This window comes from Streptomyces sp. NPDC003284 (assembly GCF_053589675.1).
This window is the reverse complement of record NZ_JBSFSI010000005.1, coordinates 1-456,676: the sequence shown is the minus strand read 5'-3', so window position 1 is coordinate 456,676 and position 456,676 is coordinate 1. Positions and strand designations below refer to the sequence as shown.

Below are 456,676 nucleotides of genomic sequence, written 5' to 3'. Positions count from 1 at the left end.
TGCGGATCCGCGGGATCAGGCCCTCGTACGTCATGTTGATGCCCGCGATCTTCATCCTGGTCGGCTCGCGGTGCAGGAAGTCGTGCAGCTCGGCCGCGGTGAAGTCGCGGATCGGCTTGTCCGGGTCGTAGAGGCCGGACTCGCTGTAGAGCCGGTGGTTCCAGCCGCCCGCCTTGTAGCCGGGGACGCTGAGCGCGCCCTCGGAGAGCGACTTCGTCTCGTCGTAGAGCTGGGCGGGGTCCAGGTCGGAGACCGTGCCCCGGCCCTCGCAGCGCGGGCACATCCCGCCGGTGATGCTGAAGCTGCGGCGCTCCTTCACGGTCTGCCCGCCGCGCTGGACGGTGACCGCGCCCGCGCCGCTGATCGAGGCGACGTTGAAGGAGTACGCCTTCGGGGAGCCGAGGTGCGGGCGCGCGAGCCTGCTGAAGAGGATGCGCAGCATCGCGTTGGCGTCGGTGGCGGTGCCGACCGTGGAGCGCGGGTCGGCGCCCATCCGCTGCTGGTCGACGACGATCGCGGTGGTCAGCCCGTCGAGTACGTCGACCTCGGGCCGGGCCAGGGACGGCATGAAGCCCTGGACGAAGGTGCTGTACGTCTCGTTGATCAGCCGCTGCGACTCGGCGGCGATCGTGCCGAACACCAGGCTGCTCTTGCCCGAGCCGGACACCCCGGTGAACACCGTCAGCCGTCGCTTGGGGATCTCGACGCTCACGTCCTTGAGGTTGTTCTCGCGCGCGCCGTGCACCCGGATCAGATCGTGCCGGTCCGCGGTGTGCGGTGCGGATGATGCGGGAGATGTGGGCCTACGGTCACCGGTGCCGCCGTCGTCCGTCCTCGTGACCGTGCTGCTCATCGCGTCTCCCTCTGTTCCTTCTCTGTGCGCCGTGCCTGCACCCGCGTCCCTCGCCGCGGCTCCGTCGTCACCGTAGCCGCGGCCCCGGCGGGCGCGCTTCTCGATTCCGGATCGGTTCGGGAGGCCGCCCCGCCGCGGGCCCCGGACACCGGACATACGAGAGCCCCCTGCCCGCGGTACGCCGTGAGCAGGGGGCCGGGACCGCCGGTCAGCGGTGGTGGTGGCCGGGGCGGGGGCCGCGGTGGGTGTCGTCCCAGCTGAGGGAGTCGACGGAGCGCCGGTGGTCGTTGCGGAGGGTCGCGGTGTCGCGGCGGTCCCAGACCGAGGTGCGGCGGTCCTGGTAGAGGTCGCGGCGGGTGTCGTGGCCGTAACCGGTGTGGACACGGACCGTGGCGCGGCCGTCGAGGCGGTAGTGGCGGAACGTGTAGGTGTGTCCGTGCTGGTCGGACAGGGTCCACCCGTCGAGGTTGACGTCGCGGCGGGTGTTGTTGGTGATCTCCACCCACTCCGTGTTCAGCACCCGCTCGGAGCGGTGGCCCCGGGTCTGGTGCGGGTCGGCGAGGTGGACGTCGCTGATCACCACGCCCTGGCGGTGCGTGTGCGCGGGGTGGTCGGCCGCGGCGGCGGGCAGCGCGGCCACCGCGAGCAGGGCCCCGGCCGCCACGGCGGTCGCGGTCAGCCGGCGGGCGGTCGAGGAGAGGGGAGCGGAGACGGACACGGACACAGGTTCTCCCTGCTGGTGCGAGGTGGGGCGGTACGGCGGCTGGGTGGCCGCGCGGCCCACACCCTTGTCCGGTTTGCGGGGAGATCGACGTGATACGCGCACCCTGTTACCGATTGGCCACGTTTCTGTGACTCTCGGCTGTAGCGCCCAAGCAGGTGGCGGAGGGCTCGTGCCGGTGGGCTGCCTGCGGCGCGGGGCCCCTCCGGCCGGTCCGCGCCGGAGGGCGTCACTCCAAAGTGAGTAACAGATCCGAAGTCAACAGATCCAAGGCGCGGGGCCCCGGCGTCCTCCGCCGGGGCCCCGCGCCGTGTGTCCTGTCAGCCGCACTGGCAGGGGCCGCCCGACTGGCAGCCGCAGCCGCAGCCCGAGCCGCAGCCGCAGGCGGCGAGGAGCGGGAGGCTCCGTGGCTCGGCGACGGGCTGCTCGGTCTCGCGGCTCCGGGCCGGGTCGGGCGCGATGCTGGGGGATTCGGACATGGGTCCCTCCTTCAGGCTGGTGCCTTCGCCCATTCCATGCCCGCTGCGCTGGGCGCATCAACGGCGCACGGTGGCTCGTTCCCGCCGCGGCACCCCGTCCGGCCGTTTCCCCATGCTGCCGCTGCCCCGGCCGTACCTGCTGCCCCTGCCGCGCCTGCTGTCCCGGCCGTAACCCGCCGTCCCCGGCGCCCCTCAGGTCCGCCCCGCCGCTCCTTAGGCCCCGTCGACCTTCGGCACCGACGTGACGTCCTGCTGGAGCTCGTCGGCGTGCTCGCCCGTGACCAGGTAGACCACCCGCTTGGCCACCGCCACCGCGTGGTCGGCGTACCGCTCGTAGTAGCGGCCGAGCAGGGTGACGTCCACGGCCGTCTCGATGCCGTGCTTCCAGCGGTCGTCGATCAGGTGCTGGAAGAGTGTGCGGTGCAGCAGGTCCATCTCGTCGTCGTCCTGCTCCAGCTGGAGGGCCAGGTCGACGTCCTTGGTGACGATCACCTCGGCGGCCTTCGCCATCAGGCGCTGGGCGAGCTGGCCCATCTCCAGGATGGTGGCGTGCAGGTCCTGGGGGACCCCGCGCTCCGGGAAGCGCAGCCGGGCCAGCTTGGCCACGTGCTGGGCCAGGTCGCCCGAGCGCTCCAGGTCCGCCGACATCCGCAGCGAGGTGACGACGATCCGCAGATCCGTCGCCACCGGCTGCTGCCGGGCCAGCAGGGCTATGGCCCGAGCCTCCAGGTCGTGCTGGAGCTCGTCGACCTTCTGGTCGGCCTCGATCACGCTCTCGGCCAGCTTCAGATCGGCGTCGAGGATGGCGGTCGTGGCGCGTCCGATGGCCGACCCGACCAGCCGGGCCATCTCCACCAGTCCGTCGCCGATCGAGTCCAGTTCCTCGTGGTACGCGTCCCGCATCTTCGTTCCCTCTCGTGCGTGTTCGTCGGGGTTTGCAGGGGGTGCAGGGGCGGCGGTCCGCCGCCGGCGTCCGGCCGACGGCGCCCGGCCCGTCCCGTGTGACGACCGGCGGTGCGAACCCCACGCTCCCACGGTCCGGCCCGTACGCGTCCGTTTCCGTCACCTCAAGTGAACCGTCGCTGGCTCCAAGGTGAACTCTGGGCGACGAGTGTTCGAGGTCGCACCCGGACGGGTGGGGGCACGTCGTCCGCCATGCCTAACCTGGTCGCATGGACGTGAACGCGGCGGTCGCCGCAGCATCAGCGATCGCCGGAGTGCTCACCGGCGTCATCGCCGTGCTGGCGTTCCGCTTCAGTGAACGGGAGCAGAAGCGTCCGACGCGTACCTCGCTGCACACCGACGCGGTGCTGCCGCCCGGTGTGGACACGGTCCTCTCCGTGCTGCGCTCCTCCGCCGTCGTCCTCGACGAGGCCGACGCCGTCGTCAAGGCCAGCTCCGCCGCGTACGCCCTCGGGCTGGTCCGCGGCGGCAAGCTCGCCGTGGAGCCCATGCTCCAGATGGCCCGGGACACCCGCCGGGACGGGGAGATACGGCAGGTCGAGCTGGACCTGCCGCGACGCGGCACCGGACGCGGCGAGGCCCTGGCGGTCTCCGCGCGCGTCGCGCCGCTGGGCTCGCGGCTGGTGCTGCTGCTCGTCGAGGACCTCACCGAGGCGCGCCGGATCGAAGCCGTACGGCGTGACTTCGTGGCGAACGTCAGCCATGAGCTGAAGACACCCGTCGGCGCTCTCTCCCTGCTCTCCGAGGCCGTCATGGACGCCTCGGACGACCCCGAGGCGGTGGAGCGCTTCGCCGGACGCATGCAGATCGAGGCGACCCGGCTGACCAACCTGGTGCAGGAGCTGATCGACCTCTCCCGGGTGCAGAACGACGACCCGCTGGAGGACGCCGAGCCGGTGCGTGTCGACGAACTCGTCGCCGAGGCCATCGACCGGTGCCGCCACCAGGCCGGCACCAAGCAGATCACCATGGCCACCGGGGGGACCGGCGACCTCAGGGTCTGGGGCAACCGCGGCCAGCTCGCCGCGGCGCTCGGCAACCTCGTCGAGAACGCCGTCAACTACTCCCCGGCCCGCACCCGCGTGGGCATCGCCGCCCGCCGGATCACCGTGCCGGGCGGGGACCTCATCGAGATCGCCGTCACCGACCAGGGCATCGGCATCTCCGACAAGGACAAGGAGCGCATCTTCGAGCGTTTCTACCGTGTGGACCCGGCCCGCTCGCGTGCCACCGGCGGTACCGGCCTCGGCCTCGCCATCGTGAAGCACGTGGTCGCCTCGCACGGCGGGGAGGTCACCGTGTGGAGCGCCGAGGGACAGGGCTCCACCTTCACCCTGCGGCTGCCCGAGGCGGCAGCGGCCCGTGAGGCCCGCGACCGGGACCGCGCGCACCAGCACCCCGACCTCGACGAGGAGACCGGGCCCGAAGACGGCCCCGGCACCGACCTCGCGTCCGAGCCCGAGCCCCGTCCCGGGTTCCGGACCGGTACCGGCACCACCTCGTCCCCGGCCTCATCCCCGGCGCCTCCGTCATCGCGGACGCAGGCGTCGTCGTCCCAGACATCACCGTACGAACCGCTTCCCGCCCCGGAGGTCCTTCCGTGACCCGAGTGCTCGTCGTCGAGGACGAGGAGTCCTTCTCCGACGCCCTGTCGTACATGCTCCGCAAAGAGGGCTTCGAGGTCGCCGTGGCGGCCACCGGGCCCGACGGGCTCGACGAGTTCGAGCGCAACGGCGCCGACCTCGTCCTCCTCGACCTGATGCTGCCGGGGCTGCCCGGCACGGAGGTGTGCCGCCAGCTGCGCGGCCGCTCCAACGTCCCGGTGATCATGGTGACCGCCAAGGACAGCGAGATCGACAAGGTCGTCGGCCTGGAGATAGGGGCCGACGACTACGTGACCAAGCCCTTCTCCTCCCGGGAGCTGGTCGCCCGGATCCGCGCGGTGCTGCGCCGGCGCGGCGAGCCGGAGGAGGTCACCCCGGCGGCCCTGGAGGCGGGCCCGGTCCGCATGGACGTGGACCGGCACGTCGTCACCGTCTCCGGCTCCAAGGTCGACCTGCCGCTCAAGGAGTTCGACCTGCTGGAGATGCTGCTGCGCAACGCCGGCCGGGTGCTGACCCGGATGCAGCTCATCGACCGGGTCTGGGGCGCCGACTACGTGGGCGACACCAAGACGCTCGACGTGCACGTCAAGCGGCTGCGCGCCAAGATCGAGCCGGACCCGGGCGCCCCGCGCTACCTGGTGACGGTCCGCGGCCTCGGCTACAAGTTCGAGCCGTAGGCCGTAGGCCGTAGGCCATAGGCCGCAGACGGCAGTCAGGCCGGTACGCCGAAGGGCGGCACCCTCACGGAGAGGGTGCCGCCCTTCGGCGTACGTCGTACTGCCCTTACGAGGCCGAGCCGCCCGGCGTGCCCGCCTCGCCCGACCCGTCGGCCGAGTCCGAGTCCGAGCCCGAGCCCGTGGTCTTGTCGCCCTTGCCCGAGGAGTCCGAGGAGGCCGAGGAGTCCGAGGACTTCGGGGACTCGGAGGACTTCGGGTTCTTCGAGGAGTTCGGGGACCCCGAGGACGACGGCTTGCCCGTGGTGCCCGTGGCCGGGGCGCCCGGCGCTGCCGGGATGTTGCTCGGGCCCCACTTGTCGAAGTAGCTCGTGGCCGGGACCACGAAGGCGCGCAGGCTCACGTCACCGGACTTGCTGAAGGTGAAGGTGATCTTCTGCGCGTTGCCGTCCTTGACCACCGGGCCGGGGTTGGTCAGCGCGGCGGAGGCGTTGCCCTTGCCGCCGACGACGACCGAGCCCTGGGCCGGGACGGTCAGCTTGCCCGAGCCCTTGGCCGGGGTGATCTGCGCGGTGCCGCCGCCGTCGACGCGGATCGCGTCCAGCGTCTGCGGGGTGGTGCCGCTGTTGAAGAGGGTCATCGAGACGACGGCCGGACCCTTGGACTGGGAACCGGGCTGCGTGATGATCACCGCGTTCTGGACCTCGATGTCCCCGACCTTGGTGGCCGCGTTGTCCGGCTTGACCTCAAGTGTCTGGGCGTTGTTGCCGGCGCCGCAGGCGGCGAGCGAGGCGATCGAGAACGCGATGGCGGCGGCGGCGAGGGCGCCGCGTCGAAGGCTGCTGCTCACGGCGGCGGCAACTCCTTGAACGTGGGCGGTACAGGGCGACTTCCTTATAAAGCCGTCCTAAGCGTCTGTCAGCGGCCTTAGGTTACCGAGCCGTTCCCACGGCCCCGCACCCGACCCGCCCCCTGTGCCTCCCGAGGCACCCGGACACCGCTCCCGCACGGCCGCCGGGGGCACCCGGAGGGAGCCTCGTCACACCCCGTCCGGGCCCCTGCCCGCCCTCCGCCCCCGGCCCCGCCCTCCGTGTCGGCCGCGCCGCCGCCCGCCATTCACATAAGTGACGCCCGCCATACCCACCCGCCATACGCGCACCGCCATACGCGGCGCCAAAGAGCCATAGGCGCGGTCATACGGGCCGTCATACACATCGCCATACGCCCGCCCGCTTACCCCGTGGTTAGCGCCCTCTAAGCGCCTCTCTTACGCATGCTCTTACGCGCGGTCTTAGCGGCGCCGGTCCGCCGTACCCGATCTTCCTGCGATTTTCCGGTGCCGTAATGCGCGGCCGCGGCCGAAATTGATCACCGGCCCCGCCGGGCGTTGCCCACCGGCCGTGATCAATTCCGGATTCGTGCCTCCCGCGCCCCGCCCGCACCGAACGGAGTAGCGGAAGTCGCGCATCTGGAACCCGACAAAACGGGACGTTCGACCGTTTGGACGGACGGTCGGAAGTGTGTAACGTGCGCGTTTCGCCCCGTGCGGAGAGCCCCTCCGACCTGCGCATACCTGCCCGCCACCGGCCCGCGCACCCCTTCCGAAGCACGTTCCGGTTGCTGTTGTCAAGCCCCGAGATATGCCCTGACCTGCGAAAACGCCATTCAGAAGACGCCGTATCCGTGTTACCCTGGATAGCCACGGAAGGGGTACCTGTCACATGACGTTCAAGGTTGGCGACACCGTGGTCTATCCCCATCACGGGGCCGCGCTGATCGAGGCTATCGAAACTCGCCAGATCAAAGGCGTGGACAAGACCTACTTGGTGCTGAAGGTCGCCCAGGGTGACCTGACGGTACGTGTGCCAGCGGACAATGCGGAGTTCGTCGGCGTGCGTGATGTGGTCGGTCAGGACGGGCTGGACCGGGTCTTCGAGGTGCTGCGCGCTCCGTACGCCGAGGAGCCCACGAACTGGTCGCGTCGTTACAAGGCAAACCTGGAGAAGCTCGCCTCCGGTGATGTCATCAAGGTCGCGGAGGTCGTGCGCGACCTGTGGCGCCGGGAGCGCGAGCGCGGTCTCTCCGCCGGTGAGAAGCGCATGCTCGCCAAGGCCCGCCAGATCCTGGTGAGCGAGCTGGCGCTCGCGGAGAACACGAACGAGGACAAGGCAGAGGCTCTGCTCGACGAGGTTCTCGCGTCCTGACGCGGGGCTTCCCGACCGACGACCGGAACCGGATCACCGGAGCGGGGCACCCCCACACAGGCGGACGCCCACGGCTGCGCGACTGTTCGGTTCAGCACGGTGTGCGGCATCAGTGAAGTGAAGTGGCATCAATGACATGCCGCAGTGTCCGATCGGGCGACCGAGGTCGCCGGGCGCTGCGGCTTCGTCATGTCCGCCTCCGGGCCGCACCCGGACCCGTACTCGCGTCTCGCGCTGACCCGCACGCGCGCATCGCGCCCGTCCACGGCGACGCGCTCCGCCCGGAACCCGGACGGCCCTGCGAGAGGAAGATCCCCCCGATACTGTGTGCCGGGCCCATGCAGTCGGCTCGGCCGGGGTCACGGAAGGGTCCGGCCGCCGTGCCGCGCCCGGCACGGTGAGGCCATACCCACGCCGGGCCGGAACACAAACCTGACAGGAACCGATGTCTGACGATTCGCGTCCTTCGCCCGCGGGCGCCCGGCCAGGGGCCCCCGTCGCCGTCGTGATCCCGGCCGCCGGCCGGGGCGTGCGTCTCGGTCCGGGTGCCCCCAAGGCGCTGCGCACGCTGAACGGCACCCCGATGCTCGTCCACGCGGTGCGCGCCATGGCGGCCTCCCGCGCCGTCTCCCTCGTCGTCGTGGTCGCTCCGCCCGACGGCGCGGGCGAGGTCACCTCGCTGCTCGACGCCCACGCGCTCCCCGAGCGGACCCGCTTCCTCGTGGTGCCCGGCGGCGAGTCCCGCCAGGAGTCCGTCCGGCTCGGGCTCGACGCGGTGCCGCCCGGCCACGACGTCGTCCTCGTGCACGACGCGGCCCGCCCGCTGGTCCCCGTGGAGACGGTGGACGCGGTGATCGGGGCCGTACGCGAGGGCGCCGCCGCCGTCGTACCGGCGCTGCCGCTCGCGGACACCGTCAAGGAGGTCGAACCGGCCGCCGTGGCGGGCGCGCCCGAACCGGTCCTCGCGACCCCGGACCGCTCGCGGCTGCGGGCCGTGCAGACCCCGCAGGGCTTCGACCGGGCGACGCTGGTGCGGGCCCACGAGACGGTCACCGACGACGTGACCGACGACGCGAGCATGGTCGAGCAGCTCGGCGAGCCGGTCGTGGCCGTCCCGGGACACGAGGAGGGCTTCAAGGTCACCCGCCCGCTCGACCTCGTGCTCGCCGAGGCGGTCCTGGCCCGCAGGAGGCTCACCGATGGCTTCTGAGACCACCCCCGAGATCGCCCCGGGCTTCCCGGACACCGCACCGGACACCGCACCGGCCGCCACCCCGGACTCCGGAGCGGACACCGGCGCGGCCTCCCCGGCGACCGCCCCGGCCGCTCCCGCGGACGGCGCGGACGGCGCGCTCCCCCCGCTGCCCCAGGTCGGCATCGGCACCGACATCCACGCCTTCGAGGACGGCCGCGAGCTGTGGTGCGCGGGTCTGAAGTGGGAGGGCGAGGGACCGGGCCTGGCCGGGCACTCCGACGCGGACGTCGTCGCGCACGCCGCGTGCAACGCGCTGTTCTCGGCCGCCGGGCTCGGCGACCTCGGCCAGCACTTCGGCACCGGGCGGCCCGAGTGGTCGGGCGCGTCCGGCGTCACCCTGCTGACGGAGGCGGCACGCATCGTCCGCGCCGCCGGTTTCCGGATCGGGAACGTGGCCGTGCAGGTCGTCGGCCCCCGCCCGAAGATCGGCAAGCGGCGCGCGGAGGCCCAGCGGATCCTCTCCGAGGCGGCCGGAGCCCCGGTCTCCGTCTCCGGGGCCACCACCGACGGGCTCGGCTTCCCGGGCCGCGGCGAGGGACTGGCCGCGGTGGCCACGGCGCTCGTGGTGCGGGTGAGCTGAGCGCGTGCGAGGGTACCCGGAGAGTCACCGCCCGGCCGCGCAGTGCCGGTGGTGACCGAAGGTCCGCCTCCCGGAGGGTGCCCCATGTCCGCCGAACTGTCCCCCCGTCTCAAGAACCTCCTCGACGGCACCGTCTTCGTCGTCGTCGGCACCGTCCAGCCCGACGGCAGCCCGCAGCTGTCGCCGGTCTGGGCGAAGCGGGACGGCGACGACGTCGTCATCTCCACCACCGCCGACCGCCGCAAGGCGCGGAACATGCGGCGCGACGCCCGCGTCAGCGTCGTCGTCCAGGACCCCGCCTCGCCGTACGAGTACGCCGAGATCCGCGGCACCGCCGAGATCAGCACCGAGGGCGGCCAGGACCTCATCGACGAGCTGTCGGTGAAGTACACCGGCAAGAAGTACGCGGAGTTCAATCCCTCCGCGGCCCAGGACGCCGAGCGCCTGGTCGTCCGGATCCGGCCCCGCAAGGTCGTCGGCGGTATCTGACGGGCCGCCCCCGCGGACCGGGTCACCGCTCCCCTCGGTCACAAAAGCACGGACCTTGCGGGAAACGGGCGCGAGGCACTGCCCTTCGCCCACTACCCTGGAGTGGTGACCATTCGCCTGTACGACACCAGCGCCCGGCAGATCCGTGACTTCACCCCGCTCAAGCCGGGTTGTGTCTCGATCTACCTGTGTGGTGCCACCGTGCAGGCGGCCCCGCACATCGGGCACATCCGGTCGGGTCTGAACTTCGACATCATGCGCCGCTGGTTCGCCCACCGCGGCTACGAGGTGACGTTCATCCGCAACGTCACGGACATCGACGACAAGATCATCGCCAAGGCGAAGGAGCAGGACCGCCCCTGGTGGTCCATCGGGTACGCCAACGAGCGCGCGTTCAACGACGGTTACACCGCGCTGGGCTGCCTGCCGCCCACCTACGAGCCCCGCGCCACCGGCCATGTGCCGGAGATGACCGAGATGATGCGCACGCTCATCGACCGCGGCCACGCCTACGCGGCCGACGGGAACGTCTACTTCGACGTGCGCTCCTTCCCCGGCTACCTCCAGCTGTCCCGGCAGGAGCTGGACAATCTGCGCCAGCCGGCCGCCGACAGCGAGACCGGCAAGCGCGACCCGCGGGACTTCGCGCTGTGGAAGGCGGCCAAGCCGGGCGAGCCGACCTGGCCCACGCCGTGGGGCGAGGGCCGTCCGGGCTGGCACCTGGAGTGCTCGGCCATGGCGCACAAGTACCTGGGCAGCGCCTTCGACATCCACGGCGGCGGCCTGGACCTGATCTTCCCGCACCACGAGAACGAGATCGCCCAGTCCAAGGCGTACGGCGACGAATTCGCGCGGTACTGGGTGCACAACGCCTGGGTGACCATGGCGGGCGAGAAGATGTCCAAGTCGCTGGGCAATTCCGTGCTGGTCTCGGAGATGGTCCGCCAGTGGCGCCCGATCGTCCTGCGCTACTACCTGGGCACCCCGCACTACCGCTCGACCATCGAGTACAGCGAGGAGGCCCTGCGCGAGGCCGAGTCGGCGTTCGCGCGGATCGAGGGCTTCATCCAGCGCGTGGTGGAGACGACGGGCCCGGTGGAGCCGTCCGCCGAGGTGCCGCCCGCCTTCGCCGAGGCGATGGACGACGACCTCGGTGTCCCGCAGGCCCTGGCCGTGGTGCACACCACGGTCCGGCAGGGCAACAGCGCGCTCGCCGCGGACGACAAGGAGGCCGCGGTGGCCCGGCTCGCCGAGGTGCGGGCCATGCTCGGCGTCCTCGGCCTCGACCCGCTGGACGAGCACTGGGCGGCCGCCGACGGCGAGAGCGGCGAGGACCTGCACGGCGTCGTGGACACCCTGGTCCGGATGGTCCTCGACCAGCGCGAGGCGGCCCGCGCCCGCAAGGACTGGGCCACCGCCGACGCCCTGCGCGACCAGCTCGGCCGGTCCGGACTGGTCGTCGAGGACAGCCCGCAGGGCCCGCGCTGGAGCCTCGGCCCGCGCTGACCCGCGCCCCGGTCCGCCCGGCCGCGCGCCGGCCGCCGGGGACCCCGTTGTGCCGTCCGGCCGTCCGGGCGGCACACTTCATAGACGTAGGAGACGTACGCGGCAGGCGTACGCACGACGCTTTCGACAGACAGGTAGGTCATGGCCGCTCACAACCGCCGCATGTCCGGCAAGAAGGGCGCGCAGGTCGGCAGCGGCGGCCAGCGGCGCCGCGGCCTGGAGGGCAAGGGCCCCACGCCCCCCGCCGAGATGCGCAAGGGACACGTCAAGCAGCGCGCCGCCCAGGCGAAGGTGCGCCGCAGCCAGGGCCGCCCGCCGCAGCGCCGCGGCGGCCGTTCCGCCTCGGAGCTGGTCGTCGGCCGCAACCCGGTCGTCGAGGCGCTGCGCGAGGGCGTGCCCGCGACCACGCTGTACGTCCAGCAGTTCATCGACAACGACGAGCGGGTCCGCGAGGCGCTCCAGCTCGCGGCCGAGCGCGGCGGGCTCAACCTCATGGAGGCGCCCCGCCCCGAGCTGGACCGCATGACCAACGGGCTCAACCACCAGGGCCTGGTCCTCCAGGTCCCGCCGTACGAGTACGCCCACCCCGAGGACCTGGCCGAGGCCGCGGCGGACGCGGGCGAGGACCCGCTGATCGTCGCCCTCGACGGCGTCACCGACCCGCGCAACCTCGGCGCGGTCGTCCGCTCCGTCTCGGCCTTCGCCGGGCACGGCGTGGTCGTCCCCGAGCGGCGCGCGGCCGGGATGACCGCCGGTGCCTGGAAGACGTCCGCGGGTACCGCCGCCCGGACGCCGGTGGCCCGCGCCACCAACCTCACCCGTGCCCTGGAGGCGTACCAGAAGACGGGCATCACGGTCGTCGGCCTGGCCGCCGACGGCGAGGCCGAACTCGGTGACCTGGAGGCCCTGGGGGGTCCCGTCGTCATCGTCGTCGGCAGCGAGGGCAAGGGCCTGTCCCGGCTCGTCGGCGAGACCTGCGACATCCGGGTGCGGATCCCGATGCCGGGCGGCGCCGAGTCGCTGAACGCGGGCGTCGCGGCCGGGATCGTCCTCTACGAGGCGGCCCGCAGGCGCGCCTGAGCGCGGGGCCCGGCCGGGACGCGGTCCGCACGCGGACCCGGCCCGGCCTGTTCTCGTACGCGCGTGCGTGTGTTCACCCGGCCGGGCATATCCGTCCGTTCGGGGCAAGCTTGACGCGGTCCGGACAGATCCGACGGGTCAAGGCAGTGTCCTAACACCCCATCACTCGGTTAGATGAGTGTGGACACCAGAACACCCCGCACACCCACGGGGGACCGCTCGTCGGGCTACGACGACGCTCCCGCGCTGAGCATGGTGAAGGTGCCGAGCGATCCGGCGCAGGTCATCGTCACTCACGCGAGCTTCCGCGTGCAGCTGGGCGCCGCGTCGCGGCGCACCCTGTCCCCCCGCCTCGCCCGGCACCCGAGCGTCACCGACCCCGCCGTGCGCGTGCCCGCCGCCGGGGCGGCGGGCCGGGCCGCCCCGCGCCGGCCGCTCGTGTGGAGCGGCCGCTCCGCCCCCGACGACACCGGCGCCCACCGGCTGCTCCAGGCCGTGCGCAGCGGCAGCGTCCGCTACACCGAGGACCCGTCCGCCGACGCCGGAGCCACCCAGGTCATCCCGCGCGTCGACGCCGCCCCCGGCTACGGCGGCTACGACGACCTCGACCGCACCGTCGAGACCCCCGTCGTCGGCGCCCAGCGCTCCCCGGAGCCCGGCGAGACCCGGCTGCTCCCGCAGATGCGCAGCGCGGGCAGCGCCTACGAGGAGCAGTACGGCGAATCCGCGTACGACACCCGCCCCGCCGCGGGCGCCGCCGGACCGCCCTACGGTCACCCCGGCGGCGGCCTCGCCGCGGACACCGGCGCCTACGGCTACGACGAGGACGCCACCCGCGACGCCCCCGCGCCCGGCACCCGCCGCCGCGGCAGGCGGCACGGCGACGACCCGGCCCGCCACGCCTACTACCCGGGCCGCCGGATGAACCTCGGCGTGGTCCTTCTGCCGCTGCGGATCTTCCTCGGGTTCGTCTCCCTCTATGCCGGCATGGGCAAGCTGTGCGACCCGCTCTACTTCGACGGCGGCAAGCGCGGCTCCATGGTCAAGTGGCTCACCTCCCTGCACCCCTGGGAAGTCGCCGAGCCGCTGCGCCAGTTCGCCCTCCAGCACCCGGTGGGCTCCGGCCTCTCCATCGCCTTCCTCCAGGTCATCGTCGGCGTCCTGACGGTCCTGGGCTGCTGGCAGCGGGTCGCCGGGGTGGTCGGCGCGCTGCTCTCCGCCGCGATCGTCGTCACCGTCAGCTGGCGCACCGTCGCCGTCTACGACACCCCGGACATCATCTTCCTGGCCGCCTGGTCCCCGTTGATCATCGCCGGTGCCCCCGTCTACTCCGTGGACGGCCGGCTCGCCGCGTCCGCCTGGCGCCGCCTCGGCCCCCGCGCCGACCTGTGGGACCTGCGCCGGTACGTCTTGCGCCGCGGCGCCCTGATCACCGTGGTCGTCGCCGGGCTCACCCTGCTCGTGGGCGCGCTGCTCGGCGGCGCGGTCCGCGACGCCGACCGGGTCGTCGTGCCCGGCCCCGGCGAGTCCCCGCGCAACGAACTGCCCGGCTCGCCGCTGCCCAGCAGGCCCGGCACCGGCGCGGGCACCGGGCACAGCGGCTCCCCGTCGGCCTCCACCTCGCCCAGCCACCGCGGCACGTCCGCCGGGCCGACCGGCGGCCCCGCGGCCACCCCGGGCGCCACCCGCGGCAGCGGAGCCACCACCGGCGGCGCGCCCAGCCAGACCCAGGGCACCACCGGCCATGTCCCGCCGCGCCACTCCGCCCCCGTCCAGCAGGCGCCCAGCACCAGCGCGGGCCCGACCTCCGGCGGCTCGGCCTCCGGCGGCACCGGATCCGGCGGCTCCGGCGGCGGCGACACCCAGCCCTCCGGCTCCGGCGGCGGCAACTCCTCCTCCACGGGCCAGCCCGGACTGGTGGGCGGTCTGCTCGGCTAGGGCCTGTCCTGGCTCCGGCCGTGACGGCCCGAAGGGCCCCGCACCATCGTGGTGCGGGGCCCTTCGGCTGCGTACGGGGGAGGGGCGCAGGCGTCCTGCCGGGGCGTCACCGGCCCAGCGCGGCCAGCTCCTTGGCGGCCTCCGTGAGGTCCTTGGCGGTGTCGATGGCACGCCAGTAGGCGCCCTGCGGGATCGGGAAGCCGGCCAGCCGCAGCTCCCTGGCCAGCCGCGGGAAGGTGCTGCGCTCGTGGTCGCCGCGCTCGGGCAGCAGGGAGGTGAAGCCGGGGGAGAAGACGTAGACGCCCGCGTTGATCTCGAAGGTCGACGGCGGTGCCTCGATGAAGTCCGTGATGTGCCCGAAGCCGTCCGTCTGCACGGCGCCCCACGGGATGCGCGGCCGGGCCAGCGCGAGGGTAGCGACCGCGTCGCGCTCGGTGTGGAAGTCCGCCATGTCCCGCAGCGAGAAACGGGTCCAGATGTCGCCGTTGGTGGCGTACCAGGCGCGCTCGGGATGCGGGAGGCGGGCGGCGGCGAACTTGAGGCCGCCGCCGCGGCCGAGGGGTTCCGGCTCGACGACCGTGGTCACCCGGACGGGCAGCTCCGCCGACTCCAGCCACTCCTGGAGCACCTCGGCGAGGTGCCCGCAGGAGATCACCACGTCCGTGACGCCCTCCTCGGCCAGCCAGGCGAGCTGGTGACCGATGATCGGAGTGCCCGTACCGGGGATCTCGACCATCGGCTTGGGCCGGTCGTCGGTGTAGGGGCGCAGCCGGGAGCCCTGGCCACCGGCCAGGACCACGGCTTGGGTGGGGCGGGACGCCGCATTCGGATGGGTCATGCCGGAACTCTACGTGCCCCCGCGCGGCGGCCCGCGCCGGTGACCGGTACGCCGCTGTACGGCGCCCGTCCGGCGCGGGCCCTGACGCTGCCGGGCTCTGCTGGTGACCCGGTCCCGGCTCAGCCCTGGGCCGCGAGGACCCCGGAGGCGAAGGAGGTGTCGCAGACGGGGCGGGAGAAGGCCTGGGCGCGCGTGGGGCCGTAGATGCGCACGGCGGCCCGGCCGAGGGTGCGGGCGATGGAGGCGCAGTGCCCGGCCAGCGAGGGCCGGTCGTTGACCGCCTGCTGGAGGTGGGTGAGCGCGACGCCCGGGTCCTTCTCCTGCAACTCCGTCAGCAGATGGTCGCGGAGCACGTCCTGCGGGGCCCGGGGAGGAGTGGCGGCCCCGGGCGCGGACATGTCGGACGCGGTGAGCACCGAGTTCGAGGGGTTCCCCGACCAGTTGACTCGGGTGACCGCGAGGGTCCCGGAGAGCACCAGGACGACGGGCAGGACGAGGGCGAGGGAGCGGCCGATCCGGCGGGCGGGGCCCCGGCCGCGTCGCTTGGGTTGCGTGGTGGAGTGCTTCACGCGAGTGAGGGTAGCGCCCGGTGATGATTTGGCGACATTTAGTCACCCCTTCGAGCGACGGCGTACCGCCCTTTCCCTGGTGGCGTGTTGACGCACACGGCTCGAAATGTCCTGTGTGTCAGGGTGGTCCGGAGACAGCGAGAAGGGCCCCGCAGCAGTTCGCGGGACCCTTCTCGTCAACTCGGGTGAATCACCCGGATCATTCCCGGGGTTTCAGCCGTAAGCGTCATGCGCCCGGCTGCCGGGGGTCAGTCCGTCAGGCGCTCGCCGGTCGAGGTGGAGAACACGTGGGTCTCGCCCGCCCGCGGCACGACGTGCACGGTGGCGCCCTTCTCCGGGACCGAACGGCTGCTGACGCGGACGACCAGGTCCTTCGTCCCGCCGTCGACCTCGACGGTGCCGTAGATGTAGCCGTCGGCGCCGGTCTCCTCGACGACGTTCACCGAGACGGCGAGGCCGGCCGGGGCGTCGGCGCTGTCCTTGGCCAGGGAGGCGGCCGCGCCGCCGTTGTGCTCGACCACGTCGAAGTGCTCGGGGCGCACACCCACGGTGACGGTCTTGTCACCCTTGTCGGCGGCGGCCTTGAGCGCGTCGCGGTTGACCGGGACGACGCTGTTGCCGAACTTCACGCCGCCGTCGGTGATCGGCACCTCGACCAGGTTCATGGCCGGGGAGCCGATGAAGCCGGCGACGAACAGGTTCGCGGGCTTGTCGTACATGTTGCGCGGCGAGTCCACCTGCTGGAGCAGGCCGTCCTTGAGCACCGCGACCCGGTCGCCCATCGTCATGGCCTCGACCTGGTCGTGGGTGACGTAGACGGTGGTGATGCCCAGGCGGCGCTGGAGCGAGGCGATCTGCGTACGCGTGGACACACGGAGCTTGGCGTCCAGGTTGGACAGCGGCTCGTCCATGAGGAACACCTGCGGCTCACGCACGATCGCGCGGCCCATCGCCACACGCTGGCGCTGACCACCGGAGAGCGCCTTCGGCTTGCGGTCCAGGTACTCGCTCAGGTCGAGGATCTTCGCGGCCTCCTCGACCTTCTGCCGGATCTCCGCCTTGTTCACACCGGCGATCTTGAGCGCGAAGCCCATGTTGTCGGCGACCGACATGTGCGGGTAGAGCGCGTAGTTCTGGAACACCATGGCGATGTCCCGGTCCTTGGGCGGCAGGTGGGTGACGTCACGGTCGCCGATGCGGATCGCACCGCCGTTGACGTCCTCCAGGCCCGCGAGCATCCGCAGCGAGGTGGACTTGCCGCAACCGGACGGGCCGACCAGGACGAGGAACTCGCCGTCCGCGATGTCGATCTCCAGAGCGTCGACGGCGGGCTTCTCGGAACCCGGGTAGATCCGGGTCGCCTTGTCGAACTGCACAGTGGCCATGGTGAATGGGCCCCCTTCTACCGGCAGGAACGTGCCGGACGATCCGAGTAGGAAGGCGGTTGCCACGACGGATGCCCGAAGGATCGTCCGCTGTGGTGATCGCGCGGTCCACAAGAGTGAACTGGCACAGGACGGTACCTGGCGTTCACCTGGTCTGTCAGTACTTGAAGGGGTGTGAACTTCGCGGAAATTCTCGACGGGCAGAGCAACGCACTTTTGACCTCGCCCGGGGCTTCCTGCTTCAGCGCCCACCGCCGACCACGTACAGCCCTGACGAACCGCACGTGCCCGGTCTCACACGGGCTCCACAGGCATGACGGCCGGCGGCCCGCCGGTCCGTACCGCATCAGCCGCCCTCACGCGGCCGCCGGACGGTCCTCCAGCTCCGACGCCCTGATCACCGACGGCGCCTTCCTCCCCGGCGGCAGCCCGGCCGCCACCAGCCGGTACAGCCGCATCCCCTCGTCCCGCAGATTCACGGCCGCGTTCACATCTCGGTCGTGGACCACACCGCACTCGGGACACGTCCATCCCCGCACGGACACGTCCAGCCCCGGACCGCTCACCCGGCAGGCCGAACAGCGGCGGGTCGACGGGAAGAAGCGGTCGACGATCACCAGCGTCCGCCCGTACCACTCGCACTTGTACCGCAGCAGCCGCACCAGCTCCCCCCAATGCGCATCGAGGATCGCCTGATTCAGCTTCGCCTTCCGCCGTCGCCCTTTGCCCCGCGCCGCACGCGACAGGGTCCGGACCGACAGATCCTCCACCACGAGCACTTGGTTCTCGCGCACGAGGCGGGTGGTCAGTTTGTCCAGCATGTCCCTGCGGACGTCACCGATGAGCGCGTACAGACGAGCGATCCGCCGTCTGGCCTTCTCCCGGTTCCCCGACCCCCTCACCTTCCTGTGCAGCTCCCGCTGCACCCTCGCCAGCTTCTCCCCGTACCGCCTCAGCAACCTCGGGTGAGCGACCTTCGTACCGTCGTCCAGCGTCACCAGCGACGCCAGCCCCAGATCCAGCCCGACCGCCTTCGGCTCCCGCGCAGACCCCACGAGAACCGTGGGCAGCGGGGGTATCCGCTCCTCCACGAGCACCGACACGAAATACCGGCCGGCCCGGTCACGCGTCACCGACAGCCGCACCGGCACCACCCCCGCAGGAAGCGCCCGCGACCAGCGGACGTCCAACGGCCGCGACTGCTTGGCCAGTGTGATCAGCCCCGTCCCCGGTCGCTCCGGATCCTCCACCCACCGGAAACCCGTCCGGACATACACCGCTCCGTCCGGCGACCGGCCCTTCCTCTTCCGACGTGGATACCGCCCCAGCCCCTTGAAGAACCGCTGGAACGCCTGATCCAGATGGCGCAGAGACTGCTGGAGCACGGTCGAGGACACCTCGGCCAGCCACCCCGTCTCCGCGGCCCGTCGCCAACCCGTCAACGCCCGGCACGTCTCCGCGAACCCGATGCTCACCCGGTGCCGCTCCCAGGCCCCCGACCGCAACGACAGCCCCTCGTTGTAGACCCACCGGCACGCCCCGAACGTCCGGCCCAGCTGCTCGGCCTGTTCCTCGGACGGATAGAAGCGGAAGCGGTAGAGGCGGTGCCGCATGTCCGCCTTCCGGGCATGGCCGTGCACGGGGGTCGCCGAACGGGTCTGGCGCTTGCGGCGGTCACCGATGCCCAGTGCCTCACGCTTGACGCGCCTGGCCTCCTCACCCTTCACCGCTGTCGGTGCCCCCGCCCGGTCCCCCATGACACCCTCCTCGCACTCCGCACCGTGAACAGCACGTCAGACCGATCAACGAACGAATGCTCGGAAAGTTACGGACGGTCTCCCGGAACGCACGAGCCGAAGAAGGTCGTGGCTGCGCGGGAGCCGCTCTGTGTACAGTGGGTCCGCCCTCTGCGCGCGGCGTTGTAGTGCGCGATGCCTCCTTAGCTCAATTGGTAGAGCAGCGATCTTGTAAGTCGCAGGTCGTCGGTTCGATTCCGACAGGGGGCTCCGCGAAAAGGCCAGGTCAGACAGTGTCTGACCTGGCCTTTTTCTGTGTGCTGGGGCGGGTGGGTCAGGGGGTGTGCAGGAGGGTTGCCAGGGTTTCGCGCAGGGTTGTCCGCGGGTCCGGGGCGGGGGTCCGGGTGCGCCAGGCGACGAAGCCGTCGGGGCGGACGAGGACCGCGCCGTCGGGGGTGGTGCCGTGGGCGGCGGCCCAGTCGGGGGCGGGGGTGTCCGGGGCCGGCGGGGCCTCGGGGGTGAGGTCGGTGCCGAAGCGGTAGGAGACCAGGGGGATGCCGGTGGTCTCCGCGACGCGGCGGGCCGCGGTGTGCCAGTCGGTGGTGGAGCGGGCGTCGCTGAGCAGGACCAGGGAGCGTTCGTACAGGTCGAGGGTGGAGACGCGCGCGCCGTCGTGCCGTACCCACAGGTGGGGGGCGCGGGTGCCGGGCTCGCCGGTGAGGCGGAGCGCGTCGGGCACGACGTCCTGGCTGTCGTCGGCGCCGACGACGGCGCCCCGGAGGTAGCGGTAGCCGAGGACGACGTTGAGGATGCCGCCGCGCTTGCCGCCGCCGATGCCGGGCGCGGGCGCGAAGCCGGGGTGGCTGTGCTCGACGGAGCGGGCGGAGGCGCGGGCGCTGGTGGCGGTGGCGACCGGGCGGCGCTCGGAGTCGTAGGTGTCCAGGAGGCCGGGGCCCGCCCAGCCGCCGAGGACGGCGGCGAGTTTCCAGGCGAGGTTGTGGGCGTCCTGGATGCCGGTGTTGGAGCCGAAGGCGCCGGTGGGTGACATCTCGTGGGCGGAGTCGCCGGCGAGCAGGACGCGTCCGTCGGTGTAGCGGTCGGCGACGCGTTCGGCGGCGCGCCAGGACGCCTTGCCGGTGATCTCGACGTCCAGGTCGGGGGCGCCGATGGCGCGGCGGATGTGCCGCTGGAGGCGTTCCTCGGTGAACTCGTCGAGGCTCTCGCCGTGCTCGGGGTGCCAGGGGGCGTGGAAGACCCAGTGCTCCTTGTTGTCGACGGGGAGCAGCGCGCCGTCGGCCTCCGGATGGGTGAGGTAGCAGCAGATGAAGCGGCGGTCGCCGACGACGTCGGCGAGGAGTTTGGAGCGGAAGGTGACGCTGACGTTGGCGAACAGGTCGCCGGGTCCGGACCGGCCGATGCCGAGGCGGTGGCGGACGGGGCTGCGGGGGCCGTCGGCGGCGACGAGGTAGTCGGCGCGGACGGTGTACCGCTCGTCGGTGGCGCGGTCGCGGACGGTGGCGGTGACCCCGTCGGCGTCCTGCTCGAAGGTCTCCATCTCGTGGGAGTAGCGCAGGTCGCCGCCGAGGGCGCGGGCGCTGTCGAGGAGGACGGGTTCGAGGTCGTTCTGGCTGCACAGGCACCAGCCGGTGGGGCTGAAGCGGGCCATGCCGCCGCCCGGGTCGATGTGCTTGAACAGCCATTCCCCGGCGTCGCCGACGAGGGTGGGGGTCTGGAGGATGCCGTGGTTGCCGGCGAGCAGGGAGGCGGCGTCCTTGACGGCGTCCTCGACGCCGGCCGTGCGGAGCAGCTCCATGGTGCGCACGTTGTTGCCGCGGCCGCGGGGGTGGTGGGAGGTGCCGGAGTGCCGTTCGACGAGCAGGTGGGGCACGCCGAGGCGGCCCAGGAAGAGCGAGGTGGACAGGCCCACCAGGGAGCCGCCGACGATGAGGACGGGTACCCGGTGGTCGGCTTCTCGGTGCATCGGTGCCTCCAGGGGCGGGGTGGGGCGCGGGTGCGTCGTGGGGGGCGCGCGGGGGCGTGGGGGCGCGGGCGGGTGGGGGCCCGTCGGTGTCTCCATGCCCGGTGCGGGGGCGGTCCGCGTGCGTTCGCGGGGGCAATCACCCCTGTGATCACCCACGTGGTGCACACGAGTCGCGCACTGATCACAACCGGCACAGGATCGAGATCACGCTGACGTCGCGTCACCCGCGGCGGGATGTCGGCGGAGCGAAGCCCTCTTCAGCCCCGTCAAGGAGACGTACGCAGATGACCGCCATCTCTGAGCGTGTTTCAGAACCCACCGAGCAGCAGGACTCGAAACGTGTCTCCCAGTCCGTCTTCGACGGTTCCCGGCTCCGGGTCGTCCTGCTGGTGGACGTCTACGACGGCGCCCAGCAGCAGTTCCTGGAGGCGTACGAGGAGATGGGCAAGCAGGTCTCGTCCGTCCCCGGGCATGTCAGCGACCAGCTGTGCCAGTCGATCGAGAACCCTTCGCAGTGGCTGATCACCAGCGAGTGGGAGAGCGCGCCGCCGTTCCTCGCCTGGGTGAACAGCGAGGAGCACGTGCGGATGGTGCAGCCGATGCACAGCTGCATCCGTGACACGCGGTCGCTGCGTTTCCACATCGTCCGGGAGACCGGCGGCGAGGCGGGCCGGGCGGCGGCGGGTGAGCGCCGGTTGCAGACGTCGCCGCGCATCGGTGACGGGGTGATCCGGCACGCGCTGACGTTCACGGTGAAGCCGGGCAGCGAGAAGAAGGTGGCCGAGCTGCTGGCGAACTACGAGTCGCCCACGGCGCGGGTGGACGACACCACGAAGCTGTGCCGTACGTCGCTGTTCATGCACGGCAACCGGGTGGTGCGGGCCATCGAGGTGCGCGGTGACCTGCTGGCGGCGCTGCGGCACGTGGCGCGGCAGCCGGAGATCCGGGCGGTGGAGGAGGCCATCAACCCGTATCTGGAGCAGGAGCGGGACTTCGCCGACCAGGAGTCGGTGCGGGTGTTCTTCACCCGGGCGGCCCTCCCGGCGGTGCATCACGTGACGCGCGGTCAGGACGACGAGGGGGCGCAGCGGCAGGCGCTGTCGTACCCGGCGCGGCCGGGGATGGGGATGCGGCTGGCGGAGCTGCTGGCCCAGCACGACGAGCGGGTGGCGGGCGACCCGGCCAGCCCGATCCTGCGCAGCACGGTCTTCGAGCGGGACGACGTGGTGGTCCGGCTGATCGACGTACGGGCGGGTCTCGACGTGGATCCGGCGGCGGCGCTGGGTCTGGCGGACGCCGCGCAGGTGTCGGAGCTGACGACGCTGCTCGACGAGGGCGCCGCGAAGAAGGACGGCGATCTGGCGCGGCTGCTCGCCCTGGCCCGGATGGACCTCGTCACCGACCGGCGCTCGGCGCCGGACGCCTGACGCCCCCCTTCAGCCGACGTACACACCACCGGAGGAACGACATGATCAAAGCCAGGCCCAAGATCGTGGATCTCGGTGAGACCGAGCCCAACACCCGGCGCGGAGGCGATCTGCGCGCCATGCTGACCCCGGCCACGGTGGGTTCCACCAGCGGCTTCATGGGGGTGGCGCTGGTGCAGCCCGGTGACCGCATCGGTGAGCACTACCACCCGTACTCCGAGGAGTTCGTGTACGTGGTGTGCGGTGAGCTGGAGGTGGACCTGGACGGTGAGGCCCACCCGCTCAGGCCCGAGCAGGGGCTGATGATCCCGGCGTACATGCGGCACCGGTTCCGCAATGTGGGCGAGGTGGAGGCGCGGCTCGTCTTCCACCTCGGTCCGCTGGCGCCGCGTCCGCAGCTGGGGCATGTCGACACGGAGGGCACCGCGGAGGAGGCGGTGCGGGTCGTGGCCGGGGCCGGGGAGCCGGTGCCGGCGGACGCGGCCGAGGCCCGGTCATGACCAGGCGGGTGGCGGTCACCGGCATAGGCGTGGTGGCGCCGGGCGGTATCGGCGCCCCGGCCTTCTTCGACCTGCTGGCGAACGGGCGGACCGCGACGCGGGGCATCACCTTCTTCGACCCGTCCGGGCTGCGGTCGCAGATCGCCGCGGAGTGCGACTTCGACCCGGTGGCCGCGGGGCTCTCCGAGGAGCAGGTGGCGCGCTGCGACCGCTACATCCAGTTCGCGCTGGCCGCGGGTCTGGAGGCGGTGCGGGACTCCGGGCTCGACCTCGCCGGGGAGAACCCCTGGCGGGTCGGGGTCTCGCTGGGCACCGCGGTCGGCGGCACCACGCGGCTGGAGAACGACTATGTGCTGGTCAGCCATGGCGGTGAGCGCTGGGACGTGGACCACGAGCGGTCGCGGCCGTATCTGGAGCGGGCGTTCACGCCGAGCACGCTGGCCTCGACGGTGGCCGAGCGGTTCGGGGCGCGCGGTCCGGTGCAGTCGGTGTCCACCGGGTGCACGTCGGGGCTCGACGCGGTCGGGTACGCGCTGCACACCGTGGAGGAGGGCCGGGCCGACATCTGCATAGCCGGGGCGTCGGACTCGCCGATATCGCCGATCACGATGGCGTGCTTCGACGCGATCAAGGCCACGTCGCCGAACAACGACGATCCGGCGCACGCCTCGCGGCCCTTCGACAACGACCGTGACGGGTTCGTCATGGGCGAGGGCGGCGCGGTGCTGGTGCTGGAGGAGCTGGAGCACGCTCGGGCGCGCGGTGCGCGGATCTACTGCGAGCTGAGCGGCTACGCCACCTTCGGCAACGCCTATCACATGACCGGTCTGACCAGTGACGGGCTGGAGATGGCGCGGGCCATCGAGACGGCGCTGGACCATGCCCGGCTGGACGCCACGGCGATCGGCTACGTCAACGCGCACGGCTCCGGCACCCGGCAGAACGACCGGCACGAGACGGCCGCGGTGAAGCGGGCGCTGGGCGGCCACGCCTACGACACCCCGATGAGTTCCATCAAGTCGATGGTGGGCCACTCGCTGGGCGCGATCGGGGCGATCGAGGTGGTGGCGTGCGTGCTGGCGCTGGACCGCCAGATGGTCCCGCCGACGGCGAACTACACGACCCCCGATCCCGAGTGCGACCTGGACTACGTCCCGCGGGTCGCCCGGGAGCGGAAGCTGGACAGCGTGCTCTCCGTGGGCAGCGGGTTCGGCGGTTTCCAGTCCGCGGTGATCCTGACCCGGCAGAGGGAGAGGGCATGAGCGCACCCGTGAAACGGCGGGCGGCCGTCACCGGTATCGGTGTCGTGGCGCCCAACGGAACCAGCACCGAGACCTTCTGGAAGTCCACCCAGCAGGGTGTGAGCGTCCTGGACCGGGTCACCCGCGAGGGCTGCGAGCGGCTGCCGCTGAAGGTGGCGGGCGAGGTGCGGGCCTTCGATCCGTCGGTCTCGGTCGAGGAGCGCTACCTCGTGCAGACCGACCGGTACACGCACTTCGCGATGGCGGCGGCCGACGCGGCACTGGAGGACGCCCGCCTCGGCCGGGCCGACACCGACGAGGCGCCGTTCGCCGCGGGTGTGGTGACGGCGGCCGGCTCGGGCGGCGGCGAGTTCGGCCAGCGGGAGTTGCAGAAGCTGTGGGGCAAGGGCCGCCGCTATGTGGGCCCCTGGCAGTCGATCGCCTGGTTCTACGCGGCGAGCACCGGCCAGATCTCCATTCGGCGCGGCTTCAAGGGGCCGTGCTCGGTGGTGGCAGCGGACGAGGCGGGCGGCCTGGACGCGCTGGCGCACGCCGCGCGGGCGGTGCGGCGCGGTACGGACGTGATGGTGGCCGGTTCGACGGAGGCGCCGCTCGCCCCGTACTCGATGGTCTGCCAGCTCGGCTACGGCGAGCTGAGTCCGGTGGCCGATCCGGAGCGGGCGTACCGGCCGTTCACGGAGTCGGCGTGCGGGTTCGTGCCCGCCGAGGGCGGCGCGATGTTCGTCGTGGAGGCGGCGGAGCGGGCCCGGGAGCGGGGTGCGCCGGTGCGGGCGACCGTGGCCGGGCACGCGTCCACCTTCACGGGTGCCTCCCGCTGGGAGCTGTCGCGCGAGGGTCTCGCGGAGGCGGTCCGCGCGGCGCTGGCGGAGGCGGACTGTGCCCCGGAGGAGGTCGACGTGGTCTTCGCGGACGCGCTCGGCGTCCCGGAGGCGGACCGGGCCGAGGCGCTGGCGATCGCCGACGCGCTCGGCGCGCATGGACGGCGGGTGCCGGTGACGGCGCCCAAGACCGGTACGGGCCGGGCGTACTGCGCGGCGCCCGTGCTGGACGCGGCGGCGGCGGTGCTCGCGATGGAGCACGGTCTGATCCCGCCCACCCCCAATGTCTTCGACATCTGCCATGACCTCGATCTGGTGACCGGCAGTGCCCGTGCGGCGCAGGTGCGCACGGCGCTGGTCCTCAGCCGGGGGCTCATGGGCTCGAACTCGGCGCTGGTGCTGCGGCACGGCACCGCCGGCGTCCCTTAGGTCTGACGTCAGGCCGGGCGGCGCCGGGAGGAACACGCCGGGAGCAACAAGGAGAGGAACCCGCATGAGTGACCGAATCACCGTGGAAGAACTGTCCGAACTCATGAAGAAGGCCGCCGGTATCACCGTCAGCCCGCAGGAGCTGGCGGACCGGGCCGACACCGGCTTCGACGAGCTCGGCATCGACTCGCTCGGCCTGCTCGGCATCGTGGGCGAACTGGAGAACCGGCACGGCATGCCGATGCCGGCCGACGCGGAGCGCTGCAAGACGCCCCGGAAGTTCCTCGACCTCGTCAACAGCACCCTTCTGGCAGGAGCCTGAGATGGCCGGACACACCCAGAACGAGATCACCATCGCCGCACCGGTGGACCTGGTGTGGGAGATGACCAACGACGTGGAGAAGTGGCCGCAGCTGTTCAGCGAGTACGCCTCCGCCGAGATCCTGGAGCAGGACGGTGCCCGGTGCACCTTCCGGCTGACCATGCACCCCGACGAGAACGGCACGGTGTGGAGCTGGGTCTCCGAGCGCGTGCCGGACCGGGCCACGCTGACCGTGAGGGCGCGGCGCGTGGAGACCGGGCCGTTCGCGCACATGGACATCCACTGGAGCTACGAGGAGGTCCCGGGCGGCACCCGCATGGTGTGGACCCAGGACTTCGCGATGAAGCCGGAGGCGCCGGTCGACGACGACTGGATGACCGACAACATCAACCGGAACTCCAAGGTCCAGATGGCGCTGATCCGGGACAAGGTCGAGCAGGCGGCGGCGTCCGGGCGGCGGCCCGAGCCGGCCCTGACCACCGACTGAGCCGGACCGGACGACAGGAGCGGATCCATGCACCAGGCCCTGATCGTGGCCCGGATGGCGCCGGGCTCGGCCCCGGACATCGCGCAGGTCTTCGAGGACTCCGACCGCGGGGAGCTGCCGCACCTGGTCGGTGTCACCCGGCGCAGCCTCTTCCAGTTCGGCGATGTGTACATGCACCTCGTCGAGGCCGACCGGGACCCGGGCCCGGCCATCGCGAAGGTGGCCGGACACCCCGAGTTCCGCGGCATCAGCGAGCGGCTGTCGGCGTACGTGAGCGCGTACGACCCCGAGACGTGGCGTTCGCCGAAGGACGCGATGGCCCGGCGCTTCTACCTCTGGGAGCGCGAGGGCCGCGGCTGACGCCCGCGCGGCACGGGAGGCGCCGCACGCGTCGGCGTGCGGCGGACGGACAACGGCCGCCGGGCCCGCACTGTCGCGGGCCCGGCGGCCGTCGTCGTGAGCGTCGCGCCCGGGTGTCAGGCGGGCACGGTGCAGTCGAAGGCGTGCAGATACGGGTTGACCGGGCTGATGTCGTCGATGACCAGACCGGCCGCCTCAAGTCGGCTCACCATGGACCTGGTGGTGTGCTTGGCGCCGCCGACGTTGAGCAGCAGCAGCAGGTCCATGGCGGTGCTGAAGCGCATCGACGGGGTGTCGTCGACGAGGTTCTCGATGACCACGACGCGGGCCTTGGGACCGCCCGCCTCCATCACGTTGCGCAGGCAGCGGGCGGTGGAGTCGTCGTCCCACTCCAGGATGTTCTTGATGATGTAGACGTCGGCCCGGACCGGGACGGCCTCGCGGCAGTCGCCGGGCACGATGTCGACCCGGCCGGCCAGCGCGCCGCCCTCGCGCAGCCGCGGGTCGGCGTTGTCCACGACACGCGGCAGGTCCATCAGGGTGCCGTGCATCCGGGGGTACTTCTCCAGCAGGCTGGCCACCACATGGCCCTGCCCGCCGCCGATGTCGGCGACCGAGTCGGCCCCGGACAGGTCGAGGAGTTCGGCCACGTCGCGGGCGGACTGCCGGGAGGAGGTGGTCATCGCCCGGTTGAAGACGTCCGCCGACTCGGGGGCGTCCTCGTTGAGGTAGACGAAGAACTCCTTGCCGTACAGGTCCTCGACGACGTTGCGGCCGGTGCGCACCGCCTCGTCCAGCTTGGGCCAGGCGTCCCAGGTCCACGGCTCGGTGCACCACAGCGAGATGTTGCGCAGGCTGTTCGGGTCGTCCTCGCGCAGCAGCCGCGACATGTCGGTGTGCGCGAAGGTGCCGTCGGGGCGCTCCTCGAAGACGCCGTAGCAGGCCAGGGCCCGCAGCAGGCGGCGCAGCGGCTTGGGTTCGGTCTTCACCGCGGCGGCGAGGTCCTCCGCGGCCAGCGGGGTGTCGCCGAGGGCGTCGGCCACGCCGAGGCGGGCAGCGGCGCGCAGGGCGGCGGCACACGCCGCCCCGAACACGAGCTCCCTGAGCCGCATGGACGGCGGTGGGGCGGTCTGAGCGGTCGTCATGTGCCGCCTTCCTTCCTTGGGTGTTCGGTGGGTTCCGGGTGGCCCGGCTCAGCACAGTCCCGCGGGCCTGGAGGCCGCGCAGGAGTTGTCCTGGAAGGTGTTGCCGCGCTGCGCGCTCTCCTGGTCGACCAGGTCGGCGGGGGCGTTGCTCCGGAGCGTGTTGCCGTGGACGCGGTTGTCGTCGCTGGTGGCGCCCACGAAGCTCTTGAAGAGGACGATGCCGCCGGACAGCGGGGAGGTGCCCGAGTTGCCGGTGACCGTGTTGCCGGTGACGTCGGTCTTCTCGGCGCCGGTCAGGACGATGCCGGAGCCCTGGAGGAAGGGCAGCCGGTCGGTCTTGGCGCAGTACTTGTTGTTCTGTACGACGCGGTTGTCGCGCACGGTCAGCGCGCCGGCCTTGGGCTTGTTCTCGTCGCCGACGACGAAGACGCCCGCGCAGTTGCCGGTGACCTCGTTGGCGGCGACGGTGAGGTTGCGCAGCCGGCGGACGGTGACGCCGATCCGGTTGCCGCTGAGCAGGTTGTGCGCGACCAGCGATTCCTTGCTGTCGGCCGCGCCCTGTTCGGCGGTGATGGTGTTGGCGAGGAAGATGCCGGCGTCGCCGTTGTCGCGGGCGGCGTCGTGCTCGTACGTGCTGTGCTCGGAGCGCTCCTCGGCGAAGCCCCACACGCCGTTCTTGTCGGAGAGCACGTGCCGCACGGTCAGTCCGTCGGCGCCGACGGAGACCATCCCGGCGCGGGAGTAGCCGGTCAGGGCCAGGTGGGAGACGGTGACGCCCATCAGGCGCTTCGTCTTGGTGCCCGCCACGCAGATGCCGTTGCCGCGCTTGCCGCAGTCGTCCGTGGCCTTGGCGGCCGGGGTGAGGACGGTGGCGGGGCCGCTGCCGCGCAGGGTCAGACCGGGCGTCGTGATCTTGACGCTCTGGCGGTAGGTGCCGGGCAGGACCAGCACGGTGTCGCCGGGCTGTGCGGCGTCCACCGCCTTCTGGATCGATTCCCCGGCGTGGACCAGGTGCGTCGTCGGCACCGAGACCGGCGCGGCGGCGGCGACACCGGAGCCGACGAGCGCCGCGGCGCAGACCAGCAGGGAGATGTGGCGTTTCGTCATATTCTGTACGCTATGACCCGATGACCCTCTGGACTGCCCGATGGGCCGTCCGGCGGCGTGTCGGCGCGGGGGCCGGGCCCTGGGCTGTCGGGTGCGCCCGGCGCGTTGGGGCCGCCGGGGGGGGGCGGGCCGTGCGAGGCCGGGCCGCCGACGGGCCACGTGCGGCTGAGCCTGCCGACGGCCGTCCGTCACCCGAGCGGGCCCGCCGGCCGGTGGCGGCCCACGCCGAGCCGTCCCCGCGCGGGCCCGCCCTCACGCGCGCAGCGCGCGCCCGATCTCCAGCTGCACGGTCTCCGGCGCCCGGCCGTCCTCGATCTCCCACAGGCAGTTCTGGAGCACCCGCCCCAGCGTCCAGGCGCGCGCCCGCGCCCGGTCCAGGCCGAGCCGCGCGGTCAGCGCGTCGAAGCGCCACCGGGTCTCGGCGGGGTCGTAGCGGTCGCCGAGCGCGGGCATCAGGTCGAAGCCGGGATCGCCGGCGAGCGGCTTGGGGTCGATGGCGAGCCAGGGCGCGCGCCCGGAGGCGAGGACGTTGTCGTAGTGCAGGTCCCAGTGCAGCAGCCGGTCGCCGGGGCGGTCGGCGACCTCGCGCACGGCCGCCGCGCAGTCGGCGAGCAGCCGCCGGTCGGCGGTGTCCGGCACCCGCGCCAGCGCCCGCGGCACCTGCTCCAGCATCGCCCGCGCCACGTCACCCAGCCGCCGTACACCCGCCGGGGCCGGTACGGCGGTGAGCCGGGCGAGGAGCGCGCCGATCACCTCGACGGCCGCACGGCTGTCCGGCAGGTCCGACAGCGTCCGGGACGCGTCCAGCCGTTCGAGGAGGAGGGTGCAGGTGGGCGCGTCGTGGGCCAGCAGCCGTACGGCCCCGTCGCCGTCCCAGGCGCGCAGCGCGTCCGGCTCGCCCGCGCTCTCCTCGTCCAGCGGCTGAAGCTTGAGCGCGGCCGGTGCGCCCCCGGCCCGTACCACCGGAAGGACCAGCGCGCACACCCCGTACATCGGCGGCCCGTCCACGCGCAGGTCCCAGTCCGCGAGGAAGCGGGCCGCCCGCTCGGGCAGACCGGCGACGAACGCCCGGCCCGCCGCGCCGTTGAACTTCTCCTGCGTAGCGGCCAGCTCGGCGGGCACCTCGATCACGGTGCCGACCATACTGGCCGGTGTGGACGGGGTCATCCGGTTTCGGCGCGGGCTGCGGGCGGTGGTCGCGTATGTGCGCGCCGCCCCGGGGACGTACGTCTGGCTGACGGTCCTGTTCGTCACCACCGTCGCGCTGCACCGCATGTCACCGTCGTTCGAGGCGGACTTCCTGCGGCAGCGGTCCACGAACATCCACGAGCTGTCGGACAACCCGGTGCGGGTCCTGCTGGCCAGCGCCATGTGGATCCCCAGCGGGCGCTGGCTGCCGTACGCCGTCCTCTACACGGTCTTCCACGCGCAGGCCGAGCGGTGGACGGGCACCGTGCGCTGGCTGGCGGTGTGCGCGGCCGCGCACGTGCTGGCCACGCTGATCAGCGAGGGCGCGCTGCTGTGGGCGATCCGGCGCGGTGTGGCGCCCGCCTCCGCGGTCGACACCCTGGACGTGGGCGTCAGCTACGCGCTGGCCGGGGTGGTCGCCGTGCTGACCTACCGGATCCGCAGGCCGTGGCGGTATCCGTACGCCGCCGCCGTGCTCCTCTTCTTCGGCGTGCCGCTGCTGACCGGGCGCACCTTCACCGATCTCGGGCATTTCACCGCCGTACTGATCGGACTGGCCTGCCGACCGCTGGCCACCGGCCCCGGAAAAACACGGAATCCGAAGGAGACACCGGCCGCCACCAGGCATTAGCGTCCCGGACATGAGCAGCTCGGCAAGCACGGCCGCGGGCGGCGGCAGGCACGGCGGCACCGTGAACGGCGGCATCTCCCACTGGTTCGCCGACGACGGCCTCCCGGCCGTGCGGGAGCCGCTGACCGGGGACGCGAGCGCCGACGTGGTGATCGTCGGCGGCGGCTACACGGGCCTGTGGACCGCGTACTACCTGAAGAAGGCCGCGCCCGCGCTGCGGATCACCGTCCTGGAGCAGAAGTTCTGCGGCTACGGCGCCTCCGGCCGCAACGGCGGCTGGCTCTACAACGGCGTCGCGGGCCGCGACCGGTACGCGCGCCTGCACGGCCGGGAGGCCGCCGTACGGCTCCAGCGGGCGATGAACGACACCGTGGACGAGGTGATCCGCGTCGCCGCCGAGGAGGGCATCGACGCGGACCTCCACAAGGGCGGAGTCCTGGAGGTGGCCCGCACCCCCGCCCAGCTGGCCCGCCTGAAGGACTTCCACGCGCACGAACTGTCCTACGGCGAGCAGGACCGCGAGCTGTACGGCGCCCGCGAGACCGCAGCGCGCATCCGGGTCGCGGACGCGGTCGGCTCCACCTGGACCCCGCACGGCGCCCGCCTGAACCCGGCCAAGCTGGTCAAGGGCCTGGCCGGGGCGGTGGCCGCGCTCGGCGTGACGATCCACGAGGCGACCCCGGTCACCGAGATCCGCCCCCGCCGCGCGCTCACCCCGTACGGCACCGTCAGCGCCCCCTACGTGCTGCGCTGCACCGAGGGCTTCACCGCCTCCCTCAAGGGGCAGCGCCGCACCTGGCTGCCGATGAACTCCTCGATGATCGCCACCGAGCCGCTGACCGGAGCGCAGTGGGAGGAGCTGGGCTGGGACGGCCGCGAGGCCCTCGGCGACATGGCGCACGCCTACATGTACGCGCAGCGCACCGCCGACGACCGGATCGCGCTCGGCGGACGCGGCGTCCCCTACCGCTTCGGCTCGCGCACCGACAACGACGGCGGCACCCGCCCGGAGACCGTCCGCGACCTGCGCGACATCCTCACCGGCTTCTTCCCCTCGCTGGCCGGGCTGCGCATCGCGCACGCCTGGTCCGGGGTGCTCGGCGTGCCGCGCGACTGGTGCGCCACCGTCACCCTGGACCCGTCCCGGGGCCTCGGCTGGGCCGGCGGCTACGTCGGCTCGGGCGTCGCCACCGCCAACCTCGCCGCCCGCACCCTGGCCGACCTGGTCCGCCTCGACTCCGGGCAGGCGGGCCCCACCGAGCTGACCGGGCTGCCCTGGACCGGCCACAAGGTCCGCAAGTGGGAACCGGAGCCGCTGCGCTGGCTGGGCGTGCAGGGCATGTACGCCACCTACCGCACGGCCGACCGCCGGGAGGCGCTCACCCACAGCGCCCGCTCCTCCCGGCTGGCCCGGGTCGCGGACCGGGTGGCCGGACGGCACTGAGGCCGTCCCGTACCTGGACGCAGAAGGAGGGTCCCGGGTGCGAACTCGGGACCCTCTCTGCCCCTCGCGGGTCTCTCTTTCAGACCGGCGACTCCGGCACCGCCTCCGGGGCCGTGGTGTGCTTGGGTGCGCGGGCTGTCACCATCAGGCCCGCGACCAGCCCGGCCAGCAGCATGACGGCCGCGGCCCACCAGATGGCGACGGTGTAGCCGTGCACGACACCCTCCGGTACCACTCTGCCCCGGTCGGCGGGGGAGCGCAGGTGGGCGGTGATGTACGCGGTGCTGCTGGAGATGGCGACCGTGTTGAGCAGCGCGGTCCCGATGGAACCGCCCACCTGCTGCGCCGTGTTCACGGTCGCGGAGGTCACGCCCGAGTCCTTCGGGGCGACACCCGCGGTGGCGGTGGCGAACACCGGCATGAAGGTCAGGCCCATGCCGAGACCCAGGAGCAGCAGCGCGGGCAGCACCTCGGTGGGATAGCGCGAGGTGACCGTCAGCCGGGTGAGCAGCAGCAGTCCGCCCGCCGCCAGCAGCATCCCGGGGACCATGAGCGCGCGCGGCGCCACGTGCTGGAGCAGCCGGGCCGAGATCTGCGTGGAACCGACGACGATCGCGGCGGTCAGCGGCAGGAAGGCCAACCCGGTCCGCAGCGGCGAGTAGCCCAGGATCTCCTGGAGGTAGTACGTCATGAACAGGAACAGCCCGAACATGCCGATCACGGCCAGCAGCATGGTCAGCAGACAGCCGGCCCGGTTGCGCTCGCGCAGCACGTGCAGGGGCAGCAGCGGCACCGGCGCCCGGGTCTGCCACCACACGAAGGCGGCGAGCATCGCGGCGCCCGCCGCGAACAGGCCGAGCACCAGCGGATCCGTCCAGCCGCGCGGCTGCGCCTCGCTGAAGCCGTAGACGACGGCGACCAGACCGCCGCAGCCCAGCACGGCGCCCGGCACATCGAGGCGTACGCCGGTGTGCGCCGGCCGGTCGTGCAGCAGGGCGAACGCGCCGAGCACCGCGACGGCGGCGATGGGCACGTTCACGTACAGGCACCAGCGCCAGTCCAGGTACTCGGTCAGCAGACCGCCGAGGATGAAGCCGATCGCCGAGCCGCTGCCCGCCAGCGCGCCGTAGATCCCGAACGCCTTCCCGCGCTCGCGCGGATCGGTGAAGGTGGTGGTGAGCAGGGAGAGCGCGGCCGGGGCGAGCACGGCCGCGAAGGCGCCCTGGAGGGCCCGCGCGCCGAAGAGCATGCCCGAGGAGGTGGCCGCGCCGCCGAACGCGGAGGCGGCGGCGAAGCCGACGAGCCCGATGACGAAGGTGCGCTTGCGGCCCACCAGGTCCGAGATCCGCCCGCCCAGCAGGAGCAGCCCGCCGAAGGCGAGGGTGTAGGCGGTGATCACCCACTGGCGGTTCGCGTCCGACATGTGCAGGGCGCGCTGCGCGGAGGGGAGGGCGATGTTCACGATGGTCGCGTCCAGCACCACCATGAGCTGCGCGGTCGCGATCACCACCAGCGCCCACCAGCGGTGCGCGTCGGAGGGGCGGGCGTGCCGGGGCTGATGCCGTGGGTGGTGTCGCGGAGCGTACCGGTGCAGAACGGAGGATTCACCTTTTCGGGTGATACTCATCCCGCCAGAAGAGCATGGATCGGGGCATGTCGCATCTCCGGTCGCCGTGCGGGGCGCGGTTGTCCACCGGGGGGAGCGGGACGGGGCCGGGGGGTTGTCAGTGGTCGGGTGCAGCATGGGGGCATGGCGAGGAGAGCGGGCGGCGGGACAGGCAGGGGGACCGGCGGGTCCGGCGGGATCGGCGGGTCCGGCGGGACAGGGGGTGGTGTGGGCGGTACGGGGCGTGTGGGCGGTACAGGGCGTGCGGGCGCCGGGCGGGCCGGGGTGAAGCCGCCGCGGCCGCCCGAGGTGCGGCTGCCCGCCCTGGAGGCGTACGCCGGTGCGGGGCTGGCGCCGGACGGGGACTACGACGGGCTGGAGTTCCGCGAGACGGACCTCGCCGGGCAGGACGGCGCGGGCGCCCGCTTCCTGGACTGCGCGCTGCGCGGCTGCGTCCTGGACGACACCTCGCTGCGCCACGCGCGGTTCCTCGACACGGTCCTCACCGGCGTACGGGGCGTCGGCACGAACCTCGCGGACGCGACCCTGCGCGATGTGGAGCTGACGGACGCCCGGCTCGGCGGGGCGCAGCTGCACGGCGCGGTCCTGGAGCGGGTGCGGATCCGCGGCGGCAAGATCGACTATCTCAACCTGCGCTCGGCCCGGCTGCGGGACGTGGTCTTCGAGGGCTGCGTCCTGGTCGAGCCGGACTTCGGGGGCGCCCGGCTGGAGCGGGTCGCGTTCGCGGACTGCGTCCTCAAGGGCGCCGATCTCGGCGGGGCGGTGCTCACCGACGTCGATCTGCGCGGGGCCGCCTCGCTGGAGATCGCCCGCGGGGTGGACCGGCTGGCGGGTGCGGTGATCAGTACGGGCCAGCTGCTGGACCTGGCGCCGGTGCTGGCGGCGGAGCTGGGGGTGCGGGTGGAGGACTGAGCGGAGCCGCGGCCGCCGCGCGTGACCGGGGCGCGGGCGCGGGCGCGGTTCAGGGCAGGCGCGGGAAGCGGGCCTGGAGGGTCCACAGGGCCGGGTTCTCCGCGAGATCCTCGTGCAGGTCGCACAGGTCCGCGATCAGGTCGTGCAGGAAGTCCCGGGCCTCCCGGCGCAGCGCGCTGTGGGAGAAGGACAGCGGGGGCTCCTCGGCCGGCATCCAGTCGGCCTCGACGTCCACCCAGCCGAAGCGGCGCTCGAAGAGCATCCGGTCGGTGGACTCGGTGAAGTCCAGCTCCGCCCGCTGCGGCCGGGACGCGCGCGACCCGGCCGGGTCCCGGTCCACCTGCTCCACGATGTCGCACAGCGCCCAGGCGAAGTCCAGCACCGGCACCCAGCCCCACGCGGTGGCCAGCTCCCGGTCGGTCTCGGTGTCCGCCAGATAGACGTCCCCGCAGAACAGGTCGTGGCGCAGGGCGTGGACGTCCGCGCGCCGGTAGTCCGTCTGCGGCGGGTCGGGGAAACGGGTGGAGAGCGCGTAGCCGATGTCGAGCACGTTAGGGATGGTGTCACGGCAGCCGCATAAGATCGCACTCGTGTCCCGTACCGCACCGTTTGCCCGAGCCGTCGGCGCGTTACTCCTCTGCGCCCTCCCCCTGACCGCCTGCGACGGCGGTGTCCATGGCAAGCCGGGCGGTTCCGGCCTGCGCGACCCGTACTTCCCGAAGGCGGGCAACGGCGGGTACGACGTGACCCATTACGGGCTCACGCTCGCCTACGACCCCGGCCCGCGCCGCCTCACCGGCACCGCCGTGATCACCGCCCGCGCCACCGAGGACCTGTCCGCCTTCGACCTCGACCTCCAGGGGATGGAGGTGCGGAGCGTGACCGTGGAGGGCCGGGACGCCCGGTTCAACCGGGCCGGGCAGGAACTGACGGTCCGGCCGCACGACGGGCTGGACAAGGGCGAGACGTTCAGCACCACGGTCCGCTACACGGGCACCCCGCAGACCCTCACCGACCCCGACGGGTCCAAGGAGGGCTGGCTGCCCACGTCCGACGGCGCGCTGGCCCTCGGCCAGCCGGTCGGCTCCATGGCCTGGTTCCCCTCCAACAACCATCCCTCCGACAAGGCCACTTATGACATCGCCGTCAGCGTGCCGGCGGACGGGAAGCTCACGGCCGTCTCCAACGGCGAGCTGACGGGCACGACCACCGCCAAGGGCCGCACCACCTACCGCTGGCACACCGGGGAGCCGATGGCCAGCTATCTCGCCACGGTCGCGATCGGCGACTTCGACGTGCGCCGCTCCACGCTGAAGAACGGCCTGCCGGTGTACACGGCCGTCGACCCGTCCCTGGCCAAGGCGAGTAACGCCGTGCTCGGGCAGCTCCCCGAGATCATGGACTGGGCGGAGTACAACTTCGGCCCGTACCCCTTCTCCTCCACCGGAGCGATCGTCGACCGCCTCCCGGACGGCAGCTACGCCCTGGAGACCCAGAACCGGCCCACCTTCCCCGGCGCCCCCGACACCGCCACCCTCGTCCATGAACTGGCCCACCAGTGGTACGGCGACTCCGTCACCCCCAGGAGCTGGCGGGACATGTGGCTCAACGAGGGCTTCGCCACCTACGCGGAGTGGCTCTGGGACGAGGACCACGACGGCCCCAGCGCCCAGGAGACCTTCCAGGAGCTGTACGACGGCGCCAAGGGCAGCGGCGTCGACAGCGACGAACTGTGGTCCTTCCCGCCGGCCCGCCCCTCCGGCGCCGCGCACATCTCCGACGAGCCCGTCTACTCGCGCGGCGCCATGGTCCTGCACAAGATCCGCCGGACCGTCGGTGACGACGCCTTCTACGACATCATCCAGGGCTGGGCCGCCACCCACCGCCACGGCACCGCCTCCACCGCCGACTTCACGGCCTACGTCGAGAAGAAGGCCCCCCACAAGGACTTCACCCCCATCTGGCACGACTGGCTCTACGGCGAGGGCAAACCGGCCCGTCCCTGAGGCGGGCGAGAACTCGGTGCCGTCCGTCCGCGCGGTCGGAGGACCGCGTCAGCGGGTCTCCGTGAGGGCCTGTTCGTAGGCCGTCCGGAGGAGTTCGGAGGCGCGGGGGTGGTGGGGGTTCGGGCGTGGGGTGCCCAGGTGGGTCTCGCGGAGTTCGTCCATGAGGTTCTGCCAGAGCTGCGGGCCGCCTTCCTCCAGGAGGCGGGCGCGGACGGTGAGTTCGGGGGTGGTCGGGCGGTGCCGCATGCCCCAGGAGCCGAGCGCGACCATGACGGGGACCGTCTGGATGCCCGCTTCCGTGAGGCTGTAGGTCGCCCGGTGTCCTCGCCCGGCCTGCTCACGGGTGAGGAGACCGCCGGTGACGAGGGCCTTGAGGCGGCTGCTGAGGATGTTCGACGCGATCCCCTCCTCGGAGTGGCCGAGCAGTTCGCGGAAGTGCCTGCGTCCGCCGAAGACCACGTCGCGCAGGACGATGAGGCTCCACTGGTCCCCGAGTGCCTCCACCGCCGCGTTGATCGCGCATCCGGACCGCGGTTCGTCCCGCATTCCCACCTCCAGTGATTGCACTCCGCCGGCACCGAGTCTAGGCTCGCCCGCGGCTGGTGATTGCATTTCGCAATCACATCGCTTCGAGGGCAGGAGTCCGTGCAATGTCCCGCGTGAGGGTCCACAACTTCTCCGTCTCCGTCGACGGATTCGCCACCGGTGAGGGGCAGAGCCTCGACGCCCCGTTCGGCCACGCCGGCGCGCGGCTCCACGAGTGGTTCTTCCCGACCAGTACCTTCCGGCGGATGCAGGACAAGCCGGACGGGAGCCGTGGGGCCGATGACGCCGTCGCCGGGACCTGGGACGCCGGCATCGGAGCGGAGATCATGGGCCGCAACAAGTTCGGCCCCCAGCGCGGACCGTGGGAGGACGACGACTGGGTCGGCTGGTGGGGGCCCAACCCGCCCTTCCACACCCCGGTGTTCGTCCTGACCCACCACCCGCGCCCCTCGGTGGAGATGGAGGGCGGCACCACGTTCCACTTCATCGACGCCACACCGCAGGAGGCGCTCCGTCAGGCGCGGGACGCCGCGGGCGGCCTGGACGTGCGGATCGGCGGCGGCCCGACCACGGTCCGCGAGTTCCTCGCCGAAGACCTCGTCGACCATCTGCACATCGCCGTCGTCCCGATCGTCCTGGGCCGGGGCGAGCGCCTGTGGGACGGACTCGAAGGGCTTGAGCAGCGCTTCCGGGTCGAGTCCGTGACGACCCCCAGCGGCATCACCCACATGACCTTCACCCGGCCCTGACGCCCGCCCCGCCTTCGTCTTCGCCTCTGTCTTCGCTTTTGCCTTCGCCTTTCTTCAGGCCGTCTGTCTGGAGCCGGTGTCCAGTTCCTTGCGCAGGACCGTGCACGGGCGGTTGGCCTCGCGGTCGCGGCGGTGGGCGAGGGGGCGGTAGCCGAGGGCGGTCCAGAAGGCGAGGGCCGGGTGGTTGCCGTCCAGGACGGCGAGGCGTACGGCGGTGCGGCCGGCCGCGCGGAAGCGGTCCTCGACGAGGGAGGCGAGGCGGCGGCCGTGGCCCCGGCGGCGGGTCGCCGCGTCCACCATCAGCAGGCCGATCCACGGATCGGGGTCGGCCGGGTCGGGGTGGTGGTCCAGGGTGATCGCGACGCCGACCAGGGCGCCCTCGCTGCGGGCCAGCAGCACCTGTGCGCCGGGGTGGGCCAGTTCGTCGGCGAGCGCGGTGGCGACCTGCTCCGGGCGGACGTCGTCCGGGTCGGGGAAGTCACCGCTCAGGGCGTGGAAGTCGCGCTGCGAGGCGTAGAGCGCGGTGAGTTCGGTCAGCAGCTCGCCCGGCAGAGCGTGGTCGGGGGAGAGCGCGAGAGGTTCGATGATCACAGGGGGAACCTACGCGCGGGCCGCGCCGTGAGCGCGCCGGAGCCCGGACCGCCGTCGCGGATCCGGGCTCCGGGCCTGGCGTGGCGGCGGGTCAGACGCTCACGCCGAAGTCCTGCGCGATGCCCACGAGGCCCGAGGCGTAGCCCTGGCCGACGGCGCGGAACTTCCACTCCGCGCCGTTGCGGTACAGCTCGCCGAAGACCATGGCGGTCTCGGTGGCGGCGTCCTCCGACAGGTCGTAGCGGGCGATCTCGGCGCCGCCGGCCTGGTTGATGATGCGGATGTACGCGTTGCGGACCTGGCCGAAGTTCTGGCCGCGGTTCTCGGCGTCGTAGATGGAGACCGGGAAGACGATCTTGTCGATGTCGGCCGGGAGACCGGCCAGGTTGACGTTGATCGCCTCGTCGTCGCCCTCGCCCTCGCCGGTGCGGTTGTCACCGGTGTGGACGATGGTGTTGTCCGGGGTCTGCTTGTTGTTGAAGAAGACGAAGTGGCCGTCGGAGTAGACCTTGCCCTGGGTGTTGACCGCGATCGCGGAGGCGTCGAGGTCGAAGTCCGTGCCGGTGGTGGTGCGGACGTCCCAGCCGAGGCCCACGGTGACGGCGGTCAGGCCCGGAGCTTCCTTGGTGAGCGAGACATTGCCGCCCTTGGAGAGGCTTACAGCCATTGTGGGGAGTCCCTTCCCTCGTTGCGTGTGCGGACGAAGCTACCGCCACCCCTAGGAACGCCGAGAGGGTCCCCATGGTTCCTGACGCCTTTACCTTTTTTACCAAGGCGGGTTCGAACGCCCGGACAGCCCCGAACAGCCCCGGACAGCCCGGACCGGCACCACCGGCACCATCGGTGCCGAAATTCCGGTGACGTGACCCGGACACGCGAGGGACCATGGAGGACATGTCCGGTCCCCATGTCATCCGCGGCTCCGTCGTGCTCCCCGAGGCCGAGCTGGTCTGGCGCTTCTCGCGGTCCTCGGGGCCCGGCGGCCAGCACGTCAACACCTCCGACAGCCAGGTCGAGCTGCGCTTCGACCTGGCGAACACCGAGGCGCTGCCCGAGGTGTGGAAGGAGCGCGCCCTGCACCGGCTGACCGGCCGCCTCGTCGACGGCTTCGTCACCGTCCGCGCCTCCGAGCACCGCTCCCAGTGGCGCAACCGCGAGACCGCCGCCGTACGCCTCGCCGCGCTCCTCGCCGAGGCGACCGCGCCCCCGCCCAAGCCCCGCAGGCCCACCCGCATCCCCCGCGGCATCAACGAGCGGCGGCTGCGCGAGAAGAAGCAGCGCTCGGAGACGAAGCGGGGCCGCACGGGCCGCGACTGGGGGTAGGCGGCGGCCACACCGGTCGCGGGCGCGGGCGTGGTCGCTGTCGCGGTCATGTGCCCGCGGGCGCGCTCATGCCCCGGCCGGGACCGCCGCCAGGCCGAGCACGCCCACCGTCTGGCCCCCGCTCGTCTCCCCGTTCGTACGGAAGCCGAGCCCGAGGTAGAAGCGCTCCGGGCCGTCCGGACCCGGGTGCCAGGACACGTACATCTCCCTCTCGCCCCGGCGGCGGAGCTCCGCCGCCACGGCGCCGACGGCGAACCTGCCGTAGCCGCGGCCCTGCTCGCCGGCCGCGATGTTCAGCCGCCACAGCCCCGAGCGCGTTTCGCTGCCGTCCTGGTGCCAGTCGATGCCGAGGAAGGCCATCAGGAAGCCCACGGGGCGCCCGCCGTCGGCGATCAGGCGCGGCCAGGCGACGCCCGGCCACGCGTACGCCTCGGCGAGGGACTTCACGACCGGCGCGACCGCGTACTCCTGGTCGGGGCGGACCCGGATGCCGAGCGCGGCGTCCAGGTTCGCCGGGGTGATCTCTTCGAGGCGGGGCGCTGAGGCGGTGCCGGGACCGGGGCCGGGGCCGGGGTTCGTCATGCGCGCACCGTAGGGCGCGTCCGCCGCCCGGCCACCGGATTACGGCCGGGTCCGAGGGCCGCGGGCCGAGGGAGAGCCGAGGGAGACAGGGGCGGGCCGGGGGGCCACCGCCCCCGGGGATCCCGCTCAGCCCAGCTGCCGGTACCGCCCCCGGAAGTACAGCAGCGGGCCGTCGTCGGCGCCCGGGAGGCGGGCCGTCAGGACGCGGCCGACGACCAGGGTGTGGTCGCCCGCCGGGACCCGCTGCTCGGTGCGCAGCTCCAGGGTGGCCAGCGCGTCGTCCACCAGCGGGGCGCCGGACACCTCGCCGCGCGTGTGGGGGACGTCCGCGAAGAGCAGGCGGTCGCTGATGCGGCCCTTCATCGCGAAGCGGCCCGCGATGTGCCGCTGGTTCCCGGTCAGCACGGACACCGCCCACAGCGGCTGTTCCGCGAGCAGGTCGTCCATGCGGGAGCCGGTGCGCAGGCTGACCAGGGCCAGCGGCGGGTCCAGGGACACCGAGAGGAACGCCGTCGCGGTCATGCCCACGTCCTCGCCGACCGGCGCCAGCGGGTCCTCCGCGTCGAGCGGCGGCTCCTGCGCGGTCACCAGGACCACGCCCGCGGCCAGCCGGGACATCGCGGCACGGAACTCGTCGTCGGTCACCCCCTCAGCATGCCCGGGAACGGCCGGGGCGAGGGCGGAGGACGGGGCGGAGGAAGTGTTCAGCACACATCAACGCTAATGACCGGCCCGCGCCGCCCGCATCGGGCCATGGCCCGAGCCCGGACCTAGGTCCACGGACCCAGCGGGCAGCCGTCGCTCCCCGCAGCCGTCGAACCCCCGCAGCCGTCGTCGAACCCCCGCGACATCATCGGAACCAGTGATTCCGACCCGTTCGGCGGCCGTCTCGTGCATCATGTCCGCACACGAGAGAGTTTGCGTTCCGTCAACGCTTGGGAAAAAAGCAGAAACTCTACCCAATTGTTCATGTTCGCCTGTGACTTGAGTCACAAGCAGCGTGAATTGTTGACCCTGTGTACCGAGTGGGCTTCACGCTGTGATTCAGTGGCGTAGACCGCACGCACGATACGCCGAAGAAGACCCTTTGATTCACTGCGAGGTCTCGGGGGGAGGGCGAGCATGGAGACCGAGTCGGAGCCGTACGTCCGCCTTGCGACCCTGCGGCAGCTGCACCAGGTCATGGCGGACATGAACACCGCGCGCAGTCTGGCCGACACGCTCCAGACCGTGGCCGACGGCGTCGTGACCGGCCTCGGGTACGAACTGGCGTGCGTCAACCTCGTACGCCCCGACGGCGACCTCGTCGTCGCCGCCTTCTCCGGGAACCCCGCCGCCGAGGCCCTGATCACCGGCCGGGTCGGCTCCCGCGCCTCCTGGGAGCGCCGGCTGACCATGGGCGAGACCTGGGGCGACCTGGTCTTCATCTCGCACACCGAGGGCTGGGTCCTCGACGACGACGACGTCCCGCAGTGGTACACGGACGGGCCCGCTCCCCGCTTCGAGGACGAGTGGCACCCCTCCGACCGGCTCTTCGCCCCGATGTACTCGCCCGGCGCACCCGGCGGCTCCCCGGGCGAGCTGCTCGGCGTGCTCTCCGTGGACCGCCCGCGCAACGGCCGCCGCCCCGGCGCCTGGGGCCGCGAGGCGCTCCAGGTGTACGCGTTCCAGGCGGCCATCGCGATCAGCAACGCCCGGCTGCGCGCGAACATGCAGCGCGCCCTGGTGCGCCTGGAGCGCGAGCAGCAGGCCCTGCGCGCCAGCGAGGAGAGCTTCCGGCAGGCCTTCGAGTACGCGCCCTCCGGCATGGCCATCGCCGAGATGGGCGGCGACCAGCACGGCCGGATCCTGCGCACCAACGACGCCCTGTGCCGGCTGCTGGGCCGCCCCGCCTCCGCGATGCGCCGCTACTCCTTCTCCGACCTCGTCCACCCCGAGGACATAGGCACCCTGCTGCGCACCTCCGCCGAGGGCGGCCGGGCCGAGCTGCGCCTGGGCCGCCGCGACGGCAGCTACGTCTGGGTCTCCCTGCGCAACTCGGTGGTCGCCGACGCTGCCGACGGGCCCCGCTTCCTGCTCACCCACGTCGAGGACATCGAGGAGCGCAAGCGCCGCGAGCTGCACCTCGCCCACCGCGCCTCCCACGACTCCCTGACCGGCCTGCCCAACAGCGCCGAACTGCGCTCCCGGCTCGCCGCCCGCCTGTGCCGCCGCCCGCAGTCGGCGCACGCCGAGGAACTCGCCTCGCTGGACGCGGCCTACGGCCACCCGGTCCACCCGGCGGGCGACGGCGGCCATGACCACGGCTTCGACTTCGACTCCGGCCCGCAGCCCTACGACGGCTACGACCACCATGTGCACACCATCGCCCCCGAGGGCGACCGGGACGACGGCACCAAGGGGCTCGCGGTCCTCTTCTGCGACCTGGACGGCTTCAAGTCGATCAACGACCGCTTCGGGCACAACGCGGGCGACGCCGTCCTCATCGAGGTGGCCCGGCGGCTGTCGGGCGGCGTCCGCGACGGCGACACGGTGGCCCGGCTCGGCGGCGACGAGTTCGTGATCCTCGCCGACGGCCTCGGCCGCGCCGACGCCCAGGACCTCGCCGTACGGCTGCGCAACGAGATCATCCAGCCCATCCGCGCCGAGGGCCGGGCCGTCCGGGTCGGCGCCAGCTTCGGCATCGGCTGGGCCCATTGCGGGATGACGGCGGACGAAGTGCTGAAGTCCGCCGACGAGCGGATGTACGTCGAGAAACGATCTCGTCCCAAACAACATCGCCGCGCCGGTTGATCCGCAGGTCAGCGCGTTGATGCGGGGTGAGTCACCCGTTCGGGCCCACGGGAGCGGGTAGGCTCGCCATCCTCACGACGTACCGCATCCGACCCGCACCTGTTGAGGAGACCTAGGGATGACGCCCGGCGACAACGGCCCGAGCACGCCCGAGGACGACGACCCGTTCGGCTACCTGTACGCCGACGGTCAGGCCAACGGAGCCCAGCCGCCCTCCGGCGGTTACGGCTACCCGGGCTCGGTCAACCGGGTCCGCGCCGTCGGCCAGCGTCAGTACGGCCAGCAGCCCCAGCAGACGCAGCAGGCCCCCACGGCGGCCTACGGCCAGGCTCCTCAGCAGCAGGGCGCGTACGGCCGGCCGAGCGCCCACTACGCGGCCCCGGAGACCCTGCCCGGCGGCCAGCAGCCGCCCCGGCAGCCCGCCCAGGGCGGCCCCGGCGGCGGTGGCCGGCGCGGGCCCAACACCAAGGGACTGCTGATCGGCGCCGTCGTGGTGGTCGCCGCCGTGGTCATAGGCATCACCTTCGCCATGCTCAACGACAAGGACGACACCAAGGACGGCGCCACGGGCGGCACCACGGCCCCGCCGGCCACCCAGAGCGCCCCGCCCAGCCCCTCGTCGAACAGCACCGTGGCCCCCGACGGCGAACTCCCCAAGATCGACGCGAAGGCCCTGCTCCTGACGGGTACCTCCACGGCGTCCGAGGTCGAGGGAGCGAAGGCGGACGGCGGAATCTACGTCACCGGCTTCAACCACGTCGGTGCGAAGGTCACCTGGTCCGTGAACGGCATCCAGAAGACCGGCACGTACCGGCTGTACGTGCGATACGGCATCCCGGGCGTGGATGCCAATGCCACGTTGGTGGTCAACGGCAAGTCCAGCTCGCAGACGTTGAACATGAAGAACTTCGGCAAGCTGCCGGAGGGCGACTGGAAGAACGACTGGCAGACCACCTGGGCCAACGTGAACCTGAACAAGGGCACCAACACGATCGAGATCGCCTGCAACGACGGCAATCAGTGCAACGCCAACCTGGATCAGATGCATCTCACCGGCGAGAACGGCTGACCCTCACGCCGAACCGCCCTCGCCGCTGACCTCCACCTGCTCCAGCAGCTCCCGGTAGGCGGCCCGGTCGAAGTCGCCCGCCGTGGGGGACAGGACCGTCGCGGCGGAGAGGGCGACCGCGCGGGCGAGGCGGTCCGGCCAGGGGAGGTTCTCCACCAGGCCGGAGAGCAGGCCGGCGACGGCCGAGTCGCCCGCGCCGGTCGGGTTGCCGTGCACACGGGCGGGCGGGGCGGCCCGCCACATGCCGTCCGGGGTGCGGGCGAGCAGGCCCTCGGCGCCCAGGGAGGCGATGACCGTGCGGGCGCCGCGCCTGCGGGCGTCCTGGGTGGCGCGCAGCGGCTCGTGGGAGCCGGTCAGCTCGGCCAGTTCGTCGGCGTTGGGCTTGATGATGTCGGGACGGGCGGCCAGCCCGCGCCGCAGCGCCTCGCCGCTGGTGTCCAGCAGCACCGGCACGTCCGCCGCGCGGGCCGCGCGCACCAGGACGGCGTAGGCGCCCACCGGCAGTCCGGGCGGCAGGCTGCCGCACAGCGCCACCGCCGCCACGCCGGACAGCATGTCCTCGTAGGCGTCCTGGAAGGCCGCCCACTCGGCGGCGGTGACCAGCGGGCCCGGCTCGTTGAGCTGGGTGGTGTCGCCGGTGTGCTCGTCCACCACCGCGACGGTGCGCCGGGTCGCGCCGGCCACCGGGACCAGCGCGTCCGTCACACCGGGCTCGTCCGCGAGCCGGGTGCGCACCTCGTCGCCGGTGGCGCCGCCCGAGAAGCCGGTGACGGTCACCCGGTGGCCGAGGGCCGCCAGGACGCGGGCCACGTTGATGCCCTTGCCGCCGGGCCGCTCGGTCACCTCCGACACCCGGTGCGAGCCGTGGGGCCGCAGGGACGGCACCCGGTAGGTGATGTCGAGAGCGGTGTTCAGCGTGACCGTGAGGATCATGTGGCTGGCCTCCGCGAGCGCATACACCTGCCTTCCAGTTACAAGCCACGATCATGCCAAATGGCGGGGGCCGATGCAGCCCCCGCATCCGGACTGGGCGTTTTAGCTGGGTATGTCAGGCTACCCAGCAGGTGGTGGAATTTGAGAGGTCCGAGCCTACGGCTCTGGCTACTTGAATGCCGGCGTTGAAAATTCCGTGAGCACTGTCCTGTGCCGTAGTGTCGACAGTGACAGTGGTGTTGGCGCCGACGTTATTGGCGTGCCAAGACCAGTACCTGATTGTGCCGGTTCCCGTTTTCGTGAGGTAACGGACCCGCGCATTGTGACCGTCGGCGAGTGTGTCCGTGATCTCGATATGCACTGCGTGCTTGCCGGCGGGGCCTTCGTCGGTTAACTGAACGTCCTTCAGGAACCCGCGCGCGCCCGTGGTGGAACATCCAGCGTACTCGGGGTCTGATGCGGCTTGGGCAGTGCTCGGAATCGCGACGGCGATCAGGAGTGCAACGGATCCGGCTCCCGCAGTCCGGGCCATGAGGCTGCAGATTCTATTCATAATCGTAAATTTACGCTTATGCTTTACGGTGAACAATCGCTGCGCCTCATTTGGCCTGAAAGTCATATCCTTGGGCTTGAATTGATTATCTCAGTTGGGGATCGACCACCCACTCGCCGCGCCGCATCACGCCCTTGAGGACGAAGTCCTCGTCGAGCAGGACGAGGTCGGCGTCCTTGCCGGGTTCCAGGGAGCCGACGCGGTCGTCGACGCCGAGCAGCCGGGCCGGGTTGGCGGACAGCGCGGCCACCACGTCCTCGACGGGCAGCCCGTCGACGGTGACCGCGCGCCGGAACGCCCGGTCCAGGGTGAGCGTCGAACCGGCGATGGAGCCGCCCTCCACCAGACGGGCGACGCCGTCGGTGACGTCGACCTCCAGCGGGCCGAGCAGATAGCGGCCGTCGCCGGACCCGGCGGCGTCCATGGCGTCGGTGATGAGGGCGACCCGGGCCGCACCGGCGTGGTGGAAGGCGAGTTCCAGGGCGGCGGGGTGCAGATGGACGCCGTCGTTGATCAGCTCGACGGTGACCCGCTCGTCCTCCAGCAGGGCGGCGATCGGGCCGGGCGCGCGGTGGCCGAGCGTCGGCATCGCGTTGAACAGGTGGGTGGCGACGGTGGCCCCGGCGTCGATCGCCTCCACGGTCTGCTCGTAGGTGGCGTCGGTGTGCCCGATGGCCGCGATCACCCCGCGCTCGGCGAGCAGCCGTACGGAGTCCAGGCCGCCGGGCAGTTCGGCGGCCAGGGTGACCATCTTGGCCTGGCCGCGGGCCGCGTCGACCAGCCTGCGCACGTCGGCCGGGTCCGGGTGGCGCAGCAGGGCCTCGGAGTGGGCGCCCTTGCGGCACGGGGAGATGAAGGGGCCCTCGAAGTGGATTCCCGCGATCTCGCCCTGCTCGGCCAGTTCGGACAGCAGTCCGGCCTGCTTGGTGAGGATGCCCATGTCGTCGGTGACGGTGGAGGCGACGACGGTGGTGGTGCCGTGCGCCCGGTGGGTGCGTACGGCGGTCATGACGTCGTCGGCGGAGCCGGAGAAGGCCGCGCCGCCGCCGCCGTGGTTGTGGAGGTCGACGAAGCCGGGGACCAGCCAGTGCCCGCTGACATCGACGGTCGGGGTGTTCTCCGGTGCGGTCCCGGCGATCCGCGTGCCGTCGACGATCACCCGGCCGCCGTCCGCGATCCCGGTGGGCAGCACCACCCGGGCGCCGTCGAGAACCTTGCTGGGGGCCATCTGGTGGCTACCTCCGGGGAGTCGTGGAAGAGGAAGAGTGCGGTGCGGCCGCGGCGGACGTGCCGCCGAGGAGGTCCCAGGCGAGCAGGCCCGCGCCGAGGCAGCCGGCGGTGTCGCCGAGGGCCGCGGGGACGATGGCGGGCAGTTTCTGGAAGGTGACCCGGCGGCGTACGGCCTCGCGCAGCGGGGCGAAGAGCGTCTCCCCGGCCTCGGCGAGCCCGCCGCCGATGATCAGGGTGCGCGGGTCCAGCAGGGTGAGCGCGGTGACCAGGCCGTCGGCGAGGGCGTCCACGGCCTCCTGCCACACCGCGCCGGCCCGGGGGTCGCCGGACCGCACGGCCTTGGCGCAGTCGGCCGCGTCCGCGTCCGGGTCGCCGCACGCCTCGGCCCAGGCCAGGCTGACCGCGGAGGCGGACGCGTACCGCTCCAGGCAGCCGCGCTGGCCGCAGGGGCACTCGGTGCCGCCGGGCCGGACGACGATGTGCCCGATCTCGCCGGCGAAGCCGTGCGCTCCGGCCTCGACCCGGCCGTCGATGCCGATGGCGCCCGCGATGCCGGTGCCCAGCGGGACGAACAGATAGCGGTCGGCGCCCTTGCCCGCGCCGATCCGGCCCTCGGCGAGTCCGCCGGTGCGTACGTCGTGGCCGAGGGCGACGGGCAGGCCGAGGCGCCGGCCGAGCAGGTCGCGCAGGGGGACGTCGCGCCAGCCGAGGTTGGCGGCGTAGGCGGCGACGCCCTCGTCCTCGTCGACGATGCCGGGGACGGCGACACCGGCCGCCGCGGCCGGCTCGCCGAAGCGCTCGGCGCCGTGGGCGCGCAGTTCGGCGGCGAAGCCGAGGATGCCCTCGACGACGGCGTCGGGGCCGCGCTCGCGGCCGGTGGGCCGACGCGCCTGGTGGAGCAGCCCGCCGTTCTCGTCGACCAGTGCGGCCTTCATCCCGGTGCCGCCCACATCGAGCGCGATGACGTGTCTCACAGATGACAGTGTGGCCCTTTGACCCGCGAGAGGTCTAGTCCACTCACGTGGTGTAGACCTATCGTGTCCGCATGGTGAACACGAGACGGTTGGGGCGGGAACACAGTGCAGCGGCGTAGAGCAGGAATGATCGCGGCAGTGTCCGCACTGGGCATGACCTCGGTCCTCGGCGGCTGCGGGAGCACGGGCTCCTCCGACGTCACGCTCAAACTGGTCGCCGCCGACTACGGCGACTCCCCGGCCGACAACTCCCAGAAGTACTGGGACAAGCTCGCCCGAGCATACGAGTCCCAGCACTCCGGCGTGAAGATCGACGTCAAGGTCTATTCGTGGACCGACGTCGACCGCAAGGTCAAGGAGATGGTCGACGCCGGTGACCCGCCGGACCTGGCCCAGATCGGCGCGTACGCCGACTACGCCGCCCAGGACCGCCTCTACAAGGCCGACGACCTGCTCTCCATAGCCGTGCAGGCCGACTTCCTCGACCAGCTCTCCGACGCGGGCCAGGTGCGCCACCTCCAGTACGGCATCCCGTTCGCCGCCTCCACCCGGGTGCTCTTCTACAACAAGACCCTCTTCGACCAGGCGCACCTCACCCCGCCCAAGACGTGGGACGACCTCGCCGCGGACGCCGAGGCGCTGAAGGCCAAGGGCGTGAAGTACCCCTACGCGCTGCCGCTCGGCCCCGAGGAGGCGCAGGCCGAGACCATGCAGTGGCTGCTCAGCGGCGGCGCCGGGTACACCGACGACATCGGTACGTACACCATCAACTCCCCGCAGAACGCCGAGACCTTCACCTGGCTGCGCGATGAGCTGGTCGGAAAGGGGCTCACCGGCCCCGTCGCACCCGGCAAGCTCAACCGCGCGAACGCCTTCGACGCCTTCGCCAAGGGCCAGGTCGGCATGCTCAACGGCCACCCCACGCTGATGAAGAAGGCCGCCAAGGCGGGCGTGAAGTTCGGCATGGTGCCGGTGCCGGGCAAGAACGGCACGCCCAAGGCCACCATGGGCGTCACCGACTGGATGATGGCCTTCAAGAAGGGCGGCCACAAGAAGCAGATCGGCGAGTTCCTCGACTACGTCTACAGCGAGAAGAACGTCCTCGACTTCTCCCGCGGGTACGACCTGCTGCCCGTCACCACCTCCGCCTCCGAGGCGATGGCCGACGCGCCGCAGGACAAGAACCTGTGGCCCTTCCTCCAGGAACTGTCGCTGGCCCAGCTCTACCCGGCGGGCAAGACCTCCTGGGCCCAGGTCAGCGCCGAGGTCAAGAAGCGCATCGGCGGCACGGTGGCCCCCGGCGGTGACCCCACCGGCGTGCTCAACCAGCTCCAGACCGCGGCCTCGGAGGCGGAGGCCAAGGAGAACGCGCGCTGAGCCCGGCCGCCCGGCACCGCGCCGCCCGGCACCGCGCCGCCCGGCGCCGTGCCGCGGCGGCTGTCGGTGGCGGCGGTTACGGTGCCCCTATGGACGCGGACGACGAACCGGGCGGCGGACCGGAGCAGGCACCCGGGCGGCACCTCGCGCGCCGGGAGCGGGACATCCTCGCCCTGGAGCGCCGGGGCTTCACCGGGCCGGGCCTGAAGGAACGCGCGATCCGCGAGGAGCTGGGCCTCTCCCCGGTCCGCTACTACCAGCTGCTCAACGCGCTGCTCGACGACCTGCGCGCGCTGGAGCACGACCCGGTGACGGTCAACCGGCTGCGCCGGGTGCGCGACGCCCGCCGGTCCGAGCGCTGAGACCCGGCGCCGCCGAGGAGTGGGCCGCGCCGTGTGTGGATAGGTTCGGCACATGGGCCACGACACGGACTCGACCGACCCCGTTCCCGCCGCACCCGCGCTGCCCGAGCCCGCCACACAGGCCGGGCGGGACGGGCTGGCCGCGCTGCTGGCACGGCCCGAGCGCGCGGTGATCGCGCTCGACTTCGACGGCACCCTGGCGCCGATCGTGCCCGACCCGGACCGGGCCAGGGCGCACCCCGGGGCGCTCCCGGCGCTCGCCGCGCTCGCCCCCGAGGTGGCCGCCGTGGTCGTGGTCACCGGCCGCCCCGCCGGGGTCGCCGTGCGCAACGGCGGCTTCGCCGGTGTCCCCGGCCTCGACCACCTCGTCGTCCTCGGCCACTACGGCGCCGAACGCTGGGACGCGGCCACCGGGGAGGTGACCGCCCCGGACCCGCATCCCGGGGTCGCCGCCGTCCGGGCCGAGCTGCCCGGCTTCCTCGACCGGATCGGCGCCTGGCAGGGCACCTGGATCGAGGAGAAGGGCCGCTCCCTGGCCGTGCACACCCGCCGCGCCGAGGACCCGCAGGCCGCGTTCGAGGCGCTGCGCGGCCCGCTCGCCGGTCTCGCGGCCCGCCACGGACTGATCGTCGAGCCGGGCCGCATGGTCCTCGAACTGCGCCCGCCGGGCATGGACAAGGGCGTCGCCCTGCTGGAGCACGTCCGCGCCCTGGGCGCCGGCTCCGTGCTCTACGCCGGTGACGACCTCGGCGACCTGCCCGCCTTCACCGCCGTCGACAAGCTGCGCTCCGACGGTCTGCCGGGCGTCCTGGTGTGCAGCGGCAGCGCCGAGGTCACCGAACTCTCCTCACGGGCCGACCTGGTGGTGCCGGGCCCGGAGGGAGTGGTGCGCCTGCTGGCCGCCCTGGCGGCCCGTATGTGAGCGGCGGGCGGACGCGGGCTCAGCCCGCGTCCAGCTCCCTCAGCTGGTCCAGGAACCACCGGGCCGGAGGCAGGGCGGTCGCCGCGGCGGCCAGCCGCCCGGAGCGCTCGGTCCGCTCCGCCACCGGCATGGTGAGCGCCGTGTGCAGGGCCTCGGCGGTGCCGACGACGTCGTACGGGTTCACCGTCACCGCGTCCGGTCCCAGCTCGGCCCAGGCGCCCGCCTCCCGCGACAGGACCAGCGCGCACCCGGCGTCGGAGACGACCGGCACCTCCTTGGCGACCAGGTTCATGCCGTCGCGGATGGGGTTGACCAGCGCCACGTCGGCGATCCGGTACGCCGCGAGCGAGCGGGCGAAGTCGTCCTCGACGTGCAGCAGCACCGGCCGCCACCCGGGCGTGCCGTACCGCTCGTCGATCTCCTCGGCCAGCCGCCGCACCTCGGCCGTGTACTCCCGGTAGACGGCGAGATCCTGGCGCGAGGGGTAGGCGAAGGCGACGTGCACCACCCGCTCGCGCCACTCGGGGCGCTCTTCCAGCAGGTGCCGGTAGGCCAGCAGCCCGCGGACGATGTTCTTGGACAGCTCGGTGCGGTCCACCCGGACGACCGTCCGGCGGGGGCCGCCGTCCGGGGCCGTGCCGATCTCCTCGCGCAGCAGCGCCATCCGCTCCTTGACGTCGGCGCGGTGGGCGCGCTCGCGCAGGAACTCCGCGTCCGCGCCGAGCCCGTGCACCCCGAGCCGGGTGCCGCCGAGCCCGCCCGTCAGGGCCTCGCAGCACTGGGCGAAGGCGTCCGCCCACCGCTGTGTGAGGAAGCCGAGCCGGTCCGCGCCCAGCATGCCGCGCAGCACCTGGCGGGCGATGTCGTCGGGGAGCATCCGGAAGTAGTCCACCGGCGCCCACGGGGTGTGCGAGAAGTGCCCGATGCGCAGATCCGGCCGGAAGTCGCGCAGCATGCCCGGCACCAGCGTCAGGTGGTAGTCCTGCACCACCACGGCCGCGCCCTCGGCGGCCTCCTCCGCCAGCGCCTCGGCGAAGGCGCGGTTGTACGCCTCGTACGACGCCCACTGCCGCCGGAACTCCGCGTCGAAGACGGGCTCCAGCGGGGTCTGGTAGAGCATGTGGTGGACGAACCACAGCACCGAGTTGGCGATGCCGTTGTAGGCGTCGGAGAAGACGTCCGGGGCGATGTCGAGCATCCGGACCCGCTGGCCGCCGGTGTCCTCGGCGGGCAGCCTGCGCCCGTCCTCGTAGCGCCGTACGGCCTCGCGGTCGGCGTCGCCGAGCGCGGCGCACACCCACACCGCGCCCGCGTCCGGGCCGATCGCGGACAGACCGGAGACGAGTCCGCCGCCGCCGCGTCTCGCGTGCAGCGAACCGTCCTCGCCCAGCTCGTACGAAACGGGTCCGCGATTGGACGCGACCAGCACCTCGGCACCGTGCGTTGCAGCCATGGTCCTCAACCTAGCCCGGCCCCCGATCGCTCAAACGTGCGCGGCGGCGGGCCGGTGCGGATTTCGCCGCCCGCCGACTTGTAAAGGAACTGTGAAGACCCGGAAGATGTGCGGTGCATGTCAGTGATCTCCGTCCCGTGCCGTGCGCGGGACGGTCTGTGAGGGGTGGGGTTCCATGCGACTTCTGCGCGTGCGCCGGATCGCCGGCACCGCGGCGCTGCTCGCCGCCGGTGTGCTGGCGCTGGCCGGCTGCGACGACGACTCCGGGACGGGGGCGGCGCACCCGGCACCGGCCACGGCCGCCGCGGCGGCCACCAGCGCCGCCCCGGAGCCGTCCGGGGAACCGGCGACGGAGCCGGCGAGCCCGCGGCCCGCCGCGTCCGCCACTCCGGCCCCGGCCGCCACCCTGCGCGACTACACCGGTTCCGGCGTCGGCACGGCCGTCGCCGCGGCGCGGGCGAGCGGCCTGCGCTACGCCGTCCACCTCCAGGGCACCGGCCGGAGCGCCTCCTCCTGGGGCGCCGCCGAGAAGGTCTGCGAGCAGCGCGCCGACGGCGGCGCCGTGACGTTCACCGTGGCGCGCGACGGCCGCGACTGCGCCGGTGAGCTGCTGCACACCCCGGCCCCGGCGAAGACCGCCTCCGGCGGCGGCAGCGGCGGCACGAGCGGTGGCGGCACGACCGGCGGCAGCGGCGGCGGGAACAGCGGCGGCGGCAGCAAGGCGTGCGCCCTCACCAGCCCGGCCGGCAACTGCTACGCCGACGGCCAGTTCTGCGCCGCGCGGCACCACGGCATGAGCACCTACGGCAAGGGCGGCGAGTACCTGACCTGCGCGCAGGACGGCGCGGGCCGCTGGCGCTGGTCCGACGGCGTGGCCGGCTGACGGGACCGGGCCCGGCGCGGCGGCGGGCCGCCGGTCAGGCGACCCGCCGGGCCGCGTACTCCGCGATCTCGCTCATCGGCGGCCGTTCCTCGGTGTCGACGGAGTACGTGCGCGGCTCGAAGCCGTCCGCGCCGCGCTCGAACTGCGTGAGCGAGGGGCGCACCAGATGGCCGCGGGCCAGCCGGAGCTGGGCGGTGCGGTAGATCGCGGCGGACATCCGGCCGAGCGCCTGCCCGTCCTGGTGGCGGTGGAGGCGCTCACCGACGTCGACCTGGGCCAGCGCGTCCAGGCCGACCAGGTGCAGCGCGTCCACGAGCATGCCCAGCTCGACGCCGTAGCCGACCGGGAACGGCAGCTGTTCGAGCAGGGAGCGGCGGGCCGCGTACTCGCCGCCCAGCGGCTGCACAAAACCGGCCAGCTGCGGCCAGTGCATGTTCAGCAGCGGCCGGGCCATCAGCTCGGTGACCCGGCCGCCCTGCCCGGCGGCGGTGCCCAGCGGCCGGTCGTACATGGCCTTGACCAGCTGGACGCCGGGGTCGGTCAGCAGCGGGCCGACGATCCCGGTGACGAAGTCGGCGGAGAACTCGCGCAGATCGGCGTCGACGAAGCAGACGACGTCCCCGCGGGTCACCAGCAGCGAGCGCCACAGCACCTCGCCCTTGCCGGGCACGGCGGGGATGCGCGGCAGGATGGTGTCGCGGTGCACCACCCGCGCGCCCGCCGCGGCGGCCACCCGCGAGGTACGGTCGGTGGAGCCCGAGTCGACCACGACGAGTTCGTCGACCAGCGGCACCCGCGTCATCAGCTCGCGGCGGATCACGGCGACGATGTCCCCGACCGTCTCCTCCTCGTTCAGCGCGGGCAGCACCACGCTGACCGTGGCGCCGCTCGCGCGTTTGGCGGCCAGGACGCCGGGGAGCGGCCGGTCGGCGACGGACCAGGAACGTGTCCTCAGCCAGCGCTCGACTTCTTCCAGCACGGTCGGTGGCTCCTCACTCCTGCGCGGCTCGCTGCGGCCTGCGGTACGGACCGGATCACATCATCGTGTGATCTGTCTCGCGGTTCGGACGACGGTCTCTCGCTGTCCTGGCCGTCGGTTACAGTCTTGAACAACGCGGACGACCGTCGCATGCCGGGGTCGCCGCGACCCACAATCGAATACCGCTCATCCAGAGGGGCAGAGGGACACGGCCCGATGAAGCCCCGGCAACCCTCCAGCCGGTCTCGTACCGATCGCCGTCGCGCGGTCGCCACCGCGAGGCTCCCGGCTCGGGAAGGTGCCAATTCCGTCTCACGGCGAGATGCGTCGTGGGGAAGATGAGGAGAAAGGGCCTCGCCTCCATGGCTGTGCAGACAGTTGCCACCAGCACCGACTCCACCGTCGACCTCGGCCCCGCCGCGGCGCTCAGCTGCCGCGAGTGCGGTCACCGCGTGCCGCTCGGCCCGGTCTTCGCCTGCGAGGAGTGTTTCGGCCCGCTGGAGATCGCCTACGACTTCTCGGGCTACGACACCGAGGAACTGCGCGGGCGGATCGAAGCGGGCCCCGCGAACATCTGGCGCTACGCCCCGCTGCTGCCCGTCCCCGCCGACGTGGCCGGCAAGCCGAACATCAACCCCGGCTGGACCAAGCTGGTCCAGGCCGACCGCCTCGCCGCCGAACTCGGCGTCGACCCCGGCAAGCTGTTCGTCAAGGACGACTCCGGCAACCCGACGCACTCCTTCAAGGACCGCGTCGTCGCCCAGGCGCTGGAGGCCGCCCGCGCCTTCGGCTTCACCACCCTGTCCTGCTCCTCCACCGGCAACCTGGCCGGTGCCGTCGGCGCCGCCGCCGCCCGCGCCGGACTGCGCTCCTGCGTGTTCATCCCGCACGACCTGGAGCAGGGCAAGGTCGTCATGGCCGCGATCTACGGCGGCGAACTCGTCGGCATCGAGGGCAACTACGACGATGTGAACCGCTTCTGCTCCGAGCTGATCGGCGACCCGGCCGGCGAGGGCTGGGGCTTCGTCAACGTCAACCTGCGGCCGTACTACGCCGAGGGCTCCAAGACGCTGGCGTACGAGATCTGTGAGCAGCTCGGCTGGCGGCTGCCCGACCAGATCGTCGTCCCGATCGCCTCCGGCTCCCAGCTCACCAAGGTCGACAAGGGCCTGCGCGAGCTGATCGCGCTCGGCCTGGTCGAGGACAAGCCGTACAAGATCTTCGGCGCCCAGGCCGAGGGCTGCTCGCCGGTCTCCACCGCCTTCAAGGCCGGACACGACGTGGTGCGCCCGCAGAAGCCGGACACCATCGCCAAGTCCCTCGCCATCGGCAACCCGGCCGACGGCCCCTACGTCCTGGACATCGCGCGCCGCACCGGCGGCGCGGTGGAGGACGTGACGGACGAGCAGGTCGTCGACGCGATCAAGCTGCTGGCCCGCACCGAGGGCATCTTCGCGGAGACCGCGGGCGGGGTGACGGTCGGCGTCACCAGGAAGCTCGTCGAGAGCGGTCTGCTCGACCCGTCGAAGACCACCGTCGTGCTCAACACCGGCGACGGCCTCAAGACCCTCGACGCGGTGGCCGGCACCGGTCTGACCGCCACCATCCGCCCCACCCTGGACTCCTTCCGAGAGGCTGGCCTCGCATGAGCGTGACCGTTCGCATCCCCACCATCCTGCGCACCTACACCGGCGGGCGGGCCGAGGTGAGCGCCGACGGCGCCACCCTCGCCGAGGTCATCTCCGACCTGGAGAAGAACCACACGGGCATCGCCGCGCGCGTCCTGGACGACCAGGGCAAGCTGCGCCGCTTCGTCAACGTCTACGTCAACGACGACGACGTCCGTTTCGAGCAGGGCCTGGAGACGGCCACCCCGGACGGCGCGGGCGTCTCGATCATCCCGGCGGTCGCCGGCGGCTGATCATTACCGTCGGTAATGACGGTGATCGGAGTATCCGGTGAATTGCCCCCTCCGCGGGAGAAGCGGAGGGGGCAATTCCATGTGATTGAGCGCGGTAGAGTTGGGGAAGGCGCCCCGGATCTCCCGGTCGAGCGCCCCTTGATTTCTGCCGCCCGCCGATGAGAAACAGCCAAAATCCGCGGGTATTTTGCGGCTTTTGCGGTGTTTATGGGGCCCGACTTGCCCGGGGTTCGGCTGAATTCGCGTCACATTCCGGACCGCTCCCGCCCGGATTTCTCGTCCGATTGACCTGTTGCAGACGGCAGTTGGACAGATACATTCAGCCGCGGTCGACGCGTTCCGGCGCACGCCCCCGATTCACGGGCGGTGAGGTCTGACCCGGATCCGCGAAGTGCGGATCTGTGCAAGGGCCAGTAATAGGGGAGTTAGGCATGGCTCAGGGCACCGTCAAGTGGTTCAACGCGGAGAAGGGGTACGGCTTCATCGCGGTCGACGGTGGTGCGGACGTCTTCGTCCACTACAGCGCGATCCAGATGGACGGCTACCGCACGCTGGAAGAGGGCCAGCGGGTCGAGTTCGAGATCTCGCAGGGTCAGAAGGGCCCGCAGGCCGACATGGTTCGCGTCACCGCCTGAACGTACGTCACGCGAAGGGCCCACACCTTGCCGGGTGTGGGCCCTTCGTCCTGCCCGCCGGGCCCCGCCCCCTCCCCTCTGTTCGCCTCCGGCTGATCCCGGCCGGTCGAGGCGCGCTCCCCGCCAGAGGCGCTTGCACTCGACCATGCCGAGTGCTAATCATTGGCGTTAGCACTCTGAAGGTGAGAGTGACAACGAGGACCGGGTCGGTGAGGCCCGCAGGCCGGGTGGGGCAAGGAACCACGAGGCCGGCGAGCCGTCCGTCGCGGGCGCGGGCGCGGTCCGAAGGAATCACCCCCAGTCCTGGAGGGACCACTTCACATGGCCAAGATCATCGCGTTCGACGAGGAGGCACGGCGCGGCCTCGAGCGCGGCATGAACCAGCTCGCGGACGCCGTCAAGGTGACGCTCGGCCCCAAGGGTCGCAACGTCGTCCTCGAGAAGAAGTGGGGCGCCCCCACGATCACCAACGATGGTGTCTCCATCGCCAAGGAGATCGAGCTCGAGGACCCGTACGAGAAGATCGGCGCCGAGCTGGTCAAGGAAGTCGCCAAGAAGACGGACGACGTCGCCGGTGACGGTACGACCACCGCGACCGTGCTGGCCCAGGCCCTGGTCCGCGAGGGCCTGCGCAACGTGGCCGCCGGTGCCAACCCGATGGCCCTGAAGCGCGGTATCGAGAAGGCCGTCGAGGCCGTCTCCGCCGCCCTGCTCGACCAGGCCAAGGAGGTCGAGACCAAGGAGCAGATCGCCTCCACCGCCTCCATCTCCGCCGCCGACACCCAGATCGGCGAGCTGATCGCCGAGGCCATGGACAAGGTCGGCAAGGAAGGCGTCATCACCGTCGAGGAGTCGCAGACCTTCGGGCTCGAGCTTGAGCTCACCGAGGGCATGCGCTTCGACAAGGGCTACATCTCCGCCTACTTCGCGACCGACATGGAGCGCATGGAGGCGGTGCTGGAGGACCCGTACATCCTCATCGCCAACTCCAAGATCTCCTCGGTCAAGGACCTGCTCCCGCTCCTGGAGAAGGTCATGCAGTCGGGCAAGCCGCTGCTGATCATCGCCGAGGACGTCGAGGGCGAGGCCCTGTCGACCCTGGTCGTCAACAAGATCCGCGGCACCTTCAAGTCCGTCGCCGTCAAGGCCCCGGGCTTCGGCGACCGCCGCAAGGCCATGCTCGGCGACATCGCCATCCTCACCGGCGGCGAGGTCATCTCCGAGGAGGTCGGCCTCAAGCTGGAGAACGCCACCCTCGACCTGCTGGGCAAGGCCCGCAAGGTGGTCATCACCAAGGACGAGACCACCATCGTCGACGGCGCCGGCTCCTCCGAGCAGGTCGGCGGCCGGGTCAACCAGATCCGCGCCGAGATCGAGAACAGCGACTCGGACTACGACCGCGAGAAGCTCCAGGAGCGCCTGGCCAAGCTCGCGGGCGGCGTGGCGGTCATCAAGGCCGGTGCCGCCACCGAGGTGGAGCTGAAGGAGCGCAAGCACCGCATCGAGGACGCGGTGCGCAACGCCAAGGCGGCCGTCGAGGAGGGCATCGTCGCCGGTGGTGGCGTGGCCCTGCTCCAGGCCTCCCAGGTGTTCGAGAAGCTGGAGCTGGAGGGCGACGAGGCCACCGGTGCCGCCGCCGTCAAGCTGGCCCTGGAAGCCCCGCTGAAGCAGATCGCCGTCAACGCCGGCCTCGAGGGCGGTGTCGTGGTGGAGAAGGTGCGCAACCTGACCCCGGGCCACGGCCTGAACGCCGCGACCGGCGAGTACGTCGACCTGGTCGGCGAGGGCATCATCGACCCGGCGAAGGTGACGCGCTCCGCGCTCCAGAACGCCGCGTCGATCGCCGCGCTGTTCCTCACCACCGAGGCCGTCATCGCCGACAAGCCGGAGAAGGCCGCCGCGGCCGCTCCGGGCGGCATGCCGGGCGGTGACATGGACTTCTGATCCGCCCGCGGATCAGCCCGTCCCTGCCGAGGGCGGCACTCCCTGGAAACAGGGGGTGCCGCCCTCGGGCGTTTCCGGGGCGGCCGCCCGGAGCCGGGACTCGTCGGCCGCCGCCGGTCGCAGTCGGCCGCAGCCGGTCCCTGTGTCCTTCGGCGTGTCCTTCGGTGTGTTCTTCGGTGTGTCCTTCGACGGCGTCCCCGCTCAGCTCCTGCGCTCGCCCAGGACGCAGAACTCGTTGCCCTCCGGGTCGAGGAGGGTGACCCACTGCTGCCCGTCCTGCGCGGTGTCGGCGCGCCGGGCGCCGAGGGAGAGCAGCCGCGCGACCTCGGCCTCCTGGTCGTCGGGGCGGAAGTCGGGGTGCAGCCTGTTCTTCGCCGTCTTGCCCTCGGGGACAGGCACGAAGAGGAGGCCCGGCATCCGGTCCGGCTCGGGGCGGATCTCGATGACCTCCTCGGACTCGTCGACCACGACCCAGCCGAGGGCCCCGGCCCACCAGCGCCCGAGAGCGACGGGGTCGGCGGAGTCGACGATGATCTGTTCCCATTCCAGTGCCATGGGCCTGAGCATAGGCAGACCGGCGAACCACTGCGCAGAGCCTCCGGCCGTCACCCATCCCATTTAGCTTGCTTAAGTCAATCAAGTCGAATTATGGTTGCTTGAGTCAAGTACCCCTGCCCTCCCGGAGACCTCTTCCATGTCCGACGCACCCGCCCGGCCCACCGCTGCCGGGGCCCTGCCCAGACCCAACGCCATCGTGGCCGTCCTGGCCTTCGGCGGCATCGTGGTCTCGCTGATGCAGACCCTGGTGATCCCGATCGTCTCGGAGCTGCCGAAGCTGCTGCACGCCTCCGCGTCGGACGCCGCGTGGGTCGTCACCGCCACGCTGCTCGCCGCGGCCATCGCGACCCCTGTCATGGGCCGCCTCGGCGACATGTACGGCAAGCGCCGCATGCTGCTGCTCAGCCTCGTCATGCTGGTGATCGGCTCGGTCGTCGCCGCGCTCAGCGACTCCCTTGCCCCGATGGTCGTCGGCCGTGCCCTCCAGGGCCTCGCCTCCGGGGTGATCCCGCTCGGCATCAGCATCATGCGCGACGAACTGCCCGCCGAGCGGCTCGGCTCGGCGACCGCGATGATGAGCGCCTCGCTCGGTGTGGGCGGCGCCCTCGGGCTGCCCGCCGCCGCGGTCATCGCCGAGAACTTCGACTGGCACATGCTCTTCTGGGCCTCGGCGGTCCTGGGCGCCGTCGCGGCGGTCCTCGTGCTGCTGCTCGTACCGGAGTCGAAGGTGCGCTCCGGCGGCCGGTTCGACGCCGTGGGCGCCCTCGGCATGGCGGCGGGCCTGATGTGCCTGCTGCTCGCGGTCTCCAAGGGCGCCGACTGGGGCTGGGGCAGCGGCTCCACCCTGGGCCTGTTCGCCGCCGCCGTGGTGATCCTGCTCGCCTGGGGCGCCTTCGAACTGCGCGTCCAGGCACCGCTGGTGGACCTGCGCACCACGGCCCGCCGCCAGGTGCTGATGACCAACCTCTCCTCCATCGCGATCGGCTTCGCGATGTTCTCGATGTCCCTGGTCATCCCGCAGCTGCTCCAGCTGCCCTCGCAGACCGGCTACGGCCTCGGCAAGTCGCTGCTCGCCACCGGCCTGGTCATGGCGCCCTCCGGGCTGGTGATGATGGCGGTGGCCCCGTTCTCGGCGGCCCTGTCCCGGGCCCGCGGCGCCAAGGTGACCCTGATGACCGGCGCGCTGATCGTGGCCGCCGGATACCTGCTGAACATCGTCCTGATGGACCAGGTGTGGCACTTCGTGCTGGCGCCCTGCGTCATCAGCGCGGGCATCGGCTTCACCTACGGGGCGATGCCCACCCTCATCATGGGCGCCGTGCCCGCCTCCGAGACGGGCGCCGCCAACAGCCTCAACACGCTGATGCGGTCCATCGGCACCTCCACCGCCAGCGCGGTCGCCGGTGTGGTCCTCGCCCATCTGACCACCCGGTTCGGCCCCTACGCGCTGCCCTCGGAGAACGGCTTCCGTACCGTCCTCGCGCTGGGCGCGGGCGCCGCCCTGCTCGGCTTCGTCATCGCCGCCTTCATCCCGGGCCGGCGCATCGCCCCCACCCCGGGCGCTTCGGGTGCCCCGGGCGCGGCGGACCCGGCGGCGCGGGTCGCCGGTACCGGGGCGGCCGGACCGAAGGGCTAGCCAGGGCCTGCCCGGCCGACCGCCCCGGGGGCCCTCACAGGTTGCCCATCGGTTCGATGTCCACCCGCACCGGTGTCCCCCAGGTGCGCACCACCTCGTAGTCGGTGAACTCGTGCACCAGGCGGTAGGCCGCCGCCGCGTGCGGGCCGCGCCGCTGGGCCGCGACGAACAGCTCCGCCTCGCGCCGGTCCCGGCGCGGGGTGCCGCACAGCTGCCACTCCCGGCCGTTCCACAGCTCCGGCAGCCAGCGCTGCTGGGGCTGCGGGCGGTCCTCGCGGACGCCGTAGCGGGAGGAGGCGGTGCCCGAGCCCGGCCCGGAGGCGGGGCGCGAGCCGCCGTCGTACCGGTCGCGGCGGGCCGCGCGGCGGCGGGTCTCGCACAGCAGGCACAGGTCGGGGGCGTCCTCGTCGACCGGCCCGGTCGGATGCTCGGCGCACCGCGTCGAGGGCCGGTCCTGCGAGACGCTCTCCTCCAGCAGGTCCAGCGCCCGCCGCAGATCCGCCTTCACCTCGTGCAGCCGCGCGGCCGGGGTGTCGGAGGCCAGCTCCTCACCGTGCTCCCCGATCACCCGCAGGGCCCGTCCGAGAGCGGTGAGCTGTGCGTGGTTCATACCGGCCAGCGTCGCACACCTCACCGGTCCCGGACGGCGGCCCCCGGGACCTCAGCCCATGCTCTTCGCGCCGTCCAGGGCCTCGCGGACGATGTCGGCGTGCCCGGCGTGCTGCGCGGTCTCCGCGATGATGTGCAGCAGCACCCTGCGGGCCGACCAGCGCGCGTCGGACTCGAACCAGGGCGCCTTGGGCAGCGGGTGGTCGGCGTCCAGGCCGGGCAGCGACGCGACCAGCTCGTCGGTGCCGCGGGCCACCTCCGCGTACGCGGCCAGCACCCCGTCCAGGGTGTCCCCGGGCAGCATGCGGAACTCGTCGGCCCGCCGGGCGAAGTCCGCCTCCGTCAGCGCCGAGAAGTCGGGCATCGCGGAGGGGCCCTGCTCGATGAAGGCCGTCCAGCTGCGTTCGACCGCGGTGACGTGCTTGATCAGGCCGCCCAGGCACAGCTCGCTGACCGTGGTGCGCCGCCCGGCCTCCTCGTCGGTGAGGCCGCGGGCGGGGAAGGTCAGGAAGTGGCGCTGCTTGGCCAGCGCCGCCAGCAGATCCGCGCGCTCGCCGGTGACGGCCGCCCGGTCGGTGCGCACGGTCTCGTTCTGCGTGGTCTCGGTCATGGCCGGCCCTCCGTGGTGTCCTGTCCCGTGTTCCTTCGTACGTGCACCACGGTAGGAGCGATATAGGTCAGATCGAGTCCTAGATCGGCTCCGGGGCGCGGGTCGGGGCCGGGGCAGGCGGGAATGTGACGACAGGCCCTAGACCGCGGGGGCGCCGTGGCCGGTCTCCGGTCCGCGCGCGTCCGGGGCCGCCAGCGCGGCGCGCAGATGGCCGCCGGACTCCGTGAGCAGGCGGGCCGCCGTCGGTCCGTCGACCCCGGCGAGCAGCACCAGGATGGCGTCCTTCACCTCGCCGTCGGTGGCCGTCAGCGCCCGCTCGATCTCCTCGTCCGGCGCCCCGGTGGCCAGCGCCACGATGCGGCGCGAGCGGGCGCGCAGCTTCTCGTTGGAGGCGCGCACGTCGACCATCAGGTTCCCGTACGTCTTGCCCAGCCGGATCATGGTGATCGTCGACAGCATGTTCAGGACGAGCTTCTGCGCCGTGCCCGCCTTCAGCCGGGTCGAGCCGGTGAGGAGTTCGGGACCGGCCACGATCTCGATGCCGTGCTCGGCGGCGGCGGCCAGCGCGCTGTGCGCGTTGCAGGCCAGGCCGATCGTCAACGCGCCCCGCGCGCGGGCGTGTTCGACCGCTCCGATCGCGTACGGGGTCCGCCCGGAGGCGGAGATGCCGACCACCGTGTCGTCGGCGGTCAGGCCCAGGGCGTCCAGCGCCTCCACGGCCAGCTCCCTGGAGTCCTCCGCGCCCTCGACCGACGTCACCATCGCCTCACGGCCGCCCGCGATCAGCCCGACGACCTGGGCCGGGTCGGTGTTGAAGGTGGGCGGGCACTCGGAGGCGTCCAGCACCCCGAGCCGCCCGGCCGTGCCCGCGCCCGCGTAGATCAGCCGGCCGCCGCGCGCCATCCGCTCGGCCACCGCGTCGATCGCGGCGGCGATCTGCGGCAGCCGCTCGGCGACGGCGGCGGGCACGGCGGTGTCCTCGGCGTTCATCAGCCGGGCGATCTCCAGCGTGGGCAGCCGGTCGATCTCGGACAGCTCGGGACGGAACGCCTCGGTCGTCAGCGACTCCAGCTCGGCGCGCAGCCGGCCGTAGGGCGAGGGGGAGTGGGAGGTGGAGGTCATGAGGGGTGGCTCTCTCCGTGCGTGCGGTGCGGGTGCGGGTGCGGTGAGGGTGCGCCGGAGCGGCGGTGCGGGCGGTGCCGGTGGGCTCGGCGGTATGGACGGGGGTGGTGCCGTCCGGCCCGGCCGTGGGGCCGGTCCGGGCCGGACGCGCGGCCCGGAGGGGGCGGCCCGAAGCGGGCGGGTCGGGAGCAGGGCGGTCGGAGCGGGGCGGTCGGAGCGGGGCCCGAAGGGACGGTCAGGAGCGCTGGGATCCGCCGCGTGGGCTGTGCCGGTGCGCCAGGGCCTCGTAGGACGCCGCGAGCGCGGGCGCCGCCGTCTCGTACGTCCGCTGCGCCACACCGACGAACAGGCAGTCCACGACCAGCAGTTGACTGGTCCGGGAGGACATCGCGGCCGGGCGCAGCTCGCTCTCCCGGGAGGTGGCGGTGGTCAGCACATGGTCGGCGTACTGGCTGACGGGCGCGTCGGGGCGGCCGGTGATGGCGACGGTGGTCGCACCGCGCTCGAAGGCCACCCGCAGCGGCTCGATCACGTCGCCCGTCGAACCCGAATGGGTGATCGCGATGGCCACGTCGCCCGAGCGCAGCTGCACCGCGTTGGTGACGGCCAGGTGCGGGTCGCTGTGGGCGTGCGCTATCAGCCCTATGCGCAGCAGCTTCTGGGTGAGGTCCTGGGCGACCAGGCCGGAGGCGCCGATGCCGTACACATCGGTGCGGCGGGCCCCGGCCAGGGCGGCGACGGCCGCGCCGAGCTGGACCGTGTCCAGTCCGGCGGCGGTGTCGGCGAGGGTCTGCTGCTCCTCGTAGGCCAGTTTGGCGACGACGTCGGCGATGGGGTCGTCCACCGCGATGTCGGTCGTGATGGCGGGGGCGCGGCCGGACTGCTGCTGGGCGGCGAGGCCCGCGAGCGCGAGGCGCAGATCGCGGTAGCCGGGGTAGCCGAGCAGCCGGGCGGTCCGTACGACGGTGGCCTCGCTGGTGCCGGTCAGCTCGGCGAGACCGGTGACGGTCAGGGCGGCGCAGCCGGCCGGGTCGTTCGCCACGGCCTCGGCGACGCGCTGCATGGAGCGGGTCATGGACGGCGCGAGCGTGCGCACCTTGGCGGCGAGGGCGGCGGGCGCGGGCGGGGCCAGGCCCGCGGGGGTGCCCGAGCCTGCGAAAATTTCCTTCACGTCCTGGGTCACATATGAAAGATATTTTCTGTCCGGTGTGCGGTCAAGAGTGCGCGACGGCGCACCCGCGCACGCCGCCGGTCCGGATGCGCACAATGGAGCCATGGAATCCCTCAGCCCCCTGGAGCAGGCCCTGCACGCCGCGCGCGCCCTGGTCCTCGCCGATCTGGTCGCCGGTGAGGTCGCCGACGCGGACGTCGTCTCGCTGGTGGAGGAGTCCGTCGTCCAGCGCCGCTGGTGGGTGGAGCAGTGGCCGGACGGCGCCCGGTACGTGGCCGGGCTGGTCGCGCAGGACGTCCAGGACGCCCTGCTGGAGCGGTACGGCCGCTGGCCGCTGTGCCCGGTGTGCGGCTACGGCGACCCGCACGCCCTGGACGTCGAACCCGAACTCGGCCCCGACCCGCACTGGGTGTGCGCGCAGGCGGGCGTGAAGGTCGCGCCGGTGGGCGCGCTGGCCCGCGCGTTCGGCGGGAAGCCGTCGTCGTGACCGTCTACATCGACCCGCCGTCCTGGCCCGGCCACGGCCGTCTGTGGTCGCACCTGGTCAGCGACGACTCCTACGCCGAACTGCACCGCTTCGCCGCCGCCCTGGGCGTGCCCGGCCGCGCCTTCGAGCGCGACCACTACGACCTGCCCGCCCACCGCTACCCGGACGCGGTGGCCGCCGGAGCCGTCGAGGTCGGCAGCCGCGAGGTGGTGCGGCTGCTGCACGCCTCGGGACTGCGGCGGCGCAAGCGGCACGGCCCTGTCTGAGCCGTGGCCCCCACCGGGCGGCGGCCGTCAGCGGGCCGCGGGCACCGGGCTGTGCACGGTGCAGGTACGGCCCTTGCCGTCCGGCCGGGTCCCGCACGCCCAGGCTTTCTGGGCGCCGCTCAGTTCGGTCATCGGGGAGTACACGTCGTTGCCCCAGTGCACCGGGCTGGCCTCGCTGGTGCCCCCGGAGTTGTTCACGTCGACGACCGCCTTGGGCTTCGCGTAGGTGATCCGCCCCCAGGCCGCGCCGCACGCCCTGCTGTAGCGGAGTTCGATCACCATCTCCTCGTTGCGGATCAGGGCGAGCGTCTGCCCGTCCCGGGAACACCCCATGGCCGCCGGGTCCTTGGCCGTGCAGCCGGCCCGGGTGCAGCCGACCGGGTCGGCGTACGCGGACATGGCGGTGTCGGCCGTGCTGCCGCTGTCCGTCCTGCCGCCCGAGCGGTCCGTGGCGTAGTGGACGGCCGCGAAGGCCCCGGCCGCCAGCACCGCGCACGCCGCGGCCACGGCACCGATCAGCCGCGGCGACCGCCACCGCCGGTGCCCGCGGAGGGAGTCCGCGGCGGGGAGGGAGGCCGCGGCGGGGAGGGAGTCCGGTGCGCCCGCTGTCTCCGGCCCGGCCGTCCCGGGCTCCGCACCCGTCTCGGTCCCCGCCGACTCCCCTTCTCCCTCGGCGAGTTCCGGTTCCGGGCCGAACCCGACGGCGGTGCGCAGCAGTTCGGCCCGGTCCCACAGCTCCAGCAGCGGACCCGCGTCCGTGCGCACGGCCTCGGCGAAGCTCTCCACCGCGCCGCGGGGCGGGAACTGCTTCCCGTTGATCCAGCGTTCCCAGGACGACTTCGAGTAGTGGGTGAGGGCGCCGATCCGGACGTAGCTGAGCCCCGACCGCTGTTTCAGCGACAGCAGTTCCGCGTGCAGCGCGGCTGCGGGATCCGGCGGAGACGGGGATACGGGGAGATCTCTGTCGCTCTCGCTCACTGTGGGCCCATTCGCTGATGGACCACCTGGACGGACCGAAGACACAGCGGCGGACCGGCGCCCCCGCCGGTCCGTCGATGGAACTGCCCCCCGAACCAGCCCCGGTGCTCCGGTCCTGAAATTCGAGAGGAAGCATACTGCCGCCGCGACACGCGGCCTTGGCGGCGCGCGTCGCGGCGGCGGGACGCGTGCCCCGCACGCCGCGGTCCAGCGTGCGGGGCACGGTCTTGACGGTGCCGACCGGGTCGCCTCCGGTGACGGAGGAGGCGCGGTCAGGCTCCGGCGGGCGAGACGATCGCGTAGGCGCCGCGCGTGGCCGGGACGAAGTGGCGGTGCATCACCTGGTCGTCGGAGTTGCCCTCGATGGTGTCGACGGTGCCGTCCGCGTTGGCCTTCTCGATGATGCCGACGTGCACGCTGGTGCTGGTGTTCTGCGGGCCGGAGCCGAAGACGATGGCGTCACCGGGCTGCGGGTCGCTCAGACCGCTGTGCAGCGTGCCGTGGTTGCGTCCGTAGTAGTAGAAGTCGCCGCTGAAGGCGGTGCTGAAGCTGATCCCGGCCTGCCGCCAGGTCCAGCTGGCGAACAGCGCGCACCACGCCTCGCACGGGCCGTACGGGTTGCAGTTGGCGCCCCACTCGTGCACGCCGAGCTGGGAGCGGGCGGCCTGGACGATCTTGTCCCGGGTGCTGCCGGACAGCGGGGGGACGGTGGGCGTGCCGCCGCTCTCGCCCCCGGGGCTGCCACCGCCCAGCTCGCGGGCGATGCCCATGGACGCCATGGTCACGGGCCCGGCGATGCCGTCGGCGTCCAGACCGTGTGCGCTCTGGTAGGTCTTGACCGCGTCGAGGGTGGCGGTGCCGTAGTCGCCGTCGGCGGGGGTGCCCGCCTTGCTCTGCACCTGCTGCACCTTCGCGGAGAGCGCGGCGTCGGTCTGCGGTCCGGCGATGCCGTCGACGGACAGCGCGTTGTCGCTCTGGAAGGACAGCACCGCGTCCTTGGTGGCCGGGCCGTAGATCCCGTCGACGCCGTTCGCGGCCAGATAGCCGAGGCCCGCCAGGTTGCGCTGGAGCAGCTTGGTGTCGGCGTTGGTGCCGGTGCCGCTGGAGGTGATGCGGTCGATGTTCATCGCGCCCATGGTCAGGGGCCCGGCGATGCCGTCGGCGGCCAGGCCGTGTGCGCTCTGGTAGGTCTTGACCGCGTCGAGGGTGGCGGTGGCGTAGTCGCCGTCGGCGGAGGTGCCTGCCTTGCTCTGCACCTGCTTCACCTTCGCGGTGAGCGCGGACAGGGTGGCGGGTCCGGCGTCGCCGTCCGCGTCCAGGCCGTTGTCGCGCTGGAAGTGGCGCACCGATTCCGTGGTCTGGCTTCCGTAGACGCCGTCGACCCCGCTGAGCGGGGCGTAGCTGAGGCCGGCCAGGTCGCGTTGGAGCAGGCGTACATCGGTCGCCGCGTGGGCCTGCCCGGCCGTCGGGCCGAGCAGCAGTCCGGCCAGGACCGCGGCGAGGGCGAGCACCAGCGCGGCGGCGCGGGCGCCGCCCGCCTGTCCGGGTGCGCGGAGGGTCGTTGTGGGCACGGGAACTCTCTCCCTGAAGTCCCGGGACGGGCCCGGGTGGGACGGACGAAGGAGTGGGGGGTGCCGGCCGGCGACCCCCATCCTTGGCCACGGCAGCACCGTCCCACCAGTGCGAACGGCGTCCTGGGACGCCATCTGGGACGCGTCCCGCCGCTGACCCGCGGGGCCGCCCGCGACCGGTGCGAGCGGACCGCCCCCGCGTGGGCCGGACGGCCCGTCACCCGTCGCCCCTCCTGTGGAACCTGACGTCAGTCCCCGGACCCCCGATCCCCGGACCCCCGATCCCCGGACACCGCGCGCTCGCCGGACGCGCTCGGCGGCTGCTCGGTCAGGGCAGCAGTTCGAAGCCGAGCAGGCCGTCCGCGTCCTGGGCGGGCAGGTAACCGGCGCGGGTCACCACCCGCTGCGAGGGCCCGTTGTCCGGCTCGATCAGCGCGATCAGCCGCCGTACGCCGTCACGCGCCAGCGCCCACGCCGACAGCGCGCGCAGCGCCTCGGTGGCGTAGCCCCGGCCGCGGGCGGAGGGCGCGAGGTCGTAGCCGACCTCCGCGCAGCCGTCCTCGTCGGGCGCGCCGTGGAAGCCCATGCCGCCGACCGCGCGCCCGTCCTCGCGCCGCACCAGCACGAACAGGCCCCACTCGGCCCGTTGCACCCCGCTCTCGTACGCCTTCACGGTCATCCCGGCGGCCTCGCGCGTCCCGCGCCACGGGCCGTCCTCGACCCAGCGGAACCCGCCGTCGCCACCGGCGGCCAGATCCCGCGCGGCGGCGGGGACGACGCTGCGCAGGACGAGACGGTCGGCGGCGACCTCGGGCGGATTGACCCAGCGCCACCCGGACACCGGCGCGCGGCCCGGCAGTTCGCCGCGGCCGGTGGCCCACAGCAGCGTCGGCCAGGGGGCGTCGGCGGGCCGCACGTGCGGGAAGAGGCGTTCGAGCACGCCCGCGGCCAGTTCGGCGGGCGGCGCGTAGGAGAGGCCCAGACCGGCGGTGATGTCATGGGTGTGCAGCAGCATCTCGGCCACCGCCATCGCGGTGAAGCCCTCGCGGTCCGCGCCGCGGAAGGGGTACGGGTGGAAGGCGCGCACATCGGCCGGGGTGGTGCGGACGGTGGCGGCGAGCAGCGCGCCGGTCGTCACGATCACGTCCAGCACGTCCGCGTTGCTGGTCCCCTCGTCGAGGGTGATCTCGAACGGGACGTACGCGCTGCCCGCCCGCCCGGCCAACTGCCCGGCGTAGGCGAGGAGATCGCCCGCCACATGCTCCGCCGTCTGCCGGCAGTCCCACTCCAGCCGTCCGGCGGGCACGCCGTCCCACTCGCGGTCCACCGCCGTGCGCAGCACCGCGACGGCGTCGGCGACGGCCCGCTCCACCTGTTCCCCACCCCATGGCTCCATGGGCGCAGGGTAGGGGCGGCGACGCCCTCAGAGCGACAGCATTTCCAGCTCGGAGGCGAGGTTGTAGCGGGCCGTCGCCTCCCAGTGCCGCTGGCCGTAGGGGGTGCGGAACAGCAGCGGCCGGCCGAGGAGGCGGCGCAGGATCGCGGCCCGGCCCTCGCGGAAGGCGTCGGCGGGCACGAAGTGGTACTCCTCGCGGACGGCGGCCGTGTAGGCGGCGTACGCGGACGGGGGCGCGGCCAGGACCGCCAGGTCGGCGTCGCACAGGACCTGGCCGTCGCGGTCGTCGGCGGCCGGGTCGTGGCTGGTGGTCAGCCGCACCAGCCGGGCCACCTCCGCCGTCGTCCCGGCCGGCACCCCGGCCTCCGTCAGCGCCCGCTCGGCCAGCCGGGCGGAGCGCTCCTCGTTCTCGGACCGCTCGGGCAGGTAGACCGCGTCGTGGAACCACGCGGCCAGCCGCACCGTGTCCGGTGCGGCGGCGTACTCCTCCAGCACGTCGACGTGGTCCAGGACCGCGTCGAGGTGGGTCAGTGTGTGGTAGCGCCGCTGCGGCTCGCGCCAGCGGGCGATCAGACGGTCGGCGTACGGGACGGGGTCCGGCCCGCCGGCGGGGCCGCGGGCCCCTTCCAGGGCGCGGGCCCACCGGATGCGCAGGGCTTCGGTGTCGACGTGATCGGCCATGCGCTCATTCTCCCGTCGCGGGACCGGCCGTAACCCCTAGCGTGGGGACCATGACTTCTGCTGACCTGCACGAGGTACGGGACCCGCGGCTGCCCGGACGGCTGCTCGCCATGGAACGGGACGCGCTGATCCCGCTGCTGCGGGCGCGGCCGGAGGCGGACTTCACGCTGCCGACCGCCGCGTGTCCGGGCTGGACGGTGCGCGATGTGCTCGCGCACTGCTCCGCCGCGCTGACCAGGGTGGTGGAGAATCGTTTCGAGGAGGGCGTGTTCTCGCCAGAGTGCAATGAGCGGGACATCGCGGAGCGGGCGGAGTGGACGGACGGCCGGGTGGTGGACGAGCTGGAACGCGGCATGACGGAGGCGGGTGCGGTGATCGCCCGGTCCGACGGGGCGCTGGACGGGCTCGCGCTGGGCGAATGGGTGCACGCCGGTGATGTGCGCGAGACCTTCGGTGCGCCGGGCGCGTACGCCGGAGCCGCCCTGTCCTGCGCGCTTCCGCTGCTCGCCCGGGTCACCCGGATCAGGCGCCGGCTGCCGCTGCACGCCGATCTGGACGACGTCGACGAGCCGCTGCGCCTCGGTGACGTGCGCGCCGCGCGTCCCCCGGCCCGCTACATCGGGGACGCGGCCACCCTGGTCCGGCTCTGCACCGGCCGCCCGCTGCCCGCCTCGGGCTACGAGCTGGCGGGCGCGGAACAGGCCGAGCTGAACATCTTCGGGTGACCGGTTCTGCGCCGGGGCCGCCATCCGGCGTACCCTGATATTGGACTAGACCTGTCAAGCCCCAGGGGAAACCGAGGAAAGGGGTCCTATGAGCATGCGTGCAGTCCTGGAGGTGATCGCCCTCGACGCCGAGGACGCGGTCGCCGCCCAGGCCGGAGGCGCGGACCGCCTCGAGCTGGTCACCGACATGGCGGCCGACGGGCTGACCCCGCCGGTGGGCACCGTCGTCGCGATCCGCGCCGCCGTCGACATCCCGCTGCGCGTGATGGTGCGGCTCGCGGACGGCTTCTCCTCGGGCGGGGCCGGGGGCGTGGACAGGCTGGCCGGGGTGGTCGGCGACCTGCGGGCCGCGGGCGCCGGGGAGTTCGTGTTCGGGTTCCTCGACGGGGACGGCCTGGTGGACATGGCGGCCGTGGAACGCGTGGTCACCGCGCTGGACGGCTGCCCGTGGACCTTCCACCGGGCCATCGACAGCTCCGCCGACCGCGACGCCGTGCGCAAGCAGCTGGACGGACTGCCGGGCCTGGACACGTATCTGACCGCGGGCGCGGCGGGCGGCGTGGACGACGGCCTGCCCACCCTGGTCGCCGAGGCGGCCCGCGCCGGGGAGCCCGGCTACGAGCAGCGGATCATGGTCGGCGGCGGCCTGCGTCTGGAGCACGTGCCGCCGCTGCGCACCGCCGGGATCGACGCCTTCCACATCGGCGGCGCCGCCCGGTCCGGCGGCTGGTCCGGCGCGGTCTGCGCCGACGCGGTCGCCCAGTGGCGCTCGGTCCTCGACGGCCTGAGCGCGCAGCAGCTCGCGGTCTGAACGGCCGGCCGGCGCGGGGCGCTCGCGCGGGGGCGGGACGTCACGTGTGCACGGCGGCGCGGGCCGCACCCTTGTCCGGTGCGGCCCGCGCCGCCGTGAGGCGGGGCCCGGCGCGGCCGCCGGGCCGGCTCAGGCCAGCTGTCGCGGGAGCGGCGCCGTGTGGGTGACGATCAGGCCGGAGACGGCACGGGTGAGCGCCACGTACAGGCGGCGCAGGCCGGTCCGCTCGTCCGGTTCGCCGTCCACCACGGCCTGCGGGTCGTCCAGGACCACGTAGTCGTACTCCAGGCCCTTGGCGAGGGAGGCCGGGACCAGGGTGAGGCGGGTCTCCGCCGTCGTCTCCGCACCCGGGGAGAGGTGGGTCAGACCCGCCGCCGCGAGGGCCTCGGCCAGCGCGGGGATCCGGGCGTCGGCCGCGATCAGACCGGTCGAGCCCTCGTGGCGCAGCAGCTCCTCGCAGGCGGCGACCACGTCGGTGTCCCCCTCGGCCGCCCGGATCCGGAAGAAGCCCGGGTTCTCGCGGACCGAGGCGACCGGGGTGAGCCCCGGCGCGATGTGCGGCAGCAGCCGGGAGGCGTACGTGATGACGTCCGTCGGCACGCGGAAACCGGCCGTCAGCTCCTCGATCACGCCCTCGCTCTTGCCGAGGTGGGCCAGCGCCTCCTCCCAGGTACGGGTCGCCCACGGGGTGGTGCCCTGCGCCAGGTCGCCCAGGACGGTCGCGGATCCGGTGGTGCAGCGGCGGCCGACCGCGCGGTACTGCATGGGGGACAGGTCCTGCGCCTCGTCCAGGACCACGTGCCCCAGGGAGTGGGTGCGCTCCACCAGGTCGGTGGCCTCGTCGATCAGCACGGTGTCGGCCGCCGACCACCTGGCCGACTTCACCGACCGCACCGGCTTCGCCCACAGGATCGTCTTCTGCTCCTCCTCGGTGAGGATCCCCTCGGCGTGCGCGGCCAGGAAGTCCGCGTCCGTGAGCAGCCGCAGCACCAGTTTCGCCGGGTCGACGGGCGGCCAGACGGCCTTGACGGCGGCCTTCACCGCCGTGTTGCGGGCCACGGTGTCCTGCACCCGGTCGTCGGGCGCCTCGCCCGCCCGCTCCATCTGCACCAGCACGGCGTGCGCGACGCGCTGCGGCAGGGCCTCGCGGGCGGCGCCGTAGCGGATGCCCCGGTCCAGCAGCTCCTTGACGATCTCCTCCAGCTCGTAGGCCGCGACGCGCCACCGGCGGGAGCCGCGGACCACCACGACCGGCTCGGTGGGCAGCGTGACGTGCGAGTACAGCGCCCGGCGCAGCACCTCGGCCATCCGCGCGTCGCCCTTGACCAGGGCCGCCGCCGCGTCGTCCGTGCCGCGCACCTCGGCGTGGGCCACCAGGTCGTCCACGGTCGCCTGCTGCACGGCCAGCTCGCCCAGGGCCGGGAGCACCTGCTCGATGTAGTGCAGGAAGGAGCGGTTCGGGCCGATGACGAGGGTGCCGGTGCGGGCCAGACGGTCGCGGTGGGCGTAGAGGAGGAAGGCGACCCGGTGCAGGCCGACGGCGGTCTTCCCGGTGCCGGGGCCGCCCTGGACGCAGACGGTGCCGGACAGGCCGGAGCGCACGATCTCGTCCTGCTCGGGCTGGATGGTGGCCACGATGTCGCGCATGGGACCGACGCGCGGGCGTTCGATCTCCTGCTGGAGCAGTTTGCTGGTGACCGTGGCCCCCTCCTGCTCGGCCGGGTCGGACAGGTGCTCGTCCTCGTACGCCGTGAGGTCGCCGCCGGTGTAGCCGAAGCGGCGGCGCAGGGCGACGTCCATCGGGTCCTTCTTCGACGCCCGGTAGAACGGCTGCGAGACGGGCGCGCGCCAGTCGATGACCATCGGGTCGCCCTCGGCGTCGTGCACATGCCGCCGCCCGATGTAGAAGCGCTCGCCCTCCGCCCCTTCTGCCTGGTCGGCGCCCGGGGCGTGCAGGTAGTCGAGGCGGCCGAAGAAGAGGGGGGTGTCGCTCAGGTCGGCCAGTGCCTTGATGCGCTCGTCGATCTGGCGGGCGAGCACCTCGGCGTTGACCCAGTTCGCGCTGACGTCGCGGATGTCGAGCGACTCGACGTCCGCGCGCATGGTCCGCAGGGCGGCGCGGGAGGCGGCCAGATGGGACCGCTCGCGGCCGAGCGGATCGTCCGCCGCGGGCGCGGTGGCAGCGGCGGAGGCCGCGGGGGTGCTCGCGGGACGTACGGCGGGGTCGGTGGGCGTGGACGACGACAAGGCGGTGCCTCCGGAGGACCTGCGGGGACGGGCGGCGCGGTGCGCGCTGCGCGGCGCCGTGCGGCGGGGCGCGGGCACGCGGGATCTGCCGTCCGGTTTCCGTCCGGCCGGCGGCACTCCGTGGGGAGGCGGGCAAGGGCGGAGAGTCTAGTGCGCCGGGCGCGGGGGAGGCCAACCGTTTTCCCGCCGGACGTCCGTGCCCCGGCCCGCTGCCCCGCTCCCGGTCCCTCTATGTCCGGTTCTATGTCCGGTTCTGCCGGTGACCCCTAGGGGGAGTCGCCCGTCCGGTGTAGGGGGTGTGCTCCCTCCAGAGGGGTACGCGGAGGGCAAGAAGGTTGGCTCCGCAGACCGATGCCGACCACGCCCTCCGAGATCCACCATTGAGTCATGAGTGCAGCGACCATCCATCCGGCCCCCGCCGCTCGCCCGGCCGGTGCCACGGCTGTCCGAGGCAGCCACCACCACCGCCTGGGCGACGCCCTGCACGCCGTGAAGGTGTACGCGGGCGCCGCGTTCGACGTGATCATCCTCGGGGAGTACGGCGAGGAAGCGGGCATACGCCACAAGTGACCTACTAGGGTCGGTCCGTGACAGAACGGACGGTGGCCCTCCGGTCACACACGGCGGCTGCTCCGGCCCTCCTCGCCGCCTCCTTCCTCGCCCTGGCGGCCCTGTTCGCCCATCTGCGGCTGCCCATGCCCGACGCGCTGGTGTACCGGGCCGAGGGCGCGGCCGTCCTGCACGGCCGCGATCTGTACGGCTTCGCGGTCACCGCCGGGCGCCTGCCCGCCACCTACCCGCCCTTCGCGGCCGTGCTGTTCGTCCCCACGGCCCTGCTGCCCGCCCCGGTGCTGAAGCTGGTCTTCCTCGCGGGCAACGCGCTGCTGCTGGGCCGGCTGGTCCAGCTGTCCGCGCGGCTCGCGGGCCGGGCGGCCGGGTGGCCGCTGCTGTGCACCGCGACCGCGCTCGCCCTGTGGTGCGAACCGGTCTTCCAGACCTTCCGCTACGGCCAGATCAACCTCGCCCTGGCCTGCCTCGTGCTGTGGGACCTGACCCGTCCGCCCGGAGCGCGCGGCCGGGGCGCCGCGATCGGCCTCGCGGCCGGCATCAAGCTCACCCCCGGCCTCTTCGTCGTCCATCTGCTGCTGCGCGGACGCGGACGGGAGGCGGCCACCGCGACGGCGGCCTTCGCCGCGACCGTCGTCGTGGGCCTGCTCGCCCAGCCCGGGGCGAGCGTCGCCTACTGGACCCGCCATGTCTTCGAGACCGACCGAGTGGGGAAGCTGTGGATCGTCGACAACCAGTCCCTCCAGGGGCTGATCGCCCGCCTGCTGCGGGACCCGGAGCCCGGCCTCGCCTGGCTGCTGCCGGACCTCGCGGTGGCCGCCGCCGGACTCTGGCTCGTCCGCCGGGCGCCCCGGGAGCGGTGGGCCGTGCTGCTCACCGCCTTCACCGCGCTGCTGGTCTCCCCGATCAGCTGGTCCCACCACTGGGTGTGGTGCGTCCCCCTGGTCGCCGTGCTGCTGGCCGAGGGGCACCGCGGCGCGGCGGCGCTCACCGCGCTCTGCTTCACGGCCCGCACCCTGTGGCTGGTGCCGCACGCGGGCGAGCTGGATCTGCGCCTGCCGTGGTGGCAGCAGCCCCTGGCCTCGCCCTACGTGCTGCTGGGCCTCGCCCTGCTCGCGGCGGCCGCCCTCCCGCGCCGCCCGGGACGGACGCGCGATGACCCCGTCCCGGTCAGCCTTCCTCCGCCAGCAGCTCGTCCGCGTCCATGATCCGGTAGGCGTAGCCCTGCTCGGCCAGGAAGCGCTGGCGGTGCGCCGCGAAGTCCTGGTCGATGGTGTCGCGGGCGACCACCGAGTAGAAGTGCGCCTGGTGGCCGTCGGCCTTGGGCCGCAGCACCCGGCCCAGACGCTGCGCCTCCTCCTGACGGGAGCCGAAGGTGCCGGAGACCTGGACCGCGACCGTCGCCTCCGGCAGGTCGACGGAGAAGTTCGCCACCTTCGACACCACGAGCACGGTGATCTCGCCCGCGCGGAAGGCGTCGAAGAGCTTCTCCCGCTGCGCGTTGGACGTCTCGCCCTTGATGACCGGGGCGTCCAGGTGCTCGCCCAGCTCGTCGAGCTGGTCGATGTACTGGCCGATCACCAGCACCTGCTGCCCGGCGAAGCGGCGCACGATCGCCTCCGTGACCTTCCGCTTGGTCGCGGTGGTCGCACAGAAGCGGTACTTCTCCTCGGTCTCGGCGGTGGCGTAGGCCAGCCGCTCGGAGTCGGTGAGGTTCACCCGGACCTCGACGCAGTCGGCGGGCGCGATGTAGCCCTGCGCCTCGATCTCCTTCCACGGCGCGTCGAACCGCTTGGGCCCGATCAGCGAGAAGACGTCGGACTCCCGGCCGTCCTCGCGCACCAGCGTCGCGGTCAGCCCGAGCCGCCGCCGCGCCTGGAGGTCGGCGGTGAACTTGAAGACCGGCGCGGGCAGCAGGTGCACCTCGTCGTAGACGATCAGCCCCCAGTCCCGGGAGTCGAACAGCTCCAGGTGCGGGTAGACACCCTTCCGCCGGGTGGTGAGCACCTGGTAGGTGGCGATGGTGACCGGGCGGATCTCCTTCTTCGTCCCGCTGTACTCGCCGATCTCGTCCTCGGTCAGCGAGGTCCGCTTCACCAGCTCGTGCTTCCACTGCCGGGCGGAGACGGTGTTGGTGACGAGGATCAGCGTGGTCGACCGGGCCTGCGCCATCGCACCGGCGCCGACCAGGGTCTTGCCCGCCCCGCAGGGCAGCACCACCACTCCGCTGCCGCCGTGCCAGAAGTTCTCCACGGCCTGCTTCTGGTAGGGCCGCAGCGCCCAGCCGTCCTCGGCCAGCTCGATCGGGTGCGCCTCGCCGTCGACGTACCCGGCCAGGTCCTCGGCGGGCCAGCCCAGCTTCAGCAGCGTCTGCTTGATCTGCCCGCGCTCGGAGGGGTGCACGGCCACGGTGTCCGGGTCGATGCGCGCCCCGACCAGCGGGGCGATCCGCTTGGACTTCAGCACCTCCTCCAGCACCGGCCGGTCCGTCGTGGTCAGCACCAGCCCGTGCGCCGGGTGCTTGCTGAGGGTCAGCCGCCCGTACCGGTCCATCGTCTCGGCGATGTCCACCAGCAGCGCGTGCGGCACCGGGTAGCGGCTGTACTGCACCAGCGCGTCCACGACCTGCTCGGCGTCGTGCCCCGCCGCGCGCGCGTTCCACAGCCCCAGCGGTGTCACCCGGTAGGTGTGGATGTGCTCGGGCGCCCGCTCCAGCTCGGCGAACGGAGCGATGACACGACGGCAGTCGTCGGCCTGCTCGTGGTCGACCTCCAGGAGTAGGGTCTTGTCGGACTGGACGATCAACGGACCATTCACGCGCGGCACCCTTTCGCTGACGCGGCCGGACGGCTCGGCCAACACTCCAGTGTGCACCACCGCCCGCGCGGCCCGGCCGTGCCGCGGAGGGCGGGCCCGGGGCGGCCCGCGCCCGCCCTCCGCGGGAGCGGGTCACACCTGCCGGGCGCCCGGACGGCGGGGGGCGACGGTGAAGGCGGCGGCGGTGGAGACCGGGGAGCCGGGCGCGGTCACGTAGTCCGTGACGTGGTACTCCGCCCGCAGCTCGTCATGGCTCAGATGCAGCGTGGTGTAGCCGCGCTGCGCGTTGTGCCACTTCAGATGCGGGTTGACGCCCTCGGCCAGCCAGTTGGCGCCGACCTGGTCGGAGGCCGAGCCGTTCTTGCCCGAGGTGACCGACGTACCGGCGAACTCGGTGGCCACCACCGGCGAGGACGGGTCGTCGAAGTCGAGCTTGAGGTCGGCGACGACGCTGCGGTGGATGTCACCGGTGAGGACGACCGTGTTGCGCACACCGCGCTCGTACAGGCCGCCCAGCAGCCGGGTCCGGGCGTCCACGTACCCGTCCCACATGTCCAGGCCGGAGGAGAGCACCGCCGGGTCCGGGTCCTGGTCGACCTGGGCGATCAGCGTCTGGTTGGCGAGCACGTTCCAGGTGGCGTGCGAGCGGGCCGCGCCGCGCAGCAGCCACGCCTCCTGCTCGGCGCCCAGCATCTGCCGGCCGGGGGCGCGCCGCTCGGCGTCGAAACCCGGCTTGGTGCCGTCGCCGCCGACCTGGTCGTCGCGGTAGGAGCGGCTGTCCAGGACGTGCAGGTCCATGACCCGCCCGAAGGTCAGCCTGCGGTACATACGGGCCCGCGCCCCGTGCGGCTTCTGCGGCAGCCGGAGCGGCTGGTGCTCGTAGTAGGCCTGGAAGGCGCCGGCCTTGCGGGCCCGGAAGGCGGCCGGGTCGCCGTCGGGGAAGCCGTCGCCGTCCACCTGGGCCCAGTCACCGGCCCAGTTGTTCTCGACCTCGTGGTCGTCCCAGGTCAGCGCCCACGCGGCGGCGGCGTGCGCGGCCTGGAGGTCGGTGTCCAGCTTGGTGAGCGCGTACCGGTTGCGGTACTCGGCCAGGGTGTACGTCTCGCGCCGGTACTGCGCGTCGAGTTCTGGCATGCCCCGCACGCCCGCGGTGGCGCCGACGCCGTTCTCGTAGAGGTAGTCGCCCAGGTGCACGATCAGGTCGTGCCCGGCGTCGGCCAGGTGCCGGTAGGCCGTGTAGTAGCCCTCGTACCAGCACTGGCAGGAGACGAAGGCCATGCTGAGCCGGTCGCCGCCGCGGCCGTGCGGCGAGGCGGCGGTCCGGGCGCGGCCCGCCTGGCTGATCGCCTGCCCGGCCCGGAAGCGGTAGAAGTACTCGGTGCCCGGCCGCAGGCCGCGCACCTCCGGGTGGACGGAGTGGGCGAGTTCGGGCACGGCCCGTGCGGTCCCGGACCGCACCACGTGCCGGAACCGCTCGTCGGTGGCGACCTGCCACTGCACCGGCACCGTCCGCTCGGGCATGCCGCCGCGGCTGTCCACGGCCAGCGGGTCCGGCGCGAGCCGCGTCCACAGCACGAATCCGTCGTCGTGCGGGTCGCCGGAGGCGACGCCCAGCCGGAAGGGGTCGTCGGGGAAGCGCGGCGCCGCCCAGGCGCCCGCCGTGCTGAAGCCCGCGGTGAACAGGCCGAGCGTGGCGGCGCCCGCTCCTGCCCGGCCGAGCAGACGGCGTCTGCTGAGGTCCATGTGTCGCACCCGTCGTCAGGGGTCTGGTTGACGGGTGAACACTGGGTGCGAGGTGTTACGGGGGCCGGGCGGGCAGGGAATCGGTTCCCGGCGGGCGGGCGAACTCGCGGCCCCCGGCGCACCTGGCGCGACGTCAGAAAGACAGGCTGTGAAGCCTGGTTGAGGCTGACTGACATGCTCTCAGCCGGTGTCCGCCTCCAGCTCCGCCACCCCCGTGATCCGGTGCAGCGGGTAGGTGCGCACCTCGTCCGCCGTGTGGTCGTACGCGGTCACGAATCCGCCCTCGACCCGGATCGGGGCGATGACGTGCTGACCGGCGGTGCCCTCGGCGTTGACGTAGCCGATCCACAGGGCCTCCCCGGTGAGCACGGCGGCCTGCACCGTGGCCAGGGTCTCGGCCGCGGTGGTGCGGGGCAGCCCGCCGTCGGCCGTGGCCGTGGCGGACGGCTTGCGCGGCGCGGTGGACGCCAGGTCGCCCGCCCGGATCGCGCGCACCGCCGCCGACAGCAGCGTGGCGTCGGGCAGCGGCGGACCGTCGGGCACCGGTTCGGGAGCGGTGCGCGGCGGGGTCCGGTGGGAGTCGGCGCGCGCGATCAGCACATCGCCCTCGGCGGACTCGGCCGCCGGTGCGTAGCCCATCGCCCGCAGCCCCTCCAGCAGGGCGGCCGGATCGGCGGGGGTGGCCAGCACGGTCGGCGCGAGGCGGCGCAGCCGCAGCCCGGCGGACCGCTTGTCGGCCAGGATCTCGTTCAGCAGCGCGTCGTCGTCGCAGCGGACGTAGGCCGAGGCCGCGCCGACCCGCAGATGCCCGTGCCGCCGGGCCACGTCGTCGATCAGGTACGCCAGCGGCTGCGGCACCGGCGTCCGGGAGTGCCGGCCGAGGAAGGCGTGCAGGTCGGCGGCGGTGCGCCCGGCGTCCAGGGCGCGCCGCACCGAGGCCGGGGTGAAGCGGTAGACCGTCGCGCCGCCCTTGGACTCCACGTCGGCGAGCACACCGAGCGTGTCCGCCAGCGGACGTCTCAGCGGGCCGGGCGCCACCGCCGTCAGATCCGCCTGGAGCAGGACGTGGTCCAGCGGTTCGGGCAGCAGCGGCGCGAGCAGCCGGGCGGCGGCCTCCGCCGCGGCGGCCCGCGCGGCCTGTGCGGTGGGTACGGCCTGTGCGGACTGCTGGGCCTGCGGGACGCCGGTGCCCCGGTGGTGGTGGACGGGCAGCTTGTCGCCGGGCCCGGTGGGCTCGGGCGCAGGGACCGCTTCCGGCGCGGGCGGCGCCCCGAGCAGCGCCCGGCCGTGCGCGGACAGCGCGCCCCGGCCGGTGACACCCAGCAGCTCCGCCTCGGACAGCGTCCACCGGGCGAGGCGTTCGCGCAGGTCGTGCTCGTGATCGCGCTGCGCCCCGCGCAGCGGGCGCTCCCAGCGCAGCCGGGCGAGCACCGATTCGGCGACCGGCGCGGTGCCCTGCGGAAGGCCCGCCAGCAGCGCCAGCACCCGGTGCCGTACCTCCGGCGCGGCCGAGCGGTCGAGCCCGGGGCCGAGCGCGGACAGCACGCGGTCCTTGGCGTCGCGCCCGCCGGCCACCCCCGGGGTCCGGGTCGCCGCCAGCCACGCCTGCGCCAGCAGCGCCCAGCGTTCGGCGGCGGGCCGCTCCCGCCACTCGTCGTACGCCGGGGTCGCCGCGTACCGCTCGTCCACGTCGCCGTCGGAGGCCAGCAGCCCGGCCGCGTAGGCGAGTTCGATCCAGAAGGCGGCCACCGGCTCGGCCACGTCCAGGGCGACGGCGGCGCGCTTGAGGTCGCGCACGCTCAGACCGCCCGCGCGCAGCACGTTCGGGCCGCCCTCGTCCCAGTCCTTCAGCAGTTCCTCGACGGTGGCCAGCGCGGTGTACGCCTGCCCGGCCGCGGTCGCGTCGACGACCTGCGCGCTGTGCGCGGCGGCGGCCTCCACGGCGGGCGGCAGCGGCTCGGGCGCCCGGTGCGCGCGTCCGGCGCGCAGATGCAGCGCCACCTCGCGCGGCAGGACGACCGTGCCGGGCGCGGTGGGCAGCAGCAACCCCCGGTCGAGCAGCCGCCGCAGCCGGGGCGCCGGATCGGCGGTCACCTGCCCGTACGGCGGCCCCCACACCAGCCGGTCCAGCACCTCAAGGGAGTCCTCCGGCAGGTCCGCGAGCAGCGCGGCCATCCGCTTCCGGTCCGCGAACAGGGCGGTGAGCGCGGCCGCCGCCGAGACCGAGTCATGGGTGGAGGGCAGCCCGGCGGCGGCCACGATCTCCTGGATGCGTCCCGGCGACATGCCCGCCGTGGCCTCCTGCACCGTCGGGCCGAGCCCGGTGGGGGAGGGGTGCTGCGCGGAGGGCGCGAGCAGTTCGCGGGCGGTGCGCACCAGGCGCAGCCGGTCGTCGTCGCCCCAGACCAGCGCCTGTTCGCGCAGGGTGGCCAGCGCGCGGGGCAGCGCGGCGGCGACGGCACCGTCCCCCTCGTCCCCGGCCATCAGCCCCAGCAGCTCGCCGTACGCCGCCGGGTCCGCCGCCACGGCCAGCGCCTCCGCCGTCTGGAGGGCGAACCGGTCCAGCCGCTCCAGCGCGCGCACCACCGAGGCCCGGGTACCGGCCCGGGTGGCGAGCTGGGTCAGGTCGGCGGGGACCGGCGTGATGAGGTCCGGGCGGCTGCGCAGGAGCGCGGTCAGGGAGGCGTCGTCCCGCGCGCGCAGGTCCTCCGCGAGCGAGCGGGGGACTGCCACCGGTTTCTCGTCGCTGCTCATCCGACCCACGGTAGCGGGTGCCCCCGGCGGCCGGGCAGGCGTCGGGCCGGTCCGGAGCACGGACGGGCGGCGGGCGGACCGCGTGCGGGGCACCGGCGTACGGGGCGCGGCGGGCGGGTCGCGGCGGGCGGCCCCGGGAGCCGCCCGGTACGCGGTACCGTCGTGCCACGGGGTCATCGGCCAGCCGCCCCGGAGGGGTTCGTGGGGATCGAGAGCGACCAGGTCGTCTACGAGTATCTGAGCCGCGTCGGGGACGTGGCCCAGCAGCGCCAGCTGTCCTCGGCCACCCGGATGCGGCTGGTGTCGCAGCTGCGCGACGAGATCGACCGCTGCCGGGCCAGGACCGCCGTCGACAGTCCCGCCGCCGTCCGCCGCATCCTGGACCGCCTCGGCAGCCCCGACGACATCGTCACGGCGGCGGGCGGCACCACCGGTGCCCCGGGCGCGGGCGCGGTCTTCGGCGCCGCTCCGGGTGCCGCGCCCGCCCCGCCGCCGCCCGCCGTGCCCGTGCAGCGGGACCCCGGCCCGGCCCGGCCCACCGGGACCGCGTCCGCCCGTTCCGGCGGGACCGGCGACGAAGCGGAACCGTCGCTGCTGAAGAGCCTGCGCCGGGTCGTGCCCCGGCCGCGCCCCGCCCGGCCGGACCCGGACCTGAACCCGGACCCGAATCCCGCGTCCCCGCCTCCGCCCCCGCCCGGCGGCGCGCTGCCGCCGCACCTGGCGACCGCCGACGACCTGGGCGACGCCCGGATCCGCCCCGACTGGTGGCGCGGGGACGACAGCCCGTTCGGCCTCGGCGACGACGTACCGGCCGGATTCGTCGGCGGGGTGGAGATCCCCGACCTGCTCAAGGCCCCGCCGCCGCGACGGCCCGACGGCCCGGCGGGCCCCGGCACCGCACCGGCCGACGCGGCGGACACGACGGACACAGCACCGCAGGCACCGGACGCGACGGAGGCCGTGCCGGAGAGCCCGTCGCGGCGGCGTTTCGGCCTGCTGCCCCGGCGGGCGGCGAAGGAGACCGCCCGCGCCCGGTGGAGCAACCCGCTGCTCCTGCTCGCCGCCGCGCTGCTGGTGGGCGGCGCGGTGACCGGCAACCTGTTCGCGCTGCTGCTCGGCTGGGTCATCGCGTACGGCTCCCGGCGGCTGACGCCCATGGAGACCAAGTGGGCCGTCCTGGGGATGCCCGGACTGGCCCTCGCCGCCGGGCTCCTGTGGCTGTGGGGCCGGGGCGAGGGCCGCTGGGGCGCCCCCATCGCCCAGGGCCAGATGAACGACGCGGTCGGCCAGACCTGGCCCTGGGTGCTGCGGACGGCGGCCGTGCTGTCGGCGCTGTTCCTGGTGTGGCGCTCGCAGCGGCGGCGCGGCTGAGGTCCTGGATCCCGGACCGGCCGTCCCGCCGCCGTCGCCCCTGGGCACAATGGCCCCATGACCTCGCGCCCGCTGACCGTCGGCTTCGACCTCGACATGACCCTCATCGACTCCCGCCCCGGCATCCACGCCTGCTACGTGGAACTGTCCGCGCGGACCGGGACGCACGTCGACGCCGACCTGGTGGTCACCCGGCTCGGGCCGCCGCTGGAGGACGAGCTGGTCAACTGGTTCCCGGCCGACCGGGTCGAGGCCGTCGCGGACCTGTACCGCGAGCTGTACCCGGCGACCGCCGTCGCGCCCACGCTCGCCCTCCCGGGCGCCCGCGAGGCGGTCGCGGCCGTGCGGAAGGCGGGCGGCCGGGCGATCGTCGTCACCGCCAAGCACGAGCCGAACGCCCGGCTGCACCTGGAGCACCTGGGCATCGAGCCGGACGCGGTGATCGGCGGTCTGTGGGCGGAGCGCAAGGCGGAGGCGCTGCGCGCGTACGGCGCCGGGGTGTACGTCGGCGACCACGTGGGCGACGTGCGCGGTGCTCGCGCGGCCGGTGCCCTGTCGGTGGCGGTGGCCACCGGGCCGTGCGACGAGCGGGAGCTGGCGGAGGCGGGCGCGGATGTGGTCCTCGGGGCGCTCACCGCGTTCCCCGAGTGGTTCGCGGGCTGGTCCGAGGGCCGGATTCCGGACGCGCAGGCGCGCGTTTCGGCCGAGAACGAGTCCGTGGCCTGACGGCTGTCCGGCGAGTCCGTGGCCTGACGGCTACCCGGCCTCGCCGCGCGCCTGGCGGCGGCCCGCGGCGATCGACTGGAGCACCCCGGCGGCGGCGATCAGGAAGCCGACGCCCATGAGCATGCTCAGGCCGAACATATAGGTGGGGAACGGCTTCGCCCCGAAGAACAGGGGCGCCACCGTGACCATGGTGGCCAGCGTGCCGATGAAGAACACGATGGCCCCGGCCCGGATCAGCCGGTCGCCGGGGGCGGGATTCTCTTGGGTCTTGTCACGCACCCGACCAGGGTAGGCCCCCGCGCGGACAGCCCGTCGACGGCCCATCGGCGACCTGGCGGAGTCCCGGCGACGGCCGGCCGGTGACCGGTCGTGCCGCCGCGCGCGGGAGCGCGATCCGGGGCGTCGGGATCCGGACGGACGGCGGCCGGGAGCCGTTACGGGGCGTGGTTAAGCACGTGTTCGGCGGGGGAGAGCCCCGGTAAGGTGGTTCAACGGCAGTTCAAGGGCGTCCGGGACCGATCGAGGGAGTGTGTGCTTTGCCGACTGGCAAGGTCAAGTGGTTCAACGTCGAGAAGGGCTTCGGCTTCCTCTCCCGCGACGACGGCGGTGACGTCTTCGTCCATTCCTCGGTCCTTCCCGCCGGAGTAGACGCGCTCAAGCCGGGACAGCGCGTGGAGTTCGGCGTGGTCGCCGGGCAGCGCGGCGACCAGGCACTGACGGTGACGCTCCTGGAGCCGGCGCCCTCGGTCGCGGCGGCCCAGCGCAAGAAGCCGGACGAGCTGCTCTCCATCGTGCAGGACCTGACGACGCTCCTGGAGAGCGTCGGCCAGACCCTGGAGCGCGGCCGCTACCCCGAGAAGACCTCCGGCAAGAAGGTCGCCGGACTGCTGCGCGCGGTCGCCGACCAGCTGGACGTCTGACCACGTGAACCGCCGGGCCGCCTCGCAGGTCCCCGCTCAGGGGAAGGCCAGCGCGTCGGGTCCGAGGGCCGGTACCAGCCCCTCGGCCGCCGCCCGGGTGAGCAGGCCGCGGACCGCCGCGTAGCCGTCCTCGCCCAGACCCGCGGTGAACTCGTTGACGTACAGCCCGATGTGCTGGTCGGCGACGGCCGGGTCCATCTCCTGGGCGTGCTCCATGACGTACGGCCGGGACACCTCGGGGTCGTCCCAGGCGGCGCGCACGGAGGCGCGGATCGCGTCGGCGAGCCCGGTCAGCGCCGCCGCGCCCAGGGACCGCCTGGCGATGATCGCGCCGAGCGGGATGGGCAGCCCGGTGGTGTCCTCCCAGTGCTCGCCCATGTCGGCGAGCTTGTGCAGACCGTAGTTCTGGTACGTGAAGCGGGCCTCGTGGATCACCAGACCGGCGTCGACCTTCCCGTCCCGCACCGCGGGCATGATCTCGTGGAACGGCATCACGACGATCTCGCCCACCCCGCCGGGCACGGTGTCCGCCGCCCAGAGCCGGAACAGCAGGTACGCCGTCGACCGCTCGCTCGGCACCGCGACCGTGCGCCCCTTCAGATCGGCGTCCGGCTCCCGGGTCAGCACCAGCGGCCCGCAGCCCCGGCCCAGCGCGCCGCCGCACGGCAGCAGCGCGTACTCGTCCAGGACGTAGGGCAGCACCGCGTACGACACCTTCAGCACGTCGTGCTCGCCGCGCTCGGCCATGCCGTTGGTGATGTCGATGTCGGCGAAGGTGACATCGAGGGCGGGCGCGCCGGGGATCCGGCCGTGCGCGAGGGCGTCGAAGACGAAGGTGTCGTTGGGGCAGGGCGAGTAGGCGATCCGCACCTGCTCAGGAATCCGCGGGCTCTGCGGGCTCTGCGGGCTCTGCGGACTGTGCGGGCTCTGCGGATTCTGGGGGCTCATGGGCGTTCCAACTCTCCAGTACGGGGGCGAGCTTCCCGAAGCCCTCGGTCAGGGCCGCGAGCGCGTCGCCGATGCGCCAGGCGGCGCGGTCGCGCGGCCCGACGGGGTTGGAGACCGCGCGCAGTTCCAGCACGGGGACCGAGTGCGCTGCGGCGGCCTCGGCGACGCCGAACCCCTCCATGGCCTCGGCGAGGGCACGGGGGTGGCGGGCGCGCAGGGCGGCGGCGCGGGCGGCGGTGCCGGTCACGGTCGAGACGGTCAGCACCGTGCCCGTGGCCGCGCCGGTCGCGGACGCGACGGCCCGTACGAGTGATTCGGGGGGACGGTGGGTGACGGTGCCGAAGCCGAGGTCGGTCACCGGCAGGAAGCCGTCGGCGGTCTCGGCGCCCAGGTCGGCGGCGGTGATCTCGTCGGCGAGGACGAGCGAGCCGACGGGCGCGCCGGGCAGCCGGGGACGGTGAGGAGAGCCGGGACGGCCGGGACGGCCGGGAAGGTCTGTCGCCGCGGGGGCGAAGCCGCCCGCGATGCCGGCGCAGACGACCAGGCCGTACGGGGCGCCCGCGAGCGCGGCGGCGGTGAGGGCGGTGGCGGTGGACGCGGCGGCGAGGGCGGGGCCGACGCCGGCGGCGATCAGGTCGAGGCCGGTGCCGGGACCGCCGAGGCGGTGCACGGCCACCCCGGGCAGCGGCACCTCGCGGGGCGGCCCGGCGGACGCGAACGCCCGTGCCACCGCGTCCCGTTCGGCCGGGACCGCGGTGGCGACGAGTACGCGTACGGAGGACGTGTCAGGAGTCCTTCTCGAGCTTGAAGGACCACACACCGGTCACGTCCTTGTCGCCCTCCTTGACGGCGATCCAGGTTGAGTTGCCGCTGGCGCCGTACTGGGCGTTGAAGAACACGCTGCCCGGGATGGTGCGGTACGACTTCTTGCTGGAGTCGGTCAGCGGCTGACCGTTCATCAGGATGGTCCAGCCCTTGTCCGCGATGTCCGGGTCGACACCGAAGCGGACGGTCTCGTCGGGGTCGACCTTGATCGACTTGTCCGACTTCAGGCACTTCGGCAGGTCGGCGGTCTTGATCGCCTTGCCGTCGTTGTAGCAGGTCGCCTCCGAGTGCACCGAGTCGTCGCCCACGGTGATCGTGGCCATCGGCGTCGGCTTGTCGCAGGCCGTCAGGAGAAGCAGTCCGGCGGAAACGGCGCCGGCAGCGGCGACGGCGCGGCGGCGTCGCACGGCGGATTGCAGCGAGGTCATGGCGGAAGGCTATCGGGCACGTCCAGCCCTCCGGCCACGCGGGGGTGCGGCGTGCGCCCGAACGGCCCCCCGGGGCACGCCCCGACCACCCGCGGGCCGCTCCCGCACCGCGGCGCGGCGCACCGCGCGTCGGCCTGCCCTCCCGTGGCCGCGGTGGCCGTGGCGCGGGTCCTCAGGCCGGTGCCCCGGGGCGGTCCGGCGCGCCGCCGTGGCGGGCGGAGGCCAGCAGGCCCCGGGCCGTGGGCAGCCAGCCGCACGCGACGATCGCGGCGCCCACGGACAGGCCCAGCACGCCGTTGAGAGGCAGCACGATGCCGATCGCGCCGCCCAGCACCCAGGCCATCTGGAGCAGCGTCTCGGAGCGCGCGAACGCCGAGGTGCGCACCGCCTCGGGCACGTCCCGCTGGATCAGCGCGTCCAGCGACAGCTTGCCCAGCGCCTGCCCGAACCCGGCGAACGCGGCCAGGCACGCCACCAGGACCGCGCTGAAGAGCGCCGCCGCCAGCACCGCCACCCCGAGCACGATCGCGACGACCGTCACCACGATGACCTCCGGGGCGCGCGAGCGCAGCCACGCGCCGACCGCCGTGCCCAGCGCGTTGCCCGCGCCCGCCGCCACGCCCACGATGCCGAGCGAGACGGCCGCGTTCTGCCCGGCCAGCGGGTGCTCGCGCAGGAGAAAGGCGAGGAAGAAGATCAGGAAGCCGGACAGGCAGCGCAGGGCCGCGTTGGCGGCGAGGGCGTGCGTGACGGCCGTACCGACACCGCGCAGCCCGGGGCGCCGGGGCGGCTTGCGGCGCGGCCCGCGGGGGCGGGACGGCGCGTCGGCGGCGAGCAGCGCCCGGTGCTCGCCCTTGGCGGAGTCGACCTTGCGGGGCAGCGAGAAGGACAGGAACGTCCCCGCGACGAAGATCACGAAGGCGCCGTACAGCGGCCACCCCGGCCCGACGAGATGCAGCCCGGCCCCGATGGGCGCGGCGGCGCCGGTGGCGAGCAGTCCGCCGAGCGTGACCCGTGAGTTCGCCTTGACCAGCGAGAACGACGGCGGCAGCAGCCGCGGCACCACCGCGCTGCGGACCACGCCGTACGCCTTGGAGGCGACCAGCACGCCGAGCGCCGCCGGATACAGTTCGAGCCCGCCGCCCGCCGCGGCGCCCGCGATGATCAGCGCGAGCAGCGCGCGGGCCAGCATCGCGGCGGCCATCGCGGCGCGGCGCCCGTGCGGCAGCCGGTCCAGGAGCGGGCCGATCACCGGGGCGAGGACCGTGAACGGGGCCATGGTGATGGCCAGGTACAGCGCGACCCGGCCGCGGGCCTCGTCGGTGGGGACCGAGAAGAAGACGGTGGAGGCGAGCGCCACGGTGATCATCACGTCACCGGCGCCGTTCACCGCGTGCAGCTCGATCAGCTTGCCGAGGCCGGACTCGCCCGCGCCGTGCGCGTGGGTGACCCGGCGGATCCCGCGCGCGGTGCCGGTGAACGGCAGCCGCAGGGCACGGCCCACCGCGCGGACGGAACCGCCGAACCGGCCCGAACCGCTGCCCCGGCTGCTGCCCGCCGTCACCTCTTCGGGCTCTTCGAGCCCGGCGGTCTCCGGGGGCGTCCTCGCGGCTGCCACTCCGTCATAGTGCCCCGATACGGCCGCCCCTAGCGCCACCACCCCCGAACACCCGTCCCGGACCGCCCCGACGGCCCCACCGGCTGCCCCCCCCCGCACGCGACGGCCCGATGGCCGCACCACATCCCCGCATCGCCCGCCCCGGCGGCCGCACCCCGCACCCGCCGCTCCGGCAGCCGCTCTGCTCGGGTCCGGCTTCCGGCCGGGGAGCCGGGGAGGGGGACGGGCTCGCCCGGCCCCGGGGCGCCCACCGGGAGCCGACTCGCCCGACTTCCCGGCTTCCCGGCTTCCCGGCTTCCCGGCCTCCCGGCCTCCCGGCGTCCTGGACACCGGACACTGGCCGCCGGACCTCGGCCCGGACCGGCCCCGCCTCCTCCGCCGCTCCGTCGCTCCGCCGCGTGCCGGACCACCCCGCGCCCCGTCACGCCCCCGCCCCGGCACGCCCCGCCCCGCGCCCCGGCCGCCCGCCGAAAAGAAGTTTCGCGTGCCTCGAAAGAAGTTCCGCTCGTCCCGGAAGCCGTCCCCCGCAGAAGCCGCCCGACAAGCCCCGGCCCGCGAAATCGCCCCCGCGCGCCCCGGGAATGCGCGCCCCCCGCCCCCGCGACACAGCCGCCCGAGGCGTCCCGCGCGCCCCCGCGGAGGTCGCCGCGCGGGCGTGAAGCCACCGTCGGTGTAGGCCCAGCGGCGACGAGAAGGTAGCGTGCGTAGCGCGCCGTGGCGAACGTTCTCGGCCGCGCGCCTTACGTGCATACCGCAGAATGGATGACGTAGGTGCGCCCGAGCGCGATCGGGCGCGGACGTCGACGCGGTCCAGGGTCCGCTCCGTCCGCCCCGCCGCCTTCAGGCCGGCGCACCCGAGAGACGGCGTAGGAGAGAAGCGATACCTGTGAGCGCAGCGACCACGCGAAGCCGCACCCCCGACCGCCTGTGCGCCGAGGCGGTCGACCTCGCCCGTGCCGCAGCCGAGGAGGCGGCGGCCCCCGGCGTCGTCGGCGAGCACGCGGGCCTGGTGTCCGAGGGCGACCGCGTCGTCACCCACTTCTTCGAGTGCAAGGAACCGGGCTACCGGGGCTGGCGCTGGGCGGTGACCGTGGCCCGCGCCTCCCGCGCGAAGATCGTCACCCTGGACGAGGCCGTCCTGCTGCCCGGCCCCGACGCCCTGCTCGCCCCCGAGTGGGTGCCCTGGAGCGAGCGGCTGCGCCCCGGCGACATGGGCCCCGGCGACCTGCTGCCCACCGACGCCGAGGATCTGCGCCTGGAGCCCGGCTTCTCCGGCGAGGACGAGCCCGCGCCGAACTCCGCCGTCTCCGAGGAGATGGCCGAGCTGGCGGAGGCCGAGGACGCCGACGTCACCGCGGGCCCGCCCCGGAACCTGCCCACCGCGCCCTCGCGCGGCTCCGTCGCCGCGGTCGCCGAGGAGCTGGGCATGGGCCGCGCCCGCGTCCTGTCCCGCTACGGCCTGCACACCGCCGCCGACCGCTGGGAGGAGGCGTACGGCCCGCAGACGCCCATGGCGCAGGCGGCCCCGGCGTCCTGTGTGAGCTGCGCCTTCCTGGTGCCCGTCGGCGGCTCGCTGGGCCAGGCCTTCGGGGTCTGCGCCAACGAGTTCTCCCCGGCGGACGGCCGTGTCGTCTCCCTGGCGTACGGCTGCGGCGGCCACTCCGAGGCGGCCGTCATGCCGAAGCCGCCCCAGCCCGCCCCGCCGGTCGTCGACGAGACCCGGGTGGACCCCTTCCCGCTGCGTCCCGCCCCCGACTCGGGCTCGGTGCCCGTCACCGACGACGAGACCGCCGAGCTGGGGCACTCGTAGCGCGTACGCCCCCGCGGGACCCCGGTCCCGGAGCGGCCCCAGCGGCCCCCGGGACCCCGTTCTCCGCCCCGCCCGGGGCCCTGTCCGGGACGGGGCGCACCCGTTCCCGGCGGCGCGGTACCTTCTCCTCACCCTCATGAGGAGAATGAACGTGAGCATGTTGGTGCAGCCCTCCGCCGGGGGAGACCCGTTCGGGACCGCGCGCCTGCGCCGCGGTGTGCTGGACGCCTGGGCGACCAGCCCGGCCAGGTTCCGTGAGGACGCCAACGCCGAGGAGGACCTGGTCCTCGGCGGCTACCGCGACCGGCTCGTGGTCGAGCTGGCGCAGAACGCCGCCGACGCCGCCGCCCGCGCCGGAGTACCGGGCCGGCTGCGGCTCACCCTGCGCGACGGCGTCCTCGTCGCCGCCAACACCGGTGCCCCGCTGGACGCGACCGGTGTGGAGTCGCTGTCCACGCTGCGCGCCTCGGCGAAGCGGGACACCGGGGACGGCCGCGTGGCCTCCGTGGGCCGCTTCGGCGTCGGCTTCGCCGCCGTGCTCGCCGTCACCGACGAGCCCGCCGTCGTCGGGCGGCACGGCGGGGTGCGCTGGTCGCTCGCCGAGGCCCGGAACCTCGCGGAGGAGACCGCCCGGCACAGCCCCGGCCTCGGTGACGAGATCCGCCGCCGCGACGGCCATGTCCCGCTGCTGCGGCTCCCGTTCGCCGCCGAGGGCACCGCACCCGGCCCGTACGACACGGCCGTCATCCTGCCGTTGCGCGACACGGCCGCCGCCGACCTCGCCGAGCGGCTGCTGCGCGCGGTCGACGACGCCCTGCTGCTCGCCCTGCCGGGCCTGGCCGAGGTCGTGATCGAGACCGGCGACGACGCCCCGCGCACGCTGCGCCGCCGCACCGAGGGCGCGCTCACGGTCGTGGAGGACACCCGCGAGGGCACCACCCGCTGGCGCACCGCCGACGCGCACGGGCCGCTCACCGCCGACCTCCTGGCCGACCGGCCGGTGGAGGAGCGGCTGCGGCCCCACTGGTCCCTGACCTGGGCGGTCCCCGTGGACGAGGACGGCGCCCCGCGCGCCCCGCGCACCAGCCCGGTCGTGCACGCGCCCACCCCCAGCGACGAGCCCCTGGGCGTCCCCGCCCTGCTCATCGCCTCGTTCCCGCTGGACACCACCCGTCGGCACACCGCGCCCGGCCCGCTCACCGACTTCCTCGCGCAGCGCGCCGCCGACGCCTACGCCGGGCTCCTCGCCGACTGGCGGCCGGTGTCCGAGGCGCTCATCGGGCTCGTCCCCGGGCCGCTCGGCAAGGGCGAGCTGGACGGCACCCTGCGCCAGGCCGTCCTGGAGCGGCTGCCGCGCACCGCCTTCCTGCCGCCTGCCACCGCCCACCGCGCCGGACCGGACACCGCCGATACAGCCGATATCGCAGACACCGCAGACACCGCAGACAATCTGGCCGGCGCCGACACCGCCGACGAGCTGCCCGTCGCGCTGCGGCCGCGCGACGCCGAGGTGGTGGAGGGCGCGGGCGCCGAGACCGTACGAGTCCTCGCCGAGGTGCTGCCCACCCTGCTGCCCGCCGGCCTGGAGCGGCGGGTGGAGCTGCGCACGCTGGGCGTGGCCCGGGTCCCGCTGACCGACGCCGTGGACCGGCTGGCCGGTCTGGAGAAGGAGCCCGGCTGGTGGCGGCGGCTGTACGACAGCCTGGCCGGTGTCGACCCGGACCGGCTCACCGGGCTGCCCGTGCCGCTGGCCGACGGGCGCACCACGCTCGGCCCCCGGCAGGTGCTGCTGCCCACCGGGGACGCCGTCGCCGTCGCGGACCCGGAGGTGCTGGCCCGGCTGGGTCTGAAGGTCGCCCACCCGGACGCCGCCCACCCGATCCTGGAGAAGCTGGGCGCGCTGCCCGCCACCGCGCGCGCGGTGCTCACCACCCCGCAGGTGCGGGCCGCGGTCGCCGCCTCCCTGGACGAGGACGGCGGCGCCTGGGACGCGGACACCCCGGACGCCGAGGAACTCGCCGACACCGTCCTCGCCCTGGTCCGCGACGCGGGCCTGGAGCCGGGCGACGAGCCCTGGCTCGGCGCGCTCGCCCTGCCCGACGAGGACGGCGAACTCGCCCCGGCCGGTGAACTGGTCTTCCCCGGCGGCCCGTTCGCCCAAGTCATGCGCGAGGGCGAACTGCCCTCCGCGGACGGCGAGCTGGCCGCCCGCTGGGGCGAACAGCCGCTGGCCGCCTGCGGGGTGCTCGTGGACTTCGCGCTCGTCCGCGCCACCGACGTCGTCCTCGACCCGGACGAACTGGAGCCGCGCGAGGCCGACTTCCCCGAGCCCGACGACCCGGGGCTGCTCGACGCGGTCGACGTGTGGTGCGAGGACGTCCTCGACCGCTTCCCGGACACCCCGGTCCCGCCGGTCGCCACCGAACTCGTCGCCGTGCGCGACCTGGACCTCGTCGACGACGACCAGTGGCCGCGCGCGCTGGCCCTGCTCGCCCGCCCGCCGCTGCGCGACGCGCTCACCCAGCCGGTGCGGATCCTGCTGCCGGACGGCACCCACGAGGTCGTACGCCCCTACACCGCGTGGTGGCTGCGCGGGCACCCGGTGCTCGGCGGGCGCCGCCCGGCCGGTCTGCGCGCCGCCGGGTCCGACCCGCTGCTGCGCGGCCTGTACGACGAGGCCGACGCCACCGGCTTCGAGGACGAGCAGGTGCTGCGCGCCCTGGGCGTGCGCACCTCCGTGGCCGCCCTGCTGGACGAGCCGGGCGGCGCCGCCGAACTCCTCGACCGGCTCGCCGACCCCGAACGCCCGGTGGCCCCCGCCCAGTTGCACGCCTTGTACGGGGCGCTCGCCGACCTGGATCCGGAGCAGGTCACCCTGCCCGACGAGCTGCGGGCCGTCGTGGACGGCCGGGTCGAGGTGGTGGACGCGGCCGAGGCCGTGGTGTGCGACTCGCCGGACCTGCTGCCCTTCACCGCGGGCGTCCCGCTGCTGCCGGTACGGCCCGCGCGCGCCGCCGAACTGGCCGAGCTGCTCCAGGTGCGGCGGCTGAGCGAGTCGGTCACCGGCGCGGTGGACTCCGAGGGCACCGAGCACGGTGTACCGGAGCCGGTGCGGGTGCTGCTCGGCCCGCGCACGCCCGCCGCCTACGTCGAGCACGAGGAGCTGGTCGTGGACGGCACCGAGCTGGACTGGCGCCTCACCGACGACGGGGTCCTGCACGCCGCCACCCTGGAGGGCGTGGCCGCGGGGCTGGCCTGGGCGGCGGGCCAGTGGCCCCGCCGCTTCGAGGTCGCCGCCCTGCTGGAGGACCCGACCCGCACGGAGGAGCTGGCCCGGGACCGCTGGTTCGACTGAGCCCCGCGGCCCCCGGACCCTCCGGGGGCCGGACAGGTCCTAGTCGGGGAAGCGCCGCCCCACCCACTTCCACAGGAACTCCAGCACGGCCGACGCCGCCACGGCGATGCCCACCGCCGTCCAGGGCATCGCCGTCCCCACCAGCTTCAGCGCGAAGAACTGCTGGAGCGCGGGCACGGCCAGCACGACGAGGAAGGCCGCTCCCATCGCGGCCACCAGCAGCACCCGCCACCAGGTGTAGGGCCGGGCGATGATCGCCAGCACCCACATGGAGATCAGGAAGAGGGTGAGGGTGGCCGCGCTGGTCTCCGCGTCCAGGGCCTGCGGGCCGGTGTAGTGGTGGCGGGCGAGCAGATACGTCACGAAGGTCGCGACGGCGGCGACCACCCCGCCCGGCACCGCGTACCGCATGACCCGGCGGACGAAGTGCGGCCGGGCCCGCTCGGTGTTCGGGGCGAGGGCGAGGAAGAAGGCGGGGACGCCGATGGTGAGCGTGGACAGCAGGGTCAGGTGCCGGGGCAGGAACGGGTACTCCACCTGCGAGCACACCACCAGCACGGCGAGCAGCACCGAGTAGACCGTCTTGACCAGGAACAGCGTCGCGACCCGGGTGATGTTCCCGATGACCCGCCGCCCCTCGGCGACCACGGACGGCAGCACGGAGAAGCTGTTGTTCAGCAGGACGATCTGGGCGACCGCCCGGGTGGCCTCCGAACCGGAGCCCATGGAGACGCCGATGTCGGCGTCCTTGAGCGCGAGGACGTCGTTGACGCCGTCGCCGGTCATCGCGACGGTGTGCCCGCGCGACTGGAGGGCGCCCACCATGTCCCGCTTCTGCTGCGGGGTGACCCGGCCGAACACGGTCGCCTCGTCCAGCTCCCGGGCCAGGTCGTCGCGTTCGGCGGGCAGCCGGCGCGCGTCGACGGCGGCGCCGGTGAGCCCGACCTTGGCGGCCACCGCGCCCACCGACACCGCGTTGTCACCGGAGATGACCTTGGCGTGGACGTCCTGGTCGGCGAAGTAGCGCAGGGTGTCGGCGGCGTCCGGGCGCAGCCGCTGCTCCAGCACGACCAGCGCGGCCGGGGTGACGTCCGAGGCCACCGCCGGATCGTCCAGCTCGCGCCCGGCGCGGGCCAGCAGCAGCACCCGCAGGCCCTGCTCGTTGAGGCGGACGGTCTCGGCGAGCGCGGGCGAGTCCTCGGGCAGCAGCACGTCCGGGGCGCCCAGCAGCCACGTACTGGACTCGCCGTCGCTCTCGCTGAAGCTGGCGCCGCTGTACTTGCGGGCGGAGGAGAAGGGCAGCGACTCCACGCAGCGCCACTCCTCGGTGTCCGGGCAGGCGTCGATGATCGCCTGGAGGGAGGCGTTGGGACGCGGGTCGGACTCGCCGAGCGCGCCGAGCACCTGGCGGACGTACGGCTCGGGCCGGCCGTCGAGCGTGCGCAGCTCGGTGACGTCCATGCCGCCCTCGGTGAGGGTGCCGGTCTTGTCCAGGCAGACGGTGTCGACGCGGGCCAGGCCCTCGATGGCGGGCAGCTCCTGCACCAGGCACTGCTTGCGGCCCAGCCGGATGACGCCGATGGCGAAGGCCACCGAGGTGAGCAGGACCAGCCCCTCCGGGACCATCGGGACGATCCCGCCGATGGTGCGGGCGACCGAGTCCTTGAGGTCGTCGTCCTTCGCCACGAGCTGGCTGACGACCAGGCCGAGCGCGGTGGGCACCATCATCCAGGTGACGTACTTGAGGATGGTGGAGATGCCCGTGCGCAGCTCGGAGTGGACGAGGGTGAAGCGGGACGCCTCCTCGGCGAGCTGGGCGGCGTAGGCCTTGTGCCCGACCTTGACCGCCCGGAACGCGCCGCCCCCGGCGACGACGAAGCTGCCGGACATGACCTGGTCGCCGGGGTGCTTGACGACCGGGTCGGCCTCGCCGGTGAGCAGCGACTCGTCGATCTCCAGGCCGTCGGCCTCGACACAGGTGCCGTCCACGACGATCTTGTCCCCGGGGCCGATCTCCAGGACGTCGTCGAGGACGATCTCCGAGGTGGCGATCTCGGTGGCGGCGCCGTCGCGCCGGACGGTGGGCCGGGACTCGCCGATCACGGCGAGCGAGTCCAGGGTCTTCTTGGCCCGCCACTCCTGGATGATCCCGATGCCGGTGTTGGCGATGATCACGAAGCCGAAGAGGCTGTCCTGGATCGGCGCGACGAACAGCGTGATCAGCCAGAGCACGCCGATGATCGCGTTGAAGCGGGTGAAGACGTTCGCCCGGACGATCTCGGCGAGGGAACGGCTGCTGCGCACCGGCACGTCGTTGACCTCGCCGCGGGCGAGGCGCTCGGCCACCTCGGCATGGGTCAGTCCGGGCGCCCGCGCCGGCGGGACGGGTAGGGGGTGTACGGGGTCCAGCTCCGCGCCCGCGTCGGTATGGCTCATGCTTTCGACGGTACGTGGCGATGTGCGCCTTCACTCGTCGAGCGGGGGCAAGATCCGACCAGGGGATGACGCACGTCCTGCGAGGGTCGTAGCCGGTGGGGGCCCTGCCCGGGGGAACTGGTGCCCCGCACCCATGCCCGGCCGGACCGCCGCCGCTGCGCCGGGGTCGCCGTCTCGCGCCGGCCGCCGCCCGGCCGTGGCGGCTACTCCGCGGTGGCTGCGGCGGCTACTCCGTGGTGGCCGGGCGGCCCGCCGGGGCCGCGTCCTGCCGCTGGGCCGCGCGCTTGATCGCCGCGTCGCGCTTGCGCACGTACCAGATGCCGATCAGGCCGAGGCCGCCGCCGGCCAGGCAGGTCCACAGCCACCAGGTGCGGCCGTGGTCGTCGAACCAGCCGTAGAAGGGGAGCTGGGCCAGGAAGAGGACGAACCACACGATCGTGCCGCCGGTGATGGTGGCGACCACGGGGCCCTCCAGGGGCTCCGGCGCCTCGTGCTTGGGGGTCCACTTCGCCATGGGCCCAGCTTACGGCCCGGTGCGCGGCGGGCAGAAGGAGACTCCGGAGCGGGCAGGCACCGGGTCCGGGGCGGGGCGGATGCGGGGTCTACGCGCGGAGATGGCCTTTTCCGGCTTCATATGTTCATACTGAAACAGTCTGAGTCTGGCTACTTCTTGTCGTAGAAAAGCACCAATGGGGCAGTCCGGGGGGAACCTGCCGGTGACGGAAGTGGCGGACTCGTTCACGTTTGGTCCCCCTCCCGGCCCGGTACTCACGTACTTCCCGCACCCCTGAGGTCATCCGCATGTCCACCTCGGCCACCGCCAAGGTCCCCGCCCCCCAGAAGCCGGGAACGCCCGCCTTCGGCGCCCTCGACCGCTACTTCAAGATCTCCGAGCGGGGCAGCTCCCTGCCCCGCGAGATCCGCGGCGGCTTCGCCACCTTCTTCGCGATGGCCTACATCATCGTGCTGAACCCGATCATCCTGGGCAGCGCGAAGGACATGTACGGGCACCAGCTCGACAACGGCCAGCTGGTCACCGCCACCGCCCTGACCGCGGCCTTCACCACGCTCCTCATGGGCGTCATCGGCAACGTCCCGATCGCGCTGGCCGCCGGCCTCGGCGTCAACACGGTCGTCGCGCTCCAGCTCGCCCCCCGCATGTCCTGGCCGGACGCGATGGGCATGGTCGTCCTCGCCGGTTTCGTGGTGATGCTGCTGGTCGCCACCGGGCTGCGCGAGCGCGTGATGAACGCGGTGCCGCTCGGCCTGCGCAAGGGCATCTCCATCGGCATCGGCCTGTTCATCATGCTGATCGGCCTGGTCGACTCCGGGTTCGTCTCCCGCATCCCGGACGCCGCCCACACCACCGTCCCGCTCCAGCTCGGCGCCGACGGCCACCTCAACGGCTGGCCGGTCCTGGTCTTCGTGCTGGGCGCGCTGCTCACCCTCGCGCTGATCGTGCGCAAGGTGCCCGGCGCGATCCTCATCTCGATCGTCGCCATGACCGTCCTGGCGGTCGTGATCAACGCCGTGGCGCACGTGACGTCCTGGGGCCTGACCACGCCCAAGTGGCCGGGCAACCCCGTCTCCACCCCGGACTTCGGGCTGCTCGGCAAGGTCAGCCTGTTCGGCGGCTTCGACAAGGTCGGGCTGCTGACCGGCATCCTGTTCGTCTTCACCGTGCTGCTGTCCTGCTTCTTCGACGCCATGGGCACGATCATGGGCATCAGTGACGAGGCCAAGCTGACGGACGCGCAGGGCCAGATGCCCGGCATGAACAAGGTGCTCTTCGTCGACGGCATCGCCGTCGCCGCCGGCGGTGCCAGCTCGGCCTCGGCCACCACCTGCTTCGTGGAGTCCACGGCGGGTGTCGGCGAGGGCGCGCGGACCGGCTTCGCCAACGTCGTCACCGGCCTGCTCTTCGCCGTCGCGCTCTTCCTCACCCCGATCGCCACCATGGTCCCGTCCCAGGCGGCCACCCCGGCGCTGCTCGCGGTCGGCTTCCTGATCCTGTCCGGCTCGATCCGGGAGATCGACTGGGCCGACCACACGATCGCGATCCCGGCCTTCGTGACGATGCTGATGATGCCGTTCACCTACTCGATCACCAACGGCATCGGGATGGGCTTCATCACCTTCGTCGCGCTGCGCCTGGCCGCGGGGCGCTCCCGCGAGGTGCCGGTGGCGATGTACGTGGTCGCGGCGGTCTTCGCCTTCTACTACCTGATGCCGGCCCTGGGCCTCACCTGAGCCCGGTGGCCCCGGTGGCCCCGGTGGCCCCGGTGGCCCTGGCGGGCGGGGGCGGGACGGCGGCCGGGGCGCTCAGGTGACCCCGTAGAACCGGTCCGTCTCCTCGACGGCGGACCGGAACCGTTCGTCGAAATCGTTGCGGATGAGCGTCTGGACGACATAGTCCTGGACGCTCATTCCTCTTTTCGCGGCATGGGACCGGAGCCGGTCGAGCAGCTCGCGGTCCACGCGCAGGCTGAGCACGCTGGTCCCCATGGAGACGAGGGTCGCGGCACCGTTCCGCATGAGGTGTCACGTTCCCCGTCCGTATCACCCATATGAGTGATGTGAGCGGACGGGAGTGGCCGGAGTCACGGTCCGTGTGCGTGTCCGCGGTGGTCTTTAGCGAGAGTAATGAGTTACGCTAAAGAACATGCCGGACCTTACCCATGGCGACGACACAGCCGCCGTGAACTCCCTGCGCTCCGCCGTGATGCGGTTGTCCCGTCGGCTCAAGCACCAGCGGGTCGACGAGTCGCTCAGCCCCACCGAGATGTCGGTGCTGGGCACCCTGTCCAACTGCGGCAGCGCCACCCCGGGCGAACTGGCCCGCAAGGAGCATGTGCAGCCGCCGTCGATGACCCGCATCGTCGCGCTGCTGGAGGCCAAGGGCCTGGTCCGCCTGGAGCCGCACCCCGAGGACCGGCGCCAGAAGGTCGTCACCCGCACCGAGCAGGCCGAGACCATGCTGGAGGAGAGCCGCCGCAAGCGGAACGCCTTCCTGGCCCGCCTGGTCGACGGGCTCGACGAGGACGAGTGGGCGAAGCTGCGCGAGGCCGCCCCCGTGCTGGAGAAACTCGCGCATCTGTAACGCACGTCAGCAGCCGCAAGGAGGCGAACCCACTTTGAGTACGGGATCCGGAGCAGCTTCCGCCCCCGCACCGACGGCCCACGACTCGCCCCGCAGGTCCTCGATGTTCAGTTCGCTGAAGGTCAGGAACTACCGGCTGTTCTTCCTGGGCCAGGTCGTCTCCAACACCGGCACCTGGATGCAGCGCATCGCCCAGGACTGGCTGGTCCTCAGTCTCACCGGCTCCTCCGCCGCCGTGGGCATCACCACGGCCCTCCAGTTCCTGCCGATGCTCCTGTTCGGCCTCTACGGCGGCGTCCTCGTCGACCGGCTGCCCAAGCGTCCCGCCCTGCTCGTCACCCAGTCCGCGATGGCCCTCACCGGCCTGGCGCTCGCCGCGCTCACGCTCAGCGGCCACGTCCAGGTCTGGCACGTCTACCTCGCCGCGTTCGCGGTCGGCATGGCCACGGTCGTGGACAACCCGGCCCGCCAGTCCTTCGTGTCCGAGATGGTCGGCCCCGAGCAGCTCCAGAACGCGGTCAGCCTGAACTCGGCGAACTTCCAGTCCGCCCGGCTGGTCGGCCCCGCCGTCGCGGGCCTCATGATCACCGGGGTCGGCACCGGCTGGGCCTTCCTCGCCAACGGCCTCTCCTTCGTCGCGCCCATCGGCGGCCTGCTGCTGATGCGCGCCCGTGAGCTGCACGCCGTCCGGCGCACCCCGCGCGGCAAGGGCCAGCTCCGCGAGGGCCTGCGCTATGTCGCGGGCCGCCCCGACCTGGTCTGGCCGATCGTGCTGGTCGGCTTCATCGGTACCTTCGGCTTCAACTTCCCGGTGTGGCTGTCGGCCTACGCCGACGACGTCTTCCACGCCGGAGCCGGTGCCTACAGCCTCTTCAACACCGTCATGGCGGTCGGCTCCCTGGTCGGCGCCCTGCTCGCCGCCCGGCGCGGCACCGCCCGGCTGCGGGTGCTGGTCGGCGCCGCCGCGCTCTTCGGCGTGCTGGAGATCGTCGCCGCGCTGGCCCCGTCGTACTGGCTGTTCGCGCTGCTGATGGCGCCCATCGGCGTCTTCGGCCTGACGGTCAACGTCACCGCCAACACGGCCGTCCAGATGTCCACCGACCCGGCCATGCGCGGCCGGGTGATGGCCCTGTTCATGATGGTCTTCGTGGGCGGCACCCCGCTGGGCGCGCCCCTGGTCGGCTGGGTCACCGACGCCTACGGCGCCCGGGTCGGCTTCGCCCTCGGCGGTCTCATCTCGCTCACCGCGGCCGTCACCATCGGCCTGGTCCTGACCCGCCTCGGCGGCCTGCGCCTCACGGTCGGCTGGCACCGCGGCCACCCCCGGGTCGGCCTCGTCCCGCGGGAGCGCCGGGAGGAACTGGCGGCGGCGGCGTGAACGAGTTCCCCCGGGGCAGTCCCGGGGGAACTCACTGGTCCTGAGGACGAGACCGACGGGGGTGCCGGTCAGGTCGATGTCGTCGCCGAAGCCGAGGCTGAGTCCGCCCCGGTACTCGCCGTCCTTCGGCAGGGTGTGCAGGTGCCACACACCGGTGTACGGGTCCACGATCAGATACACCGGCACTCCGGCGGCGGCGTAGGCGTCCTTCTTCGGCCCGTAGTCGTTCCTGGCGGTGTCCTTGGAGATCACCTCGGTGACGATGTCGACGCCCTCGGGCCGCCAGTGGCCGTTCTCGTCCTGCTGGGCGCGCTCCCCCAGGGCCACGACGTCGGATGCGAAGCCGTTGAGATACCCGGGGTAGTCCATGCGGACATCGGACACCACGCGCACGCGCGGATACCGGGCACGCAACTGCTCGTAGACGGCGGCGGTGATCTCCCAGTGTGTTGTCCGCTGCGCCGTCACGTGGATGTGCCCACCGACGATCTCGGTCTTGAAGCCCTCGGGGACACGCATGCGTTCCAGTTGCTCGAACAGAGTGTCGAGGGTGAGTCCGTGGCTCTGGTCGGCCATCTGGGTCCCGTCCGCGTGGTACAGCCCCGGTACCGCTTCCTCCGGCCGCCGCCGGGCCGCCTGCGGCTGAGCAGTACAACGACACGCACCGTGCCGGGGACACTGGACCCATGAGACTCTTCGCCGCCGTCCTGCCCCCGCCGGACGTCCTGGACGCCCTGGCGGACGAGGTGGCGGCGCTGCGCGCGCTGCCCGGCGCGGACCGGCTGCGCTGGACCGGTCGGGCCGGGTGGCACCTCACGCTCGCCTTCTACGGCGAGGTCGCCGAGGAGACCGTGCCCGAGCTGGAGACCCGCCTCGTGAAGGCCGCGCACCGCACCCGCCCCTTCCCCCTCGCCCTGCGCGGCGGCGGCCGGTTCGGGCACGGGAAGGCGCTGTGGACCGGCGCGGAGGGCGATCTGCCGGCGCTGCGGCTGCTGGCAGAACGCGCCCAGGCGGCCGGCCGCAGGGCGGGCGCGCCGGGTACGGCGGCGGACGGGCACCGCCCCTACCGGCCCCATCTGACCCTGGCCCGCGGCCGCCCGCCCCTGGCGGACGTCCGTCCGCACGCCGACGCCCTGGCCGGCTTCACCGGCCGCACCTGGACGGTCGACGAGATCGTCCTCGTACACAGCCTGCTGCCCGCCTCCGGGGTGCCCGGCGCACAGCCCCGCTACGACACGGTCGCCCGCTGGCCGCTGGGCGGCGCCGGTTAGGCTCGCATGCGTGGACCCGAAAACCCGGAACCGGATCATGGCCGGTGCGCTTGTGCTGATGTTGATCGTCGTCGCCATCGCGGCAGCGGTCGGCCGGTGACCGCGGGCGCGGCGGCGACGGCCACCGCGCCCGCGCCCGTTCAGGTGCCCCCGGCCCGCCAGACCCGCCAGGCCCGCCTGACCCGACCGGCCCGCCTCACCAGGCGAAGGCCTCCGGCGACGGCCCCGGCCCCGGGAAGATCGCGTCCAGCTCGGTCAGCAGTTCCTCGCTCAGCTCCAGCTCGACGGCGCGCAGCGCGGACGCGAGCTGCCCGGCGGTGCGCGGACCGACGATCGGACCGGTCACCCCCGGCCGGGTGAGCAGCCAGGCGAGCGCGGTCTCGCCCGGTTCGAGGCCGTGCTTGTCGAGCAGGTCCTCGTACGCCTGGACCTTGCCGCGCAGCTCCGGATCGGCGAGGGAGTCGACGGTGCGCCCGCCGGAGCGGCGGCCACCCTCCGCCTGCTTCTTGAGCACCCCGCCCAGCAGCCCGCCGTGCAGCGGCGACCAGGGGATGACCCCGAGCCCGTAGTCCCGGGCGGCCGGGATGACCTCCATCTCGGCGCGCCGCTCGACCAGGTTGTACAGGCACTGCTCGCTGACCAGGCCGTACGAGCCGAGCCGGGCCGCGGTCTCGTTCGCCTGGGCGATCTTGTACCCGGGGAAGTTGGAGGACCCGGCGTAGAGGATCTTGCCCTGGCGCACCAGGACGTCGACGGCCTGCCAGATCTCCTCGAAGGGGGTGGCGCGGTCGATGTGGTGGAACTGGTACAGATCGATGTGGTCGGTGCCCAGCCGCTTGAGGGAGGCGTCGACGGCCCGCCGGATGTTCAGCGCGGAGAGCTTGTCGTGGTTGGGCCAGGGCTCGCCGTCGGTGCCCATGTTGCCGTAGACCTTGGTGGCGAGGACGACCTTGTCCCGGCGGTCGCCGCCCCGGGCGAACCAGCTGCCGATGATCGACTCGGTGCGGCCCTTGTTCTCGCCCCAGCCGTACACATTGGCGGTGTCGAAGAAGTTGATCCCGGCGTCCACCGCCGCGTCCATGATCGCGTGGCTGTCCGCCTCGTCGGTCTGCGGACCGAAGTTCATCGTGCCGAGGACCAGCCTGCTGACCTTGAGTCCGGTGCGTCCGAGCTGTGTGTACTTCATGACTCCCCAGCCAACGACTTCGAGTGCGCTCCAGGCAAGAGCGAGTCGCCTCAGTCGCGCGGGGTGTCGCGGGGGAACTCGTCGGTCGGCACGAGGAGGTCCACCGACGTGCCGGTCAGGTCGACATCGGTGCCGAAGTCGACCACGGTCCTGCTGCCGTAGTCGCCGTCCTCGGGGTCGGCGTGCACGAAGCAGCGCCCCTGGTAGGGGTCGGCGATGACGTAGACGGGGACCTCGGCCTCCGCGTAGGCGAACTTCTTGGGGCCGTAGTCGTTCGGTGCCGTGCCCTCGGAGATGACCTCGGCGACGAAGACGACGTCCTGGTGGCGCCAGTGGCCCTTGGCGTCCTTCTTCGCGCCCTCACGGAGCAGGGCGACGTCCGGACAGAAGCCGTTCTGGTGGCCGGGGAAGTCGATGCGGACGTCGGAGAACACCATGGCTTCCCTTCCGAACCTGTCGTCGATCGCCCACAGGAATCGCCGGATGATCTGCCAGTGTGTGTCCCGCTGCGGTGTCATGAAGACGCTGCCCCCGACGATCTCGACCCTGAATCCTTCGGGGACGGGCATACGCTCAAGACGCTCGAACCACACGTCCAACTGCTCGGTACTGGCGTCGGTCATCGCGATCCTGTCTTCCAGGACGGTCATCGTGGCGCTCCTCCCCGGTTGCCTCGCGGAGAGGGCAACCGCGCGGTACAACGATACGCACAGCGCCGGAGAGACGCCGGTATTCGGCCATTCCGGTCAGTCTGTTCCCGTCACGTACGGCTGTCCGATGCCCCAGCCCTGGTGCATCGCGTCCGCGAACGCCCGCGCGATGACGTGTTCGCCGCCGGTGTTGGGATGCGTGCCGTCGTAGGTGTCGCGGTCGATGTCGTGGCCGTTGGGCCAGGTGGCGAGCAGCAGCGGGGAGCGCGGCTCGTCGAGGTCGGCGGCGGCCTTGGCGAGGAGGTCGTTGAACAGGGCGACCTGGGCGGCGAAGGGCGCGTCGTCGCGGGCGCGGACGTTCGGGGCGACCGGGAGCAGCACCGCCCGGACGCGGGGGTTGGCGGCGCGCGCCCCGGCGACGAAGGCGCGCACGTTCTCCTCCGTCTGTCCGGCGTCGGTGTAGAAGCCCAGGTCGATCAGGCCGAGGGAGACGAGCAGCACATCCGCCCGGCAGGCGCGCACCGCCTCGCCGATCACCGGCGCCATGTGCGTCCAGCCCTCGCCCCACCCGGCCAGGTGGGCGCGCGGGAAAGCGGGGTCGGGGTCGGCGTACGCGTACGACACGGGTGCGTCGGCCGCCTTGTCGTACAGCGCCTCGCGCGGGCCGACCAGGGTGAACGGGCCGTCGTACGTGGCGCGCAGATGCCGCCACAGCCGGTAGCGCCAGGTGTGCTCCCCCGCGCTCCCGATCGTCATGGAGTCACCGACGGGCATGAACCTGAGCATCCGCTCATGATGGACGATCGGCGCGGCGCGCGGCGGCCCGGGGGTGTTCCCGGGGTGCGCCGGGGCCGCTCCGGGGCGGCTCCGCGGTCGCCCTCGTGCGCGGGCGGACGGCCACCCCGCCTGAACACCCGCGGGTGATGGCAGGCTTGGGGCATGCGCCGACCGTCCGCCCTGCTTGCCGGGGCCCTGTTCTTGGGCGCGTTCGCCGTGCCCGCCGCCGCCTCGCCCGTCCTCGCCGCCGACGGGGACGGCGGGTTCACCATCACGGACCCGAGGATCAAGGAGTCCAGCGGCCTCGCCGCCTCGCACCTGCACCCCGGGATCTACTGGACCCACAACGACAGCGACGACGGTCCGTACCTCTACGCCGTGGACAGCCGCACCGGGAAGACCGTCGCCAGGGTCACCCTCGCGGGCATCGGCCGCCCCCGCGACGTCGAGGCGATCTCCATAGGCCCCGGCAACGAGATCTACGTCGGCGACATCGGCGACAACCTCGACGGCACCTGGCCCCATGTGTGGATCTACCGGCTGCCCGAGCCGAAGGAGCTGAAGGACCAGACGGTCCGGGCCACGCAGTACGTGGTGAAGTACTCCGACGGCGCTCGCAACGCCGAGTCGCTGATCGTGCACCCGAAGACGGGACGCGTCTACATCATCGACAAGAAGGAGGACGGCGGCCACCTCTTCGAGGGCCCGGCCCATCTGTCCGCCTCCGGGACCAACGTCTTCAGGCCGATCGCCCCCGTCGACCTGTGGGCCACCGACGCCGCGTTCTCCCCCGACGGCACCCGGCTCGCCGTGCGCGGCTACTTCGGCGGCATCTACTACGACTGGAACGGCGGGAAGATCAAACGCCTCGGCACCCTCGACATGCCCCTGCAACGGCAGGGCGAGTCGGTCACCTACAGCGCCGACGGCACCAAGCTCCTCTACGGCAGCGAGGGCGCCGAGAGCCCCGTGAAGGCGGAGGACGCGCCCGGGGGCGGGGCGGACGGCTCCGGTTCGTCCAAGGACGGCAAGTCCGGCGCCTCGGACACGGCGGGCAGCGGCACCACGGGCAAGCTCACCAAGGGCGCCGTCGCGGTGCTCGCCGTCGCCCTCGCGGTGTTCGGGCTGGGACGGCTCTTCCGGCGCCGGTCGTGAATCCCGCTTTACCGGACCGGGTTGACATGATCAGATCTCCCTGCCGTGTTCGGGCGGCCCTTGGGGAGGGGCCGCGAGGAGGGGAGAGCAGCACCGTCATGTCCACCGCTGTGGGGGGAACGACCCGGCCGTGCCCGGAATGCGGGGCGCAGATCCCGGTCGACGAACGGTTCACCGTCTGGTGCGCCTCCTGCGACTGGAACGTCGACCCGGGGGAGCGCCAGAAGCAGCAGGAACAGCAGCAGAAACAGGAGACGCGGAAGAAGCGGGGGAGGCGGCCGGGACAGGACCGGCTGGAGGAGGCCCGGCGCGCGCTCGCCCGGCGCCACGGCGAGCGGCTGCACGCCGAGGTGACCCGGGACGGCGCCGGCCTGCGTGCCCGGCGGGACGGCGCCTCGGTCCTCGCGTACGTGATCGCCCTCGCCGTGCACGGCGTGACCGCGGCGCTGCTGTTCGGCGGGGTCGCGTGCCTGGTGTGGGGCTGGGGGAGCGGCCTGATGCTGCTGGGGGCCGTGCTGCTGGTGATGGCCGTGGCACTGCGGCCGCGCCTGTCCCCGCCCCTCGGCGACGGCACCGTACTGCGCCGCGCCGACGCGCCGGAGCTGTACGCGCTCGTCGACGAGGTCGCCGAAGCCGTCGGCACCCGCGGTGTGGACACGATCAGCGTCGGCAAGGCGATCAACGCCGGTGTCATGTCCCGCGGCCTGCGCGGGCACCGTGCCCTGGACCTGGGCCTGCCGCTGTGGGAGGTGCTGACCCCGCAGCAGCGGGTCGCGCTCCTGGGCCATGAACTGGGCCACTACGGCAACGGCGACACCCGGCACGGCAGGGTGGTGGGCAGCGCGCTGCGCTCACTGGCCACCTGGCGCTACTACTTCCTGCCGACCCCGCGGCCGTCCCTCGGCGAGATGATCGTCAACGCCGTCTACGCGGTGCCCCTGCTGCTCGTCCAGGGCACGCTGACCCTGCTCGACCATCTCACCCTGCGGGCGACCCAGCGCGCCGAGTACCTGGCCGACCGGGAGGCCGCCCGCACCGCCTCCACCGAGGCCGCCGTGGGGCTGATGGACCGGATGCTGGTGCTGGACTCCGTCGACGTGTTCCTGCGCCGCGAGTGCAACAGCGCGGCGCTGGCCGGGGCGCGTTCGGCCCGCGGCGACGCGGCGGGCGCACGGGACGGGGACGACCTCTGGACGCGGCTGGCCGCGCACCTGGCGTCCGTACCCGAGCACGAGTACGAGCGTCAGCGGCGCGCGGGCGCCCGGCGCGGGAACAGCGTCGACTCCACCCATCCGCCGACCCACCTCAGGCGCGCCTGCCTCCTGGCCGGGCCGCCCGCCGCGGCCGCCGTGGTCCTCGACGAGGTCCGGCAGCAGCGGATAGCCGCCGAACTCGCCACGGCGCGCGCCCAGGTGGCCCGCGGTATCGTCCGGGACGGCGTCGCCTGAGCACCGGCCGTGCGGCGCGACGCCGCGCCGCACGCGAGCGGAGGAGAGCGCGGACATGAGGACACGCACCCTGAGGTTCGGCCTCTACGCCGACGAGCAGGGCCTGGCCTGGGTCACCGGCCTCGTCCAGGAGGCCGCGCGGGCCCGCGGGGCCCGGCTCCTGGGCCAGGAGGTGCGCCGCGAACTGCCGGGCAGCGGAACCGGCCTGACGACCGCCGAGATGTACGACTTCCTCGCGGAACAGTGGTTCTACGAGCACCCGGGCCGTCCCGCGGGCACCCGCGAACCCGTCGAACTCCACGTCCGCCTGGCCTGCTCCCTGCGCACCTGGCGGTCGATCCGCAAGCAGGTCCTCACCGCCCTGTGCCCGGAGGGTGATGCTCCGCATGCCTGCCGGGTTCCGTGGTTCGCGGCGTGAGCGGACACGGCAGGCGGGGGCGCAGCCGGTTCGGCGAGCAGGTCACCACGGCGAGGGAGAGGTACGAGGGCCGCTCCAGATAGAACCCGAGGGCCACGTCACCGCCCGCCCTCAGCCGCTCGGCCGCGGCGCCGGCGAGGGCGGCCAGGCGGCCCGGTTCGCGAGCCGCCCTGCTCGCGAACCGTGGTGCGTACGCGCCCAGTCGCCCACCGAGCCAGTCCACCGCCCCCTCCGGCTCCTGCCACGTCCCCCGCACCGCCGTACGCGGCTTGACCAGCCAGTACGCCGTCTCCAACGGTGGCAGCTCCGAGGCCGGGAACGCGGCGGCGACCTCCCGGTACCGCTGGACCAGCTCCGGCCGGCTGCCGGGCGGCGGCTCCGGGTGCGGCGGGCGCCGCAGCGCGTCCTGGTCGAAACGCTCCTTCGGGCCGGTCCACAGATAGGCGTGGTGGTGCACCGGGGTCAGAGAGGCAGCCCGAACCGGGTCGGATCGATCCCGGCCGCGCTCAGCTCCTCCGAGGTGAACCGCAGCGGCTCGGCATCCGGCCGCTTGCTGTCCCCGAGGGCCCAGGCGTCCGCCCCGATCCGGGCGAGCGTCACACACCCCTCGGTGCAGGGGCCTCCGCAGGCCCTGACGAAGGAGGCGTCGGTGAGGTCGAGGGCGTAGAGGTCGTCGTCTGCGTTGAGCATGGGTTCTGTCCTTCCCGTGTCGCCATGTGGCGGCCTGACTTCTCTGCGTGACGAAGCTAGGCGGGAAGGGCTCGACTCGGGCGCGAATATTCTCCGTTATTCCCCTGCGGTGACTCTGGATGCATGGACATTCACACAGAGGCACGGACATGCTGAGCGCGCCAACATCGTCGAGGGTTGAGGAGTGGGGCCGGATGGCGCGCAGGTTACGGTTCAACGGGACGGGGAGCAACGGTGGCGGATGCCCCTCCGTGCACGAGGACTTGGACAGCGGCGAGGTGATCGTGCACGGGCCTCCGCTCGGCCAGGACGACGTCGCACAGCTCCAGCACCTTTCCGAGGGGGAGGTCGCCGTGGTGGTGCCGCGCGACCTGCTGGTGGACTGGACGCCGAAGGAGCGGACGCGGCAGGTGCGGACCATCGATCTGGACGAGTTCGGCGACCTGTTCGGCAAGTTCGAACACACCGCGTGGCGCCTGGAGACACGGCGGCGGTACGCGAGCGACGAGACCGGCGATGCCTGGAAGCAGTTCATGGAGGTCGGGCACGTCTCGGAGGACTGGACCGAGGACACGCCGGTCAATGCCTTCCGCAGGACGATCCAGGCCCAGAGTGCGGAGGGCAAGCGCATCGAACGGGTACGGCTGGTGGACGAGTCCCCCACCACCGGCCAGCGCTACCTGCTGGGGCACGCTCGGTGGAACATCGAGTCCGGCGAGGACATCCGGAACATGTGGCGAGCCGACGCCGATCGACTCCGGCTGCCCGCCGAGGACTTCTGGCTGTTCGACAGCCGACTCATCGCACTCCTGCGCTTCGATGACGACGACCAGCTCACGCACGTGGATCTGATCACGGAGCCCGCGGAGGTGGTGCGCTGCTGCATGATCCGGGATGCTGCTTGGCACCACGCCGTACCGTGGAAGCAGTTCATGGCGGAGATGCGCAGCGACACGTAGGGGCAAGAGCGGGCACCGGTGAGCACGGACTATCAGAGGGCGCGCGAGGAACTGGGCCGGAGGCTGCGGGAGTTACGCGTCGAGCACCCTGATGGCCGGCTCACCGGTACGGAGCTGGCCCGACGGCTGGGGTGGCCCCAGTCGAAGGTCAGCAAGTTGGAGAGCGGTCGGCAGACACCCACGGTCGGCGACCTCCGGGCATGGGCCGAGGCGGTGGGCCGGCCGACCGCCTTCGATGAGCTGCGGGCTCGGCTGAAGGGCTTCGAGAGTCACATCCGGTCCTGGCGGCGGCTGCTCGCGGCAGGCCATGCTCCGGTGCAGGAGACGTGGAACGCCCTCGTCAGCGAGTCGCGAACGCTCCATGTGTGGGACGACCACGTCGTCAACGGCCTCCTTCAGACCGCCGACTACGCCAGAAGCCTCTTCACATCGCATGCAGGGCTCCGCCGTTCTCCGCAGGACACGGAGAACGCGGTACGAGCCCGGATGAAGCGGCAGGAGTGGCTGTACCAGCCGGGCAAGCGGTTGAACCTGCTGATGTGGGAAGCCGCGCTTCGGTCCCGTGTCTGTGCGCCGGAGGTTCTGGCCGCTCAACTGGACCGGCTTCTCGGCGTCGTGGGTATGGACACCGTCCACCTGGGGGTTGTGCCCCTGGACGCTCCCTTGCGCGTTCCGGCCGGGAACGGGTTCTGGATTCTGGACGACCGGCTGGTCACGGTCGAGGACTGGCACGCCGAACTCTGGCTCGACGATGCGGAAACGATCGCTCTCTACCGGCGAGCCTGGGATGCGCTCGCGGAGTCGGCTGTCTTCGGGGCCGAAGCCCAGCAGGTGATCGCCCGCGTCCGCCGGAGCATCAAGCCCTGACGCCGGCCTGCCGGGCCTCGGCGAGCGTGAACTGGGCCCACACGCATTTCGTGTACGGCTCCTGTCGGCACCCCCACGCGTCGGCCAGCGCCGTCACGAGGGCCAGACCGCGCCCGCCCTCCTCGTCCGGGGCGGCGTCGTGGAGCCTGGGCAGTCTGTCCCGGTCGGGATCGGAGACCTCCAGCAGCAGGTCCGGCCCGTCCAGGGTGAGGGTGACCCTGACCTGGGCGTAGGTGACCCGGCAGTGGAGCACGGCGTTGGTGACGAGCTCGCTCGTCAATAAGGCGACGGAGTCGGCGAGTTCGCCGGTGATGCCCCAGTCCGCGAGCGCCTTGGCGGTGCGTTGGCGTGCGGCGGGGACGTGCCTTCGGTGCTTGGGGATGCGGAAGGTTTCCGTGGAGGGCATGCCCCGGAAGCTAGGGGCGAATCTGGGTTGCCTGCAATAGGCTTCAGTGAATGCATTCACTTGTCCACTCGATCGAGTGATGGACTCTCGGGGTGGGTGACCTCTGTGGCATCGTGACCGCCAGGAGAGGGGAGACACCATGCCCGCAGGTGGACGACCGACCGTGCGCAGCAGGCGCCTGGGAACGGCGCTGAGGCAATATCGGCTGGCCGCGAAGCTGGACCAGCCGCAGGCGGCGGAGGTCATCGCGGCGAGTCAGGCCAGGATCAGCAGGCTTGAGAGCGGCAGCGTGACCGCGCGCGTCATCGAAGTGCGGCTGCTGCTGGACGCGTACGGGATTGAAGATCTGGAAGTCCGCTCCAAGCTGGAGGATTTGGCCAAGCACTCCAAGAAGCGCGGCTGGTGGCTCGAACACGCGGAACACCTGCGACCGGACTACCTGGACCACATCGCCCTGGAAGACGATGCGACCTATATCCGGGAGTGGCAGCAGGTTCTGGTACCCGGACTCCTTCAGACCTCTGCTTACACAGAGGCCGTCATCCAGACGAGCCCCACCTATATGCCTTCCGAACGCGTCGCCAAGATGCTCAAGGTGCGGGAGGCGCGCCAGGCGAAGATCAACGAGGGCGGTGCCGCGTACTCCGCTGTCATCTGGGAAGCGGTGATCAGCCATCCGCTGGTGAGCGTCGAGATCCACCGGCAACAGCTCTCGGCGATCCTTGAAGTGGGGAAGCGGAAGAACGTCACCGTGCAGGTACTCCCATTCAGCGTAGGAGCACTGGCCACAGTGACTTCGGCCTTCTCCACCTTCAGTTTCGACTCGGAACCGACGGTCCAGGCGGTGGCCCTGGAGAACCTCAGAGGGACATCGGTTCTTGAAGGGCCCGAAGACCTTGCCGCTTACGCGAATATGTACGACCTACTACGATCGGCGGCACTGGCGCCGGACGCGAGCGCGAAGCTCATCCGGGGTGTACTGCGGACCTTGAAGGAAGACTCATCGTGACCGAGGCTATAGGCCCCTTCCGGAAGTCGTCGTACTCCGGTGCGGAGAGCAACTGTGTAGAGGTTGCCCGCACAGCGGACCGCGGCCGTGCCGTCCGTGACAGCAAGCAGCAGGACGGCCCCCTCCTCACCGTCTCCCGTGACGGCTGGCAGGCGTTCCTCCAGCAGTTCGCGTAGGCGGCACGCACGCACGCGCGCGTATGCACGACGGAGGGCGCCCTCGGAGACGTACTCCGGGGGCGCCCTCCGTCACACGGGTCACCGTCGTGGACGGACGGTCACAGCTTCTCGATGACGTAGTCGACGCACTTCGTCAGCGCCTCGACGTCCGCCGGGTCGATCGCGGGGAACATCGCGATACGGAGCTGGTTGCGGCCGAGCTTGCGGTAGGGCTCGGTGTCGACGATGCCGTTGGCGCGCAGGGCCTTGGCGACGGCGGCGGCGTCGATCTCGTCGGCGAAGTCGATCGTGCCGATGACCTGGGACCGCTTGGCCGGGTCGGCGACGAACGGGGTGGCGTACTTGGACTCCTCCGCCCAGGTGTACAGACGGTTCGAGGAGTCCTTGGTGCGGGCGGTGGTGAAGTCCAGGCCGCCCTGGCCGTTCATCCACTCCAGCTGCTCGTTGAGCAGGAAGAGGGTGGCCAGCGCCGGGGTGTTGTACGTCTGGTTCTTGCGGGAGTTGTCGATCGCCGTGGGCAGCGAGAAGAACTCCGGGATGTGGCGGCCGGAGGCGTGGACGCGCTCGGCGCGCTCGATCGCGGCGGGGGAGAACACGCCGATCCACAGGCCGCCGTCGGAGGCGAAGGACTTCTGCGGGGCGAAGTAGTAGACGTCGGTCTCGGAGACGTCGACCGGCAGGCCGCCCGCGCCGGAGGTGGCGTCGACCAGCACGAGCGCGCCGTCGTCGGCACCGGCCACGCGCCGGATGGGCATGGCGACACCGGTCGAGGTCTCGTTGTGGGTGAGGGCGTAGACGTCGGTGCCGGCCTCGGCCCGCGCCTCGGGGTGGGTGCCCGGGTCGGCGGAGACGACGGTGGGCTCGGCCAGCCACGGCGCGAGCTTGGCTGCCTTGGCGAACTTCGAGCTGAACTCGCCGAAGGTGAGGTGCTGCGACTTGTTCTCGATCAGACCGTGGGTCGCGATGTCCCAGAAGGCGGTGGAGCCGCCGTTGCCGAGGACCACCTCGTAGCCCTCGGGGAGCTGGAACAGCGCGCTGATGCCCTCGCGCACCTTGCCGACCAGGTTCTTGACGGGAGCCTGACGGTGGGAGGTGCCCATGAGGGACGTACCGGTGGCGGCGAGGGCGTCCAGCGCCTCGGTGCGCACCTTGGAGGGGCCCGCGCCGAAGCGTCCGTCGGCGGGCTTGATGTCAGCGGGGATCTCGATGTCGGCCACGGATCGGAGGGTAGTCGCTGGGCGAAACGGGACGTAACCGTGTCCGTCCGATGAGACGAGACGGACTAGTGGTGTGCTCGTCATTTCGTACGACGAGAATGGAGGCGCTGTGGACAACTTCGGGTGACGATCCGTGGCCGGATGCATTCTGGACGCATGACGGATCAGACGGATCGCTCGGCCCGGTCGGCGCCTCATGCCGGCTCGGCTCTTGAGGCGGACCTGCGGCGCGCCGTCCGGGGCGAGGTCGGTTTCGACGTCACCTCCCGGGCGCTGGTCACCATGGACGCCTCCAACTACCGCCGGGTCCCGCTGGGCGTGGTGGCACCGCGGGACGCCGACGACGTGGCGGCGGCGCTCGCCGTGTGCCGGGAGCACGGCGTGCCGGTGGTCCCGCGCGGCGGCGGCACGTCGATCGCGGGCCAGGCGACCGGCACCGGCGTGGTGCTGGACTTCACCCGGCACATGAACCGGGTGCTGGAGCTCGACCCCGTGGCCCGGACCGCCGTCGTCCAGCCGGGACTGGTGCTCGACCGGCTCCAGGAGGCCGCCGCCCCGCACGGACTCCGCTTCGGACCCGACCCGTCCACGCACAGCCGCTGCACGCTCGGCGGCATGATCGCCAACAACTCGTGCGGCTCCCACTCGGTGGCCTGGGGCACGACCGCCGACAGCGTGCGCGAGTTGTCCGTGCTCACCGCGCGCGGCGAGCGGCTGCGTCCCGGCAAGGAGTGGGCCGGGGCGCCGGACGGGCTGCGCGCGCTGGCCGAGGGCGAGTTGGCCCGGCTGCGCACCGGCTTCCCCGACCTCCCCCGCCGTATCTCCGGGTATGCGCTGGACGCCCTGCTGCCCGAGCGCGGCGCCGACGTGGCGCGGTCCTTCTGCGGCTCGGAAGGCACCCTGGGCGTGCTGACCGAGGCGGTCGTGTCCCTGGTCCGCGCTCCGGCCGCACGGGCGCTGGCCGTGCTCGGGTACGCGGACGAGGGCGCCGCCGCCGAGGCGGCCCCCGCGCTGCTGCCCCACCGGCCGCTCACGGTGGAGGGCATGGCCCGCGACCTGGTGCCCGCCTCGGCGTCCGGGCTGCCCCGGGGCGGCGCCTGGCTGTTCGTGGAGACGGGCGGTGACACGGAGGCGGAGGCACGCGCGCGAGCCGAGGCGATCACCGGCGCGGCCGACGCCGTCGACACCCTGGTCGTCACCGACCCGCGCGCGCAGCGCGCCCTGTGGCGCATCCGCGAGGACGCCGCCGGTACGGCGACCCGGATGCCGGACGGCACCGAGGCCTGGCCCGGCTGGGAGGACTGCGCGGTGCCGCCCGCCCGGCTGGGCCCCTATCTGCGGGACTTCCGCTCCCTGCTCAGGGCCCACGACCTGCGCGGCACTCCGTACGGGCACTTCGGCGACGGCTGCATCCACGTCCGCATCGACTTCGACCTGCTGACCGAGGCGGGCGTCGGGCGGTTCCGGCTGTTCTCGGAGGAGCTGGCCGACCTGGTGGCCGCGCACGGCGGCTCGCTGTCCGGGGAGCACGGCGACGGCCAGGCCCGCGCCGAGCTGCTGCCGAGGATGTACGGCGCGCGGACGGTCGCCCTGTTCGAGCGCGCCAAGGCCGTCTGGGACCCCGACGACCTGCTCAACCCGGGCATGCTGGTCCGCCCCGCCCCGCTGGACGCTGGCCTCCGCTTCGCCGTGCTGCCGCGCGAACCGGTGGACGTCGCCTTCGGGTATCCGGCCGACGGCGGCGACTTCGGCGCGGCGGTCCGCCGGTGCGTCGGCGTCGCCAAGTGCCGTACGACGGAGGCGTCCGGGACCGCCGTGATGTGCCCGTCGTTCCGGGCGACCGGCGCCGAGGAGCACTCCACGCGCGGCCGGGCCCGGCTGCTGCACGAGATGCTCGCGGGCGAGCTGATCACCGACGGCTGGCGCTCCACGGAGGTGCGGGACGCCCTCGACCTGTGCCTGGCCTGCAAGGGCTGCCGCTCGGACTGCCCGGTCGGCGTCGACATGGCCACGTACAAGGCGGAGTTCCTGCACCACCACTACGCCGGGCGCCGCCGCCCCGCCGCGCACTACTCCATGGGCCTGCTCCCGCGCTGGCTGCGCTGGGCGGCGGCCACCCGCACGGCACCGGTCCTCAACGCGCTCGCCGCCGTCCCCCCGCTGGCCGCCGTCGCCAAGCGCCTGGCCGGGATCGCGCCCGAGCGCGCCATCCCACGCCTGGCGACGCGGCCGTTCACCCGCTGGTGGCGCACCCGGCGGCGGCCGGTCCCGGCGGGCGGCGGCGACCTGGTCGTCCTGTGGCCCGACACCTTCACCGAGCATCTGTCGCCGTCCGTGGGCAGCGCCGCCGTACGGGTGCTGGAGGCGGCCGGGCTCCGGGTGGCGCTGCCGCCGACGCTGCGGCTGCCCGGGGCGCGCATCGGCGACGGGAGATCGGCCGCCGTGAACCCGCTCTCCGTCCTGCGGGGCCGGGGCCGCGTCTGCTGCGGCCTCACCTACGTCTCGACGGGCCAGCTCGACCGCGCCCGTACGGTGCTGCGCCGCACCCTCGACCTGATGGAACCGGTCCTGGAGACCACCGCCCCGGTCGTCGTCCTGGAACCGAGCTGCGCCGCCGCGCTCCGCACCGACCTGCCCGCCCTGCTGCCCGAGGACCCGCGCGCCCAGCGCCTGGCCGACCGCGTGCTGACCTTCGCCCAGGCCCTTGAGCGCCACGCCCCCGGCTGGCGGCCACCCCGCCTCGACCGTCCCGTCGCTGGTCAGACCCACTGCCACCAGCACGCCGTCCTCGGCGACGAGGCGGAGCGCCGACTGCGTACAGCGGCGGGCCTGACCGGCGACCTCTCCGGCGGCTGCTGTGGCCTGGCCGGTGACTTCGGCTTCGAGAAGGGGCACTGGGAGGTGTCCACGGCGTGCGCGGAGGAACAGCTCCTGCCCTCCGTGCGCAGCGCCCCGGACGGCACGGTGGTCCTGGCGGACGGCTTCTCCTGCCGTACGCAGCTGGAGCAGCTCGCCGGGGTGCGCGGCAGACACCTGGCGGAGGTGCTGGCCGCGGCACTGGACGGCGCCGGTGCGGCCCCGGGCGGGGGAGGGGACGGAGGTGCCGCCACGGAATGACAGCCTCCGGGGTGGGGGCGTAAGTTCCATAAGAGGTTCACACGCCTGACCCGGTCCACTACCGTGGACGTACCAGTACATCGCGGCGTACCGGTACACCTACACCGCGATGAACGCCTGCCGGACCACCCCTCCCGGCGGCGCCCCCCACGCACACCACCCCCGCCCCCTGCCCCGACCCTTCCCGCACCAGCCCCTGGACCGCCCGTGAGCACCCCCGACGCCGCACCCATGACCTCCGTCCCGTCGCCCTCCTCGTCACCCCTGCCGTCGGCGTCGGCGTCGGCGCCGGGTGGCCCGCAGGGCGCACAGGGCGCACAGGGTGCCCCCGGCGGCTCGGGCCGTCTCGGGTCCTTCGGGCCCGTGGGTCTGGTGCTCGCCGGGTGTGTGTCCGTGCAGTTCGGCGGCGCGCTCGCGGTGACGCTGATGCCGAGGGCGGGCGCGCTGGGCGTGGTGAGCCTGCGGCTGCTGGTCGCCGCGATCGTGCTGCTGGTGGTCTGCCGCCCCCGGCTGCGCGGGCACTCGCGCGCCGACTGGGGCACGGTGGTCGCGTTCGGTGTGGCCATGGCCGCGATGAACGGCCTCTTCTACCAGGCCGTCGCCCGCATCCCCCTCGGCCCCGCCGTCACCCTCGAAGTCCTCGGCCCGCTCGCCCTGTCGGTGGTGGCCTCGCGCCGGGCGGTCAACGCGGTCTGGGCGGGTCTCGCCCTGGTCGGCGTCTTCCTCCTCGGCGGCGGTGGCTTCGGCGGACTCGACGGGGCCGGGGCCGCCTTCGCGGTGGGCGCGGGCGCGATGTGGGCGGCGTACATCGTCTTCAGCGCCCGCACCGGACGGCGCTTCCCGCAGGCCGACGGGCTCGCCCTGGCGATGGCGGTGGGCGCGGTGCTGTTCCTGCCGCTGGGCATCGCGGAGTCCGGCACGAAGCTGGCCGACCCGACGACCTTCGGCCTCGGCGCCGCGGTGGCGGTGCTGTCCTCCGTCCTCCCGTACACCCTGGAACTGCTCGCCCTGCGCCGCCTGCCCGCCGCCACCTTCGCCATCCTGATGAGCCTGGAACCGGCCATCGCCGCCCTGGCCGGTTTCCTCGTCCTCAGCCAGTCCCTGGCCCCCCTCGAACTCGTCGCGATAGCCCTGGTCATCGCGGCGAGCATGGGTGCGGTACGCACCCAGATAGGCCGGGGCAAGCCCCCGGCCCCCCGACTGGACTCCTGACATCGGGCCACTGTCCCGGGGCGTCTACGCCCGGTAAAAAATCATGCAAGCACGCTTGATTGTTTTCAATGGCGCTGCCATGCTCCCTGCCATGGCCGATCCGACACCCGTGTTCGACGATCTGCGGCAGGAAAGCGAAGAACTCGACCGGCTGGTCGCGTGGTTGGCGCCGCGGGAGTGGGGGCTGGCGACGCCCGCGCCCGGGTGGAGCGTGGCGCATCAGATCGCGCACCTCGCCTGGACGGACCGTTCCGCGCTGCTCGCCGTCACCGACGCGGACGGGTTCCGGGAGCTGGTGGAGAAGGCGCTCGCCGAGCCCGACGCGTTCGTGGACCGGGGCGCGGAGGAAGGCGCCGGGCTGCCGTCCGATGTGCTGCTGGCCCGGTGGCGGGAGGTCCGCGCCGGACTCGACACGGCGCTGCGGGCCGCGCCGCCCGGCGCGCGCTTCCCCTGGTACGGGCCGCCCATGTCGGCGGCGTCGGTGGCCACCGGGCGGCTGATGGAGACCTGGGCGCACGGACAGGACGTGGCGGACGCGCTGGGTGTGGTGCGCGCACCCAGTGACCGGCTGCGGCATGTGGTGCGCATCGGGGTGCGGGCGCGGGACTTCGCGTTCGGGGTGCGGGGACTGCCCGTGCCGGAGGAGGAGTTCCGGGTGGAGGTGCGCGGGCCCTCCGGCGACCTGTGGACGTACGGACCCGAGGGCGCCGCGCAGCGCGTCACCGGCCCCGCGCTCGACTTCTGCCTGCTGGTCACCCAGCGCGCCCACCGCGCCGACCTCGCGGTACGCGCCGAGGGGCCGGACGCCGGCCGCTGGCTGGACATCGCCCAGGCGTTCGCCGGGCCCCCGGGCGCCGGACGCGCGCCCAGGACGGACGGGGGACCGGCCGCGTGACGCTGCGCATCGGCAATGCCTCCGGCTTCTACGGCGACCGCTTCGACGCCATGCGCGAGATGCTCACCGGCGGCGGCCTGGACGTCCTCACCGGCGACTACCTCGCCGAACTGACCATGCTGATCCTGGGCCGCGACCGTCTGAAGGACCCGGCCGCCGGATACGCCCGCACCTTCCTGCGGCAACTGGAGGAGTGCCTCGGCCTCGCGCACGAGCGGGGCGTGCGGATCGTGGCCAACGCGGGCGGACTGAACCCGGCCGGGCTCGCCGCACGGGTCCGGGAGCTGGCCGACCGGCTCGGCCTTCCCGTCCGTGTCGCCCATGTCGAGGGCGACGACCTCACCGCCTCCCATCCGGGCGGCCTCGCCGCCCACGCCTACCTCGGCGGCTTCGGGATCGCCGCGTGCCTGCGCGCGGGCGCCGACGTCGTCGTCACCGGCCGGGTCACCGACGCCTCCCTGGTCACCGGCCCCGCCGCCGCCCACTTCGGCTGGCGGCCCGACGACTGGGACCGGCTCGCGGGCGCCACCGTCGCCGGGCACCTGCTGGAGTGCGGCGCGCAGGTCACCGGCGGCAACTACGCCTTCTTCGCCGGTCACCCCCTCGACCGCCTGCGCCACCCCGGCTTCCCGCTCGCCGAGCTCCACGACGACGGCAGCGCCGTCGTCACCAAGCACCCCGGCACCGGCGGGGTCGTGGACACCGGCACGGTGACCGCCCAGCTCCTCTACGAGACCGGCGGCGCCCGCTACGCCGGGCCCGACGTCACCACGCGGCTGGACACCGTACGGCTGCGCCAGGACGGGCCGGACCGGGTGCGGGTGGACGGGGTGCGCGGGGAGGCGCCGCCGCCCACCCTCAAGGTCGGCGTCAACCGGCTCGGCGGCTTCCGCAACGAGGTCACCTTCGTCCTCACCGGGCTCGACATCGAGCGCAAGGCCGAGCTGGTGCGGCGGCAGCTCGACGACGCGCTGCGCGCCGCGAGGCGCGCCCCCGCCGAGGTCCGCTGGGACCTCGTGCGCACCGACCGGCCCGACGCCGACACCGAGGAGACGGCCAGCGCGCTGCTCCGCCTCGTCGTGCGCGACCGGGACCCGGAGGCGGTGGGCCGGGCCCTCAGCGGCGCCGCCGTGGAACTGGCGCTGGCCGGATACCCCGGCTTCCACGTCCTCGCCCCGCCCGGCAAGGGCGCCCCCTACGGCGTCTTCGAGGCCGCCCATGTGCCCCAGGACTCCGTCCCGCACACGGCCGTCCTGCACGACGGCCGCCGTCTCACCGTGCCGCCCGCGCCCCGGGCGCGCGCCCTGGCGGACGTGCCCGCACCGGATCTGCCGCCGCCGCTGCCGGACGGCCCGGTGCGGCGGGCGCCGCTCGGTCTGGTCGCCGGGGCCCGCAGCGGCGACAAGGGCGGCAGCGCCAACGTCGGGGTGTGGGCACGGACCGACGACGCCTGGCGGTGGCTCGCGCACGAGCTGACCGCCGACCGGTTCCGGGAGCTGATCCCGGAGGCCCGCACGCTGCCCGTGACCCGGCACGCGCTGCCCGCGCTGCGCGCGCTGAACTTCGTCGTCGAGGGGATCCTCGGCGAGGGCGTCGCCGCCCAGCACCGCTTCGATCCGCAGGCCAAGGCCCTCGGGGAGTGGCTGCGCGCCCGCCACCTGGACATTCCGGAGGCTCTGCTGTGACGGTCCTGCCCACCGCCCTGGACACCGGCTCCGCCGAACACCGGGCGAACCGCGAGGCCATGCTCGCCAGGCTCGCCGCACTGGAGGCCGAGCACGCGAAGGCGCTCGCGGGCGGCGGCCCCAAGTACGTCGAACGGCACCGCGGACGCGGCAAGCTGCTTGCCCGCGAGCGCATCGAGCTGCTGCTCGACCCCGACACGCCCTTCCTGGAGCTGTCGCCGCTGGCCGGCTGGGGCAGCGAGTACACCGTCGGCGCCTCGCTGGTCACCGGGATCGGTGTCGTCGAGGGCGTCGAGTGCCTGATCACCGCCAACGACCCGACCGTGCGCGGCGGCGCCAGCAATCCGTGGAGCCTGAAGAAGGCCCTGCGCGCCAACGACATCGCGCTCGCCAACCGGCTGCCCTGCATCAGCCTGGTCGAGTCCGGCGGCGCCGACCTGCCCTCCCAGAAGGAGATCTTCATCCCCGGCGGCGCCATCTTCCGGGACCTCACCAGGCTCTCGGCGGCCGGTGTCCCGACCGTCGCCGTCGTCTTCGGCAACTCGACGGCGGGCGGCGCCTACATCCCCGGCATGTCCGACCACACGATCATGGTCAAGGAGCGCGCCAAGGTGTTCCTCGGCGGGCCGCCGCTGGTGAAGATGGCCACCGGCGAGGAGAGCGACGACGAGTCGCTGGGCGGCGCCGAGATGCACGCGCGCGTGTCCGGCCTCGCCGACCACTTCGCCGTCGACGAACGCGACGCGCTGCGCCAGGCGCGCCGGGTCGTCGCCCGTCTCCACCACCGCAAGGCCCATCCCGATCCCCCCTTCGCACCGCCACCCAAATACGACAACGAGGAACTTCTCGGGATCGTTCCGGGCGATCTGAAGGTCCCCTTCGACCCGCGCGAGGTCATCGCCCGGATCGTCGACGCCTCCGACTTCGACGAGTTCAAACCGCTGTACGGGACCAGCCTGGCCACCGGCTGGGCGAGCCTGCACGGCTACCCGGTCGGCATCCTGGCCAACGCGCGGGGGGTGCTGTTCAGCGAGGAGTCGCAGAAGGCCGCGCAGTTCATCCAGCTCGCGAACCAGCGCGACATCCCGCTGCTGTTCCTGCACAACACCACCGGCTACATGGTGGGCCGCGAGTATGAGCAGGGCGGCATCATCAAGCACGGCGCCATGATGATCAACGCGGTCTCCAACTCCCGCGTCCCGCACCTGTCCGTGCTCCTGGGCGCCTCCTACGGCGCCGGGCACTACGGCATGTGCGGACGGGCCTACGACCCGCGCTTCCTGTTCGCCTGGCCCAGCGCCAAGTCGGCCGTGATGGGCCCGCAGCAGCTCGCGGGCGTCCTGTCGATCGTCGCCCGGCAGTCGGCGGCGGCCAAGGGACAGCCCTACGACGACGACGCGGACGCGGCGCTGCGCGCCATGGTCGAACAGCAGATCGAGGCCGAGTCGCTGCCGATGTTCCTGTCCGGGCGGCTCTACGACGACGGCGTCATCGACCCGCGCGACACCCGCACCGTGCTCGGCCTGTGCCTGTCCGCCGTCCACACCGCCCCCTACGAGGGCGCCCGCGGCGGCTTCGGCGTCTTCCGGATGTGAGGGACCGTCCTGTGATTTCCCACCTGCTCGTCGCCAACCGGGGCGAGATCGCCTGCCGGATCTTCCGCACCTGCCGCGCACTGGGCATCCGCACCCTGGCCGTGCACTCCGACGCGGACGCGGACGCCCTGCACGCGCGCGTGGCCGACGCCGCCGTACGCCTGCCGGGGGACACCCCCGCCGAGACGTATCTGCGCGGCGACCTGATCGTGAAGGCGGCCCTCGCGGCCGGGGCGGACGCCGTGCACCCCGGCTACGGCTTCCTCTCCGAGAACGCCGGATTCGCCCGCGCCGTCCTGGACGCGGGCCTGGTCTGGGTCGGCCCGCCGCCCGAGGCGATCGAGGCGATGGCGTCCAAGACCCGCGCCAAGCGGCTCATGGGCATCGCGCCCCTGGACGAGGTCACCGAGGCCGACCTGCCCGTCCTGGTGAAGGCGGCGGCGGGCGGCGGCGGCCGCGGGATGCGGATCGTACGGCGCCTGGCGGATCTGGAGACCGAACGGGCCGCCGCGCGCGCGGAGGCCGCGCACGCCTTCGGCGACGGCGAGGTGTTCACCGAGCCGTACCTGGAGGACGGCCGCCACATCGAGGTGCAGGTGCTCGCCGACACCCACGGCACCGTGTGGGCGCTGGGCACCCGCGACTGCTCCCTCCAGCGCCGCCACCAGAAGGTCGTCGAGGAGGCACCCGCCCCCGGGCTGTCCGCCGCCCTCGAAGAGGAACTGCGCGAGCTGGCGGTACGGGCCGCGCGCGCCGTCGACTACACCGGCGCCGGGACCGTCGAGTTCCTGGTGGCCGGCGGCCGGGCGCACTTCCTGGAGATGAACACCCGCCTCCAGGTGGAACACCCCGTCACCGAGGCCGTGTTCGGCGTCGACCTGGTCGCCGAGCAGCTCCGCGTCGCCGAGGGCCACGCCCTGCCCGCCGCACCGCCACGCGCGCGTGGACACGCGATCGAGGCCCGCCTGTACGCCGAGGACCCCGCCCGCGACTGGGCCCCGCAGACCGGCACCCTGCACCGCCTCGCCGTCCCGGACGGCGTCCGCCTGGACACCGGCTACACCGACGGCGACACCATCGGCGTGCACTACGACCCGATGCTCGCCAAGGTCGTCGCCCACGCCCCCACGCGCGCGGAGGCCGTCCGCCGCCTCGCCGGGGCCCTGGAACGCGCCGAGGTGCACGGCCCGGTCACCAACCGCGACCTGCTCGTCCGCTCCCTGCGGCACGAGGAGTTCACCGCCGGCCGCATGGACACCGGCTTCTACGGCCGCCACCTCGCCGGGCTGACCGCGCCCGAGCCCGACCCGTACGCCCCGCTGGCCGCCGCCCTCGCCGACGCCCACGGCCGCTCCCGCTTCGGCGGCTGGCGCAACGTGCCCTCGCAGCCGCAGGTCAAGCGCTACCTGATGGCGGGCGAGGAGCACGAGGTCCGCTACCGGCACACCCGCGCGGGACTGGCCGCCGACACCGGAGAGGTGCGCGTGGTCCAGGTGGACGCGCGCCGGGTCGTCCTGGAGGCGGACGGCGTACGGCGCCCGTACACCGTCACCCGCTACGGCGACCGGGTCCATGTGAACGGCACCGCCCTGACCGCCCTGCCCCGCTTCCCCGACCCGGCCGCCCAGCGCGCCCCCGGGTCCCTGCTCGCCCCCATGCCCGGCACCGTCGTCCGCCTCGCCGACGGCCTCGCCGAGGGAGCCGCCGTACGGGCCGGAGAGCCCCTGCTGTGGCTGGAGGCGATGAAGATGGAACACAAGATCTCCGCGCCCGTCACCGGCACCCTCACGGCCCTGCACGCCACCCCCGGGCAGCAGGTCGAGCCCGGCGCGCTGCTGGCGGTGGTGCGGGAGGACCAGGGGCACGGAGAACCGCGCGAGCAACCCCAGCCCACTCGCACCCGGGAGACCGCATGAGCCCCGTCATCGAAACCGAAGAGCACAAGGCCCTGCGAGCCGCCGTGTCGGCGCTCGGCAAGCGCTACGGCCGCGACTACATCGCCCGCACCGTCGCCGAGGGCCGCCACCCCGCCGAACTGTGGGCCGAGGCCGGAAAGCTCGGCTACCTCGGCGTCAACCTGCCCGAGGAGTACGGCGGCGGAGGCGGCGGCGTCGCCGAACTCTGCCTCGTCCTGGAGGAACTGGGCGCCGCGGGAGCCCCGTTGCTGATGCTGGTCGTCTCACCGGCCATCTGCGGCACCGTCATCGCCCGCTTCGGCACCGAGGAGCAGAAGCGCGCCTGGCTGCCCGGGATCGCCGACGGCACCCGCACCATGGCCTTCGCCATCACCGAACCCGACGCCGGGTCCAACTCCCACCGCATCACCACCACCGCGCGCCGCGACGGCGACGACTGGCTGCTCACCGGCCGCAAGGTGTTCATCTCCGGGGTGGACATCGCCGACGCCGTGCTCGTCGTCGGCCGCACCGAGGACGCCCGCACCGGCCGCCTCAAGCCCTGCCTGTTCATCGTCCCGCCGGACGCCGAGGGCTTCGGGCGCCGCCCCATCGACATGGAACTGAACGCGGCCGAGAAGCAGTTCGAGCTGACCCTGGACGACGTGCGGCTGCCCGCCGACGCGCTCGTCGGCGACGAGGACGCGGGCCTGCTCCAGCTGTTCGCCGGACTCAACCCCGAACGCATCATGACCGCCGCCTTCGCGATCGGCATGGGCCGCTACGCGCTGGAACGGGCCCTGGAGTACGCCCGCGAGCGCTCCGTGTGGAAGACCCCGATCGGCGCCCACCAGGCCATCGCCCACCCGCTCGCCCAGGCCCACATCGACCTCGAACTGGCCCGCCTGATGATGCAGAAGGCCGCCCACCTGTACGACGCGGGCGACGACATCGGCGCCGGGGAGGCCGCGAACATGGCCAAGTACGCGGCCGGGGAAGCCTGTGTGAAGGCGGTCGACCAGGCCGTGCACACCCTCGGCGGCAACGGCCTCACCCGCGAGTTCGGCCTCGCCTCCCTGATCACCGCGTCCCGCGTGGCCCGTATCGCCCCGGTCAGCCGGGAAATGATCCTGAACTACGTGTCCCACCAGAGCCTGGGCCTGCCCAAGTCGTACTGACCCGCCGACCCGCCGCCGGCGGGGCGAGGAGGAACCGTGTTCCGCAGCGAGTACGCAGACGTTCCGGCCGTGGAACTGCCCATCCACGAAGCCGTCCTGGGGCACGCCGCCGGCTTCGGCGACACCCCCGCGCTGATCGACGGCACGGACGGCACCACCCTCACCTACGCACAGGTCGACCGGTTCCACCGCCGCCTCGCCGCGGCGCTCGCGGAGACCGGCGTGCGCAAGGGCGACGTCCTCGCCCTGCACAGCCCCAACACGATCGCCTTCCCGCTCGCCTTCTACGCCGCCACGCGCGCGGGTGCCTCGGTCACCACCGTGCACCCGCTCGCCACGCCCGAGGAGTTCGCCAAGCAGCTGCGGGACTCCGCGGCCCGCTGGATCGTCACCGTCTCGCCGCTGCTCGGCACCGCCCGCGAGGCCGCCCGCCTCGCGGGCGGCGTACGGGAGATCCTGGTCTGCGACAGCGCGGAGGGGCACCGCTCGCTGACCGCCATGCTGGCCTCCACCGCGCCCGAACCGGACGTCGTGATCGACCCGGTGGAGGACGTCGCCGTCCTGCCGTACTCCTCGGGCACCACCGGCACCCCCAAGGGCGTGATGCTCACCCACCGGCAGATCGGCACCAACCTCGCCCAGCTCGAACCGGCGGTCACCATCGGCCCCGGCGACCGCATCCTCGCCGTCCTGCCCTTTTTTCATATCTACGGGCTCACCGCCCTGATGAACGCCCCGCTGCGCAGGGGCGCCACCGTCGTCGTCCTGCCCCGCTTCGAGCTGGACACCTTCCTCGCCGCCGTCCAGAACCACCGCATCGGCATCCTGTACGCCGCCCCGCCGATCGTCCTCGCCCTCGCCAAGCACCCGGCGGTCGACGGATACGACCTGTCGTCGCTGAAGTACGTCCTCAGCGCGGCCGCCCCCCTGGACGCCCAGCTCGCCGCCGCCTGCTCACGGCGCCTGGGCCTGCCCCCGGTCGGCCAGGCGTACGGCATGACCGAACTGTCCCCGGGCACCCATGTCGTCCCGCCCACCGCCCTGCACGAGGCGCCCCCCGGCACCGTCGGCAAGCTCATCGCCGGTACCGAGATGCGCATCGTCGCCCTCGACGACCCGGCACACGACCTCGGCCCCGGCGAGGCCGGCGAGATCCTGGTGCGCGGCCCCCAGGTCATGAAGGGCTACCTGGGGCGGCCCGAGGAGACCGCCGCCCTGATCGACGCCGACGGCTGGCTGCACACCGGCGACGTCGGCCGGGTGGACGAGGACGGCTGGCTCTTCGTCGTCGACCGCGTCAAGGAACTCATCAAGTACAAGGGCTACCAGGTGGCACCCGCCGAACTGGAGGCCCTGCTCCTCACCCACCCGGACATCGCCGACGCCGCCGTGGTCGGCGCCCGCGACGCCGACGGCAACGAGATCCCGCACGCCCACGTGGTGCGCGGCCCCGCCGCCGCCGGACTCTCCGAGGAAGCGGTCATGCGCTACGTCGCCGAGCGCGCCGCCCCCTACAAGCGGGTGCGCCGCGTCACCTTCACCGACGCCGTGCCGCGCGCCGCCTCCGGCAAGATCCTGCGACGACAGCTCAGGGACCGCACATGACCACCGACACCACCGCCCTCGTCACCCGCGCCCGCACCCGCGGTGTGCAGACCCTCACCCTCGACGCGCCCGCCACCCGCAACGCCCTGTCCGCCGCGCTCGTCGCCGAACTCGACGCGGCCCTCGCCGACTGCGCCGCCGACCCCGGCGTCCGCGCCGTCGTCCTCACCCACACCGGCACCACCTTCAGCGCGGGCGCCGACCTGCGCGACCCGCCCGCCCCCGAGGCCCTGACCGGACTGCTGCGCCGGATCGTGGAACTGCCCCGCCCGGTCCTCGCCCGGGTCACCGGACACGTCCGCGCGGGCGGCCTCGGCCTGCTCACGGCCTGCGACATCGCCGCCGGTGCGCACACGTCGACCTTCGCGTTCACCGAGGTGCGCATCGGGGTCGCGCCCGCCGTGATCTCGCTGCCGCTGCTGCCGCGCGCCGACCCGCGCGCCCTGGCCCGCTACTACCTCACCGGGGAGCGCTTCGACGCGGCGGAGGCGGCGCGCATCGGACTGCTCACCGCCGCGGGCGACGACGTCGACGCCGTACTCGACCCCATGCTCGACGGGCTGCGCCGCTCGGCCCCCGAGGCCCTGGCCGCGACGAAACGGCTGCTCACGGCTAAGGTGCTGGAGACCTTCGACCGGGAGGCGGACGGCCTGACCGCGCTCTCGGCCCGGCTGTTCGCCTCCGCCCAGGCCAGGGAGGGGATGACGGCCTTCCTCGAACGACGGGATGCCGCATGGGTGCTGTGACCCCCGCCGACCGCCGCCCCAAGCAGGACCGCAGCCGGGCCACCCGGCAGCGGCTCCTCCAGGCGGCGGTCGCCTGCCTCGCCGAACACGGCTGGGCCGGATCCACGGTGTCCGTCGTCGCCGAGCGCGCCGGGGTCTCCCGGGGCGCCGCACAGCACCACTTCCCCACCCGCGAGGACCTGTTCACCGCCGCCGTCGAGTACGTCGCCGAGGAGCGCTCCACCGCCCTGCGCGCCCTGTTCCCGCAGGGCGCGCAGGGCCCGCGCGGCGACCGGCGGGCGGTCGCGGGCGCCCTGGTCGACCTGTTCACCGGACCGCTCTTCCGCGCCGCCCTGCACCTGTGGGTGGCCGCCTCCAACGAGGACCAGCTCGGCGCCCGCGTCACCGAACTGGAGGCCCGCGTCGGCCGCGAGACCCACCGCATCGCCGTGGAACTCCTCGGCGCCGACGAGAGCCGCCCCGGCGCCCGCGAGAGCGTGCAGGGCTTCCTCGACATGGCGCGCGGCCTGGGCCTGGCCAACCTCCTCACCGACGACGCGGCCCGCCGCGACCGCGTCGTCGCCCAGTGGGCGGCCATGCTCGACGAGGCGCTGGGCTGACCCGACGCCCGCACGCCCCGACGCCCCGACGCCCCGACGCCCCGACGCCCCGACGCCCGGACGGGCGGCGCGGGTGCGCTCAGTGCGCGATGGCCTCGTACCCCTCGATCTCCTGCGGACCGCGCGGACCGGGACCGATGTACCGCGCAGAGGGACGCACCAGGCGGCCGGTCCGCTTCTGCTCCAGGATGTGCGCCGACCAGCCCGCCGTACGGGCACAGGTGAACATCGACGTGAACATGTGCGCCGGGACCTCGGCGAAGTCCAGCATGATCGCCGCCCAGAACTCCACGTTCGTGGCCAGCACCCGGTCCGGACGGCGGCTGTGCAGCTCCTCCAGAGCCGCCTTCTCCAGCGCCTCGGCCACCTCGTAGCGCGGCGCGCCCAGTTCGCGGGCGGTGCGGCGCAGCACCCGCGCGCGCGGGTCCTCGGCCCGGTACACCCGGTGGCCGAAGCCCATCAGCCGCTCGCCGCGGTCCAGGGTGCGCCGCACATACCCGGCCGCGTCCCCGGTCCGCTCGATCTCCTCGATCATGCCGAGCACCCGGGAGGGCGCCCCGCCGTGCAGCGGACCGGACATCGCGCCCACCGCGCCCGACAGGGCGGCGGCCACGTCGGCGCCGGTGGAGGCGATGACCCGGGCGGTGAACGTGGAGGCGTTCATGCCGTGCTCGGCGGCGGAGGACCAGTAGGCGTCCACGGCCGCCACATGCCGCGGATCGGGCTCGCCGCGCCAGCGGATCATGAACCGCTCGGTGATGGAGGCCGCCTTGTCGATCTCGCTCTGCGGCACCATCGGCAGGCCCTGCCCGCGCGCCGACTGGGCGACGTAGGACAGCGCCATCACGGCCGCCCGCGCCAGGTCGTCGCGGGCCTGCTCGGCGTCGATGTCCAGCAGCGGCTTCAGGCCCCACACCGGCGCCAGCATCGCCAGCGCCGACTGCACGTCCACCCGGATGTCGCCCGAGTGCACCGGGATCGGGAACGGCTCGGCGGGCGGCAGCCCGGGATTGAAGGCGCCGTCGACGAGCAGCCCCCACACATTGCCGAAGGAGACCTTGCCGACGAGGTCCTCGATGTCGACGCCCCGGTACCGCAGGGCGCCGCCCTCCTTGTCGGGTTCGGCGATCTCCGTCTCGAACGCGACGACTCCCTCGAGTCCGGGCACGAAATCGGACATCAGGCGGCTCCTCGTGGTCTGTGCGACAGATGGGGCGACGGAGACGACGCCCAGCTGTCGGAGGTCGGAAGTGGCGCGCGCCGTACGGATCCGCGGTCGCGTGGCACAGACTCGCGGTCCGGGGCGGTCATCCCTGTCATGCCCCGCGCGGTCGGCGGTCACCCCACCGGGTCGGCAACAGCACGATATCCCTGAGTGCCACCTTTGGGGAGAGAGCGCGGCACTCAGTGCCACGCAGTGACGAAGGACACGCTGCGGAGCACGGGCCGCCATACGGCAGGATGACCGCGTGAACGACCGAGAAGCCGGAGAATCAGCGCCGCTCGACCTCGCCTCCATGCGCAAGCACTACCGCGCCGAGGGCCTGTCCGAGGACGGGCTGGCCGACACTCCCGTGGCGCAGTTCGCCCGCTGGTTCCGGCAGGCGGCCGCCGAGGGACACCTGTTCGAACCCAACGCCATGGTCGTCTCCACCGCCGACGCCGCGGGCCGCCCCAGCTCCCGCACGGTCCTGCTCAAGGGCTTCGACGAACAGGGCTTCGTCTTCTACACCAACTACGACTCCCGCAAGGGACACGACCTCGCCGAGAACCCGCACATCTCCCTGCTGTTCCCCTGGCACCCCATGGCCCGCCAGGTCATCGTCCAGGGCGTCGCCCGCCGCACCGGACGCGAGGAGACCGCCGCCTACTTCCGCAGCCGCCCGCACGGCTCCCGGCTCGGCGCCTGGGCCAGCGCCCAGTCCACGGTCATCACCACCCGCGGCGTCCTCGACGCCTCCTACGCCGAACTCGCCGCCCGCTACCCCGAGGGCGAAGAGGTCCCCGTCCCGCCCCACTGGGGCGGCTTCCGCGTCGCGCCCCGCTCCGTCGAGTTCTGGCAGGGCCGCGAGAACCGCCTGCACGACCGCCTGCGCTACGTCGCCGAGGCGGACGGCGGCTGGCGGGTGGAGCGGCTGAGCCCCTGAGCCCCCCGAGCGCCGCCGGGGCGGTTCACCGCGCGGACACGCCGTATTGACACGGCTGTGGTTCAGACCTCACCGTGATCCGCGACACGCAGACCTGCCGAAGGGACGGACCCCGCATGAGCGACCGCACGTTGGCCGGCCAGTTCTTCGACGCCGCCATCGGCCTGCTCCAGCGGGTCCGGGACGAGGAGGCCGACTCCATCACGGCCGCCGGCACCCTGCTCGCCGACACCGTCGCCGCGGGCGGCCGGCTCTTCGCCTTCGGCGCCGGACACTCCTCCCTCGCCGCCCAGGACGTCGTCTACCGCGCCGGCGGCCTCGCCCTGATGAACCTGCTCACCGTCCCCGGCACCGTCGGCGTCGACGTCATGCCCGCCACCCTCGGCTCCGCCCTCGAACGCGTCGACGGCCTCGCCGCCGCCGTCCTGGACAGCTCCCCGCTGCGCGCGGGCGACACCCTCGTCATCGTCTCGCTGTCCGGCCGCAACGCCCTGCCCGTCGACATGGCCCTGCACGCCCGCTCCCTCGGCGTCCACGTGATCGGCGTGACCTCCGTCGCCTACGCGAGCGAGACCAGCTCCCGCCACTCCTCGGGCACCTACCTCAAGGACCACTGCGACCTGGTCCTCGACTCCAAGATCGCCATCGGCGACGCCGAACTCACCCTCGACACCGTCCCGGCGCCCTTCGCCCCCGCCTCCACCGTCGTCACCTCCGCCCTCCTCCAGGCCGTCCTCGCGACCGCCGCCGGAGTCCTGGCCGAGCGCGGCATCGAGCCCCCGCTGCTGCGCTCCGGCAACGTCGACGGCGGCCTCGAATGGAACAGCCGCGTCTTCGACCAGTACGCGGACCGCATCTTCTACCGGCGCTGACGGCCGCCACCGCGACACCACGCCCCCGCGGCACCGGTCGCGCGCGCCACCGCGCCATACCGGTTGACCGCCCCGCGGAGGTACGGTTCGCTGCTCCCGTGTCTGATCTTCGTATCGAACCCGTGTCCGGCGAGGCCATGCTCCGCGAGTGGCGGCACGTCCACAACACGATCGTGCCCCCCGCCGCCCTCACCCCCGACGAGGTCCGCGAGCGCGCCGGACGCAACCGGCTGGAGAACGCCTACCTCGGCGACACCCTCGTGGGCTGCTCCACCGTGCGCCCGCCCGCGGGCGAGGACGCCGTCGCCACCGTCATCGCGCGCGTGCTCCCCGGCCACCGCCGCACGGGCATCGGCACCGCCCTGTACACCCGGGGCCTCGCCCACGCGCGCGTGCTCGGCGCGCGCGCCGTGGAGACCGTCGTCCTGGCCGCCAACGAGGACGGCGTACGCTTCGCCGCCGCCCGCGGCTTCACCGAGACCGAGCGGTACGTACTCCCCGACGAGCACGACGTATGGCTGACGCTGCGCCTGACGGCCGCTGACACCCGCTGACACGGGAACCCCGCGCTCCCCGCTCCGCACCGGCTCGGGAGACCAATCTCGGGGAACCCGGTGTGTGCTGCATCACGTTCAAGTTGAATGATGGTGAGAGAGCGAACCGACGCGCCGTACCAGCGGACGCAGCCTGATGGGGGTCCAGGTGAGTGCTTCCCGGCGTAGAGGAGCCACCGACGAACTGGGACCGGACGAGCCCGATCCCCGACGGGACGGCTCCGGGGCCGACGACGGCCCCGACGGGCCCGGTGTCCCCGGCGGCCCCGACGGCTCCGACCTGCTCGCCGCCCTCCTCGACGGCATGGACGCCGCCCTGTGCGCCTTCGACGCGGACGGCGTGGTCACCCACTGGAACCGCGAGGCCGAACGCATCCTCGGCTGGAGCAGCGCCGAGGCCGTCGGCCGGCACGGCTTCGCCGGCTGGGCCGTACGCAGCGCCGACGCCGAGGAGGTCGAACGGCGGCTGATGTCCGCCATGCACGCCACCGGACGGCAGGTCCACGAGTTCGCCCTGCTCACCAAGGACGGCGGACGCGTCCTCGTACGCACCCAGTCCGCCGCCGTGCGCGGCCCCGACGGCAGGCCCGCCGGCCTGTACTGCGCCTTCAGCGAAGTACACGCCCAGATCGACCTGGAACGCTCCATCGCCCTGAGCGAGGCCCTCTTCGAGGACGCCTCCTGGGGCGTCGTCCTCATCGACGCCGACCTGCGCCCCGCCGTCGTCAACGCGCACGCGGCCCAGGCCCTCGGCACCGGCCGCACCGCCGCCCTCGGCCGCCCCCTCGGTGAACTCCTCTCCCAGGGCGTCGAGGAACTGGAGAGCGCCCTCACCCACGTCCTGGCGGAGGGCGCACCCCCCGCACCCGCCGAGATCTGGGTGGGCGTACGCGCCCCCGAGGGCGAACGGCGGCGCTGCTGGCGCAGCGGCTTCGTCCGGCTCGCCTCGCCCCTCGCCGAGGAACCCGTCCCGCTCGGCGTCGCCTGGCTCTTCGCCGACGTCACCGAATCCCGGCGCACCGAACAGGAAGCCTCCCTGCTGCGCTTCCGCACCAACCAGCTGCACCGCGCCGCCCGCGCCGCCGCCGAGTGCGACAACCCGCTGGAGGCCGCCACCGTCCACCTCGACTTCGCCCTGGCGGGCTTCGCCGACCACGCCCTCGTCGACCGCGTACGCCACCCCGCGGGCGCCGCCCGCACCCCGGCACCGGACGACACCGACGCGCCACCGGCCGAACTGGTCCGCGCCGCCGCCACCCCCACCGCCGGACCCGGCCCCAGCCTGCTCACCGGCCAGGCCGGACTCCCCGTCCGCTACGCCGAGGGCCACCCCGCCCTCCAGTGCGTCCAGCGCACCGGCTCGGTACGCGCCACCGTCGGCACCGCACCGGCCGACCAGGCCCGCCTCTGGGCCCAGGCCCGGCAGTGGCCCACCGACACCGTCCACGCCCTGTGCGCGGTCCTCCGCAGCCGCGGCCGCACCCTCGGCGTCGTCACCTTCCTGCGCACCACGGGCCGAGCCCCCTTCGAACGCGCCGACTCGGCCCACGCCGAGGACATCGCCGCCCGCATCGCGACCACCCTGGACCTGGCGGAACTGCTGGAGCGTCCCGAGCGTCCTTGACGCCCCGGGAGCGGTCCTGGAAAAAGCGGTTGATCGGGCGCCGGACGGTTCCTAGGGTGTGGAGTACACGAGAAGGGAGGTGGTTCGGCAGATGTATGGAAACCGGACGCGTGAGGTGGCTGCGGGCTAGCGGCCCGTCACCACGTTCAGTGCGGTGCCGGACCGGCGTGTGAGTTGTGCGCGCAGCCGGCCCGATCCCAAGCAGTCACCCGACCCGCGAGCTGCCGGTACGTCCGGCCGGCTCTCCGCCGTCAGGCGGAGGACCCAGCTCGCGGGTCGTCTGCGTGTGCGCGGATTGTCGCACTCCGTTTCCGCCGGAGACCGCTGTTCGCGCGGAGCGCTCCGATTGTCAGTGGTATGCGTCAGAATTGAGTTCAGGGTCAGCGCACGCGCCGTGAAGTCGCAGGGCTTCCGGCAGAGGTAATCGAGGGGCACGTATGTCCGGACTGATCGACACCACGGAGATGTATCTCCGCACCATCCTCGAGCTGGAGGAGGAAGGCGTCGTCCCCATGCGCGCCCGGATCGCGGAGCGCCTGGACCAGAGTGGGCCGACCGTGAGCCAGACGGTCGCGCGGATGGAGCGGGACGGTCTCGTCTCGGTGGCCGCGGACCGGCATCTGGAGCTGACGGACGAGGGCCGCAGGCTGGCCACGCGCGTGATGCGCAAGCACCGGCTGGCGGAGTGTCTGCTGGTCGACGTGATCGGCCTGGAGTGGGAGCAGGTGCACGCCGAGGCGTGCCGCTGGGAGCATGTGATGAGCGAGGCGGTGGAGCGCCGGGTGCTGGAGCTGCTGCGGCATCCGACCGAGTCGCCGTACGGCAATCCGATCCCGGGTCTTGAGGAGCTGGGCGAGAAGGACGGCGCGGACCCGTTCCTGGACGCGGGTCTGGTCGCGCTGAGCGAGCTGGATCCGGGCGCCGAGGGGAAGACGGTCGTGGTGCGCCGGATCGGGGAGCCGATCCAGACGGACGCGCAGCTGATGTACACGCTGCGGCGCGCGGGTGTGCAGCCGGGCTCGGTGGTGAGCGTGACCGAGTCGGCGGGCGGTGTGCTGGTGGGCAGCGGGGGTGAGGCGGCGGAGCTGGAGTCGGAGGTCGCCTCGCACGTCTTCGTCGCCAAGCGCTGACCCGGCTGGTCCGGTCGGCCCGGACGACCGGGTGGCGGTCCGGTCCGCCCGTCCGGTCCGCCCGTCCAGTCCGCCGGGGTCGTCGCGTCGGCCGTCGTGTGCGGTCGTCCGATCCGTTTCCGGTCTTCCGGGGGGCCTCTCCGGTGGCCGTCTCCGTCCGGTTTTCGTGCGTCGAAGCGGAGCGCTCGGGAGTCCGGCGTGCGACGCTGTTGCGTGAGGCATATGACGCTGGGGGGTGGGGGAGGATGTGGCGCACCGTGCACACCACGCGGACGTGGAGAGGGCCCCGGCGCTGAGCGGCGCCGGGGCCTGTCCTCCCCTGTGCGACCCGGAGCCCCGAGCTCCCAGGGTCGTCCCCTCGGACCGCTTTTCCCCGAGTGGTCCGCCTCCCGTTGAAGATCTCCCCTCGGCGGCGGCGATCATTCCTTGCGGCGGGTCACTCGAACGAGGGGTGTTCGTGACGCAAGCGGCTTTTTCGAATGAGTATTCGATAATCTGGTAAGTGGAATCACGGCTCCCGCACCCGCACGGACAGCGCACGAACGGACCGGACAGACCGGGTGGACCGGGCAGAACTGCCGGACGGCCTGCCGGGCGGTGGTGAGCGGGCGGTCGTGGCGGAGCCAGGGCAGAGCTAGGGGGTGCCAGGACCACATGGCGCGGCGTATCGACGTGACCGGGGCGGGCGGCGTACGGCTGGCCGCCTGGGAGTTCGCCGAACCCCCGAAGGAGCGGCCGTACGTACCGGCGCGGGCCGGTGCCCACCGCGGCGGGCTGCCGCGGCAGCTCAGCGAGCCGCCCGAGCCCCCTGATCCGCAGGCACCGGCGGCCGGTCACGCGCGGGCGGCCGGTGCCGGGGGCGCCGGGGTGCTGTTACTGCACGGACTCATGGGCCGGGCCTCCCACTGGGCGCCGACCGCCCGCTGGCTCGCCGAGCGGCACCGCACCGTGGCCCTGGACCAGCGGGGCCACGGCCAGAGCGAGAAGCCCCCGCGGCGCGCGTACACCCGCGAGGCCTACATCGAGGACGCCGAGGCGGCCGTGGAGCAGCTCGGTCTCGGCCCGGCCGTCCTCGTCGGACACGCCATGGGGGCGCTGACCGCCTGGCAGCTCGCCGCCAAGCGCCCCGACCTGGTGCGCGCACTGGTCATCTGCGACATGCGCGCCTCCGCGCTCGGCGCGGCCTCCCAGCGCGAGTGGGAGGACTGGTTCAAGACCTGGCCGACGCCGTTCGCCACCCTCGCCGATGTCCGCAAGTGGTTCGGCGCGGACGATCCCTGGGTGGAGCGGCCGGATCCGGCCCGCGGCGCGTTCTACGCCGAGATCATGCACGAAGGCGCGGACGGCTGGCGCCCCGTGTTCGAACCCGAGCAGATGCTCGTCTCCCGCGAGACCTGGGTGTACGACGCGCACTGGGAGGAACTGGCCCAGGTGCGGTGCCCGGCCCTCGTCGTCCGCGGCCTCGACGGTGAACTGGGCCGTGCGGAGGCGCAGGAGATGGTCCGCGTCCTGCCGCTCGGCGAGTACGCGGAGGTCACCGACGCCGGCCACCTCGTCCACTTCGACCAGCCCGAGGCATGGCGGGCGGCCGTCTCGCCGTTCCTGGAAAGGGTCCTCGCCCCGTGAACACGCCCACCGTCCCGGCTCCCTCCACCGCCGCCCAGGACCTGTCCGGCCGGTCAGGGTGGAGGGAGTCGACAGTGCCTTGTGGGCCCGCGTCTTCGCCGTGATCGGCCGGACGGGTCCTGGGGAGGAGTTCCTGTGGTCCTTCCACGCCGAGCACCCCGCCGTCACCGGCGATGCCCTCGGCGGCGGCCGGGCCCCGGACGGGCGGTCCAGTTACGCGATCCTCGCCGACCGGGTGGCGGGCCGCCGCCGGATCCTCGACCTCGGCTGCGGCGACGGCGTGCTGCTGGAGTTGCCGGCCGCTGCGCCGGGCCGACGGCTGGCGGGCGTCGACCTCTCGCCCGGCTCGCCGGCCCTGGCCCGCCGCCGCCCGGCCCTCGCGGGGACCGCGCTCGCTCAGGCGCGGGCGCAGCGGCTGCCCTTCTCCGACGGTGCCTTCGACGCCTGCGTCCTGCGTCGGCCATCTCGCGCTGATGCTCATGAGCGACGCCGAGAAGGTCGTCGCGGAGACCGCCCGGGTGCTCGTGCCGGGCGGTGTGCTGGCCTGCGCGGTGGGTGGCGGGGCCGTGGGCGGTGAGGCGTACGAGCTGTTCGGCTCGCTGCTGGGCGCCGCCGTGCGGCAGGCGCCCGGGACGCAGCGCATACCGGCGCTGGGCGACCGCCGGACCCGCAGCCGCGCCGGGCTCGCCGGGCTCCTGGCCCCGGCCGGGTTCGAGCCGCCGCGCCGGGAGACCGTGGAGATCGATCTGAGCGGACCGGCGGAGCGGGTCCGGGCGGCCGTCTCCGGCATCTACGACGTCGGCCCGCTCGCCCCGGCCGCCGTCGCCGCCCTCCGGGCGGACTTCCTCACCGGGGCGCAGTCCCTGGCGTCGGCGGACGGCCGCGTCCCGTGCGGCTTCCGCGTCCACATCGCGACGGCCCGACGCGCCGCCTGAGCCGCGCACCCCGGCGGGTCCGCCCGGCGGCCCGGCCCGGCCCGGTTCCGGGGACGTGACGGCGCCTCGGGCCGCCGGGCGCCGGTACCCGGAGTGCGGGTCGCGGGGCGCGTGGGCGCTGTGTCCGGCGCCCGGCCCTCGGTGCGGTCTCCGCTCGGGTGCCGCTGCCGGTTGCGGTACCCCACCCGGCGGCTGTCGTACCGGCGCGGCTGCGGTCCTCGGCGCGCTTCCGGGGGATCGGCGGTGCTGCGGGACGCCGGTCCGTGGCCGTGGCGGGGCCCGCGTCCACATCGCGACGGCCCTGCGCGCCGTCTGAGCGGAGCCGGGAGCGCGGGTCGTGGGGTGCTGTGTCCGGCGTCCGGCCTCCGGTGCGGTGCTTGCGCGGGGCCGTCGGTGGCACGCCCCCCCCCGGGACGTCGGTCCCGGAGGCTGGTGGGGGCGGGCGTCGGCCGTCTCCTCCCCTGAGATCGCCGGGGGAGGAGGCGGTGTGCGGATCCGCCGTGGGGCCGGTGGCGTCCGGTGTCAGCCCTTGCTCACCGCGGTGAGGATCTCCGGGAGGCGGGATGCCGTGCGGGGGGCGGACAGGCGCAGGCCGAGGAGGGTGACGGCGGTGCCGTAGAGGGCGCCGGTGGGCAGGAGGAGCCAGCCGAGGCCGTCGCCGGTCGCGCTGACGTGGGTCCAGACGGCGAAGGCGATGACCGGGGAGCACAGCAGGGCCGCGGAAAGCATGCCGCCGAAGATGGCGATCCAGGCGAGCCCGGCCTGCCCCGGGGCCACGTTCTTGTAGCCCTCCTGCGGGATGGAGTACGGGAAGCGGGCCGACGCCCAGGCCCCGGTCGCCAGCATCGCGCCGAGCAGGGCGAAGGACACCCCGAGCACCTCGGGCAGCCGGGCCCAGTCGCCGACCAGCGCCGCCGTCAGGACCGTGACGAGGGTGGCGTAGGGCAGGGTGACGGCGAGCAGGGCGAGGGCCCGGCCGCGCAGTTCCAGGTAGGCGTCGCGGGGCGAGGAGATGGTGAGCGCGACCATCCAGAAGGCGGAGGTGTCCTGGCCGAACTGGTTGTACATCTGCACGCCGAGCATCCCGGCCGCGAAGCAGGAGAGGTAAACCGAGCCGGTGCCCTGGAGCGCGTTGAACACCGGCACGATCAGACCGATGGCCAGCGAGGTCACCCAGGCCGCCTTGGTCTTCGGGTCGCGCAGCACATAGCGCAGCGAGCGTTCCATCACGGTGCCGGTGCGGCCGGCCGGGAGCAGCCGTCGCCGCCCCGGGCTCGCGGTGCGCCTGCGGGCGGCGGTGTCGGGGGCCTGGACGGTGGAGGCGTCCGGGGAGGTCATCAGCCGGGTCAGGGTGCGCGACCAGGCGCGCAGCAGGACGGCGAGCGCGGCGGCGGCCAGGGCGAGCTGGGCCGCGGCGACGCCGTACGAGCCGTCGCTCGCCGAGTCGATCGCGTCCACGGCGGAGGCGGGCGGCACCCAGCGCAGCACGTCGGTGACCGGGTCGAGCCGCCCGAGCCCCGAGGAGCCGAGGCGCTGCGCGCCGAAGTTGACGAGCTGGGCGCCGACCGCGACGACGAGGCCGCTGAGCACGGCCAGGTCGCGGCCCTTGCGGCTGGTCAGCAGGCGGGTGTTGGCGGCGGCCACCGCGCGGGCCAGCGCCACGCACACCAGCAGCGCGAGGACGACGCCGACGACCGCGACGGCGTACGCCCCCGCGCCGTGCGCCACCGAGATCGCGCAGCCGATCAGCAGCAGCGCCGTGAACAGCGGTCCGATGCCGACCAGGGAGGCGGCCAGCAGGCCCCGGACGAGCGGGCGCGGGCGCAGCGGCAGCATCACCAGACGGGTCGGGTCCAGGGTCTCGTCGCCGCTGGGGAAGAACAGCGGCATCACCGCCCAGCCGAGGGCGAGCACGGCAGCGCACGGCACGGCCACGGACGCGGCGTGCTCATGGCCGCGCAGCAGCACGAAGCCGAGCAGTTGCAGGACGCCGAAGAGCAGGGCGACCACGGCGGAGGCGACGTACGCGGCGCGGCGTCCGCCGGACTGGCGCAGCCCGTTGCGCAGCAGGGACAGCTTCAGCCGGACGAGTACGGCGGTGACGGGGGCGGCCGGGGCGGCGGGAACGGCAGGGGCGGCGGGTGGGACGGCGTCCGTCCGGGGGCCGGTGCTCATCGGGTGCCGCCGCCCAGCCAGTCGAGGTCGGACCCGGCGTCCCGGCCCTGCGCGCCGACGAGTTCGAGGAAGGCCTGCTGGAGGGTGGGCGCGTCGCCGCGCACCTCGGCGAGCGGGCCGTGCGCGCGGATGCGGCCCGCGGCGAGGACGGCCACCCAGTCGCACAGGGACTCGACGAGTTCCATGACGTGGGAGGAGAAGACGACGGTGGCGCCGGAGGCGGTGTACCGCTCCAGGACGCCCCGGATGGTCTGCGCAGAGACCGGGTCGACGCCCTCGAACGGCTCGTCCAGGAAGAGCACTTCGGGGTTGTGCAGCAGCGCGGCGGCCAGTCCGATCTTCTTGCGCATGCCGGTCGAGTAGTCGACGACCAGTTTGTGCTGGGCGCCGGCCAGGTCGAGCACGTCGAGCAGCTGGGTCGCCCGCCGCTCCACCTCGGCGCCGGGCAGTCCGCGCAGCCGGCCGGAGTAGGAGAGGAGTTCGCGGCCCGAGAGGCGTTCGAAGAGCCGCAGTCCCTCGGGCAGGACGCCGATCCGGGCCTTCACGGCGACCGGGTCGCGCCACACGTCGTGGCCGACGATCTCCACGGTGCCCTGGTCGGGGCGGAGCAGGCCGGTCACCATGGACAGGGTGGTGGTCTTCCCGGCTCCGTTCGGCCCGACCAGGCCGATGAACCGGCCGGCCGGCAGGTCCAGATCGATCCCGGCCACCGCGACCTGCTGTCCGAACCGCTTCCACAGCCCTTGGATCCGTACGGCGCTGGTAGTCGTCACTGCTGCTCCCTCCGTCAGGAGGAACCCTACGGGGGAGCCGCCGGGACGGTCCCGGACGTCCGTCCCGCCTCCTCGCCGTCGCTCCGCCTCCTCGACCCGCTTCCCTGCCCCGGCTATTTGTCCCGGCCGCAGGCGTACGCCAGCGCGGGCACCAGTTCCTCCGCGTCCGGCAGCCACCGGTTCGCGGGGGTGGGGCGGCAGGCCCACTGCACGGCGCCGCGCGACCCGCACCGGGTGGGCGGCGCGGCGACCCAGCCGCCCTCGCCCAGCGCGGCCAGGTCCAGGGACCCCGGCGACCAGCCCAGCCTGCGCACCAGGCCGGGCAGCTTGGCGCAGGCGCCGGGCAGGACGAGGAACTGCATCCGGCGGCCCGGAGTGAGGAGCACCGGCCCGGGTGTCAGCTCCCACCGCTCCAGCCGGGCCAGGGCGAGGAACCCGGCGCTCTCCGGGACGCAGAGCGCGTCGAAGGAGCGCCCGGTGGGCAGCAGGATCGACGCGTCCGGCTGCTGCTGCCACATCCGGCGCGCGACGGTGGCGCTGCCGGTGGCGCGGGCCGCCCAGTCCTCGTGCGCCGGGTGTGCGCCGGGCGCGGTGCAGCCGGGGTCGCCGCAGGAGCAGCGCGGGGTCCCGTCGGCGGTCACCAGCCAGGTGCCGGGGACCACGTCCCAGTGGCGCTCCTCGGTGTAGCGAACGGCGGTCTCCGGCAGCGAGTCTCCGCGCTGCCCGGGGATCTGACCGGCGGTCTGTGCGGCTTCCGCGCCCGGGATCGTCTTTTCCACGCTCACTCAACTCCCGCGCCCACCTGGAGTTACGGGCACACGGGAGGCTCGGGAGGCGGCCCGCGCGCGGGGGAGGAGCATCCGGTCCGTACCTGGGGCGCACGGGTGCATGTGCGGGGGCGCGCGGGAGGGGCACCGGCGGGCGTGGGGTAGTGGTTGTGGGGGAGTTCGCGGCGGGGGTGCCCATGGGCGCTCACGGGCGTCCGTACGGGGGAATCGGGAGCGACGGGGGTGCGGCGGTACCAGGGGACACAGGGGTGTCCGCCTCGCTTTTCCGCTCCGGCACTCCGGCAATCTTCGCATGTCCCGCATTTTCGTTATGTCCGTGGGGCATTGATCTTCACGACCGGACAACTCGGCCGTGACGGGCGGGATCCGGTCGTGCAAGACACGTCAGAGTCGGTGCTTGGGCAGGGCACCGCAGCCACGCGAGCCGCCAGGAAGCAGGGGGTTTACGCCATGGCCGCCAGGCCTCTCGTCGCGCGGCAGCCGAACGAACGGTTGCAGGCGCTCATCCAGGAAGCGGGCTGTTCCAACGCCGGTTTGGCCCGCCGGGTCAACATGTGCGGCGCCGAACACGGCCTCGACCTGCGCTACGACAAGACGTCCGTGGCGCGCTGGCTGCGCGGACAGCAGCCGCGCGGCCGCGCCCCGGCGGTCATCGCCGAGGCCCTGGGCCGCAAGCTCGGCCGTACGGTCACGATCGACGAGATCGGCATGGCCAACGGCAAGAACCTCGCCTCGGGCGTGGGCCTCCAGTTCTCGCCGACCGTCCTGGGGGCCATCGAGCAGGTCTGCGAGCTGTGGCGCAGCGACGTGGGCCGGCGGGACTTCCTGTCCGGCTCCTCCGTCGCCGCCTCCGCGCTGGTGGAGCCCAGCCGCGACTGGCTGATCACCGCGCCGGACGGACAGGTGGCGCGCTCGGCCGGCCCGAGGGTGGGGCAGTCGGACGTGGCGGCGGTACGGGCCATGACGCAGGCGCTGGTCGACCTGGACCACACCCACGGCAGCGGGCATGTGCGCCCGGTGGTCGTGCACTACCTCAACAGTGTCGTCTCCGGGCTGCTCGCCGGATCCTACCGGGAGGCGGTGGGCCGTGATCTCTTCGGCGCCGTGGCCCGGTTGACCGAGCTGGCCGGGTACATGGCCGTGGACACCGGTCAACCGGGGCTCGCCCAGCGGTACTACATCCAGGCGCTGCGGCTCGCCCAGGCGGCCGGGGACCGCGGGTACGGCGGCTATGTGCTGGCCGCCTCCATGAGCCATCTGGCCGCCCAGCTCGGAAACCCGCGGGAGATCGCGCAGTTGGCGCGGGCGGCGCAGGAGGGGGCGCGCGGCCGGGTGACCCCGCGCGCGGAGGCGATGTTCCACGCCGCCGAGGCGCGCGGGCACGCCCTGCTGGGGGACGCGCGCGCGGCCCAGCTCTCGTCGGGGCGCGCGGTGGGCGCGCTGGAGCGCGCCGCGCCGGACACCGGGGACGACCCGGCCTGGATCGCGCACTTCGACGAGGCGTATCTCGCCGACGAGTTGGCGCACTGCCACCGGGACCTGGGGCAGGCGGAGGCGGCGGCGCGCCAGGCCGAGCAGGCGCTGGCGGGGCATCCGCTCTCGCGGACCAGGCGCCGGGCCATCGGCTATGTGCTGCTCGCCACGGCACAGGTGCAGCAGCGCGAGGTCGAACAGGCCTGCGCCACCGGCCTGAAGGCGGTGGAGCTGCTGGAGCGGCTGCGGTCCAACCGGGGCGCCGAGTATCTGGAGGACTTCCAGCAGCGCCTGGACCCGTACCGGGACGAGCCGGTGGTACGGGAGTTCGGGGCCCGGCTGGAGGTGCAGATGGCGGCGTGAGCGGGGGAGTGCCGGGCGCGCGGGGGAGGTACGGCGCCGCGGGACGCCGTAGAACAGCGCGCCCGGCCTCGGATCCGTTACCGCACCGGGGGAGGAGGGCGGCCGGGCCCCGTGCTGCGTGGCACCGGGCTCGGGGGACCCGGTAGCGTGAGCCGACGATTCCGCAAGTCCCCCATTCGTAGGAGTCCCGGTGACGCAGAGTGGACAGGGCGAGGAGCCCTCGGCGCGGCCCGCGCGCGAAGGCATCGTGCTGCCTTCCGACGGTGGGCAGCCCCTGCTGCCGGGCGCGACCGGCGGACCGGGCGGCCGTCCGCCCGCGCGGGCGGACGGACCGGGTCCGGCCGCCCGGCCGCCCGCCGGCGGACAGTCCTGGGGGCAGCCCTGGGGCCCGGAGGGGGAGCAGCGGCCGCAGTCCGGGCAGGACTGGCAGGCGCCGCCCACCCAGACGTGGGGGGCCGCGCCGTCGTATCCGCAGGCGCCGTCGGGCCAGTGGGACGCCCACGGCGGGTCCGCCGGGCACCCGGGAGCGGGCCCGCTCCCGCCGGAGGGCGCACCGGCCCCCGGGCACGGCCGCCACGGCGGCGCCCCGCAGCCGCCGTACCAGCAGCACCAGGGGTACCCGCAGGACCACGGCCCCCAGGGGCAGGTCCCCCAGCAGCACCAGGGATTCCAGCAGCACCAGCAGCACCAGGCGCCCCCGCAGCATCCGCACCAGCACCAGCACCAGGCGGCATCCCTGCCTCCGGCCGCCGGGCCGGGCCCGTACGGCACGTCCGCGGGTGTCCCGCTGCCGCCGGCCGCCGACGAGGGGGCCACCCAGTTCCTGCCGCCGGTCGCCGCCGGGTCCGCGGACGAGGGCGCCACGCAGTTCCTGCCGCCCGTGCCCGCCGCGCCGGTGGACGAGGGCGCGACGCAGTACATACCGCCGGTGCCGTCGGGCGGTATGCCGCCCGCCGTGCCCGGTGCCGGTCCGGACGCCGAGGCCACGCAGTTCATCGCGCCGGTGCCCGGCGGGCCGGGCGGGGCGTCGGCGCCGCCGTTCGGCGCGGGCCCCGGGGCGGGCGGCGGGCGGCAGACGCCCGCCGAGTTCGACAACCTGTTCCGCGACGGTTCGGGCGGCACCGCCCCGGGCACGCAGCAGCTCCCGCACCTCCAGCCGCGCGACGGCCGGTCCGGACCGGGTCTGCGTCCCGGCGGGGCGCCCGTCAACCTGGGCCAGCCGCCCGCGCAGACCTTCCAGCCGGGGCCGGGCGCTCCGGCCGGTCCGCCGTACGCGGGCGGACAGGGCGGCCCGGACGGCCCGGACGGTCAGGATGGCGCCGGGCGGCGGCCCCGCTCGCGGATGCCGCTGATCGCGGCGGTCGGCGTCGGCATCGTCGTCCTCGGGGTGGGCGCCGGTGCGCTGCTCAGCGGGGGCGGCGGCAGCGACGACAAGACCGACAAGGCAGCGAACGTCTCCTCGGCGGCCCCGGCCACCGGCGGTGGCTCCTCGGCCCCGGCCGCTCCCGACCCCGCCCGCGAGCAGGCGGTCGCGCTGGACAAGCTGCTCGCCGACAGCGGCGGCAGCCGCGCCTCCGTGATCAAGGCCGTGGACGACGTCAAGAAGTGCGACGACCTCGGCGAGGCGGCCACCGATCTGCGCAGCGCCGCCAAGCAGCGCGCCGCGCTGGTGAGCAGACTCGGCGCGCTGCCCGTGGACAAGCTGCCCCAGCACGCGGAGCTGACCGGCGCGCTCACCAGCGCCTGGAAGGCGTCCCAGTCGGCCGACCAGCACTACGCGGCCTGGGCCGACCAGACGCGTGGCAAGAAGGGCTGCGACAAGGGCCACGCCCGCAACACCAGCCATGCGCAGGCCGCCAACCACCAGAGCGGTGTCGCCAGCATCCAGAAGGCCAAGGCGGCCAAGCTGTGGAACGCCATCGCCCGGAAGTACGGCCTCACCGAGCGCCAGCCGACCCAGCTCTGACCCGTTCTCCGTTGCCCGCTCCCCGTTGCCCCGCTCCCCGTTGCCCCGCTCCCCGTTGCCCCGCTCCCCGTTGCCCCGCTCCCCGTTGCCCCGTGCTCCGTTCCGCGTGCTCCGTTCCTCGCGGCGGGGGCGCGGGCGGGGTCAGTCCGTGTCCGTCTCCCGGAGCGGCCCGGTGACGTCGACGAAGCCCTTCGTGGCCGCCACCAGCCGCCCCGCGCGCACCGCCTGGAGGGTCACCTCGGCGTTGGCCAGGCGGGCGAAGCCGGCCGGGGCGAACGGGCCGGACAGGGGCCAGCGCAGCCGCGGGGTCAGCCCGCCGGTGTCGACGGCCAGGCCCGAGTCGAGGGCGCGCCGGACGGTCCCGGCGTTCACCGGACCGGAGCCGATCTTCTCCAGGACGGCCCGGAGCACCGTGTAGGCGATCCACGTCGTCTGCACCCCGGCGTCCGCCGGGTCGACGCGGTTGTCGCCGAACGCCTGCTCGTCGATCACCTTCTTCATGGCGTTCCAGCGCGGATCGTCCGCCACCGGGTACCAGCCGGTGACGGACGCCCCCTCGTACGGGCCCGCCCGGCCCCCGCTCGCGTCGATGACGGTCTGGTCCACGTTGCCGAGCACGGCGGCGGTGCGCACCGCCGGGTGACCGGCGCCGGCGCGGCGGAAGGAGTCCATGAAGATGCTGGTGCGCTCGCCCAGGGCCGGGATCACACAGCCCTTCTTCCCCGGCCGGGAGGTCGCCTGCGCCAGCGCCCTGGCGGCCTCGCCCGCGTACTCGGTGGCGTCCTCGGCGGCCGGCTGGTCGTGGGCGGCGCGGTGGCCGCCGGCCTTCAGACCGGTGTCGAGCAGTCCGGGCAGCTCGTCGCCCGCGATGCTGTCGGGCCGCACCAGGGCGACCGGACCGCAGTCCTTGGCCAGTTCCCGGCCGAGGCCGACCAGCAGCGCGGGCTGGCCGCCGTTGACCGGGTAGGACAGGGCGCGGGTGAACTCGGCGGTGGTGAGGCCGTAGCCGCCGATGTAGGGGATGCCGGCGCTCTCCAGCGGCGGGAAGAAGGAGTCGCTGTACTGGCTGTACGAGCCGACGACGGCGGCCACGTCCTCCTTGACGGCGAGCCGGGCGCACTTGGCCGCGGCCACGCTGTCGTTGCTGTCGTTGCAGGTGAGGACCTTGAGCTTGTGTCCGGCGATGCCGCCGGCGTCGTTGACCCAGCGGGCGTAGGCGCGCGCCATGGCGGGCATGCCGGGCTTGTTGGTCGCCGGGGTGCTGTCCGGGGCCCAGGTCATCACGGTGACGGTGTCGTTCCCCGAGCCCCCCGTGGTGCCGGGGACGACACCGCAGCCGGCGGACAGCGAGACGGCGGCCGCCAGCGCGCCCGCGGTCCGGAGGGTTCTCCTCCGTCCGGCGGGCCGCGCGGCGGCGGTGCGGAGTGCGGTGTGCCTGTCTCGCCTGCCGGTCATGCTTCCGCACGATTCCGGCACATCCCTAACCCCGGAGTGATCCATGGTCGACAATGGGTGACGCACAGGTGAATTGCGGGGGCCGGTGGGGACACCGGGAAGGAGAACGTACGATCGATGACCGTGCAAGGTTCGGAGAACTCTTCCCGTCGTGGCCGTCGCTCCTCCACCATGGGCGGCATGCCACTCAACGACATGCCGTGGTGGCGCTGGCGCTGCAATGTGCGTTCCGCGCTGCACATGCTCTCCGACCCGGTGTTCCAGCGGGACGTCTGGCTCGCGGGCGTCGAAGGGTACGGCGACGTCACCGACGCCGTCTACCGCCTGGTCGAGGACACCTGGCTGGACAGCTGGTCCGCCGAGAAGTACGTCGGCACGATCTTCCGCGACTCGCAGGAGGCGGCCCTCGTCGACACGGCCGTGCTGCGGGTGCTGCGGATCATGCACCAGGTGGGGCCGGACGCCCCGGTGTCCGCCTATCTCGACCACCACGGCTGGCCGGAGGCGGTGCGGGCGGCGCACGACGCGCATCTGCGCCTCGCGGCCAGTGACGGCGACGACCCGGCCGCGCCGCCGCGCAGCCTGGAGACCCTGCGCCTCATGACGCGCGCCGCGTAGCCGGGGCGGGCCGGGCCGGGCCGGGGCGATGGTGCCGTCCCGGCACGCGGGACGGCGGCCCGCGCCGGGCGGACCGTGTGGGACCCTGTTCGGCATGACTGAGCAGTCTCCCCGTTCCGCGACGGCCCCGGCCGAGTCCGGCCAGGCCGACCAGTACGTCCTGACCCTCTCCTGTCCGGACAAGCAGGGCATCGTGCACGCCGTGTCGAGCTATCTCTTCATGACCGGCTGCAACATCGTGGACAGCCAGCAGTTCGGCGACCAGGACACGGGACTGTTCTTCATGCGGGTCCACTTCTCCGCCGAGCCGCCGGTGACCGTGGACAAGCTGCGGGCCAGCTTCGCGGCGGTCGGTGACTCCTTCGGCATGGACTGGCAGCTCCACCGGGCCGAGGACAGGATGCGGATCGTCCTGATGGTCAGCAGGTTCGGGCACTGCCTGAACGACCTGCTGTTCCGCGCCCGGATCGGCGCGCTGCCGGTGGAGATCGCGGCAGTGGTGTCCAACCATACGGACTTCGCCGAGCTGGTGGGCTCGTACAACATTCCGTTCCATCACATCCCGGTGACCCGGGACACCAAGGCCGAGGCCGAGGCGCGGCTGCTCGAACTGGTCCGCGAGGAGGACGTGGAGCTGGTCGTCCTCGCCCGCTACATGCAGGTCCTCTCCGACGACCTGTGCAAGCAGCTCAGCGGCCGGATCATCAACATCCACCACTCCTTCCTGCCGAGCTTCAAGGGCGCCAAGCCCTACCACCAGGCGCACGCCCGGGGCGTGAAGCTGATCGGCGCGACCGCGCACTACGTCACCGCCGACCTCGACGAGGGCCCGATCATCGAGCAGGAGGTCGAGCGGGTCGGCCACGGCGTCACCCCCGACCAGCTCGTCGCCATCGGCCGTGACGTGGAGTGCCAGGCGCTGGCCCGCGCGGTGAAGTGGCACGCCGAGCACCGCATCCTGCTCAACGGCCGGCGCACGGTGGTGTTCGCGTAGGACGGGTGCGCCGCGCGGGCGCCGTGCGGGAGCCCCCGCACGGCTCGGCCCGGTGTCTCACATCCGGCTCAGCGCGGCCGCCGCGCACAGGACGTCGCTGACCGCGTCCGGATCGCCGTCCTGTCCGGCCGCCGCCTCGCGCGGGGCGACGTGCCCGGCCGCCAGTCGGCAGAACTCCACTCCGTCCAGGGCCACATGGGCCACCTGGTGCTCCGCCGAGCCCACCGCGCCCGGCGCGTCCAGCGGGACCAGCCACTCGCCGCCGCCCAGGCCCTCGATCTCCAGCCGGACGCTGCGCGCGGGGGCGCCCACCGCCACCAGGTGCCGCCCCGTCCGCGCGGGCGCGGCGAGCCCGGCCCGGCGCCGGGTGGCCAGCGCGCCCGGCAGCATCCGGGCGGCCAGGTCGATCATCTCGTGCAGATGGCGCGGGGCGGGCGGGTCGTAGGGGTAGTCCACGGCCTGCGCGATGTCCTCCGCGTGCACCCAGCATTCGAACGCCCGGTCGACCATCGCGTCCCGCAGCGGCAGGGTGAAGTCACCGTACGGAACCGTGCACGGAACCGCGTACGGATCACCGGGCGGGCCAACGGACCGGCCGCCCGGCACACCGCCCGCACCAGCCGCACCGCCCACACCAGCCGCACCGCCCGCACCGCTCACGGGGCTTCCCGCCGGGCCGTCCGTACCGGTGAGGGACGCGGTCCGGACGAGCGCGTGGGTCTGCTCGCGCCAGGGCCCGCGGACCGCGCGGGTCGGCGGGGAGGGCCGGGACCGCCCGTACGCCTCGGTGCGCGCGGCCGGATCCGGTCCGCGCGCGGACCGGCCGCCGAGCGGGTCGTCCAGGCCGCCGAGCGGGTCGTCGAGGCCGAGCGCCACCGCCACCAGTCCGTCGGCGCTCGTCAGATGCGCGATGACCCCGGCGACCGTGCTCCGCCGGCTCACCGCCTTCCCGTCCTCGAACCACCGCAGCCGCACCGGCGCGTGCCACTCGGCGTTCCCGAAGTCCTGGAGCAGCGCGTCCAGGCGGGCCGTCTCCGCGTCGTAGGGCGCCGCCCAGCCGGGCACCGGGACGCTCGGGGGCCGCCGCTCCAGACAGGCGTCCAGGACCCGGGCCCGCAGACCCGGGTCGAGGTCCAGGCTGTCGGGCCGGTGCAGCAGGCCGACCGCCCCGCGCAGCCGCAGCGCCTCGTCCGCGCAGTCGCCGCAGCCGCCCAGGTGCTCCTCGACGGCCGTCGTCTCCCGCGGCGTGCAGGCGGCCAGGGCCCAGGCGCCGAGCAGCGACTTCAGGACGTGGTGCTCCGGCACGGTCGGACCCTTGGTCCGTGCCGCCTCCGGCGCCGGGACGGGCGGCGGTCCGCCGCTCCCGGCCGCGCGGCCGCCGGTGTCGTGGGCGGTGGCCAGCAGATGCAGCCCGAGGCGCAGGCGCCGCCGGGCCTCGTCCGCGGAGACACCGAGGTCCGCGGCGGTCCGGTGGTGGTCGCGGCGCTGGAAGTAGGCCAGGTCGAGGGCGGCGCGCAGCGGGGCGGGCAGGGAGTGGACGATGTGGTCGGCACGGGCGGCGACGGAGGCGGGGCCGGCGGGGGCGGCGCCGGTGGTGCGCAGTCGTTCCGCGGCGAGCCGGTGCGCCAGCGCGGTCAGCCAGGAGCGCAGCGGGCCCTCGGCCGGTTCGTAGGCGCCGGGGTACTGCCAGACGTGCAGGAAGACCTCGCGGGTGACGGTGTCGGCCGCCTGATCGTCGCCGAGGACACGGTGCGCGAGCCCGTGCACGAGCGGGGCGAACCGGTCGTACAGCTCGCCGAGCGCCGCCGCCTCGCCGCGGGTCAGCCGCCGCCGCATCTCGCGGTCCCAGCGGGGCGGTGCGTCCTTCTTCGCCATGCGGCCCCCTTCGCGCCCGGCCGTCCCGAGGGTGCTGCCCCGGGGAGGTGACCGGTCCAGCGTGTCTGCCCGGTCTCCTCGAACGTAGTCGGCACATTCGCCCGCGCACGCCCCTTTGTGCCGTTGTGCGCCCCCTGGAGAGCCCCAGGTGGTAGAGGAGCGTACGAGGCATCGGCTACCCCCTCTCTTCCAGATCATCTGCGATCGGGTCTGATGGAAAAGATCCCGAATGTGACTGAAACAAGTCCTCTGGGGCACCATGGTCGTTTGCTGTGCGGCGTTTGGGGGAACGGCCGCTGGGCAGCCGCGCGGAATGAAGCGTAGGAACTGCTTCCGTTTCCGGGCGGTTCCGGGCGGTTCCGGGGAAGATCCGGCGAGCGGAGGGCAGGCCGTGGCGTTGAACGTGACCGGCGACGGGCAGGGCGGATGGAGCGTCCTGCGGGTCGCGGGCGAACTGGACCTGGTGACCTCGCCGTTGCTGCGCCAGCGCGTCCATGACGTGGTGGCCGAGGGACGGCACGACCTGGTGCTGGACCTCTCGGAGGTCTTCTTCTGCGACTCCAGCGGGGTCGGCGTGCTCATCGCCGCCCGCCGTCTGATCCGCTCCTGCCAGGGCCGCCTGCGGCTGATCCTGCCCGCCGGGGGCGCCGTCGACGGGTCCCACGTCAACCGCGTGCTCGGCGCCCTCGGCGTGCGCCGCCTCTTCGACGTCTATCCCGACCTGGCGGCGGCCGTCGACGACGAACCCCTGTCCGCCTGAGCGAGCCCCCTCCGGCCTTCCGCGCTTCCCACGACCCGTCCCGCACGCTCCACGCGCTCCCTGCGCTCCCTCCGCGCTGTTCGTGCCCTCCGTGCTCCGGTCGTGTCCGGGATTCACCCGGTCCTGGCACAGCCACGGCGTTCCGGCCCCTGGGGGCCACCCGCGTCGTACGCTCCCAGCCAACGCAGACCCCCACATGTGAGGCGGCCAGAGAAGACATGGTCAGCAGCGAGTACGAGCGCAGGATCGCGGCCCGGTTCGCCACCTTCGACCAGGACGGCAACGGCTACATCGCCCGTGAGGACTTCGGCGTGGCGGCCAGGGCGCTGCTCGCCGAGTTCCGCACCCCCGCGCGCTCCGACAAGGGCCAGGCCCTGTACGCCGGGGCGGAGGCCTTCTGGCAGGGCATGGCCGGGATCGCCGACCGCGACGGCGACCAGCGCATCACCCGGGAGGAGTTCGTGACCGGCGCCGTCAAACGGCTGCGCGACACTCCCGAACGGTTCGCCGAGATCGCCCGTCCCTTCCTGCACGCGGCCCTGGCCGTCGCGGACGGTGACGGCGACGGCGCCGCGACCGTCGCGGACACGGTACGGGTGCTCAGGGTGCTGGGAGTGCCTGAGGAGATCGCGCGGGCGACCGCCGCCGCGCTCGACGCGGACGCGGACGGCCGGGTGGGCGAGGACGAGATCGTGCCGGCCTTCGCCCGCTATTTCACCGTTCCCGAGTAGGCGCCGCCGTGCTGTGCCGTCCGGCTGTGCCGCTGCCCGCGCCGCCCCTTGGGCCCCTTGGGTCCCCTGGGGCACCGGTCCTTCCGCCGCCCTCCTCACCACTGCCCGTCCCGCCGTCCGTCCCGCCGTCCGTCCCGCAGTCCGTCCCGCCGTCCCGCCCGTTGCCCCGAACAGCCGGGCGGTGGTGTGCGCGTGTGCGAGAGCCGGGCGCAACACGCCCGGACGCGCGAGCAGTTCGGATGACCTGCCGGGGCCCGGCCGGGGCCCGTACGACGGCGCGGCACGCCCCGGCGGCGCGGTGCGCCGGGGACGTACGCCCGGCGGGACACGGCCCGCCCGGCGGTGCGCCGCCGCCGGTCCGGCGGGTCCTCGCGCGGGTCGCGCGCGCGGCCGTGAGCCCGCTCCCGCGCACCGCCCGCGACCGCCTCCGGGCGCCCGAGCGCACCCGCCTCACCAGGCAGTCCACGCGCGCGCCCGCCTCGGCGGGCCGGTGGCGCGAGGGATCCGCCGCCGTGTCGATGTCACGGAGAGTGATCGACGACCGGCCGGAGCGGACCGGCCGTCACGGCACGGCGTACGGACCGCCGGACCGCGGTGAGGGGCTGTTCGGCAGCCGCCTCTTCCAGGACGCGGCACATGATGATCACGGAGAGTCGCGGCCGGATGGTGCCGTCGACCGGACTCGTCACGTCCCGGAGTCACCGTCCGGCTCGGGTACCTTGTGTGAGATGCGAGTGGTTCCGAGGGCCGGGCGTCCCGGTGTTGCCCGTGCGGCGGCCCCGGATCCGGCGGTGCGCGCCGCTGTTCACGAGGTCGGGCGGCCTGTGTCGCCCATGGGTTCGATTCCCGGTGACGGGCGTCGCACAGTATGCCGCACGGGTACTCCTTCGCGCGGGAATATGCCCGAAGCGCTTGTTGCGGTGACGGTACGTCAACCATGCTGTCTGGCAAGGGAGTCACAGTCCGTGACCCTTGCTCTGGCCGTTGTTCTGGCCATGCAGAGAATGGCTGTGCTCGCGGACCCCGCACGGTGCGGGGTGGCGGGTCCGCCGGTTCGGATGGTGTGAGCGGTGCAGGTGCTTCAAGTGCAGCTGGAGATCCGGCCCGACCCCGCAGAAGTGGGGCGAGCCCGCAGGTGGGCCCGGTCGCGTCTCGCCGGGTCGGGGATAGCGGCCGACGAGCCGCTCGCCGAGACGCTGGTCCTGCTCGTCTCCGAGCTGGTCACCAACGCGGTGGTGCACACCGGCTGTCCGGCCGTGCTGCGCCTCTCCCTGCCCGGCACGGCGGCCGGGGCGGCGACCGTGCGCCTGGAGGTGGCCGACGCCAGCACGTGCGCGCCCGTGCCGCGCTGCGCGGGCGACGAGGCCACGGGCGGCCGCGGTCTCGCCCTGGTCGACGGCCTGGCCGACCGCTGGGGCTGGAGCGCGGAGGGCGCCGGCAAGCGCATCTGGTGCGAACTGGACCGCTGCCCGCCGCCGGTGGCGTCCGTCACGGCGCGGCCCGCGGGCTGCGGCGGCCAGGCACCCCTGTGCGACGGCACCGGACTCGACGCGGCCGCCTGGCAGGCCCCGGCCTACCGGGCGGCCGCCCGGCCGAACGGCGCGGACCACGAGGGTGTGGTGCACGGGGCGTTGAGGTACCAGGCGGTGTAGGCGGCCCGGAGGGACCCGTGAACGGTGCGGGCGGGGTGGCGTGCGCCGGGGGGTGCTTCTGTGCGCGCCCGTTGTGATACCGGCATAACGGGCGAATCTCCGAGCAGCCATTGACGGTCCGTGTCCGTTTGATCACGCTTGTGGCAGCGATTCGCCGTGAGGGGACGTCGAGGGAGCCCGGGGGTCGGAGCCCTCGACGCATGTGAGTCGTGAGGTCGGCGTCGACCGGTCCCTTCAGGGGTGAGGGGGGTGGGACCGGTGCGCCGGAGCCGGACGGCGGTGCGCGGTGCCGTGCTCGGGGCGGGCATGGGCGTACCGCCGTCCGGACGTCGAGGTCCCCGGGGCGGGGCCGTCCACAGCCTGTGGACGGACGGGCGGGCGGGCGGTTCCGTTCCGGCGGCTTCCTCAGTGCGCGGCGGTCGACGACACGGCGGCCCGCGCGGTGCGCTCCACCAGCGAAACGCCCTCGCTCATCGAGGCGTTGCCGTCGGACAGCACCGCCACCAGGCAGGGGCGCCCGTCCACGGTGATCCGCCCGACGCTGTTCACGTCCCAGAGGCCGGAGGTGCTGCGCTGGAGCCAGCCGTTCTTCAGCGCCGCCCCCGCGGGCGACCCGGCCGCCGAGACACCCCAGTCCTGGCCGTCGGCGATCCCGTTCATCAGGGTGCGGACATAGGCGCGGGAGGTCGCGTTCAACGCACCGCCGCCTGCTGTGCCGCCGCTCTCCGGGGCGAACACGGCGCGCAGCAGCCGTATCTGGTCGCTCGCCGTCGTCCGGGTCAGACCCCAGCGGGGGCCGGAGCCGCCCCGGGTCTCGGTCAGGCCCAGCCGCCGGTTCGCCGCGTCGAGCCCCGGCGCCTCGCCGATCTGCCGCCACAGGGCGTTCGCGGAGGCGTTGTCGCTCTGCCGGATCATGGGCTCGGCGTAGGCGCGTTCCTGCGCGGTGAGGGTCCGTCCGGCGTCCTGCGCCCGCAGCAGCGCCGCCGCGAGGATGTCGACCTTGATGATGCTGGCCGTGTCGTACGCGGTGTCGTCGCCGTACACGGCGGGCCGCTGCCGCGAACCGTCCAGCGGGAGCACCGCCGCCGTCACCCGGGGCGCGCCCGCCCGTGGCTCCTGCGACTGCGACTGCGACTGCGACTGCGACTGCGACTGGGCCTGGGTCTGGGTTCCGGACTGGGCCTGGGCGGCCTGGGCCGGTACGGCGGCGCCCAGCGCGCCCGCGGGCAGCAGTACCGCGGCCAGGGCGAGCAGGGCTCCGGTCTTCGGGCGGCGCTGCCGGGAGCGCGAAGGGTTCGGCATGGGGCGAAACATAAACAGAACACCCGGCGGCGGGCGGTGACGCCCGTCACCCTCGTCCCTGTTTCACCTGAATTGTGAGAAGGGTCATGGGGTCGGCGGGGAGCGGGGCGCGGGGTCAGGCGGAGGCGGCGGTCGCCCCGGCCGCGGTCCGGAAGGTGCGCCGGTAGGCGGTCGGCGTCACGCCGAGGGCCGCCTGGAGGTGCTGCCGCATCGACTGGGCCGTGCCGAACCCCGACTCCTGGGCCACCTGGTCCACCGACAGGTCCGTGGACTCCAGCAGGTGCCGGGCCCGTTCGACCCGCTGCCGGGTGAGCCACTGCCCCGGGCTGACCCCGGTCTCCTCGCGGAAGCGGCGGGTGAAGGTCCGTACCGACATGGCCTCCTGCTCGGCCATGTCGCGCAACTGGATCGGCTCGTGCAGCCGCCCCAGCGCCCAGGCGCGGGCGGTGGTCGTGCCCGCCGCCGGTGCGTCCGGCACCGGCCGGTGGATGTACTGCGCCTGCCCGCCGTCGCGGTGCGGCGGTACGACGGTGCGCCGGGCCACGTCGTTGGCGACCGCGGTGCCGTGATCGCGGCGCACCATGTGCAGGCACAGGTCGATCCCGGCCGCGACCCCCGCCGAGGTCAGCACGTCGCCGTCGTCGATGAACAGCACGTCCGCGTCGACGTCGATGCGCGGGAAGAGCCGCTGGAAGCGCTCGGCGTCGGCCCAGTGGGTGGTCGCGGGGCGGCCGTCCAGATAACCGGCGGCGGCCAGCACGTACACACCCGTGCAGATGGAGGCGAGCCGGGTGCCGGGCCGGATCCGGGCCAGCGCGGCGGCCAGCTCCCCGGTCAGCCTGCCCTCCTCGTACAGCGGCCCCAGCTCGTACGAGGCCGGGACGACCACGGTGTCGGCGCCTGCCAGGGCCTCCGGGCCGTGTTCGACGACGATCGAGAAGTCGGCGTCCGTCCGCACCGGGCCCGGGGGCCGGACCGAGCAGGTGACCACCTCGTACAGCGGGCGGCCCGCGGCGTCCGAGGGGCGGCCGAAGATCCGGTGCGGGATGCCCAGCTCGAAGGGGAGCAGCCCGTCCAGCGCGAGCACGACGACGCGGTGCGGGCGGTACGCGCGCGGGAGCCCTGCCCGGTCTCCGGGGCCTCCCGGCTCCTCCGGCTCTTCTGGCTCCGCCGGGTCCGCCAGGTCTGCCGGGCCCTCCGGCTCCGCCGGTTCTTCCGAGCCGTTCCTGTTCCTGTTCCTGTCCATGACGGAGTCCATGGCCCGATTCTAACGAATGCTGTCCTTCGGGCCACTCGTTGCGCGGACGCGCACGCCCGAAGCTGGGTGACGTGACCCAGACAACGCACCCCGCATCCGGCACCTCCGGGGCCGGTACCGAGGAACCGCAGCCGCCCCGCAGCCGGGCCCGTGTGCACCGCGCGTGGTTCGTCGCCGCCGTCACCTTCGGCACCATCATCGGAGCGGCGGCGTTCCGGTCCCTGCCCGGACTGCTCTTCGACCCGCTGCACGACGAGTTCGGCTGGTCGCGCGGCACGATCGGCGTCGCCGTCTCGCTCAACCTGGCGCTGTACGGGCTCACCGCGCCGTTCGCCGCCGCGCTGATGGACCGTTTCGGCATCCGCCGGGTGGTCGCCTTCGCGCTGGTCGTGATCGCCGTCGGCTCGGTCCTGACCGTGTGGATGACCGCGCCCTGGCAGCTGTGGCTGTGCTGGGGCCTGCTGGTGGGCCTCGGGTCCGGCTCGATGGCGCTGGCCTTCGCCGCGACCGTCACCAACCGCTGGTTCACCGAGCGGCGCGGCCTGGTCAGCGGCATCCTCACCGCGGCCTCCGCGTCCGGCCAGCTGATCTTCCTGCCCATCCTGTCCTGGACGGTCCAGTCGCACGGCTGGCGCCCGGCCGCCGTCACGGTCGGCCTCGCGGCCCTCGCCGTCGTCCCCTTCGTCTGGCTGCTGCTCCGCGACCACCCGGCCGACCTGGGCGTACGGCCCTACGGCGCGACCGAGTTCGTGCCCAAGCCGCCGCCCGTGCCGGGGGCCGCCCGGCGCACGCTCGCCGTGCTCTTCTCGGCGGTGCGCACCGGCCCGTTCTGGCTGCTGGCCGGCACCTTCGCGATCTGCGGCGCCTCCACCAACGGCCTGATCCAGACCCACTTCGTGCCCGCCGCCCACGACCACGGCATGCCCGTCACCACGGCGGCCTCGCTGCTCGCGGTCATCGGGGTGTTCGACGTGGCCGGGACCATCGCCTCCGGCTGGTTCACCGACCGCTTCGAGCCGCGCCGGCTGCTCGCGGTCTACTACGCCCTGCGCGGCGTCTCCCTGCTCTTCCTGCCGATGCTGCTCGCGCCGGGCGTGCACCCGCCCATGGTCTTCTTCATCGTCTTCTACGGCCTGGACTGGGTCGCCACCGTGCCGCCCACGCTCGCCCTGTGCCGGGAGCACTACGGCGAGGACAGCGCGATCGTCTTCGGCTGGGTGCTCGCCTCGCACCAGGTCGGCGCGGCACTCGTCGCCTACCTCGGCGGAGTGGCCCGCGACGTCTTCGGCTCCTACGACGTCGTCTGGTACGCCTCCGGGGCGCTGTGCGCGGCGGCGGCGCTGATGGCCCTGGTGATCCGGCGCCGGCCGCCCGTCCTCGCGGGGGCGCTCGCCTAGGTCGTCCTCCTGCGCCCCCGGCGCCCGCCCCGGCGCCCGCTCAGGAGCGGGCCTGGGAACGGGCCTGGGAACGGGCCTGGGAACGGGCCGCCGCGCGGGCGATCTTCCGGGCGTCCAGGGCCAGTTCGCGGAGCATGCCGCTGATGGGGTTGGTGAAGCCGGTGAAGTACAGGCCGGGCGCACCGGCCGGGGCGCGCGCGCCGGTCACCACCGGACGGCCGCGCTCGTCCAGCACGCCGAGGTGCCCGACCAGGGGCTCCAGGCCGCGGGCGTAGCCGGTGGCGGCGATGACCGCGTCCGGCCGGATCCGCTCGCCGTCGGCGAGGACGACCTCGCCGTCCTCGAAGCCGTCGACGGCGGCCGTGATCTCGACCCGGCCGGTGCGCACGGCCTCGATCAGACCGACGTCCTGGACCGGGATCGCCCCCTGCCCGACCCGCGTGTACAGGCCCGTGTCCGGGCGGGGCAGGCCGTGCGCGGACAGGTCGGGGACGCTCAGGCGGCCGAGCGGTCCGGCGAGCCTGTCGACGAGCGCGACGGGCAGCCGTCGGCACAGCACTCCGGTGTACTGCGCGGGCCACCCGGCGGTCGAGCGGCGCAGCAGGTGCGGGGCGGTGCGCACGGCCAGCCGCACCCGCGCGGCGCCGCCCTCCACCAGGTCGACGGCGATCTCGGCGCCGGTGTTGCCGATGCCGACGACGAGCACGTCCCGTCCGGCGTACGGGCCGGGCGAGCGGTAGGCCGAGGCGTGCAGCAGCTCGCCGGTGTACGCGGCGCGGCCGGGCCAGTCGGGCAGGCGGGGCGTGTGGTTGTAGCCGGTGGCGACGACCACGGCGGTGCCGGTCAGCTCCCGGCCGCCGGTGGCGCGCAGCAGCCAGCCGGTGCCGTCGGCGGTGCGCTCCACCCGGGAGACCTCGACCCCGGTCACGATCTCCAGCTCGTGGTGCTCGGCGTACTTCTCCAGGTACCGCACCACGTCGTCGCGCGCCACCCAGCGGCCGAACCGGCGCGGTATCGGCAGTCCGGGCAGCGCCGAGAGCCGTCGGGTGGTGTGCAGGCGCAGCCGGTCGTAGTGCCCCCGCCAGGAGGCGCCGACCTGGTCGGACCGCTCCAGCACGACGGCGCGTACGCCCCGCGCGCGCAGCGCGTACGCGGCGGCGAGGCCGCCCGGACCGGCCCCGATGACATAGACGGGCCGGTCGGTCTGCCCGGGTGCGGGCACCGGCGGCGGAGCGGGGGCGGCAGCGGTGGACGGGGAGTCGGCCATGAGCGCGAGCGTAATCACGCACCCGGTTGATGGGTCTCGGTCAAGACCGGAATTGGTTGCGGATTGATCACGTACGACTCGATCGGGTGCGGCCGCGTGCCGGGCCGGGGCGCCGTGCCCCACGACAACTCAGGTGTCGGACTCGGTGGATTCGGCCACAATGGCCGGATGGCCGAGATATCTGACAAGCCCCTCGTCGACCCCGCTCCCGTGCTGCGCGGCCACGGCCTGCGGCTGCGGCTGTGGGACCTGGAGTCCGAGGCCGATCTGGCGGCGTGGCTGCGCGGGCGGACGGACCCGGATTTCCTGCGCTGGAACACCCCGCTGGTGAGGGAGCAGGAACCGGCCGACGCGCGGGAGTCGCTCGCCTCCCACCTGGACACCGCCAAGGGCGGCATGGGCATGCCCTTCTGCGTCACGGACGAGGCGACCGGCGCCACCCTGGGGCACGTCGGGATCGGCGTCCTCAGCCGCCCGATGCGGTCCGGACGGGTCGGCTACTGGGTGCTGCCCGAGGCCCGGGGCCGCGGCGTCGCGACCCTCGCGCTGCGCCTGGCGGGACGCTGGGCCTTCGACGAGTTCGGCCTGCACCGCCTGGAACTGGACCACGCCGTCGGGCACGAGGCGTCCTGCCGGGTCGCCGAGCGCTGCGGCTACCTCTACGAGGGGACCGCGCGCGGTGCCATGTGGCAGGCGGGCCGCCACGACGCCTTCCGCGACTGCCACCTGCACGCCCGCCTCGCCACCGACCCCGAGCCCGAACTGCCCTGACCCGCGGCCTCGTTGCCCCGCCGGGAAAATCACAGGCGGCTCCGGGCGCGGCGGTGGAGCATGAGGCATGACCCACGACGACTGGCACTTCACCCGTGACCCGGACGAATTCCTGGACCGCGCGGGGGAGTTCCTGCGCTCGCGCGCCGTACAGCACACCGTGCACCTGACCGTGGCGGAGACGCTGCGCACCCGCGGGGCCCGGGTGTACGGCGCGAGCGACCCCGAGTTCGGGGTGCTGGCGGGAGCGGACGGGCACGGCGTGCGGGCGGCGTTCCTGCGTACGCCGCCGCATCCGCTGGTGCCCACCGCGCTGACCGGGCGGCAGGCCGACGCGCTGGCGGCGCGGCTGGCCGGGCGGGAGCACGACGGGAGCGGCGGCCTCACCGGAGTGAACGCCGACGACGCCACGGCCGCCGCCTTCGCCGCCGCCTGGCGGCGGCACACCGGCGCCCGTACCGCCGTCCGGCGGCGGCTGCGGCTGTACCGGCTGGGCGAGCTGACCGCGCCGCGCCCCGCGCCGCCGGGCCGGGCGCGCACCGCGGGCGCGGCGGACCGGGAGCTGCTGGCCCGCTGGTACGTGGAGTTCTCCGCCGCCGTCGGCGAGGCGGCCGTCCGCGATCCGGCGGACTGGGCCGCCGACCGTGCCGAGCGCGGTGACGTGCTGTTCTGGGAGGCCCCGGACGGGACGCCCGTCGCCATGGCCGGAAGTGCGCCGCCGGTCGCCGGTCAGATCCGGGTCAACGCCGTCTACACCCCCGCGCACCTGCGGGGCCGCGGCTACGCGGGCGCCGTCACTGCGGAGGTCAGCCGGGCCGCCGCGCGGACGGACGGCGTCCGCGAGGTGCTGCTCTTCGCCGACCTCGCCAACCCGACCAGCAACGGCCTGTACCAGCGCATCGGCTACCGCCCGGTCTCCGACTTCGCGGAGCACGCCTTCACCGGATGACGCCCGGACGACGACCGGAAGGCGACCGGACGACGACCGGAAGGCGCCGGGCCGTGGCGGGAGCGGTGCGAGCGCCGGGACCGGGCGGCGGCCTCACGGCCACAGCAGCTCCCGCACCCAGCCCCTCTCCTCCCGTCCCTCTTGTCCCCCCTGCCCTGCCTGTTCCTCCCGTCCCTCCTGTTCCGCCCGCGCCCGGTAGCGCAGGCGGACATGGCGGCGCCGGGCGTCGCCCTGGAAGAACTCGACCTCGTCGGGGCGCAGCCGGTAGAGCGTCCAGGAGGGGGCGTCCGTGTCCGGTGCGGCCTCGGCGCGCTGCCAGGCCGCGGCCGAGGCCCGGTCCAGTTCGCCGAGGGAGCCGAGGAGTTCGCTCTGCGCCCCGGTGAGGGCGGCGGCCAGCGCCCCCGTCGAGCGGGCGTGCAGATCCGTCCGCGCCTCTGCGCGGGGCGCGGTGGTGACCGGGCCGCGCACCCGGACCTGGCGGCCCAGCACGGGCCAGTAGAAGAGGAGCGCCGCATGCGGGCGGGCGGCCAGCTGGCGGCCCTTGCGGCTGCCCGCGTGGGTGGCGAAGGCCCAGCCCCGCGCGTCGGCGCCGTGCAGCATCACCACGCGTACGTCCGGGTCGCCCCCGGCGTCGGCCGTCGCCAGGGACATGGTGTGCGGCTCTGGCTCACCGGCCGCCACCGCCTGCGCGAACCACGCGGTGAACAGGTCCAGGGGGTCGGCGGGCGCCTCGCCCGGATCGAACGCGGGCAGCCGGGTGACCTCCGGGTCCCACACGCGCAGCGACCTCAGCAGGGCGTCGAGATCCGTGTCCATGCCCCGAGTATCGCTCGCCCCCGGCACCCTGGCGTTCACCCCCGCCGCCGGGCGCGCAGGTGACCGCGCCCCGCAACACGACAGGCGGCGGTCCACCCGGGTGAACCGCCGCCTGCCTGACAGGACTTGTGGCCTGGAGGTGCCGTGAGAGCGCCCGGCCGGAGGGTCCGCTATCTCGTCGGCTTCCTGCCGGTGACACCCAGGTACACCAACAGCGCGAGGTTCGGCTTCAGTTCGGCCTGCTTCACGCCCCAGGAGGTGAATCCCTTCTGGTGCGAGGCGACGGCGGCGAGCATCGTCACCAGCGAACCGGCGACGGCGGCCGGGTTCACGTCCTTGTCGACCTTGCCCTTGGACTGGAGTTCGGCAACCGAATCCGCGAGGGAGCCGTTCACCGCGTTGAGGATCTTCATACGGAGTTTGTAGAAGCGCTTGTCGCCCTCGGCCGCCCCGAGGTCGATCACGCGCAGGATCGCGTCGTTGCGGCGCCAGAAGTCCAGGAAGCCGTCGACGAGTTCCTGGGCCGTCTGCCAGCCCGCCTTGCCGGCCCAGGACCTGCCTTCGAGCAGTCCGGCCAAATCGGCGCCCTCGGCGGCCATTTGCTCGGCGATCTCCAGGACGGCACCCTCGACGTCCGGGAAGTACTGGTAGAAGGTCGCGGGCGAAGTGCCCGCCTTCCGGGCGACATCGATGACCTTGACGTCCCGGTAGGGGGAGGAGCTGAGCATCTCGCTGAGGCAGTCGAGCAGCTTCTGCCGGGTCGCCTGCCCACGCCGGCCGGCCACGCGGCCGTCGACGGTACGCACTTGTCCTGTCATGTCGTCAGCTTACCGAGGGGTGATGGGAGCGCGATTCGGCCGACTGCAAATGGGTCGCGAGGGCGCTGCGAGGCTGGTGTGCCTGGTCTGCGCGGTGCGGCAGTCCCGGCTACTTTGACGGCATGGCCGAAAACAGGGCATCCGCGTACACGGAGGGCGTCCCCTGCTGGGTGGACGCACAGCTCCCCGACACCGCCGCGGGGTGGCGCTTCTACGGTGAGCTTTTCGGGTGGACCTTCGAGGAGAGGGAGGCGTACGGCGGCTCCGTCGTGGCCCTGCTGGAGGGGGAGCCCGTCGCGGCGCTCACCCCGAAGTCGGACGGCCGGATGCCCACCGTCTGGACGGTGTACTTCGCGGCCCCGGACCTCGGGGCGCTGGCCGGGCGGATCCGGGCGGGCGGCGGCCAGCTCCTCGGTGAGCCCCGGCAGCTCGGCCCGTACGGCACCGCGGCGCTGGCCGCCGGTCCGGAGGGCGCCGTGTTCGGGCTGTGGCAGCCGGGGCGGCACGCGGGCTTCGGCCGCCGCCACCGGCCGGGCAGCTTCGGCTGGGTCCAGCTCTACACCCGTGACACCGAGGGCGCGAACACCTTCTACGGCGGCCTCTTCCACGCGGCCCTGTTCGGCCCCGGCGCCCGGCCCGACTTCGGCCGGGCCCCGGTCGGGGACGTCTTCCCGGCCGAGATGCCCCCGCACTTCCTCGTCCACTTCCTGGTCGAGGAGGCCGCCACCGCCCTCGACACGGTCGTCCGGCTCGGCGGCCGGGTCCAGGTGCCGCCCTTCGAGACGTCGTACGGGAAGGTCGCGGTCGCCGTGGACGACCAGGGGGCGTCCTTCGCCGTCATGGAGCGGTGAAGATAATGGCGGGGCGGTGAAGGTCGGACACCTGACACCGTCCGCACGGCGGGAAACCGTCATTCCGCGCCGAAAATACACCAGGACATCCCGGTTCGTCGGCGGGTTCGCAACCAGTGCCGCGGCCAGGAAGAATCGGAGTGCGTGCCGCCACGGCGGTGCGGTGGTGAGACGCTGCACGGGGGCCGCGGACACACGGAGGTGGCGCGGCTCGTACGGGGAGGTGGCAGGCAAGTGGTGGATCAGCTGACGCAGCACGATCCGCGGCGGATCGGTCCGTTCGAGGTGCTGGGACGGCTGGGCGCCGGCGGCATGGGACTGGTCTATCTCGCGCGCTCGGCGTCCGGCCGGCGGGTGGCGATCAAGACGGTCCGCACCGAGCTGGCCGAGGACCAGCTCTTCCGGGTCCGCTTCACCCGCGAGGTGGAGGCGGCGCGGGCGGTCTCCGGCTTCTACACGGCCGCGGTGGTGGACGCCGACCCGCGCGCCGCCGTGCCCTGGCTGGCCACCGCCTATGTGCCCGCGCCGTCGCTGGAGGAGATAGTGACCGAGTGCGGGCCGCTGCCCGCGCAGGCGGTGCGCTGGCTGGCGGCGGGCGTCGCCGAGGCGCTCCAGTCCATCCACGGCGCCGGGCTCGTGCACCGCGACCTGAAGCCGTCCAATGTGCTCGTCGTCGAGGACGGGCCGCGGGTGATCGACTTCGGTATCGCCTCCGGCGTCTCCAACACCCGCCTGACCATGACGAACGTCGCCGTGGGCACGCCCGCCTACATGTCGCCCGAGCAGGCCAAGGACTCGCGCAGCGTCACCGGCGCCAGCGATGTGTTCTCGCTCGGCTCCATGCTGGTCTTCGCCGCCACCGGACACCCGCCCTTCCACGGCGCCAACCCGGTCGAGACCGTCTTCATGCTGCTGCGCGAGGGCCCGGACCTCGAAGGGCTCCCGGACGAGCTGCGCCCGCTGATCGAGTCCTGCATGCAGATGGAGCTGGCGGCCCGGCCCACCCCCGCCGACCTCCAGTCGCAGCTCGCGCCGCACCTCTTCGGCTCCGGCTCCGACGACAGCGGCACCGCCTCCGCCTGGCTGCCCGCCCCGGCGGTCGGCCTGATCGAGTCCCGCCGCGGCGGACGCCTCGTCCCGCCGCCGCCCACCTCGGGCGGCCCGGCGAACGGCGCCCGGCCCCCGATGGCCCCGCCGCCCCCGCCCTCCTACGACCCCGCCGTCCCGGCCCCGCAGGCGCCGCCGCTGCCCGCGATGCCCGCGCCGGTCGGCGCCCCCGACAGCGGCCCGGTGCGGCTGGCCGGTGCCGCCGCGCCCATCGGCCCCGGCCCGCGCGTCGCCGACGCCCGCGCCGCCGCGGTGAAGGCGCCGCCGCCGGAGGCGAGCCTCGCCGCCACCTGGTCCAAGCCCCGCCCCGGCGCCGCGCCCGTCGTCCCGGCCGCGCCCGCCGCGCCGCCGGAGACCGCGCCCGGCTGGCGCCCCTGGCGCTTCCGGATGTCCAACGACGTCTGGGGCACCCCGGCCGTCGCCTCCGACCTCGTCTACGTCACCTCCTTCGAGGTGCACGCCCTGGACGTGGCCACCGGCCGCCGCCGCTTCAAGACCCGGGACGTCGCCTGGTCCATGGCGGTCGCCGACGGCCGCGTGCACGCCTCCGACGGCCCCACCCTGTTCGCGCTGAACGCCCGCGACGGCGCCGACCTGTGGCGGCTGCCGACCGACGCCTGGGTGTACACGATCCAGGCCGAACGGGGCACGGTCGTCACCGGCACCCGCGGCGGCGGCGTCCAGGCGTGGGAGGCCGCCGGCGGCCAGAAGCTGTGGGAGATCACCGGCTGCCAGACCGACTTCGAGTCGCCCGAGGCGGGCCCCGCCCTGCACGAGGGCACCGTCTACGTCTGGCAGGACGCCCGGCTGCGCGCCCTGGAGGCCCGCACCGGCGAGGAGCGCTGGTCCTACCCGATCGGGGACGCGGCCTCCTGCGGCGGCGTCCCGGTGCGCATCACGGCGGCACCCGACGGCTACGCCTACATCGCGGCCGGCACCCGGGTCCTCGCCGTCGACGTGGTGAGCGGCCATGTCCGCTGGCACTTCGAGGCGCCCGCCGTCTTCCTCTCGCCGCCCGCCTTCGTGCCGGGCCCGGCGGTCACCGGCGGCGGCATCTACCTCGCCGACTACCTGGGCACCGTCTACGCCCTGGACGCCACCGACGGCCGCGACCGCTGGCGGATCGCCACCGAGGCGCGGGCCTCCGTCGACCCGGTCCTGGTCGCCGCCGGGCATGTGCACGTCGGCAGCGGCAAGGGGCTCTACACCCTGGACGCGGTGACCGGCACGCCCAAGTGGCGCTTCCAGTCCGGCGGCGAGATCGTCGGCTCCCCGGTGGTCGCCGAGGGCCGTATCCACTTCGGCTCCACCGACCACCTGCTCTACACGCTCAAGGCCGACGACGGCCGGCTGCGCTGGAAGCTGGCGACCGGCGGCGAGATCACCGGCTCACCGGTGGTCCGCGACGGCGTCGTCTACGCGTGCAGCAAGGACCGCTGCGTCTACGCCCTGGACGCCGAGAAGGGCACGGGCACGGCCCGCACCACCGCCTGAACACACACGTCGGCCGCGACGGCTCCCCCTCCGCGCCGCCGCGGCCGATCCCCCGTGTGTGCGAACGGACCCGGCTCAGGCCTTCTCGTCCGTCGCGTGGATGTTGTCCGTGCCCGCCTCGCCGGCGTCCTCGTCCGCCTTGAGCGGGTTCGGGGTGGTCAGCGGCTCGCTGGTGGCGTGGATGTTCTTCGCGCTGACCGCGCCGCCGGGCTTGGTGCCGGTGGCGTGGATGTTGCCGTTGCTCTTCTCGTCGTCGCTCATGTCCGCTTTCCCCGTCTCAAGGATTCCGTTCGTTGGCCGGGCAGTCCGCCCGGAGGCTCCCCCGAGGGCCTCCGGGCGGACTGCTCGGGGCCGTTCACCCTATGGCACGGCCCTGATCCGTTCCGCCTGCCCCCCGACGCGACGGAACGACAGGTCGAGAGTGCCGTGCGGCGATAAACAAACGATGAACGCCCGGCCCGGGGACGGCCCGTGGGCTCAGGCCACGGCGAGCGGGTTGATCAGCGCCCGGACCGCCTCGGCCTCCGGCGCGCCCGACGCCTCGTAGAGCGCCAGGGCGTCCTGCCAGCAGACCTGGGCGCGGCCGGTCTGCCCGATGCCGCTGAGGGCGCGGCCGAGCACGACGAGGACGTTCCCGCGCCGCCAGTCGCCGCCGATGTCCCGGAGCACCCCGAGGGCCAGTTCGGCGCCCGCCGCGGCCTGCGCGGGCCGCCGGGCGGCGAGGTCGACCTCGGCCAGCCGGAACAGCGTCATGCCCGCCCACAGTTGCTGGCGGCTGTCCTCGAAGACGGTGAGCGCTTCCTGGAGGCGGGCCGCCGCCTCGCTCGTCCGGCCGCTCTGGGTGAGCGCCAGGCCCAGCGCGTAGCGGCCGTTGGCGCCCTTGAGCGCGTGCCCCATGTCGTCGTACATGTCGGTGCCCTGCTGGGCCAGCGACACCGCGCTGTGGGTGCGCCCGCTGTCCAGGTGGATCCGCGACAGGTTGCACAGCGCGCTGGCCTCGCCCGCGCGGTCCTGGCAGGCGCGGAACCCCTCGATGGCCCGGGTGAGCAGGCTCTCGCCGTCCTCGAACCGCTTCTGGTAGATCGCGATCACGCCGAGGGTGTTGTACGCCCAGCAGGCGGCCAGCGGATCGGTGCCGGAGCTGAGCCGCGCGGAGTGCTCGGCGGCCCGCACCGCGAGGTCGAAGCGGCCGGTGATGCTGTGGACGTAGGCGAGGCAGATCAGGGCACGGGCCTCCGCCCGCGGGGCCGCGTCGCGTTCGGCCGCGTCCCGCAGCGCGGCGGCGACGCTCTCGTACGCCTTGGAGTTGGTGCCCGACTCGGCGAGGTCGACGGCCGCCCACAGGGTGTCCACGGCCCGCTCCAGGGACGCGGGCCGGGTGGACTGGCGGACGCAGGCCAGCAGCGAGACCGCCTCGGTGTACAGCCAGTCCTGGGCCTTGTGCCGGTCCTCGAAGACCAGCCCCGGGTGGCGCGCGGTGTGCAGATGGTCCACCAGCCGGTCGCCCGGCCGCTCCAGCGCGTACGCGCCCGCCGCCGTGGCCAGGTAGAAGTCCAGCAGCCGCGACAGCGCCGCGTCCCGCTCGCCGGGCGGCTGCTCGTCGCGTTCGGCGCAGGCGCGGGCGTAGAGCCGGACCAGGTCGTGGAAGCGGTAGCGGCCGGGGGCGGCGGACTCCAGCAGGGAGGTGTCGACGAGCGCTTCGAGCAGGTCCTCGGTGTCCTCGGCGGGCAGGTCGAGGACGGCGGCCGCCGCGGCGAGGGAGATGTCCGGGCCGTCGGCCAGGCCCAGCAGCCGGAAGGCGCGGGCCTGGGCGGGTTCCAACTGGCCGTAGCCCAGCTCGAAGGTGGCCTTCACCGCCAGGTCGCCCGCCTGGAGTTCGTCCAGGCGGCGCCGCTCGTCGGCCAGCTTGGCGGCCAGCACGGAGACCGTCCAGGTGCGCCGGGCGGCCAGCCGGGAGGCGGCGATACGGATGGCCAGCGGCAGGAAGCCGCAGGCGGCGACCACGTCGAGGGCCGCCTCGCGCTCGCTCGCCACCCGCTCCTCGCCGACGATCCGGACGAAGAGCTGGAGCGCCTCCTCCGGGCTCATCACGTCCAGGTCGACCAGATGGGCGCCCGCGAGTCCGACCATCCGCACCCGGGAGGTGACCAGCGCGGCGCAGCCCTCCGTGCCCGGCAGCAGGGGTCTGATCTGGGCGGCGTCGCGCGCGTTGTCCAGCAGCACCAGGACCCGGCGGCCGTCCAGGACGGAGCGGTACAGGGCGGCCCGCTCCTCCAGCGAGTCGGGGATCGCCGAGTCGGCGGTGCCCAGGGCGCGCAGGAAGGAGCCGAGGACGGTCTCCGGTTCGGCCGCGCGCTGGCCCGCGCCCTGGAGGTCGACGTAGAGCTGGCCGTCGGGGAAGGACGCGCGGGCCCGGTGCGCCACATGGACGGCCAGGGTCGTCTTGCCGACCCCGCCGATCCCGGCCAGCGCCGAGACGGCCATCACCCGGCCCTCGGCCGAGGCCAGCATGTCGCTCAGCTCGGTGACGAAGGACGCGCGGCCGGTGAAGTCGGGCACGGTCGCGGGCAGTTGGGCGGGCCGCACCGGTGCCGCCACCGGCTCGGGCGCGGGGGCGGAGGGCTCGGCCAGGGCCGGGTCGGCGCGCAGGATCCGCTGCTGGAGCTCGCGCAGCGCCGGGCGCGGGTCCACGCCCAGTTCGTCGGCGAGCAGCCGCCGGGTGTCCGCGTACACGGCCAGCGCCTCGGCCTGCCGGCCGCTGCGGTAGAGGGCGAGCATCAGCAGCTCGCGCAGGCGTTCGCGCAGCGGGTGGGCGGCGGTGAGCGCGGTCAGCTCCGAGACGGCCTCGCCGTGGCGGGCCTGCTCCAGGTCCATGTCCAGGCGCGCCTCCAGCAGTTGCAGCCGCCACTCCTCGAGGCGCACCCGCTGGGCCTCGGCGTACGGACCGGGCACCCCGGCCAGGGGCTCGCCGTCCCACAGGTGCAGCGCGCGGCCCAGCAGTGCCCGTGCCCGGTGCAGGTCCCCGGCGGCGCGGGCCTTGTCCGCCTCCGTGCCGAGGTCCTGGGCCGTGGCCAGGTCCAGCGCGCCCGCGTCGAGGCCGCGTACGGCGTAACCGCCGGACTCGCTGACCAGCACCCCGGGGTCCAGGATCTTGCGCAGCCGGGAGGCGTAGGTGCGCAGCGCCGCCAGCGCCTGCGAGGGCGGCTCCTCGCCCCACAGGGCGTCGATCAGCTCGGCCGCCGTCGCCGTGCGCCCCTCGCGCAGCAGCAGCGCGGCGAGCAGGGCGCGCTGCTGCGGCGACCCGGTGGGCAGCGGCTCCTCGCCGCGCCAGGCGCGCACCGGTCCGAGTACGCAGAAGCGCAGCGCCGCCGGCGGTCCGGCACGCCGCTGCTCAGGTACTCGGGGTACACCGTCCATCGCTGCTCCCTGGCCGCCAGCCGAACTGTCCTTCTTCGATAGGTCAGTTTGCCTTCTAAATGGCAGATGCGTCAGCTCCGGGAGACGGCGATCACAGGTCGTGGTGCCCGGTGACACAAGGCCCACACATGCTCTCCGCATCCGGAGAGCGGGCCGCGCCCGGGTGGCAAGCGCTCTCAGTCCGCCAGGTCCACCCGGACGGTCAGCAGGTCGGTCCCGAAGGCGCGGACCGCCGCGCTGTTGAACCGGGGCAGGCGGCGCAGCCGGGCCGCGGCGTCGTCCTCGGGCAGCAGGTGCGCGGTGCCGTGGTGCCAGCGGCCCCCGATCCGGACCCGGACCGCGGGGTCGGCCAGGATGTTGCGCACGTACTGGGAGCGGGTGCCGAACTCGGAGACGATCCAGAAGGACTCGCCGGTGCGGCGGCCGCCCACGGGGGTGCGGCGGGGCAGGCCGGAGACGCGTCCGGTGGTCTCCAGCAGGGTCTGGAGCGGGAGGCGCCGGGTGACCGGGTTGGCGACGTACCGCTGGAAGCGGGTGACCATCCGGTGCTTCAGGTCGCTGTGACGGGTCATGGGGCGTCAGCGTAGACCGGGGGCGCGTCCCGGGCAGTGGGCGCCCGCCGGGTGACGGGTGGTCACCGGGTGCGGGGCGGTCACCGGGTCGCCCGGCCGGTGGCGCGGGCTCTGGCCCGGACATGGGCGACGTAGCGGACGGTGAAGACCATCGGGATCGCGAAACCGGCGATCTGGATGACGGCGGCGAGGGCGGAGTGGGCGTGCCCGGCGTGGCTCAGCAGGGCGAGGACGACGGCGGTCACGGCGAACGCGGCGGTCCACACCGCGGTGATGACGGTGTTGGTCCGGATGAAGGGCTTCAGTCCCCACACCTCGCGCGGCGTGCCGCGCTTGGCGATGCCCAGGGTGAACGGCCTGCCGATGAGCAGGGAGACCCCGGCGATGACGGCGAGGGTGCCCGAGGAGAGCGCTGCGGAGTAGGTGTGCACGCCCGAGTCGTGGTCGGCGAAGGCGACGGCCGCCAGCACGGCGAAGAAGACCGCCGAGCCGGACTCGATGATCAGCGCGTCGAAACCGGCGCCGGAGCGCACCTGGCCGACGATGACCGCGACGGCGATGACGAGCGCGGCCAGGGCCGCCCACTGCCAGCTTCCCGAGGGCAGCACCGCGAAGACGATCCATGGCAGGAAGGTGCGCAGATAGGACATGGCGTTCCCCGTTTTCCCCGATGGCACTTACTTCTGTTCTGACATGTCGAAAGTAGAAGGTCGAGGGGTGACATGTCAACACTGGAAGGTCGCGGCTACAGTGGGGGCATGAGCCTCAGACACGCACTGCTCGGCCTGCTCTCGGAGCGCCCCGCCAGCGGCTACGACCTGCTGAAGCGGTTCGAGACCTCGTTGGCCAACGTCTGGCCGGCCACCCAGAGCCAGATCTACACCGAACTGACCAAGCTCGCCGGTGCCGGACTGATCGAGGTGGCGGCCGAGGGCCCCCGGGGCCGCAAGGAGTACGCCCTCACCGGCGGCGGACTGGCCGAACTGCGCCACTGGCTCACCGCGACCGAGCCCCAGCGCACCGTCCGCAGCGACATCCTGCTGCGCGTCTTCTTCCTCGGCGTGCTCACCCCCGCGCAGGGCCGCGCCTACCTCACCGGCCTCGCCGAGATGTCCGAGCGCGAGCACGGCGAACTGCGTCGGCTCACCGACTCCATCGACTGGGGCGACGACAGCCTCTCCGTGCACGGCCGCATCGCCCTGGAGTACGGACTGCGCTTCAACGCCATGCGCCGCGAGTGGGCCCAGTGGGCGGCGGATCAGATCAAGTGAGCGGGGGCCGGGCGGCGCGGTCGCGCCCGCCGCCGTGATCAGCGCCGGTGATCAGCGCACTCGTATGCTCGGAGGATGACGACTTCCGCGACCTCCGGAACCGGCCCCACCGAGAACTCCCTGCGCCGCGCCCTCAAACGCGCGCGGGACGGTGTCGCGCTCGACGTCGCCGAGGCGGCGGTGCTGCTCCAGGCCCGCGGCGAACACCTGCGCGACCTCGTCGCCTCCGCCGCCCGGGTGCGCGACGCCGGGCTCGACGCCGCCGGGCGGCCCGGCGTCATCACCTACTCCAAGAGCGTCTTCGTCCCGCTGACCCGGCTGTGCCGGGACAAGTGCCACTACTGCACCTTCGTCACCGTCCCCGGCAAGCTGCGCCGGGCCGGGCACGGGATGTTCATGTCCCCGGACGAGGTGCTGGACATCGCCCGCCGGGGCGCCGCACTCGGCTGCAAGGAAGCCCTCATCACCCTCGGCGACAAGCCGGAGGACCGCTGGCCCGAGGCGCGCGAGTGGCTCGACGCGCACGGCTACGACGACACCATCGCCTACGTCCGCGCGATCTCCGTCCGCATCCTGGAGGAGACCGGACTGCTGCCGCACCTCAACCCGGGCGTCATGAGCTGGACGGACTTCCAGCGCCTCAAGCCCGTCGCCCCGTCCATGGGCATGATGCTGGAGACCACCGCCACCCGCCTGTGGTCCGAGCCCGGCGGCCCCCACCACGGCTCCCCGGACAAGGAACCCGCCGTGCGGCTGCGGGTCCTGGAGGACGCCGGACGCTCCTCCGTCCCCTTCACCTCCGGAATCCTCATCGGCATCGGCGAGAGCCACGAGGAGCGCGCCGAGTCCCTGTTCGCGCTGCGCAAGGTCGCCCGCGCCCACCACGGCATCCAGGAACTGATCATCCAGAACTTCCGCGCCAAGCCGGACACGGCGATGCGCGGCATGCCCGACGCCGAACTGGACGACCTGGTCGCCACCGTCGCCGTCGCCCGGCACATCATGGGCCCCGCCGCCTGCCTCCAGGCCCCGCCCAACCTGGTCGACGGCGAGTACGAACGCCTCATCGAGGCCGGCATCGACGACTGGGGCGGTGTCTCCCCGCTCACCATCGACCACGTCAACCCCGAGCGCCCCTGGCCGCAGATCGACCAGTTGCGCGAGCGCTCCGCCGCCGCCGGTTTCGAGCTGCGCGAACGGCTCTGCGTCTACCCGGAGTTCGTCACCCGCGGCGAACCCTGGCTCGACCCGCGGCTGCTCCCGCACGTCGGCGCCCTCGCCGACCCGGACACCGGACTGGCCCGCGAGGACGCCGTCGTCGAGGGCCGCCCCTGGCAGGAGCCCGACGAGGCGTTCACCGCGTCCGGCCGCACCGACCTGCACACCGCCGTCGACACCGAGGGCCGCACCGGCGACCGGCGCGGCGACTTCGACGAGGTCTACGGCGACTGGGAGGCCCTGCGCGAGGCCGCGGCACCCGGCATGGTGCCCGAGCGCATCGACACCGACGTACGCCAGGCGCTGCGCACCGCGGCCGACGACCCGACGCGGCTGACCGACGCCGAGGCGCTGGCCCTGCTGCACGCGGACGGGCCCGCGCTGGACGCCCTCACCCGGATCGCGGACGACGTCCGCAGGTCGGCGGTGGGCGACGACGTGACGTACATCGTCACCCGCAACATCAACTTCACCAACGTCTGCTACACCGGCTGCCGCTTCTGCGCGTTCGCCCAGCGCCGCACCGACGCCGACGCCTACACCCTCTCCCTCGATCAGGTCGCCGACCGCGCCCAGCAGGCCTGGGAGGTGGGCGCGGTGGAGGTCTGCATGCAGGGCGGCATCCACCCGGACCTGCCCGGTACCGCGTACTTCGACATCGCGCGCGCGGTCAAGGAACGCGTCCCGGGCATGCATGTGCACGCCTTCTCGCCGATGGAGGTGGTCAACGGCGCCTCCCGCACCGGGCTGTCGGTCCGGGAGTGGCTGACGGCGGCCAGGGAGGCGGGCCTGGACAGCATCCCCGGCACCGCGGCGGAGATCCTGGACGACGAGGTCCGCTGGGTGCTGACCAAGGGCAAACTGCCCGCCGCCACCTGGATCGAGGTGGTGACCACCGCGCACGAGCTGGGCATCCGCTCCTCGTCGACGATGATGTACGGCCATGTCGACCAGCCCCGCCACTGGCTCGGCCATCTGCGCACGCTGGCCGGGATCCAGCAGCGCACGGGCGGGTTCACCGAGTTCGTGACGCTGCCCTTCATCCATACCAACGCGCCCGTCTACCTGGCCGGTATCGCCCGCCCCGGCCCCACGGTCCGCGACAACCGGGCGGTCACCGCGATGGCCCGGCTGCTGCTGCACCCCTGGATCCCCAACATCCAGACGAGCTGGGTCAAACTGGGCACGGAGGGCGCGGCCGAGATGCTCCGCTCCGGCGCCAACGACCTGGGCGGGACCCTCATGGAGGAGACCATCTCCCGGATGGCGGGCTCCTCCTACGGCTCCTACAAGTCGGTCAAGGACCTGACCGAGGTCGCCGCCGCGGCCGGCCGGCCCGCGAAACCGCGCACCACCCTCTACGGTGAGGTCCCCGAGGAGCGGCAGCGCGCGGCGGCCGCCTCCGACGGCCATCTGCCGCGGCTGCTGCCGGTGCTGGACTGAACCGCGCGGGAGGCGGCCCACAGTACGATGAGCCGACGGTTCCCGGGGCCGAACAGCTGAGTAGCCGAGGAGATGCGTGCCCATGCCTGCCCGAATACCTTCGTGGGCCTGGGTCAGCGGCCTCACCGTCGCGGCGGTCGTCGCGGTCGGAGCCCTCGCCGCCCAGGCGGACCAGGGCCCGCACCCCGTCGCCGCCGCGCCCCGTCCGAGCGCCTCGGCCTCCGCGGGCAAGCACCCCCCGGCCGCCGCCCCCAAGCACACCGCGCCGCCCGCGGCCCCGACCGGCTCGGGCACCGGCCGCCGTGTCGTCTACTCCCTCGGCCAGAAGCGCGTCTGGCTGATGGACGAACGCGGCATGCCCTCCCGGACGTTCGCCGTCTGGCCCGGCACGGTCAGCCCCGACCCGGGCGCCTACGCGATCTCCCAGCGGGTCGCCGACCCCACGAAGGGCTCGGACGGCGTGGAGATCGAGCACATCATGTACTTCGCCGGGAAGGCGGGCGTCTTCGTCGCCTTCAGCAACGCCGTCGACGGCTCCTCGCCGCCACCGGTCGCCGAGGGCATCAAGACGGGCGGCGTCCGCACCGGCAAGGAGGACGGCACGGCCCTGTGGGACTTCGCGGCGAAGGGGACGCGGGTGGTCGTGGTCGACTGACGCCCCGGCCCCGCGGCCACCGCCTCCCCGGCGGCGTCGTACGCCTACGCGGCCCCGGCCCCCCTCGGGTAGCGGGCGAGCCAGCCCGGGGACGAGCCGGTGGGGCCGTGCAGGGCGGGGCCCTGGGTCATCTCCATCGCGAAGTCGTCCGCGAGGACCAGCAGGGTGGGGCGGCCCTCCAGTTCGGCCAGCCAGGCGGGCGGCAGGGCCGTCTCGCCGTGCAGGGCGCCGAGCAGCCCGCCGGTGAGCGCACCGGCCGCGCCCGAGGGGCCGCTCTGGTTCACCGCCAGGCACAGCCCGTGCCGTACGTCCTCGCCGACCAGCGCGCAGTACACGGCGACCGCGAGCACGCCCTCCGCCGCACCCCGCCCGGCCAGTTCCGCCACCCGCGCCGGGCCCGGCATGCCCTGGCGGACCGCGCCCAGCGCGTGCTGGAGGGCGTCCGACACCGGCTCGTGGCCCGGCCGCACCGCGAGCAGCGCCAGCGCCTTCTGCACCGCGGCGTCCAGCGCGTCCCCGCGGGCCAGCCCGTGCACGATCACGGCGTACGCGCCGGCCGCCAGCCACGCCGAGGGGTGGCCGTGGCTCTGCGCGGCGCACTCCACCGCGAGCTGCACGACCAGCTGGGGCTCCCAGCCGACCAGCAGCCCGAACGGCGCGGACCGGGCGGCGGCCTCCGGACCCGCCTCCCCGGGGTTCTTCGGCGTCTCCGGGGTCCCCATGACGGTGTCGCCGAACCCGCCGAGCAGCGCCCGCGTCGGCTCCCGCCGGGCGTACAGCCACTCCTCGCGGGCCAGCCAGCCGTCGTCCTCGCGGCGCTCGTCGGGTCCCCAGTCCCGCTGGGTGGCCGCCCAGCGCAGATACGCGCGGTGCAGGTCGGTCGGCGGGTGCCAGGCCCCGGTGTCGCGGCGCACCTGCGCCCGGATCAGCCCGTCCACGGTGAACAGCGTGAGCTGGGTGAGGTGCGTGATCCCGCCGGGCCGCCCGTGCGCGGGGGCCAGGTCCGCGATCCCCTCGGGGCCGTGCGCCGCGCGGATCGCGTCGAGGCCGAGCCCGTCCACCGGGGCCCCGAGCGCGTCCCCCAGCCCCACGCCGAGCAGCGTGCCCCGCACTCTGCTGCGGAAGTCCTGCTGCTCGGCACGCCCCCAGACCACCCCGGACGTCGTACCCACCCAGACCTCCTCACGGCACCGTCCGTACGTACGACGTTCGGCACTGTAGCCGAACGGGAACGGTGCGTTCAGGGGCTCCGTGGGCGCGGCCCTCACGACGGCGGGGTGCCCACCACGTCGTCGCCCGCGCCCGCCGGGGCCGGTACCGCCGCCGAGGAGGCGCCGTCGCCGTCCCCGTCGGTGTTGACCCGCTCGATGACGGCGAGCCGTTCGGGGGTGTCCTCCGGGCGGACGTAGCCGATGACGACGTACAGGACCAGGGAGACCGCGAGCGGGATCGACACCTGGTACTGGAGCGGTACGCCGCCGTCCACGTGCGCGTCGACCGGGTAGTTCACCAGCCAGAACGCCAGCAGACCCAGCGCCCAGCTGGTGAGCGCCGCGGTCGGTCCGGAGCGGCGGAAGGGGCGGAGCAGGCCCAGCATCATCGGGATGGCGATCGGGCCCATGAGACCGGCGACCCACTTGATGACGACCGTGATGATGTCCTTGAAGGCGGGGGACTCGACCTGGGTCGCCACCGCCATGGACAGGCCGAGGAAGACGACGGTCGTCACCCGGGCGGCCACCAGCGCGCCGCGCGTGCCCCACGCCCGCGCCCGCCGCGACAGCACCGGTGCCACGTCCCGGGTGAAGACGGCGGCGATCGCGTTGGCGTCCGAGGAGCACATGGCCATCGTGTGGGAGAAGAAGCCGACGACGACCAGGCCCAGCAGCCCGTGCGGCAGCAGTTGTTCGGTCATCAGGGCGTAGGAGTCGGAGCCGTCGGGCCTGGCCGCGTGCACCAGCAGCGGCGACATCCACATGGGGAAGAAGAGGACGGCCGGCCAGACGAGCCACAGCGCGGCGGACAGGCGCGCCGAGCGCTCGGCCTGGCGGGCGCTGCTCGTGGCCATGTAGCGCTGGGCCTGGTTGAGCATGCCGCCGTTGTACTCGAAGAGCTTGATGAACAGGAAGGCCAGCAGGAACACCGTGCCGTACGGGCCGACCAGCGGCTTGCCGTGGCCGTGCAGGGCGGGCTCGTCCCAGGCGCCGAGGAAGCCGATGCCCTTGTCCTCCAGCTTGAGGACGACGGCCACGAACATGGAGACACCGGCGAGCAACTGGATGACGAACTGCCCCAGTTCGGTGAGCGCGTCCGCCCACAGGCCGCCGATCGTGCAGTAGACGGCGGTGATCGCCCCGGTGATGAGGATGCCCTGGTCGAGGCTGATCCCGGTGAAGACGGACAGCAGGGTCGCGATCGCCGCCCACTTGGCGCCCACGTCCACGATCTTCAGCAGCATGCCGGACCAGGCGAGCGCCTGCTGCGTGGGGAGGTTGTAGCGGTTCTTCAGATACTCCAGCGGCGAGGCCACGTGCAGCCGGGAGCGCATCCGGTTGATGCGCGGCGCGAACAGCTTCGAGCCGATGGCGATGCCCAGGGCGATGGGGAACGACCAGGTGACGAAGGAGGTGACGCCGTAGGTGTAGGAGATGCCCGCGTACCCGGTGAACAGCACCGCGCTGTAGCCCGACATGTGGTGCGAGATGCCGGACAGCCACCAGGGCATCCGGCCGCCCGCGGTGAAGAAGTCGCTCACGTCGCCCACCCGCCGGTGCGACCAGAGGCCGATCGCCACCATCACACCGAAGTAGCCGATGAGCACGGCCCAGTCGAGACTGTTCATGTGCCCCCTTCCAGGGTCCGCCTTGTGAACTCCGCTCAGCAGGTGGGCACTTCGCCTGAACGGGGGAGGGGCGACGAAGGCCGCGAAGTGCCCGCTCATCGTGGGATCGCTCGCATGGGCACGACAAGAAAGCGGAAGGTCAAGACGGAGTAAAAGGTTCTGCTTGCTGACCTTGGTTCAGCTATATGAACACGCGGGGGTGGTGTCGGGGTGTTCCGGCGGGGCCGGTCCGGGCAGGGCGAAGCCCCCTCGGCAACGACGGCGGACCGGCCGAGGGGGCTTCTGCGGGCGGCGCTCACGGGGCTGCCGCGTGCGCCTGCTGTGTGCTCTTCAGTTGTGGTGCGGTGTGCCGGGCGAGGAACGGGAGGGCCCCGGCAGAGGCCCCTGCCTCAGGACTTGACCGACGCCACGAAGGAGTTCCACGCGTCGGCGCGGAAGCCGAGCGCCGGGCCCCCGGGGACCTTGGAGTCCCGGACCGCCATGGCCGCGACGACCGGTGACTTGACCTCGACGCACGCGCCGTTGCCCGTGGAGTACGAGGACTTGGTCCACTTCGCCGTGGCACCCTGACGAATTGCCATTTCTGCTCCGGATTGCGAGTGAGGGGTTGAATGGCTGACACCGCACGACGCGTTCGGGGAACCCACAGCGCGGTTTGCGCCAACGGTGTTGCTCGATGGCGTGATCGACGCTACTCGCCGCGCTCGATGGGTGAAGCAGCCGTTCACTCGACCGGATGGCATATTCCAACAGCTCTTCCGTCTACGGCTGTTGACGGTGTACCGTGCCCGCCTCTCAGCGTGCGTAGTCCTTCGCGGCCTTCTCGATGAACTCCCGCGACTGCTCCACGTTGAGGGCCTGCGCGCGCAGGTGCTCGTACATCACGCTGTACTTCTGCACGTCGTTGGCCTTCTCCAGATACAGGTCGCTGGTCACGCCCTCGATGTAGACCACGCTGGAGTCCGCCGTGTCCGGGAACTCCAGGATGGCGTACTGGCCGTTCAGACCCGGATGTGCGCCCATCCCGAAGGGGATCACCTGCACGGTCACGTGCGGCAGTTGCGACTGCTCGACCAGGTGCTCCAACTGCTCCCGCATCAGCGCCGGACCGCCGACGACCCGGCGCAGCGCGGCCTCGTCCAGGACCGTCCACAGCCGCAGCGGGTTCTCGGCGGCCGCGATGCGCTCCTGTCTGCGCATCCGCACCTGGACGCGCTTCTCGATGTCCGCGGGCGTCGTCTCCGGCAGCGCGCCGGCGATCAGCGCCTCCGCGTACTGACGGGTCTGGAGCAGCCCCGGGACCACCTGCGGGTCGTACACCCGCAGACTCGCCGCGTCGGTCTCCAGACCGATGTACACGCTGTACGGGATGTCGCCGAAGGAGTGCCACCAGCCCTGCTGGCGCGAGTCCTTGGCCATCTGCATCAGCGAGTCGACGATCCGGTGGTCCTCGACCTCGTAGACCCCGCACAGATCGCGGACGTCGCGCTGGCTGATGCTGCGCCGGCCGTTCTCCAGACGGCTGATCTTCGACTGCGACACGAGCAGTCGTTCCGCCACTTCTTCCGCCGTCATGCCCTTGAGCTCACGGAGCCTGCGCAGCTCCTGGCCCAGCCGGCGCCGCCTGACGGTGGGATTGACATTGGACGCCACGGGACGCGCACCTCCGGCTGCATGCCTCTACTTTGCGTATCTGCTGCTGAGCAGATTGCCACCAAGCGGCTTGCCTCCGCTGGGAAACGCCGGATATGCGGCGTCCGCAAGCCGGTTCGGGGGCCCTGGTGAGCGGCCGGGCGGGGCGCCGGAACCCCGGGGTGGACCCCCGGGTTCCGCCACCCCGCCCGGACCAGCGGCTCCCGAACCGGGTCTGGGGACTGCGCTGCGGCGTGTGCGGCGTGCGCGGCCCGTACGGTCGTACGACCTGTACGGCGTGCGCGTGGGTGCGGTGGTGTCGTGCTTCCGTGGTGCGGTCGTGCGGTGTTCCTGTGGTGCGGTGTTTGTGCGGTGCGGTGCGGTGCTTCTACGGTGCGCCGCGGTGCCTTCGCCGTGGAGCGGCTGCCGCGCCGCCGCGGCGGATCAGTGCGCCACCGCGCGCATCATGGCCCCGGCGCCGTGCTGCGGCTGCATCGGAACGCCGCGGGCCGGTTCCGGAGCGGGCCTGCCGCCCGCGGTGGCCTGCCGGCCGACCGGCGCCTGGCCGCGGCGGGGCTGGGCCGCCGCGCCGTTCTGCACGTCCATCACGGCGTGTGCGACGAGACCCCCCATGGGGTCGTGCCGGATCAGATCGCGCAGCCGGGACCGGGACGAACGCCCCTCGTTGCCCGGATACAGGTGCTTGCCGAGGCCGACCGCGTGGGCCAGCGCCGCGAGCGCCGCGGTCCGCGGGTCCGGCGGTACGCCGGTGCGGATCGCGGAGTCGAGCCGGGCCCTGATCTCCCGGCTGATCGCGTTGTCCGTCGCCTGATAGCGAGTCGTCGGCAGCACCCCGCACATCTGGCCGGCCACGGCGTGCACCATGCCGCACCGCTCCAGATGCGAGAGATAGGTCTGGCGGAGCCCGAGACGCGGCCCGCCGATCCAGTGGACGGCCCGTACCGGAGCGCCGCGCCTCCGCAGCAACTCCAACGCGCAGTCCAGTGTCGGATCTCCTGTCGGCCGTGGCACCACCACGGCGATACGATCCCCGTCTGGGGCTATCCGTCCGGCCAGCGCCAGCTCCACTAGCTGTGCCCCGGCCAGACCCAGGTCGAGCGACTGCGGCTGCGCAGTGGTACCCGTGGTCGGGTCCAGTGCCAGCAGCAGAAGCTCCTCCGGAAGTGTTCTGCGGCTCCTGCCCATCCATGCCTCCCCGCGTGGATGTACGACAGGGTGACCCCTCTCACATTGGTCTGTCGAGAGTGCGTGACCGCTTCGTAGTGGAACCAGTAGGTATGTCGTTCTCGTCTTCCCCGTGGGTTTGGTCCGCACACAGGACACTGGTACATGGTTCGGACAGCGGTACGACCGGGTGGTACAGGCGGTGGTACCTCCGCTGGTACGGCCGGCCGGTACGGCTGTGTGCGGGTGGCGGTTCACGGTTCGGTAGCGGCACGCGGGGCGTGCGGCACATGAGGAGGCATCGGTGGCGGGCGAGTCCCCCGACAGGTCGAAGCAGCGCGAGTCGTCGGCAGAACCGACGTCGGGGAGCGCGGGCCCGGTTCCCGGGGCCAGGAGCGAGACGCGGGATCCCCGCGATCCGCGCCTCGCGCTGAGCGGGGAGTCCGGTGCGTCCGGGGCGGCGGCCGGTGAAGCGTCGGGTACGTCGGGTACGTCCGGTACGTCCGGTACGTCGGGGAGCCGCGGTGGCGTGGACACGGCCACACGGGTGCTCTCGGTGCGGGATGTGGTGACGGAGCCGGAGTCGGAGCCGAAGCCGAAGCCGGAGGCGGAGGACGATCCGGCGGAAGCGCCGGAGGCGGGCGAGGACGCCGGGCAGGCGGAGGAACCGGCGGCGGAGGAAGCCCGGGACGGCGAGGACGCCGAGGACGGCGGGAAGCCCGAGGCGGACGTCGCGACGGACACGAAGGCGGACGCCGGGACGGCCGACGACCCCGAGCCCGAGCCCGAGGCGAAGGCGAAGACCGCCGAGCCCAAGGCCCCCGAGACCGGGACTCCGGAGTCCGAGACCCCGAAAGCGGGCACCGCCGCCTCCGAAGCCGAAGCCGAAGCCGAAGCCGAAGCCGAAGCCGAAACCGAGGCCGAGTCCGAGCCCGCCGTCGACCGGCCCACCGCCGTCTTCAAGAAGCCCAGGCCCGCCGTCGACCAGCCCACCACCATGCTGAAGCTGGGCGGCGCGGCGAAGGATGCGGCGAAGGACGGCGCGAAGGCCGCCCCGAAGCCCGGCGAGGGCGGCGAGGGCAAGGGCGGCGCCAAGCCCGCCCCCAAGCCCGCGGAGTCCGAGGCCGAGCGCACCAGCAAGTTCGTCGCGCTCAAGCCCCTGGACGCCCCGGACGCCCCGAAGCCGGAGTCCGCCGCCCCGGCCGGGCCGAAGGCGCAGCCCACCGCGCCGACCGCGCGCACCACGCCCGCGGCCCGGCCCGGCTTCGAGCGGACCACCCAGCAGCCGCTGCCGCCCAAGCCCCCGCTGGACCTGCTGGCGGAGCTGACGAACACTCCGCCGCCGCCGGAGACCCCGCTGCGCACGACGATGCGCCGGGTGAAGATCTGGACCCCGCTGGTCCTGCTGCTCCTGGTCGTCTTTGCGGTCGTACAGGCTCTGCGCCCGCTGCCGGCGCCCGCCCTCGCCCTCACCGCGAAGGACACCTACGCCTTCGACGGCGGCAAGCTGTCCCTGCCGTGGCCGGACGAGGGCCAGGGCTGGATGGACGTGCAGGGCGTCGGCGCGATGGGGCAGTTCGGTGCCCAGAAGCCGGTGGCCATCGGGTCGGTCGCCAAGACCATGACGTCGTACATCATCCTGCGCGACCACCCGCTCAAGGTGGGCCAGGAGGGCCCGAAGATCCAGATCGACCCGACGGCCGAGAAGGAGGGCGGCTACGACAAGGGCGGTGAGTCCACGCTCAACACGGTCAAGGCCGGCCAGAGCCTCACCGAGAAGCAGGCGCTGTCCGCCGTCATGATCCCGTCCGCGAACAACATCGCGCGGCTGCTGGCGCGCTGGGACGCGGGTTCCGAAGCGGCGTTCGTCAAGAAGATGAACGACACCGCCAAGGAACTGGGGATGACCCACACGACGTACACCGACCCCTCCGGTCTGAAGGAGACGACCGTCTCCACCGCCGAGGACCAGGTGAAGCTCGGCAACCAGGTGGTGCAGAACCCGGCGCTGGTGGCCATCACCAGCGCGGCCAGCTGGACGGACCCGTCCGGCAAGAACTGGCCCAACTGGAACGAGCTGCCGTACCGGATGGGCGCGATCGGCATCAAGACGGGCAGCACCACCGCGGCCGGCGGCAATCTGCTCTTCGCCGCCCGCAAGAAGGTCGGCGGCGAGACGGTCACGATCGTCGGCGCGATCCTCGGCCAGCACAAGGGCCCGTCGATCCTCGGCACCGCCAACGCCGTCAGCAAGACCGCCCTGGAAGCCGCCAAGGAGGCCCTGACCTCCGCGAAGATCCTCAAGAAGGGCGACGTCGTCGGGTACGTGGACGACAAGCTCGGCGGCCACACCCCCGTCGTGGCCACCGAGGACGTCACCGCGGTCGGCTGGGCCGGTTCGCGGGTGAAGCTGTCCTTCGCCGCCGACCAGGTGCCCCACTCGGCGAAGGCTGGGACCAAGGTCGGCACGCTCACCGTGGGCGACGGCGGCGCGGGCGGCGCGATCAAGGTGCCGGTCGCCCTCCGCCAGGACCTCGGCGAGCCGGACTTCCTGGCCAAGCTGACCCGGATCAGCTGACCGGTGCGGGCCCGGCCCCGGGCCCGCGCCAGCGGTCCGCACACCCCGTCGGGGAGCCCCACCCGGGGCGCTCCCCGGCGGGGTGCGTGCTAGCGTCACGAATCGGGCACGTCACCGGTCGTGGGACGAGGCCGCGAACAGAGGACGGGACACGGGGAGTGCCTTCAGGTGGCCACAGCGGAGCCGACACGCGCCGACGACGCCGATCCGGGCCCGGGAGCAGGCCCGCGAATAGGTTCGCGCGCCCCTGACACGGAGCGCGACCGGACGCGGGCGGACGGTGACACGGCGCGGGCCGGTGGTGACGAACTCGCCTGGGCGGCCCGGTGGCCGCGTGCCCGCGGTGCCGTCCTGGCGCTGCGTGAGCGGATGCTCCGGCATCCCGTCCTCTCGATCACCGCGCTGGCCGGTGTGCTGCACATCATCTGGTTCTTCGCCTTCGCCAACAGCGGCGGCGACCTCGCCGCGCAGGACGCGTGGGCCGAGTTCGTCGGCCGCCACCCGGACTCGGCGTACAACCTCGCCTGGTACGGCGGGATGCACGCGGTCTCCTACAGCATGGTGTCGCCGTATCTGATGTCCCTGCTCGGCGTCCGTACGACGATGATGATCGCGGGCACGGTCTCCGCGGGCCTGCTCACCCTGATACTGCTGCGCAGCCGTGTGGTCAGAAACCCGCTGTGGGCGGCGCTGGCCGGGGTGTTCGGGCTGCTGTGCAACGCGCTGTCGGGCCGGGTGACCTTCGGTCTGGGCACGATGTTCGCGCTGGGCGCGGTCGCCGCCGTCTTCTGCTGGCCGCACCGCTGGCGCCGCAAGCGCTGGGCGAAGGCCCTGGTGGCGGCGCCGCTGGCCGCGCTCGCCACCATGGGCTCCCCGGTGGCGGGCCTGTTCGTGGGCCTGGTGGCGGTCGCCCTCTTCCTCCAGAAGCGCCGCCCCGGCGCCTGGGCGCTCGGGCTGGCTCCGGCCGTGGTGGTGGCCGTCTCCGCGCTGCTCTTCCCCTTCTCCGGCACCCAGCCGATGGGCTTCGGCTCGGCGTCCCTGCCGCTGCTGTACGCCGTCCTCGCGGCCGTCCTCGTCCCCCGGGAGTGGACGACGGTCCGGATCACCTCCTGGGTGTACGCCCTGTCGGTGGTCGGGGTCTGGGTGATCAGCTCCCAGATCGGCTCCAACATCACCCGCCTGGCGATGCTGTTCGCCGGGGTGGCGCTGGTGGCGGCGCTGCCGTTCACGGTGCCGCGCTCGCGCAAGTGGTACGCGACCGTGCTGGCGCTGACCGGCTTCGTCGTCTGGATCGGCTTCAAGTCGGTGGACGACATCGTGCACACCGCGCCCGCCGCCTCCTGGTCGCGCGAGCTGGCCCCACTGGTCAACCAGTTGCAGAAGGCCGGCGCGCAGAAGGGCCGGGTCGAGGTCGTCCCGGCCAGCTCGCACCGCGAGGCGTCCGCGCTGGCGCCGTACGTCAACCTCGCCCGCGGCTGGAACCGCCAGGCCGACATGGAGCGCAACCCGCTCTTCTACGACGACACGCTCAACTCGGCCAACTACCACGACTGGCTCCAGCGCTGGGCGGTGCACTACGTGGTGCTGCCCAAGGGCGAGCCGGACGGCGACGGCGGGCAGCGCGAGCGGGCGCTCGTGCAGCGCGGCATGCCCTACCTCAGCCAGGTCTGGGGCGACGCCAACTGGCAGCTGTTCAAGGTCACCGACCCCAAGCCGCTCGCCGAGCCCCACGCCGTCGTCGACCGGGCCGAGCAGGGCGAGCTGACCATCGAGGTGCGCGAGCCCGGCCGGGTCCTCATCCGCATCCCGTACTCGCCCTGGCTGAGCCTGGTCGACGAGCACGGCAAGAGTCTCAAGGCGCCCCAGGAGACCGAGGCGTCCAAGCACCGGACCGAGGGCACGCCGAAGACGTTCGACAACGTCAACGGCTGTCTGGCGGAGACCCCGCAGGACGCCAGGGGCGACAGGTGGACGAGCCTGCTCGCCCCGAAGACGGGCACCTACCACCTCGCGGCGCCCTACCGCCTGCCGCGCGGCACCCCGTGCCCGGACGAGCTGAAGCCCGGCAAGTGAGCCGGGCCCCGGCGCTCACCTCACCGGATCACCTCACCTCGCCTCACCTCACCGGAAAGGCCACGTCGCACACCGGGTCCTCCGGCCCGGCCGCCTCCCAGTCGGCGAAGTACACCTCGCGGCAGGGCCCGGCAGGCGTCAGCCCCTGACCGGTGATCCACCGCCCCACGGCGTCGAAGGCGGCCTGGATCTGCGGGTGGGCGACCTGTGCCTTGGTGATCCGGGTGTACGCCAGCCGCCGTACGGGCTCGACGCGCACCGCCGTGTCCCAGGACCGCCCCCGCGCCTCGGCCCAGGCACGCGCGGCCCGCTCGTCGGCGACCGGGACGCAGCACTCGGCGGGGCCGTCGCTCTCCATGGACACCTCGGCGTGGTAGACGACGAACGGCGGCCCCGCCACCCCGCCGCACGCCCGCGCCGCCTCCTCCAGCCGGCCCAGCGACGCCCCGATCCACGCGGGCAGCTCGCCCGCCAGCGTGTGCCGGGTCTCGGTGACCACCACCTGCGCGGGCACCTCGACCGTCTCGACCGCGAACTTCCCGTACATGTCCTCGCTCCTCCCGGACAGCCGTCCACGGAGGTAGTCGGCGAGGGTCCGCTGCCCGGCCACCCGGCGCTCGACGTCCGCCCAGTACGCGCTGAGCAGCCCGGCCGCGCCGGGCCCGTCCAGTTCGGCCGCCGCGAGCACCTCGGCCACCCGCGCCAGCGGCATGTCCAGCCGCCGCAGCAGCGCCACCAGCCGGGCCCGCTCCGTCTGCGACGCGCGGTAGTAGCGGTAGCCGCTGGCCTCGTCGACCTGCGCCGGTACCAGCAGCCCCAGGCGGTCGTACAGCCGCAGCGCCTTGGCCGACAGCCGGGCCCGCGCGGCGAACGCGCCGATGGTGAGCAGTTCCTCTTCTTCCCCGGCTCGCCCGGCTTCCCCGTCCACCGTGCCATCCTCCGTCACCGGGCGGCCTGTCCGCCCGGTGCCGAGGACGTTCCCCCCTGCCCCAGGGGCAAGGTCAAGGGGCAAGGTCAAAGGGGGCTCAGCCGAGCCGCGCCTCGACGGCCGCGACCAGCTCGGGCGCGTCCGGCTCGGTCTGCGGGGAGAACCGGGCGACGACCTCGCCGTCCCGGCCGACGAGGAACTTCTCGAAGTTCCAGCGGATGTCCCCGCTGTGCCCCTCGGCGTCGGCGAAACCGGTCAGCCGCTCGTACAGCGGATGCCGGCCGTCCCCGTTGACCTCGGCCTTCTCGGTCATCGGGAAGGTGATGCCGTACGTCGCCGAGCAGAACGCGGCGATCTCGTCGGCGCTGCCCGGCTCCTGCCCCATGAACTGGTTGCAGGGCACCCCGAGCACGGTGAAGCCCTGCTCCGCGTACCGCTCGTGGAGCTTCTCGAGTCCGGCGTACTGCGGGGTGAGCCCGCACTTGGACGCCACGTTCACGACGAGGACCACGCGTCCCGCGTACTGCCCGAGGTCCGCGTCCCCGCCCTGGAGCGCGCCGATCTCCACACCGAGCGGAGAGGTGGGGGAGAGGGCGCCGTTGCTGTCTGAAGTGGTCATGCGTCGGATGCTAGGCCCTGCCCCCGCACCCCGGCCCGCCCGGCCCCGGCCCGCCGCGCCTTTCCGGCCCCGGCCCCCGCCCGCCACGTCCCGGAGTCCGGTCACCGGCCCCGGTCCTCCCCGAAGCCGCCTCCACGAGCACCTGGCCCGCCGCCGTGCGCGTGTACAGGACCGACCGGCCCGCCCGGTGCCGCTGGGCCAGCCCCGCGTCCAGCAGCACCCGCAGATGGCGGCCGACGGAGCCCAGCGCCTGCCCGGTCACGGCGGTCAGCTGGGTCGTGCTCAGCGGCGAGCCGAGCAGGACGAGCACCTGCGCCCGGGAGGCGCCCAGCAGCGCGCCGAGGGCGGCGGGCGCGGCCGTCCGCCGCTCGTCCGCACCGGCCAGCACACCCGTGCAGGGGTAGACGACGGCGTACCGCAGCCCGGACTCCTCCCAGGACACCCAGCCGCAGTACGGGGTGACGGGCACGAAGAGGAGCTGCGCGCCGGAGATCTCCCGCGGCGGGTACTCGTGCAGATTGACCTGGAAGCGGCTCCCGCCCAGCCACCGCGTCCCCGGCCGCAGCCCGTCCAGCACCGCCGCCCAGCCGCCCCGGCCGGCCTGCGCGGTCCGCGCCGCCACATCGGCCTGGAGGATCCGCCGCCGCCGCTCCCAGGTGGGCCGTACGGTCTCCGTCCAGACGTACTCCAGCAGCCGCGCCGCCCGCTCGGGCAGGTCGTCCCGCTCCAGCAGCTCCGGTACGGGCCCGGCGAGCGCGGTCCGCAGGTGCGCGCGGGCGGCGGCCGGGCCGGTGGCCCGCACCCGCGCCACCTCCTCGGCGAAGGACTCCCCGTCGCGGGGCGTGGGCGTGAGGAAGTCGGCGATCCACTCCCGGCCGAGACCGGCCCGTACCAGCGCGGCGGTGACCGGGTCCCCGGTCAGCAGCGCGCGGTAGCCGGGCAGGTGGCCGCGCAGCCACTCCCGCTCGCCCGGATGCCCGCCCGTGTGCCCGGCCGCGCCCTTGTGCAGCAGGATCAGGCTCGCGAACGTCTCGGCCAGCGGCGAGACGAGGAACCGGCTCCCGGCGAGCGTGTCGGCGTTGACCTGCCACCAGCCCACGGAACCGACCGCCCTCCCCGTGACGTTTCGCACCCGCGCGAAACAGTACCGGCCGCCACCGCACCGCCCCAGACTCCGGCGCATGCGCAGCTACCAGGACCTGTTCCGCACCCCTGAGTTCACCCCGCTGTTCCTGTCCACCGCGGCCCAGACCGCCGCCCAGACGATGAGCGGACTGGCCCTGGGCACCCTCGTGTACCGGGCCACCGGGTCGCCGCTGCTGTCGGCGGTCAGCATGTTCGGCCCCTCGCTCGCGCAGGTGCTGGGCGCGACGCTGCTGCTGTCCGGCTCCGACCGGCTGGCCCCGCGCCCGGCCCTGACCGGTGTGACACTCGCCTTCGCCGCCACCACGGCCGTGCTCGCGCTGCCCGGACTGCCGCTCGGCGCGCTCTTCGCCGTCGTCCTCGTCCAGGGGCTGGTCGCCTCGCTCGGCGGCGGGGTCCGCTGGGGCCTGCTGAACGAGATCCTGGTGCCCGGCGGCGACACCGGCTATCTGCTGGGGCGGTCGCTGTTCAACATGATGGGCGGCCTCCTCCAGATCGTCGGGTACGCGGTGGGCGGCGCCCTGGTCGCCGTGCTGTCCCCGCGCTTCTCGCTGCTGTCGGCCGCCGTCCTGTACGCGCTCGCGTGCGCCGTCGTCCGCCTCGGCCTGAGCAGGCGCCCGCCCCGCGCCACCGGCCGCCCCTCCGCCGCGGCGACCTGGCGCACCAACGTCCTGCTGTGGTCCGACCGCCCGCGCCGCCTGACCTACCTGGGCCTGTGGCTGCCCAACGGCCTCGTCGTCGGCTGCGAGTCGCTGTACGTCTCCTACGCCCCCGACGCGGCCGGGCCGCTCTTCGCCTGCGCGGCGCTGGGCATGCTGGCCGGGGACGCCACGGTCGGCCGGCTGCTGCCGCCCGCCGTGCGCCGCCGCGCGGCCACACCGCTGCTGCTGCTCCTGGCCGCGCCCTATCTGCTCTTCGCGCTGCGCCCGCCGCTGCCGGTGGCCGCCGCCCTCGCCGCGCTCGCCTCCGCCGGGTTCGCCGCCAACCTGGTCCAGCAGGAACGGCTGATGGCCCTGACCCCGGCCGCGCTCAGCGGCCACGCCCTCGGCCTGCACTCGGCGGGGATGCTGACCCTCCAGGGCGTCAGCGCGGCGCTGGCGGGCTCGGTGGCCCAGTTCACCTCACCGGCGGTCGCGACGACGGCCATGGCGGCGGCGTCCGCCGCGGTGACCCTGGCCCTGGCGGCGGCCGCCCGGCGCACCCCGGCACAGGCGGACGGCCGCCCCCGCCCGGCCCCGGCACCGTGACCGCCGACTCCCGGCCCGATGTGCCCCCTTGCGGCCCGCTTGCACGAACCCGGATATACAGGGGTGGGCCGCCGCCCGGCCCCGCGGGATAGAGTCGCCTGATGAGCCGGTCGTGGGGGTGACCGGTGGTGCCTGGCCGCGCGCGGTGTCCTGGGGAGGGGGCCTTCGAGCATGAGTCGTCGCTCTACGGGTTTGGTCGGGGTCTGGGCCGAGGCGCAGCGGCAGCAGCAGCGCCAGCGCGAGGCCGACGACCGGCGCCGCAGGGACCAGGCCCGGCAGGCGCAGGCCTACCAGCGGCGGGCGGCCCAGGACCACCGCCAGTACCGGCAGGCCGAGGCCCGGCGGCGCACCGACGAACTGGACGCGCAGGTCGCCGCGTTGCAGGGCCTGCTCGCCGAGGGCTGCCTGGCACCCGCCTTCACCGCCGCCGCGCTGCTGCGCGCCGAGGACGTGCAGCCCTTCGCCCCGGGACCGCTCGCCCAGCCCGTCACCATGCCGCAGCCCCACCAGTACCAGGCGCAGGGCGGCTGGACGGCGGGCCGCCGCGCCCAGGCCGAGGCCGACGCCCGCGCCCGCTTCGAGCAGGACTGGTACGCGGCCCAGGCCGCCGAGGCCCGCCGGGTGGAGCAACTGGAGGCGTACCGGCGCGAGTACGACCAGTGGGCCGCCGCCCAGCTGTCCGAGGTGCGCCGTCACAACGCCGGTATCACCGAGGTGACCCAGGGGGTGCGGCGGCGCGACCCGCGCTCCGTGGTCGAGTACTTCTCCGCCGCGCTGTACGCCTCCACCGCCTGGCCCGAGGGCTTCCCCCGGCAGCTCTCGGCGGCGTACGACGCACCGGCGGGCCAGCTCGTACTGGACTGGGAGCTGCCCGGCTACGACATCGTCCCCGCGGTCAGGTCCGTCCGCTACGTCGCCGCGAGCGACGAGGACAAGGAGACCGCCCGGCCCGCGACCCAGTGCCGGACGCTGTACCGGGAGACCGTCGCCCAGTGCATGCTGCTGGTGCTGCACGAACTCTTCGCGGCGGACAGCGAGTTCGGCGCGCTGGAGTCGGTGGCGCTGAACGGCTTCGTGGACGCCCACGATCCGGCCACCGGACGCCAGGGCCACATCCCGCTCGCCACCGTCATGGCCCCGCGCCCGGTGTTCGGCGGGCTGCACCTGGCCCAGGTGGACCCGGTCAGCTGTCTGACCGAAGCGCTCCGGGGCCAGCTGACCTCCCGGCCCGACCAGCTCACCGCCGTACGGCCGGGCAGACGGCCGGAGGACATCGGCGACCGGGTCGTCACCCACGGCGGCGACGGCGACGACGAACCCGACCTCTACACGATGGACCCGCTCGTGTTCGAGTCCCTGGTCGCCGAGTTGTTCCGCGCCATGGGCATGCAGGCCGTGACGACGCAGCGTTCGGGCGACGGCGGCGTGGACGTCGACGCGCTGGACCCCGCGCCGATACGCGGCGGCAAGATAGTCGTCCAGGTGAAGCGGTACCGCAACACCGTGCCGCCCACGGCCGTACGCGATCTGTACGGCACCGTCCAGGACACCGGCGCCAACAAGGGCGTCCTGGTGACCACGTCGAAGTTCGGCCCCGGCTCGCACACCTTCGCGGGCGGCAAGCCGCTGGAACTGGTCTCCGGCACCGAACTCGTCGACCTGCTGCACCGGCACGGCCTGCGCGGCAGGCTCGGCGACCCGCGCCGGACCCCGGACCCGGCGCCCCCGGCCGCCGCGCCCGCGCCCGGCGCCCCCGCCGCGCCCACCGACGACTACAACGTCCTCGGCATGTCCTGGTCCGGCGACGTCGCCCTGGACGTGTGCGCCCTGGTCTGCACCGGCAACCGGGTCCTCGACGACGACCACTTCGTCTTCTACAACAACCCGAGCACCCCCGACGGCTCCGTCGGCGCGCTCGCCGCCGCACCCCCGGACAAGGCGGCCATCAGGGTCTCCTTCGACGCCCTCCCGGCCCGTTCCGACCGGCTCGTCCTGGTCGCCGCCATCGACCCGGAGGCCGACCCGCACGCCGACCTCACCGGCTTCACCGACGCCCGCATCCGCCTCCTGGACCCGGCCCTGACCGAGCTGGGCGTCCTGGACGTCTCCGACGGCCGCCCCGGCGAGACGGCCCTCGTCCTGGGCTCCTTCCGCCGCCGCGCCAACGGCGACTGGGACTTCGTCCTCGGCGGCAAGGGCTATCCGGGCGGCCTGGTCCAGCTCGTCGAGGACCACGGCATCGAGGTCGAGTAGGCGGCCGGGTCCGGCCGCGCACCGCACGGGCGCGGCTCCCGCCGTTCACCCGCCTGGCGGTCCCCCGCTGGTGGAGCGTCCCGCCGCCGCCCACGGTGGACGCATCCGACCGCAGGAGGGCGACACCATGACGGAGCAGCCGGCGACTCCTGGCCGTGAGCCGGGCCACCACCGTCACCAGGACCGCACCGCCGCCGCCCCCGGCTCCCCCACGGGCCCGGCGGGGACGGCGGGCACCGCGGGGGGAGGCGCCGGTGGCGGCACCGGGGAGGGCGGGCCGAGCGCGTGGGTGGCAGGCGGGACGGTCTTCGCCGGGGTGGTGCTGCTGGTGGGCGGTCTGCTGGACATCCTCAAGGGCATCTCGTCCATCGCGTCCGACACCATCTACACGCGCATCGGCGACTACGTCTACCGCTTCAACCTGACGGCCTGGGGCTGGGTCCTGGTCGTCGTCGGCCTGATCGCCGTGGTCACCGGCCTCGGCCTTCTCACCGACGCCCTCTGGGCCCGCGTCCTCGGCGTCTTCATGGCCTGCCTCAGCCTCATCGCCAACTTCCTCTGGCTGCCCTACCAGCCCCTGTGGGCCCTGATCTCCATCGGCCTGGACGCCTGGGTGATCTGGGCCCTGACCGCCCACCGCACACCACGCGCCCTGTGAGGTGCACGACGCGGCGAGCGCGGAGGCACGGGCCGGGCGCCCGCCCGCGGGGAACCGCTTGACCGGCGCCCGCCGACCGCTGAACACTTGCACGACCATGAGCGGCAGCCCGTACGAGCCCCCTGAACTCCGCGCCGTCACCGCCTCGCAGCGCGGGGCGGTGACGAGGCGGGGCCTGCGGTTCGGGCTGGCCGTCGGCGGGGTGTGCGCGCTCTGCTGGGCCACCGTGACGACAGCGGGCGTGGCGGTGGTGGCCGTACGGGGTTACTGGCGGCAGGCGTCCGAGGCCCTCTTCTTCGAAGCGGCCTTCGTCGGCGGCAGCCTGGCGGTGGGCGTGGTGCTGGGGCTGCTGCTCGGCACGGTGCTGGCGTTCACGCCCGCCCGGCTGGCCTCCCGCACGTGGCCCCGCGGGCTCCTGGCGGCCGCCGTCGCCGGGGCGCTGTTCCTCGGCGAGTTCGCGGTCAGTGTGGAGGGCGGCGTACTGCCGGTGCTCCTGACGGCACTCGGCGTGCCGCTGACCGGCCTGGCGGCCGCCGCGTGCAGCGGCGACATCGCGGGCACGAGCCGCCGGTACGCATGGCTGCACCCGCACCCGGACCCGCTCTCTTCCCGGATGGCGGCGCTACGGAGCCTCACCTGGCGCGCGAGGCTCCGTGCCGTGGCGGACCTGCTGTGGACGTGACGCCGGGGTGCGGGGCGGGCCCGCGCCCCGGCGCCCGTTCCACTCGCTGTAGTTGCGTACTGCCGACGAGCTGTCCGGCGCGCAGGTGCGCCAGATGGACGGTGGCGGCGACGGCTGCTCACTCCGTTCCGAGGGCGGGCCGCAACCGCCGTACCTCATGCATCAGTTCGGCCCCCTGGGGCTGCCCGCCGTCGACGTACCACTGACCGAGGTCGCGCAGGAACCGCAGAACGGAGTCGGACAGGGCCCGGTCCAGCACCGGATCGCGCCGCGCTCCGCACACGAGGGCGGTCAGCCAGCGCGGGGAGGCGGACTCCATGATCTCGTGGAGTTCCGCCGCCACGCCGGGGCCGAGCCGGCCGAGGTCGGAGCGGATCAGCAGCCGGGCCACCCGGGCCCAGCCGGCCGGTGGGACCCCGGCCGGGGCCCAGTCGGCGTCGTCCACCGGCAGGCCCAGACAGCCGGTGACCCAGGCGACGACCTCGGGGCGGCGGCAGCCCCGCCGCACCAGCGGAAGGATCACCGACGCCGGGACCGTCCGCGGTCCGGCCAGCCGGACGGCGCGGCGGATCAGCCAGCCGATGTCCCGCCAGTGCGACTCCGGATCGCGTACGTACCTCATCGACGCCCGCTCGACGACCAGCGTGCCCACCGCCGCCGCGTGTTCGCGGGCGGTGCGCGGGGCCACCCGTTCCAGCGCGGCCAGCAGATGGACCGACCCGGCCAGCGAGTCCGCCGCGGCGTCCTTCGGGAGCGCCGCCGCCAGTCGCTCGGCCGCACCGGGCGGCCCCCACACGTCCAGGGACTCCAGGAGCGGCCCCGCCATGCCCATGTCCCTCGGCAGCCCGCGGCCCAGCCGTCGGCCGATGCTGGACAGAGCGAGGCGCCGCGCCCACTGGTGTGCCATCACCGGATCCTCCGGCTGCCAGGCGGCCAGGCCCCGGATCATGCTCTGCGCCGCCGCGGGGGAACGGAACTCCGTCGCGTGGGGCAGCCACTGCCGGAACAGTTCCTTGAGCACCCGCTCCGGCAGATCGACCCCCGCGCCGGCCATCATGCGCAGCAGATTGCCGAGTTCGACGGGCGAGTCGGTGTCCAGCAGAGCCCGTACCCGGTTGCTCCAACGGGCTCCCGCGGACAGCGCGGCCGCCACCGCGCAGCCGCCCTCCTCGTCGATCGACCGTACGGCGTGCACGATCCGTACGGCCTGGTCGGCGTCGGTGAACCGGCGCTCGGCCAGCCGAAGGACGCCCGCCAGCCGGCGATCGGCCGCGGCCCGCCGGTCCTCCGAGCGGCGGGCCAGCGCGGCGACGCGGCTGGGCGTGGGCGCCGCCGGGATCGGCCGCTCCGGCGCGGCCGGCGCGGCTGGTGACGCGGACACCGGTGCGGGGAGCGGAAGTTCGGTGCCGAACGTGGTCTCGGGGCGGTGCAGCCGGTCCAGTTCGCGCAGGCACGCGCGGGCGAAGCCCGCGTCCAGTTTCCGCAGCAGGTGCAGGGCCTCCACCAGGTTCTCCGGGCTGGTCGTCCCCTTCAGCCGCAGCGCCCACACCGAGGGTTCCGGCTCGACGAAGCGCAGCATGCTGCCGTGGTCCACCACCGCACCGGCGTCCCGCAGCGCCAGCCCGAAGGAGCGGACCACCTTCAGTGCGAAGGTCACGTTCTGGCTGCCCAGCTCCCGCAGGGCCGTGTTGAGTCCGTCCTCTCCCACGAACTCCTCGGCGAAACCGCGGTCCAGGGTGCGGCCCAGGAGCCGCGTCAGGTCCAGGTAGAGCGCCCTGGTCTCCGCCGAACCGGCCCGGGTCGCCCGCCGCAGCAGCAGCTCGTCCTCGATCCGGGGCGTGAGCCGCTCCATGAACTCCTGGCCGACCACCGGGTGTCCGCCCAGCAGCAGGGCCAGCCGCGGTGCGTGGTCCTTCTCGCTCGCGTCCGCGTCCACCGCCACCCGCTCCACGCACCGCTCCAGCAGCGGCGCCAGGGCCTGCGGAGGGACGTCCGCGCCCACCAGCGCCGACATCAGCCTGAGGACGACACTGCCGCGCTCCTCCGTCTCCAGCGCGAACCCGATGAACGGTCCCAGCCGGGTGCACAGCACCGCGCAGATCCCGTGGTCGCCCGGCCCCCAGAACCTGTCGACGGGGGTGAGCGCGCTGATCACATGGCCGACCCCCTTCAGATCGCCCATGGCCAGGACCCGGTCCACGAGCATCTCCACCACCTCGGGATCGGGCGTCACACCGTCCGGGGCGTAGAGCACGCGCATGCACGTCGGCGCGTCGATCCGGCCCAGTTCCTGGACCAGCTGCGCCGTCTGCCACGGTGTGACCGGCGGCGCCCCGATCCGCAGGACCCGGCTCTTGAGCCACGAGACGATCGACGAGGAGCGCACGATCTGCCGGCCGTCCCACACCCCCACCCGGCCGATGAGGGCCAGCCCCCGCGTCACGCTGTCCAACGACGAGTGCGGCAGAGCCGAGGAGACCAGGCCGGCCATCCGCTCGTGCGGCGCCCCCGGGTGCTCCGGCCACTGGCCCAGCATCAGCATCAGTGCCGCCTGCGCCAGGACCAGACCGGCGTCGCGCCGGTGGTCGGCCGCCAGCAGGCGCCTGATGCCGGGAGCGCGGGTGAACTCCTTCAGCAGGTCCGACCGCCGGTTGCCCCGGAACTTCAGCGCGGCGTCCACGAGATCGACGGCCGCGTGGTAGTGCTCGACCAGCGACGGGTCGCACTGCGTGGTGGCCTTCACCGCCAGCGGGAAGACCTGTGCCGCGGTGGCCTTCTCCCAGTAGGAGCCCAGGACATGCACCAGCAGCACCCCCTGCGCCGGGTCGCTGCGCGCCAGCACCGGCGCCATGTCGTGGCCGATCCGCTCCAGTACGTCCCGGTAGAGCGACGGGAAGTGGCGTACGGCCAGCTCCCGGCGCCTGCGGATCGCGGACAGGCACGTCGTGGCCTGGCGGCCCGTCAGCGTGTGCCAGCCACCCGCCAGGACCGCCCGCAGCAGCTTCTTCACCAGCCCGACCTGGTCCTCGTGCTCCAGGTCCGCCAGTACCGCGTGGGCGAGCAGCACGGGCGGCGCGTCGGGGCCGATGGCGGTCAGCATGGGGGTGACCAGGAGCAGCAGCCGGTTGCGCAGGCCGTGGCCCGCGCTGTCGGCCGCCGACAGCAGCGCGGTCGCGAACTGGACGGCCTTCGGCGACGGGGCGCTCGCCGCGGCCCGCAGCAGCGGCGCCAGCGCCTCGTACTGCGCGTCGGCCGTCCTGCGCCACTCCCGGCCGGTGTCGTCGGTGACGGCTTCCTCCGTCGCCAGCAGCGCCTGGCAGACCGACGTCCGCCCGATGTACCAGCGTTTCGTCCGGTCGCGCCAGGCGCCCGCCCGCCGCAGGACGGCGGGGGAGACCCCGGTCAGCATCTGCTGCGGCACACCGACCCGCAGCAGGCTGCTGGCGGCGACCGCCTGGACGAGGGCGAGTTCCGTCCCCGTGGTCCCGGCGCGGGCGCGGTGCACGAAGGCCCGCCGGATCGTCTCGGACTCCTTCGCCTCCTGGCGCTTCCGTATCTCCGGCGCCTCCGCCGCGGGCGGGACCGGACCGGCGGCCGTGGAGGCGGGGGCGGCCCCGGCCGGGACCCCGGCCGTCGGGCGGGGCGGCGTGGCGGTGGCGGCCAGGGCCAGCCCGGATCCCCCGTGGCCCCCCGCGGCCGCCGGACGGAGGTCCATCAGCAGATGGACCAGCAGCCAGATGTCCAGGGCGGCGGCCCGCCGGACCACCTCGACCCGGACGTCGTCCGGCTCGGCCAGCCCGTTCAGCTCGACGAACTCCTTGCTGAACTGCCGGGCCCACTGCTGGTTGACGACCACCGGGACGGTCGCCACCGTGTGCGCGCGCCAGCGTGAACCACCGCTGTAGAGGCAGACCGCGATCACCGTCGAGCAGGTCTCGGCCGCCGCCCTCGGCAGGACCGTCTCCAGGTCGGTGGCGTCCTGGTGCGAGAGGAGGTCCTCCAGCACGACGAGCGCCGGGGAACCGAGCGGGACGCGGGTGGCGTAGCGGGCCAGCGTGATCGCGTCGCGCAGCTCCGCCGCGTCCGGCAGCGCGCCGGCGCTCGGCCGCAGCTCGATCACCGGTGTGCCGTACCTCTTCCGCCAGGCCAGCGCCGCCCGCCGCACCGACGTCGTCCGGGTCGAGGACCGCGGGCCGCCGACCACGACGGCCGGTGCCCCCGCTTCCAGCCGCCGGCAGATGCTCTCGACGACGGGGCTCGGCGTCAGCGCGAACCGGTGCCCGTCCACGGTGCTGTCGGTGCCGACCTCCTCGATCAGGCACACCTTGTGGCCCAGCGCCGTGAGCGCCGTCTCGGCCGTCGACTCCAGCACCGGCTGCCACTCGCGCGGCCACAGCCGGTGGCACACCTCCGCCAGCGCCGTCCCGGAGGACAGCGGCAGCAGGCCCAGACCGTGGTCGCGGGCCGCGGCCTCCTTGGCGGCGAACTGCTCCCGCGACGGCAGGTCGGTGACGGTGCCGTCGTCCAGGATCGCACCGGACACCAGGGCTGCCGGGACCGGCAGCCCCAGCAGATGCCCGGCCACGGCGGCGGCCGTGCCGATACCCGCCGAGGTGTCGTCCAGCTCGTAGCGCTCGGGCACACCGCGCACCTCCAGGGTGACGGCCCGCCATTCCTCCAGTGCCGGGCCCGCCACCCCTGCCCGCCGTGCCAGTTCGAGCCCGGCCCGGTGCCCGGCCAGCAGACCCCGCCGGAATTTCGGCGTGAGCCGCTGCTCCTCGGGCACCCAGCCGGACGCGTCGGCCTGCTCCCGGGGGCGCAGCCGTACCTCCACCAGGAATCCGTGCCCCGTCACGGCGTCGACCACCGGAAAGACCACGCTGATGCAGGGCGCCGGGCGGGCGGCGCCGGTCTCGGCGGGTGTCCGGGCGCCGGGGAGCGTCACGGTGGCCGTGTGTCCGGCCGGGGCCGGTGTCCCCGCAGGCGGGCCCGGGTCCGGTGCGGCCGTCTCCCAGGAGGCGCGCAGCTCCTCGACCCGCCACTCCAGCGCTTCCCGCCAGTACCGCCACCTCGGAGCGGCGGAGTCCAGCAGATCCTCCAGCAGCCGCAGCCCCGCCCGCGGTCCGCCCACGGCGCGCCCGCCTCCCGGGCCGAGCCAGTCGGGGACCCCGGCCAGCCAGCCGGGCCCGGTCCGCCCGCCCAGTTCCTCGTCGGCCAGGTTCTCCACGGAGTCCATGACCCGGTCGACGGCCTTCACCAGCGGTTCGAGTTCCCGGTCCCACCTCTCGTGGCGTTCCTCCTCGCTCCCGCCGTCGCCGTCGGCCCGCCCCGGCTCCGCCAGGGTGAAGGTGTGCAGCAGTTCGTCCAGGGCCAGCAGCTCCTCCTGGACGGCCAGCACCAGATACCAGCGCTGCGAGTACCGCTCCGGCGGCGGCAGGGCCTCAGCCATCGGACTCGTCGCTCAGCCGCAGCAGTTCCGGCAGCAGGTCCGACGGCGGTTTGTCCTCCGGGTTGGCCAGCAGGAGCGGCCGTCCGTTGCCGCGCGGCAGCGGCTCCATGGTCTCGGCCACCACGACGGTCTCCGCCCCGGACCGCTGGGCGACCCTGAGGCCGCCCGTGGTCCGCACGACCTCGACGGTGACCGCCTCCGGCGGGAACGGCACGTCCCACTGCGGCGAGAGGGAGTAGACCCCGCGGCGCCGCGGCACGCGCTCACCCAGCTCGACCCCCGCCACCGCCGTCCGGTGGCGCTCCATGGTCGAGGCGGCGGCCGTACCGAAGTCGGAGACCGCGGTGACCCGGGCGATCCGGCGCAGCCGGGGGGCCAGCGGTACGACCTTGGCCCCCGCGTCGGACGGGGCGCCACCGGCGAGCGATTCGGACAGCCGGCGGCCCAGGTCGGTCAGCGAGCCCCGCTCACCCGGCTCCACCAGCCGCAACGCCTCCAGCACCAGCCGCGAACCGGGTCCCAGTGTGCCCAGCGCGATCTCCTGGCCCTGTGGCGTCAGTGCCGCAAGGCCGGAGAGGAACGCCAGGAGCCGCCGGGGTACCGCGCGGGCCGGCTCCTCCATGTCTCCTCCCGCCCGGACGGTCTCCCCTTCCCCCGTGTACCGGTTCTCGTCCCGTTCCATGGGTACCTCTCTTGCTCCAGGATGACGGTCGGCGCCCTCACGACGGGCGTCAGTGACAAGTACGTAGGGAGCGGCCGCGGTGGCCACCCCGATTCCGCCGGGCGGCGGCTTCCGTCTCACGGCCGCCCCACCCACCGGTCGGCGAACCGCTTCAGCGCGTTGGCCACACTGGTCTTGCTGACCCCCACCCGCTCCGCGACCGCCCGGCTGCCCGGCACCGCGCCTGTCTCCGCCGCGAGGTCCAGCCAGGCGGCGACCACCTCCAGCACCAGGTGGTCCCCGGCCCGGTACGCGCGGGCCAGCCCCTCGCGCACCGCCGCCCGCGAGCCCAGGGAGTCGATCAGCCGGGCGACGGCGTCCGGGCCCGTTCCGGCGGCGGCCGGCAGGGCGGCGCCCGAATCGAGCACCGGCCCGAGGTCGGCCAGCGGCACCGGATCCGGCGCCGACCGCACGCCGTCGACCATCAGGTTCGACGCGATGCGCAGCAGATATCCGGACGGTGAGCGGCCCGGATCGACCAGCCCCTTGGTGGCCGCGGCCACGAACCGGGCCAGTACCTCCTGCACGAAGTCACGCGGGTCCTCGCCGTCGGGCACGGCTCTGTGGCTGAGCATCCGGGGCAGATCGCCGGTGACGTTGCGCAGCGCGTCCGCCAGCGCGGTCTCCTGCGCCGCGTCCAGTGGTTCGCTGTCCCCTTCGCGCAGGATCCGGGCGATGGTGGCACAGTCGGTGGTGAACCGGGTCGGCCCGGTGCCGGTCTCGGTCATTTCTTCCCCTCCGGGTGCGGCTGGACCGGCTGTCGGCTCCACCGGCGCGTGGTCATCTCCTGCATGAGGTTCTCCGCCAGCCCGAACGCGGCCCGGCGGAGCTGGGGTTCGGTGGCCATCGGGTCCTCCAGCACACTGGTCTGCCGGTGGATCTCCTCCAGACGCTCCCGCAGCGCCGCCCGCGATCTGGCCGGTGCCGCCGCGGCCTCCCGGGACAGCAGCGCCCCCATCTCCTCGGCGGTGGCGACCAGTTCGGCCGATCCCGGGCCGAGCACCTTGAGCCGGTCGAGATGGGCGGTCACCTTGCGCCGTGCCGCCACGTCGAACCGGTGGCAGGCGACGCCGTGGATCCAGGCCAGCGCGGAGGCCGCCTGCCGGGAGTCGGCGGTCCCGCGCAGCTTCGGCACGCTGCGGTGCCCGGGGTCGGCCTTCAGCAGCGCGGCGACGGTCAGCCCGATCCAGGCGCCGTTCAACGCCTCGGCCACACCACCGCGCGGTGCCTGGGCCACATGGCACACAAGCAGCGCCAGCACCAGCGGCGGCAGCGCCAGCAGCGACCGCCGCGCCAGATAGCCCGAGCGGCCCAGCCAGCGACGCCAGTACGCCGCGAGCTCGGGGTCGAAGCTCAGCGCGCTCAACAGGACGGCACTCACCCCCGCCGTAACGAAGAAGATCACGTCGCCTCTTTCGCCACTTGTCCGACAGTTTCATGGACAAGTACGGAGGCGGGCAGCCGATTGGCCACAATGGGCAACGGCGTTACGGCCGCCGCCGGTCCGGGCGACGGGACGCCCCGGCCCGGAGCCGGTGTGCCCGGCCGTGACGCGGGACGGACTCCGGGCGCGCACCGAACCTCCCCTCGCCGCAGGCCGGTTGAAACCACGCCGCCCGGTCGCGTCGTCCCCGTACACGGCGTACGACACCGACGCTCACGCCCCGGCGCGTGTCCTTGCGTCGCCCGTGCCGTTCCGATACGGGTGAGGTGACCGAGGGATCTCTGCACGGGCGGCTGGGCAGGCCGGTCCGGGACGGGGGAGGACTGTGACGCGGGATCGGCTCCTGGGAGGCCGCTACCGGTTGGTGCGGCGGCTCGGCGAGGGCGGCATGGGCCAGGTCTGGGAGGCCCAGGACGAGACACTGGACCGGCGGGTCGCGGTCAAGGTGATCTCCCTGCTCGCCGGTGGCGGAAGCCGCGGCGGCGAGGCGCGCGCCCGGTTCCTGCGCGAGGCCCGGATCACCGCCCGTCTCCAGCACCCGCACATCGTGACCGTCCACGACCTCGGCGAGAGCGGCCCGGATGACGGCAACGCCCCTTTTCTGGTGATGGAGTTGGTGCGCGGCGAGGGGCTGGACGCCAAGCTCCGCCGGGGCGCCGTCACCCTGGAGGACGCGGCCCGGTGGGGCGCGCAGATCTGCGACGCCCTGGCGGACGCGCACGAAGCCGGTGTCCTGCACCGGGACATCAAGCCGTCCAACATCCTCGTCACCCCCGCCGGCACGGTGAAGGTCCTCGACTTCGGCGTCGCACGGGCCGCCGACCCCTACGCGACCGCCGACCGCCTCACCCGGACCGGCTTCATCGTGGGCACGCCCCCGTACATGGCGCCCGAACAGGCACGCGGCTATCCGGAACCGGGCAGCGACCTCTACGCGCTCGGCTGTCTGCTCTTCGAACTGATCACGGGCCGCCTGCCGTTCCAGGCCCCCGACGGCGTGGGCTACCTGACGGCCCACCTCAGCCAGGAGCCGCCCGTACCGAGCGCGGTGCGGCCGGGCATCCCCGGGGCCTGGGACGCCCTCGTCCTGACCTTGCTGCGCAAGGACCCGGCCGAGCGGTACCGGACCGCCGCCGAGGTCTCCCGGGCGCTGCGGCAGCTGGACCGGACCCCTGAGCCCCAACCGCAGCCCCGACCACAACCACAACCACAGCAGCCACAACCGCTGCCGCAGCCACAACCGCAGCCGCTCCCGTCACGGGCTCCCGTGATCGGAGCGAGGTTCGCCGCCGCCCTCTGGCTCCTGATCGTGCTGGCGGCCACCACCGTGACCACGACGAACATCAACGGTGTCGACGACGGCCGGGACGTGGCGTCGGGCGCCGCCGCGACCGCCGCCGCCACCGCATGGCTGGCCGGCTGCTTCGTCCTGCTGAGACGGCCGGGATGGCGCACGAAGGCCGCGGCGCTCTCCCGCTTCGCCCTGCCGATGGTCCTGTTCGGTGTCTACGGCGCGGTGACCGGGATCTCCGTCGCCGGTGGCCACTACCACGGATTCGGGCGGTGGCTGACCTTCGGCGGGGTGTCCACAGCCGCTCTGGTGAGCCTCCTGGGACTGGCCGCCGCCCTCACACCCCGCACCGGTCCCTGGCCCCGCAGGGCGGGTCACGCGCTCGTGGCCCTCGTCGCCCTGGCGCTGCTCGGCACGGTGCTGCCCGTGGCAGGCGTCGCCCGTACCACCGTCACACGGTACGTCGCCCTGATCCACCCGGAGGCGATCACGGTGACGGTGGCCGTCCTGGCCATCGCGGTGTACGGCGTCCGAGACGTAGCGACCCGCCGCGCCGCCCGCACGCCCCCCGACACCCCCGAACCGCCCCAACCGACCGAACCGCCCGGACCGACCGACCCGCCCGGACCGGAGACCGAGAGGCTCCCGGCCCGCGCCCCCGGAGGGGTCCCGCCGACCAGAAGACTGCCGGACGGCCCGCCGCGCTCCTGGCCCACGGGCAGGACACCGGCCGTGATCGCCGGCGTACTGCTGCTCACCTGTGCCATTGTCGTGAGCACCGTCTACGCGGCGCAGGGCGGGACGGGCCGAGGAGAACCGACCGGGACGTCCGGCCCATCGGTGGCGCCCGTCAGATTCACCTCCATCCCGGACATCTGCGGGAGCCTGTCGGACGAGTCGTTCCTGGACACCCTCATCGCCTACCGCCGCCCCGCCGACTCCAGGACGACCGACACGGAGCGGGAGTGCGGCTGGACGACCGAGTCGTCCGCGCCGTCCGACACCGTCGCCTCCGATCTGACGATCAGAGCGGAGAAGTTCGCCACCACGCAGAGCGCCGAAGCCTATGTACGGAAGCAGCGCAGCTACGGCACCGGACTCGACGGCTCGAAGATCACCGAACTCGGAAAGCCCGGCGATTTCGGGGACGAGGCCATCATCGACGTCTACAAACAGGACGACGAGAAGACACACGGCGGCGACACCTACCTCAGCATCAACACGACCACGATCATCCTCCGCTCGGGCAACCTCTGCGTGAACCTCCTCTACGCCCGCAGCCGCCACACCGACGGCGAACCGGACGACACCTCCTACACCCACCAAGGAGCCGTGGTCGCCGCCCGCAGCGTGGCCTCGTCCCTGGACGGCTAGCGCCCTGCCGTCCACCGGGGCGGCTCACGCCGGACCAGCGCCCGCCGCGCGGCGTCGTCCCGCCCGGGACACGGCTGCTTGTACGAGGCCCAGACGACGTCGCCCTAGCCGCCGGGATGCACACCGCGCTCGTCCGGTGCTGCCCGTGGGCGGCGGAGCGAGTGATCACGAACCGGGAGGGAGGGGGCTTGACGCTCTCTCGGGCGAGCACATGCCCAACAACGTGACGACGCCGTGCGCAGGGCGACAGCCATGCCGACCGGTGAACGATGTCGGAAGGCCGTATGCGGGAGAACCGCACGTATGGTCCGATGGTCCGAAGCGGCGGGCACCGGACAGGGAGCGGCAGTCACCGCGCCGGTCCCCGACGCTAAGAGGCTCGGTCCTGGGCAAGCGCCGGGTTCTGGGCGGGGGTGTCGGCCGGGGCCGGGACGTCCTTCCCGGCGTTCTCCGCCGCGCCGAACCAGGCCACCGCGACCGCGCCCGAGACCGCCAGGACGAAGCCGGTCACCGCCAGCCAGGCGAAGCCGGGGCGTGACGCGTCCCCCAGCCACCAGACGCCGATCATGCCGGGCAGCACGGTCTCGCCGACCACCAGCGCCGCCGTCGCCCCGTTCACCGAGCCGATCTGCAGCGCGACGGTGTGCAGGTACATGCCGCCGATTCCGGCGACCAGAATGGCGTACAGGGCCGGGTCGGTGAGCAGCGTGGCCAGGGCGAACGGATCGATCCCGTTCAGCACTCGCACGCCCACGCCCAGCGCGCCGAAGCCGAGACCGGAGAGCAGACCGGCCAGGATCGCGGCCCGGGCGCCGAGCAGCCGGACCAGGACCGTGCCGCCCGCCATCAGCAGCAGTGAGATCGCGAGGAGCCACCAGTGGGTGCTGATCGGCGTGTGCCCGCTGCCCTCAGAGCCCGCCGCGCTCGCGAGCAGCACCAGCGCCGAGCAGACGACTGCGATCGAGGTCCACTCCGCCCGGGTCAGCCGGATGCCGAGCAGCTTGACGCTCAGGACGGCCGTGATGACGAGGTTGGCGCTGATGACCGTCTGGGAGAGGAACAGCGGCAGCAGACGGGCGGCGAGCGCGCCGAGTCCGAAGCCGACGAAGTCCAGGACCGTGCCGACGATGAATTCCCAGGTCATCGCGGCCTGGGCAGTGGAGGAGAGACTGGGGCCGCCATGCGCGGTGACCTGTCCGGCGGTATGCCCGGCGGCGGCCGCCTCGCGGCGGGCCGACTTGCGGGAGCCGACGGCCTGGAGGACGGAGCCCGTGCCGTAACAGATCGAGGCCGCAACGGCGGTCAGGAGTCCTATGAGCACCGAGCGCTCCGTTCAGGGGGGTGGTTCTTGGCTGTTCTCCCTGCCAGACGCGGGATCGGCCGCCCGCGTTGCGTGAACCGGGTCCGCGTCGAGACGGACGGGAAGAAGGCCGTCCGGGCTTGAGGTTGGTCTTCGCCGTGCCGATGGCCGATGCCACGGCCCCGACGAACAGCGCGCCCACCCGAGAGAGGTGGACGCGCTGTTCAGACACTGTGCCCCCGGCAGGATTCGAACCTGCGACACCCGCTTTAGGAGTTTTCCCTGGGCGGGTCCTTGACCTGCGGAAACGCCGACTGTGGGGCGTCTGGTCTGGGCACGCCCCCTCCGTAGTTCTCACGTGTTCGCGGGGTTTCCCGGCCTCATGTGTGCTGAATCCGTTCTGGCGGACAGTCCTTCGACGTGTAACGGGACTCCCGTGCGATCCATTGCCGAGGGGCAGTGTCAGTTATAGAGACGTCGCAGGAATTCGTCCTCGTCCAGGACTTCGATGTTCTGACCGGCCTCCAACAGCGCCTGGGCCTTCTTGGTCTTGCCGCTCAGCGTGTCGCCCGGCTTGAGCTGGGTCTGGGAGGCGGAGACGAGGATGGTGGTCTTCTTGGTGACATTCTCAATCGGCTGCCCACCGACCTCGGCGATCTTGACAAATGCCTCGTCCCTGGTCATGGAGGTCAGCTTCCCAGTCAGGCAGACCACCGCCCCGTACAGTGCACCTTCCGGGTCGGCGTCGGGATTGGCTCCGGGCAGAGGGGTGCGCGAGCTTCTACTGTGGCCGCGGTAGTGGCTGCCCAGCCACTCACGCGTCGGCGTCATCCACCCCCACCGGATCTGGTGGGCATCGAGCAGGCGGTCGAGCGATTCCGTCTCGGCCGCTCGCAGGGCAGCGAGCATGACCTCAGCCGCCGCAGCGGCGTCCGCGCCTGCGTCATGGTGGTCGGCGAAGGCGATCCCGGCGGCGTCCGCACAGTAAGGGAGGCTGTAGGAGAGCAGCGTCCAGGTGCGTCGGGCTACGACCTGCGAACAGGTGTAACGCAGTTCCGGCCACGTCAAGCTCTCGGCGTCGCAGGCGGCACGTATAACACTCATGTCGAAGCCGGCGTTGTGGGCCACCAGCGGGAGTCCGTCAGCGAACGCTATGACGTCGGCGAGGACTTCTGCCCAGCCCGGGGCGGTCGCCACGTCGGCGGATGTGATCCCGTGAACAGCCACATTGAACGGGTTGAAGTTCGCCAGGCTGGAGGGCGGCTGGATCAGTGTGTCCCAATTGTCGACTATGCGGCCTTCAATGACCTTTGTCATGCCGACTGCACAGGGGCTTCCCCTGTGTTCGTTCGCGGTCTCGAAGTCGATGGCCACCCATGAAGAAGACATGGCGTCAGATTCCTGGCAGATCGATCTCAGGTCAAGGCCGTGATACCGAGGCGCCGTTCGCCCTGCTGCATGTCCAACGGTCCGCTATGCGAACGGCCCGGATGAAGGGTCCGAGGCCGAACAGAGCGCCTCCCCGGGGGACAAATCCCAGGTCAGCGACGTAATGCCTTGTGCCCCCGGCAGGATTCGAACCTGCGACACCCACTTAGGGGTCTTCCCTGGGTGGGGCTGTGACCTGCGGGAACGTGCACTGCATGGCGTCCGGTCTGGGAAAATACCCCTCCGAAGTTCTCGCTCGTTCGCGGGGTTTCCCGGCCTGATGAATGCGTTCTGCCCAGAGGACACTCGTCAGGGGCTGTAGGGCGCCCCCTGCGGATGCCGGACGTCCTGAAGCGGGGCGCCGCTGGGGTTAGTTGTCGGCGCTGCGGCATGGGCGACGCCGGGGGACGATGTCTCCCAAGACAGCGAGGTGCGCGAATGGCCTGGATCAGGCAGATGGCCGCCCAGATGACGTCGTTCAGGCCGCTCTCCCTGGGCTTGTCGCGCAACGCCCAGCTACCGGCCTCGGTGGAATGCAGCAGGTGATGACAGAGAACGCCGTGTAGCTGCCGCCCGTGATGAACACCACCCAAGCCCGGGTGCCGGCCCACCACTGGGACGGGTCGAGCAACTGCTCCCCGTTCTGCGAGGAACGCCGGATCCGCACGCACGGCAGGCTTTTGAAGCACATGGTCAACTCCCGTGTTGTGCTACGTGTCCGCGGGTGTCCTCGCACGAGCACATGGGTTGGAGACGAACTCTCGCAGTCCTGCCTCGGGAAGGTCACTAAGCTAGCTGTCCTTCCGCGTTGAGTGGAGGTCCTGTCGGAGGGGGAGGACGCTGGCCCGCCGCGCTGGTGCTGCCAGGCACTGCTGCCGTAGACGCAGGCCGTGTCCGACTGTGTGCGTGAGGGGGCAACAGACCATGGATCGTGGACAGGAGCAGCTCGGGGAGCGGGTCTTGGCGCAGGCCGCAGCGATCTTCTCTGCTCGTTCGGATGTCGGCGCGACGGAGTTGCTCCGCGCGGTTGAGAAGCTGGATTTCGAGCAGACAGAGGACGGGTACAGGACGTCCACCAACTGGCACGACTACTACTGGGCCGCCGTCTTCTACATCGACGCCGTGGATATCCCCAGCTTCGACGACGAGGTCCTGGACCACCTATTGCCGACGATCGCCGAAGTAGCCGGTCAAAACGGCCGTCCAGATGTCGACCGGATTCTGGTCAAGCCGGCACTCCGCGACCCAGACGTGAACTGGCGGCAGGCATTGGAGGCGGGGCAGTCGCCGGCACTCCTCCGGCCGGACGACGTGCGCACCGGCGAGGGTAAACAGGCCCGCATCACCGAAGTCACCCGCATGCGGCTCTTCGACACCCTTCGACTTCAGAACGTCGACTGGTCCGGCAGGCTGGAAGAGTCAGACTTCCTCAGGCGCATCTTCGACCTGGATGCGTTCGCAAGCTACGACTCTCGCTTCACAACCGCCGAGGGCGACATCTACCAGCACCGCGTCAACAACTATGACTGGGAAGACGACTGGGTCTTCACCGATGATCGGTTCGGATTGAGTCGCGGCCCGGACGCCGTCCTCCTGCGTTTCCTCGCCGAAATGCTCCACCCTGTCGTGCGCACTGACACAGAAGAGCTGCGACAGCTGATGGAGCTCTTCAACACCTTGCTAGCCCGAGACGGTTATGCACTCGTACCCGTCGACTCCATCAGCGGCTACACCATCTACGGCGGGCGCCGCATTCCAGTACAGGCCCGCCCCATGATTCCAGGCCCTTCCCCGCTGGCACCCCACCGCGCATCTGCGGCCAAGGACGGTGCTGTGAACCCGTACGACCTGGTGCGCGCTCAAGCCCGCGGTGACCGGAAGGACTACCGCCTTGATCGACTCCCCATGGAGGAGGGCGGACAGGCCCAGGTCTTCCGGGCCGTTCACAAGCCGACCGAGGCCGAGGTCGCCTTCAAGCGCCGCAGTTCGCAACGGGACACGCCAGCCGCACGGATGCGACGAGAGATCGAGATCTCTCAACTGCTGGGCCGACACCCCCACTACATGCCCATCCTCGACTCCGACCCGGAAGACGGCTGGCTCGTCATGCCGATGGCACAGGCGACCGCTGAGGACCGACGCGACGACCTCAAGGACCCTGCACAGCTGCGCGCCCTGGTCGAGGCGCTGATGGACGTACTAGAACTCGCTCACGCACACGACTGGCTACACCGCGATGTCAAACCCTCCAACATCCTGCTGCTGGACAGCCGATGGACCCTTGGGGACTGGGGAATCGTCCGCCGGCCGAGAGGCCAGACCACCAAGGCCGGGCGGACTCGTTTCGAGATCGGAACGGAGGGTTTCGCGGCGCCTGAACTCTTCATCGACGCACACGAAGCTACGCCGGCCGCCGACATCTACGGCATCGGGCGCGTCATTGCGTGGGCACTGACAGGCAAGTATCCGCAGATGAATGTGCCGCTCCTGCCTGACCCAGGCCCGTGGAGGAACGTCACTCGCATTGCTGCCCATCCCGACCCCGAACAGCGGTCGCAGAGCATCCAGGACCTCCGCGACCTGATCAACCGCGAGCTCACTGAACCAGCGGAACCTCCGACCGAACAAGCGAAGCGGCTATGGGAGCGGACGCGTGCCGGTGATCCGGCAGCCGTGGCTTCCCTGCTCGAACTGATCGCAGACCACCCTGAAAACTACGAGCTGTACGTCCGCACCCTGACGGGGCTCCCTGCCGAAGAGGCGGGCCCCTGGCTGTCCCGTAACCCCCAGGGGAGCGAACGCATCTTCAAGGCTCTGGCCGACCATGCCGTTGGCCGAGGAACAGGGCGTGTCCAGTTCGCCGAGGCTGCCCGCGCCGCTGTTTGGCTTCACACCATTGCGAACTTCGCTGCAGCCAAGGACGACTGGGACCTTCTCGACGAGTCCGCCCGCACGATGTGCACCTGGGACGCTGCGTGGGACCAGTGGAGCGCCCAGGACCGAATCGCACCCTGGCTTCGCTCTTTGTCGGGCCAGGCAGCGCAACTCGTAGCCGCAGTGCTGCGTGATCACCCGCGCTCTGCGCGGCACTTCTCCGGCTTGGCGCAGGACAGAACCGTGGATCTTCGGATCCGCGAGGCCATTCGTGCGGCCGTGGGAAACCGACCGTCTTAGTCCTGCTCGTCGGAGAACCGGCGGGGGATGGTGATCCCGCCGTCCGGGTCCAGTCCGTGAGGCCATCGGGCGGGGAAATCGAAAAGCCAGGCGTGGCCGGCATCAGCGGCCTTCCGGGCAACTCGCTCGGCGCCGTCGCTGTCTCCTGCCTCCTCGTGCATCTGCGCGAGGAGGAACAGGGCGGAGGGATCTCCCGCGTCGGCGGCTTGCCCGTACAGCGCCTTGGCGCCTTCGCGATCACCTTCCTGTTCCAGCCTCTGCGCGTCAGTGAGGGGGAGGAACCCTTCCAGGTCTGCAGCTTTACGGGCGAGGCGTTCTAGGCTTTTGCTGTCTCCTGCGTGCTCATACTTCTGAGCCATGCGGAACAAGGCGAGTGGGTCGCCAGCGTCAACGGCCTGCTCATACAGCGCCTCGGCACCCTGAAGATCGCCTGACTGTTCCGTGACTACCGCCCGCCGGTAGAGGTCAGAGGTGGCTCCCACGTCACCACCCAAGTCGACGGCGCGACGCAGGAGACCATTGGCCCACTCCAGCCGGGCCCCCCTGAAAGCAGCCTCGGACAGGGCGAACAGGTCGGGGGGAGCCAGGTAGTCGTACGCGGCGTGCCAGAAGGAAGCGGGCGGGAAGAGGGATCTCCGTGTCATTTTGCCGACCTGTACGAGGTACTCAGCCACCTGGAACGCCCCATCAGGTGCGCGTTCCTGGGCGGCTGTCCCCACTTGTTCCTCGACCCTGGGGCCGGCAGGCGTGCGTACCTTGGTCATTGGGGCCATGTGTCCATGGACGGCCCTGGTGACTTCTTCGAACGCGCCGGTGGTCCAGTCGTTGGGGAGCGTGTCGAACTCGGCGTCGGAGAGGTAGTCCACTGCGGCGTCGGCAAGGAACGCGGCGGGCAGAGCGGCTCCCGCGCCGCATCGGCGGGCATCCATCGCGGCATGCAGGACGGCCCGGGCCGCTGGTGTAGCGGCGTGATAGCGGGTCACAAGTGCGGGCGCGCCCGCAAGGAATTGAGTGACGCGACCGTCGACGCTGTAGGCGAGCGCTTCGGCGAGGCGCGCATCGCCCTGCTGTGCCAGGCCGTTCGCCGACTCGAGCGCCCTGTCGTCGAAGCCGTCCGGGATATGGATGAGCCGTCCGGCAAGCAGTGCCCGGACCTGGGCATGCGGGTCGGGCACGCCGGCAGCAGGCGGGTCGGTGAACCGGCTCGCATACTCGGGCCACAACGTGCCCATGACCAGGACGGGGCCTCGGTCAGGCCGTGCGAGCAGATCCCGCAGCGCAGCCGCGATTCGCTCACCATGGCGCGGGTGGCCGAGATAGTGCTGGCTCTCATTGAGCCAGACCACCGTGCGCGGGGCTACATCCCTCATACTCTCCAGCGCTTCCTCGGCACGGGTGGGGTCGAACGGATGCCACAGCTTCCAGCCCCCCGATGCAAGCGACTTGACCGCTTCCCAGCACGCCCGCGTCTTGCCTGACGAGGAAGTCCCCACCAAAACCACCATCCGGCTACTGCCCGCGCCAGCTGCCGCAACCTCGTTGAGCAGGAGCCGATCGGGCTCGCGCACAACGTAGGCCGGCAGCACTTGCCCGGTGCGGTGACCCGACGGCTCGACGGCCGGGTGGACTTCCAGATCGAACGGGTTCCATTCGCTGATCGGCTTCAGAGTGCTGCGGCCGGTGCTTGCCGCAATGGCCCGGCCATGGGGCGGCAGTTCCGGGACGGTGAGGGACGCTGTCAGGGCGGCCATCGACTGCGAGAGGGTACTGAGCGTGGCCTCGGGCAGGGGCGCGTCCGGGGCCTGTGCGCTGAGCGATAGGGACCGACGGATCACGGCCTGGAGCAACTCCACGACCACGGCCTCATGCGTGGCTGTCCGGGGTGTGACGGAGTCGGCCGCGTCGGCTCGGGAGGCTGCGAGGGCGGCGTTGAGCACGCCCTCGGCCGCCGCCTTGCGTTCTGTCTCTGGCAGCGAGTCGATGAGCACCTTCGCCACCTGCAGGGCATGCGGCAGCGCGCGGTCCGGGTGCCGAAGCGCCCGCTCGATACTGGACTTTGACAAGGGGGTGGCGTCCAGCTCGAGGCGCTGTGAGATCTCGCGCAAGCTCAGGCCGGACTCCTCCTGCAAGGTCAGCAGATGGTCGAAAAGGGCACTCCGGTCGGAGTGCGGTCCCCCCTCTCCGAGAGCCTCAGCCTGCGCCCGTTGAGCACGAAGCTCTAGCCCTCTGGTCTCCTCCTCGCTCAGACGGAGGGCCTGGGCGAGGAAGGGCAGGTCCGAACTTTTGATCAGGCGCACGCCATTGAATACACGGGACAACGACGAAGGGCTCCAATGGGCAGCCTCGGCGAGCTCACGCAGGCTTAGGCCGGACCGTGCGTGCAGGCGTCGCACTTCGGCGGCGAAGGCGCGACGGGCAGGCGGCAGATCGTAGGGCAGATCAGCCATCCGTCGTCCGACCCGACGAGTGCCGGTCATGCTTCGTCACCACCCCTCAGTGCATTGTTTCCATTGTCTCAGTAAATCTGGGACAGTGAGAACGGGGGATTCACATCCAGTCCCGTCCCCTCGTCGTGCCCGCAAGGCACCCCGCCTCAAGGGGGATTCTGTGTCCATCGCTGTCGCCGTGCTTCTAGGGTGCACCGCGCCGGCCACCCTGGTCTGCGCACACGTTGCTTTCCGCTTCGCCACCAACGATGGCGTCCCCCGTCCTAGCGCCTGGGGAGCATCCGGAGGCGCTGCCTTAGCCGTGATCACCGACGTATGCCTTGCCGGCCAAACCCTGGACCTCCGAGACGGCCACTCCAGCCCCTCCCGCATCGCCATCACGGTCATCACGGCGGTCCTCGCGCTCTTCTTCGGATACGTCGCGTACGAGGTCACTGGGCAAACCACCGTCCCGGCAGGGGCACCCCCGGCTCCCACCCCGAGCAAGACCAAGCGCCTTGCATACGCAGCAGCCACCTTCACCGGGACATTTGTCGCGCACGCGCTGATCGTTCCCCTGCTGATGTAACAGCACTCACAGAGCCGCTCGCCCCCTGCAGAGCCCCAGCACCCGTAGGCGGTCCTCACTGGTTCTCCTTCCATGCGCGGATTTCCAGGTAGACGATCTCGGCTTGGAGCTGGAGTCCTGCTCAGTCTTCTTGCCGCTGTCGAAACCCGACGAGCAGCCTGTGGCGGCCATCAGCGTCGCACAGGTGACGTGGCCGGGGCGGCCATAAGGTTGACCATGGCCGGGAGAGGGAGAGTCCGCTGGTCCCTGCTCGGCTCGGCTGCCGTGGTGACGGCTGGACTGAGGCTGCGGCTACTTGACTATGTCGGTCTCCGGCGCGTCGTCGCCAGGTGCGCAGACGCTGTCGCGCACGACCAGCGACGGCTCCAGCAGCAGGCGCTCCGGCGCCGCGTCGGGAGCGGCGATCCGCGCCAGCAGCAGTCGTACGCACTGCTGGCCAACCTCTTCCAGCGGCTACGCGCCCAGCCTGGTGATCTCGAGGGAGACGGCAGCTCAGCGGCAGCGCGGACGGCTTCTACCACGGCGACCGCAGGGCGCTGTCCCGACTGACCGTCACGGCCGAGGGCATCGCCCTGGCCTCGGTTCACAGCGGGCTGCGAGGCGCGGACCGCGCTGGCTTCCGGGCCATCTGGCGCGGGCTTGGGGAGGTGACACCCGGCCTGGCCGTCGCCCTGGACCGCCGCCGCAGCACGACCGATGGCTGGCTCGAAGAGGTCTTTGAGGTCACCAACGCGGGCGGCGCACACGTCCGCTTCCGGCTGACGGCGAGCGCCCGCATGGACCTCGCCACCATGTAGCAGGTCAAGTCGGGGCAGGTGGCCGAGGAGACGCCACCCGAAGTCGACGACGGCAACGCCGTCGCACTGGCCTGGTCCGCGGACGACTTCACAGTACACCTGGCGGCCGAGCCCGCGCCGGACGCGCTACAGGTGCCGACCGGGGAGCTGTCGTACGACAGCGACATCAAGCCCGATACGTCGGGGAGCCCGACGCTGACCTGTAGGGCGGCGTACACGGACGGCGACCAGTTCCCGGCTCCGCCCCGGACCAACTGCCCTGGCCCGCTGCCACACTGCGCAGCGCGGACCGCCGCTGGCCGTGACCGCTGCCTGACCGCGCCGAGACACGCCGTGGCCCGTCCCGTATTGCCAGGTACCGGACGCCCTGTCACTAGTGCAGCGGTTGGTGATGGTAGGGCGCTGACCTGGGGTTTCGCGGGGAAATGTGCGTTGACCTGGGAAGACTCCTCTCGGTAGTTCTCACAGGTCAACGCCGTTTCCCGGGCTCATGTGCCGAGGATGTGCCCTGGGACCTTTCGTCAGGCGGCGCATTGTCCAGTGGGTCGCAGGCGTAGCCTCTTCGGCTTCCCCGTAGCGGTGAGATTCGGCCAAAGAGCCCAGGCTTCCCTCTGGTTGGGTACATTGTCGTGTTTGTGCTCTAGCGCTTTGCCCGCCGTGCAGTGAGGATGCCCGCCGTACTGAGAACCGGGGGGCGGTTAATGGGGTTCGGGTGGGGATCGCGTGACTGGGAGCGGGCCGGAGAAGAGCTGTCCGACGGGCCCGAAGTGCCGGTCCAGACCGGTCCTCCGACGGTCGGGGACAGACGGTCCGATGCAGGGGACCCGACTTCTTCGGAAGTGACTGGGTTGCTGTGCCAGGCCGTGTACACCCGTCCTGACCGCATCGGGGCTGTCAAAGCATGGTGGCGCAAGGTACGCGGCAAGGGTGGCAAGGCCGACAAGCCGCGGCGCAGTACGCGTCGGCGGATCTATCTGGAGGGGAGTGACAACTGCCCTCCCCTGGGCGAGCCGATGGCGCGCTGGGTGATGGATCACGTTCTGCATGGGCCGCCGCTGGCTGTCCCTTCATACGGATTCGACCTGGTGCCGGTCGTGGCGCACAGCCTGCGCGCACGAAGGCGCTGGTGGGTGAGAAGGCTTGGCGTGCTGCTGGTGGCTGCGGCCCTGGCATACCTGACACCACGAGCCGGCGTGGTGTGGGTCGTTGCAGTCCTCGTGGCCTTGTTGATGCGGTGGGCTGCATTGCGGGCGCAGAGAAAGGCGAAGAAGTCACGGCTGGCGGTCTCTCCCCGGTCGGCGTATCTCGTGCTGTGCGTGCCGTGGGTGCTCGCGGTTGTGCCTTATGAGCCGACCGGCGCTGAAGTGGTGGACCTGCGGGTCGGCCTGGTCGTCCTGCCATTCGCTCTGCTGGTGGCGGCGGCGCTGGTGTATGCCGGTGACCGGTTCGTGGCTCGGGCCGCCCTGAGAGGAATCACCCGTGAGGGAGTGTCCTCGGACCGGTTGCCTTGGGTGGCTCCGAGAGGTGGGCGCCGGATGGCGAGGCTCGGCCGCGAGCAGACGTGGCTGGAGCTGCCGTACGACGATCCGGAGCGATTTGTCGGCGCCGGACGCGATGTCTGGGGCGCCGCGGACATCGGCATTCCGCTCGTACCCAAAGACCCTGAGGTGTCGGTCAAACAGTTCGGGGAGGAGGAACTGCTACGGCGGATGGGCACGGCCCTGAGAGATCTCGGACGTGGAGCGCGTGAGATCACCGAGCCGCTGCCCGGCCTGACCGCAACGAAGGTGCAGGGGCTTCCCGCTGCCTTGTGGCTGCAGCGCACCCGCGCATCGAAGCTGGAACTGCCGGACCTGCGCGGCCGGGGTCGCCGGTCGCCGTCGAGCGTCCCTGATCGGCTGTACCTGCGTGCCCAGTGCGTCAGCTGGGACGGGCAGGTCGTGGTGAGTGTCTTCGTGCACGCCGCGCTGGAGGCGGGAGAAGTGCGCCTGACAGTACGACCGCACGTGATGACGCCCCTGTACAACGAATTACGCGTGACCGCCGCTCCGGTTGCCAAGCGCGGAGTTCGCCTGCTCGGCTGGATCGCTGTACAGGCACTGCTGGACGCTATGTCGGGGCCGCTCGCGCTCTGGAGGTCCGTGTCCCGGCTCGCCAGCGAAGAGCAGGGCGAAGACGGTCGGGCGGAGGAGAAGGACCCGGTCAGCCTGCGCGACCGGTACTCCACCGAGGAGGTCACCGACATGCACCAGAGCGACGACGCCAAACGGCACGTCGTACTGATGCAGACCTGCATCTTCCGCACCGTCTCCGAGTACCTCGACGAACTGGGCGTCGACACGGCGCCGTACGAGCGTCAGGTGGCCGCGGTCATCACCAACATCCAGGTGTACGGCGACAACAACGCTCCCATTCAGAACGTCGCGGGCAGCGACATCCACGGCGTGGGCCAGAGCAACGGATCTTCAGGAGGGAAACGATGACCGTGGGACGTGGCCGTCGCGAGGAGGAACTGCCGGGGCGCGGCTCGGGCATCCACGTGGGCGGCAACAACAATGCCCCCATCCAGAACGTCGCGGGTCAGAACATCTCCCATGTGCACCAGCACGCGTCCGTCCAGGGAGCCGTCGACATTGAGGCCGTACGGGGGCTCCTCACATCCTTTCGGGCTGAAATCGACCGTAACGAGGGAGCCCTGGACCACGCGGCGGCGCTGAGGGCGATGACCAACACCGTCGATGCGTCCTTGTCTGCTCCCGACCCCCAGGCCCGGGCCGGCGCGCTCCGGGGAGTCGTCCAGGCCCTGCCCGCTCTGGTGGCGGGAACAGTGGTCGAGCAAGGCGGTGAAGCACTCGTCCACGCCATTGCTGGCTGGTTGAGCTGAGGCGCAGCGGCCCGTGACGTCCTGATGTCGGCGAACCGCCCTGCCGACGCAGGTTGCTGGCGCGGCAGGGCAACCGGAAAGCCCCTCCTGTCCTGGCGCGACGGGGTTTCGACGCCGTCGCACCGGAGGCGATATAACCGAGATCGGCACCGGTAAGGGCAAGCTCTACATCGCGTCCGGCCACGACGCGTTCGCCGGTCGGGCACCTGGATACGCCATAGGCCCGACGCGAAACCGCCGTCGTCAGCGTTGCACTGCGGGCGATCACCAGCTGGCACTCCGACCGCGGCTCGGAATGCGGCAGGTGCCATAGGGCCGTCGGCGGGCGCCCGCCCGTCATGCTCGGGGGAGGGCGTGCCAAACACGTTGGAGATTAGGGGATGACGGAGCGTTCCGATTCTCTAAACTGTCCATATGGACCGTCCAAGCGATACGACCCAGGGGTCGACCTGGCTCGGAAATTTTCTCCCCGAAGAAAAAGCTCTAGCAAAACTCCTGCTAGATAGCTTGCAAATCTGCTTTGACAGTACGTTGCGCGCGAAACTTGCCAGTCTTTTGAAAGACGTTGTAGACGGCCTCACAACTCCGATTGCGATCGTTCCTGTGAGGGAGCTCGGTTCACCGACGCCCTCGAATTCAGATGAAGAGAGCATTGGACCCGAGGAGGCCATATTTCCCCCTCTCGATCAACCGTTCCAGCCGCTTGCCGGGAGTGAGGGGCTAGTGGGCAATGTAATCCGTGAATCGCTAGGAGCTTACCCGGACAGAACTCGTTTGAGTTATCCGGAATCAATTGACGATATGAGAAATGTCCGAACCCGGAGCATCTTGCTCGTGGAGGACTATTGCGGAACCGGCGACAGGATGCAAGGGTATGTTGACCATTGGATGCGCAACAAGACCATACGCAGTTGGCACTCGTACGGCTTCATTCGATTTCATGTGGCTTCATACGCTATATCTTCGCGAGCACTGAAAAAACTGAAGCGCAACCCAAAGATTGAATCAGTTCGCTATTCCACCATGGCGGCGGACTTCGCCTCAGCAAAATGGACGCCGGCGGAGGCTGCTGGCATCCGAGACATCTGTCGAAAGTACTCTAAGATGTCCAATATGACGCTCGGATTTAAGGAATCCGAGGCTCTCTTTGTCATGCAGCACACCGTTCCGAACAATACACCTTGTATTCTCTGGCAGAATAGGGCCAAGGGGGTGAAGGATTGGGTACCCCTGTTCGCGGATCGGCGAATGAGTCCAAATATGCAGGAAACATGGAGTGACTACGTTCTCGAACAGAGTTCGGCGCAGAGGGAATTGGACTTGCGACAACTGGCGAGTCGCGGTGAGCTGGCTGCGGCCGCGTCGGGTGATGCTGCACTGGTTGTGATCGAAATGTTGCAGGCCGCCGAACAAGGTATTCGTGCTGAAGTACGGTTGGCACGCTATCTCGGCATGACCGAGTCCCGGGCCGCCGAACTGAAAGCACTGTGCATTCGGATGGGACTGCTTGATATGGCCGGACGCCTCACGGACGCTGGCAGGAGTGGGCTCAAGGAAGCGCAACCAGAACCTCTGGAGCCTGGGAGGTCAAGTCGCTTGAAGGGCAGCGACCTGCCCTACTATCCTGAGTCCCTGAGGGGGGTCCGTGACGTCTAGCGTCTGTCGACGCCGTTGGTGTCGACACCGCCGGGTTGGACCCGGGGCTTATGCAGGCGGCGGGATACCCGCAAGCCTGGACCAAACCTGCGCTTCGCCTCCTGCCGTGAACCGCGCTGCTCCGGCGATGTCTTGGGCGCGGTTCACGACACGACTGGCGTCGCGGAGGCTCAAAGGTAGATGATCACTGGCTCCCCTCACCTCTATCGATCTCGGGGCATCAAGAGCAATGTGGCCGCGAGCGTCATCGATAACGCTATCGCAGCAGCCGAAAAAGTAGAGCAAAACGGGCTCGCCGCCGTCCTGACGCTAAATCACTTGGCGCATTCAACAGGGGCAAGTTACGGGTACCTTCGCCAGATTGTTACGCGCGAAAGAGACCCGTACACTGACATTGTCATCACTCGACGTAATGGTCGAAAAATGCGCACAGTCTCTTCCCCTGAGCCATCTTTGTTGCAGGTGCAGCAATGGATTTTGAGACGCATAGCGGAAAGGATCCCGACCCACTCATCCAGTTATGCCTATTCTCCTGGACGATCTGTTAAGCAGTGCGCCAGTCGTCACATCGGCGCAAAATGGCTCGTCAAGCTGGACATCAGGGATTTTTTTGAGTCCATAAACGAGATGCCGGTGTATAAGGTATTCCGGCGTGTCGGATATGAACCCTTGCCAGCACTCGAACTTGCAAGAGTGTGTACTAGGTATGCCGACCATGATCCACGGCCGCATCCTGACAGGATTCTCGTAAGGACGAAAGAATACTCCTCTATCCAGGTTTACCGTAAGCCGCTCCTCGGGTTCCTTCCTCAAGGTGCGCCCACTAGTGGAGCGCTCGCAAACCAGGTAGCTGTGCCCCTGGACAAGCGCTTGAGCGCGATAGCCGATTCGCACGGCCTCGTTTATACGCGGTACGCCGACGACATGACCTTTTCCTCAGGTGGCCCCTTTGCGAGGAGCGCCGCTCTTGCGCTCATTAATCAGGCATCAGAGGCTATTCGGCAACACGGATTTGTCGTACATGACCAGAAAACGCGCATAGTAACTCCGGGTGCACGGAAGGTGGTTCTCGGGCTACTCGTTGACGGCGATAGGATTCGACTTACAAAGAAAATGCGCCAACGCATTTCTCTTCACGTGCGAGGCGTAGAGACCTTCGGATTTGCCGATCACGCAAAGCATGTGAAATTTAGTTCCGTCGATGGTCTAATTCTTCACGTCTCGGGCCTCATTTCCTACGCATCGGATGTCGAGCCGACGTGGGCTGAAGAATTCAAGCGGCGATGGAGGAACGTTGTGGCAGAGAAACTAGATGTCGAGTTGCCTTCGTTTAATCGGCATGCATGTGGGAAGAGTCAGCCTTTTCAACATGGCCACTGATCGGGTGATGACGCTGGCGTCCGCACAGACAGATAGCTCCTGTGCCGTTGAGGGAGGTGTTCGCGGTCTCAACTCATCGGCGCAGGAGCCCTGTTAGTTCCCTATCCTGCCGCGCTCGACCTGCCGCATGCCCTGGTCGAGTGGGTCACCCTGCTCATCATCACCCGTGAGGGTGACCGCCGCTGCAAGTTCCCGCCGCACCAGCGTGCGCTGGTCGGCTCTGGGTGCCTCCGCCGACATGACACCCTTGCCCAGCTCGCGGTCGGCTTCGGTATTGCCGTGTACATGGGACGGTTCCCCCTTTGGGTCGTTTCGCACGCCGGAACTGATCGACCGTGCCGACCATAGCGCAGCAGGGTGATGGGAATTCTGCAAAACGGCCAACGGTGTTCTTCGCCTCAGTTCTGGCAGTTGAAGCCTGTGGGGAAGGGCGGGGATCGAGGAGCGCACCTGGAGTTCGGCGAGGCCGTCGATCAGCTCAGGGAGACGGCCGCAGCCGTACGTGTCGTCGGCGAAGTCCTTGCACACGTTGACGGCCGAGGAGTGGCGTGAAGAAGGCAAGGCGTACTGGGAGAGCCGTCAGCCTGCCCCGTTCCGGCCGGTGTCATCGGCGAGTTGACCGCCCGGTGCTCCGATGCCGACGAGGCGTCGGGGTGCCGGTGCGGAAGCTTTGGGACGTCGTAGAGGCGTAGATGTTCCAGCTCGGCATGCGCAACCCTCAGACGTGCGCCTCGTACAAACGCTGAGAGGCGGTGACGTCCCGTATGGTGCGGCAGTGCTTCTCCACCACTTCACCGACGCCGAGCACTGGCCGGAGATCCTCGCCGCGGGGGCGATACGGGCCAGCTGGCAGCGCGGGGCGAGTCCGCTGACGGTCCACCTGTCTCGGGACGGCGACCCGGAATCGCTTCCGTGGGCGCTACGGGACCGGCGGATTCGCATCCTGGTGCGAGTACCGGACGCTGAGGCGCACCCGTGGCAGGAGTGGGCGCAGCACCACCTCGAGCCCGAAGAATTGTGGTCGCTGGCGGCGTCGAGCAGCGCGGCCGCGGGCGGCCTGCCGAACCAGTGGAACGGAAAGCCCGAGGAGTGGTTCGTCCTCGAGCGGCCCGTGCCGATGGCCGAGTGGGAGAAGGCCATCGACCTCGACACCCGCTCGAGCCTGTGGGTTGTGGGCCGTGACAAGGGTGGCGTCGAGCGGTAGTTGCCCTACTTGGTCAGCGGGCGGCGAGCCGGACGGCCTTTGAAGGCCCGCGCGGCGGCGCTGAGCTGTCCCACGGCCTCGTCGACCGCTCGATCCGCTTCGGCGCGGCCGCGGGACTTCGGCCCCTCCCCGTAGGCGGCGACCAGCTTGCCCAGCGCGTCGGTGACCGCGGTGGACGCTTCGCGCAGCTCGGCATCGTCGAGCATGGCAACCTGCGCTGCGGCGGCCGCCATCCGCGACAGGGGGCCGGTTACGAGCGCCTCTTCCGCGGCGTCGGATGCTCGCCGCCACGCCATTGCCGAGCCGAGCCCGTCGGCCGCCCCGTGGAAGATGCGATCGTCCCTGTACCCAGCAAGGAGCTGAGCGACCGACCGCCCCAACGTGACCGTGATCGACGACTTGTCCCGCCAACGGGCCTCCCAGACGGCCAACGCCGCCTTCGTGTCGAGAGCTGCTCTGAGCAAATCCTGCACTGCGGCACGGGCGTTGCTGGTAGCCATAGATCGGCGCGTCGCCCTGTCCTTGAGGTGGCTGGTCACGAGCCCGGCGATGTAGACGACGAGCGTCGCGGCACCGCCGATCACGGCGGCCCATATCTTCGAATCCACGGCCGATCACTTTGCCACGGGCGATGCGAGGACCACGGGCACCATGCCGTGGGTACGAGGTCCGCCTGTCCGGGCGACCCCTTCGCCGCGCAGGCCGGTCACCCTGCCGCCATCCTGCGCGCTGCTGGTCGGTCCAGTCTGCGCCGCCGTGCACGAGCAGCTGGGACGAGAGAAGCCAGGGGAGCGTGTGAACAAGTGCACGACCGCGAAGGGTGGTCCGTGTCGGGCACCGCTCATGGTCTGGTACGGCATCGGCCCGCACCCGGGTCTGCGTGCGCCACGCGGCCTCGGAGCAGAAGGCTGCCTCAACGGCCGCGCTCGACACTCCCGTGGATCTCGGCACCATTGACCCTGCCGCCGTGTTCCCCGGGGTGTCCATCATGACGTAGCGGGTGAGCTGCGACGCGACGACCGGCTGGGTGGCCAGGATCCGTGGCACGAACGAGCGGTACGCGTACGCGCGCAGTGACGAGCCTTGCCGTTGGGCACGAGGCCATGGGCTGGCCCCTGTCCGATGGTGCATCGCCCCCAGGCGTCGCTGAACGCGTCATCGGCGGGTTGGTTTTCGCCTACGGCAGCTTGGCCGCCGTGGCAACCTTCTGCGCCCGTCTCGCGCAGGTCTTTGAACTCTGGTCCGAGCAGCGCACTGTCACGGCAGCGCGGAGCCGCGGCCGATTGGTTGCGCGTCCGCCTGCCCTCATGGCTCGCGTCATGGCTGCGGCATCTGCGGCGGCAACTGGCGTGGCCGAGCTACTGGCCTCTCTCTACGGCTGGCGATCTTTCGGAGGCGAAGTCTCACGACGCGCCCACCTCGCCCGAAGGCAGCGGCAAATGCGAAGAGGGCCCGAGCCGCAGCGCAGAGGCCCACCACGTAGGCAACTTCTGGCCGAACCGTGGCCTCTCTCGGGGGCTGAAGCCTTCATCATGTCGGCAGGACTGCCACTGGTTGCTTCAGGCGAACGCAAGCGCACGGAAGGTGTTGCGGACGTCGGTCAGGGGCTGGCGGTCGCGGGTGTAGTAGAGCTTGTTGGTCAGGAGTACGGCCCAGCGCCCCTGGTGGGGTGAGATCCACATGCCGGTGCCGGTGAAGCCGTAGTGGACCCAGATGTTCTCAGCGGGGTGCGTGCCAGGGGCGGGGTGCCAGAACAGGCCGCGTACAGGTTCCAGGGTGCCGGTCTGGACCGTCAGTGACTGCCCGGTCCAGTCGGGGCCGAATCCGGCTCGTCCGTCGCTGGTTGAGGTGTCCAGCATGTAGCGCAGGAAGACGGCGAGGTCGTCGAGGACGGTGAAGGCACCGGCGATCCCGCACACTCCGCCCAGGAGGCGGGCGGAGAAGTCGTGGGCGACGCCCTTGAGGTGGGTGCCGGTGTCCTGGTCGAGTTCGGTCGGTGCGCACCGCGTGGTGATCTCGGCGGGCAGGGGCCCGAAGCGGGTGGAGTGCATGCCCAGCGGCTGCCAGGTCCGTTCCGTGGCGAGCTGGTCGAGGCGTCGTCCGGAGAGGTATTCGGCGAGGTATCCGAGGATGAGGGCGGCTCGGTCGGTGTACTCGACGGCTTCGCCGGGCGGACGGTACAGGGCCTCGTGGAGGACTCCGTCGCGGATGTCCTGGGGGTCGGTGCCGTAGAGGTTCTTGAGCTGGGCGCGGAGCGGTGCGCCGGCCGTGTGGGTCAGCAGGTGGCGGGCGGTCACGGCGCCGAGTGGGTGGCCGTCGACCTCGGACCAGAAGCCACCGAGCGGGGTGTCGAGGTCGAGCTTGCCTTCCTCCCACAGGGCTCCGACGGTTGACCACACGGCGAGGATCTTGGTGAGGCTGGCGGCGTCGAAGACGGTGTCGGGCTGCATCGGCACGTTCGGCTCGTTGGGGTCTAGGACCCCGGTGGCGCCGTGGGCGCGGGTGCCGGTGGCGTCACCGACTGCCCATACGGCGCCGGGGTAGACCTTGTCGCGGACGCCTTCGTTCAGGAGGGCTTCGATGCGGTCGGTGCTGTACGTCATGGTCTCCCTGTTCGCCGTGGCCAACCCGCCGGATCAGCGTAGTGACGCGGGCGGCACCAGTGGGGCAATGGCGTGTCGGACGTCGGCCGCGGGGGCTGGTCGGCGTGTGTCTCAGGTGAGCTGGCAGCCAAGGTCGGCCAGGGCCTGGACGGTAGTGGTGAGGGGGTAGCGGGCGGCATTCGTGTAGCCCGCCTGTCGCAGGGCGGGCAGCAGGCCGGGGGCGGTCCGTAGGCGGCCGAGGTCGCGGGCGAGTGCGGCGGAATGGGTGAAGTCGGTGGCCACTCCGGACGCGGCGACGACTTCGTTGAGGCCAGCCACGGGTTGGTACAGGACAGGCAGACCGCATGCTTGGGCCTCCAGCGCGACCAGGCCCATGGCTTCCAGGGTGGTGGACGGCATGACCAGGACGTCGTGCTCGGCGAAGGCTTTCCACAGCTGTGGACGGCGGAGCCAGCCGAGGTACCGGGCCCGCACTCCGATCCGCTGGAGGAGCGGGGCCAAGGCGTGGAACTGGGCTCTGGGGGCGGCGATGCTCAGCTCGACTCCTGGAATGGGCGCCAGGCCCGTGATCAGGTGCTCTGCGCCTTTCTCGGCGGTCAGCCTGCCTGCGTAGAGCAGTCGTAGGTGGCTGGTGGAGGTGCGGGCGGGCCGCGTCGGCGGATCGGTGAGCAGATGGTCGGGGATGCCCCATGGAATGCGGACGATCTTGCGGCGGTCGATCTGCGGGGTGAGCTTGAGAAGGCGGTCGGCCATCGCGCCGGTGGGGACGACGATCGCGTCGGCGGCCCTTACCGTCTCGCGCAGGACTTGGAGCTGGTCGCGGTGGGCCTCGGCGAAGATCAGGTCGGTGCCGTGGACCAAGGCGATTCTGGGGTGGGCCGGCAGTGCCCGGAGTAGGGCGGGCGTGGCGCCGAAGGTGAGGTGCTGCAGGTGCACTACCCCGATCTGGGCTGGATCGATCGCGGTCACCAGCGCCCGGCGCAGGGCTGCGACGTAGCGGCTGAAGGCGGCGCCCTCCAGACACTTGCCGGCGACCGTCAGCAGGTCGAGCCCGGCGGGGAGGTGGGGTTTGGGGCGGGTGGGGGCCAGCATGAAGGCCCGTGCAGGGATGAGGGGCTTGTCGCCGGTGTACAGGTCGAGGAAGAGTTCGACGCTGCCGCCGGGGCTTCCGGCTGGGAGGTCGAGGAAGGTGGCGGCCAGCGGTCCCGCGGCCGGGCGGACGAGGGGGCTCACAGCGCTCCTTGGGGGATCTCTTCGTACAGGCGGGAGATGTCGATGCCGTGCGTGGCGGCGTACTTGGCGCGCTGTTGCTGGTAGCTGGCCGGGGTGCCGAGGGTGGTGAGGAAGACGAGCTTGCCGAAGGTCATTCCCGGATAGACCCGGGCGGGCTTAGCGGCGCGGATCTCCAAGGTCCAGCGGATCGCGTGGCCCTGGTGGCCGAGTGGGGCGGAGACGTGGACCCAGATGCCGAGGGCGCCGATGGTGCGGTTGCCGTTGAGAAGTTGGGCATACGTTTCCGAGCCGGTTCTCTCCAGCGTGACGCCGAGGTAGAGCACGCCGGGCTGCAAGACCAATCCGGAGGCGGGGATGGCAAGTTCGGTGAAGGTGGTGGGGGCGGCGGCGTCCAGGTCTCCGTCGCAGATGCGGATCGTGTCGCCCAGCCGCCAGTCGTAGGCATTGGGGGACAGGCGTGCCGGGTCGTAGGGCGCGATGGTGATCTCGCCTGCGCTGATGGCGGCGGCAATGGCGGAGCCGGTGAGGATCACGAGGCGCCTGCCTGCACGTGTGCCGCATCCCGCCAGTAGCGGGATGGCTGGGGGCCGGCGGCGCCCTGGTACTTGCCTCGGTACAGGTCGATGTCCCCGGTGGAGACGAAGAACATGATCTGCCCGATCTTCATGCCCGCGTACACCCGCAGAGGGCGGATGGGGGAAAGCATCAAAGTCCACTGGCCGTGGAAGCCGATGTCACCGATAGGGGCGGTGATCTCGACGAATAACCCCAGCCGTCCGACCGAGGAGCGGCCGAAGAGCAGTGGGACGAAGAGGTCCGAGCCGACCTCCTCGACGGTGTGGCCGAGGTATAGCTCGCCGGGCTGGAGGACGCATCCGTCCGTGTCGATTCGGATCGTGTGCGTGGGATTGGCGCGGTGGGCGTCGATGACCTTGGTGGCGTACGTCAGCAGGGTGGCGCCCAGGCGGACGTTGTAGCTGTTGGGGTTGGTCTGCTTCGGGTCGAACGGGGTGATGCGAAGGCGTCCGTCGGCGACGGCCGTGTTGATCTCGGGCCCGGTGAGGATCATTGAGCGCCCCCTTGAAGAGTGTCGGCAGAGTCAGCGAACGGGGCCGCCAGGACGCTGCGCACCGCCTGGCCCAGACACAGTCCGGCTTGATGAGTGCGGCCGCCGAGATAGGTGTCGGCGATGTAGTCGGTGGTCAGCACGATGCGCGCTGTGGGCGGAAGGGGCGTGGGCGCGACTGCCAAGGGTCCGATGCGTTCGACGAGATGAGCGAGCAGCTTGGAGTGGTCCTCGGACTCATTGTCGGAGAGGAGGACGTGGACGAGCTGGTTGCCGAAGGGCTCGATGGCGAGCAGGTCGCCGAGGGTGAGGACATCGCCGAGCGGTACGGGGCGCAGAGCGGTCTCATTGAGGATGACCGCGTCCGCTCCGAGGCCGGTGTGCAGACGGGTGGCGATCTCGTCCAAGAGGAGGCGCCGGTCCAACAGGGTATTGAGATGCAGCCCGTTCACGATGCCGAGCTGGCTCCCCAGGGTACTGCCGACGAGAGCGATCTTCTCCTGCAGTACGGCGAGGTCCTCGGGGATCAGCGACGTGTCGGGGAAGGTGCCTACGCGGACGGCCCAGCCAGCCCCGACCGGCTCGGCGGTGGCGTACCCGACGCCGAGTTCGTGGCCCTTGACGACGAGGGTGTCACCGACGGGCACGGGGCCGTAGGTGTCGCTGTGGCAGTGCCCGGCGAAGATGATGTCCGCGAACGGGCAGGCAGCGGCCAGCTTCAGGTCCTCTTCGAAGCCCGAGTGGGACAGCACCATCCAGGCGTCGGCACGGTGGTGGTGCTCCAGCATCACCTCGCGTAGGGCCCGGGCCGGGTCGGTGACGTGGTGGCCCGTGCGCTGGTTGGCAGGGATCGCGTTGAAGGCTTGCAGGCCGATCACCGCGGTGACGGCAACTCGTCGGCCACCGATGTCCTCGATGCGCACGCGGTCGAAGAGCGGTCTGCCGCTGCCGTCGGCTGCGTTCGCGCACACGGTCATTTCGTGCAGCTGCGGTTCGAAGTAGTGCGGCCAGCCGTGGTTTCCGGGGGCGAGCAGGTCGTACAGGCTGGTGAGGACCTCGCGCTCGATCTGCCCTTGGCCGAAGCGGTAGAAGCCGGTGCCTTCGAAGAAGTCGCCGCAGTCCACGATCAGGCTCTCGGCCCTGGCGGCGTGGAGGTAGGCGAGCATCGATGTGGCCTGGGCGAAGGAGGAGTGGACATCGGTCGTGGCGGTGATCCGCTGAAGCTGCCGGGTCATGGCGTGACCTCGCAGATGTCGGCGCCCAGGGCGTGCAGTTTGGTGGGCAGGTCGGCGTGGCCGCGCCGGAGCTGTTCGAGGCCGCCGAGGGTGGTGACGCCGCTGGCTGTGAGGCCGGCGATGAGCAGGGCCGCGCCCGTGCGGATGTCGGTGGCCTCCACGCCGGCGCCGGTCAGCTGCTGCGGTCCGGTGAGGCGGCATTCGGTGGGCGAGAGCTCGTGGATCTCGGCACCGAGGCGGGCGAGTTGGGGGAGCAGGTTGCCGTGACGGCCGGGATTGATGGTGTCGGCGAACAGGTGAGTGCCGGGCAGTCCGAGGGCCAGAGCCATCAGCGATGGTTCGAAGTCGGCATCCAATCCGTCGAGGGAGAGGAAGGCGATGGCGCGCAGCGATCGCCCGGTCGGTTCGGCGTCGTGGGCCCGAATGATGAGAGCATCGCGCTCGACGTCGGCAGGCACTCCGAGCCAGTTCAAGGCGGAGACAAGGGGAGCGACGTCGTCGCCGCGCACGCCACAGATGCGTGCCTCCCCGCCGGTCGCCGCGACCGCACAGGCCAGGGTCCCGGCTTCGACCTTGTCGCCGGGCACCGACCAGACGGTCTCCGTCGGGACGGAAGTGGGTGGTGACAGCGTCAGGACCGACTCACTGACCCGGCACTCCCAGCCCGCTATGTGCAACGCCTCTACGACGCTGATCACTTCAGGCGAGAGATTGGGATGGCCAAGGCGCAGGGGCCGGTCTGCTACGACCGCGCGCAGGAGGGCAGCGACGCTCGCCCCACGAGAGCGGAATGGCAGCACCACGGACACGGTTCCGGTCCCACCAGTGGCTGCTTCCACGAGGTAGCCGCGTCCATCGACCGTTGTGCGGTCACCGAAGCGCTCGTAGACGTTGAAGTGCTGCTCCATCCCGCGTTCCCCGATCCGGCAGCCTCCCGGCCAGGGCAGCCGGGCTCGACCGGACGCGCCGAGCAGGGCCGGTACGAGGTAGTACGAGGCCCGGATGCGGGCGGCGACCTCGGGATCGGGGCCTGGCTGGGGCTTGTCGCTCGGCAGGATCACGATGATGTGCGGATCGCTGACCGGACGGGCCGTGTGCCAGCCGGCCTGTTGGAGCAGAGTGAGCATGGTCTCGACGTCCGTGTTCGACGGGACGTTGCTCAAACGCACCGGGCGGTGCAGGGCTGCGGCGGCGGCCAGCAGGGGCAGGGCCGCGTTCTTGGAGCCGTCGACGGTGATGGAGCCGGCGAGTGGGCTGCCGGGGCGCACGGCGACCACTTCTGCGGCGACGGGGGGAATGCGTACGGCTGTCAACGGTCAACTCCTCTGCAGGGGCAGGTGTGATGCGGTGGGTAGTGGGGTGCTGACCTTGAACTCGGCCCAGCAGCGTTTGCCGGGCGGCAGCGGATCGAAGCCGTGGCGGTCCGAGAGTGCTGCGACGAGGAACAGCCCGCGTCCGCCTTCCTCGTCCACATCCGACAGGCCGACCTGTGGGACGGCGGGGTTGGTGTCGTTCACCTCGATCCGCAGTCCCTTGTCGCTCAGGCAGGCGCCGGCTGTGATCGGGCCACCGTTTGCGTGCCGGACCGCGTTCGCGATGAGCTCTGCGGCCACCAGCTCTGCCGCGTCCAGGAGGTCGGGGCCGAGGAAGGCGCCGAAAGTCCGTATCCCGTCCGCGAGCTGCTGGCGCGCGGACGCTGCGGCAGCTGGCGTGCCGGAGACGGGAATCCGGATGTGATGCGCTTCCATGAGCGGCCTCCTGGTCGGTTCGGCCACACCACGCAACCGCTCCGGACGTAGACGGAACCAGTCGGTGTGCCGGGGCTGCATTACTTATGCAGGAGCTGCATCACGGCCAAATGCCGCTCGGTTACTCTCGGTTGAGCAGGCAGGATCGGCGACGGCAGAAGGGGCCGTGGCACAGATGGCCGAGGCACAGAGTGAAGCGAGACGGATCGGCGAAGTGATTCGCCAGGCACGCGTGTTACAGCGGCGCTCGCAGAGGGACGTTGCCGCCGTGCTTGGGTATCACCAGTCGAAGGTGAGCCGCCTGGAGAGCGGCAGGGGCACGGAGGACGTGCGAGTGCTGCGCGAGATCGCGCAGGTGCTGGAGATTCCGCCGCAACGTCTCGGCCTCGCCGCCGCTTCTGATGCCAGCCCCGCCGAGCCCGGAACAGAGGACATGCACCGCCGTGCCTTCCTTGCCGCGAGCGTTGCCGCGCTCGCGGCTCCGCCGTCGTCGAGCGCGGCACATCACGACCTGATCCAAGTCCTGTTGCCAGGCACGAGCCCCGCGGCCACCGGGCAAGCCCTGGGCCTCGACGAGCTGCGGGGCCGGGCACGGGCCGTACGCCGGATGTTCTGCACGTGTGACTACGCGGAACTGGAGCAGACCTTGCCGGGTCTGATCGCCGACCTGCGTCAGGCCGCCGGAGGCTCATCCGGCTCGGCGGAGGTGTCCGGGCTGCTCGCGACCGCCTACCAGACGTCGGTGAGCCTGTTGCTGAAGCGGGCCGATCAGGGCAACGCCTGGCTCGCGGCCGGTCGGGCCATGGCCGAGGCGGAACGGTCCGGGGATCCCGTCGTCCTCGCCGCGAGTGTCCGCGTCCACGCTCACGTCCTCGTGCGGGAGAAGCACACGGCCCAGGCCGTGAACATGGTCCGCCACACTGCCGACCAGCTCACCGGCTCCTACGACCAGCGCTCGCCCCGGTACCTGGCAGCGGTTGGTCTGCTGTTGCTCCGCGGGGCGACCGCCGCCAGCAGAAACGGCGACCGCGACACCACCCAGGACTTCCTCACCGAGGCCAAGGAAGTTGCTCGCTACGTCGCCTTCGACCGGCCGGACGCCTGGGCGAACTTCAGCCCCACCAACGTCGCACTCCACGAGATCAGCGCAGCCGTCTCCTTCGGTGACGCCGGCATCGCCCTGGAAACCGCACGGCCGCTCATGCGGCGGCACATTCCTGTCCCTGAGCGCCGGGCCGCGCTGTGGGTGGAGACCGCCCGCGCCTACAGTCAGCAGGGCAGGCTAGCCGAGGGCTACCAGGCCCTGCGTATCGCCGAGAGCTGCGCGGCACAGGACATCCGCCGCCCGGCCGTACGCGAACTGGTCGCCGACATGGCAGCCCGCGACCGCCGCCGGGCACTGCCCGAGCTGCACCACTTCAGCCGCCAACTGGGAGTGCCCGCGTGAGTGATCAGCCCGACAAGCCGTTCCTCCAGATCGTGGTCTGCGCGTCCGGGGTCGCCGCCGACGTCGGCAAGCTGATCACCGCAGCACATGAACGGCACTGGGACGTCGGCGTCATTGCCACCCCCCAAGGACTCGGCTTCCTCGACGCGGAGGTGGTCGAGACCCAGACCGGCCGCCCCATCCGCTCGGCCTGGCGATCACCGGGCGAACCGCGCCCGACTCGGCCCGCGGATGCGATCGCGGTCGCCCCGGCCAGCTTCAACACCATCAACAAGTGGGCCGCCGGGATCTCCGACAATCTCGCCCTGGGCGTCCTGTGCGAAGCACCCGCCATGGGCATCCCGGTCGCCGTGCTGCCGTACCTGAACTCGGCCCAGGCCGCCCACCCCGCGTACCGCCAGAGTCTGGAACGGCTACGCGAGATGGGCGTCCTGATCGGCTCGTACGAACCGCACCGGCCAAAGGCCGGCGGCGGGGCCGACCGATACCGTTGGGAGGAAGCCCTGGAGCTCCTCGCGCCCAAGCTGTCCGCCCCCGCCTGATCAGCGGCGCCGTGTCGGTGACCCCTGCGGTGGCCGAGCAATGGCTGCCGCAGGGTGGACCGGCACGCTCGGCCGTTGCACGGCACTGTGGGCCCTGGCTGCCTGGGCCCGAGGACCGGGAACGTGGCGCCCGCCGAGGCGGCGGATACGCCAGGTCAGCGCGCGGGCGGGACTGCGGGCGTCGTCCAGGGAACGTTGGTGCAGTGCTTGGCCGAGGACGGTGGCTGCGTTGTGTCCTGCTGCCTCTGCCTCGGCGAGCACGGTGGCGAGTGCCTCCCAAGCGGGATCGTTGAGGATGCGCTCGGCGTGCTCCGGAACCACATCCTGAAGGTGGTGGGCGAAGCGGCGCTTGGTCTGGGGGCCGGGTGCCCGGCTGGCGAGGCCGACCAGGACGGGCTCGGCGGTCTGCGCATACGCGGTCTGCAGGTGGAGGAGGGCCTGTTCGGCTGCCGCCTCCTGCTGGGCGTGCTGGCGGGTGCGGTGCCAGTGCAGCGCGAAGGCGACCGCGGTGAGTGCGGCGTCCAGGAGCATGACGAGCCCGGTGCCGTCACTGTCCTGTGGCCTCTCGCGCCAGATGGTCTGGATGCTCCGGTGCAGGGCGCGCGTGCTGTCGAGGTCGGCGGCGATGCGGGAGCGGGTGGCGCGCTCGAAGGCAGCGGCGGCTTGTTCGAGTTCGGCCCGCGCCGCGGTCGGTGCCATGACGGGCAGCAGGTCCAGCGTCGCGCCGAGCGCGACGAGTTGGCCCTGGGCCGTCTGCTCGTCGCTCTTCGCGAGGTGGTGGGGAATGCGTTCGGTGGCGGCGGTGGCCTGGTGCCACGGGATGCCGGGCTGGATGGTGGCCGGCTCGCGGCTGGTGGTGCCGAGGCGTTCGCGGATCTTGGGCAGGGAGAGGTCAGGGGCGAGGGTGGAGCCCGCGAACCACACCGGGTCGCCTTCCTCGTTCACGTTGCCGGGCAGGGCGAAGTTGCAGCCGAGTGCGTCGCCGGAGGGAGCGAGCTTGAGGCGCACGTCCACGCCGGTCGCCTCCAGCAGCGAGAAGAACTCGGCCTCGTCGGCCGCGGCGGCGACCGCGCGGCGCACCCGCATGCGCAGGACCTCGCGGGCGGTGGCGTCCTGGCCCTGGCGTTTGGCCTTGAAGTGTTCCTTGTCGGTGGGGCGTTTGGCGGCGGTGCCGTCGCCCGGCTTCAACCGCCTCAGCCCGTAGTCGACTTCGATCTGACGGGCCTCGCGCTGGATGGCCCGGATGTCGTAATCCCGCTTGGGGCGGCGGCCGTCCTGGCGGACGAGGGTAGCGGCGATGTGGATGTAATCGTCGGCGTGACGCACGGCCACCCAGCGGCAGGCTTCCGCGTCCCCGGCGGGGGCGATACCGGCGGCGGCCACGATCCGGCGGGCGATCTCCGCCCACTGGCCATCCGACAAGATGGGGTCCTCGGGGGCGGCGCGGACCGGGCAGTGCCAGACCGTGGTCTGGGGAGCCCGGCGGCCGAGCATGGCCACCGGCTGGTCGAGCTGCGTGTAGAGCTGCTTCTCCACCTCCTTCGGGCCGCGGTGCGGGCTGCGGCCGGGGTCGGGCGCGAAGTCGTTCCAGGACGCGACAAGGTGCGGGTCGACGTGCTCGTTGGCGTCGCCCTCGCCGAAGAGGTAGGCGATCAGACGGCGGGTGCTGCCCTTGCCTGTGATGATCTTCGGGATCACCGGCCCTGCCTTCCCTCGGTGACCTGGGCGACGGCGGTGTCCACGTCGGCGATCGACGCTTCGACGCGGGCCAGGAGCCGGTGGACGACGTCGGGCTCGGGCCAGGCGCCATCCTTGTTCAGGTGCCAGGTGAGCTGGTTGAGGTTGTTGCCGAGGCCGGCGAGCTGTCGATTGGCGGCCATGAGCGCCTTGACCATGGCGCGGTAGTCGGCGATCGCGGCGGTGGGGTCCTCGACGCGGGCCGCGGCGAGCGACGCCTCGGCGACGTAGCCGCCGATCTGCATGCGGCTGAGCGCGGCGGCGTGGGCGAGGTCGGTGAACTCGCTGTCGCTGTAGCGGGGGTGGGTGCGGCGCTCGCGCAGGCGGGGCTGACGCAGACGGCGCTGTGGCTTCGGCGTCTGCGCGGGGTGCGGCGACGGTCTGGTGGTTCCCGTATCGGTCGGCACCCTCGGGCCGAGCGATCCCTGCGCCCCCTCGGCGCGGGGTGCCTCCGCCACCCCTGGGGCGGAGGCCGGGTAAGGACTCCTTATCCGACAACTTGCTGCGCTGTCTGGGGCTGAGGTCGTAGGCGTCGGCTGTTGAGCTGTGGGGAGTTCGTGGTGCTGTTCGTGCACGGGGGTGCTCCGGTGGTGAGGGGGCGGGAGATGCGTCACGTGCGTCGCATCCGTCCCATGCCTGGTCAGCACAGGTACGGACACTCGGGCAGGTACGGAGAAGTCCGTCCCGGTGAGGACATCCGTCCCCGCGCTGACCTGCGCGGGGACGGATGCGACGCAGTGATACGGACCCAGGGGGAGGTGGGTCAGTGGGCGCGTTTGGGGCCGGCGGGTCCGCTGGGTGGGCCGATGGGCAGCTGACCCGTCGGGGCGGCGGGCGGCTTGCCCTGAACCTGGCGCGCGGTTGTGGCGTCGTGCGTGGGGGCGGGCGCCGTTTCGGTGAGGTCGGGGCAGTGTCGGGCCCAGCTGTCGAGGAACCGGTTGCGGGCGTACCCCTTGGCCTGCCTGCCCTTGTCGAACCGGTAGTTGGCCGGGCGGATGTCGAAGTCCCGGAGCATTCTGCCCAGGTGGTAGGCGTTGAGCCCGTTGGTGCCGTGTTCCGCCCAGGGTGCGTCGGGGTCCTGGAGCAGGGCGGTGACCAGATCCAGGGAGGACAGGGCCTCTGGGTTGCTGTGTGCCTCGAAGACACGGTGGATGTCGCGCAGCAGCCGCGTCTTCAGGTTGGTCTGCTCGTCCTGGACGGCCTCGAACCGGGTCATCGCGACACAGGCCGCACGGGCGCTGGCGGGCCAGTGGTCGCCGGCTAGGTCGGCGACGATGACCAGCGGTTCCCAGGTGTCCGCCGCCCGGTCCTCCACCGGCATCGTCGGCGCCATGCGGCCGGCCGTGCCGCGCAGCGGTCCCAGCCAGGCGGCCAGCTTGTCCCGCAGCGCGTTCAGCTCCGGTGTGGCGTAGCGCGAGCGGAAGGGGGTCACCTTCTCGCCCGGCTTGCGCTTTTGCATGCGGAGCACGACGGCCCGGTCTGTGATCGTGTCGGGCAGGTCGCCGATCGAGGCCAGCGCGGCCATGGCGAAGGTCGGATACGGGGTCGGCTTGTGTTCCGGGCCGGAGATGCGCCAGGCGGGCCGGTTGCGCTGGTGTCCGGCGTTCAGCAGGCCGCGAAGGTCCTCGTTCTCGCCGGCCTTGCTGAAGATGGTGTCGGCCTCGTCCACCAGGATCGTGCGCGGGTTCTTGCCGATGATGCGGAAGAGCACCGCCGTGGACATGTTCACCGTCATGATCGGCTGGTGGACGGTCTCGTGCAGCACGTCCAGAACCCGGGACTTGCCGCAGCCCTTCGTCGGGCCGACGACCGCCAGACGCGGTGCGTGCTGCAACGCGGTCTGGATGTGCGTGGCCGCCACCCACAGGGTGACCGCTGTCAGCGCCTCGTCACTGGGCAGCACGACGTACTTGCCGATCGCCGCCCGCAACTCATCCAGCAGTTCCGTACCCTCACCGGAACCCGGTTCCCCGGAGTCTGCCGGTCCCCGAGGAGGCCAGGAGCCGGTCCCGTGATCCGGTCCTCGTGCGCCGACGGGACCGGTCCCCTCCTGCTGGGCGGTTCCCGCCACGGGGTAGTCGGTCCCCGATGACTGGCGGGGACCGTGATCACGGTCCCCATTGCGGTCCCCTGGTGCAACTGCAGCCTCTTGGGGACCGGTCCCCGATTTACCGCCGCTGACCTGCGGGTTTGCACTGGATGCCGATACGGAAGCCGGGACGTGCGGGGAACGAGTACCGGGCACGTCGTGGGGACGGTCCCCAAGCATGTCGCGGGGACGGTCCCCAACATCCGCATCGGCAGGCGGCTGGGGACGGTCCCCGTGTGCTTCCGCCTCCGCCGGGTGTTCGGCGGTCCCCGACGCGGGGGACCGTGTGTCCTGCTGATCCTGGCGGCGCCAGGGGATGCCTTCGCCGGGGACGGCGGGAGTGGGCCAGCCGGTGGGGGAGGTGTTCGTGGTGCTGGGGGACGTAGAGTCCTCCATAGGCGTTCCTCTCCGGGGAGGGGCAGGACGGACAAGGTCCCGCCCCTCACCAGCTCATTCGTTCAGGGATGGGCGATCAGTTGAGAAGTCTTCGGCCCTCGGCGTTGGCGCGCCGGGGGCCGCTTCGTCGTCCGCGTCAGATGCGGGGTCAGGCCGTGAGGTCGTACGACGTCTGGGCGTCCAGCCACGCGTCCACCTCCCGCCAGCGGTAGCGCAGGTGACGGCCGACCTTGTGGACGCTGGGGCCGATGCCCCGGTACTTCCACTGGTAGAGGGTCTTCACCGGCACTCCGAGGTACGCGGCCACGTCGGTGGGAGTGGCGAGCTGGTCACGCTCGGCGCCGGCAAGGCGTGGGGAGTGGTTCGGCAATGGGGTCTCCATATCGGAATCAGGGTTTTGGATGGCAGGCGTGGGAAACACGGCCACACCACCTGGGAGCGTCCAGAGTGAATTCTGAAACCCCCGGTTACTTCCCTCGGCGTCGCCGGGGAAGACCAAAACAGTAAGGGCGGATCCCCGGTTGTCGAAATCGCTCCCGCGGGAGCCGGAATCTTCTACAGCGAAGCAACCGGCCGAGGTGCCGGAATCCGGTACCCCAGCAGCTCGGAGGCGGCGTGCAGCAGTCAGGAGTGGCGCGGCCAGCCCGCCGGACACCGCATCCGATAGGTGCTCAAATCGCCCACCTCTTTGACGCGGAGGGAAGGTAGCACAACCTCCCCGCCGAAACGGATCGTGATGTACCGGAATTCGACGAGACGAACACCACTTCGCCCCCGAACGACTTTTGGAGAGTTTAAGAACTAACTCTTGCCATAACGGCCGGCTGCAAGTTACAGCTATCTGTCATGCCCAACCGACCTGTCGAAATAGGCCCCGCCGGCCTCCACACCGCCCGCGCCATCGAGTACCTACGTCTCGTGCGCGGCCTGACCCAACACCAGCTCGCCGCCCGCTGCACCGCGCTGGGCCGTCCGATGGCCAACACCGCTCTCAGCCGCACCGAACGCGCCCGCCGCCGACGCGACGTAGACGACCTCGTCGCCCTCGCCACCGCGCTCGGCGTTTCTCCCACGACCCTGCTCCTGCCGCTCCCGTCGGTGTCCGGTAACGACTGGAGGGGGTGCTAGTTGGCGCGGGTCTGGATTGAGGACCGCATAGGGCACGCGGCGTATGTACGGGCCGTGGCGGATGCCAAGCGGGCGGGGCGTACGCCACCGGGGCGCTACCGCGTGCGCTGGTACGACCCCGACGGCAAGCCGAAGATGAAGACCTTCGCCCGCAAGGTCGACGCCGAGGCGGAGCGGACAAGGATGGAGTCGCGTCTCAACGACGGCTCCTATCGCGATCCCGCAGCCGCGCGGGTGAAGTTCGCTGAGGTGGCGGAGTCCTGGCTGGAGGCGCAGCTCCACCTCAAGCGCTCAACCCGGGCTCGCTACCGCGGTGTTCTCGACGTCCACGTGATTCCCAAGTGGGGTACCACCCCGCTGGACCGCATCCACTTCGAGGACATCGCCGAGTGGCTTGCGGATCTGCTGTCCGGCGAGGCGACCGGCGGCAGGAAACTCAGCCCCCGGTCGGTCCGCAAGGCGTACGTCGTCCTCAGCCGCGTTCTCGGCTACGCGGTCAAGGCCCGTCGTCTGGCGGCCAACCCGGCTGTCGGCGTGCCTCTGCCGAAGGCGATGCCCGCTGATCACGTGTACCTCGACGACATGCAGGTCGACGCGCTGGCTAACGCGTCAGGCGCCTACCGGGTGTTCATCCTGCTGCTGGCCTACACTGGACTGCGCTGGGGCGAGGCATCCGCGCTCAAGGTGGGCCGCGTCGACCTGAGCGCCTGTCGGGCCCACATCGTGGAGGCGTACGCCGAGGACAACGGCAAGCTCTACCTCGACACCCCCAAGAACCACGAGCGCCGGTCCGTACCAATCCCGCGGTTCCTGGCCGACGAGCTGAAGCCCCACGTCAAGGGGAGGGGAGATGACGACTTGCTCTTCACCGCCCCGCAGGGCGGGCCGCTGCGGGCCCGGAACTTCCGTCAGCGGTTCTTCGCGCCGGCGGTCGGGAAGGCCGGGCTGGGGCATCTCAAGGTCACCCCGCACAAGCTGCGCCACACGGCGGCCTCGCTCGCCATCGCCAGCGGCGCGGACGTCAATGTCGTACAGACGATGCTGGGCCACAAGTCCGCGACGCTGACCCTGGACACCTACGGGCATCTCTTTCCCGACCGCCTGGACGAGGTCTCGAAGAAGATGCACAAGCGCCGCTCCAAGCAACTGGCCAAGGCGAAGGCCAAGCTGGAGAAAGCGGAGCGGAAGGCCCGTGAGGCCGCCGAGACCGTGGCCGCCCTGGAGGAAGACGCCGCGTGATGTGTGCCTAACCCGTGCCGGGGAGCCGTAACCGAAGGGGGCAACCCACCGCCCTGATGCGGTGGGTGCCCCCTTGCGTCTTCTTCGGATCAGGTCAGTCGCGGCCGACGGCTTTCGTCCCAGAATCGGTCCATCGCAGCAGCGGCCGCATCCCCAGCCAACCGCTCGATCCTCTCGGGCACCTCGCGCTCGTCGAGGACGAAGAGCCTCCCGCCGACGAGGTGGGTGGTCGTCTTCCAGCCGAGACGTCGTCCCGCTTCCCTGGCGGCACGCCGGACGTCCTTGAGCTCGCCCATCTCCGCAAGATCGTCAGCGCCAAGGATCAGCTGCCCGTAGTACCCCTCGTACTCCGGCCTCAGCGCGGCCAGCATCATCGACTCAAGTCGGTCGATCAGCCTCTCGTGCCGACGGCGAGCCAGCTCGTCCTTCGCGGGCATATCGCACAGCTCCCCACCTCTGCCCGCAGCACCCATGTGTGCCATATGTGTGCTGCGAGTACGAAGGCCCTCCCGTCCGATGGACGGAAGGGCCTCTGACCTGGCCTTTCGCTGTGCCCCCGGCAGGATTCGAACCTGCGACACCCGCTTTAGGAGAGCGGTGCTCTATCCCCTGAGCTACGAAGGCGTGGCCGAGTGACCGGTGACAGCCTAGCGGATCGGCGTCGGGGAGGTCGCCCCTGTTGCCGCTGAGGGGGGCGTTCGTCGTGTGTGGCCGGGCCGTGGGCTTCGGGGGTGCCGGTCGGGCAGGGGGCCGGCGGCCGGTGCGCGGCCGTGGTGGTCCTGAATTACGGGCCGGAAATTGAATTGAGTGAAAGCCTTCATTTTGACCGGTGTTGCTAACGTCTCGCTAACGTTTTATTGGCGTGGTGTGGAATTCGGTCATGATTGATCGGGGGTTGGGAGGAATAAGCCATTCCGGAGGGGGTGGGCTGTCTGGCGGGCGAGTCGACCGGATAGCTTTCGCCGTCAGTCGAGCTCGGTTACGCGAGGGTGGTTCTGCATGATGGACAAGAAGGTTCTGGGCGTTCTCGCCGCTGTCACGCTGTCGATCGGTGTCGCCGCGCCGGCCAGTGCGGCGACGGCACCCGGGTACGACCTGCTCACCATGGGGCACGGCACGAAGACCCTCGGAATCGCCTATGTGGACAACAATTACTCCGGGTCGCGCATCGAGTTCCGCGGGGAATCCTGCAACAGCGACAAGGAAGACATCCCCGACTACCAGTTCCCGCTGCCCGAGAAGTACCGCTGGACCATCTCTTCCGTGCAGAACTTGACGGCCAGCTGCCAGATGGGGCTGCGGAACCGGAACGGGGACAGGCTGCTGGTGGGCTCGGAGCCGCAGCTCGGCAGCTGGAACGACCAGACGGTGACCGTCCAGTTCAGCTGATGCCACCGCCGCGGGTCAGCTCCGCTTCCAGCCCCGCAGGGGAAGCGTGGTGATCGCCTCGTCGATCTCCGCGGTGACCTCCTCGGCCGAGGCGTCCGCGCGCAGGCCGAGGACGGCGTATCCGGTTCCGCACTCCAGGATCTGGACGGACCAGCGGGGCGGGAGCTGGGCGATGACGCGCAGGCACGCCAGTTCGGGGGCGGCCTCGGGCGGCCCGGTGAGTCGGACCTGGTTCTCCACGGTCGTGTCTCCTGCGGATCGTGGGCCCTGCGGCCCGGGGATGGACGCGGCATGGGCCGGTTTCCGTGAGGAGACCGGCCCATCTGCGTGAGTGGCGAAGCCCGAGTGGGATACAGGAGGTCGGACGGTGCGGTCGGACTCAGCTGGTGAAGACCACCGTGCCGCCGTTGCGGGTGAACCAGCCGCCGAAGCCCCAGTTGCTCCAGCCGCCGTCGCCCCGGTTGACGACGGTGCCCGACTGGAAGGCGAGCACGCGGTAGGTGGCGCTGCCCTGGGTGACGCGGGCGTTGGCGACCACTCCGTGCAGGTCCAGGGAGTAGTCGAGCTTGTCGTTGATGATCATCACGTTGTAGCCCGAGTACGCGTTCATCGTGTCGTCCAGCTGCCGGTGGACGAAGGCGGGGCGGTCCTTCTCCATGCGGATGTCGTTCAGGACGTTCCCGATGATCGGGCCGATGTAGCCCATGGCGTCGACGAAGATGTCGACCTTCCAGCCGGAGTCCATGGTGCTCACCTGGCCGGCGATCCGGGCCGGGGCGGCGGCCGGCGTGGCGGCCTGGGCCGTGGCGGGCAGCAGCAGGGCCGAGGCGGCGACGGCGCCGACGACGGTGAGGGCGGCGCGCTTGAGGTTCTTCGTCATGGTGTGCTCCTTCGGGGTGGTTTCGGGCATGGGGATGCCCGGCGTATGAGGGGTGGAGGGGTGGAACGAGAAGCGTGGGAGGTACTGCCGGGGGGTACGGGCCGCAGGCGCCGGCCGGTCCGGGGGGCGCGGGCCGCCCCGGTCGGAGCGGTCGCCGTCACCTCTGTCCGGTCATCCCCAGTCGTTGGTCAGCGGGGACACGAGGGTGGCCTCCTGGTGCTCGGGCACCGCGGTCTGCGTGGCGCTCGTCTGCGGCCCGGCGCCGTCCGCGCCGGTGCTGTGGGCCTGGGCGACTCCGGCACCGCCCACGACCAGGAGTGCGGTGATGGTGCCGGACGCGATGCGGGCCGCGATGCGGTTCACGGGTTTCCTCCTGGGCGGGCGATGTCGCTGGGCGGGTTCGTTTCGCTCGGTCCGGCCCGCCGTTCTCGTTCCGGCGGGCCGCCCTCACACCGAGAATGTTGCCCGCCGGGAGGGGCCTTGGACGGGCCTCGGGCGTGCAGCAAACGACCCCGTTCCCGTGCACTTTCCTGCACACCCCCGCCGCGGGGACCCGCCGGTGCACGGCCCCCGCGGGCGGTCCGGTGCACGGTCGCACGGCCCCCGCGGGCGGCCCGGCACACGGCCGCGCGGCCCTCGTACGCGGGCCGGAACGCCGCCGGGCGGTGGTGGCGATGAAGCCGGACAACACCCCCAACACCCTCGGCTTCCTGGGGGTTTCCGAGCCGGAGGAGCAGCTCTACCGGGCGCTCCTGAGGGACCGCGAGGACACCGGCGGCCACGACCCGGCCGTGGTCACGCGGGTGCTGGAGCTGGGCATCGCGGTGCGCACCCCGGCCGGCGGTCTGCGGCCGCTCTCGCCGAAGCGGACGGTCGAGAGGCTGATCGAGCATCAGGTGGGCCAGTTCCAGGACGAGCTCCAGGAGTCCGTCCGCAGCGCCGGGGTGGTCGAGCACCTCAGCACGACGGGCGCCTCCGGGGACGCGTCCGGGCCGGACGGTCCGGCGGTCCAGCAGATCGAGGGTCTGGAGGCCGTACGGAGCGCCATCGACGAGGTGACCTTCTTCGCGCGTACGGAGAACCTGACGACCAACCCGGTCGGGGTGCTCACCCCGGAGTCGATCGAGATCTCCCGCCCGATCGACCTGAGGATCCTGCGCCGGGGAGTGCGGATGCGGACGCTGATGGCGTCGGCCTGCCTCCAGGACGAGACGACCCTCGTGTACCTGCGGGAACTCGTGGCCCGTGGCGCGGAGATCCGGATCTCCCCGCACCCCATCGAGCGCATGATCATCTGTGACCGGGCGGTCGCCCTCACTCCGATCGACCCCCAGAACACGGCCCGTGGGGCGCTCCTGACGCGGGAGCCCGGTCTGGTGAGCACCGTGGTCTCGCTCTTCGAGCGGATGTGGGCGGCGTCGCAGGAGCTTCCCGAGGAGGCCCTGCCCTCCCTCACCGAGGTCGAGCGGCAGATACTCCAGACCCTGTACCTCGTCGACAAGGACGAGACCGGGGCCCGCCAGCTCAACATGGCGCTGCGGACCTACCGCAAGTACGTGGCCCGGCTCATGGCGAGGCTCGACGCCGACAACCGCTTCCAGGCCGCGCTGCGCGCCCGGGAGCGCGGCTGGATCTGAGGAGGACAGCGATCCGGCCCGATCGGACGGGTAATTCCGAGTCAGCGTCCTGAATTCGGACACAGGGTGTCGCAGGGGCCTTTTTCTCTGCCCCGGAAGCGTCTTTTGTTCACCCTGTGGAGCATTAGTGAAACGTTAGTGAGCGGGGTCAATCTATTCGCTGTATTCAGCGTTTCCATTCATCCGAGGGAGAGGTCGCATGCGTATTCACGCGAAGTTCGCGGGCGCTTTGGTCACTGCGGGGGCCAGTCTTCTGCTCACCATGGGTACGGCCCCGGCCGCCCATGCCGCCGGTGATGTCTGGCAGTACCGGAACGCAAACACCGGACTCTGCCTCGACTCCGATGCAAAGGGAAACGTGTACACCAAGTCCTGCGGCGCGGACAACCCGTACCAGAAGTGGCAGCGGGCGGTCCTGGACGGCAAGGTGCTGCTCCGCAATGTCGCCACTCGCCGATGCCTCTGGGTGAATCCCCTCAAGGCGGAGGACAAGCAGCTCGAAACCGATCCGACCTGCGCCAACGGCGCGCTCTGGTGGGAATTGGTGGTCGACGGCACGTACCGGTTCGTCGACCCCTACAGCAACAAGGCCCTGGACTCGAACGCCAAGGGCAGTGCCTACGCCAAGGGGTACGGCTCGGACAACCCCTACCAGCAGTGGCGCCCCACCGCCGCGACCGCGTGAGGCACAGCGGATCAGCACCGTCGGACACCGCGAGGGCCGGACAGGACATCCGTCCCGGTCGTCGCACCCAGCGTCACCCGCTCACCGAGGAGAGAAAGCCATGAACATCCGGAAGGCTCTCGGCGGCGTCGCCGCCACCGCAGGAGCGGCCGCGCTCCTGCTGACCGGCACGACCGCGACCGCCCACGCGGCCGGCGGCCCCGGCGGCGGTGTCTGGCGGCTCCAGAACGCCCAGACCGGGCGCTGCCTCGACGCCAACGGCACCGGTGGCGTCTACACCTCGTCCTGCTCGACCACCGCGGCGAGCCAGCGCTGGGAGTACCACGTCGTCAACGGGAAGATCCAGCTCAAGAACACGAACTCGGCCCGGTGCCTGAAGCCGACGACGCCCTTCTCCCTCGTCCTGGAGACGCGGCCGTGCGACATCGACGCCAACGAACTCTGGGACGAGGTGTTCGTCTCCGGCAAGCTCCGCCTCATCAGCCCGGGAGGCAACGCGCTGGACTCGGACGCCAAGGGGAAGGCGTACCTGAACCAGTACGGTCCTGACAATCCGTACCAGCAGTGGTACCTGACGACGTCGGTCTCCGGCTGACGAGGCGGCGGGAGTCCGCTCGCCGTGTTCCTGCCGCCCCGGCTGGTCGCCCCGGCTGGTCGCTCCCGACCGGCCGGGGCTCCTCCATGCCCGGCGGCCTTCCGGGACCGGGACCGGGCCCGGTGCCACGCCGGACGGCCTGGTCAGGTGACGGCCCGGTCAGGTGAGGTCCTGGTCAGGTGAGGGGCACGCGGGTGAAGCGGGTGGCCGTGCGGAGGTCGGCCTCGATGCGGGCGGCGGTGCGGCGCAGGGCGGGCAGGAGAGCGGAGACGCACTCCTCGCGGGTGCGGCGGGCGGCGTGCAGGGCGATGTCCACGGCGGCCACGGGGCGGCCGGTCCGGTCGTGGACGGGGACGGCGAGGGCGCGCAGGCCCGCTTCGAGTTCCTCGTCGGCGAGCGCGTAACCGGCCGGTCCCGGGCCGGTCAGGGCGCGCCCCAGCGCGGTGGCGCGGGCCGGGAGGCGGGTGCCCACGGGAAGGTCGACGCTCATGATGTGGTGCGTGCTCGCGCGGGCCGCGTACTGGATCTCCTCGCCGCCGGGGGCGAGCACCGCCAGCGCCGTCGACTCGCGCACCTCGGCCGCCAGGTCCTCCAGATGCGGCTGGGCGATCCGGGGGAGCGAGGTGCGGGACAGGGGCGGGAAGCCGAGGGAGAGCACGCGGGGCGTGAGGGTGAAGGTGCGGCCGGGGCCGGGCGCGACCAGGCCCAGGTGCTCGTGGGTGATCAGGGCCCTGCGTGCCGTGGCCCTGGCCAGGCCCGTCGCCTGCGCCACCTCCGTGAGGGTCAGCGCCGGACGGTCCTCGCCGAACGCCGTCAGGACCGTCAGCCCGCGCGCCAGGGACTCGATGAACCCCCGGCCCAGCTCCTGTTTCGACGCCGCCGTCCAGGCCGCCAGCTCCGGGGGCGCCGCGTCCGGGCGTGCCGCAGCCGCAGCCGCAGCTGCACCAGCCGGTGCCGGTGCCGCACCGGATGTCCGCGCCCGCGCCCGCGCCGAGGCCGCGCGCAGATCCTCCTCCATCGCCGCGACCGTCTCGCGCAGCCGGGGCAGGAGCGTGGCGCGCAGGTGCTCGGCGGAGTGGCGGCTGGTGTGGCTCACCACGCTCGCCGCACAGGTGATCGTGCCGGTGACCGGGTCCCGCACCGGTACCGACACGGCCACCAGGCCCGGTTCGATCAACTGGTCGTCCGCCGCCCAGCCCTCCCGGGCCGCCCGCGCCGTGCGCTCCTCGAAGCCGGAGCGGGGCGCGTCCGGTCCCGGCGGGTGCGGCGGGATGGCCGGGAAGGAGCGGTTCTCCGGGTCGGCCGCCCGGCGTCCGTGCCAGCGGTGCCAGTCCCCGGCCGTCCACTCGGTGGCGAACAGCGGTCCGGGCGCGGTGCGTTCGGCCGGGAGCAGGTCGCCGATGCGGAAGCTCAGGGACATGGCGCGGCGCCGCGTCGCCTGGTGGATGAAGCGGATGCCGTCCTGGTCGCGGACCGCCAGCGACACCGACTCGTCCAGCGCGTCGGCGAGGGCGTCCGCCCGCGCGCCGAGGAGGTCGGGCAGGCGCAGGGCGGCCAGACAGGCGTTGCCCAGCTCCATCAGACGGGGGGCGAGGACGGTGTCCCGGCCGGTGAGGCGTACGTACCCCATCCGGGCCAGGGTCGCGGTGACGCGGTCCACGGTGGCACGGGCGAGGCCCGTGGCGCGTTCCAGGGCGCTCGGGCTCAGGGTGCCGCCGGCCTCCGTCAGCGCCCGCAGCACGGCCACTCCCCGGATCAGCGGGGCGACGGCCTCCGGGGGCGGTCCGTGCGGCCGGTCCGGGGCGCCCGCCGCGGTGCCGGACTCCGGCGCACGGGCGGACGTCATCGGGTGCGCGGGCGCCGCCGGGGGCGTCGGGGAGGTCGCGGGCGTCGCGCACATCGGTCGGTTCTCCCGTACGGGACGTCGGTGGTCGTGGCAGGTCTGCGCCCTACGGTAGTCCGGGCCGGGCGGGGCGGCGGTCCCGGCTACTGCCGGGTCACCCGGACCCGGTAGTTGCCCTCCAGGTCCGCCGCCGCGACATCGATGCGGATCTTGGACCGCGGGTCCTTGAAGGTCTCGCCGGGGGCGAAGGGGGCGTCGGAGAGTTCCGCCTGCACGTTCGGACTGCGGCTGCACCCGCCGGAGTCGCGGTGGGCGTCGTAGACGGTGATGGGGCCGCTTCCGGTGTCCACGTCGGCGTTCACCTTGTAGATGAGGACGCCGGGCCGGCACACCGCCTCGTCGTTGCCCTCGCGGGTGCGCAGTTCGAGGGCGTAGCCGGTGCTGCCGTCGAGCGGGACGAAGATCAGCTTGGGGCCGCCCGCACGCTCCAGCGGGGTCAGGGTGTACTCGGCCGAGCCGCGCCGGCTCGCGCAGTTCACCTGGTCGGCGTCGAGCCAGCCCAGCTTCCACTTGTGCCAGCCGAGCAGGTCGTTGTCGGCGCCCCAGTCCTCGCTCATGATGTCCCAGTGGCCGACCGCGCCGCCGCCCTCCTGGGTGTAGAGGTCGGGCAGGCCGAAGACATGGCCGTTCTCGTGCGGCAGGACGCGGTAGCCGGTGCGGTCGTAGGAGCCGGAGCCGTCGTCCTGGCGGGAGTAGACGAACGAGGCGTTCGCGAGCGGGACGCCGTCGGCCGTCGGGGCGTCGGGGTTGCCCGCGAAGGTGACGGACAGGACCGTGTCCAGGGCGGACGGGCCCGCGTTCGGGGTCATCAGCACGTTCAGCAGGTCGTACCGGCGGAAGTCCACCTGGGAGTCGGCCGCCGCCGCGATGTCCTGGACGAGGTCGCGGTAGCCCGGGTCGAAGGGGGCGCCGCGTTCTATCCCGTACTCCTTGAACGGCTTGGGCATGCGCAGCCAGTGGGTGATCGGGGTCTCGGGGCGGTAGTCGAGGCGCCCGTAGGAGGCGGTGCGGAACCACTCCTGGGTCTGCGGGAAGAACTCGTGGAAGCGGTCGAGCGCGGTGCCCTCGCCGGGGGCGTCCGAGAAGTCGATCATCAGGGTGAGAGCGTGCACGGTGCCGGTGGAGCGGGCGTAGCCCGTCGAGGTGGGGACGCCCTCGGTCATCTGCACGGAGCGGGCGCCGCTGATCATGCAGGGGGCGAGCGCGGGCGAACGGGACAGGGAGTTCGCTCCGGCGCCCGAGGCCGCGGCGCCCGAGGTGAGGTGCGCGGCCCCGGCCGTGCTGACCGCGAGGGTCAGCGCGGTCACGGAGGCGAAGGCGGCCGTGCGGCGGGTGCGCGTGCGTATCCGGGCGCGTATGCGGGTCCGTATCCGTATGGGGGTGGGGGTGGGGGTGTGTATGGAGCTCGGGTCGGCGGCGGGTGCGGCGGAGGCGGTGGCGGTCGTCGTGGCGGGGGACGCGGGGGCCGGGCCGGGGGATTCCGGGGGCGTGCCGGGGGCTGCGGGGGCCGTGGTGCCTGCGGGGAGCGCGGTGTCGGCGCGGTCCGTCCCGTGCGGCCGGTGTGTCGGGTGCTGCGGCATCCGGTCTGTCCGGCGGCGGGGCGGCTGCGGCTGCATGCGTGGACCCTTCGCTCCAGGCAGCCGACGGTCTCGCGCCGCGCGGCACCGGTCCGCACCGGTCCGCGCCAGGCGGTCACCGGTCTCGTATCCGGCTGCACCCTTTCGCTCACCCTGTGTCGCCGGGGCGGCGGGCGCGCGTTGGAGCGGTCCGGTCGTGGGACGCGCGGCCCGGTCGTGGGAACGGGCAGGGCCAGTTGGATGTGACCCAGGTCACGGGATATCTCTTCCGGGACGGGAAATAACCGGGGACCTCTTCCCCGTTTAGCCCTGTGTCCGAGCGAAACGGGGACTCCATCCCCGGATCGTCCGCCCAGACCGTCCGCCAGACCGACCGACCAGAGGAGACGCCGTGCCGGCCGCGACCGCGAACCCCGAAGCGCGCAAGGTGACCAGGCCGCGCGCCGACGCCCTGCGCAACCGGGAGCGGATCGTCACCGCCGCCCGCGAGATGTTCGTCGAGTACGGCCCCGAGGTGCCGCTCGACGAGATCGCGCGCCGGGCCGGCGTCGGCAACGCCACCCTGTACCGCAACTTCCCGGACCGCGACGCTCTCGTCCGCGAGGTCGTCTGCTCCGTGATGGACCGTACGGCGGAGGCGGCCGAGCAGGCGCTCGCGGAGACCGGCGACGCCTTCGAGGCGCTGTCGCGCTTCGTGCACGCCGCCGCCGACGAGCGGATCAGCGCGCTGTGTCCGATGGTCTCCAGCACCTTCGACCAGCACCACCCCGACCTGGAGGCCGCCCGCCACCGGGTCGAACACCTCGTCGAGGAGATCATGGACCGCGCCAAGGCGGCCGGGCAGTTGCGCGCCGATGTGGGCGTGGGCGATCTGATGATCGCCGCCGCGCAGCTCAGCCGCCCCCCGGCCGGTACCGGCTGTGTCCTCCACGACCGCTTCGTCCACCGCCATCTTCAGCTGTTCCTGGACGGACTGCGGGCCCCGGCCCGTTCCGACCTGCCGGGCGCGGCCATGACCATGGAGGATCTCCGCCAGGCCTGACCGACCTGACAGACAGCTCCCCGCCACGCGCGGACCCGTGAGACGGACCCCGGTCCGGCAGGCGCCGGCCCGCCCGCACCGATGAGTTCAGCGCCGAACTCCGGTCTCCTTTCCCGGCTCCCCGCTCACGCACGACTCCTCACGCACGCTCCTCGCTCACGACTTTTCGTTCTCCCCGTTCACGGCCTTTCGTTCGCCTACGACGCTCCGGCACGGCAGCACGGGCCGCCGCCGCCCCTTTCGACACCCTTTTTCCGTCACGAAGTCCCGAAGTGGGTACCCCCATGTCCGAAACAGCCCTCAAGGCTCCCGGCGTCCCGCACCAGTCCGGTGACGCCAACCGCTGGAAGGCGCTCGTCTTCATAGCGCTCGCCCAGCTGATGGTCGTGCTCGACGCGACCATCGTGAACATCGCCCTTCCCTCCGCCCAGCAGGACCTGGGGATCTCCGACGGCAACCGGCAGTGGGTCGTCACGGCCTACGCCCTGGCCTTCGGCGGACTCCTGCTCTTCGGCGGCCGTATCGCGGACCTCTGGGGCCGCAAGCGCGCCTTCGTGATCGGTCTGACCGGCTTCGCGGCGGCCTCCGCGCTGGGCGGCGCGGCCACCAGCGGCGCGCTGCTGTTCGGCTCCCGCGCGCTCCAGGGCGCCTTCGGCGCGCTGCTCGCGCCCGCCGCGCTCTCCCTGCTCGCGGTGATGTTCACCGACGCCAAGGAGCGCGCCAAGGCGTTCGGCATCTACGGCGCCATCGCCGGCGGTGGCGGTGCCGTGGGTCTGATCCTGGGCGGTTTCCTCACCGAGTACCTGGACTGGCGCTGGACGTTCTTCGTGAACATCCCGTTCGCCGTGGTCGCCGCGGCCGGTGCGTACTTCGTCATCCGTGAGCCGGCCACCGGCCGCAACCGCTCGCCGCTCGACATCCCCGGCGTGATCCTGTCCACCCTCGGCCTGGTCGCGCTGGTGTACGGCTTCACCCGCGCCGAGTCCGCGGGCTGGAGCGACGCGCTGACCATCGGCATGTTCGTGGGCTCCGCGGTGCTGCTGGTCGCCTTCGTGCTGGTCGAGTCCAAGGTGCGGGCCCCGCTGCTGCCGCTGCGCGTGGTCACCGAGCGCAACCGCGGCGGTGTCTACCTCTCGCTGGGCCTGGCGATCATCGGCATGTTCGGCCTGTTCCTCTTCCTGACCTACTACCTCCAGATCGTGCAGGGCTACTCGCCGGTCAAGACCGGTTTCGCCTTCCTCCCGATGATCGCGGGCATGATCACCGGCTCCACCCAGATCGGCGCCCGGCTGATGACCCGGGTCCCGGCCCGGCTGCTGATGGGCCCCGGCTTCCTGGTCGCCGCCGTCGGCATGCTGCTGCTGACCCAGCTGAAGACCGACACCTCCTACCCGGCCCTGCTGCTCCCCGCGATGCTGCTGCTCGGCCTCGGCATGGGTACGGCGTTCATGCCGGCCATGTCCCTGTCCGCCCAGGGCGTCGAGCCGCGGGACGCCGGTGTCGCCTCCGCGATGGTCAACACCTCGCAGCAGGTGGGCGGCGCCATCGGTACGGCCCTGCTGAACACGATCGCCTCCTCGGCGACCGCGTCGTACATCAAGGACCAGATCGGCGCGGCCGGGGGTGCCCGGCCGCAGCAGCAGCTGGTGCAGGTGCAGGGCCTGGTGCACGGGTACACCAGCGCCATCTGGTTCGCCGTCGGCATCCTGGTGCTGGCCGCCGTGATCGCGCTGACCTTCGTCAACGCGGGGCGGCCGGGCAGCACCCTGGTCACCGGTTCGGGCTCCGGCTCCGGTGAGGGCGCCGAGCAGGAGGTGGCGGTGCCGGTCATCGCCCACTGACGACCGCTCGGCCCGGTCCCTGCCCCGGCTCCTCAGCGGAGCCAGGGCAGGTCCGCGCCCGCCTCGTCCGGTTGCAGTCCCTCGGCGACGATCTGCATGATCTCGCCGAGGGACTGCTGCTGTTCGGGGCTGAGCCGTTCGAACAGGGCCTGCCGTACGGCGGCCACATGGCCGGGGGCGGTGCGCCGCAGCACCTCCTGGCCGTCCTCGGTGAGCACCGCGAACTGGCCGCGCTTGTCGGAGGGACAGTCCTCGCGGCGGACCCAGCCGTTCTTCTCCAGGCGTGCCACGGCGTGCGAGAGGCGGGAACGGGTGATCTTGGCGTTCATGGCCAGCTCGGTCATGCGCAGCCGGCGGCGCGGGGCCTCGGCGAGCTGGACGAGGAGGGCGTAGTAGACGTGTGGCATGCCCGCGTCGCGCTGGAGCTGCCGGTCGAGGTGGTCCTCCAGGAGGGTGGTGGCGTGGAGGTAGGCACGCCAGACGCGCTGCTCGTCCGGGGTGAGCCAGCGGTGGGCGTCGGCGGCGGGGGACGGGGTGGCGGGGGCCTGACCTGGGGAGACCGGGGCGGCGGAAGGCTGGGCGGCGGGGGCCTGAGCGGGGCCGGGCGCGGAAACGGGAGCCGTGTTCATGTATCCACTCTACGAGGGCGCTCATTGAAGATTAAACAAATGCACCGTACAGTGGTCCTTGAGCTTTAAAGTTCAAGTTTCGGTCCCCGTGCTTGCCCTGCCCGCCGCAGTCCGAGCGCGGTCCCAGCAGGAGTAGCCGCCATGACCACAGCCCCTGAGCGCATGCCCGCCCTCTACCTCAGCCACGGCGCCCCGCCGCTCGCCGACGACCCCGTCTGGCCCGGCCAGCTCGCCGCCTGGTCCGCCGAACTGCCCCGGCCCCGCGCGATCCTCGTCGTCTCCGCACACTGGGAGGAGGCCCCGCTCGCCCTCGGCGCCGTGGAGACCGTCCCCCTGGTGTACGACTTCTGGGGCTTCCCCGGGCACTACTACGACGTGACGTACGCGGCCCCCGGCGCCCCCGGCCTCGCCGACCAGGTCAGGAAGTTGCTCCGCGGCCCCGGCACGCCCGTGCAGGACGTCCCCGACCGGGGCCTGGACCACGGCGCCTACGTCCCGCTCGTCGAGATGTTCCCCGCCGCCGACATCCCCGTCCTCCAGGTCTCCATGCCGACGCTCGACCCGGTCCGCCTCATGGACATCGGCCGCAGGCTGGCGCCGCTGCGCGACGAGGGCGTGCTGATCGTCGGCTCCGGCTTCTTCACCCACAACCTCGCCGCCCTGCGCCACACCGGCGGCGGGGTGCCGAGCTGGTCCTCCGAGTTCGACGACTGGGGGCGCCGCGCCCTGGAGGCCCGCGACTGGGACGGGCTGCTGGACTTCCTCGACAAGGCCCCGGCCGGCCGGTACGCCCACCCGCGCACCGAGCACTTCGCCCCGCTGTTCGTGACCATGGGCGCGGCGGAGGCGGCCGGCGAGCTGGACGCGCAGCGGTCGGTGATCGACGGCTTCTGGATGGGAATGGCGAAGCGGTCGGTTCAGTTCGGCTAGGGACCGGGAAGACGGGGGCGGGGCGCCGCACGGAACGCCGGTACGGGCCGTGCGGGGGTCGGGCAGGGCTGTGCGTAGGTCCGGAACGGGCCGTGCGTAAGTCCGGAACCGGCCGGAGGGAGGCCCGGGGCCGGGTTCGCGGGGGCCGGGAATCACCTGAGAGTCCGGTTTTGCGGCAACCTTCCGGCCCCGGTACCCGTCCATGAGGGTGGGGGCAGCGAGCGAGGGCGGCGCTCTCCCGCTGTGAGAACTGCGGCATCCGTGTGACGGGCGTCTCATGTGCAGGGTGGTGAGTCCGGGTCCGCGAGGGCCTGGAAAGGGCTTCCGCTCCCACTCTGACCTGCGACTCCGTGACGTGGCCCAGGGCACATGGGGCGTCGTGGCGGCACAGGGTACTGCATGATCAGAAAAATCGGGGGGCGGGTTGGGAATTCTGTCCGGTTTCAAGTCGTTGTTCCCATCGGATGCGGGGCACCCGAGGAGAGTCCCGAAGAGAGTGCCGAGCGTCCTGTGGACCACCCGCTGACACACCATCGCAAGGGAGCACGCATGGCAACCCGTGCCGTCGCCCGTCGACAGTCCGCCCATGGGGGTACCTCCCAGGCTTTCGGCTCTGGGGGAGAGACGGCCCGCGCGGCACGCGGTGTCCGCGCCCGTGGCGGCGAGATCGCCGACCGTGACCTGGTCGGCATGTATCTCGACGAGATCGCGCGCACACCGCTGCTCGACGCCGCCAAGGAGGTCGAGCTGTCCCAGGTCATCGAGGCCGGCGTGTTCGCACGGCAGATCCTCGACGGGTTCGAGGAGACACCGGCGGACGCGAGCCGCGAGGAGCTCCAGGCCCTCGTCGACGAGGGCGAGCGGGCCAAGGACGTCTTCATCCGCTCCAACCTGCGCCTGGTCGTCGCGGTGGCCCGCCGCTACCCGCGCAGCGGCCTGCCCCTGCTGGACCTGATCCAGGAGGGCAACGCGGGCCTGGTGCGCGCGGTGGAGAAGTTCGACTACCGCAAGGGCTTCAAGTTCTCGACGTACGCCACCTGGTGGATCCGCCAGGCGATCACGCGCTCGATAGCGGACCAGTCCCGCACGATCCGGCTCCCCGTCCACCTGGTGGAGGAGCTGGGCCGGATCCGCCGGGTGCAGCGCGAGTTCAACCGCGAGCACGGCCGCGACCCGGAGCCCGCGGAGATCGCCGCCGAGCTGGGTTCGAACCCGGAGCGCGTCGTGGACGTCCTGGACTGGGCCCGCGACCCGGTCTCGCTGAACATGTCGGTGGACGACGAGGGCGAGACCCAGTTCGGCGACCTGCTGGAGGACACCTCCGCGGTCTCGCCCGAGCAGTCGGTCCTGACCCTGCTGCGCAGCGAGGAGCTGGACGACCTGATCGGCCGCCTCGACCAGCGCACGGCGTCCATCATCAAGATGCGGTACGGCATCGAGGACGGCCGCGAGCGCACGCTGACCGAGGTCGGCAAGGAGCACGGTCTGACGCGCGAGCGCATCCGCCAGATCGAGAAGCACGCCCTGCTGGAGCTGAAGAAGCTGGCCCGGGACACCGGGTTCGACGCGGCGGCGTGACATCTCGGAGAGGTGCCACGAGACCCCCGCGGGGCGGCTGTTCCCGCGGGGCGCGCACATCCTCGGGCAGCGCCGATGGCGCACGCCCGTTGGTGACGCGCACGCCCGGTGGTGAAAGACCGCGCGAACATGGCCGTGGAGCATCGCTTCAACCGGCGGCGCGACGGGAACAACCCTTCCGGGCCCGAGCGGCCGGGCGCACGACCACACCAGAGCCACGTCCCGACGCACTCCCCCCGGCGCCGGGACCTTCCCAGAGCCGGGCTTCGGCGCCTTCCCCCGGGCGTCGGAGTCCGGCTCCACTTGTGCCCGACCTGTCCGGTCCGTCTCGGCTGCGGGCGGCCGCCCGAGCGCGCCGAAGCGGCGGGGCACCCCGGACCTGAACCCCGGGGTGGCCCGCCAGATGGCAGATTCTGCCACACCGGCATAACCTGCCGAGGTGATGAGCCCCGCCCCCGCCGACCCCAAGAGCCCTTCCCTGACCGAGCGCCGCAAGGCCGCCACCCGGATGGAGATCGCGCTGTCGGCGGCGCGCCTCTTCGTGACACGGGGGCTGCGCGCCACCCGCGCCGAGGACATCGCCCAGGCGGCGGGCGTCGCCCCGCGCACCTTCTACCGGTACTTCGCCACCAAGGAGGAGGCCGTCGCGCCCTGTTACGCGGCGGGCGCCGAGCGGTGGCGGGAAGCGGTCCGCACGGCCCCGGCCGCCCTCTCCGTCCCGGAGGCCCTCGCCCACGCCGTGCGGCAGACCTTCGTCCCCGGCGACTCGGGCGTCTCGGCGATCTCCTGGCAGTGGGCGCGCACCCTCATCCGCCTGGCCGGCACCAGCCCGGCGGTCCGCAAGGTCTGGGCGGAGGTCTGCCAGGAGTCGGAACGGGAACTGGCCGGGGTGCTCGCGGCACGGGCGGCATCGGCTGGACCGGTGGGGTCGGCTTCAGTAGAGGGCCGGGCCGACTCCTTCGAGTCCGGAGCCGAAACTGGAGCCGGCACCGAGGCCGGAACCGGAACCGAGTGCGAGGCCGCCCCCTCCGTCATCGCGCCGGACCTCCGCTTCACCGCGGCCGTGGCGAGCGCCGCCGTCCGCGTCGCCGTGGAAGCCTGGGCGACGGGAGACGCACCGGCCACCGGTCCGCAGGGGCCCGCCGCGCTGGCCCTGCGCAACCTCGCCGCCCTCCGCGACTTCGCCTGGGACACCCCGTAGCCCTGCGCACCCCGTAGCCCCGCACCCCGTAGTCGCCTAGGGGCGCGGTACCGGCGCCTCCCGGCTCCCGTCCGCACCGGGCCCGGACACGGATCCTGCCCCTTCCCCTCCCCCTGCCCCGGCCGCCGCGCGCGTCATACGCGTCCCCAACTCGCCTACGCACGCCACGAGTTCCCTCGGCTCCCGCACCGTGAACTCGCAGCCCAGCATCGCCAGCCGCACCGCGACCCACTCCATCCGGTCGCCGGTCTCGGCGCGCAGCAGGCACCCGCCGTCCGGCAGGGGTTCGAGCGGGCCGAGCCAGGAGGGCAGCCGCGCGGCGACCGACTCGACGGGCTCGTGGAAGGCGACCGTGAACACATATGTCTCCTGCCGCCGCTGCATGGAGAGGCGCAGGTACTCCGCGGCGCTCCCCGTGGGCAGCTCGCGCGGTTCGTAGCGGGCGCCGGTGGGGAAGGGCTCGCTCACCCGGTCGACGCGGAACGTCCGCCAGTCCGCCCGGTCCAGGTCGTAGGCGACGAGGTACCAGCGCCGTCCGGTGGACACCAGCCGGTAGGGCTCGGTCAGCCGCCGGGTGGCGGTGCCGTCCCCGGCCCGGTAGGCGAAGCGCAGCCGCTCGCGGCCCGCCACCGCCGACGCCATCACGGTCAGCGTCTCGGGGGCGACCAGGGCGCCGTCCCCGCTGGTCAGCGGGGTCGTGGCGGCCTGGAGGGTGGAGACGCGCCGACGCAGCCGGGCGGGCAGCACCTGCTCCAGCTTCGCCAGCGCCCGTACGGACGCCTCGTCCACGCCCTCGATCGCGTGCCCGGCTCCCGCGCGCAGCCCGACCGCGATGGCCACGGCCTCCTCGTCGTCGAGCACGAGCGGGGGCATGGCCTTGCCCGCGACCAGCCGGTAGCCGCCGTCGGAGCCCATCGTCGCCTGCACCGGGTAGCCCAGCTCGCGCAGCCGGTCGATGTCGCGCCGGACGGTGCGCCGGGACACCCCGAGCCGGTCGGCCAGCTCGCCGCCGGGCCACTCGCGGGGCGTCTGGAGCAGGGACAGGAGCTGGAGGAGCCGGGCCGGAGTGTCCGTCGTCATACTCCGAGGATGCCGCACCACTAGGACGTGATCTGTCCTACAGCCTCTCTAGCCTGCCGGTATGACCTCCAGCGAAACCCCCGTCAGCAGCTCAGTACCGGTGGCCGACCGCCGCCGCTGGTTCGCGCTGGCGATCGTGATGACCGCGGCCTTCATGGACCTGGTGGACGTCACGATCGTCAACATCGCCATACCCTCGATCCAGGAGGACGCCGGTGCCTCCTTCAGCCAGATCCAGTGGATCACCGCCGGTTACGCCCTGGCCTTCGCGGCCGGGCTGATCACCGGGGGGCGGCTCGGCGACATCCACGGCCGCAAGCGGCTGTTCCTCGTCGGCATCGGCGGCTTCACCCTGGCCTCCGCCCTGTGCGGCTTCGCGGTGAACCCGGAGATGCTGGTCGCCTCGCGCATCCTCCAGGGCGCCATGGCGGCGCTGATGGTCCCGCAGGTCCTGTCGATCGTGCACGCCACCTTCCCGGCCCGTGAACGCGGCAAGGTCTTCGGCCTGTTCGGCGCGATCGTCGGCCTGGGCGCGGTCTCCGGTCCGCTGCTGGGCGCGCTGCTGACGGAGTGGAACCTGTTCGGTCTCGAATGGCGGCCGATCTTCCTGATCAACCTCCCGGTCGGTGTGGTGGCCCTGCTGCTGGGCAGCCGCTTCATCTCCGAGTCCAAGGCCCCGCGCGCGCTCAAGCTGGACCTGGTCGGCGTCGCCCTGGTCACCCTCGGTCTCCTGATGCTGCTCTACCCGCTGACCCGGGGCCGCGAGCTGGGCTGGCCGCTGTGGGGGTACCTGTCGATGGCGGGCGCGCTGGTGGTCTTCGCGGTGCTCGTGGCGTACGAGCGGCGCAAGGCGGCGCGGGACGGCTCCCCGCTGGTCGAACTGTCGCTGTTCCGGGTGAAGAGCTTCGCCGCGGGCATCGCGGTGCAGACCGTCTTCGGTGTCGCGCTGGGCGTGTTCTTCCTGGTCTGGACGCTGTACATGCAGATCGGCCTGGGCTGGAGCCCGCTGCGCGCCGGACTGACCGGGGTGCCGTTCTCCGTGGCGGTGTCGGTGGCGGCCGGGATGTCCGTGCAGAAGCTGGTGCCGCGCTTCGGCCGCAAGGTGCTCCAGGCGGGCGCCCTGCTCATGGTGGCCGGTGTCCTGCTCTACGTCGCCGAGTCCGACCGGTACGGCCTGCGCATCACCTCCTGGCAGATGGCGCTCCCGCTCGTCGTCATGGGCGTGGGCATGGGGCTGATCGTCGCGCCGCTGACGGACGCGGTGCTCTCGGAGGTGCCGCGCGAGCACGCCGGGTCGGCGTCCGGGCTGATCAACACCGTGCAGCAGATGGGCAACGCGCTGGGGCTCGGTCTGGTCTCGGTCGTCTTCTTCGGGGTGATCGGCGACCGGCTGACGCCCGCCCAGGTGGGTCCGGCCTTCGTCGACGCCTTCCAGCACGCGCTGCTGTGGGTGGCCGGGGTGCTGGCCGTCATCTTCGTCCTGATGGCGGCCCTGCCCGAGCGGCCGGCCCAGCACACGGAGGGCGCGGCGGAGGGCGCGGCCGAGGGGGCGCCCGCCACCGAGGCGCGGGAGCCGGAGCCGGTCGGCTGAGCGACCGCCGGACGAGCGGGAGGACGCGGGTCCGGGGCCCGGTACCGAGGACGGTGCCGGGCCCTCGCCGTGCCCGGCCGGTGCACCACGGCGGATGCTGGCGGATGCCCGATCGTGCCCGTATGGTTCCGTACCTGTTTACTTCCCGGTCTTCCCGGCGTAGCCTCCCGCTGAAACCACAGGTTCGGGCATCAAGCCGGAGGCAGACGGACATGTACGCAGCGGAGCGGCAGCAGGAGATCCTCCGGCTCGCCCGGGACGGCGGCCGGGTGGACGTCGTGTCGCTCGCCGAGGAGTTCCAGGTGACCGCGGAGACCATCCGCCGCGACCTGAAGACCCTCGACCGGGCCGGACTGCTGCGCCGGGTGCACGGCGGCGCCCTCCCGGCCGGCCGCCTCGACTTCGAGCCCGACCTGACCGAACGCGAGTCCACCGCCGCCGACGAGAAGGACCGCATCGCCAGGGCGGCCCTCGCCGAACTCCCCGCCGAGGGCACGCTGATCCTCGACGCCGGGACGACGGTGGCCCGCCTGGCCGCCGCCCTGCCCCCGGAGGCGGACCTCACCGTCGTCACCCACTCGCTGCCCATCGCCGCCCGCCTCGCCGACCACCCCGGCCTCCAGCTCCACCTCGTCGGCGGCCGCGTACGGCACCGCACACGCGCCGCCGTGGACGCCTGGGCGCTGCGGGCCTACGGCGAGATCCGCGCCGACGTGCTGTTCGTCGCCGCCAACGGCTTCTCCGTCGAGCACGGTCTGACCACCCCCGACCTCGCCGAGGCGGCGGTCAAGCGCGCGGCGATGGCCGCCGCCCGCCGGGTGGTGCTGCTCGCCGACTCCGCCAAACACGGCCAGGAGCACTTCGCCCGCTTCGGCGGCCTGGGCGAGGTGGACCTGCTGATCACGGACAGCGGGCTCAGCCCGGAGGACGCCGCCGCCATCGAGCGCGGCGGCACGGAAGTGGTACGCGCATGATCGTCACCGTCACCCCCAACCCGTCCCTCGACCGCACCTACGAGGTCCCCTCCCTCGACCGCGGCGAGGTCGTCCGGGCCACCGGTGAGCGGGTGGACCCGGGCGGCAAGGGCGTGAACGTCTCGCGCGCCGTCGCCGCCGCCGGACGGCGCACGGTCGCCGTACTGCCCCTGGGCGGCGCCCCGGGCGCACTCGTCGCCGATCTGCTCGACGCGCAGGGCATCGAGGTCGCCCCGGTCCCCGTCGCCGGGGCCACCCGCTCCAACATCGCCCTCGCCGAGGCGGACGGCGTCCTGACGAAGATCAACGCCCCGGGCCCGGAACTGACCACGGCCGAGCAGGAAGCGCTGCTGGAGGCCGTGCGGCGCCGCTCGCGCGGTGCCGACTGGATCGCCTGCTGCGGCAGCCTGCCGCGCGGCCTCGCCCCGTCCTGGTACGCCGATCTGGTCGCGCGGGCGCACACCGCCGGTGTCCGTATCGCCCTGGACACCTCGGGGCCCGCGCTGCTCGCCGCGCTCCGGGCGGGTCCGGACGTCGTCAAGCCCAACGCCGAGGAGCTGGCGCAGGCCACCGGGCGCCCGCTGGCCACCGTGGGCGACGCGGTGCGGGCGGCCGAGGAGCTGCGCGGCCTCGGCGCGCGCGCCGTCCTGGCGAGTCTGGGCGCCGACGGGCAGCTCCTCGTGGACGGCGCGGGCGTCTGGTTCGGCGCCGCGCGCGTCGACTCCGTACGCAGCAACGTCGGCGCCGGAGACTCCTCGCTGGCCGGTTTCCTCCTCGCGGGCGGCACCGGAGGGCGGGCCCTGGCCTCGGCCGTCGCACACGGCGCGGCAGCCGTCCGGCTGCCCGGCAGCGTGATGCCCGGCCCGCACGACCTGGACCCGGCGGCGGTCGCGGTCACCACCGAGATCCCGGTGGACCGCCCCCTCGCGGAGCCGGTCCCATGACCCTCGCCCTGTTCCCCCGCCCTGTCCCCGGCCGTGCCCCTGTCCCCGTGCGCGCCCCCCTGCCCGCCCCCGTGGCCGCCCCCGTGCCCGTCCCCACCACCCCCGCCCCCGTCCGTTCCGCCGCTCGGGCGGTACGCGTGCGAAGGAGCCCGCGATGAGTGATCTGATCACCGCGGACCTGGTCGACCTCGACCTGTCCGCCGACACCAAGGAGGCGGCGGCGCGCGCCCTCGCCGAACGGATGGCGGCCCGGGGCCGGGTGACCGACCTGGAGGGCTTCCTCGCCGACGTCGCCGCCCGCGAGGCGCAGATGCCGACCGGCCTCGACGGCGGTATCGGCATCCCGCACTGCCGCAGCGCCCACGTCACCGAGCCCACGCTCGCCTTCGGGCGCAGCGCGGCCGGGATCGACTTCGGCGCCCCGGACGGCCCCGCCGACCTGATCTTCCTGATCGCCGCTCCGGCGGGTGCCGACGACGCCCATCTGACCATCCTGTCCTCGCTGGCCCGGCAGCTGACGAACGCCGAGTTCACGGCCGCGCTGCGGTCGGCGGGTGACGCGGCGACGGCGGCGGCGCTGATCCGCGGCGACCGGACACCCGCGGAGGCGGCCGCGCAGGACGGTCAGGACGCACGGACCGACCAGGCCGACCAGGCCGCGCAGGACGGTCAGGCCGCGCAGGACGGTCAGGCCGCCCAGGAACCGGAGGGCACCGCCGCCTCAGAGGCCCCGGCGTCCGGATCGGCCCCCGCGCCGTTCCGGATCGTCGCCGTCACCTCCTGTCCCACCGGTATCGCGCACACCTACATGGCCGCCGAGTCGCTGGAGAGCGCGGGCCGCGAGGCGGGCGTCGAGCTGGTCGTGGAGACACAGGGCTCGGCCGGATTCACCCGGCTCGACCCGGCCGTCGTCGCGGCGGCGGACGCGGTGATCTTCGCCCACGACGTCCCCGTACGCGACAAGGACCGCTTCGCGGGCAAGCCCACCGTCGACGTCGGCGTCAAGGCGGGCATCAACCGGCCCGCCGAACTGATCGCCGAGGCGCGCGACAGGGCCGCGCGCGGCGAGGCGACCGCCCCGGCGGCCCCCGGCGGCACACCGGTCGAGCGGACCGGCACGGCGGGCGAGGGCTACGGCACCAGGCTGCGCAAGTGGCTCATGTCCGGCGTCAGTTACATGGTCCCGTTCGTCGCGGCCGGCGGTCTGCTGATCGCGCTCGGCTTCGCGATCGGCGGCTACAAGATCAACAAGGCGCCCTCGGTCATGGACCACTTCGTGTGGACCCAGTCCGGCAGCTGGGCGGCGCTGCTGTTCCAGATCGGCGGCGTGGCCTTCGGCTTCCTCGTGCCGGTGCTGGCCGGATACATCGCCTACGGCATGGCCGATCGGCCCGGACTCGTCCCCGGCTTCGTCGGCGGCTCGATCGCCCTCACCATCAACGCCGGATTCCTGGGCGGTCTCGCGGCCGGTCTGCTCTCCGGCGGTGTGGTGCTGGCGATCCAGCGGGTGCGCATCCCGGCGGCGCTGCGCGGCATCATGCCGGTGGTGGTGATCCCGCTGATCTCCTCGGCCGTCGTCGGGTTCCTGATGTTCGTGGTCATCGGCAAGCCCATCGCCTCCGCGCAGAAGGGCATGACCGACTGGCTCAACGAGCTGACCGGTACCAACGCCGTCCTGCTCGGCGCGCTGCTGGGCCTGATGATGTGCTTCGACCTCGGCGGCCCGGTCAACAAGGTCGCCTACACCTTCGCCACCGCCGGAATCGCGGTCTCCGACCCGGGCGACTCCGCGATGAAGATCATGGCCGCGGTGATGGCGGCGGGCATGGTGCCGCCGCTGTCGATGGCGCTGGCCACCACCGTGCGCGGCCGGCTCTTCACCCGCACCGAGCGCGAGAACGGCAAGGCCGCCTGGGTGCTGGGCGCCTCGTTCATCTCCGAGGGCGCCATCCCGTTCGCGGCGGCCGACCCGCTGCGCGTCATCCCCGCCTCGATGGTCGGCGGCGCGCTCACCGGCGCCCTGTCGATGGCCTTCGGCGCCACGCTGCGGGCCCCGCACGGCGGCATCTTCGTGGTCCCGCTGATCGGCAACCCGTTCCTCTACCTGATCGCCGTCGCGGCCGGTGTCTGCGCGACGACGGCGCTGGTGGTCGCGCTGAAGACGCTGCGCGGAGCCGCGCCGGGCGGTGAGGGCGGCCCGCAGGGGGCGTCGGCGCGGCCCGGACAGCCGGTGACGGCGGCCTGAGAACCGTCGCACCGTCCCCGTTCCCTCCCGCCCCCGTTCCCTCCCGCCCTCGCTCGCCTGCCCGCCTCCCCACCTGCCCCTTTTGAACCTTTGGGGCGTGGTGAGTAGTTCACGTCACCTGCGAGATACGTCACGGTCCGGGGCTCATGCCCCGGACCGTGGTGTTCACTTGACGGTATGCCTGAGCATGTCCCGTTCCTGGTCTGGTTCGGCGTGGTCCTGCCCGCCGTGCTGATCCTCGCCTGCGCTGTCGGCCTCGCCGGATACCGCTTCGGCCTCCGGTTCGAGATCCGCCGCAGGCCGCAGACGCCCGTGCTGCGCGCGCTGCCGTCCCAGCCCGGCTCCGGCTCCGGCCCGCACCGGGAGTACGTGGAGCTGTCCCCGGCGGAGCGAGACGCCTTCGCCGGTCTGGTGCGCCGCCTCGGCGACGGCCGCTGACCGGAGGCCTCCCGCGGCACGGCGTGCGGAGCCAGGTACCCGGGGTCGGCGCCCGGCGGGGCCCGGTGTCCCGTTCAGGAGAGCTGCGCCGCCCGACGCTCCATCGCGTCCCGGGCCGCGTCCTCCGTGGCGTACACCTCGCACATGTGCCGCCCGTCCGGTGTCGCCGTGTGCTCCACCTCCCAGAGGGAGACCTCCGCGCCGTCGCGCAGCAGGAACGCGTGCTCGTAGAGGGAGAAACCCAGCCCGGCGCGGCCCGCGCGGCAGGGGCGGCCGAAGGCCTGGGTGATCTGGTGCCCGGCCGCCGTCTCCAGCCGGGAGGCGGTCTCGGCGCCGGGCCGGTCCGCGTTCTCCGCGCGGCGCAGCAGTCGGCGCGCGTGGTCGGCGGCGTCGCCGGGGGCGTACGCGTGCCGGGGCTCGGGGGCCGTGGACGGTGCGGAGAGCGGGGAGAGCGCGGAGAACGGCATGAGCACCGGCAGTTCGAACTCCGGTGCGTCGGGCGGTAAGGGGAGCCGTCCGGTGGCCGTGCCCAGCTCCTCCTCGTCGAGATACACCTCGTGGTGCGCCTCGCCGCCCGGGGCGGTGTTGTGCACCAGCTCCCAGAGCGTGAGGGCCGAGCCGTCGGCGAGCAGCCAGGTGTGCCGGTACGTCTCGCGGTGCAGTCCCGCGCTGTGGTGCGCGGAGTGCAGCGAGCCGTCGTACGCCAGCGCGCAGTCCAGTCGGCGTATCGTCTCGTCCGGCAACTCGAAGGAGTTCAGCGCACGGCCGAGGAGTCGCGCGAGGTGCTCCTCCGGAGACTCGGGCGACGGGTGTGGTTCGTACGCGGTCGTCTCGTACGGAACGCTCAAGGTTTCTCCCGGCGTTGCTGCATGTCACCTGGTGGGTGCATACCGTAGCCCCTCGGTGGGACATCATGTCCGGGAACCGAGAAAACGTACGCCGGAAAAACGGCCGGGCCGCACGAGAAGTTCCCGCGCGGCCCGGCCGTACCGTCAGAATCCGCTGCTCAGCGGCCCCTTGTGGCGCAGGAGTGGTCAGCCGGCGCTGCCCGCGGTCCACTCGCTCCACGACATGTTCCAGCCGTTGAGGCCGTTGTCCGGGGCGACCGTCTTGTCGGGGGAGTGCTTCACGATCACGACGTCACCGACGAGCGAGCTGTCGTAGAACCACTTGGCCGGGGTGTCGCCCTGCGCGCCCCGCACGTCCTTCATGCCCACGCAGCCGTGGCTGGTGCCGGTCTGACCGAAGGGCGGATTGCCCGGGTTGTACCAGTAGTTGCCGTGGAGGAAGGTGCCGGACGTCGTCAGCCGCATCGCGTGCGGGACGTCCGGGATGTCGTACTCCCCGCCCAGACCGACGGTCTGGCTGTTCATCCGGGTCTGGGTGAACTTCTCCGAGATCACCATCTGCCCGTTGTACGTCGTGTGCTCCGGGCTGCCCGTGGAGACCGGGATCGACTTGACGGTCTGCCCGTCCCGGACCACCGTCATGGTCTGCGTGTTGACGTCCACCGTGGAGACCTGCGAACGCCCGACCGTGAAGCTCACGCTCTTCTTCTGCACGCCGAAGACGCCGTTCGCGCCCTGCACGCCGTCCAGGTCGATGTTCATCGTGACCTTGGAGCCGGCCTTCCAGTACTCCTCGGGGCGGAAGTCGAGCCGCTGGGCGCCGAACCAGTGGCCGACGACCTGCTGACCGCTGCTGGAGGTCACCGTGATGTGCGACTGCACCGTCTTCTTGTCGGTGATCGCCTTGTCGAAGGTGAACGACACCGGCATGCCGACGCCCACCGTCGTGCCGTTGTCCGGCGTGTACGTGCCGATGAAGCTGTTCGACGTGGTGACGGTCGTGAAGATGGAGTTGGCGGCGGCGACCCGGCCGGCGGAGTCCTTGGCCGTGGCCGAGAGCTGGTACTTGGTGCCGCGGTCCAGCTGCTCCTTCGGCTTCCAGGCGGCGCCGTCCGCCGAGATCGAACCCGGCACCTCCTTGCCCGAACCCGCGACGGTCATCTTCACGTCGGTCAGCTTTCCGTCGCTGACCTTCACCCCGGTCGCGTTGATCGACGCGCCGGTGGCCCCGTCCTTCGCCGAGATCGTGATCTTGGCCGTGGACGTCTTGACGGTGTCCTTGCCGCCGCCCTTGCCGTCGTCGTTGGCCTTGGCGTCGCCGCCGCATCCGGTGAGGGTGAGGGTGCCGACCATCAGGGCGGCACAGGCCCCCAGTATGCGCCGCGCTGCTATGTCCGGCGTTGTCACGGGCTGCTCCAGGTCGTGTGAAGTGGGTGATTGGCTGCGTGCGTGGAGAGAGAGTCGGCGGAGCCCTCGCGAGGTTCCCGCAGGTCGGCCGAAACGCCGTCACGTGACAGAACCGCGACAATCGAAAACCCGTCGGTACACAAGACCCGTCGGCCCCTCAGGTCCCCCCGGCTCCCCTCCTGTTCACCGCTGTCCGTACAACTCCCGGTAGGCCGGCCATGTTCCCCCCGGTCCGTCGACCGGTCCGGCGGCGCGGACGGCGTTGACGATCGCGCGGGTCACGGTGTCCGCACCGGCCGCCAGCACCTCGTTCAGGGCGAGCGGCCCGCCGGTACCCGGACCGGTCTCCAGCGGCCGGGTACCGGTGGCCAGAGCGAACACCGTGTCGCCGTCGTTGAGCAGATGCACCGGCCGGACGGCCCGCGCGATGCCGTCGTGCGCCGTGCCCGCGAGCTTCTGCGCCTGGGCCTTGGACAGCTCCGCGTCGGTCGCGACCACCGCGAGCGTGGTGTTCAGCGGCGGCGGCGCGTTGCGCGCGGCGGCCCGAGCGATCCGGCGACGCGCGTCCTCGTGCACCCGCGCCTCGGGGTACACGGGCCGCCCCTGGAACAACTCCCCGTACAGCACCCCCGTCTCCGGATCCACCACCGATCCGGCCGCGTTGGCCACCACGAGCGCCGCCACCGTGACGCCCGAGGCGAGCACCGTGCTCGCCGTGCCGACCCCGCCCTTGAGCGGACCCACGGCCGCCCCCGTCCCCGCGCCCACGCAACCCTGGGGCACGGCCGCCCCCGGTCCGCTCGCGGCGGCGGCCTCCACCGCGGCCCGCCCGGTGGCCGCGTCCGGCCGGGCCCGGAAGTCGCCGCCCCGGCCCAGGTCGAAGACACAGGCCGCGGGCACCACCGGCACGACGTGCGCCGGATCGGGGCCGACCCGCACCCCGCGCCCGCGCTCCTCCAGCCAGGCCATCACCCCGGAGGCGGCGTCGAGCCCGTACGCGCTGCCGCCGGTCAGGACCACCGCCTCCACCGTCCGCACCAGGTTGCGCGGATCGAGCGCGTCGGTCTCCTTGGTGCCGGGCCCGCCGCCCCGCACGTCCACGGCGGCCACGGCACCGCCCTCCGGCGCCAGCACCACCGTCGTACCGGTGAGCCACCCGCCCCCGGTGCGGGTCGCATGCCCCACCCGCACCCCGGCGACATCCGTCAACGCGTCAACTGTCATGGCAGCCAGTCTCTCCCCGCCGCCCGGCCCGTCCCCGGGGACCACCCCCTCACGCCTCCGGGCGCGCCGCCCCGCTCTCTCCACCCGCGCCGCTCCCGGCGTACATCCGCGCGGTCAGGGTGACTCCCGTCGCCACCGCGAGTGCCGAGACGACGCCCGCGGCGAACACCGCCCACTCGCCCAGGAAGGTGCAGCAGATCACCAGCAGGGCGGCCGTCGGCAGGACGAGCTGCTGGGCGATGCCCACCTTGAAGTGCCGGGCGTGCAGCGCCCAGACCGTGATCAGGTACAGCGCGGTCGGCAGGGTCACGGCGGCCGACGCCGCCAGGGTGGACAGGTGGCTCTTGCCGACGGTCTGCTCCACCGCCACCTCGAGACCCGCGCCGATCGCCGCCGCCGAGGCGAGGATCACGTAGTGGCCGTATCCCCACAGGAACGACTCGCGGTTGGAACGCAGATGGCCGTGGATCGGCACCACGAAGTAGATCCACCAGGCGGAGAAGACGATCAGGAGACCGCCCGCCGCGATCGGCAGCAGCTCGCCCAGCGCGAAGTTCTCGTCGGCGGCCGACTTCACCGCGACCGTGGCCGCCGCGACCGTCTCGCCCAGCACGATGATGGTGAACAGCCCGTACCGTTCGGCGATGTGGTGCGGATGCCAGGAGGTCGCGTAGGCCCGCTCCGCGTACACCGGGACCGCCAGCTCCGCGACGACCATCACCAGGAACACCCACGGCCGGTCCGGCTCCGGCAGCAGGACCAGGCCCAGCCAGCCGACCTGGCACAGCAGCACGCCGGCCGCGTACCTCAGCGCCATGCGCCGCTCCGCGCCCCCGGCGTTGCGCGCCGCGCGCAGCCACTGGGTGGCCATCGCCACCCGCATGATCACGTAACCGAGCCAGACCAGGAAGAAGTCGTGCTCGGCGAAGGCCCGCGAGATGCCCGCCGCCAGCACCAGCACACCGGCGACCTGCACCAGGGTGACGAGCCGGTAGAGCACGTCGTCGTTGTCGTACGCCGAGGCGAACCAGGAGAAGTTCATCCAGGCCCACCAGATGGCGAAGAACGCCATCGCGTAGTTCAGGATGCCCTGCCCCGCGTGGCCCTCCGCCACCGCGTGGACCAGCTCCGCGCCCGCCTGCGCGATCGCCACGACGAAGCACAGGTCGATGAAGAGTTCGAGCGGGGAGGACACCCGGTGTGCCTCGTGGCGGCCGCGCGCGGTCAGCGGGCGCAGCGGCCGGGGGATGCGGGAGGGCTCCGCGGGGCCGGATCCCGGAGCGGAAGCGGAACTGGACGTCATGGCTCCCAGCACAGCAGAAAGCGGCCGGAAAATCCCGTGACGGGCGCCCCTGCCGGGGACCGTACCCTGGAGGCATGAGTAGCGCCCCCGAGCCGCGTGACCCGAAGGCCGCGCTGATCTTCGACGACCCGCTGAGCCAGCAGTCCACGGACGACACCGACCGGGGCTGGGGCGACCGCCCGGACGGCGACTCCGCCGCCGACCTCAGGCGCTTCCTCGACGAGAAGCCGCCGCACCACATCTGACCGCCCCGCCGCTCCCTGCTCCGGCGGCCCCGCCCGGCCGGGCCCGGCACGCTCCGCAGGAGCGGCCCCGGCCCCGGCTCTGCACCCGGGTGCGACGGGCCGGACGGGTGCGACGGGACAGGCGTCAGACCCGGCTGATCCGGTCGTGGTCGCCGCCGCGCTGCGAGACCAGCTCGTCGCGGATCTGCTTGAGCACCTGGAGCTCCGTGCTCTCGATGATCTCGGGAGCCTCCTCCTCGCCCTCCTTGCCCTTCTTCTGGCGGGCCAGGAACTTGGCCATGGGCAGGACCATGAGGAAGTAGACCACCGCCGCGGTGATCAGGAACTGGAGCGTGGCGCCCAGGACCGAGCCCCACATGATCTGGATGCCGTCGTCGCTCTTGCAGCTGGAGCTGAGGCACGAGCTGTAGTGGTCGAGGTTCTTGGTGCCGATCGCCCCGACGACCGGGTTGATCACGCCCTTCACCACCGAGTTGACGATATTGCTGAAGGCGGCGCCGACGACCACCGCGACTGCCAGATCGACGACGTTCCCGCGCATCAGGAAGGCTTTGAAGCCCTGCCAGACGCTCGGGTCCTTCTTCGTACTCACCTCGGGACACTCCTCGGGCATACAGGTTGTAGAACAAACAGCTCAGCAACCTAAGCCTCACCACGGGGTCACCGCCAATCGGGCCGACGCGCTCGCCCCGGCGAGCCGGGCCGCCGTGGAGGGCGGCACAGCCAGCGTGACCAGGGCGTCCTCCCCGCCGCTCGGCCCGCCTGCCAGCGCGGAACGGCCCTCGTCGGTGTTCGTCGTCGAACCGATGTGCGCGCTCGCGCCGGGGTCGGCGCCGACCGGCTGCGGGACATTTCTCACGCGCGCCCCGCGCGCGATCACCCGGGTCCGGCCGCCCGCCGCCGGGTCCGCCACGGCGAACACGTCCACCCGGTCGCCGGGGCGCAGCAGCCTGACCGTCGCGGCGTCGGCGATGCGCACGGGGACGGCCATCGTCCGGACGGCGGGCCGGAGGACCGGGTTGGGGGAGAGGCCCGCGGCCGTCCCCTGCGGCTGTCCGCGGGCGGGAGCGCCGCGCGGGGTGTCCGCTACCAGCCGCGGGCCCGCCGTGACCAGCGCGGCGGCCGTGACCGCGAGCCCGGCCGCCACGGCGCGCCTGCGGTGCCGCAGCAGCCGGCGCAGCCCGTACTGCCCGCCCCGGACCCGGACGGGCGCGAAGTGCGGCACCTCGCAGGGCGCCGGGGTGTCCACGCCCGGGACCGGGTCCGGCGTGCGCGGTCCGGGCGGGTACGGGGAGAACGGGCCGGTGCCGGTGCCGGGGTCGCCGGGGGATGCGGGGCCTGCGGGCGGACGCGGGGACGACAGGGACATGGGAGCCACCACCTGTGCTCGGGGACCGGTGCGGGACCGGCTTGCGATGCCACGATGCGGCTTCGCGCCGGACGCCGCCGGCGCCCGTGGGCTACTGGCGGGTTGTGGACAACCCCGTCACCCGAAGGAGAGCTTCCACCGACCGTGCGTCCCCAGCCGTCCAGCCTGGCCCCCAGCCCAGCCCAGCCCAGCCCGGCCCGGCCCGGCCCGGTCGGTCGTCCCCGGCAGCAGCCCGCACCCCGTCCGACCAGCAGCCGCCCGCCCGAGCAGCACCCCCGACCCTCTCCGCCTACGGCAGCGCGAAGCCCGGATCCATCCCGCCCAGCGCCCCCGTGCACAGGCAGTTCCGCTCCGCGGTGGCGGGCAGGGCGGCCACCGCGTCGAACAGCATCCCGCGCAGTCGCTCCACATTGGCGGCGAACACCCGCAGCACCTCCTCGTGGGAGACGCCCTCGCCGCTCTCCGCGCCCGCGTCGAGGTCGGTGACCAGGGTCAGCGAGGTGTAGCAGAGCTCCAGCTCACGGGCGAGTGCCGCCTCGGGGTGACCGGTCATGCCCACCACGGACCAGCCCTGCGCCTGGTGCCACAGGGATTCGGCGCGGGTGGAGAAGCGCGGCCCCTGCACCACGACGAGGGTGCCGCCGTCCACGGCGGCCCAGTCGCGCCCGTGCGCGGCCTTCAGCGCGGCGGCCCGTCCGGTGGGGCAGTAGGGGTCGGCCAGAGAGACGTGCACCACGCCCGGCACCGTGCCGTCGGGCAGCGGCAGCCCGTCGAAGTAGGTCTGCTCCCGGGACTTCGTCCGGTCCACGAACTGGTCCGGCACCAGCAGGGTTCCCGGCCCGTACTCCGGGCGCAGACCGCCGACCGCGCACGGCCCGAGCACCTGGCGCACCCCCACGGAGCGCAGCGCCCACAGGTTGGCGCGGTAGTTGATGCGGTGCGGCGGGAGGTGGTGGCCGCGGCCGTGCCGGGGCAGGAAGGCGACCCGGCGGCCGGCGACCTCCCCGAGGAAGAGGGAGTCGCTGGGTGACCCGTACGGCGTGTCGACCTGGACCTCGGTCACGTCGTCCAGGAACGAGTAGAAGCCGGACCCGCCGATGACACCGATCTCTGCGTTCGCCATGCACCGCACCCTAGCCGCCCGCACAGCCCGCGCACCCGCCGCGCGGGCAGGCCGAGGACCCCGCTGCCGTGCGACGGCGGGGTCCCGGTGAACGTGATGTCAGGCGGCGGAGCTGCCGGCCGAGCTCGTGGACGAGGACGCCGAGGATGACGAGCCGGAACCGGACGACGACGATCCGGACGACGACGTCGACGAGGACGAACCCGCATCGGACGACGACGTCGAGGAGCCGCCCGCAGACTTCGACGACGAGGCCGGGCTGCTGCTCGACGAGGAGCCGCGGCTGTCGTTGCGGTAGAAGCCGGATCCCTTGAAGACAATGCCGACCGCGGAGAACACCTTCTTCAGGCGGCCACTGCAGTTGGGGCACTCGGTGAGCGCGTCGTCGGTGAACTTCTGCACCGCCTCGAGGCCCTCGCCGCACTCGGTGCACTGGTACTGATAGGTGGGCACTGTCTTCCTCCTGGCACTCTCACTCGATGAGTGCTAACGACGGTCCATAGTGACGTATTCCCCGGGATCAGTCCACTGCGACAGGTGCGCGGTGACCGACGCCACGTGCCACCGTGCGGCTGTCGGACCGGGTGGCGAGCCGTGACCGCAGGGTGAGCAGGGTCAGCAGCGCGAGCACGGTACCGGCCATCGGGACCAGGAAGCCGGCGCCGCCCCAGAGGTGGTCCTCCAGCTGTCCGGCCACGGTGACGGCGGCGGCCTGGCCGAGCGCGACCGCCCCGGTCAGCCAGGTGAACGCCTCGGTCCGGGCGCCCGCCGGGACCAGGCCCTCCACCAGCGTGTAGCCGGTGATCAGCGCGGGCGCGATGCACATGCCGACCAGCAGGCCGAGCGCGGCGAGCAGCAGCACCGAGTGCGCGGTCCACAGCGCGGAGGCGGTCACCGCCAGCGCGGCGTAGCCGATGACCAGGCGGCGCTGCGGGGCGACCTTCCAGGCGATGGCGCCGCAGACGATGCCGGAGAGCATGTTGCCGGCGGCGAACGTGCCGTACAGGACGCCGTTCAGGCCGGGCTCGCCGATCGACTCGGTGAACGCGGCCAGCGAGACCTGCATACCGCCGAAGACGGAGCCGATGCCCAGGAAGGTCACGATCAGTACGCGCACACCGGGGACGCGCAGGGCCGGGACGTGCTCCACGCGCGCGTGCCCGCCGCCGGAGACGGACGGCTGGGTGCGCTTCTGCGCGGCGAAGAGCAGTCCGCCGACCAGGGTCAGCGCGGACTCCGTGAGCAGACCGGCCGCCGGGGTGACGGCCGTGCACAGGGCGGTGGCGAGCAGCGGGCCGAAGACGAAGGTCAGCTCGTCGGTGACCGACTCGAAGGCCGCCGCGGTGGTCATCAGCGGGGAGCCCTTGAGGGTGACGCCCCAGCGGGCGCGCACCATGGGGCCGACCTGGGGCACCGAGGCGCCGGTCGGCACGGCCGCGACGAAGAGCACCCACAGCGGGGCGTGCGCCAGCGCGAGCGCCGTCAGGGTGAGCCCGGCCGCGGCGTGCACCAGGACGCCGGGCAGCAGGACGGCGCGCTGTCCGTAGCGGTCGGCGAGCCGTCCGCTGTAGGGCGCGAACACGGCCATGGAGACGCCGGTGACGGCCGCGGTGGCGCCCGCGGCACCGTAGGAGCCGGTGGTGTGCTGCACCAGCAGCACGATGGAGATGGTGAGCATCGCGAACGGCTGGCGTGCCGCGAATCCGGGGAGCAGGAACGTCCAGGCGCCGCGGGTGCGCAGCAGTTGCCCGTATCCGGGGCGGGAGGATGCCGGCGAGGTCTTCGCGGGGTCGGTGGTGGTGACCGCGGATCCCACGGCCCGTGCCTTTCTGCCGCCTGGTGGCGCGGGCCCTCGGGTACGGGCGCGCCGAGAGCTGTCCTCTTGCGCGGACTGCGGTAGATGCCGGCGCCCGCAGAGATGAGGGGGCGTCCCGACCGCCATACGGTCGCGCCAGCTCTGCGTCAGGCAGAGTTGGTTCGATCAGGGTGCGCCTTCATCGTACAGGGACGCGGGGGCCCCGCCCCTGTGAAAGCGAGCACCATGGGCGGCTCGCCCCCACCTTCGAAACCCCCGGCCCCGCGCGGCGCAGACCCCGTACGGCGCAGCTCCCGTACGGGCAGCCCTCGGACGCGGGCGCAGCCCCCGGACGCGCCGGGCGCGAGGCGGAGTCACCCCGGCCCGCTCGCCCCCGCCCCGTTGGCGCCCAGCCAGCTCGCCAGCTTGCCGCCCCGGCCGACCGCGCGCAGGCGGCGTTCCGCGGCCTCGCGGACCGGATCGGTGGCGACGACGAGGAGCTCGTCGCCGCGCCTGAGGACGGTCGTGGGCAGCGGGACAAACGATTTTCCGTCGCGGACGACCAGGGTGACCGCGGATCCGGCGGGCAGCCGCAGCTCGGCCACCTCCACACCGTGCATCCGCGACCCCTCCGGGATGGCGACGGACAGCAGATGGCCGCGCAGCCGCTCCAGGGGCGCCGACTCGATGCCGAGGTCGGCGGCCTCCTCCCCGCCGCCCAGCCGGAGCTTGCGGGCCAGCCAGGGCAGCGTCGGGCCCTGCACCAGGGTGTAGACGACGACGAGCACGAAGACGATGTTGAAGATGCGCCCGCTGGCGTCGACGCCGTTCACCATGGGGATGGTGGCCAGGATGATGGGGACGGCGCCGCGCAGCCCGGCCCAGGACATCAGGGCCTGTTCGGGCCAGGGCACCCGGAAGGGCAGCAGGCTGACCAGCACGCTCAGCGGCCGCGCGACCATGGTCAGGACCAGGCCGATCAGCAGGGCGGGCACGAAGTCGTCGACCAGTTCGTGCGGGGTGACCAGCAGGCCGAGCAGGACGAACATGCCGATCTGGGCGATCCAGCCGAGCCCCTCGGCGAAGCCGCGGGTGGCGGGCCAGTGCGGCAGCTTGGCGTTGCCGAGGATCATCGACGCCAGGTAGACGGCCAGGAAGCCGCTGCCGTGGGCCAGCGCTCCGGCGGCGTAGGCGGTGACCGCGATCGCCATCACGGCGATGGGGTAGAGGCCGGAGGCCGGCAGGGCGACGTGCTTGAGGCCCCAGGAGCCGAGCCAGCCCACCGCGAGTCCGATGGCCACGCCGATGGCCAGTTCCAGCGCTATCTCGCCCAGCAGCACGTACCAGTGCTCCACCGGGCCCGCCGTGGAGAAGGCGACGACCAGGATGACCACCGGGGCGTCGTTGAAGCCGGACTCGGCCTCCAGCGTGCCCGTCACGCGCGCGGGCAGGGGGATGCGGCGCAGCACGGAGAAGACGGCCGCCGCGTCGGTCGAGGAGACCACCGCGCCGACGATGAGGGCCTGGCGCCATTCCAGGCCGGTCAGGTAGTGGGCGCCGGCCGCCGTGACGCCGACACTGACCGCGACCCCGAGCAGCGCCAGTACGGAGGCGGACGGCAGAACCGGCCGGATCTCCTTCCACTTCGTACCGAGCCCGCCCTCGGCGAGGATCACCACGAGGGCCGCGTAGCCGATGACCTGGGTCATCTCGGCGTTGCTGAAGTGGATGTGGCCGAGACCGTCCGCACCCATGACGATGCCGATCCCCAGGTACACGAGCAGGCTGGGGAGCCCGCTGCGGGAGGAGATCCGCACCGCCGCGACCGCGACGAGCAGGACGAGGGAGCAGGCGAGCAGGAGCTGGTTGAGGTGGTGGACAGTCAGTGGCGGTTCCTTCCCCGAGTTCTCGGCATTCTCCGGCTTCGCCGTTCTCCGGCTGCACCAGTTACTTCGTTACCTTACCTAACTCTTGACGCGTTCTTGACGCCTTCACGACGGTGATCGAACGCTCGTGCCCGCCGGGATGCGACTCCGCGTCAAGGGGCACCGGGCCCTGCGCCTATGGTTGCTCCAGCACTCCAGTACCGCCTGCCGCTCGCGTTAGGACAGCAAGGACAGCGATGCCCCCCAACACCACCGCCACAACGGGTGACAAGCCCGGCAAGTCCGGCAGGAAGAAGGGGCGAAAAGCCCGACTGATCGTGCTTGTCCTGGTGCTGGCCATCATCGGAGGCATCGCCTACGGGGCCTACTGGTCCGTCAGCACCGTCCGCGCCTCCTTCCCGCAGACCAAGGGCTCGACCACGCTCCAGGGCCTGTCCGGGCCCGTGGACGTGAAGCGGGACGGCTACGGCATCCCGCAGATCTACGCCTCCTCCCCGGAGGACCTGTTCATGGCGCAGGGCTTCGTCCAGGCGCAGGACCGGTTCTACGAGATGGACGTGCGCCGGCACATGACCTCCGGCCGGCTGTCGGAGATGTTCGGCAAGGGACAGGTCGACAACGACGAGTTCCTGCGCACGCTGGGCTGGGACCGGGTCGCGCAGCAGGAGTACGACAAGAAGCTGTCGCCCGCCACCAAGAAGTACCTCCAGGCGTACTCCCAGGGGGTCAACGCCTACCTCAAGGGCCGCGACGGCGCTGACATCTCCCTGGAGTACGCGGCGCTGGGCTTCACCAACGACTACAAGCCCGCCCTGTGGACGCCCGTCGACTCGGTCGCCTGGCTGAAGGCGATGGCCTGGGACCTGCGCGGCAACATGCAGGACGAGATCGACCGCGCCCTGATGACCAGCCGCCTCGGCCCCAAGCAGATCAAGGACCTGTACCCGGACTACCCGTACAGCCGGAACAAGCCGATCATCACCCAGGGCCGGTACGACGAGTCCGAGGGCGCGTTCGACGGCGGGGCGGGCGGTACCGGCTCGCCCGGCGGTTCCGGCGCCGACCCCGGCTCCGACGGCACGGGCCTGCCGGACAGCGGCTCCGGAGTGCCCGCCTCGGGCACCACCGACACCGGCACAGGCACCGACACGGGCACCTCGGACTCGGACGGCTCGGGCGTGCAGAGCCAGCTCTCGGGCCTGCGCAGCGTGATGCAGAACCTGCCCGCCGCGGTCGGGGTGAACGGCGACGGCATCGGCTCCAACTCCTGGGTGGTCGCCGGGAAGCACACCATCACCGGCAAGCCGCTGCTCGCCAACGACCCGCACCTGGGCGCCTCGCTGCCGTCCGTCTGGTACCAGATGGGTCTGCACTGCCGTGCTGTGTCCGGCAAGTGCCCCTACGACGTCACCGGCTACACCTTCGCGGGCATGCCCGGTGTGGTCATCGGCCACAACCAGGACATCGCCTGGGGCATGACCAACTCCGGCGTCGACGTCACCGACCTGTACCTGGAGAAGCTCAGCGGCGACGGCTACCTGCGCGACGACAAGACGGTGCCCTTCCGGACCCGGCAGGAGACCATCAAGGTCGCGGGCGGGACGTCCAAGAAGATCGTCGTCCGTGAGACGGAGAACGGGCCGCTGCTGTCCGACCGCGACGACGAACTGGTCCAGGTCGGCAAGAAGGCCCAGGTCGACACCGCGGCCCCGGACCGCGGCGACGGCTACGCGATCGCCCTGAAGTGGACCGCGCTCCAGGCGGGCACCACCATGGACGCCGTCTTCGCCATCGACCAGGCCAAGGACTGGAGCGGCTTCCGCGCGGCCGCGGCGAAGTTCGACGTGCCCTCGCAGAACCTGGTCTACGCCGACACCCGCGGCAACATCGGCTACACCCTGCCCGGCCGCATCCCCAAGCGCGCCAAGAGCGACGACGGCTCGGTCCCGGCGCCGGGCTGGGACTCGAAGTACGACTGGAAGGGCTACCTCAAGCAGGGCCAGCTGCCCTACGAGTACAACCCGAAGCGCGGCTACATCGTCACCGCCAACCAGGCCGTGGTGGACCCGGCCGCATACCCGTACCGGCTCACCACGGACTGGGGCTACGGCACCCGCAGCCAGCGGATCGCCGATCTGATCCAGTCGAAGATCGACGGCGGCGGCAAGATCTCCACCGACGACATGCGCCAGATGCAGATGGACAACAGCAGCGAGATCGCCAAGCTGCTGGTGCCGATGCTGCTGAAGATCGACATCGGCGACAAGGACGTCCGGCAGGCGCAGAAGCTGCTGGAGGGCTGGGACTACACCCAGGACGCCGACTCGGCGGCGGCGGCGTACTTCAACGCGGTGTGGCGCAACATCCTCAAGCTCGCCTTCGGCAACAAGCTGCCCAAGGAGCTGCGGGTCGAGGGCCAGTGCCTGTGGGTGGAGCCGACCGGCAACACCGGGCCGGTGGACGAGACCACCAAGGTGCGCGAGTGCGGCGAGCGCTCGGCCGACCAGGCGCAGCCGGACGGCGGCGACCGCTGGTTCGAGGTGGTGCGCAACCTGGTGAAGCAGCCGGACAGCGACTGGTGGAAGGTGCCGGCCTCCGGTACCCGCCCCAAGGCCGAGAACCGCGACCAGCTCTTCGCGCGCGCCCTGATCGACGCCCGCTGGGAGCTGACCTCCAAGCTCGGCAAGGACATCGACACCTGGAACTGGGGCCGCCTGCACCGCCTGTTCCTGAAGAACCAGACCCTGGGCACCGAGGGGCCCGGCTTCCTGAAGTACATCCTCAACCGGGGTCCCTGGAAGCTCAGCGGCGGTGAGGCCGCGGTCAACGCCTCCGGGTGGAACGCCGCGGGCGGCTACGGCGTCGTGTGGGTGCCGTCCATGCGGATGGTGGTCAACCTCGCCGACCTCGACAAGTCCAAGTGGATCAACCTCACCGGTGCCTCCGGGCACGCCTTCAGCGCCCACTACACCGACCAGACGGACAAGTGGGCCAAGGGCGAGCTGCTGCCCTGGTCGTACTCGGCCGGCGCGGTCGACAAGAGCACGAGCGACACCCTGGTGCTCAAGCCGTGAGCCGCTGACCGGGGCACCCCGGCCACCGCGAAGGCCCTCCACGCGCGCGTGGAGGGCCTTCGCCGTACCAGGGGCAGGGACCCGCCTCGGCGCTCAGGCGAGGCGCCGGACCCCCGAGGGGGTCACCACCGCCTGCACCGGCCGGTCGTGCGGCTCGGCCGGGACGTGTCCGACGACCTCGCGGTCGTAGAGCAGCACCACGAGCGCGGGCCGCGCCTGCGCCCGCTCCAGCCGGGCGAGGACCCGGTCGTAGGAGCCGCCGCCGCGGCCCAGCCGCATCCCGCGCCCGTCGGCCGCCAGACCGGGCAGCAGGACCACGTCGGCCGCGGCCACGGCGTCCGGGCCGAGCCGCTGCCCGGCCGGTTCGAACAGCGCCATCCGGCCGCCGTGGCGCACGCGCGCGAGGGACCCCTCTCCGGCGTACGCGCCCCAGTCCAGGTCGTTGTCCGGCAGCAGCGCGGGCAGCAGCACGCGCACCCCCCGCGCGCGCAGCGCGTCGAGCAGCGCCAGGGTGCCCGGCTCGGTGCCCACGGAGACGTACGCGGCCACCGTGCGCGCCCCGGCCAGCTCGGGCAGCTCCAGCGCGCGCCGGGCCAGTGCCTCGCCCGCCTCGCGCACGTCGTCCGCGGTCAGCCGGTCGCGCGCCGCGAGGAGTTCCTGCCGCAGGGCCCGTTTGCCGGGTGCCGCGGTCCGTCCGATGTGGCTCAAGGTCGCTTCCGTGCCCTTCGTCGATGAGTGACCGATGAGTGCTCGATGAGTGTTCGCCGAGTGCTCGAAGAGTAAATGCGCTCATATGTGAGCCAATGAACCGGAGGCGCGGAGCCCCCGCAAACGCAGCGGCTAAGGTTTCCGCCATGAGTCACGCGCACCCCAGGATCAGCAAGGCTGTCATTCCCGCAGCAGGTCTCGGCACCCGGTTCCTGCCGGCCACCAAGGCCACTCCCAAGGAGATGCTGCCGGTCGTGGACAAGCCCGCGATCCAGTACGTGGTCGAGGAGGCCGTCTCCGCCGGTCTCGACGACGTCCTCATGGTGACGGGCCGCAACAAGCGCCCGCTGGAGGACCACTTCGACCGCAACTACGAGCTGGAATCGGCCCTGGAGAAGAAGGCCGACGCCGAACGGCTCGCCAAGGTGCGGGAGTCCAGCGACCTGGCGATGATCCACTACGTCCGCCAGGGCGACCCGAAGGGACTGGGGCACGCGGTGCTCTGCGCCGCCCCGCACGTGGGGGAGGAGCCGTTCGCCGTCCTGCTCGGTGACGACCTGATCGACCCGCGCGACCCGCTGCTCCAGCAGATGATCGAGGTGCAGGGGCGCCACGGCGGCAGCGTCGTCGCCCTCATGGAGGTCGAGCCCGAGCAGATCCACCTCTACGGCTGCGCGGCCGTGGAGGCCACCGCGGACAGCGACGTCGTCCGGGTCACCGGCCTGGTCGAGAAGCCGGAACCGGCCGACGCCCCCTCGAACTACGCCATCATCGGCCGCTACGTCCTCGACCCGCACATCTTCGAGATACTGCGCAGGACCGAGCCCGGCCGCGGCGGCGAGATCCAGCTCACCGACGCCCTCCAGCGCCTGGCGGAGACCGAGACCGCCGGCGGCCCGGTGCACGGCGTCGTCTTCAAGGGCCGCCGCTATGACACCGGCGACCGCGGCGACTACCTCCGTGCCATTGTCAGACTCGCGTGCGAACGTGAGGACCTGGGTCCCGGCTTCCGGACCTGGCTTCAGCGGTACGTAGCCGAGGAGATGTGACGACGTTGAGCAGTGCAGCGCACCACACCGCAGACCCGGACCGCCTGTGGTCGGTGGACGAGCACCTGGAGGACGTCCTCACCACCGTCCGCCCGCTCGAACCCATCGAGCTGCAACTGCTCGACGCCCAGGGGTGCGTCCTCGTCGAGGACGTCATGGTGCCCCTGTCCCTGCCGCCGTTCGACAACAGCTCCATGGACGGCTACGCGGTGCGGGTCGCCGACGTCGCCGGTGCCAGCGAGGAGTTCCCGGCGTCCTTGGAGGTCGTCGGGGACGTCGCCGCGGGCGCGGCCGACCCGGTCCGGGTCGGACCGGGGCAGGCCGCCCGGATCATGACCGGCGCCCCGCTGCCGCCCGGTGCCGAGACCGTCGTCCCGGTGGAGTGGACCGACGGCGGGCTCGGCGAGGGCCCGGTGAGCGGGATGCGGGCCCGCAGCCTCGCCCCGGAGGGCGCCACCGGGCAGGTGCGCGTCCACCGTCCCGCCGAGGCACGCGCGCACGTGCGCGCCAGCGGCAGCGACGTCCAGGCAGGCGACCTCGCCCTGAAGGCCGGCACGGTCCTCGGGCCGCCGCAGCTCGGACTGCTCGCCGCGATCGGCCGCGGCACGGTACGCGTGCGCCCGCGCCCGCGCGTGGTGGTGCTGTCCACCGGCAGCGAACTGGTCCAGCCCGGCGAGCAGCTGGCGGGCGGCCAGATCCACGACTCCAACAGCTTCGCTCTGACCGCGGCGGCCCGCGACGCCGGCGCCATCGGCTACCGGGTGGGCGCCGTCGCCGACGACGCCGACACCCTGCGCTCCACCATCGAGGACCAGCTCGTCCGCGCCGACCTGCTGGTCACCACCGGCGGGGTCAGCGTCGGCGCGTACGACGTCGTCAAGGAGGCGCTGTCGCACGTCGGGGACGAGGACGAGCCGGGCGGCGGGGTGGAGTTCCGCAAGCTCGCCATGCAGCCCGGCAAGCCCCAGGGGTTCGGCACCGTGGGCCCCGACCACATCCCGCTGCTCGCGCTGCCCGGCAACCCGGTCTCCTCCTACGTCTCCTTCGAACTGTTCGTGCGCCCCGCGATCCGCACCCTGATGGGCCTGCCGGACGTCCACCGGCCCACCACGCGCGCGAAGCTGGTCTGCGACAAGGCGCTCACCTCGCCGCGGGGCCGCAGGCAGTTCCTGCGCGGGACGTACCGGGACGGCGAGGTGCGGCCGGTCGGCGGCTCCGGATCGCATCTGGTCGCGGCCCTCGCGCAGGCCGACTCCCTCATCGTCGTCCCCGAGGACGCCGAGTCCGTCGAGTCCGGCACCGAGGTCGAGGTGGTCCTGCTCGGCTGACCGGCCCGGATTGGCGGTAGCGTGTCGCGCACAACAGGCCCGCGCGCCGCACCGCGCCGGGCCCGGACCGGGAGCGCCACACGAGCATGAGCACGCAGGACCGACCCCCGCACGACCCCCGCGCCGCGGCGCCTCGCCCCGAGGGACCCGAAGGCCGCCTCACGCACCTCGACGAGGCGGGCGCCGCCCGGATGGTCGACGTGTCCGGCAAGGACGTGACCGCGCGCACCGCCCGCGCCAGCGGACGCGTCCGTGTCGCGCCCCGCGTGATCGAGCTGCTGCGCGGCGAGGGCGTCCCCAAGGGCGACGCCCTGGCCACCGCGCGGATCGCCGGGATCATGGGTGCCAAGCGCACCCCGGACCTCATCCCGCTGTGCCACCCGCTGTCGGTGTCGGGTGTGGAACTGGACCTGTCGGTCGCGGACGACGCCGTGGAGATCACGGCGACCGTGAGGACGACGGACCGCACGGGCGTGGAGATGGAGGCGCTCACCGCGGTCTGCGTCGCCGGGCTCACCGTGGTCGACATGGTCAAGGCGGTGGACAAGGGGGCGGTCATCACGGACGTCCGGGTCGAGGAGAAGACGGGCGGCAAGTCGGGCGACTGGAGCCGGGCATGACACTCGACACGCCGCCCGGCGGCACACCGTCCGGCGGTGCGCCCGCCGCGCCGTACCGGGCGCTGGTGGTCACCGCCTCCAACCGGGCCGCCGCCGGGGTCTACGAGGACCGGGGCGGGCCCCTGATCGCCGCGGCCCTCGGCCGTCTCGGCTTCACCGTCGACGGGCCGCGCGTCGTCCCGGACGGCGACCCGGTCCGGGCCGCGCTGAGCGCCGCCGTCGAGGCCGGGTACGACGTCGTGGTCACCACCGGCGGCACCGGCATCTCGCCCACCGACCGCACCCCGGAGGCGACCCGCCGGGTGATCGACCGCGAGGTGCCGGGCATCGCCGAGGCGATCCGGGCCTTCGGCCGCCAGAAGGTGCCGACCGCCGCGCTGTCCCGCGGGCTGGCCGGGGTCGCCGGACGGACCCTGATCGTCAACCTGCCGGGCTCCACCGGCGGGGTGAAGGACGGACTGGCGGTGCTGGAGCCGCTGTTGACACACGCGGTGGACCAGGTGCGCGGCGGCGACCATCCCCGGCCCGCCGCCGAGGACGGGGGTGCGAGCTGAACGGCCCCGCCTGGCCCGTGGTGCTCGCCGAGGGCGATGTCGTCCTGCGGCCGATAAGGCTGCGCGACCAGCGGGCCTGGCGCGAGGTCAACCGGCGCAACCGGAACTGGCTCCGGCCCTGGGAGGCGACGATCCCGCCGCCCGCCCCCGGCGGCCCCCTCACCCACCGGCCGACCTACCGGCAGATGGTGCGGCATCTGCGCGCGGAGGCCAGGGCGGGCCGGATGCTGCCGTTCGTCATCGAGCACGAGGGGCGCCTGGTCGGGCAGTTGACGGTGGCCGGGATCACCTGGGGCTCGATGTGCTCGGGGCACGTCGGCTACTGGGTGGACGAGGCGGTGGCGGGCCGCGGGGTCATGCCCACGGCCGTGGCGCTGGTCGTGGACCACTGTTTCCGCGCGGTCGGGCTGCACCGCCTGGAGGTCTGCATTCGCCCGGAGAACGGCCCGAGCCGCCGGGTCGTGGAGAAACTCGGATTCCGCGAGGAGGGGCTGCGGCCCCGATATCTCCACATCGACGGGGCCTGGCGGGACCACCTGGTCTTCGCGCTGACCGCCGAGGAGGTGCCGGACGGACTGCTGAGCCGCTGGCGCCGCACCCGCGCCGCGCGCGCCTCGGGCAACACGCCCGGTGGCGGCACGAGCCCCGAAAATTGAATAAGTGTTCGAATTCGGCCGGTGTGCGATCACACTCGTGCGGGGAATTTCCCCACTTTGACGGTCTGCTGATCGCATCGGTCGCAAAAAAAGTTCGAAATATCAGCCAGATCGTGCGACACACCGGCTCAATTGGCCGATGGCCAGATGCAAACCCCTCTACGGTGTGAGACGTGAGCAGCAGCGGCCTCATCTACGCAGTCATTGTCGGGGCCTGGGCCGCCTACTTGGTGCCGATGTGGCTCCGTAGGCAGGACGAGCTGAACGAGGCCCGTCCGACGGAACGCTTCAGCACCGCCATCCGGCTGCTGTCCGGACGGGCGGGCATGGAGCGCCGTTACGCCAGGGACCTCAGGGCGCGCTCCACCGAGGAGGGGGAGTCCAGCGCCGCCGATCCGGACGCCGTCACCGACCCGGTGGACGTCCGGGCCTTCGCCGTGCCCCCGGGCCGCACACCGGAACGGGACCAGCAGCGCGCAGCGGAACGCGACCAGCCGCGCGAGCCGGTACGGGAGCGGCACGCGGCCCGGAACCGGCCGCAGCCGCCGCGCGAGCGCGCGGAGGTGCCCGCGCCCGCGAGCGCGCCGGACTCCGCTCCGGTGCCGCAGCCGACCGGCACCGACGACGTGCCCGCCCGCACCCGGATCCCGGCGGCCCGGCGCGCCCCAGGCGCGGAAGCCGCCGCGGCCCGCGCCCGGCGTACGCGGGTGCTCGCGCGCCGCCGCCGCACCACCGTCGTCCTCTTCCTCGCCTTCACCGTGGGCGCCGTCGTCGCCGCGGTCGGCGGGCTCGCCTTCCTGTGGGCACCGGCCGCGCCCGCCGTGCTGCTCAGCGCGTACATCGCCTATCTGCGCACCCAGGAACGCAACCGCTTCGCCTACCAGATGGACCGCCGCCGCGCCGAGGCCGCCGCGCAGCGGCTGCGGGAGAACCGGCGCCAGCCGCGCCGCCGCGCCGCCCTGGGCCCGGACACGGAGGCGGACACGGAGGAACCCGACGCGGGCCCCGAACCGGAGACCGATCCCGGCCTCTCCGCGCTCGCCGCCGACCGGCGCGCCCTGGTCGAGCAGACCGACCACGCCGAGTGGCTCGACCAGCAGCAGCGCGAGCGCAGGCGGCGCCCCGGCCGGGGCGAGAGCTGGGAGCCGGTGCCCGTGCCGCTGCCGACGTACGTGACCGCGCCGGTCGCCCCGCGCGCCACCTCGGACGTCGACCTCGGCGCCCCGGACACCTGGAGCTCGGCGCGCTCCTCCGCGGTCCTGCCCGAGCAGGAGGCGGCCCCCGCCGCCGAGGAGCCGCAGGCGCCCGCCCCGGACGCCGCGGAGGACCGCCCGGCCGCCGACGGCCGCAGCGACGCCCGCCGCGCCGCCTCGGCCCGCCGCTCCCGCGAGCGCGGGCGCACCCCGCTCTTCGACCAGTACGAGGACGGCGACCGGCCGCGCGCGGCCAACGAGTAGCCGCCCGGCCCCGGTGACACCGCCTCAGAAGCCCCCCGGCACCCCGCCCGCTGACCAGGCCGGGAACGGATTTCCAACCAGCCGGATGAGGATGCTAGAGTTTCACTCGTTGCAAGGGCCTGTGGCGCAGTCCGGTAGCGCACCTCGTTCGCATCGAGGGGGCCAGGGGTTCAAATCCCCTCAGGTCCACGCATCACGAGATCCCGTCCGATCTGATCGATCGGACGGGATTTCGGCGTTTCCGGTATTGGTTCGGAGTGCGTCCGAACGAGGCCGATGCCGGGGGTGGGTGTCCGGCGGTCGTGGGCCTGGGTTTCGGGGGTGGTTCCGGTGCGTCTGGCGTTCTGGCGCCGTCGGTGGGCGCGTGTGATCCCCGCTCGTAGTGTGAAGGCCCCAGGTGGTCGTGCAGATCTCCGGATCCGGGATGGCGGGTCGGCCGCGGCGATGCTGATCGACCAGCAGGGAACCGTTGGCGTGCACGGCTCAATTTCCGTCGAGGAGCCCTTCCGTCTCCTCCCCCAGGCGACCGAGCGTCTCGAAAGCCGCGGCTTCCGCGTGATCCGCCTGGACGCCGGCCAGTGGAACACGGAGCGGGACATGCACCGTGCCATGGCCACGGCCCTGGACTTCCCCGGCTACTACGGGCACAACCTGGACGCGTTCAACGACTGCCTCGGCGACGTGGCCTGCTACGGCGGCTACGACGATGCTCCCGAGGGCGCCGGACTGGTCCTCGTCCTCTCCCGCTACGACCGGTTCGCGACGACCTGCCCCAGGGCGGCACAGGTCGTCCTGGACATCATCGCCGCCCGCGCCCGCCAGGCGGCCGAACTTCGCCGCCGTCTGATCTGCCTGGTCCAGAGCAGCGACCCGCGGATCCGGTTCGGGTCCGTCGGCGCCATGACCGTCCTGTGGAACAACGGCGAACGGCCGGACGCCGACCGTGGCGCGTAGGACAGGGAGCCCTCTCCACGGGGTCAGAGCGCGGACCGGTCCTGGACGGCATAGCCCAGCGCGCGAGCCTGCGCGGCCACTGTCGCGAAGTCGGCCGTGGAGGACAACGAGGTCACCGTCCGACGGGTCAGCGGCGCCCGAGCCAGGACTGCCGTCACGGCGTCACGGTCGACGGTCCGCTCGAAACAGTCCTCGGCGAAGCTGACGTAGGCGTCCGCGCTGCCGTCGGTGAGAAGGCCGAACAGCCAGTCGCTCCCGTCCGACTCGTCGTCGTACGTGACCGGACCGCACTGCCACGCCTCACCATCCTTCTCGCGCCACACGCACACCGTCGCGTCGAAGAACCCGTCGAACTGGAACTCCGGTGCCGCCGGATAGTGCGCGAGCGACGAGGGCAGACCGTCGAGGAGGCCAGGCCAATGCGCGCGGGGCCACTCTCGCCATGGTGTGGCATCACTCTCGTGATCGAACCCGTAGAGGAACACCCCGGCCGGATCGAACACGACGGCGTACTGGTCACCAGAACCGTTGTCCATGAAGGCCAGATCGACGTCTTCGCGCCAGTCGGAGACGAACGAGTGGGTGGGAGCGCTCGCGTCGAGGATGGCATCGAGCAGTGCCAGTGCCCGACAGCGGACACGCAGAACATCGGGATCGGGCAGCAGGGCCACCAGCGTGTGGACAGTCATGGCCTCATTCAACTGCCCGCCACTGACATCTCCCGCGGTGCGTCCAAGTGCGGGAAGGATCTCCGGTCAGCTGGGAAGCGGTCCTCAACAGCTCCGTCCCGCCTGGTCAGACGCATGCGTCAGGTCGTCGAGGACGAGGTCCGGGAGGACGGCCAGTCCCAGGTTCCGGAGATCCACGTTCGGGCTGGCCCCCTTCTCCACGACGGAGGGGAGCCAGGAGCTCAGGCGGTCCAGTGCGGGTGCCAGTCCTTCTCTGTCGTCGCCGAGCAGGGCCGCCATCAACGACACGACATCCGCGCGGGAGCTGCCCGGCGGCGCCGGAAGAACGGCGAGACCTGAGAGTACGCGCTGGTCACGAGTGCCGCAGAGCGCCGCGAGAGCGGTGAGAGCGAAGCGGACGGCATCGGGTCCGGCATCCCAGCGGGACAGCAGCCCCGGCAGATCGCTGCCGATGGCCCGCCGGGTCAGGTGCTCAGCCGCAGACTCCTGAGGGGTGTCCCCGAGTGCGGTGAAGCGGTCGGCCAGGGAGACCGCGGTTGCCGGCCCCGAAGCGGCGAGCCGCAGCAGGTCGCCGAGCAGAATCAACCGGCTGCCGGGCGCTACGCCGTCGTCGCGGACCAGTTCCATGAGGAACGGGACCGCCTCGACCGTGGCGATGGTGCAGGTGCCTTGGTGCGCCACGGCGTCCGCGAGTTCGCCGAGGAACTCGTCCGCCGTCTCATAGGGATCGCCGAACGCGAACTCCTCGTCGAGCAGCCACCCCACGGCGTCGGGCGCGCCCTCCGCGCTGCCGTACATGCGTTCGGCGACCGCCACCGCGGCCCGGACCAGCGTCGCGGGCTCACCGGTTCCGCTGTTCTTCCACGGCGGTCCGGCCCAGGGACGCGCGGGGTCCTCGGGCAGCGGACCCGGAAGGGCGACATCGGCACCGGTCCGCTCATGGACCAGGCCGTCCCGTACGAAGCCCCTTTCGAGAGTCGTGGCATGCCCCTCGCTGTACCCCTGCTGGAATCCGTCGTGGGCACGGGCGACCTGGGCCACCCGGATCCGCTCGCTCCGGAGGAACGGTTCGAGCGCCAGGCGCTCGTACCCGCTGTGGACGGCCAGCGAGAAGACCTGCCACCACCCCTCCAGGCCGGGGTCCATCGACGGCCTGCCGTGCCAGAAGCTCGACGGATCGAACCTGAAGTGATCATGGACGCGCACCGCCGTCAGACGGTGCCCGGTCCCGGACAGCTCAGCCGCGGCGGCGCGGGCGGCGTCCTCGTCCGGCAGGCTCAGCGTGTACTGGACTCCCCAGGCGGGAGGCGCCGCGGCCCCCGCGCCGCGGCGCGGGGCGTCTCGGGAACCATGTGTCATGGGGCAGATCATCTACGGCGCCACTGACAGGGCGGGGTGCCGTTCCGGCCGCCCGCCCGACCGCCCGCCGTCACCGCAGCGGCTTGGCGTAGCAGAGGCTCGACTCGTACTCCCGGTAGTAGCCGAACTTGGCGCAGGGCTCGTAGCCGCTGGAGGCGTACAGGGCGATGGCCTCGGGCTGCTGGTCGCCGGTCTCCAGGACCATGCGGGCGCGGCCGGCCGCGCGGGCGTCCTCCTCCAGTGCGGCGAGGATGCGGCGGGCCAGGCCCCGGCCGCGCATGGACTCGATCACGAACATGCGCTTCAGCTCGGCGTCGCCGTCCTCGTTGCCCTCGGCGTTCTTGTCCTGGCTGCGCCAGCCGCCGGTGGCGACGGGGGTGCCGTCCTCGTCGTAAGCGATCAGGTAGACGCCGTGCGGCGGACGGAAGTCGGCCGGGTCCAGGTGGGTGGCGTCGCCGCCGTCGCCGTAGCGCACGTGGTACTCGGCCTGGACCTCGTCGTTCAGCTTGAGGGCGTCGGGGTGGTCGAAGGCGACAGGACGAATGAACATGTTGGATACCGTATATCGATGCAGTGGGTAACGGGAGAGGGTGCCTCGGGTCTCTTACGGGACCCCGTCCAGTGTGCCGGTAAAGTGCCCGAGTGCTCACTGTGACCTCCGCCAACGTCAATGGACTGCGTGCCGCCGCGAAGAAGGGCTTCGTGGAGTGGCTCGCGCTGACCGGCGCCGACGTGCTCTGCCTCCAGGAGGTGCGCGCCGAGCCGCAGCAGCTGCCCGAGCAGGTGCGCACGCCCGACGGCTGGCACGCCGTGCACGCCCCCGCCGCCGCCAAGGGCCGCGCGGGCGTCTCCCTCTACACCCGCCGCGAGCCGGACGCCGTCCGTGTCGGCTTCGGCTCCGCGGAGTTCGACGGCAGCGGGCGCTACGTCGAGGCCGACCTGCCGGGTGTGACGGTCGCCTCCCTCTACCTGCCCTCCGGCGAGGTCGGCACCGAGCGGCAGGACGAGAAGTTCCGGTTCATGGGTGAGTTCCTCGCCCACCTCAAGGAGCTGCGCGAGCGGGCCGCCGCCGACGGACGCGAGGTCCTGGTCTGCGGCGACTGGAACATCGCCCACCAGCAGGCCGACCTGAAGAACTGGCGCGCCAACCAGAAGAACTCCGGCTTCCTGCCCGAGGAGCGGGAGTGGCTGAGCCGGGTCCTGGACCCGGCGGACGGCGGCTATGTAGACGTCGTGCGCGCCCTGCACCCGGACGTGGCGGGGCCGTACAGCTGGTGGTCGTACCGGGGGCGGGCCTTCGACAACGACGCGGGCTGGCGCATCGACTACCACCTGGCCACCCCGAAGCTCGCCGGCCGGGCGGTCAAGGGGTTCGTGGAGCGCGCCGCCACCCACGCCGAGCGCTGGTCGGACCACGCGCCCGTGACGGTCGTCTACGACCTGTAGGGCCCTGCCGACCGCGCCCTCCGCGACCCGGAGGGGTCCCGGCGCCCTCACGCCCCCTTGTTCAGCCGCCGGTCCAGGGCCATCGACAGTTCCGCGTCCACCACGCTCTTCGCCAGGGGGCGCAGGCGGTGGAGGTTCTGCTCGAGGCCGTGGTGGGTGATGAGGTCGGTGAAGAGGTCGGCGAGGGCCTCGGCGTGGGCGCGGACGCGGTGGCCGGCGGCCAGGACCGCGGCCAGCGGGATGCCCTCGCGGACCAGGGCGGCGGAGACGTCGAGCAGCCGGCGGCTGACGTGGACGATCTCGTCGCCGTCGGTGCCGAGGTAGCCGAGGTCCATGGCGGCGGCCAGGTTCTCCGCGGTGACCTCGCCCGCGAAGTGGTCGGCGAGCTCCTCGGGGGTGAGGCGGACCGGGGTCTCCTCGGTGGGCTCGCCCACGCCGAGCAGGTCGCCGACGTCGCGGCCGTGGTCGAACGCCTCGGCCAGCTCGGCGATGCCGCTGAGCGTGTGGCCGCGTTCCAGCAGGGCCGTGATGGTGCGCAGCCGGGCCAGGTGATGGTCGTCGTACCAGGCGATACGGCCCTCGCGGCGGGGCGGGGGTATCAGTTTGCGTTCGCGGTAGAAGCGCAGGGTGCGCACGGTGATGCCGGCCAGCCGCGCCAGCTCCTCCATGCGGTACTCGCGCGGGCCGCCGCCCTGCCCGTCCGGTCGTCCAGCGTCCTCAGCCACACCGGCAGCCTATGTTGTACCGCCGGTAACTTTCCCGGCCCCGACCCCTACCGATCGGTACGCCGCTCCTCTACGCTCCCCATTGCGCCAGTGTTCACTGGCAGAGTCGCTGGAGGCTGGGCCCGCGGCACGTACGCGGGTCACGCGAGGCATGGAGGGGCGCTCAATGGCCGAGCACGAGGACGAGCACGTACGGGTGGCGGTGATCGGGTCCGGGTTCGGCGGACTGGGCGCCGCGGTACGCCTGCGCCGGGAGGGGATCACCGACTTCGTCGTGCTGGAGCGCGCGGACAGCGTCGGCGGCACCTGGCGGGACAACAGCTATCCCGGGTGCGCCTGCGACGTGCCCTCCCACCTCTACTCCTTCTCCTTCGCGCCCAACCCGGAGTGGCCGCGCACCTTCTCCGGCCAGCAGCACATCCGCTCCTATCTGGAGCAGGTCGCCGACACCTTCGGGCTCCGTCCGCACCTGCGCTTCGGCTCCGAGGTGAAGAAGGCGGCCTGGAACGCCGAGCGGCTGTGCTGGGAGATCGAGACCAGCGGCGGCAACCTCAGCGCGGACGTCGTGGTCTCCGCGACCGGACCGCTGTCCGACCCGAAGATCCCGGCCGTCAAGGGCCTGGACACCTTCCCCGGCAAGGTCTTCCACTCCGCCCGCTGGGACCACGACTACGACCTCGCGGGCAAGCGGGTCGCCATGGTCGGCACCGGCGCCTCCGCCATCCAGATCGTGCCGTCCATCCAGCCCCAGGTCGCCCGTCTCACGCTCTTCCAGCGCACCCCGCCGTGGGTGATGCCCCGCGTCGACCGCGCCATCAGCGGCCTGGAGCGCTCCCTGCACCGCGCGGTGCCCGCCACCACCCAGCTGCGCCGCGGACTGCTGTGGGGCATCCGCGAACTCCAGGTGCAGGCGTTCACCAAGCGGCCCGACGAACTCGGCTTCGTCGAGAAGATCGCCAAGCGCAACATGGCCCGCGCCGTCAAGGACCCGGCGCTGCGCGCCAAGCTCACCCCCGACTACCGCATCGGCTGCAAGCGGATCCTGCTCTCCAGCGCCTACTACCCGGCGCTCGCCCGGGACAACGTGGACGTGGTGGCCAGCGGGCTCAGCGAGATCCGCGGCTCGACCGTGGTCGCCGCCGACGGCACCGAGACCGAGGTCGACGCGATCATCTTCGGCACCGGCTTCCACGTCACGGACATGCCGATCGCCGAGCGGGTCGTCGGCGCGGACGGCCGCACGCTGGCGGAGACCTGGAAGAACGGCATGGCCGCGCTGCGCGGCGCCACCGCGGCCGGGTTCCCGAACTGCATGACGGTCATCGGCCCCAACACCGGCCTCGGCAACTCCTCGATGATCCTCATGATCGAGTCCCAGCTGAACTACATGGCCGACTATCTGCGCCAGTTGGACGTCCTCGGCGCCGGGACCGCCCTCGACGCCCGGCAGAGCGCGGTGGACGACTGGAACCGCAAGGTGCAGGAGCGTATGAAGCGCACCGTGTGGAACACCGGCGGCTGCACCAGCTGGTATCTGGACGCGGCCGGCCGCAACACCACCGTCTGGCCCGGCACCACCACCGAGTTCCGCCGCGCCACCCGGCGCGTGGACCTCGCCGAGTACGAGGTCGTCCGGGCCCCCAAGGCGTCCAGGACCCCCGGGACCGGCGCGACCGGGGCCCCCGCGCCCGCCGCGTCCCGGCCCGCAGAGGTGCAGGCATGAGCCGGCCGACCCGCGTCACGGACGGCCCGTACGCCCCGCCCGTGCCCGCCCGCGAACTCACCGTCGCCTCCAGCGGCGGCGCCCGGCTGCACGTGGAGGTGCACGGGCCCGAAGGGGCGCCCGCGGTCGTCCTCGCGCACGGCTGGACCTGTTCCACCGCCTTCTGGGCCGCGCAGATCCGCGAACTCGCCGCCGACCACCGGGTGATCGCCTACGACCAGCGCGGCCACGGCCGCAGCCCCGCGCACGAGGTGTGCAGCACCGAGGCGCTCGCCGACGACCTGGAGGCCGTGCTCGCCGCGACCCTCGCCCCGGGCGAGCGGGCGGTGGTCGCGGGCCACTCCATGGGCGGGATGACGGTGCTGGCCGCGGCCGGGCGGCCCGGCTTCCGGGAGCACGCGGCAGCCGTCCTGCTGTGCAGCACGGGCAGTTCGCGGCTGGTCGAGGAGGCCACCGTCGTGCCGCTGCTGCGGGCCGGCCGCCTGCGCACCGGGCTGACCCGGCGGATCCTCGGCTCCCGGGCCCCGCTCGGACCGGTCACACCGCTCGCCCTGCGGATCCTCAAGTACGCCACGATGGGCCCGCGTTCGGCACCGCACGCGGTCGAGGCGTGCGCCCGGATCGTGCACGCCTGCCCGCGCCGGGTGCGCCACGCCTGGTCCCGGGTGCTGGACTCGCTCCAGCTCGACGCGGGCGCACGGCAGGTGCGGGTGCCCGCCGCGGTGCTCGTGGGCACCGCCGACCGGCTCACGCCGCCGGTGCACGCCCGGTCGCTGGCGGCGGCGCTGCCGCAGTGCGTGGGCCTGACCGAACTGCCCGCGCGCGGCCACATGACCCCCATGGAGGCCCCGGACCAGGTCACCGGGAAGATACGGGACCTCGTCGCCGGGCACATACGCGCACGCGGCACCGGAAACGACAACGACACCGCACGGATCGGAGAGGGCGCATGAGCAGGTTCCCGCTGGAGGGACAGGTGGCGGTCGTCACGGGCGCCGCGCGGGGCGTCGGCGAGCTGCTCGCCCGCAAACTCTCCGCGCGCGGCGCGCGGGTGGCGCTGGTGGGCCTGGAGCCGGACGCGCTCAAGCAGGTCGCCGAGCGGCTGCACGGCGAGAGCGGCCACTGGCACGCCGACGTCACCGACCACGAGGCGATGGCCCGGGTGGCGGCCGAGGTGAAGGAGCGGTTCGGCCGGGTGGACATCGTCGTCGCCAACGCCGGTGTGGCGACCGGCGGTCCGTTCGCCGACTCCGACCCCGAGTCCTGGCGGCGGGTGATCGAGGTCAACCTCATCGGCTCGGCGGTCACCGGCCGGGCGTTCCTGCCCGCGCTGACCGAGAGCCGGGGCTACCTCCTCCAGGTCGCCTCGCTCGCCGCGATGACCCCGGCGCCGATGATGACGGCGTACTGCGCCTCCAAGTCCGGTGTGGAGGCGTACGCGCACAGCCTGCGCGCCGAAGTCGGCCACCGGGGCGTGCGGGTGGGCGTGGCGTATCTGTCGTGGACCGACACGGACATGGTGCGCGGGGCCGATCAGGACGACGTCATGCGGGAGTTGAGGCAGCGGCTGCCGTGGCCGGCCAACAAGACGTATCCGCTGGGCCCGGCCGTGGACCGGATCGTGGACGGTGTCGAGCGGCGCTCCAGTCATGTCTACGGGCAGTGGTGGCTGCGCGGGATGCAGGGGATGCGCGGGTATCTGCCGGGCGTCATCGGGACGGTGGGGCAGCGGGAGATGCGGCGGTTCGCGGACCGGCTGACGGGCATGCGCACCGGGCTCGTCGGAGCGGGCGGCGCTGCCGACGAACAGCACCGGACGGTGTCGACTACCGAACGTCACTGATCGACATGCACAGGGTCACCGCCCGTGTGAATCTGGTCGAGGCCGGTCCCCTCACCCACTTGGGGACCGCATTCACCCACACGGGAGTGACACAGCATGGGTATGAAGGACAAGTCCCAGGAGCAGGCCAAGCAGTGGCAGCAGCAGGGCAAGGAGCGCGCCCAGGAGGGCCGCGAGAAGGCCGGCCAGCGCGCCGGGCAGCGCGCCGACCAGCAGCGTGACCGCGCCCGCCAGGGCATCGAGGACACGCACGACGAGGCCCACGACCGCCTCAACGAGGACTACGACCGGTAACTCGCCGAGCCGCGTGGACCGTTGCTGATCCGTGGGGTGTCCCGTCCGCCGGGGCACCCCATGCGGCCGCCGGGCCCTCAGTCCGGCCGCGGCGGCAGCTTCGGACGGGCGAGGTCGGGCACGCCGCCGTAGCCGGGCGGGGTCGCGGCCGGGTGCGACGCCAGCAGTTCCAGGGCCAGTTCGATGGCCCGGTCCATCTCGACGTGCCGCCCCTCGGCCCAGTCCAGCGGGGTGCGCAGCGCCTCGATGTCGGGCTCGACGCCGTGGTTCTCCACGGACCAGCCGTACGCGTCGAACCAGGCCGCGTTCATCGGCACCGTGATCACCGTGCCGTCGCCGAGCCGGTGCCGCCCGGTCATGCCGACCACGCCGCCCCAGGTGCGCTGGCCGACCACCGGACCCAGCTCCAGCAGCTTGATCGCGGCCGTGATCATGTCGCCGTCGGAGCTGGTCGCCTCGTCGGCGAGGGCCACGATCGGGCCGCGCGGCGCGTTGGAGGTGTACGAGACCGGCCGGGCGTCGCGGGTCAGGTCCCAGCCGAGGATGGTCCGGGTCAGCTTCTCGATGACCAGTTCGCTGATGTTGCCGCCCGCGTTGCCGCGTACGTCCACGATGAGCGCGGGCCGGGACATCTCCATGCGCACGTCCCGGTTGAACTGCGCCCAGCCGGAGCCGCCCAGGTCGGGGATGTGCAGATAGCCGCACCTGCCGTCGCTCAACTCGCGGGTGACCGCCCGGCGTTTGGCGACCCAGTCCTGGTAGCGCAGCGGCCGGTCGTCGACCAGCGGGACGATCGCCACCCGGCGGGCCGGTCCCTGGCCGCCCGCGGGCGAGAACGTCAGCTCCACCGTCGTACCGCCGGACCCGGCCAGCAGCGGCCAGGGGCCGGTCACCGGGTCGACCGGCCGTCCGTCGACATGGGTCAGCACGGCGCCCGCGCGGATGCCGGTGCCGGCCAGCGGCGAGCGGGCGCGCGAGTCGGAGGAGTCGCCGGGCAGGATCCGGCGGACCGTCCAGCCCTCCTCGCGCGGCACCAGGTCGGCGCCGAGCAGGCCCTGCCAGCGCTGGTAGTGCGCGGGGCCCTCGTTGCGGCGGGCGGCGGCGACATAGGCGTGGGAGGTGCCCAGCTCGCCCAGCACCTCGCGCAGCAGATCGGCGAACTCGTCGGGGGAGGCGACCCGTTCGACCAGCGGCCGGTACTGGGCGAGCACCCCGTCCCAGTCGATGCCACACATCCGCGGCTCCCAGAAGTACGCCCGGATCAGCCGCCCGGCCTCCTCGTACGCCTGGCTCCACTCGGCGCCCGGGTCGACGACGTGCAGGATCCGGCGCAGGTCGATCCAGGTCGTGGAGTCGCTGTCGCCCACCTCGGTGGAGGGCACCGCGCGCAGCTCGCCCTCGTCGACCACGACCAGCCGGGTGCCGTCGCCGCTGACCGCGAACCAGTCGAGGTGGGCGACGAGTTCGGACTTCTTCGCCTTGCTGATGTGGAAGTACTCCAGGGTGGGCCTGCCACTCGTGTCGTCCGGGTTGGCGAACGTCTCCCCGAGCGCGCCGGAGATCGGCCAGCGCTGCCAGACCAGGCCGCCGCCCGCGACCGGGGCGAGCGCCGAGTACTTGGAGGCGATGACCGGGAACGGCGTCACCCGGCTCTCCAGGCCCTCCACCTCGACGGTGACCGCGCCGGGCTCGCCGTTCTCCTCGTCCTCCACCGGGTCGAGCCCGCCCGCCGCCGGGCGCCCCTCCGGGTTCAGCGCGAAGGGGGAGGGCGTCGCGGAGGACAGCGGGACCAGGTAGGGCTTGCAGCCGAGCGGGAAGGACAGGTCGCCGGTGTGCACGTCGTAGACCGGGTCGAAGCCGCGCCAGGACAGGAAGGCCAGATAGCGGCCGTCCCGGGTGAAGACGGGGTTCTCGTCCTCGAAGCGGCCGTCGGTGACGTCGATGACCAGGCCGTCCTTGATGCGGGCCAGCCTGATCTGGCGCAGTGTCCGGCCGATCCCCGGCTGCGACCAGGTCAGCCAGGCGCCGTCCGGGGAGAACGCGAGGTCGCGCACGGGGCCGTTCACGGAGCGGACGAGTTCGGTGACGGTGCCGCGGGGGGCCGGGGCCGCCTCGTCCCGCGCGCCGTTCTCCCCGCTGTCCCCGCTGCCCCCGCTGCCCCCGCCGCCCTGGCTGTCCGCCGCGTCGGCCGCGTCGGCCGGGCTGTCGGCGGTCGCCGTGCCGCCCGCGCCCTCCCCGCCGTCCTCCTCCGTCACGTCGAGCAGCAGCAGCCGTCCGTCGTGCGCGGCCAGCGCGAGCCGTTCGCCCTCGGGGTCGGCGGCCATCTCCAGCACCCGGCCCAGCTCGCCCTGGGCGATCCGGCGCGGCGGCCGGGGCCCGGTGGCGCGCGGCAGCTGGGCGATCTCCACGGCGTCCTCGCCGCCCGCGTCGGTGACGTAGGCGATCCGGCCGCCGGAGCCGAGCATCTCCGGGAGCCGGACGCGGACGCCGGGCGTGTCGGTGAGGGTGCGCGCGGGGCCGTCGCGGTGGGTGAGCCAGTACAGGGAGCCGCGGACGACGACCGCGCTGGCCCGGCCGGTCTCGTCCACGGAGAGGCCGTCCAGGTTCTGGGCGGCCGGGACGGGGTGGCGGCGGCGTCCCGCGCGCGGCCCGCTGAGCCGTACGTCCAGGCGGCGCGGCACCGAGTCGGGGGAGAGGTCGTCCACGATCCACAGGTCGCCCGCGCACTGGTACACCACGCGCCGCCCGTCCCCGGCGGCGTGCCGGGCGTAGAAGGCGTCGTGGTCGGTGTGGCGGCGCAGGTCGGAGCCGTCGTGGGCGCAGGAGTAGAGGTTGCCGACGCCCTCGTGGTCGGAGAGGAAGGCGATCCGGTCGCCGACGAACATCGGGCAGGCCAGATGGCCGTTCAGATCGGGCAGCAGCCGCTGTCCGTGCAGCCAGAGGCGGCCGGTGGCGCCGCCGCGGTAGCGCTTCCAGGAGGCGGGTTCGTGGGGCGGCGTGCCGGTCAGCAGCAGGGTCCTGCGCTCGCCGCCGGTCTCGGCGGCCTGGATGTCGGCGACCGGCCCCCAGGGCAGTCTGCGGCCGGGGGAGCCGTCGGTGGCGACCTTGTAGGCCGAGGTGAAGTAGGAGAACGGCTCGCCGTGCGAGGTGACGGCGAGGATCTCGCGGTGCCCGTCCTCCTCGGGCGGCGTCCAGCCGCACACCTGGGTGTCGGAACTGCCCCAGTACGTCAGCTGCCGGGCGGGCCCGCCGTCCACCGGGACCAGATGGATCTCGGGTGCCAGGCTGCGCCAGCTGGTGCAGGCGATGTGGCGGCCGTCGGGGGAGAAGCGGGGGTGGCCGGTCTTGGTGCGGTCCACGGTGAGCCGCCAGGCCCGGTCCGCACCGTCGAGCGGCGCCAGCCACAGGTCGTCCTCGGCCACGAAGCACAGCAGGTCGCCGCAGAGGTGCGGCATACGCAGATAGCTCACCTCCTCCATGCTTCGCCGGGCTGCCGGGCGGGGCAACCGGAGCACCGCGGCGGGAGCACTCCGGTTGCCCCGCCCGGCAGCACTCCGGAGCACTCAGGGGCTCCATCAGGGGGCTCCTTTACGGGAATCCGACAGAAGTGACCCAACCCACGTACGAAACTGTTTCGTTTCGATAGGTGAGTGCGCTACATTCGTGTCGTACGAAACCGTGTCGTGCACAGCGGGAAGGCGGACGGGATGACCGAGATGACGGCGGTACGCCGGAGCCGGATCACGCCCGAGCGCGAGGCCGAGCTGTACGCGGCCGTCCTCGACCTGCTCCGCGAGGTCGGTTACGACGCCCTCACCATGGACGCCGTGGCCGCCCGTACGCGCTCCAGCAAGGCCACGCTCTACCGCCAGTGGGGCGGCAAGGCCGAACTGGTCGTGCGGGCCGTGCGGCACGGCAAGCCCGGGAAGCTGGAGGGCACCGACACCGGCACGCTCCGCGGCGACCTGCACGCGCTGACGAGCCGTGAGGACGACTGCACCATGGAGCAGAACTCCGCGCTGATGCGGGGCCTGGCCATGGCGATGCACTCCAACCCGGACCTCAGACAGGCCTTCCGGGAGCAGTTGATCGAACCGGAGATGGCCGAGTTCAAGCGGCTGCTCCAGCGGGCCGTCGACCGGGGCGAGATCCGTCCGGACTGCCCGGCGCTGGACTTCGTGGTGCACATGCTGGCCGGCGGCTTCGTCGTCCGGGCGCTGATCGAGGACCAGCCGCCGACCCAGGACTTCCTGCGGTCGTACATCGACGCCGTGGTGCTCCCCGCCCTCGGCGTGCCCACCACCTCCTGAACCGCCCTCCCCAGGCACCTCAGTAGCTCTCCTCCTCCCCAGCAAGCCCACCTTCTGACGTCACCGCTCACGTCGTCGGGCTGATGACCCCTGCCCTGATCCACCCAACGACCTGACCGGGAGTACGCCCACGTGGCCACGTTCCTGTACAAACTTGGACGCCTCGCCTTCAGGCGACGGCACTTCGTCGCGCTGATATGGGTGGCGCTGCTGACCCTCGCCGGTGTCGGCGCCGCCTCCGCGCCCCCCGCGGGCAACACGTCCTTCTCGATCCCCGGCACCGAGGCGCAGAAGGCCTTCGACCTGCTGGAGCAGCGCTTCCCCGGGGCGAGCGCCGACGGGGCCACCGCCCGCGTGGTGTTCAAGGCACCCGGCAGCGGGAAGATGACCGACGCCGGGAACAAGGCGGCCGTCGAGAAGACCGTCAAGGAGCTGTCGGACGGCTCCGAGGTCGCCTCCGTCGCCGACCCCTACACGGGCAACGCCGTCAGCAAGGACGGCACCGTCGCCTACACCTCGGTGAAGTACAAGGTCTCCGGCATGGAGCTGGAGGACTCCTCGCGCACCGCGCTCAAGGACGCCGCGCAGCACGCGCGGGACGCCGGGCTGACCGTGGAGATCGGCGGTGACGCGCTCAGCGCCGCGCCCGAGACCGGGGCCACCGAGGTCATCGGCATCGCCATCGCCGCCGTCGTGCTCGTCATCACCTTCGGCTCGCTGCTGGCGGCCGGGCTGCCGCTGCTGACCGCGATCATCGGCGTCGGCATCGGCGTCTCCACGGTCACCGCGCTCGCCAGCGCCCTCGACCTGGGCAGCACCACCTCGATCCTCGCCTCGATGATCGGCCTCGCGGTCGGCATCGACTACGCCCTGTTCATCGTCTCCCGCTACCGCGCGGAACTCGCCGAGGGCCACAGCCGCGAGGAGGCGGCGGGCCGGGCCACCGGCACCGCGGGCTCCGCCGTGGTCTTCGCCGGACTCACCGTCGTCATCGCCCTGGTCGGCCTCTCCGTCGTCAACATCCCGATGCTGACGAAGATGGGCATCGCCGCGGCCGGCACGGTCGTCGTCGCCGTCCTGATCGCGCTCACCATGATCCCCGCGCTGCTCGGCTACGCCGGCCGCAGGATCACGCCGACCGGGGGGAAGAGCAGGCTGCTGGGCGGCGGCCGGGCCGCGAAGAAGGCGCAGCAGCCGGCCCGGGACAACATGGGCACCCGCTGGGCGCGGTTCGTGGTGCGCCGTCCCGTCGCCGTGCTGCTGCTCGGCGTGGTCGGCCTGGGCGCCGCCGCGGTGCCCGCCACCTCCCTCGAACTGGGCCTGCCGGACGACGGCTCCCAGCCGGTGTCCACCACCCAGCGCCGCGCCTACGACCTCCTCTCCGAGGGCTTCGGGCCCGGCTTCAACGGCCCGCTGATGGTCGTCGTCGACGCCAAGGGGAGCGGTGACGCCAAGGCCGCCTTCACCGAGGTGACCGACAGCATCAAGGGCCTCAAGGACGTCGTGACGGTGACCCCGGCCCAGCCCAACAAGGCCGGCGACACCGCGACGATCACCGTCGTCCCGAACTCCAAGCCGTCCTCCTCCACCACCGAGGACCTGGTGCACGCCATCCGCGACGCGGGCAGCGGCATCAAGGCCAAGACGGACGCCGAGGTGCTGGTCACCGGCTCCACGGCGATGAACATCGACGTCTCGCAGAAGCTGAACGACGCGCTGTTCCCGTATCTGGCGCTGGTCGTCGGACTCGCCTTCCTGCTGCTGATCGTGGTGTTCCGCTCCGTCCTGGTCCCGCTGAAGGCGGCGCTCGGCTTCCTGCTGTCGGTGATGGCGGCGCTCGGCGCGGTCGTCGCGGTCTTCCAGTGGGGCTGGCTGTCCGGCCTGATGGGCGTGGAGGAGACCGGCCCGGTCATGTCGATGATGCCGATCTTCATGGTGGGCGTCGTCTTCGGCCTCGCCATGGACTACGAGGTCTTCCTCGTGACCCGGATGCGGGAGGCGTACGTCCACGGCGAGCAGCCCCGGCAGGCCGTGGTGACCGGCTTCCGGCACGGTGCGCGCGTCGTCACGGCCGCCGCGGTCATCATGATCGCCGTCTTCTCCGGGTTCATCGGCTCCAGCGAGTCGATGATCAAGATGATCGGCTTCGGCCTGGCCGTCGCGGTCTTCTTCGACGCGTTCGTCGTCCGCATGGCCATCGTCCCCGCGGTCCTCGCCCTCCTCGGCCGCCGCGCCTGGTGGCTGCCGAAGTGGCTGGACCGCGCGCTGCCCAACGTGGACGTCGAGGGCGAGGGCCTGCGCGCGCTGTCCTCGGCGGACGGCCGCGAGGACGACCGGGAACCGGCCCTGGCCTGACCGGATACATGGACGAGGGCGCGGCTTCCTGCGGGGGCCGCGCCCTTGGCGTTCTGTCCGGGGTCTGAAGGCCGCTCGGTGGAGATGCTGCTGTACAGCACCCACACCATCAACGGCCTGCTCCAGACACCGGAGTACATGAGGGCGCTGTACCGGGTACGCCACCCTCCGCTTTCGTGCAGGAGCAGGTGACGCTGGAGCGGCCGATCGGCGGGAAGGCGGTGTTGCGCCGTCAGGACTATGAGCACTCCGGACTTCCACTGGTTCAAGAGCAGCTACAGCGACAGCAACGAGCCCGGCGATTGCGTCGAGGTCGCCAACACCCCCGCAGCGGTCCACGTCCGTGACTCCAAGCGTCCGGAGGCCCCGCGCCTCGCCCTCGCCCCCGTTTCCTGGGCGGACTTCGTGGCGTACGTCGGGGAATGACTTCGCGGGGAGCGGGCGGGCACCGCTACCGTGCCGGGCATGACGATGACGAACGGCACCCCCGGCGTCCACCCTCGCTTCGTCGCGGCCCTGACCGAACTGGGGCTCGACGAGCTGGCCGGGCGGGTGCGGCACTTCCCCGAGGCCACCCGCACCGCCGCCGAGGCCGCGGCGGCGGTCGGCTGTGAACTGAGCCAGATCTGCAAGTCGTTGATCTTCGCTGCGGACGGCGTGCCGGTGCTCGTCCTCATGGACGGCGCCTCCCGTGTGGACGTGGAACGCGTCCGCGAGGAGCTGGGCGCGGAGCAGGTCACCCGCGCCAAGGCCGACGTCGTACGGGACACCACCGGGTACGCCATCGGCGGGGTGCCGCCCTTCGGGCACCGCACGCGGACCCGGGTGCTGGCCGACCGCTCGCTGCTGGAGCACGACATGGTCTGGGCCGCGGCGGGCACCCCGCACACGGTCTTCCCGATGGCCCCGAAGGAGCTGGCCGAGCGGGCCGGGGCCGTCCTCGTGGACGTGCGCGAGCGCGCTTCGTGACGCCGCTGGTCACCGCGGCCGTCCTGCTGGCCGCGGTCACCCACGCCTGCTGGAACGCCCTCGCGCACCGCATCCCCGACAAGCTCGTCGGGTTCACCCTGATCTCCGGCGGCGGGGTGCTGATCGGCGTGGCGCTGGCCCCGTTCGCGGCCTTCCCGGCGGCGGGCGCGTGGCCGTACCTCGGCATATCGGCGGTGCTGCACGTCGTCTACTACGTGCTGCTGATGACGTCCTTCCGGCTGGGCGACTTCGGGCAGACCTACCCGATCGCCCGGGGCACGGCACCGCTCGTCGTCACGGTCCTGGCCGCCGTCTTCGCCCACGAGGTGCCGGACCTGTGGGTGACCGGCGGCATCGCGCTGTCCTGCGCGGGCCTGACCGGGGTCGCCCTGTGGGGCCTGCGCGGACGCCGCCCGAACTGGACGGCGGTCGGCGCCGCGCTGGCGACCGGCCTGTCCATCGCCGCGTACACGGTCGTGGACGGCCTGGGCGTACGCGCCTCCGGCTCGTCCCTCGGCTACATCGCCTGGCTCATGGTCATCGAGGGCGTGGCCGTCCCGGTGTACGCCCTCGCCCGCTGGCGCGGTCGCACCGCGGCGCTGCTGCGCCCCCACGCCGCCCTCGGCCTGCTCGGCGCCGCCCTGTCCGTGACGGCGTACGGCATGGTGCTGTGGGCGCAGACCCGCGCCGACCTGGCCCCCGTCTCCGCGCTGCGCGAGTCCTCCATCCTGGTCGGCGCGGCCATCGGGGCCGTCTTCTTCAAGGAGCGCTTCGGCGCACCCCGGCTCGCGGCGGCGGGCCTGCTGGTCGTGGGCATCGGCCTGATGCTGCACGCGGGTTAGCCGGTCCTGCCGCACGCGGACCGGCCGCCCGCCGGGCACCTGGTGCTGCGTACCGCCCCGGGAGGGAGCACCCTGGAAGGAGGTGTTCCCGGAGGTGATGGTCATGATGAAGACAGCCGTGGGATGGCATGTGGAGCTGGAGTTCCAGGAGGACGGCCAGCACACGCGGGCGGCGGCCATGGTGCGGCTGCCCGACGGCAGCGAGATCCGAGGGCACGGGCGGGCCAGCAGGCACCGTACCGACTCCGACCAGCCGCGCGTCGGTGAGGAGATCGCCGGGGCGCGTGCCCTCAACGAACTCGCGATGGAGCTGCTCACGAAGGCGCACGAGGAGATCGACAGCGCCTCGGGCCGCACCTCCCAGCCGATCCACGTCTGAAGTCTGAAGAGCGCCTCGCGCGGGGCGCGTCCGGCCGGTTGCGTCAGGCCGGTCGCGCCAGCGCCGTCCGGACCGCCCGGACGAGCGCCTGCGCGCGCGGGTCCGCCGTCACGCTGCCGCGGAAGCCGTTGGTGACGTAGCCGAAGGCGGTGCCGGTCTCCGGGTCGGCGAAGCCGAGGGCGCCGCCGCGGCCCGGGTGACCGAAGGAGCCGGGGCCGAGCAGCGGGGACGCGCCGCCGTGCAGCATGTACCCGAGGCCGAACCGGGTGCCCACCACCAGCACCCGGTCCGCGCCCGCGGACCGCTCGGCGCGGGCCAGCTCCAGCGTGCCGGGCTCGAACAGCCGCCGGCCGCCGTCCACCTCGCCGATCAGCGCGGCGTAGAAGCGGGCCAGGCCGTCGGCGGTGGCGATGCCGTTGGACGCGGGCAGGGCCGCCGCGCGGTAGGCGGCGTCGTTCTCGTCGGGCAGCGGGGTGATCGCGCCGAAGGCGCGCCGGGTCAGCGAGCCGGGGTCCGCGTAGGCGTCGGCGACCGCGCGCTTGGGGCGCAGCCGCAGCCCGCCCGGGGACTCGGGCGCCGTGACCGGTCCGACCCGGCCCGCGCGCCCGGCCTCGGCGGCGGGCAGCCCGACCCACAGCCCGGCGCCCACCGGAGCGGCGATCTCCCGGGCGATCCAGGCGCCGATCGGCTCGCCCGTCACCCGCCGCACCAGCTCGCCGGTCAGCCAGCTGTACGTCTGCGCGTGGTAGCCGTGGCCGGTGCCCGGCTCCCACACCGGGGCCTGCGCGGCGACCGCGCGGGCGCCCAGGTCCGGGTCGGCGGCCTCGGCGGGGGTGAGCGGCCGGTCCAGGACCGGGACGCCCGCCCGGTGGGCGAGCAGCTGCCCCACCGTGGTCCGCTCCTTGCCGGCCGCCTTGTACTCGGGCCAGTAGGCACCCACCGGAGCGTCCAGGTCGAGTGCGCCGCGCTGGTGCAGGAGCAGGAGGGCGGCGGCGGCGACGCCCTTGGTCGCGGAGCGCACTATCTGCGCGGTGCCCTGCTCCCAGGGCGCATCCCGCGGGTCCCCGTCGACGTCCCGGCTCCCGGCCCACAGGTCGACGACCTTGTGCCCGTCCCGGTACACCGCGAGGGCCGCGCCCCGCTCACCGCGTACGGCGAAGTTCTCGGCGAACGCGTCCCTGACCGGTCCGAAGCCCTCGGCCACCGCACCGCTCACGTCCACGTCCACACCCGTACTCCTGCCACTCGTCACTCGTATCCGTCCGCAGCCTGCGACAGTGAGTGCAACACAGAGGCGGTGCCTGCGATTCCTCGGGGGTGGCCTCAGCCCCTGGGGGCCGAGGCCACGCGCGGGTCGAAGCCGAAGGGCAGTTCCAGCCGGTGGGCGCGCATCAGGTCCTCGTCGGACAGGAGATCCCCGGTCGGTCCGTCGGCCGCGATCACGCCGTCGCTGAGGATCAGCGCGCGCGGGCACAGCTCCAGCGCGTACGGGAGGTCGTGCGTGACCATGAGCACGGTCACGTCCAACGAGCGCAGGATGTCGGCCAGTTCGCGGCGGGAGGCCGGGTCCAGGTTGGAGGACGGTTCGTCCAGGACCAGGATCTCCGGCTCCATGGCGAGCACGGTGGCCACCGCGACCCGGCGGCGCTGGCCGAAGGAGAGGTGGTGCGGGGGCCGGTCGGCGAACTCCGCCATGCCGACCCGCTCCAGGGCGGTGCGCACCCGCTGCTCCAGCTCGGGCCCCTTCAGCCCGGCCGCCGCCGGACCGAACGCGACGTCCTCGCGCACGGTCGGCATGAACAACTGGTCGTCCGGGTCCTGGAAGACGATCCCGACCTTCTGCCGGATCTCGGCCATGTGCCGCTTGCCGACCGGCAGCCCGGCCACCGTCACCGTGCCCGCGCCGCCGCTCAGGATGCCGTTGAGATGCAGCACCAGCGTGGTCTTCCCGGCGCCGTTCGGACCGAGCAGCGCCACCCGCTCCCCGCGGGCGACGGCGAAGTCCACGCCGAACAGGGCCTGGTGGCCGTCCGGATAGGCGAAGGCGAGGCCGGAGACCTCCAGGGAGGGCGGCGTCGAAGGCGTAGTCACAGGGTCCATCCCAGCAGACAGACGAGGAGCGCCGCACCGGGGAGGGCCAGCGCGTACGACCACTGGGCCCGGGAGGCGGTCGCCTCGTCGATGACCGGCATCGAACCGGCGTAGCCGCGGCTCACCATGGCCAGGTGGACGCGCTCGCCGCGCTCGTAGGAGCGGATGAACAGCGCACCGGCCGACTTGGCGAGCACGCCCCAGTGCCGGACGCCGCTCGCTTCGAAGCCGCGCGACTCGCGGGCGATGCGCATGCGCCGCATCTCGTCGGTGATCACATCGCCGTAGCGGATCATGAAGGAGGCGATCTGCACCAGCAGCGGCGGGAGCTTGAGGCGTTGCAGGCCCAGCAGCAGTTCGCGCAGTTCGGTGGTGCTCGCCAGCAGGACCGAGGCGGCGACGCCGAGGGTGCCCTTGGCCAGCACGTTCCACGCGCCCCACAGGCCGTTCACGCTCAGCGAGAGCCCGAGGACGTGCACCCGCTCGCCCTCGGCGACGAACGGCATCAGCACCGCGAACGCCACGAACGGGATCTCGATCAGCAGCCGCTTGAGCAGGAACCCGGCGGGCACGCGGGCCACGGCGGCGGTGCCGGCCAGCAGCACCGCGTACAGCGCGAACGCCCACACCGCCTCACGCGGGGTGGACACCACGACCACCACGAACGCGAAGGCCGCGGCGAGCTTGGTGTGCGGCGGCAGCCCGTGCACGGGGGAGTGCCCGTGCCGGTAGAGCCGGTGCGCGTGGCCCGCTCCCATGTCAGGCCGCGGCCTGGGAGGGCGGTGTCTCGGATCCGGCCGTACGGCGCCTGCGCACGACCCAGAAGACTCCGCTGCCCACGGCGATGGTCACGCCGACGCCGATCACCCCGGCGAGCCCGCCGGACAGCCGGGCGTCGGAGATGTCCTTGACGCCGTAGTCGGCGAGCGGGGAGTCCGCGGAGGCGTGCGGCTCCTCCTTCTGGTCGATGCCCTTGTCGTGGGCGACCTTCTCCAGGCCGTCGGGGCTGGCGGAGGCGTAGAAGCTGACGAAACCGGCCAGCACCAGCGAGGTCACCAGGCCGGTGATCCACAGCTTGCGGTGCGGCCGCGCGGTGGCGGCGGCGGCCGGGGCGGGGGCCGGTGCGGCGGCGGGGGCGTCGACCAGTTCGCCGCCGACCCGCAGCTTCAGCCGCTGCTCCAGACCGCGCGCGCCGTACACCAGGTCGGGGCGTACGGCGATGACGGCGCCCACCGTGAGCGCGGTGATCGCGGCCTCGCCGATGCCGATGAGGACGTGCACGCCGATCATGGCGGTGGCGACCTTGCCGATGGCCACGTCGGTGGTGCCGCCGGCCGCGTAGATCAGCGTGAAGGCGACGGAGGCGGCCGGGACGGAGAGCAGCGCGGCCACGAAGGAGGCGACCGTGACCGAGCGGCGGCGGCGCGGCAGCACCTTCACCAGGCCGCGGAAGACCGCGTAGGCGACGACCGTGGTGACGATCGCCATGTCGGTGATGTTGACGCCGAGCGCGGTCAGGCCGCCGTCGGCGAAGAGGATGCCCTGCATGAGCAGGACCACGCAGACGCACAGGACCCCGGTGTAGGGGCCCACGAGTATCGCGGCCAGCGCCCCGCCCAGGAGGTGGCCGCTGGTCCCGGCCGCGACCGGGAAGTTGAGCATCTGCACCGCGAAGATGAACGCGGCGACCAGGCCGGCGAGCGGTGCGGTCCGCTCGTCGAGTTCCCGGCGCGCGCCGCGCAGGCTCACCGCTACGGCACCGGCGGCGATGACTCCGGTGACAGCGGACGTGGGAGCGTTGATGAATCCGTCAGGCACATGCACCGTTCGATGATAGTGGCGTGTTGCGAACCTCTTGCAAGAGCGAGGTGGTAGGCATCTGCGGCGAGTACGGGACGGATCGGGACCGGCGCGGGAAGCGGATCGGGACGCGGGGGCATGAAACCGCAGATGTGGGACATTGGTAAAGAGGAGTGCAGAAGCGAGTAAACGTCTCGCTGGTGTCCGCCTCGCGTCGAGGTCACCTAGTGTGAGGGGCCGTCCGATGACCGCAGTCGAACAGTACGCGCGAGCCCGTGTCGTCACCGAGGACGACCATCAGGACGAGCACTGCGGTGTCCCGGTCGTCCTGCGTTACGACCCCCAGGACGACCCGGGCGCGGTCCGGATGGCTCTGCCCGGCCTGCCCGAGCGGACGTTCTCCCGGTCGCTGCTCGAACAGGGCCTGCGGGCCCCGACCGGCACCGGCGAGGTGCGGGTGTGGCCGTGCGGCCGGGTGCAGGCCGTGGTGGAGTTCCACTCGCCGCGGGGCGTCTCGGTGGTGCAGTTCGAGACGAAGACGCTGCTCAGATTTCTGCGGCGTACGTATGCGGCCGCCGCGGCGACGGCGATGGCGCACCACTGAGCCTGCCTGGATCCCGGCAGGGCTCAGCCGCCGTTCCCCACGGCTCAGCCGCCCTTCTTCAGCAGGGCGGCGACGATCGGGCCCGCCGTGTCGCCGCCGTGGCCGCCCGCCTGGACCACACCGGCCGCGGCGAGGTCGCCGCGGTAGGCGGTGAACCAGCCGTTCGGCTTCTCCTGCCCGTCGACCTCCGCCGACCCCGTCTTCGCGCCGTAGTCGGGGCCGAGTCCGGCCATCGCCTGGGCGGCGGTGCCGGAGGCGGCCGTGTACCGCATCAGCTCCCGCAGCTGGGACAGGGTGGACGCGGACAGCGTGCGCGAGGCCGTGGCCCGCTTGCGCTTGCCGGTGTCCGGGGAGACCAGATAGGGCTGGTGGAAGGTGCCCGCCCGGACGGTCGCGGCCACCGACGCCATGTTGAGCGGGTTCATCCGGACCCCGCCCTGGCCGATGAGCGAGGCGGCCTTCTGCGCGGCCGACTGCACCGGCACCGCGCCGTCGAAGGACGGCACCCCGATCGACCAGTCGTCCCGCGCCAGCCCGAACACCTCACGGGCCTGCCGGGTCAGGTCGTCGTCCTTCAGCTTGCCCGCCTGGCTGATGAAGGCCGTGTTGCAGGAGCGGGCGAAGCTCGCCTTGAAGGTGCCGCCCTTGATCTCGAAGTCGTCGTCGTTGTGGAAGGTCCAGCCGCCGTAGCTGAACGTCTTGGGGCACGGGTGCTCCTTGTCCACGGCCGCCAGCTTCTTGTCGAGCAGCAGCGAGGCGGTGATCACCTTCATCGTGGAGCCGGGCGCCAGGGAGCCCTGGAGGGCGGTGTCGAAGCCGTGCCCGCTGTTGGCCGCCGCGAGTATCTCGCCGGTGGACGGGCGCAGCACCACCACCGAGGCGCGGGCCCGCCCGGCGACCTGCTGCTCGGCGGCCGACTGGAGCGCCGGGCTCAGGGTGGTGCGCACCGTGCCCGGGGTGCCCTTGCTCAGCTCGACGAGGGTCTTGTCCGCCAGCTCGGCCTTCTTCGACGCGGCGCCGCGCACCACGCGCAGCTCGACGCCCGCCCGGCCGCCCGCCGTCTTCCCGAACTTCTCGCGCAGCCCGTCCAGGACCGAGCCCAGTGACGGGTACGCGGCTGTGGTGAGCGCGCCGCCGTCCCGGTCCAGGGCCTTGACCGGCGGGGTGCCGGACGCCCCGGTGACGAGGGTGTCGCCGTCCTTCAGGTCCGGGTGCACGACGGCCGCGTGCCAGTCGACCACGGGTATGCCGTCCGCCGCGCGGCGCACCACGGTCAGCGCGCTGTCGTACGCCAGCGGCTTGCTCACGCCCTGGTAGGAGACCGTCGCCTTCACGGAGAACGGCACCGTGCCGCCGCGCGGGGTGCCCTGGGTCAGGGTGACGTCCTTGAGGCGGGCGTCCTTGGCGTATCGGGCGAGCAGCGCCGAGGCCGCGGCGGAGTCGGTGGTGGAGGCGGCCGCCTCGGCCGCCCGGCCCTGCTGCCAGGAGGTGAGGAACCGCCCGGCCGTGGTCTGGACCTCCAGCGCCGTCACGGGCCCGGTCCGCACCTTCTTGTGGGTGCCGGCCGCCGACGTGGTGCGGCCCTCGGCCTCGGCACCGCCGCCGGAGAGCGTGTAGGCGCCGACCGCCGCGCCGCCCACGACCACGGCGACCACACCGCCGACCACCGCGGGCCGCGTTCTGCGCCGCTCGGCGACGCGCCTTCTCCTGCCCACTGGCTTCCGTCCTCCGCGCTGCCGGGCCCCGCCGCGCCGCCCGCGCTGCCGTGGCCGCCGTCGTCCTGTCGTCCCCGTGGTGTCGTGCTGCCGTGCTGTCGTGCTGCCGTGCTGTCGCGCGACGGCCGTACTGCCGTACTGCCGTACTGAGACACGCCCGGACCACCCTAGGGTCCGGGTCCGTCGCGGTGGCCGACTCGGACCGTCCGTAGCCAACCTGCGACATACGGCGCCGGGGCGCACGCCGGACGGGGCAGTGGAGGTGCGCGGCGGGGGGCGCGGCCCTACCCCGGGGAGGGGCGGACCGGGCGGCGGAGGTGCCTCAGCCCGCCGCGCGCAGCACCGTCGCGACGATCGGACCGGCCGCGTCGCCGCCGTGGCCGCCCTCCTGTGTCATGGCCGCCGCCGCGACGTCGTTGCGGTACCCGGTGAACCAGCTGTTGGACTTGGCCTGCCCGTCGACCTCGGCGGAGCCGGTCTTCGCGCCGATGCTGCCGCTCAGCCCGGCCATCGCGGCGGCGCCGGTGCCGCTGGTGGCGGTGCGGTTCATCATCTGCCGCAGTTGGGTGACGGTGCTCGCGGGAAGGCCCTTGGCCGTGGCCAGTTCGCGGTCGTCGAGACCGGCGGAGACCAGGACAGGCTGGTGGAAGCCGCCTGTGATCGCGGTGGCCGTCACCGAGGCCATGTTCAGCGGGCTCATCTGCACCCGGCCCTGGCCGATCAGGTTGGCCGCCCGGTCCGGGCCGTCGACGGCCGGCACCGAGCCGTCGAAGGACGGGATGCCGGTCTTCCAGTTGTCCTGGCCGAGCCCGAAGCGTTCCTGGGCCTCCCGGCTGAGGGAGTCGGACTTCAGCTTGGGGGTGAACTTGATGAAGGCGGTGTTGCAGGAGCGGGCGAAGCTGTCGGAGAGGGTGGCGTGCTCGTCGGGCTGCATGCCCTTGAGGTTGTGGAAGGTCTGGCCCTCCCACAGCACGTCCGGCAGACAGGGCGCGGGGCCGCTCGCCTTGGTGAGGCCGTTGTCGATGAGGGCGGCGGCGGTGACGATCTTCATGGTGGACCCCGGCGCCAACTGGCCCAGGAACGCCGCGTTGAAACCGTCCGCGCGGTGGTTGGCGACCGCGAGCACCTCGCCGGTGGACGCCTGGACGGCCACGACGGAGGACTCGGCGAACTTGTCCACCGCCTTCTCGGCCGCCGCCTGGGCGCTCGCGCTGAGCGTCGTGCGCAGCTTGCCCGGCTTGCCCTTGGCGAGGGTGATGAGCGGGGTCTCGGCCGCGTTGGTGTCGGCGTGGTGGATGCTCAGCTCGACGGACGGGGAACCGCCCGCCTTGTCGCCGTACTTCGACCGCAGTGCGTCCAGGATCGGGCCCAGGGAGGGGTACTTGTCCTTCGTGAGAACGTTGCCATCGCGGTCGACGGCCTCGATCGGCGGGGCGGCGGAGTCGCCGGTGACCAGCGTGTCGCCCTTCTTCAACTGCGGGTGCACGAGCACCGGTTGCCAGTCGACGAGCGCCCGGTGGCTGGTCTCGCCGCGCACCACGGACAGCTTGCTGCTGTAGGCGAGCGGCGCGGTCTTTCCGCCGTAGGAGACGGTGGCCTTCACCGAGAAGGGCACGGTGGTGCCGGTGGCGGCACCGGGCGCGATATGCACATCCGTGATGTGCGCCTCGCGCCCGTAGGAGGACAGCAACTGCTGCGCGTCCTGAGGGAAGTTGGTGTACGAGGCGGCCTTCGTCGCGTCGCCCTTCTCCCAGGCCGCGAAGAACTTCGACGTGGTGTCCTTCACCTCGTCCCGCGTCGGCGGCCCCGTCCGCGCGGGCGCCGGTTCGCTCGCGGTCGCGTCCCCCTCCAGTGCCGAGACGATCGTGTACCCCCCGTACACCGCCCCGCCCACCAGCACGACGCAGACCCCGCCCACCACGGCGGCCTTGGTCCCCTTGCGCATCACCGCGCTCCTCCCCGTCCCTCCCATGGCGCCTTCGCCCGCGCGGGCTTTCTTGAACGCGTTCAAAGGCGATGCGTGCCTCGAACTCTATGCGGAACCGAAGCCTACGGCGGCGCCTGTTGCCGGATGGTGTCCGAAGAGAGATCAGCTGTTCCGGGCAGATCCAGGTATGGGGGTACATGGGGAGGGGGAGCCCCGCTGGAGAGGTCTCTCTGTCCGGTCGGCGCGTTCGATTCCCCGGGCAACGGGTGATGTGCCCGTCACGTGGTCCAGGCGTCGGTCATCACGAAGGAGACGACCGTCCCGTCGAATCGGCTCGGGCCGGAGTGCCAGGAGTCGGCGATGGAGTCGACCAGGAGCAGACCGCGTCCGTGCGCGTCGTCGGTGTCGGGCCGGCGAAGGCGCACGCTCGCCGGGAACCCCGGACTGTGCACCTCCACCCGCAGCGAGGTCTTCTCCTTGAACCACTCCACCCGTACTAGCCACTCTTCGTCCGACCGCCCGTAGAGGATCGCGTTGGTCACCAACTCGGAGATCATCAGCGTGCAGTCGTCGACCGAGCAGAGCGGGTTGTACGGGGCGATGAACTTGCGGAACCAGTTCCGGGCCCGGGGGACGGAGCCCGGAGTCGGCTGCAACGCCATCGCCCCGAGCCGCGGAGACTCTTCGCCGGGATACCGGTCGATCACGAATGACACGGGCCCTCACTCCTTGCCACAGCCGTCGCTCTGCGAAGCGGCACCGCTCGATGAGGCGCGATCCCGGTCGTCGCCCCAGGGTGAAGGCCGCCGCCACACGCGAACGACTCGCCCACCCTCTCCAGTAAGTGGCCTTAGCCACTTACTGGGTGGTGGCATTAGCCACTTGAGGTCGCAAGCCATTCACGCGAAGTGACCCTCGATCAGGTGAGGGGATACCCCTGCTCGAACGCCCAGCGGTGCGGCGGATAGGTCGCCTCGGAGAACTCCAGGGCCCGGTCCTGCGCGTCATAGACCACGTGGTGGACCACCAACACGGCTGATCCAGAGCTCAGTTCGAGGTCCGCCGCCTCCTCGCCGGTGGCGCTCCGGGCGCACATCCGGTCCTCGGCGTAGCTGCCCGTGCGCCTGGTCATCGCCTCCACGTACATCAGCGTGCCCTCCTGGATGCGTTCGGGCTCCAGAAGTCTCGGCGCGCTCCGGCCGATGTCGGACGCGAACCACGAGGTGGACAATGTGATGGGACCGTCCTGGTTGTTGGTCACCCGCCGCCGCGGGTCCACCCGGCCGCCCCTCGCCAGTCCCAGCGCCTCCGCGACGTGGGCGGGCGCGTCCGCCCAGCCGGCCGAGGTGATCACCGCGTACTCGCCGGGCGGGTAGATCTTCCCGGTCTGCCGAGCACGGCCGTACAACTCCCTTGCCCGCCGGTTGACTTCGAGGCCGCGCACATACGTGCCCGAGCCCTGGCGCTTCTCGACCAGCCCCTGATGGCTCAGCGCCTCCAACGACCGGGCCGCCGTGGGCCGGGACACCTTCCAGTCGACAGCCAACTGGCGTTCCGAAGGAACCTCGTCCCCCGCACGCAGGTCACCCCGAAGAATCTGATCGCGGATGTAGTGCGCGATCTGGAGATACTTCGGCTGAGCCTCCTCGATCTGCGGCATCTGCCCTCCTCGTAAAGTGGCTATCGCCTCTAGCCACTACAGGGTGAACGACCTGCCTCCCAGCCCGTACCGTTGCCCCATGACGAGACTCATCGTCGCGGCAGGGGGCGGAGGCGACGCGGTGGCCGCCGCGATGCTCCACGCCGCCCTGTACGGCGACGACGAGCGGGCGGTGATCCTCACCTACGCCTGGGACCGCCTCCTGGTCGACCCCCTCCCCGGGCCGCGCGGCCCCCACGACTTCACGGGCCTCGAACCCCTCACCCGCTCCGTCCTCTCGGTACCGCCCCAGGCCCGGCCGATCCCCCCGGCAGGCTCCACCCTCCCCCGACTCGCAGCAGAACTCCCCCACACTCTCGCCCTGCTCGACCCGCACCACGGCGCCGAGGGCATCACCCGACAGCTCGAAGAACTGGTGGACCGCCTGACCCCCAGGTCCGTCGACCTGCTCGACGTCGGCGGAGACATCCTCGCCCGCGGCGACGAACCCACACTCAAAAGCCCCCTCGCCGACGCCCTCACCCTCGCCGCCTGCGCCCAGACAACCACCCCGGTACGACTGCTGATCGCAGGCCCGGGACTGGACGGCGAGATCCCACCCGCCGACCTGCGCCCCCTCCTCGGCCCCCACGTCCACACCTTCACCACGGCGGACACGGCCTCGATCGCCGCCGTCCTGGACTGGCACCCCTCAGAAGCCACAGCCATGCTCACCGCCACGGCCCGCGGAATCCGCGGCACCTGCGAAGTACGCGACGCCGGCCTCCCCGTACCCCTCACCGACGAAGGACCCACGGTCCACCAAGTCGACCTGGACAACGCCCTCGACCGCAACACCGCGGCCCGCTCCGTCATGACGACCACCACACTGACCGAAGCCGAGGCGTACAGCCGCGAGATCTGCGGCTTCTCCGAGATCGACTACGAACGCGACAAGGCAGCACGCCTCAAGGAGCAGCCACCCGCGAAGCCCGATCTCGCCAGTGTGTTGTTCCGACTCGACGAGTTCCAGGCCGAAGCCCGAGCCCGTGGAGTCACCCACACCACCTTCCGCCACCTCTCCGAGGTCTTGCGACTCGGCGGATTCCGGCGAGATGAGCTCCGCAGCCTCATGGTCAGTACGCGTCCGGAACAGTACGTGGCACCGCTCTGGCACATCGCATGAACGGAGGCAGCCTGTGGTAGCTAGGAACGCTCCTCTCGAATCGGCCTGGGGCGGACGGTCCGCACCCTGCCCTGTCCTCCACCCGCGAGCACGCCAACGGCCTCCAAGTTGTCGAGCGCCCTGGTGACGGTCGGCGGCGAGACCCCGAACCGCTCAGCAAGAGCCGACGCGCTAGGGAACGCTGCTCCGACTTGCAGGCGCTCCTCCGCGATGATGTCCGCGATGCGCTCTTCCAGCGGGCGGCGGTCAGTCCGCTCACCTGCACGTACTACACGCCAGCGACCAACCCGGCACCGGTTCGGCGAGACTCTCCTTGTGGAGAGCCGTGAACGCCCGGAGAGCGATTCCGTGCGAGATCTTGTAGTCGCCCATGAGGTGACAGCAGACAGAAGCTCCGTCATGTCCGGGTCCGCCTCAACTCGTGCCTTGACAGCATCAGCGATCTTCAGGAAGGTCCCCTGAGGACTGGCCTGCTGCGACACTCGTTCTTCCTTTTGCTCGCGCGTCGTCGCCCTCAAGAGCCGTATGCCTGGGGACGGCTACAGATAGGCGAGTTGGAGTCCGTGGGACATGCGCGGGCCAGGCAGTGAGAATTAGCCTGCCTGAAGGGGAGATCACACAGGTCAGCAGCGGTATGGCTGTCGGTAGCGGCTCGGTCTTGAGAACCGTTGTGATCCTTGCGCGGTACAAATTTCTCTACTTCATCAAGGCGGCTCGCTCCGCTCCCCGCGCGCGGCCCGGCCCCCGGCCGGGCCTGTGCTCCTGTCTCCGCCCCGCTCCAGCCCGGCCGGCGCCCGTGCCGCGCACAGCATCAGCCACTTGCCGAGCGGAAGTACGCCATGGCTGGAGCGGCCTGCTCCACAGCTTTGCCAGACCGCTCCACCAACCTATGCGGGGAAGTCAAACCTAGCTTTCAAGGGCCTGAAATACTCGGCGAAGCATTTCAGCGAGTTCCAGGGTGTCACTGCGAATCATCCGAGAGGGAAACCACTCGACGAAGACTTCGTAAGCCCCGCGCTGGCCGGGATGGCGAGCAGCCTTATTCCTGTATGGTTGTATAGCCTGATCCACTCGCCTATTGAGGATTCTACGCATCCTATCGTTCGAAACATTCTCCAACGAGACGCGCCTAGTCGGGGCGAGACGCAACACGAGCAAGGGACGATACTCGCGACCAGAAGGCTTTTCTCGCCACTCGATTGAGGCTTCCCAGGCGCCCGAAGCGCTAAGGAAAGACGATATATCTTCTTGCCTCTGTGCTTTGCGAGTAATTTGAAAGGCGAGCTCCTTTGAGTATTGCGCGGTAGTAATTTGGACGTCCAGCTCCGTATGTTGGAGCTCGTTATGAATCTCCCCTAGGCGACCAACTATTTCAGAAAAATCTTGCACGCGCTGGCGCGGGTCAAATTGAACACAGTCCTCGTACAGCTGCATAAGCTTTGAGGATGACTCGTTCGAGCAGGCAGCCTTGACTGCATTGTTCAGCTTCTCCGCATTGCCCGTCACATTGAGAGGGTCAGGATCGCGATTAACGAAACAGAAAGCAAGAAGCTGCCCGAATGAGAAAACGTCTAGCGTGGGCTCTCGACTGTGAGCTGCTTTGGGGTCGAATGCAATATACTGCTCGGGAGCGGCATAGTAGACGACCCCCATTGCACTTTTTGTTGCCCTCTGAGTTTGCGTACTAAACCAGGCCAGATCGAAATCCGTGAGGTACGGGAGGTACTCACCGTCATTGGTGTATCGGCATACAATGTTCTCCGGTTTAATGTCCCGGTGGATCACGCCGTGCAGGTGCGCGTGCTCAATTGCCTCTGCAGACTTCAGCAAAATGGAGATAGTGTCCGCTGGAGGCATGAATGTGCCGGGCTGCAATTCTCGCAAATTGCTGCCATCAATGTAGTCCATCACGAAGCCAGTTGGGCAGTCGCTATAACGATGCACCTTCACGATTTGAGGGTGCGCCAGCAGCTCCATCGCGTCATATCCGTTCCGGAACCGCTTTACTTTTTCACGGTCATGCAGTTCGTGTGGATGGTACACCTTATAGGCATAGGCATTATTTTCCGCGTTGGGATCGACTACCTTCCAGACCGAACCGAACCCGCCTGCGCCAATCTGCCGAGTGACCATCCCCTCCTTCATCTTAGTGTCGACCTCGATCAATCCGAGCTCGGTTTGATAACGCGTCAACGTATCGCGAGCCTGCTTGTAGCGGGCGCGAGTAGCTAGGCCTTGTGTCCTATCTTTGTCGTCAAACCATTTCGAAATTTTCTCAAGTCGACGACATGAAGCATAGTGTCCGTCGCTACGCCAAGAGGTGATGTCAAAACCTGACTTGAACCTGTTATACGAGTCCAGAAATCCCTGAGCCTCACTCTCATAGCGCTCATATTCCGAATCCGGCGGGGGAGGGCCAAGCTCTGGCGTAAACCCACTGCCGATCAAAAGACGTCCGCGGACCCGACCTCCAAAGACAGGAAGTTGGTCATGCCCTGACCTCCCTTTGGACATTTCACGCGAGATCACCTCATAAATACTATGAACAGTCACGCTGCCCGTGTGATCTGCAGCCGCTCCGGTCAGTGCATAAAGAAGGTAGTAGGTGAATATCCCGTGTCCGAGGTTATTGATTTCCCAGGCAGTCTGGCTTTCTGTGCATGCCGCTACAACGGCCGAAGATGATTCTACCTGTCGCACCACTTCCAAGATGTCTGAATTCCTCAGCTCCGCGACGCGGATAACGGATCCGCCAGCCCCGGTTACTGCGCCACCAGAGTGACAGCAGTCGAGTAGTACGAGAACCTGAGAATCTTGAGTTTCACTTGGCTCCAAGATTCGGAGAATGTCAGGTAGAGCTACACCTTCGTCAAAATCACGGTTGTCGTATGTGACGAGGTAGTGACCGAGATCCGTGGAAGCGCCGTGACCGGAAAAATAAAAAAGAATCTTGTCGGCCCCGGAGTTCTTTGCGTCAACGAGCCATCGCAAAATATCCGTCTTTGTGGCCTCTTCATTTTGGAGGAGCGTGACGTTGAATCCGTACTCCTGCATCTGAAGCAAAGCTGCAACTTGGTCGGCGTCATGGGCGCAGCATGAAAGCTTTGGCCAGCGATCTTTATAGGCGTCAATTCCCACGACCAAAGCAAGTGCCAGCCCCATTACCCCTCCTGTGGTGCGCGTCCCGTCATCATATGGCCAACTCCTTGCGGCTGCACCGAGGTTGGCACAGCTCGGCAAGTTGGGCTATCGCAACGCCGAACGGTCCCCGGCCGACCCTGGATGTCAGTGGCCGAGGAGTGCTGGCTGGCCAGCTTTGGCGGAGGGTGTCGGTCCTAGGCTCCTACCAGTTCGTGCGGGGAACGACGGGGAGCATCGGGAAACCGACGCAACCAATCACCGAGCGTCGATATCCTCCCGGCTGCTGGTCGCCCCTGCAGAGCCCCAGATCGCCTGAGCTCCCAAGCTGGGGCTGAACCGTTGTCAGGTACCGGCCGTCGTCGCTTGCTCCGGTCGACGACACGGGTAGCGTGATGGCGGCCAGTGGGGGTGCAGCGAGGCACACGCGCGCCTAGTCCGTCGGCATACCCGCCGTCGTGGCTGACTGTCGTCGGCTGAGGTTCGTGCCACAACCGTGCCAGATGCAGGGGTCAGCCACGGTCAACACCGGCGCCCCGTAGTCGAGTAGCCGCTCGCTTCCTCGGCCAGCGATGGCGCAGCTCAGCCCATAGATCGCCCCGCCCCTCTCCTAAGGCGGTGCTCACTGCCTGCCCGCTTGTCCGTGCGGGTCTTGACCTGACTCCGGTCCCCCAGGTGTCCCCCGGCAGAGGGCGGTGCACGGGACACCGCAGGTCGCAAGCGGTGGACTGAGCCCGCTGTAAATCTGACACCGCAAGAGAGCGGCTAGGACGTGTCCGCAAAGTGGGTGGGTCGTTGGTCTGTTCGTGGTGCGTCGTCATGAGCTGACTGATGAGTCGTGGGCGGTGATCGGGCCGCTGCTGGCTCCGCCGCGAATGGGCCGGCCGGTGCGGGATCGCCGTCAGGTGGTCAACGGGATCCTGTGGAAGCTGTCCACCGGGGCTGCCTGGCGGGACCTGCCGGAGCGGTACGGGCCGTGGAAGACGGTCTACGAACGCTTCCGCCGCTGGTCGGCCGACGGCACCTGCAACCGGCTCCTGGCCCACGACCAGCGGTGGGCCCAGTGCTGGATCAAGACCGTGATCGGCCGGCGCTTCCGCCCTGCCCACACCATCCAGGGGGTGCGCGAGCCGCTGGTCAGCAACGGCTGGTCCTGCCAGGTCCCGGCCCGACGGGCGATGGAGCGGGACGACGAAGCCGTGGTCGGCTGGGCGAAGGAGACCTGGCCCTGCGCGGAGGACTCGCAGGGGCCCGTGGAACGTGGGTCGTCTTCGAGGGCGAGGCCGGATCCCCGATGGGGTCTGGCTCAGGTTTCGTGCAGCAGTGACTGAGCGTCGCGAGCCGGGAGGCGGCTGCCTCGGCGGCCGGGACTGGCTGTGATACGAGTGCCGTCCGTACAGGGCCAGTTCCGGGTGGGGCGGTCAGTATCGCCGACGGCGGCGTCGGCGAGGCGCCGGCAGGGCCGCCGCCGTGGGCGTGAGGCTCTCCAGGAGCCGCCGGTAGGCGTCCGGGTCCCGCTCGAAGTCTGTCCCGGCTGCGATGGCGGCCCGGTCGGCGTCCTGCCCCCGGAGCAGGTCGACCGATGTCTGCGCGAACCGCTCCCACAGACCGTGCCGTTCGGCGTCGGCCACCAGCCGGCGCAGCTCGGTGACCGCCGCCTCGGCGTCGGCGCGGGCGGCCGGTCCGGCCTGGAGTCTGTTCCGCAGCCCGGCGGCGGGGGCCGCCTCCCCGAGCAGCGGGTGCAGCCGGTTCGCGAGTTTCCGGGCGTCCGCCGCCGCCCTGTGCGCCTGCGGCCCGGCCTCCCGCAGAACCCAGAGGGAGCGGACCAGTTCGGGGTCAGGTGCCGCGTCGAGCGACCCGTGGCGCTCGGCGTCCCGCACCGCGTCCACGGCCCGCGCGTAGTCCTCGGCCGCCCACCCGGCAGCCTCGGCGAGCCGGGTCGCGCGACGCACGAGCCGGGCCTCCACGCCGAGGACCCGGGGGAGGGCGCGGAGGTTGCCGCCGACCATCCCGATCAGGATGAGCAGGAGTCCCAGCAGCAGGAGGGTGTCCGAGGTGGTGAAGTCCTCCTCCGAGGAGGCTTTCGGATCGTCCAGGTCCCCCCGGTTCGGCCCTTCCGTGAACATGAACCCGGACTCCCAGCCGTAGCCCCGGCTGTCCTGGAAGTTGGGTGCCTTGAGAAGGTCGCTCCGGCCGGCGTCGCAGTGGTACGGCCCCTCCCGCGTCTTCTTCTCGTACGGGTCGCTCCACTGGACCCGGCAGGTGCCGTCAGCCTTCTCATCGACCACCGCCAAGTCGATCTGACGCGCCGCGGACAGCTCCGGATCCGACCCGGTCGCGTACAGCCCCGCCGAACACGCGAAGAGCATGAGACCGGCCGTCAGAACCCAGCGGAAGAAAGGTATGTGCCTCATGTCGTCGTCCCCCCACCGGCAGCCTCGCACGGCGCACGCGGGTGAGCCAGAGGCCGCCCCCGGCAGCGTGTCGCCGCCGTCCCTGCCGGGGTCCGGCAGTGGCCACTGATGGCCGACAGCGACCACGAGGGCGCGGCCGGCCGCCGCACCCCCGTGATGTGTCCGCCCAGCTACACCCACGTATCCAGCCACATCCGCGCCCGCCAGTCGTCGATGGGGATGGCGGTGCCGGTGTAGAGGGGCCAGAAGTAGATGAAGTTCCAGGCGATGAGGAGGACGAGGACTCCCGCGCCGGTGGCGCCGGCCACGCGGCGGGTGTCGGTGGCGGTGGGGGGGCCGAGGAGGGCGCCGACGAGGTGGGTGACGGCGAGGCAGAGGAAGGGGACGAAGACGACGGCGTAGAAGAAGAAGATGGTGCGTTCCTGGTAGAGGAACCAGGGGAGGTAGCCCGCGGCGACGCCGCAGGCGATCGCGCCCGCGCGCCAGTCGCGGCGGAAGAACCAGCGCCACAGGACGTACACGAGCGCGGCGCAGGCCGCCCACCACAGCATCGGGGTGCCGAGGGCGAGGACCTCGCGGGCGCACTTGTCGCCGGCGTCGGCAGGGCAGCCGGCGGTGCCGGGGGAGGGGGACTCGTAGAAGTAGGAGACCGGGCGGCCGTCGACGAGCCAGCTCCACGGGTTGGACTGGTAGGTGTGCGGCGAGGACAGGCCGACGTGGAACTTGTAGACCTCGTGCTCGTAGTGCCACAGGCTGCGCCACCAGTCCGGGAAGAGCCAGGACCAGGAGCTGCCGCGGCCGTCGGTGGCCGCCCAGTTGCGGAAGTAGCCGCCGGTGCCGTCGGTGGGGGAGAAGATCCAGCCCGCCCACGACCAGATGTAGGTGACGACCGCGACCGGGACCGTGGAGAGGAAGGCCCAGCCCAGGTCCAGGCGGAGGACGGCGCGGTAGGGGCTGCGGGCGCCGGCCGTGCGGCGGGCGGCGACGTCCCACAGCACGGTCATCACGCAGAACGCGGCCATGACGTACAGGCCGTTCCACTTGGTGCCGATGGCCAGGCCCAGCATCAGGCCCGCCAGCCAGCGCCAGGGGCGCGCCCCGAGGCGGAGGGTGTCCGCGACGTCCGCGTCGGGCCGGGCGCGGCCGTCCGCGCCGACCGGCAGCGCGGCGGCCAGTCTCGCGCGGGCCCGGTCCCGGTCGGCCAGCAGACAGCCGAAGGCGGCGAGCACGAAGAACATCAGCACCCCGTCGAGCAGCGAGGTGCGGCTCATCACGAAGTGCAGTCCGTCCACCGCCATCAGCGTGCCCGCCAGGCAGCCGAGGAAGGTGGAGCGGAACAGCCTGCGGCCGATCCGGCACAGCAGCAGCACCGAGAGCGTGCCCAGCAGCGCGGTCATGAAGCGCCAGCCGAACGGGTTGAACCCGAACATCAGCTCGCCCAGCCCGATCACGTACTTGCCGACCGGCGGATGCACGACGTACGCCGCGTCGGCGGGCACGGGGACATGGCCGCCGGTGCCGAGGATCAGGTCGTTGGCGTTCTTGTCCCAGTTGACCTCGAAGCCGCGGTGGACGAGCGCCCACGCGTCCTTGGCGTAGTACGTCTCGTCGAATATCACCGCCTTCGGGCTGCCCAGGTTCCAGAACCGCAGCACCCCGGCGAACAGCGTGACCAGCAGCGGGCCGCCCCACTCCGACCAGCGGGCCAGGCGCGCGCCGACGGCGAGCGGGACGCCGAGGGCCGTCCACAGCCGTGCGCCGGGCCGGGCGAACGGCGGCACCAGGCGCTCGCGCACGTCGGCTGCGGGCCCCGTCGGCTCCCCCGCGCGGCCGAAGCGGCGCAGCCGCCGCTGCCACTCGGGGCGCCCGTCGTCCGGGGCCAGGTCCTGCCGGGGGTCCGTGGAGGACGCGGTACTGGTCACCGCGCCATCGTAGGGAACCGCGCTGTGCGAGTCCCGTGCATGGGCTCCGCCGGGCGTACGCGGTGCCCCGGGGAGGGGGCCTCCGGCGGGCGGGCGAGGGGCGGTCGCCGTGCTTGAGAGGATGGGGGCGTGACAGGAACCCTTGTGTTGGCCGGCACCCCCATCGGCGACGTCCAGGACGCGCCGCCCCGGCTCGCCGCGGAGCTGGCCGAGGCGGATGTGATCGCCGCCGAGGACACCCGGCGGATGCGCCGCCTCGCCCAGGCGCTCGGCGTGACCCCGCGCGGGCGTGTCGTGTCGTACTTCGAGGGCAACGAGTCCGCCCGCACCCCGGAGCTGGTCGAGGAGCTGACCGGCGGGGCGCGGGTGCTGCTGGTCACCGACGCGGGCATGCCCTCCGTGTCCGACCCGGGCTACCGGCTGGTCGCGGCGGCCGTCGAGCGGGACGTCCGGGTCACCGCGGTGCCCGGACCGTCCGCGGTGCTCACCGCGCTGGCGCTGTCCGGGCTGCCGGTGGACCGGTTCTGCTTCGAGGGGTTCCTGCCCCGCAAGGCGGGCGAGCGCCGCTCGCGGCTGCGGGAGGTCGCCGCCGAGCGGCGCACCCTGGTCTTCTTCGAGTCCACGCACCGTATCGAGGACACCCTCGCGGCGATGGCCGAGGAGTTCGGCGCCGACCGGCGGGCCGCCGTCTGCCGGGAGCTGACCAAGACCTACGAGGAGGTCAGGCGCGGCGGGCTCGGCGAGCTGGCCGCCTGGGCGGTGGAGAACGGCGGGGTGCGCGGCGAGATCACCGTCGTGGTCGAGGGCGCGCCCGAGACCGGGCCGGCGGAGATCGGTGCCGAGGAGCTGGTGCGGCGGGTGCGGGTCCGCGAGGAGGCGGGCGAGCGGCGCAAGGAGGCCATCGCGGCGGTCGCCGCCGAGGCCGGGCTGCCCAAGCGCGAGGTGTTCGACGCGGTGGTGGCGGCCAAGCACTCCGGCTGAGGTCCCCGAAGGGACAGCCGAGCTACGCGCAGGGACAGCCGAGGTACGCGCAGGGACAGGTGAGAGCGACGGGACCTGTGGGGCGTCGGCGGCGGTGCGCGCGGTTCGGTTGCGCCGGGTGAAGCGCGGGGACGCGCCTTGACGGCGGCGGGTGCTGAGAGATCTTGCTCACACCCCCTCTGAGCAGGGCGTATCTCCCATGAGCGCGCGCCCCATGCGGGAGTAAAGCGGCGTTTCGGGAATGCAAAGCGAGACCGGCCGTTCAGGGGAGCCTTGGGCAAGCAACCCCCAAATCGGATCCAACACTCGACAGGCCCGGTGCGTTCACGCTGGTGGAGGCGTCAACTGGAGAGAGGGACGCACCGTCCCACGTCCAGCGGACACGAGGAGCTGGCATGAGCGAGATCGCAGGACAGACCGGCCACCGCGGTACGGCCACCGCCGTCGTCAACGAGTCGTACTCCTTCGCCTGCATGCGCTGCGGGCACGGCTGGGAGCAGTCGTACGAGATAGAGCACCACACGGACGCCGACGGCGGCGAGTTCGTGCTGTACGTGGCGGAGGGCCGGGTCGTGCCGTCGCCGCTGACGAGGCCCACCTGCAAGAACTGCGACGGGCACGTCGTGCGCATCATGGGCGCCGGGCGGGTCTCGTCCGCGCAGAGCCATCTGCACGAGCGTGAGCACCACCAGCGTCGGCAGCCCGCGACGGGCCCGGGATCCGAGTCCGCGCCCGAGTCCGCGCCCGGGGAGGAGGCGGCGGACCGGAAGCCGGACGGGGACGGCCAGGGGCACGCGGCCGGTCACGAGCACCACTGGCACCTGTCCGATCTGCTGCACCCGTTCCACCGCAAGGCCGGCTGACGGCACCGGCGCCCGGGAGGGGGCGCACGCCGCCGGATCCGCGACGGCACGCCCCTTTCGACGACACGCTCCTTTCGTAGGATCGGGGCATGCCCTCGAAAGCCCACAGCGGCGACGCCGACAAGAACGCCGCGCCCCCGCTCCCCGAGCCGCTGCGGATACCGGTCGCCGACTCCCACACCCACCTCGACATGCAGTCCGGCACGGTCGAGGAGGGGCTGGCCAAGGCCGCCTCGGTGGGGGTGACCACGGTCGTCCAGGTCGGCTGCGACGTGAACGGCTCGCGCTGGGCCGCCGAGACGGCCGCGGCGCACGCGAACGTCCACGCGGCGGTCGCCCTCCACCCCAACGAGGCGCCCCGGATCGTCCACGGCGACCCGGACGGCTGGTCCCGGCAGGGCGCGCGGCGGCCGGGCGGGGACGCCGCCCTCGACGAGGCGCTCGCCGAGATCGACCGGCTGGCGGCGCTGCCCCAGGTCAAGGGCGTGGGCGAGACCGGTCTCGACTTCTTCCGCACCGGCCCGGAGGGCGTCGCCGCGCAGGAGCGGTCCTTCCGCGCCCACATCGAGATCGCCAAGCGGCACGGCAAGGCGCTCGTCATCCACGACCGGGACGCCCACGCCGATGTGCTGCGCGTCCTCAAGGAGGAGGGCGCCCCCGAGCGGACGGTGTTCCACTGCTACTCGGGCGACGCGGAGATGGCCGAGGTGTGCGCCCGCGCGGGCTACTTCATGTCCTTCGCGGGCAACGTCACCTTCAAGAACGCCCAGAACCTCCGGGACGCCCTCGCCGTCGCCCCGCTGGAACTGGTCCTGGTGGAGACCGACGCGCCCTTCCTCACCCCGGCGCCCTACCGCGGGCGGCCCAACGCGCCCTATCTGGTGCCGGTGACGGTGCGTGCGATGGCCGCCGTGCGCGGCACCGACGAGGACACGCTGGCCACGGCGCTCGCCGCCAACACCGCCCGCGCCTTCGGCTACTGACGCCGCGGGCGCGCACCGGCGCGCACCGGCACCCGCCGTGCACTGAGCGTAGTCGCGTCGCTTTGGAGAGTGACGGGTGCTCCGCTAGGTTCTGTGGGCCCGATCAGGTACCGGGGCCCGGCCGCCCCGGGCCCGGACCTCGGCCTCCAGGAGTGTGTCGGTGTGAGCAGATCGCCGTACGAGACGTACGAGGCGTACGCGCGGTACGAGGAGACGTACGGGACGACGTATGCGCCCCACGCGCCCCACGCGCCCCACGCGCCCTACGAGACATACGGACACGGAGCGTCAGGGACGTACGGGACGGCCGTTCTGCCCGAGGAGACCCCGGAGACCCCGGAGACCCTGGAGACCCCGGGGGCCCCGGAGGCCCCGCCTCCCTACCAGGACACCTACCGGCCCGCCTACGAAGCCGCCGCCGAGCGGTCCGGGGCCCGGCGGTCCGCCGTGCGGCCGGTGCTGCCCCGGCAGGCGACCGGTCCGGCCGCACCCGTCGTACAGGGCGGCACCGGCGGGCGCCGGCGGGCGCGGCGGCGCGCGCCGCGGCCCGCGCGGCTGCCGGAGACCGGAGGGCTGCGCAGGCTGCTGCCGCAGGCGCTGGTGGTCGCGTTCCTGGCCGGGGGCACCACCGCGTTCGTCGCCCACGACAAGGCGGTCGAGCTCGACGTCGACGGCAGCCCGCGCAATCTGCACACCTTCGCCGACGACGTGACGGAACTCCTCGCCGAGGAGGGCCTGCGGGTCGGCGCGCACGACACCGTGGCCCCGGCCCCCGGTACGGCACTCAGCAGCGGTGACGCCGTCGAGGTGCGCTACGGACGCCCGGTACGGCTCACGCTGGACGGTCAGCGGCACGCGGCGTGGACGACCGCGCGCACGGTCGGCGGAGCGCTCAGGGAGTGGGGGGTGCGCGCGGAGGGCGCGTATCTGTCGGCGGCACGCTCCCAGCGCATCGGACGCACCGGGCTCACGCTCGACGTCCGCACCGAACGCGCCGTCACGGTCATGGCGGACGGCCGCCCGCGCACCGTCCGCACCAACGCGGCGACCGTGCGGGAGGCGGTCGAGGAGGCCGGGGTCACGCTGCGCGGCCAGGACACCACCTCCGTCCCGCAGGACAGCTTCCCGCGCGACGGGCAGACGGTCACCGTGCTGCGGATCACCGGCGGACGGGAGGTGCGCGAGGAGCAGATCCCGTTCGTCGTGCGCCGGGTCGCCGACCCCGGGCTCTTCCGCGGCACCGAGGTCGTGGAGCGCGCCGGGCGGCCCGGGGTGCGCCGGATCACGTACTCCCTGCGCAGCGTCAACGGCGTACGCCAGCGGCCGCGGCAGCTGGGGTCGGAGGTGGTGCGCGCCCCGCGCACGCAGCTCGTGAAGGTCGGCACACGGCCGCGTCCGCCGACGGTGCGCGGCGCCGACGGGCTGGACTGGCAGGGGCTCGCGCAGTGCGAGTCGGGCGGCCGCCCGGACGCGGAGGACCCGTCCGGCACGTACGGCGGCCTGTACCAGTTCGACCAGGACACCTGGCACAGCCTCGGCGGCGACGGCCGTCCCCAGGACGCCCCGGCCGAGGAGCAGACGTACCGCGCCAAGAAGCTCTACGTGCAGCGCGGCGCCGCCCCCTGGCCGCAGTGCGGGGACCGGCTGCGGTCCTAGGGGGAACCGGCTGCGGTCCTGGCGGCCGGGGCACCGCCGGGGTGCGGGCGGCCGACGGAGCAGGTGGCCGCGCCCCGTACCCTGGTGCGGTGAGCAGCCCCCTCCCCGACGCCCTGCTGGGCCCCGCCGACATCCGCGAGCTGGCGGCGGCCCTCGGTGTCCGCCCCACCAAGCAGCGCGGCCAGAACTTCGTGATCGACGCGAACACGGTCCGCCGTATCGTCCGCACCGCCGACGTCACCTCCGAGGACGTGGTCGTCGAGGTCGGGCCGGGGCTCGGCTCGCTCACGCTGGGGCTGCTGGAGGCCGCCGACCGGGTCACCGCCGTCGAGATCGACGACGTGCTGGCCGCCGCGCTGCCCGCGACCGTCGCCGCCCGGCTGCCCGAGCGCGCCGACCGGTTCGCGCTGGTGCACTCCGACGCGATGCACGTCACCGAGCTGCCGGGGCCCGCCCCGACCGCGCTGGTGGCGAACCTGCCGTACAACGTCGCCGTGCCCGTGCTGCTGCACATGCTCGAAACCTTCCCGAGCATCGAGCGCACCCTCGTCATGGTGCAGGCGGAGGTCGCCGACCGGCTCGCCGCCGCCCCCGGCTCGAAGGTGTACGGGGTGCCGTCCGTCAAGGCGAACTGGTACGCCGAGGTCAAGCGGGCCGGTGCCATCGGCCGCAATGTCTTCTGGCCCGCGCCGAACGTCGACAGCGGTCTGGTGTCCCTGGTCCGCCGTGCCGAGCCGCCGAAGACCACCGCGACCAGGCGGGAGGTGTTCGCGGTCGTCGACGCGGCCTTCGCACAGCGCCGCAAGACGCTGCGGGCCGCGCTCGCCGGCTGGGCCGGGTCCGCCGCCGCTGCGGAGGCGGCGCTGGTGGCCGCCGGGGTGTCGCCGCAGGCGCGCGGCGAGTCGCTGACCGTGGCGGAGTTCGCGCGCATCGCGGAGCACGGGCCGCGGGCGCCGCACCCAGGGCGACAGCCCGCATGACGAACCGTCCGGCAGTACGGGCGGCGCCCCGGGCGACGGCCCGAGCGACGGCCCGCGGAACACAAGGAGCCCGGAAACTGTGAGCGTCACCGTCCGTGTCCCCGCCAAGGTCAACGTCCAGCTCGCGGTGGGCGCGGCCCGCCCCGACGGCTTCCACGACCTGGCGAACGTCTTCCTGGCCGTCGGCCTGTACGACGAGGTCACCGCCACCGAGGCCGACGAGCTGCGCGTGACCTGCGCGGGCCCGGACGCCGGCCAGGTCCCGCTGGACCGCACGAACCTGGCCGCCCGCGCCGCCGAGAAGCTCGCCGAGCGGTACGGCCGCGGCCCCGGCGTCCATCTGCACATCGCCAAGGACATCCCGGTCGCCGGCGGCATGGCGGGCGGCAGCGCGGACGGCGCGGGCGCCCTGCTGGCCTGCGACGCGCTGTGGGGGACCGGCGCCTCCCGCGACGAACTGCTCGACATCTGCGCCGAACTCGGCAGCGACGTGCCCTTCAGCCTGGTCGGCGGCGCCGCGCTGGGCACCGGGCGCGGGGAGCGGCTGACGGCGCTGGAGGTGGGCGGCACCTTCCACTGGGTCTTCGCCGTCGCCGACGGCGGGCTGTCCACCCCGGCGGTCTACGGCGAGTTCGACCGCCTCAACGAAGGCGTACGCATCCCGGAACCGGCCGCCTCCGACGCCCTCCTGGCCGCCCTCGCCAAGGGCGACCCGCACGCGCTGGCCGCCACCCTGGCCAACGACCTCCAGCCCGCCGCCCTCTCCCTGCGCCCGTCCCTGGCCGCCACCCTGGCCGCCGGCCGCGCCGCCGGGGCCCTGGCCGGCCTGGTCTCCGGCTCGGGCCCCACGACGGCCTTCCTGGTCCCCGACGAGCAGACCGCCGCCCGCGTCGCCGACGCCCTCCTCGCCTCGGGCACCTGCCGCGCCGCCCGGGTCACGCGGTCCCCGGCGGCGGGAGCCGTGCTGGTGTGAGGGGGGCTCAGATCCGGTCGAAGGCTGTCAGGCCGATCTCGGTGTCATGGGGCACGGCCACCACCGTAGCCGTCCGTTCCCGGTCAGGTCATCACAGCGAGTGAGGACACTCCCACGCTCCGGCCCCTGTTCCGCAGGCCCTACGCTTGACAGTCGATCCATCCCCCCGGGCAGGAGTGAAATGGCCGTCAATCTGGTCAATGTCGAGAACGTCAGCAAGGTGTACGGAACGCGTGCGCTGCTCGACGGGGTGTCGCTCGGCGTGTCCGAAGGGGACCGGATCGGGGTCGTCGGGCGCAACGGGGACGGCAAGACGACGCTGATCAGGATGCTGGCCAAGGCGGAGGAGGCCGACTCCGGGCGGGTCACGCACGCGGGCGGGCTGCGGCTGGGCGTGCTCACGCAGCACGACTCGCTGGACCCGGAGGCGACCGTGCGGCACGAGGTCATCGGGGACCTCGCCGACCACGAGTGGGCGGGCAACGCGAAGATCCGCGACGTGCTGACCGGGCTGTTCGGCGGGCTCGACCTGCCGGGCTTCCCCAAGGGCCTGGACACCGTGATCGCCCCGCTCTCCGGCGGTGAGCGCCGCCGGATCGCGCTGGCCAAGCTGCTCATCGAGGAGCAGGACCTGCTCGTCCTGGACGAGCCCACCAACCACCTCGACGTCGAGGGCATCGCCTGGCTCGCCGCCCATCTGCGCGAGCGCCGCTCCGCGCTGGTCTGCGTCACCCACGACCGCTGGTTCCTCGACCAGGTCTGCACCCGCATGTGGGACGTGCAGCGCGGCGCCGTCTACGAGTACGAGGGCGGCTACTCCGACTACGTCTTCGCGCGCGCCGAGCGCGAGCGCATCGCCGCCACCGAGGAGACCAAGCGGCAGAACCTGGTCCGCAAGGAGCTGGCCTGGCTGCGCCGCGGCGCCCCCGCCCGCACGTCCAAGCCGCGCTTCCGGGTGGAGGCCGCCAACGAGCTGATCAAGGACGTGCCGCCGCCGCGCGACAGCAGCGAGCTGATGAAGTTCGCCTCGTCCCGGCTGGGCAAGTCCGTCTTCGACCTGGAGGACGTGACGATCCAGGCCGGGCCCAAGGTGCTCCTCGAACACGTCACCTGGCAGCTCGGCCCCGGCGACCGCATCGGCCTGGTCGGTGTCAACGGCGCGGGCAAGACGTCCCTGCTGCGGGCCATGGAGCAGGCGGCGCGCACCGAGGGCGAGGCGCAGCCCGTGGGCGGCCGGATCGCCGTCGGCCGGACCGTCAAGCTGGCCTATCTCTCCCAGGAGGTCGCCGAACTCGACCCCTCCGTGCGGGTGCTGGAGGCCGTGCAGCAGGTGCGCGAGCGCGTCGACCTCGGCAAGGGCCGGGAGATGACCGCCGGACAGCTGTGCGAGACGTTCGGCTTCGGCAAGGAGAAGCAGTGGACGCCGGTCGGCGACCTGTCCGGCGGTGAGCGGCGGCGGCTGCAACTGCTGCGCCTGCTCATGGACGAGCCCAACGTCCTCTTCCTCGACGAGCCCACCAACGACCTCGACATCGAGACCCTGACCCAGCTGGAGGACCTGCTCGACGGCTGGCCCGGCTCGATGATCGTCATCTCCCACGACCGGTTCTTCGTCGAGCGCACCACCGACACGGTGCAGGCGCTGCTGGGCGACGGCACGCTGCGGATGCTGCCGCGCGGCATCGACGAGTACCTGGAGCGGCGCCACCGCATGGAGCAGCAGGCCGCCGCCGCGTCCGCCCCGGCCCCGGCGGCCGGGTCCGCCGCCCCCGAGCGGAGCGCCGCCGAGCTGCGCGCGGCGAAGAAGGAACTCCAGAAGATCGAGCGGCAGTTGGACCGCGTCTCCGAGAAGGAGAGCACCCTGCACGCCCGGATCGCCGAGCACGCCACCGACTTCGCGAAGGTGGCCGAACTCGACGCCGAGCTGCGCGATCTGGTGGGGGAGCGCGAGGAACTGGAACTGCGCTGGCTCGAACTCGCCGAGGACGCATAGCGGGTGTGACGGCGTACGCGCGCCGTGTGAACGGCGCGTGAAGGCGCGCACGGGCGCGTAACGAGGCCATCACAGGCCGGTTCTCCCTTGGGAACAGGGTCGGGTACGGCACGGTGGGGTGTCGGCGGCCAGTGATAGAAAGGGCCGTCCGGACCCTGTCCGGACACGTCCGCGTACGACTCTGCGTCCACCACGGATCTCAGGGCGTGGCTAAAAATCAGTGAACGAGGGGGGAACGCGCTGATGACTCAGCCGCCCAGTCAGCCGCCGCAGGGCGGCTTCGGAGCACCGCCGCCACAGGACGGCGCTTCGCAGCCGCAACCACCGCAGAGCGGCGGGTCCGGCCCCGCGGGCGATCCGCGGCAGGCCACGCCCCCGCCCCCGAACCAGCCGCCCCCGCCTCCGAACCAGCCGCCCCAGCAGCCCCCGGGCGCGCCGCAGCTGTCGAAGACCCCGCCGCCCTCCGGCCCTCCGCAGCCCGTGCCCGGCTACGGCTACCCGCAGCCGCCCCAGCCCCCGCAGCAGCCGCAGCCGGGGTACGGCTACCCGCAGCAGCCCGGCCCGTACGGCCCGCCGGGTCCCTACGGCGCCCAGCCCGGCCCCCACAACGCCCCCACCGTGCCCGGCGGTCCCGCGGCCGGACCGTACGGCCCGCCGCAGCAGCCGGGTCCGTACGGGCAGCAGCCCGGGTACGGCTATCCGCCGCCGCAGTTCCCCGGAGGGCCCGGCACCCCGCCGCCCGGCGGTGGCTCCCGCAACCCCTTCAAGGGCAGGCCCGCGGTGATCATCGGTGCCGCGGTGGCCGCGCTGCTCGTGGTCGGCGGCACCGTGTGGGCCGTCACCGGCGGCGGAGACGGTGACGGCGGCAAGAAGCCGGTCGCGGACAAGAGCGGTGACGCCAAGGCGTCGGGCTCGGCCGCCCCCGCGTCCGACGCCCCGGTCAACCCGGGCGACGGCGAGGGCGACGGCGGCGGCAAGGACGCGAACGACCTCAACGCCGGCCGCAAGGCGGGCGAGGCCCGGGTGCTCTGGTACAAGGAGGCCCCGGACGCCCCCAACGGCGGCGCCGAGGCGCCCGGCATGTGGATCACCGGCAAGGCGGCGGTGAAGGCGGCGTACAAGCAGGTCTTCGCGTACAACGTCGGCGACGGCAGCCCCACCTGGGCCCCGGTCACCTTCCCGCAGAAGATCTGCGCGGTGACCGAGCAGAAGACGGCCGACGACAAGGCCGTCATCGCGTACATGAGCGGCAGCAGCGACCGCGCCAAGTGCAACCAGCTCCAGCAGCTCGACCTGAACACCGGCAAGCTGGGCTGGAAGGCGCAGATCGGCGACGGCGCCCTGTTCGACAGCGCGCTCACCATCGAGCTGTCCGTCACCGGCAAGACGCTGATGGTCGGCCGCTCGCAGTCGGGCGTCGCGTACAACGTGGACACCGGCGCCAAGATGTACGAGAAGAAGCGGTACGGCGAGGCGTGCTTCCCGACCGCGTTCGCGGGCGGCCCGAAGCTGGTCTCGGTCGCCTCCTGCGGAGCGGGCGGCGCCAACGCCCACGACGAGGTGCAGGAACTCGACCCGGCCACCGGCAGGGCCCGGTGGACGCGGAAGATCCCCAAGGGCTGGACGGTCCAGCGGACCTACTCCGTCGATCCGCTCGTCCTGTACTCGACCGACGAGGACAAGAAGCACTGGAATCTCTCGACCCTGAACAACGACGGCTCGGTGCGCTCGCAGGCCGACGTCAAGGGGTCCTTCGCGCCCGAGTGCGGCTGGGCCATCCTCAACCGCGACCTCCAGGGCTGCCAGGGCGTGGCGGCCGACGCCGACACCCTCTACCTGCCCACCAAGGCGACCACCGGGCCCAATGAGATCGTCGCGGTCAACCTCTCCACCGGCAAGGAGAAGTGGCGCGTCAAGTCCCCCTCGGACACCACGATGCTGCCGGTCAGGGCGGAGAACGGACAGCTCGTCGCGTACGTCGAGCCGTCCTACGACCAGGGCGGCCGGGTCGTGTCCCTGCCGACCGCGGGCACGGCCCACACCCCGGCCACGCTGCTCCAGAACCCCCAGGGCACCGCGGAGATCGAGAACGGCTTCTTCTCCCGTGACATCGACTGGGTCGACGGCCGGTTCTACCTCTCCACCACCCGCCTCAACGGCAGCGACAAGGCCAAGGAGAAGCTGATGCTCGCCTTCGCCAAGTAGACAGGCGCCCCACCCCCCGGCACGCCGCCCGTGTGCCGGGGGCCGTTCCGGCGCCGTCCTCCTTGTCCCCGTCGTCCCCTGTCGTCCAGAGGTGCATCCGCTCATGACCCAGCCGCCCCCGCCGCCCCAGCAGCCGCCGCACCAGGGCGGGTTCGGCCCGCCCCCCGGCGGGCAGCCCCAGGACCAGCAGCCCGAGCAGCCCGGCTTCGGCGCTCCGCAGCCGCCCCCGCCCACCGCGCCCGGTTTCGGCGCCCCGCAGACGCCCCCGCCCGCCGGCCCGCCGCAGTCCCCGCCCGGGTACGGCTACCCGCAGGCGCCCCCGCCGCCGCAGCAGCCCCAGCCCCCGGCGGGCTACGGCTACCCCGGCCGGCCGTCGGCCCCGACGCCCGCCCCGAACACGTACGGCGCACCGCAGCCCGGCTACGGGTACGGCCGGCCGGGGCAGCCCGCTCCCGGGCAGCCCACCCAGCCCGGCTACGGGTACCCCGGGCAGCCGCCCGCCGCGACGCAGCCGCAGACCGCGGTGCCGGGCGGCGGCGCGGGCGGCGGCGGGAAGAACAAGCAGCTGCTGATCGTCGTGGCGGCCGTCGCCGCCATCGCGCTGATCGTCGGCGGCGGCGTCTGGTACGCCAAGTCCGGTGACGGCGACGGCAAGCAGGACACCGCGTCCAGCGGCGGCACCACCGGCGGCGACGCGGGCGGCAAGTCCGGCACCGGCACCGGCGGCACCTCGACAGGCGGCAAGGAGAAGGCCCCCGCCGACCCGGCGGCCAAGGTCCTCTACCAGGTGCCGATGCCGGTCGTCACCGACACGGCCGCCACCACCGGCTCCTGGCTCACCGACAAGGTGTACGCCAAGTCCGGGTTCGGCGACATCACCGGCTACGACCCGGCCAAGGGCACCAAGCTGTGGACGCTGAAGCTGCCGGGACCGGTCTGCCAGACCACCCGCCACATCACGGCGGACGGCAGGACGGCGATCCTGTACGAGCCGGCCATGCCGACCAAGGCCAAGCCCTCGCACGGTTGCAGCCAGCTCGCGGTGATCGACCTCACGGCCGGGAAGAAGCTGTGGACCCACGAGGTCAAGTCCGGTGACCAGCCGGTCAACCTCAGCAACGTCACCATCGGCGGCGGCACCGTCGCCGTGGGCAGCACCAACGGCGGTGCCGCCTTCACCGTCGCCGACGGCAAGCCGCTGTGGTCCCCCAAGCCGGACGACACCTGCTACGACGCCGGTTACGGCGGTGGCGACAAGCTGGTCGCGGTGCGCAAGTGCGGCACCTACGGCCAGCGCCAGCTGCACATCCAGAGCATCGACCCCACCTCGGGCAAGGTCCTCTCGGACTACAAGCTGGCGCAGGGCATCGAGTACGCGGGCATCGTCTCCACCGACCCGCTCGTCGTCGCGGCCGACCTCGGCGGCGACCACGGCATCTCGGACTTCTTCGCCCTCGACGGCGCCACCGGCAAGCTGCGCTCGCACATCACCGCGCCCGGCGACCAGTACGGCGGCCGCTGCGACGCGATCAGCCGGATCGAGTACTGCTCGGGCATGGTGGTCGGCAACGACCGGCTCTACCTGGGGACCGAGCAGCACGCGGGCAGCGGCGACCACGGCCAGACCAACGAGATCGTCGCGTTCGACCTGGCCACCGGGCGCCAGACCGGCCAGCGCGCGGACGCGGGCGACGGCTACCAGATCTATCCGCTGCGCATGGACGGCGGCGCCCTGCTCGCCTACAAGCGCCCGCCCTACGACAAGGGCGGCCAGGTGGTGAGCATCGACGGCAACAGCTTCAAGGAGACCGTCCTGCTGGAGAACCCGGCCGACCGGGACGTGCGGTCCGCGGAGACCGCCATGTCCCCGGACTACGCGGAGATCCTCTACGGGCAGGGCCGCCTCTACATGTCGGCGGTCTACGCCCACAAGCCGCGTTCGTCGGCCTACGGCAAGGAGTACCTGGCGCTCGTCTTCGGCACGTCCGGCTGACCGGCGCCGCCCGCACGGCCCCGCCCCCCGGTGGTACGGGGGGGCGGGGCCGTGCGCGTACCGGGCCGCGCTCCGGGGGAGCTTCCGCGCGCCGGGTGTTTTCGGCGATCCGGGGCACTTCTCGCCGGTAGGGGCAGCGCGGTACGGGGCGAGCGTGTAGCTTCCGGGGGGAACTGGGGGGTTGCCGATGGGAGCGCGGCTCATGGTGGTCGACGACCACCGACTGCTCGCCGAGGCGCTGGCCTCGGCGCTGAAGCTGCGGGGACACCGGGTGCTGGCCGCGGCGGCGCCCGCGGCGGGCGCGGCGGAGCTGGTCATCAGCCGTGCTCCGGAGGTGTGCCTGCTGGGTACGGCGACACCGGCCGAGCCGGGCGCGTTCGACCCCGTCGTGCGGATCAAGCAGGAGCGCCCGCAGGTGGCGGTGGTGGTGCTGGGTCCCGTCCCCTCGCCCCGGGGCATCGCGGCGGCCTTCGCCGCCGGTGCCTCCGGTTATGTCCGGCACGACGAGCGGATAGAGGGGGTCGAGCGGGCGATCACCAAGGCGCGCGCCGGTGAGGCGGCGGTGGCGCCGCAACTGCTCCAGGGCGCCTTCGCCGATCTGCTGAACCCGGCCGCCCAGCCGGACGACGAGGGGCAGCGGCTGCTGGCGGTCCTCACGCCCCGCGAGGTGGAGGTGCTGGTGCGGGTCGCCGAGGGCGAGGACACCCGGCTGATCGCGGCCGGCATGGGCATCGCCCCGAGCACCGCCCGCACCCATGTGCAGCGCGTGCTGATGAAGCTGGGCGTGGGCTCCCGCCTGGAGGCGGCAGCCCTGGCGGCCCGCACGGGTCTGCTGGACCGCGCGGGCCGCGTCTGACCTCGGGTTCCGCGCCTGGCCTCGGGTTCCGCCCCCGGCCTCACGGTGGTGCCCGGCCGGCCTCAGGGCGTCACTCGGTGCCGGGCTCGTCCGGGTCCTCGGGCGCCGCCACCGGTCGCAGCTTCAGCCAGACCAGGAAGAACACCCCGAGGACCAGCATCCCGATCCCGGTCCACAGGTTGATGTTGACGCCCTGCGCCTTGTCGATGGCGGCCTGCGAGTCGGTGAGGCCGGTGACCGTGACGATGACGCCGTAGAGGACGAACAGACCGCCGATGATCCGCCGCAGGTCGAAGATGCGCGCGGCGGTCGCGGACCTGCCCTCCAGCTCGGTCACCTCGCGCTGCACGTCGTGCTCGGAGTAGCCGATGTGCGGGCCGGAGTGCTCGTCGCGGCCGGGGTTCTGGGGCTGTGACATGGTTTCTCCATTCTCCCGCGGTCAGAACGAGAACGGGATGTAGCAGGCGGCGGCGAGGACGACGGCGCCCCAGCCGAGCAGGGCGGGCCTGCGGTACCAGGCCTCGTCGCCGGGGGCGGCCGCCTCGGTCATGCCGGGCGACCTGGTGCCGTAGACGAGTCCTTGCAGCGCCGCCTCCGGCTTGGGCTTCGTGAACAGCGTGACGGCGACCATGACCACCGCGCCGGCGACGAACCCGGCGATGGCCGAGACGAAGTTGGCGCCCTGGTCGGTGGGGATGTCGATGATCCCCTTCTTGTAGACGACGAAGTAGTTGACCATCGCGGCCGTGGTGCCGGCGAGCAGGCCCCAGAAGCCGGACTTCATCGACGCGCGCTTCCAGAACATGCCGACGATGAAGACGACGAACATCGGCACGTTGAAGAAGGAGAACAGCGTCTGGAGGTAGCTCATGATGTTCGAGAACGACGAGGCGAGGAACGCGGTGCCGACCGAGGCGAGCACACCGACGGCGGTGATGAGCCGCCCGAACCGCACGTAGTAGGAGTCCTCGCGGTCCTTGACGACGTACTTGGCCCAGATGTCGGTGGTGAACACGGTGTTGAAGGACGACACGTTGGCCGCCATGCCCGCCATGAAGGCGGCGAGCAGGCCGGTGACCGCGATGCCGAGGACGCCGTTGGGCAGCAGTTCCTGCATCAGGTAGGGGATCGCGTCGTTGTACTGGAGCCCGGAGGCGGAGCTGCCGATGTTCGGGACCAGCGCGGCGGCGACCAGGCCCGGGATCATCACCAGGAAGACGATGAAGATCTTCGGGAACGCGGCGATCAGCGGGGTGCGCTGGGCCGCGGAGAGGTTCTTCGCGGACAGGGCGCGCTGCACCTCGGCGAAGTTGGTCGTCCAGTAGCCGAAGGAGAGGACGAAGCCGAGGCCGAGCACGATGGTCAGCCAGTTGGCGCCGAGCGGGTTGGCGTGGCCGATGCCGGTGCCGCCCCAGGCGGTGGTGAAGTTCTCCCCGTGGGTGGCGTGCAGCTTGTGGGTCAGGCCGTCCCAGCCGCCGACCTTCTTCAGGCTGAGCACCACCAGCGGGATGAGGGCCGCCAGGATCACGAAGAACTGGAGCACCTCGTTGTAGATCGCGGAGGACAGTCCGCCGAGGGTGATGTACGCCAGCACGAAGAAGCCGGCGACCACGATCGCCACCCACTGCGGCCAGCCGAGCAGCGCCTCGACGACGATCGCGAGGGCGTAGAGGTTCACCCCGGCGATCAGGATGGCCGCGAAGGCGAACAGGACCGAACTCAGCAGGTGCGCGCCGCGGTCGAAGCGCAGCAGCAGGAACTCGGGGACCGAGCGCACCTTGGAGCCGTAGTAGAAGGGCATCATCACCAGGCCGAGGAAGACCATGGCCGGGATGGCGCCGATCCAGTACCAGTGCACGGTGTAGGCGCCGTACTGGGCGCTGTTGGCGGCCATGCCGAGGATCTCGGTGGCGGCCAGGTTGGCGGAGATGAACGCGAGGCCGGTGATCCAGGCGGGCAGGGAGCGTCCGGAGAGGAAGAAGTCGAGGCTGGTCCGCACCGAGCGGCGGGCGGCCAGGCCGATGCCGAGGACGACGACGAAGTAGATGCCGAGGATCGTGTAGTCGAGCGCGTTGGTCGGCAGCCGCAGCTCGGCCGCCAGGTACACGGACGCGCCGGTGGGGGATGTGGGGGTCTGCATGTGAACTCGCTTCGTTGCGCGAACGGATCCAGCGGGGAACCTACGCCTTCGCGTTCAGGAATTGAACACTTTTGTTGGTTGTCTTTGTTTGATTGTGATGTGCGTTCCATGGCGCGCCCCTGGGTGCCGCCGGTAGCCTCCAATGGTTGGTTGTGATGTGTTATGTTTGATTATGTTGGGTGGGTGACCGAGTGCCGGGTGCGGCCCGGGGCTCGGACGAACAGGGAGTCCGCCAGTGAAGAAGACCTCGACCCGGCTGGCCGACGGTCGTGAGCTGATCTACTACGACCTGCGGGACGACACCGTGCGCGACGCCGTCGACCGGCGCCCGCTGGAGCCGACCGTCACCACCTCGGAGATCCGCCGGGACCCGCTGCTCGGCGACGCGGTCGCCGTGGCCTCCCACCGCCAGGGCCGCACCTACCATCCGCCGGCCGACGAGTGCCCCCTGTGCCCGACGCGGGGCGAGCGGCTCACCGAGATCCCCGACTCCTCCTACGACGTGGCCGTCTTCGAGAACCGCTTCCCGTCGCTGGCGGGCGACTCGGGCCGCTGCGAGGTCGTCTGCTTCACCTCCGACCACGACGCCTCCTTCGCCGCGCTGAACGAGGAGCAGGCCCGGCTGGTCCTGGACGCCTGGACCGACCGCACCTCGGAGCTGTCCCATCTGCCCTCCGTCGAGCAGGTCTTCTGCTTCGAGAACCGCGGCGCCGAGATCGGTGTGACGCTCGGTCACCCCCACGGCCAGATCTACGCCTACCCGTTCACCACCCCGCGCACCGCGCTGATGCTGCGCTCGCTGGCCGCCCACAAGGACGCCACCGGCGGGGAGAACCTCTTCGACGCGGTCCTCGCCCGCGAACTGGCCGGTGAGCGCGTCGTCCTGGAGACCGCGCACTGGGCGGCCTTCGTGCCGTACGCCGCGCACTGGCCCTACGAGGTGCACCTCTACCCCAAGCGCCGCGTCCCCGACCTGCTCGGCCTGGACGAGGCCGCGCGCACCGAGTTCCCCCAGGTCTATCTGGAACTGTTGCGGCGCTTCGACCGGATCTTCGACGGTGGGGACAGCGGGGAAGGCACACGAGGCGGACAGCCGACGCCGTACATCGCGGCCTGGCACCAGGCGCCGTTCGGCGCGCTGGAGGAGTTCGACGGCGTGGTCCGCGAGGACTTCGCCCTGCACCTGGAGCTTTTCACTATCCGCCGTACTTCCGGCAAGCTGAAGTTCCTCGCGGGCTCCGAGTCCGGCATGAACGTCTTCATCAACGACGTGCCCCCGGAGCGCGCGGCCCAGCGATTGCGAGAGGTAGCGAGTTGATGAGCGGGAAGTACCTGGTCACGGGTGGTGCGGGTTACGTCGGAAGCGTGGTCGCCCAGCATCTGCTGGAGGCCGGCCACGAGGTCGTCGTCCTCGACAACCTCTCGACGGGCTTTCGCGCGGGCGTGCCCGCCGGAGCCGCCTTCGTCGAGGGCGACATCCGCGACGCCGCCAAGTGGCTCGACCCCTCCTTCGACGCGGTGCTGCACTTCGCGGCGTTCTCGCAGGTCGGCGAGTCGGTGGTGAAGCCGGAGAAGTACTGGGACAACAACGTCGGCGGCACCATGGCGCTGCTCGCCGCGATGCGCGAGGCCGGGGTGCGGAAGCTGGTCTTCTCCTCGACCGCCGCGACCTACGGCGAGCCGGAGCGCACCCCGATCGTCGAGACCGCCCCGACGAAGCCCACCAACCCCTACGGCGCCTCCAAGCTCGCCGTCGACCACATGATCACCGGCGAGGCGGCGGCGCACGGCCTGGGCGCGGTCTCCCTGCGCTACTTCAACGTGGCCGGTGCCTACGGCGCCCACGGCGAGCGCCACGCGCCCGAGTCGCACCTCATCCCGCTGGTCCTCCAGGTCGCCCAGGGCCGCCGCGAGGCGATCAGCGTCTTCGGCGACGACTACCCGACCCCGGACGGCACCTGCGTACGCGACTACATCCACGTCGCCGACCTGGCCGAGGCCCATCTGCTCGCGCTGGACGCCGCCACCGCGGGCGAGCACCTGATCTGCAACCTGGGCAACGGCAACGGCTTCTCCGTCCGCGAGGTCGTCGAGACCGTCCGCCGGGTCACCGGCCACCCGATCCCCGAGGCCGTGGCCCCGCGCCGGGCCGGTGACCCGGCGGTGCTCGTCGCCTCGGCCGACGCCGCCCGCGACCGGCTCGGCTGGAACCCGTCCCGCGCGGACCTCGCGGGCATCGTCGCGGACGCCTGGCGCTTCGCGCAGCACATCGCAAGGGAGCAGTAGTGGGGGCACAGCAGGTCCGGGACGGGTTTGCCGAGCTGTACGGCACCGCGCCCGAGGGAGTGTGGGCGGCCCCCGGCCGCGTCAACCTCATCGGTGAGCACACCGACTACAACGACGGCTTCGTGATGCCGTTCGCCCTGCCGCACGTCACACTCGCCGCCGTTGCCCGCCGCGACGACGGCGTGCTGCGGCTGCACTCGGCGGACGTGCCCGGCGGCCCCGTCGAACTTCGCGTCGCCGACCTGGCGCCCGGCACCGACGACGGCTGGACGGCGTACCCGGCGGGCGTCGTCTGGGCACTGCGCGAGGCCGGTCACCCGGTGTCCGGCGCCGATGTGCACCTGACGTCGACGGTGCCCTCCGGCGCTGGCCTGTCCTCCTCGGCCGCCCTTGAGGTGGTCGTCGCCCTCGCCCTGAACGACCTGTACGCGCTGGGTCTGAAGGGCTGGCAGCTGGCCCGCCTGTGCCAGCGCGCGGAGAACGTCTACGTCGGCGCGCCCACCGGCATCATGGACCAGACGGCGTCGGCCTGCTGCGAGGAGGGCCACGCCCTCTTCCTCGACACCCGCGACCTGTCCCAGCGCCAGATCCCCTTCGACCTGGCCCGCGAGGGGCTGCGCCTGCTGGTCGTCGACACCCGCGTCCAGCACGCCCACAGCGACGGCGAGTACGGCAAGCGCCGGGCCGGGTGCGAGAAGGGCGCGGCCCTGCTCGGCGTCGACGCCCTGCGGGACGTGCCCCACGACGGCCTGGACGCGGCGCTCGCACAGCTCGGCGACGAGGAGGAGATCCGCCGCCTGGTCCGCCATGTGGTGACCGAGGACGCCCGGGTGGAGCGCGTCATCTCGCTCCTCTCGTCGTCCGCCGGGGCGCGCGCGATCGGCCCGGTCCTGACCGAGGGCCACGTCTCCCTGCGCGACGACTTCCGCATCTCCTGCCCGGAGCTGGACCTGGTCGTCGACACGGCCCTCGCCGCGGGCGCGCTGGGCGCCCGGATGACCGGCGGCGGCTTCGGCGGCTCCGCGATCGTCCTCGCCGAGGAGGGCGGCGTGGCCGCGCTCACCGAGGCCGTCGAGGCGGCCTTCGCCGAGGCCGGATTCACCGCGCCGCGCGTCTTCGAGGCGGTGCCGTCGGCCGGGGCGCGACGGCTGCTCTGACTCGGAGGGCACCAGGGTCTTTCGTCCGGGGCGGGCACGCGCGCCCGGCACGATCCGTACGAGAGGCCCTAGGATCGGCCGGTCCCCGTCCCGAGGAGTCCCGCCGGTGTCCACCGCCCCGCCCGTGCCCGCCCCGCCCACCGCGCTGCGCTCGGCGCGCCTGCTGGCCCGCACCGAGGACGGCGAGCGGCTGCACGCGCTGGTGTGGCGGGCGGGCCCGGGGTGGCGGATGATCAGCAGCGCGGTGCTCGGCGGCGGCATCGGCGAGCGCGACTGGGTCCTCAACGCCCAGGTGGCCCACGGCTACCGGCGCACCGACCCGGAACGCCACCTGGCCGAGCTGGCGGCCGGGGCCGGGCTGACCGGGGCGGGCGTCGGCCTGATGACGGCGGCCGACGTCACCCGGCACGCCCGCGCCGAGGACGGCGGGGCGCAGGCGGTCGTCACCGCGGGCATCAGCGTCCGCGGCTGGGCCGCTGCCCCGGCCCTGGCCGCCGCCGTCCCCGCCCAGCCCGGCACGATCAACATCGTCGTCGCCGTCCCCGCAGCGCTGACCGACGCCGCCCTGGTCAACGCGGCCACCACCGCCACCGAGGCCAAGGTCCAGGCCCTCCTGGAGGCCGGTCACGCCTGCACCGGCACCCCCACCGACGCCGTCTGCGTGGCCGCCCGCCTGCCCGCCCCCGCCGACCCCCCGCACCCCTTCGCCGGGCCCCGCTCCCTCTGGGGCGCCCGCCTGGCCCGAGCGGTGCACCGGGCGGTGGGGGAGGCGGTGGCGCACGCGTGACGCCCGCACCACGGGGCCGCCCGCTCAGCGCAGCGGTTTCACCAGCGTGTACTCGGTGATGCCGGGCGGATAGTCGGGCAGGGCGCAGATCACCTTGTAGCCGTGGCGGCGGTAGAAGCCGGGGGCCTGGAAGTCCCAGGTCTCCAGGCGGGCGGCGGAGCAGTCGCGCTGGTCGCGGGCGATGCGTTCGGCGCGGCGCAGCAGATGGGAACCGAGGCCCGCGCCGCGGTGGCGGTCGTCGACCCACAGATAGGTGATGTGCAGCCAGGTCGCCCAGGTGTGCCCGACCAGACCGCCCGCCAGGGCGCCGGACTCGTCCATGGCCCACAGGTGCAGCGGGAGTTCGTGGGCGCCCGGGGAGGTGCGCAGGGCGGCCAGCATGGACGAGGCGGCCGTGTTCGCGTCGCGGAGGCGGGAGCGGAGCAGATCGCGGCGCTCTTTGTCTACTTCTGCCTCAATACGAAACATGCGGCACACCCTAGACGCGCCCGCCGGTCAGTTCTGCGAATTGGCTTCCCCTCCCGGCCTCCGTCCGTACGCTGAGAAGCGGTACCGGTGGGGGCCGGCGCCGATCAGGGGGCGAGACAGCCGGGTACGACGCCCGGCGTGGGGGTAGCACTTCCGCATGGCGGCGGCCGTGCGGATCCCGCGGCCCCGGGCGTCGTGCCCGCGCGGCCGCCCCCGGACACGGCCTGGCCGTCGTCCTCGATGACGGAGATCCCCTGCTCTCCAGGAGCGTGGGGAAGGGGGTTCCAGTGGTTCGTGTACGCGTCCTGGTCGTCGACGACCACCGCATCTTCGCCGAGTCCCTGGCCGCGGCCCTGGCCGCCGAGCCGGACGTCGACGTCTCGGCGGCCGGGTCAGGACCGGCGGCCCTGCGCTGTCTGGAGCGGGCCGCCGCCGAGGGCCGCCGCTACGACGTGCTGCTCGTCGACGCGGACCTGGGCGGCAAGGTGCCCGGCGGCCGGGCCGCCGTCCCCGTCCAGGAGGCCAACGCGGACGGCCTGGTGGACGGCATCTCCCTGGTGGCCGGGGTGCGCGCCGCCCAGTCCGGCGTACGGACCGTGGTCCTCGCCGAGAAGGACGATCCGCGCCGGGCCGCGCTGGCCCTCCAGGCGGGCGCCTGCGGCTGGGTCGCCAAGGACTGCTCGCTGTCCCGGCTGCTCACCGTCATCCGCGGGGTGCTGCGCGACGAGACGCATCTGCCGCCCGCGCTGCTGACCGGCGTCCTGCGCGAGCTGACCGCCGCCCGCAAGCACCGCACCGAGAGCGAACGGCTGGTGGAGTCGCTGACCCCGCGCGAGCGGGAGGTGCTGCGCTGCATGGTCGCCGGGCTCGGGCGCAAGGCGGTCGCCGAGCGGCTGTTCCTCTCCCCGCACACCGTGCGCACCCATATGCAGAACGTCCTGGGCAAGCTCGGGGTGCACTCCACCCTGGCCGCGGTCGCCCTCGCCCGCAGGGCCGGCGTGGGTCCGGCGGAGCTGGGCCCCGCCCGCCGGGAGCTAGCCGGGGATGTTGTCGAACGGGGCGGTCAACTGGCGTAGCAGAGCGGCCAGTTCGCCGCGCTGCGCGGCGGACAGCTCGCCGAGGATGGCCCGCTCCTGGTCCAGCAGGCCGGACAGCGACTGGTCGGCGCGGTCCCGGCCGTCCTCCGTGAGCCGGACCAGCACGCCCCGCCGGTCGCTGGGGTCGGGCAGCCGCTCGACCAGGCCCTTCTTGGCCAGCCGGTCGATACGGTTCGTCATCGTGCCCGAGGTGACCAGGGTCTGCGTCAGCAGCTGTCCGGGCGAGAGCTGGTACGGCGCGCCCGCGCGGCGCAGCGCGGTCAGCACGTCGAACTCCCAGGGCTCCAGGCTGTGCTCGGAGAAGGCCAGCCGCCGGGCCCGGTCCAGGTGCCGGGCCAGCCGGCTCACCCGGCTGAGCACCTCGAGCGGTTCCACGTCGAGGTCCGGGCGCTCCCGGCGCCACGCTGCGACCAGCCGATCGACCTCGTCCTCCATGCGATCAGTGTAGTGGTTGTGTCGATGTGAAGTCTCTTGATATCAACTATCTTGGCATCAAGAGAAAATGTGGTGCCGCCCGGGAACACCGGGGAACGCCAGGACCGAGGACCAGGACGAGAGCCTCAAGGAGGCCGCCATGCCCGCGCCCGACCGCACCCAGGACAGCCACAGCCCCACCTGGGACCCCGCCCAGTACCTGCGCCACGCCGGGCACCGCGCCCGCCCCTTCACCGACCTGCTCGCCCGGATCCCCGGACTGCCGTCGGACCCGCCCCGCATCGCCGACCTCGGCTGCGGCCCCGGCAACGTCACCGTGCTGCTCGCCCGCCGCTGGCCCACCGCCCGCATCACGGGGTACGACAACTCGCCCGAGATGCTGGACCGGGCCACCGTGGAGCACGCGGGCCCCACCCCCGGCGGCGGCCTCCTCGACTTCGTCCCCGCCGACGCCCGCACCTGGACGCCCGGCGAGCCCTGCGACCTGATCGTCAGCAACGCCACCCTCCAGTGGGTGCCGGGGCACACCGCCCGGTTCGCCGACTGGATCGCGGCGCTCCGGCCCGGCGGCACCTTCGCCTTCCAGGTCCCCGGCAACTTCTCCGCCCCCAGCCACCGGCTGATGCGCGCCCTCGCCCACTCCGCCCGCTGGCGCGGCCGGCTCGGCGACGCCCTGCGCCACGACGACGCCGTGGACACGCCCGGCGCGTATCTGGAGCGGCTGAGCGGCCTCGGCTGCGCGGCGGACGTGTGGGAGACGACGTACCTGCATCTGCTGCCCGGCGAGGACCCGGTGCTCGACTGGGTGAAGGGCACCGGGCTGCGGCCCGTGCTCACCGCGCTCGCCGACGACCCGGAGGCCCGCGAGGCGTTCCTCGCCGAGTACCGGGCCGCGCTGCGCGAGGCGTACCCGGCCGGGCCGCACGGCACCCCGTTCCCCTTCCGGCGCGTCTTCGCCGTCGCCGTGAAGGAGGGCTGAGCGGTGCTCGCCGCGATCGACCACGTCCAGCTCGCCGCCCCGCCGGGGTCCGAGCCCGCGCTGCGGGCGTACTACGGCGGTGTCCTCGGCATGACCGAGATCCCCAAGCCGCCGGTCCTGGCCGCGCGCGGCGGCTGCTGGTTCCGGGCGGGGGCCGTCCAGCTCCATCTGGGCGTCGAGGCGGACTTCCGGCCCGCGCGCAAGGCCCACCCCGGCCTGCTGGTCACGGACCTCGACACCTGCGCCGCCCGCCTGACCGCCCACGGCGCCCCGGTCACCTGGGACGACACCCTCCCGGGCCACCGCCGCCTCTACTCCGAGGACCCGGTGGGCAACCGGCTGGAGTTCCTGGAGCCGGCCGGTTGATCTCGGGAAGGGGTGCGCTCACTTCTGTGCGAGCCCCAGCCGCCTGTCTGCTTCCGCCGTGGGGGTGCCCGGTCCGGGCGCTCCCGCCGCCGTGCGCAGCCGGTGACCGGCGACGGCCAGGGCGTCCTCGAGTTCCTCGATCACGCGCGGGGACACCAGCAGCGCGGCCACCTGCCCGTGGTCGGTCAGGGCGATGGTCTCGCGGCCGTCGGCCACACGGCGCACCAGGTCGCCGAGTCGGGAAGCGGCCTCGCTGAGCGCGATCGCAGTCATGCGCGCATCGTGACGCACGATGACTCCCGCGGTCCATTCCCTCACTCGACGGAGTGATCTCAGCTCTTGCGGTGCCCTATCAGCCGCGGCTTGGGCTCCAGGCCGTCCAGGCCGTGCCAGGCCAGGTTCACCAGGTGGGCGGCGACCTCCGCCTTCTTGGGGCGGCGCACGTCCAGCCACCACTGGCCGGTCAGGGCGACCATGCCGACCAGGGCCTGGGCGTACAGCGGGGCCAGCTTCGAGTCGAAGCCGCGGGACTTGAACTCGCGGCCCAGGATGTCCTCCACCTGGGTGGCGATGTCGGAGATCAGAGAGGCGAAGGTGCCCGTGGACTGGGGGATGGGCGAGTCGCGGACGAGGATGCGGAAGCCGTCCGTGTACTCCTCGATGTAGTCCAGGAGGGCGAAGGCCGCCTGCTCGCACAGCTCCCGCGGGTGGCCGGCCGTCAGCGAGCCGGTCACCATGTCCAGCAGCCGCCGCATCTCGCGGTCCACGACCACCGCGTACAGCCCCTCCTTGCCGCCGAAGTGCTCGTACACCACCGGCTTGGACACCCCGGCCTTCGCGGCGATCTCCTCCACCGACGTGCCCTCGAAGCCCTTTGCCGCGAACAGCGTGCGACCGATCTCCAGCAGCTGCTGGCGGCGCTCGGCACCGGTCATCCGGGTGCGACGCGCACGTCGCGGCTTGTCGTTGCTGGGGGTGCTGGAGTCGGTCGCCACGGCGTCAATCATGCCGCCTCGGCGGTTTCCTTCCGGCGCCGGGAGCCGCCTTCCTCCGGGTTGCGCCGCGAATCGATACGCGAGCGTGACGGCCAGCGCACGTCGTACGCCCAGCCCAGCTTCTCGAACCAGCGGATGATCCGCGCCGAGGAGTCGAGCTGCCCGCGCTCCACACCGTGCCGGGCGGAGGTCGGGTCGGCGTGGTGCAGGTTGTGCCAGGACTCGCCGCAGGACAGGATCGCCAGCCACCACACATTGCCCGAGCGGTCGCGCGACTTGAACGGGCGCTTGCCGACCGCGTGGCAGATGGAGTTGATCGACCAGGTCACGTGGTGCAGCAGCGCCACCCGCACGAGTGAACCCCAGAAGAACGCGGTGAACGCGCCCCACCAGGACATCGTCACCAGACCGCCGATCAGCGGCGGCAGCAGCAGCGAGGTGAGCGTCCACAGCACGAACTGGCGCGAGACCGCCCGCAGCGCCGGGTCCTTGACCAGATCCGGCGCGTACTTCTCCTGCGGGGTCTGCTCCTCGTCGAACATCCAGCCGACATGGGCCCACCACAGGCCCTTCATCAGCGCCGGGACCGTCTCCCCGTACCGCCACGGCGAGTGCGGATCGCCCTCGTGGTCGGAGAACTTGTGGTGCCTGCGGTGGTCGGCCACCCAGCGCACCAGCGGCCCCTCCACCGCCATCGACCCGGCGACGGCCAGCGCGATCTTCAGCGGGCGCTTCGCCTTGAAGGAGCCGTGCGTGAAGTGCCGGTGGAAGCCGATCGTGATGCCGTGGCAGCCGAGGAAGTAGAAGAAGACCAGCAGACCGAGGTCCAGCCAGCTCACCCCCCACCCCCAGGCCAGCGGCACCGCCGCGAGCAGCGCCAGGAACGGGACGGTGATGAAGAGCAGCAGCGTGATCTGCTCGATCGAACGCTTCTGCTCGCCCCCCAGGGTGGCGGAGGGCAGCGCGCCGACGGCCGCCTCCGGGGCGTCGTCGATCACATCGGAGGAGCTTGTGGTCATGGGCGTCCCCTGTGGGGTCGAGGGTGCAGACAGGTGCGGCGGGCCCCGGAACCGTCCAGCTCCCTACGGTTCCGTAACCTACGGCGACGTAAGTATGGCAGTGCGTCGCCGCGCGGCAAGAGCCCCTGGCCTGCGCGTCCCACCCGGCACCTAGACTGAAGCCCGGTCGGACAGCGCGGTCCGCTGAAGAAGATTCCTTCCCGGATGCCCGGCCCGTATGCGGCACCCGCCGCGCGGCACCCGTCCGGGTCCCCTCTCAGAAGAGCCCACCCGTCGCCCACCACCGCCCTTCCAGCGAGTCGCTGGCGCGACGCACTCCGGATTACTGCAAGGAGCCGCACCTGTGAGCAGTGCCGACGACCAGACGACGACCAGCAGCGCGCTGCGCGCCGACATCCGCCGACTGGGTGACCTCCTGGGGGAGACCCTGGTGAGGCAGGAAGGTCCCGAACTCCTGGACCTGGTGGAGAAGGTGCGCCGCCTCACCCGGGAGGACGGTGAAGCAGCGGCCGAACTGCTGCGCGGCACCGAACTGGAGACCGCGGCCAAGCTGGTCCGCGCCTTCTCCACCTACTTCCACCTCGCCAACGTCACCGAACAGGTCCACCGCGGCCGCGAGCTGCGCGCCCGCCGCGCCGCCGAGGGCGGCCTGCTGGCCCGCACCGCCGACCAGCTCAAGGACGCCGACCCCGAGCACCTGCGCCAGACGGTCCGGCACCTCAACGTCCGCCCGGTGTTCACCGCGCACCCCACCGAGGCGGCCCGCCGCTCCGTCCTGAACAAGCTCCGCCGCATCGGCGCCCTCCTGGAGACCCCGGTCGTCGAGTCCGACCGCCGCCGCCTGGACACCCGCCTCGCCGAGAACATCGACCTCGTCTGGCAGACCGACGAACTGCGCGTCGTACGCCCCGAACCCACCGACGAGGCCCGCAACGCCATCTACTACCTGGACGAGCTGCACGCCGGTGCCGTCGGCGACGTCCTGGAGGACCTGACCGCCGAACTGGAGCGCGTCGGCGTCAGACTCCCCGACGAGACCCGCCCCCTCAGCTTCGGCACCTGGATCGGCGGCGACCGCGACGGCAACCCCAACGTCACCCCGGCCGTCACCTGGGACGTGCTGATCCTCCAGCACGAGCACGGCATCAACGACGCCCTCGACACCATCGACGAGCTGCGCGCCTTCCTGTCCAACTCCATCCGCTACAGCGGCGCCACCGAGGAACTCCTGCGCTCCCTCGAGACGGACCTGGAGAACCTGCCCGAGATCAGCCCCCGCTACAAGCGGCTCAACGCCGAGGAGCCCTACCGGCTCAAGGCCACCTGCATCCGGCAGAAGCTCGTCAACACCAAGCAGCGCCTGGCCAAGGGCACCCCGCACCAGCCCGGCCACGACTACCTGGGCACCGCCCAGCTCCTCGCCGACCTGCGGCTGATCCAGGACTCGCTGCGCGAGCACCGCGGCGGCCTGTTCGCCGACGGCCGCCTGGCCCGCACCATCCGCACCCTGGCCGCCTTCGGCCTCCAGCTCGCCACCATGGACGTGCGCGAGCACGCCGACGCCCACCACCACGCGCTCGGCCAGCTCTTCGACCGGCTCGGCGAGGAGTCCTGGCGCTACGCCGACATGCCCCGCGAGTACCGCACCAAGCTGCTCGCCAAGGAACTCCGCTCGCGTCGGCCGCTCGCCCCGACGCCCGCCCCCGTCGACGAGGCCGGCGCCAAGACGCTCGGCGTGTTCGAGACGGTCAAGCGGGCCCTGGACGTCTTCGGGCCCGAGGTCGTCGAGTCGTACATCATCTCCATGTGCCAGGGCGCCGACGACGTCTTCGCCGCCGCGGTCCTCGCCCGCGAGGCCGGACTGCTCGACCTGCACGCCGGCTGGGCCAAGATCGGCATTGTGCCGCTGCTGGAGACCACCGACGAGCTGAAGGCCGCCGACACCATCCTGGAGGACATGCTCTCCGACCCGTCCTACCGGCGCCTGGTCGCGCTGCGCGGGGACGTCCAGGAGGTCATGCTCGGCTACTCCGACTCCTCCAAGTTCGGCGGCATCACCACCTCCCAGTGGGAGATCCACCGCGCCCAGCGCCGGCTGCGCGACGTAGCCCACCGCTACGGCGTGCGGCTGCGCCTCTTCCACGGCCGCGGCGGCACCGTCGGCCGCGGCGGCGGCCCCACCCACGACGCCATCCTCGCCCAGCCCTGGGGCACCCTGGAGGGCGAGATCAAGGTGACCGAGCAGGGCGAGGTCATCTCCGACAAGTACCTCATCCCCTCCCTGGCCCGGGAGAACCTGGAACTGACGGTCGCCGCCAGCCTCCAGGCGTCCGCCCTGCACACCGCGCCCCGCCAGTCCGGCGAGGCGCTGGCCCGCTGGGACGCGGCCATGGACGTCGTCTCCGACGCCGCCCACGCCGCCTACCGCAGGCTGGTGGAGGACCCCGACCTGCCCGCGTACTTCTTCGCCTCCACCCCGGTCGACCAGCTCGCCGACCTGCACATCGGCTCCCGGCCCTCGCGCCGCCCCGACTCCGGCGCCGGACTCGACGGGCTGCGCGCCATCCCGTGGGTGTTCGGCTGGACCCAGTCGCGGCAGATCGTCCCCGGCTGGTTCGGGGTCGGCTCCGGCCTCAGGGCGCTGCGCGAGGCGGGCGTACGGCAGGAGGGCGAGACCGTGCTGGAGGAGATGCACGAGCGCTGGCACTTCTTCCGCAACTTCATCTCCAACGTCGAGATGACGCTCGCCAAGACCGACCTGCGCATCGCCGGGCACTACGTCGACACGCTCGTCCCCGACCACCTCAAGCACGTCTTCGAGGCCATCCAGGCGGAGCACGAGCTGACCGTCGCCGAGGTGCTGCGCATCACCGGCGAGAGCGAACTCCTTGACGCCGCACCCGTCCTGAAGCAGACCTTCGCCATCCGCGACGCCTATCTGGACCCGATCTCCTACCTCCAGGTCGCCCTGCTCAAGCGGCAGCGCGACGCGGTGGCGGCGGAGCAGGAGGCCGACCCGCTGCTCTCGCGGGCGCTGCTGCTGACCGTCAACGGAGTCGCGGCCGGCTTGCGCAACACCGGCTGACCGGCACACACGCGACGGCGCCCCCGGTTCCCACGGACCGGGGGCGCCGCCGTACGCCTCACAACGCGACGAACGCCGCCGTCAGCAGCGCCATCCCCGCTCCCGCCAGCACCCAGGCCGCCCGCACCCGGCGCAGGCCGCCGGCCACCACCACTGAGGCCAGCAGCAGCGCGCCGCCCAGCGGCGCCCACGCGTACAGGATCCCGGCCGGGCCCGACCGCAGCACCTCGTCGGTGCCCGGCTTCACCACGACGCTGTACGTCCGCCCCTTGCGCACCGCCACCGTGTGCGCGATCTCCACCCGGCCGCGCGCCGCCGACCCCGCCGAGACCGGCGTGTACGGGCCGCTGCACGTGTCGCCGCCGCACCGCGTCACCTCGACCGACCCGTGCTCGCGGCCCTTGGTGAGCATCACGTACGGCGCGGTGCTCCACGACGCCCACACCCCGGCGACCAGGATCAGCACCGCGACCGTCCCCATCGCGGCCACCCGCCCGAACCGCAGCGCGGCGTGGGAGGCCCGGCGGGCCCGGCGGGCGGCACGGGCCCGCCGGGAACTCGGGGCGCTGGCGGCGGCAGGCATGGCCGGGATCATTGGCCATGCCCCTACGACCGGTCAACTCCTGGGCGCGCGGCGGCCGGACAAGTCAGGAGTTGTACGCGCTTTGCGCCCGCTCCAGGCCCTCGGCCAGCAGGCACTCCACCGCGTCCGCCGTACGGTCCACGAAGTAGTCCAGCTCCTTGCGCTCCGCGGACGAGAAGTCCTTCAGCACATAGTCGGCCACCTGCATCCGGCCCGGCGGACGCCCGATCCCGAACCGCACCCGGTGGTAGTCGGCGCCCATCGCCTTCGTCATCGACTTCAGGCCGTTGTGCCCGTTGTCGCCGCCGCCCAGCTTCAGCCGCAGCGTGCCGTAGTCGATGTCCAGCTCGTCGTGGACCGCCACGACATTGCCGAGCGGCACCTTGTAGAAGTCCCGCAGGGCGTTCACCGGACCGCCCGACAGGTTCATGTACGACATCGGCTTCACCAGCACGGCACGGCGGCTGTCCGGTCCGGGCGCGCCGATCCGGCCCTCGACCACCTGCGCCTGCGCCTTGCTCGCCCGCTTGAACCGGCCCCCGATGCGGCCGGCCAGCAGATCCACCGTCATGAAGCCGACGTTGTGCCGGTTCATGGCGTACTCCGGTCCGGGATTGCCGAGGCCCACGATCAGCCAGGGCGCGCTCGCGGAAGTCGCCGGGGTGGTCACGTCCATCTCTCCTTGGTATGCGTCGGCCGCCGCCCCCCAGGGGAAGCGGCGGCCGGCGAACTGCGCGGGGGGTGAGGATCAGGCCTCGGCGGCCTCGTCGCCCTCGCCCTCGCCGCCCTCGGCGGCCTCCTCGGCCTGCGCGGCCAGGACCTGGAGGACGACCGTGTCGTCCTCGACGGCCAGGGTCACACCGCTGGGCAGGGTGATGTCCTTGGCGAGCACGGAGGCACCGGCCTCCAGGCCCTCGACGGACACGGTGACCTGCTCGGGGATGTGCGTGGCCTCGGCCTCGACCGGCAGCGCGGACAGGACGTGCTCCAGCAGGTTGCCGCCGGCGGCCAGCTCACCCTCGGTGTGCACGGGGATCTCGACGTTGACCTTCTCGCCGCGCTTGACCAGCAGCAGGTCGACGTGCTCGAGGAAGCCCTTCAGCGGGTCGCGCTGCACGGCCTTCGGGATCGCCAGCTCGTTGGTCTTGCCGTCGATGTCCAGCGAGATCAGGACGTTCGGCGTACGCAGGGCGAGCAGCAGCTCGTGGCCCGGGAGCGTCAGGTGCAGCGGGTCGGTGCCGTGGCCGTACAGGACGCCGGGGACCTTGTTCTCGCGGCGGACGCGGCGGGCGGCACCCTTGCCGAACTCGCTGCGGGTCTCGGCGGAGATCTTCACCTCGGACATGCTCTTCACTCCTCGTAGAACTAGGGGATGGTGGTCACCCGGCCACACGAACGGCCTGCTACGAAGAGCGCGTCGATAACGGACCGCCGTATCCGTCCGAGAACGGCTACGGCCTCCCTCGCCGAGCAACTGGTGCAGTCTACTCGGCGAGGGAGGCCGAACCCAAAACGATCTCCGGTGATCCCTGATGATCTCCGGCGGTCCGCGCTGATCCGCTCGGGCGCCGGAATGATCGTTACTGCTCGTCGAAGAGGCTCGTCACCGAACCGTCCTGGAACACCTCGCGCACCGCGCTCGCGATGGTCGGCGCGATCGACAGCACCGTGATCTTGTCCAGCTCCAGCTCGCTCGCCGTCGGCAGCGTGTTCGTGAACACGAACTCGCTCACCTTCGAGTTCTTCAGCCGGTCGGCCGCCGGACCCGACAGCACACCGTGCGTCGCCGTCACGATGACGTCCTCGGCGCCGTGCGCGAACAGCGCGTCCGCCGCCGCGCAGATGGTGCCGCCGGTGTCGATCATGTCGTCGACCAGCACGCAGATGCGGCCCTCCACATCACCGACGACCTCGTGCACCGTGACCTGGTTCGCCACGTCCTTGTCCCGGCGCTTGTGCACGATCGCCAGCGGCGCGCCGAGGCGGTCGCACCAGCGGTCCGCCACCCGCACCCGGCCGGCGTCCGGCGAGACCACGGTCAGCTTGGCGCGGTCCACCTTGGCGCCCACGTAGTCCGCCAGCAGCGGCAGCGCGAACAGGTGGTCCACCGGGCCGTCGAAGAAGCCCTGGATCTGGTCCGTGTGCAGGTCGACCGTGAGGATCCGGTCCGCACCGGCCGTCTTCATCAGGTCCGCCACCAGACGCGCCGAGATCGGTTCACGGCCGCGGTGCTTCTTGTCCTGCCGCGCGTAACCGTAGAACGGCACGATGACCGTGATCGAACGGGCCGACGCACGCTTCAGCGCGTCGATCATGATCAGCTGCTCCATGATCCACTTGTTGATCGGAGCGGTGTGGCTCTGGATCAGGAAGCAGTCCGCGCCACGGGCCGACTCCTGGTAGCGGACGTAGATCTCACCGTTGGCGAAATCGAACGCCTTCGTCGGGACGACCCCGACACCCAGCTCGTGGGCGATTTCCTCGGCAAGCTCGGGGTGGGCGCGGCCGGAGAAGAACATCATCTTCTTCTCGCCGGTCGTCTTGATCCCGGTCACAGCACTGTCTCCTCAGAGGGTGTACGCAGCTGGATGTCGAGAAGACCTCGTCAACCGTGTCAACCGTGCGCGAGAGGCCGTCTCAGCTGGTGGGGTGCGGGTGTGCACTTATCACGGTACGCCGTGTTCGACGCGCCTGTTTCCGGTCAGTCTTCGCTCTCCGTCGTCGGTGACGCCGCCTCGGCCGCCTTCGCGGCCGTGCTCCCGGGGCGCTTGCGCGCCACCCAGCCCTCGATATTCCGCTGCTGGCCGCGGGCCACGGCCAGCGAACCGGGCGGCACATCACGCGTGATCACCGACCCGGCGGCGGTGTAGGCGCCGTCCCCGACCGTGACAGGCGCCACAAACATGTTGTCCGAACCGGTGCGGCAGTGCGACCCGATCGTGGTGTGGTGCTTGTCCTGGCCGTCGTAGTTCACGAACACGCTCGCGGCGCCGATGTTCGAGTACTCGCCGATCGTCGCGTCGCCCACGTACGACAGATGCGGCACCTTCGTACCCTCGCCGATACGCGCGTTCTTCGTCTCGACGTACGTGCCCACCTTGGACTTCACCCCGAGGCGCGTGCCCGGACGCAGATACGCGTACGGACCCACCGACGCCTGCGGACCCACCACCGCGCCCACGGACACCGTGTTGTCCACCCGCGCCCCCGCGCCCACCCGGGTGTCGGTCAGCCGGGTGTTGGGCCCGACCTCCGCGCCCTCGGCCAGATGCGTCGCGCCGTGCAGCTGCGTACCCGGGTGCACGATCACGTCCTGCTCGAACGTCACCGTCACATCGACCCACGTCGTCGCCGGATCCACCACGGTCACCCCGGCGAGCATGGCCGCCGTCAGCAGCCGGTCGTTCAGGGTCCGCCGCGCCTCGGCGAGCTGCACCCGGTTGTTGATCCCCGCGATCTCCCGGTGGTCACCGGCCACCGAGGCACCGACCCGGTGCCCGGCCCCGCGCAGGATCCCGAGCACGTCCGTCAGGTACTCCTCGCCCTGGCTGTTGTCCGTGCGCACCTGGCCCAGCGCCTCGGCGAGCAGCCGCCCGTCGAACGCGAACACCCCGGAGTTGATCTCCCGGATCGCGAGCTGCTCCGCGTCGGCGTCCTTGTGCTCCACGATCGCGGTCACCGCGCCGTCGGCGTCACGCACGATCCGGCCGTACCCGGTGGCGTCCGGGACCTCGGCGGTCAGCACGGTCACCGCGTTGCCGTCGGCGCTGTGCGCGGCGGCCAGGGCGGCGAGGGTCCCCCCGGTCAGCAGCGGCGTGTCCCCGCAGACCACGATGACGGTGCCCTCGACGGCACCGCCCAGCTCGTCGAGCCCCATCCGCACCGCGTGCCCGGTGCCCTTCTGCTTCTCCTGCACGGCGGTCCGCGCCGCGGCGTCCACCTCGGCGAGGTGCGCGCTCACCCGCTCCCGCGCGTGCCCGACCACGACGACCAGGTTCTCGGGCTTCAACTCCCGTGCGGCGGCCAGCACATGACCGACCAGGGAACGGCCGCAGATCTCATGCAGGACCTTCGGTGTGGCCGACTTCATACGGGTGCCCTCACCCGCTGCGAGAACGACGACGGCTGCCGGGCGAATGGCGCTCACGGGATGCCCTTCGGCTTTTGGGTGGGGTGGACATCCGCAGGATACCGGGGCGGTTGAGGGGGGAGACGAGAGCGGGTCCTGGCGTGTGCGGCCAGGACCCGAATCGAGTTTGCTCCCCTGCCAGGACTCGAACCTGGAACAAATCATCCAAAGTGACCCGTGTTGCCGATTACACCACAGGGGAGTGTAAAGCTCACCAAAACGGACATTTCATTGTTCCGCTGAGGTTGCCGCCTCTACTATGCCGTACCACGCGCCCTCGATGCGACGGTACAGCTCGGCCCCCTTGAGGACTTTGATCACCAGGCATCCCCGGTACGCGTCACCGGTGTTCTTGCGGGGTGTCCTGGGGTTGTGCTTCTTGAGTGTGGTCTTGGTGAACGACGAGCGGCCCGCGCCGACGAGGTCGGCCCAGAACTGTTCGGCGCCGGTCACGTCCGCGGATTCGTGGATCATCACCGCGAAGCGGCGCCGTCCGTGGTCCACGCCGAGAAGGTCGAGCCATGCGAGGAAGATCTTGACCATGCTCGGATCGCTGTTGACGAACGCGACGCTCTCGCGGCGGGCGTACGGCTTGTCCTTGGCGCCCTCCGCCCAGTAGAGCCCTACGCCCACGAGGAACAACTCCCGGTCGGTGAGGTTGCCGACGGCCCGCCTGGCGGTCTCCTTCGCGCGTTGCCGCTCCTCGTCGCGCACCCGCAGCTTCGCTTCCCAGCCCCTCCGGGCGATGGCCGCCGCCTCCTCGCCGCTGCGCTTGCGCTCCGGCCTCGGCAGATCCCGCACCCACAGCGAGATCGAGCTCTTGGAGCACCCCAGCTCCACCTGGATCTGGTCGTACGTCCAGCCCTGGAGGCGCAGTTCTCGGGCCCTGTCCCGCAGGTCGTCCTTGGCGTTCGGGCGTTTTGTCCAGTCGGGGGCCGGTGCGCCGTCCAGGAGACGGTTGAGGATGTCGTTGTTGTCGATGTGCAGACGGTCGCGGATCTGCCGCCGGCTGAGCCCTGCCCGCCGCAGCGCCACCGCCCGCTCCCGCAGGCCCTCGAAGTCGGCGTACTTGTGCTGTGCGTGTGCCATGGGCATACCGTCCGGCCGGAATGGGAGCCTCCGGGTTCGAACAGGGGATGTTCACCAGTTCGAGGGAAATCGACTGATTCGGCGATGCGCCGATGACGGGCCGTGATCGGATCCGGGTACGCGAAACTCGCCGGAAAAGCGCCGTCGCGCGCCCGTAGGCTGGAGACATGACCACGACGGGGGAAGAGCGCGCCGCGGCGGTGAGTGGGCCGTGGTGGTGGGCGCGGTGGCGCGGTGCGCTGTTCGACGGCAGTCTGGCGCTGGCCTCGGCGGCGGAGTGCGCGGCGGAAGGGGTGCCGTTCGCCCGGGACGCCGGGGTGCCGCTCGCCGCGGGGGTGCTCTTCGGGCTGCTGTGCGGGTCGGTGCTGCTGGTCAGGCGGCGGTGGCCGATCGCCGTCGTGCTGGTCGCGATCGCCGTCACGCCCGCCCAGATGGGCTTCCTCATGGGGATCGTCGGCCTCTACACGCTCGCCACGTGCGAGCTGCCGCGGCGGATCATCGGGGCGCTGGCCGGGATGTCGCTGCTCGGCACGATGATCGTGACGTTCGTGCGGGTGCGGCAGGACATGGCACGCGGCGACTTCACCATCGGCGACTGGTTCGTCCCCTTCGCCGCGGTCACCACCTCGCTCGGACTCACCGCGCCCCCGCTGCTGCTGGGCCTGTACGTCGGCGCCCGGCGGCGGCTGATGGAGTCGCTGCGCGAGCGTGCGGACAGCCTGGAGCGGGAGTTGCAGCTGCTCGCGGAGCGGGCGGAGGAACGCGCCGAGTGGGCGCGCGGCGAGGAGCGCACCCGGATCGCCCGGGAGATGCACGACGTCGTCGCGCACCGGGTGAGTCTCATGGTGGTGCACGCCGCCGCGTTGCAGGCGGTGGCCCGCAAGGACCCCGAGAAGGCCGTCAGGAACGCGGCGCTGGTCGGCGACATGGGCCGGCAGGCGCTGACCGAGCTGCGCGAGATGCTGGGCGTGCTGCGCAGCGGCGAGGCGCCCGAGCGTCCCGCTCCGCTGCGCGATCCGGCCGCCCTGCCGCTGGTCGCGGTGGGGGTCGCGGCGGCCGCCGCGGCGTCCCGCGCCGCCGGTGAGCCGGGCGGCGACGGGCCGTGCCTCGCGGAGCTGGAGGAACTGGTCGGGCAGTCGGCCGCCGCGGGCATGGTGGTGGACCTGTCGGTCGAGGGCGAGGCGCGCCCGTACGGGGCGGAGATCGAGCAGACCGCGTACCGGGTGGTGCAGGAGGCCCTGACGAACGTCCACAAGCACGCGGCGGGCGCCAAGACCCGGGTGCGGCTCGCGCACCGGGGCGCGGAGATCGCGATGCAGGTGGAGAACGGCCCGCCGCCCGAGCCTGCGACCGCGTCGGCGGCGGGGCTGCCGTCCGGCGGGAACGGCCTGCTCGGCATGAAGGAGCGGGTCGTGGCCCTGGGCGGCGTGTTCGTGTCGGGGCCGACGGATGCGGGGGGTTTCCGGGTGTCGGCGGTCATTCCGGCGTAGGCGCAGGCCTCGGCGTAGGTGCAGGCGGGGATGGGGCCAGGGGCAGGGGGGGCGTTGGCCCTGGGGCCGTTGGCCGTGGGCTTGAGGGCGCGGGCGATGGTTCCAGCGCGGCGGTCCGGGGCGGGCCGTCACGGACCCCTGCTGTGGGCCGTCGGCCTCGGCGCACAGGCCGGAGCGCGAGCGCGGGACTTGGCGGCGCCCGGCGGTGTCGGAGCGTGCCGGGGCGGCGGCGGTGGTTCTGGCCGGGCACGGCGGGCCGGGAGCCGCCGTCCCGGAAAGCCTACGGAACCCCCGGGCTCCGGGGTCCCGGGTCACCGGGGTGAATGCCGCGGCGCCCGGTGGTGTCAGACCGCGGCCGTGGTGAGGCGTACCGGTGCCAGGCCGGAGACCAGTGCCGTCAGGGCCTGGTCGATGCCGGGGCCGAGGTACCAGTCGCCGGTGTGGTCCAGGGCGTAGACGCGGCCCTCGGCGTCGATGGCGAGCAGCGCCTGTGTGTCGCTCTCCGTGCCGAGCGGGCACACGTCGGTGCCCAGGGCGCGGCCGAGGTCGCCGAGGGTGCGGGCCAGGTGGAGGCCGTGCAGCGGGTCGAGGTCGAGCGCGGCCGGGGCGATCTGGCGGCCGGACCCGGCGGGGGCGACGCGCAGTCCGCCGAACTCCGCCCAGGCCTCGACGGCGGCCGGGAAGACGCTGTGCCGGTGGCCCGCCGGGGAGGAGTGCTCGCGCAGGGCGTCGGCCCAGAACTCCGCCTGCTTTATGTCCCAGCGTCCGGGCTGCCAGCCCGCGGCGCGCAGGGCGGCGTCGACGGGGGCGGCGAAGCGGGCGGTCCCGGGGGCCTCCTCGGGCTCGGCGGGTCCGGCCGGGGAGGAGAGCTTCGCCGAGAGTCTGGTGGGGCGCTTGGCGGCGGCGCGGCGGTCGGCTTGCATGGGCCCTTCGTTCGTCCTGTTCGTCTCGTGCGCGGATGCGTGCGCTGATGGCGTGCGCGGGCGGAAGGCGTGCGGGTCGGGTGCGCGGCCGTCAGGCCCTGCCGCCGGCGGGATCGACGATGTAGACGCCGAAGTGGGCGCTGAGCGCGGTGCAGGCGCGGCACGGCGCGGCGAAGCTGCCGTGCAGCGGGTCGCCGTCCTCGCGGATGCGGCGGGCGGTGAGCTTGGCCTGTTTGAGCGCTTTGCGGGCCTCGCCGTTGGTCATGGGTTTGCGCGAGGCGCGTTTGCTGCGGGTGGCGTCGACGGCGCTGATGTGCCGCGAGATGAGGATGGTCTCGGCGCAGCGGCCGGTGAAGCGGTCCCGCTGGGCGCTGGTGAGCGTGTCCAGGAAGTCCTGGACGAGCGGGTGCAGGGCCGGGGGCTCCTCGCTGCGCGCGGCCGTGCCGGTGAGGGTGGCGCCGCGCACGGAGAGGGCGGCGGCGATGGTCGGGAGTATGCCGTCGCGGCGGTGACGGAGGGTGGGCGCGAGCGGTCCCTCGCTGCTGCTCCAGCCGATCCGCGGGTCGCCGGAGCCGCTGGTGTGCGGTCCCGCCTGCGTCGCGTTCATGATCATCATTCCCCTCCCGAGCATCCCCCCGAAGGACACAGAGTGCCAAATCGCATGCCCCGTGTGGAAGCTGGGGCGGTGCGACACGCCCGGTGGAGGGCGGTGCGTCACGGCAGGGTGACGCCAGGTCACGGCCGGCCGGGACCGGCCGGGGGGCGGCGGCCGGGCCGGGCGCGGGCGGTGCGCGGTGGCCCGGTGACCGGTGTCGCGCTACCGCATAGGCTGTCGGCACGCCGCGCTCGCGCGGCCGACGCGTTGGAGAGAAGCCGACGCGTTGGAGAGAAGTAGTCGATACGGATCCCGGCGGACGGCACAGGAAGCCGCCGCGCCGCGGGCCGTACAGAGTGCCGCAGGGGGCAACCGCCATGACGACAGGTCGGCTCGGGCTGGGGGTACCACCCGGCCGCCGGGGTGGTGGGCAGGGTGCCGCGCCGCCCAACGCGGCCTACGCCGGACAGGTCGTGCACTTCCCGGACCCGGTCCGGGCCGCCCGCCACCCGCGAGGGGTGCGGGTGGACGAGCACGGCTACCCCGACTTCTCGCCGTACGCGCGGGCCGCGGCGCAGATCGCGGACCCGCCGGAGGGCTTCGGCGTGGACGAACTGCGGCTGACCGACTACGTCTCGGCGAACGCGGCGCTGGCGGCGACCGGCCACGAACTGTGGGACACGGTGCCCAGCGTGGCGACCCCGCACGGCTGGACCTGGCACCACGTGGCGGGCGGCCGCCGCCTCGAACTGGTCCCGGTGGAGGTGAAGGCGCTGCTGCGCCACCACGGCGGGATCGCGACCGCGAACGTCGACCAGGCCAAGCGCGGCACCCGGCCGCTCCAGGAGACCCGCCCGGCGCACTTCGGGCTGCCCAAGTCCGGCGCCGCGGTCTCCGAGCAGCAGGTGCAGGGCGTCGAGGAGGACCTCGGGTACCGGCTGCCAGGCGCCTACCGCTCCTTCCTGAAGGCGGCGGGCGGCTGCGCCCCGGTGGGCACCGCGCTCGACGCGGAACTGGGGCTCCTGGTCGACCAGCCGTTCTTCACGGTGCGCGAGGAGGCCGCGGTCAACGACCTCGTGTACGTCAACAAGTGCCTGCGCGACCACCTCACCAAGGACTACCTGGGCGTCGGCTTCGTCCAGGGCGGCCTGCTCGCGGTGAAGGTGAAGGGCGAGCGGATCGGTTCGGTGTGGTTCTGCGCGTACGACGACGTACGGGACGTGGATCCGGCGTGGCCGCAGCCGGAGCGCGTCGAGCGGCTGCTGCTGCCGTGCGGTGAGGACTTCGACGCCTTCCTGTCCCGGCTGGCGGGCTCCCCGCCGGAGCTGGAGACGGTGGCGAACCTGATGGTGGACGGCGGATTCGCGCATGCCGTTCCGGCCTCTTCCGTGGGGGAGTGACTCGGCGATGGTGACGTACGCGCAGGCGCAGGAGCGCGCGGAGGAGTGGATCAACGGCGACGTGCCGTCGTACCAGCACCGGGAGGTGCGGGTACGGGAGTTCGAGCTGGGCTTCGTGGTGTGGGCCGAGGACCGCGCGGAGGGGCCGCGTTCGGACGGCGGCCGCCAGCGGCTGGTCATCGCCCGGGACAGCGGGGAGGCCACGCTGTGGCCCGCGCTGCCGGTGGGCGAGGTGATCCGCCGGTACGAGGAGGAGTACGGCCGTCCGGAGGCGGCGGCGGAGCCCGCCGCGGCGGCCCCGCCCGCCCGGGTGGATCTGAACCAGACGTCGTTCCTGCTCAGTCCGCCGGAATGGCTCCAGGAAGCGGCGGACAAGCTGGGCATTCCGGACCGCCGGGGCGAGAGCGGCGGCACGTCGGGCGGCCCGGCCGCCGGTGCCGGTGCCGGTGCGGACGCGGGTCCCGGTCCCGGCGTGGGCCCGGCGCGGGACGAGTCGCTGCCGCAGACGCAGGCCGGGGTGCCGGTGGGCGCGGCCGGCGGGACGGGGCCCGGGGCTCCCGGGTCGCCGGACGTCCCGCCCGGTGCCACCCCGTGGGCCGGGACCGACACCAACGCGGACGCGGAGGAGGACCGTTCGGTCCCGCTGCCCGTGACGGTGTTCGCACCGCCGCTGAGCGGCGCCGACGACACCCCGCCGCCGCCGTCCGCCGCGTCCGACGCCAAGACGGCGCTGATGGAGGGCGGCAGTCGGCTCCCCCGCACGGCGGTGACCCCGGCACTCGACGCGACCGGCGCCCCCGCGCCGGTACCCCCCGGCAGCACACCGCCCCCGGGCAGCACACCGCCTCCGGGGAGCACACCGCCTCCGGGCAGCACGCCCCCGCCGTCCCCGGCCGCCGGTCCGGCGGCCCCGCCTCCGCCCCCGCCGCCCGGTGCGTCGTACGGCTATCCGGCGGCGCCCGGTGCTCCCGGTGCGCCCGGTGCTCCGGCGGGTCCCGGAGTCGCGCCTCCGCCTCCGCCGCCGGGCAGCACGCCACCGCCCGCGGGCGGTACGCCCCCGCCCCCGCCTCCGCAGGCGGGAGCGCCGTACGGCCATCCGCAGAACCCCGGGGTCCCGGCCCCGCCGCCGCCTCCGCCGCCGGGCGGTGCGCCGTACGCCCCCGCGGCCCCCGCCCCCGGGCGCCCGCTCGCGCCCAACGCCGGTGACATCGCCGACGCGGCGACCAGCAAGGCCGGGCCCCCGCCGCGCCGCGGGCACTCCGCCACGCCGACGCCTCCGCCGCCGGGCGCGCCCGGCATCCCGGGAGCGCGTCCGGGCGGCCCGGACCCCGCCGTACCGCCGCCGGGCGCACCGGCCGCACCGGCCGCACCGGGCGGATACGCGCCGACGCAGCTCGTCTCGTCCCTGGGTCCGGACGGCCCCGAGGCCGCCCCGCAGCCCCCCGGCGCCCCGCAGCCCCCGGCCGCCCCCGGCGCTCCGGGCACCCCCGCCGGTACGACGCCCCCGGGCGGTGTCCACCACGCCGCCACGATGCTCGCCGACCCCGGCCGCACCGGCGGCGGCGCCCCGCAGCCGCCGGGTCCGCCCGGCGCCCCCGGCGCCCCCGGCGCGCCCAAGCCGCCGCCCGCGCCGGGCGCCCCCGCCGCGCCGGGCGTGCCCGGTCCGCCGCAGGCGCCCGCCGCTCCCGGTGCGCCCGGCGTGCCCGGCGGCGGGCAGGGCGGTGTGCACCACGCGGCGACCATGCTGGCCCCGCCCCCGCCCGGCGGTCCGGCCGTGCCCCCGCCGCCGCCCCCGCCCCCGGGCGCGACCCCGCCGCCGGGTCAGCCCCCCGTGCCCGGACCGCCCGTGCCCGGCGCGCAGCCCCCGGCCTACGGCTATCCCCCGCAGGGGCAGCCGACCGTGGGTCCCGGCTACCAGGCCGTGCTGCGCTACCGCGCGCAGGACGGCTCCGAGCAGCAGCTGATCCGGCGTTCGGCGCCGGGCACCCCGCACCCGGAGTGGCAGATCTTCCACGAGCTGCGCGGCATGAACGTGCCGCCGGACCAGGTGCTGGAGCTGCACACGGAGCTGGAGTCGTGCCAGTTGCCGGGCGCCTACTGCGCGCGGATGATCCGCGAGCAGTGGCCGCAGGCGCGGATCACCTCGATCGCGCCGTACGGCACCGATCACGCCAGCCGCCAGCAGGGCATGCGGCAACTCCTGGCGCACCAGGGGGAGCTGCACCAGGTGGCGGACGGTCCCGCGCGCCCGGCGCCGGTGCGCGCGCCGCTGCCGCCGGTGCAGCCCGCGCCGCCGCTCCCGCCGGAGGGCATCGCCCAGGAACTGGGCGCGGCCTTCGGCCCGGGGGTGTTCCGGTTCGAGCAGGCGGCCGTGTCCCGCCAGGGCGTGCCGCCGGTCGTGGCGCACACGCTGGTGGTGGCGGGCCTGCCGATGGACATGGGGCCCTTCTTCTGGGCGCAGGCCCAGCCGGGCCGCCCGGTGCCGACGCTGGCGGAGCTGGCGGCCGAGCGCGGGGTGCAGCCGGCCCCGGACGCGGGCTCGTACCTCGTCATGGGCAGTGACTTCGGCAAGGCGCTCTGCGTCCAGTACGGCACGGCGAACATCGTGGCCGTGCCGGTGGAGGCGGGGCCCGGCGGTACGTCCGTGCCGCCGCAGTTCGTGAACACCGGGCTGCCGGAGTTCGCGCGCTGTCTGGCGCTGCTGGGCCGGATGTGGCGGCTGCGGCACGGTCTGAACCAGGAGCAGGCGGGCCGCTGGACCGTGGACTTCCAGGCCCAGCTCGTCGCCCTGGACCCGGCGGCGCTCGGTTCGCCGGAGAGCTGGTGGTCGGTGCTGCTGGAGCAGATGTGGGACGGACTGCTGTGAGTGCGTGAGTGCGTGAGTGCGTGAGCGCCTGACGGCGGATGAGGGCCGGCCCCGGTCGCGTGACCGGGCCCGGCCCTCTTTCGTTCACTCCTGACCGGACCCGCACCCGGAGTGTCGCGTTATGAACATCTCGTCCCTATAGCTGAGGATGTGCCCGCAATCATCGTGTCGCATCCATTCGGCGGTGTCCGGCGGTGCACGACGGAGAGGGGTTCAGGATGGGCAGCACGGCGTCATCGGTCTCGCTCCACGGCTTCGCGGTCGTACGGGGGCGCTGCTACCGCCCCGATCAGGTGAACACCCAGGTGGACGTCCTCTTCGCCGACCGGGACGCGGCCTGGGAGCGCGCGGCGCGGCTGACGGTCCTGGCCCGGAACATGGAGGCGGAGCTGACGGCCCTGCGCGAGCGGGCCGCCGGACTCGGCGAGCAGACCTACGCCTCGCTCGGCGAGGGCGCCCGGAGCCTGCACGAGCACGGACAGCAGGAGGCGCGGGCGGTGCGCGAACGCGCCCTCCGGGAGGCGCGCGAGCAGTACGAGGCGGCGCGGGCGTACGCCGACGGCCTGCTCCAGGACGCGCGGGCGTACGCCGACGCGGTGTGCGGGGCGGCGGAGGAGGAGGCCCGGCGGCGGACCGAGGCGGCGCGGGCCGAGGCGGACGCGCTGCGCATCGCGGTCCGCCGCGAGGTGAAGCAGACCCGCGGCCAGGCGCTGGCCGCGCTGCGCGAGGCGCGCCGCGGCGCCGAGGGGGCGCTCGCCGGACAGGCCCGCGAGCACACGGTCCGGCTGGCCGCGGCCGAGCGGGAGGAGAACGCGCGGCGGGCGGCGCTGGAGGCGGACCACACCCGGCGGCTGTCGGCCGCCGAAGCGGCGCTGGCCGCGGCGGAGCGGGCGCTGACGGAGGCTCAGGACGCGGCCCGCCGGGCGCCGGGGGAGGCGCGGGCGCGGGCCGCCGAGGTGCTGGACGCCGCCCGGCTGAGCGCGGAGCGGATCACCCGGGAGACGGAACGGGTGCTGCGCGAACACGGTGAACTCTGGGACGGCGTCAGGGCCCAGATGGACACCGTGCAGAGCGACATCACCACGCTGACCGGCCGGGCGCGGGTGGAGTAGGAGGCCCGTCCCGCACGGGCGGCGCGGGGCGGCGGCTTGCCCCTCACGCGGCGGGAGGGTGGAGGCTCGGTGGGCCGACGGGTGGAGACAACCCTGAGACGGTCTCCGCCTGCCGGGGGACGGCCCCTAGGGGTAGCTCCGTACTCGGGGTCGGGGAGGGCTCGTACCGGCGGAGGACGAGATGGCCGCGAGCCGTCCTTAGTCTGGCTTTACGCCGCTGGGGGGCGGTGGACCGCACCGAGGGGGGTGGGGTTTTCCCCAGCGGAAGACTGCGCTGAGCACCAGCGCGCCCGGGGGCCCGCGCACAGCAGACTCGTCCCCGTACCCGAGCACCGTTCCCGCCACCGCGGCTCACCCCGCGGGGCACCGCTCCGCCCGCAGCAGGACCGACATAGGAGACTTACCGTGACAACGGCTGTGACCATTCCCAGGCACGGGGGCACTGGAAGGCCGACGGCCGTCGCCGCACGGGCGCGGCAGGTCGTCAAGGCGTACGGCTCCGGGGAGACCCGGGTCGTCGCCCTCGACCACGTCGACGTGGACATCGCCCGCGGTCAGTTCACCGCGATCATGGGCCCCTCGGGGTCCGGCAAGTCCACGCTGATGCACTGCCTCGCCGGTCTCGACACCGTGTCGGGCGGTCAGATCCACCTGGACGAGACCGAGATCACCGGTCTGAAGGACAAGAAACTCACCCAGCTGCGCCGGGACCGGATCGGCTTCATCTTCCAGGCGTTCAACCTGCTGCCGACGCTGAGCGCGCTGGAGAACATCACCCTTCCCATGGACATAGCCGGCCGCAAGCCGGACCGGGCCTGGCTGGACCGGGTGGTGGAGACCGTGGGCCTGGCCGGGCGGCTCAAGCACCGGCCCAACCAGCTCTCCGGCGGCCAGCAGCAGCGCGTCGCCGTGGCCCGCGCGCTGGCGGCCCGGCCGGAGATCATCTTCGGTGACGAGCCGACCGGCAACCTGGACTCGCGGGCGGGCGCCGAGGTGCTGGGCTTCCTGCGCCGCTCCGTCGACGAGCTGGGCCAGACCATCGTGATGGTCACGCACGACCCGGTGGCCGCCTCCTACGCCGACCGGGTGCTGTACCTCGCCGACGGCCGGATCGTCGACGAGATGTACCAGCCGACGGCCGAGCAGGTCCTGGACCGCATGAAGGACTTCGACGCCCGGGGGCGTACGTCATGACCGTCCTGAGAACCTCCCTGCGCAACTTCTTCGCGCACAAGGGCCGGATGGCCCTCTCCGCGGTCGCGGTGCTCCTCTCGGTGGCCTTCGTCTGCGGGACGCTGGTGTTCACCGACACCATGAACACCACCTTCGACAAGCTGTTCGCGGTGACCGCGTCCGACGTGACCGTCGCGCCGAAGACCGCCAAGAACAGCGAGACCCCGCAGAACGGCGTCCCCGAGACGCTGCCGGCCGCCACCCTGGACCGGATCCGGCAGGCCGAGGGCGTCAAGTCGGTCGAGGGCGGCGTCAGTTCGCCGAACGTGACGGTCGTCGACCGGCACAACAAGAACATGGGCTCCTCGAACGGCGCCCCGACCATCGCGGGCAACTGGACCTCCGGCAGCCTGCGGTCGATGGAGATCACCTCCGGCCACGCCCCGCACGGGCCGGGCGAGATGCTGGTGGACGCCGACACCGCCGACAAGCACGACCTGAAGCTCGGCGACGAGCTGCGCACCATCGCGCAGACCGGCGACCTCACGGCGCGCGTCGTCGGCGTCGCCACCTTCAAGGTGACCAACCCGGGCGCCTCCGTCGTCTACTTCGACACCGCCACCGCCCAGCGCGGACTGCTCGGCACGACCGGCCGGTTCACCCAGATCTCGGTCACCGCCGCCTCCGGCGTCTCGGACGAGCAGCTCAAGCAGAACGTGACGCGGACCCTGGCCGCAGCCGCCGGGGCGAAGGCCGGCGCGTACAAGATCCAGACCGCCAAGGAGAACGCCGACGAGAACCGCAAGGACGTCGGGTCGTTCATGGACGTCATCAAGTACGCCATGCTCGGCTTCGCCGGGATCGCCTTCCTGGTCGGCATCTTCCTGATCATCAACACCTTCAGCATGCTGGTCGCCCAGCGCACCCGGGAGATCGGCCTGATGCGGGCCATCGGCTCCTCCCGCAAGCAGGTCAACCGGTCGGTGCTGGTCGAGGCGCTGCTGCTGGGCTTCGTCGGCTCGGTGCTCGGCGTCGGCGCGGGCGTCGGCATCGCGATCGGCCTGATGAAGCTGATGGGCGCGGCGGGCATGGACCTGTCCACCAAGGACCTGACGATCAAGGCGACCACCCCGGTGGCCGGTCTCGTCCTCGGTGTCGTCGTCACCGTCCTGGCCGCCTATCTGCCGGCCCGCCGCGCCGGCAAGATCTCCCCGATGGCCGCGCTGCGCGACGCCGGCACCCCGGCCGACGGCCGGGCCGGCTGGGTGCGCGCGGCGATCGGCCTGGTCCTCACCGGCGCCGGTACGGCCTCCCTGTACGCGGCGGCCACCGCGGACAAGGCGAGCGACGGCTCGGCCGTCCTCGGTCTCGGCGTGGTCCTCACCCTGATCGGCTTCGTCGTGATCGGCCCGCTGCTGGCGGGCGGGGTGGTCCGGGTGATCAGCGCGGTGCTGCTGCGGGCCTTCGGTCCGGTGGGCCGCATGGCCGAGCGCAACGCGCTGCGCAACCCGCGCCGCACCGGCGCCACCGGCGCCGCCCTGATGATCGGCCTCGCCCTGGTCGCCTGCCTGTCGGTGGTCGGCTCCTCGATGGTGGCCTCGGCCACCGACCAGCTGGACAAGTCGGTCGGCGCGGACTTCATCGTGCAGGGCAACCAGCGCATCGTCCCGCAGGCGGAGCAGGCCATGCGGCAGTCGCCCGGCCTGGCGCACGTCACCCGCTACAAGGACCTCGACGCCACCCTGACCTCGCCCGACGGCAAGGCCGACACCGGCGGTGTCACGGCCGCCGACCCGTCCTACGCCGACGACCTGCGCCGCCCGGTCACCGCGGGCACCCTGAAGGACGCCTACGCCCCCGGCGCCATGTCGGTCGGCTCCGACTACGCCGACAAGCACCATGTCCACGTCGGCGACACCCTCACCGTCGCCTTCAAGGGCGGGAAGACGGCCCGGCTGAAGGTCGCCGCGATCACCAGCGACGACACCGCCATCGACCAGGGCGCCCGCTACCTGTCCATCGCCACCATGGAGAAGTACGTCCCCGCGGACCGCGTCCCGCCGAACATGATCATGTTCGCCAAGGCCGAGGACGGCAAGGAGACGCAGGCGTACGCCGCCCTGAAGAAGTCCCTGGAGCAGTACCCGCAGTACCAGGTGCGCGACCAGACCGACTACAAGCAGGAGCTGAAGGACCAGATCGGCCAGCTGCTGAACATGGTCTACGGCCTGCTCGCCCTCGCGATCATCGTCGCGGTACTGGGCGTGGTGAACACCCTCGCCCTCTCCGTGGTCGAGCGGACCCGGGAGATCGGCCTGATGCGGGCGATCGGCCTGTCCCGCCGGCAGCTGCGGCGCATGATCCGCATGGAGTCCGTGGTGATCGCCCTGTTCGGCGCGCTGCTCGGCCTGGGCCTGGGCATGGGCTGGGGCGCCACCGCCCAGAAGCTGCTGGCCCTGGAGGGCCTGGGCGTGCTGGACATCCCCTGGCCGACGATCATCGCAGTCTTCGTCGGCTCGGCCTTCGTGGGCCTGTTCGCCGCGCTGGTCCCCGCCTTCCGGGCGGGCCGGATGAACGTGCTCAACGCGATCGCGACCGACTAGGACGGCTGCGGACGACCGCGACCGACCAGGACGGACACGGATCCTGACGGCCGCGCACCGGACCCCTCGTGCACGGGGGTCACGGGGAGAGCCGCCCGGGGGCGGGAAGCCATGGGGGCTTCCCGCCCCCGGGTGCGTGCGCCCGCCGCCCGCGGGCCCCGTCCGTGTCGTGTGCCCGTTGCTCGTGTCATACACCCGTTCGATATCCGCCACGTTGTCCACAGGCCCGACCGCCCCCGCCCCGGCGACGTACGCTGAAGGAATCCCCGGCCCGTCCCCCGAGCCGGGCCCTTCGTGTTGCCCACCCCAGGACGGAAAGCCCCTCCATGAGCCTGCACGGTCTGCTCGACGCCGTCGTCAAGGACCCCGCCCTCGCGGAAGCGATCACCGCGGCCACGGACGGCAATCGCCCGCACGTCGACCTCGTCGGCCCGCCCGCGGCCCGCCCCCTGGCGATCGCCGCGCTGGCCCGCGAATCCGGCCGCCCGGTGCTCGCGGTGACGGCGACCGGCCGCGAGGCCGAGGACCTGGCGGCCGCCCTGCGCTCGCTGCTCCCGGAGGAGGGCGTCGCGGAGTACCCCTCCTGGGAGACGCTGCCGCACGAGCGGCTCAGCCCGCGCAGCGACACCGTGGGCCGCCGCCTGGCCGTGCTGCGCCGCCTGGCGCACCCGCGGCCCGACGACCCCGAGACCGGCCCGGTCTCCGTCGTCGTCGCCCCCGTGCGCTCGGTGCTCCAGCCGCAGGTCAAGGGCCTGGGCGACCTGGAGCCTGTCGCCCTGCGCACCGGCGAGAGCGCCGATCTGAACGCGGTGGTGGAAGCCCTGGCCGCCGCCGCGTACGCGCGCGTGGAGCTGGTCGAGAAGCGCGGCGAGTTCGCCGTGCGCGGCGGCATCCTCGACGTCTTCCCGCCCACCGAGGAACACCCCCTGCGCATCGAGTTCTGGGGCGACGACATCGAGGAGATCCGCTACTTCAAGGTCGCCGACCAGCGCTCCCTGGAGGTCGCCGAGCACGGCCTGTGGGCCCCGCCCTGCCGCGAGCTGCTGCTCACCGAGGACGTCCGCGCCCGCGCGCGTGCCCTGGCCGAGCGCCACCCGGAGCTGGGCGAGCTGCTCGGCAAGATCGCCGAGGGCATCGCGGTGGAGGGCATGGAGTCGCTCGCCCCGGTCCTCGTCGACGACATGGAGCTGCTGCTGGACGTGCTGCCCAAGGGCGCCATGGCCGTGGTGTGCGACCCGGAGCGGGTGCGCACCCGCGCCTTCGACCTGGTGGCCACCTCGCAGGAGTTCCTCCAGGCGTCCTGGGCGGCCACCGCGGGCGGCGGCGAGGCCCCCATCGACGTCGGCGCGGCCTCCCTGTGGTCCCTCGCCGACGTCCGGGACCGGGCGCGCGAGCTGGACATGATGTGGTGGTCCGTCTCGCCCTTCGCGGCCGACGAGAGCGCCTACGACACCGAGGGCGACGGCGACACCCTCAAGCTGGGCATGCACGCGCCCGACACCTACCGCGGCGACACCGCCAAGGCGCTCGCCGACACCAAGGGCTGGCTCGCCGAGGGCTGGCGCACCGTCTTCGTCACCGAGGGCCACGGCCCGGCCGCCCGCACGGTGGAGGTGCTGGGCGGCGAGGGCATCGCCGCCCGCCTGGACACGGACCTCGGCGCGGTGTCCCCGTCCGTGGTGCACGTGGCGTGCGGCTGCATCGACCACGGCTTCGTCGACCCCGGCCTGAAGCTGGCCGTGCTCACCGAGACCGACCTGTCCGGACAGCGCACCGCCAGCCGGGACGGCGCCCGGATGCCGGCCCGCCGCCGCAAGACCATCGACCCGCTCACCCTGGAGGCGGGCGACTACATCGTGCACGAGCAGCACGGCGTGGGCCGCTACATCGAGATGGTGCAGCGCACCGTGCAGGGCGCCACCCGCGAGTATCTGGTGGTCGAGTACGCCCCGGCCAAGCGCGGCCAGCCCGGCGACCGCCTCTACATCCCCACCGACCAGCTGGAGCAGATCACCAAGTACGTCGGCGGCGAGGCCCCCACGCTGCACCGGCTCGGCGGCGCCGACTGGACCAAGACCAAGGCGCGCGTGAAGAAGGCGGTCAAGGAGATCGCCGCCGACCTGATCAAGCTGTACTCCGCCCGGATGGCGGCCCCCGGGCACTCCTTCGGCACCGACACGCCCTGGCAGCGCGAGCTGGAGGACGCCTTCCCGTACGCGGAGACGCCCGACCAGCTGACCACCATCGCCGAGGTCAAGGAGGACATGGAGAAGTCGGTCCCGATGGACCGCCTGATCTGCGGCGACGTGGGGTACGGCAAGACGGAGATCGCGGTCCGCGCCGCCTTCAAGGCCGTCCAGGACGGCAAGCAGGTCGCGGTCCTGGTCCCCACCACCCTGCTGGTCCAGCAGCACTTCGGCACCTTCTCCGAGCGCTACGCGCAGTTCCCGGTGAAGGTGAAGGCGCTCTCCCGCTTCCAGACCGACACCGAGGCGAAGGCGGTCCTCGAAGGGCTGCGCGAGGGCTCGGTCGACGTCGTCATCGGCACCCACCGGCTGTTCGCCTCCGAGACCAGGTTCAAGGACCTGGGCCTGGTCATCGTCGACGAGGAGCAGCGCTTCGGCGTCGAGCACAAGGAGCAGCTGAAGAAGCTGCGCGCCAACGTCGACGTGCTGACGATGTCCGCGACCCCGATCCCGCGCACCCTGGAGATGGCGGTCACCGGCATCCGCGAGATGTCCACGATCACCACCCCGCCCGAGGAGCGTCACCCGGTGCTGACCTTCGTCGGGCCGTACGAGGAGAAGCAGATCGGCGCGGCCGTCCGCCGCGAACTGCTGCGCGAGGGCCAGGTCTTCTACATCCACAACCGGGTGGAGTCCATCGACCGGGCCGCCGCCCGGCTGCGCGAGATCGTCCCCGAGGCGCGGATCGCCACCGCCCACGGCCAGATGTCCGAACAGGCCCTGGAGCAGGTCGTGGTGGACTTCTGGGAGAAGCGGTTCGACGTGCTGGTCTCCACGACGATCGTCGAGTCCGGCATCGACATCTCCAACGCCAACACCCTGATCGTGGAGCGCGGCGACAACTTCGGCCTCTCCCAGCTGCACCAGCTGCGCGGCCGGGTGGGCCGCGGCCGCGAGCGCGGCTACGCCTACTTCCTCTACCCGCCGGAGAAGCCGCTCACGGAGACCGCGCACGAGCGGCTGGCCACCATCGCCCAGCACACCGAGATGGGCGCGGGCATGTATGTGGCGATGAAGGACCTGGAGATCCGCGGCGCCGGAAACCTGCTGGGCGGCGAGCAGTCCGGCCATATCGCGGGCGTCGGCTTCGACCTGTACGTGCGGATGGTCGGGGAGGCGGTGGCGGACTACCGGCGGCAGCTGGAGACCGGTGAGGTCGAGGAGGAGGCGCCGCTGGAGGTCAAGATCGAGCTCCCGGTCGACGCGCACGTCCCGCACGACTACGCGCCCGGCGAGCGGCTGCGCCTCCAGGCGTACCGGGCCATCGCCTCGGCCAATACGGAGGAGGACATCAAGGCCGTCCGCGAGGAGCTGACCGACCGTTACGGCAAGCTGCCCGAGCCGGTGGAGAACCTGCTGCTGGTGGCCGGGCTGCGGATGTTCGCCCGCGCCTGCGGGGTCGGTGAGATCGTGCTCCAGGGCGCCAACATCCGCTTCGCGCCGGTGGAGCTGCGCGAGTCCCAGGAGCTGCGGCTGAAGCGGCTCTACCCGGGCGCGCTGCTCAAACCGGCCGCCCACCAGGTGCTGGTCCCGCGCCCGAAGACCGCGAAGGTCGGCGGCAAGCCGCTGGTCGGCCGGGAACTGCTGGCCTGGGTGGGCGAGTTCCTGACCTCCGTGCTCGGGTCGTAACACTCGATACGCCCCATCTGCTCCTTTTGCCTCTGTGCGCCCCAAGTGGGGCGCACATCTTCCTGGTTACGTTGGGCACAGACAAGTCAGGCCCGCACGTACCAGGGGCGGGCCGCGCAGGACAAGGCAAGGGGAGGGCCCATGGGCGTAGAGGTGTGTCGGGAAGCCGGTCGGAGGGGAGCGGGCCGGGTGATATCCCGTCCGCTCGTGCGCGGTGGCGCGGCGGTGTGCGCCGTCGCGGCCCTCACCTTCGTCGCCGGCTGCAAGAGCGACGACGCGCACAGCGCCGGGCCCGCCACGCGCAGCGGCGCACCGGCGGCCCCGGCCCCGTCGTCGGACGGACACTCCGTCAGCCCGCTGGCCAACCCGGACGGGACCAAGCCGGGCCTGGCGCCGCTGACCAGCGACAGCGACCGGGCCGCGGCCCGCAAGCTCATCCAGACCGTGACGACGAAGGGCCGCGGCCCGAAGACCGGCTACTCCCGCGACAAGTTCGGGTACGCCTGGATGGACACGGCCCCCGGCGTCCCCTGGTCGCACAACGGCTGCGACACGCGCAACGACCTGCTCAAGCGCGACGGCCAGAACCTCAGCTACCGCAAGGGCTCCAACTGCGTGGTCGTCTCCATGACCCTGCACGACCCGTACACGGGCAAGACCATCCAGTGGACCAAGGCGCACGCCACCACCGTCCAGATTGACCATGTGATGCCGCTGTCCTACGACTGGCAGATGGGCGCCGCGCACTGGACGAAGGACAAGCGCGAGCAGATCGCCAACGACCCGCTCAACCTCATCCCGGCCGACGGCCCGGCCAACTCCTCCAAGAGCGACTCCGGCCCGGCGACCTGGCTGCCGCCGAGCAAGGACGTCCGGTGCTCGTACAGCGTGCGGTTCGCGCAGGTCTCCCTGAAGTACAAGCTGCCGGTGACGACCGCCGACAAGCAGATGATGCTGAAGCAGTGCGGCGGCTGAGCCCGGCCGCGTGAGCGCCCGCGCCCCGGACCCGGGAGCCGGGGCGCGCATGACGCGGACTCAGGGCCCGTACGGACCGCGGTAGGGATTCCCGTACGGGCCCGGGGCCGCGGCACCCCCCGGCACCGCCCCGTAGACCCCGGCCCCCGCCCCGTGCGCCTGCGGTGCCGGAGCCGCGCCCGCGGCCCGCCGGTCGAACATCGCGAGGAGCAGCATCAGCGTCGCCGCCAGCAGGCACAGGATGATGACGATGCCGAGCACCGCGTCGCCGTCGTCCTGGTCGGGCAGGACGCTCATCCAGGTCACCGTCACCCCCTCGTACAGGGCGAACGCGGCGAACGCGGCCCAGTCCGACCCGCGCCGCCGCCGGATCGCCACATACAGGAACGGCACCCACACCAGCAGGCCCAGCGAACCCCAGACCAGCACCGACCAGGCGATCCGCTGGAGCCAGCCCGCCTCCAGACGCTTTTCCATCCCAACCCCCCACCCATCCGCCGCGATCGGGCGGCCACGAAGCAGGGGGCAAGATTAAGCCACGGAACGGCACCCGTACTCTGCTCCGCAGGACACACACGCGCGGTCCGGGCACCTACGCGCCCGCGCGCAGAACAGGGGTGGGGGATGGCCGGACACCGGCAGTCCAGGAAGCGCAGATACATCACATGGACGGTGGCGGGGGCCGCCGTCGTCGCGGGCGGCGGGATCGCGGCGCAGACCTCGATGGCCGCGACGAGCTGGCCCGCGCAGAAGACGTACACCGGCCGCGCCTTCGACACCTGCACCGCGCCCTCGCTGAACGCCATGAAGGCGTGGCGCGCCGACGGCTACTACGGCGCCGCCGCCGTCTACATCGGCGGCAAGAACCGCGGCTGCGCCCAGCCCAACCTCACCGCCTCCTGGGTGAAGTCGGTCAGCTCCGCGGGCTGGAAGCTCATCCCGCTCTACGTCGGCGCCCAGCCGCCCTGCCAGAAGAGCGCCAACCCGGAGAAGCTCACCGCCGCCAACGCCAGGACGCTGGGCACCGCCGACGCCAAGGACGCCGTGGCCAAGGCGAAGGCCCTCGGGATGAAGGCCGGCAGCCCGGTCTACCTCGACATGGAGCCGTACGCCGTCACGGACAAGGCGTGCAACGACGCGGTGCTGGCCTACGTCCGCGCCTTCGGCAAGCAGTTGCGCGCCCAGACGTACCGCTCGGGCTTCTACGGCTTCAGCAGCTCCAGCGCCAAGGCGATCGCCACCGCGAGCGACAAGACCGATCTGCCCGGCAACCTCTGGTACGCGCTGTGGGACAAGAAGGAGACCACCACCGCGGACTGGCCCTGGGGCAGGACGCAGTTCACCGATCACAGCCGCGCCCACCAGTACCTGGTGAACAGCAAGGAGACCCGGCGCGGCTACACCCTCACCGTCGACCGCGACGCGTGGGACGCCCCGGTGGCGATCACCGGCTGATCCGCCGGCCGGGGGAGAGCGGCGCGACGGTGCCCGAAGTGGCGGTGAATCGTTGGTCCAATGGCTTGGCCGGAGCACGGCCGCTGCCTACTATCGATCACCGCAAGACTTTGTGCACCGTCGCACAATCCCCACCCAGGGAGGCCCCCTTGCACCGCCGCCGTCGCACCGCGCTCGCCCTGTCCGCCGCGATCGTCGCGGCGGCCCCCGTCCTCACCGCCTGCGGCAGCGAGGCGCATCCCGGCGCCGCGGCCGTGGTGGGCGGGCAGCGGATCACCGTCGCACAGCTCCAGAGCCGGGTGGACGAGGTGCGCCGGGCGCAGCGGGCGGCGGTGGCCGACGAGACGCAGTACCAGCAGGCCGTCGCCCGCACCGGCACGCTGAACCGGGACACCCTGCACCAGATGGTGCTCGACCGGGTCCTGGACCGCACGGCGCGGGACGAGGGCGTCACCGTCACCCCGCGCGAGGTGCAGCAGCTGCGTTCCGGACTCGAACAGCAGGCGGGCGGCGCCAAGGCGCTGGAGACGGCCTGGCTCCAGCAGTACGGGGTGCCGCCGCAGCGCCTGGACGACAACCTCCGCCTCCAGGTGGAGGCGCAGAAGGTGGCGGCGAAGCTGCACACGGACCCCAGCCGCCCCGAGTTCTGGAACGCGCTGTCCGCCACCTCCGGGAAACTGGGCGTCGACCTGAATCCGCGCTACGGGGCCTGGGACGTGCGGAAGGGCGGCGTCGCCGCGAAGACCCCGTGGCTGCGGGACGTCTCGGCGCCCGCCGCCCAGCAGCCGGCCTGATCCCGGGACCGCACCGGCGCCCTGGCCGCGACACGGGCGCCGGTGCGCCCCCGGACCTGTGGACAAGCGCCTGTGGACAACTTCCGGGGCCGTCGGCGGGGTGCGTTACGTTCGAAGCGTGAACACGACCTCTGCCCCCGCCGCCGAGCCGGGCGCCGCCGCACCCGGCCGCATCGTCCTGCTGACCACCAGCCACCGGGTCGCCCCCGGACTGCTGTCCTGGCCCGCCTGGCAGGCGCTGCGCACGGCCGACCGGGTGCTGTGCGCGGACGCGGCGCACCCGCAGCTGCCGTATCTGCGCGAGGCGGGCATCACCGTGGCCGAGGCGTCCCCGACCGCCGAGGAGCTGGTGGCGGCCTGCGCGGGCGGCCGTACGGCGGTGGTCGTCGCCACCGGTGAGGGTGAGCCCGCGCTCACCGACGGGCTCGCCCGGCTCGCCGGATCCGGTCGCGTCTCCATGCCGGAGCTGGAGCTGCTGCCCGCCTCCTACGACCTGCCCGGCGCCCGGCTGCTCGACCTCGTCCAGGTCATGGACCGCATCCGTGTGGAGTGCCCCTGGTCGGCGCAGCGGACCCACCGGGGCCTGGCCAAGTACGCCATCGAGGAGGCGTACGAGCTGGTGGAGGCGATCGAGGACGGCGACCGGGACGAGCTGCGCGAGGAGCTGGGCGACGTCCTGCTCCAGGTCGTCTTCCACGCCCGGATCGCCGAGGAGGACCCGGAGGAGCCGTTCTCCGTCGACGATGTGGCGGGCGGGATCGTCGCCAAGCTGATCCACCGCCATCCGCATGTCTTCGGCGAGGAGACGGCCGCGACCCCGGAGGAGGTCAAGGAGCACTGGCTGCGCACCAAGGCCGAGGAGAAGCAGCGCACCTCCGTCACGGAGGGCGTCCCCCTCCACCAGCCGGGCCTGGCCCTCGCGGCGAAGCTGGCGTCCCGGGTGCGCACCGCGGGTCTGGACGTGCCGCTGCCCCGGGGCGAGGGCATCGGCTACGAGCTGCTGGCCCTGGCCGCCCGCGCCGAGGCGGAGGGCGTCGACCCGGAGGCGGCCCTGAGAGCGGCGGCCCGAGCGTACCGGGACGCCATCAGGCAGAAGGAGACCGCCTGAGCCCCCGGCCCGGCCCCGGCAGCCGCCCGCCGCCGACCGCTCCCCGGCCACCGGCTTCCGGGCCCCGGGCCTCCCCGTCTCCACCTCACCCGTCTCCACCTCACCCGTCTCCACCTCACGCGTCTCCACCCCACCCGCCCCCGGCGGCTACTGTCGGCCCATGCACGACCAGCCGCCCGCCGCCTCCTCCACTCCGTCCGATCTCCCGCCGCCCCTGTTCACCTGGGAGTTCGCGAGCGATCCGTACCCGGCGTACGCCTGGCTGCGGGAGCACGCCCCCGTGCACCGCACCCGGCTGCCCAGCGGAGTGGAGGCATGGCTGGTCACCCGGTACGCCGACGCCCGGCAGGCCCTGGCCGACCCCCGGCTCTCCAAGAACCCGGCCCACCACGACGAGCCCGCGCACGCCAAGGGCAAGACCGGCATCCCCGGCGAGCGCAAGGCCGAGCTGATGACGCATCTGCTCAACATCGACCCGCCGGACCACACCCGGCTGCGACGTCTGGTCAGCAAGGCGTTCACCCCCCGCAGGGTCGCCGAGTTCGCGCCGCGCGTGCAGGAGCTGGCGGACGGCCTCATCGCGTCCTTCGCCGGGCGCGGCACCGCAGACCTCATCCACGAGTTCGCGTTCCCGCTGCCCATCTACGCCATCTGCGACCTGCTCGGCGTCCCGCGCGAGGACCAGGACGACTTCCGGGACTGGGCGGGCATGATGATCCGTCACGGCAAGGGCCCCCGGGGCGGAGTGGCCCGGTCGGTGAAGAAGATGCGCGGCTATCTGGCCGAGCTGATCCACCGCAAGCGGGCCGCCCTGCCCGCCGAACCGGAGCCGGGCGAGGACCTCATCTCCGGGCTCATCCGCGCCTCCGACCACGGCGAGCACCTCACGGAGAACGAGGCCGCCGCGATGGCGTTCATCCTTCTCTTCGCCGGTTTCGAGACGACCGTCAACCTCATCGGCAACGGCATGTACGCCCTGCTCACCCACCCCGGTCAGCGGGCGCGGCTCCAGGAGTCGCTGGCCGCGGGGGAGAGCGGACTGCTGGAGACCGGCGTCGAGGAGCTGCTGCGCTACGACGGGCCGGTGGAGCTGGCCACCTGGCGGTTCGCCACCCGGGCGCTCACGCTCGGCGGACAGGACATCGCCGCGGGCGATCCGGTGCTGGTGGTGCTGGCCGCCGCCGACCGCGACCCGGAGCGGTTCTCCCACCCCGACACGCTCGACCTCGCCCGCGGCGACAACCAGCACCTGGGGTACGGGCACGGCATCCACTACTGCCTGGGCGCCCCGCTCGCCCGCCTGGAGGGGCAGACCGCGCTGGCCACCCTGCTGACCCGGCTGCCGGACCTGCGTCTCGACGCGGAACCGGCCGAACTGCGCTGGCGCGGCGGGCTCATCATGCGCGGACTGCGGACTCTCCCGGTCGGCTTCACCCCCGTCCCGGTTCCCGCCCCTGCCCCCGCCGCCGCCCCGGCCCCCGCCCCCGGGACGACCACCGGGAACGGCCCCGTTCCCGGGCGCTGACGGCGGTGAACATGACGCGTGTTCAACTATGTGATGTTCATGTGATCTGCGCGGCATGAACTTGTGACAAGTGATCGTCACCCGATACTTTCACCCATCAGCGTGACGCCGGGGCCCTCCCGTCCCGCCGCCGCGCCGTCACTGCCGTCGTGCGAAAGGTCTCCAGATGCTCTCCGGGAACGGTCGTCACCGTCGCCCCCGCCAGGCTCCGGCCCTCCTCGTCGCCGCCGGAGTGACCGGCTCGGCCATCGCCATCCCGCTGGTCGCCGCGTCCGGCGCCAGCGCCGCCGACGGCACCACCTGGGACAAGGTGGCGCAGTGCGAGACCGGCGGCTCCTGGAGCGCCGACAACGGCCACGGCTACTACGGCGGCCTGATGCTCACCCAGGACGACTGGGAGGCGTACGGCGGCCTCTCCTACGCGGCCAGCGCCGACCAGGCCAGCCGCTCCCAGCAGATAGCCGTGGCCGAGAAGATCCTCGCCGACAAGGGGCCCGGCACCTGGCACACCTGCGGGCTGCTGGCCGGGCTCACCAAGAGTTCCGGTACGGCCGACGTCGACACGGGCGTGGGCGGCGACTCCTCGACGTCCGGCGACGGATCCACCTCGTCGGACAAGGACGGCAAGGGCGACAAGGGAGATAAGGAAGGCAAGGGGGACAAGGACGACAAGGGGTCCACCTCGTCCGGAACCTCCGGCTCCACGGGCAAGGGCGGTGACTCCGGCGGCTCCGGCGGCTCCGACGCGTCCGGGAAGCCTCGTACCGGCGAGGGCGGTCTGTCCGACTCGCCCCAGGACGCCGACAACTCATCCGGTTCGTCCGGCTCTTCGCCGGACACCACCCAAACGCCCGGATCCTCGCACGGGACCGACGCGTCGCACGGCGCCACCACCGGACCGTCCGACGGCCCTTCCTCGCCCGCGAAGACGGGCGGTCCGGCCGGGTCCGGCACCTCTCACGGCACCGGCACGCCCGACGCCACCTCGTCCACGGGCACCGGGGACCAGGATCGTGACAACTCCGGCGATGCGGACAACTACGTCCAGGACATCGGCTCTTCGGCGCTCGTCGACACCGGCGCGCTCGGCTCCGGCGGCCGCCACCGCGGCGGCAGCGCCGACGAGGGCGCGACAGGCGGCGCCGCGGACGCCACGGGCGGGCGGCACGCCTCCGGGGGCGGCGGCGCGCACGCCTCGTCCGCCGACTCCTACACCGTGCGCACCGGCGACTCGCTCACGTCCATCGCCGACTCCTTCGGCCTGCACGGCGGGTGGCACACGCTCTATGACGCCAACAAGGGCGCCATCGGGGCCGACCCGGACCACATCGTCGCCGGTCAGAGCCTGGATGTCCCCACCGAAAACGCCCAAAAGTAGCGGGAGTTCACGTCACACTTCGCCTTGTATGTCCTATTCGGTGAAAGTGTGGGATGAGTCTCAGAAGCCCTGATCGTCTTTGAAATCCGGCGGATCACCTGTCTACGGTCATGACCGCTCGCCACCGCGAGCCCCGGCTGCCGCAACGCCGAATCCTGCCAGCGGCCGTACGGGAACAGTCGTCGCGTCAAGCGCCGCAGGCAGGAGCGGGGGACCCAAGGTAAGTGCCGCGCCGGGCAGTTGACCGGAGCGGCTGGGGGTGAAGCCGTGCCTCTCGGAAGGCACGGCCGGGCAACTCAACCGGCCCGAACCCGACAGCTCACCTCGCAGGCGTCGGTGAGGGGATCCTTCCATGCTGTTTTCCGGCAAGGGCAAGCACCGTCGTCCGTCCAAGGCCACTCGCGCCATCGCACTCGCCGGTGTCACCGGCGTCGCCGTCGCCGGTCCGCTGATGGCGGCCGGCAACGCCTCCGCCGCCACCGCCTCCGAGTGGGACGCGGTCGCCCAGTGCGAGTCCGGCGGCAACTGGTCGATCAACACCGGCAACGGCTTCTACGGCGGCGTCCAGTTCACCAACTCCACCTGGGCCGCCTTCGGTGGCACCGCCTACGCCCCGCGCGCCGACCTGGCCAGCAAGTCCCAGCAGATCGCCATTGCCGAGAAGGTCCTCGCGGGCCAGGGCAAGGGCGCCTGGCCGGTGTGCGGCAAGGGCCTGTCCGGCGCCGCGTACTCGGGCGGCAGCTCCTCGTCGTCCTCCTCTTCCTCGTCGTCCTCGTCGTCTTCTTCCTCCTCCTCTTCGTCGTCCTCCTCTTCGTCGTCCTCGTCGAAGAAGAGCAGCACCACGACCCGCTCCACCGAGCAGCAGGCCGCGGGCCGCTCCGCCGACCGCCCGGCGCCGAAGAAGACCGTCACCACCCCCACCGGCAAGAAGGTGAAGAAGGGCGACGGCGAGTACAAGGTGACCGCCGGCGACTCGCTCAGCTCCATCGCCGCCGCCCACCACGTCCAGGGCGGCTGGGAGAAGCTCTTCCAGCTGAACAAGGACATCGTCGACGACGCCGACCTCATCTACCCGGGCCAGCAGCTGCACCTGAAGTAAGGCGCGGCGGCCACCGCCCCACCCCCCCCGTCCCCACGGGCTCCCCGCCCCGGCGCGTTCTCCCCCGTACGCGCCGGGGCGGGGGCATTTCACCTTCCGTTCGGACCCCCGTTCCCGTCTTCTTTGTTCCGTGCTGAAACAATGTGTACGGTCACTCTGTCCACGGGACGGTCGGTCGGCCGGTCGGCGGCCCGGGACGGTTAGGCTCTAGTCGCTCGGCTCACAAGCCCCGCACTTTCAGCGTCACATCCACGAAGGAGATGCTCGTGCCGTCCATCGACGTCGTCGTAGCCCGGGAAATCCTGGACTCCCGAGGCAACCCCACGGTCGAGGTCGAGGTCGGCCTCGACGACGGCAGCACGGGTCGTGCCGCCGTCCCCTCCGGCGCCTCCACGGGCGCCTTCGAGGCCATCGAGCTGCGTGACGGTGACCCCAACCGTTACCAGGGCAAGGGCGTCGAGAAGGCCGTCCTCGCCGTCATCGAGCAGATCGGCCCGGAGCTCGTCGGCTACGACGCCACCGAGCAGCGCCTGATCGACCAGGCCATGTTCGACCTGGACGCGACCGACAACAAGGGCTCGCTCGGCGCCAACGCCATCCTCGGCGTCTCCCTCGCCGTCGCGCACGCCGCCTCCGAGGCGTCCGACCTCCCGCTCTTCCGCTACCTGGGCGGCCCCAACGCGCACCTGCTCCCGGTGCCGATGATGAACATCCTGAACGGCGGCTCGCACGCCGACTCCAACGTGGACATCCAGGAGTTCATGATCGCCCCGATCGGCGCGGAGTCCTTCTCCGAGGCCCTGCGCTGGGGTGCCGAGGTCTACCACACCCTCAAGAAGGTCCTGAAGAACAAGGGTCTGGCCACCGGTCTGGGCGACGAGGGCGGCTTCGCCCCGAACCTGGGCTCCAACCGCGAGGCCCTGGACCTGATCCTGGAAGCGATCAAGGAAGCCGGTTACACCCCCGGCGAGCAGATCGCCCTCGCGCTCGACGTCGCCGCCTCCGAGTTCTACAAGGACGGCAAGTACCTCTTCGAGGGCAAGGAGCGTTCCGCCGCCGAGATGACGGAGTACTACGAGGAGCTGGTCGCGGCCTACCCGCTGGTCTCCCTGGAGGACCCGCTGTTCGAGGACGACTGGGCCGGCTGGAAGGTCCTCACCGACCGTCTCGGCGAGAAGGTCCAGATCGTCGGTGACGACCTGTTCGTCACCAACCCCGAGCGCCTGGCCCGCGGTATCGAGGAGGGCAGCGCCAACGCCCTGCTGGTGAAGGTGAACCAGATCGGTTCGCTCACCGAGACCCTGGACGCCGTCGAGCTGGCCCAGCGCAACGGCTTCAAGTGCATGATGTCGCACCGCTCCGGCGAGACCGAGGACGTCACCATCGCCGACCTCGCCGTCGCCACCAACTGCGGCCAGATCAAGACCGGCGCCCCGGCCCGCTCCGAGCGCGTCGCCAAGTACAACCAGCTGCTGCGCATCGAGGAGATCCTCGACGACGCCGCGGTGTACGCCGGCCGCAGCGCGTTCCCGCGTTTCAAGGGCTGAGCCGCGCGCCGGCCGAGCCCGTAAAAAGGTGAGGCCGAAGCCAGTCGTCCGTACGTCCCCGCACCCGGTCCCGTACCGTGTCCGGGGACGTACGCACGTGTGAGCGGGCATGGACGGCATGCGCGGGGCAGGAACGGGAGGCGCGACGATGGCCGTGAAGGACCGGGACCGGTTCTCCACCGCGACCAGGCTCAGGCTGCTCGGTGAGCAGACCGCGGCCCGGGTCTATCGCTCCCAGACCCGGCGGCAGGCCCGCCGCTCCCGGCTCACCGGGCGCGCCGCGCTGCTCGCGCTCGTCGTCTGCTCGCTGGTGGTCGCCCTGGCGTACCCGATGCGCCAGTACGTCGCCCAGCGCGCCGACATCGCCGATCTGAGGCGGCAGAAGCAGCAGGCCCGCGAGCGGGTCGAGCAGTTGCGCGACCAGAAGGCGCGCTGGCAGGACGACGCCTACGCCCAGCAGCAGATCCGGCAGCGGCTGCACTACGTACTGCCCGGCGAGACCGGTTTCACCGTGGTCGACCCGGGCCCGGCCAAGCAGTCCCGCGCCGAGCAGGGGTCGGCCCGCCGCCCCTGGTACACCAACGTCTGGTACGGGGTCGACAAGTCCGACGCCGCCCGCCAGTGAACCGACAGAGAGACTTCCCCACAGGCATGGAAACGCCCCCGCCGCCCACCGAGCGCACCGAACCCACCGACGCGGACGTCGCGGCCTTCCGGCAGCAGCTCGGCCGGCCGCCGCGCGGACTGCGCGCCATCGCGCACCGCTGCCCGTGCGGTCAGCCGGACGTCGTGGAGACGGCCCCCCGGCTGCCCGACGGCACGCCCTTTCCGACGCTGTACTACCTGACGTGCCCGCGGGCCGCCTCGGCGATCGGCACGCTGGAGGCCGACGGCGTCATGAAGGAGATGACCGAGCGGCTGGCGAGCGATCCGGAGCTGGCGGCGGCCTACCGGGCGGCGCACGAGGACTACATCCGGCGCCGGGACGAGATCGAGGAGCTGACGGGCTTTCCGAGCGCGGGCGGCATGCCCGACCGGGTCAAGTGCCTGCATGTCCTGGTCGCCCACTCGCTGGCCGCCGGACCCGGCGTGAACCCGCTGGGCGACGAGGCCATCGCGATGCTGCCCGAGTGGTGGCGCAAGGGCCCGTGCGTGACCGTGCCCGAGGACCACACGGATCACGCGAACCACACGGATCACGCGGACCGCACGGACCGCACGGACCGCACGGAGGGGGACGCATGACCAGGGTGGCCGCCGTCGACTGCGGGACGAACTCCATCCGTCTGCTCGTCGCGGACGCGAATCCGGAAACCGGCGAACTGGTCGACCTCGACCGGCGTATGACGATCGTGCGGCTCGGCCAGGGCGTCGACCGCACCGGCCGGCTCGCCCCCGAGGCGCTGGCGCGCACCTTCGCGGCCTGCCGGGAGTACGCGCAGGTCATCAAGGAGTACGGCGCCGAGCGGCTGCGGTTCGTGGCCACCTCCGCCTCCCGGGACGCGGAGAACCGGGACGAGTTCGTGCGCGGCGTGGTGGACATCCTGGGTGTGGAGCCCGAGGTGATCTCCGGCGACCAGGAGGCGGAGTTCTCGTTCACGGGTGCGACGAAGGAGCTGACGGGGCGTACGGATCTGGCCACCCCGTTCCTGGTGGTGGACATCGGCGGCGGCTCCACGGAGTTCGTCGTGGGCGACGACCGGGTGCGCGCCGCCCGCTCGGTGGACGTGGGCTGTGTGCGGATGACCGAGCGTCACCTGGTCCGCGACGGGGTGGTGACCGATCCGCCCACCGAGGAGCAGATCGCCGCCGTACGGGCCGACATCGAGGCGGCCCTGGACCTGGCCGAGCGGTCGGTGCCGCTGCGCGAGGCGCGCACCCTGGTGGGCCTGGCCGGTTCGGTGACCACGGTGTCGGCCGTCGCGCAGGAACTGCCCGCCTACGACTCGGCCCGCATCCACCACTCCCGCGTCTCCCTGGACCGGGTCCGCGAGATCACAAGTGCGCTGCTCCGCGCCACCCACGCCGAGCGCGCCGCCATCCCCTCGCTGCACCCGGGCCGCGTCGACGTGATCGGCGCGGGCGCCCTGGTCCTGCTGGCCGTGATGGAGCGTGTCGGTGCCACGGAGGTCGTGGTGAGCGAGCACGACATCCTCGACGGGATCGCCTGGTCCGTGGCGTAGCCCGGCCGGCCCGGCGCACCCCCGTTCCTACCCATGGGTAACCTCTGCTGAGCAGGCGCGACAACGCATGAGCGGGCCGGGGCGGGGGTTCCGGGCGGACGGATGACGCGCCGTCGGAAAACTTCGTGAAGTTCTTCACAAGGAATTCGGTCCGGCAGGGCGATCCGGGCCCTCCGGCGGCCCCGCGGAGGGGGTTTGCGGGGCGCGGAAGGTGTTCGGGGGAGTGTCCGGACGGGGTCCCGTGAGAGGGTCCTGCGGCGGTCCTCCGGAGCCTTCCGGGGATCGGAGCGGCAGCTCACGCGCCCTTGACAACGTCCCAAGTCGCCCATCGGTTCGCTTCCACGATCATGATCTGCGTCACGAGGGGCGCGGAGTTTAACACAGGGCCTCCCGAAGCTTGTGAAGGGGCGCACGAGGCACCCCCCGGGAACAGGTGGATACTCGATGCCATGAGCACCACGGAGCGTCCCAGGATCCTCGTAGTAGGCGGTGGGTACGTAGGCCTGTACGCAGCTCGGCGCATTCTCAAGAAGATGCGCTACGGAGAGGCGACCGTCACGGTCGTCGACCCCCGGTCGTACATGACCTACCAGCCCTTCCTCCCCGAAGCCGCCGCCGGCAGCATCTCCCCGCGGCACGTCGTCGTCCCCTTGCGGCGCGTGCTCCCCAAGGCGGAGGTCCTCACCGGCCGGGTCACCACCATCGACCAGGACCGCAAGGTCGCCACGATCGCCCCGCTGGTGGGCGAGGCGTACGAGCTGCCGTTCGACTACCTGGTCATCGCCATGGGCGCGGTCTCCCGCACCTTCCCGATCCCCGGCCTCGCCGAGCAGGGCATCGGCATGAAGGGCATCGAGGAGTCCATCGGCCTGCGCAACCACGTCCTCGAACAGCTCGACAAGGCCGCCTCGACCACCGACGAGGAGATCCGCCGCAAGGCGCTCACCTTCGTCTTCGTCGGCGGCGGCTTCGCCGGCGCGGAGACCATCGGCGAGGTCGAGGACATGGCCCGGGACGCGGCCAAGTACTACACCAACGTGTCCCGCGAGGACATGCGCTTCATCCTGGTCGACGCCGCCGACAAGATCCTCCCCGAGGTCGGCCCCAAGCTCGGCCAGTACGGCAAGGAGCACCTGGAGAGCCGCGGTGTGGAGATCTACCTCTCCACCTCCATGGACTCCTGCGTCGACGGCCACGTGGTGCTGAAGAACGGCCTGGAGGTCGACTCCAACACCATCGTGTGGACGGCCGGCGTCAAGCCCAACCCGGTGCTGTCCCGCTTCGGTCTGCCGCTCGGCCCGCGCGGTCACGTCGACTGCGCGCCGACGCTCCAGGTGCAGGGCACCGACTACATCTGGGCCGCGGGCGACAACGCCCAGGTGCCGGACCTGGTCGGCCGCAAGGCGGGCAACGAGAACGCCTGGTGCCCGCCGAACGCCCAGCACGCGCTGCGCCAGGCCAAGGTCCTCGGCGACAACGTGATCTCCGGTATGCGGGGCTTCCGGCAGAAGGACTACAGCCACGCCAACAAGGGCGCGGTCGCGGGCCTCGGCCTGCACAAGGGCGTCGCGATGATCGTCATGGGCAAGATGAAGATCAAGCTCAAGGGCCGTCTCGCCTGGTACATGCACCGCGGCTACCACGGTCTGGCCATGCCGACCTGGAACCGGAAGATCCGCATCTTCGCGGACTGGACCCTCGGCATGTTCCTCAAGCGCGAGGTCGTCTCGCTGGGCGCCATGGAGAACCCCCGCGAGGAGTTCTACGAGGCCGCCAAGCCCGCCCCGGTCCCCGCGCAGAAGACCGAGGAGAAGGCCAAGGCGTCCTGACGCCCGGCCCGAACACCCTCTGCCGAAGGGGCCGCCCGCCATCCGTGGTGCGGGCGGCCCCTTCGGCGTGTCCGGCCCCGGCCCGCCCGGCGCCGCCCCCAATACGTGGTCGCTGCAACTACTTTGCCCGTTCATGACCCGCTTGCGGGACTGCGCCAGGGCCCTCGCGGTGTTTACGTGGTGGATGACATCCGGCGTTCGCCGTCACGGAGGTGTGCACCATGCCCGACGCCGCGCTGCGGCTCACAAGACTCCTCGAACAGCTGCTGGGAGCACCGCTCCCGGTGCGCATCCGCGCCTGGGACGGCACGGAGGCGGGCCCGCCCGGCGCCCCCGTGCTCGTCGTCCGCAACCGCCGCGCCCTGCGCCGCCTGCTGTTCAAACCCGGCGAACTGGGCCTGGCCCGCGCCTGGGTCGCCGGTGACCTCACCGTGGACGGCGACCTCTACACCGCCCTCGGCCTGCTCTCCGGGCTGATCTGGGACCGCGGCGAGGACAGCCGCGGCCTGGCCGCCGCCCTGCGCGACCCGTCGGTGCGCTCCGCGGTCGCGGGCCTGGTGAAGATGGCGGGCCCGCCGCTGCCGCCCGCCCCGCCCGCCGAGGAGGTCCGCCGCCCCGGCCACCTGCACACCAAACGCACCGACAAGCGCGCCATCAGTCACCACTACGACGTCGGCAACGACTTCTACGAGCTCGTCCTCGGCCCCTCCATGGTGTACTCCTGCGCCTACTGGCCGGCCCCCGAGCCCGGCGCCACCCTCGAACAGGCGCAGCACGACAAGCTCGAACTCATCTCCCGCAAGCTGGACCTGAAGCCCGGCCGGCGCCTGCTCGACGTCGGCTGCGGCTGGGGCTCCATGGCCGTCCACGCGGCCCGCGAGCACGGCGTGAGCGTCGTCGGCGTCACCCTCTCCCAGGAGCAGGCGGCCTACGCCAGGAAGCGCGTCGCCGACGAGGGGCTGACCGACCGGGTGGAGATCCGCGTCCAGGACTACCGGGACGTGAGCGACGGACCGTACGACGCCATCTCCTCCATCGGCATGGCCGAACACGTCGGCGCCGAACGCTATCTGGAGTACGCCGCCGATCTGCATGCCCTGCTCAAGCCCGGCGGGCGGCTGCTCAACCACCAGATCGCCCGCCGTCCGCAGCGCGACGAGTCGGCGTACCGGGTGGACGAGTTCATCGACGCCTACGTCTTCCCGGACGGCGAGCTCGCGCCCGTCGGCACCACCGTCACGCAGCTGGAGCGCGCCGGGTTCGAGGTGCGCGACGTGGAGTCGATCCGCGAGCACTACGCGCTCACCCTGCGCCGCTGGGTCGCCAACCTGGAGCAGCACTGGGACCGTGCCGTACGGCTCACCAGCCCCGGCCGCGCCCGTGTCTGGCAGCTGTACATGGCGGCCTCCGCGCTCGCCTTCGAACGCAACCGCATCGGCGTCAACCAGGTGCTCGCGGTGAAGACCCCCGACTCCGGTGCCTCGGGGATGCCGCTGCGCGCCCGCACCTGGGGTGCGCCGGACGCCTAGGTCCGGCCAGGACACGCGGGAGGGGCCCGTTCCGTGCCGGAACGGGCCCCTCCCGCGTGCGTCCGCGGGGCGGATCACTGCGCCTTGATGGCCTGGAGCATGTTGAGCCGGGCCGCGCGGCGGGCGGGCCACAGGGCGGCCAGCACACCGACCAGCGCCGCCAGCAGCAGGAAGAGCGCCATCCGGCCCCACGGCAGGATCAGCTCGTACGTCGCCATCTTGGAGCCGACCAGCTGACCGGTCGCCCAGCCGAAGAACACGCCGAGCCCGATGCCGAGGACACCGCCGAACAGGGCGATCACCAGGGACTCCAGGCGGACCATCCGCTTGACGCCCTTGCGGTCCAGGCCGATCGCGCGGAGCATCCCGATCTCCTGCGAGCGCTCGAAGACCGACATCGCCAGGGTGTTGATCACCCCGAGGACCGCCACGATCACCGCCATGGCGAGCAGGCCGTAGAGCATGTTCAGCATCAGCGTGAACATCTGGGCGATATCGCCGGAGATGTCCTTCTTGTCCTGGATCTTGATGGCCGGGTTGGAGCCGAGCGCCTTGACCAGCTTGTCCTTGGCAGCGGCGGAGGTGCCGTCGGCGGTCTTGACCATGACCTGCATGTCGGTGGCGTCGGCCCGCAGATGCGGGGCGAGGGTGGCGTTGTCGAGCATGATCCCGCGGATCATAGCGTTGCCCTTGTAGACCCCGGCGACGGTGAGCTGCTGCTTCCTGCCGTCCTCGTAGGAGACGGTGAAGGCGGAGCCCGCGCTCCAGCGGTGGTCCTCGGCGGTGCTGTCGTCCACCACGACCCGGTCGCCGCCGACGGTGAACGCGCCCTCCTCGACGTCCAGGTCGGTCAGCTTGCCGATGACGGAGCCGTTGACGCCGGTCAGGTACTCGGTCTGCCCGCCGATCCGGGAGGGCGCGTTGCGCAGCGGGCTGGTGGCGGTGACGCCCTCGGCGCGGCTCAGCTTCTTGTCGACGTCCGGGGAGAGGCCGTTGCCGTTGGCCATCGACACCACGTAGTCGGCGCGGATCGCGGAGGCGGCCAGCTTGTCGATCGCGTGCTGGAGGCTGCCGGCCATCACCGTCATCCCGGTGATCAGGGTCAGCCCGATCATCAGCGCGGACGCGGTCGCCGCCGTGCGGCGCGGGTTGCGCACCGAGTTCTGCCGGGCCAGCTTGCCCGAGACCCCGAACAGGCGCAGCACCGGGGCCGCGGCGGCGATCAGCGGCCGGGACAGCAGCGGGGTCAGGACGAACACGCCGATGATCAGCAGTACCGCGCCGAGTCCCATGGGGGCCTGGGCGGCGTCGGCGTCCATCGTGGTGGCCGCGATCACCACCGTGACACCGGCCGCGGCGAACAGCGCGCCGATCGTGTTGCGCAGCACCAGCGACTTGGTGGTGGCCTGGGCGTGCAGGCTGCTCATCGCCGCCACCGGCGGGATCTTCGCGGCCCGGCGGCCGGGCAGCCACGCGGCCAGCATGGTCACGAGGACGCCGACGGCGATCGCGGCGACGACCGTGCCGGGCGTGATGACCAGCGGCCCGTCGGGCACGGTGGCGCCGAACGTGCCCATCAGGCCCTTCAGGCCCGCACCGATGCCGATACCGGCCAGCAGACCGGTCACGGCGGCCACCGCGCCCACCACGAACGCCTCGATCAGCACCGAGCGGGTGACCTGGCGGCGCGAGGCGCCGACGGCGCGCAGCAGCGCCAGCTCCTTGGTGCGCTGGGCGACCAGCATGGTGAAGGTGTTGGCGATGATGAAGGTGCCGACGAAGAGCGCGATCCCGGCGAAGACCAGCAGGCCCTGCTTCATGCTGCTCATCGCCGAGGAGATCGCCTTCGCCTGGTCGTCGGCGAGCTTCTCGGCCGTGGTGGTCTCGGTCGTGCCCTTCGGCAGCACCGCGTCCAGCTGCGCCTTCAGCGTGCTCTGGCTGACACCGGCCTTCGCCTTCACGTCGATCTCGTCGTACGTGCCCGGCTTGCCGAACAGTTGCTGCGCGGTGGCCGTGTCGAACAGGGCGAGGCTGCCGCCGGCGGCGACGTTGCCGTCGTCGGTGGTGAAGATGCCGCTGACGGTGGGCGTGAGGACGGGGCCGTCGACGGAGACGCGCACGGTGTCGCCGACCTTGTAGCCGGCCCGGCGTGCGGTGTCGGAGTCGATCAGCACCTGGTCCTTGCCGTGCGGGACGGTGCCGGAGACCAGCGGGTAGCGCGGGTCCTTCGTGCCCCAGTAGTTGCCGCCCTGGGACTGGTAGCCGCCGCCGATCAGCTTGCCGTCCTTGTCGGCGATCGCGGTGAAGCCGTGCACGACGCCGAGCGCCGAGTCCGCGCCCGGCACCCGGGCGCTCCGGTTGAGCAGCGCCTGCGTCAGGTCCGGCGTCGTGCCGACCCGGTCGCCCTCGCTGTCCTGGTGCTTCGGCTCGACGGCCACGTCGACATGGCCGAAGCCCTTGGCGGAGCTGTTCTGGTAGGCGTCGGAGATGGTGTTGGTGAAGACCAGGGTCCCCGACACGAACGCGACGCCGAGCATCACGGCGAGCACGGTCATGAGGAGCCGGGCCTTGTGCGCGAGTACGTTGCGCAAGGCGGTGCGGAACATGGTTGTCCAGTCCAGGTGTACGAGGTGGGGGTGCGGCGGGCCGGCGGGGGTGCGGCCCCGGGCGTCCGGGCCGGTCCGGCCGGGGGCGGGGCGCGTCAGCTGGTGCGGCCCTTGGCGTCGAACTGCTTCATGCGGTCCAGCACGGAGTCCGCCGTCGGCCCGTACACCTCGTCGACGATCCGGCCGTCGGCCAAGAACACCACGCGGTCCGCGTACGCCGCCGCCACCGGGTCGTGGGTGACCATCACCACGGTCTGGCCCAGCTCGCGCACGGAGTTGCGCAGAAAGCCGAGGACCTCGGCGCCCGAGCGCGAGTCGAGGTTCCCGGTCGGCTCGTCACCGAAGATGATGTCCGGCTTGGAGGCCAGGGCGCGGGCCACGGCGACACGCTGCTGCTGGCCGCCGGAGAGCTGCGAGGGGCGGTGGCTCAGGCGCCCGGACAGCCCGATCATGTTGATGACGGTGTCCAGCCACTGCTTGTCCGGCTTGCGGCCCGCGATGTCCATGGGCAGCGTGATGTTCTCCAGCGCCGTCAGCGTCGGCAGCAGGTTGAACGCCTGGAAGATGAACCCGATCTTGTCCCGGCGCAACTTGGTGAGCTGCTTGTCCTTCAGGGACCCCAGCTCGGTGTCGCCGATGCGCACCGAACCGGAGGAGAAGGTGTCCAGGCCCGCGACGCAGTGCATCAGCGTGGACTTGCCGGACCCGGAGGGGCCCATGATCGCGGTGAACTCGGCCTGCGCGAAGTCGACGGAGACCCGGTCGAGGGCGACCACCTGGGTCTCGCCCTGTCCGTAGATCTTCGACAGATCCGTGGCGCGCGCGGCCACTGCGGTGGCGCGTCCGGCGATGGAAGAGGTGGTCACGGGGGCTGCTCCTGTCGGGACGGAGATACTCGGCTGTGGGTTCTCGGTTTCCCCGTTCCCGGGGATGTCTTCCATGGTTCCCGCCGATCCGGTCCGTGAAGTCAGCCGCTGTTCCGGTTCCGGGGGGCGACTCGGGTCGCACCGCGGTCGCCCGCGTCATACCTGGGGATGACGCCGGCCCCCGAGAGCGATCCGGACGCTTCGCCCGGAAGGGGGAGGTCAGGAACAGGTGGAGCGTCCTTGTTCGGACGGTGAAATTCCGTCATTCCGCATGCACCGGCGCTTGTCGGCCGTAACGCTGTTGGCAAGTGCCGATGGCGTCTTCCGTGTGCTGATGCACCCTCAGACGCCAATAAAATAAGACAACATCGGTCCGCCTGCCCGATGCCCGAAGGGTGCTCCCCGATAGGCTCGGAACCTCAGCGCGGTGCCCATGGCCTGCCCGGATGGTGGAATGCAGACACGGCGAGCTTAAACCTCGCTGCCCCTCGCGGGCGTACCGGTTCAAGTCCGGTTCCGGGCACCACCGCAGCAGCGGCGTCGACACGGTGGAACAGCCGTTCGGCGCTGCCCCTCACACGTGTCACCGGTCCCTCCGGGACCGCCTTCGGTGTGCCCGGCGGTGTGTGCATATGCCCATCACATATACCAGAAAGAGCCGGAACCCGGCCCGCGCCCGCCCCCGCGTCGTCCGCCGGGCCGCAGCGCGTCCGGGTGACGGCTGTTTCCGTCCGGTCCGCGTACGGAATGCCTTGGCTCGCACTGTGCTGCGCACTCAAGGACCGTACGCCGGAAGAGATCGGGGCCGCTCTCGGGGCCCGCTTCGGCCGCACCCGCCCCGGGCCGGAACGCCCCCGTACCGGCGCGGGGCGGGAGCGTTCCGGCGGCGGACACTGACGGGCTGCTGACGGGCTCCCGCCCCGGCTTCTGAGTCGCCGTACTCAGACCGGCCCCGGCGCACCCCCGCGCACCTGCTCAGCCCCGCCTGGGCACCGGGCCGGTGCGGATGAGCGGGCGTACGGCTGCCGCCCGGCAGGCCGGGGGCGGCACCGTGGGCACAGGGGCGAGCGGTCGCCCCCGGCCCGCACGCCATGCGCCGTGCGGGCCAGGAACCAGACAGGAGCGTCCCATGGCTGCCACGTCCTGGCTGCGTGTGCTCGTCGCCGGTGCCGCCGTCCTCGCGCTGGCCGGGTGCAGCAAGGCGGACCGCGCGGTGCTCGGCGCGCCGGGCTGCCCGGAAGGACCGGCCGCGCGCCCGGCACCGGCACCGGCGCGGGCCGGGACCGTGTGGACCTGGGCGCCGCACTTCCAGGCACCCGAGGGCACCCCCGCCCGCCGGGCGGTGCCCGGCTGGAGCGACGTCGTCTCGGTCGCGGACAGCGGATACACCACCGTGGCCGTCCGGGCGGACGGGACCGTCTGGTCCTACGGCGTCAACGTCGAGGGCTCCCTGGGGCACGGCACGCGCGAACGCGTGTACGAGGCGACGCCCCGGCAGGTCACCGGGATCGGCCCGGCGCGGGCCGTCTACAACAGCGGCTCGACGTTCTACGCCGTCCAGCGCGACGGCCGGGTCCTGGGCTGGGGTGCCGACCGGTTCCTGGTGGAGGCCGGGCGGCGGCGCGGCCACGACGGGGTGAGCGTCCCGCAGCCGGTCCCCGGTGTGAAGGGGGTGGTCGCGATGGGCCCGGGGCTGCTCAACTCCTTCGCCCTGCGCGGCGACGGCCGGGTCCTGGGCTGGGGCGTCAACCTGACCGACGTGCTCGGTGACACGGACGGCACCCGCCTCACGGCCGTGCGCGGTGTCTCCGGCGCCGTCGGCGTCGCCTCGGCGGGCGAGGCCGTGGTCGCGGTGAAGGCGGACGGCCGGGTCTGCGCCTGGGGGAACAACGCGCACGGCCTGCTGGGCGTCGAGCCGCGCGGCGGCCAGAGCGGGCGGCCGGTGCGGGTGCCGGTCGTGCGCGGGGCGGTGCAGGTGGCGGGCGGGGAGAACGTGGCGTACGCCCTGGACCGCGACGGCGCGGTGTGGGCGTGGGGCCGGGGCGCGAGCGGCTCACTGGGCGACGGCGACACCTCCGACCACGTCTCCGCGCGGCCGGTCCGGGTGGCCGGCCTGCCCCGGATCAGCCGGATCGCCGCGTACCAGTTCACCGGGTACGCCATCGACACCGAGGGCGGGCTGTGGGGCTGGGGCTCCGGCCTGGCGCTCGCCCCGAACGCCCCGGGCGGCACCGCCGTGCCGGTGCGCGTCCCGCTGCCCGGCCCCGCCGTGGACGTGTCCGGCCGGCACGTGATCGTCGCCCGGTGAGCGCCGTCCGGTGACGGCGACGCTCACCGGGAGAGCCGTCCGCGCCCGCCCCGGGGCCATTGACATCGCCTCGGGGCGGGCGGAAACTCGGTCCCGCATCGGTGAAGAAAACTTCACCAGGCGAACACACGCGCCCGTCGGGGGCACGAGGACCCGCCCCGCGGCAACGACGCTCACCCGAGAGGACGACCGATGCGCACCACCGTCGGCATCATCGGAGCCGGTCCGGCCGGTCTCCTCCTGGCCCGGCTGCTCCACAACGCCGGGATCGACTCGGTCGTCCTGGAGAGCCGCGACCGCGCCTACGTCGAGCAGCGCCAGCGCGCCGGGATCCTGGAGCAGGGCACCGCCGACGTGCTGCGCGCCGCCGGGGCCGGGGAGCGGATGGACCGCGAGGGGCTGCGGCACGACGGCATCGAGCTGCGGTTCGCCGGACGCCGCCACCGCGTCGACCTCCCGGCGCTGACCGGCGGGAAGTCCGTGCTCGTGTACGCGCAGACGGAGGTCTGCAAGGATCTCGTCGCGCTCCGGCTGAAGGACGGCGGCCCGCTGCTGTTCGAGGCGGAGGCGCTGGCCGTGGAGGGGGCCGAGGGCGACCGTCCCTCCGTACGGTTCCGGCACGAGGGCCGCGAGTCCGTCCTGGAGTGCGACCACGTCGTCGGCTGCGACGGCTTCTGGGGGGTGGCGCGCCGGGCCGTGCCCGCCGCGCTCTCCCAGGTGTTCGAACGGACGTACCCCTTCGCCTGGCTCGGTGTCCTCGCCGACGTCGCCCCCTCGCACGACGAGCTGGTCTACGCCCGCCACGAGCGCGGCTTCGCCCTGCTGTCCATGCGCTCGCCCGCCGTCTCCCGCCTCTACCTCCAGGTGCCCGCGGACACCGACCCGGCCGCCTGGCCGGACGAGCGGATCTGGGACGAGCTGGACCGCCGGCTGGAGACCCCCGGCGGGCGGCGCCTGGAGCGCGGGCCGATCACGCAGAAGTCGGTGACCCCGATGCGGTCCTACGTCCACGAGCCGATGCGCCACGGCCGCCTCTTCCTGGCCGGTGACGCCGCCCACATCGTCCCGCCCACCGGCGCCAAGGGGCTCAACCTCGCCGTCGGCGACGTCGTCACCCTCGCACGGGCGCTGGTCCACCGGCGCGACACCGGCTCCGACGAACTGCTGGACGCCTACTCGGCCACCTGTCTGCGGCGCGTCTGGCAGGCCGAGCGCTTCAGCTACGACATGACGACGATGCTGCACCGCTCGCCGGAGGCCGACGGCTTCGAGGAGCGGCTGCACCTGGCCCGGCTCGACCGGATCGCCACCTGCCGGTCCGCCGGGGCGGACCTCGCCGAGGCGTACACGGGCTTCCCGGTCGGCTGACACGCGCGGGCGTCCCGGCCGCCTGAGCACCCGATGATCTCCGGCCGGTTCCGGGCAGGTCGCGGCTCGGTCAGGAAAGGCCCCGGCCATGGCCGGGAATCACCTGTCCGCGTAGCGTGTTCGTCAGCAGAAGGAGGGAAAGATCCTTCCCAGGTAGTAGGGTCGATCCTTTGCCTTTCCATTACTCTTGAGCCAAGGCCGCGACGTGCGGCCATGGAGGAGTGAGATGAGGAGCAGAAACCCGGTCTTCTCGCGACGGGGGTTCAGCCGCGACAACGGCTACGCGGGCTTCAACACCGCGCCGCAGGCCGGGGGTCCCGCAGTCGGCACGCAGGGCAACCCGTACGCGCAGGGCAATCCGTACGCCCAGCCGAGCGGCAACCCCTACGCGCAGAACCCTTACGCTCAGAACCCCTACGGCCAGCAGGACGTGCAGACCGGCACGCCGCCTCAGGCCCCGGCCGCCCCCGGCCGGATGACGATGGACGACGTCGTCGCGCGCACCGCGACCACGCTCGGTGTGCTGGTCGTCACGGCCGCCCTCGCCTGGGCGCTGCTGCCGGTCGACGACGCGCACCTCAGCCGTTCCTACGGCATCGGGATCGGCGCCGCGCTGATCGCGATGGTGCTCGGCTTCGTCCAGTCCTTCAAGCGCACGGCCTCGCCCGCGCTGATCCTGAGCTACGCCGCCTTCGAGGGCGTCTTCCTCGGGATGTTCTCCAGCGTCGTCGACAACCGCATCGCCAGCGGCGCGGCCATGCAGGCCGTGCTCGGCACGATGGCGGTCTTCGTCGCCGTCCTGGTCGCCTACAAGGCGGGCTGGATCCGCGTCAACCGGCGCTTCTACGGCTTCGTGATGGCCGCCGCGCTCGGCTTCGTGCTGCTGATGGTGGTGAACACGCTGTTCGCCGTGTTCGGCGGCGGTGACGGCCTCGGCTTCCGCAGCGGCGGCCTGGGCATCGTCTTCGGCATCATCGGCGTGCTGCTCGGCGCCTGCTTCCTCGCCCTGGACTTCAAGCAGGTCGAGGACGGTGTCGCCTACGGCGCCCCGCGCGAGGAGGCCTGGCTCGCCGCCTTCGGCCTCACGCTGACGCTGGTGTGGATCTACCTGGAGTTCCTGCGGCTCATCGCGATCCTCAACAGCAACGACTAGCGGTAGCGGCGACGGTCGGCGGTCACCGCACCGCTCCGCGATACGCCCGCACACGCAAGGGCCCCGGCTCCGGCCGGGGCCCTTGCGTGTGCGGCGGCACCTCGGGGCCGGTGCGGCCGGTGCGGCGGCTAGAGCAGCCTGCGCGCGGCCCGGCGCAGGTCGTACTCGTGGATGATCGCCTTCGCGTGCCCGTACGCGAGGTTGTGTTCCTGCCGGAGCCAGCTGAGCCGCTCCTCGAAGCAGAGCGCGGGGCCTTCGTCGACGGTGCGCAGCCAGTCGGCGAGCTCACGGCCGGTGCACTGGGGGATGCGGGCGAGCAGGTTGCGGTGGGTCTCTTCGGAGAAGACTTGGGACATCGGCGCCTCCGGACGCTGTGAAGCCGGTCCTTCACGTCACCGTGCCTGAGCGTCGGCGCGTTGGCAACAGTCCGGGGACGACGCGTAGTCTCGCGGCGTGGTTGACACGACATCTCTGACCCGGGCAGTGGATCACTTCGCCGACCGTCTGAGGGCGGCGCCGCAGAGCCGGCTGCAACGGGCGGGCGCCACCGAGGCGCTGGGGCTGGCCCGGGAGCTGTCCCGGCGGGCGCAGTTGCTGGAGGATCCCGCGGCGGAACCGCGCGAGATGCCCGACGCCGGGATGTTCGCCGCCGCGGACCAGATCACCGTCGCCGGACACGACCTGGCGCTGGTCCTCACCACCGACGCCGAGGTCGCCGAGGCGGTACGGCTGGTGGAGGAGGCGCAGAAACGCGCGGGCGTGTGAGCGCCCGCGCGCGGGAAACGGTCCGTACGCCGGGCCGGGCCGGTCGACGGGCCTGAGCGGGCCCGGACCGGAGAGCCGGGGCGTGTGCCCGGACCGGAGGGTCAGAGCGAGGCGATGACGCGGTCCGCCAGGATGTACACGTTCTCCTCGCCGCAGGCGAAGGTCAGGGTGTAGGCGCCGGACACGCCCGAACCGCCCAGCAGCACCGGGGTCTCGCCCGCGTGCAGGGCCGCGGCCAGCCGTTCGGCGGTCTCGCGGTGGCCGGGGGTCATGCACAGGGTCGTGCCGTCGGAGAAGACGTAGACGTCGAGGGTGCCCAGCGGGCCGGGCCGCACATCGGCCAGCGCCACCCGGGCGTCGGCCAGTTCCTCCAGCGTGGCGACGGTGCGCTCGTGGTCGCCCACGACCGGGGACGGGTGCGGGGTGAAGTCCGGGTGCGAGGGGTGGCGGCGGCGGGCCGCGGCCAGTTCGGGGGAGTCTGCGGCGGTGCCGCCCGCGGTGTCCTTGCCGGGCAGACCGGAGAACTCGTCGGCCTCGGCGCCGGACTCGGTCACCGGCTCCAGGTGTTCGAGACCGGCCAGATCGGCCTGGCGCGGCAGGAACAGCTCGCTGTCGGGCAGTCCGAGCAGGGAGGGCGTGTCGGCCGCGTCCCGGGCCTCCTGGGCGGCCCAGAAGGCGCGCGCCTCGGCCAGTTCGCGCTCCCGCTCCTCGGCGAGTGCCTGCACGACGGCGGTGCGTATCTGCTCGGCGTCCGCGTGGCCGCGGGCGGCGGGCAGCAGGGCGCGCGCGGTGGCGGCGTGGTTCTCGGCGAGCTGCCGCTCCAGAGCCGTGACCTGGCGGCGCAGGGTGAAGAGGGTGCGCAGGACGGCGACGCCCACGGCGCCGGTGGCGGCCGTGGTGAGCAGCAGGGCGATGGGCATGGCGCTCACTGACGTACTCCCGGGTTCAAGGTCGACCCCCGACTTCCTACATCAGCTTGAAGGGTGGACTATCAAGCTGTCAGTGCGTAACGTCACGAAACGGACAGGAATGTGGCGTGAGAGGTGCTTGTGCCCCCTGTGGAGCTATCGCTGACCTGCGGAGATCTCCTCCCCGAGGGAGATAGGTCACACTCTGGGGGAGATTGGATCACAGAACGGCCCGGAATCCAGGGGTTTTCCGGATTCCGGGCCGCTCGTTCACGCTGGGTGCCACGCCGGGCACTGACGGTGTCTCAACTGGTGGTGCGCACGGGGCGCGAGGGTCAGCTGAGGCGTTCGACGACCATCGCCATGCCCTGGCCGCCGCCCACGCACATCGTCTCCAGGCCGAACTGCTTGTCGTGGAACTGGAGCGAGTTGATCAGCGTGCCGGTGATGCGCGCGCCGGTCATGCCGAAGGGGTGGCCGACCGCGATGGCGCCGCCGTTGACGTTCAGCCGGTCCAGGTCGATGCCGAGGTCGCGGTAGGAGGGGATCACCTGGGCGGCGAACGCCTCGTTGATCTCCACCAGGTCGATGTCGCCGACGGTGAGACCGGCCCGGCTCAGCGCCTGCTTGCTCGCCTCCACCGGACCCAGGCCCATGATCTCCGGGGACAGGGCGGACACCCCGGTGGAGACGATCCGGGCGAGCGGGGTCAGGCCCAGCTCGCGGGCCTTGGTGTCGGACATGATGACCAGCGCGGCGGCGCCGTCGTTGAGCGGGCAGCAGTTGCCCGCGGTGACCAGGCCGTCGGGGCGGAAGACCGGCTTGAGGCCGGACACGCCCTCCATGGTGACCCCGGCGCGCGGGCCGTCGTCCTTGCCGACGACGGTGCCGTCGGGCAGCGTCACCGGCGTGATCTCCCGCTCCCAGAAGCCGTTCTTGAGGGCCTCCTCGGCGAGGTTCTGCGAGCGCACGCCGAACTCGTCCATGTCCTGGCGGGTGACGCCCTTGGCGCGGGCCAGGTTCTCGGCGGTCTGGCCCATCGCGATGTAGGCGTCCGGGAGCAGGCCGTCCTCGCGCGGGTCGTGCCAGGTGGAGCCCTCGGACTCCGCCACGGCGGCGGTACGGGCCTCGGCCTCGGCGAAGAGCGGGTTGTGCGTGTCCGGCAGGCCGTCGGAGCTGCCCTTGCCGAAGCGGGAGACCATCTCGACACCGGCCGAGACGAAGACGTCGCCCTCGCCCGCCTTGATGGCGTGCAGTGCCATCCGGGAGGTCTGGAGCGAGGAGGAGCAGTAGCGGGTGATCGTGCAGCCCGGCAGGTGGTCCATGCCCATCTGCACGGCGACGATCCGGCCGAGGTTGTGGCCCTGCTCGCCGCCCGGGAGCCCGCAGCCGAGCATCAGGTCGTCGATGTCCCGCGGGTCCAGCTCGGGGATCTTGGCCAGTGCCGCCCGGACGATCGTCGCGGTCAGGTCGTCGGGGCGCAGGTCCTTGAGGGACCCCTTGCCGGCGCGGCCGATGGGGGAGCGGGCGGTCGAGACGATGACGGCTTCGGGCATCACGGCTCCACGAGGGGGAGGGCGGGCAGGGCTGGATGGGAAGTTACCGGTCCGTATGGTCCGGGTCACGGGGATCGCGGTGTGACCCTGGCCGCAGTTTTCTAAGCGCTTGCTTGGCCTGCCGGGACGGGCCGCCACCGGGCCGCCGCCGGGCGCCGCCCCGGGCCGCCGCCGGGCGGTGTCAGGGCGACGGGGTGATCTGGTGCGGCTGCGGCTCCGGCACCCGCCGCCTGCGGCGCCGCTTGAGCAGCACCCACGGGCCGCGCGGCCCGGTCGGCATCGCCGCCGTGACCTCCGTACCGGCCTCGGACGCCGCCTGCGCCGCCGCCCGCGCCACCGGCAGGAAGCCCTCGCGCCGCGACACGTCCGGCCGCTCCTCCTCCGCCGGCCACAGGCCCAGCGCCGCGCACACCGTCGGCAGCACCGCCATCGCCGCCGTCGCGTACCCCTCGGCGGACGGGTGGTAGTTGTCGGGACCGAACAGCTCGCGCGGGTTGGCCGCGAACTCCGGCCCCAGCAGATCGCCCAGGGACACCGTGCGGCCCCCCTGCTCCACCACCCCGATCGTCTGCGCCGCCGCGAGCTGCCGGGAGGCGCGCCGGGCCAGCCACCGCAGCGGCTGCTGCACCGGCTCGATCGTGCCCAGGTCGGGGCAGGTGCCCACCACCACCTCGGCACCGGCCGTCCGCAGCAGCCGCACCGCCGCCGACAGATGGCGCACCGAGCGCGTCGGCGGCATCCGGTGGGTCACGTCGTTGGCGCCGATCATGATCACGCAGACGTCGGGGACCTGGTCCGGCCCGGCCAGGACCAGCGCCGCCTGCCGGTCCAGATCGTCCGAGCGGGCGCCGGGCGCCGCCACGTTGCGCAGCCGTACCGGACGCTCGGCGACCGCGGCGAGCCCGGACGCCAGCAGCGCGCCCGGCGTCTGGCCCGCCCGGTGCACGCCCTGCCCCGCCGCCGTGGAGTCCCCGGCCATGACCAGCAGCAGCGGCTCCTGGCCGGGCGCCTCGTACTCCCGGCCGTACAGCCCGGCCGCGGCCGGTACGTGATGGTCCGTGCCATTGGCCACCTGGCGCCTGGCCAGCTGCGCCTCGGCCACCAGCAGCCCGAGCGCGGCGGCGCCGGCCAGTCCGAGCCCCCCGCCGCCGTACGCCGCGCCGGCCGCGATCCGCCGGGCCACCCGCGCCCTCGACATGCTCGTCATGCCGCCGCCACCTCCCGCATAGCCGTCCACCCAGTCCTTGCCCCGTACCGACCGTCGCCCAATCGCGACGGGGAGTGAACGCCCGTCGCGGGCGGTCCCCGGGCCTTAGGCTGGCGGCACACCCCGACCCATCTGTGCAGCGACCGGAGACAACGGTGCAATTCCACGACTCGATGATCAGCCTCGTCGGCAACACCCCGCTGGTACGGCTCAACAGCGTCACCAAGGGCATCAAGGCGACCGTCCTGGCCAAGGTCGAGTACTTCAACCCGGGCGGCTCGGTGAAGGACCGCATCGCGCTGCGCATGATCGAGGCCGCCGAGCGCAGCGGAGAGCTGCGGCCCGGTGGCACCATCGTCGAGCCGACCAGCGGGAACACCGGGGTGGGCCTCGCGATCGTGGCCCAGCAGAAGGGCTACAAGTGCATCTTCGTCTGCCCGGACAAGGTCTCCACCGACAAGATCAACGTGCTGCGCGCGTACGGGGCGGAGGTGGTGGTGTGCCCCACCGCCGTGGCACCGGAGCACCCGGACTCCTACTACAACGTCTCCGACCGCCTCGTCCGTGAGACCCCCGGCGCCTGGAAGCCCGACCAGTACTCCAACCCGAACAACCCGCTCTCGCACTATCACTCCACCGGCCCCGAGCTGTGGGAGCAGACCGAGGGCCGGATCACCCACTTCGTGGCGGGCGTCGGCACCGGCGGCACCATCTCCGGCACCGGCCGCTATCTGAAGGACGCCAGCGACGGCCGGGTCAAGGTCGTCGGCGCCGACCCCGAGGGCTCCGTCTACTCCGGCGGCTCCGGGCGGCCGTACCTGGTCGAGGGCGTCGGTGAGGACTTCTGGCCCACCGCCTACGACCGGGACGTCGCCGACGAGATCGTCGCCGTCTCCGACAAGGACTCCTTTCAGATGACCCGCCGCCTCGCCAAGGAGGAGGGCCTGCTCGTCGGCGGCTCCTGCGGCATGGCGGTCGTCGCGGCCCTGGAGGTGGCCGAGCGGCTCGGCCCGGACGACGTCGTCGTGGTGCTGCTGCCGGACAGCGGGCGCGGGTACCTCTCGAAGATCTTCAACGACGAGTGGATGGCCGACTACGGCTTCCTGGAGGACGAGGGCCCCAGCGCCCGCGTCGGCGACGTGCTGGAGGACAAGGCGGGCGGCTCCATCCCCTCGCTCGTCCACATGCACCCGGACGAGACCGTCGGCGAGGCCATCGAGGTGCTGCGCGAGTACGGCGTCTCGCAGATGCCCGTCGTGAAGCCGGGCGCGGGCCACCCCGACGTCATGGCCGCCGAGGTGGTCGGCTCCGTGGTCGAACGGGAGCTGCTGGACGCGCTGTTCACCAAGCGGGCCTCGCTGGAGGACCCGCTGGAGAAGCACCTGTGCGCCCCGCTGCCGCAGGTCGGCTCCGGTGAGCCGGTGGCCGACCTCATGACCGTGCTCGGCACCGCCGACGCGGCCATCGTCCTGGTGGAGGGCAAGCCGACCGGCGTGGTCAGCCGCCAGGACCTGCTCGCCTTCCTGGCCAAGGGCGGCAAGCAGTAGCGCCCGGCCGCCGCCCGGTGTCCGCCGGGCGCCGCGGGAACACGCGGTGACCTGCGGCCGAGCACCTGTCGTACAAGTGGTACGCGCGCGTCACGTGCCCGCAGCACCCGCTTAACACGCGTCCGCCACAGTGGTGGTCGTCGGCAGGGAGGCGGAGCCCCCCGGGATTCACGCCCCGGACCTCTCCTCCTGGCCGGCGCCCGAGCGGCGTCAAGGACAACCGGAGCGGCTCCCGGACCTCCATGGACGCCCAGGACGCAGGGCCCGGCCTGACCCGGCCCGCGTCCCTCGCGGGGACCGCCGTCGTCCCGCCCCCCAGTGCTGGGGGTGCGGCGGTCCCCGCGCACCCCTCCTTCGCCGTACGTCCCGCTTCGTACGTCCCTTACGTCCCTTGCGCCCCTTGCCGGGAGCCGAGGGCTCTGCTTGGCGAGGGGCCCGGCCGGTCGGCCGGTCAGTCGCTCCAGTCGTCCGAGGAGGGCCTCCGCCGCCGGAACAGGTCCGGGTTGGTCCGGGCCGCCTGCACGGCGTTGACGCCGACGATCCCGGCCCAGGCGGCGATCAGGCCGGGCAGATGGGCGAGCGCGCCGCCGATCGCGGAGAGCGGCACGGCCAGCACCAGCGAGACGATCCCGAAGCCGAACCGCTCGCCGAAGGAGTCCGTGGACCGCGGCGAGCGGGCGTCGCGGGTCGCCGCCATCTGCTGCTCGGCCACATGGCGCCGCATCCGCCGCTCGACAGCGCCGTCGATGCGCTGGTCGACCTTCTCCAGGAACGAGTCGACCAGCTCCGACTCGTACTCCGTACCCAGCTCCCTGCGGGCCTGCAAGGTGGCGTCGAGTTCCTTCTTGAGGTCGGTGTCCCGCGCGTCCATTCCGCTCATGCGCACCAGGCTAGAGAGCCGCCCGCGCGCCCGCACTGGTGCTAGCCCCCCGCCCCGCCCGGGGGCCGTCCGCCGCCGGTGCCACCCGGACTGCGGCTGCGGCGGGCGCACCGACGGCGGCGGCCGTCACCTCGGCCCCGGGTGGGGGCCGGAGCGCGGGCACAGGGGTCGCGTGCACCGCGTACGGTCACGATTAGCACGCGAACGGTCGCGTTCCGTGCCGATAGGGCGACACTTGGCGGTTCCCTTGCCTCGTCTGTATGGGGTCATGCAGAGTTCTTGGTGTCTGAATAGGAACTGGTCGGGGAGTACTCTCCCGGGGCGTCGACGACTTCTGGAGGGGGAGCACGTCATGAGCGTGACCGAGAGTCCTGCCGCGCGGTTGCAGGCGCTCTTCGAAGGGCACCGGCTGACACCGACCCAGCGCCGCATCGCCCACAGCATGGTGCGGCGCGCCGCCGACGTGCCGTTCCTGTCCAGCGTCGAGCTGGCCGAACTGGCCGGGGTCAGCCAGCCGTCGGTCACCCGCTTCGCGGTCGCCCTCGGCTTCGACGGCTACCCGGCGCTGCGCCGCCATCTGCGCGAGGTCGCGCCCGCCGAGCCGGTGGCGCGCGCGGAGTCGGCCAACGAGTACCAGCAGGCCGTCGAGGCGGAGATCGAGAACCTGCGGCACCTGGCCGAGGCGCTGGCCGATCCGGGCCCGGTGCGCGAGGCCGGGCGCCTGCTCGCGGCCTCGCGCCCGCTGCCCGTCCTCGGCCTGCGCGCCGCGGCCTCCCAGGCGTACGGCTTCGCGTACTTCGCGGCCAAGGTGCACCCGGACGTACGGCTGCTCCACGAGGGCGGCTCGATGATCGAGGACCGTATCGACGGCGCCGTACGGGCCGGGGCGTCGGCGCTGCTGTGCTTCGCGCTGCCGCGCCATCCGCGGGAGGTGGTGGACACCCTCGCCCACGCCAAGGAGGCCGGGCTGGCCGTCGTCACCGTCGCCGACTCGGCGTTCGCCCCGGTCGCCCGCCACAGCGACCTGCTGCTGCCCGCCGCCGTCGGCACCGGGCTCGCCTTCGACACCGCCTGCGCGCCGATGCTGCTGGGCCGGGTGCTCCTGGAGGCCATGTGCGACGACCTGCCCGATGCGCAGGCGCGCCTGGAGGAGTTCGACGCGAAGGCGGCGGCGCGCGGCCTCTTCGAGGACTGAGAGGACTGACCCGCGGCCTCTTCGAGGACTGAACGGGCGCTCGGACGGCCCGGACGCGCTCTCAGACTCGTCTCACGAACGCTCGCTAGCCTCCCGCCGGACGGACAGGGGTGTGCCGGGAAGCGGAGGAGGCAGCACGTGGCACGCGGAACGCGCGAGGACGGTGGAGGCAACCGCGGGGGCGACCGGGGAGGCGACCGCGGAGGCAGGGGACTGGCCCGGGTGGCCGTCGTCGTACGGGCCGGGGCGGCGCCGATGTGGTGGCTCGGGGTGGTCGCGGCGGGCGCGGGGGTGCTGGTGCCGGGGCTGACCGGGCGGCGGATCGGCGTCCTCGCGGGCGCCGCGCTGTTCCTGGTGGCCGCGCCCGTCGTCGCCGGTGTCCGGCGCCGCCGCTACACGGGCCTCGCCCGCTCGGCCGCCCGCGCCGGACGGCACGACGTGCTCCAGGACCGGGCGGTCAGCGCCCGCGCCTGGCGCCGCGGGCACCGCTGGTGGCTGCTGGCGGCGTTCGCGGCGGCGCTCGGCTCCTCCTTCGCCCTGCCGGCGGCGGGCGGCATGCTCCTGGCGGGCGCCGGGGCGGGGCTGCGGCTCAAGGCCGCCTGGCTCGGGCGGCTGGAGCGGTCCGGGGACGTGCTGCTGTGGGTGCGGGTCGACTGGCTCGGCCGACGCGGCGGGTGTCCGGCGGGCAAGGCGGTCAAGGCGTACCGCAGCACCGGCATCGCGGCGGGCGACGCGGCCCCCGGAGGGTCCCGCCGCCGCACCGCCGCGCTCGTCTGATTCGCCGTCACCGCCCGCCGGGGCGGACGCGGTTCAGACCTCCAGGTCCTGTTCGATCCGCTTCAGCTGATGGCGGGCCATCGCGAGGTTGGCCCGCTTCGCGTCCAGGACCAGATAGAGGAAGAGCCCGTTCCCGCTGCGGCCGCCGAGCAGGCGGATCACGTGGTACTGGTCGCTCAGGGTGATCAGGATGTCCTCGATCTCCCCCTTGAGGCCCAGGTGTTCCATGGTGCGCAGCTTCGCCCGTACGACGTCGGTGTTGCCCGCCGCGGCGACGTTCAGGTCGAAGGTCTTGCTGCCGCCCATCGTGCCCAGCGCCATACCGCTGGTGTAGTCGACGAGCGCGACTCCGGTGGCGCCCTCGATGGAGGCGAGCGCTTCCTTCAGACAGGTCTCGGTGTTGGCCATGGCCGGTCGGTCTCCTTCGGCTTCTCTGGTTTTCAGCTTCTCTGGCTTTTTCTCGGGTGCCGGTGGTCAGGTCCGGCGGCCGGGTGCCCGCCGCCGGTGGCGCGTGGGACGTCGGTGAGTTCGCCGATGCGGGCGCCCGCCCGGCGGCCCTCCAGATGGAGGCGGCCGACGTTGACGCGGTCCTCGGCGAGCAGGGTCAGCACGGCGCCGCGGCCCGCCGCGTAGGTGGCGACGTAACCGTGGACGCCGCGCAGCAGTACCTCGCGCAGCTCGCCCCGGCCGGTCACGTCCGCCATGCGCACGGCCACGCCGAGCGCGGTCGCGGTGAGCGCCGCCAGGCCCTCCGGCTCCACGCCCGGGGTGTCGTGGGCCAGGACGAGGCCGTCGACGCTCGCGGCCAGGGCGCCGGTGAGCTGCGGCACGCGGAACCGCAACCGCCGCAGCTCCTCCAGGATCTCGGGCTCGGCCGCCATCCGGTGTCTCCTCTCAAAGGGCCTCCAGCGCATCCCTGAGCCTCTTCAGCAGCGTGATGTGGGGGTCTTCGGTGCCCTGGTCCGGCGCGGGGGGCCAGGGGTCCGCGCGTGCGGGACCGGCTCCCTGCCCTGCCCGGTCTTCGCGGTGGTACGGCGCGGGAGGGGGCGGTGCGGGGTCCCGCGCGGGCGGCGGTTCCGGTCGCGGGCGCGGGGCGAGGAGGCCCGCGGCGGCCAGGCGCCGCACGTCCACCAGGGTGTGGAACGTCTGCCGCCCCAGGTCCCGGGCCAGGTCGGCGGCGGTGCGGACGCCGTCGGCCCGGTCCAGCAGGGACTGTCGGCGGGGGGTGGGGCGCGGCGCGGCGGCGGTGGGTGTGCGCAGCAGCGGGGCGCTGTCCGGCCGGGCGTCGGGCCAGATGCGGTCCAGCAGCGCCCGGCGGCGCAGGGTCTCCCGCTCCAGGGCGTCGACCGGGACCGGGGGGAAGGGGCCGGACCGGTGGCCGGTGCCGTAGCGGAACCGGCCGGGGGTGCTGCTCGGGGCGAGGACGAAGTAGGCGGCGTCGTAGAGCGCGCTCAGGTGGCACAGATGCAGGGCGCCCTCGGCGAGGCGGCCGTCGGCCAGCAGGATCCGCGCGGCGCCGCCCTGGCCGTCGGCCCGGGAGACGGCGTCCTGCCAGATCTCGGGCCGCAGTGTGCCGTGCGTGGTGAGCAGGACGCCGAGGCCGGGGGCGAGCGGGCTCTCGGCGTACGCCACGCGGCCCTCGTCGAGGTGGAGCGTGCCGCGTTCGCGGACGAGGACGCCGGTGGCCCGTTCGGCGGCCAGCCGGGTCAGCATCGGGGAGAGGCCGGCCGGGGCGTGCTCGCCGCGGGTCCGGTCCCGCACCGGCAGCGGGGGCGGGGGCGGCGGCGGGGCGGGGGTGTCGACCGCGGTCATCCCAGCACCAGCCGCTCGGCCATCTCGCCCAGGCGTATGCGGGCCAGCGCGAGGTTGCCCTCGGCGCGGGTCAGCCACAGGTGCAGGAACACGGTGCTGTCGAAGCCGGTGTCCACGAACCGCAGCAGGTGGTAGCTGTCCCGGTTGCTGACGATCAGGTCCTCGACGGGCGGGCGTCCGTCGTCCGCGGTGCCGGTGCCGGTGCCGGTGCCGGTGGCGGTGGCGGTGGCGGTGGCGGCGAACGCGCCGTGTTCGGCGGCCAGCCGCGCCAGTTCCGCCGCCTCGGCCGCCGTGGTCTCGTGGTCGCCGCCCGGCGGCTCCCCGACCGCGCCCAGGGCGAGTCCGCTCGTCCAGTCGACCAGCGCGGCACCCCGCGCACCGGGCAGCCGCATGGCTTCCAACAGGCACTCGTCGATTCCGGGCACGCTCGTTCCCCTCCCGCCTGCGGTTTCGGCTGAGTGATGGGGACGCTACGCAGGGTGTGCGGGGGCGATGGAGGGTTCTGGCATTTTCCGGTGGAACATGCGTCCCGGGAACTAATGTGGGTCGGCTGAGCCCCCGCCCGCCCCCGCGCCGGGCCCCGGGGTGCGCTCCGCCGCCCGCCTCCGCCGCCGCGTCACCGCGGCGTATTGACTAGCTCTATTCAGCGGTCCAGGATGTGAATAGAAGCCGTAACACATCCCTCGGGAGCAACCGCCAGGAGGCAGCCCATGTCAGGACCCCGCCCTGTTCGAGCACCGCGCGGTACGGAACTGAGCGCCCTGGGATGGCAGCAGGAGGCCGCCCTGCGGATGCTCCAGAACAACCTGGACCCCGAGGTCGCCGAGCACCCCGACAAGCTCGTCGTCTACGGCGGCACCGGCAAGGCCGCCCGCGACTGGCGCTCCTTCGACGCCATGGTCCGCACGCTGCGCACCCTCAAGGCCGACGAGACCATGCTCGTCCAGTCCGGCCGGCCGGTCGGCGTCATGCAGACCCACGAGTGGGCGCCGCGCGTCCTGCTCGCCAACTCCAACCTCGTCGGCGACTGGGCCAACTGGGAGGAGTTCCGCCGCCTGGAGGCCCTCGGCCTGACCATGTACGGGCAGATGACCGCGGGCTCCTGGATCTACATCGGCACCCAGGGCATCCTCCAGGGCACCTACGAGACCTTCGCCGCCGTCGCCGCGAAGAAGTTCGACGGCACCCTCGCCGGGACCATCACCCTCACCGCCGGCCTCGGCGGCATGGGCGGCGCCCAGCCGCTGGCCGTCACCATGAACGACGGCGTCGCCCTCTGCATCGACTGCGACCCGCGCGCCATCGAACGCCGTATCGAGCACCGCTACCTCGACGTACGCGCCGACTCCCTCGACCACGCCCTCCAGCTCGCCACCGAGGCCCGCGACCAGCGCAGGCCGCTGTCCATCGGCGTCCTCGGCAACGCCGCCGAACTGGTCCCGCAGCTCCTCGCCATGGGCGCGCCCATCGACATCGTCACCGACCAGACCAGCGCCCACGACCCGCTGGCCTATCTGCCGCTCGGCGTCGACTTCGAGGACATGGCGGACGCCGCCGCCAAGGACCCGGCCGGTTTCACCACCCGCGCCCGCGAGTCCATGGCCAAGCACGTCGAGGCGATGGTCGGCTTCCAGGACGCCGGGGCCGAGGTCTTCGACTACGGCAACTCCATCCGCGGCGAGGCCCGACTGGCCGGGTACGAGCGCGCCTTCGCCTTCCCCGGCTTCGTCCCCGCCTACATCCGGCCGCTGTTCTGCGAGGGCAAGGGCCCCTTCCGCTGGGCCGCGCTGTCCGGCGAGGCGTCCGACATCGCCAAGACCGACAAGGCGATCCTCGACCTCTTCCCGGAGAACGAGTCGCTGGCCCGCTGGATCAAGCTGGCCGGTGAGCGCGTCCACTTCCAGGGGCTGCCCGCCCGTATCTGCTGGCTCGGCTACGGCGAGCGCGACAAGGCCGGCGAGCGGTTCAACGACATGGTCGCGAGCGGTGAGCTCCAGGCGCCGGTCGTCATCGGCCGCGACCACCTCGACTGCGGCTCCGTCGCCTCCCCGTACCGCGAGACCGAGGCCATGCTCGACGGCTCCGACGCCATCGCCGACTGGCCGCTGCTGAACGCCATGGTGAACGTCGCCTCCGGCGCCTCCTGGGTCTCCCTGCACCACGGCGGCGGCGTCGGCATGGGCCGCTCCCTCCACGCCGGGCAGGTGACCGTCGCCGACGGCACCGCGCTGGCGGGCGAGAAGATCCGCCGGGTGCTCACCAACGACCCCGGGATGGGCGTCATCCGGCATGTGGACGCCGGGTACGACATCGCCGAGTCGGTGGCCGGCGAGCGGGGCGTGCGGATCCCGATGCGCGAGGGTGACCAGGCGTGAGCTTCCACAGCATGTGGGCGGAGCTGCTGCCGGTCGGCCGCAGCTCCGCCTCCGGCGGCTACCGCCGCTACGCCTGGACCGGTGCCGACGCCGACTGCCGGGCCTGGTTCCGGCAGCAGGCCGAGGACCGCGGCCTGGCCCACGAGACCGACCGCAACGGCAACCAGTGGGCCTGGCTCGGCGACCCGGCCGCCGGGGACGCCGTCGTCACCGGCTCGCACCTGGACTCCGTACCGGACGGCGGCGCCTTCGACGGACCCCTCGGCGTGGTCTCGTCGTTCGCGGCACTGGACGAACTGCGCCGCCGGGGAGCGCGGTTCACCAGACCGCTCGCCGTCGTCAACTTCGGCGACGAGGAGGGCGCCCGGTTCGGACTCGCCTGCGTCGGATCGCGGCTGACTGCCGGGCAGCTCACCGTCGAACAGGCGCACCGGCTCACCGACGGCGACGGGACCACCCTGCCGCAGGCCATGGAGGCCGCCGGGTACGACCCGGACGCCATCGGCCCCGACCCGGAGCGCCTCGCCCGCATCGGGGCGTTCGTCGAACTCCATGTGGAGCAGGGCCGCGCCCTCGATCTCACCGGCGACGCCGTCGGCGTGGCCAGCGCGATCTGGCCGCACGGGCGATGGCGGTTCGACTTCCGCGGCGAGGCCAACCACGCGGGCACCACCCGCCTGGCCGACCGCCGCGATCCGATGCTGTCCTACGCCGAGACGGTGCTCGCCGCCCGCCGCGAGGCCGAACTCGCCGGTGCCGTCGCCACCTTCGGCAAGATCGCCGTGGAACCGAACGGGGTCAACGCGATCCCGTCCCTGGTGCGCGGCTGGCTCGACTCCCGCGCCGCCGACCAGGAGACCCTGGACACGGTGGTCGGCGGCGTCGAGAAGGCGGCCCGTGCCTACGCGGACGCCCACGGCATCGACCTCGCCGTCGTCCGGGAGTCCTTCACGCCCGTCGTGGAGTTCGACCACGCCCTGCGCGACGAACTCGGGCGCATCCTGGGCCGGGACACCGGACTGCGGGTGCCCGTGCTCGGCACCGGCGCCGGACACGACGCCGGGATCCTCTCGGGAAGCGTCCCGACCGCCATGCTGTTCGTGCGCAACCCCACCGGTGTCTCGCACTCCCCGGCCGAGTCCGCCGCCGAGGACGACTGCGCGGCCGGGGTGCGCGCACTGGCCGACGTACTGGAAGGACTGGCGTGCGCGTGACCGAGGCGACCTACTGGCTGGAGCACGCCTGGCTCGGCACCCGCGTCGAACCGGGCGTGGCGGTCGAGACGGCGGACGGACGGATCACCGCCGTGCGCACCGGCACCGCCGCCCCGCCGCCCGGCGCCGAGGTGCTGCGCGGGCTCACCCTGCCGGGCCTGGCCAACGCGCACAGCCACGCCTTCCACCGGGCGCTGCGCGGCACCGTCCAGGTCGGCTCCGGCACCTTCTGGACCTGGCGCGAGGTCATGTACTCCGTGGCCGACCGGCTGACCCCGGACACCTACCACGCGCTCGCCCGCGCGGTGTACGCCGAGATGGCCCTCGCCGGGATCACCTGCGTCGGTGAGTTCCACTACCTGCACCACGCCCCCGGCGGCGCCCGCTACACCGACCCCAACGCCATGGGCGAGGCACTGATCGCGGCCGCCGCCGAGGCGGGCATCCGGATCACCCTCCTGGACACCTGCTATCTCGCCGCGGGCTTCGGGGAGCCGCCCAACGCCCACCAGCTCCGCTTCTCCGACACCAGCGCCGAAGCCTGGGCCGAACGCTGTGCAGTTCTCAAGGAACGGGATCACGCGCGGATCGGCGCCGCCGTCCACTCCGTACGGGCGGTGCCCGCCGGGCAGTTGGCGACCGTGGCGCGGTGGGCCGAGGAGCGGCGGGCCCCGCTGCACGTGCACCTCTCGGAGCAGACCGCCGAGAACGACGCCTGCCTCGCCGCCCACGGGTGCACCCCGACCCGGCTGCTGGCCGACCACGGCGTGCTCGGCCCGCGCACCACCGGCGTGCACAACACGCACCTGACCGACGACGACATCGCGCTGCTCGGCTCCACGGGCACCGGCACCTGCATGTGCCCGACCACCGAACGGGACCTCGCGGACGGCATCGGACCGGCCGCGGCCCTCCAGCGGGCCGGTTCCCCGCTCTCCCTGGGCTCCGACAGCCACGCCGTCATCGACCTGCTCGAAGAGGCCCGCGCGATGGAGCTGGACGAACGGCTGCGGACCCGCACCCGCGGCCACTGGACGGCCGCCGCCCTGCTGCGCGCCGCCACCGCCGACGGCCACGCGGCCCTCGGCTGGGCGGAGGCCGGCCGGATCGAACCCGGCGCGCCCGCCGATCTGACCACCGTCGCGCTGGACTCCGTCAGGACAGCGGGACCCGAGCCCCGGCTGGGCGCCGAGACGGCCGTATTCGCGGCGGGCGCGGCCGACGTACGGCATACGGTCGTGGGCGGCCGGCAGGTCGTACGCGACGGCGCGCACACGCTCGTGCCGGACGTGCCGCGGGCGCTGGCCGCCGCCGTCGAAGCCCTGCGCTGACCCCCATCGCCTCCCACGAGGACACCATGAGCACCAGCACCGTCATCACCCACATCGCCACGCTGGTCACCAACGACCCCTCCCTCGGCGACAACTCCCCTCTCGGACTGATCCGGGACGCGGCGCTCGTCATCGACGGCGACCGCGTCGCGTGGACCGGTGAATCAAGCAAAGCACCCGCCACTGACAACCGCCTCGACGCCGGTGGCCGCGCGGTGCTCCCGGGCTTCGTCGACTCCCACTCCCACCTGGTCTTCGCGGGCGACCGCACCGAGGAGTTCAACGCCCGGATGTCCGGCCGGGCCTACAGCGCGGGCGGCATCCGCACCACCGTCGCCGCCACCCGCGCCGCCACCGACGCGGAACTGGAGGCCAACCTCACCCGCCACCTCGCCGAGGCCCTGCGGCAGGGCACCACCACGTTCGAGACGAAGTCCGGCTACGGCCTGACCGTCGAGGACGAGGCCCGCGCCCTGCGCGTCGCCGCCGCGCACACCGACGAGGTCACCTACCTCGGCGCCCACATCGTCTCCCCGGACTACGCCGACGACCCGGCGGCCTATGTGGCCCTGGTCACCGGCGAGATGCTGGACGCCTGCGCCCCGCACGCCCGCTGGATCGACGTCTTCTGCGAACAGGGCGCCTTCGACGGCGACCAGGCGCGCGCGATCCTCACCGCGGGCCGGGCCAGGGGCCTGCACCCGCGCATCCACGCCAACCAGCTCTCCTACGGCCCCGGGGTGCAGCTCGCCGTGGAGCTGGACGCGGCCAGCGCGGACCACTGCACGCATCTGACGGACGCGGACGTCGACGCGCTGGCGCACAGCGACACGGTCGCCACGCTGCTGCCCGGCGCCGAGTTCTCCACCCGGGCCGCGTGGCCGGACGCCCGCCGCCTGCTGGACGCGGGCGCCACGGTGGCCCTGTCCACCGACTGCAATCCGGGGTCCTCGTACACGTCCTCGGTGCCGTTCTGCGTCGCCCTGGCCGTGCGGGACATGGGCATGACGCCCGACGAGGCCGTCTGGTCGGCGACGGCGGGCGGGGCGGCGGCGCTGCGCCGCACCGACGTGGGCCGGCTCACCCCCGGCGCCCGCGCCGACCTGGTCGTCCTGGACGCCCCGAGCCATGTCCACCTGGCCTACCGGCCGGGCGTGCCGCTGGTGGACCAGGTGTGGCGCCGGGGCGTGCGCGAGGTCTGAGACACCGGGGCGTCAGGCGAGAGACAGGCGGGAAGGCCCCGGGCCGCAGGATGCCGGCCGGGCCCTCCCGCCCGGGGCTCACTCCTCGACCGTCAGCGCCTTGCGCAGCCGCACCAGCGTGCGCGACAGCAGCCGTGAGACGTGCATCTGGGAGATGCCCAGCTCCTCGCCGATCTCCGACTGGGTCATGTTGGCCACGAACCGCAGCGAGAGGATCTTCCGGTCCCGGGCGGACAGTTCGGCGATCAGCGGCTTCAGCGACTCGACGTACTCGATGCCTTCGAGGCCGTGGTCCTCGTAGCCGATGCGGTCCGCGAGGGCGCCCTCGGAGTCGTCGTCCTCGGGCTGGGCGTCCAGCGACGAGGCGGTGTACGCGTTGGAGGCCGCCATGCCCTCCACCACCTCGTCCTCGGTCAGCCCGAGGTGGCGGGCCAGCTCGCCCACCGTGGGCGCGCGGTCCAGGCGCTGGGCCAGCTCGTCGCCGGCCTTGGCCAGGTCGAGCCGCAGCTCCTGGAGCCTCCGCGGCACGCGCACGGACCACGAGGTGTCCCGGAAGAAGCGCTTGATCTCGCCGATGATGGTAGGCATCGCGAAAGTCGGGAACTCGACGCCGCGGGACAGTTCGAAGCGGTCGATCGCCTTGATCAGGCCGATGGTGCCGACCTGGATGATGTCCTCCATCGGCTCGCTGCGGGAGCGGAAGCGGGAGGCGGCGAACTTGACCAGCGCCAGGTTGAGTTCGACGAGCGTGTTGCGTACGTACGCGTACTCGTGGGTGCCTTCCTCAAGGCACTCCAGTCGCTCGAAGAGGGTCTTGGACAGGGCCCTGGCGTCGTCCGGGGCCACTTCGTCGTACGGCGGGATGTCCGGGAGGCCGGCCAGCGCGGCGAGGGGGTCCAGGTACTCCGGAGCGGGTGTCGACGTCGCCGTCTGGGTATGCGAGGCGTCGAGCCGGGGTGACATGATGTCCTCCATCGTTCTCGGCATATGGCTGCCGAAGCCAATTCGTGCACTGCGGTGTGCGGCGCCTCCAAAGCCGGCCGTGTCGGTTACGTGTCCCTACTAGCCCTACCCGCTTTCCCGAGGCGATCGCAAGTGCGTTCTGTCGGCATATGTCCGTTTGTGTGCGGTTGTTCGGGTGTTGGGGCGGTCGGGGAAGGCGTAGTGTTCGAGGGCGTCAGTCAGCAGCCACGACTCCTGGGAGAGAGACGGCATGGACCGCGGGACGGTCGGCAGCGCACAGTCGGGCCGGCTTCTGGTGGAGGTGCGGCAAGAGGGCTCCAGTGCCGTCGTGACACCGGCGGGTGAACTGGACCACCACACGGCCGACCTTCTGCGCGAGCCGCTGGAGGAGTGCCTCGACAAGGGGCGCTCGCGTCTGGTGGTGGACTGCTCGCGCCTGGAGTTCTGCGATTCCACGGGGCTGAACGTGCTGCTGGGGGCGCGGCTGAAGGCGGAGGCGGCCGGGGGAGGTGTGCATCTCGCGGGGATGCTGCCGGTGGTGGCGCGCGTGTTCGAGATCACGGGGGCGGACGCGGTGTTCACCGTGCACGCCACGCTCGACGACGCGCTGGCCGGTGAGCGGGGCGGATCCGGCGCGGCCGGACGGGCCGGGGAGGCCGGTGGGACCGGCTGAACCGACGGCGGTGCCGTCACCCTGTCCCCTTCCGCAGACCCCTTCCCCTCCTTTCTTTCCCGTGTGGCACGAAACAGGGGGTGTTCCGCGGGATCGGTCGGGCAGGAGACATGCGGAAGCGGATCGACCGGTGGCGTACCGGCCCTGTACGAGCGTGGTGACTTTTGAATCGTGAACTGGTGAATCGGTGAGGTGAAGCGCTGATGAGCACCACCCGGCCCTGTTCGCCGGGCGACCGTGGCCCGGAGCCCAGCGGCGCTTCCGGGGCGTCCGAGGGGGATGCGCCGGCCGACGACGCCTCCGCAGGGGGTGTGACGGCCGTGCCGGCGACCCCGTCGGCAGGCCGCCAGGTCCGCAGACTGAGCTTCGACGGCACGAGCGGCGTCGTGCCGCTCGCCCGCGACTTCGCCCGTCAGGCGCTGTACGCGTGGGGCTGGCTGCCCGCCGCGTCGGCCGACCAGCGGGCCGCCGCCGAGGACGTCCTCCTCGTCGTCTCCGAACTGGTCACCAACGCCTGCCTGCACGCCGAGGGCCCGGACCGGCTGGAGATCACCTGTGACAACAAGGTGATCCACATCGAGGTCTCCGACCTCGGCGCCGGCCAGCCCGCACCGCGCACCCCGCACCGCGCGGGCCGCCCCGGCGGTCACGGCATGTTCATCGTCCAGCGCCTGTGCCTGGACTGGGGCGTGGTCCGGGTCCCGGGCGTCGCCGGCAAGAAGGTGTGGGCGGAACTGGGCGCACCCGCGTAGGACGCGCACGGCGGGCGCCTGGGCGCCCGCCGCCCCGCGGCGTCCCCCGCGTACGCCCGCAGCAGCCGCGTACGCCGATCACGCCCGCCCGCGCGCCCGCCCGTCGGCCTCGCGCCCGCCGCGCCCCGATTCCGGCGCCGGGCCGTGTCCACGCACGCCTGCCCCGCCCTCGTGCCCAGTCGCGTCCAGATGCCCCCGCCCCCGCGCCGGTCGCGTCCAGACGCCCCCGCGCTTGCGTCCGCGCGCTCCGTCCATCTGTGCCTGCCGGAGCCCGCCTTGCGCGCGGGCCGCCGCGCCCGGCCCGCCGGGCAGTACGGCCCTCACCCGTCCCCGCTCCGCGGTCGCCCCCGCGCGCCCCGCCTCCCCGCCCCGGAAACCCACAGGGCCGCCGCACCCCGATGGGGACGCGGCGGCCCTGGAGGGTCCGGCGGGCGGGCGTCAGCGTACGTCGCCCATGAGTTCCTTGACCTTCTTGCGGTACATCCACACCGCGACACCGGCGAGCACCGCGAGCGTGGCCTCCAGCGCGACGATGCCGGTCTTGTTGAGGTCGACCCCGGCGATGGAGAGCAGACCGGTCGTGGCGTCGCCCGCGGTGACGGCCAGGAACCAGACGCCCATCATCTGTGAGGCGTACTTCGCGGGCGCCATCTTCGTGGTGACCGACAGGCCGACCGGGGAGAGGGTCAGCTCACCGACGGTCTGGACGAAGTAGATCGCCACCAGCCACAGCGCCGCCGCCTTGTGCCCGCCGTCGGCGATGGCCAGCGGGGCGAGGAAGAGGAAGAAGGAGGCGCCGACCAGCACCAGGCCCATCGTGAACTTGACCGCGGTGCTCGGCTCCTTGCCGCGCCGGGCCAGCGCCAGCCACAGCCAGGCGAAGACCGGCGCGCACGCCATGATCAGGACCGGGTTGACCGACTGGTACCAGGAGACCGGGAAGTGCCAGCCGAGGACGCTGTTCTCGGCGGACTTCTCGGCGAACAGCGACAGGGTCGAGCCGCCCTGGTCGTAGATCATCCAGAAGACCGCGGCGGCGACGAAGAACCAGATGTACGCGGTCATCTTCGACTGCTCGGTGCGGTCCAGGTCCTTGTCCCGCTTGATCCGGGCGATGACCGCGACCGGGATCAGCAGACCGGCGACGGTGATCGGCACCAGCAGCCAGTTCAGGGTGTAGAGGCCGGAGAAGCCGACGATCGCGTAGAAGACGACCGCGACGGCCGCCCACAGGGCCGACTTGCGCAGCAGCGACGACTTCTCCTGCGCGGACAGCGGCGTCGGTACGACGTCGGAGCGCGGGTTCAGATGGCGGGCGCCGAGCAGGAACTGGGCCAGGCCCAGGGCCATGCCGAGCGCGGCGAGCGCGAAGCCGATGTGCCAGTTCACGTTCTCGCCGATGGTGCCGATGATCAGCGGGGCGGCGAAGGCGCCGAGGTTGATCCCGATGTAGAAGATCGTGAAGCCGCCGTCGCGGCGCGGGTCGTCGGCGCCCTTGTAGAGGTGGCCGACCATGGTGGAGATGTTGGCCTTCAGCAGGCCGGAGCCGATGGCGACGAGGCCGAGGCCGGCGAAGAAGCTGCCGGACCAGGGCAGGGCCAGCGTCAGATGGCCCAGCATGATGACCGTACCGGCGACGGCGACCGTCCGGCGGGGGCCGAGGACCCGGTCCGCGAACCAGCCGCCCGGCATGGCGAGCAGGTACACGAGGGACAGGTAGACCGAGTAGATCGCGGTCGCGCTGGCCGCACTCAGGTGCAGGCCGCCCGGGGCCACCAGGTACAGCGGGAGCAGGGCCCTCATGCCGTAGTAGGAGAAGCGCTCCCACATCTCGGTCATGAAGAGGGTGGCCAGGCCGCGGGGGTGGCCGAAGAAGGTCTTCTCGGAACCGGGGGTGCCCGGATGGACCGAGTCCTTCGTCAGGCTGGACGCCATGGTCGTTCCTTGCTGGTCGGGACGCGCCGCGGCGAGCCGGTACGCGCCCGGTGGGGGGCTGGCCGGCACCGGCAGGGCCGTCGTCCACCCCACGCCCAGGGGACTGTGCCCCGGGTCACGGAGCTTCGGACGGCGGCCACCGGGATCCACGCCTCGCGACGCGACGATGCGTCCGGTGAGGCCCGGCCCTAGGTCATTCCTTTTCGAGGCCGGAAAGAACCGGCCCGCACACAAAAGGGACCCTCAGCGTCTAAAGAGCGCCAAAGGTCCGCTGCGTGCTACAGGCGTTCAACTCACCATACGGCAGGACAGTGCCGGATATGGAAGGACTTGAGACAGGGATCACAGGGAATGAGGGAACCGCACACGCCTTTTCGAAGGTTTATTCAAGGTTCGCACCCCAGGTCAGCGGCTTGGCGCGGACGCGGTGAAGGGTTTGTGACCATGACGCCGGAAAGGCCGCGACCATAGCGCCGCAAAGTAAGAGCACCGGAGGCCGATCACACCGCAGGTCACCCCGGCGGGCGGCGCGGGCGGACTACCATCACCCCATGACCCGTGTACTGCTCGCCGAGGACGACGCGTCCATCTCGGAGCCGCTGGCCCGCGCACTGCGCCGGGAAGGCTACGAGGTCGAGGTGCGTGAGGACGGACCCACCGCGCTCGACGCCGGAATGCAGGGCGGTGTCGACCTGGTCGTGCTGGACCTCGGTCTGCCCGGTATGGACGGCCTGGAGGTCGCCCGCCGGCTGCGTGCCGAGGGCCACACCGTGCCCATCCTGATCCTGACCGCGCGCGCCGACGAGGTGGACACCGTCGTCGGCCTGGACGCGGGCGCCGACGACTACGTCACCAAGCCCTTCCGGCTGGCCGAACTGCTGGCCCGGGTACGGGCCCTGCTGCGGCGCGGCGCCGCCGAGCCCCAGCAGCCCCCGGCCACGCACGGCGTGCGCATCGACGTCGAGTCGCACCGCGCCTGGATGGGCGACGAGGAACTCCAGCTCACCGCCAAGGAGTTCGACCTGCTGCGGGTGCTGGTGCGGGACGCGGGCCGGGTCGTCACCCGCGACCAGTTGATGCGCGAGGTCTGGGACACCACCTGGTGGTCGTCGACCAAGACGCTCGACATGCACATCTCCTGGCTGCGCAAGAAGCTCGGCGACGACGCGGCCAACCCCCGGTACATCGCGACCGTGCGCGGGGTGGGTTTCCGGTTCGAGAAGAGCTGAGTCCGGCCCGCGGTACGGACCCGGCAGGGTCCGGCACCGCCGGGCGATCCGGCACCGTCAGGTAAGAGGACATGCGCCGCCGACTGATCCAGTCCACGCTCGCCGTGGTGCTCGTGGTGATCGCCGTCTTCGGCGTCTCCCTGGTGATCGTGGAGACCCGCACGATCAGCAACAGCGCGCAGGAGCGCGTCGACTCCGAGGCGCTGCGGCTGGCCAGCATCGTCGACAGCAGACTGCTGGGCGCGGAGACCGTCAACGCGGAGATCCTCGGCGACCAGGTGGCCGCGGGCCAGTACGCGGTGATCGGCATTCCCGGGCATCCGCCCATCGAGGTGGGCACCAAGCCCTCCGGTGACGTCATCCACTCCACCGCCCGGGGCGAGCAGGGCGAGAGCGTGCGGATGGAGGAGCCCCGCTCCTCGGTCACCCGCGAGGTCGGCCGCACCCTGCTGATCATCGGGCTGGTGGCGCTGCTCGCGGTGGTCGCCGCCGTACTGCTGGCGATCCGCCAGGCCAACCGGCTCGCCTCCCCGCTGACCGACCTCGCCGAGACCGCCGAGCGGCTGGGCTCCGGCGACCCCCGGCCCCGCCACAAGCGCTACGGCGTGCCCGAGCTGGACCGGGTGGCCGATGTGCTGGACGGTTCCGCCGAGCGCATCGCCCGGATGCTGACCGCGGAACGACGCCTGGCCGCCGACGCCTCCCACCAGTTGCGCACCCCGCTGACCGCGCTGTCCATGCGGCTGGAGGAGATCACCCTCACCGACGACCCGGACACGGTCAAGGAGGAGGCGAACGTCGCGCTCACCCAGGTCGAGCGGCTGACCGACGTGGTGGAGCGCCTGCTGACCAACTCCCGCGACCCGCGCACCGGCTCGGCCGTCACCTTCGACCTGGACGAGGTCATCCAGCAGCAGATCGCCGAGTGGCGTCCCGCCTACCGCAGCGCGGGCCGGGCGATCGTCAGCTCGGGCAAGCGGCATCTGCGGGCCGTGGGGACACCGGGCGCGGTCGCGCAGGTGCTGGCGGCGCTGATCGAGAACTCGCTCATGCACGGCGGCGGCACGGTGGCCCTGCGCACCCGTGTCACCGGCAACCAGGCGGTCGTGGAGGTCACCGACGAGGGCCCCGGGGTCCCCGCCGACCTGGGCGCCCGGATCTTCGAGCGCACCATCAGCGGCCGCAACTCCACGGGCATCGGCCTCGCCGTCGCCCGCGACCTGGCCGAGGCGGACGGCGGCCGGCTGGAACTCCTCCAGGCCCTGCCCCCGGTCTTCGGCCTGTTCCTGTCCCGCACACCCCCGTTGCAGCGGTCCGCGGAGGACGAGACGACGGTGCGCTGAGCGGCGCCGCGGCACCGTCCGGGCGGGCGCGGCGTACGGGGCGTACGGGATCGGGCGTACGACTCGGCGGCAGGCGCCCGGGATCAGCGGTAGGCGTCGCTGCGGGCCTGCGCCGCCGCCGCGTCCCGGCCCGCCGCCCCGCCCGGCAGCGGTCCGGCACCGGCCGCGGTGTCGTGCGCGGGCAGGGCGCGGAAGACCCAGCTGCGGTAGGACCAGAAGCGGAACAGCGTGGCGATGCCGATGCCGAGGAACTTGAAGACGTTGCTCTGGATCGGGCTGTCCCAGCCGAAGCCGTACGTCGCCAGGTAGAGCACGCCGTTCTCGATGACCAGGCCGATCGCGCTGAACAGCAGGAACAGGGTGAGTTCCTTGGTGCGGCCGCTCTTGTCCCGGTCCCGGTAGGTGAAGTACCGGAAGCCGATGTAGTTGAAGACGATCGACACGATGGTGGCGATCACGCTCGCCCGCACCACCTGGAGACCGGTGGTGTGCCGGACGAGGTTGAACACGAGCAGGTTGACCAGCAGCCCCGCTCCGCCCACCGCGCCGAACTTGGCGACCTCCCGCCAAGCGCGCCGGACGCGCCGCAGCAGCGCGCCCCGGGCCGCCGGGGGAGCCGCGGGCGCCGGTCGGTGCCCCGAGGAACCACGGTCCATGGTCGTGCAGGCCTCCGCCCGGTTCGGTGTCGTCAACCCGCCCATGCTATCCAGCGCGGCGGGGCGGCGCCCGCGCGCCGGGCGGGAGCGCGGCCGGTTCGCGCCGCCCGGCCCGGGACCCCCGGGATCCGGACACCGGGCGCGGAATCCGGCCGCCGTGGCGCGGCGGATACCCTGGGGGCGTGACGTTCCCGGTAGTCGGCATGGTCGGCGGTGGACAGCTCGCTCGTATGACACACGAGGCGGGCATCCCGCTCGGCATCAGGTTCAAGCTTCTCAGTGACACCCCCCAGGACTCCGCGGCACAGGTCGTGAGCGATGTCGTCATCGGCGACTACCGCGATCTGGAGACGCTGCGTGCCTTCGCGCGGGGCTGCGACGTGATCACCTTCGATCACGAACATGTGCCCACCGAGCATCTGCGGGCCCTGGAGGCGGACGGCATCCCCGTCCGTCCCGGCCCCGAGGCGCTGGTGCACGCCCAGGACAAGGGGGTGATGCGCGCTCGGCTCGACGCGCTCGGCGTGCCCTGCCCGCGGCACCGCATCGTGAGCGACCCGGCCGACGTGGCGGCCTTCGCGGCCGAGGGCGACGGCTTCCCGGTCGTCCTGAAGACCGTGCGCGGCGGGTACGACGGCAAGGGCGTGTGGGTGGTGGACTCCGCCGCGGAGGCCGCCGAGCCGTTCCGCGCGGGCGTGCCCGTGCTCGCCGAGGAGAAGGTCGACTTCGTCCGGGAGCTGGCGGCCAACGTGGTGCGCTCCCCGCACGGCCAGGCCGTGGCCTACCCGGTGGTCGAGTCCCGGCAGGTGAACGGCGTGTGCGACACGGTGATCGCACCGGCCCCGGACCTGGCGGAGTCCCTCGCGCTCCGGGCCGAGGAGATGGCCCTGCGCATCGCCAAGGAACTGGACGTCGTCGGCCACCTCGCCGTCGAGCTGTTCCAGACCCGCGACGGCCGCGTCCTCGTCAACGAGCTGGCGATGCGCCCGCACAACTCGGGCCACTGGTCGATGGACGGCGCGATCACCTCGCAGTTCGCCAACCACGTCCGCGCCGTGCTGGACCTGCCGCTGGGCGACCCGCGCCCGCGCGCGAGGTGGACGGTCATGGCGAACGTCCTCGGCGGCGACTACCCGGACATGTACTCCGCGTACCTGCACTGCATGGCCCGCGACCCCCAGCTGAAGATCCACATGTACGGCAAGGACGTGAAGCCCGGCCGCAAGGTCGGACACGTCAACACCTACGGCGACGACCTGGACGACGTGCTGGAGCGCGCCCGTCACGCAGCCGGCTACCTGAGAGGCACGATCACCGAATGAGCCCAGCCCACCCGTCGCCCGACCACCGCCCCTCGACGAGCGCTGACGCGCGCCCCTTCCCTCTGGTGGGCATCGTCATGGGCTCGGACTCCGACTGGCCCGTCATGGAGGCCGCCGCGAAGGCGCTCGACGAGTTCGAGATCTCCTACGAGGTCGACGTCGTCTCCGCGCACCGCATGCCCCGCGAGATGATCACCTACGGCGAGCAGGCGGCCGAGCGCGGGCTGAAGGCGGTCATCGCGGGCGCGGGCGGCGCCGCCCATCTGCCCGGCATGCTCGCCTCGGTCACGCCGCTGCCGGTGATCGGTGTCCCGGTGCCGCTGAAGTACCTGGACGGCATGGACTCGCTGCTGTCCATCGTGCAGATGCCGGCCGGGGTGCCGGTCGCGACGGTCTCGGTCGGCGGCGCGCGCAACGCGGGCCTGCTCGCCGCGCGCATCCTCGCCACGCACGACGAGGACCTCCAGGCCCGGATGCGGGAGTTCCAGCAGGACCTGAACGACCAGGCCACCGAGAAGGGCAAGCGGCTGCGCGCCAAGGTCGAGGGCGCGGCCGGTTTCGGCTTCGGCACGGGGAAGTGACCGCCGTGAGCGCGCTGGAGCAGGCCCGCGAACTGCTGCGCGAGTTCCCGGTCGTCGACGGCCACAACGACCTGCCCTGGGCCCTGCGCGAGCAGGTCCGCTACGACCTCGGCGCCCGGGACATCGCCGTGGACCAGGCCGCCCATCTGCACACCGACATCCCGCGGCTGCGCGCGGGCGGGGTCGGCGCGCAGTACTGGTCGGTGTATGTCCGCTCGGACCTGCCCGACCCGGTCCCGGCGACCCTCGAACAGATCGACGGCGTACGGCAGTTGCTGGAGCGCTACCCCGCGCACCTGGCACCGGCCCTGACCGCCGCCGACATGGAGGCGGCCCGCGCGGAGGGCCGGATCGCCTCCCTGATGGGCGCCGAGGGCGGCCACTCCATCGCGAACTCGCTGGGCACGCTGCGCGGTCTGTACGCCCTCGGGGTGCGCTACATGACCCTCACCCACAACGACAACGTGGCGTGGGCGGACTCGGCGACGGACGAGCCGGGCGTGGGCGGCCTGTCGGCCTTCGGCCGTGAGGTGGTCCGGGAGATGAACCGCCTGGGCATGCTGGTCGACCTGTCCCATGTGGCCGCGACGACCATGCGGGACGCGCTGGACACCTCCGCGGCCCCGGTGATCTTCTCCCACTCCTCGGCGCGGGCCGTCTGCGACCATCCGCGCAACGTCCCGGACGACGTGCTCGAACGCCTGCCCGCCAATGGCGGCATGGCCATGGTCACCTTCGTGCCGAAGTTCGTCCTCCAGGCCGCCGTCGACTGGACGGCCGCCGCGGACGAGAACATGCGCGCGCACGGCCTGCACCACCTCGACACCACCGAGGAGGGCATGAAGGTCCACCGGGCCTTCGAGGCGTCCCACCCGCGCCCGGTCGCCACCGCGGCCACCGTCGCCGACCACCTCGACCACATGCGCGAGGCGGCCGGCATCGACCACCTCGGCATCGGCGGCGACTACGACGGCACGGCCTTCACCCCGGACGGCCTGGACGACGTCTCCGGCTATCCCCGCCTCATCGCCGAACTGCTGGAGCGCGGCTGGTCGCGGACCGACCTGGCCAAGCTGACCTGGCAGAACGCGGTACGCGTCCTGGGCGCCGCCGAGGACGTCGCCCGCGACCTGCGGGCCAGTCGCACCCCGTCGAACGCGACCATCGGGGAGCTGGACGGCTGAGACACCGGTGGCGGGCGGGACGGCGGTGCGGCCGCCCTCCCGCCCGCCACCGGCGCGGCGGCGCACCGGAACACCCGGGTCCCAGGTGCCTCCGCCCGCCGCCCCGGCCTCAGCAGGCGCAGAGGCAGAACGGGTGCCCGGCCGGGTCGGCGTAGACCCGGAAGCCCCTGCCGTCCGGGTGGGCCAGCGGCTTCGCGCCCAGGGCGAGGACGCCCTGCTCGGCCGTGTCCAGATCCTCGACCTCCAGGTCCAGATGGAACTGCTGCGAGGCGTCCGCCGCGGGCCACTTCGGCGGGACCCAGCCGGGCGCCCGCTGGAAGGCGAGCGCCACCCCGCCCGGCACCTTCAGGTCCACCCACTCGCCCTCGCCCTCGACGGTCCCGCGGAGCACCTCGGCGTAGAAACCGGCGAGCGCGCGCGGGTCGGGACAGTCCAGTACGACGACACCCAGCTTGGCGAGAGCCATGACTTCCTCCTGGTGAAGGTGGTAGTTACCTGTAAGAGCGGGTAACCAGTAACCGTTACTGCATGCTTGCCGATCTCCGGTAACGGCGCAACCTCTTTACGCGGTACCGTCACTGCCATGAGTGACAGATCGTCCGCGCCCGGCGGCCTGGCGCTGATCGAGTCCCTGGTCAACACCCTGGACATCGAGACGACAGCGGACTCGCTCGGCACGGCGGACAACCTGGAGCGCTTCGGGATCACCGAGGCGGACCTGCCCCGGGCACGCGAGCTGCGCGAGTCGCTGCGCGCCGCCCTGCTCGCGCACGCCGGCCATGCCCCGCACGGCCGGGTGACCCCGCTCGGCGAGCTGCTGGCGCGGGCCCCGCTGGTGGTGGCCGTCGACGCGCGGGACGGCGCCGCCGCCCTGACGCCCGCCGACGGCGGACCGCTGCTCTCCCGGGTCGCCGCCGCCGTGGCCGAGGCGCTGGTCGCGGGCACCTGGACCCGGCTGAAGGCGTGCGAGGCCGGCACCTGCCACTGGGCGTACTACGACCGCAGCCCGGCCGGCCGCCGCCGCTGGTGCTCGATGCAGGTGTGCGGGGCGCGCGCGAAGATGCGCCGGTACCGCGCCAGGGAAGCCTGAACACCCGTCCGGTGGTGCGAGAATGCCGGAAGGCGCCGGTTCGGCCGACTGAGCCTCGGCCGAACCGGCGCCGCCCGCGCGTGCCTGTGCCCCCGGGCGCGCTTCCGGGAGCGCCGCGGACCGCGGTTCAGGCCGTCGGGCGGCCCATCGCCCGGTACGTCCACCCCGCCCGCCGCCACAGCTCCGCGTCGAGCGCGTTGCGGCCGTCCAGGACGAGCCGGACGGCGGCGGCCTCGCCCAGCTCGGCCGGGTCCAGCTCGCGGAACTCCTGCCACTCGGTCAGGTGCAGCACGGCGTCGGCGCCGCGCACCGCCTCCAGCGCCGAGCCGGCGTAGCCGAGCGTCGGGAAGAGGCGGCGCGCGTTGTCCATGCCCTTGGGGTCGTAGACGGTCACCTGGCCGCCCTGGAGGTGGATCTGGCCGGCGACATTGAGCGCGGGGGAGTCCCGTACGTCGTCCGAGTCGGGCTTGAAGGTGGCGCCCAGCACCGCGATCCGCTTGCCGAGGAACGGCCCGCCGCCCAGCGCCTGCCGGGTCAGCTCGACCATCCGCCCGCGCTGGCGCATGTTGATCGAGTCGATCTCGCGCAGGAAGGTCAGCGCCTGGTCGGCGCCCAGCTCACCGGCGCGCGCCATGAAGGCGCGGATGTCCTTGGGCAGGCAGCCGCCGCCGAAGCCGATCCCGGCGCGCAGGAACTTCCGGCCGATCCGGTCGTCGTACCCGATGGCCTCGGCGAGCTTGGCGACATCGCCGTCGGCGGCCTCGCACACCTCGGCCATGGCGTTGATGAAGGAGATCTTGGTGGCCAGGAAGGAGTTCGCGGAGGTCTTCACCAGCTCGGCGGTGGGGAAGTCGGTGACCACGAAGGGGGAGCCCTCGGCTATCGGCGTGGCGTACACCTCGCGCAGCAGCTTCTCGGCCCGCTCGCTGCGCACGCCCACCACGATCCGGTCCGGGTGCAGGGTGTCCCGGACGGCGAAGCCCTCCCGCAGGAACTCGGGGTTCCAGGCCAGCTCGGCGTCCTCGCCCGCGGGCGCGAGCGCGGCGAGCGTTCGGGCCAGCCGGTCGGCCGAGCCCACCGGCACCGTGGACTTGCCGACGACGAGCGCGGGCCCGGTCAGATGGGGGGCGAGCGAGCCGACCGCGGAGTCGACGTAGGACATGTCGCAGGCGTACTCGCCGTGCTTCTGCGGGGTGTTCACGCAGATGAAGTGGACATCGCCGAACGCCCCCGCCTCGGCCCAGTCCTGGGTGAAGCGCAGCCGTCCGGTGGAACCCTCGATACCGGCCACATGGCGGCGCAGCAGGTCCCCCAGACCGGGTTCGTACAGGGGGACCTCGCCCCGGCGCAGCATCTCGATCTTCTCGGGAACCACGTCCAGACCCAGCACCTCGAAGCCCATCTCGGCCATGGCCGCGGCGTGGGTGGCGCCGAGATAGCCGGTGCCGATCACGGTGATCTTCAGGCTCATGGATGCTCCAGGAGGGACGACGGGGAAGCGCTGCCCGAGCATATCGGGGGCGTGCGAGCGGCCCGCGCGGGGCAATGTCCCCACAGTCACCCGTTGTCGCCAAGCTCACGTACCGCTCACGTGAGCAGGCCCCTAAAATTCGAGTTACTTAACGGTAATTAGCATCGCCGCTCGTCATCACCTGTTCATCACTGGTCGTCTTTGGAGCGTGAGAGACCTTGGCCGGATCGGCTGACTTCGACCTGTACCGCCCGTCCGAGGAGCACGACATGCTCCGCGACGCCGTCCGCTCGCTGGCCGAGGCGAAGATCGCGCCGTACGCCGCCGCGGTGGACGAGGAGGCCCGCTTCCCGCAGGAGGCCCTCGACGCCCTGGTCGCGAACGACCTGCACGCCGTGCACGTCCCGGAGAGCTACGGCGGCGCGGGCGCGGACGCCCTCGCCACCGTCATCGTGATCGAGGAGGTGGCCCGCGTCTGCGCGTCCTCCTCCCTGATCCCCGCCGTGAACAAGCTGGGCTCGCTCCCGGTGATCCTCTCCGGCTCCGAGGAGCTGAAGAAGAAGTACCTGGGCCCGCTCGCCAAGGGCGACGCGATGTTCTCGTACTGCCTCTCCGAGCCGGACGCGGGCTCGGACGCGGCCGGCATGAGGACGAAGGCGGTCCGCGACGGCGACCACTACGTGCTCAACGGCGTCAAGCGCTGGATCACCAACGCGGGCGTCTCCGACTTCTACACGGTGATGGCCGTGACCGACCCGGAGAAGCGCTCCAAGGGCATCTCCGCCTTCGTCGTCGAGAAGTCCGACGAGGGCGTCTCCTTCGGCGCCCCGGAGAAGAAGCTCGGCATCAAGGGCTCCCCGACCCGCGAGGTCTACCTCGACAACGTGCGCATCCCCGCCGACCGCATGATCGGCGCCGAGGGCACCGGCTTCGCCACCGCGATGAAGACCCTCGACCACACCCGCATCACCATCGCCGCCCAGGCCCTCGGCATCGCCCAGGGCGCCCTCGACTACGCCAAGGGCTACGTCAAGGAGCGCAAGCAGTTCGGCAAGCCGATCGCCGACTTCCAGGGCATCCAGTTCATGCTCGCCGACATGGCCATGAAGGTCTCTGCGGCCCGCGCCCTGACCTACCAGGCCGCCGCCGCCTCCGAGCGGGTCGACACCGACCTGACCTACCAGGGCGCCGCCGCCAAGTGCTTCGCCTCCGACATCGCCATGGAGGTCACCACCGACGCCGTCCAGCTCCTCGGCGGCTACGGCTACACCCGTGACTACCCGGTGGAGCGCATGATGCGCGACGCCAAGATCACCCAGATTTATGAGGGCACGAACCAGGTCCAGCGGATCGTGATGGCCCGTAACCTGCCGTAACCGCCCGTACGCACACCGCTGCCGTCGCCCCCCGTCCGCCCGGACGGGGGGCGACGGCTTTCCGGGGCAAGGAAGTTGGCCGAGCGGCCTGTCCCGGAGGGGACTTGGCACTACGTTGGGCCCGGCTGAACCGTTCCGCCCGAAGGGGGCCCGGCACCATGTCCGACCTTTCCGCGACGCACGACGAGACAGTCGCGCGCACGGCCCGGCTGCGGAGCGACGTGTCGCACTCGGCCCGGATCTGGAACTACTGGCTGGGCGGCCGGGACAACTACCCGGTGGACCAGGAGGTCGGCGAGCGGATCCTCTCGTTCGTGCCCCAGCTGCCCCGCTCGGCGGTCGCGGACCGGCGCTTCCTGGCCCGCGCGGTGCGCCACCTCGCCGAAGACGTGGGCATCCGGCAGTTCCTGGACATCGGCACCGGGCTGCCGACCGCCGACAACACCCACGAGGTCGCCCAGCGGGCCGCCCCCGAGGCGCGGATCGTCTACGTCGACAACGACCCGCTCGTCCTGGCCCACGCGAGCGCCCTGCTCACCAGCACCCGCGAGGGCGCCACCGACTACGTCGACGCGGACGTGCACGACCCGGAGGCCATCCTGCGCAAGGCCGCCGCGACCCTGGACCTCGGCCGGCCGGTCGCCGTCACCATGCTCGGCATCCTGAACTTCGTCCTGGACACCGACGAGGCCGTCTCCGTCGTGCGGCGGCTGCTGGCGGCCCTGCCCTCCGGCAGCCACCTGGTCGTCTCGCACCCCACCACCGAGGTGGACGGCGAGGCGATGACCCGGGCGGTGGAGTACTGGAACGGCCAGGGCTCGGCCCCCATGACCCTGCGCGGCCGGGCCGACCTGGAGCGGCTCTTCGAGGGCGTCGAGCTGCTGGAGCCCGGCATCGTCTCCTGCTCCCGCTGGCGGCCCGGGGCCGGGGACGGGGAGGCCGCCGAGGTCACCCACTTCGCGGGCGTGGGCCGCAAGCCCTGAGCAAGCCGTGAGGGGACGGCCCGCCGCCCGGCCCCGGCCGTCATCCGGACGGGCGTAGCGCGCCCGCGACTGCGCCGGATGGCGGACGGCGGCGGCCGGGCGTACGACGGAAGGGCACGGGGCCCGCCCCGGGGCCCCTTCGGTCTCCAGGAGGAGCCATGACCCACACCCAGCCCGGCACGATGACCGCCATGAGCAAGGAGATGCAGGACTGCGTCAACGCCTGCATGAGCTGCCACACCGCCTGCGAGGAGGCCATGAGCTCCTGCATGCAGCAGGGCGGCCAGGCGCAGATGCAGGTCATGCGCGCGCTCATGGACTGCTCCGAGACGACCCGGATGTGCGCGGACATGATGATGCGCCGTTCGCCCATGGCGGGCGAGATGTGCGAGATGTGCGCCAAGGCCTGCGACATGTGCGCCGAGGCGTGCATGACCATGCCGGACGACCAGATGATGATGCGCTGCGCCGAGGCGTGTCGCCGCTGCGCGGAGACGTGTCGCGCCATGAGCACCCGGATGTGATCCGTCCGACGGGAACAGCGGGACCCCGCGGCCCGGTGCCGCGGGGTCCCGCTGCCGGGTGCCGTCCGGTCAGTCGCCGGTGGCGGTCACCTTCTCGTCGTTCTTCAGCTGCTCCACCAGCGTCTTGACCTTCGCCTTGTCCCAGACGAGGTTGCCGCCGACGGAACCGGAGATCGGCATGTTCATGGAGGTGCCGTCGCCGCCGCTGACACCCTTCATCGCCCAGAACATGGACGCCAGGTCCCACAGGCTCATGTCCTTGTCGACGATGAGGGAGTCGAGACCGGCGCTCATCGTCGGGTAGAACGTGAACGGGTTGAGGACCGTCGTCGGGGTGGCGACCTCGTGGGCCAGCGCGGACAGGAACTTCTGCTGGTTCTTGGTGCGCTGGAGGTCGGAGGCGGCGAAGGCGTGCCGGGTGCGGACGAAGGCCAGCGCCTGCTGCCCGTCCAGCTTCTGCTTGCCCGCCTGGAAGTCGGCGCCGGACCACTTGTCCTTGAACGGCTTGTCGATGGTCATCTCGACCCCGCCGACCGAGTCCACGATGTTCGCGAAGCCGGCGAAGCCTATCTCCACGTAGTGGTCGATGCGCAGGCCGGTGTTGTACTCGATGGTGCGCACCAGCAGCGTCGGGCCGTCCTTGGCGTAGGCCGCGTTCAGCTTGGTCGCGCCCGAGGCCGGGTACATCTTGCCGGAGTCCGAGCCCTTGAAGGTCGGGATCTCGACGTTGGAGTCGCGCGGCAGGGAGATCAGCGTGTCGCCGTTGTCCCCGACGTGCAGGATCATCATCGAGTCGGTGCGCTTGCCCTCGGCGGAGCCGGTGTGCAGCTTCTTCTTGTCCGCGTCGGACAGCCCGTCGCGGCTGTCCGAGCCGACGATCAGGTAGTTGGTGCCCTTGCCGCCCTCCGGCCGGTCGATGACCTTGGACAGGTCGACATCGCGGTGGAGCTTGGAGTCGGCCCAGAAGTACGTGGCCACCGACGTGACCACCACCAGCGTGACCAGGGTGATCGCGGTCCACTTGATGCGGCGCCGCCAGTTCGGCGCGGGCCGCGGACCGCGGGTGCGGCCGTCGCCCGGCCCGGCCGGGCCGCCGGGCCCGCCCGGCGAACCGTAGACCTGTCCGGTGTTGTAGCCGCTGTCGTAGCCCTGGCCGTCGTCGTAGGCCGGGCCCTGACCGCCGTCGACGTACGACGGCTGCTGCGGCACGCCGTAGGGCGGCGCCGCGGGGCCGGGGCCGCGCTGTCCGGGCGGGCCCGCGGGGCCGCCGCGCCGCACCTGGCGCATCACGCGCGCGCCCTCCGGCTGCGCTCCGGCGCTGCCGCGTCCGTACCGGGATCCGCGGTCGTCGCCGCCGGAGAACCCCTCGGGCCAATCATTCATGTGGCCCAGTGTGCCGGGCCCCGGGGTGTGCCCCACAAGGGCCGTCGGAAAATAAGGTCAGGGCTGTTGCCAAGCTGACACAAATTCGCCGGATCCCGGCGCGGCACAAGGTGCGGCATAAGGTGGGGCCCATGACAGATCAGGCCCCCGCCGCGGAATCCGGACATCCGGAGATACCGGGCAAGCCGACCTCGGCGTCCCGGACCACCCTCAGCCACATCATGACCCACAGCGACACCAACCTGCTGGGTACGGTGCACGGCGGGGTGATCATGAAGCTGGTCGACGACGCCGCGGGCGCGGTGGCCGGACGGCACAGCGGCGGGCCCGCCGTCACCGCCTCCATGGACGAGATGGCGTTCCTCGAACCGGTCCGCGTCGGTGACCTCGTCCATGTGAAAGCCCAGGTCAACTGGACCGGCCGGACCTCCATGGAGGTCGGCGTCCGGGTGCTCGCCGAGCGCTGGAACGAGTCCGCCCCGGCCACCCAGGTCGGCTCCGCCTATCTGGTCTTCGCCGCCGTGGACGCCGACGGCAAGCCCCGCGCGGTGCCGCCGGTGCTCCCCGAGACCGAGCGGGACAAGCGCCGCTACCAGGAGGCGCAGATCCGGCGCACCCACCGCCTGGCCCGCCGCCGCGCCATCATGGAGCTGCGCGAGCAGCGGGCCGCGCAGGGGTACCAGGACTGAGTCCGCGCCCCGGCCGCCCGCGCCGGGTGTGATCTCAGTCGCACGCCACCTGGTCGCCGCGCACCACTTCGGTGCTGTCCTGCGCCACCGTCCGCACCCGCACCTGGCGCACCTGCCGGAAGCCGCTCCCGGCGACGACCCGCAGCGTGGCGCCCTGTCCCGGCACGGCCCGCAGCTCGCTGCCGGGCAGCGCGGCGGCCAGCGACCGGGCCGAGCGGTCCCAGCGGGGGTCGTAGAACACGAGCGTCCGCGTCACCCCGCGCTGTCTGGCGTCCACGGGTGCCTTGGTGGTGGCGAACCCGGCGGCGGCCAGCGCGGTGTCCACCCGGCGGGCCAGTCCCGCCGTGTCGGTGCCGTTCTCCACCTGGACCCGGATCCGCTGCGGCGGGATCTCCACGGCCGTGGCCGCATCGGGCCTGCGGGCCGGCCTGCGCGCGGCCAGCGGCCGGTCGTCGCGCAGGGTGCGGAACAGCCGGTCCGCCTGCGCCGGGTCCCACTTCACGGTCGAGCCGAGCCCCTTGACGGGGAAGGACGCCTGGGCGACCGGCACGGTGGTGAACTCCGAGGACGAGGGCGAGAAGCTCCGCATCGCCCGGCCCAGGTCGAGCAGCTCGTCGGTGTGGAAGCCCTGGTCGGCGCGGACCGAGCCGAGCACGGCCCGGGTGACGTCCCGGAACTTCATGGGGTTCAGCAGCACCCGCGAGGAGGTCGCCCGCTCGATCAGGGCGGCCAGGAAGAGCTGCTGCCGCTTCATCCGCCCGAAGTCGCTGGCCCCGTCGACATGCCGGGAGCGGACGTACTGGAGGGCCTGCCCGCCGGTGAGGGTGTGCACGCCGGCGGCCAGGTCCAGCCCGGTGTAGGTGTCCTTCATCGGGACGGCCGTGCAGATCTGGACGCCGCCGAGGACGTCCACGGTCCGCATGAAGGCGGTGAAGTCGACCTCCAGATAGTGGTCGATCTTCAGCCGGGTCATGCTCTCGACCGTGCTCACGGTCAGGGCCGGACCGCCCTCGGCGTAGGCCGCGTTCAGCTTGACCGGGTGCGGCGGGTGCTGTCTGCCGGTGTTGCGGTCGAGGTGGGCGGGCAGATCGACGTAGGAGTCGCGGGGCAGGCTGACGACGCTGGCCCGCTCCCGGTCCTGGGACAGATGCACGATCATCATGGTGTCGGTGCAGTGGCAGGGCTGGCCGCCCAGCCGGTAGCGCTGCCGCTCCTGCTCGCTGATCCGGTCCCGGCCGTCGGTGCCGACCAGCAGCACGTTCATGCCGTGGCCCGTCGGCGGCCGGTTCTTCATGTCCCGGAAGGGATCGATCCGGGTGATGTCGGCGTCCAGGCTGGAGACCACCGCGTGCCCGATCCCGGCGGAGGCGAGCACCACCACGGAGAGCGTGGTCGCCGCCCGCATGGCCCAGCGCGGTCTGCGGCGCGGCGGCGGCGCGTACGGCATGCGGGCCGCCCGTACGGGTGCGGCGGCCTGCCGCGGCCCGCGTCGCGGTGGCGCGGGCGGCCTGGGCGGCCGGGGCGACGTGGTGGACATGGGGGGCACCTCCGCGGATGGCGTGGGTGGACACCGTGAGCACCGTAGGCCCATACGATCTGCTGACCGGTGCAGCGGCCCCCGCGGCGCGCACCGGTGTCCCCCGTTCGCGGTAACGTGAGCACCGATGAACGCCAACTCCGACGTGCGGTTCCCCGCCGTTTCTGTGATCATGCCCGTCCTCGATGAGGAGCGGCATCTGCGCGGGGCCGTCGAAGCGATCCTCGCGCAGGAGTACGACGGCGAGATGGAGGTCGTGATCGCCCTGGGTCCGTCCACGGACCGCACGGACGAGATCGCCGCCCAGCTCGTCCGCGACGACCCCCGCGTGCACACGGTCCCGAACCCCACCGGCCGCACCCCCGCCGCCCTCAACGCCGCGATCAAGGCCTCCCGCCATCCGATCGTCGTCCGCGTCGACGGCCACGGCATGCTCTCGCCGAACTACATCGCCACGGCGGTACGGCTCCTGGAGGAGACCGGCGCGCAGAACGTGGGCGGCATCATGCACGCCGAGGGCGAGAACGCGTGGGAGCACGCGGTCGCCGCCGCGATGACCTCGAAGATCGGCGTCGGCAACGCGGCCTTCCACACCGGCGGCCAGGCCGCCCCCGCCGAGACGGTCTACCTGGGCGTCTTCCGCCGCGAGGCGCTGGAGCAACAGGGCGGCTACAACGAGGAGTTCATCCGCGCCCAGGACTGGGAGCTGAACTTCCGCATCCGCGAGGCGGGCGGCCTGATCTGGTTCTCGCCCGAGCTGCGGGTCTCCTACCGCCCCCGGCCGAACATGAAGGCGCTCGCCAAGCAGTACAAGGACTACGGCCGTTGGCGGCACGTCGTCGCCCGCTACCACGAGGGCTCCATCAACCTGCGCTATCTCGCCCCGCCGACCGCCGTGTGCGCCATCGCGGCCGGGATCGTGGCGGGCGCCGCCGTGACCCCCTGGGCCCTGGTGGTCCCGGGCGGCTATCTCGCGGCCATCGCCGCCGGTTCGCTGCCCGCGGGCAAGGGCCTGCCGCTGCGCGCCCGGCTGCGCATCCCGGTGGCCCTGGCCACCATGCACATGTCCTGGGGCTGGGGCTTCCTCACCAGCCCCCGCTCCCTGGCCAAGCGGGTCATAGCCTCCCGGCGCCCGGCGGTCGTCACCTCCTCCGCCTGACCGGCCCACCCGCCCGGACACCCGAAGGGCCCCTCACCGCACGGCGGGAGGGGCCCTTCCGGATGAGCGCGCCGCTACCAGCGGTAGGGCTGGTACACGTCCATGCACTGCTTGGTGTCCGCGCCGTTGATGGCGTCGGAGTTGTCCGGGATGTCCCCGGCCTTGGGCGCCTTCTGCTTCGGGTACGTGCTGCCCTCGCGCCAGTCCGCGCCGACGACGAGCGTGACGCCGGAGACGTCGGTCGACCGCTCCACCGAACCGACCGGGATGCCCAGCGCGGTGGCGACCCGCTCGGCGTCGCCCTTCAGTTCGGCGCTCGGGTAGCGCACGACCGTGTCGGACGCGGCCGGGGCGGTCGAGCCGTCCGGCGTCGCCCTGGTGAAGCCTTTCTGCACCAGCTCGTCGCTGATGGCGGTCGCCCGGTGGCCGACCGGGGCCAGCTCGGCGGTGCGGGTGCCGTTCTGCACCGTGACACCGATCTGGCCGTCCGCGTGCGCGGGCGGCGAGCTGGGCTGCGTCGTCTTCTTGGCGCCGTCCGCGCCCTGCTTCGCGTCGGTGGGCTTGCCGTTGGCGTCGAAGGAGACGTCGTCGCGCAGCAGCTTCCACATCTTCTGCGCGTTGTTGCCGTCCGGCACGACGTGGTCGCGGTTCTGCGGGTCCTGGACGTTCGGCATCGTCGTCATGGTGATGCGGTTCGTCGGAACCGCCTTGAGCTGCATGCCCAGGTCGTAGAGCTTCTTGCCGGTGCCGATCTCCTCGGAGACGTGCAGCGACTTGGTGGCCGCCTCCGCCAGGTCCATCAGCCGGCCCGTGTCGGTGAAGATGCTCTGGTCCTTGAGCGTGCGGATCATCGAGTTCAGGTACATGTGCTGGGCCCTGGCCCGCAACAGGTCGCTGCCCCAGGCGTGCCGGGTCCGCAGCCACTGGAGGGCCTGCTCGCCCTTGACCTTGTGGGTGCCGGCCGTCAGCTTCAGGCCGGAGCCGCCGTGCGCGAGGGCCGTCGAGCGGTCCCACACGTTCTGGTTCACGCAGACGTCGACGCCGCCGATGGCGTCCGCCATCCGCACCACGCCCGCGAAGTCGATGGTCATCCAGTGGTCGATGTACACACCGGTGAGGTTCTGCCAGGTGGCGAGGGTGCAGCCGGCGCCGCCGCGGGCCAGGGACTCGTTGATGATCGTGTTGACCGGCGGAAAGCTCTTTCCGGTCTTCGGATCCCTGCACTTGGGGATGTCCACGCGGGTGTCGCGCGGGATGCTCACCACGGAGGCGCTCTTGCGGTCGGCTGCCAGGTGGATCAGCATCTGTACGTCGCCGAGCGGCGGGTTGCCGCGGTTGTCCCGGCCGCCGCCGAGCGCGATGTTGGCGTCGGAGTCGCGGCTGTCGGAGCCGATCAGCAGGATGTTCAGGGGCGTCTGGCCGTCGGCGTTCGCCTTCGACTTGGCCGCTTTGGAGTCACCGCTGCTGCGCTCGCCCTTCTGGATGTTGCCGTTCAGATGCTCGTAGTAGAGGTAACCGGCGCCGGCCGTCCCGAGTATGACCACCGCGAGTACCGTGGCCGACCAGCGCAGCACCCGGCGTTTGGGTGGTCTGCCGCCGGTGCCCCGGCCGCCGCGCCCGCCCCCGCCGCGCCGGCCGTGGCCGCCGCCTCCCGTGCTCTTCTCGTGCTGCGCCAGAGGCATCGTGTCCTCGACCGCGGGCCCCTCCCCGCGCAGACCGCTCTGCGTCAACTCCCCATCCTCCCCGCCCTCAAGTCATCGAACAGGCCTGTCGTACGCCGTGTTAGACGTACGACAGGCCCGTCAGGTCACACGGTGCGCTCAACTGGCGCACTGAACCGTGTCAGCCGTGTGCTGCCCCTCCACCTTGGGTGCCTTCTTGGGAGCGGTGAGTGACACTCCCGCGCCCTTGTAGTCCTTGCCCAGGGTCAGCGTCATCGCGGGCAGGCCCTGGGAGTTGGTCACGCTCTTGCCCGGCTTCAGCGCGGAGCCCGGCAGCCCCATGAGCGAGGCGAGTTCACGGGCCTGGTCCGCCTGGTCGGGCGCGTACTCCAGCGTGGTGTTGGCGAGCTTCTCCGGCGCGTTGCTGCCGTTCTCCGACTTGAGCACGCCCTGCTGGTTCTGGAGCCAGGTGAGGGTCTCCTGCGCCGCGCCGTCCTTGGCCCCGCCGTTGAGGACGCGCACCCGCACCTCGGAGGCCGCCGACCGGGTGCCCTTGAGCCGGGCCGCCTGCGCGTCCTTCGCCTGCTGCTGCTTCTTCTTCACCTCGGTGAAGGAGACGTCGCTGCTGATGCTGTCGAACACCTGGGGGGCCTGGACCTGATCGAGGATGACCGTCTTGTGGACCGGGCCGTCGTCCGGGTTGTCCCGCACGGGCACGGTCAGGAAGGTGATGTTCTTCGTCGGCACCTTCTTCAGCTCCAGCGCCACGTCCTTGAGCGTGCTCGCCTTGCCGATGCCGGTGTCGACGGTCAGCGACTTGGTGGCCGCGTCCGCCAGGTCGTACAGCTTGACCGGGTTGGTGAGGGTGTCGCCGGAGGCCATCTTGCGCATCAGCGAACTGAGGAACTGCTGCTGCACCTTGATCCGGTCCAGGTCGCCGTGGTTGCCGAAGCTGTGCCGGGTGCGGACGAAGGCCAGCGCCTCCTCGCCCTCGATCTTGGACGAACCGGCGGGCAGGTTCAGGTGCGAGTCCTTGTCGTTGACGGCGTGCTTGAGGCACACCTCGACGCCGCCCACCGCCGAGGTCAGGGTCTTCACGGCGTTGAAGTCGGCCATCATGAAGTGGTCCGGGGAGATGCCCGTGATCTCCTTGACCGTGCGCATCGCGCAGCCCGGGTCGCGGCCGTCCTGGCCCAGGCTCTCGTTGAACCGGACCTTGTGCGAGCCCGGGACGACCTTGGTGCTGCCGTCGGGCTGCTTGGTCGGGCAGTCGGGGACGTCGACGATCAGGTCCCGGGGGATGCTCAGCGCGGTGGCGTTCGTCCGGTCCTTGGCGACATGCAGCAGGATGTTGGTGTCCGCGTGGCCCACGCTGCCCTTGTCGCCGTAGCCCTCGTTGCCCTTACCGGTCCGCTTGTCGGTGCCGATGATGAGGATGTTGAAGGCCTCGTCCTTGCTGAAGCTGTCCTTGGCCGCGCTGCCCACGTCGGTGGTGGTGACGTTGCCTTCGAGGTGCTTGAGGATCAGATAGCCCGCCGTACCGGCGCCGACCAGGACGAACGCCATGGTGCCGCCGGTCCACATCAGGACCTTCTTGGTCCGCGACCGCTTCTTCTTCTCCGGGCGGCGGCTGCGCCGGCCGGGCGGCGGCTCCTCCTCGCCGGGCGCGCCGCGACGGCGGCGCGGGCCGGGCACGGTGGGCGCCGGGGCCGTCTCGTGGGCCTGCTCCGCGTCGGACGGAGTGCCGCGCCGCCGGGAGTCGCCGCCACCGGGCCCGGGGGCGGCGCCCCGGCGCTGCCCCGGCACCGCCGACTGCGGAGGGGAAGGGTCCAGTCGCAGTTCGTATTCACCGGTGGCCGGATTGAGCACCCACTGGTCTGCGGGATCAATGTTGTCCGCCCGCCCACGGCCTTGCGCGTCCACGGTTGTCCGAACCCTCCGTCGGGGCCACGCGGCGCCTTCCCCCTGAGGCGCTCAGGTCTGGTTCACACAGTGCGCGACCCCAGGATGACCTCGTGGCCGGTAGCACCGGATCGCTCACACTATCCGGCCTGTTGAGCATTGAGCGACGCCGGTGACGAATTCCACGCCCCTACAACTGGGCAATCCGCCCATTCTCCCCGGACAAAAGTTCGCCCTTGGCGGCGGCTTTACCCGCAGGGGGCCTGTGCGGCGGTATTGCCGGTGAAGGTGGGCGTCGGCGAAGGTGGGGCCGCGAGGACCCGGCTGGTCCCGGCGGCCGCCGGGACGCCCGGATAAACGTACTGAACGTAGTCGTCCGGCTGCGCAGGCGATTCCTCGCCGGACGTGGAATCGGGTCCCCGCACGGAATCCCGCGGCCCGGAATTGCCGTTGTTTGCGCCGGAATCCCGTGAATCCTCCGGGGCCACCTCCACCGGCCGGTCGGTGCGCAGCCGGGCGAACAGCTTTTCGGCCTCCGGCTCCACGAGCTGATCGCGGTCGGCGTCGTAGGCGTACGACTTCCGCGGAACCGTCAGGAACCGCACGCGTTCCGTGGGGATGCCGCGCAGTCCGCGCACGAGTTGGTGGAGACCGCGCAGATTCGCCAGCGCCGGGTCGGTGGTCAGCGAGGAGGTGGCCGCGTCCAGGACGGGGTACAGCTTCACCGGGTTCAGCAGGACCCCGTCGCCGCGCACCTTGCCGACGAGGGCGCCGAGGAAGTGCTGCTGCCGTGCCATCCGGTCGGTGTCACTGCCGTCGCCGAGCGTCTTGCGGGCCCGGACGTAGCCGAGGGCCTGCTCGCCGTCGAGCGTCACCCGGCCCGCGGGCAGCCGCAGACCGGCGTCCTTGTCGGTCACCGGCTTCTTGAGGCACACCCGCACGCCGCCGACCGCGTCGACCAGGTCCTTGAACCCGCCGAAGTCGACGACCATGTGGTGGTCGACCCGGATGCCGGTCAGCTTCTCCGCGGTCCGGATCGTGCAGGCCGAACCGCCCACCTCGTAGGCGTGGTTGAGCATCGTGAACACCGGCGCGCTGCGGCTGCCGTCCCGGCGGCGGCAGCCGGGCACGTGCACCATCAGGTCGCGGGGCAGGGACACGGCGGTGGCGCTGCGCCGGTCGGCGGCCAGATGCAGCAGGATCACGGTGTCGGACCGTTCGGTCCCCGCGTCGCGCCCGTATCCCGTGTTGCCGTCGCCGGTCCGGGTGTCCGACCCGATCAGCAGGATGTTCTGCGCCCCCTTGACCAGGGCGGTGGGCCGTTCCTTCTCGTAGCGCCGCAGTTCGGCCGCCGCGGCCTCGTCGGCGGTGATGTTGCCGCTGAGCCGGGCGTAGAGGGCCCAGCCGGTCACGGCGGAACCGCCGACGAGGACGGCCGCGGCGAACGCGGCGGCCTGGAGTCTGCGCAGGCGCCGCGCCGCCGCCCCGGCGCCGGTGGCCGACGCGCCCTGTCCGGGCCCCACGGCCCCCGGGACCCGTACCCCTGCCCCGGGTCCCTCGTCCTGCCCCTCCGCCCTGCGGCCCACGACCGCGACCACCCTCTTCCCGGCCTCTTCCCGACCGTCTTCCCGATGTCCCGACGTCCCGACGTCCCGTCCGTAAGACGATGGCCCCTCGGGGGAGGGGAGGCGGGGTGGTGCTGGGCCGAACGGGGGAAAACGCCGGGACGAGGGGGGAGCGGGACCGGGGCGGCGGTCACCTCGCCGTGGCGGTGACCCGTTCCGTCTCGATGCGCTGGGCCAGGGCGGTCTCGTCCAGGCGGTCCAGATGGCGGCACAGGACGACGGACCCGCCCGAGGCGAGCGGCGCGTACAGCCCCGCGCTCAGTCCCTCCCAGGTGTCGTACGCCAGCCCGGACAGCAGCCGGGAACCGGGCCCCGTCAGGCCCAGCCGGGACGCGTCGGCGCGGGCCCGCTCCACGACGTCGGCCGCGGTGTGCTCCGCACCGGCCACGATCAGCGCGGGCTCCTCCGGGTCCACCGGCGCGAACGGCGCGAACCGGTCGCCCTGGCCCGGCACCTCGACGGCGTAGTCGGCGAAGCCCGCGGGCGGCTGCGGGAACCGGCCGCCCAGCGGGCGCAGCGCCAGCGCGATCCGCTCGCCCGAGCAGGCCCGCGCCGCCTCCAGCGTGTCCGGCCCGCTGACCACGACGTCGGCGGCCCCCGGGTTCCCGCCGACGTCCGCGACCGCGCCCACCGACGCGCACGCCAGCAGCCACACCGCCGTCTGCCAGTGCACCGGCAGCAGCAGCGCGACCCGGTCACCGGGGCCCGCGGCCAGGTCTCCCTGGAGGAGGTTCGCCGTCTTGGCCACCCAATTGGCGAAGGTGGCGACGGACAGTTCGACGCGTTCGCCCGTGGCGTCGTCGTAGAAGGTCACCAGGGGGCGTCCCGGGTCCGCGGCGAGCGCGGAACGCAGCAGGTCGGCAGGGGTGCGTTCGGTGGCGTTCACCCGCGTCAGCGTACGCGGCGCGGGCCGCCCGCGGCGAGGGACGGCGGCCCGGATCTCGCCGTTCGGGCATCAGTTCGAGGGAACATCACCCGACGCACCGTCAGTTCGTAGATGGACATATATGTGTGACTATGTCCAAGATCGGGGGCATGCGTCGATACGGATTCCTTGCGTCCTCGATCGGTGTCACCTGTGCGGCCGGACTCGCCCTCGTGCCGGGCGTCCCCGCGGGTGTTGCCGCAGCCGCCGCACCGGCCACGGCGCCGGGAGCGGCCCCGGCCGCGACGGCGCCCGCCGTCCCCGGCAGCACCCAGTCCCTGCCCCTGGCCGTGCGCGCCGCGGGCCACGCCCGCGGCCGGTCCGTCACCGCCGCCCGCCTCGAACAGGGCCTGTACCGCACGGACGTACGGCACTTCTCCCTGGTCGGCGTCGTCTGGGACGACCCGGACACCGAACTGCACGGCACCGTCCAGGTCCGCACCCGCTCCGCGGCCACCGGCACCTGGTCCGACTGGCAGGACGTCGACACCCACAACGCCGACCACGGCGCCGATCCGGGCGCCGCCGAGCGCGCCGCCGGTCACATCCGCGGCGCCACCGCACCGCTGTGGGTCGGCGACTCCGACGGCGTCGACCTGCGGGTCCGCGCCGACACCGGGGACCGGACGGACGGCGACGGCGCCCGGCAGCCGGCCCCGCTGCCCTCCGGGCTGCGCCTGGAACTCGTCGACCCCGGCGACACACCCCCGGCGGGCCCCCAGGCCGACCAGGCGCGCACCGGCGAACTGACCGAGGCCGCGACCGCCGCCTCCGCCGCCAACTCCGGCCTCGCCCCGCTCGGCGCCACCGAGATCCCCGCCCTGGACCAGGCGGCCACCGCACGCGAACTGCTCGCCCTGCGCGGCGACGAACTCACGGCCGCCCAGCGCGCCAAGCCGTACATCGGAGCGCGCCCGCGCATCGTCACCCGGCACGGCTGGGGCGCCGACGAGTCACTGCGCTCGCGCGGGTTCGGCTACACGAAGAAGGTGAAGGCCGCGTTCGTCCACCACACCGCGACCGGCAACAACTACCGCTGCTCGCAGGCCCCCTCGGTGATCCGCAGCATCTACCGCTACCACGTCAGGAGCATGGGCTGGCGCGACATCGGCTACAACTTCCTCGTCGACAAGTGCGGCACCGTCTACGAGGGCCGCGCCGGGGGCGTGGCCAAGCCCGTCCTGGGCGCCCACACCATGGGCTTCAACAGCGACAGCGTGGGCATCGCCGTCATCGGCACCTACAGCAAGACCAAGCCGTCCTCCGCCGCCCTCAAGGCCGTCGCCCGGCTGACCGCGTGGAAGCTCGGCCTCTACGGGATGGACCCGCGCGGCAAGACCTATCTGAAGTCCGGCGGTGGAAACCGCTACAAGAAGGGGAAGAACGTCCATCTGAACGTGATCTCCGGTCACCGGGACGGCTTCGCCACCGACTGCCCCGGACGCAAGCTCTACGCCAAGCTCGGCACGATCCGCTCGACCGCGGCGCGCTACCAGGGCCGCTGAGAGCGGTCTGCCTACACTGTCCGGCCGAAGGACGAAGCGGCCGGTCCCGGCAGGAAGCGGAGACGACAGGTGAAAGAAGCGATCCTCCTGGTCGGCGGCAAGGGGACCCGGCTGCGCCCGCTCACGGTGCACACCCCCAAACCCATGGTGCGGGCGGCCGGCGTGCCCTTCCTCACCCATCAGCTGGCACGGGCCGCAGCGGCGGGCGTCGAGCACATCGTGCTCGCCACCTCCTATCTGGCCGAGGTCTTCGAACCGTACTTCGGCGACGGTTCCGCCCTCGGGCTCCATCTGGAGTACGTCACCGAGGAGGAGCCCCTGGGCACCGGCGGCGCCCTGCGCAACGTCGCCGCGCGCCTGCGCTCCGGGCCGCACGAACCGGTGCTCGTCCTCAACGGCGACATCCTGACCGGCCTGGACATCCGTTCTCTGGCGCGCACCCACGAGGAGAGCGGCGCGGACGTCTCCCTGCACCTGACGAAGGTGACCGACCCGCGCGCCTACGGCCTGGTCCCGACCGACGCCTCCGGCAGGGTCCTCGCCTTCCTGGAGAAACCGCAGACCCCCGAGGAGATCGTCACCGACCAGATCAACGCGGGGGCGTACGTCTTCCGCCGCTCGGTCATCGACGGGATCCCGCAGGGCCGCCCGGTGTCGGTGGAGCGCGAGACCTTCCCCGGTCTGCTCGCGGCCGGCGCACACCTCCAGGGCATGGTGGACTCCACCTACTGGCTGGACCTCGGCACCCCGGCCGCCTTCGTCCGCGGCTCGGCCGACCTGGTCCTCGGCCGCGCCCCCTCCCCGGCGGTGCCCGGCCGCTGCGGTGACCGCCTCGTCCTGCCCACCGCCGTCGTCGCCCCCGACGCCAAGCTGACCGGCGGCACCGTGGTCGGCGAGGGCGCCCGCGTCGCCGAGGGCGCGCGGGTGTCCGGCAGTACGATCCTGCCCGGCGCCGTCATCGAGCCCGGCGCCGTCATCACCGACTCCCTCATCGGCACCCGCGCCCGCATCGGCCGCCGCTCCGTCCTCACCGGCACGGTGATCGGCGACGGCGCGGTGGTCGGCGCCGACAACGAGCTGCGTGACGGCATGCGGATCTGGTGCGACGCGCGCATCCCGGCGGGCGCGGTGCGCTTCTCCTCGGACCAGTAGGCGGCCGCTCCCGGGCCCGGGAGCGCCGGGACAGGGAGCGGACGGCGGCCGGACGGTGGTTCCGCCGCGGTCAGGCCGCCGCCTCCGTCCTTGGCGCCGGTCCCGGCCTGGTCCGGCGGGCCGGTGCGCGGCTCACAGCCGTCCCATGTCGCGCAGCGGCATCCGCGGTGCCCGGCGCGGCGGGATCCGGCCGCTGAGCAGGATCAGCCGGGCCGCCCGGTGCCGCTGACCGGCGTACGGCTCCAGCAGCCGCAGCATCTCGGCGTCGTCGGCGTCCCGGTTCCCGGCCAGCGCGAACCCCACGATGCCGGGCAGGTGCAGGTCCCCGACCGTCACCTCGTCGGCCGCGCCGTGGCTGCGCTGCACGGTCTCCGCCGAGGTCCACGGCCCGATCCCGGGCACCACCTCCAGCCGCCGCCGGGCCGCCGCCGGAGGCATCGCCGTCGCCTCCTCCAGCCGCGCGGCCACCCGCACCGCGCGCAGCACCGTCGACGCCCGCTTGTCGTCGACCCCGGCCCGGTGCCAGTCCCACGACGGGATCAGCGCCCAGGCGCGCGGCGCCGGCATCACATGCATCGGCACGGGGACGGGTCCGGGCGCCGGTTCCCCGTACGCGCACACCAGCGTCCGCCAGGCCGCGTACGCCTCCAGCGTGGTGACCTTCTGCTCAAGGACCGAGGGGATCAGCGACTCCAGCACCAGTCCGGTGCGGGTCAGCCGCAGCCCGGGTCGCCGGTGCCGGGCCAGGGCGAGCAGCCGGTGCCGGGGCGCGAACGCCGCCGGTTCGTCGGCCGCGCCCAGCAGCTCGGGCAGCTGGTCGAGCAGCCACTCGGCGCCCGGCCCCCATGCCTGCCCGCACACCTGTCCGCCACGGACGAAGACCCGCAGCGTGCCCGGCCCGAGCGGGGTGCGGCTGGCCCGCCACACGGACCCGTCCGGCATCGCCCGGAACGTCGGATCGCCCGGCCCGCGCCGCAGCGGCCCGAGGACCAGGCCCAGGTCCAGCGGCTCGTCCGGCGCCCAGGCCCGCACCCGCTCGGGTCCGCCCGGCGGCACCTGAGGCGTGCCCGCGGCAGCGGGTACGGCGGCCCGGCCCCCGGACACGGTCGAGTGCGGGGGCCGGGGGCGCGGGGCGAAACGTCCTGCCACGATCAGTTCCCGGGGTCGAAGGCGGTCGCTACGAGCCTAGGGCAGGTCTCTGGCCGGTCACCCCGTCCCGGCGAGGCCGCCTCAGCGCACCTCGACGAACGTCTGCGGGTCCCGCTCGTCCCGGGGTCTGGGCGGGCCGTCCGGGTGTCCGACCGCCACCGCGCCCATCGGGTCCCAGTCGGCGGGCAGTTCCAGCACCTCGCGCACCACGTCCCGGCAGAACATCGTCGAGGACACCCAGGCCGAGCCGAGCCGCTCCCCGGCCAGCGCGACCAGGAAGTTCTGCACGCCCGCTCCGGCGGCGACCACGAACATCTCCCGCTCGGCACCGTCGCGCCGCGGGTCGCCGTAGGTGTGCGAGCCGTCCATGACCAGGCACGGCACCACCAGGTACGGGGCGTGGCGCAGAACGTCCCCGCGGCGCACCCGCCTGGCGATCGACTCCTCGCTCTTGCCGTCCCGCCGCAGGTCGGCGATCCAGGCGTCGCGCATCGCGTCCAGCAGCCGGGTCCGCGCCCCGGGCGACTCCAGCAGCACGAACCGCCACGGTGTGGTGTGGTGCGGCGCCGGAGCCGTCACCGCCGCCGCGACCGCGCGCCGCACCGCACCGGGGTCCACGGGCTCGTCGGTGAAGGACCGCACCGTACGCCGCTGGGTCACCGCCTCCCGTACGGCCTCGGAGGTGCCCAGCCGGAACATGTCGTCGCGTGCCTCGCGCACCAGCGCCCGCGCGCCCGGCCCGTCGTCGTCCGTGACCGTGTGCCCCAGGCCGCGCACCACGGCGACGGGCAGCCCGGCTGCCTTGCCCTTGACCAGGTCGCCCGCCGCGGCCAGTTCGTCGGCGGTGGCGACGACGGTGGCGCCGAGCGGGTTGCCGTGGGCGTCGGTGCCGCCGCGCAGGTCGTCCAGGACGCGCAGTCCGGCGGCGCCGATGGCGACGTCGGTGAGCCCGGCCCGCCAGGGGCGGCCGAAGGTGTCGGTGACGAGGACCGCGACGTCGACGCCGAGCACCGTGCGCAGGCCCTCGCGGATCGCGCGCGCCGAGGCGTCCGGGTCCCCGGGCAGCAGCAGCACCGTGCCCGCGGGCGTGTTGGAGGCGTCCACCCCGGCCGCGGCCATGACCAGGCCCTGCCGGTTCTCCACGATGCGCAGCGGTCCGCGCCGGGCCACGACCCGCACGGTCTCGGCGTCGATCGCGGCCTCCCGGTCGGCGGCCTCGACGACCCGGCCCTCCGCCTTGGAGACGATCTTCGAGGTGACCAGGAGCACGTCACCGTCGGCGAGGCCCGGCTCGGCGGCGGCGATCAGCTTGGCCAGGTCGTCGCCCGGGGCCACCTCGGGGATGCCGGGCACGGCCCACACCCGGAACGCGGGCGCCGTACCGGGACCGGAGGGGGCGGCGGGACCGGCGGACCCGGCGGTGCCGCCGCTGTCGCCCGTGTCGGCCGTGTCGCCCGTGCCGTCGGCGGGTGTGCCGCTCATGCCGTGCGCACCTCCTCGGCCAGTGCCAGCGCCTCCCGCGCCATCTGCGCGGTGGCGTCGAGGTCGCTCATCATCAGCGGCACCGCGCGGCAGCGGATCCCGGCCGTCTCGACCCGCTCCACCGCGCCCGCGTCGACGGTGTCGACGAGCCAGCCGTCCAGCAGCCCCGAGCCGTAGTGCTCGGCGACGGCCGCGGCGGTGGACTCCACGCCGACCGCGGCGAGGACCTTGTCCGCCATCCCGCGCACGGGCGCGTCGCCGACGATGGGGGACAGGCCCACCACCGGCACCCCGGCGTCGGCGATGGCCTCGCGGATGCCGGGCACGGCGAGGATGGTGCCGACCGAGACGACCGGGTTGGACGGCGGGAAGAGGATCACGTCCGCCGCGGCGATGGCCTCCAGGACGCCCGGCGCGGGCTTCGCCTGCTCCGCGCCGACCGGCACGACCGCCTGCGCCGGGACCGACGCGCGCAGCCGCACCCAGTACTCCTGGAAGTGGACCGCCTTGCGCTCGCCGTCGATCTCCACGGCCACATGCGTCTCGACCCGGTCGTCGGACATCGGGATCAGCCGCACCCCGGGCTTCCACCGGTCGCACAGCGCCTCGGTGACCGCGCTGAGCGGATAGCCCGCGCCCAGCATCTGGGAGCGCACGATGTGCGTGGCGAAGTCCCGGTCGCCGAGCCCGAACCAGTCCGGTCCCACGCCGTAGGCCGCGAGCTCCTCCTTGAGGTGGAAGGTCTCCTCCGCCCGGCCCCAGCCCTGCTCCTCGTTGATGCCGCCGCCGAGCGTGTACATCACCGTGTCCAGATCGGGGCAGACCTTCAGCCCGAAGAGGTGGATGTCGTCGCCGGTGTTGCCGATGACGGTGATGTCCGCGTCCGGCACGGCCCGCTTCAGACCGCGCAGGAACCGGGCACCGCCGATGCCGCCTGCCAGAACCACAATGCGCATGGGGCAAGTCTGGCAGGCGGGTACGACAACAGGGCACGCGGTCGCCGGAGTCGGCCCCGGACGGGTCACGCGTTGACGGCGTCCGCCGCTTCCCGGCCGCCGCTCGCGGCGGCGCACCGGGCGGCGGTCCGCGCGGCGGGGGAGTCGTGCATCGCCATCTCGGTCAGGCCCGGGAAGTAGACGTGCAGGCTGACGGCCGGACGCAGCGCGTCGTTGGTGACCTCGTGCACGTATCCCGGTGCGAACACGCGCTGTTCACCCGCCGCGAGCGCGCGCGTGCCCCGCCGGGTGCGCTCGGTCAGGGTGCCCTCCAGGACGGTCAGCACCCCGGAGGAGCGGCCGTGGTCGTGCGGCCCGCTGCCCTGTCCGGGCACCCAGGACAGCAGCCACACCTCGTAGCCGGGGCCGGTGCGCAGCCGGTGGTACCAGCGCGTCGTCGCGTCGTAGCGGACGAGGTGCTCCCACTGGGCGCGGTCGGCGGCGACGGCCCTGGCCAGGCCGGCGAACTCGGCCACGGTGACCGGGTGCTCGCGCGGAGCCTGGAGGAGGTGCGGGACCTCCAGGAGGTCGCCGGCGATCTGGAGGTCGCTGTCGCTGTTCATGAGGTGCGGTGGTTCCTCGGGAGACTCGGAGATCTGCGGGATCCGGGGATCCGCGGCGATCGGCGTGGTTCTCAGGCGTGGTGCTGAAGGGGGCGCACCGGGTTCCGTGGGCGGGACCCGGGCGGCGGCCGGAGCGGGCGCGTGGACGCGCGGGGCTCAACAGCCGCAGCAGCGACAGCTACAGCGGGCGCGGGCAGCACCGTGGGACCCGGCGGTGCGGGTCGAGGTGAGTGCCGAGTGCGCGAGCATGCCCACAAGCACATCGGTTCACACCAGCGCTGTCAACTCACTGCCCGGAATGTGGGACATGTTTCACCTCATCCGGTTCATCTCGCAGGTGAAAGGTTTGCTCAGCGGGAGACCGGGACACATGGCGCACAAGCCGGGCGCGCAAGCGCCGTTGCGATCCCGTGATCCGACTGTGATCCGGTTCGCTTCGGCGCGCGGGCCGGAACGGGATCGAACGCCAGGTCGTCCTTCCTGGTGCGGGCACCGACGGGGGTCCGCGCGGGGCGGGCGGCCTTCGGTGCCCCTGCTGGGTGTCAAGGTTTATGCCGATTTGAACACTTTCCGCATGGCCTTGGTTCCGCAGAGTGAATAAGGGGCTCAATAGCAGATCTCGGCTTGACTCGCCCGGAGCAGCACACTTGTAATTTCACTCGTGTCGTTCAGCCGGTATCGGTAACGGCTACATCACGGGGACGCGAAAGACAGACGAGGGGCGCACATGACCGAGCTGGTGCAGCAACTGCTGGTCGACGACGCGGACGAGGAACTCGGCTGGCAGGAGCGCGCGCTGTGCGCCCAGACCGACCCCGAGTCCTTCTTCCCCGAGAAGGGCGGCTCCACCCGCGAGGCCAAGAAGGTCTGCCTCGCCTGCGAGGTCCGCTCCGAATGCCTCGAGTACGCCCTCGCCAACGACGAACGCTTCGGCATCTGGGGCGGTCTGTCCGAGCGTGAACGCCGCCGCCTGAAGAAGGCCGCCGTCTGAACCCGGCTCCGGCCGCCGCCCGGCAGGGCTCCGGCCCCTGTCCGGCCGCGCCGCCCGGCCGGACCGACACCGCGCAGATCCCCGCAGAATCCTCACGAACGGCCCGTCGCAGGTGGGTTATCCACAGGCGGCGGGCCGCCGTCTTGCCCAGCCAGTAGTGTGGTCGCTCGTCCGAGACGCCCGCCGCCCTCAGCAGGCACGGGCGTCCACCGCAGTCCATCGAACCGGGGCCGTGTATCTCGATGTCCGTGCACAGCCGTACGGCAGCCCACCACGACGGCGCAGCGCCGTCGGACCCCCCGCGCGCCACGCGATACGCCCCGGCGCAGTCCGACCCCGACCGCCCGCCCGAGTACCCGCGGCACATCGTGACCGCCGTGCTCGTCTCCCACGACGGCGCCCGCTGGCTGCCCGACGCGCTCGCCGGACTGCTCGGCCAGGAACGCCCCGTCCAGTACGCGGTCGCGGCCGACACCGGCAGCGCCGACGCGTCCGCCCAGGTCCTCGGCGAGGCCCTCGGCGACGACCGGGTGCTCCACCTCGCCCGCCGCACCGGCTTCGGCCAGGCCGTCGAGGAGGCCGTCCGCACCGCCCCCCGCCTCACCCCGGACGAACTGCCCTACCTCAAGCGCCCCAGCGGCTGGGACCCCGTCACGCGCACCTGGCGCGACGACGCCTACGACCTGCCCGACCTCCCGCACGGCGAACCTGTGCAGTGGCTGTGGCTCCTGCACGACGACTGCGCCCCCGAACCGGACGCCCTCGCCCACCTGTTGCGCGTCGTCGACAACGAGTACGAACTCGGCCGCGAGGACGTCGCCGTCGTCGGCCCCAAGCTGCGCGGCTGGTACGACCGCCGCCAACTCCTCGAAGTCGGCGTCAGCATCGCCAACTCCGGCCGCCGCTGGACCGGTCTGGACCGCCGCGAACAGGACCAGGGCCAGCACGACCACGTGCAGCCCGTCCTGTCGGTGTCCACCGCCGGCATGCTGGTCCGGCGTGACATCTTCGAACAGCTCGGCGGATTCGACCGCCGGCTGCCCCTGATGCGCGACGACGTCGACCTGTGCTGGCGCGCCCACATGGCCGGACACCGCGTCCTCGTCGCCCCCGACGCCGTCGTACGCCACGCCGAGGCGGCCTCCCGCGAGCGCCGCACCGTCGACTGCGTGGGCCGCACCGCGGCCTCCCCGCACAAGGTCGACAAGGCGGGCGCCGTCTACACCCTGCTCGTCAACACCCGCACCGCCGCGCTGCCCTGGGTCCTGGTGCGGATCGTCGTCGGCACCCTGCTGCGCACCCTCGCCTACCTCGTCGGCAAGGTCCCCGGACAGGCCCTCGACGAGATCCGCGGCCTGGCCGGCACCCTGCTGCGCCCCGAGCGGATCATCGCGGGCCGACGCGCGCGCGGCGCACCGCAGATCGACAAGGGGGAACTGCGCCCCCTGTTCCCGCCGCCCGGCGCCACCGTCCGCGCCACCGTCGAACAGGTCGCGGGCAACCTCGTCGGCGGCTCCGACCCCGAGGTCTCCTCCGCGGGCCGGCACGGCGGCGCGATCGAGTCGGGACCCGGCGGCGAGGACGCCGACTTCCTGGAGATCGAGCAGTTCGCCCGGCTCAAGCGCATCGCCCGCAAACCCGGCCCGGTGCTCTTCCTGGTCCTGCTGCTCGTCTCCCTGATCGCCTGCCGCGGCCTGCTCGGCGGCGGCGCGCTCGCGGGCGGCGCCCTGCTGCCCGCCCCGCCCGGCTCCGGCGACCTGTGGGCGCGCTACCTCGACTCCTGGCACCCGGTCGGCGCCGGAGGCACCTCCTCCGCGCCGCCCTACCTGGCGATCGTGGCGCTGCTCGCGTCCCTGCTGCTCGGCTCCACGGGACTCGCCGTCACCGTGCTGCTGGTCGGCGCCGTGCCGCTGGCCGGATTCACCGCGTACTTCGCCTCCCGCCCCCTGATCCCGTCCCGGCTGCTGCGCGCCTGGGCGGCCGTCGTCTACGCCGTGCTGCCCGCCACCACCGGCGCCCTGGCAGGCGGCCGCGTCGGCACCGCGGTGCTCGCCGTCCTGCTGCCGCTCATCGCCCGCGCGGGCGTCGCCGCCACCGGGCTCACCGCCCCGGCGGGCACGCGCGGCAGCTGGCGCGCCACCTGGGCGTACGCCCTCCTGCTGACGATCACCACCGCCTTCACCCCCATCGTCTGGCCCCTCGCGCTGGTCCTCGGCCTGGTGCCGCTGGCCGTGCGCCGCGGCGACCTCGTGGCGCGCCTGCTGCGCTTCCTGGCCCAGATCCTCACCCCGCTGCTGCTGCTCGCCCCCTGGTCGCTGACGCTGCTGCCGTCCGGCTTCTTCCAGGAGGCCGGCCTGGAGTACGGCTCCTCGGCCGCCTCCGCCCTGGACCTGCTGGGCGCCGCCCCCGGTGGACCCGGCACGGTGCACGGACTGATGCTCATCGGCATCGTCCTGGCCGCGCTGGCCGCCCTGCTGCGCACGCAGCGCCAGGCCGCCGTCTGGGCCGCCTGGACGGTCGCCCTGGTGTCGCTCGTCTTCGCCGTCCTGTCCAACGACTCCACCTGGGCCGGACCCGCGACCCTCGTCTACGGCCTCGCCCTCCTGGCCGCCGCCCTGCTCGGCGCCGACGGGGCACGCGCGCGCGTGGCCGAGCAGAGCTTCGGCTGGCGCCAGCCGGTCGCCGCGCTGATCGCCTTCGCCGCCGCGGCCGGTCCGCTGCTCGTCGTCGCGGGCTGGATGATCCGCGGCGCCGACGGCCCGCTGGAGCGGCGCGACCCGGTGCAGGTGCCCGCGTTCGTCGCCGAGGAGAGCAGCACCCGCGACCAGGCCCGGACCCTGGTCCTCGACAGCGACTCCCCGGCGCACGTCGGCTACATGCTGGTGCGCGGCTCCGGCGTCCGCATGGGCGACGCCGAACTGGCCGCGGCAGGCAGCGGCAACAGCAGGCTCGACAAGGTCGTCGCCAACCTGGTCGCGGGCTCCGGCGCCGACCAGGCCGGACAGCTCGGCGGCTTCGCCGTGCGCTACGTCCTCGTGCACAAGGGCGCCCCCCGCGAGATCACCCGGGTCCTGGACGCCACGCCCGGCCTGTCCCGGCTCAGCCAGCAGGACGGCAGCGCACTGTGGCGGGTGAACCAGGAGGTCTCGCGCGCCGCCATCGTGCCCGCCGCGGCCCCGGGCGGCGGCACCGGCTCGGGCACGGCCGCGGCCCAGCCCGTCGCCGCCGGTCCCGTGGAGATCCACACCACCGTCCCGGCCGGTGCCGAGGGCCGGGTGCTGCGCCTGGCCGACTCCGCCGCCGCGGGCTGGAGCGCCACCCTGGACGGCAAGCCGCTCACCCGCACCACCGTCGACGGCTGGGCCCAGGGCTTCGAGCTCCCCGCCTCGGGCGGAAAGCTCGACGTCACCTTCGACGCCCCGTTCACCCGTACCGCCTGGCTGTGGGCGCAGGGCCTGCTCGCCGTCGTGCTGGTGGTGCTCGCCCTGCCCGGCCGCCGCCGCGACGTCGACGACGACCTGCCCGAGGAGGAGCAGCCCGTCCCCGCGCAGCCCGTCACCGGCGAGGGCCGCAGGGCCCGCCGGCTGCGTGCCCAGGCGGAGGCCGAGGAGAGCGCCCAGGAGACCGGGCAGGACCCGGCCGCCGAGCCCGCGCACGAGGAGGGCGCCCCGGCCGCCGTACCGCAGCAGCAGTCCTACGGCGAGTGGGACACCACCGCCTACGCCGGTGCCCCGGCGGCCACCGACTACGGCGCCTACGGCGACCAGCAGTACCAGGCCGCGGCCCCGCCCCAGCAGTACACGACGGGCGGGTACGACCAGACGTACCAGGGCGGCCAGGCCGATCCGTACCAGAGCGGCCAGTACGACCCGTACGCCTACGGCGGCCGACCGGCTCCCGGCGGCTACGACCAGACGTACCACCAGCCCTACGAGGAGCAGCCGTACGGCGAGCAGCCGTACGACCCGGCACAGCAGCACCAGCACCACCCGCACGGCAACGGCAGTGAGCGCCCCGACGGGAGCCAGCAGTGAACCGCACGACCCTGTCCCTGATCGCCGGTGCGGCCGCGCTCGCCGCCGTCACCGGGTTCGCCGCGCTGGAAGGGCCCGCCGAGGCGGGCACCGCTCCCGCGCGGGCCGCCGCCCAACTGCCGGTGGAGCGCACCACGCTGGTCTGCCCGGCACCGAGCGACTCGGACATAGCCGACACCTCCTACACGTCCTTCACTCCCGTGACGAACGGCACCGGAGCCGACGGCAAGGCCGAACTCAGCTCCGCCACCCAGCAGTCGGACGGCGGCGCCGACAACTCGGCAAGCAAGGGCAAGAGCAAGGGAAAAGACAAGGACAAGGACAAGAAGAAGGCCGACAAGCCCGCCCTCCAGCCCAAGGAGCCGGGCAAGCCGGTCACCGGGGACACCTCCGGCGGTGACGCGCCCGCGCTGATCGGCACCGCCGAGGGCAAGTTCGCGCCCGGCTGGACCATGCAGCAGACCACCGAGGTCGCGGCGGGCGCCGGGCGCGGGCTGCTGGGCATGGACTGCACCGCCCCGGACACCGAGTTCTGGTTCCCCGGCGCGAGCACCGCCGCGGGACGCTCGGACTACGTCCACCTGACCAACCCCGACGACTCCGCCGCCGTCGTCGACATCCAGCTGTACGGCAAGGACGGCGCGGTGAAGTCGGAGGTGGGGGAGGGCATCACCGTCGGCCCGCGCTCCAGCGAGCCGGTCCTGCTGTCCACGCTCGGCGACACCCGGCAGGAGGACGTCACGGTCCATGTGACCGTGCGCAGCGGCCGGGTCGGCGCCGCGGTGCAGGCCCTCGACGAGAAGATCGGCGGGGACTGGCTGGCCGCCGCCGCGGACCCGGCGTCCTCCCTGGTGCTGCCCGGCATCCCCAAGGACGCCACCTCCGTGCGGCTGATCGCCTTCACCGCGGCCGACGCCGACACCGACCTGAAGGTCCAACTGGCCTCGCCGACCGGTCTGATCACTCCCGCGGGACACGAGACCGTGCACCTGAAGGGCGGTATGACGACCGGCGTCGACCTGGGCGACCTCACCCGCGGCGAGGCGGGCTCGCTGGTGCTCAGCCAGGGGCAGGCGGCCGTTCCGGTCGTCGCCGCGGTGCGCGTGACCCGTGGCAAGGGCGGCAAGCAGGAGACGGCGTTCATCCCGGCGTCCGGACCGATCGGGACCCGGGCCACCTCGGCCGACAACAGCGCGAAGGGCTCGACGCTGTCGCTGACCGCGCCCACCGCCACCGCCCAGGTCAGAGTCACCGCGTCGGCGGGCAGCGAGGGCGGTACGGCCCAGTCGAAGACGTACACGATCAAGGCGGGCACCACCCAGGACATCGACCCGCCCCGGCCGTCCGGTCTGAAGGGGAGCTACGCGCTGACGGTGGAGCGGCTGTCCGGCGGCCCGGTGTACGGGGCCCGCACCCTCATGGCGACGGAGGAGGGCGTCCCCGGCTTCACCGTCCAGACCCTGCCGGACGACCGGGGCACGGTGTCGGTGCCGCAGGCCGACGAGGACGTGTCGGTGCTCCAGAAATGACGGCACCGCGCTCCAGGACCGGCGGCACCGCACGGCTGACAGCGCTCCGCGACCGGCCGCGCACGCACGGCTGACATCCAGTGCGGCGCGGCGCGGCCGGTGCCGTGCAGCCGATGCCGTGCAGCCGATGCCGTGCGGCCGGTGCCGTGCGGTCAGTCCTCGCCGTAGCGCGGGTCGACCGTCTCCGGTGTCAGGCCCAGCAGTTCGGCCACCTGCTCGACCACGATCTCGTGCACCAGGGCGGCCCGCTCGTCGCGGCCCTTGCTGCGGATCTCCACCGGACGCCGGTAGACCACCACCCGCGCCGTCTTCCCGGCCTCCGCCGGGAAGGCGTCCCCGAGCGGCACCGGTTCGTCGCTCCAGGACTGTCCGGGCCCGGCCGGACGCGGCACGTCCAGCACGAGGAAGTCGATGTCGGCCAGTTGCGGCCACCGCCGCTCCAGACGCTCCACGGAGTCCTGCACCAGGTCCGCGAACACCTCGGCGCGGCTCGCGGCGAGCGGCACCTGGGGCGGTGCGATCGGGCCGCGCATGCCCCGGCCGTGGCGATCACGTCGGCGGGGCCCGGGGCCTGCGGCACGGGGCGGTACACGGTTGTCCATCACTGGTGAAGGGTAGTCCTCGCGACCCCCGCCCGCCTCGTTGCGGACACCGTCCCGGCACCGTGCCGTCCGGCCGCGCCCACCGCCGCGGGGCCCGGCCGTCCGCCCGCGCGATCCGTACGGCAACCGGTCACCCGGCACCGGATCCGGCCAAGCTCGGACTCGATTGCGTATCTCTCCGAGGCCGCCGATCTCAAGGCAATTGACGGTGTTTGTACCTACTCGTGACCGGAACAAGGGGTGTTCGGGATCCCGTCATATGCCGTCAACGCTGGTCAGTAAGGTGGTGTTGAAGGAGCATGTGGGGTGTTTCACAGCACGACACGGTGGAGTGACCTGGTGGAGAGTCGTCGCGGCCCGCTCAAGAGTGCGGTACCGTCCAACGTCGTGAGCCCTGTACGTCGCTGTTCGCGCACCGCTTGCGGCCGTCCCGCCGTAGCGACGCTGACGTACGTCTACGCCGACTCGACCGCCGTCCTCGGCCCGCTCGCCACCTACGCCGAGCCGCACTGCTACGACCTGTGCGCCGAGCACTCCGAGCGCCTCACCGCCCCGCGCGGCTGGGAGGTCGTCCGGCTCCTCGACGGTTCGGCTCCGGCCCGGCCCAGCGGCGACGACCTGGAGGCGCTCGCCAACGCCGTGCGCGAGGCGGCCCGCCCGCAGGAGCGCGCGGCCGAAGCCGGCGGCGGCGCCCGCGGAGCCGACCCGATGGAGGTCGCGCGCCGCGGCCATCTGCGGGTCCTCCGCTCACCGGACAACTGACAAAACCGTTCACCACGGCCCGAGTCGGGGATCCGCGCACCGCCCGCCCTCTCCCTTCCCCACGTCCCGCGCGCCGCGTCCCGTGCGGTCGGTGTGTCCGGCGGCACTCGTGCCGCACCCGGTTCATGCGCGGGCCGCACTGCCCGGGACGGGTAGTTTGTGGGGACCGACAGGGACTTCAGAAGGGTTGGCCGTGGCTGCTGATCTGTCGCAGATCGTCAAGGCGTACGACGTGCGCGGGGTGGTCCCGGACCAGTGGGACGAGCCGCTGGCCGAGCTGTTCGGAGCGGCCTTCGCCCGGGTGACCGGGGCGAGCGCCCTGGTCACCGGCCACGACATGCGGCCCTCCTCGCCCGGCCTGGCCCGCGCCTTCGCCCGCGGCGCGGTGCGCTGCGGCGTCGACGTCACCGAGATCGGGCTCTGCTCGACGGACCAGCTGTACTACGCCTCGGGCGCGTTGGACCTGCCGGGCGCGATGTTCACGGCCTCGCACAACCCGGCCCGGTACAACGGCATCAAGATGTGCCGCGCGGGCGCGGCCCCCGTGGGCCAGGACACCGGCCTCGCCGAGATCCGCGAACTCGCCGAGCGCTGGAGCGAGTCGGGCGCCCCGCAGCCGGCCGACCGCCCCGGAGCGGTCACCCGGCGGGACACGCTGGAGGACTACGCCGCCCATCTGCGCTCCCTCGTCGACGTCAGCTCCATCCGCCCGCTGAAGGTCGTCGTCGACGCGGGCAACGGCATGGGCGGCCACACCGTCCCCACCGTCCTGACCGGTCTGCCCGTCGACCTCGTCCCGATGTACTTCGAACTGGACGGCACCTTCCCGCACCACGAGGCCAACCCGCTCGACCCGGCGAACCTCGTCGACCTCCAGCGGCGGGTCCGCGCCGAGGGCGCCGACCTCGGCCTCGCCTTCGACGGCGACGCCGACCGCTGCTTCGTGGTCGACGAACACGGCGACCCGGTCCCGCCCTCGGCCGTCACCGCGCTGGTCGCCGCCCGCGAACTGGCCCGCAACGGCGGCCGGGGCGCGATCATCCACAACCTGATCACCTCCCGTTCGGTCCCCGAAGTGGTGAAGGAGAACGGCGGCACCCCCGTCCGCACCCGCGTCGGCCACTCCTTCATCAAGGCCGAGATGGCCCGTACCGGTGCGATCTTCGGCGGCGAGCACTCCGCGCACTACTACTTCAAGGACTTCTGGAACGCCGACACGGGCATGCTGGCGGCCCTGCACGTCCTCGCGGCGCTCGGCGGCCAGGACAAGCCGCTGTCCGCCCTGGTCGCCCGCTACGACCGCTACGAGGGCTCCGGAGAGATCAACTCCACCGTCGCCGACCAGGCCGCCCGCCTCGCCGCGCTCCGGTCCGCCTACGCGGGCCGCGACGACGTCACCCTCGACGAACTCGACGGCCTCACGGTCAGCGCCGCCGACTGGTGGTTCAACGTCCGCCCCTCCAACACCGAACCGCTGCTGCGGCTGAACGCGGAGGCACGCGACGAGGCCACGATGGCCAAGGTCCGCGACGAGGTCCTGGAGATCATCAGGGGCTGAGCGGCCACCCCGCCGGACCCCGCCACCGGTGCCCCGACCGGCGGTACGCTGACCAGGCACGTCCGTACAACCCCATACGCACCCCGCGTCCCGAAGGGAACACCCATGCCGCTCGAAGCCGGCCTCCTGGAGATCCTGGCCTGCCCGGCCTGCCACGCCCCCCTCAAGGAGCAGGACACCGAGCTGATCTGCACCGGTGAGGACTGCGGTCTGGCCTACCCGGTCCGCGACGGCATCCCCGTCCTGCTGGTGGACGAGGCCCGCCGCCCGGCCTGACCGCCGCCACGGCGCCGGGCAGCCGCGACCGGACACCCCGAGGAGTCCGGCGCCCCGGGACCGAACCGGTCCCGGAACCGGCGGAGCCGAGGACAGGGGCGGACCGAGCACCGGGGCGGCGGACCGAGGGCCGAGGCGGACCCGAGGGCCGACCGGCCCGGGACCGACGGAACCGGCAGGCGTCCACCACCCGGTCGTACGGCCCCCGCACGGGTCCAGCGATCCCGGACGGACGGTCCGCAGGGCCGGAGGCCCGGCCCACCCGGACGCAAACCGGGACCCCGGCCCCCCCGGACGCAAGCCCGGCCCACCCGGACGGGAACGCGGCCCGGACACGGGACGACGGCGACGCACCGTCCGCCGCCCAGCCGTCCTCAGGTCACGCCGCCCCCGCGCCGCCCGCCCCGCCGCCGCGACGATCCGCCGTCCCGACCCCCCGCCGTCCAGACGCCCCGGTGCCCGGCGATCGGCACCGATCGGAGGCTGCCGCACATGATCGACGAAACGCTGCTCGACGCCCCCGAGGCGCTCGCCGACGCCGACCACCGCGGACTGCTCCGCGGCGCGGCCGAGGCCGGAGCCCGCGTCCGCACCGCCGCCCGGCACGCCGCGGAGGCCGGCGTGGCCGACCTCCGACCGGACGGCCGCCCCCGCGCCGTCCTGATCGCCGGACCGGGCGCCGCCGCCACCCACGCCGCCGACCTGCTCGGCACCCTCGCCGGCGCCGGCAGCCCCGTCACCCGGCTGGCCCCCACCGGCGTCGCCAGTGCCTCCGGCGCCCTGCGCTGGGAACTGCCCGGCTGGGCCGGCTCCGTCGACCTCCTGCTGATCGCCACCCCCGACGGCACCGAGCCGAGCCTGTCCACCCTCGCCGAACAGGCGTACCGGCGGGGCTGCACGGTCGTCGCCGTCGCCCCGGCGGGCACCCCGCTCGCCGAGTCCGTGGCAGGCGCCCACGGCCTGTTCATCCCCATGGCGACCGCCCCCTACGACCACGACGAACCCCTCGCCGGATCCGCGCCCGGCGTGCTGTGGGCGCTGCTCACCCCGCTGCTCGCGCTGCTGGACCGCGTCGGCCTGCTCACCGCGCCGCCCGACGCCCTGGAGGCCGCCGCCGACCGGCTCGACCAGATCGCCGAACGCTGCGGGCCCGCCATCGCCACCTACAGCAACCCGGCCAAGACCCTCGCCGCCGAACTGGCCGACGCCCTCCCGGTGATCTGGACCGAGGGCGTCGCGGCCGGTCCCGCCGGCCGCCGGTTCGCCGCCGGGCTCGCCGAACTGTCCGGCGTCCCCGCCGTTGTCGCCGAACTGCCCGAGGCACTCGCCGAACACAGCGCCCTGCTCGCCGGTCCGCTGGCCGCCAGCGCCGACCCGGACGACTTCTTCCGCGACCGCGTCGACGAACCGCCCGCGCTGCACGCGCGCGTGGTGCTGCTGCGCGACCGCCCGCTCGGCGGCCTCACGGCCGCGCCCGCCGCCCGTGACCTGGCCCTCAGCCACGACACGCCGATCAGCGAGCTGGAACCGGAGCCCGGCGGCGAGATCGAGACCCTCGCGGAACTCATCGCCGTCACGGACTTCGCCGCCGTCTACCTGGCGCTCGTCTCCCGGTCCTGAACCGCCGCCCGCACACCGGACACCCGTACACCGGACACCCGGACACCGGACATCCGGCACCCGGCCGGCCCGCCGGGTGCCGCATCGCAGAGAGAAACACAGAGAAACACATGGACCGCCTCGACAACACCGTCCGCCCCTACGCCTGGGGTTCCACCACCGCCATCCCGCACCTCCTGGGCGTGGAACCGAGCGGCGAACCGCAGGCGGAGATGTGGATGGGCGCCCACCCCGGCGCCCCCTCGCGCACCGGACGCGGCACCCTCGCCGCGGTCATCGACGCCGACCCGGAGCGGGAACTGGGCGCCGAGGCGGTCGCCAGGTTCGGCCCGCGCCTGCCCTTCCTGCTCAAACTCCTCGCCGCCGGAGCCCCCCTCTCCCTCCAGGTCCACCCCGATCTGGACCAGGCCCGGGAGGGTTACGCCGACGAGGAGCGCCGCGGTGTCCCGGCCGACGCCCCGCAGCGCAACTACAAGGACGCCAACCACAAGCCCGAACTGATCTGCGCGCTCACCGAGTTCGACGGCCTGTGCGGCTTCCGCGCGCCCGCCGAGGCCGCCGCGCTGCTCGCCGCCCTCGACGTGGACTCCCTCAAGCCCTACGTCGACCTGCTGCGCGCCCGCCCCGAGGAGGCGGCCCTGCGCGAGGTGCTCACCGCGATCCTCACCGCCGACCCCGCGGAGACGGCCCGCACGGTCGGCGAGGCCGCCACCGCCTGCGCCCGCCTCGGCGGCGACCACGCCCCGTACGCCGGCATCGCCCACCACTACCCGGGCGACCCCGGCGTCCTGGCCGCCATGCTCCTCAACCACGTCCGGCTCCAGCCCGGTGAGGCCCTGTTCCTCGGCGCGGGCATCCCGCACGCCTATCTGAACGGCCTGGGCGTGGAGATCATGGCCAACTCCGACAACGTCCTGCGCTGCGGCCTGACCCCCAAGCACGTCGACGTCCCCGAACTCCTGCGCATCGTCCGCTTCGAGGCGGCCGACCCCGGTGTGCTGCGCCCCGAGGCCGCCCCGGACGGCGAGGAGGTCTACGAGACGCCCATCGACGAGTTCCGCCTCTCCCGCTACGTCCTCCCCGAGGGCGCCCCGGCCCACGATCTCACCCTGGCCACCCCGCAGATCCTGCTCTGCACGGCCGGTTCGGTACGGGCGGGCGAGGAGGAACTGACGCCGGGGCAGTCGGTGTTCGTCCCGGCGGGCGAGAAGGCCGAGGTGTCCGGCACCGGCACGCTCTTCCGCGCCACGGTCGTCGTCTGACACCCGCGCCCCGACCGGCCACCGGGCCGCCGCGGACCGTCCCGTCCGCGGCGGCCCGTCCGCCGTACCGGTTCGCCGTACCCGCCTGCCGTGGTCCGCGGTACCTGCCCGCCGTACGGATCCGGCGCACCGCCGCCGGACGGGGCTGCAACAATGACCCACCGGCAGCACGAAGGCGAAGGGACAACGCGGACAGATGAGCGCGTCAGGCGGCACCAGGGCGATCGTGGCGGCACTCGGCGCCAACCTCGCGATCGCGGTAGCGAAGTTCGTGGCGTTCGCCTTCAGCGGCTCCTCGTCGATGCTCGCCGAGGGCGTGCACTCGGTGGCCGACTCCGGCAACCAGTTCCTGCTGCTGGTCGGCGGCAAGAAGGCCCAGCGCGAGGCGACCGAGCAGCACCCGTTCGGCTACGGCCGCGAGCGCTACATCTACGCCTTCCTGGTCTCCATCGTGCTGTTCTCCATCGGCGGCATGTTCGCGATCTACGAGGGCTACGAGAAGATCAGCCACCCGCACGAACTGGAGAACTGGTACTGGCCGGTGGCCGTCCTCGCCTTCGCGATCTGCGCCGAGGGCTACTCCTTCCGCACCGCCATCAAGGAGTCCAACGAGCTGCGCGGCAAGCTCTCCTGGCCGCAGTTCATCCGCCGCGCCAAGGCACCCGAGCTGCCCGTGGTCCTGCTGGAGGACTTCGGCGCCCTGATCGGACTCGTCCTCGCCCTCGGCGGCGTCGGCCTCGCGCTGCTCACCGGCAACGGCGTCTGGGACGGCGTCGGCACCGTCTGCATCGGTGTGCTGCTCGTCCTGATCGCCCTCGTGCTGGCCGCCGAGACCAAGTCGCTGCTGCTCGGCGAGGCCGCCGGGACCGACGTGATCGAGCAGATCAAGGACGCCACGGTCGACGGCGACACCGTCACAGGCATCATCCACATGCGCACCCTCCACCTCGGCCCCGAGGAACTGCTCGTCGCCGCCAAGATCGCGGTCCAGCACGACGACACGGCCACCGAGGTCGCCGCCGCCATCGACGCCGCCGAGTCCCGCATCCGCGCCGCCGTCCCCATCGCCCGCGTCATCTACCTCGAACCTGACGTCTACAGCGCGGCCGAGGCCGCCAGGGGCGCCGATCCGGAGGCCACCCCGGGCGGACCGAACCCGCACGCCACCGGTCACTGACGCGCCGGACGGCCGGATCCGGCCGGAGGCGGACTGGGGGCCGCCGGGTACCGCGGTGTAGCTTGGGTCAGAGCCAGACGTCGCTGCTGATGGCGGTCGGGCGGCCCCGGAGCGGGCCGACCGAGGGAGAGAGGGCCTCCGACGGACTGCGCTGCGCGCACGCGGGCAGGCATGCCTGTGTCCTGAGGGGCGCCTTCGTGCCCGCCGCCGCGCAGGTCAGCCGTACCCACCTCGACCCGATCCCGAGGAGCAGCCCGTAATGACGACTGTCGACAACCGGCAGGACTTCAAGGTCGCCGACCTGTCCCTGGCCGAGTTCGGCCGCAAGGAGATCACCCTCGCCGAGCACGAGATGCCGGGCCTGATGGCGATCCGCAAGGAGTACGCGGAGCAGCAGCCGCTCGCGGGCGCCCGCGTCACCGGCTCCCTGCACATGACCGTCCAGACCGCCGTCCTCATCGAGACCCTGGTCGCCCTCGGCGCCCGCGTCCGCTGGGCGTCCTGCAACATCTTCTCCACCCAGGACCACGCCGCCGCCGCCATCGCGGTCGGCCCGAACGGCACCCCCGAGAACCCCCAGGGCATCCCGGTCTTCGCCTGGAAGGGCGAGAGCCTCGAAGAGTACTGGTGGTGCACCGAGCAGGCGCTGACCTGGCCGGACACCCCCACCGGCGGCCCGAACATGATCCTGGACGACGGCGGCGACGCCACCCTCCTCGTCCACCAGGGCGTCGAGTACGAGAAGGACGGCAAGGTCCCCTCGGTCGACACCGCCGAGTCCGACGAGCACCGCGTCATCCTCCAGCTGCTGACCCGCACCCTGGGCGAGAACCCCCAGAAGTGGACCCAGCTGGCCTCCGAGATCCGCGGTGTCACGGAGGAGACCACCACCGGCGTGCACCGGCTGTACGAGATGCAGCGCGACGGCACCCTCCTCTTCCCCGCGATCAACGTCAACGACGCGGTGACGAAGTCGAAGTTCGACAACAAGTACGGCTGCCGGCACTCCCTGGTCGACGGCATCAACCGCGCCACCGACGTCCTGATCGGCGGCAAGACCGCCGTCGTCTGCGGCTACGGCGACGTGGGCAAGGGCTGCGCGGAGTCCCTGCGCGGCCAGGGCGCCCGGGTGATCGTCACCGAGGTCGACCCGATCTGCGCCCTCCAGGCCGCGATGGACGGCTACCAGGTCACCACCCTGGACGACGTCGTCGAGACCGCCGACATCTTCGTCACCACCACCGGCAACAAGGACATCATCCTCGCCTCGGACATGGCGAAGATGAAGCACCAGGCCATCGTCGGCAACATCGGCCACTTCGACAACGAGATCGACATGGCCGGCCTCGCGAAGATCCCCGGCATCGTCAAGGACGAGGTCAAGCCGCAGGTCCACACCTGGACCTTCCCGGACGGCAAGGTCATCATCGTGCTGTCCGAGGGCCGCCTGCTGAACCTGGGCAACGCCACCGGCCACCCGTCGTTCGTGATGTCCAACTCCTTCGCGGACCAGACCCTGGCCCAGATCGAGCTGTTCACCAAGCCCGACGAGTACCCGACCGGCGTCTACGTGCTGCCCAAGCACCTCGACGAGAAGGTCGCCCGCCTCCACCTGGACGCGCTCGGCGTGAAGCTGACCCGGCTCCGCCCCGAGCAGGCCGCGTACATCGGTGTGGACGTGGACGGCCCGTACAAGGCGGACCACTACCGCTACTGACCGACCGCAGGCACCACTGACCGATCCCGGGCGCCGGGCGAGCCGCACCCGCGGCCCCGCCCGGCGCTCCGGTTCCCCGGTCCTCCGGGACAGGCCCCCGCACCCCCGTGCCGGGGGCCTGCCCCGTTGACCGGACCGGCCCGTCAAGCCCCAGGAACCCCATGCCCCGCGGCACCTATTCGCTCCACGATCCGCACGATCACACCCCCTTCGCCGAAGAACACTTCCAGTGCGCACCAGGCCCCTCGGGCTGGCGCTATGTCTCCCAGGTCACCGCCCCTTCGGGCGAGCACCGCGGCTCCGTCGACCTCGCCCTCGACGAACTCGGCCGCCCCATCCGCCTCGAACTCCACGCGGGCGGCTGGCAGGTGCGGGGCGCCGCCCTCGACGGCGTCACCTGGGTCCGCACCGACCCCACCGGGACCCACGCCACCGAAGGCAATGTGCGCGCCCACGCCTTCACCGGCACGTCCCCCGCGTTCCTCGTCGCCACCGCTCGTCTCCTGCGCCTCACCCCCTCGGCCTCCGCCACCCGCGTACGCCTCGTCACCTTCACGGATCCGGTCCTCGCCCCCCGCACCGTGGACCAGTCCTGGGCCCTGGTGAAGAGAGAAGCACACGCCACTGACAACGGCCCCCTGACCGTGGACGAGTACCAGGTCACAGCCCTGGACACCGGGGAACGGCACACCGTTCACCTCTCCGGCGACGTCGTCCTGGCGGCCCCCGGCATCGAACTGGAGGACCTCAGGTCACCGCCGTCCGCCTTCGACGCCTGAGAGCCGCACGGACCGGCCCTACGCGGGCGGCACGAACCCGGTCGCGGGCCGCCGCGCCGCCACGTCCGCCATGTCCGCCGCGTCGGAAGGCGCCGGAGACGGCGAGAGGGCAGGAGAAGCAGGCGGGGAAGCCGGGGAAGCCGGGGAAGGCGGGGACTGCGGAGAAGCAGGCGGGGAGAACGGAGAAAACGGGGAAGAGGGAGAAGGAGAAGAAAGAGACGGAGCCGGGGAGGGTGCGGGCGGCGTCTGCGGCGCGACGAAGGCACGAGCCGCCTCGGGCCCGCCCCCGGCGGGAGAGTGACCGAACGCCCGCCGGGCCTCCCGTACCTGCCGCTCCTGCAACACCGCGGCCAGGTACATCGCCGGCGGCACCCCGGGCGGTACGGGAACACCGGTGAGCGCGGAGAGATCGGTGGCGAGCCGCTGCGCGAGGTCCCAGCCGGCCCGCGGGTCCAGCTGCTGCATCCGCGTCAGGTACTGCCGCACGGCCAGCCACAGCCCGTCGGGCACCGCCGACAGATCGAGGGCCGAGAACCGCCCGGCCAGCCAGGGCGGCGGCGGTGGCACGGCGGACATCCGGCCGGCCGCCGTCCGCTCGCGCACCACCAGGGTCCCCGCGAACACATCGCCCAGCCGCCGGCCCCGCGCCGAGACCAGCGAGGCGATACAGGCGACGACCCCGAAGGTCATCAGGATCTCCACCACACCGATCGCCCCGCGCACCAGCGCGTGCCGGAACCTGATCGGCCCGCCGTCGTCCCGGACGACCCGCAGCCCGCACGCCAGCTTCCCGAGGGACCGCCCGTGGCTGAGCGTCTCCACCGCGATCGGACCGCCCACCAGCACCAGCAGGAAGGCCGCGATCGACAGCGCGACCTGCGCCGCCTCGTCCAGCGAGGCCGTGGCGACCAGCAGCCCCACGCTCACCAGGATGTAGGCGGCCACGGTCACAGCGAGGTCGAGCAGGACGGCCAGCGCCCTGCTGGGCAGTCTCGCGGGGCGCAGCTCCAGCGCCACCGCCTCGCCCGTCACCAGCTCACTCACGCTCTGCCGCCCTTCCCTGGCCTGCCCCGAGAACCGCCAGTCTGCCAAGCTGAGGGCCGTCGCGTCGCAGTAGGACAAGCAGACACATCCGACGGACCGCCGACCAACCAGCCGAGGAGCAGGCAGACACGATGGACCTGGACGTCTTCGTCTCCGCCCACCGAGCCGAGTGGGACCGCCTCGAAGCGCTGCTCGCCCGCCGACGCCGCCTCACCGGTGCGGAGGCCGACGAGCTGATCGTCCTCTACCAGCGTGCCGCCACCCATCTGTCGCTCATCCGCTCCAGCGCCCCCGACCCGCTGCTGGCCGCCCGGCTCAGCCAGCTCGTCGCCCGCGCGCGCGGGGCGGTGACCGGGACCCGGCGGGCCTCGTGGCGCGACGTCACCCGGTTCCTGTTGGAGGGCTTCCCCGCGGCGGTCTACCGGGCACGCCACTGGTGGGTTCCCACGGCACTCCTGTCCACCGTCGTCGCCGTACTCCTGGGCTGGTGGATCGGCACCCACCCGGCGGTGCAGGCCACCATCGCGGCTCCCAGTGAGCTACGGCAGCTCACGCGCCCCGGCGGTGAGTACGAGACCTACTACTCGGACCATCCCGCGACCGCCTTCGCCGCGCAGGTGTGGACGAACAACGCCCAGGCCGCCGCGATGTGCCTGGTCCTCGGTGTGTTCCTGGGACTGCCGGTCCTGTGGGTCCTCTTCGAGAACATGCTCAACCTGGGCGTCGGCATCGGCCTGATGTCCTCGGCCGGACGCCTGGACACCTTCCTCGGCCTGGTCCTCCCGCACGGCCTGCTGGAACTGACCGCGGTCTTCGTGGCCGCCGGTACGGGACTGCGCCTCGGCTGGACGCTCATCGACCCGGGCCCGCGCACGCGTCGCGCCGCGCTCGCCGAAGAAGGACGGGCCGCCGTGGGCATGGCCATCGGACTCGCCCTGGTCCTGTTCGTCTCCGGCGCCATCGAAGGCTTCGTCACCCCGTCCGGCCTGCCCACCTGGGCCCGCATCGGCATCGGCGTCGTCGCCGAGGCGGCGTTCCTGACCTACGTGTACGTCCTCGGCGGCCGAGCCGTACGCGCCGGCGGTACGGGAGACCTGGCGGCAGCCGAGCGAAGCGCCACCGTGCCGACGGCCGCCTGATGTGCGTTTCCGTCCGCTGAGCTGCTAGTGTCCTCTTCGCCCCACCGGAGCCGTTGACACGGAGCGGGTGGGGAGGTAGATTCGAACAGTTGCCTGGAGCTGACCTACTGGTCCGGCAGGCGGGCAACGGTGAACATCTATCCGCTTCCGGAGTCATTCAGATTCCCGAGAAGCCCCGATGAATCGGAAAACGAAGCCCGGTCAGACCGGCTCCAAACTTCTGATAAAGTCGGAACCGCCGGAAAGGGAAACGCGGAAGCGGGAACCTGGAAAGCACCGAGGAAATCGGATCGGAAAAAGATCTGATAGAGTCGGAAACGCA

The 456,676-nt window shown here is 72.6% G+C and carries 395 protein-coding genes, 5 tRNA genes, 5 pseudogenes and 2 riboswitches (1 of these 407 cut by a window edge); of the genes and pseudogenes, 225 read left to right on the top strand and 180 right to left on the bottom strand.

Annotation, left to right across the window (positions count from 1 at the left end; all coding sequences use genetic code 11):
- From ACWDYF_RS14420 to phoU, 4 genes are all read right to left on the bottom strand, one after another.
- Positions 1-853 carry the 5' portion of an ATP-binding cassette domain-containing protein gene (locus ACWDYF_RS14420; protein WP_389463199.1) on the bottom strand. The gene continues 1,574 nt to the left of window position 1, outside the view, so only the first 853 of its 2,427 coding nucleotides appear in the window; the start codon lies at positions 851-853; the stop codon falls past the left edge of the window.
- 208 nt (positions 854-1,061) lie between these two features.
- On the bottom strand, positions 1,062-1,577 hold the full coding sequence (locus tag ACWDYF_RS14415; RefSeq protein WP_389463197.1) for a lamin tail domain-containing protein: 516 nt from the start codon (positions 1,575-1,577) through the stop codon (positions 1,062-1,064).
- 317 nt (positions 1,578-1,894) lie between these two features.
- On the bottom strand, positions 1,895-2,053 hold the full coding sequence (locus ACWDYF_RS14410; RefSeq protein ID WP_389463195.1) for a hypothetical protein: 159 nt from the start codon (positions 2,051-2,053) through the stop codon (positions 1,895-1,897).
- 213 nt (positions 2,054-2,266) lie between these two features.
- Positions 2,267-2,956: a phosphate signaling complex protein PhoU gene (gene phoU, locus ACWDYF_RS14405; RefSeq protein ID WP_018568746.1), complete on the bottom strand. Its 690-nt coding sequence runs from the start codon at positions 2,954-2,956 to the stop codon at positions 2,267-2,269.
- A gap of 269 nt (positions 2,957-3,225) precedes the next feature.
- Between phoU and ACWDYF_RS14400 the strand changes: the two genes are divergently transcribed.
- Positions 3,226-4,620, top strand: a complete 1,395-nt coding sequence (locus ACWDYF_RS14400; RefSeq protein WP_389463193.1) for a sensor histidine kinase — start codon at positions 3,226-3,228, stop codon at positions 4,618-4,620.
- Positions 4,617-5,297 carry a response regulator transcription factor gene (locus ACWDYF_RS14395; RefSeq protein ID WP_010358452.1) on the top strand — a complete coding sequence of 227 codons (681 nt, stop codon included), beginning with the start codon at positions 4,617-4,619 and terminating at the stop codon, positions 5,295-5,297. The genes ACWDYF_RS14400 and ACWDYF_RS14395 overlap by 4 nt, the downstream gene beginning before the upstream one ends.
- A 106-nt stretch (positions 5,298-5,403) precedes the next feature.
- On the opposite strand, the gene ACWDYF_RS14390 is transcribed toward ACWDYF_RS14395, so the two are convergent.
- Positions 5,404-6,144 (bottom strand): copper chaperone PCu(A)C, encoded by a 741-nt coding sequence (locus ACWDYF_RS14390; protein ID WP_389463191.1) that lies wholly within the window; start codon positions 6,142-6,144, stop codon positions 5,404-5,406.
- Positions 6,145-7,015: 871 nt separating this feature from the next.
- Here ACWDYF_RS14390 and ACWDYF_RS14385 point away from each other — a divergent pair.
- From ACWDYF_RS14385 to ACWDYF_RS14355, 7 genes are all read left to right on the top strand, one after another.
- Entirely contained in the window at positions 7,016-7,498 is a 483-nt protein-coding gene (locus ACWDYF_RS14385; protein WP_003953493.1) for a CarD family transcriptional regulator, read from the top strand.
- Between the two features lie 445 nt (positions 7,499-7,943).
- Positions 7,944-8,708: a 2-C-methyl-D-erythritol 4-phosphate cytidylyltransferase gene (gene ispD, locus ACWDYF_RS14380; RefSeq protein WP_389463190.1), complete on the top strand. Its 765-nt coding sequence runs from the start codon at positions 7,944-7,946 to the stop codon at positions 8,706-8,708.
- A 151-nt stretch (positions 8,709-8,859) separates the two neighbouring features.
- Complete coding sequence (gene ispF / locus ACWDYF_RS14375) at positions 8,860-9,333, top strand: 2-C-methyl-D-erythritol 2,4-cyclodiphosphate synthase (RefSeq protein WP_026252673.1); 474 nt, start codon at positions 8,860-8,862, stop codon at positions 9,331-9,333.
- 84 nt (positions 9,334-9,417) lie between these two features.
- Positions 9,418-9,822 carry a PPOX class F420-dependent oxidoreductase gene (locus ACWDYF_RS14370; protein ID WP_018568739.1) on the top strand — a complete coding sequence of 135 codons (405 nt, stop codon included), beginning with the start codon at positions 9,418-9,420 and terminating at the stop codon, positions 9,820-9,822.
- Positions 9,823-9,927: 105 nt separating this feature from the next.
- Complete coding sequence (gene cysS / locus ACWDYF_RS14365; protein ID WP_381737250.1) at positions 9,928-11,328, top strand: cysteine--tRNA ligase; 1,401 nt, start codon at positions 9,928-9,930, stop codon at positions 11,326-11,328.
- A 141-nt stretch (positions 11,329-11,469) separates the two neighbouring features.
- Positions 11,470-12,408, top strand: coding sequence for a 23S rRNA (guanosine(2251)-2'-O)-methyltransferase RlmB (gene rlmB / locus ACWDYF_RS14360; RefSeq protein WP_389463188.1), 939 nt, complete (start codon positions 11,470-11,472; stop codon positions 12,406-12,408).
- Positions 12,409-12,582: 174 nt separating this feature from the next.
- Positions 12,583-14,346, top strand: a complete 1,764-nt coding sequence (locus ACWDYF_RS14355) for a DoxX family protein (RefSeq protein ID WP_389463186.1) — start codon at positions 12,583-12,585, stop codon at positions 14,344-14,346.
- A 106-nt stretch (positions 14,347-14,452) separates the two neighbouring features.
- Here ACWDYF_RS14355 and ACWDYF_RS14350 read toward each other — a convergent pair whose 3' ends face one another.
- The 4 genes from ACWDYF_RS14350 to ACWDYF_RS14335 all read right to left on the bottom strand — a co-directional run bounded on the left by ACWDYF_RS14350 (position 14,453) and on the right by ACWDYF_RS14335 (position 18,895).
- Positions 14,453-15,184: a nucleotidyltransferase family protein gene (locus tag ACWDYF_RS14350; protein WP_018567010.1), complete on the bottom strand. Its 732-nt coding sequence runs from the start codon at positions 15,182-15,184 to the stop codon at positions 14,453-14,455.
- 119 nt (positions 15,185-15,303) lie between these two features.
- Positions 15,304-15,753: a hypothetical protein gene (locus ACWDYF_RS14345; RefSeq protein ID WP_381737257.1), complete on the bottom strand. Its 450-nt coding sequence runs from the start codon at positions 15,751-15,753 to the stop codon at positions 15,304-15,306.
- Positions 15,754-16,001: 248 nt separating this feature from the next.
- Positions 16,002-17,138, bottom strand: coding sequence for a diacetylchitobiose ABC transporter ATP-binding protein MsiK (msiK, locus tag ACWDYF_RS14340; RefSeq protein WP_381737259.1), 1,137 nt, complete (start codon positions 17,136-17,138; stop codon positions 16,002-16,004).
- 356 nt (positions 17,139-17,494) lie between these two features.
- Complete coding sequence (locus ACWDYF_RS14335; protein WP_389463181.1) at positions 17,495-18,895, bottom strand: RNA-guided endonuclease InsQ/TnpB family protein; 1,401 nt, start codon at positions 18,893-18,895, stop codon at positions 17,495-17,497.
- 176 nt (positions 18,896-19,071) lie between these two features.
- Here ACWDYF_RS14335 and ACWDYF_RS14330 point away from each other — a divergent pair.
- Positions 19,072-19,144: transfer RNA gene (locus tag ACWDYF_RS14330), tRNA-Thr, on the top strand.
- Positions 19,145-19,208: 64 nt separating this feature from the next.
- On the opposite strand, the gene ACWDYF_RS14325 is transcribed toward ACWDYF_RS14330, so the two are convergent.
- Positions 19,209-20,855, bottom strand: a complete 1,647-nt coding sequence (locus ACWDYF_RS14325) for an FAD-dependent oxidoreductase (protein WP_389463178.1) — start codon at positions 20,853-20,855, stop codon at positions 19,209-19,211.
- Between the two features lie 284 nt (positions 20,856-21,139).
- On the opposite strand from ACWDYF_RS14325, the gene ACWDYF_RS14320 reads away from it, so the two are divergent.
- The 7 genes from ACWDYF_RS14320 (at position 21,140) to ACWDYF_RS14290 (ending at position 26,460) form a co-directional block, all read left to right on the top strand.
- Positions 21,140-22,282: a SchA/CurD-like domain-containing protein gene (locus tag ACWDYF_RS14320; protein WP_018567014.1), complete on the top strand. Its 1,143-nt coding sequence runs from the start codon at positions 21,140-21,142 to the stop codon at positions 22,280-22,282.
- 41 nt (positions 22,283-22,323) lie between these two features.
- Positions 22,324-22,782, top strand: coding sequence for a cupin domain-containing protein (locus ACWDYF_RS14315; RefSeq protein WP_381737265.1), 459 nt, complete (start codon positions 22,324-22,326; stop codon positions 22,780-22,782).
- Positions 22,779-24,044 carry a beta-ketoacyl-[acyl-carrier-protein] synthase family protein gene (locus ACWDYF_RS14310; RefSeq protein ID WP_381737267.1) on the top strand — a complete coding sequence of 422 codons (1,266 nt, stop codon included), beginning with the start codon at positions 22,779-22,781 and terminating at the stop codon, positions 24,042-24,044. Before ACWDYF_RS14315 ends, ACWDYF_RS14310 begins: the two co-directional genes overlap by 4 nt.
- Complete coding sequence (locus ACWDYF_RS14305; protein ID WP_018567017.1) at positions 24,041-25,291, top strand: beta-ketoacyl synthase N-terminal-like domain-containing protein; 1,251 nt, start codon at positions 24,041-24,043, stop codon at positions 25,289-25,291. Before ACWDYF_RS14310 ends, ACWDYF_RS14305 begins: the two co-directional genes overlap by 4 nt.
- Before the next feature lie 64 nt (positions 25,292-25,355).
- Positions 25,356-25,613, top strand: a complete 258-nt coding sequence (locus tag ACWDYF_RS14300) for an acyl carrier protein (protein WP_018567018.1) — start codon at positions 25,356-25,358, stop codon at positions 25,611-25,613.
- Between the two features lies 1 nt (position 25,614).
- Positions 25,615-26,100, top strand: coding sequence for an SRPBCC family protein (locus tag ACWDYF_RS14295; protein WP_018567019.1), 486 nt, complete (start codon positions 25,615-25,617; stop codon positions 26,098-26,100).
- Positions 26,101-26,127: 27 nt separating this feature from the next.
- Positions 26,128-26,460 carry a TcmI family type II polyketide cyclase gene (locus tag ACWDYF_RS14290; RefSeq protein WP_381737270.1) on the top strand — a complete coding sequence of 111 codons (333 nt, stop codon included), beginning with the start codon at positions 26,128-26,130 and terminating at the stop codon, positions 26,458-26,460.
- A gap of 116 nt (positions 26,461-26,576) precedes the next feature.
- On the opposite strand, the gene ACWDYF_RS14285 is transcribed toward ACWDYF_RS14290, so the two are convergent.
- From ACWDYF_RS14285 to ACWDYF_RS14275, 3 genes are all read right to left on the bottom strand, one after another.
- Positions 26,577-27,605: a methyltransferase gene (locus ACWDYF_RS14285; RefSeq protein WP_381737271.1), complete on the bottom strand. Its 1,029-nt coding sequence runs from the start codon at positions 27,603-27,605 to the stop codon at positions 26,577-26,579.
- A 48-nt stretch (positions 27,606-27,653) separates the two neighbouring features.
- The gene (locus tag ACWDYF_RS14280; RefSeq protein WP_018567022.1) at positions 27,654-28,712 is read right to left on the bottom strand and encodes a right-handed parallel beta-helix repeat-containing protein; all 1,059 of its coding nucleotides are present in this window, start codon (positions 28,710-28,712) and stop codon (positions 27,654-27,656) included.
- A gap of 252 nt (positions 28,713-28,964) precedes the next feature.
- Positions 28,965-29,855, bottom strand: coding sequence for an aminoglycoside phosphotransferase family protein (locus tag ACWDYF_RS14275; protein ID WP_389463171.1), 891 nt, complete (start codon positions 29,853-29,855; stop codon positions 28,965-28,967).
- Positions 29,856-29,865: 10 nt separating this feature from the next.
- Between ACWDYF_RS14275 and ACWDYF_RS14270 the strand changes: the two genes are divergently transcribed.
- Together ACWDYF_RS14270 and ACWDYF_RS14265 are read left to right on the top strand one after the other, a co-directional pair.
- Positions 29,866-30,531: a rhomboid-like protein gene (locus tag ACWDYF_RS14270; protein ID WP_389463168.1), complete on the top strand. Its 666-nt coding sequence runs from the start codon at positions 29,866-29,868 to the stop codon at positions 30,529-30,531.
- 10 nt (positions 30,532-30,541) lie between these two features.
- A complete protein-coding gene (locus ACWDYF_RS14265; protein ID WP_389463166.1) occupies positions 30,542-31,975 on the top strand; it encodes an NAD(P)/FAD-dependent oxidoreductase in 1,434 nt (477 codons plus the stop codon).
- Between the two features lie 79 nt (positions 31,976-32,054).
- Here ACWDYF_RS14265 and ACWDYF_RS14260 read toward each other — a convergent pair whose 3' ends face one another.
- Complete coding sequence (locus ACWDYF_RS14260) at positions 32,055-33,602, bottom strand: MFS transporter (RefSeq protein ID WP_389463165.1); 1,548 nt, start codon at positions 33,600-33,602, stop codon at positions 32,055-32,057.
- A gap of 123 nt (positions 33,603-33,725) precedes the next feature.
- Between ACWDYF_RS14260 and ACWDYF_RS14255 the strand changes: the two genes are divergently transcribed.
- Positions 33,726-34,514 carry a pentapeptide repeat-containing protein gene (locus ACWDYF_RS14255; RefSeq protein ID WP_389463162.1) on the top strand — a complete coding sequence of 263 codons (789 nt, stop codon included), beginning with the start codon at positions 33,726-33,728 and terminating at the stop codon, positions 34,512-34,514.
- Positions 34,515-34,563: 49 nt separating this feature from the next.
- Here the strand turns inward: ACWDYF_RS14255 and ACWDYF_RS14250 are convergent, their stop codons facing one another.
- A complete protein-coding gene (locus ACWDYF_RS14250; RefSeq protein WP_018567028.1) occupies positions 34,564-35,064 on the bottom strand; it encodes a hypothetical protein in 501 nt (166 codons plus the stop codon).
- 7 nt (positions 35,065-35,071) lie between these two features.
- Here ACWDYF_RS14250 and ACWDYF_RS14245 point away from each other — a divergent pair, with 7 nt between their 5' ends.
- Complete coding sequence (locus ACWDYF_RS14245) at positions 35,072-36,520, top strand: M1 family metallopeptidase (RefSeq protein ID WP_389463325.1); 1,449 nt, start codon at positions 35,072-35,074, stop codon at positions 36,518-36,520.
- Positions 36,521-36,568: 48 nt separating this feature from the next.
- On the opposite strand, the gene ACWDYF_RS14240 is transcribed toward ACWDYF_RS14245, so the two are convergent.
- The gene (locus ACWDYF_RS14240; RefSeq protein ID WP_389463160.1) at positions 36,569-37,066 is read right to left on the bottom strand and encodes a winged helix-turn-helix transcriptional regulator; all 498 of its coding nucleotides are present in this window, start codon (positions 37,064-37,066) and stop codon (positions 36,569-36,571) included.
- 104 nt (positions 37,067-37,170) lie between these two features.
- Between ACWDYF_RS14240 and ACWDYF_RS14235 the strand changes: the two genes are divergently transcribed.
- Positions 37,171-37,815, top strand: a complete 645-nt coding sequence (locus ACWDYF_RS14235) for a dihydrofolate reductase family protein (RefSeq protein ID WP_381737282.1) — start codon at positions 37,171-37,173, stop codon at positions 37,813-37,815.
- A gap of 54 nt (positions 37,816-37,869) precedes the next feature.
- On the opposite strand, the gene ACWDYF_RS14230 is transcribed toward ACWDYF_RS14235, so the two are convergent.
- A complete protein-coding gene (locus ACWDYF_RS14230) occupies positions 37,870-38,406 on the bottom strand; it encodes a GNAT family N-acetyltransferase (protein WP_389463158.1) in 537 nt (178 codons plus the stop codon).
- Between the two features lie 91 nt (positions 38,407-38,497).
- On the bottom strand, positions 38,498-39,073 hold the full coding sequence (locus ACWDYF_RS14225; protein WP_018567033.1) for a TerD family protein: 576 nt from the start codon (positions 39,071-39,073) through the stop codon (positions 38,498-38,500).
- 227 nt (positions 39,074-39,300) lie between these two features.
- Here ACWDYF_RS14225 and arfB point away from each other — a divergent pair, with 227 nt between their 5' ends.
- Positions 39,301-39,729 carry an alternative ribosome rescue aminoacyl-tRNA hydrolase ArfB gene (gene arfB / locus ACWDYF_RS14220; RefSeq protein ID WP_389463156.1) on the top strand — a complete coding sequence of 143 codons (429 nt, stop codon included), beginning with the start codon at positions 39,301-39,303 and terminating at the stop codon, positions 39,727-39,729.
- Positions 39,730-39,795: 66 nt separating this feature from the next.
- Here the strand turns inward: arfB and ACWDYF_RS14215 are convergent, their stop codons facing one another.
- Both ACWDYF_RS14215 and ACWDYF_RS14210 read right to left on the bottom strand, forming a co-directional pair.
- The gene (locus tag ACWDYF_RS14215; RefSeq protein WP_389463155.1) at positions 39,796-40,311 is read right to left on the bottom strand and encodes a GNAT family N-acetyltransferase; all 516 of its coding nucleotides are present in this window, start codon (positions 40,309-40,311) and stop codon (positions 39,796-39,798) included.
- 126 nt (positions 40,312-40,437) lie between these two features.
- Positions 40,438-41,022, bottom strand: a complete 585-nt coding sequence (locus tag ACWDYF_RS14210; protein WP_381737288.1) for a flavin reductase family protein — start codon at positions 41,020-41,022, stop codon at positions 40,438-40,440.
- A 411-nt stretch (positions 41,023-41,433) separates the two neighbouring features.
- On the opposite strand from ACWDYF_RS14210, the gene cdgB reads away from it, so the two are divergent.
- Entirely contained in the window at positions 41,434-43,104 is a 1,671-nt protein-coding gene (cdgB, locus tag ACWDYF_RS14205; RefSeq protein WP_018567037.1) for a diguanylate cyclase CdgB, read from the top strand.
- 118 nt (positions 43,105-43,222) lie between these two features.
- Entirely contained in the window at positions 43,223-44,173 is a 951-nt protein-coding gene (locus ACWDYF_RS14200) for a CBM35 domain-containing protein (RefSeq protein ID WP_389463153.1), read from the top strand.
- Between the two features lie 3 nt (positions 44,174-44,176).
- On the opposite strand, the gene ACWDYF_RS14195 is transcribed toward ACWDYF_RS14200, so the two are convergent.
- The 3 genes from ACWDYF_RS14195 to ACWDYF_RS14185 form a co-directional block, all read right to left on the bottom strand.
- Positions 44,177-45,106, bottom strand: a complete 930-nt coding sequence (locus tag ACWDYF_RS14195; protein ID WP_389463151.1) for a 1-phosphofructokinase family hexose kinase — start codon at positions 45,104-45,106, stop codon at positions 44,177-44,179.
- 638 nt (positions 45,107-45,744) lie between these two features.
- Entirely contained in the window at positions 45,745-46,887 is a 1,143-nt protein-coding gene (gene nagA, locus ACWDYF_RS14190) for an N-acetylglucosamine-6-phosphate deacetylase (RefSeq protein WP_018567040.1), read from the bottom strand.
- Positions 46,888-46,894: 7 nt separating this feature from the next.
- Complete coding sequence (locus ACWDYF_RS14185; RefSeq protein ID WP_018567041.1) at positions 46,895-47,863, bottom strand: ROK family protein; 969 nt, start codon at positions 47,861-47,863, stop codon at positions 46,895-46,897.
- A gap of 105 nt (positions 47,864-47,968) precedes the next feature.
- On the opposite strand from ACWDYF_RS14185, the gene ACWDYF_RS14180 reads away from it, so the two are divergent.
- The 3 genes from ACWDYF_RS14180 to otsB all read left to right on the top strand — a co-directional run bounded on the left by ACWDYF_RS14180 (position 47,969) and on the right by otsB (position 50,524).
- Positions 47,969-49,240 carry an ABC transporter substrate-binding protein gene (locus ACWDYF_RS14180; protein ID WP_451584280.1) on the top strand — a complete coding sequence of 424 codons (1,272 nt, stop codon included), beginning with the start codon at positions 47,969-47,971 and terminating at the stop codon, positions 49,238-49,240.
- Positions 49,241-49,329: 89 nt separating this feature from the next.
- Complete coding sequence (locus ACWDYF_RS14175) at positions 49,330-49,602, top strand: DUF3263 domain-containing protein (protein WP_381737299.1); 273 nt, start codon at positions 49,330-49,332, stop codon at positions 49,600-49,602.
- Positions 49,603-49,654: 52 nt separating this feature from the next.
- On the top strand, positions 49,655-50,524 hold the full coding sequence (otsB, locus tag ACWDYF_RS14170; RefSeq protein WP_389463146.1) for a trehalose-phosphatase: 870 nt from the start codon (positions 49,655-49,657) through the stop codon (positions 50,522-50,524).
- 19 nt (positions 50,525-50,543) lie between these two features.
- Here otsB and ACWDYF_RS14165 read toward each other — a convergent pair whose 3' ends face one another.
- A complete protein-coding gene (locus tag ACWDYF_RS14165) occupies positions 50,544-51,977 on the bottom strand; it encodes an alpha,alpha-trehalose-phosphate synthase (UDP-forming) (RefSeq protein ID WP_389463144.1) in 1,434 nt (477 codons plus the stop codon).
- 175 nt (positions 51,978-52,152) lie between these two features.
- On the opposite strand from ACWDYF_RS14165, the gene ACWDYF_RS14160 reads away from it, so the two are divergent.
- Complete coding sequence (locus ACWDYF_RS14160) at positions 52,153-52,860, top strand: hypothetical protein (protein WP_389463142.1); 708 nt, start codon at positions 52,153-52,155, stop codon at positions 52,858-52,860.
- Positions 52,861-52,894: 34 nt separating this feature from the next.
- Here ACWDYF_RS14160 and ACWDYF_RS14155 read toward each other — a convergent pair whose 3' ends face one another.
- Positions 52,895-53,839, bottom strand: a complete 945-nt coding sequence (locus ACWDYF_RS14155; RefSeq protein WP_018567047.1) for a glucosyl-3-phosphoglycerate synthase — start codon at positions 53,837-53,839, stop codon at positions 52,895-52,897.
- Between the two features lie 183 nt (positions 53,840-54,022).
- Positions 54,023-54,184, top strand: a riboswitch (SAM riboswitch).
- Positions 54,185-54,201: 17 nt separating this feature from the next.
- Between ACWDYF_RS14155 and thrC the strand changes: the two genes are divergently transcribed.
- From thrC to groL, 4 genes are all read left to right on the top strand, one after another.
- On the top strand, positions 54,202-55,488 hold the full coding sequence (gene thrC, locus ACWDYF_RS14150; protein ID WP_037895596.1) for a threonine synthase: 1,287 nt from the start codon (positions 54,202-54,204) through the stop codon (positions 55,486-55,488).
- Complete coding sequence (locus ACWDYF_RS14145) at positions 55,485-55,760, top strand: MoaD/ThiS family protein (RefSeq protein ID WP_018567049.1); 276 nt, start codon at positions 55,485-55,487, stop codon at positions 55,758-55,760. The genes thrC and ACWDYF_RS14145 overlap by 4 nt, the downstream gene beginning before the upstream one ends.
- Positions 55,761-56,191: 431 nt before the next feature.
- Positions 56,192-56,395: a cold-shock protein gene (locus tag ACWDYF_RS14140; RefSeq protein ID WP_004986573.1), complete on the top strand. Its 204-nt coding sequence runs from the start codon at positions 56,192-56,194 to the stop codon at positions 56,393-56,395.
- Positions 56,396-56,716: 321 nt separating this feature from the next.
- A complete protein-coding gene (gene groL, locus ACWDYF_RS14135; RefSeq protein ID WP_018567050.1) occupies positions 56,717-58,339 on the top strand; it encodes a chaperonin GroEL in 1,623 nt (540 codons plus the stop codon).
- Positions 58,340-58,540: 201 nt separating this feature from the next.
- Here the strand turns inward: groL and ACWDYF_RS14130 are convergent, their stop codons facing one another.
- Complete coding sequence (locus ACWDYF_RS14130) at positions 58,541-58,894, bottom strand: VOC family protein (RefSeq protein WP_381737308.1); 354 nt, start codon at positions 58,892-58,894, stop codon at positions 58,541-58,543.
- Positions 58,895-59,033: 139 nt separating this feature from the next.
- Here ACWDYF_RS14130 and ACWDYF_RS14125 point away from each other — a divergent pair, with 139 nt between their 5' ends.
- On the top strand, positions 59,034-60,533 hold the full coding sequence (locus tag ACWDYF_RS14125; RefSeq protein ID WP_389463139.1) for an MFS transporter: 1,500 nt from the start codon (positions 59,034-59,036) through the stop codon (positions 60,531-60,533).
- A gap of 34 nt (positions 60,534-60,567) precedes the next feature.
- On the opposite strand, the gene ACWDYF_RS14120 is transcribed toward ACWDYF_RS14125, so the two are convergent.
- The 4 genes from ACWDYF_RS14120 to ACWDYF_RS14105 form a co-directional block, all read right to left on the bottom strand.
- A complete protein-coding gene (locus ACWDYF_RS14120; RefSeq protein ID WP_018567053.1) occupies positions 60,568-61,143 on the bottom strand; it encodes a hypothetical protein in 576 nt (191 codons plus the stop codon).
- A gap of 51 nt (positions 61,144-61,194) precedes the next feature.
- Positions 61,195-61,752 carry a DinB family protein gene (locus tag ACWDYF_RS14115; RefSeq protein ID WP_389463137.1) on the bottom strand — a complete coding sequence of 186 codons (558 nt, stop codon included), beginning with the start codon at positions 61,750-61,752 and terminating at the stop codon, positions 61,195-61,197.
- Positions 61,753-61,890: 138 nt separating this feature from the next.
- Positions 61,891-62,874 carry an N-acetylmuramic acid 6-phosphate etherase gene (gene murQ / locus ACWDYF_RS14110; RefSeq protein WP_389463135.1) on the bottom strand — a complete coding sequence of 328 codons (984 nt, stop codon included), beginning with the start codon at positions 62,872-62,874 and terminating at the stop codon, positions 61,891-61,893.
- Positions 62,875-63,109: 235 nt separating this feature from the next.
- Entirely contained in the window at positions 63,110-64,057 is a 948-nt protein-coding gene (locus ACWDYF_RS14105) for a MurR/RpiR family transcriptional regulator (RefSeq protein ID WP_018567056.1), read from the bottom strand.
- A gap of 91 nt (positions 64,058-64,148) precedes the next feature.
- Between ACWDYF_RS14105 and ACWDYF_RS14100 the strand changes: the two genes are divergently transcribed.
- Together ACWDYF_RS14100 and ACWDYF_RS14095 are read left to right on the top strand one after the other, a co-directional pair.
- Positions 64,149-64,532: a hypothetical protein gene (locus tag ACWDYF_RS14100; RefSeq protein ID WP_064533786.1), complete on the top strand. Its 384-nt coding sequence runs from the start codon at positions 64,149-64,151 to the stop codon at positions 64,530-64,532.
- The gene (locus tag ACWDYF_RS14095) at positions 64,529-64,798 is read left to right on the top strand and encodes a DUF4031 domain-containing protein (RefSeq protein WP_381737316.1); all 270 of its coding nucleotides are present in this window, start codon (positions 64,529-64,531) and stop codon (positions 64,796-64,798) included. Before ACWDYF_RS14100 ends, ACWDYF_RS14095 begins: the two co-directional genes overlap by 4 nt.
- 27 nt (positions 64,799-64,825) lie before the next feature.
- Here the strand turns inward: ACWDYF_RS14095 and ACWDYF_RS14090 are convergent, their stop codons facing one another.
- The 4 genes from ACWDYF_RS14090 to ACWDYF_RS14075 all read right to left on the bottom strand — a co-directional run bounded on the left by ACWDYF_RS14090 (position 64,826) and on the right by ACWDYF_RS14075 (position 69,424).
- The gene (locus tag ACWDYF_RS14090) at positions 64,826-65,776 is read right to left on the bottom strand and encodes a helix-turn-helix domain-containing protein (protein WP_389463133.1); all 951 of its coding nucleotides are present in this window, start codon (positions 65,774-65,776) and stop codon (positions 64,826-64,828) included.
- Positions 65,777-66,048: 272 nt separating this feature from the next.
- The gene (locus tag ACWDYF_RS14085; protein ID WP_389463131.1) at positions 66,049-67,347 is read right to left on the bottom strand and encodes a peptidoglycan-binding protein; all 1,299 of its coding nucleotides are present in this window, start codon (positions 67,345-67,347) and stop codon (positions 66,049-66,051) included.
- A gap of 328 nt (positions 67,348-67,675) precedes the next feature.
- A complete protein-coding gene (locus ACWDYF_RS14080; protein WP_389463323.1) occupies positions 67,676-68,719 on the bottom strand; it encodes a GNAT family N-acetyltransferase in 1,044 nt (347 codons plus the stop codon).
- 51 nt (positions 68,720-68,770) lie between these two features.
- A complete protein-coding gene (locus ACWDYF_RS14075) occupies positions 68,771-69,424 on the bottom strand; it encodes an HD domain-containing protein (protein ID WP_389463129.1) in 654 nt (217 codons plus the stop codon).
- Between the two features lie 50 nt (positions 69,425-69,474).
- Here ACWDYF_RS14075 and ACWDYF_RS14070 point away from each other — a divergent pair, with 50 nt between their 5' ends.
- Both ACWDYF_RS14070 and ACWDYF_RS14065 read left to right on the top strand, forming a co-directional pair.
- Positions 69,475-70,149, top strand: a complete 675-nt coding sequence (locus tag ACWDYF_RS14070) for a maleylpyruvate isomerase family mycothiol-dependent enzyme (RefSeq protein ID WP_389463128.1) — start codon at positions 69,475-69,477, stop codon at positions 70,147-70,149.
- 88 nt (positions 70,150-70,237) lie between these two features.
- Positions 70,238-70,960 (top strand): copper homeostasis protein CutC, encoded by a 723-nt coding sequence (locus tag ACWDYF_RS14065; RefSeq protein WP_381737326.1) that lies wholly within the window; start codon positions 70,238-70,240, stop codon positions 70,958-70,960.
- 129 nt (positions 70,961-71,089) lie between these two features.
- Here the strand turns inward: ACWDYF_RS14065 and ACWDYF_RS14060 are convergent, their stop codons facing one another.
- On the bottom strand, positions 71,090-73,207 hold the full coding sequence (locus tag ACWDYF_RS14060) for a HelD family protein (protein ID WP_389463127.1): 2,118 nt from the start codon (positions 73,205-73,207) through the stop codon (positions 71,090-71,092).
- 387 nt (positions 73,208-73,594) lie between these two features.
- Between ACWDYF_RS14060 and ACWDYF_RS14055 the strand changes: the two genes are divergently transcribed.
- Both ACWDYF_RS14055 and ACWDYF_RS14050 read left to right on the top strand, forming a co-directional pair.
- Entirely contained in the window at positions 73,595-73,777 is a 183-nt protein-coding gene (locus ACWDYF_RS14055) for a hypothetical protein (protein ID WP_018567065.1), read from the top strand.
- A 17-nt stretch (positions 73,778-73,794) separates the two neighbouring features.
- Positions 73,795-74,982, top strand: a complete 1,188-nt coding sequence (locus ACWDYF_RS14050; protein WP_381737330.1) for a glycosyltransferase 87 family protein — start codon at positions 73,795-73,797, stop codon at positions 74,980-74,982.
- Here ACWDYF_RS14050 and ACWDYF_RS14045 read toward each other — a convergent pair.
- From ACWDYF_RS14045 to ACWDYF_RS14035, 3 genes are all read right to left on the bottom strand, one after another.
- On the bottom strand, positions 74,945-76,591 hold the full coding sequence (locus ACWDYF_RS14045) for a DNA repair helicase XPB (protein WP_381737332.1): 1,647 nt from the start codon (positions 76,589-76,591) through the stop codon (positions 74,945-74,947). The genes ACWDYF_RS14050 and ACWDYF_RS14045 overlap by 38 nt on opposite strands.
- Before the next feature lie 132 nt (positions 76,592-76,723).
- Positions 76,724-78,334 carry an alkaline phosphatase D family protein gene (locus tag ACWDYF_RS14040; protein ID WP_381737334.1) on the bottom strand — a complete coding sequence of 537 codons (1,611 nt, stop codon included), beginning with the start codon at positions 78,332-78,334 and terminating at the stop codon, positions 76,724-76,726.
- 180 nt (positions 78,335-78,514) lie between these two features.
- A complete protein-coding gene (locus ACWDYF_RS14035) occupies positions 78,515-81,088 on the bottom strand; it encodes a helicase-associated domain-containing protein (RefSeq protein WP_389463125.1) in 2,574 nt (857 codons plus the stop codon).
- A 201-nt stretch (positions 81,089-81,289) separates the two neighbouring features.
- Between ACWDYF_RS14035 and ACWDYF_RS14030 the strand changes: the two genes are divergently transcribed.
- Positions 81,290-82,459 (top strand): hypothetical protein, encoded by a 1,170-nt coding sequence (locus tag ACWDYF_RS14030; protein WP_389463123.1) that lies wholly within the window; start codon positions 81,290-81,292, stop codon positions 82,457-82,459.
- 57 nt (positions 82,460-82,516) lie between these two features.
- The gene (locus ACWDYF_RS14025; RefSeq protein ID WP_389463121.1) at positions 82,517-83,185 is read left to right on the top strand and encodes an HAD family hydrolase; all 669 of its coding nucleotides are present in this window, start codon (positions 82,517-82,519) and stop codon (positions 83,183-83,185) included.
- 30 nt (positions 83,186-83,215) lie between these two features.
- Here ACWDYF_RS14025 and ACWDYF_RS14020 read toward each other — a convergent pair whose 3' ends face one another.
- Positions 83,216-83,464, bottom strand: coding sequence for a hypothetical protein (locus ACWDYF_RS14020; RefSeq protein ID WP_018567072.1), 249 nt, complete (start codon positions 83,462-83,464; stop codon positions 83,216-83,218).
- Positions 83,465-83,721: 257 nt separating this feature from the next.
- Between ACWDYF_RS14020 and ACWDYF_RS14015 the strand changes: the two genes are divergently transcribed.
- The gene (locus ACWDYF_RS14015; RefSeq protein ID WP_389463118.1) at positions 83,722-84,105 is read left to right on the top strand and encodes a cold-shock protein; all 384 of its coding nucleotides are present in this window, start codon (positions 83,722-83,724) and stop codon (positions 84,103-84,105) included.
- Positions 84,106-84,141: 36 nt separating this feature from the next.
- On the opposite strand, the gene ACWDYF_RS14010 is transcribed toward ACWDYF_RS14015, so the two are convergent.
- The 4 genes from ACWDYF_RS14010 to ACWDYF_RS13995 all read right to left on the bottom strand — a co-directional run bounded on the left by ACWDYF_RS14010 (position 84,142) and on the right by ACWDYF_RS13995 (position 87,924).
- Positions 84,142-84,969, bottom strand: a complete 828-nt coding sequence (locus tag ACWDYF_RS14010) for a 1,4-dihydroxy-6-naphthoate synthase (RefSeq protein WP_037873498.1) — start codon at positions 84,967-84,969, stop codon at positions 84,142-84,144.
- 10 nt (positions 84,970-84,979) lie between these two features.
- Positions 84,980-85,783 carry a futalosine hydrolase gene (locus ACWDYF_RS14005; RefSeq protein WP_389463116.1) on the bottom strand — a complete coding sequence of 268 codons (804 nt, stop codon included), beginning with the start codon at positions 85,781-85,783 and terminating at the stop codon, positions 84,980-84,982.
- 55 nt (positions 85,784-85,838) lie between these two features.
- Entirely contained in the window at positions 85,839-86,306 is a 468-nt protein-coding gene (locus ACWDYF_RS14000; protein WP_018567076.1) for a hypothetical protein, read from the bottom strand.
- 172 nt (positions 86,307-86,478) lie between these two features.
- The gene (locus tag ACWDYF_RS13995) at positions 86,479-87,924 is read right to left on the bottom strand and encodes an MFS transporter (protein ID WP_389463114.1); all 1,446 of its coding nucleotides are present in this window, start codon (positions 87,922-87,924) and stop codon (positions 86,479-86,481) included.
- A gap of 886 nt (positions 87,925-88,810) precedes the next feature.
- On the opposite strand from ACWDYF_RS13995, the gene ACWDYF_RS13990 reads away from it, so the two are divergent.
- Both ACWDYF_RS13990 and ACWDYF_RS13985 read left to right on the top strand, forming a co-directional pair.
- Complete coding sequence (locus tag ACWDYF_RS13990) at positions 88,811-89,734, top strand: DUF3027 domain-containing protein (RefSeq protein ID WP_381737343.1); 924 nt, start codon at positions 88,811-88,813, stop codon at positions 89,732-89,734.
- 151 nt (positions 89,735-89,885) lie between these two features.
- Positions 89,886-93,089: a sacsin N-terminal ATP-binding-like domain-containing protein gene (locus ACWDYF_RS13985; RefSeq protein WP_389463112.1), complete on the top strand. Its 3,204-nt coding sequence runs from the start codon at positions 89,886-89,888 to the stop codon at positions 93,087-93,089.
- Positions 93,090-93,128: 39 nt separating this feature from the next.
- Here the strand turns inward: ACWDYF_RS13985 and ACWDYF_RS13980 are convergent, their stop codons facing one another.
- Positions 93,129-95,525 (bottom strand): cation-translocating P-type ATPase, encoded by a 2,397-nt coding sequence (locus tag ACWDYF_RS13980; RefSeq protein WP_381737346.1) that lies wholly within the window; start codon positions 95,523-95,525, stop codon positions 93,129-93,131.
- Positions 95,526-95,751: 226 nt separating this feature from the next.
- Positions 95,752-96,039 carry a DUF2530 domain-containing protein gene (locus tag ACWDYF_RS13975; protein ID WP_389463109.1) on the bottom strand — a complete coding sequence of 96 codons (288 nt, stop codon included), beginning with the start codon at positions 96,037-96,039 and terminating at the stop codon, positions 95,752-95,754.
- Between the two features lie 287 nt (positions 96,040-96,326).
- Here ACWDYF_RS13975 and ACWDYF_RS13970 point away from each other — a divergent pair, with 287 nt between their 5' ends.
- Complete coding sequence (locus ACWDYF_RS13970; protein WP_381737350.1) at positions 96,327-97,775, top strand: NCS2 family permease; 1,449 nt, start codon at positions 96,327-96,329, stop codon at positions 97,773-97,775.
- 72 nt (positions 97,776-97,847) lie between these two features.
- On the opposite strand, the gene ACWDYF_RS13965 is transcribed toward ACWDYF_RS13970, so the two are convergent.
- Positions 97,848-98,030 carry a ribbon-helix-helix protein, CopG family gene (locus ACWDYF_RS13965; RefSeq protein WP_064537497.1) on the bottom strand — a complete coding sequence of 61 codons (183 nt, stop codon included), beginning with the start codon at positions 98,028-98,030 and terminating at the stop codon, positions 97,848-97,850.
- 157 nt (positions 98,031-98,187) lie between these two features.
- Between ACWDYF_RS13965 and ACWDYF_RS13960 the strand changes: the two genes are divergently transcribed.
- On the top strand, positions 98,188-98,625 hold the full coding sequence (locus ACWDYF_RS13960) for a MarR family winged helix-turn-helix transcriptional regulator (protein ID WP_018567084.1): 438 nt from the start codon (positions 98,188-98,190) through the stop codon (positions 98,623-98,625).
- 103 nt (positions 98,626-98,728) lie between these two features.
- On the top strand, positions 98,729-100,003 hold the full coding sequence (locus tag ACWDYF_RS13955; protein ID WP_037895578.1) for an MFS transporter: 1,275 nt from the start codon (positions 98,729-98,731) through the stop codon (positions 100,001-100,003).
- 102 nt (positions 100,004-100,105) lie between these two features.
- Here ACWDYF_RS13955 and ACWDYF_RS13950 read toward each other — a convergent pair.
- Positions 100,106-100,522 (bottom strand): annotated as a pseudogene (locus ACWDYF_RS13950) (Uma2 family endonuclease); the annotation flags it as partial.
- Between the two features lie 167 nt (positions 100,523-100,689).
- Here ACWDYF_RS13950 and thpR point away from each other — a divergent pair.
- Positions 100,690-101,274 carry an RNA 2',3'-cyclic phosphodiesterase gene (thpR, locus tag ACWDYF_RS13945; protein ID WP_389463106.1) on the top strand — a complete coding sequence of 195 codons (585 nt, stop codon included), beginning with the start codon at positions 100,690-100,692 and terminating at the stop codon, positions 101,272-101,274.
- A 196-nt stretch (positions 101,275-101,470) separates the two neighbouring features.
- Here the strand turns inward: thpR and ACWDYF_RS13940 are convergent, their stop codons facing one another.
- From ACWDYF_RS13940 to ACWDYF_RS13930, 3 genes are all read right to left on the bottom strand, one after another.
- Positions 101,471-102,460, bottom strand: coding sequence for an aldo/keto reductase (locus tag ACWDYF_RS13940; RefSeq protein WP_389463105.1), 990 nt, complete (start codon positions 102,458-102,460; stop codon positions 101,471-101,473).
- A gap of 50 nt (positions 102,461-102,510) precedes the next feature.
- Complete coding sequence (locus ACWDYF_RS13935) at positions 102,511-103,110, bottom strand: Uma2 family endonuclease (RefSeq protein ID WP_389463103.1); 600 nt, start codon at positions 103,108-103,110, stop codon at positions 102,511-102,513.
- A gap of 96 nt (positions 103,111-103,206) precedes the next feature.
- A complete protein-coding gene (locus ACWDYF_RS13930) occupies positions 103,207-103,896 on the bottom strand; it encodes a GDSL-type esterase/lipase family protein (protein ID WP_381737361.1) in 690 nt (229 codons plus the stop codon).
- A 153-nt stretch (positions 103,897-104,049) separates the two neighbouring features.
- Here ACWDYF_RS13930 and ACWDYF_RS13925 point away from each other — a divergent pair, with 153 nt between their 5' ends.
- The 3 genes from ACWDYF_RS13925 to ACWDYF_RS13915 all read left to right on the top strand — a co-directional run bounded on the left by ACWDYF_RS13925 (position 104,050) and on the right by ACWDYF_RS13915 (position 106,908).
- Positions 104,050-105,042, top strand: coding sequence for a WD40 repeat domain-containing protein (locus tag ACWDYF_RS13925; protein ID WP_389463101.1), 993 nt, complete (start codon positions 104,050-104,052; stop codon positions 105,040-105,042).
- A 98-nt stretch (positions 105,043-105,140) separates the two neighbouring features.
- Complete coding sequence (locus tag ACWDYF_RS13920) at positions 105,141-106,490, top strand: M48 family metallopeptidase (RefSeq protein ID WP_389463099.1); 1,350 nt, start codon at positions 105,141-105,143, stop codon at positions 106,488-106,490.
- A gap of 55 nt (positions 106,491-106,545) precedes the next feature.
- On the top strand, positions 106,546-106,908 hold the full coding sequence (locus tag ACWDYF_RS13915; RefSeq protein ID WP_037895567.1) for a hypothetical protein: 363 nt from the start codon (positions 106,546-106,548) through the stop codon (positions 106,906-106,908).
- On the opposite strand, the gene ACWDYF_RS13910 is transcribed toward ACWDYF_RS13915, so the two are convergent.
- A complete protein-coding gene (locus ACWDYF_RS13910) occupies positions 106,844-107,365 on the bottom strand; it encodes a hypothetical protein (RefSeq protein WP_389463097.1) in 522 nt (173 codons plus the stop codon). The genes ACWDYF_RS13915 and ACWDYF_RS13910 overlap by 65 nt on opposite strands.
- Before the next feature lie 5 nt (positions 107,366-107,370).
- Entirely contained in the window at positions 107,371-107,598 is a 228-nt protein-coding gene (locus ACWDYF_RS13905; protein WP_381737370.1) for a DUF397 domain-containing protein, read from the bottom strand.
- Between the two features lie 194 nt (positions 107,599-107,792).
- Between ACWDYF_RS13905 and ACWDYF_RS13900 the strand changes: the two genes are divergently transcribed.
- Together ACWDYF_RS13900 and ACWDYF_RS13895 are read left to right on the top strand one after the other, a co-directional pair.
- Positions 107,793-108,557 (top strand): DUF6879 family protein, encoded by a 765-nt coding sequence (locus tag ACWDYF_RS13900; RefSeq protein ID WP_389463094.1) that lies wholly within the window; start codon positions 107,793-107,795, stop codon positions 108,555-108,557.
- An 18-nt stretch (positions 108,558-108,575) separates the two neighbouring features.
- Positions 108,576-109,424, top strand: coding sequence for a helix-turn-helix domain-containing protein (locus tag ACWDYF_RS13895; protein WP_389463092.1), 849 nt, complete (start codon positions 108,576-108,578; stop codon positions 109,422-109,424).
- Here the strand turns inward: ACWDYF_RS13895 and ACWDYF_RS13890 are convergent.
- A complete protein-coding gene (locus tag ACWDYF_RS13890; protein ID WP_389463090.1) occupies positions 109,414-109,830 on the bottom strand; it encodes an ATP-binding protein in 417 nt (138 codons plus the stop codon). The two genes, ACWDYF_RS13895 and ACWDYF_RS13890, sit on opposite strands and share 11 nt — an antisense overlap.
- A 139-nt stretch (positions 109,831-109,969) precedes the next feature.
- Between ACWDYF_RS13890 and ACWDYF_RS13885 the strand changes: the two genes are divergently transcribed.
- Together ACWDYF_RS13885 and ACWDYF_RS13880 are read left to right on the top strand one after the other, a co-directional pair.
- Positions 109,970-110,839 (top strand): helix-turn-helix domain-containing protein, encoded by an 870-nt coding sequence (locus ACWDYF_RS13885; protein ID WP_026252416.1) that lies wholly within the window; start codon positions 109,970-109,972, stop codon positions 110,837-110,839.
- Positions 110,836-111,015: a DUF397 domain-containing protein gene (locus ACWDYF_RS13880; protein ID WP_389463087.1), complete on the top strand. Its 180-nt coding sequence runs from the start codon at positions 110,836-110,838 to the stop codon at positions 111,013-111,015. The genes ACWDYF_RS13885 and ACWDYF_RS13880 overlap by 4 nt, the downstream gene beginning before the upstream one ends.
- A 101-nt stretch (positions 111,016-111,116) precedes the next feature.
- Here ACWDYF_RS13880 and serC read toward each other — a convergent pair whose 3' ends face one another.
- Positions 111,117-112,235 (bottom strand): phosphoserine transaminase, encoded by a 1,119-nt coding sequence (gene serC / locus ACWDYF_RS13875; RefSeq protein ID WP_381737379.1) that lies wholly within the window; start codon positions 112,233-112,235, stop codon positions 111,117-111,119.
- Positions 112,236-112,391: 156 nt separating this feature from the next.
- On the opposite strand from serC, the gene ACWDYF_RS13870 reads away from it, so the two are divergent.
- The 10 genes from ACWDYF_RS13870 (at position 112,392) to ACWDYF_RS13825 (ending at position 126,762) form a co-directional block, all read left to right on the top strand.
- On the top strand, positions 112,392-115,352 hold the full coding sequence (locus ACWDYF_RS13870) for an FAD-binding and (Fe-S)-binding domain-containing protein (protein ID WP_389463084.1): 2,961 nt from the start codon (positions 112,392-112,394) through the stop codon (positions 115,350-115,352).
- A 231-nt stretch (positions 115,353-115,583) separates the two neighbouring features.
- Positions 115,584-116,564, top strand: a complete 981-nt coding sequence (locus ACWDYF_RS13865; protein ID WP_389463320.1) for an EamA family transporter — start codon at positions 115,584-115,586, stop codon at positions 116,562-116,564.
- Between the two features lie 91 nt (positions 116,565-116,655).
- On the top strand, positions 116,656-117,459 hold the full coding sequence (locus tag ACWDYF_RS13860) for a TIGR03084 family metal-binding protein (RefSeq protein WP_389463082.1): 804 nt from the start codon (positions 116,656-116,658) through the stop codon (positions 117,457-117,459).
- Complete coding sequence (locus ACWDYF_RS13855) at positions 117,456-119,144, top strand: acyclic terpene utilization AtuA family protein (RefSeq protein ID WP_389463080.1); 1,689 nt, start codon at positions 117,456-117,458, stop codon at positions 119,142-119,144. The genes ACWDYF_RS13860 and ACWDYF_RS13855 overlap by 4 nt, the downstream gene beginning before the upstream one ends.
- Positions 119,141-120,739 carry an acyl-CoA carboxylase subunit beta gene (locus ACWDYF_RS13850; protein ID WP_389463078.1) on the top strand — a complete coding sequence of 533 codons (1,599 nt, stop codon included), beginning with the start codon at positions 119,141-119,143 and terminating at the stop codon, positions 120,737-120,739. The genes ACWDYF_RS13855 and ACWDYF_RS13850 overlap by 4 nt, the downstream gene beginning before the upstream one ends.
- An 11-nt stretch (positions 120,740-120,750) precedes the next feature.
- Positions 120,751-122,655 carry an acetyl/propionyl/methylcrotonyl-CoA carboxylase subunit alpha gene (locus ACWDYF_RS13845; protein WP_389463075.1) on the top strand — a complete coding sequence of 635 codons (1,905 nt, stop codon included), beginning with the start codon at positions 120,751-120,753 and terminating at the stop codon, positions 122,653-122,655.
- Positions 122,652-123,812, top strand: coding sequence for an acyl-CoA dehydrogenase family protein (locus ACWDYF_RS13840; protein ID WP_381737395.1), 1,161 nt, complete (start codon positions 122,652-122,654; stop codon positions 123,810-123,812). Before ACWDYF_RS13845 ends, ACWDYF_RS13840 begins: the two co-directional genes overlap by 4 nt.
- A gap of 36 nt (positions 123,813-123,848) precedes the next feature.
- Positions 123,849-125,417 (top strand): 4-coumarate--CoA ligase family protein, encoded by a 1,569-nt coding sequence (locus tag ACWDYF_RS13835; RefSeq protein ID WP_389463073.1) that lies wholly within the window; start codon positions 123,849-123,851, stop codon positions 125,415-125,417.
- The gene (locus tag ACWDYF_RS13830) at positions 125,414-126,163 is read left to right on the top strand and encodes an enoyl-CoA hydratase family protein (protein ID WP_389463071.1); all 750 of its coding nucleotides are present in this window, start codon (positions 125,414-125,416) and stop codon (positions 126,161-126,163) included. Before ACWDYF_RS13835 ends, ACWDYF_RS13830 begins: the two co-directional genes overlap by 4 nt.
- Complete coding sequence (locus ACWDYF_RS13825; RefSeq protein ID WP_037895548.1) at positions 126,151-126,762, top strand: TetR/AcrR family transcriptional regulator; 612 nt, start codon at positions 126,151-126,153, stop codon at positions 126,760-126,762. The genes ACWDYF_RS13830 and ACWDYF_RS13825 overlap by 13 nt, the downstream gene beginning before the upstream one ends.
- Positions 126,763-126,841: 79 nt before the next feature.
- On the opposite strand, the gene ACWDYF_RS13820 is transcribed toward ACWDYF_RS13825, so the two are convergent.
- Positions 126,842-127,942 (bottom strand): citrate synthase 2, encoded by a 1,101-nt coding sequence (locus ACWDYF_RS13820; RefSeq protein ID WP_389463069.1) that lies wholly within the window; start codon positions 127,940-127,942, stop codon positions 126,842-126,844.
- A 337-nt stretch (positions 127,943-128,279) separates the two neighbouring features.
- Between ACWDYF_RS13820 and pdxH the strand changes: the two genes are divergently transcribed.
- The 8 genes and pseudogenes from pdxH (at position 128,280) to ACWDYF_RS13780 (ending at position 135,650) form a co-directional block, all read left to right on the top strand.
- A complete protein-coding gene (gene pdxH / locus ACWDYF_RS13815) occupies positions 128,280-128,909 on the top strand; it encodes a pyridoxamine 5'-phosphate oxidase (RefSeq protein ID WP_389463319.1) in 630 nt (209 codons plus the stop codon).
- A 116-nt stretch (positions 128,910-129,025) separates the two neighbouring features.
- Positions 129,026-129,781, top strand: a complete 756-nt coding sequence (locus ACWDYF_RS13810) for an SIS domain-containing protein (protein WP_018567112.1) — start codon at positions 129,026-129,028, stop codon at positions 129,779-129,781.
- A 137-nt stretch (positions 129,782-129,918) separates the two neighbouring features.
- On the top strand, positions 129,919-130,335 hold the full coding sequence (locus ACWDYF_RS13805) for a GNAT family N-acetyltransferase (RefSeq protein WP_389463317.1): 417 nt from the start codon (positions 129,919-129,921) through the stop codon (positions 130,333-130,335).
- 148 nt (positions 130,336-130,483) lie between these two features.
- On the top strand, positions 130,484-131,959 hold the full coding sequence (locus tag ACWDYF_RS13800) for a PAS domain-containing protein (RefSeq protein ID WP_389463067.1): 1,476 nt from the start codon (positions 130,484-130,486) through the stop codon (positions 131,957-131,959).
- A gap of 437 nt (positions 131,960-132,396) precedes the next feature.
- Positions 132,397-133,089, top strand: a complete 693-nt coding sequence (locus ACWDYF_RS13795) for a metal-dependent transcriptional regulator (RefSeq protein ID WP_064533731.1) — start codon at positions 132,397-132,399, stop codon at positions 133,087-133,089.
- A 654-nt stretch (positions 133,090-133,743) separates the two neighbouring features.
- Positions 133,744-134,715, top strand: a complete 972-nt coding sequence (locus ACWDYF_RS13790; RefSeq protein ID WP_018567116.1) for an alpha/beta fold hydrolase — start codon at positions 133,744-133,746, stop codon at positions 134,713-134,715.
- A gap of 58 nt (positions 134,716-134,773) precedes the next feature.
- A pseudogene (locus tag ACWDYF_RS13785) lies at positions 134,774-135,109 on the top strand (hypothetical protein); the annotation flags it as partial.
- Positions 135,110-135,146: 37 nt separating this feature from the next.
- Positions 135,147-135,650: a hypothetical protein gene (locus tag ACWDYF_RS13780; protein ID WP_389463333.1), complete on the top strand. Its 504-nt coding sequence runs from the start codon at positions 135,147-135,149 to the stop codon at positions 135,648-135,650.
- Between the two features lie 522 nt (positions 135,651-136,172).
- Here ACWDYF_RS13780 and ACWDYF_RS13775 read toward each other — a convergent pair.
- The 3 genes from ACWDYF_RS13775 to ACWDYF_RS13765 form a co-directional block, all read right to left on the bottom strand.
- The gene (locus tag ACWDYF_RS13775) at positions 136,173-137,825 is read right to left on the bottom strand and encodes a transporter (protein WP_389463065.1); all 1,653 of its coding nucleotides are present in this window, start codon (positions 137,823-137,825) and stop codon (positions 136,173-136,175) included.
- Complete coding sequence (locus ACWDYF_RS13770; protein WP_389463063.1) at positions 137,822-138,598, bottom strand: ABC transporter ATP-binding protein; 777 nt, start codon at positions 138,596-138,598, stop codon at positions 137,822-137,824. The genes ACWDYF_RS13775 and ACWDYF_RS13770 overlap by 4 nt, the downstream gene beginning before the upstream one ends.
- 113 nt (positions 138,599-138,711) lie before the next feature.
- The gene (locus ACWDYF_RS13765) at positions 138,712-139,377 is read right to left on the bottom strand and encodes a bifunctional DNA primase/polymerase (protein ID WP_389463061.1); all 666 of its coding nucleotides are present in this window, start codon (positions 139,375-139,377) and stop codon (positions 138,712-138,714) included.
- A 459-nt stretch (positions 139,378-139,836) separates the two neighbouring features.
- Between ACWDYF_RS13765 and ACWDYF_RS13760 the strand changes: the two genes are divergently transcribed.
- Positions 139,837-141,222, top strand: coding sequence for a hypothetical protein (locus ACWDYF_RS13760; protein ID WP_018567120.1), 1,386 nt, complete (start codon positions 139,837-139,839; stop codon positions 141,220-141,222).
- Between the two features lie 190 nt (positions 141,223-141,412).
- Positions 141,413-143,188 carry a hypothetical protein gene (locus ACWDYF_RS13755; RefSeq protein WP_389463059.1) on the top strand — a complete coding sequence of 592 codons (1,776 nt, stop codon included), beginning with the start codon at positions 141,413-141,415 and terminating at the stop codon, positions 143,186-143,188.
- Between the two features lie 141 nt (positions 143,189-143,329).
- Here ACWDYF_RS13755 and ACWDYF_RS13750 read toward each other — a convergent pair whose 3' ends face one another.
- Positions 143,330-144,643, bottom strand: coding sequence for an ABC transporter substrate-binding protein (locus tag ACWDYF_RS13750; RefSeq protein WP_389463057.1), 1,314 nt, complete (start codon positions 144,641-144,643; stop codon positions 143,330-143,332).
- Between the two features lie 117 nt (positions 144,644-144,760).
- Here ACWDYF_RS13750 and ACWDYF_RS13745 point away from each other — a divergent pair, with 117 nt between their 5' ends.
- Positions 144,761-145,261 (top strand): SCO4402 family protein, encoded by a 501-nt coding sequence (locus ACWDYF_RS13745; protein WP_064533723.1) that lies wholly within the window; start codon positions 144,761-144,763, stop codon positions 145,259-145,261.
- 94 nt (positions 145,262-145,355) lie between these two features.
- Positions 145,356-146,255 (top strand): formyltetrahydrofolate deformylase, encoded by a 900-nt coding sequence (purU, locus tag ACWDYF_RS13740; protein ID WP_018567124.1) that lies wholly within the window; start codon positions 145,356-145,358, stop codon positions 146,253-146,255.
- A 57-nt stretch (positions 146,256-146,312) separates the two neighbouring features.
- Here the strand turns inward: purU and ACWDYF_RS13735 are convergent, their stop codons facing one another.
- A complete protein-coding gene (locus ACWDYF_RS13735; protein ID WP_389463316.1) occupies positions 146,313-147,677 on the bottom strand; it encodes a zf-HC2 domain-containing protein in 1,365 nt (454 codons plus the stop codon).
- A 180-nt stretch (positions 147,678-147,857) separates the two neighbouring features.
- A pseudogene (locus ACWDYF_RS13730) lies at positions 147,858-148,091 on the bottom strand (sigma factor); the annotation flags it as partial.
- Positions 148,092-148,521: 430 nt separating this feature from the next.
- Here ACWDYF_RS13730 and ACWDYF_RS13725 point away from each other — a divergent pair.
- The 3 genes from ACWDYF_RS13725 (at position 148,522) to ACWDYF_RS13715 (ending at position 151,273) form a co-directional block, all read left to right on the top strand.
- A complete protein-coding gene (locus ACWDYF_RS13725; RefSeq protein ID WP_018567125.1) occupies positions 148,522-148,890 on the top strand; it encodes an STAS domain-containing protein in 369 nt (122 codons plus the stop codon).
- 218 nt (positions 148,891-149,108) lie between these two features.
- On the top strand, positions 149,109-149,621 hold the full coding sequence (locus ACWDYF_RS13720; RefSeq protein ID WP_381737419.1) for an EF-hand domain-containing protein: 513 nt from the start codon (positions 149,109-149,111) through the stop codon (positions 149,619-149,621).
- 1,085 nt (positions 149,622-150,706) lie between these two features.
- Entirely contained in the window at positions 150,707-151,273 is a 567-nt protein-coding gene (locus ACWDYF_RS13715) for an ATP-binding protein (RefSeq protein ID WP_037895536.1), read from the top strand.
- 405 nt (positions 151,274-151,678) lie between these two features.
- On the opposite strand, the gene ACWDYF_RS13710 is transcribed toward ACWDYF_RS13715, so the two are convergent.
- Both ACWDYF_RS13710 and ACWDYF_RS13705 read right to left on the bottom strand, forming a co-directional pair.
- Positions 151,679-152,575: a serine hydrolase gene (locus ACWDYF_RS13710; RefSeq protein WP_389463054.1), complete on the bottom strand. Its 897-nt coding sequence runs from the start codon at positions 152,573-152,575 to the stop codon at positions 151,679-151,681.
- Positions 152,576-152,690: 115 nt separating this feature from the next.
- Complete coding sequence (locus tag ACWDYF_RS13705) at positions 152,691-153,833, bottom strand: GlxA family transcriptional regulator (RefSeq protein WP_389463051.1); 1,143 nt, start codon at positions 153,831-153,833, stop codon at positions 152,691-152,693.
- Positions 153,834-153,904: 71 nt separating this feature from the next.
- On the opposite strand from ACWDYF_RS13705, the gene ACWDYF_RS13700 reads away from it, so the two are divergent.
- Complete coding sequence (locus ACWDYF_RS13700) at positions 153,905-155,230, top strand: MFS transporter (RefSeq protein ID WP_389463050.1); 1,326 nt, start codon at positions 153,905-153,907, stop codon at positions 155,228-155,230.
- A 40-nt stretch (positions 155,231-155,270) separates the two neighbouring features.
- Here ACWDYF_RS13700 and ACWDYF_RS13695 read toward each other — a convergent pair whose 3' ends face one another.
- On the bottom strand, positions 155,271-156,497 hold the full coding sequence (locus tag ACWDYF_RS13695) for a flavin-containing monooxygenase (RefSeq protein WP_389463049.1): 1,227 nt from the start codon (positions 156,495-156,497) through the stop codon (positions 155,271-155,273).
- 168 nt (positions 156,498-156,665) lie between these two features.
- Between ACWDYF_RS13695 and ACWDYF_RS13690 the strand changes: the two genes are divergently transcribed.
- On the top strand, positions 156,666-157,268 hold the full coding sequence (locus tag ACWDYF_RS13690; protein WP_389463047.1) for a GNAT family N-acetyltransferase: 603 nt from the start codon (positions 156,666-156,668) through the stop codon (positions 157,266-157,268).
- 67 nt (positions 157,269-157,335) lie between these two features.
- Entirely contained in the window at positions 157,336-158,217 is an 882-nt protein-coding gene (locus ACWDYF_RS13685; RefSeq protein WP_389463045.1) for a GNAT family N-acetyltransferase, read from the top strand.
- Between the two features lie 93 nt (positions 158,218-158,310).
- Here ACWDYF_RS13685 and ACWDYF_RS13680 read toward each other — a convergent pair whose 3' ends face one another.
- Positions 158,311-159,033 carry a pyridoxine/pyridoxamine 5'-phosphate oxidase gene (locus ACWDYF_RS13680; RefSeq protein WP_389463043.1) on the bottom strand — a complete coding sequence of 241 codons (723 nt, stop codon included), beginning with the start codon at positions 159,031-159,033 and terminating at the stop codon, positions 158,311-158,313.
- Positions 159,034-159,203: 170 nt separating this feature from the next.
- Entirely contained in the window at positions 159,204-159,839 is a 636-nt protein-coding gene (locus ACWDYF_RS13675; protein ID WP_018567136.1) for a TetR family transcriptional regulator, read from the bottom strand.
- A 134-nt stretch (positions 159,840-159,973) separates the two neighbouring features.
- On the opposite strand from ACWDYF_RS13675, the gene ACWDYF_RS13670 reads away from it, so the two are divergent.
- Complete coding sequence (locus ACWDYF_RS13670) at positions 159,974-160,702, top strand: VOC family protein (protein WP_389463041.1); 729 nt, start codon at positions 159,974-159,976, stop codon at positions 160,700-160,702.
- 234 nt (positions 160,703-160,936) lie between these two features.
- A complete protein-coding gene (locus ACWDYF_RS13665; RefSeq protein WP_389463040.1) occupies positions 160,937-163,303 on the top strand; it encodes an outer membrane protein assembly factor BamB family protein in 2,367 nt (788 codons plus the stop codon).
- A gap of 75 nt (positions 163,304-163,378) precedes the next feature.
- On the opposite strand, the gene ACWDYF_RS13660 is transcribed toward ACWDYF_RS13665, so the two are convergent.
- From ACWDYF_RS13660 to ACWDYF_RS13645, 4 genes are all read right to left on the bottom strand, one after another.
- The gene (locus tag ACWDYF_RS13660; protein WP_381737433.1) at positions 163,379-163,564 is read right to left on the bottom strand and encodes a hypothetical protein; all 186 of its coding nucleotides are present in this window, start codon (positions 163,562-163,564) and stop codon (positions 163,379-163,381) included.
- 216 nt (positions 163,565-163,780) lie between these two features.
- On the bottom strand, positions 163,781-166,720 hold the full coding sequence (locus ACWDYF_RS13655) for an AfsR/SARP family transcriptional regulator (protein WP_389463038.1): 2,940 nt from the start codon (positions 166,718-166,720) through the stop codon (positions 163,781-163,783).
- 176 nt (positions 166,721-166,896) lie between these two features.
- The gene (locus tag ACWDYF_RS13650) at positions 166,897-167,292 is read right to left on the bottom strand and encodes a nitroreductase/quinone reductase family protein (protein WP_389463036.1); all 396 of its coding nucleotides are present in this window, start codon (positions 167,290-167,292) and stop codon (positions 166,897-166,899) included.
- Between the two features lie 80 nt (positions 167,293-167,372).
- Complete coding sequence (locus ACWDYF_RS13645) at positions 167,373-167,942, bottom strand: hypothetical protein (protein WP_389463034.1); 570 nt, start codon at positions 167,940-167,942, stop codon at positions 167,373-167,375.
- A 108-nt stretch (positions 167,943-168,050) separates the two neighbouring features.
- Here ACWDYF_RS13645 and ACWDYF_RS13640 point away from each other — a divergent pair, with 108 nt between their 5' ends.
- From ACWDYF_RS13640 to ACWDYF_RS13630, 3 genes are all read left to right on the top strand, one after another.
- On the top strand, positions 168,051-168,563 hold the full coding sequence (locus tag ACWDYF_RS13640) for a PadR family transcriptional regulator (protein ID WP_381737440.1): 513 nt from the start codon (positions 168,051-168,053) through the stop codon (positions 168,561-168,563).
- Between the two features lie 75 nt (positions 168,564-168,638).
- A complete protein-coding gene (locus ACWDYF_RS13635; protein ID WP_389463031.1) occupies positions 168,639-171,224 on the top strand; it encodes a bifunctional FO biosynthesis protein CofGH in 2,586 nt (861 codons plus the stop codon).
- A gap of 82 nt (positions 171,225-171,306) precedes the next feature.
- A complete protein-coding gene (locus ACWDYF_RS13630) occupies positions 171,307-171,879 on the top strand; it encodes a hypothetical protein (protein ID WP_381737442.1) in 573 nt (190 codons plus the stop codon).
- Between the two features lie 44 nt (positions 171,880-171,923).
- Here ACWDYF_RS13630 and ACWDYF_RS13625 read toward each other — a convergent pair whose 3' ends face one another.
- From ACWDYF_RS13625 to ACWDYF_RS13605, 5 genes are all read right to left on the bottom strand, one after another.
- Positions 171,924-173,051 carry an ADP-ribosylglycohydrolase family protein gene (locus ACWDYF_RS13625; RefSeq protein ID WP_389463029.1) on the bottom strand — a complete coding sequence of 376 codons (1,128 nt, stop codon included), beginning with the start codon at positions 173,049-173,051 and terminating at the stop codon, positions 171,924-171,926.
- 92 nt (positions 173,052-173,143) lie between these two features.
- Complete coding sequence (locus tag ACWDYF_RS13620; RefSeq protein ID WP_381737445.1) at positions 173,144-174,721, bottom strand: sodium:solute symporter family protein; 1,578 nt, start codon at positions 174,719-174,721, stop codon at positions 173,144-173,146.
- Between the two features lie 389 nt (positions 174,722-175,110).
- Positions 175,111-175,302 (bottom strand): DUF397 domain-containing protein, encoded by a 192-nt coding sequence (locus ACWDYF_RS13615; RefSeq protein ID WP_079158950.1) that lies wholly within the window; start codon positions 175,300-175,302, stop codon positions 175,111-175,113.
- A 214-nt stretch (positions 175,303-175,516) separates the two neighbouring features.
- Positions 175,517-176,374 (bottom strand): helix-turn-helix domain-containing protein, encoded by an 858-nt coding sequence (locus ACWDYF_RS13610; protein ID WP_018567149.1) that lies wholly within the window; start codon positions 176,372-176,374, stop codon positions 175,517-175,519.
- A gap of 423 nt (positions 176,375-176,797) precedes the next feature.
- Entirely contained in the window at positions 176,798-177,559 is a 762-nt protein-coding gene (locus ACWDYF_RS13605; protein ID WP_026252425.1) for a GOLPH3/VPS74 family protein, read from the bottom strand.
- Positions 177,560-178,067: 508 nt separating this feature from the next.
- Here ACWDYF_RS13605 and ACWDYF_RS13600 point away from each other — a divergent pair.
- Both ACWDYF_RS13600 and ACWDYF_RS13595 read left to right on the top strand, forming a co-directional pair.
- Positions 178,068-180,116, top strand: coding sequence for a D-alanyl-D-alanine carboxypeptidase (locus tag ACWDYF_RS13600; protein ID WP_389463026.1), 2,049 nt, complete (start codon positions 178,068-178,070; stop codon positions 180,114-180,116).
- Between the two features lie 168 nt (positions 180,117-180,284).
- On the top strand, positions 180,285-182,189 hold the full coding sequence (locus ACWDYF_RS13595) for an MFS transporter (protein WP_381737449.1): 1,905 nt from the start codon (positions 180,285-180,287) through the stop codon (positions 182,187-182,189).
- Positions 182,190-182,232: 43 nt separating this feature from the next.
- Here the strand turns inward: ACWDYF_RS13595 and ACWDYF_RS13590 are convergent, their stop codons facing one another.
- From ACWDYF_RS13590 to ACWDYF_RS13580, 3 genes are all read right to left on the bottom strand, one after another.
- On the bottom strand, positions 182,233-183,135 hold the full coding sequence (locus tag ACWDYF_RS13590; protein ID WP_381737450.1) for a MerR family transcriptional regulator: 903 nt from the start codon (positions 183,133-183,135) through the stop codon (positions 182,233-182,235).
- A gap of 79 nt (positions 183,136-183,214) precedes the next feature.
- A complete protein-coding gene (locus tag ACWDYF_RS13585; protein ID WP_381737451.1) occupies positions 183,215-183,736 on the bottom strand; it encodes a glutathione peroxidase in 522 nt (173 codons plus the stop codon).
- Between the two features lie 10 nt (positions 183,737-183,746).
- A complete protein-coding gene (locus ACWDYF_RS13580; RefSeq protein ID WP_389463023.1) occupies positions 183,747-184,835 on the bottom strand; it encodes an ArsR/SmtB family transcription factor in 1,089 nt (362 codons plus the stop codon).
- An 82-nt stretch (positions 184,836-184,917) separates the two neighbouring features.
- Here ACWDYF_RS13580 and ACWDYF_RS13575 point away from each other — a divergent pair, with 82 nt between their 5' ends.
- From ACWDYF_RS13575 to ACWDYF_RS13560, 4 genes are all read left to right on the top strand, one after another.
- Positions 184,918-186,126, top strand: coding sequence for an MFS transporter (locus ACWDYF_RS13575; RefSeq protein WP_381737453.1), 1,209 nt, complete (start codon positions 184,918-184,920; stop codon positions 186,124-186,126).
- A gap of 171 nt (positions 186,127-186,297) precedes the next feature.
- The gene (locus ACWDYF_RS13570) at positions 186,298-188,379 is read left to right on the top strand and encodes a restriction endonuclease (protein WP_389463020.1); all 2,082 of its coding nucleotides are present in this window, start codon (positions 186,298-186,300) and stop codon (positions 188,377-188,379) included.
- A gap of 127 nt (positions 188,380-188,506) precedes the next feature.
- Complete coding sequence (locus tag ACWDYF_RS13565) at positions 188,507-189,037, top strand: DUF7144 family membrane protein (RefSeq protein ID WP_381737456.1); 531 nt, start codon at positions 188,507-188,509, stop codon at positions 189,035-189,037.
- Between the two features lie 97 nt (positions 189,038-189,134).
- Positions 189,135-189,719, top strand: coding sequence for a hypothetical protein (locus ACWDYF_RS13560; protein WP_389463018.1), 585 nt, complete (start codon positions 189,135-189,137; stop codon positions 189,717-189,719).
- A gap of 118 nt (positions 189,720-189,837) precedes the next feature.
- On the opposite strand, the gene ACWDYF_RS13555 is transcribed toward ACWDYF_RS13560, so the two are convergent.
- The 4 genes from ACWDYF_RS13555 to ACWDYF_RS13540 form a co-directional block, all read right to left on the bottom strand.
- Positions 189,838-195,168 carry a hypothetical protein gene (locus ACWDYF_RS13555; protein ID WP_389463017.1) on the bottom strand — a complete coding sequence of 1,777 codons (5,331 nt, stop codon included), beginning with the start codon at positions 195,166-195,168 and terminating at the stop codon, positions 189,838-189,840.
- A complete protein-coding gene (locus ACWDYF_RS13550) occupies positions 195,161-195,790 on the bottom strand; it encodes a hypothetical protein (RefSeq protein ID WP_389463015.1) in 630 nt (209 codons plus the stop codon). Before ACWDYF_RS13550 ends, ACWDYF_RS13555 begins: the two co-directional genes overlap by 8 nt.
- A 176-nt stretch (positions 195,791-195,966) precedes the next feature.
- A complete protein-coding gene (locus ACWDYF_RS13545; RefSeq protein WP_381737460.1) occupies positions 195,967-196,617 on the bottom strand; it encodes a sigma factor in 651 nt (216 codons plus the stop codon).
- Positions 196,614-197,294, bottom strand: a complete 681-nt coding sequence (locus tag ACWDYF_RS13540; RefSeq protein ID WP_381737462.1) for a hypothetical protein — start codon at positions 197,292-197,294, stop codon at positions 196,614-196,616. Before ACWDYF_RS13540 ends, ACWDYF_RS13545 begins: the two co-directional genes overlap by 4 nt.
- A gap of 364 nt (positions 197,295-197,658) precedes the next feature.
- Between ACWDYF_RS13540 and ACWDYF_RS13535 the strand changes: the two genes are divergently transcribed.
- Positions 197,659-199,998, top strand: a complete 2,340-nt coding sequence (locus ACWDYF_RS13535) for a serine/threonine-protein kinase (RefSeq protein WP_389463013.1) — start codon at positions 197,659-197,661, stop codon at positions 199,996-199,998.
- A 370-nt stretch (positions 199,999-200,368) separates the two neighbouring features.
- On the opposite strand, the gene ACWDYF_RS13530 is transcribed toward ACWDYF_RS13535, so the two are convergent.
- The gene (locus ACWDYF_RS13530; RefSeq protein ID WP_389463011.1) at positions 200,369-201,319 is read right to left on the bottom strand and encodes a hypothetical protein; all 951 of its coding nucleotides are present in this window, start codon (positions 201,317-201,319) and stop codon (positions 200,369-200,371) included.
- A 441-nt stretch (positions 201,320-201,760) separates the two neighbouring features.
- Positions 201,761-202,672 (bottom strand): exonuclease domain-containing protein, encoded by a 912-nt coding sequence (locus tag ACWDYF_RS13525; protein WP_389463009.1) that lies wholly within the window; start codon positions 202,670-202,672, stop codon positions 201,761-201,763.
- Between the two features lie 978 nt (positions 202,673-203,650).
- Here ACWDYF_RS13525 and ACWDYF_RS13520 point away from each other — a divergent pair.
- Positions 203,651-205,900 (top strand): AbiJ-related protein, encoded by a 2,250-nt coding sequence (locus ACWDYF_RS13520; protein WP_389463007.1) that lies wholly within the window; start codon positions 203,651-203,653, stop codon positions 205,898-205,900.
- Here the strand turns inward: ACWDYF_RS13520 and ACWDYF_RS13515 are convergent.
- Positions 205,897-208,377 carry a helix-turn-helix domain-containing protein gene (locus ACWDYF_RS13515; RefSeq protein ID WP_389463005.1) on the bottom strand — a complete coding sequence of 827 codons (2,481 nt, stop codon included), beginning with the start codon at positions 208,375-208,377 and terminating at the stop codon, positions 205,897-205,899. The genes ACWDYF_RS13520 and ACWDYF_RS13515 overlap by 4 nt on opposite strands.
- Before the next feature lie 271 nt (positions 208,378-208,648).
- Between ACWDYF_RS13515 and ACWDYF_RS13510 the strand changes: the two genes are divergently transcribed.
- Positions 208,649-208,915 (top strand): hypothetical protein, encoded by a 267-nt coding sequence (locus ACWDYF_RS13510; RefSeq protein ID WP_389463003.1) that lies wholly within the window; start codon positions 208,649-208,651, stop codon positions 208,913-208,915.
- A 291-nt stretch (positions 208,916-209,206) separates the two neighbouring features.
- Here the strand turns inward: ACWDYF_RS13510 and ACWDYF_RS13505 are convergent, their stop codons facing one another.
- The gene (locus ACWDYF_RS13505; RefSeq protein WP_389463312.1) at positions 209,207-209,365 is read right to left on the bottom strand and encodes a hypothetical protein; all 159 of its coding nucleotides are present in this window, start codon (positions 209,363-209,365) and stop codon (positions 209,207-209,209) included.
- 86 nt (positions 209,366-209,451) lie between these two features.
- Here ACWDYF_RS13505 and ACWDYF_RS13500 point away from each other — a divergent pair, with 86 nt between their 5' ends.
- From ACWDYF_RS13500 to ACWDYF_RS13470, 7 genes and pseudogenes are all read left to right on the top strand, one after another.
- Positions 209,452-209,712, top strand: coding sequence for a glycogen debranching N-terminal domain-containing protein (locus ACWDYF_RS13500; RefSeq protein WP_389463309.1), 261 nt, complete (start codon positions 209,452-209,454; stop codon positions 209,710-209,712).
- A gap of 863 nt (positions 209,713-210,575) precedes the next feature.
- Positions 210,576-212,195 (top strand): hypothetical protein, encoded by a 1,620-nt coding sequence (locus tag ACWDYF_RS13495; RefSeq protein ID WP_389463001.1) that lies wholly within the window; start codon positions 210,576-210,578, stop codon positions 212,193-212,195.
- A complete protein-coding gene (locus ACWDYF_RS13490) occupies positions 212,192-212,596 on the top strand; it encodes a hypothetical protein (protein ID WP_389462999.1) in 405 nt (134 codons plus the stop codon). The genes ACWDYF_RS13495 and ACWDYF_RS13490 overlap by 4 nt, the downstream gene beginning before the upstream one ends.
- Positions 212,597-213,010: 414 nt before the next feature.
- Positions 213,011-214,252 (top strand): phosphoribosyltransferase-like protein, encoded by a 1,242-nt coding sequence (locus tag ACWDYF_RS13485; RefSeq protein ID WP_389462998.1) that lies wholly within the window; start codon positions 213,011-213,013, stop codon positions 214,250-214,252.
- Positions 214,253-214,432: 180 nt separating this feature from the next.
- Entirely contained in the window at positions 214,433-215,632 is a 1,200-nt protein-coding gene (locus ACWDYF_RS13480; RefSeq protein ID WP_389462996.1) for a reverse transcriptase family protein, read from the top strand.
- Between the two features lie 90 nt (positions 215,633-215,722).
- A pseudogene (locus ACWDYF_RS13475) lies at positions 215,723-215,914 on the top strand (IS5/IS1182 family transposase); the annotation flags it as partial.
- A gap of 493 nt (positions 215,915-216,407) precedes the next feature.
- The gene (locus ACWDYF_RS13470) at positions 216,408-216,836 is read left to right on the top strand and encodes a hypothetical protein (protein WP_389462995.1); all 429 of its coding nucleotides are present in this window, start codon (positions 216,408-216,410) and stop codon (positions 216,834-216,836) included.
- A 5-nt stretch (positions 216,837-216,841) separates the two neighbouring features.
- On the opposite strand, the gene ACWDYF_RS13465 is transcribed toward ACWDYF_RS13470, so the two are convergent.
- The 8 genes from ACWDYF_RS13465 to ACWDYF_RS13430 all read right to left on the bottom strand — a co-directional run bounded on the left by ACWDYF_RS13465 (position 216,842) and on the right by ACWDYF_RS13430 (position 224,721).
- Complete coding sequence (locus ACWDYF_RS13465; RefSeq protein WP_389462994.1) at positions 216,842-217,444, bottom strand: hypothetical protein; 603 nt, start codon at positions 217,442-217,444, stop codon at positions 216,842-216,844.
- Positions 217,445-218,395: 951 nt separating this feature from the next.
- Positions 218,396-219,439, bottom strand: a complete 1,044-nt coding sequence (locus ACWDYF_RS13460; RefSeq protein WP_389462993.1) for a serine hydrolase domain-containing protein — start codon at positions 219,437-219,439, stop codon at positions 218,396-218,398.
- A 111-nt stretch (positions 219,440-219,550) separates the two neighbouring features.
- Positions 219,551-220,672, bottom strand: coding sequence for a glycosyltransferase family 4 protein (locus tag ACWDYF_RS13455; protein WP_389462992.1), 1,122 nt, complete (start codon positions 220,670-220,672; stop codon positions 219,551-219,553).
- A complete protein-coding gene (locus ACWDYF_RS13450) occupies positions 220,669-221,205 on the bottom strand; it encodes a dCTP deaminase (RefSeq protein ID WP_389462991.1) in 537 nt (178 codons plus the stop codon). Before ACWDYF_RS13450 ends, ACWDYF_RS13455 begins: the two co-directional genes overlap by 4 nt.
- Positions 221,202-221,741 carry a dCTP deaminase gene (gene dcd, locus ACWDYF_RS13445; RefSeq protein WP_389462990.1) on the bottom strand — a complete coding sequence of 180 codons (540 nt, stop codon included), beginning with the start codon at positions 221,739-221,741 and terminating at the stop codon, positions 221,202-221,204. The genes ACWDYF_RS13450 and dcd overlap by 4 nt, the downstream gene beginning before the upstream one ends.
- Entirely contained in the window at positions 221,738-222,973 is a 1,236-nt protein-coding gene (locus ACWDYF_RS13440) for a metallophosphoesterase (RefSeq protein WP_389462989.1), read from the bottom strand. The genes dcd and ACWDYF_RS13440 overlap by 4 nt, the downstream gene beginning before the upstream one ends.
- Complete coding sequence (locus ACWDYF_RS13435; protein WP_389463306.1) at positions 222,970-224,250, bottom strand: UDP-N-acetylglucosamine 1-carboxyvinyltransferase; 1,281 nt, start codon at positions 224,248-224,250, stop codon at positions 222,970-222,972. Before ACWDYF_RS13435 ends, ACWDYF_RS13440 begins: the two co-directional genes overlap by 4 nt.
- 39 nt (positions 224,251-224,289) lie before the next feature.
- The gene (locus ACWDYF_RS13430) at positions 224,290-224,721 is read right to left on the bottom strand and encodes an ATP-binding protein (RefSeq protein WP_389462988.1); all 432 of its coding nucleotides are present in this window, start codon (positions 224,719-224,721) and stop codon (positions 224,290-224,292) included.
- A 175-nt stretch (positions 224,722-224,896) separates the two neighbouring features.
- Here ACWDYF_RS13430 and ACWDYF_RS13425 point away from each other — a divergent pair, with 175 nt between their 5' ends.
- Together ACWDYF_RS13425 and ACWDYF_RS13420 are read left to right on the top strand one after the other, a co-directional pair.
- Positions 224,897-226,168, top strand: a complete 1,272-nt coding sequence (locus ACWDYF_RS13425; RefSeq protein ID WP_389462987.1) for a helix-turn-helix domain-containing protein — start codon at positions 224,897-224,899, stop codon at positions 226,166-226,168.
- Entirely contained in the window at positions 226,165-226,710 is a 546-nt protein-coding gene (locus ACWDYF_RS13420; RefSeq protein WP_389462986.1) for a flavoprotein, read from the top strand. The genes ACWDYF_RS13425 and ACWDYF_RS13420 overlap by 4 nt, the downstream gene beginning before the upstream one ends.
- Here ACWDYF_RS13420 and ACWDYF_RS13415 read toward each other — a convergent pair whose 3' ends face one another.
- From ACWDYF_RS13415 to ACWDYF_RS13400, 4 genes are all read right to left on the bottom strand, one after another.
- A complete protein-coding gene (locus ACWDYF_RS13415) occupies positions 226,711-228,408 on the bottom strand; it encodes a relaxase family protein (RefSeq protein WP_389462985.1) in 1,698 nt (565 codons plus the stop codon).
- Positions 228,405-228,854, bottom strand: a complete 450-nt coding sequence (gene mobC / locus ACWDYF_RS13410; protein ID WP_389462984.1) for a plasmid mobilization relaxosome protein MobC — start codon at positions 228,852-228,854, stop codon at positions 228,405-228,407. Before mobC ends, ACWDYF_RS13415 begins: the two co-directional genes overlap by 4 nt.
- Positions 228,855-229,210: 356 nt before the next feature.
- Positions 229,211-230,377 (bottom strand): DUF3631 domain-containing protein, encoded by a 1,167-nt coding sequence (locus ACWDYF_RS13405; protein ID WP_389462983.1) that lies wholly within the window; start codon positions 230,375-230,377, stop codon positions 229,211-229,213.
- 703 nt (positions 230,378-231,080) lie between these two features.
- Entirely contained in the window at positions 231,081-231,314 is a 234-nt protein-coding gene (locus tag ACWDYF_RS13400; protein ID WP_266924707.1) for a helix-turn-helix transcriptional regulator, read from the bottom strand.
- Positions 231,315-231,778: 464 nt separating this feature from the next.
- Here ACWDYF_RS13400 and ACWDYF_RS13395 point away from each other — a divergent pair, with 464 nt between their 5' ends.
- Both ACWDYF_RS13395 and ACWDYF_RS13390 read left to right on the top strand, forming a co-directional pair.
- Positions 231,779-232,060: a helix-turn-helix domain-containing protein gene (locus ACWDYF_RS13395; RefSeq protein ID WP_389462982.1), complete on the top strand. Its 282-nt coding sequence runs from the start codon at positions 231,779-231,781 to the stop codon at positions 232,058-232,060.
- A 54-nt stretch (positions 232,061-232,114) separates the two neighbouring features.
- On the top strand, positions 232,115-233,299 hold the full coding sequence (locus ACWDYF_RS13390; protein WP_389462981.1) for a tyrosine-type recombinase/integrase: 1,185 nt from the start codon (positions 232,115-232,117) through the stop codon (positions 233,297-233,299).
- 89 nt (positions 233,300-233,388) lie between these two features.
- Here ACWDYF_RS13390 and ACWDYF_RS13385 read toward each other — a convergent pair whose 3' ends face one another.
- Complete coding sequence (locus ACWDYF_RS13385) at positions 233,389-233,736, bottom strand: hypothetical protein (protein ID WP_104780120.1); 348 nt, start codon at positions 233,734-233,736, stop codon at positions 233,389-233,391.
- Positions 233,737-233,850: 114 nt separating this feature from the next.
- Positions 233,851-233,923 (bottom strand) — tRNA-Arg (locus ACWDYF_RS13380).
- A gap of 375 nt (positions 233,924-234,298) precedes the next feature.
- Between ACWDYF_RS13380 and ACWDYF_RS13375 the strand changes: the two genes are divergently transcribed.
- A complete protein-coding gene (locus ACWDYF_RS13375; protein WP_381737499.1) occupies positions 234,299-234,688 on the top strand; it encodes a hypothetical protein in 390 nt (129 codons plus the stop codon).
- 15 nt (positions 234,689-234,703) lie between these two features.
- Here the strand turns inward: ACWDYF_RS13375 and ACWDYF_RS13370 are convergent, their stop codons facing one another.
- The 3 genes from ACWDYF_RS13370 to ACWDYF_RS13360 all read right to left on the bottom strand — a co-directional run bounded on the left by ACWDYF_RS13370 (position 234,704) and on the right by ACWDYF_RS13360 (position 235,931).
- Positions 234,704-234,928, bottom strand: coding sequence for a hypothetical protein (locus ACWDYF_RS13370; RefSeq protein WP_389462980.1), 225 nt, complete (start codon positions 234,926-234,928; stop codon positions 234,704-234,706).
- Between the two features lie 139 nt (positions 234,929-235,067).
- Positions 235,068-235,568, bottom strand: coding sequence for a hypothetical protein (locus tag ACWDYF_RS13365; RefSeq protein WP_381737502.1), 501 nt, complete (start codon positions 235,566-235,568; stop codon positions 235,068-235,070).
- Positions 235,569-235,739: 171 nt separating this feature from the next.
- A complete protein-coding gene (locus tag ACWDYF_RS13360) occupies positions 235,740-235,931 on the bottom strand; it encodes a hypothetical protein (protein WP_389462979.1) in 192 nt (63 codons plus the stop codon).
- Between the two features lie 311 nt (positions 235,932-236,242).
- On the opposite strand from ACWDYF_RS13360, the gene ACWDYF_RS13355 reads away from it, so the two are divergent.
- The 3 genes from ACWDYF_RS13355 to ACWDYF_RS13345 all read left to right on the top strand — a co-directional run bounded on the left by ACWDYF_RS13355 (position 236,243) and on the right by ACWDYF_RS13345 (position 238,485).
- Complete coding sequence (locus ACWDYF_RS13355) at positions 236,243-237,205, top strand: helix-turn-helix transcriptional regulator (RefSeq protein ID WP_389462978.1); 963 nt, start codon at positions 236,243-236,245, stop codon at positions 237,203-237,205.
- Between the two features lie 199 nt (positions 237,206-237,404).
- Positions 237,405-237,890 carry an RICIN domain-containing protein gene (locus ACWDYF_RS13350; protein WP_078510092.1) on the top strand — a complete coding sequence of 162 codons (486 nt, stop codon included), beginning with the start codon at positions 237,405-237,407 and terminating at the stop codon, positions 237,888-237,890.
- Between the two features lie 100 nt (positions 237,891-237,990).
- Positions 237,991-238,485 carry an RICIN domain-containing protein gene (locus ACWDYF_RS13345; RefSeq protein ID WP_381737506.1) on the top strand — a complete coding sequence of 165 codons (495 nt, stop codon included), beginning with the start codon at positions 237,991-237,993 and terminating at the stop codon, positions 238,483-238,485.
- A 175-nt stretch (positions 238,486-238,660) separates the two neighbouring features.
- On the opposite strand, the gene ACWDYF_RS13340 is transcribed toward ACWDYF_RS13345, so the two are convergent.
- Together ACWDYF_RS13340 and ACWDYF_RS13335 are read right to left on the bottom strand one after the other, a co-directional pair.
- Entirely contained in the window at positions 238,661-240,385 is a 1,725-nt protein-coding gene (locus ACWDYF_RS13340; RefSeq protein WP_389462977.1) for an IclR family transcriptional regulator domain-containing protein, read from the bottom strand.
- A gap of 86 nt (positions 240,386-240,471) precedes the next feature.
- Complete coding sequence (locus tag ACWDYF_RS13335) at positions 240,472-242,004, bottom strand: M6 family metalloprotease domain-containing protein (protein WP_389462976.1); 1,533 nt, start codon at positions 242,002-242,004, stop codon at positions 240,472-240,474.
- A 352-nt stretch (positions 242,005-242,356) separates the two neighbouring features.
- Here ACWDYF_RS13335 and ACWDYF_RS13330 point away from each other — a divergent pair, with 352 nt between their 5' ends.
- Together ACWDYF_RS13330 and ACWDYF_RS13325 are read left to right on the top strand one after the other, a co-directional pair.
- Complete coding sequence (locus ACWDYF_RS13330; protein ID WP_381737510.1) at positions 242,357-243,007, top strand: TetR/AcrR family transcriptional regulator; 651 nt, start codon at positions 242,357-242,359, stop codon at positions 243,005-243,007.
- Between the two features lie 284 nt (positions 243,008-243,291).
- Positions 243,292-244,848, top strand: a complete 1,557-nt coding sequence (locus ACWDYF_RS13325; protein WP_389462975.1) for an MFS transporter — start codon at positions 243,292-243,294, stop codon at positions 244,846-244,848.
- A 32-nt stretch (positions 244,849-244,880) separates the two neighbouring features.
- On the opposite strand, the gene ACWDYF_RS13320 is transcribed toward ACWDYF_RS13325, so the two are convergent.
- A complete protein-coding gene (locus ACWDYF_RS13320) occupies positions 244,881-245,477 on the bottom strand; it encodes a MarR family winged helix-turn-helix transcriptional regulator (protein WP_381737513.1) in 597 nt (198 codons plus the stop codon).
- Positions 245,478-245,618: 141 nt separating this feature from the next.
- On the opposite strand from ACWDYF_RS13320, the gene ACWDYF_RS13315 reads away from it, so the two are divergent.
- The 3 genes from ACWDYF_RS13315 to ACWDYF_RS13305 all read left to right on the top strand — a co-directional run bounded on the left by ACWDYF_RS13315 (position 245,619) and on the right by ACWDYF_RS13305 (position 249,186).
- Complete coding sequence (locus tag ACWDYF_RS13315; protein WP_381737515.1) at positions 245,619-246,407, top strand: dioxygenase family protein; 789 nt, start codon at positions 245,619-245,621, stop codon at positions 246,405-246,407.
- Positions 246,408-246,956: 549 nt separating this feature from the next.
- Complete coding sequence (locus ACWDYF_RS13310; protein WP_381737517.1) at positions 246,957-247,985, top strand: sigma-70 family RNA polymerase sigma factor; 1,029 nt, start codon at positions 246,957-246,959, stop codon at positions 247,983-247,985.
- Between the two features lie 442 nt (positions 247,986-248,427).
- Entirely contained in the window at positions 248,428-249,186 is a 759-nt protein-coding gene (locus ACWDYF_RS13305) for a TetR/AcrR family transcriptional regulator (RefSeq protein ID WP_389462974.1), read from the top strand.
- 36 nt (positions 249,187-249,222) lie between these two features.
- Here the strand turns inward: ACWDYF_RS13305 and ACWDYF_RS13300 are convergent, their stop codons facing one another.
- Positions 249,223-250,266 (bottom strand): helix-turn-helix transcriptional regulator, encoded by a 1,044-nt coding sequence (locus ACWDYF_RS13300; RefSeq protein WP_389462973.1) that lies wholly within the window; start codon positions 250,264-250,266, stop codon positions 249,223-249,225.
- Between the two features lie 61 nt (positions 250,267-250,327).
- Between ACWDYF_RS13300 and ACWDYF_RS13295 the strand changes: the two genes are divergently transcribed.
- From ACWDYF_RS13295 to ACWDYF_RS13275, 5 genes are all read left to right on the top strand, one after another.
- Positions 250,328-251,857, top strand: coding sequence for an MFS transporter (locus ACWDYF_RS13295; protein ID WP_381737521.1), 1,530 nt, complete (start codon positions 250,328-250,330; stop codon positions 251,855-251,857).
- Between the two features lie 212 nt (positions 251,858-252,069).
- On the top strand, positions 252,070-252,831 hold the full coding sequence (locus ACWDYF_RS13290; protein WP_381737523.1) for a DeoR/GlpR family DNA-binding transcription regulator: 762 nt from the start codon (positions 252,070-252,072) through the stop codon (positions 252,829-252,831).
- Positions 252,828-253,775, top strand: a complete 948-nt coding sequence (pfkB, locus tag ACWDYF_RS13285; protein WP_389462972.1) for a 1-phosphofructokinase — start codon at positions 252,828-252,830, stop codon at positions 253,773-253,775. Before ACWDYF_RS13290 ends, pfkB begins: the two co-directional genes overlap by 4 nt.
- Before the next feature lie 154 nt (positions 253,776-253,929).
- Entirely contained in the window at positions 253,930-256,020 is a 2,091-nt protein-coding gene (locus ACWDYF_RS13280; RefSeq protein WP_389462971.1) for a PTS fructose transporter subunit IIABC, read from the top strand.
- 177 nt (positions 256,021-256,197) lie between these two features.
- Positions 256,198-256,458, top strand: a complete 261-nt coding sequence (locus ACWDYF_RS13275) for a hypothetical protein (protein ID WP_381737528.1) — start codon at positions 256,198-256,200, stop codon at positions 256,456-256,458.
- A 74-nt stretch (positions 256,459-256,532) separates the two neighbouring features.
- Here the strand turns inward: ACWDYF_RS13275 and ACWDYF_RS13270 are convergent, their stop codons facing one another.
- The 4 genes from ACWDYF_RS13270 to ACWDYF_RS13255 all read right to left on the bottom strand — a co-directional run bounded on the left by ACWDYF_RS13270 (position 256,533) and on the right by ACWDYF_RS13255 (position 261,240).
- Positions 256,533-257,306, bottom strand: a complete 774-nt coding sequence (locus ACWDYF_RS13270) for a DUF6227 family protein (RefSeq protein ID WP_018566839.1) — start codon at positions 257,304-257,306, stop codon at positions 256,533-256,535.
- A gap of 186 nt (positions 257,307-257,492) precedes the next feature.
- The gene (locus ACWDYF_RS13265; RefSeq protein WP_381737530.1) at positions 257,493-258,713 is read right to left on the bottom strand and encodes a L,D-transpeptidase; all 1,221 of its coding nucleotides are present in this window, start codon (positions 258,711-258,713) and stop codon (positions 257,493-257,495) included.
- 183 nt (positions 258,714-258,896) lie between these two features.
- Complete coding sequence (locus tag ACWDYF_RS13260) at positions 258,897-259,937, bottom strand: P1 family peptidase (RefSeq protein WP_389462970.1); 1,041 nt, start codon at positions 259,935-259,937, stop codon at positions 258,897-258,899.
- Positions 259,938-259,986: 49 nt separating this feature from the next.
- On the bottom strand, positions 259,987-261,240 hold the full coding sequence (locus ACWDYF_RS13255; protein WP_389462969.1) for a low temperature requirement protein A: 1,254 nt from the start codon (positions 261,238-261,240) through the stop codon (positions 259,987-259,989).
- Between the two features lie 74 nt (positions 261,241-261,314).
- Here ACWDYF_RS13255 and ACWDYF_RS13250 point away from each other — a divergent pair, with 74 nt between their 5' ends.
- On the top strand, positions 261,315-261,485 hold the full coding sequence (locus tag ACWDYF_RS13250) for a hypothetical protein (protein ID WP_018566843.1): 171 nt from the start codon (positions 261,315-261,317) through the stop codon (positions 261,483-261,485).
- Positions 261,486-261,609: 124 nt separating this feature from the next.
- Here the strand turns inward: ACWDYF_RS13250 and mscL are convergent, their stop codons facing one another.
- The 6 genes from mscL to ACWDYF_RS13220 all read right to left on the bottom strand — a co-directional run bounded on the left by mscL (position 261,610) and on the right by ACWDYF_RS13220 (position 267,658).
- On the bottom strand, positions 261,610-262,077 hold the full coding sequence (mscL, locus tag ACWDYF_RS13245; protein WP_018566844.1) for a large conductance mechanosensitive channel protein MscL: 468 nt from the start codon (positions 262,075-262,077) through the stop codon (positions 261,610-261,612).
- Between the two features lie 57 nt (positions 262,078-262,134).
- Positions 262,135-262,854 (bottom strand): RcpC/CpaB family pilus assembly protein, encoded by a 720-nt coding sequence (locus tag ACWDYF_RS13240; protein ID WP_389462968.1) that lies wholly within the window; start codon positions 262,852-262,854, stop codon positions 262,135-262,137.
- 289 nt (positions 262,855-263,143) lie between these two features.
- Positions 263,144-263,977 carry an S-methyl-5'-thioadenosine phosphorylase gene (locus ACWDYF_RS13235; RefSeq protein WP_389462967.1) on the bottom strand — a complete coding sequence of 278 codons (834 nt, stop codon included), beginning with the start codon at positions 263,975-263,977 and terminating at the stop codon, positions 263,144-263,146.
- Between the two features lie 99 nt (positions 263,978-264,076).
- Positions 264,077-264,430 (bottom strand): FmdB family zinc ribbon protein, encoded by a 354-nt coding sequence (locus ACWDYF_RS13230; protein WP_381737538.1) that lies wholly within the window; start codon positions 264,428-264,430, stop codon positions 264,077-264,079.
- A 67-nt stretch (positions 264,431-264,497) separates the two neighbouring features.
- Complete coding sequence (locus ACWDYF_RS13225) at positions 264,498-265,793, bottom strand: MFS transporter (RefSeq protein WP_018566848.1); 1,296 nt, start codon at positions 265,791-265,793, stop codon at positions 264,498-264,500.
- 353 nt (positions 265,794-266,146) lie between these two features.
- Complete coding sequence (locus tag ACWDYF_RS13220; RefSeq protein WP_389463303.1) at positions 266,147-267,658, bottom strand: potassium/proton antiporter; 1,512 nt, start codon at positions 267,656-267,658, stop codon at positions 266,147-266,149.
- 236 nt (positions 267,659-267,894) lie between these two features.
- Here ACWDYF_RS13220 and ACWDYF_RS13215 point away from each other — a divergent pair, with 236 nt between their 5' ends.
- Positions 267,895-270,732, top strand: a complete 2,838-nt coding sequence (locus tag ACWDYF_RS13215; protein ID WP_389462966.1) for a penicillin acylase family protein — start codon at positions 267,895-267,897, stop codon at positions 270,730-270,732.
- Between the two features lie 93 nt (positions 270,733-270,825).
- Here the strand turns inward: ACWDYF_RS13215 and ACWDYF_RS13210 are convergent, their stop codons facing one another.
- Complete coding sequence (locus ACWDYF_RS13210) at positions 270,826-271,440, bottom strand: 5-formyltetrahydrofolate cyclo-ligase (RefSeq protein WP_381737543.1); 615 nt, start codon at positions 271,438-271,440, stop codon at positions 270,826-270,828.
- A 146-nt stretch (positions 271,441-271,586) separates the two neighbouring features.
- On the opposite strand from ACWDYF_RS13210, the gene galU reads away from it, so the two are divergent.
- The 8 genes from galU to ACWDYF_RS13170 all read left to right on the top strand — a co-directional run bounded on the left by galU (position 271,587) and on the right by ACWDYF_RS13170 (position 278,058).
- Positions 271,587-272,489, top strand: coding sequence for a UTP--glucose-1-phosphate uridylyltransferase GalU (gene galU, locus ACWDYF_RS13205; RefSeq protein WP_381737545.1), 903 nt, complete (start codon positions 271,587-271,589; stop codon positions 272,487-272,489).
- Positions 272,490-272,494: 5 nt separating this feature from the next.
- Complete coding sequence (gene glp, locus ACWDYF_RS13200; RefSeq protein ID WP_026252372.1) at positions 272,495-273,817, top strand: molybdotransferase-like divisome protein Glp; 1,323 nt, start codon at positions 272,495-272,497, stop codon at positions 273,815-273,817.
- A gap of 86 nt (positions 273,818-273,903) precedes the next feature.
- Positions 273,904-274,437 (top strand): cyclic pyranopterin monophosphate synthase MoaC, encoded by a 534-nt coding sequence (gene moaC / locus ACWDYF_RS13195; RefSeq protein ID WP_381737547.1) that lies wholly within the window; start codon positions 273,904-273,906, stop codon positions 274,435-274,437.
- Positions 274,434-274,991 carry a MogA/MoaB family molybdenum cofactor biosynthesis protein gene (locus ACWDYF_RS13190; protein ID WP_389462965.1) on the top strand — a complete coding sequence of 186 codons (558 nt, stop codon included), beginning with the start codon at positions 274,434-274,436 and terminating at the stop codon, positions 274,989-274,991. The genes moaC and ACWDYF_RS13190 overlap by 4 nt, the downstream gene beginning before the upstream one ends.
- Positions 274,992-275,008: 17 nt before the next feature.
- On the top strand, positions 275,009-275,647 hold the full coding sequence (locus ACWDYF_RS13185) for a GNAT family N-acetyltransferase (protein ID WP_389462964.1): 639 nt from the start codon (positions 275,009-275,011) through the stop codon (positions 275,645-275,647).
- Positions 275,648-275,820: 173 nt separating this feature from the next.
- Positions 275,821-277,104, top strand: coding sequence for a gephyrin-like molybdotransferase receptor GlpR (locus ACWDYF_RS13180; protein WP_389462963.1), 1,284 nt, complete (start codon positions 275,821-275,823; stop codon positions 277,102-277,104).
- 115 nt (positions 277,105-277,219) lie between these two features.
- Positions 277,220-277,293, top strand: a tRNA-Ala gene (locus ACWDYF_RS13175).
- Positions 277,294-277,578: 285 nt separating this feature from the next.
- Complete coding sequence (locus ACWDYF_RS13170; RefSeq protein WP_389462962.1) at positions 277,579-278,058, top strand: barstar family protein; 480 nt, start codon at positions 277,579-277,581, stop codon at positions 278,056-278,058.
- Between the two features lie 23 nt (positions 278,059-278,081).
- On the opposite strand, the gene ACWDYF_RS13165 is transcribed toward ACWDYF_RS13170, so the two are convergent.
- From ACWDYF_RS13165 to ACWDYF_RS13155, 3 genes are all read right to left on the bottom strand, one after another.
- Complete coding sequence (locus ACWDYF_RS13165; protein WP_389462961.1) at positions 278,082-278,747, bottom strand: hypothetical protein; 666 nt, start codon at positions 278,745-278,747, stop codon at positions 278,082-278,084.
- Positions 278,748-278,831: 84 nt separating this feature from the next.
- Entirely contained in the window at positions 278,832-280,106 is a 1,275-nt protein-coding gene (locus tag ACWDYF_RS13160) for a hypothetical protein (protein WP_389462960.1), read from the bottom strand.
- A gap of 70 nt (positions 280,107-280,176) precedes the next feature.
- Positions 280,177-280,656, bottom strand: a complete 480-nt coding sequence (locus tag ACWDYF_RS13155) for a GNAT family N-acetyltransferase (RefSeq protein ID WP_389462959.1) — start codon at positions 280,654-280,656, stop codon at positions 280,177-280,179.
- Between the two features lie 92 nt (positions 280,657-280,748).
- Between ACWDYF_RS13155 and xth the strand changes: the two genes are divergently transcribed.
- Positions 280,749-281,552 carry an exodeoxyribonuclease III gene (gene xth / locus ACWDYF_RS13150; RefSeq protein WP_389462958.1) on the top strand — a complete coding sequence of 268 codons (804 nt, stop codon included), beginning with the start codon at positions 280,749-280,751 and terminating at the stop codon, positions 281,550-281,552.
- Between the two features lie 47 nt (positions 281,553-281,599).
- Here xth and ACWDYF_RS13145 read toward each other — a convergent pair whose 3' ends face one another.
- Positions 281,600-282,220, bottom strand: a complete 621-nt coding sequence (locus tag ACWDYF_RS13145) for a MerR family transcriptional regulator (RefSeq protein ID WP_389463301.1) — start codon at positions 282,218-282,220, stop codon at positions 281,600-281,602.
- A gap of 223 nt (positions 282,221-282,443) precedes the next feature.
- Here ACWDYF_RS13145 and ACWDYF_RS13140 point away from each other — a divergent pair, with 223 nt between their 5' ends.
- From ACWDYF_RS13140 to ACWDYF_RS13125, 4 genes are all read left to right on the top strand, one after another.
- Entirely contained in the window at positions 282,444-284,000 is a 1,557-nt protein-coding gene (locus tag ACWDYF_RS13140) for a flavin-containing monooxygenase (RefSeq protein ID WP_389462957.1), read from the top strand.
- A complete protein-coding gene (locus ACWDYF_RS13135) occupies positions 283,997-284,953 on the top strand; it encodes an alpha/beta fold hydrolase (protein ID WP_381737562.1) in 957 nt (318 codons plus the stop codon). Before ACWDYF_RS13140 ends, ACWDYF_RS13135 begins: the two co-directional genes overlap by 4 nt.
- Positions 284,950-285,843 carry an SDR family oxidoreductase gene (locus tag ACWDYF_RS13130; RefSeq protein ID WP_389462956.1) on the top strand — a complete coding sequence of 298 codons (894 nt, stop codon included), beginning with the start codon at positions 284,950-284,952 and terminating at the stop codon, positions 285,841-285,843. Before ACWDYF_RS13135 ends, ACWDYF_RS13130 begins: the two co-directional genes overlap by 4 nt.
- A 96-nt stretch (positions 285,844-285,939) precedes the next feature.
- Positions 285,940-286,137 (top strand): hypothetical protein, encoded by a 198-nt coding sequence (locus tag ACWDYF_RS13125; RefSeq protein WP_381737566.1) that lies wholly within the window; start codon positions 285,940-285,942, stop codon positions 286,135-286,137.
- A 77-nt stretch (positions 286,138-286,214) separates the two neighbouring features.
- Here ACWDYF_RS13125 and ACWDYF_RS13120 read toward each other — a convergent pair whose 3' ends face one another.
- Positions 286,215-289,616 carry a S41 family peptidase gene (locus ACWDYF_RS13120; RefSeq protein ID WP_389462955.1) on the bottom strand — a complete coding sequence of 1,134 codons (3,402 nt, stop codon included), beginning with the start codon at positions 289,614-289,616 and terminating at the stop codon, positions 286,215-286,217.
- 228 nt (positions 289,617-289,844) lie between these two features.
- Between ACWDYF_RS13120 and ACWDYF_RS13115 the strand changes: the two genes are divergently transcribed.
- The 7 genes and pseudogenes from ACWDYF_RS13115 (at position 289,845) to ACWDYF_RS13085 (ending at position 294,992) form a co-directional block, all read left to right on the top strand.
- On the top strand, positions 289,845-290,447 hold the full coding sequence (locus ACWDYF_RS13115; protein WP_018566870.1) for a TetR/AcrR family transcriptional regulator: 603 nt from the start codon (positions 289,845-289,847) through the stop codon (positions 290,445-290,447).
- A 132-nt stretch (positions 290,448-290,579) separates the two neighbouring features.
- Positions 290,580-292,802 (top strand): MMPL family transporter, encoded by a 2,223-nt coding sequence (locus ACWDYF_RS13110; protein ID WP_381737569.1) that lies wholly within the window; start codon positions 290,580-290,582, stop codon positions 292,800-292,802.
- A gap of 66 nt (positions 292,803-292,868) precedes the next feature.
- A pseudogene (locus ACWDYF_RS13105) lies at positions 292,869-293,038 on the top strand (Scr1 family TA system antitoxin-like transcriptional regulator); the annotation flags it as partial.
- Between the two features lie 4 nt (positions 293,039-293,042).
- Positions 293,043-293,228, top strand: a complete 186-nt coding sequence (locus ACWDYF_RS13100; protein ID WP_389462954.1) for a DUF397 domain-containing protein — start codon at positions 293,043-293,045, stop codon at positions 293,226-293,228.
- A gap of 39 nt (positions 293,229-293,267) precedes the next feature.
- On the top strand, positions 293,268-293,771 hold the full coding sequence (locus ACWDYF_RS13095; RefSeq protein WP_381737572.1) for a YbaK/EbsC family protein: 504 nt from the start codon (positions 293,268-293,270) through the stop codon (positions 293,769-293,771).
- Entirely contained in the window at positions 293,768-294,613 is an 846-nt protein-coding gene (locus tag ACWDYF_RS13090) for an EamA family transporter (protein WP_381737574.1), read from the top strand. Before ACWDYF_RS13095 ends, ACWDYF_RS13090 begins: the two co-directional genes overlap by 4 nt.
- Before the next feature lie 103 nt (positions 294,614-294,716).
- Positions 294,717-294,992, top strand: a complete 276-nt coding sequence (locus ACWDYF_RS13085) for a DUF1876 domain-containing protein (protein WP_064537477.1) — start codon at positions 294,717-294,719, stop codon at positions 294,990-294,992.
- Positions 294,993-295,035: 43 nt separating this feature from the next.
- Here the strand turns inward: ACWDYF_RS13085 and ACWDYF_RS13080 are convergent, their stop codons facing one another.
- The 4 genes from ACWDYF_RS13080 to ACWDYF_RS13065 form a co-directional block, all read right to left on the bottom strand.
- Positions 295,036-296,214 carry a serine hydrolase domain-containing protein gene (locus ACWDYF_RS13080; RefSeq protein ID WP_389463299.1) on the bottom strand — a complete coding sequence of 393 codons (1,179 nt, stop codon included), beginning with the start codon at positions 296,212-296,214 and terminating at the stop codon, positions 295,036-295,038.
- 101 nt (positions 296,215-296,315) lie between these two features.
- Complete coding sequence (locus ACWDYF_RS13075) at positions 296,316-297,092, bottom strand: energy-coupling factor ABC transporter ATP-binding protein (RefSeq protein WP_382844661.1); 777 nt, start codon at positions 297,090-297,092, stop codon at positions 296,316-296,318.
- Positions 297,080-297,841, bottom strand: coding sequence for a cobalt ECF transporter T component CbiQ (gene cbiQ, locus ACWDYF_RS13070; protein WP_389462953.1), 762 nt, complete (start codon positions 297,839-297,841; stop codon positions 297,080-297,082). Before cbiQ ends, ACWDYF_RS13075 begins: the two co-directional genes overlap by 13 nt.
- A 1-nt stretch (position 297,842) precedes the next feature.
- Positions 297,843-298,907, bottom strand: a complete 1,065-nt coding sequence (locus ACWDYF_RS13065) for an energy-coupling factor ABC transporter permease (protein WP_389462952.1) — start codon at positions 298,905-298,907, stop codon at positions 297,843-297,845.
- A 220-nt stretch (positions 298,908-299,127) separates the two neighbouring features.
- Between ACWDYF_RS13065 and ACWDYF_RS13060 the strand changes: the two genes are divergently transcribed.
- Positions 299,128-299,487 (top strand): SsgA family sporulation/cell division regulator, encoded by a 360-nt coding sequence (locus ACWDYF_RS13060; RefSeq protein WP_381737581.1) that lies wholly within the window; start codon positions 299,128-299,130, stop codon positions 299,485-299,487.
- Positions 299,488-299,531: 44 nt separating this feature from the next.
- Here the strand turns inward: ACWDYF_RS13060 and ACWDYF_RS13055 are convergent, their stop codons facing one another.
- From ACWDYF_RS13055 to ACWDYF_RS13040, 4 genes are all read right to left on the bottom strand, one after another.
- Positions 299,532-301,202 carry a penicillin-binding transpeptidase domain-containing protein gene (locus ACWDYF_RS13055; protein ID WP_389462951.1) on the bottom strand — a complete coding sequence of 557 codons (1,671 nt, stop codon included), beginning with the start codon at positions 301,200-301,202 and terminating at the stop codon, positions 299,532-299,534.
- 322 nt (positions 301,203-301,524) lie between these two features.
- The gene (locus ACWDYF_RS13050) at positions 301,525-303,147 is read right to left on the bottom strand and encodes a penicillin-binding transpeptidase domain-containing protein (RefSeq protein ID WP_389462950.1); all 1,623 of its coding nucleotides are present in this window, start codon (positions 303,145-303,147) and stop codon (positions 301,525-301,527) included.
- Positions 303,148-303,407: 260 nt separating this feature from the next.
- Positions 303,408-303,845, bottom strand: a complete 438-nt coding sequence (locus ACWDYF_RS13045; RefSeq protein WP_389462949.1) for an ATP-binding protein — start codon at positions 303,843-303,845, stop codon at positions 303,408-303,410.
- Positions 303,846-304,048: 203 nt separating this feature from the next.
- Positions 304,049-304,789 (bottom strand): GntR family transcriptional regulator, encoded by a 741-nt coding sequence (locus ACWDYF_RS13040; RefSeq protein ID WP_389462948.1) that lies wholly within the window; start codon positions 304,787-304,789, stop codon positions 304,049-304,051.
- 79 nt (positions 304,790-304,868) lie between these two features.
- Between ACWDYF_RS13040 and ACWDYF_RS13035 the strand changes: the two genes are divergently transcribed.
- Positions 304,869-305,954 (top strand): DUF1152 domain-containing protein, encoded by a 1,086-nt coding sequence (locus ACWDYF_RS13035; protein ID WP_389462947.1) that lies wholly within the window; start codon positions 304,869-304,871, stop codon positions 305,952-305,954.
- A 20-nt stretch (positions 305,955-305,974) separates the two neighbouring features.
- Here the strand turns inward: ACWDYF_RS13035 and ACWDYF_RS13030 are convergent, their stop codons facing one another.
- Together ACWDYF_RS13030 and ACWDYF_RS13025 are read right to left on the bottom strand one after the other, a co-directional pair.
- Entirely contained in the window at positions 305,975-306,355 is a 381-nt protein-coding gene (locus ACWDYF_RS13030) for a GntR family transcriptional regulator (protein WP_389463297.1), read from the bottom strand.
- Between the two features lie 505 nt (positions 306,356-306,860).
- Positions 306,861-309,116, bottom strand: coding sequence for a protein kinase domain-containing protein (locus ACWDYF_RS13025; RefSeq protein ID WP_389462946.1), 2,256 nt, complete (start codon positions 309,114-309,116; stop codon positions 306,861-306,863).
- A gap of 785 nt (positions 309,117-309,901) precedes the next feature.
- Here ACWDYF_RS13025 and ACWDYF_RS13020 point away from each other — a divergent pair.
- The gene (locus ACWDYF_RS13020) at positions 309,902-310,423 is read left to right on the top strand and encodes a transposase (protein WP_451584279.1); all 522 of its coding nucleotides are present in this window, start codon (positions 309,902-309,904) and stop codon (positions 310,421-310,423) included.
- A 90-nt stretch (positions 310,424-310,513) separates the two neighbouring features.
- Here the strand turns inward: ACWDYF_RS13020 and ACWDYF_RS13015 are convergent, their stop codons facing one another.
- Together ACWDYF_RS13015 and ACWDYF_RS13010 are read right to left on the bottom strand one after the other, a co-directional pair.
- A complete protein-coding gene (locus ACWDYF_RS13015; protein ID WP_389462945.1) occupies positions 310,514-311,506 on the bottom strand; it encodes a hypothetical protein in 993 nt (330 codons plus the stop codon).
- A gap of 170 nt (positions 311,507-311,676) precedes the next feature.
- On the bottom strand, positions 311,677-313,428 hold the full coding sequence (locus ACWDYF_RS13010; protein WP_389462944.1) for a dolichyl-phosphate-mannose--protein mannosyltransferase: 1,752 nt from the start codon (positions 313,426-313,428) through the stop codon (positions 311,677-311,679).
- A 129-nt stretch (positions 313,429-313,557) separates the two neighbouring features.
- Between ACWDYF_RS13010 and rsmI the strand changes: the two genes are divergently transcribed.
- The 10 genes from rsmI (at position 313,558) to ACWDYF_RS12960 (ending at position 326,911) form a co-directional block, all read left to right on the top strand.
- Positions 313,558-314,409 (top strand): 16S rRNA (cytidine(1402)-2'-O)-methyltransferase, encoded by an 852-nt coding sequence (gene rsmI / locus ACWDYF_RS13005; protein WP_064533599.1) that lies wholly within the window; start codon positions 313,558-313,560, stop codon positions 314,407-314,409.
- A gap of 395 nt (positions 314,410-314,804) precedes the next feature.
- Complete coding sequence (locus ACWDYF_RS13000) at positions 314,805-315,272, top strand: hypothetical protein (protein WP_381737593.1); 468 nt, start codon at positions 314,805-314,807, stop codon at positions 315,270-315,272.
- Positions 315,273-315,361: 89 nt separating this feature from the next.
- The gene (locus ACWDYF_RS12995; RefSeq protein ID WP_389462943.1) at positions 315,362-316,255 is read left to right on the top strand and encodes a TatD family hydrolase; all 894 of its coding nucleotides are present in this window, start codon (positions 315,362-315,364) and stop codon (positions 316,253-316,255) included.
- Between the two features lie 162 nt (positions 316,256-316,417).
- Positions 316,418-317,911 (top strand): ubiquitin-like domain-containing protein, encoded by a 1,494-nt coding sequence (locus ACWDYF_RS12990; protein WP_389462942.1) that lies wholly within the window; start codon positions 316,418-316,420, stop codon positions 317,909-317,911.
- A gap of 89 nt (positions 317,912-318,000) precedes the next feature.
- Positions 318,001-318,891 (top strand): 16S rRNA (adenine(1518)-N(6)/adenine(1519)-N(6))-dimethyltransferase RsmA, encoded by an 891-nt coding sequence (gene rsmA / locus ACWDYF_RS12985; RefSeq protein ID WP_389462941.1) that lies wholly within the window; start codon positions 318,001-318,003, stop codon positions 318,889-318,891.
- A 79-nt stretch (positions 318,892-318,970) separates the two neighbouring features.
- Positions 318,971-319,864, top strand: a complete 894-nt coding sequence (locus ACWDYF_RS12980; RefSeq protein WP_389462940.1) for a 4-(cytidine 5'-diphospho)-2-C-methyl-D-erythritol kinase — start codon at positions 318,971-318,973, stop codon at positions 319,862-319,864.
- Positions 319,865-320,045: 181 nt separating this feature from the next.
- On the top strand, positions 320,046-321,857 hold the full coding sequence (locus tag ACWDYF_RS12975; protein WP_389462939.1) for an ABC-F family ATP-binding cassette domain-containing protein: 1,812 nt from the start codon (positions 320,046-320,048) through the stop codon (positions 321,855-321,857).
- 243 nt (positions 321,858-322,100) lie between these two features.
- Complete coding sequence (locus ACWDYF_RS12970; RefSeq protein ID WP_389462938.1) at positions 322,101-324,062, top strand: outer membrane protein assembly factor BamB family protein; 1,962 nt, start codon at positions 322,101-322,103, stop codon at positions 324,060-324,062.
- A 103-nt stretch (positions 324,063-324,165) separates the two neighbouring features.
- Positions 324,166-326,055, top strand: a complete 1,890-nt coding sequence (locus ACWDYF_RS12965) for an outer membrane protein assembly factor BamB family protein (RefSeq protein WP_389462937.1) — start codon at positions 324,166-324,168, stop codon at positions 326,053-326,055.
- Positions 326,056-326,242: 187 nt separating this feature from the next.
- Positions 326,243-326,911: a helix-turn-helix transcriptional regulator gene (locus ACWDYF_RS12960; protein ID WP_389462936.1), complete on the top strand. Its 669-nt coding sequence runs from the start codon at positions 326,243-326,245 to the stop codon at positions 326,909-326,911.
- Between the two features lie 70 nt (positions 326,912-326,981).
- On the opposite strand, the gene ACWDYF_RS12955 is transcribed toward ACWDYF_RS12960, so the two are convergent.
- Both ACWDYF_RS12955 and ACWDYF_RS12950 read right to left on the bottom strand, forming a co-directional pair.
- Complete coding sequence (locus tag ACWDYF_RS12955; protein WP_389462935.1) at positions 326,982-327,329, bottom strand: hypothetical protein; 348 nt, start codon at positions 327,327-327,329, stop codon at positions 326,982-326,984.
- Between the two features lie 21 nt (positions 327,330-327,350).
- A complete protein-coding gene (locus ACWDYF_RS12950) occupies positions 327,351-329,051 on the bottom strand; it encodes a sodium:solute symporter family protein (RefSeq protein ID WP_389462934.1) in 1,701 nt (566 codons plus the stop codon).
- Between the two features lie 235 nt (positions 329,052-329,286).
- Between ACWDYF_RS12950 and galT the strand changes: the two genes are divergently transcribed.
- The 4 genes from galT to ACWDYF_RS12930 all read left to right on the top strand — a co-directional run bounded on the left by galT (position 329,287) and on the right by ACWDYF_RS12930 (position 333,281).
- Positions 329,287-330,369, top strand: coding sequence for a galactose-1-phosphate uridylyltransferase (gene galT / locus ACWDYF_RS12945; protein ID WP_389462933.1), 1,083 nt, complete (start codon positions 329,287-329,289; stop codon positions 330,367-330,369).
- Entirely contained in the window at positions 330,369-331,337 is a 969-nt protein-coding gene (galE, locus tag ACWDYF_RS12940; protein ID WP_381737612.1) for a UDP-glucose 4-epimerase GalE, read from the top strand. The genes galT and galE overlap by 1 nt, the downstream gene beginning before the upstream one ends.
- Positions 331,337-332,494 (top strand): galactokinase, encoded by a 1,158-nt coding sequence (gene galK / locus ACWDYF_RS12935; protein WP_381737614.1) that lies wholly within the window; start codon positions 331,337-331,339, stop codon positions 332,492-332,494. The genes galE and galK overlap by 1 nt, the downstream gene beginning before the upstream one ends.
- A gap of 106 nt (positions 332,495-332,600) precedes the next feature.
- On the top strand, positions 332,601-333,281 hold the full coding sequence (locus ACWDYF_RS12930) for an adenosylcobinamide amidohydrolase (protein ID WP_381737616.1): 681 nt from the start codon (positions 332,601-332,603) through the stop codon (positions 333,279-333,281).
- 24 nt (positions 333,282-333,305) lie between these two features.
- On the opposite strand, the gene ACWDYF_RS12925 is transcribed toward ACWDYF_RS12930, so the two are convergent.
- Complete coding sequence (locus tag ACWDYF_RS12925; protein WP_037895454.1) at positions 333,306-333,749, bottom strand: GNAT family N-acetyltransferase; 444 nt, start codon at positions 333,747-333,749, stop codon at positions 333,306-333,308.
- A gap of 287 nt (positions 333,750-334,036) precedes the next feature.
- On the opposite strand from ACWDYF_RS12925, the gene ACWDYF_RS12920 reads away from it, so the two are divergent.
- Positions 334,037-334,825: a LuxR C-terminal-related transcriptional regulator gene (locus tag ACWDYF_RS12920; protein ID WP_381737617.1), complete on the top strand. Its 789-nt coding sequence runs from the start codon at positions 334,037-334,039 to the stop codon at positions 334,823-334,825.
- Here the strand turns inward: ACWDYF_RS12920 and tamR are convergent.
- Positions 334,784-335,281 (bottom strand): MarR family transcriptional regulator TamR, encoded by a 498-nt coding sequence (tamR, locus tag ACWDYF_RS12915; protein WP_018566906.1) that lies wholly within the window; start codon positions 335,279-335,281, stop codon positions 334,784-334,786. The genes ACWDYF_RS12920 and tamR overlap by 42 nt on opposite strands.
- Positions 335,282-335,420: 139 nt before the next feature.
- Here tamR and ACWDYF_RS12910 point away from each other — a divergent pair, with 139 nt between their 5' ends.
- Together ACWDYF_RS12910 and ACWDYF_RS12905 are read left to right on the top strand one after the other, a co-directional pair.
- Positions 335,421-336,260 (top strand): trans-aconitate 2-methyltransferase, encoded by an 840-nt coding sequence (locus ACWDYF_RS12910; protein ID WP_389462932.1) that lies wholly within the window; start codon positions 335,421-335,423, stop codon positions 336,258-336,260.
- 3 nt (positions 336,261-336,263) lie between these two features.
- Positions 336,264-336,626, top strand: coding sequence for a VOC family protein (locus ACWDYF_RS12905; RefSeq protein ID WP_389462931.1), 363 nt, complete (start codon positions 336,264-336,266; stop codon positions 336,624-336,626).
- Positions 336,627-336,644: 18 nt separating this feature from the next.
- Here ACWDYF_RS12905 and ACWDYF_RS12900 read toward each other — a convergent pair whose 3' ends face one another.
- The 3 genes from ACWDYF_RS12900 to ACWDYF_RS12890 are packed head-to-tail and all read right to left on the bottom strand — an operon-like array spanning position 336,645 to position 338,640.
- The gene (locus tag ACWDYF_RS12900) at positions 336,645-336,899 is read right to left on the bottom strand and encodes a type II toxin-antitoxin system Phd/YefM family antitoxin (RefSeq protein WP_389462930.1); all 255 of its coding nucleotides are present in this window, start codon (positions 336,897-336,899) and stop codon (positions 336,645-336,647) included.
- A 59-nt stretch (positions 336,900-336,958) separates the two neighbouring features.
- Complete coding sequence (locus ACWDYF_RS12895) at positions 336,959-337,633, bottom strand: TetR/AcrR family transcriptional regulator (RefSeq protein WP_018566911.1); 675 nt, start codon at positions 337,631-337,633, stop codon at positions 336,959-336,961.
- Positions 337,630-338,640: an acyl-CoA desaturase gene (locus ACWDYF_RS12890; protein ID WP_389462929.1), complete on the bottom strand. Its 1,011-nt coding sequence runs from the start codon at positions 338,638-338,640 to the stop codon at positions 337,630-337,632. Before ACWDYF_RS12890 ends, ACWDYF_RS12895 begins: the two co-directional genes overlap by 4 nt.
- Positions 338,641-338,983: 343 nt before the next feature.
- Between ACWDYF_RS12890 and ppc the strand changes: the two genes are divergently transcribed.
- On the top strand, positions 338,984-341,725 hold the full coding sequence (gene ppc, locus ACWDYF_RS12885; protein WP_381737627.1) for a phosphoenolpyruvate carboxylase: 2,742 nt from the start codon (positions 338,984-338,986) through the stop codon (positions 341,723-341,725).
- 58 nt (positions 341,726-341,783) lie between these two features.
- Here ppc and ACWDYF_RS12880 read toward each other — a convergent pair whose 3' ends face one another.
- The 7 genes from ACWDYF_RS12880 to ACWDYF_RS12850 form a co-directional block, all read right to left on the bottom strand.
- The gene (locus ACWDYF_RS12880; RefSeq protein WP_389462928.1) at positions 341,784-342,320 is read right to left on the bottom strand and encodes a hypothetical protein; all 537 of its coding nucleotides are present in this window, start codon (positions 342,318-342,320) and stop codon (positions 341,784-341,786) included.
- Positions 342,321-342,372: 52 nt separating this feature from the next.
- Positions 342,373-342,984: an aminoacyl-tRNA hydrolase gene (pth, locus tag ACWDYF_RS12875; RefSeq protein ID WP_389462927.1), complete on the bottom strand. Its 612-nt coding sequence runs from the start codon at positions 342,982-342,984 to the stop codon at positions 342,373-342,375.
- A gap of 72 nt (positions 342,985-343,056) precedes the next feature.
- Positions 343,057-343,653: a 50S ribosomal protein L25/general stress protein Ctc gene (locus ACWDYF_RS12870; RefSeq protein ID WP_381737630.1), complete on the bottom strand. Its 597-nt coding sequence runs from the start codon at positions 343,651-343,653 to the stop codon at positions 343,057-343,059.
- Between the two features lie 235 nt (positions 343,654-343,888).
- Positions 343,889-344,863, bottom strand: coding sequence for a ribose-phosphate diphosphokinase (locus ACWDYF_RS12865; RefSeq protein ID WP_018566917.1), 975 nt, complete (start codon positions 344,861-344,863; stop codon positions 343,889-343,891).
- A gap of 146 nt (positions 344,864-345,009) precedes the next feature.
- Positions 345,010-346,455, bottom strand: a complete 1,446-nt coding sequence (gene glmU / locus ACWDYF_RS12860; RefSeq protein WP_389462926.1) for a bifunctional UDP-N-acetylglucosamine diphosphorylase/glucosamine-1-phosphate N-acetyltransferase GlmU — start codon at positions 346,453-346,455, stop codon at positions 345,010-345,012.
- Between the two features lie 112 nt (positions 346,456-346,567).
- Positions 346,568-346,639, bottom strand: a tRNA-Gln gene (locus ACWDYF_RS12855).
- 26 nt (positions 346,640-346,665) lie between these two features.
- Entirely contained in the window at positions 346,666-347,526 is an 861-nt protein-coding gene (locus ACWDYF_RS12850; protein WP_389462925.1) for a hypothetical protein, read from the bottom strand.
- A gap of 167 nt (positions 347,527-347,693) precedes the next feature.
- Here ACWDYF_RS12850 and ACWDYF_RS12845 point away from each other — a divergent pair, with 167 nt between their 5' ends.
- Positions 347,694-349,016 (top strand): sensor histidine kinase, encoded by a 1,323-nt coding sequence (locus ACWDYF_RS12845; protein WP_381737636.1) that lies wholly within the window; start codon positions 347,694-347,696, stop codon positions 349,014-349,016.
- A gap of 344 nt (positions 349,017-349,360) precedes the next feature.
- Here the strand turns inward: ACWDYF_RS12845 and ACWDYF_RS12840 are convergent, their stop codons facing one another.
- Together ACWDYF_RS12840 and ACWDYF_RS12835 are read right to left on the bottom strand one after the other, a co-directional pair.
- Complete coding sequence (locus ACWDYF_RS12840; protein ID WP_389462924.1) at positions 349,361-349,939, bottom strand: SUKH-3 domain-containing protein; 579 nt, start codon at positions 349,937-349,939, stop codon at positions 349,361-349,363.
- Between the two features lie 91 nt (positions 349,940-350,030).
- A complete protein-coding gene (locus tag ACWDYF_RS12835) occupies positions 350,031-350,555 on the bottom strand; it encodes a YwqJ-related putative deaminase (protein ID WP_064533546.1) in 525 nt (174 codons plus the stop codon).
- A gap of 356 nt (positions 350,556-350,911) precedes the next feature.
- Between ACWDYF_RS12835 and ACWDYF_RS12830 the strand changes: the two genes are divergently transcribed.
- The 7 genes from ACWDYF_RS12830 to ACWDYF_RS12800 all read left to right on the top strand — a co-directional run bounded on the left by ACWDYF_RS12830 (position 350,912) and on the right by ACWDYF_RS12800 (position 364,538).
- Positions 350,912-351,934, top strand: coding sequence for an SMI1/KNR4 family protein (locus ACWDYF_RS12830; protein ID WP_026252385.1), 1,023 nt, complete (start codon positions 350,912-350,914; stop codon positions 351,932-351,934).
- 7 nt (positions 351,935-351,941) lie between these two features.
- The gene (locus ACWDYF_RS12825; protein WP_389462923.1) at positions 351,942-354,800 is read left to right on the top strand and encodes an SUKH-4 family immunity protein; all 2,859 of its coding nucleotides are present in this window, start codon (positions 351,942-351,944) and stop codon (positions 354,798-354,800) included.
- Positions 354,801-355,018: 218 nt separating this feature from the next.
- On the top strand, positions 355,019-355,912 hold the full coding sequence (locus ACWDYF_RS12820) for a coiled-coil domain-containing protein (RefSeq protein WP_389462922.1): 894 nt from the start codon (positions 355,019-355,021) through the stop codon (positions 355,910-355,912).
- 405 nt (positions 355,913-356,317) lie between these two features.
- Positions 356,318-357,106, top strand: coding sequence for an ABC transporter ATP-binding protein (locus ACWDYF_RS12815; protein WP_381737641.1), 789 nt, complete (start codon positions 356,318-356,320; stop codon positions 357,104-357,106).
- Complete coding sequence (locus tag ACWDYF_RS12810) at positions 357,103-359,688, top strand: ABC transporter permease (RefSeq protein ID WP_381737642.1); 2,586 nt, start codon at positions 357,103-357,105, stop codon at positions 359,686-359,688. Before ACWDYF_RS12815 ends, ACWDYF_RS12810 begins: the two co-directional genes overlap by 4 nt.
- A gap of 326 nt (positions 359,689-360,014) precedes the next feature.
- On the top strand, positions 360,015-363,563 hold the full coding sequence (mfd, locus tag ACWDYF_RS12805; RefSeq protein WP_381737644.1) for a transcription-repair coupling factor: 3,549 nt from the start codon (positions 360,015-360,017) through the stop codon (positions 363,561-363,563).
- A 192-nt stretch (positions 363,564-363,755) separates the two neighbouring features.
- Positions 363,756-364,538, top strand: a complete 783-nt coding sequence (locus tag ACWDYF_RS12800) for an HNH endonuclease family protein (RefSeq protein WP_381737772.1) — start codon at positions 363,756-363,758, stop codon at positions 364,536-364,538.
- A 60-nt stretch (positions 364,539-364,598) separates the two neighbouring features.
- Here ACWDYF_RS12800 and ACWDYF_RS12795 read toward each other — a convergent pair whose 3' ends face one another.
- Positions 364,599-365,015 carry a hypothetical protein gene (locus ACWDYF_RS12795; protein WP_389462921.1) on the bottom strand — a complete coding sequence of 139 codons (417 nt, stop codon included), beginning with the start codon at positions 365,013-365,015 and terminating at the stop codon, positions 364,599-364,601.
- 147 nt (positions 365,016-365,162) lie between these two features.
- Between ACWDYF_RS12795 and ACWDYF_RS12790 the strand changes: the two genes are divergently transcribed.
- The 12 genes from ACWDYF_RS12790 (at position 365,163) to ACWDYF_RS12735 (ending at position 378,985) form a co-directional block, all read left to right on the top strand.
- Positions 365,163-365,993 carry a glycoside hydrolase domain-containing protein gene (locus ACWDYF_RS12790; protein WP_381737647.1) on the top strand — a complete coding sequence of 277 codons (831 nt, stop codon included), beginning with the start codon at positions 365,163-365,165 and terminating at the stop codon, positions 365,991-365,993.
- A gap of 149 nt (positions 365,994-366,142) precedes the next feature.
- Positions 366,143-366,787 (top strand): SurA N-terminal domain-containing protein, encoded by a 645-nt coding sequence (locus tag ACWDYF_RS12785; protein WP_381737649.1) that lies wholly within the window; start codon positions 366,143-366,145, stop codon positions 366,785-366,787.
- Positions 366,788-366,905: 118 nt separating this feature from the next.
- The gene (locus ACWDYF_RS12780; RefSeq protein WP_381737651.1) at positions 366,906-367,895 is read left to right on the top strand and encodes a nucleoside triphosphate pyrophosphohydrolase; all 990 of its coding nucleotides are present in this window, start codon (positions 366,906-366,908) and stop codon (positions 367,893-367,895) included.
- A gap of 160 nt (positions 367,896-368,055) precedes the next feature.
- Complete coding sequence (locus ACWDYF_RS12775; protein WP_389462920.1) at positions 368,056-369,420, top strand: cytochrome P450 family protein; 1,365 nt, start codon at positions 368,056-368,058, stop codon at positions 369,418-369,420.
- 166 nt (positions 369,421-369,586) lie between these two features.
- Entirely contained in the window at positions 369,587-370,798 is a 1,212-nt protein-coding gene (locus ACWDYF_RS12770; RefSeq protein WP_389462919.1) for a transglycosylase family protein, read from the top strand.
- A gap of 182 nt (positions 370,799-370,980) precedes the next feature.
- A riboswitch (cyclic di-AMP (ydaO/yuaA leader) is annotated at positions 370,981-371,146 on the top strand.
- 4 nt (positions 371,147-371,150) lie between these two features.
- Entirely contained in the window at positions 371,151-371,897 is a 747-nt protein-coding gene (locus ACWDYF_RS12765) for a LysM peptidoglycan-binding domain-containing protein (protein ID WP_037895439.1), read from the top strand.
- A 266-nt stretch (positions 371,898-372,163) separates the two neighbouring features.
- On the top strand, positions 372,164-373,444 hold the full coding sequence (gene eno / locus ACWDYF_RS12760; protein ID WP_216826770.1) for a phosphopyruvate hydratase: 1,281 nt from the start codon (positions 372,164-372,166) through the stop codon (positions 373,442-373,444).
- A 148-nt stretch (positions 373,445-373,592) separates the two neighbouring features.
- Entirely contained in the window at positions 373,593-374,069 is a 477-nt protein-coding gene (locus ACWDYF_RS12755) for an FtsB family cell division protein (protein ID WP_018566938.1), read from the top strand.
- 26 nt (positions 374,070-374,095) lie between these two features.
- Positions 374,096-374,689, top strand: coding sequence for a DUF501 domain-containing protein (locus ACWDYF_RS12750; RefSeq protein ID WP_389462918.1), 594 nt, complete (start codon positions 374,096-374,098; stop codon positions 374,687-374,689).
- Positions 374,686-375,627, top strand: a complete 942-nt coding sequence (locus ACWDYF_RS12745; RefSeq protein ID WP_389462917.1) for a Ppx/GppA phosphatase family protein — start codon at positions 374,686-374,688, stop codon at positions 375,625-375,627. The genes ACWDYF_RS12750 and ACWDYF_RS12745 overlap by 4 nt, the downstream gene beginning before the upstream one ends.
- Before the next feature lie 449 nt (positions 375,628-376,076).
- Positions 376,077-377,456 (top strand): NAD(P)/FAD-dependent oxidoreductase, encoded by a 1,380-nt coding sequence (locus ACWDYF_RS12740; RefSeq protein WP_381737663.1) that lies wholly within the window; start codon positions 376,077-376,079, stop codon positions 377,454-377,456.
- Positions 377,457-377,677: 221 nt separating this feature from the next.
- On the top strand, positions 377,678-378,985 hold the full coding sequence (locus ACWDYF_RS12735; RefSeq protein WP_389462916.1) for a class I SAM-dependent methyltransferase: 1,308 nt from the start codon (positions 377,678-377,680) through the stop codon (positions 378,983-378,985).
- A gap of 74 nt (positions 378,986-379,059) precedes the next feature.
- Here the strand turns inward: ACWDYF_RS12735 and ACWDYF_RS12730 are convergent, their stop codons facing one another.
- Positions 379,060-381,591 carry an ABC transporter permease gene (locus ACWDYF_RS12730; RefSeq protein WP_389462915.1) on the bottom strand — a complete coding sequence of 844 codons (2,532 nt, stop codon included), beginning with the start codon at positions 381,589-381,591 and terminating at the stop codon, positions 379,060-379,062.
- A gap of 95 nt (positions 381,592-381,686) precedes the next feature.
- On the bottom strand, positions 381,687-382,457 hold the full coding sequence (locus tag ACWDYF_RS12725; protein WP_018566944.1) for an ABC transporter ATP-binding protein: 771 nt from the start codon (positions 382,455-382,457) through the stop codon (positions 381,687-381,689).
- Between the two features lie 440 nt (positions 382,458-382,897).
- On the opposite strand from ACWDYF_RS12725, the gene ACWDYF_RS12720 reads away from it, so the two are divergent.
- The 4 genes from ACWDYF_RS12720 to ACWDYF_RS12705 all read left to right on the top strand — a co-directional run bounded on the left by ACWDYF_RS12720 (position 382,898) and on the right by ACWDYF_RS12705 (position 387,286).
- A tRNA-Leu gene (locus tag ACWDYF_RS12720) sits at positions 382,898-382,983 on the top strand.
- 603 nt (positions 382,984-383,586) lie between these two features.
- The gene (locus ACWDYF_RS12715) at positions 383,587-384,765 is read left to right on the top strand and encodes an RCC1 domain-containing protein (RefSeq protein WP_389462914.1); all 1,179 of its coding nucleotides are present in this window, start codon (positions 383,587-383,589) and stop codon (positions 384,763-384,765) included.
- Positions 384,766-384,957: 192 nt separating this feature from the next.
- Positions 384,958-386,133, top strand: coding sequence for a 4-hydroxybenzoate 3-monooxygenase (locus ACWDYF_RS12710; protein WP_389462913.1), 1,176 nt, complete (start codon positions 384,958-384,960; stop codon positions 386,131-386,133).
- A gap of 226 nt (positions 386,134-386,359) precedes the next feature.
- On the top strand, positions 386,360-387,286 hold the full coding sequence (locus ACWDYF_RS12705; protein ID WP_381737673.1) for a Bax inhibitor-1/YccA family protein: 927 nt from the start codon (positions 386,360-386,362) through the stop codon (positions 387,284-387,286).
- 128 nt (positions 387,287-387,414) lie between these two features.
- Here ACWDYF_RS12705 and ACWDYF_RS12700 read toward each other — a convergent pair whose 3' ends face one another.
- The gene (locus tag ACWDYF_RS12700) at positions 387,415-387,642 is read right to left on the bottom strand and encodes a DUF4287 domain-containing protein (protein WP_018566949.1); all 228 of its coding nucleotides are present in this window, start codon (positions 387,640-387,642) and stop codon (positions 387,415-387,417) included.
- Between the two features lie 97 nt (positions 387,643-387,739).
- Here ACWDYF_RS12700 and ACWDYF_RS12695 point away from each other — a divergent pair, with 97 nt between their 5' ends.
- On the top strand, positions 387,740-388,051 hold the full coding sequence (locus ACWDYF_RS12695; protein ID WP_199785690.1) for a hypothetical protein: 312 nt from the start codon (positions 387,740-387,742) through the stop codon (positions 388,049-388,051).
- Between the two features lie 101 nt (positions 388,052-388,152).
- Here ACWDYF_RS12695 and ACWDYF_RS12690 read toward each other — a convergent pair whose 3' ends face one another.
- From ACWDYF_RS12690 to ACWDYF_RS12680, 3 genes are all read right to left on the bottom strand, one after another.
- Complete coding sequence (locus ACWDYF_RS12690; protein ID WP_381737675.1) at positions 388,153-388,980, bottom strand: hypothetical protein; 828 nt, start codon at positions 388,978-388,980, stop codon at positions 388,153-388,155.
- A gap of 314 nt (positions 388,981-389,294) precedes the next feature.
- Positions 389,295-390,515: an acetyl-CoA C-acetyltransferase gene (locus ACWDYF_RS12685; protein ID WP_381737677.1), complete on the bottom strand. Its 1,221-nt coding sequence runs from the start codon at positions 390,513-390,515 to the stop codon at positions 389,295-389,297.
- Positions 390,516-390,696: 181 nt separating this feature from the next.
- Positions 390,697-391,722, bottom strand: a complete 1,026-nt coding sequence (locus ACWDYF_RS12680) for an SGNH/GDSL hydrolase family protein (protein ID WP_389462912.1) — start codon at positions 391,720-391,722, stop codon at positions 390,697-390,699.
- Between the two features lie 155 nt (positions 391,723-391,877).
- On the opposite strand from ACWDYF_RS12680, the gene ACWDYF_RS12675 reads away from it, so the two are divergent.
- Complete coding sequence (locus ACWDYF_RS12675; RefSeq protein WP_018566954.1) at positions 391,878-393,269, top strand: cystathionine beta-synthase; 1,392 nt, start codon at positions 391,878-391,880, stop codon at positions 393,267-393,269.
- A 451-nt stretch (positions 393,270-393,720) separates the two neighbouring features.
- On the opposite strand, the gene ACWDYF_RS12670 is transcribed toward ACWDYF_RS12675, so the two are convergent.
- Positions 393,721-394,140, bottom strand: a complete 420-nt coding sequence (locus tag ACWDYF_RS12670) for a hypothetical protein (RefSeq protein ID WP_381737774.1) — start codon at positions 394,138-394,140, stop codon at positions 393,721-393,723.
- A gap of 361 nt (positions 394,141-394,501) precedes the next feature.
- Between ACWDYF_RS12670 and ACWDYF_RS12665 the strand changes: the two genes are divergently transcribed.
- A complete protein-coding gene (locus ACWDYF_RS12665) occupies positions 394,502-395,344 on the top strand; it encodes a MurR/RpiR family transcriptional regulator (RefSeq protein ID WP_064533489.1) in 843 nt (280 codons plus the stop codon).
- Positions 395,345-395,599: 255 nt separating this feature from the next.
- The gene (locus ACWDYF_RS12660) at positions 395,600-396,121 is read left to right on the top strand and encodes a hypothetical protein (protein ID WP_389463293.1); all 522 of its coding nucleotides are present in this window, start codon (positions 395,600-395,602) and stop codon (positions 396,119-396,121) included.
- Between the two features lie 33 nt (positions 396,122-396,154).
- Here the strand turns inward: ACWDYF_RS12660 and ACWDYF_RS12655 are convergent, their stop codons facing one another.
- From ACWDYF_RS12655 to ACWDYF_RS12640, 4 genes are read right to left on the bottom strand one after another with little or no spacing between them, the layout of a single operon-like run.
- The gene (locus tag ACWDYF_RS12655; protein ID WP_018566958.1) at positions 396,155-396,529 is read right to left on the bottom strand and encodes a roadblock/LC7 domain-containing protein; all 375 of its coding nucleotides are present in this window, start codon (positions 396,527-396,529) and stop codon (positions 396,155-396,157) included.
- Positions 396,530-396,561: 32 nt separating this feature from the next.
- Positions 396,562-397,002, bottom strand: a complete 441-nt coding sequence (locus tag ACWDYF_RS12650; RefSeq protein WP_037895416.1) for a roadblock/LC7 domain-containing protein — start codon at positions 397,000-397,002, stop codon at positions 396,562-396,564.
- A 13-nt stretch (positions 397,003-397,015) separates the two neighbouring features.
- Entirely contained in the window at positions 397,016-397,933 is a 918-nt protein-coding gene (locus tag ACWDYF_RS12645) for a hypothetical protein (protein ID WP_389462911.1), read from the bottom strand.
- Entirely contained in the window at positions 397,930-398,358 is a 429-nt protein-coding gene (locus tag ACWDYF_RS12640) for a hypothetical protein (RefSeq protein ID WP_389462910.1), read from the bottom strand. Before ACWDYF_RS12640 ends, ACWDYF_RS12645 begins: the two co-directional genes overlap by 4 nt.
- Positions 398,359-398,643: 285 nt before the next feature.
- Between ACWDYF_RS12640 and hutU the strand changes: the two genes are divergently transcribed.
- From hutU to hutI, 4 genes are read left to right on the top strand one after another with little or no spacing between them, the layout of a single operon-like run.
- The gene (gene hutU, locus ACWDYF_RS12635) at positions 398,644-400,308 is read left to right on the top strand and encodes a urocanate hydratase (protein ID WP_381737686.1); all 1,665 of its coding nucleotides are present in this window, start codon (positions 398,644-398,646) and stop codon (positions 400,306-400,308) included.
- Entirely contained in the window at positions 400,305-401,522 is a 1,218-nt protein-coding gene (locus tag ACWDYF_RS12630) for an allantoate amidohydrolase (RefSeq protein ID WP_389462909.1), read from the top strand. Before hutU ends, ACWDYF_RS12630 begins: the two co-directional genes overlap by 4 nt.
- Positions 401,519-402,853: a formimidoylglutamate deiminase gene (locus ACWDYF_RS12625; RefSeq protein ID WP_026252392.1), complete on the top strand. Its 1,335-nt coding sequence runs from the start codon at positions 401,519-401,521 to the stop codon at positions 402,851-402,853. Before ACWDYF_RS12630 ends, ACWDYF_RS12625 begins: the two co-directional genes overlap by 4 nt.
- Positions 402,854-402,879: 26 nt before the next feature.
- Positions 402,880-404,055 carry an imidazolonepropionase gene (gene hutI / locus ACWDYF_RS12620; protein ID WP_018566965.1) on the top strand — a complete coding sequence of 392 codons (1,176 nt, stop codon included), beginning with the start codon at positions 402,880-402,882 and terminating at the stop codon, positions 404,053-404,055.
- A 78-nt stretch (positions 404,056-404,133) separates the two neighbouring features.
- Here the strand turns inward: hutI and ACWDYF_RS12615 are convergent, their stop codons facing one another.
- Positions 404,134-405,030, bottom strand: coding sequence for an RNA polymerase sigma factor SigF (locus ACWDYF_RS12615; RefSeq protein ID WP_018566966.1), 897 nt, complete (start codon positions 405,028-405,030; stop codon positions 404,134-404,136).
- 238 nt (positions 405,031-405,268) lie between these two features.
- Here ACWDYF_RS12615 and ACWDYF_RS12610 point away from each other — a divergent pair, with 238 nt between their 5' ends.
- Together ACWDYF_RS12610 and ACWDYF_RS12605 are read left to right on the top strand one after the other, a co-directional pair.
- On the top strand, positions 405,269-405,691 hold the full coding sequence (locus ACWDYF_RS12610; RefSeq protein WP_018566967.1) for an STAS domain-containing protein: 423 nt from the start codon (positions 405,269-405,271) through the stop codon (positions 405,689-405,691).
- A gap of 203 nt (positions 405,692-405,894) precedes the next feature.
- Positions 405,895-406,443, top strand: coding sequence for an ATP-binding protein (locus tag ACWDYF_RS12605; protein WP_381737691.1), 549 nt, complete (start codon positions 405,895-405,897; stop codon positions 406,441-406,443).
- Between the two features lie 438 nt (positions 406,444-406,881).
- Here the strand turns inward: ACWDYF_RS12605 and ACWDYF_RS12600 are convergent, their stop codons facing one another.
- Positions 406,882-408,378: an oligopeptide:H+ symporter gene (locus tag ACWDYF_RS12600; RefSeq protein WP_381737693.1), complete on the bottom strand. Its 1,497-nt coding sequence runs from the start codon at positions 408,376-408,378 to the stop codon at positions 406,882-406,884.
- 551 nt (positions 408,379-408,929) lie between these two features.
- On the opposite strand from ACWDYF_RS12600, the gene ACWDYF_RS12595 reads away from it, so the two are divergent.
- Positions 408,930-409,607: a response regulator transcription factor gene (locus ACWDYF_RS12595; RefSeq protein WP_018566970.1), complete on the top strand. Its 678-nt coding sequence runs from the start codon at positions 408,930-408,932 to the stop codon at positions 409,605-409,607.
- A gap of 71 nt (positions 409,608-409,678) precedes the next feature.
- The gene (locus tag ACWDYF_RS12590) at positions 409,679-410,950 is read left to right on the top strand and encodes an ATP-binding protein (RefSeq protein WP_018566971.1); all 1,272 of its coding nucleotides are present in this window, start codon (positions 409,679-409,681) and stop codon (positions 410,948-410,950) included.
- Positions 410,951-411,033: 83 nt separating this feature from the next.
- Here the strand turns inward: ACWDYF_RS12590 and ACWDYF_RS12585 are convergent, their stop codons facing one another.
- On the bottom strand, positions 411,034-411,606 hold the full coding sequence (locus tag ACWDYF_RS12585; RefSeq protein WP_018566972.1) for a GtrA family protein: 573 nt from the start codon (positions 411,604-411,606) through the stop codon (positions 411,034-411,036).
- Between the two features lie 182 nt (positions 411,607-411,788).
- On the opposite strand from ACWDYF_RS12585, the gene ACWDYF_RS12580 reads away from it, so the two are divergent.
- The 3 genes from ACWDYF_RS12580 to ACWDYF_RS12570 are packed head-to-tail and all read left to right on the top strand — an operon-like array spanning position 411,789 to position 414,693.
- Positions 411,789-412,928 (top strand): 5-(carboxyamino)imidazole ribonucleotide synthase, encoded by a 1,140-nt coding sequence (locus ACWDYF_RS12580; RefSeq protein ID WP_389462908.1) that lies wholly within the window; start codon positions 411,789-411,791, stop codon positions 412,926-412,928.
- Complete coding sequence (purE, locus tag ACWDYF_RS12575) at positions 412,925-413,509, top strand: 5-(carboxyamino)imidazole ribonucleotide mutase (RefSeq protein ID WP_381737698.1); 585 nt, start codon at positions 412,925-412,927, stop codon at positions 413,507-413,509. The genes ACWDYF_RS12580 and purE overlap by 4 nt, the downstream gene beginning before the upstream one ends.
- Entirely contained in the window at positions 413,506-414,693 is a 1,188-nt protein-coding gene (locus tag ACWDYF_RS12570) for a dipeptidase (protein ID WP_389462907.1), read from the top strand. Before purE ends, ACWDYF_RS12570 begins: the two co-directional genes overlap by 4 nt.
- Positions 414,694-414,802: 109 nt before the next feature.
- On the opposite strand, the gene ACWDYF_RS12565 is transcribed toward ACWDYF_RS12570, so the two are convergent.
- On the bottom strand, positions 414,803-415,159 hold the full coding sequence (locus ACWDYF_RS12565) for a VOC family protein (protein WP_389462906.1): 357 nt from the start codon (positions 415,157-415,159) through the stop codon (positions 414,803-414,805).
- A gap of 117 nt (positions 415,160-415,276) precedes the next feature.
- On the opposite strand from ACWDYF_RS12565, the gene ACWDYF_RS12560 reads away from it, so the two are divergent.
- A complete protein-coding gene (locus ACWDYF_RS12560; protein WP_381737701.1) occupies positions 415,277-415,783 on the top strand; it encodes a CGNR zinc finger domain-containing protein in 507 nt (168 codons plus the stop codon).
- Positions 415,784-415,910: 127 nt separating this feature from the next.
- On the opposite strand, the gene ACWDYF_RS12555 is transcribed toward ACWDYF_RS12560, so the two are convergent.
- Positions 415,911-417,254 (bottom strand): UDP-glucose dehydrogenase family protein, encoded by a 1,344-nt coding sequence (locus tag ACWDYF_RS12555; protein WP_389462905.1) that lies wholly within the window; start codon positions 417,252-417,254, stop codon positions 415,911-415,913.
- Positions 417,255-417,472: 218 nt separating this feature from the next.
- Between ACWDYF_RS12555 and ACWDYF_RS12550 the strand changes: the two genes are divergently transcribed.
- The 3 genes from ACWDYF_RS12550 to ACWDYF_RS12540 all read left to right on the top strand — a co-directional run bounded on the left by ACWDYF_RS12550 (position 417,473) and on the right by ACWDYF_RS12540 (position 420,137).
- Positions 417,473-418,630: an acyl-CoA dehydrogenase gene (locus tag ACWDYF_RS12550; protein ID WP_381737703.1), complete on the top strand. Its 1,158-nt coding sequence runs from the start codon at positions 417,473-417,475 to the stop codon at positions 418,628-418,630.
- Positions 418,631-418,788: 158 nt separating this feature from the next.
- Positions 418,789-419,613 (top strand): SAM-dependent methyltransferase, encoded by an 825-nt coding sequence (locus ACWDYF_RS12545; RefSeq protein WP_037895401.1) that lies wholly within the window; start codon positions 418,789-418,791, stop codon positions 419,611-419,613.
- Positions 419,614-419,771: 158 nt separating this feature from the next.
- On the top strand, positions 419,772-420,137 hold the full coding sequence (locus tag ACWDYF_RS12540) for a four-helix bundle copper-binding protein (RefSeq protein WP_389462904.1): 366 nt from the start codon (positions 419,772-419,774) through the stop codon (positions 420,135-420,137).
- A gap of 69 nt (positions 420,138-420,206) precedes the next feature.
- On the opposite strand, the gene ACWDYF_RS12535 is transcribed toward ACWDYF_RS12540, so the two are convergent.
- Entirely contained in the window at positions 420,207-421,520 is a 1,314-nt protein-coding gene (locus tag ACWDYF_RS12535) for an LCP family protein (RefSeq protein WP_389462903.1), read from the bottom strand.
- Between the two features lie 131 nt (positions 421,521-421,651).
- Between ACWDYF_RS12535 and ACWDYF_RS12530 the strand changes: the two genes are divergently transcribed.
- Positions 421,652-422,209, top strand: coding sequence for an acyl-CoA thioesterase (locus tag ACWDYF_RS12530; protein WP_389462902.1), 558 nt, complete (start codon positions 421,652-421,654; stop codon positions 422,207-422,209).
- A gap of 34 nt (positions 422,210-422,243) precedes the next feature.
- Here ACWDYF_RS12530 and ACWDYF_RS12525 read toward each other — a convergent pair whose 3' ends face one another.
- Entirely contained in the window at positions 422,244-423,746 is a 1,503-nt protein-coding gene (locus ACWDYF_RS12525; protein WP_389462901.1) for an LCP family protein, read from the bottom strand.
- Positions 423,747-423,873: 127 nt separating this feature from the next.
- Between ACWDYF_RS12525 and ACWDYF_RS12520 the strand changes: the two genes are divergently transcribed.
- Positions 423,874-424,905, top strand: coding sequence for a glycosyltransferase family 2 protein (locus tag ACWDYF_RS12520; RefSeq protein ID WP_389462900.1), 1,032 nt, complete (start codon positions 423,874-423,876; stop codon positions 424,903-424,905).
- Between the two features lie 74 nt (positions 424,906-424,979).
- Here the strand turns inward: ACWDYF_RS12520 and ACWDYF_RS12515 are convergent, their stop codons facing one another.
- The 4 genes from ACWDYF_RS12515 to ACWDYF_RS12500 all read right to left on the bottom strand — a co-directional run bounded on the left by ACWDYF_RS12515 (position 424,980) and on the right by ACWDYF_RS12500 (position 430,979).
- Complete coding sequence (locus ACWDYF_RS12515) at positions 424,980-426,635, bottom strand: LCP family protein (protein WP_389462899.1); 1,656 nt, start codon at positions 426,633-426,635, stop codon at positions 424,980-424,982.
- 90 nt (positions 426,636-426,725) lie between these two features.
- Positions 426,726-428,489 carry an LCP family protein gene (locus tag ACWDYF_RS12510; RefSeq protein WP_389462898.1) on the bottom strand — a complete coding sequence of 588 codons (1,764 nt, stop codon included), beginning with the start codon at positions 428,487-428,489 and terminating at the stop codon, positions 426,726-426,728.
- Positions 428,490-428,716: 227 nt separating this feature from the next.
- Positions 428,717-429,991: an LCP family protein gene (locus ACWDYF_RS12505; RefSeq protein WP_389462897.1), complete on the bottom strand. Its 1,275-nt coding sequence runs from the start codon at positions 429,989-429,991 to the stop codon at positions 428,717-428,719.
- Between the two features lie 232 nt (positions 429,992-430,223).
- Positions 430,224-430,979: a TIGR03089 family protein gene (locus ACWDYF_RS12500; RefSeq protein WP_389462896.1), complete on the bottom strand. Its 756-nt coding sequence runs from the start codon at positions 430,977-430,979 to the stop codon at positions 430,224-430,226.
- A gap of 131 nt (positions 430,980-431,110) precedes the next feature.
- Here ACWDYF_RS12500 and ACWDYF_RS12495 point away from each other — a divergent pair, with 131 nt between their 5' ends.
- Both ACWDYF_RS12495 and ACWDYF_RS12490 read left to right on the top strand, forming a co-directional pair.
- Positions 431,111-432,523 (top strand): peptidoglycan recognition protein family protein, encoded by a 1,413-nt coding sequence (locus ACWDYF_RS12495; RefSeq protein ID WP_381737720.1) that lies wholly within the window; start codon positions 431,111-431,113, stop codon positions 432,521-432,523.
- Between the two features lie 69 nt (positions 432,524-432,592).
- Positions 432,593-433,675 (top strand): mannose-1-phosphate guanylyltransferase, encoded by a 1,083-nt coding sequence (locus ACWDYF_RS12490; protein WP_381737722.1) that lies wholly within the window; start codon positions 432,593-432,595, stop codon positions 433,673-433,675.
- A gap of 132 nt (positions 433,676-433,807) precedes the next feature.
- On the opposite strand, the gene ACWDYF_RS12485 is transcribed toward ACWDYF_RS12490, so the two are convergent.
- The 4 genes from ACWDYF_RS12485 to ACWDYF_RS12470 form a co-directional block, all read right to left on the bottom strand.
- Positions 433,808-434,824 carry a DNA-3-methyladenine glycosylase family protein gene (locus ACWDYF_RS12485; protein WP_389462895.1) on the bottom strand — a complete coding sequence of 339 codons (1,017 nt, stop codon included), beginning with the start codon at positions 434,822-434,824 and terminating at the stop codon, positions 433,808-433,810.
- A gap of 81 nt (positions 434,825-434,905) precedes the next feature.
- Complete coding sequence (locus tag ACWDYF_RS12480; protein WP_389462894.1) at positions 434,906-436,306, bottom strand: coenzyme F420-0:L-glutamate ligase; 1,401 nt, start codon at positions 436,304-436,306, stop codon at positions 434,906-434,908.
- Complete coding sequence (gene cofD, locus ACWDYF_RS12475) at positions 436,303-437,262, bottom strand: 2-phospho-L-lactate transferase (RefSeq protein ID WP_389462893.1); 960 nt, start codon at positions 437,260-437,262, stop codon at positions 436,303-436,305. The genes ACWDYF_RS12480 and cofD overlap by 4 nt, the downstream gene beginning before the upstream one ends.
- Positions 437,263-437,327: 65 nt before the next feature.
- The gene (locus tag ACWDYF_RS12470; protein ID WP_389462892.1) at positions 437,328-437,864 is read right to left on the bottom strand and encodes a cysteine dioxygenase; all 537 of its coding nucleotides are present in this window, start codon (positions 437,862-437,864) and stop codon (positions 437,328-437,330) included.
- 727 nt (positions 437,865-438,591) lie between these two features.
- On the opposite strand from ACWDYF_RS12470, the gene ACWDYF_RS12465 reads away from it, so the two are divergent.
- The 3 genes from ACWDYF_RS12465 (at position 438,592) to ACWDYF_RS12455 (ending at position 444,418) form a co-directional block, all read left to right on the top strand.
- Positions 438,592-438,855, top strand: a complete 264-nt coding sequence (locus ACWDYF_RS12465; protein WP_003975777.1) for a WhiB family transcriptional regulator — start codon at positions 438,592-438,594, stop codon at positions 438,853-438,855.
- 242 nt (positions 438,856-439,097) lie between these two features.
- Positions 439,098-442,889 carry a glycosyltransferase gene (locus ACWDYF_RS12460; RefSeq protein ID WP_389462891.1) on the top strand — a complete coding sequence of 1,264 codons (3,792 nt, stop codon included), beginning with the start codon at positions 439,098-439,100 and terminating at the stop codon, positions 442,887-442,889.
- Positions 442,886-444,418 carry a DUF5719 family protein gene (locus ACWDYF_RS12455; protein WP_381737730.1) on the top strand — a complete coding sequence of 511 codons (1,533 nt, stop codon included), beginning with the start codon at positions 442,886-442,888 and terminating at the stop codon, positions 444,416-444,418. Before ACWDYF_RS12460 ends, ACWDYF_RS12455 begins: the two co-directional genes overlap by 4 nt.
- 152 nt (positions 444,419-444,570) lie before the next feature.
- Here ACWDYF_RS12455 and ACWDYF_RS12450 read toward each other — a convergent pair whose 3' ends face one another.
- Positions 444,571-445,020, bottom strand: a complete 450-nt coding sequence (locus tag ACWDYF_RS12450; RefSeq protein ID WP_078510080.1) for a metallopeptidase family protein — start codon at positions 445,018-445,020, stop codon at positions 444,571-444,573.
- Positions 445,021-445,359: 339 nt separating this feature from the next.
- Here ACWDYF_RS12450 and ACWDYF_RS12445 point away from each other — a divergent pair, with 339 nt between their 5' ends.
- From ACWDYF_RS12445 to ACWDYF_RS12410, 8 genes are all read left to right on the top strand, one after another.
- Positions 445,360-445,782, top strand: coding sequence for a DUF3499 domain-containing protein (locus tag ACWDYF_RS12445; protein ID WP_026252400.1), 423 nt, complete (start codon positions 445,360-445,362; stop codon positions 445,780-445,782).
- 193 nt (positions 445,783-445,975) lie between these two features.
- The gene (locus ACWDYF_RS12440) at positions 445,976-447,340 is read left to right on the top strand and encodes a phosphomannomutase/phosphoglucomutase (protein ID WP_389462890.1); all 1,365 of its coding nucleotides are present in this window, start codon (positions 445,976-445,978) and stop codon (positions 447,338-447,340) included.
- A 105-nt stretch (positions 447,341-447,445) separates the two neighbouring features.
- Complete coding sequence (locus ACWDYF_RS12435; protein WP_018567001.1) at positions 447,446-447,616, top strand: Trm112 family protein; 171 nt, start codon at positions 447,446-447,448, stop codon at positions 447,614-447,616.
- Between the two features lie 492 nt (positions 447,617-448,108).
- A complete protein-coding gene (locus ACWDYF_RS12430; protein ID WP_389462889.1) occupies positions 448,109-449,236 on the top strand; it encodes an SIS domain-containing protein in 1,128 nt (375 codons plus the stop codon).
- Between the two features lie 110 nt (positions 449,237-449,346).
- Positions 449,347-450,498, top strand: coding sequence for a mannose-6-phosphate isomerase, class I (manA, locus tag ACWDYF_RS12425; protein ID WP_389462888.1), 1,152 nt, complete (start codon positions 449,347-449,349; stop codon positions 450,496-450,498).
- A 196-nt stretch (positions 450,499-450,694) separates the two neighbouring features.
- A complete protein-coding gene (locus tag ACWDYF_RS12420) occupies positions 450,695-451,675 on the top strand; it encodes a cation diffusion facilitator family transporter (RefSeq protein WP_389462887.1) in 981 nt (326 codons plus the stop codon).
- Positions 451,676-451,934: 259 nt separating this feature from the next.
- The gene (ahcY, locus tag ACWDYF_RS12415) at positions 451,935-453,392 is read left to right on the top strand and encodes an adenosylhomocysteinase (protein WP_018567006.1); all 1,458 of its coding nucleotides are present in this window, start codon (positions 451,935-451,937) and stop codon (positions 453,390-453,392) included.
- Positions 453,393-453,553: 161 nt separating this feature from the next.
- On the top strand, positions 453,554-454,171 hold the full coding sequence (locus ACWDYF_RS12410; RefSeq protein WP_389462886.1) for a hypothetical protein: 618 nt from the start codon (positions 453,554-453,556) through the stop codon (positions 454,169-454,171).
- Between the two features lie 18 nt (positions 454,172-454,189).
- Here the strand turns inward: ACWDYF_RS12410 and ACWDYF_RS12405 are convergent, their stop codons facing one another.
- A complete protein-coding gene (locus tag ACWDYF_RS12405; protein WP_389462885.1) occupies positions 454,190-455,215 on the bottom strand; it encodes an RDD family protein in 1,026 nt (341 codons plus the stop codon).
- A 131-nt stretch (positions 455,216-455,346) separates the two neighbouring features.
- Between ACWDYF_RS12405 and ACWDYF_RS12400 the strand changes: the two genes are divergently transcribed.
- Positions 455,347-456,354 (top strand): stage II sporulation protein M, encoded by a 1,008-nt coding sequence (locus tag ACWDYF_RS12400; RefSeq protein ID WP_389462884.1) that lies wholly within the window; start codon positions 455,347-455,349, stop codon positions 456,352-456,354.
- Positions 456,355-456,676: the final 322 nt, after the last annotated feature.

Bases quoted from the DNA above. Each gene is read 5' to 3' on its own strand.
- ACWDYF_RS12870 (WP_381737630.1), bottom strand. From the start codon at position 343,653: ATGTCCGAGGTGAAGATCTCCGCCGAGACCCGCAGCGAGTTCGGCAAG.
- ACWDYF_RS14165 (WP_389463144.1), bottom strand. From the start codon at position 51,977: ATGGCTGCAACGCACGGTGCCGAGGTGCTGGTCGCGTCCAATCGCGGA.
- ACWDYF_RS13830 (WP_389463071.1), top strand. From the start codon at position 125,414: ATGACCACCGACACCACCGCCCTCGTCACCCGCGCCCGCACCCGCGGT.
- ACWDYF_RS13035 (WP_389462947.1), top strand. From the start codon at position 304,869: ATGACGAGACTCATCGTCGCGGCAGGGGGCGGAGGCGACGCGGTGGCC.
- ACWDYF_RS13615 (WP_079158950.1), bottom strand. From the start codon at position 175,302: ATGGCAATTCGTCAGGGTGCCACGGCGAAGTGGACCAAGTCCTCGTAC.
- ACWDYF_RS12680 (WP_389462912.1), bottom strand. From the start codon at position 391,722: ATGACGAGCATGTCGAGGGCGCGGGTGGCCCGGCGGATCGCGGCCGGC.
- ACWDYF_RS14295 (WP_018567019.1), top strand. From the start codon at position 25,615: ATGGCCGGACACACCCAGAACGAGATCACCATCGCCGCACCGGTGGAC.
- ACWDYF_RS13260 (WP_389462970.1), bottom strand. From the start codon at position 259,937: ATGACAGTTGACGCGTTGACGGATGTCGCCGGGGTGCGGGTGGGGCAT.
- otsB (WP_389463146.1), top strand. From the start codon at position 49,655: ATGGGCCACGACACGGACTCGACCGACCCCGTTCCCGCCGCACCCGCG.
- moaC (WP_381737547.1), top strand. From the start codon at position 273,904: ATGAGCACGCAGGACCGACCCCCGCACGACCCCCGCGCCGCGGCGCCT.
- ACWDYF_RS13335 (WP_389462976.1), bottom strand. From the start codon at position 242,004: ATGCAGCCGCAGCCGCCCCGCCGCCGGACAGACCGGATGCCGCAGCAC.
- ACWDYF_RS13825 (WP_037895548.1), top strand. From the start codon at position 126,151: ATGGGTGCTGTGACCCCCGCCGACCGCCGCCCCAAGCAGGACCGCAGC.
- ACWDYF_RS13810 (WP_018567112.1), top strand. From the start codon at position 129,026: ATGAGCGACCGCACGTTGGCCGGCCAGTTCTTCGACGCCGCCATCGGC.
- ACWDYF_RS13325 (WP_389462975.1), top strand. From the start codon at position 243,292: ATGTCCGAAACAGCCCTCAAGGCTCCCGGCGTCCCGCACCAGTCCGGT.
- ACWDYF_RS13575 (WP_381737453.1), top strand. From the start codon at position 184,918: ATGCGCAGCTACCAGGACCTGTTCCGCACCCCTGAGTTCACCCCGCTG.
- ACWDYF_RS13130 (WP_389462956.1), top strand. From the start codon at position 284,950: ATGAGCAGGTTCCCGCTGGAGGGACAGGTGGCGGTCGTCACGGGCGCC.
- ACWDYF_RS12605 (WP_381737691.1), top strand. From the start codon at position 405,895: ATGAGCACCACCCGGCCCTGTTCGCCGGGCGACCGTGGCCCGGAGCCC.
- ACWDYF_RS14310 (WP_381737267.1), top strand. From the start codon at position 22,779: ATGACCAGGCGGGTGGCGGTCACCGGCATAGGCGTGGTGGCGCCGGGC.
- ACWDYF_RS13620 (WP_381737445.1), bottom strand. From the start codon at position 174,721: ATGAACAGTCTCGACTGGGCCGTGCTCATCGGCTACTTCGGTGTGATG.
- ACWDYF_RS12470 (WP_389462892.1), bottom strand. From the start codon at position 437,864: ATGAACAGCGACAGCGACCTCCAGATCGCCGGCGACCTCCTGGAGGTC.
- ACWDYF_RS12670 (WP_381737774.1), bottom strand. From the start codon at position 394,140: ATGGACGCGCGGGACACCGACCTCAAGAAGGAACTCGACGCCACCTTG.
- ACWDYF_RS14245 (WP_389463325.1), top strand. From the start codon at position 35,072: ATGGTGTCACGGCAGCCGCATAAGATCGCACTCGTGTCCCGTACCGCA.
- ACWDYF_RS13490 (WP_389462999.1), top strand. From the start codon at position 212,192: ATGACCGTGGGACGTGGCCGTCGCGAGGAGGAACTGCCGGGGCGCGGC.
- ACWDYF_RS13425 (WP_389462987.1), top strand. From the start codon at position 224,897: ATGGCCGAGGCACAGAGTGAAGCGAGACGGATCGGCGAAGTGATTCGC.
- ACWDYF_RS13145 (WP_389463301.1), bottom strand. From the start codon at position 282,220: ATGGAGGAGCTGGCGCGGCTGGCCGGCATCACCGTGCGCACCCTGCGC.
- ACWDYF_RS13395 (WP_389462982.1), top strand. From the start codon at position 231,779: ATGCCCAACCGACCTGTCGAAATAGGCCCCGCCGGCCTCCACACCGCC.
- ACWDYF_RS12835 (WP_064533546.1), bottom strand. From the start codon at position 350,555: ATGATGATCATGAACGCGACGCAGGCGGGACCGCACACCAGCGGCTCC.
- ACWDYF_RS14315 (WP_381737265.1), top strand. From the start codon at position 22,324: ATGATCAAAGCCAGGCCCAAGATCGTGGATCTCGGTGAGACCGAGCCC.
- ACWDYF_RS13485 (WP_389462998.1), top strand. From the start codon at position 213,011: ATGGACCGTCCAAGCGATACGACCCAGGGGTCGACCTGGCTCGGAAAT.
- ACWDYF_RS13930 (WP_381737361.1), bottom strand. From the start codon at position 103,896: ATGCTCAGGTTCATGCCCGTCGGTGACTCCATGACGATCGGGAGCGCG.
- ACWDYF_RS13645 (WP_389463034.1), bottom strand. From the start codon at position 167,942: ATGTCCTATCTGCGCACCTTCCTGCCATGGATCGTCTTCGCGGTGCTG.
- phoU (WP_018568746.1), bottom strand. From the start codon at position 2,956: ATGCGGGACGCGTACCACGAGGAACTGGACTCGATCGGCGACGGACTG.
- ACWDYF_RS12775 (WP_389462920.1), top strand. From the start codon at position 368,056: ATGCACGACCAGCCGCCCGCCGCCTCCTCCACTCCGTCCGATCTCCCG.
- ACWDYF_RS14070 (WP_389463128.1), top strand. From the start codon at position 69,475: ATGACTTCTGCTGACCTGCACGAGGTACGGGACCCGCGGCTGCCCGGA.
- ACWDYF_RS13565 (WP_381737456.1), top strand. From the start codon at position 188,507: ATGACGGAGCAGCCGGCGACTCCTGGCCGTGAGCCGGGCCACCACCGT.
- ACWDYF_RS13240 (WP_389462968.1), bottom strand. From the start codon at position 262,854: ATGTCCCTGTCGTCCCCGCGTCCGCCCGCAGGCCCCGCATCCCCCGGC.
- ACWDYF_RS12895 (WP_018566911.1), bottom strand. From the start codon at position 337,633: ATGATTGACGCCGTGGCGACCGACTCCAGCACCCCCAGCAACGACAAG.
- ACWDYF_RS13970 (WP_381737350.1), top strand. From the start codon at position 96,327: ATGTCCACCTCGGCCACCGCCAAGGTCCCCGCCCCCCAGAAGCCGGGA.
- ACWDYF_RS13385 (WP_104780120.1), bottom strand. From the start codon at position 233,736: ATGCCCGCGAAGGACGAGCTGGCTCGCCGTCGGCACGAGAGGCTGATC.
- ACWDYF_RS13820 (WP_389463069.1), bottom strand. From the start codon at position 127,942: ATGTCCGATTTCGTGCCCGGACTCGAGGGAGTCGTCGCGTTCGAGACG.
- rlmB (WP_389463188.1), top strand. From the start codon at position 11,470: ATGGCCGCTCACAACCGCCGCATGTCCGGCAAGAAGGGCGCGCAGGTC.
- ACWDYF_RS13440 (WP_389462989.1), bottom strand. From the start codon at position 222,973: ATGACCCGGCAGCTTCAGCGGATCACCGCCACGACCGATGTCCACTCC.
- ACWDYF_RS14260 (WP_389463165.1), bottom strand. From the start codon at position 33,602: ATGAGTATCACCCGAAAAGGTGAATCCTCCGTTCTGCACCGGTACGCT.
- ACWDYF_RS12965 (WP_389462937.1), top strand. From the start codon at position 324,166: ATGACCCAGCCGCCCCCGCCGCCCCAGCAGCCGCCGCACCAGGGCGGG.
- ACWDYF_RS13280 (WP_389462971.1), top strand. From the start codon at position 253,930: ATGAGTGATCTGATCACCGCGGACCTGGTCGACCTCGACCTGTCCGCC.
- ACWDYF_RS12430 (WP_389462889.1), top strand. From the start codon at position 448,109: ATGATCGACGAAACGCTGCTCGACGCCCCCGAGGCGCTCGCCGACGCC.
- ACWDYF_RS12560 (WP_381737701.1), top strand. From the start codon at position 415,277: ATGAGTGACAGATCGTCCGCGCCCGGCGGCCTGGCGCTGATCGAGTCC.
- ACWDYF_RS14305 (WP_018567017.1), top strand. From the start codon at position 24,041: ATGAGCGCACCCGTGAAACGGCGGGCGGCCGTCACCGGTATCGGTGTC.
- ACWDYF_RS14175 (WP_381737299.1), top strand. From the start codon at position 49,330: ATGGACGCGGACGACGAACCGGGCGGCGGACCGGAGCAGGCACCCGGG.
- ACWDYF_RS14145 (WP_018567049.1), top strand. From the start codon at position 55,485: ATGAGCGTGACCGTTCGCATCCCCACCATCCTGCGCACCTACACCGGC.
- ACWDYF_RS13920 (WP_389463099.1), top strand. From the start codon at position 105,141: ATGTCCACCGCTGTGGGGGGAACGACCCGGCCGTGCCCGGAATGCGGG.
- ACWDYF_RS13870 (WP_389463084.1), top strand. From the start codon at position 112,392: ATGACGGATCAGACGGATCGCTCGGCCCGGTCGGCGCCTCATGCCGGC.
- ACWDYF_RS12810 (WP_381737642.1), top strand. From the start codon at position 357,103: ATGACCGTCCTGAGAACCTCCCTGCGCAACTTCTTCGCGCACAAGGGC.
- ACWDYF_RS12480 (WP_389462894.1), bottom strand. From the start codon at position 436,306: ATGAGCGGCACACCCGCCGACGGCACGGGCGACACGGCCGACACGGGC.
- ACWDYF_RS13905 (WP_381737370.1), bottom strand. From the start codon at position 107,598: ATGCTCAACGCAGACGACGACCTCTACGCCCTCGACCTCACCGACGCC.
- ACWDYF_RS14125 (WP_389463139.1), top strand. From the start codon at position 59,034: ATGTCCGACGCACCCGCCCGGCCCACCGCTGCCGGGGCCCTGCCCAGA.
- ACWDYF_RS13235 (WP_389462967.1), bottom strand. From the start codon at position 263,977: ATGGCGAACGCAGAGATCGGTGTCATCGGCGGGTCCGGCTTCTACTCG.
- ACWDYF_RS12465 (WP_003975777.1), top strand. From the start codon at position 438,592: ATGACCGAGCTGGTGCAGCAACTGCTGGTCGACGACGCGGACGAGGAA.
- ACWDYF_RS14325 (WP_389463178.1), bottom strand. From the start codon at position 20,855: ATGCACCGAGAAGCCGACCACCGGGTACCCGTCCTCATCGTCGGCGGC.
- ACWDYF_RS12730 (WP_389462915.1), bottom strand. From the start codon at position 381,591: ATGTTCCGCACCGCCTTGCGCAACGTACTCGCGCACAAGGCCCGGCTC.
- thrC (WP_037895596.1), top strand. From the start codon at position 54,202: ATGGCTGTGCAGACAGTTGCCACCAGCACCGACTCCACCGTCGACCTC.
- ACWDYF_RS12740 (WP_381737663.1), top strand. From the start codon at position 376,077: ATGAGCACCACGGAGCGTCCCAGGATCCTCGTAGTAGGCGGTGGGTAC.
- ACWDYF_RS14120 (WP_018567053.1), bottom strand. From the start codon at position 61,143: ATGAACCACGCACAGCTCACCGCTCTCGGACGGGCCCTGCGGGTGATC.
- ACWDYF_RS13670 (WP_389463041.1), top strand. From the start codon at position 159,974: ATGGCCGAAAACAGGGCATCCGCGTACACGGAGGGCGTCCCCTGCTGG.
- ACWDYF_RS12535 (WP_389462903.1), bottom strand. From the start codon at position 421,520: ATGAATGATTGGCCCGAGGGGTTCTCCGGCGGCGACGACCGCGGATCC.
- ACWDYF_RS13250 (WP_018566843.1), top strand. From the start codon at position 261,315: ATGAGTAGCGCCCCCGAGCCGCGTGACCCGAAGGCCGCGCTGATCTTC.
- hutI (WP_018566965.1), top strand. From the start codon at position 402,880: ATGAGCACCAGCACCGTCATCACCCACATCGCCACGCTGGTCACCAAC.
- ACWDYF_RS12750 (WP_389462918.1), top strand. From the start codon at position 374,096: ATGGAAACGCCCCCGCCGCCCACCGAGCGCACCGAACCCACCGACGCG.
- ACWDYF_RS13795 (WP_064533731.1), top strand. From the start codon at position 132,397: ATGTCCGGACTGATCGACACCACGGAGATGTATCTCCGCACCATCCTC.
- ACWDYF_RS13935 (WP_389463103.1), bottom strand. From the start codon at position 103,110: ATGACCGTCCTGGAAGACAGGATCGCGATGACCGACGCCAGTACCGAG.
- ACWDYF_RS14285 (WP_381737271.1), bottom strand. From the start codon at position 27,605: ATGACGACCGCTCAGACCGCCCCACCGCCGTCCATGCGGCTCAGGGAG.
- ispD (WP_389463190.1), top strand. From the start codon at position 7,944: ATGTCTGACGATTCGCGTCCTTCGCCCGCGGGCGCCCGGCCAGGGGCC.
- ACWDYF_RS12840 (WP_389462924.1), bottom strand. From the start codon at position 349,939: ATGCAAGCCGACCGCCGCGCCGCCGCCAAGCGCCCCACCAGACTCTCG.
- ACWDYF_RS12705 (WP_381737673.1), top strand. From the start codon at position 386,360: ATGAGGAGCAGAAACCCGGTCTTCTCGCGACGGGGGTTCAGCCGCGAC.
- pdxH (WP_389463319.1), top strand. From the start codon at position 128,280: ATGCGCAAGCACTACCGCGCCGAGGGCCTGTCCGAGGACGGGCTGGCC.
- ACWDYF_RS13630 (WP_381737442.1), top strand. From the start codon at position 171,307: ATGCCTGCCCGAATACCTTCGTGGGCCTGGGTCAGCGGCCTCACCGTC.
- ACWDYF_RS13015 (WP_389462945.1), bottom strand. From the start codon at position 311,506: ATGAGGCACATACCTTTCTTCCGCTGGGTTCTGACGGCCGGTCTCATG.
- ACWDYF_RS13925 (WP_389463101.1), top strand. From the start codon at position 104,050: ATGCGCCGACCGTCCGCCCTGCTTGCCGGGGCCCTGTTCTTGGGCGCG.
- ACWDYF_RS12960 (WP_389462936.1), top strand. From the start codon at position 326,243: ATGGGAGCGCGGCTCATGGTGGTCGACGACCACCGACTGCTCGCCGAG.
- ACWDYF_RS13975 (WP_389463109.1), bottom strand. From the start codon at position 96,039: ATGGCGAAGTGGACCCCCAAGCACGAGGCGCCGGAGCCCCTGGAGGGC.
- murQ (WP_389463135.1), bottom strand. From the start codon at position 62,874: ATGACCTCCACCTCCCACTCCCCCTCGCCCTACGGCCGGCTGCGCGCC.
- ACWDYF_RS14400 (WP_389463193.1), top strand. From the start codon at position 3,226: ATGGACGTGAACGCGGCGGTCGCCGCAGCATCAGCGATCGCCGGAGTG.
- ACWDYF_RS12450 (WP_078510080.1), bottom strand. From the start codon at position 445,020: ATGGACAACCGTGTACCGCCCCGTGCCGCAGGCCCCGGGCCCCGCCGA.
- ACWDYF_RS13315 (WP_381737515.1), top strand. From the start codon at position 245,619: ATGACCACAGCCCCTGAGCGCATGCCCGCCCTCTACCTCAGCCACGGC.
- ACWDYF_RS13605 (WP_026252425.1), bottom strand. From the start codon at position 177,559: ATGGGCAGGAGCCGCAGAACACTTCCGGAGGAGCTTCTGCTGCTGGCA.
- ACWDYF_RS13655 (WP_389463038.1), bottom strand. From the start codon at position 166,720: ATGGACGGTGTACCCCGAGTACCTGAGCAGCGGCGTGCCGGACCGCCG.
- ACWDYF_RS12770 (WP_389462919.1), top strand. From the start codon at position 369,587: ATGCTCTCCGGGAACGGTCGTCACCGTCGCCCCCGCCAGGCTCCGGCC.
- galE (WP_381737612.1), top strand. From the start codon at position 330,369: ATGAGCGGGAAGTACCTGGTCACGGGTGGTGCGGGTTACGTCGGAAGC.
- ACWDYF_RS13115 (WP_018566870.1), top strand. From the start codon at position 289,845: ATGACCGAGATGACGGCGGTACGCCGGAGCCGGATCACGCCCGAGCGC.
- ACWDYF_RS12910 (WP_389462932.1), top strand. From the start codon at position 335,421: ATGCCCGCGCCCGACCGCACCCAGGACAGCCACAGCCCCACCTGGGAC.
- ACWDYF_RS12615 (WP_018566966.1), bottom strand. From the start codon at position 405,030: ATGGAGGACATCATGTCACCCCGGCTCGACGCCTCGCATACCCAGACG.
- ACWDYF_RS13520 (WP_389463007.1), top strand. From the start codon at position 203,651: ATGGATCGTGGACAGGAGCAGCTCGGGGAGCGGGTCTTGGCGCAGGCC.
- ACWDYF_RS12520 (WP_389462900.1), top strand. From the start codon at position 423,874: ATGAACGCCAACTCCGACGTGCGGTTCCCCGCCGTTTCTGTGATCATG.
- ACWDYF_RS13720 (WP_381737419.1), top strand. From the start codon at position 149,109: ATGGTCAGCAGCGAGTACGAGCGCAGGATCGCGGCCCGGTTCGCCACC.
- ACWDYF_RS13290 (WP_381737523.1), top strand. From the start codon at position 252,070: ATGTACGCAGCGGAGCGGCAGCAGGAGATCCTCCGGCTCGCCCGGGAC.
- ACWDYF_RS14025 (WP_389463121.1), top strand. From the start codon at position 82,517: ATGACCTCGCGCCCGCTGACCGTCGGCTTCGACCTCGACATGACCCTC.
- ACWDYF_RS12555 (WP_389462905.1), bottom strand. From the start codon at position 417,254: ATGAGCCTGAAGATCACCGTGATCGGCACCGGCTATCTCGGCGCCACC.
- ACWDYF_RS12790 (WP_381737647.1), top strand. From the start codon at position 365,163: ATGGCCGGACACCGGCAGTCCAGGAAGCGCAGATACATCACATGGACG.
- ACWDYF_RS13865 (WP_389463320.1), top strand. From the start codon at position 115,584: ATGACCTCCGTCCCGTCGCCCTCCTCGTCACCCCTGCCGTCGGCGTCG.
- ACWDYF_RS13885 (WP_026252416.1), top strand. From the start codon at position 109,970: ATGCCCGCAGGTGGACGACCGACCGTGCGCAGCAGGCGCCTGGGAACG.
- ACWDYF_RS14055 (WP_018567065.1), top strand. From the start codon at position 73,595: ATGAGTGCAGCGACCATCCATCCGGCCCCCGCCGCTCGCCCGGCCGGT.
- ACWDYF_RS14065 (WP_381737326.1), top strand. From the start codon at position 70,238: ATGAGCATGCGTGCAGTCCTGGAGGTGATCGCCCTCGACGCCGAGGAC.
- ACWDYF_RS14385 (WP_003953493.1), top strand. From the start codon at position 7,016: ATGACGTTCAAGGTTGGCGACACCGTGGTCTATCCCCATCACGGGGCC.
- ACWDYF_RS12755 (WP_018566938.1), top strand. From the start codon at position 373,593: ATGGCCGTGAAGGACCGGGACCGGTTCTCCACCGCGACCAGGCTCAGG.
- ACWDYF_RS12715 (WP_389462914.1), top strand. From the start codon at position 383,587: ATGGCTGCCACGTCCTGGCTGCGTGTGCTCGTCGCCGGTGCCGCCGTC.
- ACWDYF_RS13750 (WP_389463057.1), bottom strand. From the start codon at position 144,643: ATGACCGGCAGGCGAGACAGGCACACCGCACTCCGCACCGCCGCCGCG.
- ACWDYF_RS12660 (WP_389463293.1), top strand. From the start codon at position 395,600: ATGTGGTGGCTCGGGGTGGTCGCGGCGGGCGCGGGGGTGCTGGTGCCG.
- ACWDYF_RS13085 (WP_064537477.1), top strand. From the start codon at position 294,717: ATGATGAAGACAGCCGTGGGATGGCATGTGGAGCTGGAGTTCCAGGAG.
- ACWDYF_RS14370 (WP_018568739.1), top strand. From the start codon at position 9,418: ATGTCCGCCGAACTGTCCCCCCGTCTCAAGAACCTCCTCGACGGCACC.
- ACWDYF_RS13860 (WP_389463082.1), top strand. From the start codon at position 116,656: ATGGCCGATCCGACACCCGTGTTCGACGATCTGCGGCAGGAAAGCGAA.
- ACWDYF_RS13840 (WP_381737395.1), top strand. From the start codon at position 122,652: ATGAGCCCCGTCATCGAAACCGAAGAGCACAAGGCCCTGCGAGCCGCC.
- ACWDYF_RS13965 (WP_064537497.1), bottom strand. From the start codon at position 98,030: ATGGGGACCAGCGTGCTCAGCCTGCGCGTGGACCGCGAGCTGCTCGAC.
- ACWDYF_RS13915 (WP_037895567.1), top strand. From the start codon at position 106,546: ATGAGGACACGCACCCTGAGGTTCGGCCTCTACGCCGACGAGCAGGGC.
- ACWDYF_RS13135 (WP_381737562.1), top strand. From the start codon at position 283,997: ATGAGCCGGCCGACCCGCGTCACGGACGGCCCGTACGCCCCGCCCGTG.
- ACWDYF_RS13295 (WP_381737521.1), top strand. From the start codon at position 250,328: ATGACCTCCAGCGAAACCCCCGTCAGCAGCTCAGTACCGGTGGCCGAC.
- ACWDYF_RS14240 (WP_389463160.1), bottom strand. From the start codon at position 37,066: ATGCGGGACGAACCGCGGTCCGGATGCGCGATCAACGCGGCGGTGGAG.
- ACWDYF_RS13710 (WP_389463054.1), bottom strand. From the start codon at position 152,575: ATGCCGAACCCTTCGCGCTCCCGGCAGCGCCGCCCGAAGACCGGAGCC.
- ACWDYF_RS14140 (WP_004986573.1), top strand. From the start codon at position 56,192: ATGGCTCAGGGCACCGTCAAGTGGTTCAACGCGGAGAAGGGGTACGGC.
- ACWDYF_RS12645 (WP_389462911.1), bottom strand. From the start codon at position 397,933: ATGACCGCGGTCGACACCCCCGCCCCGCCGCCGCCCCCGCCCCCGCTG.
- ACWDYF_RS13215 (WP_389462966.1), top strand. From the start codon at position 267,895: ATGCCCCCCAACACCACCGCCACAACGGGTGACAAGCCCGGCAAGTCC.
- ACWDYF_RS14225 (WP_018567033.1), bottom strand. From the start codon at position 39,073: ATGGCTGTAAGCCTCTCCAAGGGCGGCAATGTCTCGCTCACCAAGGAA.
- ACWDYF_RS13550 (WP_389463015.1), bottom strand. From the start codon at position 195,790: ATGGAGGAGCCGGCCCGCGCGGTACCCCGGCGGCTCCTGGCGTTCCTC.
- ACWDYF_RS14255 (WP_389463162.1), top strand. From the start codon at position 33,726: ATGGCGAGGAGAGCGGGCGGCGGGACAGGCAGGGGGACCGGCGGGTCC.
- ACWDYF_RS13030 (WP_389463297.1), bottom strand. From the start codon at position 306,355: ATGACGGAGCTTCTGTCTGCTGTCACCTCATGGGCGACTACAAGATCT.
- ACWDYF_RS12900 (WP_389462930.1), bottom strand. From the start codon at position 336,899: ATGACTGCGATCGCGCTCAGCGAGGCCGCTTCCCGACTCGGCGACCTG.
- ACWDYF_RS12530 (WP_389462902.1), top strand. From the start codon at position 421,652: ATGACAGATCAGGCCCCCGCCGCGGAATCCGGACATCCGGAGATACCG.
- dcd (WP_389462990.1), bottom strand. From the start codon at position 221,741: ATGATCCTCACCGGGCCCGAGATCAACACGGCCGTCGCCGACGGACGC.
- ACWDYF_RS13705 (WP_389463051.1), bottom strand. From the start codon at position 153,833: ATGGACTCCGTCATGGACAGGAACAGGAACAGGAACGGCTCGGAAGAA.
- ACWDYF_RS12610 (WP_018566967.1), top strand. From the start codon at position 405,269: ATGGACCGCGGGACGGTCGGCAGCGCACAGTCGGGCCGGCTTCTGGTG.
- ACWDYF_RS12495 (WP_381737720.1), top strand. From the start codon at position 431,111: ATGTCCAAGATCGGGGGCATGCGTCGATACGGATTCCTTGCGTCCTCG.
- ACWDYF_RS13160 (WP_389462960.1), bottom strand. From the start codon at position 280,106: ATGACACATGGTTCCCGAGACGCCCCGCGCCGCGGCGCGGGGGCCGCG.
- ACWDYF_RS14115 (WP_389463137.1), bottom strand. From the start codon at position 61,752: ATGACCGAGACCACGCAGAACGAGACCGTGCGCACCGACCGGGCGGCC.
- ACWDYF_RS14130 (WP_381737308.1), bottom strand. From the start codon at position 58,894: ATGGCACTGGAATGGGAACAGATCATCGTCGACTCCGCCGACCCCGTC.
- ACWDYF_RS12410 (WP_389462886.1), top strand. From the start codon at position 453,554: ATGCCCCGCGGCACCTATTCGCTCCACGATCCGCACGATCACACCCCC.
- ACWDYF_RS13635 (WP_389463031.1), top strand. From the start codon at position 168,639: ATGACGACTTCCGCGACCTCCGGAACCGGCCCCACCGAGAACTCCCTG.
- ACWDYF_RS14000 (WP_018567076.1), bottom strand. From the start codon at position 86,306: ATGACCTCGCTGCAATCCGCCGTGCGACGCCGCCGCGCCGTCGCCGCT.
- ACWDYF_RS13060 (WP_381737581.1), top strand. From the start codon at position 299,128: ATGACCGCAGTCGAACAGTACGCGCGAGCCCGTGTCGTCACCGAGGAC.
- ACWDYF_RS12795 (WP_389462921.1), bottom strand. From the start codon at position 365,015: ATGGAAAAGCGTCTGGAGGCGGGCTGGCTCCAGCGGATCGCCTGGTCG.
- nagA (WP_018567040.1), bottom strand. From the start codon at position 46,887: ATGGCCCCCAGCAAGGTTCTCGACGGCGCCCGGGTGGTGCTGCCCACC.
- ACWDYF_RS13345 (WP_381737506.1), top strand. From the start codon at position 237,991: ATGAACATCCGGAAGGCTCTCGGCGGCGTCGCCGCCACCGCAGGAGCG.
- ACWDYF_RS13125 (WP_381737566.1), top strand. From the start codon at position 285,940: ATGGGTATGAAGGACAAGTCCCAGGAGCAGGCCAAGCAGTGGCAGCAG.
- ACWDYF_RS12655 (WP_018566958.1), bottom strand. From the start codon at position 396,529: ATGGCCAACACCGAGACCTGTCTGAAGGAAGCGCTCGCCTCCATCGAG.
- ACWDYF_RS14355 (WP_389463186.1), top strand. From the start codon at position 12,583: ATGAGTGTGGACACCAGAACACCCCGCACACCCACGGGGGACCGCTCG.
- ACWDYF_RS13355 (WP_389462978.1), top strand. From the start codon at position 236,243: ATGAAGCCGGACAACACCCCCAACACCCTCGGCTTCCTGGGGGTTTCC.
- ACWDYF_RS12565 (WP_389462906.1), bottom strand. From the start codon at position 415,159: ATGGCTCTCGCCAAGCTGGGTGTCGTCGTACTGGACTGTCCCGACCCG.
- ACWDYF_RS13300 (WP_389462973.1), bottom strand. From the start codon at position 250,266: ATGACGACGGACACTCCGGCCCGGCTCCTCCAGCTCCTGTCCCTGCTC.
- ACWDYF_RS12420 (WP_389462887.1), top strand. From the start codon at position 450,695: ATGAGCGCGTCAGGCGGCACCAGGGCGATCGTGGCGGCACTCGGCGCC.
- arfB (WP_389463156.1), top strand. From the start codon at position 39,301: ATGTCCGGTCCCCATGTCATCCGCGGCTCCGTCGTGCTCCCCGAGGCC.
- ACWDYF_RS13960 (WP_018567084.1), top strand. From the start codon at position 98,188: ATGCCGGACCTTACCCATGGCGACGACACAGCCGCCGTGAACTCCCTG.
- ACWDYF_RS13040 (WP_389462948.1), bottom strand. From the start codon at position 304,789: ATGCCGCAGATCGAGGAGGCTCAGCCGAAGTATCTCCAGATCGCGCAC.
- ACWDYF_RS12710 (WP_389462913.1), top strand. From the start codon at position 384,958: ATGCGCACCACCGTCGGCATCATCGGAGCCGGTCCGGCCGGTCTCCTC.
- pth (WP_389462927.1), bottom strand. From the start codon at position 342,984: ATGGACGTGACCACCCCGGCGACTTCCGCGAGCGCGCCCTGGCTGATC.
- ACWDYF_RS12540 (WP_389462904.1), top strand. From the start codon at position 419,772: ATGACCCACACCCAGCCCGGCACGATGACCGCCATGAGCAAGGAGATG.
- galU (WP_381737545.1), top strand. From the start codon at position 271,587: ATGAGTCACGCGCACCCCAGGATCAGCAAGGCTGTCATTCCCGCAGCA.
- ACWDYF_RS13430 (WP_389462988.1), bottom strand. From the start codon at position 224,721: ATGGAAGCGCATCACATCCGGATTCCCGTCTCCGGCACGCCAGCTGCC.
- groL (WP_018567050.1), top strand. From the start codon at position 56,717: ATGGCCAAGATCATCGCGTTCGACGAGGAGGCACGGCGCGGCCTCGAG.
- ACWDYF_RS13320 (WP_381737513.1), bottom strand. From the start codon at position 245,477: ATGAACACGGCTCCCGTTTCCGCGCCCGGCCCCGCTCAGGCCCCCGCC.
- ACWDYF_RS13555 (WP_389463017.1), bottom strand. From the start codon at position 195,168: ATGGCTGAGGCCCTGCCGCCGCCGGAGCGGTACTCGCAGCGCTGGTAT.
- ACWDYF_RS14200 (WP_389463153.1), top strand. From the start codon at position 43,223: ATGACGCCCGGCGACAACGGCCCGAGCACGCCCGAGGACGACGACCCG.
- ACWDYF_RS13685 (WP_389463045.1), top strand. From the start codon at position 157,336: ATGACCCACGACGACTGGCACTTCACCCGTGACCCGGACGAATTCCTG.
- ACWDYF_RS14235 (WP_381737282.1), top strand. From the start codon at position 37,171: ATGTCCCGCGTGAGGGTCCACAACTTCTCCGTCTCCGTCGACGGATTC.
- ACWDYF_RS12880 (WP_389462928.1), bottom strand. From the start codon at position 342,320: ATGATCCCGGCCATGCCTGCCGCCGCCAGCGCCCCGAGTTCCCGGCGG.
- ACWDYF_RS13190 (WP_389462965.1), top strand. From the start codon at position 274,434: ATGACACTCGACACGCCGCCCGGCGGCACACCGTCCGGCGGTGCGCCC.
- ACWDYF_RS13400 (WP_266924707.1), bottom strand. From the start codon at position 231,314: ATGGAGACCCCATTGCCGAACCACTCCCCACGCCTTGCCGGCGCCGAG.
- ACWDYF_RS12585 (WP_018566972.1), bottom strand. From the start codon at position 411,606: ATGGACCGTGGTTCCTCGGGGCACCGACCGGCGCCCGCGGCTCCCCCG.
- ACWDYF_RS12955 (WP_389462935.1), bottom strand. From the start codon at position 327,329: ATGTCACAGCCCCAGAACCCCGGCCGCGACGAGCACTCCGGCCCGCAC.
- ACWDYF_RS12820 (WP_389462922.1), top strand. From the start codon at position 355,019: ATGGGCAGCACGGCGTCATCGGTCTCGCTCCACGGCTTCGCGGTCGTA.
- ACWDYF_RS12735 (WP_389462916.1), top strand. From the start codon at position 377,678: ATGCCCGACGCCGCGCTGCGGCTCACAAGACTCCTCGAACAGCTGCTG.
- ACWDYF_RS12525 (WP_389462901.1), bottom strand. From the start codon at position 423,746: ATGTCCACCACGTCGCCCCGGCCGCCCAGGCCGCCCGCGCCACCGCGA.
- ACWDYF_RS13310 (WP_381737517.1), top strand. From the start codon at position 246,957: ATGGCAACCCGTGCCGTCGCCCGTCGACAGTCCGCCCATGGGGGTACC.
- ACWDYF_RS12830 (WP_026252385.1), top strand. From the start codon at position 350,912: ATGACGACAGGTCGGCTCGGGCTGGGGGTACCACCCGGCCGCCGGGGT.
- ACWDYF_RS13940 (WP_389463105.1), bottom strand. From the start codon at position 102,460: ATGAAGTACACACAGCTCGGACGCACCGGACTCAAGGTCAGCAGGCTG.
- msiK (WP_381737259.1), bottom strand. From the start codon at position 17,138: ATGGCCACTGTGCAGTTCGACAAGGCGACCCGGATCTACCCGGGTTCC.
- ACWDYF_RS12995 (WP_389462943.1), top strand. From the start codon at position 315,362: ATGCCCTCGAAAGCCCACAGCGGCGACGCCGACAAGAACGCCGCGCCC.
- ACWDYF_RS13890 (WP_389463090.1), bottom strand. From the start codon at position 109,830: ATGCCCTCCACGGAAACCTTCCGCATCCCCAAGCACCGAAGGCACGTC.
- ACWDYF_RS14320 (WP_018567014.1), top strand. From the start codon at position 21,140: ATGACCGCCATCTCTGAGCGTGTTTCAGAACCCACCGAGCAGCAGGAC.
- ACWDYF_RS12850 (WP_389462925.1), bottom strand. From the start codon at position 347,526: ATGGCACACGCACAGCACAAGTACGCCGACTTCGAGGGCCTGCGGGAG.
- ACWDYF_RS13140 (WP_389462957.1), top strand. From the start codon at position 282,444: ATGGCCGAGCACGAGGACGAGCACGTACGGGTGGCGGTGATCGGGTCC.
- ACWDYF_RS13305 (WP_389462974.1), top strand. From the start codon at position 248,428: ATGAGCCCCGCCCCCGCCGACCCCAAGAGCCCTTCCCTGACCGAGCGC.
- ACWDYF_RS13560 (WP_389463018.1), top strand. From the start codon at position 189,135: ATGAGCGGCAGCCCGTACGAGCCCCCTGAACTCCGCGCCGTCACCGCC.
- ACWDYF_RS13570 (WP_389463020.1), top strand. From the start codon at position 186,298: ATGAGTCGTCGCTCTACGGGTTTGGTCGGGGTCTGGGCCGAGGCGCAG.
- ACWDYF_RS14300 (WP_018567018.1), top strand. From the start codon at position 25,356: ATGAGTGACCGAATCACCGTGGAAGAACTGTCCGAACTCATGAAGAAG.
- ACWDYF_RS13805 (WP_389463317.1), top strand. From the start codon at position 129,919: ATGCTCCGCGAGTGGCGGCACGTCCACAACACGATCGTGCCCCCCGCC.
- ACWDYF_RS12825 (WP_389462923.1), top strand. From the start codon at position 351,942: ATGGTGACGTACGCGCAGGCGCAGGAGCGCGCGGAGGAGTGGATCAAC.
- ACWDYF_RS13515 (WP_389463005.1), bottom strand. From the start codon at position 208,377: ATGACCGGCACTCGTCGGGTCGGACGACGGATGGCTGATCTGCCCTAC.
- ACWDYF_RS14350 (WP_018567010.1), bottom strand. From the start codon at position 15,184: ATGACCCATCCGAATGCGGCGTCCCGCCCCACCCAAGCCGTGGTCCTG.
- ACWDYF_RS13155 (WP_389462959.1), bottom strand. From the start codon at position 280,656: ATGTTCATTCGTCCTGTCGCCTTCGACCACCCCGACGCCCTCAAGCTG.
- hutU (WP_381737686.1), top strand. From the start codon at position 398,644: ATGTCAGGACCCCGCCCTGTTCGAGCACCGCGCGGTACGGAACTGAGC.
- ACWDYF_RS12545 (WP_037895401.1), top strand. From the start codon at position 418,789: ATGTCCGACCTTTCCGCGACGCACGACGAGACAGTCGCGCGCACGGCC.
- ACWDYF_RS13640 (WP_381737440.1), top strand. From the start codon at position 168,051: ATGAGCCTCAGACACGCACTGCTCGGCCTGCTCTCGGAGCGCCCCGCC.
- ACWDYF_RS12460 (WP_389462891.1), top strand. From the start codon at position 439,098: ATGTCCGTGCACAGCCGTACGGCAGCCCACCACGACGGCGCAGCGCCG.
- ACWDYF_RS13790 (WP_018567116.1), top strand. From the start codon at position 133,744: ATGGCGCGGCGTATCGACGTGACCGGGGCGGGCGGCGTACGGCTGGCC.
- ACWDYF_RS12745 (WP_389462917.1), top strand. From the start codon at position 374,686: ATGACCAGGGTGGCCGCCGTCGACTGCGGGACGAACTCCATCCGTCTG.
- purU (WP_018567124.1), top strand. From the start codon at position 145,356: ATGACTGAGCAGTCTCCCCGTTCCGCGACGGCCCCGGCCGAGTCCGGC.
- ACWDYF_RS13460 (WP_389462993.1), bottom strand. From the start codon at position 219,439: ATGACGTACAGCACCGACCGCATCGAAGCCCTCCTGAACGAAGGCGTC.
- ACWDYF_RS12600 (WP_381737693.1), bottom strand. From the start codon at position 408,378: ATGGCGTCCAGCCTGACGAAGGACTCGGTCCATCCGGGCACCCCCGGT.
- ACWDYF_RS13955 (WP_037895578.1), top strand. From the start codon at position 98,729: ATGTTCAGTTCGCTGAAGGTCAGGAACTACCGGCTGTTCTTCCTGGGC.
- ACWDYF_RS14410 (WP_389463195.1), bottom strand. From the start codon at position 2,053: ATGTCCGAATCCCCCAGCATCGCGCCCGACCCGGCCCGGAGCCGCGAG.
- tamR (WP_018566906.1), bottom strand. From the start codon at position 335,281: ATGGAGGACGAGGTCGATCGGCTGGTCGCAGCGTGGCGCCGGGAGCGC.
- ACWDYF_RS14275 (WP_389463171.1), bottom strand. From the start codon at position 29,855: ATGGTCGGCACCGTGATCGAGGTGCCCGCCGAGCTGGCCGCTACGCAG.
- ACWDYF_RS13760 (WP_018567120.1), top strand. From the start codon at position 139,837: ATGGCCGCCAGGCCTCTCGTCGCGCGGCAGCCGAACGAACGGTTGCAG.
- ACWDYF_RS13900 (WP_389463094.1), top strand. From the start codon at position 107,793: ATGGCGCGCAGGTTACGGTTCAACGGGACGGGGAGCAACGGTGGCGGA.
- pfkB (WP_389462972.1), top strand. From the start codon at position 252,828: ATGATCGTCACCGTCACCCCCAACCCGTCCCTCGACCGCACCTACGAG.
- ACWDYF_RS14265 (WP_389463166.1), top strand. From the start codon at position 30,542: ATGAGCAGCTCGGCAAGCACGGCCGCGGGCGGCGGCAGGCACGGCGGC.
- ACWDYF_RS13545 (WP_381737460.1), bottom strand. From the start codon at position 196,617: ATGACCGAGACCGGCACCGGGCCGACCCGGTTCACCACCGACTGTGCC.
- ACWDYF_RS13775 (WP_389463065.1), bottom strand. From the start codon at position 137,825: ATGAGCACCGGCCCCCGGACGGACGCCGTCCCACCCGCCGCCCCTGCC.
- ACWDYF_RS14290 (WP_381737270.1), top strand. From the start codon at position 26,128: ATGCACCAGGCCCTGATCGTGGCCCGGATGGCGCCGGGCTCGGCCCCG.
- ACWDYF_RS14195 (WP_389463151.1), bottom strand. From the start codon at position 45,106: ATGATCCTCACGGTCACGCTGAACACCGCTCTCGACATCACCTACCGG.
- ACWDYF_RS12595 (WP_018566970.1), top strand. From the start codon at position 408,930: ATGACCCGTGTACTGCTCGCCGAGGACGACGCGTCCATCTCGGAGCCG.
- ACWDYF_RS13025 (WP_389462946.1), bottom strand. From the start codon at position 309,116: ATGGGGCTGGCACTTGCTTTGGTCGTGGGAATTGACGCCTATAAAGAT.
- ACWDYF_RS12925 (WP_037895454.1), bottom strand. From the start codon at position 333,749: ATGTTTCGTATTGAGGCAGAAGTAGACAAAGAGCGCCGCGATCTGCTC.
- ACWDYF_RS14160 (WP_389463142.1), top strand. From the start codon at position 52,153: ATGCGACTTCTGCGCGTGCGCCGGATCGCCGGCACCGCGGCGCTGCTC.
- ACWDYF_RS14035 (WP_389463125.1), bottom strand. From the start codon at position 81,088: ATGAGCAGCGACGAGAAACCGGTGGCAGTCCCCCGCTCGCTCGCGGAG.
- manA (WP_389462888.1), top strand. From the start codon at position 449,347: ATGGACCGCCTCGACAACACCGTCCGCCCCTACGCCTGGGGTTCCACC.
- ACWDYF_RS13585 (WP_381737451.1), bottom strand. From the start codon at position 183,736: ATGACCACTTCAGACAGCAACGGCGCCCTCTCCCCCACCTCTCCGCTC.
- cofD (WP_389462893.1), bottom strand. From the start codon at position 437,262: ATGCGCATTGTGGTTCTGGCAGGCGGCATCGGCGGTGCCCGGTTCCTG.
- ACWDYF_RS13000 (WP_381737593.1), top strand. From the start codon at position 314,805: ATGAGCGAGATCGCAGGACAGACCGGCCACCGCGGTACGGCCACCGCC.
- ACWDYF_RS14075 (WP_389463129.1), bottom strand. From the start codon at position 69,424: ATGGCCGATCACGTCGACACCGAAGCCCTGCGCATCCGGTGGGCCCGC.
- ACWDYF_RS13695 (WP_389463049.1), bottom strand. From the start codon at position 156,497: ATGGCCGACTCCCCGTCCACCGCTGCCGCCCCCGCTCCGCCGCCGGTG.
- ACWDYF_RS13680 (WP_389463043.1), bottom strand. From the start codon at position 159,033: ATGGACACGGATCTCGACGCCCTGCTGAGGTCGCTGCGCGTGTGGGAC.
- cdgB (WP_018567037.1), top strand. From the start codon at position 41,434: ATGGAGACCGAGTCGGAGCCGTACGTCCGCCTTGCGACCCTGCGGCAG.
- ACWDYF_RS12970 (WP_389462938.1), top strand. From the start codon at position 322,101: ATGACTCAGCCGCCCAGTCAGCCGCCGCAGGGCGGCTTCGGAGCACCG.
- ACWDYF_RS13100 (WP_389462954.1), top strand. From the start codon at position 293,043: ATGAGCACTCCGGACTTCCACTGGTTCAAGAGCAGCTACAGCGACAGC.
- ACWDYF_RS12685 (WP_381737677.1), bottom strand. From the start codon at position 390,515: ATGCCCGAAGCCGTCATCGTCTCGACCGCCCGCTCCCCCATCGGCCGC.
- ACWDYF_RS14335 (WP_389463181.1), bottom strand. From the start codon at position 18,895: ATGGGGGACCGGGCGGGGGCACCGACAGCGGTGAAGGGTGAGGAGGCC.
- thpR (WP_389463106.1), top strand. From the start codon at position 100,690: ATGAGACTCTTCGCCGCCGTCCTGCCCCCGCCGGACGTCCTGGACGCC.
- ACWDYF_RS13165 (WP_389462961.1), bottom strand. From the start codon at position 278,747: ATGACTGTCCACACGCTGGTGGCCCTGCTGCCCGATCCCGATGTTCTG.
- ACWDYF_RS13120 (WP_389462955.1), bottom strand. From the start codon at position 289,616: ATGGAGGAGGTGAGCTATCTGCGTATGCCGCACCTCTGCGGCGACCTG.
- ACWDYF_RS13095 (WP_381737572.1), top strand. From the start codon at position 293,268: ATGACGATGACGAACGGCACCCCCGGCGTCCACCCTCGCTTCGTCGCG.
- ACWDYF_RS13350 (WP_078510092.1), top strand. From the start codon at position 237,405: ATGCGTATTCACGCGAAGTTCGCGGGCGCTTTGGTCACTGCGGGGGCC.
- ACWDYF_RS13660 (WP_381737433.1), bottom strand. From the start codon at position 163,564: ATGAGCGACGACGAGAAGAGCAACGGCAACATCCACGCCACCGGCACC.
- ACWDYF_RS12845 (WP_381737636.1), top strand. From the start codon at position 347,694: ATGACCACGACGGGGGAAGAGCGCGCCGCGGCGGTGAGTGGGCCGTGG.
- ACWDYF_RS14100 (WP_064533786.1), top strand. From the start codon at position 64,149: ATGGAATCCCTCAGCCCCCTGGAGCAGGCCCTGCACGCCGCGCGCGCC.
- ACWDYF_RS12665 (WP_064533489.1), top strand. From the start codon at position 394,502: ATGAGCGTGACCGAGAGTCCTGCCGCGCGGTTGCAGGCGCTCTTCGAA.
- ACWDYF_RS13745 (WP_064533723.1), top strand. From the start codon at position 144,761: ATGACCGTGCAAGGTTCGGAGAACTCTTCCCGTCGTGGCCGTCGCTCC.
- mfd (WP_381737644.1), top strand. From the start codon at position 360,015: ATGAGCCTGCACGGTCTGCTCGACGCCGTCGTCAAGGACCCCGCCCTC.
- ACWDYF_RS13650 (WP_389463036.1), bottom strand. From the start codon at position 167,292: ATGACCCGTCACAGCGACCTGAAGCACCGGATGGTCACCCGCTTCCAG.
- ACWDYF_RS13980 (WP_381737346.1), bottom strand. From the start codon at position 95,525: ATGAGCCATACCGACGCGGGCGCGGAGCTGGACCCCGTACACCCCCTA.
- ACWDYF_RS12650 (WP_037895416.1), bottom strand. From the start codon at position 397,002: ATGGCGGCCGAGCCCGAGATCCTGGAGGAGCTGCGGCGGTTGCGGTTC.
- ACWDYF_RS12950 (WP_389462934.1), bottom strand. From the start codon at position 329,051: ATGCAGACCCCCACATCCCCCACCGGCGCGTCCGTGTACCTGGCGGCC.
- ACWDYF_RS12975 (WP_389462939.1), top strand. From the start codon at position 320,046: ATGGCCGTCAATCTGGTCAATGTCGAGAACGTCAGCAAGGTGTACGGA.
- ACWDYF_RS13255 (WP_389462969.1), bottom strand. From the start codon at position 261,240: ATGACGTCCAGTTCCGCTTCCGCTCCGGGATCCGGCCCCGCGGAGCCC.
- cbiQ (WP_389462953.1), bottom strand. From the start codon at position 297,841: ATGGGAGCGGGCCACGCGCACCGGCTCTACCGGCACGGGCACTCCCCC.
- ACWDYF_RS13480 (WP_389462996.1), top strand. From the start codon at position 214,433: ATGATCACTGGCTCCCCTCACCTCTATCGATCTCGGGGCATCAAGAGC.
- ACWDYF_RS13375 (WP_381737499.1), top strand. From the start codon at position 234,299: ATGATGGACAAGAAGGTTCTGGGCGTTCTCGCCGCTGTCACGCTGTCG.
- ACWDYF_RS14280 (WP_018567022.1), bottom strand. From the start codon at position 28,712: ATGACGAAACGCCACATCTCCCTGCTGGTCTGCGCCGCGGCGCTCGTC.
- ACWDYF_RS12700 (WP_018566949.1), bottom strand. From the start codon at position 387,642: ATGTCCCAAGTCTTCTCCGAAGAGACCCACCGCAACCTGCTCGCCCGC.
- ACWDYF_RS14215 (WP_389463155.1), bottom strand. From the start codon at position 40,311: ATGACGAACCCCGGCCCCGGCCCCGGTCCCGGCACCGCCTCAGCGCCC.
- ACWDYF_RS13050 (WP_389462950.1), bottom strand. From the start codon at position 303,147: ATGCGCAAGGGGACCAAGGCCGCCGTGGTGGGCGGGGTCTGCGTCGTG.
- ACWDYF_RS12890 (WP_389462929.1), bottom strand. From the start codon at position 338,640: ATGACCACAAGCTCCTCCGATGTGATCGACGACGCCCCGGAGGCGGCC.
- ACWDYF_RS13275 (WP_381737528.1), top strand. From the start codon at position 256,198: ATGCCTGAGCATGTCCCGTTCCTGGTCTGGTTCGGCGTGGTCCTGCCC.
- ACWDYF_RS12765 (WP_037895439.1), top strand. From the start codon at position 371,151: ATGCTGTTTTCCGGCAAGGGCAAGCACCGTCGTCCGTCCAAGGCCACT.
- ACWDYF_RS13365 (WP_381737502.1), bottom strand. From the start codon at position 235,568: ATGACGAAGAACCTCAAGCGCGCCGCCCTCACCGTCGTCGGCGCCGTC.
- ACWDYF_RS13075 (WP_382844661.1), bottom strand. From the start codon at position 297,092: ATGGACCCTGTGACTACGCCTTCGACGCCGCCCTCCCTGGAGGTCTCC.
- purE (WP_381737698.1), top strand. From the start codon at position 412,925: ATGAGCCCAGCCCACCCGTCGCCCGACCACCGCCCCTCGACGAGCGCT.
- ACWDYF_RS13340 (WP_389462977.1), bottom strand. From the start codon at position 240,385: ATGTGCGCGACGCCCGCGACCTCCCCGACGCCCCCGGCGGCGCCCGCG.
- ACWDYF_RS13690 (WP_389463047.1), top strand. From the start codon at position 156,666: ATGGCCGAGATATCTGACAAGCCCCTCGTCGACCCCGCTCCCGTGCTG.
- ACWDYF_RS12590 (WP_018566971.1), top strand. From the start codon at position 409,679: ATGCGCCGCCGACTGATCCAGTCCACGCTCGCCGTGGTGCTCGTGGTG.
- ACWDYF_RS12400 (WP_389462884.1), top strand. From the start codon at position 455,347: ATGGACCTGGACGTCTTCGTCTCCGCCCACCGAGCCGAGTGGGACCGC.
- ACWDYF_RS14040 (WP_381737334.1), bottom strand. From the start codon at position 78,334: ATGGACCTCAGCAGACGCCGTCTGCTCGGCCGGGCAGGAGCGGGCGCC.
- ahcY (WP_018567006.1), top strand. From the start codon at position 451,935: ATGACGACTGTCGACAACCGGCAGGACTTCAAGGTCGCCGACCTGTCC.
- ACWDYF_RS12435 (WP_018567001.1), top strand. From the start codon at position 447,446: ATGCCGCTCGAAGCCGGCCTCCTGGAGATCCTGGCCTGCCCGGCCTGC.